The sequence below is a fragment of the Mesomycoplasma dispar genome, assembly GCF_000941075.1.
GTDB lineage: Bacteria > Bacillota_I > Bacilli_A > Mycoplasmatales > Metamycoplasmataceae > Mesomycoplasma > Mesomycoplasma dispar.
Genome location: NZ_CP007229.1, coordinates 173015 through 634387, shown reverse-complemented (window position 1 = coordinate 634387; position 461373 = coordinate 173015). Strand labels below are relative to the sequence as shown.

The following is a 461373-nucleotide window of genomic DNA, read 5'->3' as shown; positions in this document are numbered from 1 at the left end:
TTTAGGTTTTTACCAAAAAACCGAAATCAGAAAAATTGCCGAAAAATTAGGGTTAATTAATGCTAAAAAGAAAGACTCAACTGGCATTTGTTTTATCGGTGAGCGTAAATTTACCGATTTTTTACAAAATTATATTCCTGCACAACCTGGAAATATTGTTGATATTGCCACAAAAAAAGTTCTTGGAAAACATATTGGAATTATGTATTTTACCATTGGACAGCGTAAAGGTTTTGGACTTAACGGAATGAAAGAACCTTATTTTGTTGTCGGTCATAATCTCAAAGAAAAAATTTTATATGTAAGTGCGGCAAGTGATAAAAAATGACTTGAATCAGATCAACTTTTAGCAATTAATGCTAATTTTTTAGTACAAGACATAGAAAATCAAAGTAATTTAACAGCAAAATTCCGCTATCGCCAAGAAGAAATTCCCGTCAAAATCAAAGTAATTGATAAAAACTCGTTTTGAGTTTATTATCAAAATCATAGCGCAATTACGCCAGGGCAACAAGTTGTTATTTATAATAACCAAACTCAAGTTGTGCTTGCTGGTGAAATTAAAGAGATCTATCGCGATGGACAAAAACTTGATTATTTAAGTTAAAATCAATGATTTTAAACACTTTTTTTAAACTAATTTTGTTAAATTAATTTAAAAAAAGTGCGGTTATAACCGATAATTTTGCCCTTAATTGTTTTTCCTGAGTTTCCCAGTTACAAACGCTTAATTATAAAAGACCTCCTAATTTAGGTGATCTTTTTAGAACTTAACGTTATTTCATAACAATTTTTTCGACTTATAACCCGGATTTTTGTCAAACATTACTAGCAAAATACATTTCTAGTCGCTTTTTATTTTTGATTAGAGGTTATTATGCATTTACAAATCAGGTTTTTTACTATAAAACTAAAAAAGAACAACTTTTTTAACATTTTTATTATTAAAATAATTACATCATAATTGTTATGAAAGGTTAGTACTTTTTTCTTATTATTTTTTAAAACAAATCCTTATTTGTTAGTGTTTTTTGATATTTACAAATTAATTATACCACTAACTGGGAAACTCAGGATTATTTAAGTTAAAATCAATGATTTTAAACACTTTTTTTAAACTAATTTTGTTAAATTAATTTAAAAAAAGTGCGGTTATAACCGATAATTTTGCCCTTAATTGTTTTTAGTACATCAAAAGAATTAAGTGGTTTTGGTGAACTGCGTCCAATTTCACTTCAGTCAATTAATGTATTAAGCCCGAAAATTTCGATTTGGTATTTTCCTTGCCCGTTTGTGAGCCCTGGAAGGTAAACTAGTCCGTATTTTGCCTTAATAAATTCAAATTTTTCGGTTGAATCAACACCAACTTTTGTTGCAATTGCCGTTGCACAAAACGATGCAAAACTGTTTTGAATCGGAAATTCGCTTTCAAAAAGGTCGAAATTATTTTTCCCTGCTGCTAAAATCGTTTTATAATCATTTTGATCTTTGATAATGCCGACACGAACTCAGGAATTAAGACCGACACCGAGCGAGTAATTCTCGGCAAAACTGGAAATTATCACAACATATTCCTTAATTTTTTCCGATTCGGAATAAATTGTAAGGTCGAAATTACGGGCACTAAAAAAAGGGCTAGCACCTTGTTTACCTAAAAACTCAAGATCTAAAAGATGATAGTCACCATTTCTTGGGCTTAATGCATTTGAACTGAAGTTAATTGGCTGAAAATCAAGGAAAAAATTCTGCTGATCTTTTGGTAAAGCTGCATTTAGTTCGGATTTACTGATCTCTTTTTTTGCTAGCAAATTATTTTCCATCTTTCCATGCGAACGGTATAAAAAGGAACTTATTCCATAATCAATTACATGATTTTTGATTAATTCAAGAAAATCATCATAAAAAAGTCGTTTATCTTTCAATTCATCAGGAATTATATTTTCAACATCAAGGGCAAAAACTTCGAGACGATAATTATGATCTTCAACTGGTGGCAGAGGCCCAAAATAAACACCATCAGGATGCTCGCGATAAAACGCATCAAGCAAATAACTAGTTGCATATTTCGTCATTGAATTTTCAAATTGATACATTTTATCTTGTCGCGAGAAAGAATCATCCCATTTAATCTTATTTTTTTTAATGTTTGCTGCAACTCAATGGATAAAAATAAAACCTAACTCGGCAGTTGCTTCATAATCAATTAAAGTAATCGCATAAGATTTAGCACCTTTAACTTTATCCCATTTTATGGGAAAATTGACGGAATTAGGGTACTTTTTTCCTAAATTACCATTTCCAAATTGGGTGTCTAAAACACCATTTTTGACATCAGGGATATAAATTTTGATCATAATTCTAATAAAAAAAGTTAATTTTTTGCTTCATTTATTCAAGATTTTCTGGATTGATTATGAGAAATTGTTGCTGTATTTGACCAGCTTGGATAAATTGATTGTATTTATCATAAAGTGATAAAGATTCTAAATTATTTTCTAGATCGATCGGTTGATATGGTAAAAGTTTACCTTTTGTTAAAAAACCGTTAATATCGATATGTCTTTCTACATAAAAAAGATTAGGATTATTAGGGTCTTGTTTTTTCATTTCTGCTTCTAATTCTAGCAAACTTGCGCTATAAAGCCCGCCTCTTGAGAAATTGTTTGAATTATCAAAAGGTCATTTTTGAATTTTATCAGTAAATTTGTATTTACTAATGTCATCAACAAAACCAATTTGTTCTTCCTGTTCTTCATTATCATCAGGTTTTGGTTGAGGGCCTTGAACTTTTGGTTCTTCAGGTTTAGGAGGTTCTGATTGATTTTGTTGATTTTCATTTTGTTGATTATTTATGTTTTTTAATTGTTTTGAGCTAGCAAAAAGTTGTGCCATTGATTCAAATTTTTGATTTACTGGACTTTTTTCGCTAGTTTTCTTATCTTTTTCCACATTTTGTTGTTTTTTTTCCGAATTTCCCTGTTGTGATTGCGCAGAATTCCTGTTTTGCTCATCTTTTTTACCGTCTTCGGAATTAGAATCGGTATTTTGATCAATTATTCAATAAAGTCTATAAAGTACGTTTTTAATCTTATTTGTCGATTTATCGACAAAAGTTTTATCATCAATTAGGAAAAATGGTCTTGGTTGAACTTTGTATTTTCGACCGTCTTTACCAATTATCGTATATTTTTCTAGTTTTTGAGTAAGTTCTAATTTTTTCTTAAAATTTTTATCACCTAATATTGGCAAATCTCAATCTAATTCTTTGCCTGTTTGACTTTCTATTCTTGATGCGATAAGATTTAGAATTTTATAATTATAATTCCATCAATAAGCATTTGGAACTGGCTGGGTTGTTGCTGATAAAATTCCATTTACAATAAACTGAATAGCTGGAATTGGCACTGGAATTGGCCGTCTATATTTTGTTTTTGTTTCTTGTTTTTGTAAAACAGGTTTGATTTGACCTTTATCTTTGCCATCGTTTTTTTGACTATCAGATGTTTTAGGTGGTTTTTCTGTATTAGGTGGGGTTTTTGACTCAGAATCTGTAGGTGGAGGCGCTGGAACTGGCGGCATAGCAGGAGGGAAACTAGGGGGAATCGGGATTCGCGGCGGATATTCTGGTTCATTAGCAGAATTTTTTATAAAAAATTTAGCAAAAGCGTTAATAGTTTTATAAAATAAATAATTTTGATCTAGTTCCGGATTTTTAATTGAAAAACCAGAACCATATCTTAAAGGCACAAAATCGGGCGTTGCTTTTAAATCGGTAGATTCTAAATATTTTTTCTGTGATTCTTTTCATTTTTCGAAAAATTCACTAGCTGATAAATAGGAAGTTCCTGTATAAAACTTTTTAACTATTTCAGGAAATTTTGGGTCTTTTGCAATTGCACTTATTTTTTTTAGGATAACATCTTTAGGTTCGTTTTGTAAAAAACGCTGAAAATTAGGTTCATTTGGTTTTTTAGGTTTATTAGCGTCTGCCGGAGTTTTACCAAATTCATTAATAAGGGTTGAGAAATTATAACTAGCAATATCGTTTTGCTCGATTGCTAGCGGCATATTCAGAATTTCTTTTAGTAATTGGTATTTTTCTGTTGCCTCTGAATTTGAAAAAACCCTTTTATTTAGGTCTTCTTTTTCCTTTTCAATACAGGAAATAAAAAGAAGAGGCAGGCTAATTGAAGATAGAATTAGTGAATTTTTAAAAAATTTTTTCATTATATTTAAACCTGACTACATATTAAAAACAAAATTTATTTCAATACAAAATAAAACTAAAATTAACTAATAATTAGTTTTTTTAGTTTTAATATTTTTACTAAATGATACCACATTTTTCTAATTTTACTGCGGTTTTTGCTCATAAACTTCTTTATAGCCGTTTCTCCTTCAAAAAAATCCAATAAATTCTTGGCTAATTTGGTTTTTTTGAGCATACTCTCTTTGATAATCGACCATTTTTTTGTAATAATTTTTTGAAAAAAACGGAATAATTCCATCATAAATTAGTTGTAATGAGCGCTTATCAAGGATAATTTTACAATTTTCAATTGGAAAAAAAACAAAAAAACCATCATCAGGCTTTTTTTTAACCGCATTTGGATCAAGCCGAAAGTCAATCTCGCGCAATTTTAAGGCAATATTAAAATTATAAAAATTATGGTCACCGTTAAAACTAAAAATTATTTCTTTATGAAGAAAATCGTTGTGAATAACTATTTCTTCTAAAGTTTTACCTTTTTTAATAACATACCCAGTTAGTCTAGGAGATAAAATTTTTCAAAATTTTGGTACTAATCAATAACCATCGGAAAAATGGTTGATTTTCACTTTTTGAAAACGACTTAGAAAACTTACTAAATTATTCATAATATTTTTTAAAAAAGTCAGCAATTCCGTCTTGATCGTTTGATTTAGTAACAAAAGTTGCTTTTTCTTGCACTTCTGAATGCGACTGACCCATTGCAACTGAAAATTTAGCTACTGCGAACATTGAAAGATCATTTTTGGCATCGCCAAATGCTAAAGTTTTTTCTAGATCAACATTATAATTTTTTTCAAAAAATTTCAGTCCTTCGCCTTTATTTGAACCAGAAATCATGATGTCAATAACCGCAGATTGCGACTGAACTAAATAAATATTAGCAATTTTTTCTAACTCAGAAATAGCTAATTGAAATAATTCAGGGTCGCTATCACGTTTGATTAGTAAAAATTTGACGATCTCAAGGTTGTTAATTTCTGTTTGTTCAAGATCTTGATATTCATAAAAGGTAAGTGGTAATTTTTCGATTTCAGAGAAATTTTCATTTTGCTTTCGCAAATAGGAAAATCAAAGACAATTTTTATTTTTTTCGCTAAAAGCGAGCATATTAGTTGTTGTATAAATCAGAAAAATTACTTTATATTTTACAAGGATTTGAAAAATTTTTTCAACTTGACTAGGAGCAAAACTTTTACTAAAAACAACAGAATTATTTTTATAATCATAAATGAGCGAACCGTTGCAACTAATAATAGGAAAATCGGGTTTTAGTTGAAAATAATACTTTTTTATAAAATATCACGGTCTACCAGAACAAAAAATAATTTTTTTATTTTTTTGCTGTAATTTAGTAATTATATCGACTGTTTTTGGACTAACTTGGTGCTCTGATGTTAATAAAGTACCGTCTAAATCAAAAACAAAGTTTTTTATTTGCGCCAATTCCGCTTTTTGTGGTATAATTTTATTGCTTTTTTTGTCCATAATATGCTGTCTCGCCGTGTTTACGGTCATAATGTTTTTTTTGCAAAACTGGATTTGCTTGGTTTTGCAAAGGGTTAATTAATTTGGTATAAAGAGCCATTTTCGCTACTTCTTCGAAAGTCATCGCTAATTTAACAGCATCTTCGGCTGATTTATTCGACCAACAAAAAGGTCCGTGTTCTTTGACTAAAACTGCTGGAGTTGCAATGAAATCAAGTTTATTTTTGGCAAAATGATCAAGAATTACAATTCCAGTATTATGTTCGTATTCGCCATTTATTTGCTCGTCACTTAAGGAATCAGTGCAAGGAATTGAACCAAAAAAATTATCGGCATGCGTTGTTCCAAGGGCGGGAATTTCTTTACCAGCTTGTGCTCAGGCGACTGTAAAAGGTGAATGAGTGTGTACGATCGCTTTAATTCGTGAATCGGCTTTATAAATTAATGAGTGTGTGGGAGTATCGCTTGAGGGATTTAGATCGGATTCAAGGACATTATTTTCTAGGTCGACAGCAACCATATCCGAAAATTGCATTTTTTCATACGGAATTCCGCTTGGTTTGATTACATAATAACTGCGATCTTTACTAATTGCTGAAACATTTCCTCAAGTATGAAGCGCTAATTTTGAATTATATAATAAAAGGTTTGCTTCTAAAACGGCTTTTTGTAGTGAAACAAGTTCGTTTTGATCTTTAATTTTCATTTGCTAACCTCAACTGTTGACTAAAAAATGCACGTGCTTTTTCGATAATTTCAACTTGCTTTGCAAAATTTTCTAGAAATGGCGCATCTAATCTGAAATCTTCAGGTTTGTGTCACATTTCAATTACAAAAGGAACATTAATTTTTGCTTTTAAAATATATTTAAAAGCACTAACAAAATCAACATCGCCTTGACCAAAGTCAAGATTTTTAAAAGTATTTGGCAGTGTATCTTTGAAATGAAAAGCAACAATTTCGCTTTTTCCCAGTTTAATTTCTGCTTCTAAATCATTAGAAAAACGCGATAAATTTCCAAGATCGGGGTATAAAAATACGCCCCCGCCGATCGATTTTTGTAGGTATAACAATCTTGAAATTGTTCCAGCAAATTTTGTATCCATTGATTCAAAAGCAATAATTATACTATATTTTTTTGCTAAAGCAACAATTTTTTTCATTGTTTCAATGAAAAAAATTTCAGAATTTGGGTGTTCTTGCTCATAATAGATATCGTATGCCGCTAGCTGAATGATGGAAATTCCTAATTTTTTTGCTAAAATTAAGGCTTTTTCCATAATTTCAACAGCTTTTTCCCGTACCTTTATATCAGCGGCACCAAAAGGAAATTTGCGGTGCAAAGAAAGACAAAGTGAATTTATATAAAAATCATTTTCGAATAAAGCATCACGAATTTCCTTGATTTTTTCATTAGAAAAATCAAGTCGAGCAGCAAATTCATCAGTTTCATCAACTGACATTTCGATAAAATTAAAACCTGCTTTTTTGGCGATTTTAATTTTATCGACAAATGAAAAACGTTTATCAATCGCTTTTTCGTAGATACCAACGAAAAAATTAGCTCCAGTATTTTTTAAATTCATCTTTGAATTCCTTTGCTTTTGCTTCTGGGTTTTCAGCATCACGAATTGAACGACCAGCAATGAAAATATAAATTGGAATACCTTTGAATAATTTAATATCCTCAACTTCAACCCCGCCAGTAATTGTGACTTTAAATCCGTGATCAGCGAGTTTTTTGACAATATCAATATCTTTTTGCGCTCATTTTACCCCAGAGGCTTGTGAATCACGCGGACGGTGTCAGACGACTTGGGGAACTGCTACTTTTTTCCAATCCTGAACTTGTTCTCAGGTAAAATTATTTGTCATTTCGACTTGAATTTCGGTAGTATCACCGTTTTTTTGGTAATATTTTTGCGATAAATTAACTAAATCCTTAATAGTTGGTGTCTCAGCTGCACAAATTACAGTCGTAAAATCTGCCCCTGCTTCGAAAAACATTTTTCCAAAAATGTTACCAGCATCAGCGATTTTCCCATCAGCAACAATTATTTTATCTGGAAAAGCCTCACGAAGTTCCGAAATTGCTTTTTTCCCTTCAGAAGCTAATAAAATTGTACCAACTTCAATAATATCAATATATTTTTCAACTTTTTTTGCAGAAGCAATCGCCTCTTCAATACTTTGATTGTCAAGTGCGATTTGTAAAAGTGGAACTGCCATAATTTTTCTCCTTTTGGTTTAGTTAATATTATACAATAATAATGGTCTTTTTTTACTAAATAATGGTAAAAAACCCGAAAATTTAATTAGTAATTTTTCGGGTTTTTTGATGAAAACTATAAAAAAGTTTAGCTTGAACTAGTTGAAGTTTTAACTTCTATTGTTTTATTATAATAAGAAGAAATTTGTTTCTTAATTTCTTCAGTTTCAACTTCTATTTTTGCAAAAGGATAACCGCGACCAACGGCTTCGATAAACACTTTCAATTGTTTTTTAGCATCTTCGGTTAGAGAAGAACCTGTTAATTTTAAGGTCACATTTTGTTGATTTTGGCCAGCTGAACGGAAATAAATGTATGGTTTAGGTCTTAAATCTCGCTCTGGTGGTTTGATTTCTGGTTCGATTCCGCTTAATCTTTTTGAATAATTTGATTTATCAAAATCATCGGCTGAAACCGTAAAAGTGTGTGAGTTTGAAGTTGTACCACCAGATCCATTTTTATCAACGGAAAAATAAAGATGCGTGAATTTTAGAACTTTAAATCCTTCATAATCATCAGCGGCATACTTATCTTCTTTTCAATTTTTAACGTTTTCGTTAAAAATATTGTCGATTTCATCGAATTTTATTTGCTTAATCGTTTTAATATCAGTATCACTGAAGTCTAAATTCGGAGGATATCCGCCTTTTCCACCTTGACGTCCTTGAAATGGACGCTGGTAGATTTTAGAACCAAAAGCAACTTTCAAACCTTCGGTGATTTTGTCAGCATTATCGCCTGAATCTCATCTTAGTGTATCAAATAAAATTGAACCAGGAATTTTTTCGTTAGGATTTTGTTTTTGGAAAGTTGCAGGATTATTATAGTCAAAACTAATGTAGTCAACATTTTTTACCGCATTTGGATTAATTGACCAATTTTCATCGATGGCAAGATCGTTTGAATATAACTCAAGTTCTTTTAGTTTTTTATTCTCAATTGCGCGAAGACCCTTAATTGCATTTTTACTTTCTAAAAATAGTGTTAATTTTTGCACCTTTTCAGGAAGAGCACGAAGAATTTTATCTATATTTTGGTTTTTATTTTTATCCCCAACATTTTTTAAAACAACAGCATCGATTTTTCCGTTAGTTTTTGCTAGAAATTCCTGGAATTTATTAAAGGCATTTTCATCATTTGCATCAAGGGAAACCGCGGTAATTTTTGACTTTGATGACTTATTAGGGTTTTTATCATTTGGGGTATATTCAAAAACTTTAATTGAACCGTTTCCGGAGCCACTGCTTCCCGTAATTTCTTCAATCGCTTTTTTAAATTCTTCATTTGAAGTCGATACATCTTGTTTTGTTCAGCCTTCAAATTCTTGGGTTGCAATTCCATGTGGCGATCTTGGCGCTCATCCCGGAATGTTTAGAACACGATTCTCGTTTCTTTTACGATAGGTTCCATTTTTTCCAGTTACTGGGTTGTCATCAGGGTTTACAAACCCTCAAACATTATGGTTTTCTTTTGTTGGTAGCATTCCGCGAGCGATCGATTTTCGATCTAATTCAGTAAATCGAGGACCACGCGCTTTTTCTTCTTCTAAAACTTTAAGATAATCTTCTTCGCGTTTTTTTCAATTATTTGCTTCCCAAATTTTTGCTTTAAATCCTTCTTTTACTTTTTCAGGAGTTGTTTTTTCTCCGTAAGTGTAAAGTTTTAAACTTGCTGGGTCATTAATTCGGCGCTCTAATTCGGCGATTTCGGCTTCATATTGTTTAATTTTTGATCTAGTTGAACTAATTTGACTACCAACCCCGGTATATCAAGCTCTACTTGCGGCATCTAGTTGACCTTGTGATAAAACTGTTGATGAGTTTTGAGAATTAACTTTTGGTGTTGTTTCGGATCGGCTAAATGTAGGAGAAGATGCTCTTGTTGAAGGGCGCGGAGCAGAAATTGGCACAGTTGATTCGACGACAGTTGAAGGTTTTTTAGTAATTTCTGGTTTTGTTTCAGGCTTAGAAACTAATGGTTTTTCCTCAATTTTTGGCACTTGAATTTCAGGGACTGTTTTTTTAACTTTTTTAGGTTCAGGTTGTTTTAATGGATCGAATTTTGCATTTGTTACTGGAGAATTATACCCAGTATCATTAGGTCGATTTTTAGAAATTGTTGACGGTGCTTTTGGTGAATAGGAAATTAAAACCGGTTTTCAACTGTAATTAGTTAATGTTTCGTTAATCGAAAAAGACAAACCAACTGCAAAAGCAGTTGCGACAACACCGATAATCATTTTCTTTCGTCTTGATAAATATAAAACCATAATTTCAACCTTTCCTATAAAAATTAAAAAACAAAAATCAAAAATTTTATAATTAAAGGATTAATTAATTAGTTTTTTGATTTTTGTTTTCAATATTATACAGCAATTATAAAATAAATTTTTAAAAATAAAAATTTATTTTATCTTACTTAAAAATAATACAATATTTATAAATAATAATTATATATAATAGCGAATCTAAAAAAGAGATTGAAAAATTAAGAAGATTTAGTTTCAACTGGCAAACCTTCAAGCGAATTGCCAAGTTGCCCAATTAAATTAGAATCGACAACTATTTTTGCAAAAGCATTCGTTTGTTTTGCCGCTTTAAGAAAATGTTCTAAATCGGCTTTTGCTTCAGCAGAAAAAGTTCCTGAAATTTCAAGTGTTGCTCCCTGAACTTGTTTGCCATCTTTGTCTTTTATATAAATTTTTGAAAATTCATAGGGCCCAAAATTAAGTCTTTTTGTAATTTGACCATCAAAGTCATCGAGTTTTACAGTATATTTTTTCTCTGATGCTGTTCCAGAAGTCGAACTATCAGAATCAATTCCAAAAGAAACTTCGTTGAATTTTATAAAATAATTTGCTTGTTGTTTTTCGCCGGTATCGGTTTCTCATTCTGATATTTGACGGTTAAATTCGCTATTTACTTCATCAAATTTTATACCTTTGAAAGTTTTTTGACTTGTTTTACTAAAATCTAAATTTGGTGGATAGCCACCGCGACCGCCAAAAACACCTTGGAAAACACGTTGGTTAATTTTTGAGCCAAAAGCAATTTTTAGTCCTTCGTTAATTTTGTCCGGAGTACTTTGTTCGCTTGATCAAGTTAGTGTGTCAAAAGGAATTGATCCAGGCAGTTTTGCACTTGGATTATAAAGATTGATTTTTGATTTATCAATATAATCTCATTTAATAAAATCAACATTTTTAAGACCATTAGGATTAATTGCCCAATTTCCGGTGTCTTTTTGTTTGTTAGAATAAAGTGATAATTCAGTAAGTTTATGATTTTCCAGTTTAGAAAGTGCTAAAAGACCTTCGGCATCTTCAACAAAAAGCCGAAGCGAAATAATTTTAGGCGGTAGTTTTGAGATAATTTCTTCAATTGTTTTAATGTTTTTACCCTCAACATTTTGCAGTACAACTTCTTTTAAATCTTGTTGTTTTTCGGCTAATTGTTGAAGAACAGAAGAAAATTTTTGCAGTGCACTTGGATCGCTTGAATCAAGAACAAGCGAAGTAAAAGAATCATAATTACCAGAAACAGTTGTCGTGTTTGTAACATTTTTCTTATATTGAATTAATTTAATTCCTGAAGTAACGCCAGATTTCTCAAGCGCGGATTTAAATTCTCCATCAGTTATATGTGAACTTGGATCGCCAATTCCACCACTTCATCCTTCTCGTTTAAGTCCGCTTAAAACTGTCGAGTCTTGATTTGCTCAAGGGCTTTCATAAGGGGCGACTCCTTTTGCATTATTTGCTTTTATAGCATGTTTTACATGGTTATTTCTTGGTTCTCATCCATCTGATTTTGGATCGGGGGTATAACCTTTTTCAAGTAAATCAATTTCTTCAGAGGTTAGCTGACCTTGTTTTAATCTTGCAAGACGTTTATTATAATAATCAAGATCTCATTCTTTACGCTTTTTTTCATATTCTTCATCACGAATTTTCTGATCATATGCTTCATTTCAGGCGGCTAAATCTTGATTTTTATGTCAATAAACGGACTTTTCTCTTTCATTTTTTTGTCTATTTAATTCTTGGATTCTGTCATTAATGCTTTTTAAATTAGAAGTTGATGTTCCTATATTTGCTTGCGTCCTTGCGATCAAAGCTCGAATCGCGCTTCCGTATTTTCCATCAGGACTTACGCTTTGATAGGTTTCTTGTTTTGGTGAAGGCGGGGTAAAACTTGGTCGACTTACTTGAGTTTGTGGCACAGGACGGGGAATCGTTCTTATTGTCGTAGTTCTAACAGTTTGTTTCGGTTTTGCCGGGGTTGGAATTTTGATAGGACTAACAATTGGAGAACTAATTTTTGGTTTGGAACGAGGATTATTTTGTGGAACCGGGTTGACAATTTTTTTAACAGTTGGAACATCAGGGGTATAAACTGGTTTTTTAACTTCAATTTTTGGTCCAGGGCTTGGTTTTGGTGCTTCAGGTAAATTTTTTTTCGGTGGGGGAGCAATATAATCAGTATTTGCTACCGGCGAAAAATTAGTATCGTTAGGTCGATTTTTCAAAATCGTTGAAGGTGCAACTGTTGAGTATTGAATTTCTCTTGTTTCTAAAATATGACCAAAATAAGCGCTTGAAGCTCAAGCAGTAGAAACAACAACCGCAGCGGCTAGTGAAATACTGACAAATTTCTTTCGCTTAGATAAATAGAGAACCATTTTTTTTCCTTTAAATTTTTAGTAAAACAAATTATAACCTAATTGCCCAACTATTAAAAGTTTATTTTAGAAAATGATCAAGGGGAATTTCGCCCTTAATTTTCTTCTTTTTAAAATCCGCAAATTGTAAAGAGTCATCCTGTGAAGTTAAAGTCGAATTATTTGCTAAATTTGCATATTCTAAATCAAAACTATAGATTAATTTTTTATCTTTTAGTTCAAGGTTGACTTTTTTATAACCTTCATTAGAAATCATTTCCGCTCATTTTAGCGAAATAATTTGTGGATAAGGAAAAAAACTGTTGTTTTTAATGTGATCTTTAACTAAAAATTCTTTTAAAAGCACATCAGCGTCTGAATTTTTGATTTTAAAATACAAACTTTCAAAAATAATTTTAGCAATTTGACCTTTTTGTAATTCGGTTAACTCCTGATCTTGCCCTTCTTCTTTTAAAATTTTTTTCTCACGAATTTGCGGTCAAACTTTATGTTGGTCAACCTCAAAGTCAAAATCAGAATCGTTACTTTTCTTTAAATCGTTAAAAGTGAATTCTTGAGCATTGTTAATTTCGTTAGTTTGCTCTTCTGACTTTGTCATTTGTGCTTTAATTTTCAGCATCCCATTTTCATCATCGGGGGTTGCGCTAATAATTTTAAAGGATCATTTTTGTGGATCAACAACAGATTTTATTCCTAAAAACTCATCTTTTAAACCAACAGAAAGTGAAACTTGGCTAAATGCGGCATTAAAATTAGCAAAAAGTGGTGAATTAAACACGGTTTCTTTGTTAGAATTTGCAAGCGCATATGCTAAAATTGACGGGCTAATTTTACTAAAAATTGGTGATAAAGTTTTTTGATACAATTCTGCATTAGTTTCTTCAATTTTTTGTGCATCTTCTAAATTTCAAAAGAGAGTTACATTTTTCGTTAATTTTACAGGTGAATCCTTTTTAGAAACAGAAAGTTCGACGTTTTCGAGTCTTCTTTCATTTGTTTCGCGGTTATTGTCGACAGTTTTAACATTATTAAAATTAAAAGTTATTGTATTTTTGTTGTCATCAAAATTTTCAATTTTTTTGATAAAATTTTCATAATGAAAAGTTGGTGAATTTTGCTTAAAATGATAAAGAACTGTTGCAACATTATTTGATCGTTTTTTTTCGTATTCTGCAATTTCCAGTGCATCCGGAATTTTGCTAAGAACAGCATCTAATTGCTTTTTCTCTTCTAAAATTTGGCGATTTGCTTTTAGAGCAACTTCTTGTTTTTCAAGTTCGTTTTTTCGTTTCTCTTCTTGAATTTGCATTAACTTTTCGCGCTCTTTTAGCAATTTTTCTTCTTGGTCCTTTTTTTGTTTTTCAATTTCTTGCTTTTCTTTTTCTAGTTTTACCTTTTCTTCTTGATGGTCAATTTGGTTTTCAGTTAGGGTCGAATTATTATTTAATTCTTCAATTTTTTTATTAATTTCACTTTCTTTTTCTTCGATTTCCTTTGTGGCAGATTCAACTTTGGCAATATCGTCAGTTTGTTTTTTTTCTTTATTAATTAGTTTGATTGTCTGAATTTCGAGAGTATTTTTCTGTTCTTCGAGAAAAGGGATTGAATTTAGAGATTGAGTGGTTGAACTAGAACTTGTTTTTTGATCATCAATTTTCCCGGGGGCCTTTTCACTTCCAACTTTATTTTCGCTATTTTTATCATCTCCATTTGTTTGTGGAGTTTTATCACCGAGATTTTGCTTTTCACCACAAGCAGCGGCAAGAAAAAACACTGGAACAAGTGAAGAAATAATTCCAAAAAACCAGGTTTTACGAACCTTTATTTTCATAATTATACCCCCTAAATAAAAATACTTTTTATACTTTAATTATAGCATATAAATTCGTTCTTCTTAAGAAGTGACGATATTTACGGCTAATTAAATAAAAGTAATCGAAAATTTTAGTAATATTATTTGAAAGTGCGACTTAATGAAACTTCAGGATTATTAGTGCGACTTATTTTTTCTAGTTCTACTTTTATATTATCAAACTGATTTTTTTCAGCTCCAGGATTACTTATCGCTGAATTTTCAGTACTAATATTAGTGGAATCTGTATTCTGATTTTCTTTTGTTAATTCAGAGTTTTTTTCTAATTTATCTTTGTAATAAAATTTTTTAATTTCACTAACTAAATCTAATTTATTATTACGGAATAAAATTCCGGTAGTGAGATGTCCAGTTAGGTTGTTTTGGTCATAATATAATTTTTTCTGATCTTTTCCGAGCAAAATCATTTGGTTCATAAAAACCAGTTCACCTTTTGTGTTAAAAACACCACTTCCTGATGCGCCTGGTCCGTTAGTAGTGAAGAAATTTGGAGTACCGTTATTTATATAAACACCTTTGAACATATTTTTAGCTAAAGCGAATTGCGGTCAAAAACTACCAATTTTTGTAGTGTAGTCGATTTCGCCATCAGTTCAACTTTTTTCGTTAATTTTTAACGGTGGGAATTTTTTAACAACATCCCAAAATTCACTAAAAGTTTTAAATTGTTCTTTAAAATCTAAAATTCCTTTTTCAATTGTTTGTCCGTTTGAAAAGCGGAATGAGTTTAAAAGTCATTCACGGTGTTGGTCATAAAATTTAAGCACATCTTCAATATCTTTGCGGAATTTGCCGTGATCAAAGTAAAATATTGCCATATCTTTGCCGTGATTGTTAAAATTTTCAGCAACTCTAAAATATTTTTTATGAAAATCAACACTAAATTTACGCATTATTTCTGGTGTTGCTGAACCTATGTAAATATAATGTTGTCTCGGAATTGAATTGGTTTTTTGTTTTTGAATTTCAGTAATTTTTTTATCGTATTCTGATTTAACTCAAAGTAAACTTAAAATTCCTGAATATCCAAGCGATGCAAGATCATTTGCCTTTTCGTTGTAGTAAAAACGCATAAATGGATATGTCATTTTTTCTCAAAATGGTGTATTTTCAACGTATAAAACGTGTTTATTTGTTAGAAAAACGCTTTCATCAGTTTTAGAATCTAGCAAAATTGCTGTCCCTGTAGTAAATCTTATGTTTCGCTGGAATGTTTCTTTATATCTTTGGTCAGTATAGTCGACTGATTTAAAACCGATATAATTAGGTTTGAAATATCTTCTACGAAAGTTGGAATTAAAATAACTATGATAGGCGTATCTTGCATCATAATTTGAACTAATGTCGTATTGAGATAGTTTGTCAAATAAATAAACATTTAAACCTTCGTTTTTTTCGCCTAAAAAGGAAAAATCGCTTTCTTTTTTAATTGCAGATGAATTTTCAATTATAAACGGTTGGTAAAAACTTTTAATTCTCTGGCCAAAAGTATTTTCTAAACTAATATTTTGTGTTTTTATATTGTTGTCAACTTCACTTAAATAATCAAAGTTGAAATTATTTATTGATCTTTCATTTGCTAGTCTAAACTCGTTTTCGTTAGAAATATCAAAAGTTTGCGGTTTTTCATAACTAAATTTTGGATCAGGCAATAGTGAATTAAGAACTGAAAATGGCAAATTATCAATATGCGATTTTTCTAGAACCGATTTTTCAATAAGATGTTTGATTTCGATTTTTTTCTGTTCTGAATCAATTTGTGAACTTTTTGACTGACTAGCTGAATTTTTTAAGTTTTCAGTTATTGATTTGTCTAATTCTTGCTGTGTTTCGCTGTTGTCTTTTTGATGATTTTCTAGTTCTGAATTTGAAAGTTCTGATTCAGTTGAAGAAGATGAACTTAAAGAGTCATCTCTTTTTAGCATCGGATTGTCAAAGTTGTTAATTTCAGGGGTTGAATTTTGCGCTTCCTTGCTAAAAGGTTTTTTTTCGAGTTCTAAAAAATCACCTTTGTTTTCTGGTGCTATTTTTGACTGAATTTCGTTTTGACTTTTTTTATCGTTATTAGGTTTTTCTTCAATTTGAATTGTTTGTTTTGGTTTTTTAATATTATCATCAATGCCAAAAAAACCGCAAGAAATGAATGCAAGCGGCAAGAAAAACAAATAGGACAACCAACCAAAGAACTTTTTCAACTTCATCACGCTGCCCCCTTGATTTTGACAACCTTTTAAGGAAATTATACCATCAAAGTTTCCAAGCTAGAAATTTTTTCTAGTTTAATTCTAGTTTATGTTTTTAACTAGTTGGTTTTCAAGACGGTATATATTATAAATAAGCAATTTTTCAGTTTTTTAAAACAAAAAAAGCCAGTTAAGGCTTTTTTTGTGATTATTTTTAACCATTTTTATTAAATTATGATAAAAATGGTGATAGTGTAAATAATGAAAAAAATTTCAAATTTTTCTATTTAGCCAAAATGTATTCAACTAAAGTTTTAACCATAACTCCGGTTGGCAGATTTTTTACAAAAGCAGTTGATGCGATATCAAAATGGATGAATGGTTTGTCTTCGACAAATTCGGATATAAACATTGCCGCTGATGAAGAACCGGCTTTCCCGGAAAAATCGGTATTTTTAAGATCAGCAACTTTTGAATCACGGATATTTTGGGCAAAATCAAGGTGTAATGGCATTCTTCAAAGCATTTCACCCGCTTCTTTTGCTGCTTCGTTAAAGTTTTTCCAAATTTTTTCATCATTAGCAAAAACACCGGTGAAAGTTTCGCCAAGGGCAACACGAATTGCCCCTGTTAGGGTTGCAACGGTAACAATTTCAGTTGCATTTTCCTCTCTAATTGCATAAGTGATTGCATCTGCTAAAACTAAACGACCTTCGGCGTCGGTGTTATTAATTTCAACAGTTTTTCCGTTCATCGATCTTCAAACAGCATCGGGAGTGTTTGCATCACCGTCTAAACGGTTATCGGTTATCGGGAGAACGGCAACAACGTTTGCTAAAGGATTAAATCTTGCAAGCGCATCCATCGCCGCAGCACAAATAATTGCTCCAGACATATCGTATTTCATTTCGTTCATGTAAGTTCCGGTTTTAATATTATAACCACCAGAATCGAAAGTTATCCCTTTTCCAACAAAAGCAGTTTTATATTGACTACCAGGAAGACCTTCATAGGAAATTACGACTAATTTTGCATCGTAGGTTGAACCGCGATTGACTGCTAAAAGCAAATTCATTCCTAATTTACGAATCTCGCTTTCACCTAAAACTTTAACGGTTAGTTTTGGATTTAGCGATATTTTTTTCTGAATTTCACTGGCAAGAAACTCAGAATTACCAATGTTTGGCGGAATGTTTTGATAATAGCGGGCGTAATTGACACTATTATTAATTATTTGGTGTTTGTCAATAACTGATTTTAACTCGTCTAAATAATTAGAAACAACAAGAATATCACGATATTTTGCACGAGTTTTTGCATAATCGGCTTTTAAGGAAAAAATATCCGAACGAACAAAAGCAACAACTTCAATTAAATAACGGAGAAAATTATTAGGAAACTTATCATAATCAATCTGAATATCACGCGGATAATTTGCTAATTTTGCCGCGATTTTTCGCAAACGATTTGGTGTAAATTCTTTTTGTCGCAAACCCAAATTAATGAAGGCTTTTCTTTGACCAAGGTACTCTGTAATCGCTAATTCTTCCTTTAATAACATCGGGATTTGCGAGTCAGAATAAGCAGGTTCGATTATTATTTTGTTAGTCTCAAATTTATTAGAATACTTAATAAAAATTTCAGAAAAATTTTTCATTATATTTTATTACACCTTAATGAATCATTTGATAGCAATATATAAGTGGAAATTATAACACAAAACATTAATTTCGCAAAAACATATAACAATATTGCTAAAAAATTAAGAAATTTAAACCTGTATTTTCAAAAATATAGGTTAACTAAAAACGGCTTCAAGATAATGAATTTTATAATTTAAACTTACTCATTTTTCTTCGTAAGCAGTCATTATGTTTCTAACACGAACAGGGGATGCAACTAAATCGTTAGTTTGGTAAGTGATTTTTCAGCCATTTTTAACTAACGACTCAATCGAGAATTCAAAAAACTTTAAATTATCAGTTTTTAGTTTCAAAACACCGTTTTCATTTAGCATTTTAGCATAAATGTCAAGGAAAAATTTATATGTTAAACGCCGTTTGTAATGCTTTTTTTTGGGTCAGGGATCTGGAAAAGTGAGTCAAATCTCCTTTGTTTTTCCATTAATTCAAGATAGTAAATCTTTTGCATCACAAATTAAAATAAAAAAGTTCTCTAAATTATAATTTTTAACATATTTTAACGATTTAACAGCGGCAGAAGCAAACTTTTCAACACCCAAAAATTTATTTTCCGGATTTTGAAAAGCCAATTTTGTAATCATCTGACCTTTACCCATCCCGATTTCAATTATTCAAGAATCATCAATATTTAACGGTGTTTTCACAAGTAAATTGTGACTTTGAATTCTTTCAAGCGCGTCTGGAATGTTTCTTAGTCGCATGTTAAAAAGGCGTTTTACAAATTAACTATGGCAAGTTGCATCGTGTTGCCCACGAAGTTCAAAATGCTCATCAACGATACCGCTTTCGATTTCTTGAATTGTAAATGTAGTGTGGTGAATGTGTTTTAAAGTATTGAAGTTAACTGGAATTTCCACTTCTTGAACAGTTTGTAACTGACTAATTTGAACTTCTTCAGCATTAACCATTTCAATTTGACGGGCAATATCTAAATTTTCTTCGAAATTTACAACCGGAATCGGTTCAGGTTCAACAATCGGTTCAGGTTCAAAGTAAACTGGTTCAATGATTGGCTCAGGTTCGATTGGCTCAACTTGTAATTCTAATGTTTCAGGTTCAACAATCGGTTCAGGTTCAACTGGTAAAACCGGAACCGGTTCTTCTTCAATAGGTTCGTCAAATTCGGCTTCTAAATCAGGGTTTTCTTCTACATCTGTTCCTCAATGGAAGATTTTAACACCTTTTCCGTCACGGAGATCAGCGGTGAAAATCATAATCAAAGTTATGATATTTCAAAGCAAAGAAACACCGAGAACCACCGCTCCGGTAACTGTTAGGATGAAAACATCGTTTTTAATTTCTTCTTGGGCGCTTGATCCTAAATACATCATTTGCGAAATGAAAATCATTAAAAGACCAACAATTGTAAAAGTGAATCTAATTATTGCTAAACTGATTCTACCTAAATACCAAAAACCAAATCCGAACAATCCAAGAAATAATTCATTGTAAAACGCATCACTTTGCAGAAGACCGTCTTTCCTTTTCTTGTCTAAATATGGCATTTTTTCTCCTTTTTTCAATAAAAATAGATAATTTTTACTTTTCTTGAAAGAATCTAAAAATCAATTTTACCTATCGATATGAAATTATACATTAAATTTAAAAAAGTAATAAAAAAATCAAATATTTTTTTAGATTTTTTTTCTAATTTTTTTGAAAATCAACCAAAGTGTAGTAAAAGACGTTTCCGCCTTGATTTTCTTCGAAAATCGATTTTTCAACAAGCGAAATATTAACCCCAGAAATTCCGTTTCGATAGTTCGAAACAATTCGCGCATATTCTTGCAAAGGAAACTTTTCACTTGTTTTGTTTGCAAATTTAGGATAAATTTGTATTCACGGGTTTAAACTAATTTTTGAATTTATTAATTTTTGATTTTTAAACTCTTTTTTAAGATTCAAGGAAAAAATAAAATTTTCTTCATTTAGTAAAAAAATTTGGTAATTTTTTGTTTGAACACCAGTTTCATCGTTTTTTTCTGTTAAAGATTTAACAATCGCAATATCAATAAATTTATTCGACTTTGGTCGGTAAAAGCTATTTTTTAGTGCTTCATTTTTTAAATTAATGTTTAATTCTTCGTGTTGCTGTTGAAACTGGTCAATTTCGGCAAGCCCACGAACAAAAACGGCTGATTCAAGATTTGCAAGTAGTCAAAGTCAATTATTGTCAAATAAATCATTAAAGGATTTTTTTGCTTTTTCAAACAAAACAGGATTTGAATTACTCTCACCAAAACCACCAATAATCGAATCGCTTGGTCAAGAATTTATCGTATTATAAAAGCTGAATCGGAAGGATAAATCTTGTCTGTATTGTTCGGTGTCAATTGCTAAAGTGCGACTAATCAATTGTTTTTTTGAGTCTTGGTCATCATAAACTTTGTCTAGCAATTGTGAAATGTTACTATTTTGAAAAAAAGGTTGAACTATTTTTTTGTCTTGTGGGGAAATTATACCAAATTTTTGGTATTTTTTTTGAAAAGATTGTAAAGAATTTCCTTGACTGCCACAGCTAATCAAAAAAACACTAACTAAAAAGGGCGCAAAACTACTAAAAATTAGCTTTTTTCTACTTTTTTTCATCTTTTTCCTTAAATGTTTCGCTAAAAATCATTTGTGCTGGTAAATTATAGCGAAACTTTTTAACAAAATCGTTTTCAAAATCTAAATAACTTTCTTGGGATGCATGATATAAAGCCTGGTGGAAAATTTCTGTAAGAATTTTTACCGAAATTTTATTTTTTGTTTTTGGAAAATGATAAACAAAAGGGTTCAAAGTTACTTTTGCCTTTGGAGTAGAAGTGTCAATTCTTAGGTTAATTAACGTGTTTTGCTTTAAAATGTAAAGATCTTTATAAGTGCTAGCAACTAAAGAAGTATCACCTTCAGAAATTGACTCAAGAAGCTTATTTGCATAAAAAAATGGTTCAGTTAGAGGTTCTTGTTTTGCAATAAGTTCTTTAAATTCTGGCGTGTGTGCAACTTTTACATTACCATTTTCATCGAATTGATCGGGAAATGAATACCAATTATGAAAACTGAGTTTAATTTTATCTAGTCTTTCAAGGATAAATAGTCAATTTTGGCTAACAAAATTTTGATATTCTTGCAAAATTTGTTCAGAATTTTCGCCATTTTGGTTTAAATTAGTTAATTTTTGCTGAATTAATTTTCATTGGTTTTCAAGTTTTTCAATATTTTCTTTGGTGTGAAAATTGTTTAAAAAAGCAACTTTTTCTTTTTCGTTGTTTTTTCAGATTGTTTTGAAGATATACTCATAAACTTTTCGGTTGTTAAATTCTTCAATAGTTTCATTTTTTTCCTTAATTTCAAGGTTTTTATCAATAAAACTGGAATATTTATTTAAAAAGTTCGATTTAACTGGGCTTTCTTGAACAACTTTTTCGTCTTTTTTATCAGATTTTTGTAAATCAATTGAAAATAAACTATATTTGTAAAATTTAAAAGGTGATTGAAAATCGGAAATATCAGAAGTGATATTAGTAAAAAAGTTAGATTTTGTAAGTTCATTTTTCTCAAGCGAAATTTGCTTTTTCACATTTTCTTCAAGATTTGCAAGATCAGATTGGTATTTTTTTTCTAAATTTGCAAGATCAGATTTTGCTTCTGTTTCTTGATCAGTGTTCGATTTTTCCGAATTTACTTGTTCAGAATCAGACCGATCTTGGCTAGATTCGGTCGAATTTTCTTGGTTTTTTGAATCAGAATCGTTTGAATTATCTGAATTATTTGAATCAGAATTTTCAACTTCTTCATCTTGAAAGTTTGTGGTTTTTACTGTTTCACTAACAAAAGCAGATCTACCACGCAATGTTTTTTCTAAAAATTTTCGTTGAGCTTCAGAACACTTGTCTAGGTTTTCGATAGTACAATCGTTGCTTTCATCCTCATCTTCATCATCAGAGTCCGAATTGCTGATTTTATTTTCTAGTTGCTTTTTTTTCTCTTCAAATTGGTCTTTGAGATTCTCTCTTGCTTCTTCTAATTTCTTTTTAAAATAATTTTCTTCTTTGTTTTTGATCCAGTTTTCAATGCTATTTACAAATAAAAATTTATCAGGAATTTCTTCGTTAAGATAAAATAAATTATAGTCAAGTTTGGTTTTAAGTTCTGATTTTGTACCAAAAACAGTGAACCTTAAAAATTTGTTTTTATCAAAAATTAAATAATATACGGTGTTTTTTTCAAATTGATCTTGTTCACGATCAATTTTGATAAAATCAAAATTCGTATTAAGAATTTTGATTGTCTTATTTTTGAGTTTTTCGGCTTCAATTTCATTTGGCGTTTTTACAAAACGCGTTAAATAAGGGTTGAAAATAAACGATAATTTATCGATATTTTCTAGCAAAAACAGCCAGTTTTTTGCTAAATACGAATGAATTGTATAATTTGAATTTAGTCTTGTATCATAATATTGATCGTTTGAAAAGTTAAAATATGGTCTTGCAAAAATTAGTGAATATTTCAATTCGCTTGTGATTTTTGAAGAATTTTGGTTGATTTGGTTGGAAATATAATCTTGTTTTTGACTTTCGTTATTGGCAAAAACTGAATCAACAAATTCTTGAAATTTTTGATTTTTTAATAGCGATTTATTTTCATTTTTTGGATTATGTTCGTAAAATTTATAAATGCTACTACAAGAAATAAGTGCAAAAAATGGAGAAGTTGTTAGTAAAAATAAGGAAATTTTCTTTAACATTAGCGAGTTTTTCCACCATTTATTATATATTTTTGGTACATTTTTTGCAAACTTTCCGTTTTTTGTCCACAATAGTAAATTTCACCTTTGTTTATTAGAGTTAAACTATCAATTAAGGAATCAATTTCGTGTAAATTATGGCTTGAAAGAAAAACTGTTTTTCCCTGTCTTTGAAGAATTTTAATGATTGCAAGAAATTCATTTCGGGCTGAAGGGTCAAGATTTGAAAAAGGTTCATCGAAAATAATTAATTCAGGATCATGAATTAAAGACTGAATTAACATAATTTTTCGTTTTTGCCCTGATGAAAAATTAAAAGGTTTTAACTTTGCTAAATTTTCAATTCTCAAAAATTTAAAATAATAGTCAATTTTTTTCTTGACCAACTCTGGTTTCATACCTGATAACAATCCAAATTCGTATAAAAATTCGTAAGAATTTAGTTCGCGTGGGAAAAAAGAATTTTCGGGCACATAACCAATAAATTTTTTTGCCTTCGGCAACTTATTAGAAAAATTATTTATCATAATTGTTCCAGAAAATTTTTGATATGCATCAACGATGCATTTAATTACAGTTGTTTTTCCCGCACCATTTTCACCAATAAAGGCGTGAATTTGATTTTTTTTAACTTTAAAGTTAACATTTTTCACACCATTTTCTGATTTTGGATAAATTTTTGTCAAATTATTAACTTCTAAAATTCAATCAGCCATTATTTATAGTCCTTTCTTGAATAAATACGGAAAATAAAATAAACCAAAACTGTAGAAATTAGAACTCAAATTGCAGGGTAAAAATTTTTTGAAACTACCTTATAATTACTTTTAATTTCCATCATTTGTAAAACTGGTTGGAATAAGAAATTATTGCTTTTTGTCAAATTAAAACGTTTAATAACTTTGTTTTCAACAACTCTTTGCTCGGCACTAAACGAAGAAAAGCCACCAATTTGGTAATTTTGTTGATCAATTTTGACAAAAATTGATCCAGGGTCAAAGTTATTTTTTTCATTTTGTAAAAAACTGTCAAGAATTTCGCTGTTCTGTTTATTAAAATAAAGTCAATAAATTAGCGCCGTTGCCAGATAGACTTTCTTTTGAACTTGATTTTCAACTTTATTTATATCAGGTTTTTTTGCAAGAACGGTTGTATTTTCATCGTTTAGTTCTAAAAGTTCTTTATCAGTGGAAATTGTCTTTGAAATTTCCGCAAGAATTTCCTTTTGTGTCGTTTTTTCTGTGAATTTTGCAAAAAATTTTCGCGCATATTTATTAAAAGGTTGCGAAGATAACATCTCTTTTATTAAATTTCATTTTAATTTACCCACAAGATCGGAAGTTAGTCCAAAAGTTTGCGAATCCTGGGGTAAAATTTTTGCAAAATTAGATGCATTTTCGTTTGCATAGATTATTTCACGGTTTTCTAGATTTTCAAAATGCGAGTCATTTTTTAGTCCGCCAGGAACTAAAAATACTTCTTGACCATTTGAAAGTTTGTATTTTTTTAGACTTGGTGTTGTTGAGAGAAAATAACTGTTCTTTTTTGAAGCTAAATTGTTTGAATAAACATAATTTTTTAAAAAAGTTTCCTGAACACCGACAGCATTCTGAATTGCATCGCGATCATTTGGTTCAAAAACATTAATTAATTGATAAGGAATTAACAAATATGAAGCCGCCTGTCAAACTTGTGCCGCTGCCGAACTATCGTTTCAGGCTTGTTGAATATATTCAATTTGTCTTTTGGAGAAATTCGGATTATCAATTTGTTTGGGAATAATGAAAAATTGGTCTTTTTTATTATTTAAGTAAAATTTTTCGACATCAACGATTGTATTTGAATCATAGCCATTATGTTCTAAATTTAGAATTTCGGCAAAACGGTTAATTGTTGAAGTTGAACTAAAAGCCGAACTAGAACCAATTAAAATAAAGGGTGAAAATGAAAAAATTGCAATTGAAAGCGATAATTTTGAACTAAATTTATGACTAACAAGGGCGGTAAGTGAGCCGAAAATCAAAAATGAGAAAAAAGACGATAAAAATCCTCATAACAAAGGCGAGCGTACTTGATTAAAAAATGAATAATTAATCATGTAGAAGGTAATTAGGAGAAAATTGATAAAAATTGACCAAATAATGCCAAAAAATATTAAAAACAGAAGTTTTGTAACAATAAAATACTGGCGCGAATAGGGTTTAGTGAAACTAATTATATCAATACTTAAAGTTGATAAATCTTTAAAAATTGATAAAAACATATACGACGAAATAATGATTGTCAATGAAAGATTTATAAATAATACAATAAAAGAGAATAAACTGAAATTTTTTTCAGTTGCATAAAATCTTGCAATTAAAGCAAGCATTATTGTCGTTATAAATGAAAGGAATGCAAAAACGTAAATTGCCTTTTTTTTAAAGCTCAATCTAAACAGAAATTTAAAATAATGATTAGATTTAAATATATTTGTTCTGACTTGTAACAAAGTCAACCTCTTCTACTTTTCTAATTAAATTCGGTATAATTTTATGTGAATAATTAGAAAATTTTACTTTTTAAGCAAAAATAATTGATATTTAAAAGTATAATTATAATACAAATTATTAAAAAATTTCTATTTTTGTAAAGGGAAAATTTTATGATAATTGGTTTTATCGGAATAACAAACACTAGTATAAATTTAATTTCCAACTTAATTTTGGCTAATACTAATGTTGATTTTTTTATAGTTGACAATAATTATTCACGTATAAATCAAATAATCGATGAATTTAGAAGTTTAATTGACTTTGGAAACTATCAAAATAAAATAAGTTTTGAAGATTATCAAAGTTTAGAAAAAGCTGATATTTTAATTATCGATCCAAACCAAAATTTAGTTCCTGGAATGAGTTTAGCCGATCTTGGGATTGAAAACGCTGATGCGATGTATAAAATTAGTTATTTAGTGCGCCAATCAAATTTTAACGGTATTTCTTTTATTCTTGGCTATCCCAATGCAATTTTATGTAAAATTTTTAGTTCAGCATCTGGTCTTGTTCCTAAAAAAGTGTTTGGATTAGGTAATATTCTTGAAAATATTCATTTTAATTCGCTATTTAAAAAGTTAGAATTAGGCGACAATTTTGGTGATGAATTTTTTATTCTTGGTGATTTAGGTCATAACTTTTTGGTTAGCAAAAAATTTCAAGTGAAAAATTTAGACGAAGAAAAGATTGGTATAGTTAATAAATTTCTTGAAGGCATAAATCAGTCTAGTATCGAAAAAACTATTAGAAAAACGGCAGAACACTGACTTATTGCATCCGTTTTAACCGAAATTTTTTTAGATATTTTTAACGAAAAGCAAAACTTTTTCCTTCTAAATTCTTGAGTAGAATCTTTTTACCATCTTAAAAATGATTTTTTTTCACTTCCTGTAAAAATTAGTCTTTCAGGGCAAATTGAAACTAAAAATATTCAGTTAAACGAAAACGATCAGCAAAAATTTCTACAATTTATTTGAAAAAAAAACGATTTAAATAATTTGATCAATAAATATTTGAATATTAAGTAATTTAGTTGATAAATTTTAAAAAAGAAGTATATTTTTTACTAGTTTTTTCAATAAAATAATTTATAATTATTTTCTGTACTTCTTTTATTTCTTAGAATGTGGAGGGCGAATAATGTCAAAACTTTTATCTTATAAATTCAAAGGAATTGGTGCTTCAAGTGGAATTTCTATTGCAAAAGTTTTTAAACTTGTTGAACAAAAAATTGAAATTAGCGATGCAAAAATTAATGACATCGACGGTGAAATCGCATCTTTTCGTGACGGAGTTAGAAAATCTGTTGCCCAAATTGAAAAAATTAAAAAATTAGCAACTAAATTAGCAAAAGATGAACTCGAAATTCTTGATGCCCATATTTTAATTGCAACCGACCCCGCTTTAGAAGATGATACAATAAATCTTATCAAAGAAGGTTATTCTGCTGCTTATTCTCTAAAAGAAACTGCAAAAAAACACACTAATTTCTTGCTCGAAACTGGGGATGAATATCTAATGGCGCGTGCGACTGACATCAAAGATGCTTCGCAAAGAATAATTAAAAATATCCTTAATTTACACATTTTAGATCTTAGCGCAATCGATAGCGATGTAATAATTGTCGCTGATGACTTAAAACCTTCTGATACTGCCCAGTTAAACGAATTTGTCAAAGGTTTTGCAACTAACATCGGCTCAAAAACATCGCATTCGGCAATTATGGCACGAAGTTTGGAAATTCCAGCAATTTTAGGAATTGGCGATATTCTCGAAAAAGTTAAATCTGGTGATATTCTCGCAATTAACGGCGATCTTGGTCAAGGAATAATCAACCCTAGTGAAGAAGAAATAAAAGAATTTCAAGCCCAAAAAGAAAAATATGAAAACGAAAAAGCAAAACTCCAAGAATTTCTGTTTAAAGAATCAAAAAGCTTTGACGGTAGAAAAGTCGTAATTGCCGCTAATATTGGTTCAGTCGATGATTCTTTTGCCGCTAAAAAAGTGAATGCCGATGAAATCGGACTTTTCCGTTCTGAATTTCTTTATATGGACAACCAAAACTGACCAAGTGAAGATGAACAATTTTTTAGTTACAAAAGTGTCCTTGAAAGTCAAAATCCAAAAAAAGTAGTTGTTAGAACGCTCGATATTGGTGGTGATAAAACTTTAAAATATTTTGATTTTGCCAAAGAAATGAACCCTTTTTTAGGATATCGTGCAATTCGACTCTCACTTGATAAGGTTGAAATTTTTAAAACCCAACTTCGTGCGTTAGTTCGTGCTTCCGAATTTGGAAATTTAGCAATTATGTTCCCGATGGTTGCAACTCTTGATGAATTTTTTCAGGCAAAAGGAATTTTTGAAGAAGTTTATCACGAAGTAAGTGCAAAAAATCCGAATGTTGCCAAACGCGAAAAAATCAAAATCGGAATTATGATCGAAATTCCGATTTCAGCAATTCTTGCTGATAAATTTGCACAGCACGTTGATTTTTTCTCAATTGGTACTAACGATTTAATTCAGTACTCATTCGCCGCTGACCGAATGAACGAAAAAGTTGCTTATTTATACCAAACTTTAAATCCTGGGCTGCTAAAACTTATTAAAATGACAATTGATGCCGCTCACAAACAGGGAAAATGAGTCGGAATGTGTGGTGAAATGGCTGGTGATATTAACGCGGTGCCGCTGCTTTTAGGTTTAGGACTTGATGAATTTTCCGTTTCTGCAAGTAGTGTTTTAAAAGTTAAAAAATTAATTTCCGAACTAAATTATCAGGAAATGCAAGAAGTTGCGCAAAAAACACTTGAACTAGCAACTGAATCTGAAGTGATAAAATATCTTGAATCAATCAATTTAATTCGTCATAATTAAAAATAGTTCTTCGAAATTATTCTATAAATTTATAGAATAATTTCGAATAAATTTAGAAAAATAACTAAAACCTAAAAATTTAAATTTATTTATTAAAATTTTTAGGTTTTTTCTTTTTTTTAGACATTTATATATTTGCTATTTTTTTATAAAGTAAAAAAATAGTTTTGTGCTACAATTTTGAAAGATTTACCATTATGAAAAGAAAACAGGATTTAAAAAATTATTTTGACTACCTTGTTGATTGAATTAGGCAAGAGGTAAAAAAAGCGAATAAAAAAGGTGTTATTTTTGGAATTTCTGGTGGGATCGACTCAGCTTTAGTTGCAGTTTTAGCGCAAAAAGCCTTTCCTGAATCACATTTAGGTTTGATAATGCCAATTCGTGATATGGAAAGTGATAAAGTTGATATTATTGAATTAGTTGAAAAATTTAATCTTAAAACAAAAGAAATTGATTTAAAAATAGCTTTTGAGACTCTAAAAAATGTTTTTAATCTAGAAAATCACTTAGCAAATTCTAACATTCAACCGCGTTTACGAATGATCAGTTTGTACGCTTTTGCTCAAGAGTTTGACTATTTAGTTCTCGGAACCGATAATTTTTCAGAAATGTATCTTGGTTATTTTACAAAATACGGAGATGGTGGTGTCGATTTATTGCCAATTGTCAATCTAACAAAAATGCAAGTCTATGAAATTGCGGCAGAAATTGGTATTCCTGAGTCGATTATTAAGAAGAAACCAACCGCAAACCTTTGAGACAATCAAAGCGACGAAGACGAAATGGGTTTTAGCTACAAAGAATTAGACCTTTTTTTTCAAAACCCAAATTTAGTAGCAAAAGAAGTTGCTAAAAAAATAACTAATTTACATAATTCAAGCAAACACAAAAGAGATGTAATTCCACAACCTTTAAAAAAATTGGGAGAAATTTAATGGCAGGACATTCGAAATGGGCAAATATTAAACACCGTAAAGGTGCCCAAGATGCAATAAAAGCAAAGATTTTTAATAAATTTTCTAAAGAAATTATGGTCGCTGTTGCAAAAGGTGGTTCTGATCCTAATTCAAATCCAGCATTAAGACTTATCATCTCAAAAGCTCGCGCCAAATCGATGCCAAAATCAAATATCGAAAAGGCGATTGCAAAAGGCGAAGGTTCAACTAATGACGGTGAAAATTTTAAAGAAATAATTTATTCAGGAACTTTAGCACACGGAATTAGTGTTATTGTTGTAATTTTAACTGATAATACCAACCGTGCAATTTCATCTTTGCAGGCACTTTTTCGCCGTGCAAACGGCCAAATTGGTAAACAAAATTCAATTCCTTACTTATTCGAACAAAAAGGTTATTTAGAAATTGAAAAAGCAAACCTAAACGAAGATGAACTAATGCTTTTCGCCCTTGAAAATGGCGCTGATGATTTCCAAAGCGATGAAGAAAATTTCCTAATTTATTGTGAACCACGGAAAATTAACGAATTAAAAAGTGAAATTGAAAAAAAATATAATCCCAATTTTAGCGCTGTTGAAATTAGTTATTTCCCTGATACTTGAGTTGAATTAGACCAAGAAACAACTGAAAAAATATCAAACCAAATTGATAATTTTCTTGATGATGAAGATATTCAAAATGTCTATCATAATTTAAAATTCTAATTTTTAAATTAGTTAAATTTAGAAATTAGAATTTTAAATTACAAAAGTATGTGCTATAAATTAAACAAAAGTGAAAAAAATTAATAAAAACTAATTTGGGTAATATTTTTTTAAATCTCGTTTATTAATTTTTTCAAACTTAATATCAAACCAGATAAAAAAACAAACTTTCACTAGAGTTTCTCTCCATTTTTTCTCGGAAACTTCGAATTAATTCTAAACTATTATCAAGATTGTTTCTATCAAACCATTCTAACATAAACTTAAATTCTTGGTCTTTAATTTTTTCTATTAAATCTCTACGTCCCTTTTGATTTAAGCCGTTTGCCAAATTATATCAATCAACTTTTACTGGTTTAACTAATTTTGGCTGTAAATTAATGTTATTTTGTTCTAATTTTTTATTATAATCATCTAAAATTAGTTTAGAATTCCAATTTTTTTGCCTTTATTTAAAAATATATCGACGTTTTTTAATGATTCATTCCGCAAAAGGAATGCTAACCTTTTTATCTAAATACTCATTCCATCCTTTGTTTATTATTTGTTTTAAAATAAGAATAAAACTTTTAGTCCTTTTTTCCCTGATAATTTCAGCTTTTTGCGTGAGTTTTTCATTATCTTCGCTTTTTGCGATAAAAACTTCACCAAATTTTGCATATTTTTCTTCAATATTCTCCTTACTTACCAAACGTGTTTTGAGATAATAATAAATTCTTTCATCTTTGTCATAAAAAATAATTATTGGATGCGGGTGAATTATCTATTCTAAACTATTAAAAATAAGTGAAGATTTTGGCATAAAAGGCGCTAATTTTCTAGCTACTTTTTCATTTATGCTAAATTTTCTCCCCATTATCCTAAATATTTTTTTCCTTTTGAAATACTTTTATTTATTTTTTGAAATTTTTGCAAAAAAATGACAAAAAATAAATAAAAGATTTTATTTTCTCCAAATTTTGTTAAATTTTTTATCGGTTTTGATAAACTCGCGTTTTATTTTCTATTTCCATTTTGACACCTTTGATTTTAATTTATTGAAAAAATTATACCACAAAAAGAAATAATAAAAAATGTTTTAAAAAATTCGAAAATTCCTAAAGTTCAAATTAAAATGTAATAAAAAAAGTGTTAAAACATTTTAGTATAGCAACTGAATTATTATCAAAAGTAGTTTAAACATAAAAATCTGTTTTAATTAACAAATAGCACAAAAATATGTATTAAAATTTATTACAGTAGATAGAAAAAAGTTAACAACTTTTTTTAGTTTTGTTTTTGTTAATTAAAATTTGCTCTAAAGGAAAAATAAATAAATATGCGAAGATCCTTGAAGTGAGTTTTATTGTTAGTTCCAATAGCGGTAGGATCAACTGGTGCTACAGTTTATTTGACTTCCCAAAACTCAATTTCTAATTTCAGCAAAAATAACACCAACCCTAAAAACGTTAGTGTCAAAACGCGGATAAATCCGCTTGCAAGTTCGCAAACTGAAGCAATTAATGACAAAACTGAAAATCTTGATAGTCAAAAACCAACAGTTGAAACAGTTGAAAAAACTATTACAGAAATTTTACCTAAAATAGCTGAAACAGCAAAAAATACGTCAGTTCAGAATCTAAAAAAATCAGTTTCACCAGCAGTTTTGTTAACGAAAAAACAAGACCACTTTTTACCAAAAGCTGAACAAAAACCAAAGAAAACAGCACAAATTCTAGTTCTTCCCGAAGACAGAAAAGCTCTTAAGTTGAAGGTAAAAATCTTGCAAACCAAGGCAAACAAGAGCAAAAAGTAGTTAAAGAACGGGAAAAAGTTGCAGTTGTTAATAAAGAAACCCCAAAAACTAATCAAAATCAAGTTAAAAATAACCCTTTAGTAGTTCAAAAATTGGTAATTGTTGAAAACAAAGAGGAAAAACCCCGAAAAAAGCGATCGAAAATAAAACACCAAATAATTTCTAGAGTTCTTGGAAATGTTGAAATAGCGCCAAAAACAGATAAGGCAGAAGAAACAATTCCGGTTGCAACAGTTGTCAAAGTTGTTGAAAATAGTCCGGAAGTAAATGTAAAAGAAAAAAGCGAAAAAGTTGTTGAAAAAGAATTAAAAACTATCCTAGAAAACCAAAGTCAAATTTCAGAAAAACAATCTGAAAACATAGCAACAATCGAAAAAGAACAGAAAATTTATTTAAAAAAACCTTTAAATGAAAATTCAGAAGTCAATGAAATAATTAGCAAGCCTAAAGTTTCTAATAAAAATTTACAGACACTTTCAGGTTTGGAAACTGGTGAACAAGTAGTTGGAAAAATTATTAAAGGTTTAGAAGAAGATTTAGAAACTCTAAAAAATCCACCAATTAATAACGAATCCGATGAAGTAAAAGCGGCTTGAAGAAAAGTAAAATACCGGATTTATAAATACCGTTTTACTAATCATACTCAGATGAAACTATTCAAGGAAAAATTTCAAAAAAAGCAATAACCGAAGCACAAGCAAAACACATTTTTGATTTTTGAGAAAATAATTACGCTGAATTCTATCCCAATATGGCTCGAAGTGATTACCAACGGAAGCAATGAAAAGAAGAAATAAAAAAAATTTTTAAACATAATTCCGACTCCAGAAGTTGGGCAATTTAATCGAACAACGGGAGGGCAAGTTTTCATTATCGATACCAACACCGAAAATGGTGATAGTGGTTGAGTTACAGCGCAATAAAATCACTACTAAAATATAAGTAAAGAGAGTTTTTACTTATAAAAAATATATTTGAAAACGAGAATGTCCTTTAAATAAATTTTGAGTTTATCGCTTATAATCGCAGGATCAGTCGGAACTGTGATTTATTTGATATTAAAAAGTGCAATTTTGAGTTTAAACAAAATAAATTTTAGGCGGAAAATTCAGTAAAAAATCTAATCTAAATCTAACCTATCTTTTCAGAAACTAGAAAAATTAAAAATTTATAATTCCTATATGATTCACAACAGCAATGCCGCGCCAGATTCGAAAAACCAAAAACAACTTGCAAACCTGGGTTTCCCAGTTTTGGTGGTATAATTAATTGTAAATATCAAAAAACACTAATAAATAAGGCTTTGTTTTAAAAAATAATAAGAAAAAAGTACTAACGTTTCATAACAATTATGATATAGTTATTTTAATAATAAAAATGTTAAAAAAGTTGTTCTTTTTTTAGTTTTGTAGTAAAAAACCTGATTTGTAAATGCATAATTGTCTCTGATCAAAAATAAAAAGCGACTAAAAATGCATTTTGTTAGCAAAATTTGACAAAAATCAGGGTTATAGGTCAAAAAAATTGTTATGAAATAACGTTAAGTTTTAAAAAGATCACCTAAATTGGGAGGTCTTTTTTAATTAAGCATTTGTAACTGGGAAATTCAGGAATAACTATTTTCAAAACTAAATTTGAAATGCTTTAGAAAATTGCCAAAACATTCATTAAATTTTTCTTTTATTTGTTCTTTCTTCTCATTACTTTCATTTTTGAGCTCTGTTAATGCGAAATATGGTTGAAAAATATCGTATATTTCTTGGATTTTATCCCTTTTAAAGTTGTAAAAATTGAAATTATTAAAGTTTTTTTCTTTATTATTAGGAAGAAACTCGTTATTATTAAGTTTTAGATAATATATCTCGGGAATAAAAAAATCATTTTTTGTAAACTCGATTTTATAGTTAATTTTTGCTATTATTGAAAACTGAAATTGTTTCTCAAATTTACTCTTGATCTCATCATTTTTAAAAATATTGATTTCATTTAAACGAAAAATCCCAAAAAAAAGACAAATAGTATTATTTTCGTTGTATTTTGGAAAAAGTTTTTTTAAAAATGTGTAAAAATCATCATCCTTGATTTCACCTTGTTTTACTAGTTCATCAAATTCTTTTTTTAAATTTACTGGTTTTAATTTTCCATTTTTATCAAATTTACCACTTGTTAATATTTCTAATGCCGTTCAGGCGTCCAAAATTTTTGTTTTTTTAATTTTATTCATAATTAAGTAGTCCTAATCCCATCTTTTATAACTGAAATTTTTGGGAATGTTTATAATTTTGTGTTTTAAATTTTTATGGATTTTTCAAATAGAAATCTAATTTAATTTTACATTATTTAGCCGATTTCTAATTGTTTTTTAATTAATGTGTCAATTTCTTGCCTGCCTTTGTCATTTTTCGGTTGCGTTTTGGAGTGTCAAATAAGTTATTTTTGAAAGATAATTCACACTTTGAATTCCTTCTTTAAGAGCGTTTCAGCAAATGTTTTAAACATATGCGAAATTTTGTTGTGAAAATCTTCTTTTTTAATTTTTTTATGATCGGCGTATTTGTTAACAATTTTTTCAGTTTCTAACTCAAATGGGGATATTTTTTTTGCTCTTTTTTCATATTTTAGTCCTTTATGATAAATTTTATCAAATTAGATTTACCTTAAGACACAAAATATTTAATATTCCGGTTTAAACCATATTTTTGTCATTCTAACTGGGAAACTCGGGTTAAACAAAAGCTAGTTTATAAATTTAAAATTTTTCAAATTTAAATCATTAAACAGCAATAATATTTGCTTTAAATTGAAATAGTTTTTAAGACCAACAAAAAAATTGCGAAAATTTTTTAAGAAAAAAGAAAATTTGGTAAAATTTACTAAACAAAGAAAAGATTCACAACTTTTAGTCAACTGAAAATTTTGTGGTAAAATTTTAACCTTGTAATTAAAAACATAATTAAATATGTTTAAAATACAATTAGAAAAATAATAAATGTAATGAAAAAACTAATTAGTTTCTTTAAAACTTCTTCGGAATTAAGACTTGCGTATCGGCTTTTAAAGCAGATCAATCAAAAACGTAGTTATTATGGTGCGATGACTGATTATGATCTTGCTAATCAAACTAATGTTCTTAAAAAAAGATTAGCAAATGGTGAGAAACTTAAAGATATTAGAGTCGATGCTTTTGCCGTCGCCCGCGAAGCAACCAAACGTGTTTTAGGAAAAACCCCTTATGATGTACAAATTCTTGGGGGTTTAATTCTTGATATGGGTTCGGTTGCCGAAATGAAAACTGGGGAAGGGAAAACAATCGCATCAATTCCACCTGTTTATCTCAACGCACTTTCAGGTCAAGGGGTAATTGTCTCAACTGTTAACGAATATCTTGCCGAACGTGATGCAACTGATAACGGAAAAGTTTATAATTTTTTAGGTCTTTCAGTTGGAATTAACAAAGCCGAAATGGATGCTGAAACGAAAAGGTTAATGTACAGAGCCGATATTACTTATTCAATCCATTCAGAACTTGGTTTTGACTATTTACGTGATAATATGGTTTTTTCAGCAGCTGAAAAAGTGCAAAGGGGACTAAATTTTTGTCTAATCGATGAAATTGATTCAATTTTAATTGATGAAGCCAAAACTCCTCTAATAATTAGTGGTGGAAAAACTAACTCGCCAGCAGAATATTTATCGGCGAACCAATTTGTTAACACTCTCATAGATGAAGATTTTTATATCGACGAAGAAACTAAAGGGATCAAACTAAATGATAAAGGGATCGACAAAGCAAATGCTTTTTTTGGGTTAAGAAATTTATACGAAATTCAAAACTCCGAACTAGTTCATCGAATTCAGAATGCTCTTCGTGCAAATAAAGTAATGAAACGCGATGTCGAATACATCGTCCAGAACGGTAAAATCGAGTTAGTTGACCAATTTACTGGAAGAATTATGGCTGGTAGATCTTATTCTGAAGGTCTTCAGCAAGCGCTGCAGGCTAAAGAAAGAATCGATATTGAACCTGAGACAAAAACGCTTGCAACAATTACCTACCAAAATTTTTTCCGTCTTTTTAAAAAATTATCAGGGATGACTGGAACTGCCAAAACTGAAGAGCAAGAATTCATCGATGTTTATAATATGCGCGTGAATGTAATTCCGACAAACAAACCGTTGGTTCGTAAAGATGAAAAAGACGAAATTTTTGCCACAGTTCACCAAAAAAATCAGGCAATTATCGCTGAAGTCGAAAGAATTCATAAAACAGGTCAGCCAATTCTAATTGGAACCTCACAAGTTGTTGACTCCGAAACTCTCTCGGAAATGCTAAATCAAAAAGGACTTTATCACACAGTTCTAAATGCTAAACAAAACCAACTTGAAGCCGAAATTATCGCCAAAGCTGGAAGGAAAAACGCGATCACAATTGCTACGAATATGGCCGGAAGAGGAACTGATATTATTTTAGAACCTGGAGTAATTCAGCTTGGTGGGCTTTATATTCTCGGAACCGACAAAGCCGAATCACGACGGATTGACAATCAACTTCGCGGGCGTTCTGGACGTCAAGGTGATGTGGGAGTATCGCGCTTTTTTATCTCGCTTCAAGATCAACTTTTACGTCGTTTTTCTAATTTTGAACAAATTTTTGATGTTTATGGCCTAACAACTGGTCCAATCAAAGGAAAATATATCCACTCCGTTTTACTTGCCGCACAAAAGAAGATCGAAGGTTTTAACTTCGATATGCGTAAAACTGTGCTCAGTTATGACGATGTTATTCGGCAACAACGAGATTTAATTTACACCCAAAGAGATATTCTTCTCCAAATCGAAAATTTTGACCATTATATTCAAAAAATGATCATCAGAGCCGTTGACATCATTCTCGGTTATGATTTTATTCTCCTTCCAAACCAAGAAATTCATTATGCAAATTTGATAAATTATCTAAACGATAATTTATCAAGAATTACCCATTTTGACTTTGGGCAAGTCGGGATTGAAAATTATCCTTTTGAACAACTTAGTGAATTTTTAATTAAACAATTGGAAACTATTTATTTTGAACAAATTCAAACAGTTTTAAAAGAAAATTTAGGCGATACTTACTTTGAATCAGAACGTCATATTATTTTATCAACACTTGATAGTCAATGACAAAATCATATCGATACTATTGATAAATTAAGATCTTCAGCTAATTTAGTTCAATACTCACAGAAAAATCCTTACCAAATTTTTACTGAAGAAGCGACAAAAAAGTTCAACATTTTAGTTTCTGAATCAGCATATCAAGCAATAGTTGCGCTTTTTAACAATGCTAACGCCCAAAAAATGGAATACCACCAGGCGATTTTATCCGATGGTAGCGCAATTTCTTATCCAGCAAACACTCCTGAAGAATTAATTGAACAAATAATCGCTGCTAACGAAGAAAGAATTGCCGTTTTAAACCGAATCGAAGCAGAAAAACAACCTGAATTTATTGCAAAACAACTTGCTGATCTTGAAATTGAAATGGTTGACTCAGGTGAAGAATTTGAACTTTGGAAAATTGCAAATAATAAACTTGTCAATCTAAAAGCGGATATGCCACTTGATGAAAAACGTAACATTTTAGTAAAAATGAACGAAGAACAACTTGAGTTAATTAAAGAAAAACAAAAAAAAGAGCAAGAAGAACGACTGCAAGAAGAGCGATTAGATCAAGAAGAAGGCTTAGAAATTCAGTATTATAATAGTCTTGAAGAATTTTTAGACGAAGATGACGAAGACGAAGACGAAGAAGCAGATGGTAACACTGTCGAAAATCAGGAAGAAAATTTATCACATTCAACTGGCTTTATCGACCTTAAAAACGACCCCGATGCTTTCATCAAAATGTTTCGCCCTGAGAGTGAAAATACTCGGGATACTTCTATAAAAGAAGCTAGTCACAATCATAACACTGACACAAATCAAGAAAATAATTCTGAAAAAACGAATGAGACTGAAATAATAAATGATAAAAATTCAGAATTAGAAAATCAATCCAAAGATTAATTTTCGCCTTCCGTAGCAATATTAATAAAAAATGTGAAAAATTTTAAGAAAAAGGAAAAGTTGTGCTTTTTTCCCAAATTTTTCCATTTTACTTTGTTTTTTAAAAAATTATGGTAACATTCTACGGAAAGGATGAAATCAAAAGGATGTTAAAAAACGGTACATTTTTTCTCAACTGTGCAAAATTTAGTTTGCTTTTGGCATTTTTTGGTCTCATCGTGTCGATCTTTGAAAACTTTATTTACTATTTTTACTTGAGAAGTTTAAATTTTTTTAATTTTGTTGTGCTTAATGGTTTAAGTGTGCTTTTATTTTTTATTATTCTTTTTTTTGTTTTTCTGCCAAAAATTGCACCGATTTTTTGAAAAAATAGTTTGCTAAAAGACGTTAGATTCCAAAAGGATGTTTGCAATTTTTGACAGAAAAATAATAAAATTTATTTCATTTTAACAATTTTTACTTTTTTTACCTTAATAATTTTTAATTTATACAATTTAATCAGTTATGCCATTAGTTACTACAGTTTTGGCGTAGTTTTTGGTTGTTTTTTTAGTTTACTTGCACTTAAATTCCGAATTAGTGCTAACTGTTATAGCATTCAAAAGTAATATTAAACACTTTTCAGGGGAAAATTAACCACCAAAATGCTTTTTTATATTATAATTACTAGCACAATATAAGGAGAAATATGACAGCACATATTGAAGCTAAGAAAAACGAAATTTCACCAATTGTTCTAATGCCTGGCGATCCGTTACGGGCAGAGTTTATTGCTAAAAATTTTCTAAAAGACGCAAAATTAGTCTCAAAAGTCCGTAATAATTTTATTTTTACTGGTAAGTATAAAGGTAAAAAAGTAACAGTTGCTTCATCAGGGATGGGATCAGGATCGATTGGAATTTATGCTTATGAATTGTTTAAGTTTTATAATGTTGAAAAAATAATTCGTATCGGGTCAGCGGGATCTTATGATAAAAATCTTGAAATTTATGACCTTGTAATTGCTAATTCAGCTTGGTCAGATTCTTGCTCCTTTCCAGCACTTGTTAGCGGAAAACAAACACATTTAGCACAACCTGATCTTGAATTAGTTGCAAATTTATTTCATAGTGCGACAAAATTAAAGTTAAATCCGACTTATGCAAGAATTCATTCAACCGATGTTTTTTATTCAAGTCGTGAATTAGAAAAAACAATTTCCTCATCAAAGGCAAAAGCAGTTGAAATGGAATCATTTGCACTATTTACAATTGCAAGCCATTTAGGAAAGCAAGCAGCTTCAATTTTGACTATTTCTGATAATCTTATTACCAAATCCGAACTTGACCCGCTTGCAAGACAAGAAAAATTCGGCGAAATGATCAAAATTGCCCTTGGAGCGATTTAGCAATGAATTTATTCGAAATAATTGAAAAAAAAGCGCAAAAACAACGACTGAACGAAGAAGAAATTAACTTTATGATTAACGGTTTCATGAGCGGATTAATTGCCGATTACCAATTTTCTTCTTTTCTAATGGCAATTTTAATTAATGGACTTGATGATAATGAACTTTTTTATTTTACACGTGAAATTATTGCATCAGGAAAAACAATTAACCTTTCAAAAATTAACGGTGTTAAAATTGACAAACACTCAACTGGAGGAGTCGGTGATAAAATTTCGCTAATTATCGGACCAATTTTTGCCGCTCTTGGTTATAAAGTTGCGAAAATGTCTGGACGCGGACTCGGTTTTACTGGTGGCACAATTGATAAATTAGAATCAATTTCTGGTTTTCGCACACAATTAACTGAGGTTAGTTTTTTAGATCAAGTTCAACAAATTGGTCTTGCAATTACCGCTCAATCAAATGCGCTTGTTCCCGCTGATAAAAAAATTTACGCCCTACGCGATGTAACTGGAACCGTTTCTTCAATTCCCTTAATTGCAAGTTCAATAATGGCGAAAAAAATTGCCACTGGTGCTGATATAATTTTAATCGATGTCAAATGTGGAAGTGGCGCTTTTATGACCGAACTTTCGGGAGCAAAAAAATTAGCTAGCAAAATCAAAATGCTAGGAAAAAAATTTGGTAAAAAAACAATCGTAAAAATCACTAACATGGAAGCCCCGCTTGGAAAAATGATTGGTAACAAAAACGAAATTATCGAATCACTTTCAATTCTTCAAGGAAACCAATCCCAACTTAGCGATTTTGCTAGCGAATTAGTAGCTCAAACTTTATCTGAGGTTGAAAAAATTAAACTGGAAAAAGCTCGGGAAAAAGTCGCTAATATTATTGAATCTGGAATTCCAAGTGAAATTTTCCTGAAAATGGTTAGTTCTCAAGGCGGAAATCCAACGACAATTCAGTCTTCAAACTTTTGAATTCCCGCTTATAAAGAGGAAATTTTTGCTCCACAAAACGGTTATATTAAATGAGAAAACGCCTCAATTTTTGGGAAAATTGTTGCTTTTTTAGGTGGTGGACGCACTAAATTGAACCAAAAAATTGACTATGAAGCTGGAATTTCTCTTGAGGTTGAAACTGGAACTTATGTCCAAGAAGATCAACTAATTTTCACACTGTTTTCTTCAAATCCAATCGACCTTCAAAAAATTCAGGATCTAATTACTAAAACATTTTCGATTAATCCTGAACCTGAGTTCCAACAAATGTTTCTTAACTAAACTCATTAGTCTAAAAAAAAAAAAAAAAACTGTAAATTAAAAGGATGATTTATGAATTTTCGTGCTATAATTGATCATACACTTTTAAAACCACAGGCTACTTCAAGCGACATTAAAACTTTAATTAATGAAGCAAAAACTTATAATTTCGGTGCAATTTGCATTGCACCGATTTGAGTTAAATTTGCAAAAAAAGAACTAGCAAACACTAACATTAAAATTGTAACCGTCATCGGTTTTCCCTTAGGTAGTCAGATTAGCGCCGTTAAACAAAAAGAAGCTGCACTTGCAATCGCTCATGGCGCTGATGAAATTGATATGGTAATGAACATTGGTAAATTTAAAGAAAAAGACTTTCAATTTATCATTAACGAAATTAACCAAATCAAAAAAGAAATTGGTGATAAAATTCTCAAAGTTATTATCGAAACCGCACTTTTATCTGCAAACGAAATTGCTGATGCTACAAAAGTAATTAGTTCAACAAATGCTGATTTTATCAAAACCTCAACCGGATTTTCCTATCGTGGCGCAAGTGTTCAAGATCTTGAAATTATTAAAGCGAACAAAAATGAAAAATTAGCAATAAAAGCTGCTGGCGGAATTTCTAATCTAGCCGAAATGGAAACTTTTTATAATTTAGGCGCAACTCGTTTTGGAACTTCAAAATCAGTTAGCATTGTTAAAAATCTCGATGATAAAAAAGGTGGATATTAATTTTCTTTTTTTATGTTATAATTGTTTGAGATTTCAAATACTAAAAACTGGTTTTTTAAAACCAGTTTTTAAAGGAGTAAATTATTATGGAAATCAGAGTTACTCACCCTTTAATTGCTAGTGAAATTAGTAAAATAAGACAGAGGACAACGTTAATTGATTTCCGCGCTTCGATTAGAAAAATATCAACACTTTTAGCTTTTTCGGTTTTGGAAAAATTAACTACTGAAGAATTTCAGTCAATTTCCGTGTTAGATGAGAAATTTAGTGGCAAAAAAATTACAAACCAAGTTGTTTTTGTCCCTATTTTACGTGCAGGTTTTGGAATGGTTGAACCGTTTTTGGATTTATTACCTGATTCAAAAGTTGCACCTATTGGTCTAAAGCGAAATTTAGACCTTTCAATTCAGAATTACTTTCAAGATCTACCAAGTCCTGAATCTAATTCAGTTGCAATTATTCTTGATCCAATTTTAGCAACTGGAAATTCGCTAGTGAGTGCAATCGATTTACTTGTTGAAAAAGGCTTTAGAAAAATAATGGTTGCTACAATTCTAACAGTTCAGCAAGGTCTTGATAAAATCAAGGAAAAATACCCAGAAATACCGCTGTTTTTTTGTCAAAAAGATACAAAACTAAACAATAAAGGCTACATAATCCCAGGAATTGGCGATGCTGGCGATCGTTTCTTTGGCGATTAAAAATGGCAAATTCAATTTTTTGGCGCTCTAATTTTAATTTTAAGTTATCTGTTGCCGGCATTTTATTTGGTCTTTCGTTAGTTTTTTTTATCTTTTCACAAAATTATTTTAGTTGACCGTTTTTTCAAAATCTTGGTTTAAAAGTAGATCTTTCAACCCTTTTTTTTATCCCAATTTTTCTAATTTCAGGTTTTTGAATTGGTTTTACTTGCCTTTTAATCAGGTTTTTAGTTGGACCTTGACTGAGTTTTAACAGTTATGGCGGAATTGATATCATTTATTTTGGTCATTTTATTTTATTTTTTGCCTCTTGCATTTATATTTTTAGTTTTCTTTTTTTTCGTTTTTTATTTCGAAATTTTTTACCAAATTCGCAAAAAACGAAAACAATTATTATCCTAGCGTTAATTTTTGCAATTTTAGTTACCGCATTTTTAATGACTTATTTAAACGGAATTCTAATTACGCCAGTTTATTTAAGACTTTTCAAATTAACTGATTCAATTTCTTTTCTAGCAACAATTGAAAAATGAGATGAAGTTAGCAAAAATTTTCTTGGAGATTTAAAACTTCCTTATTGAACTTTCATTTTAAGCGTTTATACCCCTTTTAATTTAGCTAATTTTTCGCTTGAATCGATTTTAGCACTGCCAATTTATGTAATTGTTGACCATTTTCTTAAAAAAAGAATAAAAAATTAATTTATAATTATATAAATGCTGACAAATTTTAGTATAATTTTGTTAGTGAATTATTTTATATTTACAAATATCTTTTTTCTTTTTTTTGGTACAATTAGTCCTCTAGACAATTATCACCAAATACGAAAAACATTATCAATCGGAGATTTTTGATATGCCTACTAATTCTTATCGCTTTTTAATCGCATCAGAAGAAATATATTTTACAAACACAACTCAACGAACAATTAGTTTCAGCGACCCTGATTCGATTAAAATTCTTCGTGAAATTTATAGTTCGACTTCAAGACAAACCTTAACTAATAAGGAGTTTTTGATCGTTTATCGCAAAAAAAATGAAATTACCCCTGTTGAGTCCGATGATTTAGAAGATGAAGAATTATTAGAAGAAGAATTAGAAAGTAACGAAACATCAGAAAAAAAATCAAAAACAAAAAGTAAGGCTAAAAAAGTAGAAGAAACTGAAACCAAAAAAGAGAAAAAAGAAGATAATAACGAAACTAATGAGACAGGTAAAAACCAAAAAGTTAAAGATAAATCTGTCGAAGATTTAACAAAAATCGAAAACAATTTCCAGCCTAGAGTTTATGATCTTAGCGAACTTTCAAAATATGCTTCTTTGATTAAAGTTCAAAGTTATCGCGCAAGAACTCGAAACGACAGAAGTGATTGACATACTGTAATTCTCGATTTTACTGTTCTTGAAAAAGTGCAATTACTCGAATTTGTTCCTGATCCGCAAAACACTAGAGCAGATCAAATTATTGCTCGTACAACAAGAGAAATCGTAAAAAACCGTGAAATAAACTCAACTTTAGTTGAAGATTTAGTTGAACTTGCAAAAAAAACAAAAACTTTTCACATCCCTTCTGAATTGTTAGTAATGGTTGAAAGGGTTGATAAAAGTGATGAAACTAAATTAACTGAATACATAAGAAAAGTAACTAACACTTTAGCTACGTCATCAACTTTAACTTATCAACAAAAATATTACCTTTTTAGTTTAGGTTCTTATGGTTTGCGAATTAAAAAACTTTACGAACATGTGCATACACATCGTGAACAAGTTCGTCTTGAAGACGAAATTAACGTTATTCTTAAATCAAATTTAGACCGTCAACAGACTGAATTCATCCTTAAAGAAAAAATTAAAGCAATTCGAAAAAAACTTGGCGAAGACTCACGTTATGAAGATGAAATTGAAGAACTTTTGCAATCAGAACTGGGAAAATTAATTTTCCCCCGTGAAGTCGCAAAAACAATTAAACGCGAAGCGAACAAACTAAAGTCAATGATGGCGACCTCACCGGAGTCAAACATTACTAAAAATTACCTTGATTTACTTGTTGCCCTTCCGTGAAGACGTGTTAAAAAAGATATTCTTGATATTAAAAATGTTCGTGAAAAACTTGAAGAAGCTCATTACGGTCTTGATGAAATTAAAAAAAGGGTGATCGAATATCTTGCGGCACTAATTCACCGCCGTGCTAAATTCGAAGAAGAACCTCATCTTAAAAAAATTGGTTCTGATTATACCGATTCAAATTTATTCGATAATACAAAAATCCGTAAACCAAAAGGAAATACAATCCCAATTCTTACATTAGTAGGACCGCCAGGAACCGGAAAAACTTCAATTGCAATGGCGATTGCCGAGGCAATTGGTAAAGAATTTGTCAAAATTTCCCTTGGTGGCATTCGCGATGAAGCGGAAATTCGCGGCCATCGCCGCACTTATGTAGGTGCACTTCCAGGAAAAATTATTCAAGCGCTAAAAAAAGCGGGCGTTTCTAATCCGTTAATTTTACTTGATGAAATTGATAAAATGGGCTCTGATTTTAAAGGCGATCCAGCAGCGGCGATGCTTGAAGTTTTAGATCCCGAACAAAACCGTTTCTTCCAGGATCACTATCTTGAACTTGAATATGATTTATCACAAATTTTATTTGTGGCAACCGCTAACGAAATTAACGACATTCCCGAACCTTTACTTGACCGGGTTGAAACAATTGAACTATCTTCTTATACTTTCTTAGAAAAACTACAAATTGCCAAATCACACTTAATTCCGGCAGTTTTAAAAGAAAACGCACTTGATGCAAAATACTTTCCAATCGATGATACAACAATTGACTTTTTAATTCGTTATTATACTCGCGAAGCTGGTGTGCGTGGACTAAAACGGGTTTTTGACAAAATTGCCCGAAAAATTATTGTTAAACTACTTGAAAAAACACTTGAAGATAATTTCAAAATTGATATCAAATTTGTCCGCGAACTTTTAGGAATTGAAAAATACGATCCTGACTATGTTGATGCTAATCCACAAATTGGTACTGTCAACGGTCTGGGTTATTCGCCCCTTGGTGGTTCAACTCTCCAAATCGAAGTTACAACCATTCCCGGACGCGGCGATATTAAACTAACGGGATCGTTAAAAGATGTAATGCAAGAATCAGCACGAATTGCTCTTTCTTATGTTCAGTCAAAAGCGAAAGATTTTGGAATTGATCTAGATTTTGAAAACACTTTAATTCATATTCACGTTCCTGAAGGCGCAATTCCCAAAGACGGACCTTCTGCTGGAATTACATTTGCAACCGCGATCATTTCCGCGCTTACACAAAAACCGGTCTCACACGATATTGCAATGACAGGTGAAATTACTTTACGTGGAAAAGTGCTCGGAATTGGCGGTCTTAAAGAAAAATCACTTGGGGCTTACAAAAACGGGATTAAAACAATTTTTATCCCCCAATCAAACGAGAAAAATCTTGTTGATATCCCTGATGAAGTTAAAAAAGCAATTAAATTCATTCCGGTTGAAACATACGAGCAAATTTATGACTTTATTTTTAAATAATTATTGTGAAATTCTTGCTTTTAAATGTTTAAACATTTAAATTTATCCAAAAAATTAACTTTATTCGCCCCCGACACCCCTTGTTTTTCAGACTTTTTTTGAGGGTCAAAAATCTTTAAATTATTTTTAATTTTTGGTATAATTATAATAAAAATCGTTTGAAAAATTTTTTTAAAACATCGGGTTTTATAGTAAAATTTGCTAAAAAAAGAGGATAGGAAATAGTTGCAAGGCTATTCAGTGGTGGTTTTTAGCAAGTTTTTATAAAGCAATTCAAAATAAATTGAAAGGAAAAATATGGCAGTTGTTAAATCTGGTGCAAAAAAAGATTTCGACCGTTCAAAAGAACATATTAACATCGGGACAATTGGTCATGTTGACCACGGAAAAACTACTTTAACAGCAGCGATTTCAACCGTTTTAGCAAAAAAAGGGTTAGCTGAGGCAAAAGATTATGCTTCAATCGATGCTGCTCCTGAAGAAAAAGCGCGGGGAATTACAATTAATACCGCCCATATCGAATATAGTACCGACAAACGTCACTATGCCCATGTTGATTGCCCGGGACACGCCGATTATATTAAAAATATGATCACCGGAGCCGCACAAATGGATGGAGCAATTCTTGTCGTTGCTGCAACTGATGGGCCTATGCCCCAAACTCGTGAACACATTCTTCTTTCAAAACAAGTTGGTGTGCCAAAAATGGTTGTTTTTCTTAACAAAATCGACTTACTTGAAGGCGAAGAAGAAATGGTCGACCTTGTTGAAGTTGAAATTCGTGAACTTCTTTCTTCATATGACTTCGATGGTGATAACACTCCAATTATTCGTGGTTCTGCTCGTGGTGCCCTTGAAGGAAAACCTGAGTGGGAAGCAAAAGTGTTAGAACTAATGGATGCAGTTGATTCTTATATCGACTCACCAGTGCGGGAAATGGACAAACCTTTCCTAATGGCAGTCGAAGATGTTTTCACCATTACAGGACGGGGAACCGTTGCAACTGGTAAAGTTGAGCGTGGGCAAGTTAAGCTAAATGAAGAAGTTGAAATTGTTGGTTACCGTGCTGAGCCAAAAAAAACTGTTGTAACCGGAATTGAAATGTTTAACAAAAACCTTCAATCCGCAATGGCAGGGGACAATGCTGGTGTGCTTCTCCGTGGTGTTGACCGTAAAGATATCGAGCGTGGGCAAGTTATTGCTAAACCAAAAACAATTATTCCCCACACTAAATTCAAAGCCGCAATTTATGCGCTAAAAAAAGAAGAGGGTGGAAGACATACACCATTTTTCAAAAACTACAAACCACAATTTTACTTCCGTACCACTGACGTAACTGGTGGGATTGAATTCGAAGCTGGTCGTGAAATGGTAATTCCGGGTGATAATGTCGATCTTACTGTTGAACTTATTGCCCCAATCGCCGTTGAGCAAGGAACTAAATTCTCAATCCGTGAGGGCGGAAGAACCGTTGGTGCTGGAACCGTAACCGAAATTATTAAATAGTTTTCGCTTTTCCATTTAAAAGTCAAGTTTAAATCCAACAAAAAACTTCAGGTATACCTGAAGTTTTTTGTTTTCAAATTCAAAAAATTATTTACTTTTTTGTTGGGCTTTCATAATTATCAGGATAAGTTCCTTGGCGAATTTGTTCAAGCACTTGGTCACGAAGTTTTTCTTGACCGGTTTCAGCAGAAAAACGATTTTTTTCTTGATTATAATAAATCATTGTCAGCATATCATTTAATTTAACATCGGAAGATGAATAATAACTCGTCCAAATTTGCCATCAACCACTTTTAGGTTTTGTTGGGTCGCCTATTACTTTGTCGATGAAAGTTTTATAATCATTATCCTTAGTTTTATTTCTATTTGCTTGTTCACCGTTTTGTAACGATGCACGGATTATTTCAGATGCGGTATAGGAAGACAAAAGACCGCCGTAAAATGCTGTGGATCGAGCTCAGTGCTTAGAAATCCTAGATTCATATGTATAAAAAAGAAGGATTAGTACTAGTCTATAAAGGAGTCTTCCTTTTGATGATTTTTTAAAATTATCGATTGTTATTTTGCTAGAATTCTTCTCAGAGTACCAAATTCTATGAAATAATTTTGAAATTGCTTCAAGCTGAGGGTCTTTTTTATTTGATTTAAAAATTGATTCAAATGAAATTCCGGTATAAGTTATATGATTTAATTCTTTTAAAATTGGCGAAGCTTCATTTTCCTTTGTCTTATCTCATTTTGATGAGGCTAAAAATAATAAATCAAAAAAGTCAGCAAGTGATTTAGTTGATATTTTTTGATTAGTTGGAGTTTTTAATGTTAATTTTTTTTCATCAATTAGATCTTTTTGATCGCTTGAACTTTGGCCTGTTGAGTCATCCTCACCAATTTTTGGTTCAATTTTAACAACTAAATCAAGATTAACTAATTTTGCTAAATCTAATTTGCTAAAAATAGCGCTAAAAAAGCTTGCACTTTTTTGACTAGGATCTAAGGTTTTGATTGATTGTACAATTTGATCTAAAATTCCTGAAAGTAACGGATTTTCTAACCCTAAATTTATAAAATCTTTGAGAAATTTAGTTATTATTTCTCTTGGTTTTTCTATTTTATCCTTGGTAAGATTTTCGTTATTATCTAAATTTAATTTTAAATATACAGCAATTATGTCGGCGGCTAAGTCAGCAAATTCATTATTTTTTATTAAAAAATCAACCACAGATCATAAATATGATTTTAAAAATTCTGAATTTGATTCTTTTTGAGAATTTGACTGGCTATTATTGGCGTTATTATTGGATTCATCACTTAAAAATTTAGTTAAAAGTGCAGAAAATGTTTTTACTTCTTTAAATAAAGCAGAATTTTTATTCATATAATCTAAAAGACGAAAAATTAAAATTTTATTAATTGGTTTAGGCAAAAATTCCAGCAACACCTTTTTGAGTAATGGCTCAATTTTTTGCTTTTTTTCTGTTGATAAATTACTAAATAGCGAAAAGCTGGACACATCGCCAATGTTTAACAAACTAATTTTGTCTTTGAAAAATGATGAATTAAAAATTTTAACGATGATATTTCAAAGATTGTCTCTTTCAGTTTCAGAAATTTTATTATAAACTGATGAAACTTGCTTAATAAGTTCAATAATAAATTCTTCGGTGCCAATTTCTTTTTCTAAAAGCAAATTAAAAGTTTCAAGCGAAAATTTCCCGCTTGTTAAATTACTAACAACTGAAACTAATTTAGTTAGCAAAGCGTTTTCTTTTGAATAAATTGCTGATTTTTCAGTTTGATTTGCGGTTTGAGTTGATTCTGTTCCTTGACTTACCGACGAATTTTCGGATGTTTCACTAAAAGGTGTTGTAATTATTTCCGAATTTTTTACTGATTCACTAACATTGACAAGATTTGTTTCGTTAGGAACTATGTTTTCGATATTTTCATCAGTTTTGTAGTAATTTTCGATGTTATTTAAAATTATTTCCTTAATTAATTTAAAAAACGGTAAAAATTCGTTTTTTTCAAAATTAGTACCGAAAACTTTAGCCGCAAGCGCGGCAACATTCTCCCCTAAATTAGTTGACTCATCTAATTTGGTAATAAATTCACCGATAATTCTAGTAAAATAATGTTTTTCAAATAAAGTTTTAATTAATGAAAAATTGGTTAACGGTTTGTTAATTTTTGCCTTTGCAACAATTTTAAAGTAAGAATCAAATAAATTTGAAAGTGCTGGAGAATTTAGAAAACTATTTAAAATTGGTAAAATATTATCAAAATAATCTTTTGGTATATTAGTAAGTCCGGCTTTTATTTGCTCAAAAATTGCATTGGTTCTTGCGACTTCGGCAAATAATTTTGTAATATGTTCCTGATTAATTTTGCTTTTTTGATTTTCTGTTGTACTTTCGTCTTGATCGCCTTGATAATAAGTATTGGCGATATCAACACTAAAACTATCTAATAATCTTTCAAAAATTGACTTTTTCGAAGAAGAACTATCAGAAATTGAATCAAAAAGAATCCTAATTAGCGCTTGAATTGTTAAAGGTGATTGAACTTTTTGCCCATCTTTAAAACTTAATGTTGATTCTTTTCATTTTGTGAAAATATCTCGCACTAAAGTTAAAATTGTTTGAATTGATTCTTCAGATAAATTTACTTTACTTGCTTCTAAAATTGTTTTTAGAAACGTTGAAAGCGAGTCTCAAGTTTTTGAATCACCAAGGAAAAGACTAAATACTTCCTCGATTAAATCACTATTTTCTTTTAAAAAATTAGTTATGAAAGTGCTAAAATCGGCTGCTTTGTCAAATTCTTCTTTACTAAAGAAGTGATCAACAAATTTTGCAAGTAATTTTTCTACCTGTTCAGATTGGAAAAAGTTACCTAAAAGGTCTAAAAGTGATTCGACAACTTTTTCCTGACTGAAAAATGGATTAGATTTTAGCTTATCAACAAGTTGAGTATGAAGAAAATTTTGGCTAAAAAGATCTTTAAAAAACAAGATTAAATCTTGACTGCCAATTTTTTCCTTGAAATTAAGGTTTACAAGTTCTTTTAAAAGTAGGTAAATTTTATCGTTTGTAAAGAAATTATTTAGGAAAAAACTTCAAAAATTTGCAAAAGACAAATTTGCGTCTAAATCGGCAATTTTTTGCTTGTATAATTTAATTTCAAGATCTTTTTTATCTTTTTCGGCTCTTTCTAAATTGGTTTTGAGTTGGTAGTATTGGTCAAAATTTTGGGTTGTGAAAATTTTAAAACTAGCAAGCGCTCCGCGAACAAACTCAAAAATTAAATTAGTAGAATTAGAGGTTTTATTATTTTTCCAAAATTGATATTTTTTCTGAAAATCTTCAAAAATTAATTGAAGAATTTTTGAAAAAGTTTCAACTGTTTTTTGGCTCAGCCCTTCAGAACGTAATGATTTACTAATTAAATTGCTAAAATTTTGAATAAAATTTTCGTCACTTAGATTTTTTGCTAAATAATCATAAATATTTTCCTCAATTTTTGGCAGATTATTTGCCAAAAATTGAAACCCGAAACGACTAAGATTGTCAATTTGCTTATATGAACTTCTATTTACTAGAAAATCATTAATTGCAAAATTGACAACTTTTGACAAAACATTAAAGGAATTTTCACCTAAAAAGTCTCTAATTGAATTAAAAAATAGTGAAAAATTGCTATAATTTGGCGTACTGTTATCGATAAAGTTGCTTAATTCAAACTTATTTACAATTGGGTAAAATTTCGTTAGCAATTTTTTAAGTGATTCAATTTGATTATTGCTTAAATCAAAAGTTAAAAGTTCGTGGAACAAATCAAGTAAATTTCCAGGTTTTTTAAAAAAAGTTGCATAGGTAGCCTGAATTTGGTTAGCAAAAATTGTTGAAATTTTTTGACTACTTTGACGAAAATCGCTACTTTTTATAAATTTTAGAAAACTTTTTGCACCTGTGTCATTAAGTTTTTCCCATGTTTTTGTTCGAATAATTATATCTGAAACTGAAAGTAAAAGACTTATTAATGAATTTTGGTCATCTTTTTCGAGATTAAGTTTAAAATTTTCGTTAAGTATTTTTACTAAAAAACTAACTGACTCGCGGTGTTTTAAACTTTCAGCAATGAAACTTTTGGCAAATTTTACGATATTTTCGTAATTTTGCGGATGTGTTAGAAAAATTTTGAGCACATCTTCAAAATTTTTAACACCTTCATAATCTTTTGACTCAAGAATAAAATCACTAATTATTTCTGAAAACAATTTTCTTGTTGATTCAAAAGTGAAAATTATTTTTAAATCATTTTTATGTTCTGCCGGAATTCCGATGGCATTATCAATTAGTAAATCTTGAATTGCACTTTGACCAAAAATTGATGCAAAAAGTATTTCTTTGATTTTGCCGCTATTTTTACTTGCAAAATCAGAACTGACAACATCTTTTAACACATTTATTAGTTTTTTTTCACTAAAACCAGTGAAAACAAAACTAATAAGTCCGGAAATTGTTGCTTTTTCCCAATTTTGGTTGATTGTAACATCGTTTATATAATTTTGGAATCGCTCGATAATCTCAAGGAAAAAGTCGCTTTGCAAAACCTTATGTAAAATATCAGAAAATGATGGATTGTTTTTGGCGTTTTGTAATCAAAAATCGTTTAGCATTTTTTTTAAACGGTCATTAATTTGCACATTTGAACGTAAAAAACGGTCTAAAAATGTACCAAAACTGGTTTCATACCAAATTCTTGAAAGAATTGCAAGTTGTGGATCTTTTGCTTTTTCAATTTCGGCGGTACTAATTTGCTCAATTTTAGATTTTTGTGCAATAAATTTCTCAACTGAATCATCGATGCTCAAGGCTTTGTAAATTTCTAAATTCGATCCTATATTTAAAATTCGACGGTAGGTGTCTTGATCTTTTTCTAAATAATCTTTGTTTCAATTAAGTTTTTTAACAAATTCGCTTTTGAATTCAGGATCTTGTTCAAAAGCAAGCTTGAATAATAAATCCTGTGCCATTTTTTTATAACCTTTTGTCGAAGGATGGATGTCAAATTCATTTTTAGCAAATTTATTTGTTTTTTCCATCCAAGTTTTTTCATTATAAAGGTCAACAAAATGAACTTTTTGTTTTTTAGCAACTTTTTTAATTGTTTCATTTAATTTTTTAAGCGTTAGAACTGTGTAATTTTCAGGAAGACCGAGTTCGTTCATCAACAACTTTTCAAAAAATTTGATTGACTGGGAAAATAAGACGTTATAACCAAGTAAAACTATCTGTAAATTAGGGTTAATTTCACGAATTTTTTGCACAAAAGACTGTAAATTCTTGCTTATTTTCTCAAGTGCTGCTTCGATAACCTGTATAAACTCAAAGGCGGCCTCTGCTTTTGTGGCGGTTTTTTGACTAGGTTTTGCAACTATTCGAAAGTCAATTGACTCCATTAAATCATTTGCACCCAGCGAAAGCGTTAACAAATTGGCGTTTTGAATTTTTTTCTTTAATTTTGGATAATTTTTTGCAGAAAAATTTCCAAAAACATCGCGAATTTGTTGACCATAAGGTGATTTTGTTAATTTATCAAGTTCATAATTAAAGTTAAAATGCATTTTATCAAAATTTTCAAATTTTGCATTTCCAGGTTCAAGTAAATAAAGTCAATCAGTGATTGTTGTCCACGAAAGCGCTAGATTGTCAAACGATTTTATTGCATTTGGTCTAATTTTTTGGATAAAATCGGCAAAAAACGCCGGATAAGAAAGACCTTTAATCTGTGCGCTTCTCGAAATGCTACCGCGAAAATCAAAACTATAATCCCAATTGAATCCTGCAGAAATTGAATCGCCAAGTGCTAAATAATTAATTTCATTCAGAATTGGCTGGTTGATATCACTTGAGTGATTTGTCGCGCTATTATTAGTAAGGTCGTTTTTATCGCGATTTTTCAAACCAATCAAACTAGCACCAATAGCCGCAGCAGTTAAAGTGCTAAAACTTAAAAAGATTTTAAAGGCTTTTAAAAAGTCAGGTTTTGGTAATTTTCTTTTCATTATTTTACCCCTTTTTATGCTAATTTTTGCTCTTTTTTGCCTTTTTTATTATTTAAATAAAACATAATGAAATTTATTAAAAAGCACAAAAATTAGTATAAATTATACTAGATTTTGCACTTAAAATTACGAAAAAGTTAAATTTAATTTAACTTTAATTATTGTCAGGGGCGCTTGAGAGTACGCGTGAATATGTCCGTTTTTGAATATCATCAGGTAAATTTACCACATTTGGTTTATTAGCGAAAACATCTTTGCGTGTTGACTCGCTAAATCCATTTGGAAATAAATTAGTTTTTAATTTTTTTTCTGCTTTTTCACCATAAAGTTGCAACATTGCATCAAAATAAGATTTAAACTGATTTTTTGAGCCATAAATTATATCATAAGCAGGTAAATTATACTTACCATAATAACCTTTATAGTCAAAACCGTATGAACGAAGCGCTAAAACCATCGCAACTGAAGCGCTCTTGTCGCTGGCAAATTGCAGTCCGTAAATTTTTTGATTCCCATCACGAATCGAAGTTCCCGAAACCCCACCTCCAGATGCGAAATTATCAATTAAAAACCCTTGACCGGAAAGTAAGTAAGGACTTGATGCTTTATTTCCTTCAGGTAATTTTGCAATTTCAAAATATGATTTAGTCAAAGTCGGATTTGAAATAAAATAGTCAGTAATTCCAGGTAGATTTACAAAAGAACGATATGATCTTGACCAGGCAAATTCACCACCTTTTTTTCAACGACCATCTTCGGGATTGTTATTAAAATAAAGCGATTCTGATTTGTTAAATCAAGGAGAAACATTGAAACGACGATGGGCAAAAAGTTTTGGATCCTCGTAACGATTTAGTGTATTTTCGCCTTCGTTTGTAGTTGAAGGTCAACCAAAACCGTAAAAATCAGTAGGCAAAATTTTTTCATATTCATTTTTATCAAGGAAGTTTTCTTCTCGCCCTTGGTAATGAAGTTTTGCATCGTTATAATAATCTTCGGTCATTTTTTTTGCTTGTTCTTCGTTGTCAAAATTGACTTCAACAACAGCAAAATCGAGTGCTTCTTCGATATTTTTATAACGTTCTTGGTCAGAAAAGTCTTTTGGCGAGGACTTTAGCGCGTTTGTACCGATTACAATTGTTCTTACATTTAAAGGTTTTTTTGGCGTTTCGTTAACTAAATTAGAATCACGTTCGTATTTTTCATCACGTCCGTTATTAAAAAGATTACCTTCTAATTCTTTAACTCTAACTTCAACATTGTCATAATATTTGTTAAAATCTTCGCCTAAAGAAGTTGGTAGTTTTGCAAAAACCGGCGTTGTTTTTTTAAGTCTTGTAAGTGAAAGTGCTCAAGTGTTATACTGACGGTATTTTTCAGAATAATTTCCCTCATCACGTCCTCAAACTTGATTATTTTCTTTTGGACTATCATTTGCGAGTCGTAAACTCGCGGCAACGTGTGCGTTTGTGATAAAAAATCACTTTAAAGGATAAGAATTATCATCTTTTTTTTCAAAATCCAAAATTGCCGCTGTTCCATAGGATAAATCCGAACGAATCACCCGTTTTACGTCATCTTGGTTCGTGATGTTGTCGTTAGGATCGCGAACGGCGCCATTTCTTATCCCGAAGGAAAAGGAATTTTTTGTAATTTGTTGATAAGTTTCATTAGGTAAAACGCGAGGAAGACCATTTCGGTTTGAACCACCAGTTTGTTTTTCGTTACCTCAATAGGCTGGAACTGACATTGGTTGTTCAAGTTCGTTAATTAAAAGTCCAGTAATTTCGCCTTTTTCGTTGATTTTTGGCAACGAAAAAGCTCTAAATTGTGAATTTTGGTACAAAGGTTGATTTGCCGATTTTGCTTTTTCATTTAGTTTTTCAAGAACTTTCGGATCAATAGGATCAAAACTATCTGGATATAATTTTAAAAATTTTGGTTTATAATTATCAACTTTTTGTTGCATTATATTGTTTAAACTCTTGTAGTAAGCAGTTTCTCTTTTTGGATCATCGTATTGATATTGATCTTCGACAATGCGTTTTCCATCTTTTCAAACCGAAAAAGTTTGACCCTGAGGTGCTAAAGATGCGGTTTTTTCAGGGGAATCAGGTTTGAATTGAACCTTTTTTTCTTCATCAGGCGAACTCTGTTTTGCATCAGAATTGCTGTTTGAAGTTTTGTTTTTAGTTTCTTCTTTCTTTTTTTGTTCGTCGATTAATTTTAAGAGATTGGAAAAAGTACTATCAAATTCGGTCTTTTTTGTTGTATCAGTTAAATCTTGATCGGCAAAAGTTTTTAATTTTGCTAACATTTGCTCAGATTTTTCTTTAAATTGAACTTTTTCGTTTGCGGATAAAATTTTGCCCAAATTTTCAAGTTCAGAATTAATTTCTGAAATTAATTTTTGAAATTCTTGACTGCTCTTTTTTTGATCAGTTGAAAATTTCTGTTTTAAATTAGCGACTTTTTGGGAAATTTGACTAATTTTTTCCGAATTTGTTTCAACATAAGTGCAGGCAATAACTGTTAGTGGTAAAATTGTTGGTAACAAAAACAAAATTTTAGACTTGAATTTCGTCAGTTGTTGTGCTGTTTTCATTATTTGCTCCTTTATTTCCCGTAATCGATTTAATTTCAATTAAAACTTGCCCGATTTTATTGCCTAATTTACTTTTTACACTTTCATTTTCAACATAAATTTTTGTAATTCGTCTTTGCCCATTCGCGTTTGCCGCTCTTATAAATGTTTCAATCTGACTTTTAGCATCACCAGTTAAATTTTGACCTTTTAAATAAAGCGGAATGTTAAACGCTTCTTGACCATTTTTCATAAAACGGATTTCAACTGGCGGTGGACCTGGTTCGCCAAAGGCAAGACGTTCGGCGAATTGAGCACCATCAAAGTCAGAAAGATTTGCAACATAGGCAGGACTGCCGCCAACTTCATCGTTTTGAAAAGTTATCCTTTTAAACTTTAGTGTTCTTTTTCCTTGATAATTTTCTTTTGCAAACGGATCATCAGGTCAGTTTTCAACATTTATATTATAAACACGGTTGAATTCATCAAACCAAATTCCCTTTAATGTTTTAATATTGGTATCAGAAAAATCTAGATAACTTGGTCATCCACCTTTTCCGCCAAAATTACCTTGGAAAACGCGCTGATTAATTTTTGAGTTAAAAACGATTTCAAAGCCAGCATTAATTTGTGCAAGTTCATCACCTTTATCAAAGCGAATCGTGTTAAACGTAATTGAAGAAGGAATTTTTTCACCTGCATTTTTGACAACATTGTACTGACCTTGATAATCAAAACTGATAAAATCAATATTTTTAAGTGCATTTGGATTAATTGCTCATTGTTGAGATCGCGCATTTGCATCAGAATAGAGTTCGAGTTCTTTTAACTTGACGTTTTCAAGACCACGAAGTCCGCGTGTTGCCGCGGGATTATTCAAAAATAGACCTAATTTAATCACAGAGGAAGGAATTGCTTTTAAAATTGGGTTGATATTTTGCAATGAATTCAGCGATCCAACATTTCTTAAAACAACAGACTGAATTTTATTATCTTGCTGAATCGCTTCATTCATAATTGTTTGGAATTTATTAAAAGCGTTATTATCATCGGCATCAAGAACGATAGTTTTTATTGGACTTCTGTTTGCGCGGTCAGGGTTTTCACTATTTGGAGTATATTCATAAACTTTTATTGAATCGCCAGTGATTCCATGTTTTGAAAAAATAGTGGAAAAGTTATTTGAAACATCCTTTTTATCTCAACCGGCATATTCTAGTTTCGAAATTGAACTAGAAACTCGCGAATAGTAACTTGGAATATTAAAAACACGGTTTAAATTTTCTTGCTTTAGTCGATTTAAAGTTGGATTTTTCGACTCATCGTTATAACCTCAAGCGTAAGGATTGTCAGGAACGGGCAACATTCCTTGTTTTATAAGTTTAATTTCCTCAGCCGTCAATGGTTTTGGATTTGCTAATTCACGCTTTAGTCTTTCAAGTTCGGCTCTATTTTGTTCAATACGAATTGCGGGGCAATCAATTGAAGGATCGCAAGAATATAATTTAATTTGCCGTGTTTCTTCCCATGCTCTTCGTGATCCAGGGGCATCTGGGTCGTTTGGTTTGTTATAATCTTCGTCGAATTTCCGGTTAATTTCTTTTATTTCTGCATCTAAATTTGCTATTCGAAACTCTAGTTTTTTAATTTCTGCTTGTATCCCAGAGGATTTTCTTTGGTTTGCAAGTTCAGACAATCTTGCTAATTCCGTTCCTTCGATTAAATTCACACCATTGCTAGCGTTATTACGCGGTGCGAATTTTGGTTGTAAAGTTGGCGCTTGCACTTTTGATGCAATTTCGATATTATCTGATTTTGGTTTTTCAAGAGCTTTTTCTTGATCTTTTTTTTCTGATTCAGCACCGGAAATTGGCGCTGATGATTGTGAATTTGACTGTGATTTATCTATCGTTGAAACATCAGAATTTGATAGTCTTGTAGTGCCATTGGCATCAAAATTAAGTGTGGTTAAATAATTCCCGAGTACGGCTGCAATCGAAACAACTACTACCGGGGTAACGATAAAAAGGATAATTTTGCGCCTTCGAGTAAGAAAAATCATTGTAAACCCCGCTTAATTTTTATTTCTTTGTTTTTACTTTACCACTTTGGCACCTAAACATTTTAAAATAATTATATTATAATTAAAACTTTGAAAAATTAGCAATTCTAAAATTTGATTACCCGCAAAAAAATAACTACAAAATTAAAAATAAATTTACTTTTACGTTATAATTATACAATAAATTTGACATTCAATGGAAAAATTTAAAAATAAAGGAGTAAAAATGCAATATAAAAAGTATTCAGATATTCCCGAAAAGCACCGTTTTGATTTAGAAATACTCCTTGAGGGCAAATCTATCGAGGAAAATTTTGCTAGTATTCTTGCAATTTCACAGCAATTAATTGCAAAAAAAGATCAGCAATTTGATAATGTTGAAAATTTTCTTGAATACAAAAAATTAGAAGCGATTTTTGGAATAAAGTATAACAAAATTTACAATTACATCTCAAATAATATGAGTGTAAACGTGATTGATCCAATTTTTAGTCAACTTAATGAACGTTTTATGTTTTTAATGTCAGAATTTGAAGCTAAATTAGGTTCAGTTGATGTAATTTTCTATAAAAACGAAGATAAAATTCGTTCCTGAATTAGCGACGAACGTGTAAAACCTTATCTAAAAGATTTGAATTATCGACTTGAAAATAAAAAGCACAAACTTGAAGATGAAGTTGAAAACTACCTTACAAAATCTTCTTTTGGTGAGGTTTCAGTTTATAACGTTTTTTCAATTCTTTCAAATTCAGAGACAAAATTTGAAGACATTATTGACGAAAAAGGTGAAAAATTAGTTCTTAATTCAACAAATTATTACAACTATTTGAAAACAGGCAGTCCTTTAGTGCGCAAAACTGCCTATGAAAATTACCACAACGCCTATTTAAGTCATAAAAATACTTTTGCAAATTTACTATACCAACATATTAAATCATATTCTGTTGATGCAAAAGTGCGCAATTACAATTCTTTAATCGAATCAAGTCTTAGTTTTGACCGTTTTCCAGTTAAAAATTTAGAAAAACTATTTGAATTTGTTGCATCAGCAGCACCAATTTTTGAAAAATTCAAAAAGGCACAAAAACATTTTTACAAAGCTAAATTTGGCGCTGAAATGAACGCTTGAGATCGTTTAGTTCCACTTGTTGAAATAAAAAACAATTATTCTGTCGAAGATGCTCAAAAAATTGTTCTTGAGTCAATTAAACCGTTGGGATCTGAATACGAAAATGTTGTTAGTCAATCTTTTGAACAAAGATGAATTGACTATCATTATGTTGATTCAAAAAGATCTGGCGCTTATTCAATTGGCGGATCTTATGGTCTTGAGAAAAAATATATTCTAATGAATTTCGACTTTACAATAAATTCAGTTCATACCCTTGCGCACGAATTAGGTCATTCGCTTCATTCATATTATTCTGATAAACACCAAGATTATCATAACAGTTCTTATCCAATTTTTCTTGCCGAAATCGCTTCAATCTTTAACGAATTAATGGTTGATGACTATCTCTTGAAAAACCAAGACGATGATAGTTTTAAATTTGAAATTCTATTCCAAAAAATTTCAACATTCATTAGTACCGTTCAAAGACAAGTAATTTGAGCTGATTATGAATCAGTTTTATATAGTAAAATTGATAGCGGTGAACCAATTAGTTCTTATGATGCTTTTGTGGGAATTTATCGTCAAATTTTACAAAAATACAATCCTAACGACCCACTTAATGACGAAAAACCGCTAATTTACAGTGTAATTGTCCCACATTACTATTATGGTTATTATGTCTACAAATACGCAATCGGCTATCTTGTTGCCAATGTTTTCTTCCAAAAATACAAAAAAGAAGGAAAAAAAGCGCTTGATAATTACATTGAAAACTTTCTTTCCAAAGGTGGATCTGACTGACCAAGTGAACTTCTGAAAAATGCTGGCGTTGATCTTGGTGATTCATCAATTTATACCGAAGCATTTGCCCTTTTTGAAAGCCAAATTGATGAATATATTCGCCTTGGGAAGAAAATTTTTAAAATTGACTTTTAACAGAATACTTTTGTTTTTTGATTTTATTTTACAAGAAAAAAAGTTAAATTTTTTCACCTAGGATTTTAAAAAAATTTGCTATAATTTAAATAGCAAATTTTTTTTATTTTTTTTGAAAAGGACGAAACAAAAATGACAATAAACACGAACAAAACAAAAAGATTTAGCAGGCAAAAAAAAAAAAAAGGCAGTTAATCATTTTTACTGGATTTCTGCTTTTAGGATCTAGCGCAATAATTACAATTCCAGCAATTTTAAGTACAAAATTAGTAGCAAGCGATCCGCTTTTTCAAGTCAAAAAAAATATTAAATTGATTTCCGCTGTTAATCTCAAAGATGAATTTGTTAATAGCGACTCGAATTATTTCATTGTTAAAAACAAAATTTTTAACAATGATGGTAGTAAAAAATCTGGTGTTGATTTAACCAGTTTTTTTGATTTCTACCAAAGCTTACCAAATTATTCAGGTGTGATTGATTTCAAAAACGATACGCTGTGATCAAAATTTAAAATTGAAATTTTTGAAATCAAACCAATTGACAGCGAACAATCTTTTGATGTTTACTACCGACTTTTGCAAGATTTAGGTAATAATAAAATTGCAAAATCTGATCTTTACCACACCAAAGTTGCCTATAGTTTTAATAGCAATTACTCACTTACCAACTTCGCTAATCAGGCAAAAGCGGAATTAAGCAAATTAAGACCTTGAACAAACCAAGAATTTAGTCGCTCAACTAAAAAAAGACTAACAAAACTAACGCTTGTTGACGACTTTTTTGCTGAAATAAACCAAGCAAAAACTGCAACTGAATTGGAAAAAATTCTTGACCAGTTTTTCAATTACAGCGAAATCATTAACAATTTATATAAAAAAGCAGAAAACCAATTTGAAAATGAACTTGGAAAATTGGTTCCAAAAATTCAAGTTCAACTTATCCAAGACCCAATGTTTCACCAAGGTTTTTTAACAAAAACCGCAACTGAAAACATTTATCGTCTTTGATTTAATGTTAGTTTTGCGCCTGAGTTTGCAAAAACAATCAAGCAAGATTTTAATTCCGATGCTAAATTCCAAAGCTATGCCGATCTAGATTTTTCCGACTTTTTCCTAAACGAAAAAATTAAAGACGAGATTAATTTAACTCCTTTTAGTCAGCAAGATTATTTAAATCTATCAGCCGAAAATCAAGGAAAAGCTCGTGATGCTTGAGATTTTATAAATTACTTTAAAAATCAAGTTTTTGCCACTAAAGATGAAAAGAAAAAATTTTTAAATGATCTTTTAAAGAAAATTACCAAGAAATCCTTAATTGAAAAGCTTAATTTTGGTAAATCTTTTGATAATTTACCAAAAGAACAAATTTTTGAAAGTCTACAGTTCAACTTTGAAATCGACCCCGACAAAGTTGAACTTGTAAATCAAAAAAATGAGGTGCAACTTCGTGTTTTTGGTAAAGTTAAAATTAGTGATGCATCAAAAAACTTTTCAATTAGTAAAGATTTTCATCAAGACTATGGTAATTTAGGTCTAATTTCGCAAAATGATCCAAAAATTTCTGAAAAAATTAAGGCTACAAATTTTGAATTTAACCCTATTTCTTCACAGTCTTCCTATCATAATAGCAAAAAACTCTCAAAAAATGAGATTTTAGAACTTCTTCAAAATGAAAATCATAAAAAATTAAGAAAAATTCTCACTAATAAACGTTATTATGGTGTTGAATTTGACGAAACTAGATTAAAATTTTTGGTTACTAATTATCAACTTCCATCAATTGAAAAACTAAAAAGTGTTACAACCGATGACTATAATTTCTCACAGACGGAAGGGGAAGAAGGGATTATTAACGTTTTTAACTCGATTGCTGGGAAAACCGAACAAACTTTACGATTTTTAGTAGCACTTGCTAGCAAGGACGTCCAATTTGTTGGTAAATATTGATTTGATTTTCTTCAATATTTAAAGTTAATAAAAACTGAAACAAAATGGCCAAGCGATTTTGATTCCCATAATTTTTTCAAAAAAATGTCTGAAATAAAAATTGAAGATACAAGGGATAAAGAACCTCCAAGTTCTAGAAAAAAAGATTTGTGACTCTTTTCTTTTAATGGAAATTATTGGGCTGACAAAAAAGGCAGATTACCTTATAGTTTCTTTCTACACGAAAATTTTAAAAACTTGAGAAATTTCATAAAAACTGATGATAAATCAGCAAATGTTGATTATTTTATTGAACAAATTCGTGAAACCGCAAGAAAAATCCCAGAAAACGAGGCAAAACAAGAAAAAAGTATAAAATTTGAAAACTTTGCCGATTTTCTAATGGCTTTTTATGCAACAGTTTATTCTAATGATAAAGGCCTTCTAGCAAATTCTTTAGGGGAAAATTTTGGCTATCAAATTAAATTTAATGAAAAAATAGAACCTAAAAATGTACAAGTTTCTACTATTTCTGATACTCAAAATAAAAAAATAAAATTAGAATATCTCTACAAAATTGGCCCAGTTGACCAAAATAATAATTTGATTTCTACCTTATTTAAGACAAATAAAGGTGAACTTGAAATTGAAGTTGATGACTCAGCTCAAAAATACGATGATGAACTTGAAGATCTTAACGATTTAGCACAACACTTACCAGCAACCAACTTTCCTGTTTATTTTAAAAAAGAAGATTATGATAAATTTAGTAAAAAAGTTCAAGAAGAAGTTAAAAAAGATAGTCCTAATATTGAAAAAATTCTCAAAAATTTCACTTTTTGAGAATTTTTTAAGTTAAATTATCCAAATTATGGACTAAAAATTGTAAAAGATGTTAACTCTAATACAAGCACAGATGATAATGCTGACATTAAGGATGTATTTGAAAACATTTCTTCAATTTCTGGTGAAACTAAAAAAGCACTTTATTTAGGTGTTTTTTCAAAGAAAAATCCTCAAAAAGTATCTGATAGCAAAGTTAAAATCATCATAAAGCAAGCAGAAACATCTGCTTTTAACATCTAGAAAAGGGAAATCAAAATGAAAAAATTATCAAAAAGAAATGTTTTATTTCTCAGTTTTAGTTTTAGTGTTCTTATTTCTGCTGCAGTCGCAATCCCGCTTGGAATTCGTGCATATTCTAGAACTTTTGATGCTGGACTTTTAACACATAATGAAAAACTAGATGGGGCAATTAGTCTATCAAATCAGGAAAATTTTGACCGAAATGAATTCCTAAAATTAGCAAAAACAGTTAAAATTAAAGATAATTTTGCTAAAAAATTATCTGCATACGATGCACTTGAGCTTCATTTTGATAAATTTTACAGTTTTGATCTAAATGATATTGTTGATTTTGGTCCAATTTTAGCAAAATTTCCTAATTTTAAGCTAAAATTAATTGTCCCACCTAAAAAAGATCAAGTAAAAGTTGAAAAAAATTCCTTAAAAAATTTAGCAATTAATGCAATTAGCCTTCAAAAAGCTATCAATTTTAATACCCAAGTTGAGCTTCAATTCAATCACAATGTAGAAAAATTAGAAATAAGTCCGGAAAATCTTAGCCTAGTGTTTCAATTTTCAAACAATAAGGTTACTAAAAATAAATCGGTAGTTGAACTTGCAATTGATTTACAGAAAAAATTTAGTGAAAATTTTAAAAAGGAAAATGCTAATGAAATAGCAGCCTTTTTTAAAACTTTGCCTGATTTTGGCGGAATTTCTATTCTAGATCAAAAAAAAGATCAAGTAATTTTGCCTACTAATTTCGAAATTAGACCAAAATTACAAAGTGAAAAACTTGTTTTTACAAAAGTAGATAATGCTCGCCCAAAGTTAGAACTTCAATTATCACTGGTTGACAAAAACACTATGAAGGAGTGGGATGTTTTTCTTGAATTTACAAATTTTCCAAAAATAAATGATGTAAAACAAGGAAAAATCGAGGAAATCTTTAAGAAAAATTACAATTTCAAAGCCGATCTAGCTAGAGTTTTGGTTTTTTCTAATTTAATGCCATCACAAGCTATTTTTGAAAATTTACCAGAAAAACTAAAAAATCACTCTGATTTTAAGGCTAAAAAAGTTTCAGATTTTAACTTTTGGTACCAAAAAAATGACTTAAATTCTTTACTTGATGAAGTTAAAAAAATAGTTCCCAAAAATTTTAATGCAGAAAATGTTGAATTTGAAATTGAAAATAAAAATTTTGATGAAAAAGAACTTAAAAAGTTTAATGAAAAACATCAAATCCCTTTAATTCTTTCAGTTAGTGGAAAATTCAAAGGAGAATCTTTAATTCCTGTTGGAATTAAACTCAATGATAAAAGTCAGTTTAATTACAGATTCAGTTTTTTAGACGACTTAAGTGATTCGATTTATTCTGCTTCACTTGAAAATGCGCTAAATCCGCTTGATAAAAGTGGGAACATTAATAAAAATGCTTTAAATTTAGAAGATCTTAAATTCGAAGTTAAACAAAATTTGCCTACCACAATTTTTGCTTCAACTTTTGATGAAACAATTTCTGAATGAAAAAATAAACCTTTAGATTTAAAAAACATTGATAAAAAGCTAAAACCACTTTTTGATTTACTAAATTCATCAGTAGTTTTAGAAGAAAAACAAAAAACATTAGCCGCAAAAGTTAGTGTTGGTACAACTTTATTTGCAGAAGAGCAAAAAAGCCAATCTCTCGGTGAAAAGACAGAAAATTCAAAAAAACCTGGCGATATTTTAAAAGAAACACTAGATAGACTTGCAAAAACTCCTTTACTTAAAAATAGATCAGTTTTTTTATCTTCTGAATTTAGTGATAAATATAATCTGATTTTAGATATTAAAGATGGAAAAGTTAGTGAAAAAAGACTAAAATTTCCAATTAAATCAGTTGTTGCAAACAATAAACCTTTTGAGCTATTGCAAGAAAAAACAAATTTACACCTTTTTCTCGATTGAAAATCCAACGTTAAAACAACTTCAAAAATTCACAAAGGTCCGATTGAAACTCCTAGAAATTATGTTGATTCAATTTCAGCCCTTAATAATTCAGAACTAAAATTTGTTCCTGGAAAACAGAATGAACAAAGTGAAAATGTTTCTAATGAGAGTTCTGTGATTTTTCCATTTAAAACCGAGGCTAATAAAGGAATTTATTTAACAGGCAACGGTTTAGAATTAGAAAACCCCTCTCTCCGTCAACCTTCAGAGGGTGTAAAAAATATTACAATTTTTTATGTTTTTAAACCTAGCGATATTTTTTATCCGCCTTGAACTAACTTTTCATTACTAAAATCTACAAAAAATTCTAGTAGTAGTAGTGAAAATAGTTTAGACCTTTTAATCAGAAACTATTTTGTTCCTGGGTTTAATTTAATTGGGGTTAATTTTCGAAAAAACACAACAGAACAACAAGGAATCCTAGATAATCAGAATCCTAATTCTTTGATTAGAACAACATTTAATGGCGAACTCCGGATTGAATTACGACCAGATGGAGGCGAACTTAATCTTGAGCATATTGCTCCAAAAAATGATATTGTAACCAACCAAGATTTTTTAAATAACACCGATGCTACCGTAATGGTTAAACTGAAAATTGAAAATAAAGAAGCAAAATTATCTTTTTATACAACAGAATCAAATACTCCTTATGATCCAGTATGAGAAATTAAAGGAGAAAATATTGATTTTTCAGGCTTTAGTGTTAATAATAATCTAAAATTGGGTATATTGCCACCAAAACAACCTGATGATAATTCTCCATATCGAGGCGCTATCATTTTCAAATCACTTGCGATTTTCGATAATTCAAAAACCATCGATGACAAGCAAATTGCTAAGAGTTTTATTGACGAGTATTTTGACCTTAAACAAAAAAATTAAATAAAAATTACTTAATTTTTTATACTATTTTACTAAAAAAGTAATACAATTATTATAATTGTATTTTTAATAGTTAATTTAGACAACTTTGGAGAAAAAATGACATACCAAGAATATCTTCAAGCGCGACTTGAACAACAAAATGAAGTCAAAAGCTTGCGTTCAGTTCTAATTATTGACGGGGAAGATGAACGCGCAATTGCAGCAGCGAAAATGTTAAAGGAACAAAATTTAGTAAAACCAGTTTTACTAGTTGATGAACTAATTTCAAATCTTGAAATCGAGCAATATGTTGTTGACTATGATGAAAAGTTAGAATTCATCAAACAATTTGTAAAACTACGTAAAGGTAAAGAAACACTTGAATCAGCAGAAATGCAATTTGAATCTAATGCTTTTTACGGAACAATGTTACTTAAAAATAAAAAAGTGGACGCTGTTGTTGGTGGACTTAATTATCCAACTGCCGAGATTTTACGTGCTGCTTTTAAAATTATCGGGCCAAAACCAAATATTAAAACAATTTCTTCCGTGATGATAATGCACAAAGACGAAAAAAAATATTTATTTAGTGATATTTCGGTAAATATTGCCCCAAATGAGAATCAACTTGTTGATATTGCTAAAAATGCCCTTGATTTTGCATTGCAATTAGGTTTTGATCCAAAACCAGCATTTCTATCTTTTTCAACAAAAGGATCAGCAAAATCACCACAATCAGATGTAGTTGCAAGAGCGACACAAATGTTTAATGCAACTTCACCAATCGAAGCCTATGGTGAAATTCAATTCGATGCTGCCCTTGATACACAAGTTCGCCGCCAAAAATACGGTGAAAATGTGGCTACAAATGCTAATGTCTTAATTTTCCCAAACCTTGATGCTGGAAATATCGGCTATAAAATTGCGCAAAGACTTGGTGGTTTTGGCGCAATCGGACCAATAATTACTGGAATCGATGCTCCAATTAATGACTTATCTCGTGGCGCAACAGTTGAAGATGTTTTCAATACCGTCTTAATTAGTGCACTCCAAGTTGAAAAGGAAAAATAATGATTTGAAAAATTTTAGTAATTAACGCCGGATCTTCATCAATTAAATGACAAATTTTTCAAAAAGATAATCTCGAACTTCTTGGTGTTGGCCTAATCGAACGAATTGGTCTTGACAACGGACTAATCAAGATGACTTTTTTGGAAAAAGACTATAAATTCAGTGCTAATTTTGCTAACCACACCGAGGCACTTGAAAAGCAAATTGCAATTTGACAAGAAAATAAACTAGTTGAAGATCTTAGTGAGTTTGAACTTGTCGGTTTTCGCATTGTCCACGGTGGAGCTAGTTTTAATTCGCCAGCGAAATTAGATGCAAATGCAATCGCTAAAATCGAAGAAGCATCAAAATTTGCTCCTTTACATAACCCTGGTGCACTTGCAACAATCGAAGCAATTAAAAAATTGCTACCAAAAGCAAAATTAGGCGCAAGTTTTGATACTGCTTTTCATGCATCAATTCCGAAATTAAACTATACTTATCCAATTGATAAAGAAATTGCTAAAAAATACGGAATTAGAAAATACGGTTTTCACGGTATTTCCCATAAATTCATTAGCACACAAGTAGAAAAAATTTATAATTCTGATAAGGTAAATTTTGTTAATATGCACATTGGTAACGGAATTTCCCTTTGCGCAATTAAAGATTCAGCATCAGTTGATACTTCAATGGGAATGACGCCGCTTGCTGGTGTGGCGATGGGAACTCGTAGTGGCGATGTTGATCCATCAATTTTGCCTTATTTGGCAACCGAAGCTAATTTTTCGTTTAGTGAAATTGACCAACTTTTGAATAAAAAATCTGGGCTTTTAGGTTTATCTGGTATTTCTTCTGATCTTCGCGATGTAATTAATGCTGCCGAAAACGGTAATGTTGATGCAAGTTTTGCACTTGAAGTTTATGTCCAAAAAATTGTTGACTACCTTGTAAATTACATTAATAAAGTCGGTAAAGACATTCAAGCATTAGTTTTTACTGGTGGTGTTGGTGAGAATTCCGCTTTTATTCGCAAGTCAATTATTGAAAAAATTAGTCTACCAAAACTAAATTTAGTACTTGATTATGAAAAAAACACAAAGCCAATTCCGACTTTTGGCCCAATTGAGAAAATTTCTGCCACTGAATCCGATCTTGAAATTTTTGTAATTAAAACAAATGAGGAACTTTTAATTGCCAAAAACGCCCTTAAAGTTTGAGCTAACTAATTCAAAAATTTAATTTAAACTAAAAAAAACAAGACTTTCTTATAAAGAAGTCTTGTTTTTGTAATTTTATGTACTTTGCCAATTTACTTGCATATACTTTTTTGCCAAACTAGGTTGATTTTATGTTGAAAATCTTTTTGACTTTTTTTATTTTTTTATGCTAATTTGTGTTAAAATTTATTCTAGGTAAAGATACTTTTACTTTCATATCTTTTAGTTTTTATTCAGTTTTGGTTCATTATAACATAATTTAAAAATGAGGAATTAAATAAATATGCGACGATCTTTAAAGTGAGTCTTAACTTTAACTCCGCTCGCGGTCGGGTCAGTTGCTGCTACAATTTATTTGACTTCCGAAAATTTAGTTTCTAATTTTGGCGAAAATACTAATGGAAAAAAAGTTAGTGTTGAAACCCGAATTAGTCCGTTGGCTAACTCGCAAGATAACGAAACTAATCTAAAAACTGAAAAGTTAAATAACCAAAAACCATTAGATGAACCTGTTGCTAAAACCAAGAAAATTATTACTCCGGTTTTGACACAAATCCCAAAGGAGTTAAAAAAAGTTCAAAAACCGAAAAACTTAACTTCACCAGCGATTTTGTTGACAAACAAACAAGATCTTGCTAAAACAAAAGTTGAGCAAAAACGATAAAACAACCGCAAATTTTATTAGCAAATCCTGATATAAAAACAATTAGAACTAAACGAGAAACTAGTAAAAATTTAGCAAATTCAGAACAGGAAGTTAAAAAAAGTCAAGATTTAGTGGCGCTTTTGGGAAAAAAAGTTCCTAAAGCTGTTAATTCGCAAAATCAAAGCACGCCAATTGTGCAAAAAGTTGTGGTTGTAAATGACAAAAGAACTGAAAAACCAACTCAAAGCGAATCTTCTCCTAATTCAACCGTTGTAGGCAATACTAATGTAGCGCCAAAAGATAGTCAAGTTCAAGAAACGGTGCCGAATGTATCGACAATAACCGTTGTCAACCCACAGCAAAATCCGGAAAAAGAACCTGAAAAAAAAGAAAAACAGGAAGAAAATCAGTCTGAAACCGAAGTAAAAATTCAGGATCAACTTAAAACAAAAGGGCAAGATTCTAGTAAAACTAAAGAAACTGATAAACCAGCAAAAAAGGTTGAAGAAAAGGCTAAACCTGAAGAAAGAATTGAAGAACCAAGTAAAACTGTTATAGCAGAAACGCCTTCTGAACCAGAAACTCCTGAAAAAGCAGTCGAGTGAATTATTAAAGACGTAGAAAAAGATCTTCAAACTTTGTTAAATAAACCAATCGGCAATGAATCTTCTGAAGTAAAAACAACTTGATGGGCGGCAAAAAATCGTTTAAGCGATTTTCGTTTTGCAGATCAAGCGCAAATGAACCTTTTTAAAGAAAAAATCGCTAAAACAGCAACGCCAATAACTGAAGAACAATCAGGTTATTTGCTTAATCTTTGGGAAAACAATTATTATCATTTTAATCCAGGATTGTCAACATCACGAACTAAAATTGAACAGTTAAGGAATGAATTAAGAAAGGTTTTAAATATAATTAAAAAACCTGAAATTGGTCCTTTCAACAGAGTTTCTGGTGGAACTTCATTTATTATAAACTTAGATGAAAATGGTAATAGCGATTGAACTTCTGCTTCATAAAAATCAAGATATTAAAAAATACTAAATTAAACTATTATTTTCTCCTAAAAACAATAGTTTTATAAATTCTAAATAAAATTTTCAATTAAAATTATAGAAAGTAAGTTAAAAATGAGAAGGTCTTTTAAATGAATTTTGGGTCTATTACCAATTGTCGCCACTTCAGTGGGTACTGCCGTTTATCTAACTTCAGAAAATTCTATTTCTAGTTTTAGCGAGGTAAATACTAATCGCCAAAACATCCAAGTTGAAACACGAATTAGTCCGTTGGCAAGTTCGCAAGATGCAAAAGAAAACACTAAAACTGAATTATTAAGCCCAGAAAAACTAGATGAAAATGTGAAGGCGCCAAAGAAAATTATTGTTCCTGAAAGTTCAGAGATTCCGCCACAAAAAAAGGAAAACCAAAAACCGAATTCGGCTGAAAAACAAACAAAAACACCAATTGTAATTGGCAAAATTCCGCCCAAATCTAATGTTGATAAGAAAAAAGAAAAAGAGGTTGTTCCAAAAACTAACCCAGGAGTAGTCATTTTCTTACCACCTAAAAAAACTGATCTAGAGCCAAAAGAAAAGGAAAAGCAGCAAACGCCAAAAGAGCGTAGAAACGAAAAAGTTGTTATTGCTGACAAAGATAATCCAGAATCAAAAATTCCAAAGGTTAAACAGCCAGAATTACCAGTGCAGGCGGTTATTACCGAAACGCCAAAACAAAATATTGAAAAATCTAAAATTGATAAACCACCAGTTGAATCGCCAATTCTAGCACCTGAAGAGGTCAAGACCGAAAAAACCCCCTGCTGCTCCACAAGTTACTCTTCCACAGGTTAAACCTGAAGAAGAGCAAGAAAAAGAACGTAAAAAACAGGAAGAAGAGGTAAGACAAAAACAACTAGCGGAAGAACAAAAACAAAAACAAAAACAAGAGCAAGAAGAAAAAGAAAGACTACAACGGGAAAAGAGAAAAAAGAACAGGAAGAAAAACAACATAAAGAAGAGGCGGAACGATTAGCTAATGAAGAGGCAAAAAGAAGACAAGAGGAAGAGGAAAGGCTAAAAAATGCAACAGTAACACCTAATTTAGGAAGTTCAACTGCCGGAATTAATACTGGCGATTCAGTTGTTGATGGGCTTATTAGCGAGATGAACAAAGATCTTGGCGTTTCAGATCCGCAAGTTTGAGTAGATAAATATCCTCTTGCTGATTGGCAATTGACAAAATTTTTAGAAAATCTTCCAACACCAAGAAACGATAAAGAAATATCAAATATATCTTCCTTTTGGGTGTTGTCGCATGCAAGGAATTGGGTTTTATCACCAGCAACATCATGGTTGTCGATTACTGAAGATGTTCGAAAAATATGACGTGAACAAATAAATAATAAGCTAAACTTAAAAATGACTGGAAATGGTGATAATGCGAAAATAATTACCCAATCTGGCGGTGTATTACGTGGTAGCGATCATCCTTAAAATTCTCGCTAATCCTCTTGATTTTTTCTAATTTATGCTATAATTTTTTGACTAATATAAACAACGAAAAATTTAATTAAATCGCCTTTTTAAAAAAAGTTACTAAAAAGCTATAGTTTAGTTTTTTTAAAATTTTTTTCATACTTTACTATTTTATGTTAAAATAATAGTATATTTTTATGTTTAAGTTTTTATTTTGTTTTTTGTTCATTATCAACATTTATTTTGAGTAGATAATTCCAGAAAACGAATAAATATTTGACAATCTTTTAAATGAATTTTTATCATTAGCAGCAATTGCAGTCGGATCATTTGGGACAATAATTTTTTTTAACTTCCACAAATTCAGTTACTAATTTTAACAAACTCAACACTAATTCCCAAAAAATTAGTGTTGAGACCAGAGTTAGTCCGCTTTCAAACTCCCAAAGATAGTGAATTAAAGCAAAAAACGGAAAAGTTAAGTGAACAAAAACCGACTGAAAAAAGTGAAAAAATTATTGTTCCAGTTTTACCAAAAATACCCGAAAAACCAGTTGGATCGTTTAGCCAAACACTTTCTGGCCATAGTTTTAAAGTTCAAGTTGGCGAGGATGGACTGAAGCAATCTCGGCAGATCAGGTTAACAAATCTTAACAAAATTAAGATCTAGAAAGGAAGTTAGAAATGAGAAGGTCTTTTAAATGAATTTTGGGTCTAGTGCCCGTTGTTGCCGGTTCGGTTGGAACTGCGATCTATTTAACCTCAGAAAACTCAATTTCTAGATTTAATGAAGTAAATACTAATCGCCGAAACGTCCAAGTTGAAACACGAATTAGTCCGTTGGCAAGCTCGCAAGATGCAAAAGAAAACACTAAAACTGAATTATTAAACTCAGAAAAACTAGATGAAAATGTAAAGGCGCCAAAGAAAATTATTGTTCCTGAAATTTCAGAGATTCTGCCACAAAAAAAGGAAAACCAAAAACCGAATTCGGCTGAAAAACAAACAAAAACACCAATTGTAATTGGCAAAATTTTGCAAAAGTCTGATGAAAATAAAAAAGATAAAGTTGTTTCAAATTCTAAACCGAAAGTAATATTTTTCTTACCGCCAAAAAAACCTAATCCAAAACCAGAACAGAATAAGAAAAAACTGGAACTACCAAAAAATCAAGTAGCTGAAAAGGTTGTTATTGCAGGAACTCCTGAACCAAAACCTAATGTTCCAGAAGTAAAAAAACCAGAACTACCAACCCAGGCGATAATTGTTGATGTTCCAAAGGCAGAAACTATAGAGCCAAAGGCGAGTGAACAAATCCAGTCACCAATTCTTGGTAATGAAGCGGTAAAACCTGTAGAAACTCCGCCAACATCACAACCTTTAGTTTTAGCGCCACAAGTTGAGAAAGACGAAGAAGAAAAGAAAAAAGCACTACAAAAACAATTAGACGAACAACAAAAACAAAGGGAAGAAAAAATAAAAAAAGAAGAGGAAGAGCGTAAAGAAAAAGAAAAAGAAAAAGAAAAACAAAGATTAGAACAAGAAAGATTAAGGAGAGAAGAGGAAGAAAGACAAAGAGCAGAAGAAGAAAGACAAGCACAGGAGAAAAAAAGACAAGAAGAACAAAGAAGACAAGTTCAAAATTCTAATCCTGGAAGCTCCAGTTCAGGAAGTTCAACCAGCGGTGTCAAAGGTGATCAAGAAATTGTAAACGAGTTTGTTGCTGAAATATCCAAGAATCTTAATATTTCAAACCCGCAGGAATGATTAGATAAGTATAAACTTACCCAACAGCAAATGACATTATTTTTAGAAAAACTTCCCACACCAAAAAATCAAAAAGAACAATCAAATTTAGTTACTTTTTGAGAATTATCACAAGCAAGAAATTATCCTGATCTTGTGAAGGGTTCAGGAGTTCGAGAAATGTGGCGTGATCAAATATATAAAAAATTAAACCTGAAATTACAAGGAAATGGTGAAAATACACATCTAATTACTCAATCTGGTGGTAGATTTGGTAGTTGAGGATTCCCTTGAGGTTCTAGATAACCCCAATTGATAGTGTAATTGTTTGCTAATTGTGTTTTTTATCAAGCAATTTTTAAAAAAGCAAGTAAAGTAAAAGGGGTTAAAACTAATATCAAATCCAAAAATGAGAAAAAACTAACAAAACAATCGGAAAAATATTATATTTATATTTAAAAGTGATAAAATTTAATCAAAAACAATAAACCTGAAATAGTTTAGCTTTGAGTGAGTTTGGTTATAAAAAGCAAAAAAGAACATTTTTGTTTTTTATTTTTGCGTTATTTTAAAGCATTACCTTGCAAAATATGGTACAATATGATTTGTTAAGTATAAACTGAAAATAGCAATTGGAGGCGGAAATGAAAACTGAAAATAGAAAGGAATTATTAATGCTACACACAAAAAAAAAAAAAAAAACTTTTAGTCACTAGTGGATTAACTTTTTTAGCATCAACTTTAATTATTGTAATTCCCGTTAGTTTAATAACTAACTTACGTGCAAAAGATCCGCTTTTTCAAGTACAAAATCAGGCAAAACTAATTAGTGCAGTTAGTTTAAAACATGATATTAGCAAAGATAGTCAAGATTATTTTAGTTTAAAAAGCAAGATTTTCAACTCCGATGGTTCAAAAAAAACAGACCTAAACTTATCTGATTTTTTTGATTTTTATGCACAAAGTTCCAATTCTAACTTTGAAATCGTTAATTTTAACGATGATTTTCAATGAAAAAATTTTAAATTAGATATTACCGACATCGAACCTGTTGATCAAGAACAGTCATTTAAAATTTATTACCGTCTTTTACAAAATTTAGACAATAACGAAATTGCAAAATCCGATTTGCATACAGCAACAATTGCTTATAATTCAACTTCTGATTATTCATTAAGTAATTTTACTAGTTTTGCAAAAGCCGAATTTTCCAAATTAAGACCTTATTTTATATCTGAATTTGCAAAATCAACTTCAAGAGAAATTGCAAAACTTACTCGAAGTGAAGAATTTTTAACCAAAGTAAATTCAGCAAAAACCGCTGCTGATGCGAGTAAAATTCTTGATCAATATTTTAATTTTAATGAAATTCTAACCAATTTGCTTTCAAGTAAAATTAATAAATTCACCGATGACGCTGATGTTTTAAAAGATCGATATTCGCTTGAACTTATCAAGGAACCAGTGCTAAAAAATGCTTTTATTAGCAAAACGCCGTTAAAAAATATTTATAGACTTTATTTTCAAACTAAATTTTCCAGTGATTTTGCCAAACAAATTGCCAAAGATTCAACAAGCAGTGCAAAATTTAGTTTTGCAGTCGACCTTGATTTTAGCGGTCTTTTTTTAGATGAATCTCTAGTAAATGATATCGAATTAAGCCCTTTTTCAGAACAAGATTTTACCAATTTTAGCGATGAAAGTAGCATACATTCTGAGTCTGTTACAAGTTGAAAATTTTTAAACTTTTTAAAAAATCAAGTTTTTTCTAGTGCAACTGAAAAGGATAAATTTTATAAAAACCTTTTAAATCAGGCAACAAATTCACCTTTACTTGCAAAAATTAAGTTAAAAAATTACATTTCCCAACTTAAAAGTTTTGACCTTTTTTCAAAAATTAAACTTGATTTTACAGTTGATTCTGATCTTACAAAATTAGCTTTTGAAAACCAAAAAGTTGGTCTTAAGTTTTTTGGCAACCTTTTAATCAAAAATGAAAAAGATGAAACAATTGCCAAAAAACCGTTTGTACAAAATGTTAGTGATTTTGCTTTAATTCTCAAAAATAATCCCGGACTAACTGAAAAAATAGCAGCAACCAAATTCGAACTAAAACAAAATGATGCTGTAAAACACGAAGTTTCTCCAATTCCAAAAGAGGAAATTTTAAAACTTGTTAGCACACAAAATTTTGAAAGACTAAAATCACTTTTAGAAAATCCGCGTTACTATGGCGTTCAATTTGACGAAGATAAACTGAAATTATTAGTTCAAGATTACCAACTTCCCCCAGTTCAGACTTTAATCGATCGTTCCAAATGAAGTTTTACTTATCAAGAAGAAGTTGCCGGAATTGTTAATATTTTATCTTCTTTATTCCCAAATCAGCAAGAAATGTTACGTTTTTATGCCTCGCTTGCGAAAAAAGATACATTTTTCATCGGAAAGTACCTATTTGATTGACTAAAAGGGCTAAAACTAATTGACCAAAGTACAAAATGACCTGAAAATCTTGATTTGCATAATTTTTTCCAGGAACTGAAAAAAATTAAAATCGAAAACAAATCGGGAGTTAATAATTATTTAATTCAAGCCGATCAGAAAGCCAAAAAAGACATCTGACTAGTTTCAATTAATAACAATTATTGAGCAGAAAAAGACCGTATGCCTTATAGTTTTTACTTGCACCCAAAATTGAAAAACATTATTGATTTGATGGATAAAAACGTTGATTCTAGTTTTAATCTTGATTATTATGTCGAACAAATCCGTGCTGAATCGAAAAAAATTGACGAAAAAGACCCAACAATTCAGGAAAACAGCGAAAAATATCGCGCACCAATTAAAACACTTACAGATTTTATTGTCGCTTTTTATCAAAATGTTTATTCTAACAAAACTGGACTTCTATCGGAAAATTTAGGCGCAAACTTTGACTATCGCATCAACTTTGAAGTCGATCCTGTTCTTGTAAAAGTTGATGGAACTGAAAATTCTAATAATGAAGAAAAAGTAAAACTTAAATACTGATACAAAGTTGGTCCGATTGATAAAAATGGTCAATTAATCTCAACAATTTACCAAACCGAACCAAAAACGCTTGAAATTACCACTAACAAAGACGGAAAAATCGTTACTGATGAAGTTGAAGCGCTTGATAAATTTGCAAAGGATTTTCGCTCAGCAACGCTGTCAACTTATTTAGATAAGCAAACTTATGCTGATTTTTGATCAGGAATTATTCGAACCGTTGGAACAAGTTCGGACTATGTTGACATCACAGAATTAATCAAAAAATTCCCGATGTGGTCATATTTCACTCGTCACCATCCAGATTTTGGGCTAATGGTGAAAAAAGATGAAGAGAAAAATGCAACACAAAGTCCCGATTCTGTAAGTCAAACTTCTCAAGAAAATCTTAACGGTGTTTTCGAAAACGTTGGTCTTGGTGACCGAAAAGCCTTGTATTTTTATGTTTATAACAAGAAAAATCCGAAGGAATTTTCAACAAGAAAACTTAAATTCTTTGTCTACCAAACGGAAAAATCCTTGTTAGTTTCCTAAAATTTTCCCAAAATCTCATTTTTAAAGGTGTAAATCATGAAAAAACTCAAGCAAAAAAATTTAATAATCGCTACTTCGGTCGTCTTTTTAAGTGCAATTGTTAGTGTTGCGATTTCCGTTCCAATCGGAAAAAACGTTTATTTTCAATCGCATCAAAAGCAATTAAGTGCCTATTCTGATGAAAAAGCAAATGCAAAATCTTTTGATTCATCAAAGTTAGAAAATCAGCAAGAAATTCTCCAAACAATCAACCAAATAAATTTAAAACAAGAATTCCAAGACAGTTTGACTGCGCAAAATGCTGTTGATCTTTATTTTGATAAATCTTATAGTTTCGATCTAAATTCGCTTGTTGATTTTAGCCCTTTGTTAGCAAAATTTCCTGGATTTAGTTTTAAATTACTAATTCCTGATAAAAAAACAGATATTAAAATTAATAATAATTCACTATCAAATTTAGCAATAAATGTTCAAAATCAAGAAAAAAATATTGAATATAATGTCAATTTTACTCTAAAATTTAGCAACATTGTCAAAAATTCTGAAATTGATCCAGCAAATGTTGTTACTGTTTTGGAATTATTAAATACTGAATTAATCAAAAACAAAACTGCAAGCGAAGTTGCAATTTTGTTTAACCAAAAATTCCTTGAAAACAAAGCAAAATCTCCTACTGACAAAGCTGCTTTAGTTAAAACCATCGCAGAATTTGGGAGTCTTTCCTTTTTCAATAAGGATAAATCTCAGCTAATTTTACCACTAACTTTTGATTTAGAGCCTAGTTTGAAAGACAATAAAATATTTTTTTCAAAAGTTGATGACGCAAGTGGTCAGGCAAATCTTGATCTAAATTTAGTTGATAAATTTTCGAAAAAGAAAAGTAAAATCGCCCTCGAATTTAAAAATTTATCAACAATTAACGAAAGTTATGCAAATAAATTTGCCGAAATTTTCAAAAAAAACTACCAATTTAACGATGAAGTTGCCAAATTTTTAGCATCGTCAAATTTAAGCCCAACTGATTTAATTTCAAAAACTTTACCTGATTCGGTTAAAAATAATCAAATTTTTAGAGAAAATCAGCCAAATAGTCTTAATTTTTGGTTCAAACAAAGCGGAAATTCAATTTTAGAATCAGATTCAACAACAAAACCTTTAAATGTTAGTGCACAACTGAATTTTTCAGATAAAAACAAACAACAAACTGAAAGTTCCGAATCTGATGGATCAACTGGTGATAATTCAGGAAATTCTAATAATAATCAAAATCAAAACGGAACTGTAAAAAACAATCAACAAACTGAAAGTTCCGAAAAACAAAAGCCAAATAATGCTGAAAATAACGGCACTTCTGAGGAATCTAGTTCGCAAAAAACTGATAATAAAAGCAATTCTAAAACTGAAAAACAAGAACAAGAAACTACAAAACAAGTTCCTAAAATTCAACAAGAATTTGCAAAAATTCTACCAAATTTTAAAATTTCTAGTTTTAAAATTGAACCTGTAATTCAAAAACTTGATGCTGAAACTGAAAAAGATTTAATAAAAAAACAGCAAATTCCGCTAAAATTAACACTAACTGGTAATTTTAGTTCTGGTGATTCTTTCCCCGGTGGTCTGAATTTTAATTCGGAAAAACAATTAGAATATAGTTTTAATTTTAACTTTGATGTCAGTGATAAAGTTTATGGGACTTATTTCCAAAACGCCCTTGATTCAATTGTTAAATCTGAAAGTGGGAAAGCGAGTGAGTTAAAAATCGAAAACCTTGAATTTCAAATAAATGACAAACAACCTGTAGCGATTTTTGCAAGAACAATCGACCAAACAATTGAACATATCAAAAGTAAAAAAATTCAACTTGCAAAAATAAAAACGGAGGCAAAACAACTTTTTGATTTACTTGATTTTGTTGCAAAAACTAAATCTCAAGAAAAACCAGAAGATTCTCCTAGTTCTCAATCTGAGACTGCAAAAGTTTCAGTTTCAACAAAAGCAAGTCAATTTCAGGAAACCGAAACTACCCAAACACAACAAGAAATCTCTTCTACAGAAGTTCCAACACCAGGAAAACAAACTGAAACTCCAGGAAAATTATTATCTTCAGTTTTTGATAATCTTTTAGAATCAAAACTACCTGAGTCTACTTCTGTCATTCTCGATTCTAAATTCAAAGATGGCAAATATAATTTATTAATTGGAATTTGAGTTGGTGATAGCAAATTAAAAGAAGTTGAAATTCCGATAATTAATGTTGTAAAAGATAACAAACCTTATGAATTATTGCAAGAAGAAACAAAGGTTCATTTTTTCCTTGATGGCGAATCGCTTGTGAAACAGGCTAAAGGAGCAAAAGAAAAACAACAGAATATAAATCAAAAATTGGAATATATAGAATCAATAAAAGCGATAAATAGCGATAAAATTAAGCTTATTCCGTCTAAAGATGCTGATAACAAACCTGAAAGAGGTGAACCAATAAAGCCTTTTATTAACAAAAAAGATAAAGGAATTTATTTAACTAATGATGGTTTAGAAATTGGTATTGAAGAAATCCAAAAAAGTCAACCCATTAAAAATCCGACAATAATTCTTGCATTTAAATCACAAGGAAATTTTTCATTAGAATCTAATCCATTTTTTTTAATCCAAGGATTAAAGGAAAAAACTTTTAAAGCTGATGAAGAAAAAAAATATGGACAACCGCCGCAAAAAATAGATTTTAGCATTAGAATTAGAAGATATCCTTATATAGAGAAAATTAACGATATTGAGGCCAGAATTGGCGACGAGGAAAAATCAGGCGAGAATTCAACATCCATTAATCATCACACCGCTCTTGTTGAAAATGTTGTTGAAATAACTGAAAAACAAAAGTTTGGTAGATACGAAAGAACTTTCAAAAGAGTTCAAAAAGTTGATGAGTCTAAAAATAATTACGTTAAATTTTCTGATTTTTTAGACAATAAAAATGTAAATTCAATGATTGTTTTCAGCCTAATTGATGCAGAAAACAAAAAAAATAAAATGAAATTATCATTTTATTCTTCAGCGGCTTCGGATCCATACGAACCAGTTTGAACTAAAACTAAAATTGTTGATATTAATAGTTTTAAATTCTCTGATTTAAAACATCTTATTTTAGGAAAATTAAATTCTTCGATAACAAGTTTAGATGCGGGTCGTCCTTCTGGCGCTATCATTCTTAAATCAGCGGCAATTTTTGAATCAACTAACGAAGAAAAATCTAATGAAATTAATAAATTATTTATTGATCGATATTTTGAATTGGAAAATAAAAAATAATTAAAAAACATATATCAGACTCGGGCACGAAAATTAGACAAATTTAAAAAGATAAACTTCTCCAAACTGCTCTGGGACTGTTTATAATTTTGTGTTTTTAAATTTTTATGGATTTTTCAAATAAAAATCTAATTTAATTTTACATTATTTAGCTGATTAGGGAAAATAATTTCTAATTGTTTTTTAATTATGCGTCAAATTCTTACCTGCCTTTGTCATTTTTCGCTTGCATTTTGGAGCGTCAAATAAGTTATTTTTGAAAGGTAATTCACACTTTGAATTCCGCCTTTAAGAGCGTCTCAGCAAAAGTTTTAAACATATGCGAAATTTCGTTGTGAAAATTTTTTAATTTTTTATGATCAGCGTATTTGTTAACAATTTTTTCAGCTTTTAACTCAAATGGGGGTAATTTTTTTGCTCTTTTTTCATATTTTAGTCCTTTATGATAAATTTTATCAAAATAGATTTACCTTAAGACACAAAATATTTAATATTCCCTTAAAAGGAAGACAAAAAAATCAAAATTTGAACAACTTGAAGATTAAATATATTTTAATTGCACTAGAAATTAAAATATATTTTTTTTAGACTTTTTTCATTTTATATACTTTTGTGATAAAAAATTTTGCAAACTTTTTATTGTTACTTACTATTTTTTGTAATGGTTTTAACCCTAACTTTTTTGTTTGTAATAATACTAAAACCACTTTTTTGATTTGAAGGATAGAATTTTCTTATCGAATCGGCCAAATTATATTCTTCTGTGACAAGCGGAATTCCTCCTGATAACGAAATATTTGTGTTTAATTTGTCGTAGTAATTTTTTTCAACTTTAGAATTATTATCATAAAAATTATTTATTAATCCGAAGGCGTTGATGAATTGAAGTTCACCATCTTTGTTAAAAATTCCTGAACCTGATGCTCCTGGTCCGTTATTTGTGTAAAAATATAAAGAAAGTCGTGAGAAATTTTCCTGCGGGTCAGTTGCATAAACACCTTTAAAGTTATTTTTCATTGGTTTTGCTTTTGGTCAGAACAAGGAAATGTTAAGATCGTAACTTGAATCACCCTTTTTTCAAACTTTTGGCGAAATTTTTACAGGTTTTTCTTTAGTTATTTTTTCCCAATAATTAACAAAACCCTGATATGAATTTAGAAATTCGTTAAATTTTGCTTCGATTGAGATTTTACTTGTATTTTTATGATTATTAATTTTATCATTTTCACGGATTTTTTCTAAAATTTCTGATTTATTATCATGATAGAATTTTGCTAATTTTTTTAGGTCATCATTAAACTTTTTATATTTAAAATAAAAAAGACCAACATCAAAATTTTGATTATTAAAATCACTAGGGACTTCGAAATAATCGTTATAAAAGTCCATTAGGTATTCTAAAATTTTTGCATGATCAAATTCCCTGGTTTTGTTTTCAAAAACTTGTTTTACATAAAAAAGTAGAGCGGTATTATCACGATCTAAACTGTAAGTTTTTCCGTTTTCGTATCATTCAAGAAAATTACCACCTAATGTGTTTCAGAATCTTAAACTTTTGCTATCGATTTCAAAATTTTCATCATTATATTTATATTCAATAGGTTTTATAACGTGATGATTCGTAATTAATAGTGCTTTTTCACTGTTTGCATCTAAAATTGCCGCTGTTCCGCTTTTGAATTTGACATTTCTTTGGTAAATTGAATCGTATTTTTTTGAACCAAGCGATTCAGAATAAACGCCAATTTTATCAAGTTTGAAAATTTGATTTCTTGCTTTTGAATCAAAAATTGTAAATTTTTGATTCAAAATATCGGATTTAAAAGACTCATTTTCCTTAATTAGTTGGTTAATTTTTGGATAATTGAGATCATATACTAGTAAATTATCATTTTGAGAGCCTAAAAATTTTTCGTTATTCTCTTTTGTAACAAAATTATTGTTTGTATCGAAATTAAAATTTTCATAATTATCAGGAAAGACAACATTATTTTCCTTGATTTTTTCTAGATCTAAGTTTGAAAGTCGCGAAAAAAATGATTCCTTTTGCCCTAATTCAAATTCTAAATCTTCATTTTCTTGACTAATTTGCTCTGCATATTTGCTAAATTTAGCAAATTCGACTTCTTTTTCAATTTCAGATTTGGTTAATTGTTTTGCTGATTGGTCATTTGTTTTTGGTTTAATAACCAAATTAAGACCGCTAGCATTGCTTGTTGATGGGTTATTAAAAAAATTAATAAAACCAAAATAACCACCAATTCCGGCGGCAACTAAAAAAAACGCAGATAGTGAAAACAGAATTTTCTTTCTCTTTGTCATCTTGTCTCCAGATAATTGGTATTTTTCGTAATTAAATTATATAGAAAAACGGGAAAAATTAAAAGAAAAGATTGTTAAATTACAAAATCGAATTTTAATTGATTAATTTATGGTATAATTTTAGTAAATTTTATCTTGGTTTTAATCATTCCAAACTTATATGACATATAAAATAAAAGGTTTTTTAATGAAAAAACATTTGTTTTCATTAATTTTTGCTATCAGTTTTTTTGTATCTTGTGGTAATCCTAGCAAAATAGAATTTAACCCGATTAACTCTAATCCTGCTTTTCAAGATAAAATTGACCTAAAAAAAGACCCATATATTCTTGCACTTTCAGATCCAAATTATTCCTATTCAAATTTTAAAAATAAATTTACTGAAATTTTTCAAGAAATAAAAAGCAAAAATAATGACGAATTTCCGTTTGCCTGCGATAATGGTGCTAAAAATTGTTTAACTGACGAAGAAATAACTTATGAAGTAATTCGAAAATTAGTTAGTAAAAAAATTCTAAATTTTTTGCCAAACGCTGACTTGCCATTACCAGAAAATTTGCCCAAAGTACAAGTAAGTTATATAAAAATGAATCATAAATTTTCAGATCAAGAAAAAAAATTGGAACTCAAGCTTGAATTTGGTCATTTTCATTCAAGTCAAGCCCATGTTGTCGGAAGTCAAATTTTTTCATTAAATTTTAAAGCAGATTAATTTTTATTTTTTTATTTCCAAAAAATAAGGAGAAAAAAATGCAACCTGATGATAAAGTTTACCAATTTCTAAAAAAAATAGGTATTAAACCTAAATCAATGGACATATATATTCAAGCATTAACTCATAAAAGTTACAATTTTACAAACCCGGAAAAACCACATTATGAAATGCTTGAATTCCTTGGTGATTCGGCGATACATTACGTAATTACGCGGGTAATTTATGATAATTTTTATAAAAATGAAGGTAATTCAACCCAACTTCGTTCATGACTTACTTCAACATCTTATCTTGCCAATGTCTGCCAAAAAATTGGTCTTATCAATCTTGTCTTTCTCGGTAAAGGTTCATCAGAAATTCGTGAAAATAACAAATTGAAAGCCGATGTTTTTGAGGCTTTTTCAGCAGCAATTTTAATAGATCAAGGCTTTGAAAAACTAAACCAATTTTTAGCAAAATACTTATATAAAGATGTAAATTTTGCTAATGAAAAACAGTATAAAGATCCAAAATCGATTTTTCAAGAAAAAATTCAGTCCTTTTCAACACAAAGTAAAATTAATTATTCGCCGACAAAACTTGCTGATGGAACCTTTCGTGTCGATCTAATTTGGGAACAGAAAAAATACGGAACTGGATATGGCAAGTCAATTAAAGAAGCCGAATTTGATGCTGCAACTAATGCGCTGAACATTTTTGCAAGCGACAACGACCTATAAAAAACGATAGATATTCCTGGTTAAAAAATGATTTTTGCTGTAAAAATAATAGAAAAATTTTACTAATTTCATTAGAAAGTAGTGAATCTAATTTTGCGGGGTAGTTCATAATTTCTTTATTTTCAAGAAATTCATCGCGATCAACGATATCAAAACTTTTTTTACTATAAATTTTGATATCAAGGTCAAAATCAACAAATTTGATCGTGTCATCTTCGAAAATGAAATCGGATGCTAAATTAATGTAATAATGATAACTAAAATTTTGTCCGGGTTTGAAAGTGATTATGGCGTTGTGCATTGTATTTTTTGGAAAGACAAAAATTGTCGAATCGGAAAAACGCCAGGATTTTGTACCATATTTTTTTACGACACTACCTTTTAAGTTCACAACTACATGTGTAAGCGAATTCGAAATAACTCTTGCATTCGACCATTGACGATACAAAAAACCGTTGTATTTATACGCGTGAATGTTTATAATTTTTCCCGGATACAATTCTTGTAAGGGATTTTTTTCTACCATTTTTGTCTCCTTGTTTTTAAATTATAATATTTTTTAGTTATTTTTTTTATATAATTTAAAAGCATGGTTATATTTTCGGGAACTTTAGCAAGTAAAATAAAAAAATTTATTTGAAAAAACCGGAAAATTTTTTTCTTTTCAAGTTTTGAGTTAGTCATCTCCGGTTTTTTTATGGCAATGTTTTTGATTATTGCCTTTTTTTTAAAAACAACAGTGCCAAAACGTTTTAATTTAGCTTTTGAATTACCATTTTATGTTTTAATTGGAATAATTTTAAACTGATTTAAAGGGATAATTGTTGCTTTTAGTTTTGATTTTGGAAAATTATTACTAACAAGTCGAATTGTCTTTTGAACTCCTGAATACGGAATTGTTCCAATTCTTGTTGTCATAATTTCTTCAATTTCTTTTCATTTAGCAACAAAAAAAGATATTTTTCTAGTATTTTTGCTTGTGCTAACCTTTGTAATTGCAATTTTTGTTTTTTTCTATTACTTTTTTACAAAAGAAAATGAAATTGAAAAGGTGCCAAAAGATTGAAAATCAATTTTTAGTAAAAAATTGATTTTAATTTTGATTGCACTTTTTGGTATTGTACTCACGAGTTTTGCAACAATTCTATTAATATTATATTGAAAAAATCGCATTCAAAAAATAAAAATAGCACTAATAAGTCTTTTTGTTCTTAGTTTTTGCTTTTTAATTTTCCGCTGAATTTGACATCCCTATGCTTTTATTCAATATTATAACCGTTTTTTAAATCGAAGCGGAAATGATCGATTAATTCAAAATTACTTTTTCTATTATTTAACGCCGATAATTTTAAAATCAGCCTTTTCATTTCCGGTTTATGCGCTAACTTTAATTCATTTAGTTCCATTAGTGCAATTTTTAAATGAAAAACACAATTACCGTTGAAAATTAGGTTATTAATTTTTTTTTCTTGGAAAAAATGGTTTTTCTAATTTTCTAAAATTAATTTCATTAAATTTATCTAACTTGGTAATAAGTGTAAAATTAGCTTCGCTAACACCGATAAAATCAAGAATTTCTTTAGTTTTTTTAGGCATTGCCACACTTAAAAAAGTTGTAAGCGCATAAATTCCGTTCAGAACTAAAATGAGACTTGCCTCTAATTTTCGAAGATCTTTTTGATTTCAAAGTTGTTTAATATCAAAAAAGCCGTTAAGATTTTTTGCAAGTTCAATTACAACCTTAAAAGCTTTTTCGATTTGAAATTTATTAAAGAAATTGCAAAATTCATCAAAAGATAATAAAATTTTTTCATAAAAACTAATATCTGTTCAATCTAGGTAATCAAGGTCAAAAACAAGCGGTTTATTGAAATATTTTAAAACAAGCGCGACCGTACGACTTATTAAATTACCAAATGTATTTACAAAAAACGAATTATAAAAATTTTCTAATAAAGTTTTATCAAAAACGCTGTCATTATTAGTGTTTATTTGACTTGAAAAGTAAAATTTAATAACTTCAGCATCAAATTCTTCTAGTAAATCAAGCGGATTTATTACATTCCCTTTTGATTTTGACATTTTTCCTTCAGGGGTAATTAGTCAGCCGTGAGTTAAAATTGATGTCGGGAGTCGAAAATTTAGCGATTTTAGAAAAATAGGTCAATAAATACAATGAAAACGGGCGATTTCTTTGCCGACAACGTGAATAATTTCTTCTGATTGATTCCAAAAGTTTTGCTGTTGTGGAAAATCTAGTTCAATTTCATCGCTAAAAACTGATAAATAACTAAAAAGCGCATCAAGTCAGACATAAATTGTTTGATTTTCAAATTTATTATCAAGCGTGATCCCCCATTTTAAGTTTTTTCGAGTAACGGAAAGGTTTTCCAGACCTTTTTGGAAAAAATTTTGCCTTAATTCATTAGCGATTTTTAGATCAAAAATAAAATTAGGATTTTCATCAAGGAAATTCTCTAGTCAACTTTGGAACTTAGAAATTGCAAAAAAATAGGAATTTTCACTAATTAATTCCATTTTTGCGCCACTAACAGGATGGAAATAAGCACCATTTTCATTAACGGCCTGACTTGAACTTAAAAATTCTTCATCACTCACAGAATAAAGTCCTTGATATTCGCCTTTAAAAATATGATTATTTTCATACATTTTCATAAAAATTTTCCTAATAAAATTTTTATGACTTTCACTTGTTGTTCTTTGAAAATAATCATAGTCAATACCAAATTTTTTTCATAAAAATTTGAATTTTTCAACATTTTCGTTAACAAATTCTTGTGGTTCAAGACGGTTTTTTGCAGCTAGTTGACTTATTTTTTGCCCGTGTTCATCAGCGCCAGTTAACATTTTTGCATCAAAACCAGACATTTTTTTAAAATTTCGAATTACCCAAGCCAATGTCGAACTATAAAGGTGACCAATGTGCAAATTCCCGCTTGCATAATAAATTGGCGTTGTTATGTAAAATTTTTTAGTCATCTTTGACCTTTCTGACAACATAAAGTCGTTGAATTTCCTTACGATAAATATGTAAATTTTTATTATTAGGATGCAAATAGAGATTGTGCAAGTAGTTAGTTCCTCATTGTCCTTTAAATTCTGATTCAACTAAAACAAATTTAGGACTAGCACCAACACGAACCATTACGAACTGAATTTTTTTCGGTTCAAAATAGTTTTGCCGTAATAATTCGATCGAATCAACAAAGCGTTCAATTGGCAAAACTAGTGCCAGTTTACCTTTTTGCTGAATAATTTTACTAGAACCAGAAATTAATTGTGACAAATTAAGACAAAATTCATAAATTGCATTCAGAAATTCTTTGCTAACTTTTTTAAATTTTTTAGTTCCGATTTTAAAGTAGGGCGGATTTGCAAAAATAAGGTCGTATTTTTGCAACTGTTTTTTATTATGTTCAGGTCAAAATTGATTAAAATCACCATAAATTACGTTAATTTGTTGCTCTTTTTTATTAAGTTCAACGTTTATTTTTGCTAATTTAACAGCTTTTTCATTAATTTCGAGGGCATCAATTTTTAAAGAAGTTTTTCTATGAGCGACAAAAATCGAAAGCGCGCCGTTGTTTGTGCCAACTTCGAGCGCTCTTTCTATTTTTTTGTTCAGACTGATAAAATTTCCGAGCAAAATTGTATCAACTGAATAATTAAAACTAGTTTTATCTTGTCAAATTTTAAGGTCATCATTATAACCTAAATTGTTTAATTCAAGATTATCCTTGTTCATATTCAAAAGGAATTAATTTTGGGTTTTTTCGGTAAAAACGTCCGAATTTAGCGATTCTTTCATTGTTTAGAACTGTTGCATCAGCACTAAAATGATGGCGGATTTGTAACATATACTCACCGACACCGTAGGCATCAATTGGCGAATTTTGTTGTTCTAACTTTCTTATTTTAGGTGGCGTAAGACCAGAAGAAACAATAATTTTTACGTGTTTACCGTCGTTTTTATCAAGTTCTTCACGTAATTTTTTAACTAATTTTGCATTAATTCCAAAATCATCAGGTTGTGGATCTGAAAACATTTTATCAGCAATATTGTGTGCGGTATCAATTCTAACTCCTGCTAATTTTTTCCCAAACTTAGCAAGAACAGCAAGCGAATCGTTAATGACATCGTTGTTAAAATCAACAAGTGCAACTAATTCTTTTTCAGGGAAAATTTGACGGTATGCATTTGCAGCTTTAATTAAATCACCTTGAAAATTTTGGATCAGTGAATGCGGCATTGATCCAAAATTTTCCGATTTTTTACTACCAGCTTGAGCTAAATTACTAAAAAGATTCACTCCACCTAGTCGCGCCGCTTTGCCGTCGATTTTATGCATTAGATAGTGATCAGAACGGTCAGCCATAAAAATAATGTCCTTATTTCTAGCGGCTTTTTTACATAAATAAGCATTTGTTGCAATCGAAGTTGAACGGGCAAGAATTCCGTCAATCATTCCTTCAAAATGCCCAAAAAGATGTAAAGGCCCTTCTAATTCAAGAACAATTTCGCGTTTTCCAAGACGAGCCCCGTCTTTTAGGTAGCGAATTTTGTAATTTTTATAGTCAGAATTTTGAATTAATAAATCTAAAACTTCGTCCATCCCCGCAAGAATTGCAAACTCGCGGCGTTGAAAAAATTGTAGAATAACGATATTTTTGGGGTTAAATTTTGCAAGAATTTTTTGACTATCTAAAAAATAGTCGGAAATATATTTGTTTTTATCTGATTTAGTCATAATATTTGTCTACTTATTTTTTAGCATTTTTTGTTTGAACAAAAATTAAGTATATAAATTATACCACATTTTTTCGGATTTCCTGCTAAAAAAAATTTTTTAGAAAAAAAATAAAAAAAACACCTTTTTATTATAAAATTATGTTTTGCAAACTTTAAATTTTATAATTTTTTGAAAGGTGTTTTAGTTATTTTTATTTAAAAAGCGTTAAGTAAAATTAATTTTTCCTAGAAGATACTCGCTTTGTTATCGAAAGCAATATTTAATTTTGCTGCTTTTTTACTTTCGTAACTATGTTTTTTCTGACTTGCAATAATCCCGATTTCAATTTGATTTTCTAATTCAGGATTTTGATATACACCGTATGAAAATTTTAAATCTGAATTGAAATTTTTTCTAATCGCGTTAAGAACATCGCTAATTTCGGATTGTAAAATTGAATTATTAGAACTTATTGTGATTAACATTTCCTCGGAGGAATAAAGATCAAATTCGACAAAATGACTTTTTAGGGCATTTTCAGTTGCCAAAATTGCTCGATTATCGCCAGAAGCAATCGCCGATGCAACGAAAACAAAGTTATTATTTGCCAAAATTGACTCGATAATTGAATTGTTAATGTGAATTAATGCATTTTTTTGGCAGAGTGCCTTAACTATGATTCCGATTTTTGTTTGAATGTTTGTCGTGATTAATTTAAAAACATTTTCGAGAAAAAAGCCAGAATAATTTTGACTTATTTGCTCCGAAGATATTATAATTAACGAATCGACTACTTTTTTAAGCGCTTCGACAACATCAAAACTCGTTTGTTGGCGAAATTTTGACTCGTTTTCCAAAGGATTTGTTGCTAAAACAATTACGATTATTCCCATTTCTCTGGCAACATTTGCTATTGCTAGCGCTGAACCAGAACCTGTTGTTCCACCAAGACCAACAACCAAAAAAAGAACTCTAACATTAGCAAGAATTGATTTAATTTCTAAACTTTTTTCTAACATTGCCTTACTTGCTTTTTGTCAGTTGTACTTAAAGTTTGATTGGTCGATAATTAGTGAATTTTTATAGTCAAAATCGAAATTTACATATTCATCACGTGAATTAATAAAAAATTTTGGAAAACTAGTTTGATCTAAATTGATTAAATTAACAATTTTTGATCCAAAATCACCTAATCCCATTAGCATAATTTTACTACAACTTTCCATAGTATTTTTACCTGTTTTTTTTCAATTTTGCCTATTTAATTTTTAATTAGAACACGTAATTTTGCTGACTTAGCTCGCGGATTTGCTAGTAATTCATCAGTTTTTGGTCGAAAAACCTTCAACGAAAATTTTGGTAAACCTTTTTGAAAAAATTCCAATTTGTCCTTATTAACTAAATTCAAAAATGCATCTTTGACTATCTTATCCTCTAACGAATGAAAAGTAATAATTGCAACTTTTGATCCTTGCTTTAAAAATTTTGGTAACTTTTCTAACAACTTTTGCAAAGACTCAAGTTCATTATTAACCTCGATCCGTACAGCCTGAAAAACATTTTTTACATAATTTTTTTTAACTAACACCAGAGCAGGAATTACTTTTTTGACAAGATTTACAAGTTCAAAAGTAGTTTTCAAAGGTCGAGAGTCAATGATTGCTTTTGCAATTTGTCGCGCATATTTTATTTGACCATATTTGAAAAAAATTTCAACTAATTTTTCTACAGGATATTCATTTAAAACGGTAAAAGCGCTAAGTTTTTGACTTTTATCCATTCGCATATCTAAATTGCCATCTTTAGAATATGAAAATCCGCGTTCTGGATTATCGATTTGTGGGGAAGAAACTCCTAAATCAATTATAAATCCGTCAACAAACTCAATCCCTAACTTTTCTAGGAAGGTATCGAATTTAGAAAAATCAGACCAAATAAATTCAACGTTTTGACTAATTGCTAATAATTTTGACTTAGTTTCATCTAAGGCTTGCTGGTCTTTATCAAAAACGACCAATTTTCCAGTTGTCAATTTCTCTAGAATTGCCAAAGAATGACCACCACGTCCTAAAGTAAGATCAACATAAAATCCTTTTGGGTTAATTTGAAGCGCTGAAATTAGTTCTTCTAACAAAACTGGAATATGCATTTTATAATTCTACTCCCGATTTTAGCAACTCCTTTTCAAGATCAGCGGTGACTTCGCTATCAGAAAACTTTGCATAAAATTGTTCATATCTTTGTTCAGGTCAAATTTCAATTTTGTTGTTAACCCCTATTAAATATAGTTTTTTTTCGATAGCGGCGAGATCAAGTAGATTTTTTGGGATTAAAAATCGTCCTTGTTTGTCAACCGAAACTTTGACCGTGTTCCCAAAAAAATATCTTGCAAAATCACGAAGTTTAGGATCGAGCGAGTTTGCTTTGCCAATTTTTTGGGCGAGAAGGTCAAATTCTGTTTGGCTTCTAATTTCGAGGATTTTTTCCAAACTAGCTGAAATATAGAAGTCGCCCTCAAGTTCATTCCGAAAAGCAGGGGGCAGCACAATTCTATTCTTTTCATCTAGTATTCTAAAAACAGTTCCAAACATTTCCGATTGTCTCCACTATCACCCACAATTATACACCAATAAACAAATATTGTTAAAAAAAATTTTTAAAATTTATTTTTTTAATTTTAAGCTTTAAAAAATCATTGCAAAAACGGCTTATTTTTTCAGATTAAAAATTTTTATGTGTGGGTGAAAGTGGAAGAAAAATTACCTATTTTTTCTAGTTTGTGCATTTTACTATTAAATTTAGTGCCAATTTTTGCTTTTTTTAACTAGAAAATGGGATTTTAGATTTGAACTTAAAATAATTAAGGTATCAGCTTTTCTTTGTTTTTGTTGTATTGTTTTTGAATATTTTTTCAAAAACAATAATTTATTAAATTTTTAAATATTAAAATATTTTTTTTGAAAAAATATTAATTTATTAAAAAACAACCTATTTTAGCACCTGTTATCGCATACTTTTTTTAACTCAAAAAGTTAAAAATTATTTTCGAAAACAACAACAACAATGATAATAGTGATAACTTTTAATAAATTTGCCTTATTTATATTATAAAGACCTTAAAAATTTGATTTGCGTTGTAATTCTTTAATCACTTATAATTTTGAATAGGAAAAATTTGATAAAAAACTGCATAATTTATTTTTTTCTGTTTATATCGGTAAAAAAAATTAAATTAGACAAGGTTTTAGAAATAGTTTTTGGCGGTTTTTTAGAAACAAAATTGAAAATTAGTTAAGAAAATTAAGTTAGATTTATCGGATATTTTGTGGTAAAATTAAAAAAACAAACTAGCAGATGAACATTTAAAAGAGATCAAGAAAAAGGGGTTTTTATGAATTGAAATCAGGATCAAAGCAAACAGAATCCGAAAAACAAAGAGACAAAACAGCCGAATTTTTTTATACCTAGAAACCCTAATCAAAACAATAGTAATAAAAACCAAAATAGCAATTTCGCATCCCGTGATCGCAATTATCAACAATACAACAACTTCCAAAAGACAAATTATGCAAAAGAGCAAAAATTCGATAATCCTAATCCTTTTGAAGGTGAGGTTATAGAAAAAACTAGTATAATAAATAAAAACGAATTAGAAGCACAAAATAGTCCGGAATATTATTCACAACCTGAAGATAGTTCTAGTTATTCTAATCACCTAAAAAATAATAGACAATTTCAAGAAACATACCAAAGTGTTGAAAATAATAATAAAACTAAAGAAAAACAAGAAAAATCTAAAAAAACAGCAAAAATTCCCCGACAAAATTTGTCAAATTTGCTACACGAAGATGAAAATCAGTTTTTCAACTTCCTTGCTGATGCAAAATCTGTTGTTGAACTTACAGATTTAAACTCTAAAATGAGTTATCGCGAACAACATACGAATTGAATTAACAGTTTTTATCATCTTAATTCAGAAATTTTTCAAAAACACGAAAAAAGCACTAAAAAAAAACTAAATATTATTGAAAAACTTTGAAATAATATTTCATTAACAGGAAAATCCGTTTATTATACAATTGCAACTTTGCTTATTTCACTTTTGATGTTAGTTTTTTGACTAATTTTTGCTGGTTTTAATAATTTTACCTTTTGGCAATATGCTGCTTTTGTCGGTTCTTTTGCTGGTTTTTTAATTATTGTTCAACTTTTAGTCTATTTTAATAATTCAAAAAACCGCCAAAAAAGTCAAAAAATAATTTTTTATTATGTTGCCGATTCATCTTTTTTACTAATTAATTATTTAGTAAGGCTAGTTTTTTTATTAAGCCCACTTTTTGCCGATAAATTAATAGTTTTTAACCAAAATCAAGATATTTCCCAACTTTTCCAAACTGGTGGTGACATTTTAAGTTCAACAAATGAATATACAAAAATTCTACACTTTATTGCTCTTTTCCCTTCAATTAGTTATTTTCTTGGTCTTTGTTTTTTTATCCCGTTAAAATGATCGCAATTTGTCAATAATTTCTGACTAATCTTTGGAATTTTTAAAGTTTTTTCATACCTTAATCTAGTCAAAGAATACCGTGCAAGAAATAATGATGATAATTTGCAAAAAAAACTAAACTCAAAATGAGTTAATTTATATAAAATAGGTAGGCCATTAACTAACTCGTTTCATCCTGCTTTTCTTTATGCTTTCAAAGTAATAAAAACAAATCCGAATTTACCAATTAGCGAGCAAGACAAACTTGTTTCATACGTTTTTAATTCGGTTAATAATGACATTGTAAAATATCGTTAATTTTTTTATTTTGTAAATTTTTTTCCTAATTCTTTTGTTAAGATTTGTGCTAAAAACATATTTTGTAAAAAAAAAAAAAAAACATTTTTTTACAGTTGCATCACTAAAAAATAATATTTTTCATTTTAAGAAGATAAATGTGAAAAAATATGTCTTTTTTGATATTTTGTTGTAAGATTATAAAACTTTCGAACCAATAAAAAGGTTTTTAAATGTGATTTTGTTAAATATTAATTGCTTTTTAATGAAATTTAAAAAATTTTTAAAACTTCTCGTAAACACAAAAAAATATGGTATAATTATTTTTGCGCTTGTTAACCGGGGGGTTTGCAGAGCGGCCAAATGCGGGTGGCTGTAACCCACTTTCTTCGGATTCGGGGGTTCGAATCCCTCACCCCCCACCATTTTTGCCCCATAGCCAAGTGGTAAGGCAACGGTTTTTGGTACCGTCATTCGTTAGTTCGAATCTAACTGGGGCAGCCAAATGTTAAATCACCAACAAAAAATTAAAAAACAAAGTAAAACAAACCTTTTATGAAGAAGCCTGAAAAAATAACCTCAAAAACCGATGATTTTGCTAAATGATACGTTGATGTTATCACACAGGCTGATCTTATGTCATACGCTCCCATTAAAGGAACAATTTATTTCAAACCACTAGGTTACCAAATATGGGAGAATATCACCAAAGTTGTTAATACATACTTTATCAAGCAAGGTGTTAAAAACGTTTATTTTCCTCTTCTAATTCCAAAAGATTTTATTGATAAAGAAAAAAAACACGTTAAAGGTTTTGCTCCTGAACTTTTAACAATAACACAAGTCGGTGAAAAAAAATTAAGCGAAAAAATTTACGTAAGACCAACTAGTGAACTTCTTTTTGCCGACTATTTTCGTACAGAAATCGCCGCTAATAATGTTTTACCTATAAAATTAAATCAATGAAGTCAAGTTTTGCGTTGAGAAAAAACAACCAATCCTTTTTTGCGAAATACTGAATTTTTATGACAAGAAGGTCATACAATTCATACAACAAAATCAGAAGCAGTAATATTTGCTAAAAAAATTGGAAAATATTATAAAAATTTTTTAGAAAATTACCTAGCAATTCCTGCTGTTTTTGGAAAAAAAACAAAAAGAGAAAGATTTGCTGGCGCTGTTAGTACTTATACAGTCGAGTCAATGATGCAAAATTGCCGCGCATTACAATCGGCAACTTCTCATTTTTTAGGTCAAAATTTTGCCAAAAATTTTGATATAAAATTCAAAAATGAAAAAAATGAAACAGAAATTCCCTATCAAACTTCATGAGGTATTTCGACCCGACTAATTGGTGCTATTGTAATGGTTCATAGCGACGATAACGGACTTATTTTACCCCCAAAAATCGCACCAACCCAAGTTGATATTCTTGAATTTTTTGCTAAAAAAAATCAAGAAGTTAAAATTTTTGCTAAAAAAATTGCAAAAATTTTAAAACGAAAAAATATAACCTACCAAATCGATGATACCGACGAACAAATTGGATATAAAATTAATAATTCAGAAGTTCACGGATCGCCTGTACGTATCGAAATTGGGCCTAAGGAAGTTAAAAATCAAGAGGTTTGTTTAGTTCGTCGCGATACTCGTGAAAAGATTTTCTTCCATATTTCCGAGTTAGAAACTAGATGCTCACAGATTTTAAAACAAATTCAAACCGACTTATTTGAAAAAGCAAAGAATCGTTTAATTGAAAATACTGTTTTTGCAAATACTTTTGAAGAATTAGAAGAAGAAATAAAAAATAACAAATTTGTAATTGCTCCTTTTAGTGAAAAAATAAAATCTGAAGTAGAAATCCAAGAAAAAACTGGCGCAACTGCTCGTTGCGTTCTTACAAAAAAATCATTATTTAAATTACCAACAACTGGAATATCAATTTTTAGTGGTAAAAAAACTAACAAATTTGTTTTATTTGCAAAATCATACTAAATATTAAAATTTTATACATAAAGTTGGTTAAATATGGTAATATTAATACAAAAGGAGATATTATGCCAATTTTCGACATTCATTCAACTGAAGACATCAATCTCAAAATTTATAAAAATTCCGCTGTGCTTCTTGTTTTTCACCAGCCAGGTTGTGGTGCTTGCATATTATTTGAAAACACTCTCGATGAAATCAATAACAAATACGGTGTTGATGGTCTAGTGATTATTCGAATAAATGTTCGTGAAAACATCCAGTTTGCTCGTGAAAATCAAATTCAGGGAACTCCAACAACTTTATTCTTTAAAGACCAAAAACAAGTTCATCGACTTGAAGGTTATGCATCAACCGATATTCTTGAAAAAAGTTTAAAAAATTTTAAATTAGTCGCTAATGATACGTTAGTTAAAAAAATGTAAATAAAACCTCATTATTTTAGATATGAAAAAGCAATTTCCAAGAAAGAAATTGCTTTTTTTATTCAAAAAGTAAACTATCTGATAAAAATTAATCCAAAACAAATTGAAAATTTTTTATTTTTTGGTATAATTATAGTAATCATAATAAAAACTGGATCAGTACTCAAGTGGCTGAAGAGGATATGTTGGAAACGTATTAGGGGTCTCAACGGACCCGCGCAGGTTCAAATCCTGTCTGATCCGCCATTGTGCTCTCGTGGTGAAATTGGTATACACGTTAGATTGAGGTTCTAATCCGGAAACGGGTGCAAGTTCAAGTCTTGTCGAGAGCACCAAATAAAAATTCCACATAAAAGTGGATTTTTGTTATTTATTTTTATTATTAACGCTAAATCAGTAACCTGAAAAAATTTGTGATTAAAAAAGACCCTTTGAGATAAATTAGTAGAAAAAATTGAGACACACCATAAAAGGTGTGTTTTTTTATAAAACAAAATAAATTTTCAATTAATGAAAAATCAAATATATCAAAATTGCTGAATCGCAACGATTCAAAAGTGCGACTATACATTTTGTAAATGAGTTTCGTGAAATATATAAAAATAAATCAGTTAATAAAAAATCGCAAAAAGAAATTTTTTTACAGACATATGCGAATAATTTAATTCGAAACTGACAAAAAAAAGTATTATAATTATGGCATAAACGGATTAATTAGGACACGTGTTAAAAATAAATCGCCACGTAAGTCAAAAAAAACACACAATTAACGATCTTTCGGAAAATGACCGCGGAATTTATCAAGAAACAATGGAAAACAACATTCAACAATCAATGTCGCCAAAATGAAACGTGCTTACAAACCGCCCGATTGAATACTTTTATGCTATTTTACAAAGATAATATTTGAATGTTGAGGGTAAAATTTTTGAAAATCTCGAAGATGCACATCGAAAAATCAGCTCATTTGTTAAATGATACAATAAAACTAGAGTGCAAAGTTGCCTTTCATATTTGAGTCCAAATTCTCATTTTGAACAATTCGATACTCAAAAAAATTTTCACAATTTTGGAGAATAAAAAAAATAATAAAAATTTGTTTTAAAATTAAAAATAACGATGTGTCTCATTTTCCTATACTAATTTAAATTAAATTATAACTTAAATTGAAACTACCATAGCAAATTTACTAATTAAATTTATGATCAAAAAACATTTAAAAGTTGAACTTTTTACCTTGCGGTATAACTACGCCGTAAAACTCAATTTTTTAATTTATTAATATTAATAATTAAATATTTATATTATATAGATTAATATAGTCATTGTTAATTATTAGTAAGTTATTTTATCCCAAGCATTTTCGTTAGAAACTCAAGGGACAAAATAAGGGTTATCGGCTTCAATTGTTAATGAAGAGTTTCCTTTATATGGCAAAAGATATCTAAATTGTTTGCCATATTTATTAATTGTAATATAGTGTTGGTCTTCTGCATACGATGTTCCAATTGTTTTTTTAAGATGTGCGTTTTTTCCTGGGTTTGGTGGTAAAAAAGGGAAAATCGCTAACCCAACAAAAGAAAGTGATGTTCCAGGTTCAGGAAGATCGTACTCAGATCAAGTAAGCGGTGCTAAATTAATATTTATTTTTTTCTGGCTCATATCTAAATCTTCTTCGAACGTCAAACCCCTACCGTTTTTATTACCAAACAAATAAAACTTGCCACTTGGCGCTAGAAAAATACCATATACCATTGTTGGTATTAATTGTTGAATTTGACTAAAACCAGCAGAACCATTATTACCAATTTGGAGACTAATTTCAAAATTATGCGTAGAAGGATCGTATCTTGTAGATTTAATTCCGAACGGAATAGTACTTTTATCACCAAAAAATCTATTAATAAAGTCTAAAATTGGATACGAGATTCAACGTCCGCCGAAAATTCCACCAGTTTGTATTTTTTGGTATCTGTAATTAACATTATATCTTTTGTCTGCTTGAGTAGGGTTTGAATTACTTTTTGAAAGTGTTTTTATTGGCCCAGTTGGCCCTAAAAAGAAAGTTTTGCCATAATTAATTTTTCTTATTGTAGTATCGGAAAATCTTTTTCCAACAGAATTATTAAAAGCGTTTTCGATTCTTCGATCAGTTCCACCAAAGGCAGCTATTTCACCGTGCCAAACGCTACCAATAGGATTTGTGAATCAATTACCTCAATATGGATCTGATTTATCAACAACCGGCAATGTCATAAACGATAAATTAACCTTTTCTGACTGCGTTGGAACTAAAGGTTGATAATAAATTTCGTCATTAATTTTCGAATGTTTAGTATTTGGGTTTAATATTATTGGATTGATGTTAATTATCTTTGATTCGAAGGAAGAAGCATTAGTATAGTAATATGTAATAATTAAGCCGACTTTTGTAATTTGACCTTTAACTTCTACCTTCGCTAATCTAAGTGCATAAAATTTATCTTGTGATTGGTTTTTTATTGTTTTTTGTTCCGGAATGATTGACTTTGGTATTTTATTTATTAATTCCTTATATGAATGTCTATTATCATTTAACAAAACAGAAAACGGATTATTAAGATTATAATTGTATGCATAAACATCAAAATCTAAATTTGCTATCTGGTTTTTACTTTGTTTAATATTCCAACTGTTATGTTCTAATTTTCTAATATTCCCAGTATCATAACCTGGGTCAACCGCTAAACTAGATCTAGTTTCTGGGTCTCTAATTTGGTCTTCAATTTCCTTAATTCCGCCAGATGTTAGTCTGGTTCAACTATCAATATTATCAATTCCTGTAGTCGCTTTAGGAAATTGATTATTTAATGGTAAAAGCAAATTTTTAGGATCGTCAAATTCCATTTCAACATAAGCGGCACCAGCATTAATTGGTTTAATCTTTGATGATTTTAGTAAAATTCTATTTGTATACTTACTAAAATCATCGAGTTCAATTGTTTTAATTTTTGAAACTACAGATTTTATATTTTGTAAATTACTAGTATTTTTATTTTTGCTTTCAGCTTCATCGATTTTAGAAATTAATTTTGAATCTTCAGCATTTTTACGGTTAAAGTGGTTCTTAAAATATTTGTACTGAACAGCAAAACGCATTTTATAAAATTTAAGCCATTTTGAAGGATTTCCTTTCAAACTAAAGGCGAATATTCTTTTTGTTCCTAAATTTTTTTTAGGTAAGTTTTGCTTATTTTTAAAATATTCGGTATAAGTGTTTAAATTTTCCAAACGTTGTTTTTCATTTTTAATTTGTTCTATGCTCTTAGTGATTGCTTCCTGAACTTGTCTGCGTTCCTGTTGTAATTTTTGAACGTATTCGTCTTGATAACCAGAGTTAACAGTAGTTTTGAGTCGCTCCAATCATTTTTGTTCGTCATTCTCAAAAATTTTTTTCTGTTCTTCAAGTGTTTCAATTTGTTTTTCAATCTTGGTCTTTTGAATAAGAATTTGCTGTAACTCCGGATTTTCTTGGTAGTTAAACTCCTCTTCCAAAAGTTCGCGTGGATTTGTTAGATAAGGAGTACCGTCGTTGTTTTGAATAACTTTTGTAATTTCCGTTGCAATTTGTGATCAAGTAGCCGCATCAGTTTGGTCATTATTCCTATCTTTTTGTTCGTTTCCTTCAAGAATAATTTTTCATTTATCAATTTGAGTTTCATCAATTGCACGGTAAGGATCATCGAAAGTTAAATAAATTTGTTGCTCAAAAGTGTTCTCTTTCCCCTCTTTGTTAGTAAAATTAGATATTTTCCCTTCTAGTAAAACTGGTTGTGCTAATTGAGTAGTGAAGGAAATATTGGCATTAACATCTTTTTTTATTTCACTTGCATCTAATTTAATATTAGGTTCATCGACTGGGCTAACTTCTTTGATTGCATAAGTAGTTGAAGGGAAAAAATTTCCATCACTTTCGTCAGTAACTTCGGCCTGATTTAGTGTTGCAATCATCGTTGATTTTAATTTGTCAGCAGTTATTGTAAATTCTTTTCTAATCTCGTTGACATTTTTTCCGGTATATCGACTACCATCAGGATTTGTTGGTTCGAAAGTTACACTAATCTTCTTTCCATCTAATGATCACATTGCAATTGGGTCTAAACTTAAAGTTAATTTTTCAGATTTATAAGGACTGCCTGTTATTAACTGTTCGTTTTTAAGACTCACATTTGATAATTTAGAAAAAGTTGTTTGAAATATTTTTGAATCAAGCTTCGTTGGCTTATTAAAATCCTTAATTTCAATTTTGTAATCTCTTTCACCGAAAGGAATTTCGATATCGCTTGCAACTAATTTTTCAATTTTATATTCTAATTTTGGAATAAGTCCCTCAATTAGGTACTCTAGCTCAAAAGTATCATCATCATGAAATTTGCTTGATATTTGTGAAAAAGCGGCGAGCGTAATCGGCAATGAGCTAGCGGCTTTTTTATTTGGGTCAGGTTTAATTGTAAGAACGACTGGGTTTTTAGTTATTTTGTCAAAATTTTCTCTATAACCTTTTAATTTTATTCTTAATTTTACCGATGTATCTTTTATATCACTTGCAATAACTTGTTCAATTACCGGGGGAATAGTGATTTCTTTTTTTAGTTTTGGAGCATATTTAAGATTATATTGATGATCGGGAATTTCAATTTTAATTTTACCTTTGTTCGATAATGCTTTCGGCGTGTTTTGAACATTTTTTAAAGAAAAATCGATGCCTATTTTACCGCCAGGTTGAATTTTGCCTTGAATTTCTGAATTATTTAAATCAATTTCAACTTTATAAGGGGTTGCTGGTTTTGTTAATTCTTTTGTGATCTGTACAGAATCAATTTTTGCTAATTCCTGATCACCATTATTTTTATCTTTAATTGTTGCAGTTAACGATCCGTTTTCTAATCAGGAATCCTCTTTATCAAAATATAATTCAATTTTACCAAATACTTTCGATCCATCTTCAATGCTGCCAGGCGAACTGGGAAATAGATTTTCTCCAGTTCTTAAATTGTTAACTTCTAAATCAGCAACATAAATTTTTTGGGTGATAGGAGTAAATTTTTTTTCTGACACTGTATCAAGTGAGTTGAATTTAATACCACCAATTACTAGGTTTTTAATTTCGTAAGTTTTAAATTTATCAAGATTTGTTAATTTAAATTGAAGTTTTCCTTCTGGATTATATTTTTCCACAGAAGTAAAACTAATTTCTTCATCACTTTTTTCAGATTTAGCGATTGTGATTGTGGCAAATTCTCTTGGGATTTGCAAAAATTGATTACTAAACTGAAATTCTAGTGTTGCCGATCTTCCATCAGCGTTTTCATCCGGATTTTGAATAAAATTGGTGTTTTCTTCATAATTAAATTTAGCTTTAGTTTCAAAAAGCGCATCTTTTTGATCAGCCTTAAAATTAACAACCTCAGCAGATTCAACTTTTTTAACTTCCATTTGCCCATCTCCGAGATTGGTAGGACTTTGGCTTGCTGAATTTTGAGAATCAACAGTTTCAATTTTTAATCTATCATTTTTTCTGTCGACTTGATCAACTTGACCTTGGCTAGCGCTTGTTTCAGGTTCTTTAATTGTAAATTTAGTAATTTTATAGACGGTATTTTCTTTGATTTCAAGGCTTGGATTTTGTTGATCTTTATTAGAATTTTTATCAATTCTTACCTTTGTAAGCGAACCTTCAGGCACAAAAGCATATTTAAGAGTTTGCGCTTGTGGTTGTTGTTGTAAAGCCGAATTTGGTTCAGGAGTAATCTCCAATTCAATTTTATGTTTGTTTCGTCAAAGATATTCATCTTTTTCATCAAATTGGAAATAAACAGTTGCGGCTTCATCTTCGTAAGCACCGACTTGCGAAAAGTTAGTTAGTCAGGCTTTTTTCCCTGGTGTAGTAAATTCAGTTTTTTCTACCCGAGGGGTTTTATATTCTGACTGATCAATTTTTTGATTTTTATAAACAAAATGTTCAATTTCATACAGCGAAGCTTTGTTTAGATTAGTTTCAAAAGTAACAACATAGAAATGGGATTTGTTATTTTGATCATTAATTTTTTGAATCGAAGTTGCTTTTGTAACTGTTTCATATTTTTTCAGTGTTTTATTATAAAGTTGAACTTTGAAGTGGTTTTTGTCTTGATCTTGATCTTGTAGCTCATCTGATGAAATAAAATAGGCATAAATTTTGGTATCAATCCCCGAAGATTTATCTTTTTCTTCAGTATAAATTAGCTGATCATATAATGAAATTGGGATTGTTTCAATTGTTTTTTTGGATTCTTCAAATGTTTGTTGCCCCTGAGTTTGAGGAGTTGAACTTTTGGCTTCAAATTTAGCTTCTTTAGTAAATCCAGCGTTAAACTCGATTAAATCTTGATTTTGAACTGAACGTTTTTTTCGACCACCTGAAGATGTATCTGGTTTTTGAATAAGTTCAACTTTTTCAATTTTATATTTAAATCCTTCGAAAAGTTTGTCAGAATCAATGTTTTTATTTAAATTAGTAACTCCACCGATGTTTTGAATTCCAAAATCTGTTTCTAATGTATTTGTAGTTTCACTAATTTTTGTAGTATCAGGTCGAATTGGAAGGAAAAAACTTTTCTGTCCTTGTTGCTCATATCGATCATCAAGAACAACATTAACTGAACCATCAGAGTTAATTACTCCTTCAACTGTCGAGATTGGGATTGAATTATTTGTTTCATCCTGTCTTTTATAGGAAATTTTAACTTTATACCCTTCAAGATATTTAGTTACTTGATCATCTAATTGCAATTTAACATTAGCAGTTTTGTTTGTTTTATTATAAGTTGATTTAATATCAACAACAGCAAAACCTGTCGGCGTTGTCCGAAAAAGTCGGTCTTGATAAGAAACTTGATCCTCGTCAAAGTTAATTGTTTGGACATTTTGCCCTTGATTTTCGTAAGTAATTGAAACTAATTGGTAGTAATTTAAAGGAGTTAAATTTGTTGCGCTGAAAGTATATTCAGAAGTTGAAGAATTCAGTGCCGGACGACCTTGAAGGACTGCTTCATGTTCTTGTCCATCACTAATATCAATATACTTTAGTTTCATTGACGCTAAAGCAGCGCCTTCTAAAAGTTTTGTTGAACTTAAGGTGATTTTAATCTCACCGTTTGTTCCTGCCAAATTTACTTTTTCCACTTTTGTTATATAAGCAGCGGTGTCAAAAGTTTTAGTAAGACTTTGAGTGCCTGTTCCTCCAGTTTGCAGCGGTTCTGTTCTTAGATTTACAGCAGCAAAATTATTCTGTCCTGTCTGAGTTTGCACAGTTTGAAATTGACTTCCCACATTTTCAGTTTGATTTTCAACATCACCTTCAGCAAATAAACTAACAACATCGCGGCGGCTACGAATTCTTGTTGCTTGAATTCCAGCGCTTGCTGATAAAACCTGAACTTGATCACTTCCAGTGATTTTATTTAACGGGAAATTTTTGACAATTTCTTGGTTAGAATTGGTTTCAGGTTCAAATTCTAACTTCGAAATTTCAAATCTTGTTCCTTGCGGAACTTTAGTTTTAACATTTTCCTTATTTATATTAAAGACGGCAAGTCCGTCATTTTGAACAACGGCTTCGGCGGTTAGTTCTGGATCATCGGGTCCAGTTTCCCCTAACTTTTTAAAGTTAATTTTAACTTTATTTCCCACTAAAAACCAGTTTTTATTAACATCGAAAACCATTCTAACAACGGCACCGTGTTTTTTAAACTCGGTTTGGTTAATAAATTCGGGTAAAACTTCTTTGGCGGTCGTATGAAATTGCTTTTGTTCTTCCGTTAGACTATTTAAAAACCCAACTGGAACGCCGTTGATGAAAATATCAACAAGATTATAAATTGTATATTTTTCCAGATTTTCGAAGCTAAACTTAGCCGTTGCGGTACTTTGGCTTTCATCGTATTCAATTTGCGCCCCAGTTTCGGCAATTGCCCCAGTTCTATTTGATTTAATAATAAGGCGAATTTGATTTTGTTGGCCGTTTTTGGTTTTTCCTGTTCCATAATCAGCAAAAAATTTCTTTGGATCTTTAATTTTAAGTTCGATTCCAGCGCTTGTATCAGATAGATTTGTTTTGTCAATTTGAACTGTTGCTGGTTTTTTCGGAATCAACCCCGAGTCAATTTTGACTTCAGAAATTAAAGATTTTGTGGCAAAATCTTTTTTGTTTTTTGCTTCAACTTCAGTTTGATCAAATTTAACTGTTACATTTTGAATTGGTTCTGGCGCTTGTCTGCGAATTCGAGTCAACGATCTTGTACTTCTAACAGGTGTACTTTTTTTCGTTAATTTTAAATCTTTAATTTCATAACCAGTTGCTTCTTGAAGCCCTTCAATTGTAAAAGTTGCTTGATTATTCGAAATGTCTACCTTCGATGATTTTCTAACTTCTTGACTTCCTTTTAAAACATATTCTAATTCCGCCTCAAAACGATTATTTAGCGCGTTATCCTCGAGTGAGTCAAAAAAAGTTGTCAGTAAAACGCTTGTCGAAGAAATATCGGTATAACTTATATCTTTGACCGTAATTGAATCAAGTTGGGTGGTAAATGATTTTTTACTTTCATCATTTTGAATCGTCGATGAAAACGGAATTGAATAAATTCCGTTTGATCTTACAACTTGAATTGAACTAATTTCGTATTTTGTAAGTTTGTCTAAATTATCACTAAATTCAAAAGTTGCGCTTGCGCTGGTTTTTTTATCTCCAGGTCTTGATTCTTCAGCTTGAATTTTTGCCGAAGTTAGTACAAGTTTTCCAGTCGCTTTATTTATTAAAGTGATTGTAGCAACTTGATCTTTTTTTAGTTTAAGAATTTCGTTATTTGAATTTGAAAAAGTTACTTTAATTGTGGCAGAACGTTGTTTGTCTTGTTGTTGTTGTTGTGTTGCGGTCGGATTAATTTCGACATTAGAAACAACGATATCTGTGGCAAATTTTAGGGTTTTTTGTTTTGAAGCATCGTTAATTTCACCAATTTGACGATGTTGACCAACTGAATCTGCCGTGCTAAATTCGTTGACAATTTCGAATTTAGGTCCGGTTGTCTGATTTTCTTTATTAGTTTTGACTGTATTATCATCCAATTTCAACGACTTGATTTTATAATCAGAACCTTCTTTTAGTCCTGAAAAATCAAGTTCTGCAACTAATCTTCCGTCTTCTAATTTTTTAATTTGAACTTTTTGTTTTTTATTGTTGGTCTCTCCAGTATTAATGCCATCCACCTGAGTAAAAACGGCTTTTGGATCGCTATCCTCGTCGATCTCAACCTCAATTTGCTTTTCTGCTAAATAAGCATCGCGAATTGGATCAAAATAAATGTGAACTTTAACTGAATTTTGTTTAATATCTGAAAAAACAAGATTTTTAACTTCAATTTTATCAACATTGACGGTAAATGAAGTTTTTTCTTTCTTTAATTCATCTTTAACTCAAATTTCAGAATTAGCTTTAGAATAGTCATTAATTGAAACAAGTTCATATTTTGCATTTCGATCAAGGCTAGAAAATTCAAATTCAACAGAAATTGTTCCATTTTCTTCTTTTGCTTCACCATTTGCTGTCACGATTGCATCTGTTTCTGCATTTTTTAGTAACAAAGTAAGGTTTTGTGTTCCACCACTATTTTTTTTAACGAGTGTTTTTTCGGCGTCGTTAAAAGTAAGTTTAACTTTTACGGTTTCATTTTGATTTTTTTCAATAGTAAATTCTTTTAACTCTGGTGCGGAATAGATTTTCTGGCTACCTTTTTTTGGATCATCAAGTTCAGGTTGGTATTCTTTAGCTTTAATCTCAAATCCAACGGAGGTTTGAATATTTTTATCTTTTGTCAGATTAGTAATTTTACTAATTTGGTATTCTGAACCAGCTTCAACATTTTGATCAAAATTTAGTTTTAAAACTAAATTTTGATCAACCTCCCCTTCGACTTCGATAGTTTTAGAATCTCCACCTTGTTTTGCTAGAGTGACTTTGATTCTATCATTTTTTAAGAAAGTGTCTTTTACTGGATCAAAAGACAATTCAAGGCCGATTTTGTCGTGTTTTTTCTCAAATTGGACAACTTTTTCCACCGTTGCCGTTGTTGCGACAGTGTTAAAATTACGTTGTTCAGCATCATTTTTCTCTAAATCTTTAGCAAACTGAATCTTCTGTGAATCAACTAAAATTTCTGTAATTGTGTGATGACTTAATTTTGAAAGACCTTGAAGATCGAATTCAACCTTATTTTGCCCATCATTTGGATCTTCAATCTCTTTTGTGGCGCTAGCAGTTGCGCCGGTAGCATTATTTTTAACAAAAATTACTGCGGTTTTTTTATTACCATTTGGTCTTTTGTTAAAATTAGGATCTTTTGTACTAAAATTAACTGTTATTGTTGCCGAATCTTGTTTTGGAACTGTTTGAATCGAAGCAATATCAGTTGTTGTATAAAAAAATAGCTGATTTTCAGTTTTATTTTCACCTTTTTGGTCTAAATATTCATAAGTTAGATTAGTTAGACCTTCGTCTTGGCCAGCGGCAGGTTCAAGATTTTTAAACACATATTTTTTCCCAGGACTGAGATTTGACAGTTTGACTTTGATTGCATTATTTTCAACTAGTTGGAATTCGCCATTTTCTGAGTTAGTTTGACTTTGATTTTCTTGACTTATCGGGTTTGATTGAACAATTTTTCCATCTTCGTCTGTAAAATTAACCTTAAATTTATAGCCGTTTAGAAAATTATTAAAACTTGGGTCAAAATAAATTGTTGCTATCGCTGAATTTTCGCTAATTGAATCAAAATTTGAACCAAAAATTTTGATTTTTTTATATGCTGTTGTAAATTTAGCATTCAAATCTAAAATCCCGCTTGAACTAAAAAATTCAGCTTGTTCAGGAATTTCAAGATCGGCTACTTGGTATTCAGTTTTTGGATCTAGATTGTCTAATTTAAAATGAAGAATTAATTTATTATCCTTAATTTCATAGTCTTTTTGAGTATTATTCCCACTACCTGCAGCGGCTGCATTATTCAAACTTACGCTGATCGTTTTAGAAAGATTTGCAAAACCGGGTTGACCGAAAACTAATTTGGCACTAAAGTTATTTTTGATTCCAGTTTTGACAATATTTTTAAAATCACCTTCAATTTCAACGGTCGCGGTCGCTGTTGTTTCGGCAATTTTGTCAAAATCAATTTTATTAACACGGTATTTGATGAAAAATTCATCGTATTTTAGTTTTTGTGCTGATTCTTTGCTTTCATCAAATTCGATTTTAACTGCTAATTCAGGTTGGTTTTCAATTTCAATTTTATCAAGTTTATAAACCGAAGAGACTTCAAAATCGCTTAGTTCAAATTTTATCTCTGAACCTTGCGCACGCGCAACCTTGGATTTATAAAGTTTTCCTGGTTCATCTTTTTTATAATAATATAAATAAAGGTTTTTATCGTTTAGGTATGAAGATTCTAGTAAAAACCCGAAAGTATATTCAACTTTTGTTGGATAAATTTTTGGTTCTAACTTAATAAAAGTTTTCAAATCGGAAATTTTGGTGACAAAATTCCGCTTCGGCGAACTAATTTCCAAATCATTTTCCCAACTAACATTGCGATAATCAAAGCCGTCGTGATTGGTTGCAAAAACGGAATTGGGAATTTGTGAGGCAAAAATTAACTTATCAAGGGCATATTTTGTTGCATTTACAAGCCCTTTTGGCTGCAATTTAATTTTATAAACATTATTTTTATCAGTTTTTGAAAAAGTTGCTGATGTAGCAACAATCGAGCTGTCATCAAGATATAAAAGTGCCTTTTTATCAGTTAGGTCATCAGCAGAAGCCACACTAAGTTCGACATCGGCAAAAGTTGCCCCAATTGCAATTTTTGAGTCAATAATTGCTGCTGGAGTGTAGAAATTTTTCGAAAAAGTGTTACTAAATTCGATTGTTGATGACTCAAGGTTGAAACTTTCGATTTGGTAAGTAGAACCTGGATCTAATTTATCAAGGTCAAAACTGGCTAAATTAGCACTAAAAAACGATTTACTTGAAAATTTTTGCCCAGTTTCAACATTTTTATAATTCAATGTGATTGGTTTGTTCTGAATAATTACAGTATTATCGAAATTTTCAAAATTAACAGTAAGTCTTTTTTGCGAATATGATAAATTTTGGTCAACTAAAGTTGTTGCAATTAAACGGAATTTTGCCGTTTTTGTCTCAAAAAGACCCTTTTTTGACTTATCTTTTTCAAAGTCAATCTTTGGATCTAGCGGAATTTTCTGCATCGGCTGCAACGGAATTGCGCTACGATTCTCGCTATCAACATAACGAATTGCGCTGATTTTATAATCAAGTCCAGGGTGTAAATTATTTAGACTAAATTCGGCGGCACCGTTTTTAACAGTGGCAGAATCAACATAAGAAGTATGGATTTCTTGGGCATTATTGATTTTATTTTCGAGATTATCTTCTTGATTTTTAAGGACAAAATAATACTCAAGGGCGACTTTTTTTCCTTCTAAATTCGCGGCTTCATCGGCAAATTTAACCGAAACTGATGCTGTAGAAGGTGTTTTTGATTGAAAATTAATCGTGCTAACCGCAGGCGGAGTATCAACAAAATTGGCAACATTTTGTCCAAAACCAATTACTTTTTTTGCCGCAAAACCTTTTTGCTTTTTGTCATCAAGGTAAACTTTTAAATAATAACGTTTCCCGAAACTAAGGCCGGTATAATTTGAATTTATTTTTCAAGAACGCGAAAATTCATCGTAGTTTGCAACGTGCGAAACAACAACGTTTTTTCCTTCCTGGTCGTTTGTCAGATCGACATTTAGATCTTGGTAATTTAACTTATAGGCATCAAGATCGCTTAGTGCAAATTCAATTTCGTAGTCAGAATTATCACGATTAATGTGTTTGAAATCGACGATATTATATTGAATTGTATTTCAGGACTTTATCAGAAAAGGTAGAAGACCGAATGAACCAATTGAAAGTCCACCGAATGCTAAAAGCGATAATGTTAATGCACGTTTTTTAGAATTTTCCCACTTTTTGCTTCTTTTTTTTTTTTTTTGGTATTATTTGTCATTTTTTCTCCATTTTAGTTTAAAATAATTATCGTTAATTTTAGAAAATTTGGAGTGTAAATGTTAACAAACAAACTAGATTTTGCACTCAAAACCTAATTTATTCACAATTGATAACTTAAATTATACTAAAATTAACGCGATATTTATGAGTAAAATTCAGCAAAATTTCATAATAATCATAAGAAAATTTATATAAAAAACTAACAAAAATAAGTCAATATTTTTAGCCATTAATATTTTGATTTTTCAAAAAAGATATAAAATTAACGGTATAATTTAGAAAAACTCTTAAAAATTTTTAATATAAGAAAATTAAAGAAATAAAAATTGAAACCCGTAAATGTATCAATAATTGAGGGAGTTTAATTATGCAAAACGGAAGCAAAACTGATAAAAATAATAAAACTCTTAATAACCATTTAACAAAGAAATTATTAGCAGCAGGTGGTTTTATCACCGGTGCCGTTGTTTCTTTATCGCCTTATTTAGCAAAAATAATTTCTCCTAAAACGATTTATGTCACCGATTTTGTCGCTAATAACATTACGGCAAACTCGGGAGAATTTAGTTTCAAACTCCAAGGAAAAAATCAAGCCGATACTGCCTGGACCAAAAAAGCTGACCTCGAACTTGTCTATATTAGCAAAAATTCGCGTTATCAAGTTAAAACTAAAGTCGAATATGATGAAAAAACCAACAGTTTTTCCACTTTTGCTGATAATTTAGTCGGCGGTTCGATTTATGAAGTTCAGTTAGTTGCTGCTAATAATCCAAGATATTATTTCAGTTTTACAAACAGTTCACAATTTTTTTCGACAAAAAACCAGGTCGAAAAATTTAGTCATTATGATATCGAAAATGATACAATTTTGAATCTTAACTTATTTGATTCACAGAATTTATTACAATCTGCGAATTTAATTCTCTATTATAAAGAAGTTGGTACTGATAAAATTCTGACTGCAAAGGGGCAATTTAGCAGCCAAACTGAAGAAAAACAGGCAAGTTTTGTGCTGCGAAGTCTTAAAAAGACAGTAAAATACGAAGTTGTTGCAATCAAGTATCATTTTGACGATCCAGACCAAACTTTTGATCTCGAAATTTCCCCACTTGCTAGCCGTTTTTTTGCCGCTAGTCCGCTTGGGGGAAAAATTGTTAATTTAAATCAAAAATCTTACGGTCTCAATTCGGCATTAGTCGAAATTTCGCTTGCACTTAATAATCAAAAAGTAAAACTGGAAAAAAACGAGAAAATTAACCTTGAATATTACTGAAAAGACGAATCTGGCGCTCACCAATTCGGGGTTGCCAACGATGTCAGTCTCATTTTTGATGCTAATAACAAAATTTATGCCAATCTTGATTTAAAGCAAATTCCTGGAGGGGCGAAGTTTTGAATTTCGCGAATCTGGAATAATTCAGGAACACTGGCAATTAAAGTCGAAAATAAACTTTCGTTTATTTCAGCGCCCGAAATTGCCCGAATTAAAACTTTCGTTGATGGCAATAACACTTCCAGTTTTGATGTTAAATTCAACGATCAGTCGTTACTTTTAAACGGAAAAGACGTTAAAATCAACTTTTTTGCCGATGACAGACCAACAAAAATGCTCTCAGCAATCGGCCAAGTTGTCGGAAATAAACTGTTTTCGTTTGCGAAAAACTTAGAAAAAGAGAAACATTTTACAATTTCTTCGCTCGAAATTGTTAACAAGGCAACTAATTTTGACGAAAGTGGCCAACAGCAAACTAGCACAATTTTCTTTTCACAAAATTTTGACCAAAAAGAGAAAAAATTCTTTACCCACGCAACGAGCGCGCAAGTTGAATCGATTACAACTGATAAAATTAGCGAAGATTCTACGCGAATTAGCGTGGTTTTAGACTCAGTTGATGATTTTATCAAAGATAAAATTGCCACTTTGTACTTTAGAGTTGCTGGATCGAATAGTTTAATCAAATCCGAGGCTCAAGCTTTTAAAATTAACGGTGATAAATTAGTACTCACCTGAGATCTCATCAATTTAGAACCAGGGACAAATTATTTAATTGACTCAATCGGGATCGCCGATGCAAATCAGCAATTTGTTAATAAATTATACCTAAATTTTGGCGCTAATATCGGTGCTGAAAAGCTAAACTGGACGACAAAACCAGCGGTTTCTTCGATTAGTTATATCCCTCGAAGTGAAAACTCAGTTGCACTAAATATTGCAATTAAAAATATTCTTGAGCCATTAAAATCAGCGAAAATTAAGTATACTGAGTTAAAACCAGGCGGAAAACAGAAAGAGATTCCAGCTCAAATTGAGAATAATTCCATTATTTCCAATTTGTTAGTTGAAAATCTGGAAAAAGGTCTAGATTATCGTATTGATTCAATCGAAATTGAAGGTTATAAATCATCAAAAGGCGATGCTGATATTCTCAAAGTTTCAAAAACAATTACACCTACACAGCGAATTTTTGGAGTTCATGCGCCTTTGGTGGTAACTAAAATTCAAAATGAAAAAGAAGAACAAACCTCTGCAAAATTAAAAGTCGAATTTACCCCTGAAACCATCAAAGCGATCGGAAATAATAAGGTAAAAGTTTATTATTCACTTGCGGGGTCTTCAAAACTTTTAAGTGCTGAGGCGAGTTTAGGAACGCAACAACCACAAAACAACCAAAGTCTCACTTTTGACCTAAACGGTCTCGAAATTGGTTCAAAATATAACATTAATTCCGTTGTTTTAGTTCGTGAAATTCAACCTTTATTGCCAAATCAGCAAACAATTACCACTGAAAGAAATATTTTATTTGGGGATGCAAGCCATCAATTTCAACCAAGTCAGTCATCATTTTTCACAAAAAGCGCCGTAATTGAAGTCGGTTATGATAATTCTTACGAGCAAAGAGTAATTGCAACTTTTACACTCGCGGATGCCAAAGGTGAATTTTTAGGTAAAACTGCGAAATTAAAATATACACTTAAAAAGAAAAATGGGGATGAAGGTCAAGTAAAAACTGCTCAGAAACAATCAGGTGAAATCACCGCTCCCGTTGTTGGCGCGAGAATTCGTTTCGATATTACCGACCTTTATAAACAAGGTTTATACGAAATTGATAAAAATTCACTTGAAATTGTGGATGGAAATGCGGCTGCCCCTGCAGGTGCTGCAGTTCAGACTTCAAGTCGCGTTCGGCGTGAAGTTAGTCAGTTTCAAGCCCAACAGAATCAAGCAGAAATTATTCCTTTCAAAGAAAACTTGCTTGATTCTACTGAAAAATCACAGTTTCAAACCGTTCCAAAAACAGCAAATGTTACAAGTTTGACTTTAAAAAATAGAACTAAAAATACAGCAAATTTTGAAATTGAATTCGGAAAAGAGTTTCCAAAAACTACCGAAGTTGTACAAAGTGCGGAAAAACTTGACGATTTTCTTAACAGTCAAAAATTAAAAGTTCGCTTTAAAAAATACGGTGGTGAAGAACAAGTCCAAGAAGTTCAAGCCACAAAAAATGTCGAAACCCAAAAAACAAGTTTCAACCTTACAGGTCTCGAAAACGGTCAGCAATACGTAATTCTTGGTTTTGAACAGGTTAAAGAAGAAAATTCAGAAAAACCTGAAGTAAAAATCAATCTTGATGATCTTGATTTTTACAAAGATCAAGTAATCGCAACTTCTGCAGTTATTAAAAAATTAGAAGTTGATACTTCTGTCGAAACCCAAGCAAAAGTTCATCTTGAGCTAAAAGATGGCGGAAGATATACTGCTGGGAAAAAAGTGACTGTTGAACTTGAGAAAGTTGATGGAACTGGCGGGGGAGCACAACAAGTTGGACAAAGTTCAACTTTTAAACAAGAAGCAACTTCGCTTAACGGAATTTATGATTTTACTTTCTTAAATTTAGAAAAAGTTGCAAAATATAAAATAAAATCAGTAAAATTTGAAAAAGATCCCGAAATTCAACCTCAAATCCCACAAGCACAAGCGCAAACTCAGGCAGCAAATCTTGTACTTTCACGAAGAAAACGTTCTTTAGTTGATCCAAATATTCAGCAATTTAAAGCGGTTTTTGTTAATGTTCAAACTGCTTTAACAAATGAAGAAGAAATTGATCTTCTTGAAACTCAAGAATCAGAATTAGAACCTAAAAAAACCTTTGTAACTAGTGCTCAAAGTGCAAAAGTTATTAAAATTGATCACGAAAGCAAAAACACTACAGGCCTTACAATCAAATTAACTTTAGATAAAATTGATGACTATTTGGGAAGTAAGCAAATCACCTTAACTTACAAAAATTTAAGTCAAAATAAAACCCAATCAACTAAAGATGCAACTGTAAATGAAAGAGACAAAACAATTTCTTTCGCTCTAACCGGACTCAACCCGGGTGATCGTTATGAAATTGAATCACTCCAGTTAAAAGATGAAACTACTGGCGTTAGAAACGAAAAACAACTTAAAAAATCAGAATTTAAGTTCGAATTTGACAAATCACCTACCACACAAGCTGGATTTGAGAAGCAATTTTTCTCACCAACCCCAAATCTTGCTGAAATTAAACCTGAGTCTACTTCTGAAACTTCGGCTAGAATTACTGTTAGATTAAACGATAAAGCCGCAAACTGAAACGGAAAATTTTTGCAGATTAAGTTGGAGTCAAAAAATGGAGTTCCACCACAATCTCAAAATTCAATTTATACTGCCCAAATCGCTAACGGACTTGCGGTTTTTGAAATTAGCGGACTACAAAAAGCAGGAAATTACGAGATTAAGGAGATGAAATATTCTGATAATCCAGCCGAAAATTCTGCAAGTTCAACTCAAGGTCAAGATGTAGAAGGATTTTCAAAAACTCATGATTCCCAGTCATCTCAAGAAAAAATCAAAAAAGAATTCGAACTCGATGCCGAATCAGCAACGATTACCGATATTTCTTATAAATCCGATAATTATTCCGCCGATGTTACTGTAAAATTTGATTCAACAGAAACTTTTTTAACAAAAGAATCTAATGGTAAAAGAAGAAAATTAAAATTCTACTTTAAAAATAGTCAAACTGGTGAAGAAGTTACAACTGAAAAAGAATTTGAAAATCAACAATCTCAATTACCCCAAGTTAAACAACCAGAATTAACTCTTAATTTAGGTGGTCAAGCGGCTGCAACTGGAATCGGCGCTGGTCAAAACAGTCCTTTAAAAGCAGGAAGTCTTTATTTATTAACTAAAGTTGAGGATGTGACTGAAGAAGGCGGACCTAAAAAACTTAAAACCTTTAAATTTGATAAAGATCTTGCTAGTTTAACTCCGGCACCGCAACCTCAAGTACAACAAACCCAAACTCCTGAAGTGCTTTCGAAACTTTATTTTGCAACCAAACCAGAAATTATTGCCTATTCAATTGAGAAAAAAGATGAAACAACTTACGTTGCTAATTTCGATATTGCTGATCCTTTAGCGGGAAGAGATATCGAAAAAGGTGGATTTGAAGGTAGGGGTGTAAAAGTTAAACTTGAAAGAGTTTTTGATCCTGATGGTAAACAAGCAAAAAACGATTTTAAACCTTTAGAAATAGAAGTTCAAGCAAAAGTTGAAAAATCAAAAATAAGTGTCGAAATTAAAAGTGATCTTGAAAAAAATGCTACTTATAAATTAAAAAGTGTTGAATGGGCTGATAAAAACGCCATAGGTGGTAACAAATCAGATCCAACAATAAAAAATCAAAATACTTTAGGAAATTCAGCACAAAATTTTTCTGACTTCGCCGTTAAAAAACTTGATGGCCAAACCGATTCCAACATCGAAGGAAATGTTGCTGGAAATGGGCGCAAAAAATTTGGTGAAAATTTTATCATCCAACCTGAATCTGCGAAGGTTATCAAAATTGAAAAACAAGACAAACAAAACGACAATGCAACAATTACGCTAACTTTCGATGAAAAAGATAAATATTTAGAGCATCCTGATTATAAAGATAAGTTAAAACTTGTTTATTATCAAGTTGGTAATCCTGAAGAGAAAAAGGCTGAATTAAAATTTGAAAGTGCTCAAAATGATGTTGTCAAATTCAAAGCTGATTTAACTGATCTTAGTGGTGGAAACGGTTATCGAATTGTGCGAATCGAGAGCGATGCAGCACAGGCACGTTCCCGTCGCCGCCGTTCAACAGATGTAATAACTAATGCGCAAAACCGAATTAATTTTTACTTTGATGAAACCCAAGTTCAAGAGGATACTAAAAAATTCGCAACCTTACCAATAATTAATTCAATTTTGCAGTTTAGAAATGATTCTTCTCCTAATAGTTATGATTTTCTTTTAACTCTAAAAGACACTGGTGAAGTATTTAAAAATAAGACAACTTTGAAAGCAAAAATTGAGTACAAAAAGGTTGTTGATGGAAAAGATGCCAAAGAAACTATACAAGAAGTAGAAGCAGAATTACAAAAACTTGGCAGCAATCCTGAAAATCAAGAAAAACAGTCGTCCCATGAAGATCTTGAAAACAAATCAACATTTAAACTTACAATTACAGGACTCGATCCATTTGCTCAGTATTTTATCACTAGAATAGCATACGACCCAAGCGACCCAGCCAATCAATTAAGATCTAATACAAACATTCAAAACACTGAGGATTCCGGTATTTTTAAATTTTCTAATGAAGCGGAAAAAAAACGCGTATTTGTGACAACGCCAGCACAAGTTGAGGTTAAAAATGTTGAGATTATCCCTGATTTTGAACAAAATAGCGCAAAGATTAAATTAACCTTTAATCAAATGTATAAAAGTTTTTTGGAAGTTTATAGTGATTTTAAAATTAGTTACACATCGCCAAGCGGAATCGGGAATGTAGTTCAAATAAATAAGGAAAATTTTATATCAAGTTCTAATTTAAGTGGATCAGATCCTACAGTTGAAGTAACGATTAAGAACATTAACGAACCAGGTAAATATGTTATTAACAATATTGAATTTTCCGGAGATAAAAAAAAGAATATAAAAGCAATTGGAGATATAATTTTACCTCCCGTTGAAATTGATGAATCGATTACAATTGCTAAACGTAGTTTTTATACTAATACCAAAATTATAAAGATTAACAAACAAAAAATTGATGAAAAAACAGCAACAATTGAATTTATTTTAGATGATACAAGCGCTTCATTCATAGGAAAAGAAGTTGAATTAACGTTTAATATTGTTGATCCTGCCCAGAATGGCGGAACTACTACTACTACTAAAATTATTGCTGATGAAATTGGAAAAACCTCAAAAGCAGTGTTTAATTTAACTAATTTAAACAAAAATAGCGAATATACAATCCAGGATTTAAGATTTAAAGAAAATAGAAGTGCTGGCGCACAATTTAATAAAAAGCAAAATCTTGAATTTGATGATGAAAAAATTATTCAATCTGAAAAAAATAGCAATCAAAAAATTTCTGATATCAAAAAATTTAGAACCACTTTTAAAACAGCAACGGCACTTGGGATTACTTATAAATTAGACAGCGAAAATGTAGAATCGGCAAAACCTTGGTCAAAAGCAAAAGTTAGGGTATTTTTCGCAAGCGAAGATAAACCACTTCAAGAAAATGGCATTAAATTAAAACTAAAATATAAATCATCAAAACTAGGAATTACTAAAGAAGGTAGCGCTTTCGTTTTAGGAAAATTATTGACTACAATGAATTCGCAAACCCCTTCCGAATGAAATAACGAACAACCTAAAAATGCTAACTATTTTTATGAGTTTGATTTGGAAAATTTAGACCCCGGGGCAACACACACTGTAATTGGTCTTGAAGATGAGTTGCGAAAAGTGAAGATTATAGTTCCTGATCCAAACGCTCCAGTAGTTGTCAATGTTAATGCGCTAGCAACCACTCAACCTTCCTTTAATTTTAATACTGCACCTTTAATTACAAAACTTGCTTATGTACCTGACGAAAAATCAATTAAACTAATTTTTGATGTTGAAAATTCACAAAAATTAGACTTTACTGGTTCGAAAATGACAATTAAGTATAAAAAGTTGGATAATAAAACTGATAGTTATGGATGACAGAATCCGACAAATAAGATGAATCAACCTGGACAGGATAGCTCCCAACTCCAAGTCACAGTCAAAAATGTTGCAAACCAACAGGTTCTTGGTCCAACTTCTCCTGATACTGATTCTTCAATAACTCGACTCGAAGTTGATCTAACCGGGCTAGAAAAAGGCCAATGATATTTAATTGATGAAGTAATTGTAACTAGTCTAAACGGGCGAAACACGCCTTTAAGTCTTTATTTTGATAAATCAAATTTCCAACCTGTTGGTAAAGAAACTTCGACTGATGCAAATGAGAAATGGCAAACAATCGTAAATACTTCAATTAAAAGCGCTACCATTTCTGAAGTTAAAACCTCAACAACCGATTCAGTAGAAATCGAAATTAAAGGAAGAAAGGAAACAAAAAGAGATCCTGAACTCCATAAAGGTTATTTCGAAGTCAAATTTAACCAAGAAGATATTGGATTTTTAAGTGATAAGTATAATATTCAATTAGAACTAGAATCAGTTGAACAAAAGTTATTTTATACAAAAACTGTTCCAATAACAAATGTAACACAATCTAATAGTTCTTCTGAAGTAAAAGTTGTAATCGAAGCTGATGGATTAATTCCTGGTGATAAATATAAGATTAGAAACTACATATTCACATTAAATGAAACAAAAAAAGATCAATACCCTGTTAAACTACCCCCAAAATTAATTGCTTCCCCACCCGCAAACCCTGATGGTATTTATATAATTACAAAAAACGCAATTAGGGCAATTAAATGACAAGAAGGTGATGACAAAACTAAACCAAGTGCAAAAGTCATAGTTGAACTCTACAATAATAATGGTATTTTGAATGATCAAAATTTAACTTTAAACGCAGAATTAGATGAAAAATTTGGTAATAAGCATATTCCTGCTTCTTGAAGTAGTGTAAAAAAAACAAATAAAATGCAAATTCTGACAAAAAGCGGAAATACAAACCCATCAACAATTACTTTTAATGTTGATAATAATCTAAAAAAAGGGAAGCAGTACATTATAAAAACGATAGAGGATAGCAAGAGTGCAAAACTAGACTTTGACACTTCTATCAAGGATGAAACAGCATTACAAAGAAAATTTTTTGTTGTTGCAAAAACCGCAACTCTTGATGGGATTAATATTTCAGATATTGATGTGGATTCGGCAACTGTTAAATTAACTTTTCAAGAAGATGATGCTTTTTTAAAAGATAAGGAAGTTACTTTATATTTATCAGAAATCTCAAGACCGGATGCTCAAAAAGTAGGCGCTACTGCTAAAATTTCATTAGATAGTTCGCAAAAAAACCTTGAAGCTACATTCAATTTTAGAAACGTTTTAAAACCGGGAATTAAATATAAAATTAACTTACTTTCATCAAGTACATTAAATTTAGAAGTTAATAAAACTGGCGGAAGTAATACAAGTTTAACATCGGGATGAAAAAAAATACCCCCTCACAGTTCTAGCGGGTCGGCGTTACAAACGCAGCAAGGTCTTGAATTTCTAACAAAACCACAAATTAAAAACATTGTTTATGAAAAAATTGATGAATCAGATAATAATGTCAAAATTAAACTCGAGGGATGAACAAAAGACTTATCCGATGAAGGGATAATTCCGAAATTAGAAATAACAAAGGATGATTCTTCTAAAAACCAAACTATACAACCAATTGAAATCGATAAAATGTCTCAAGTTCAAGATGAAGAATCAATTACTTTTACTCAATCTATACCTTCGCTTGAAAAATACACTAATTATAAAGATTTAAAACTGACTTTTAAGTCAGGAGTAAAAAATTTTGATGGCCAACCAATTGAATTTGCGCCTGAAATTCAAAACGGTGGCAAGAAACAGTTGCTCAAATTCCGAACAACAGCGAAAAATCTTGAATTAGAACAACCTTCTTCTTCTTCTTCTTCTATTCTTGTTACACCTTTAACAACCGATGCGGTAAAAATAGAATTTACTTTCAAACAAAACGATGCAAAATCCATTGCTGAAATCCCGTTTGTATTAAAATATAAGAAGGTGTGAGCTGTAAATTTTGATAATTCAAGTGAATCTGAACAACTTTCTCAAGCTGCGCTTATCAATGTTACTACACAAAAAATTAGTTTTTTAGTTACTAAATTAGAAACTGGTTCGGTTTATGAAGTAATTGGTCTTGAACCACAGGAATCAAGTATCAAGGATGATCATAAAGTAACTAATCTAGTAGCTAATACAAATTTACTTATGTTATTGAAAGATATTCAAATTTTTAAAGATATTTATAATAGTAAAAAAATTTTATTCGCTCCTAAAAATATACCAATAAAATTAATTAGAGGTTGAACAATCCCGATTAGGTATGACTATTACGAAGGCGAGGAAGTCTATATTAAATTTAATCCCGAGGCAGCGACTGCGATTACAAAAGAATGACTAAAAAATAATTTGTCTATTAAATTGAATGAATTTGGTGCAACTAGTTCAAAAAATCCTGATCCAAACCTAAAAGATTTAAATAACACCTCAACAATTTCAAATGGCAAAGTCCTTCCAGGACAACTAGAAATTACTGAAGTCGAATGAGATGCTAAAAATGTTACTGCAAAATTAAAACTTCGACCAAAATCACTAAAATCAATTGTTGGTTCAACTCTAACAGTTACAATCAAAGATACAACTAAAATTGATGAAAATCCAATGAGTAATTCGGTTTCGATTACTGGTAATATTCAAAAAAGTGGAAATTACCAAGATCTTACTTTTAATACGACCACTCAATTAGCAGTTGTCACCCCGATGCATGTTGATTATATGAATCCCGGACTAATGGGATTCACCTATGCCATCTATGATCCACTTGGGCTAATTCAAGAAAGTGGTTCTAAATACAATCCTTATGGCGAATTTGCAAAATTAACACCTTATTCAGAACAAGATTGACTAGAAGTAGTTTTGAAAGAAAAGGAAAATAAAAGTAAATCTAGTAGAAGTCCCGGCAGCCCTAGTGATACGATTTGACAATCAATGAGAATCGATGTTAACAATAAGGAAAAACTAGAAATACCTGGTCCTCCTGTAGCAATTCAAACTAAAACCGCCAGCAAAAGTAGTGCCAATATTGCATATCTTACCTTGTATTGGAAAATTAACACAAATTTAGGCGCGTTTAAAATGCCAGAAGTTTTCGCTAGTGCACCGAATTTATGATATCCAGCAGGAAAATTGGTTGAATTACCAATTAGACTTAAAGTAAAAGGGAATAAAGCAGATTCTATTAATGATCAATTTAATTATGTTGCTGAAAACAAGATACAACAGCTTCCGGGTTTTGTTATGCCGTACTCACGCACTGAAACGCCACACGATGCAGGAACGATCGTAAGTGAAGGATCAAATTTTCAGAGATTTTGGGTTAGAAACGAAGATCCAAGCGTTCTACAAGAGTTAATTCCACAAAATACGTTGCGTGGAGTCTCAAATTTAAATCAAATATTTTGAGCTGCACCGGGCGTGGAATGAGGTACGCCTGATAGAATTGCAAATAAATTATACTTTTTAAACCGTGCTATTCCAAGAGTTGCCAATAATCAAATGGTTATTCAGTGAGGAAATACCTCTTCAAGACACAATGGCAAGAATGTCTCAATTCTTTATGTCTCTAATACAAGTCCGGGTAGTATGAAATTACAACTTGACCGATCAACTCTTCGCCATGATTGGTGAAATCAAAATACAAAAGGTAATTATTTAAACTCTGATAAATCAACTTGGCCACTAAACTTTTTAATTGAAGCACAGTGACCCTTGATGTATGACCCAAAAAATTACTATTCATACTTTAATCCAAAAATTCCACCACAATTACCAGAAACTGGCTAGTTAACATTTTATCATTAACTAAAAATAGTTGGCCTTTTTTCTAACCAGTTTTCTCCGAAATTTGAGCAATAATTTATCACATTGTTGTTCTTGTTGTTGCCCTATTTTCCTTGAGTGTCCCAATTGAAAATAATCTGAAATTTTATCTTGGATTTTTTATTCAGAGTAAAAATTGGCGCAATTTGGAGAGGATCGCCGGTAGTTATTACTTTTTTAGCACTAAAAATTTTTGACTGTTGAAAAATAAGGAAAAATCAAAACTAGTTTTTAAAAAGCAAAACGGATATAGGAATTAATACTTTCGTATTAGTTTTCTACATCCATTTTATTTTATTTTTATTAAATTTAAAAGTTGAAAAACTCTATTTTGCTAATTTTTACTATGTTTTAAATCTTTTTTGCGAAACTATTTTTAAGAATTTTAGACATTTTGCCAAAAAGTTTCTTTTGGATTTTCGGATGAATCCAGGTCAGTTTCGTTTTGGGGAATTTCAATTTCTTTTTCATCAAAATTTTTAAGTACATCAATTTTATCAACGGCTTTTATTAAAAAATGATTTATAAAAGGAAAAGTTGTAAAAATAAATAAATTGAAAAGAAAAATGAAAAAATTTCCAAAATTAGTGAGAATTAAACCATTAGTTTGAAAAGTACCAGCACCTGAATTTTGGTTTATTTTCGTAGCAACTGCATAAATTTGTGAATAAATAAAGGCAACAATTGCAATTAGGGTTAATAAAGAAGAAATAACTGCCGAAATTCAGAATAAATATTTATTAATTTGTTTTGATGGATCGACAAGTTGATGTTTTTTCCGCGAATAGGCAACAATAATCGTCGTATAAACGCCAAAAAAGATTAGCGAAGGAAAATTAGACATTGCATCGGCGATAACATCTGAACCAAAACCACTTCCATCTCCTTTTTCTTTTGGGAGCGGAATAGCAACTGATGGAATGTAAATAATTAGCGCCCAAAAAAGTAGAGTTATAAAAAGATACAAAATAGTTACTTTTTCAGCACTAAATTTTTTCCGCAAACTAAAAGCGCCAACAATTGCATTTAATTTAACTAAATCAGTAATTTGGTTAACAAAAGATGCATTAATTGAATTTGTTACCCCGTAAGTCGAAATTAACAAGAAAAAAGCAACAAAAATACTAATCGAATTTGCCGCACTTTTTGGAAAAACATCTTGAATTAGACTGGTAATTGTACCTTTATTATGCAAAGCTGATGACAAACCAATCAAAGTATAGACAATCACAATTATTATCATCCCCACTGTAATAATCAGCGGCACTCTTTTATTTGCTTTTTCGACTTTGTTATGAATTGAACCAACAGATAAAAACGAATCATAGGCGAACAAAACTGCCGGAAGTGCAAGAACTAATTTTGAGAAATCAAAAGCATTTTCTGAAGTTTGGATAAAAGCATTAGAACCGCCAGCATTATAAGTTTTCGGGAATAAAATTCCAGTAAAAACTGCAAAAATTAGTGGAATAAATTTTAAAATTGTTGTAACAAGGGCGATATACCCTGATACTTTTACCGATAAATAATTAAGGGCGGTAAAAAAAGCAACAAAAACAGTGCCAATTATTAAATGTACATAAAAAGGCAAAGAAATTGCTGAACCTGATACAGTTTCAATGAACCAAATTGTAATTTCAGAGACATAAATCCCTAAAATCAAAGTTAACATTCCTAAATAATAGAAGCCATAATTAAACAAAACGCCATAACCAGCTTTTTTTCCAGCAGTCTGGTATGCTCAATTTGCTAGTCCATTTAGTTTTGTTTGTTTTAAAAAGCTAATTTCGGAAAAACTAATTGCTGAAAAAAGTGAAATTATTCCGCCGATAATTCAAGCAAAAAGTCAAGCATAACCATTATGCCCAGTCGCATTTGCAACGCTATTATTTTTAAAGAAAATCCCAATTCCAACAACCGAACCAACTAACATTGATAAGGCAGCAAAGAAGCCGAGTTTTCGGGAACTTTTAAGCGACATATCTACTCCATTCCTGCTATGATTCTTTAATATTTCACAAATAAAAAATTATAATATATAATTTAAAAAAGTGAATAAATTTTAAGAAGTTTATTTAAAAGCTAAAAAAGGGTGCGATATGAAAAAATCAGCAAAACATCTTTTTATTTTAGGTTGTCTAGCGCCTTTTTTTGTTTCAAGTTGCCTTACGCAAAAAGAATACCAGAATCCGGTAAAGGTTAAAATAGAGAAAAATCAGCAAAAAACTAATATAAATCAGCAAAAAACTGATGAAAATAAGAAAAATTTAGACGAACGGAACCAAGAAACTGAATTAAACAAAAAACAAAAAACTGATCAAAATAGCAAAACTGATGAAAATAGTCAGGATAAAAAAGATGCAAAAACAAAGCAAAATAATGAGCTTTTTCCCAAATTAGTGAATAAACCACTTGAAGAAGACTTAAGTTTTGATTTTTTCAAAGTAAATCAAAATTCTATAAGAAATTTCAATATTAACTCATTATCTGATATTAACCGAAGTGATTTTAAAGTTGGACGGCTTATAAGTTCAAATTTTCAGCAATACTACCTTAAAAATTGGGAAAAAGTTGTTAAAAAAGAGAATGAAAGTACTTTTTTAGGGCAAAAGAATGATGATTTAAATATTTATTTATTAAGTAAGATGAATCCTAATTTAGTTGATAACATTAGTGCAAAAGCAAATTATTATTCCTATTTTAATCCCAATGCAATCGGAAATTACTATAATTTACGTTGGTTTGGATTTAAATCTGACTCGCTTCAAGAGAAAAGGTTTGCTGATATTTTTACAAGAAATCTCCGCTTTGCATCGGGTTCAGCTGTTTTTTTAAACGCTAATTCGGAAAAAGCCGCTTTTTTAACTAATAAACACGTAATTTATCCACAAAATGCAAGAATTGCATTTTGAAAATTAATGAACAAAAAAGTCGGCGATGATTTGCTAAACGCAAAACTTATTAAATTTTTGCAATATTATGACGACTTTAAGATTAAAGAGCTTGATAATCGCGTTTTGTTTAGGATGTGAGAGACCAAATGATTGCAAGATAAAGGTTATCCAGTTTTACCGCATAAGTATAAAAATTGAAAAGTTGCTGAATTGGATAGTTTTATGGAAAATTTATATGCTGATCAGTATTTTGAATTGGCTGATTTTGAAAATTATGGTTTTGATGTTGCGGTTTTCTATTTTAACTATGCTAAATTTATTGCGGATGTCGAAAATTTGGTCAAATATTTCAAAGATAAAGGTCAAAATTTTATAAATTCAATTTATTCGCTAGCTAATGGAAAATTTGATAATTTTATAGTAAGTTTTAATGAATTTAAAAAATATTGGCAAAAAATTTCAAAATTTAAACCACTTAAAATTTCTGAACGAAATTGAGAAGATGGCGATTTTGATTATACAACGAAAATCGGAATGTTTTGGGCTAACAATTTAACCTCAAAAAACGTTTTCAAAGGGGTCAATTTCCGTCGTGACTCTGAAAATTCACGTTTAATTTCGGCAAATTTTTTTGCCGCAAATGGTCCAGGAGCATCAGGAAGTGGAATTTTTAACGCCGATGGTTCGCTCGCCTTCCTAAATCGCTCAATTTTAACTGTCAATGGTAATGTTCAATCACTTTTTTATGACCAATTCGGACTAACTTCGCATTTAACATCCGGAATTGCCCTTAAATCAAAAAATTATAATTTAGTTAGCCAAATTTATAAAACTTATTTAAAAGACGAAGATGAAGAAGAAAAAACCCAATAAAATAAAAAATTTATTGGGTTTGTAATTATAGCAAATTTTTGAAAAAATTTTTAACTTTTTTGATCCATTTTTTAATCTTTCTTATAAAACGGAATAATGTGGACGTGAGTGTGAAAAATTGTCTGTTGCGCATCTTTTTCGTTATTTATTAATAACTTAAAACTTGAAGCGTTTAATTTTTTAACTTGTTCAATTGCAAGTTCACGTGCTTTTTTTACTAAATAAAGAAAGTCTTGCTCGCTAATTGAGAATAAATTTCGTGAATAATTTTTTGGTACGACTAAAAAATGTCCAGGGGAAACTGGGAATTTATCAAGAAAAGCAATTACTTTTTCATCTTCGTAAATAGTTGTCGAAGGTAACTTTTTTGAAATTATATCTAAAAATAAAGTTGTATTTTCCATAATAATTCCTTTTAATTTCAGTTAATTTATTATTTTATTATTGAACTTTAACAATTTTATCTTTTGATTCAACTTTATAACCAATTGATTCAAAAAAGTTTTTCGCATCACGATAAATTCCAGTTTCATCGGCTAAATATAACGAATATGCAAGTTTTGTTTTTTGTTCGTTAGTATTTCAAGGGGTATTATCGAGTGAAAAGTAAGCCTGTTTAGAATTTGAATCTTGAATAATTTTATCATATAGTGGCGCTAATTTATTAACATATTTAATTGAAATTTTTGATAAATCAGCTAAGGTAGTCGGAATTCCGTCGCTAATTTTTGGCAGATCTTCCCCGCCTGGTTTGATTTCAGGATTATAATATGCCTTTTTTTCGTCCCAACTAACATCGACATTGTAAAAATATTTCGCCGAATTCAGACTAATTTCGACAATTACACTAACGGCAAATTTATTAGCATCGTTGTCTCTTGTCGGAATTACGCTTTTAATTTTATATGTCGCACCAGCAACGCTGCCATCATTTTTAATTTCAAAGTCAGAAATTTCTGCTTTATCTTTTGTTTTTTTACGGTCAAAACTTGCTTTTAGTTCAACGGGAAAAATTTTCGCTTTGTTAATTAATTGAAAATTTTTAATTTGTTCAGCGGATCAAATCAAATTAGTTTGCGGATCAAAAAACCCCGATTTAACCTCGCCGTGATTACGTAAGTCGTTAAATTGGAAACTAAGATCGCCTAAATTAGCGTTATGACGGTATAAAATTCCCGAATATCCGAGTAAATTTGCCGTATCCAGTTTGTCATTTTTTGCTAGTCTTTCAAAGTCTTGCTCTTTTCTTGTTAGTTTTGAACTAATATTTTCGCTTCGCAAAAGGTTGTTAAATGAGTTTGTATCTTTGACTTTTAACTGACTAAAAGTGCTAATACTACTTTGATCATTTGATTCAAATTGTCAAACTTGTACTGGATTTTTTGTCAACATTAAGTGAATTAAGAAAAAATCTGGTGAATTTGGGTCAATATTTTGAAAAATTTGTCTAGTGTTAAACGAAGAACGACTTGAAATTCCATCTTTGTAAATTTGTGAGTCTTTAATTAAATTAGGTTGATCAAGTTGGATAAGATAGAATTTTACTAACAACATTTTATTAACAATTTGCGCAATTCCAGTCGCGAAATTTTGGTATAAAATGATAAAACCTTGATCGTTGAAAAGTTTATTATAACCACTTTGGGCAGAAAGGGTGGCAAAATCGTTAGTTGAAAGGACGTTTTTGTTTTGCAATTCGGAAATTAACTTTAAAGTAAAAGTCGGATCAAGACTAATTTGGTATTTTTGGTAAAAATCGAAGGCGTTTTTTGCCTCCTTAAAAAATTCGGAGTTAGTATTTTGAAATTGAACTGTTAAATTCGAGTCACTAGATTTGAATGCGTTTTCCTGTAAAATATTTTCCACAAAAGCGTTTTCAACGTAATTTTTTACATCATTTGAACTTAATTTTCGATCTTCCTCGGCTCGCTCTGATGTATCAACATTAACAACACAAGAAACAAAACTAAAGAAAGAAAAATTTAGAGATAAAAAAAATAACGATTTATATCAAAATTTCTTCTTTTTTAATAGGTTTTTCACAAATTTTCCTTTCAATTAACGGTTAAAATTAAACAAACTTTCAAGATTATCAATTATTGCTTGACGAAGCTCTTTCCCTGAATTCGCCCTTAACTCTCAACGCTCTTTTTGATTATTATACCAAAAATCAGCGTTTAAATCATTTAAAGTAGCATTCGAAATATAATCTTGTAATTTACGGTTAATTTTTAAAACTTGATCAAGAATATAAAAATTTAAATAATTAGTTGATGACTGAACAATTGAAGTTAAAAATTCGTTTTTTTCTTGTTGCGAGTTAGTTTTTTTCAATGCTAACAACTGATTTTGGTAGTCAGGATCCCCAATTAACAAAGCTTGAATGAAATCATTATTGGAGATATCAGCAAAAAGTTGATTAAGATTTATTGTTGAATTTTGTTTAGAATCAACTTGATTATTAGCACTTAATTGTAACTGTTTTTTAACAATTTCGTTAAACTGTCCAAGGTTAGAAATTTTATTAATCGCAAGAACTTTTATTCCTTTAGAATCAAGGGCAACATTTAAATCATCACGTATTTTATAGACTAATTTTACTCTGGTATCATTTTCGCTTGCGCCAAAAGTTTCTAAAAATGCTTTCCCTGCATCTTTTAATTGATTATCAGATAAACCTTGAATAAATGTTTTTAACCTTTCGTTTAACGATTTAATTTCGCTAATTGGTTTTGAATTTAGCGAGCTTGGCTCAACTAATAAACTTGGATTGTTTTTAAAAACTAAAAGTTTTAATTTTTCAAATAAAACTTTACTAAAAAGCTTTGAATTTGTTTGATAATTTGTGATGTTGCCCAAAAAAGGAAAAATATAACCTGCTTCGTTACTACTTAAAATTTGGTTTAATGATGCAATTGGCAACTTACCAAAAACAGTGGCGTTTTGCTTGTTTTTTTCATAATTGACTGTTGATAGCAAGATTTTATCCTGGTTATTTTGCTCAACATCGTTAGAATTTCCGCCTTTAAATTGCTCAATTAGTTCAAGATTGTTGCTAACTTTAACTGCAGAAATTGAATTTGAACTTGTTTTAAGAATTTTATAAGTTAAAAGTTCTTCAAGTGTTTGTTTTGTAAGTTCTCAAGGCGCTTTTGCATCTTTGTTATTTGGTTTTGCGTTAACACTAATTTGCGAAATTTCAAAAAAATTGAAATTTCCTTTCAAAGGCGCTTTTGCATCAAAATAAATTTCGTTAATTATTTTTTCAGGATTCATATATTCCTTAATATACGAATTACTAAGGAAAGCAACGATTTTTTGCTCTTTTAGATTTTGATTTTGCCCCGTTCTACTAATGTTTGGACTAAAACCATTTTTGCCAATTTCAATTAATCCCTGAAATAATTTATCACCTTTTTTATAGACAACTTTCCCTTTTTCATCTTTGATATCATCTTTTAAAACACGATCTTCGATATCGCTTTTAGTAAAATTTTTATTAAAACCAAGTTTAAATCGTGCAAAAGCAATATCACGGGCATTTTGAATTGTAAGCGCGTTCACTGCTTGTTCAAAATTAACGGCATTGTTGAAACGAGAATCAGAATTTAAGTATTTGTTAAATTCTGATTCTCAATTGTTAAAACCAAAAGTTCTTTGATAACGACTTCGTTCATCTTGTAAATATTTTTTTTGTGACTCACGGATTTCATCAAATGATTGCAAAGTAAAACGTCGTGAATTGCCGACAGTTTTATCAGAATTTGAATTTTCTCAGGCTGCTTGAAATACTTTTGATGCTTGATATTCTTGATTATAAAGAAATTCAATTAAATATTTTTGGGCTTCCTGTAAATTATCACGTTGCTTTGAGTGGGTTGAACGAAAAACGCTTAATAAATCTTCGACTTTAAGATTTTTACTTTTCTTTGGTGATTTAAGATCAACTATTTCAGTTTTTGGATCCCTTTTATTTAAAAAATTTTTATTGACATTCGAATAATATAACGGTATCCCAACCCCTAATCCAATTACGGTCAAAAAACCGACTGTTGCAATAAGCGAGATTCAAACTTTTTTCTTTTTTACAGTTTCTTTTGCTGATTTATTACCCTTTATATCGGAATTTAGATTGGCAATTTTTTGAAATATATTCTGCTTTTTCATAAAGATAAAATCCTTAATTTGGTTTGAACCATAAATTATATTATAATGTTAGGTGATTTAAAGTTAATTTTTGGCAACAAAAAAAGTAATTGTTAAAATTAAATAGTAATTTTACCACTTTTTTAGATAATTTTATATAATTTATTGTTAAAATATTAAAATTTGAGTTAATTATGCTATATAAAATTGGTTTTTTTGACCTTGATGGTACCCTTTTGGATATTGGTCGGGGCAGGAATGCGAAAATATCCGAAAAAAATCGCCAATCACTAAACAAATTAGCTAAAAATTGTATGGTTGTGATTTCAACAGGTCGAAAGTTCACCTCCGAAGTCGCAATCATTGGACAAAAAATTTCGGCAAAATTTTATGTTTGCCAAAACGGTGCACAAATTTTTAATGAAAATTTTAAATTGCTTTTCGAAGCGACGATTGATGCCGAAATTGTTAATCAAATTGTATTTTTAGTTAAAAAGTTCAAATTTATAATTTCTTTTAATTCAAAAATTTTTTATTCAAAAAATTTTCTTGTTAAATTTTTAGCTAAATTTTCAAAAAATTTTCAATTTAAATCAATTAACGAAATTTTTGTTCCTGAAAAAGTTAGAAAAATTTTAATTTTATCACCTTGTGTTTTTAAAATTAAGAAAATAAAATATATTCTAAAAAAAATGTTTTCGCAATATATTGAAATTTCAACAATAAATCAAGGTTATGCAATTGAAATTACCGACATTCAAGCTTCGAAAGGTAAAGCTGTAGATTTTATTGCTAAATTTACAAATGTGTCTTTAAATCACACATTTCACATTGGCGATTCAGAAAATGACATTTCTACAAAAAACTTTGTAAAAACATTAATTATAATGAAATCAGCAAAGAAAAAAATTAAAAAAATTGCACACTTTGTTGGCTATAGACGTAAACTTGGTGGTGTTGCTAAATCTTTGGAAAATCTAATTTTTCGTCCAAAATCGGTTGCAGTTGTGGGTTATTATGCCAGTGGTAAGACAACTTTTTTGAAAAACATTGAAAAATCAGGTTATTCTGTTTTATATACCGACGATTTTTTTGCTAATTGTTATTCAACTAACGGCAAATGTTTTGAAGCGATTAAAGAAATTAGAGCTGATTTTGTTAATGAAAATTACCTTGACAAAAATAAGATTCGCGATTTTATGTTAGAAAATGAAGGAAACCGCAATCTAATCGAAAAAACGGTATATCCATTTTTGGAAGAACATTTAAGTAAAAATCATTACCATTTTGTAGAAATACCTAATTTATGGACGGAAAATGCCAATTTTTTGCAATTTTTCTCAAAAGTAGTTTGAATTAAAACTTCTAAAAAGCAACAACTTTTAAACATTGAAAATAAAAAAGTCAAAAATAGTGTTTCACATAAAAATCAAGCGTTAAATTCAAATAAAATTAAATTTTATGATGTCAAAATCTCCCATCGGAAATGGAAAAAACGACATTTTTTCACAAAATTTTTTCACAAAATTTTTAAATAATAATAAAATTTCTAAATACTATGCAGCTTTATTTTGTAACATCCAGTTCTAATTTTAGTCAAAATGATTTAAACAATTTATTATATTTTTACCTTCCGATCGTCAAGCATAAATGTTTCAGTCTTTTTCATTATTTTTTAACCATTAAAAATCTTGGTGAGACGGTAAATTATACGTTTTTAGAAAATGTTTTTAAAATTGGTATTGAAGAATTTCACAAAAATCGTGAAATTTTAGAATCTCTGAATTTAATTGAAACACTCTATGATTCTAGTGAAAAAAAATACTTTATTAATCTAAAAACCCCTTTAAATTCAAGTCAAATTGATAAAAACCCTTATTTAAAGTCGCTGATTTCCGATGAAATCAGTTTAGAAACTTACTCAAATCTAATGCTGCGGTTTAAAAAAAAGTTAAAAATTAGCAAAAACAGTCAAATTGATACAACAAATTTTTATAATCTTTCTAAAAAATTTTACGAAATTTTTGGACTAAACAAGGAAAATACCACCAATATTATTAACTTTCCTGAAAATTTTGATAATAAAACCGCAAAAGAGGAATTAAATTTTGAAGATTATCATTTATATCTAACAAAAAAATTAATTAGACCGCGCACTCGTAATTTGCTATATGCCTATCAGAATGAAAAAAATTTTTCAAATTATGCAATTAATAGCGTAATTGAGTATTCCTACAAAGTCAATAATGACATCGTTTTTAATTATATGAAGAAAATTCTTGATGACTTATGGAAAGATGAAATTATTAAAGGTTCTGATGTCGATCTTGAACTTAATGAAATTTTTAAATTAAAAATAAAAAATAGCGAAAAGCAACTTAATTCAAAGGTTAAAAATACTCTAAAAAACAATATCCAAATAAAAATAAAACCAATTTCAAAATCATTAGATTCAAAACAGCGAAAAAATTCAGTTGATAATAATTGAATTTTTAACGAATTAAACTCAGGTGAAGGTTGACTTTAGAACGTTAAATTAAAATAATTAAAGAAAAACAAACCTATGAACACAAGCAAAATTAAAACAAAAAAAAATATTAATCAAAGAAAAAATAAAAATCTAGTTAATCCTAGTTCATTGTCAAAATTAGAAAAAAAAACGAATTCCAACGCGGATTTATTAGATGATTTCAATAAAGAAAAAAACGACCTAGATAAAAAAGGGTGAATATCTAGCGATAAAAGTAATATTTTAGGATCCGTTATAACTAAAAGTGAACCAATAAAAGTTGGCAATCAAAAGGAAAAATATCTTGACTTTAGTTACAAAACTGCATTAAAAAATCCAATTTTTTCAAAATGAATTAAAAAATATGCAATTACTGAAAAAGAATTTAGAGAAAATATTGACCTTTTTTGACTTTCGCTTCAATATTCAACTAAGCCTAATTATAAATATGAAATTATTCGTAATTTTTTTACTAACAAACTTGCTAGTAAAATCGTTTTTCTCTATGATGAAAATGAAAATAAAAAAGAAAAATGAACCGATTTTTTCCTTTTACCCGAAATAAGTCTTGCAAATGTTGAAGATTTTGTCCACTTTTTCCTTGAAGACAAACCAAAGTCTAAAATAGTTTTGCCGCTAGATCTTTATAAGGATTCGTTTAAAAAATTAACAAAAGAAAATAAATTAATTTATTTCGAAGGTGGCGATAGTTTTCTGCGTTATGCGATTTTAAAGTCTTTTGCGATTATTTTTGCAAAAAATTCAAAAAAAGTCGGCTTTTTTAACCTTTCAGATATTTGCCGTTTTGTCTATGAAAATAAAGTAAATTTAACTGATAAATTAAAAAATATTGAAATATTAATTATTGAATTTGACTTAATTAATAATTATACAACTCCTTTTTTCCCCGAACTTGGTAATGTTTTGGCTGATCGAATAATTTCGGAAAAATTAACTTTTTTAGGTTTTGATGCAAACTTTAACTTACAACAAAATAATGAAAAAATTCTTAAAATAATTGAACATTATGGTTATCAAGACCAGATCTGAATTAATCTAGAAAATGACAAGCAAGTTTAACTAATAGTAGTTTTGTGCTATAATTTATAATGTATTTTTTTATAATTTTGCATTAGAAGGTAGAAAAATTGTGAATTTAGATGATATTAGTCAAGTTATTATTCTAATAATTTGAATTTTAGTAATTTCAACTTTTGTTCTAGTCGAATTATTCACAACTGGAATTTGATCAGGACTTGCAAGTGTTGCGGCAATTCCTTCTTTGTTAATTACAATTTTTACTAACAATAGTTATTGAATTATTCTAATTGAGTTTTTAATTTTCCCAATTTTAGTCCTAATTTTATACTTGACAATTTATAGAATATTGAAGAAAAAATTGGAAAAATTAAACAAAAATACTGGAAATTTGCAAGAGTTACTTAGACAAAAATTAGGTTTTGTACATTTTGAAACAAATGAATATGGTGTTGGTGAAAATCGTTTAGGTCAAGTTAATGTTGAAGGTAAGATTTACCGTGCTTTTTCGATTCCAGGCGAAGGTTTAATCATAAAAGATACAAAAATTCAGGTAATTGAAGTTAAAGGAAATGTTTTGTATATCAAAAAATATAAATAGATGAAAATTGGAAGGTTAAAATATGTCACAATCAACACAAGTAATTTTGTTTATTATTCTTGGAATTATAATAATTTTCATTGTTTTTAGTTTAATTTTGTCGATTAAAATTATTCAGCAATCCGAATTTGCTGTTGTAACAAGAATTGGAAAATACAAAAAAACACTTAATAACGGTCTTAATTTTATTATTCCTTTTATTGATAGAATTATCAAACGTGAAAATTATAAAGAGAAAGTTCTTGATTTTCCCGAACAAGATATAATCACAAAAGATAATGCAGGAATTAAAGTTGATACTGTTGTTTATTTACAAATAACCGACCCAGAAAAGTTTGTTTTTGGTGCTGAAAATCCAATGCGAGCAATTGAAAATTTAGCTGCAACAACTCTCAGAAATCTTCTAGGGGAGTTGGAATTAGATGAAACTCTAACTTCGCGAGATACAATTAATTCAAAACTAACCTATATTTTGGACGAAGCTTCTGATCCTTGAGGGCTTAAAGTTCATCGGGTTGAGATAAAAAATATTATCCCGCCGCGTGATATTCAAAGCGCAATGGAAAAACAAATGCGGGCTGAACGTGAAAAAAGAGCAAATATTCTTGAAGCTGAAGGTCAAAAACTCGCACTTGTTTTAAAGGCTGAAGGTGAGAAAGCATCAGAAATTTTAAAAGCTGAGGCAAAAAAACAGGCACAAATTTTAAACGCTGAGGCGATAAAAGAAAGTGAAATTTTGGAAGCCGAAGGTCAAAGACAAGCGATAAACCTTTTAAATGAGGCAAATTTAAATCCACAAATTCTTACTTACAAATCACTTGAACAACTTGGAAAATTAGCAAACGGACAAGCAACAAAAATAATTTTACCGCCAAATCTTACAGATGTTGCTAAAACAATGGCAGTTGCATCTGAAATGTTCAAGGAAAACAGTTAATTTTCTAATTTTTTAACTCTTATCTACATCAAAAAAGATGCTGTAAATTACAGCATCTTTTTTTGCTTTGTAAAATAAACTTTCTCTGTTTAATTTGAATTTTAAACACCAATTCTAAAAGATGCTATAAATTCAGGCATCTTTTTTGATTTTTAGCAAATGTCAATAGCAATTTTATGTTCTATTTCGTGTAAACCCGTTTGAATTTTAGCCCGTATGAGACGGTTTTCGATGTTTCTATGACCAAAAACCCATTAAATTAGTGTTGTACAAGCGTAATTTTTGTTGTAATTTTTTTTAAAAACTAGATGAATTTTGTTATTTAATGTAAAATAACAAAATAAAGCGTTACTAAAATAGAAAAATTTTCATCCTTAAAGTTATAACTAAATAACAAAAAAATAGCATAACTTGATTAGCAAAAGAAAAAATTGGAAATATTACCTAAAATAAAGCAATATTTCCAATTTTAAATTGCAAAATTTTAAAAACTAATCGTCCTATCTTAACAACTGCTGTGTTGTTTTTTTGTAAGTAATTAACGACATTAGCACGTAAATTAAGATAAAAACTGTCGATAATCCTGTTCATGAAAACAACAAAATTAGCGATAAATGATACTGTGAAGCCGCGGGTAATTCGCTACCAACAATAAGAACATGTATTGATTCCATTGCGGGAAAAATAATCACAAAACTAAGTGCTAGAACAACAATTGATATTAAAATAATATTGAGCGTATGATAAAAAAGTGTTAATAAAGTTGATCCGCCAAGGGCTTTTAAAATTCCGATCATCTTTTGTTTTGACTCAGAAATTGTTTTTGCATAAACAAGAATAAAAGCAATTAGAATAATTACGAAAATGATAAAAACGGCAAATGTAACTTTATTAATAATTGCAATTATTTCTAATGATTGACTCGTTATTACACGAATTAAATTCGAAGGTGGAGTTATTTTTAGATCAAATTTAGCAATTTTTGCTTCTGAGTCAAGTTCGTTATTTTCATCCGTAGTTGTCAAATATGTCGCTAGTTGTGCTGGTTGATAACGATTATAAAACTCTTTTGCATCGCGGTGATAATATAATTCTGAAATTGGCGATTCAAAAATACCAACAACAACAAGATTAAACTTTTGATCTAAAGGCGAGACTGTCTGAATTATATCACCAACTTTTAACTTATATTTTGCATTTAAATCCACGGCTGTAGTTGAAATCAAAATTTGATCAACTTTTTTTGCGATGTTTCCAGTAATTAATTTTAAATTTTCTGGTTGTGCTTTTGCGCTTTTAAGTTTAATCGTAAAAGGAATTAGTGCCGAAGTTTGCTGGTTTTCATTAGGGATATAAGAGTTAATTTCTTTAAAAAGTTGTTGATTTTCGTACTTTTTTGCCAAGTTTTCATTTTTAATTACTAAATTTTCCAAGTTTAGAATTGTTTCTGTGGCAATAAACGAAGGAAAAGTAATTAAATTAAAACTGTTATTTATTTTACTAACTGAACTTTTAATTCCGTGGTTAATCCCAACGATTTTTAGAGGAATTTTATTCTTAACATCTTGAATTTCTTTCACTGTTCCGTGCGTTAAATAAATTGTTTGTCCAATTGGGTTTTCAATTTTTAATTTTTCTGCCGTTGAATTTGAAAGAATAATTTCGTTTGCGTTCTCGATAAATCGACCTTCAAAATTAACAATATCATTCTCGATTCGATTTTTGAAAAAATCGTTAATCTCGATTTGATCTACTGAATCTAGACTAACCTTACGATTTTCATAATAAAAATTCATATTTGCGGTTGAACGCATCGGCACAATTGTATTAACTGATTCAAAACTGCCAATTTGACTAATTTCATCTTGATTAAAAGCTGCTTTTGATTTTTTTTCAATTAAATTTTTATCAAGTGATAAAGTATATTTTTGCTGCCGACTAACTTTTTCTGTTCCTAAATTTAGTTCAAATGCAAAGCTAATCGAAAAAATTGCCGCTAAAAAGGCGATTACAATTAAAATTGTTAATGTAATTTTTTTACTAATATCAGCGATTACAAAAATTGGTGAAATTCGCAATTTATTTTTAAATTGAAAAATTTTTGAAACTTTTTTTGACTTTGATGTTGGTAAATTTTCTAAATCTTGAATTTTTTCTGGTAAATCTTCGTTAAATTTTTGAACAATTGGCTGCTGACCTTTTTGGAGAAAAATAATTTGGTCAGCATATTTTTTGACCATCTCGATATTATGACTAATCACCACAATTGTGTGATTTTTTGACATTTGCTTGATTTTTTCAAAAATAATTAACTCATTTTCCTTATCAAGTGATGCTGTTGGTTCGTCAAATAAAATAAATTCAGATCCACGATTAAGTGAACGCAAAATTGAAATCCGTTGTTTTTCACCACCTGATAAATCTTCCATTTTTGTTTTAAAAATGCTTTTTTCTAAATTCAGAAAATTTGCATTTTTACTGAATTCTTCCTGTTTAAAACTATGGCCTAAAATATTAGTTCCAATGCGAACATTATCAACTGCGGAAATATTATCGATTAGGTTAAAATCCTGGAAAACAATATCAACATTTGGTTTTTTTATTTGCTTTTGGTTTGCATCAAAAAAGGAAATTTGTCCACTATCGGCATTGGTAATTTTTGCGATAATATGCAAAAGTGTTGTTTTCCCAACTCCAGACTGACCCGAAATAAAAGTTAATTTATTTGAGGGAATATCAACACTAATATTATCTAGAATTAATTTGGTACCAATTTTTTTAGTAACATTACGAATTTGAATCATTTTTACTCTCAAGGCACTAATTTTTAGATAAATAACCTTATATTTTAATACAAAAACGCATTTTTATTATCTTTTTAGGTTACCGTTAGTTTGTAAATTATTTAAAAACAGTGATAATTTTGTTCATTTTCAAGTAAAATTAATCTAAAATTAAAAATTTTAATTCTAAAAGTTAAAAACTAAATTTTAATAATTGCGAATAAATGAAAATACTGAAATAAGCTAGAATTAATTAACTGAATTTATATATTTTTTTCTTTTTTGAAAAAATTTACATAAAATTTTCTACTAAATAATAAATTTTACAATTCAGTTTCACTACTTTTTGTGGTATAATTAAAAAAGACTATCTTCATTATTGTCAATTAGTTAGGAAAATGAGAGACATTATTATTTTTAAATATTTTTAAAACAAATTTTTATCATTTTTTATTCTCCAAAATTATGAAAATTTTTTGAGCAGCGAATTGTTCAAAATGAGAATTTGGGTTCAAATATGGAAGAGAACTTTGCATTCTAGTTTTATTATATCATTTAACAAATGAGTTGATTTTTTAATGAGCATCTTCAAGGTTTTCAAAAATTTTACCTTCAACATTCAAGTATTTTCTTTGTAAAATAGCACAAAAGTATTCAACCGGGCGGTTTGCAAGCGCGTTTCCTTTTGTGTGTTGTTTTTTTTGACTTACGTGGTGTTTTATTTTTACCACGTGTGCTAATTAATCCTTTCACGTCATAATTATAATACTTTTTTTGTCAGTTTTGAATTAAATAAGTAACCTAAAAAATTTTACTTTTTTTCAAAAAATGGTATAATTCCAGACAGGGAAAAAAATGCAAACGAAAATCACTACTAAATATATGGGGAATATTGACATTATTAAGAAGAATAATGTCAATATTTTTACTTATTTAGATAGTAGTTTTTCCTTTGATTAGATCAAAAAGTTAGTTAGAGGTCAAAAAATAAAAACTACTATCAAAAATTAATTGATAGTAGTTTTTATTTTTTTAAGAAAATACAAAAGCAAAATTTTTAAAAGAGGAGAAAAATGATGAAAAAACTAAAAAAAATTTTAACCTTTTCAATCCCAAGCACTTTTACTCCATTTACTTTATTATCCTGTGTTGTTCAACCCGCTTGAGAGCGGCAGGAGCTAAATGCTAATTTCAACGTTGCAACTTCTTCGCCGGGGGCTTTCAAAGTTGGTTTTAACACTTTTGCTTGACCAAGCCGCCAGGATGACTACCATGTTAATTCTTTTCTTGTCCAAACTGTCTATGAAAATAATTTAGAGATTGAAAAAAGTGGTATTAGCGAGGAATCTAAAACAAAAAAAGATAAATCTTTTAACTATGAAATTAGCTCGCCTAGTTATTCTTATAATGCTTTTGTAAATCTAAAGGCAATTTTGCTAGTCGATCAAGACGGAACAGAACATCTATTTGATAGTGACGATCACGAAATTGGCTATCTAGAAAAAGGGCAGAAAGCAAAATCTTTAGTAATTCAACTTGGATCTAATAATAAAAAATCAATAAATTCTGATTTTTTCAAGAAAACACTTGAATCTGCAAAAAAAATGCAGTTTTTTCTAAAAGATAATATTCCCTGAGTTGACTATCTTGGAAATCCAAGTGGTTTTTATGTAAAACCAGAAGATTATTTCTACGGATTTCGTGCATCTCGACTTTCAGAACCTGCTTATCGCGCCCGTTTTGGCGGGAGTCTTGAAATTGATAAAATGGCTCAAGAAAAAATTCCAAACTTTGATCCAAAATCCAGTTATTTTACCAACACAATTTCCAATTTTTACCTTTTAGATTTATTCGGACTTGATACAGCTAATTTTGATAAAGAAGATAAATATATTCAAGAATATCAAGGTAGTTTTTCAGATTACAAAGGTAAGAAAGCCCTTAGTTTTGAAAAAGGCACTACAAAAGATAAAGTATTTCTTAGCGGTTTCTTTGATAAAATTGTCCTTGCTGGAATGTTGCGGCCAATTCCTTCAGATTTTATTAATAAAAGAAATAAAGAAACTGCAACTGAAAAAGATGGAATCCTCCAAGGGCGTTTTGGTGAAACAGGTGATGCCCTTAAATTTGGCGCTTATTGGTATGGTGAAGATTTTAAAAAAGATATGCTATTTAATTCACCTTATACAATTACAGTTTGGGATCAACATTTACAAAGTTGAAAAATAAACAAGCATTATCCGCGAACAGATTGGCAAAAAATTTTACCTTATACTTTCAAAAAAATTAACTTTAATTATTCAAAATACAGTTCGCCCTCAGCTTTTGAAAGTTCAAAGTTTAACTCTTATCGTGAGGGAACATTAATGACCGTTGGATTTGATTCGCTTAATGAATCACAGAAAAATCTTGTTGCCGCCGATCAGAAAAAATATGGTTGAACACTTCAAAGAGCTGAGACAAAAAATTCTTTACATAAATGGTATTATTCACTTTTAGTTCCTGGGTCATTAAAACAGGAATTTCGGCCTGAAACTGGAGTGAATTTTGATGAAAATTATTATGGTTTTAATAATAATTTTGCTAAACTGAATTATGGCGTTTCTTTATCTGAACTTGCAAGTGGGAAAGCAAAAGTTATTGAAAATCTCGTTTCAGGTCCTAGTCTTGAATTCCGTCAGATAATTGCAAATGCTTTTAATTTATACACAACTGCACAGACGATTTCTAGTCAGGCACTTGCTTGGTATAATTTTATTGCCCCTGATAATAAAATAAATTCAAGTCCAACATCTAAAACTGCTCGTGATTATTATAAAGAAGCAAATACTATCAAACTAGTTGATTCTGAAGGTAAGGTTTACTACCAAAAAGATCCTGAAACTGAAAAACAGCAAAATTTTGCCAACGTAAATAATGCCCAGAAGCAATTTCAAACTTCAAATTTTGAAGTTTTAAAAGCAAGAATGAAAAAATTGCTTGATAAATTTTATGCTGATAATAAATTATCGGCTAATGAAAAAGTTTCCTGAACTAGTCATAGTTTTTATACTAATACTCCTCAAAGAAATATTGCCGCAATTGAAGAAGCCGCTAAGGCTATTGAAAGTTTGGATCCCCGTCTTGAAATTAAACTAATCTGACCAATTACCGATCTTACAAAAAGAACCAATTACTTACTTACCAAAACTGGTGGACTTGATTATGGTGGCTGAGGTTATGATTATAACGGTATCGGTTCAGTTTTAGATGGTAGAATTCAAAAAAACGGCATTGGATACGCCTTACTTTCAGCAATTTATGCAAAAGGTGAAAATTCTGAGATTGCAAAATCTTATCCACAAATTTATAAATATGCAGTTGCAGCTAAAAAACATTTTGATAAATATGCTCAAAAAGGATATATCCGTAAATTTGAAGAATGAAAAGATGCTACAAATTCGCCTGATTTTGGGGCTGATGACCAACATATGTCCCCTGATTTAGTTAATTTTTTCATTGGTAGTGTTATCGAAACTCAAGATCCGAAAAATCCAGGTAAAAAAATTAAAAAATGGAAAAGTTTTGTTGATGTTCTAAATGAGAAAAATCAAGGAAAAAGTGAAGAAATAGTTTTTGATTTTTATGCTGAATCGGCAATTTTCAATCTTAGTTATCAAGAAGAAAATAATGACCAAGATTTAATTCAATTAAGTTCTGAGTTGAGTTCCCTTTTATCTCCAGGTCTAAACGATCTTTTACAAGTTTCTTCTTCTACCCCTTATGTCTTTCTTCAAAATCCAAATATTATTGCACCTAGAGCTAGCGATACTTATGGCGATTATGTTCCACCTGATATGATTTTTATCAAACCTTTAATGGAAAAAGCAAAAAAAGCTAATGAAATAGGAGATAATTAATGGTCATAAAATATTTTTTCAAACGGCTTGGACTGGCATTGATTACTTTTTTGGCAATTTATATAATTGTCTTTATTTTATTGGCTAATTTTTCGCCCGATCCTTTTAGCGATATAATCGAATCAGGTGGAAAGGGTGTCGACCAAGCAAAAAAGATCGCTGAATTACGTGCTAAATATAATTTTGACAAACCTTCACTTGTTCGACTTGCATATTATACAGCTGATATTTTCAAAGGAAATTTTGGGTCGATTTATAAAACTGGCGAGGATGGTAAAATTCCTGATCTATTTTTTGGCCCTTTACGTTATACAATTTTAGTTTCCCTTCCTTCATTTATAATAAGTGCAACAATTGGAATAATTTTAGGAACAATTGCTGCTTATCGTCGTGATCGAATCGAAGATGCAACAATTTCGGGACTTTCAACTTTTTTTGTGGCAATCCCTTCATTTGTACTAGCGCCATTTGTAGTTTTAATTGCAATTAAAATTGGTCTTCCTTTTGAATTCAAAGATGCAAAAACTTACGGAATTAGCACATCTTTTGCCTCACTTCTACCACCAATTTTTGTATTTAGCATTACTTCAGTTGCCGGTTATGTTTTTCTTATTAGAAATCAAGTTGTTACCGTTTTATCCTCTGAATATATTCTAATTGCCAAGGCAAAAGGGCTTTCAAAACTAGACATTTTTTTCAAATATGTCCTTAAAAATGCGGCAATTCCACTTGTTCGTTCTTTGATTTTTTCTTATATTTTTCTACTTTCAGGTTCAATTGTTCTAGAACAATTCTTTAGGATTCCTGGATCTTCAAGTATTTTAGTTAATGCCGCTTTTGATGGTGAAGTTAATATTTCGATGTTTTCAATTATTTTCTTTACTTCCCTTTCTTTAGTTGTTGATATTATTGGTGATTTAGCCTATGTTTTTATGGATCCACGAATTACTTTTGGTCAAGATTCGCCAATTAGTTACTGAGCACGAATTAAAAACTGAAAACTGCGTAACTATCCAAAAAAGGAGGGAAAAAATGCTAGATCCTAAAGACTTCAATCAAAAATATAATCTATCCAAAGAGCAAATTAGTCTATTAAAACCGGCCAGTTTTCAGCAAAAACACTATCAGGCAACAGGGAAAATTACTGAACTTTGAAAAGATGCAATATTAAAATTTCTAAAATCACCAATTTCACTGACTTCACTGATTTTATTTTTTGTGATTCTAATTATTGCAATTTTTACGATCATTTTAAGCCCTTATAGCGCATCGGCTCCAATTTCCAAGGCTGATCCTTCGCTTGTTTATGAGCAACTTCCAAGTGGGTTGGGAATTATAAAAACAACAGTTTCTAGTGATATTCTTGAAAAAATCAGGTCAATTGAAGCTGATAATAAAATCAGTTTAATTTCAGGTGAAACACGCGAACTTTTTCCCAACCGTTGAGAGATTAACATAAATCCTTATGAAATAATGTCAGTTTTAGAAGGTGGGAAAAAAATTATTTCCCTTGTTGGTACAGACCAATTTGGTCGTGATATTTGACTTCGAAGTTGACAAGGAACATTAAATGCCTTGGCAATTTCGATAATAATTGCCTTGATTCAATTTTTAATTGGTATTATTTTAGGAACTTACCTTGGATTTCATATTGGAACTTGAATTGATAATATTGTCCTTCGGATCATTGACATTTTTGGTTCAATTCCCTGGATTATTATTTTTATCATTTTTATTGCAATTTGAGGACCTTATACAATTACGATAATTCTCCTTTTATCGCTAACAGGATGAACCGGGCCGACTTATCAGGCAAGGTTGTATACAATTATGGCCAAAGACGAAGAATATGTCTATGCGGCAAAAGTAATTGGAGCTTCAAAACTAAGACAGATTTATGTTCATATCTTACCAAATATTTTTGGGAAATTACTATCAATTTTTGTTGCAAGTATTTTCTCTTCAATTTCAACAATTGCTTCGCTTGCATTTTTAGGATTTTTAAAAGAAGGTCCTGATTCTAGTGCTAATTTAGGACTAATTATAAATTCATCAGTCCCACTTGCCGATAAAAATCCAATGGCACTTTTATTACCTTCAATTATTTTAGTAATTCTTGCCGTTACAAGTCGATTTATTGCAAATGGAATTCATGACGCCCTTGATCCGCGTGTAGGAGGGAGAAAATAATGGAAAATAGGGAAAAAAAGAAGATTTTGGATGTCAAAAATCTCCATGTTAGTTTCAAAACAGGACGTAAAGAATATCTTGAAGTAATTCGCGGCATCGATCTTAGTGTCTATTCAGGACAAATTGTCGCTTTTGTTGGCGAGTCTGGATCTGGAAAATCTGTTTGTTCAAAATCACTTTTAGGAATTAATAATTTTGCTAAAACTAGCGCTGATAAAATGTTAATTGACGGAATTGATGTAAAAAATTTTAAAAAAGACTATCAATGACAGCAAATTCGCGGACATAAAATTGGTTATATTCCTCAAGATCCGCTTGTTGCCCTAAATCCGACAAGAACAATTGGCAAACAATTACTAGATAGTCTAAAAAACGACTTACGATTTAAAAACAAGCAAGAAAAGAAAGACTTTTTAATCAAATTACTCGAATCTTTTGGTTTTGAATATGCCAAAGAACGTTTCGATTCTTATCCTCACACTTTATCTGGTGGGATGAAACAGCGGGTAGTAATTGCAATGGTAATCGCCGCTCAACCTTCAATTATCATTGCCGATGAACCAACAACGGCATTAGATCCAACTGTGCAATCATCAGTTTTAGCACTTTTGGATGAAATTAGACAAAAATATAAAATTGCCATCATTTTTATCTCCCATAATATTTCAATCGTGGCAAAATTTTGTGACTATATTTACGTAATGTATGCTGGACGCGTTGTCGAAAAAGGTACAAGACAAGATATTTTTACCGATCCGCGCCACCCTTATACTTGAGCACTAATTTCGGCAATTCCTGAGGGTTCAAAACAAGAAGAACTCTATACAATTAGCGGTACGCCGCCTGATCTTCGCAATTTAACGGCTGGGGATCCTTTTGCGCCGCGAAATGATTATGCTCTTGCCCTTGATTTTGAAAAAGAACCACCATTAATTCCAATTTCAAAAACTCATTCCGCCGCGACTTGATTATTACATCCTGCAGCGCCAAAAGTGGAACTAAATGAAGAATTAAAAACAAGAATTAACTTATTTAAAGAAGTGTTATAATGGAAATCGCCTTACAAACTAAAAAATTAGAAAAATATTTCACTAATAAATTCGGCACAGTTAAAGCCGTCGATGGTATTAACATTCAACTGAAAAAAGGGCAAGTTTTAGGAATTATTGGTGAGTCAGGTTCAGGAAAAACCTCGATTGGTCGCTGTCTTGTTCGCCTTTATGAAAATTTTGGCGGACAAGTCCAACTTTTAAACGAAATTATTTCTGGAAAAAAACTATCAAAAAAACAGAACCTCTTTTTGCGGAAAAATATGCAAATGATTTTTCAAGACCCGTTTTCCTCGCTTAATAAACAGAAAAATATTTATGCAATTTTAAAAGAAACACTCGTAATTAACGGGATTATTAAAGGAAAAATCGCTGATATTTTTGCCGATTGAAGGGATGTAATTTTCCATTTTGAGCGCACACTTGAAAAAAAATATCTAGAAATTGAACTGGCAATGTTAGAACAACGCAGTCAAGATTTTCAGGAATTTATCAATTTCTGAGAAGAGCAAATTAATAAAATTGAGGAAGAACTAAGACAATTTGCAACTGATAATCTCTCTGAAAATAAAATTTGGGAATTTTTTAGTCAATATTTACTTTATTTTGAAAGAAAACAAAAACTTTTTGCCAGTTCATATAATTTAGCTTATGAAAATGTCGCTAAATTATATGATTATTTTTACGAAGTTCAAAAAACTTACCGTAAAAAGGAACAAAGTAAAATCGAATTTGAATACCGAAGCGCCAAAAAAGATCTTGATGATTTTAAAGCCGAAATTAAAAAACAGAAAGCCTTTTTTATAAAAAAATTAAACGAAAAAGGACTTAATTTAAAAAAAGAAGCCCAAGATGAACTAGTAAAATTTAATAACCAAAATAATTTAGTTGTCTCATATATCTCCGAATTTCATTATGAATACAAAATTGCTAATAATAAAGCGCTTGTAACAACAGATTTAAAAAATTATTCATTTTTTAAAAAACAAGCGATAATTAACCACGAAATCGCTAAATTTCTCAATCATAGAAATGCCTTTTTATTCCAGAAAAATCTTTTTTCCTTTTTAGAAATAGCAAAAATTGAAAAATTAGTTGAAATTATTACTGATTTCAAAGAAAATTTAATTAAAAAATACCAAAATTTAACTTTTGATAAAAAAGGTGGAAAAAATTATTCAACTACAAAACAATTCCGAGAAAAGATTCGTGACGAACTTGCTAATTTGAATATTGACGAACTGAAAAAAACAGCGAAAAACAACCAAGAAATTTTTGAAAAAAAAGTAAATTTTAAGATAAAATTTTTAGAATTCAGGTATAATATATCATACAACCAAAAAAGAACCGCCCCCAATAGTCAAAATCTTGAAAAAATGAAGCAGTTAGAGTCTAAATTAGCCGAAAAAAAGGCAATTTATGAGGAAGATAAAAATCATTTTATCAAAAAATATAACCAGTGAAAAACAGAAAAAATAGAAAAAATAGTTGCTGAAAACGAAAAGTATAAAAATTTACTAGCAAAAATTAGTTTATATGACCAAAGAATTAATCAAATTCATCGACTTTTCATTTCGAAATTAGTTCACAAACCCGACTTTAATGATATCAGCAACCTGTTAAAAAGTCGATTTCTTGAAAAAATTGCTATCATTAAATCATTAGAAATTGAAAAACATAATCTAGCCCGCGTTTATAAAAACATTCAACTTTTTTACGGAATGAAAAAATTACCTTTGTTTTTTCTTCTGAAAAAATCAATTCGTAAATTTGTTTTGAGCGAATTAATTTATGAAGCTCTCGAGAGCGTTGGTCTTTTACGTTCATTTGCCTACCGTTACCCCCACGAATTTTCTGGTGGTCAACGACAAAGAATCGCAATCGCCCGTGCTTTAATCGTTGAACCCAAAGTCATTATCGCTGATGAACCAATTGCCTCGCTTGATATTTCAATTCAGGCACAAATTATAAATTTGCTGAAAAAATTAGTTAAAGAAAAAAACCTTTCATTAATTTTTATCGCTCATGATTTATCTGTTGTTGAATATATCGCTGATGAAGTTTTAATTATGCATGCGGGAAAAATTGTTGAAAAAGGTAAAACTGCTGCAATTTTCGAAAATCCAATTCATCCTTATACAATTAATTTATTAAATTCGGTGCCAAAAATTTCTAATGCTCACATCCCTTTTGCGCCAATTTTATTTAACAACAAATATTTAGAAGAGCAAAAATACCCCAATATCATTCAGGAACTCCGAGTAAACAACGATCATTTTGTCTATGGTACAAATTCGCAATTGAAGTCCTGAACTTTGAAAAAATTAGAAAAACAATAATTATTCATTTTTTCGCTTAAAAAGCATATTTTTGGCAACTTTTTTCTACTAATTTAAGCTAATTTTTGCAAAAAATTCGCTAATAGTAAAATATTTTACAGTTTTTCTAGTAATTCAAGGGCAAATTTGGCCGCTTTTTGAGCGCCATTTTTGATTGCAAAATTGATTTTTTCAATCTGGGAATTATTTTCGATTTGGTCAGTTAAGTATTTGATGCAATAGAAATTTAAGCTGTTTTTTGCACTTATTTGTGCAAAAGCAAATGCTTCCATATCGAAAAAATCGACAAATTCAAAGTCGCTAACTTGTTCTTTTCTAGAAATGAAACTATTCGAAGAAGCAAGGATAAAATTTTCACCAATTCTATTATTTTCATAAAATTCTGGCTCATATGGCAACTGACCTGGCGGATATCAAGGCGTTTTTGCATCGAGAAGAAAAAATTTTTTTGGAAAAATTAGTCGATTTTCCATTTTTGCAAAATTAATTTGCAAATTCGCCCCACAAGCACCATAATTTATGATATTTTTAACAGCAAACTGGAGAATAACATATTGGGCAAAAATTGCTGAATTAATTAGTCCAATTTTTGAATTAACATACAAAAAGTAATGATTTTTATATTGAAATAACGAAATTTTTGAACTAAAAATTTCGAAGTTTTCAATTAAAATTGCACCTAATTGTTCTAGATTTACTTTTTCGTAATCATCAGCATAAAAAATTGCTGTACTAATTTTGGTGTTTTTCATAAAGTTGATTTTGCTGTGGTGAATTTAGCGCATCTTTATGTTGGTCTTGCGCCATTTTTACTAATATTTTAAAGGCTTTATCTAGATCTTGTTTTGCAAGTGAACGCAATTTTTGCACTCCCAAAAACCGACGACCGCGAGCTAATTTATCGGCAACGTAAATTGCTTTATCGAATAAAGACATTTCAAAACAGAGACTAGTATGACAAGAAATTGCATAAATTATTTCTTCATAAGGAAGTAAATAAATATTTTTTAGTCAAATTGATGCAGAAAGTTGGTGTAATTCGTATTCCTGAAGATTATTAGCATCAATTTTTTGCTCCCTAAGAAAGTTAAGGTGTTGATCTTTTGTCCATTTTTTTGTAAGATCGTGAAATAAGCCAGCATAATAAGCCATTTTTGAATTCAGTCCGTTAATTTGTGCATATTCCTTTGCAAGTTTTGCCGTATTTCTTGAATGAATTAATCGTTTTGAATTACCGAGAAAACCTTTTAGAATTGATTCAGTGTATAAAAAATTTTTCCCAATATAAGCTCTAACTTTGACATCAAGGGCATGAAAATCACCTTTTCTTATCTCTGAGGAACTAAAATTAGGTAGTTTTGAAGGTAAAATCATCGCTTTATAACGTTTTAAATGTTTAAAATCGGGATAATTTTTGCGTGTAAAAACAACAAGTTGGACTTTTTCGATAATTTCTTTATAGTTTTTCCAGAATTTAAAATTTGCTAGATTATCAGAGCCAATAATTAAAAAAATCTTTGTTTCTGGGTATTTTTTTGCAAAATAATTAACTGTGTCAATTGTGTAACTAATTTTTCTTGCCTTAATTTCAAAGTCACAAACTTCAGTTTTTTCAATTTGCACTAACTTTAACATTTCGTAACGAAATTTTGCATCAGCAATATTTTTTGCACCTTTTTTGAGCGGACTTATGTAATTAGGTACAAAAAAAAGTTTGTCTAAATCTAAAAAGTCAACCGCTTTTTTGGCAATTTCTAAATGTGCTTTGTGTACAGGGTTAAAAGTGCCGCCATAAATTGCAATTTTTTTAAATTTCATCATTTAATAATCAATTGTTCCAACTGTGACAGCCGAACGAAGATCCTTAATTTTTTTTGATTTTTCAATCTCTTTTTGCGGATTTTTCAAAAAACGGCGGATATAATCGCCAACGCCGCCTTCTTTGTTTGTTTTATTCAAAACAACAGTGGCATGTTTTTTTACTTGTGGCGGCGAATTTTTCATTGCTACCGAAATTGTCGAAATCGTGAACATCCCAATGTCATTATAACTATCACCGATTGAAATTATATTATCAAGATCAATTTTATAATAACGGGACAACATCGAAACTGCTTTTGATTTATTAACACCGATTGCGGTCATATCGAAGACAAAAGTATGATTTTCACCTTTAGACCAGGCGGAAAATTCGCCTAAATCGCCATAACGCCGTTCTAAATAAAGTTTAAAGTCGATTATATTTGTTGTTGGTTTTGTATCTAAAATCAAACAGGTCGGTTTTAAAGGAATTTTATGAAAATTAAGTCCTGGTTTTAAATTATTAAGATGGTCAAAACCAAAAACTTGCTCTAATTGCTTATCACGTTTTTTAATTTTTGCCCATCCTGGACCTTCAATTGCAACATTTGAAATTTCATTTTTAACTCGTTTATCGCCCATAATGTATAAAATATCGTTTAAATTAATATAATTTATTGTCGGTACAAAATCGCTATCAGTGGGGTTATGCACAAAAGCACCGTTAAAATTAGCAACAATTGTATTAAGGCCGAGTTTTTCGTAGATTGGCTTTGTTGATCTTCACGGTCTTCCAGTTAAAATACAAACAGTATGTCCTAATTCAACAGCGCGTTTGATTTCTGTTTCGGTATCAGGGTGAATTTCTGAAGTTGCACTGTCTGATAAAACGGTGCCATCAAGGTCTAAAACGAATAAGAAACGATTTGAAGTTTTCATTTTTAGAAATTATACTATAAAATACGGCAAAATTGAAGTAATTTGTAAGTTGTTAAAATTTGTTAAATTTTATAACCAGCGAAAATCAACTTGCTAATTTAAAAAAAAGCAATCTTTCTACAAAAAAAGACTTGTTTGGTAAAAGTAATAAAATTTTACCATTAGATAAGAATTCTATGTTAGATTTTATAACAAATACCACAATTAATACAAATGCTTGCAATGTTAATTTAACAGGGAAAAGAAGTAAGCAGAATTATATATAATGATTAAGTCTCGCTTAAAAATTTGAAGTGGTTTTTAGTTTTTTTAAAGCAAATTTTTTGCGAATATTTTTTATATTTTTTACTTTACTAGCCTTTGAGGTATCAAAGGCTAGTTACATTTTTTTATATAAATACATTACAGAATTTTTTTTTAAACCGAACGATAAAAATATATATTTTGTTGTTGCTTTATTAGTTGCAGCATTATTATTAATATTTGTTTTTCAAATTTGTTATGACTTTCAACATAAATGATTAGAAACTAGAGTTTTTATTTTAATTGCAAACAAAATCTCTAATAGAATTTACAATTTGAATTATGTAGATTTAAAATCAACAAAAATTGGAATAGTTTCATGATTTAATTATGATATAGAAAAAATTATGTCTCTTTTATCGATGTTTTTTTCTTTTGCTAGAATAGTTTTTGCTCTTTTTACAACAACTATTGCGATCATTTTATTATCAAAATATTGAGGTTGGATTGTTTTTTTGAACGTTCTTTTTTCAGGTTTTATTATTTATTTAACCCAAAAAAAATACGGTCCACAATTTCAAGAAAAACATAAAACATTATCAGATGCTTCGCAAAATATAACAAAAAATAATCTTGATATTCTTAATAATTTTAAATTATTCTATTTTCATAGCAAGACTAAAAAAATATCGGGAAAAATACTTAAAAATTTTAAAATTTTCACAGAAAAACAAATACCAGTTTATAAATGATCTTTAAAATCGAGTTCTATATCCACCGCATTAGTTTATTTATTTAATTCAATTGGATTTATATTAATTTTATTATTAACCGTTTTTAAATTTTATGAAATTTCTATTTTTATACCATTAACAAACTACTCTATAAGTTTGTTACAAAATTCTATTAATTTTTTATCCAATCTTATGCAGTATTGAATTGTTAAGTCAAGTATTGTAAAAATTTTTCCAAGCCAAAAAACAAAAATTGAAAAAATAAATTTATTAAAACCGATAGAAAAAATTCAGTTTCAAAATGTTTCATTTGGCTACGATGAAAATTTGGTTATCAAAAATTTGAATTTAATGATTGAGAATAACAAAAAATACGCACTGATGTCTAAAAGCGGGTCTGGGAAATCAACTTTAGTTAAATTAATGTCTGGAATTTATGATAATTATCAAGGAAATATTATCATTAATGAAAAATACCAACTTAAAGATCTAGATTTTAATTATATTAGATCGCAAATGGCAATAATCGATAATCAGAATATTATTTTTCCTGGAAATATAGTAGAAAATATCACTTTATTTTCAAAAAATCCAGATTTTGCTAAACTTAATCAAATAATTTCAGAACTTCAAGCAAATTGGATGATTTTGGAACAAAAAGTAGATTCATCAACTCTTTCAGAAGGTCAAAAGCAGTTAATTGTTCTTGCTCGTTTGTTATATCATGAAATGAAAATTTGAATAGTTGATGAAGCTCTCGATAATATACAAAAAGATCTTTCGAGTTTGTTCCTACAAAAATTAATTATTAAAAGAAATATAACTTTAATTTATGTGTCTCACCACATAGAAAAGGAAAATTTAGATCAATTTGATAAGTTAATTTCTCTATAACAAATATTTGTTTAAAAAAACAACAAAACCTGGTCGGGAATCGTGATTAATTTTATAGACAAAAATATCGAAAATAATAGTGATTTTTTAGTAAAAAAATCAAGCATTTTTTGACATATCATATATACAAAATCAAAAATCCCTAATTCAGGTTGAAAAATACATATTTCTAGTTTAATAAAAAACATTAGTAAGACTTTATTTTTAGTTTCTAATTACTGTTACAAAAATAAGTTAACTTTCAAATTTATTGCCGATAAAAATAAAATAATAGAAAATCAGTCAAAACTTTCTTGAATTTTTAGTTTTGGTAAGTTTATTACTATTTATTTTGTTGATGATATTCAGTTTTTGAAGAATATAGGCAAAATTTCTGAATTATTAAAATCATTCAACGGAATTCAAATTCATTCTGATAGACTTTTTTTTGATTCAAAAGTAGTTAACTATCGGTACGGATCGAATTTTAATACCCCCGAATCTAATTTTTCAAAATCTGATCGAAAAAAAAATTACTATTATTTGCCAAAAAACGTTAAGGAAATATTGCCTGAAAACACAAGTATTGCTCGGCTTGATAATTTTTTGGTTGGCGGACAATATGAAATATTATATATAGTTCACCAAAATTCTGCCTCTAATGTGTATATAGCTCGCAGAGAAGAAAGGTTTTATATTGTAAAAAGTTGTCCAATTTATGCTATTTTTTCTAAAAATAAATCATGTATTTTTTTTAGAAAAAACGAACTTAAAATTTTAAAAACCTTAAGTTCGTTAAAAATGCAAATTACCCCTAGATTCTTGGATAGTTTTATTGTTGAGAATTCTTTTTATATTATTAGAGAATATATAGTTGGCAAAAATCTCAATTTTTTTATGACTCAAAATTCAATATTTAATTTGAATTCTGTTAATAGTTTTGTATCAATTTTGGTTGATAAATTGATAAAAACACTATCAACCATTATTATAATTCATAATAATAACATCGTTTTAAACGACATTAATTTATCAAATTTTGTTATTACTAGCGATGACAAAGTTTATTTTTTGGACTTTGAGTTTTCTTTTTTATTGAATGATAAAAAAACCAGTTTTATTGATAAATTAGAACTTTCAACTGATAAATTCAATCTTAACAAAACAAAAATAAACAGCACAAAAAAAGACATTATGAAGTTAACAATTTGTTTTATTGAATTGTTTATCGGGCAAATCCCCAAATTCTATTCACAAGAAAAACTAAAGTGGTTTTTATTGTGCTTTTTTAATTTTGTACTTTTTTATGGGATAAACTTTTCTTTCTTTAAAATTTTATTAAATTTTCTCGATTTAAACATTGAGACAGAGAAAAATATACTTAATTTAAAAAAATTAAAAATTGATAATAACTCAAAAAAAGAATCCTTATGCTTAATATCAATAAAGGCTGTTATCATTGAAAAGTTTTTATCAATTTCAAAGCATTTTTCAAACCATAAAATAAGTAAACTTAATTTTTCAGATTTTAGGGTTGATTTTGTTTTCAAATCAATAAATAAATTTCCTATAATTAATAATCACATTAAATTAATTGATAAAGTGGAAAAAATAACCAAATTTTCTAATTTTGCTAAATTCAAAACTAAAAACCTAATTTTTTGGTCCTTTTGATTTATCTACAAATATAAAAAAATAAATAATGAGAACTTCAAAAAAATGTATTTAAAAATTATTAAATACTTGTTTGACGAAAGAGTTGTTAAATTGAAAAAATCAGTCGCTTTGTCAAACAAACATTATTTATCTCCGTATTTATTGGATGGAATGGTTGGGTTATTTTGGTTGGTTAGACTTGGTAATGTGAAAGAATATTTAGGCGAAGTTGAAGAATTCGAAAAATTAACAACCGCCCACATTTCAAATAAGGTTAATTTTTGGCAAGGGCTTTCAGGAATTATCCATTATTATTCAAAACTTGAAACAAACTCCTATAATGAAACTTTACAACTATGAGTATATTCAATTTTGAATCTCTGAAATGATACAAATAAAACTTTTGTTGAAATTACAGGGTACAAAGCGTCTTACGATGACAAGATTAATGCTGATTTAATAATTTTTAATTCACTCGAATTAGCAATTAAAAAATTGAATCTCAATATTTATAACTTCAATTTAAACAAAACTTCAAACAAATCGACCATTAACAAAATATGTAATAATAAAGCTGTTTTTCGGATATCTAAAATAGTAGATCAAATTCAAAATGTAGGGAAAGTTTAGTTGATTCTAGAAAAATGAGAACAATTTTTAAATATAATATTATAAATATAATTATTTCAATTTTTAATTTTGCATTAACTTTTTATTTGGCAATAGCGCCAAAATTTTTATTTGAAGCAATTTCAAAAACCAATCTTCAAAATATTTTAATTTTTGGTTTAAGTCAAATTTTAGCATTAATAACTTCTGGTTTAATTTCGGTTTTTTATGCCTCGTATTTTGCCACCCTATTTTCGCTAAAAAACACTAACAATTTCATTAAAACTAAAATAAAAATTAAAGACATTAATTACAAATCTTTTTACTCAAAAACAGAAGGTGAATGAAATTCTCTTCTTTTTAACGATCTTTTTACAAATTCAAACCAATATTATATAGGAGTTGCGGTTTTTTATTTTACCTTATTCCCATTATTTGCATCAGTGGCATCCGCTTTTTGGCTTAATTATATTTTAGGAATAGTTATGATTCTTTTTAGTATTATATGACTTTTCTACCCTTTATTTCTTAAAGAAAAAATAAACAAAAAAATACAGGAAAGATTAAACAAACTTTCTAAATTAAACGCAAACGTTTCAAATGTTTTAAAAAAAATTGACGGCCTTTTATTTTTTAACAAAATTCAAGTTTTACCAAAAATCATTAAATCTGATGTTGAAAATTTGGCCGAAGCAAACGCTAGCAAAAATTTTTGAACGAGATTATCGAGTTCAATTTCAACTTTTATTGAATATTTTTTAACAATAATAATGAATTTAGTAATTATTTTAACCAGCACACAAGTTGGTTTGGGGTATTTAAAAACTGGAATTTTAGTTTCAATTTCGACAATAGTTAGTTTCTTTTTGCAAAGAATTACAACTTTTATGCAATATTTTTTGAACAATATTGCAATCAAAAAAGGTTTAAAAAAAGTTGACATCAATTTTTATGATAGTCAAAAATGAGAAAATTTTGAAGAAAAAATTGAGACTATTCGCGTTGAAAATCTCAATTTTTCATACGAAAACAAACCTGTTTTTAAAAATTTAAACCTTCAATTTGATTCTGGTAAAAAATATTTACTAAAAGGACCAAATGGTTGTGGAAAATCAACACTTTTAAAAATTATTTTAGGTCTGCAAGAAAATTATCAAGGAAAAATTTTGATTAATAATAGAGATTTACAAAAAATCAACCCGCTTGATTTAGTCAAACAAATCAGTTATCTTGATAGTAATTTCGATTTAATTGGCGAAAATATAGCAGAAAATATTTACTTTTTTAATGAACAAAACAAAAATAAATTAAACAAGGTAATCAGAGATGCTGTTTTGGAAAATGACTTTTCAGAAACTAAAAATAAAGAGGAAATCGATCAAAAAGATTTTTCTGTTGGTCAAAAACAAAGAATCAATTTGGCTTCCCACTTATATGAATCAAAAAAAATAATGATTATTGACGAATCGCTTTCGAATATCGATATTAAAACCGCAAATAAAATTTTAGAAAAACTACTTTCAAAAACAGACTTAATGTTAATTTTAATTTCGCACCATTATTCTGAATTTCATGATCTAAAATTTGATAGAATTATTGATTTTGCTGAATTTGAATAAAATTAGCAAAATTAAACTAAGGAATGATAATTATACAAATTTGCTATATTAAGTTATTTTTATTTTTCGTCTTATTTAGATTAGTATCAAAAAAACCGTTTTTTATTTGACGGTATGACCATTCAATGAAAAATTGTTAACAAATACGCTGATTATAAAAAATTAAAAAAAGAAGATTTTCACAAAAAGGCGGAATTAAGTCAACATTTAGACTATGAAAAAGCAACCGAAGCAAAAATGGCGTGCATAGAATCAACAAGCAAAACGGGTTTTGGGCAAAACTGCGAACTATAATAGCAATAATATTCATCTAAAAATACCAAGAGACCAAAATGCCAGTTTTGAGAACAAATTAATCGCTAAATACGAAATTTTCCTTATTATTGAAATAGCAAAAATTTTTTAACCTTCTTTGCTATTTTTGAAATTTCAATCAAATTAGACAATTTAATGCCCTAAAAACCCTTATTTTTCAAATTGATAGTTACTAATTTGGGCATAAACATTTTCATCATCTTTAAATTGGTCATAGTCGCTTTTGGACTTAATCGTTCAAAGATTAATTGGTAAATTATATTCTTTAATTAATTCAGGGTATTTTTGGTACATTTTTGTTCACGGATGTAAAAATTTACAAATTTTTTGCACTTCTGATTTTTTTGTTACCAAAAGTTGATTTTTTGTCCAAAAAAGAAGTGCTAATTTGAACCTTTTATCCAAATTATGCAATCTTTTCAATGTTGCGAAGTTAAATGATGAAAAAATAATTTTTTCATAAAATTCATCGTTATATTTCTGCGCTAATTTATGAACTTCTTCTTCAATTCCTGGATATTCGTTCATATCGGTTTTAAGTTCGATGTTAATAATTTGGAATTTATTAAGAAAAGCATTAAGAAATTCATCAAGCGTTAAAATTGTTTGCTTTTTAGTTTCGATTTTGAAAAAATGACTATGGTCATCATCGGTTAAATCGACTAAATTTGTATCAGCAATTACTTTTTTAACCCCAGCAGTTCGAAATGTATCTTCATCGTGAATAATTACAATTTGGTGATCTTTTGTAAGATGAACGTCAAGTTCGACACCATCAAAACAAAAATAATAAGCCATTTCGAAGGCAAGATATGTATTTTCTGGAGCAATTCCAGAAAAACCACGATGGGCTAATAAAAACTGTTTTTTAGGCATCACCTAATTCCCTTCAGCAATAATTGTCAAATTCTAATCCTTAAAATTTCGGTTTTACTGGCAATAAAAACATAAAAACACAAAATAAGCCAATAAAAATAATTATTTATTGCAAGTGCTACAATGATTTGCGAATTTAAAATCGGCATAATTTGATAGTCAATTTTAAATTTATCTTTTCAAAAAATTTGGAGATTTCCAATTTTTAATACTTGACTAACAAAGTTTTCATTTATTTTAACAGTGATTTTTTACTTCGTATTTACTATTTAGTAAAAATTATAACAAACAATAAAATTTTTCAACTGAAATTGAAAAATTTTTTACATTACAATTTTTTATAAAAATAGGAATTTAATATATTTTTATAAAAAAAAGGGGGGGATTAAATATTTTGTCTCTTAAGTTAAATCTGTTTTGATAAAATTTATCATAAAGGACTAAAATATCAAAAAAGAGCAAAAAAAATTATCCCCATTTGAGTTAGAAGTTGAAAAAATTGTTAACAAATACACCGATCATAAAAAATTAAAAAAGAAATTTTCATAGAAATTTCGAATATATTTAAAACTTTTACAGAGATACTTTGACAAAATTAACGACATTTTTTAAATATCCATATGAATTAAGACAAACAATTTATACGACAAATTCAATTGAATCAGTGAATAAATTAATTAGGAAAAATACAAAAATAAAAGCCGAATTCAAAGTGTGAATTACCTTTCAAAAATAAATTATTTGGCACTGCAAAACGCAAGCGAAAAATGACAAAGGAAGCTAAGAAATTGACACATAATTAAAAAACAATTAGAAATTATTTTCCCTAATCGGCTAAATATGTAAAATTAAATTAGTTTTCTATTTGAAAAATCCATAAAAATTTAAAACACAAAATTATAAACAATCCTGCAAAAATTGAACTTAAGAAAATCATATGAAAGAACTCATTTCTTATATGGAAACCCTAAAGCAATTAGAGGGTAAATATGTTGGAAAAAATTAAAGAAAAACTAGAAAATTCAGATTACATTTTCATAAATAAGTCCAAATTTATCTCAACACAAAATATAAATTTTAATCTTTGGGATTCCTTCACTACGCTAATTCACCAAACTGGGAATCTCAGGTTGTCGAATTTTTGCAAAATTAATATTTAATAAACTTTTATAGTTATAATTGCTAAATTTTTTTCACAAAAACAATAATAAAAAATCTACAATTAACTTGTAGATTTTTTTATTATTGAAAAGAAAAACTTCTAATTATCTAAATATTTTGAAAAATCAACTTTTTCAAGAATTTCAATAATTTCCTCTTTGCTTTTAGCCTGAATAATTTTTTCAATGTTAGTAGTATCTTCGAAAGCGGCAACAATTTGTGGAAGTGCAACTGATGTATGAATATCGGAACTAGTTGCACCTAAAGTAATAAGAATTTGTACTGGGCGACTGTCACCATCGAAATAAAAAGGTTTGTCAAAAACAACAAGTGAAAAACAATCTTTAAAAACGCCAAGACCAGCTTCGGCATGTGGCATCGCTAAAAAGGGCGCGAGAATGTAATAAGGACCGTTTTCGATTGTTGAAGTAATAATTGCATCGATATAACTTTGGTTAATTAGTTCTTTTTCAACCAAAGGTTTGCAAGAAATTGCAATTGCTTCCTGTCAAGTTGATGCTTTTTGGTCGATTAGAATTGAGTCATTTTCGATTAAATTTTTAAGTAAATTAACTGACATAGGCAAAATACTCCGAGCAAATTAACGTAGTTCTTCTAAAACTGGCTCAAGAGCAGTTTTGATTTCATTTTCGTCCATTAAGTTGGTCACACCAACAATTTTTGCTTTTTGGTTTGGATTAAATTCACTAACAAGATGTTTAGATGCGATAATAACATCAACTGAATTAGTAAGTCCTTTTGATTGCCCCATTGAAAGCGCTTCAACAGATGCATCAACTCCTAATTCTTTAACAATTTTTTGCACTTTCAACTTAATTATCATTGAAGTTCCCATCCCGTTTCCGCAGGCTGCAACAATTTTTAATGACATAAACACCCCTTTTTTTGAATTAAAATAGATAAATTTAAATACTTTTTAATCAATAAAAATAAAGTACTTTAAAAAAATTATACAATATTTTTTAAAAAAATTTAAGTTTAAATAAAAAAAACTTTGGCATTTTTGTTAGCCAAAGTTTTTTGATAAAATTTTATTTTTTAATGAAACTTTGTTAAATTTAGGCTTCTTTTTCGATAAGATCGACATCAATTTTTAACAGTTTTTGCAATCAAGTTTTTTTATGTTGTTTTGTTGAATCAACTGCTTGTGCAAGTAAAATTAATAGAATTATTGCTATAACAACAGAAATCCATCCAAGAACAAAGTGGAATTGACCGATGATTAAGACGATTCCAAAGAAAAGGTTTCAGTCACCCATTCCTAAAAATCCGGTTGATACTGGGTTTTGAATTTCGGAAATTCCGGTGTTTTTATTGAGAAGTGATGGTATTCCGCTATCAGAAATGTTTTGTACTAATTTAAGTGCAAAAGAAATTATTATGATTTCAAAAAATCCGATAATTGCTGGAACAATAAATGATGCTTTTCATCCACCTGAAGCGTTTGCATATACTCCCATTGCTCCAGAGTTGAAAAAGAGTGTAATGAAAAGTGGGACAGCAACAAGTGAGTAATTATTTCCCGGAATTGCTGCAAGTCCAATAGCGATGAAAACAGCTAAGAATTGTCCTAAAACTCCACCTAAAAATCCGTAAGTTACGGCATTAATTGAAAATCCATAAGTTGCAGCAATATCAACAGCAACAACCGCGCCTGGAATTATTTTTTCAGAAATTCCGTGGAATGATTGTTGCAATTCAGTAACAAACATTCTCACTCCAGTCATTAAGGCGATTAAGGTTGCAATAATTCTTAAAACTCCACCAAAAATTATAAAGACAAAGTTAGCGCCACCAAAAGATCCATTTCAGGCAGCACCAATACTTTTTGCGGCTTCACTAGCATTTTTTATGAAAACGGGAGAATCTTTATCAACTTTTGGACCGGCAAATCCGTTATAACTAGAATTTATAACGTTTTCAACACCATAATAACCGATAATAACGGCGAATAAAACGGCGAATAAAACAAGGATAATTATTGTTTGAGTAAAAATGTTATCCTCAAAAATTTTAAGTGATTGTGGTAATTTACGATTTTCAGCACTATGTTCTTTTTTTCCAAAAAAGCGACCCATTTTATAACTTGTAAATAAGGTAAGCATTTGTTGGTGACCAACGGCAAAACCAGCATTTTGGGTTACTAAATTAGTCATTTTTAGGGTTGCAACTGATGAAGTTGCCCAGTAAATTCCTAAAAATAGCCCGGAAATAAAAACAAGACCTGCTTGCTGACCAACGCCAATTCCGCCATCAACAAGTGGAATTGAACGGAAAAGAATTACGTACAATAAAGCAGTTACAATTGATGATTGCTGCAACATAACGTGTCCGGTAATCATAATTGCGTTTGTATTTGTAAATCTTTTTGCTAAAACCATTAAAATATTAACGATAAAAGCAAAAATGAAAGTAAAGGATACTAATGTAAGAAAGTCATTTGCTTCACCAAAACCTTTTTGGAGAAAATTATCAGCAGAGGTTCAACCTAGATAAGGATCAAGGGGAACAACTCCACCTTCTCTAATTTTCCCAATTGCATCAAAAACTGGTTTTGCAAGACCAACAAGACCACCGGATCCGACTGTAAGCAAGAAAACTCCGATTGCAGTTTTTAGTGCTCCAAGTATTGATTCTACTTTTCCCCGACCTAGGGCAAGATATCCAAAAAGAACAAGCGATCCGAGTAGAAGCGGGTTTTGTCTTAAATAGTTATCAAGATAAACACGACGAGCTAAAAAACTAAGGGCGGTACCAAAACTTTCTTTGTTATGCCCAATTCTAACTCCGAGAGTAATTCCGATAATTAAAATATTAATAAATAAGAAAATAAGTAAGCCAATAAGAATTTTTTTATTCTTACCTAGTGACATTTTATTTCCTTTCTAAACTTAAATAAAAAAGAATAAATAACAAATTAATATAACAAATTAGTCTAAAATATATTTTTTTAAACTTTTTTAATTCTTCTAGATTTTAAAGGTCTTTTTTAATTCTAGAACATAATCTGGAAGAATACTTGGATCAAATTTTCGTGGTTGGTCAAATGCAAGAATTTCGGCTGGGTTGTTAATTAGCATATCGTTAATCGCATCATCGCTAACTCCAACTTCTTTTAAAAGTGGAATAAATTTATCAAATAAATAAGTAAATCCAAAAGTCATTTTACCTTTTAGAAGTCCATAATTTCTTTGGTATAAAACTCTTCCGGCATCAAGTGAGAGCGTAATATGTTTTTGAAGTCCTAAATCAACAAGATATTTAATATTTTCAGCAAGTGTTGCATCTGAATAATATTTAACACGGTCAGGACCATCAAAACATAAAGTTACACCAAGTTCTTGAATTATTTTTGCATAGTAATATTTATTTGGATTTTTATTTAAATGTGATAACTGAATTTTACGCGGATTTGCCCCAAAATCAATTAAATATTTTGCGGCTTCGTAAGCCATTGTTCCTAATTGGGTATGAACTAAAATTGGCGCCCCAGTTTCAATTGAAGCTCTTGCAGCAACTTCAAGTGATTTTAACTCGAGACGGTCAATTGCTCCATAACCAGTTCCAGCTTTAATAATTCCTGCTTTTGCTTTTGAACGTTTTACAACTGGTCCAGAATAGTTATACTCATCCATTCCCTCGGTAATTTCGGCAACAACCATTTTTGTAATTTCATCGGTTGGTGCAAGCGCAAGTCATGAAGAACCTTTGTCATAAAAAGCGGCTTTGTGAAATCCAGTTGCCATAATAATATGAATTTTTCCTGCAAGCGCCTCGGCAATTTCGAGCATTCGATAAACATCGCGCCCAACATTTGGTGGATCCATTGTTACTAATGTTTTTCCACCACGCTCAGCAAATTCAAGCGATTCAGCGATCGCTGCTTGATTTGAGAGCATCACAAAATCTTGGTGCTCGTGCGCTTCAGGTCCATAATTTTTAATTAAGTGGTCATGGCAATCAACTATACCAAGTTCATCAGGGTGAATATCACCTAAAACAGTTCTTGAAAATTTGTCCATTTTGCATCAAATACTGTCCTTTCATTAATTGTATTAAACAAAAATATAAATTTTGTTTTTTATAACATTTTTAAATTATACCATTTTATAACGTTGAAACATTTCATAAACTTAAAAAAGTATAAGAAAAAGCAAAACCTTTTAAGTTTTGCTAATTTTTTTTATTTTTTGCAAAAAATGGCAAACAAGGCCTAATTTTGTTCGCTAATTAACTTGAGAATATCATCGGCACTTGTAGTTTTTTTATTTTCAACACGTGTTGATTGAATTAATGAATCAAGAATAATTCCAGAAATTTTTGTTGCTTTAAAATTACCATTATCTGTTAAAATTTTTAGTTTATCACCTTGTTCTTTTAACGCTTTTAACATTGATTCCATTGAAATGATAACTGAACGAAGATTTGCCATTTTTTCGTATAGACTTCAGTCAATTTTTTTCACATCATCTTTATTGATTAGTTCGTAACTTTTTTTGTTTTTAGTTTCAAAATCAACAATTTTGTCAAAATATTCTTGATATTTTGCTTTAACTTCTTCTAATTTTTTTTCGGTTAGAATTTCTTTGGTTGGAACAAAATAACCAGTGTTTTCCATTAAATAATCGACATTATCAACCATTTTGCCGTCAATATCATTCTGACCAGTATAAAGTCATTCTAAAAATTTAATTGTCGCTTTATTAATTTTTTCACTATCAGTTCTAATTGGAATTAAAGAAGAACCACCAGCAGCAAAAACTGAATAAGGAGAATCGCTTCTTGATTTTAAAGGTTGATTAGTTGTGAAAACATCGTGAAAAGTAGTGAATTTTTTCGCGTTTTCAGCTTTATCCTTTGCAAATAAATAACGAGTTGTCGCTGAATCAATTGACTGTTTAATTCCAACTCCAGGAATATAACCAAAAACGGTGCGATAACGAAGAATGTCATGACTTCCCCAGTCACCAATACCTTCGCCTTTAAAATCTTTAAATTGAAAGGCTTGTAAAACTTTTGTTTTATTACCAACTTTGTGTTCTAAAGTTTTATTTGTATTAACAAATTTTTCATAACTTTGCTTGAATTCGTTACGCAAACTTTCATCAGTAATAATCGGATAACTAAGATCTTTGCCCTGCGATTTTCAAAAACTTTTGCCAGTTTTTGAGACTAGATTTTTATGAAGAATAAGTCCAGAATAATCGATTGCAAAAATACTTGCATTATCAGTGTTTTGGTCAATTTTGGAATTTTCCTTTATTTTAAGACCGTCAATAAATTTTGTGGCAAACTCAAGTGCTTCTTCGATATTTGAAAAAGTTGACATTGTTACTTTTAGATCTTTAAAAACTTGATCATTTTTTACTTCAAGTGCTTTAAAAAAACTATTTTCAGGTGTTGAGTTTCCTTTTGTTTCTGATTCAACGGCTTTTTTATAAACTTCCATTGATTCATCAACGCTACCGCCACCTTTTTTTATTAAATCAAGAATAATTTTGAGATTATCAAGGTTAAATCCGAGAGCATCAACGTCGTTATTATTAAAAGGAATGTTGTAAAACTTGTTATTTTTAGCAAAATCAGTATCGTTATAAGCGCTAACTAATTTATTAGCAAATAATTCTGGTTTTAATTTATCGTTTCGAACATCTAAAAGTCGATTATATTGTTCGAGCACGCTCGCTGTCGAAGAATCGCCTAAAACTAGTGAAGGAATTTGGTCAGAATTTGAATCGAGTAAATTTTTAATGTTTTGTGTGGTTTGAGATTGCGTTTTTACTTTTGCTTCATCGTTTAAAACAATTCTTACTGGAGCAAAATCAGCATCGTTTTTGAATTTTTGATTATAGTAAGGAATTAGCCCCTTTTCGTTTTTCCCATAGACATTAAGTCCAAAAATTAGCGGTCAGGATGAACCTTGACTTGTTGTTAGGACAACTTGTGTTTTTGGGTCAATTTTTGTAAGATCAATTGTTTTTTCACTACCGTTTTCGGTAGGTTTTTTTTCTTCTTGGTTAGCGCCACAAGCCGCGGCAACAAGAAGAAAACTTGGAGATAGAAGGGCAAAGGTTTTAAAAATTTTTTTCAATTTCATAAATTTTTTCTCCTCTCTTTTATTTTTATGAAATTTTTTTTAGAAAAATAAAAAAAATAAATGTATGTTTTTAATTTTTTTCATTAGAATTAATTATAAATTATTTATTTCAAAATACAATAAAAAAAGGTAAAATTTTTTATTATGAATGATAGAAAAATTGCAATATCTATTAAAGATTTATTATTTTCATATGACAAAAAAAATTTTCTCGAAATAAAAGAATTGGAAATCCCAGCAAATCGAATTGTGACAATTCTTGGTCCTTCAGGAGCGGGAAAGTCGACTTTCCTTAATCTTTTAGCAGGTTTTTTACCGTCATCACAAGGAATCGAATATCATAATGAATTCAAAGATTTTGGTTATATAATGCAAAAAAATAATCTCTACGAAGAGATTTCGGTGCGTAAAAATTTATGAATTAGCACAAAAAATTCAGTTAAATGAACTGAAAAGGTTTGAAAATTAAGTTTAAAAGAGTTTGAAAAACAAGAAGAATTAACACATTTAAGCGATAATATTGTTAATTTCTTTAAAAATGAAAAAAAATCATTTTTAAAGAAATTAAAACAAAAATTTATCTTTTTATTTTTTGTAATTAGAAAGCCCAGTTTTTATCTTTTTTATCTTAAATTCCGCAGGCAATTCTTTGAAAATAGCGTTAAAAAAGTGCTAAAAACACTTGAAATTGATGATATTTTCACAAAAAAAGCCGCTAATATTAGCGGTGGTCAACAACAACGAGTTGCATTTGCCAAATCAATTATCAAAGGTGATAATTTAATTTTAATGGATGAACCATTTTCTTCCCTTGATGCAAAAATCAAAGAAGCAACAATTAAATTACTTTTAAAAATTAAGCAGGAATTTAAGATGACAATTGTTTTAGTCACACACGACCAAACCGATGCGATGAAAATTAGCGACAAAATTATCCTTTTAAATAAAGGTAGAATTATGCAATTTTCTAATCCCGAAGAATTATTTGAGAATCCTAACTCACTTTTTGTAGCAAAATTTATCGGTGTACCCGAAATTAATTTCATAGAAAAAAGTGGAGAAAACAATCTTTATATTCGTGCTAAATATATTAAAATTTTGCCATCATTTAACGAAGCAAATGGCAAAATTTTATATAAAAAGAATCTTGCTGATAATTTTTACTACCAAATTCGTGATCTTGAAAAAAATGTTGATCTCGAAATAATTTCACCAACCGATATTAACACAGAAAATATTAGAATTGAATATGATCAAAATAAAATTTTCGCCTTTGATCAGGAAGGTAGACGTGTTGACAATTAGGAAAAATAATCTTAAAAATTTAATTTTTAGTAAAAATATGCAGGCAATTTTGCTATTAGCGCCACTTCTAATTTTTCTCTTTACTTTTTCAGTCTATCCGATTTTTCAATCACTTTTTAATTCTTTTAAAGTTGGTTCAGGTCTGAATTGGCAAACTGGATTTGGAAATTTTAAAAGCCTTTTTGCTAAATCAAGTTTTAATGATGCTTTAAAAAACAGTACAATTTTGTTTTTTCTAAGTTCACCAATTTCACTTTTAGTTGGTTTTATAATTGCGCTTTTGCTAACCAAACTTAATAATAAAATTATTCGCAGTTTTTTTATTAGCGGACTTTATTCACAATTTTTTATTTCCGCTTTTGCAATTGGAATTGCTTTTAGTTTTCTTTTTGGGCAAAAAAATGTTTTTGCTAAATTTTTAGGGCTAAATTTTTCTTTTGTTGGTGGTGAAAAACGAATTAATTTAATTTGACTTTATTTAATTTATCAACTTTGACGTTCGATTCCGTTTAATTCCGTACTTTTTTTCTTTGCAATTTCTAGCGTTAATGCCAAATACAAAAAAAATTTAAAAATCGATAAAATTAGCCTAAAAGATCGAATTTTTAACCTTTATTTCAAAGAAATTAGTAATCAATTTATGGTTATCGCCTATACAAACTTTGTTTTTGCGACGATGTTATATCCAAGTGTGATTACCGGAAATTTAAATCTTGATCTAAATAATGGACACACGCTTGCCTCTTATATTTTAAATGTTCGTGATGATTTAGGACAACAATCTACTGCAAGTTTTGTAAGTTTTCTTTATCTTTTAGCAATTTTTTCCACTTTTGTTGTTTTTCGTGTAAAAACTTGGAAGTGAGTTTACAAAAAAATAAAACAAAAACGGGTGAAAAATGCAATTAAAAATTAATTTTAAAAGTATTTTAGTACAACTTTTTCTATTATTTTGTTTTATTTTTTTGTTAATTGTTTTTCTTTTTCCACTTTATTATTTAATTCTAAATGCAAGTTTGCCAAACGAATTACAGGATAATCCAAATTTGAGTTTGAAATTAGATGGTTATTTATGAACTAATTTTCAAAATTCAATCAATGAAAATTTTTGAACTGGACTTAAAACATCGATTTTTGTAATTCTTTTAATTAATTTAGTGCGAATTTCGCTTTATTCACTTGCTAGTTTTGGACTTTGAATGGCGACTAAAAGGGTAAAATTAGTTTTTATTGCTTTATTTGTCGGTATTTCTTTTATCCCGGAAATTAGCATTTATATTCCGCTTTCACGAATTCTAAACGCAAATCGGTTAATTACAAATGCGCCAATTTTTTCACTTGTTACAAACCAAATTTTTTCCTTTTTTAACTTTTTTTACCTTTATAAAAGTATTAATAAAATCGATAAAAAACAATTTTTCCTTGCAAAAATTGATAAATTGTCAATTTTTGCAAAAATTAGGTTAATAATTTTCCCTAAAGTGAATATTTCTTATTATTTATTAATAATTTTTACAACAATTCAAGCCTGAAATGATTTTTTGTGACCAAATTATATTTTTACAAACCGTTCCTACCAAACGATTTCCACCTGATTTCAATACTCTGGACAAACTAGTTTAGGATTTTTGCAAAATATTCAGGCCGTTGGTTCGCTTTTTGCAATTTCAGTTCCGTTATTTTTCTACTTAATTTTTGCAAAATTTATTAATAATGCGACCGCAAATAATTTAAAATAATTATTGCCAATGAAAAAAATAATCACAAAAGAAGCAATTTTTGAATTTGAAATCAAAAAATCAAAATTTATTTCCTTAAGTTTTGTCATAAAAAACGAGAAAAATTTTGATTTTTTAATTGAAAAAATTAAAAAAGAATATAAAAATGCGACTCATATTGTGTTTGCGGTTTGTTTTAATTTGCATAATTGCAAATTTAGCGATGCAAACGAACCAAAAGGATCGGCAGGAAGACAAATTTTCCATATTTTACATACACAAAAAATAGTAAATTCGCTAATTGTCATAATTCGGTTTTTAAATGGTAGCAAATTAGGGCTTGGTTTACTACAAAATTGCTATAAAAAGGCGACTCAAGAAGTTTTAAAACTTAGCGTTGTTGATAATTTAAAAATTTTATTTTCTTACGAAATTGAGACAAAAATTGAGAATTTAAACTTAATCTTGCAATTAATTAAAAAAAATAATTGCAAGATTAACAAAAAAGAATTTCTTGAACGTATTAGAGTAGAATTTCAATGTGAAACCAGACTAGATGAAAGTTTCGGTTTTGCTTTTCGTGAATTGGAAAATTAACAAAAAAAAAAAAAAAAACTTATTTATAATAAAAAGAGTGAGTTGTTAAAATTTATGACTTTCCGGTAATATTAAATATTTTGTGTCTTAAGGTAAATCTGTTTTGATAAAATTTATCATAAAGGACTAAAATATGAAAAAAGAGTAAAAAAATTATGCCATTTGAGTTAGAAGCTGAAAAAATTGTTAACAAATACGCTGATTATAAAAAATTAAAAAAAGAAGATTTTTACAACGAAATTTCGCATATTAAAATTTGTAAGCTAATTTAGAAGAGAGTTTTTTTAACCTAAATTATTGAAACTGTCAAACTTGCCTATTTTCTAAATAAAAAAGATCCTTTAAAAAGGATCTTGATCACAGATTTTTTAGTTTTAATTTCGATAATTTATTCTTTTTAAATTTTTTTATTCTCTATAAATTATCGAAACGAATTTTAATTGAAGGTCCCATTGAAGCTGAAACTGTTAAATTTTTAAAATAATTTCCTTTAACAGAATTAGGTTTAAGTCGGCGGATCAAATGTAAAAGTGTACGAGCATTCTGGACTAAATGATCGACTTCCATATTAGTTTTTCCAATTAATGAATGCACAATTCCGTATTTATCAGCACGGTAATTAGCTTTCCCTTTTTTAATTTCAGCAACCGCTTTTTCTGGAGTTGGGGTTACAGTCCCAGTTTTTGGGTTAGGCATTAGACCTTTTGGCCCTAATTTTTTTCCATAACGTCCTAAAATTGGCATTAATTTGGGCTCAACAACAATTACGTCAAAATCAAAATTATCAATTTTTAGATTTTGTTCTAACTCGGCAGTTGAATAAATTAAATCAGCACCGGCTTCGACTGCTTTTGCCGCTACTTCTGATGAATCAGTTGCGACTAGAACGCGCACTGATTTTCCAGTTCCGTAAGGAAGAACAACTGCACCACGAAGTTGTTGATCAGCTTTTCGGGTATCAAGATTAAGTCGGATTGCAAGATCAACAGATCCGGAGAATTTTGTATAAGAAGTTTTTTTAACCAACTCCATCGCTTCTTCGAGTGAGTAAAAACGTTCTTTATCAACTAATTCACGTGCTTGAAGCAATTTTTTAGAAACTTTTTTCATTACTTCGCTCCTTGTAAAAATTCTTCAATTCCTTCGACCTCAACACCCATTTGTTTTGCGGTTCCATAAACTGTAAGAATTGCTTTGTCAATGTTGTCAGTGTTTAAATCAGGAAGTTTGTATTCAGCAATTTCTTTAAGTTGAGCAAAAGTAATTTTGGCAACTTTTTCTGCTTTGGATTTTTTTGATCCTGATTCAATCTTGGCAGCTTGTTTAATTTTGTATGAGGTTGGACTTGTAAATAGTTGAAATTCAAAACTTTTGTCTTTAAAAACCGTAATTTTTACTGGAACAGGTTCGCTCCCGCGATTTTTTGTTTCATCATTAAATTTTCTTGTAAATTCAGGCATCACAATCCCTAGACCAGCAAGCGCTGGACCTGGTTTTGCTTGACCTGCATTGAATTGCAATTTTGCAACTCGGACAACGTTTTTTTTCGCCATGTCGAGCATCCTTTCTTTTAAAGATTCTCTTAGTGGTCAAACAACTTTTTCGTAAATCCTTAATGAATAATTAGCAAAAAAGTCTTCCACACAAAAAAACCTATTGAATTATACCATAAATTTGATTTAAAAAAGATGATTTTTTTTTTTTTTTTAGCATTAATAACTAAAAATAAAAAAAATCCACTTTTGCGTGGAATTTTTTTATTTGGTGCTCTCGACAAGACTTGAACTTGCACCCGTTTCCGGATTAGAATCTCAATCTAACGTGTATACCAACCTCGCCAAGAGAGCACAATGGCGGATCAGACAGGGTTTGAACCTACGCGGATCCGTTGAGACCCCTAATACTTTTGCAACATATTCTCATCATCCACTTGAGTACTGATCCACTTTTTTATTACTACTAAACAGTTATACCAAAAAAATTAAAAATTCTAAAATAACTAAAAAGGAAAAAAGTTTTAACTAGAAACTAATCAAAAGCAATATCGAATTCTTTTGGTAAATCAACGCGAAATTCCTGATTTTTACCGTTAAGGTTAGTAAAAATCACTTTGTAAGCGTGTAGCCGTTGTCCTAATTCATCGACTTTTTTGCCATAAACCGGATCGCCATAAACCGGAAAACCGATATGCGCAAGATGGACGCGAATTTGGTGTGTTCGACCAGTTTCAAGTTGACATTTAACTAAACTAAAATCTTTGTTTTGGTAATTAAAATGTTTGATTAGTTCAACGTTAGTAATTGCTGGTTTAGAATTAAAATGACTTACCGTTTTTTTCAAAGGGTTTTTTAGATCGCGAGCAATTGGTAAATTTATTTTCATAATTTTATGGGGAACTTTACCAATTACAATCGCCTTATAAAAACGTTTAATTTCACGATTTGCTAGTTGGTTGGTAAAAAAATTATGAGCTTTTGCATTTTTAGCAACTAAAATAAGACCAGTTGTATCTTTATCAAGTCGGTGGATAATTCCGGGTCGAACATTGTTAAGTTCAAATAAACTACTTTCAAAATAGGAAATTAGGCCGTTTACAAGCGTATTATTTCAATTTCCGACACCGGGATGGACTACTAAATTTTTTGGTTTGTTAATCAAAAGAATGTTTTCATCTTGAAAAACAATTTCGAGCTTCATTTCTGCGGGCACAAGCGATGGTTTTGGAGATTGATAATCATTGAAAATTTCCACTTTTTGCCCAGTTTTAACAATTTGGTTTTTTTTAGAGACCAAATTGTTATCGATTAACACTTTTTTTTGCAAAATTAAATTTTGCGCGTTTGCCCGTGACAAATTAGTTAATTTTGTAATTAGAATATCAATTCGTATTTCTTCTTGTTCGTATATAAAATTAAGAACTTGGTTTTTGTGCATAAACTTTTCATAGTTCTTTATGGAAATAAAGAACTATTTCATCGATTAGAGGGTAAACTAAATAATCAATTTCACTAGCTTGACTTTGTTGGATTTCTTTGCAAATTTCAATAATTTTTTCGATTTGACTTGCTAATTTATCTAAAACTTCTTCTGTGGTCCAAATTTTTGAAGGGAATTGTTCAAAACTTGAATTTTGACTTATTTCGGAAAAACTAGAAATCGCTATTTTATCAAGTGCTCTAACTTTTTCAGCAATTTCATCGATAAAATCATTGGTTTTCTGTGCTAATTTATCGGTGTATTTATGGATTAATAAAAAATCAATATCTTGTAAATTTCAGTGAAAATTTTTTGCATTTGCATAAAAAATAGTCAAACTAGCTTGCAATTGATTCAACATTTTTACCATCATTTCCAACCTCCAAATCTAGATTATTTTTTATTTTTAACTTGTGCTTTTGCCGCCATTCGACGAAATCTTTCAATTCTTCCTGTTGTCCGATTTAAAGAACGATCGCCTGTAAATTGGGGATGGCAACCAGAACAAATATCGATTGAAAATTTTTCCGCAACTGTTTTTATAGTGAATTCAGAGTTGCAAGTAGAACAAGTTAACACTAAATCATGCTGTTCTGGGTGAATATTTTTTTTCATTTTTTATTTCCTTTAAAGTTAATTTATGGAAAAAGGATTATAACACATTTTTATAAAATTTTTAAAAATTTTGTGCTAAATTTTTGAGTTCGCTTTCGTGGTCGTTTACAAAATCCGCAACTGGTTTTTGATTTGCCGGCGCAACTTTTGTCCCGGCAAGAATAAAAGATTGCGCACTAATATTTGCGCCAAGGAATTCAAAAATTTGCTTAATTAAAGCGGTATGATTCCCAAAAGGATACCAACCAATTGGCGCACCTTGGGCAGTTAAAATTTGCACATTTTTAATATTAGTTAATAAACCTCTATAAATTCCGCTGTTTTTATCAAGAGTAAAAGTTTTATTTGGCACTGTAATTGCATCGAAAAAATTTTTTGTTGTTGCTGAATAGTTAAAATTAGTCATTGAAGTTGAAAAAACAATTTTATCGGCCTGTTTTAATTTATCAATTCAAAAATTAGATTCAACTTTTTCGTAGAAACTATGATCCTGAAAATTATCTAATGTCAAATTGACATTTGCAAGTCCGAACTGGTTCAAATCATAGACCTCAATTTTATGATCAGGATGAATTTGGCGATAAAATTTGATAAAAAGGTCAGATAGATGCGAAGAATATGAACCTTTTTTTTCGTTAACAGATGATTTTAGTACTAAAATATTCATGATTTCTCAATTCTTTTTTCAATATTCTAAAAGTTTTTAACCGCTTCTTTGATTAAATTAGTTATACTTTCATCAAAATTAGCATTTTTATATTTATACGATTCCTCAATTACTATAGGTGAATTAATTTTTTTTGCACCTAGAAAATTAAAAGTACCAGCAATTGTCTCTTGCGGACTTGGACTTATAAATTCTGATTGTTTCGAATGTGCGCTTAAAATAATTTGGACATTTTCGATATTATCAAGCAAACCAATTGAGCCACCTTTTTTTGAGTACTTATAAGAAAAGGTGCGATCGGCAAGACAAACAGCATCAAAAAAATTTTTAATTTGCCCTGAATAACCCCAGTTAATTATTGGCGATGAAATAATTACTTTTTTAGTATTTTTTAACTTTTCGATTCAAAAATCTGCATCAACATCTTTTCAAAAGTGGGCAAAATTCTCGGAATTTAACGAAACTTTGCCCACTTTTTCGTTATTAAGGTCAAATTCACTAATTTTTACATCAGGATTTTCTTTTCGATACTGTTCGATAAAAAGATTTGCGACTTTATTACAAGTCGAATCCGGGTGCAAATGTGATTTTATATATAAAATTTCTGTCATTTTATCCTCCGCTCTAAAAACGTTTTTTATAGTATAATTATTATCCATTATACCTTAAAGTGTAAAAATCAAAGAAAAAGTTTTTGCTTTTATTTTTCTGCTTTTAATTTACAATTATAATAGCATTTTAGGTTTTGGTAGTAATTATGAAGAAAATTTTCAAACACATATTTGCGATGTTTTTAAAAACCAAAGTTATTTTTATTGGTTTAATAACTTTGGTTTTTTTCACTGCCTCAATTTTTACAGTATTATTTACCACAAACCGTGCTTATGTTACGCGTTTGGCAGAATATAAAAAATTTTCTGGTCTCCAAGATGCAACAATTAACACTGAATTTAACTATTTTGGAAATGCGCAAAACAACGGTTATGACTCACTTGAGCCAGAAATTTATACACCATTAGAAGAAAGTAAGTTAAAAAAACAGTTAATAATAAATAAAGATTTCATAAGTTTGGCATCAATTTCTGATAATGCAAAGACTGATGAATATATTCAAGCAAGCGAGTTTAGTCGTGAGTTTTATCTTAACGGACAATTAGCAGAAAATAATACTTTTACTTTAAAATCACAGTCTTTTTTTCCAATCTATAAAACAAGAGATGGGAAAAATTTTGAAAAAAAAATTCAGAAATACTCGATTCCTAAAACTGAAAAAATCACACTAGATAAAAAAGATTACAAGGCAAGCGATTTGCTTGTTTTTTTTCGTCAAGGTGATAAAACGATTATTAATTTTATCAACTCGCTTGTAATTAATGTACAAACAAAACAAGCAACTTTTGACCAAATTTTAGGATCTACTTGACAAAAACAAGGAATCGGTTATGAATTAAAAACACAGGAATTGCTTTCACTTTTAAATCTTCGCCAAAGCGAAAATGGCGAATTTATAATCGATAATCAAAAAACACAAAACAGTGAAAGTGCAAATTCTAATCCTTTTATTATTTTTAAAGATGATTCAAAAGGTGGTTTTGAAGTTCAAATTAACTCTGATAAATTCAACTTGGCAACCGATCTAAATTGGGATTCTAATTCATTTTACATTTTCGATCCAGGGCAGACATACAAATTAGAACCAAATTGAATTCGTAGCCTTAGAACAAAAATTGAATACGTAAATCATAAATATAAACTTAAAGAAATTAATGACAATAGTCAAAATTTTACTGGTTTTATTAAAGAATATCTATCATATTTAAAAGCTAGCGATCCAAAAAAATTCCAGGAATTACAAAATATAAACTATTGAGAAAAAAGAATTACAACAACCGATGGTAACAAAGACACTGTTGTCTCTGCTGATCTTTCAATTTCCGATCTTACCATTCCGTTTTACAAAAAGGGAGAAAATTCTTCGTTAACAACAACAATCGCCGAAATTCAAAAACTTAATAATAACAATTTAGCTTTAGTGACAAATGACGAATTGAATAATTTGTCAAATTCAAATATTAAAAATTCAACATTCTTACAACTTTCGCAAAATGTGCAAGAATATGCTAACTTATATTTTTATCAACATTTGCAAAATTATTCACAAAAAATTAACGGAAAAGACGAAAAAGTCGTTGATTCAATCGGCACAAGGCAGACTTTTACAATCGATGTTCAACAAAAAAACAAAGACTCAAGTTCAAAACAAGTAATTCACTTCATTAATTCCGGAATTAGCCCAAAAATTTTTAATAAAGTTAATTTTCAAAATCAAGATTATATTCAGGAACAACAATTAGGTCGTTTATTTCAGGAGATTAAAAACCTAAAACCTAATGGCCAAAGTAGGTTATACCCAGAAGTTGGGCGGATTTTTGAGGGAATCAAAACAAAAATTCCGGCAATTTTTCAAGCAAAAATCATTGCTAATGTTTTTGAAAACTACGGAATTGATCCAAACTATATTGATTTAAAAGTTGAATTTGGCGATGTTGAATTTCAAAACGATAAAAATTTAACTTACGAATATCATCGTAATACAAAAATTGTTAATCTAAAAAAAATTAAAACCGACCAACCTGATTTAGGTTTTAACGTTTTACCAAAGTCCGATTTTCACGGTATTATTTTGCTACCTAACTATGAATTTGGTTATATTTTTAAAAATTTAGGTGAAAGTAACTGAACTTTATTACCAGAAAATATTATCAAAATCGATAGTGATATAAATCCGGTTACACGTCAGCAAAGAATGCAGGCTCTACTTGCTAATTTCCTTGAGAATAATAACTTCGAAATTGATGGTAAAATTGGTCCAAATGGTTGGCAAAAAAAGGTGGATAATTACTCAAATATTGCAACAATTCCCTTAATTTTTTACTATTTTTCTACAAATGTTCAAAATGAAATCGATACGCAAAAAACAGCACGTTCATTATTTCTCCAAGTTGGCGATGCAATCAATAATTCTGTTTTAGTTGATAAAAAATTCTTTCTAAAACCAGATGTTGATGCCGTAGTTAGCGCGCTTGCTGATGCTGCTGATGAAATTAAATTAGTCGATATTCTTTCAAACCGGCTCAAAAATTACAATTTATTAAGCGATTTACTCGTAAAAGCCGCACATATTTTAATAAAAAATAACCGGCCAACAATTATTAACGATATTTTTGCAAACTTTCTAGACCAAATTATTAACCAAACAAAAGATTCGGCAAAAACTGATTCTGAAAGAAGTCTTTTTCTTGTAAAGCAAATCTTTGCCCTAAACCCAGTTTTAACAACTTTTGGCGTGAATTTTCTTGAAGAAATCCAAAAATTTGCCAGTGCCGAAGCATTAAGTAGAGCAATTAAAAATCCAATTAATTTACTAAATGGTATAAAAAAGATAATTTTTTCGATTAATTTTGAACAATTAATCGAAAAATTACATAATTGGTTTAACAACATAAAAAATGCTAGCGAACCTTATTTAACAAATATTTTTACACTTACCGATTTTATTAAAGAGTTTTTAGCTGCAATTGACCAGCCAAGATTGAAATCCGGTTTAATCGACATAATTAACGAAATTGATTTTAGTGCACTGTTTTCCACAAAAGTAGACGAAAAAACTAAAGGTTTTTTTGGTTTTTTAGTAAAACCAATAGCGCAAAAATTTGCTAACGATAAACAAAATGAAATAATTAAAATTCTTGGCAAACTAAACGGTAAAAAAAGTACTGAGAAACCATATTCAAACATTAATGAAGGGCTAATTGAGTTAGTAACTAATTTTGATATTTCTTCTTTTTTAAGAAATTTAAATCATTTAACAAAAACTACCTACTCGGTTGGTTATGATAAATTTTTACAACTAAACGAAAATCAGAAAAAAAATGAAAAAAATCAACTATTTTTCAAAAGAACTAATTTAGGAACTAATGATTATTTAGCTGCATTAATTGCAACTTTATTCCGCGATGATAAAACAAGACAAAATACAATTAATTCAATAATAAAAATAATAAACGCTTCATCAAAAGGAAAAGATTCGGGAAGTGCGCAAATTGGTTTACGCTATTTTCTTCCTGCCAACGATGACGAAAAAATCGATATTTACGACTTACAATTTATTAGTTCTAACTGAAATTCTGCGCAAATTAGCACAAATAAAACTGAACAAAACAACCGAATTGATGTTATTGCTAACTCGATTTTGACAAAAATTAACGAAAACCCTAATTTAAAAATTACCAATTTAACTTTAAAAGAAAGATTATTTTTAAATAAATATTTAAAAATTGCAAATCTTGATAATCTTGCTGATATTAGAGAAAAAGTTCTTCAAATTAAAGAAATTTTTGAATTATTCCGTTTCCGAAATTATGCAAAATCAGGAAATATTCTTGCAAATATAAAACCTCCTAGTCTTGAAGCTGGTGATATTTTCGCAAATAACGAAACAATTGCCGATATTTTATATTATCTTACAAATTCAATTAGAATGCCTGGTGATATTGACGATAATCTTATCGCTTCTTCACCAGCATTAAGACTAAAACCAATTTATATTTCTGCTTCTGAAGATCAAGTTGTTAAATTACAAAATTCAATAATCGCAAATCCTGAGTCAATTAGTCAAATCGCAATTCGTAACTACCGTTTTTGAATCCGCTTTGTCGCCGAAAATAACCTTTCAAACTTTGACTTACAACAAGCATTTAACAAATTATTTATTCAATCAACTTCAGGATCTTTGGCTAACGATTTAAATAGAACCGAATTGTTTGGTGGAATTAAAAATCTTGAAAATCAAGAAGGATTATTTGCTGGTCTGCCGGCTGCTTCAAGGTCAATTTTACAACCTTATTTAACTAGTTTATCTTTTATTCAAAACGAAAACTTTAAAAATCTCATAAACGATCCCGTTTTTGATAAAAATTACACCGATCAGTACGGCAATAAAAGAAATTTAAGAAATTGACTAGAAGAAAATCGTGCCGAACTAGTTGAAAATTTAGGTTATTTGGCATATTATGCGCAAAATTATCCTTTTGATGCCCGTTTTGATAAATCGGTAAAATATATTATGGAAAATTTTCTTCTAAACGATAAATTTTCTGGTTCATCATTTAAAAAACGTTTTCTTTCATTGTTAGTACAAGAATTTTCCAACTTAAATCCTTTACTTGTTGGTCTTAATTTAGACTCACTTGGTTTAGGTCAATTTTTCTCGGCACAATTACCGCAAGTTCCTTTATGGTTTGCGACAAACCCGGATGCAAAAGATGAAAAAGATGCTAACAATTTTAACCTTGCTTTCATTTTACAATCCCGCCTACCAAGAATTTCGCAAATACAAACTGATCCTTCAATGCTTGAAGCTGAATTTGTTAAATTACTAATAACATACGAAAATCATCATATTTCACCGTTTGTTTTTGATAATAATGTTAATAATATTTCACTTGATTATTACAAATTAAGATCAATTTCGAAAATGCTTGCCGAAAAATCAAAGGAAAATCCTGAATTTTTTGGAATTAACATTTATAAGTTTTATGATAAATTTTTCGAAAAAATTATCGTTTCCCGACTCGCAAATAACTCAATTAATATCGATGACAACCGCGCTTATGTTGTTAAAGTTAACAATTCTTATTTAGAAACAAACAAAAAAGAAGTTTTTCACGGAGAAATTCCTGATAATGCTAGTGATATTGAAAAATTAATAGAGCAACTTGATCCAAAATACATTTTAAATGCCGGTGGACTAAAATACATTATTGTTGGTAATGATTTCAGCGTTGATTATTTATATCCAGTAATCGATGAGAAAAACATCAAACTTGATCCAAGCAACCAAGCGCTTGTCTATGTTAATAAGTACGGATTTGATAAGGCGCGATACTCTTATCGGTCAAATTTAGTGAAAAATTATTTACTTGTAAAGTTAAAACCAAATGCTAATTTGGAACAGTTCAAAACTGATACTGATAATTTAATTGCGAAAAATTTTGCCACTAATTATCGTCAGCGAACTTTTGGCGCAAGCGAAATTGACTATTTAAACCCGGAAAGATCTTTACGAATTTCGGTTGGATCAAATATTATCGCAACTTTTTCAACTACAAATATTTATCTAACCTTATTTTTATCAATTTTAGTGCTTTTTGCCGTTGCTTTCATTATTAAACGTTATATTTCGACAAATAATAAAGTTCTTGGTATTCTCCGCGCGCAAGGTTATTCGCTTTTTGAAATTGCTTCATCGTTTCTTTCGATTGGACTAATTATCTCACTAGTCGGCGGCGGACTCGGTTATTTAGTTGGTTTTTTTGCCAAAATTCCGTTAGTTAATCTAATTTCGCAATTTTGAGAATTTGATATTAATATTTACCGTTTTGAGCCAATTTCCTTTATTTTTTCCTTAATTATTCCATTTTTAGGACTTTCTGCGTTAATTTATCTTGTAATTCTCTGAAATCTAAGGCAAAAACCGCACCAGTTATTGTCAGGAATTAACGAGGTTAATACCTCAAAATTTGCCCAAAAAGTGGCAAAACTATTTTGAAAAAGCAAAATTGTCAACAAATTTTCGATTTCATTAGTAATTAATTCAATCTGAAAAATTATCTCACTAGTAATTGCAATTGTTGTTGTGCAATTTATCCTAATTTTCTCACTATCTTCTTATAATATTTTCCAAAATACAATTAATAAAACCTATGAAAACCGTCATTATTCTTATAAATTAAATCTATTTTCACCAACAAAAGAAGGCGGACCGCTTGTTCCTTATAATGCAAAATCGCTAAATAAAAACCTTTATGTTCCCGTTGGTGGCACTGCTGAGGTTAATTTTAACTCGCCAAATTATTTCCGCCCAGGAAATCCGAGCGTTTTTGGCGAGGATAACAAAAACGGCGAAATTAATCTCTTAACAAAAAATCCAGTTGTCTTATCCCGTTCGAGTTTAAATATTAAATTTAACGAAAAAAACAATTTATCAATTTTTGACATCGTCCTTGCAAATCTACCCGAATCATTACGAAATAACATTTTTGCAATTTCCAATAAAGTCGTCTACCAAATGGAAAAAGCACAAAATATCCCCGAGAAAATTAAGCAAAAACAACCGTATTTTAAATATTTAGCCGATTCTTCTAACCCAAATCAAGGTCGTTTTTGGTATTATAGTTATGATGAAAGTAAAAACGACTACCGCGCTCATGAAGTTTCGATTTTTGGCGAATCGGGTAATCGTGATGCCTACCGGAAATTTTTAGTTGAATCTTATTTAAATCCGCAAGTTGATAAAGATTTTACTGTCGGCTTTGCCGGTGTCGCCTTTAGTCCGATTTCTGGACCTAATTTACCAAAAAACAAAGTTTATACTTACATTGACACTAATTATACCTCTGGTTCAGATGTCGAAAACGGTTTAAAAATTTATGGTTATAACACCGAAAATGAAAAAAATCCAATAATTGAAATAAAAGACGAAGCTGGTAATAATTTATTAGCCGAAATTGCCAGATACAAAATTGAAAACAACATCTATCCTTTAGTAATAAATTATGTTTTTGCAAAAAAACATAATTTAGGACTTAATTCAATTATTGAACTGCCAATTTTGAACTCCGTCGACCGTTATGAGGCGAAAATTAGAAATATTGCCCAAAAAACGGCTAAATTCAAAATTATTGGCATTTCGAATACCTACATTAATTCCGAACTAATTACCTCGCAAGAAATTGCTAACAAACTTTTAGGTCTTGACATTTTTGATAAAAATTTAGCCCCTTATAATTTAAAACCATTTAACGGTGTAATTCTTTCAAGTCCAGAAATTGAACAAATTAGCAACTCATTTAGCTTATATTCACCTTCGGGTTATTGAGCTGGAAGTTCGGAAATTAACGTTGATAGTCTCAACCAAGACGATACAACTGGTTTTTTTGCTAACATTTTCGCTTTTAGCGAAAATGAAGTTGACCAAAACAAAGGTGTGTTGCAACTTGCAGGCTATTCAAAGTCAGAAATTCTTAAAGTTATTAATCTCAAAAAACCGGCAAATGCAAAACTCTGACTAAACCAAAATTCTGCCCTTAATTTTAAATCACTAACTGATCCTTCGTTTGTTAACCAAAACATTCCGTCAATGAAAGAGGCGTTGAAAAACTTTAACGAAATTTATGGCAATACAATCTACCAAATCGGTGTTCTTGGTGTTGAGGCAAAAAATATTGAAACTAACTTTATTTCCAATTTCGCCAACCTTTTTGGTGCCGGAATTAACATTGTTGTAATTATTTTCTTAATTGTCTCGCTGATCATTTTAGTAATAATTGCTTCCTCAATTATTAACGAAAATCAGCAAAATATTGCAATTCTTGATGTTCTAGGTTATTCCAATAAAACAAAAGTACGCCTATTTTATAGTATTTATTTACCAGTTTTAATTTTAGGATCATTAATTGCCATCCCGTTTGTAATTTTAGCGATGCAAATTTTTAACTCCTATATTCTTATTTCCAACTCGATCTTTTTAGCCCTTGGGCTTTCAAGTGCTGTATTTTTCGTTGCCCTTGCAATTATTAGTGTTGTTTTCATCACTGTGCTTGCGATTTTATGATACTTCCTGACAAACCGCAAATCGGTTTATATTATTAAAGACAAAACTTAGAAGGTAGAATTAAAAAGACAAAATCTGCACCTTCAAAAAATTTTTGAAAACATTGTAAAAAAAGAGGTAAATAGTGTATAATTTCTTCTCCAAATCGAAAAAAGCCGAAAAACAAAAACAAGCCTTACAAATAATCAAACAAACAAATCAGGGAAATTTTACTAACAAACAACTAAAACTAATTCGTTGGGCAAACGATAATCCCCGCGTTAAGGTCGGCAAAATCGATAACAAAAATTCAGAAGGATCAATTATTGACTTTAAAAATGTTTCAAAATATTACCTTTTTGGCTCAGTTGTTACTAAAGTTTTCGCCGACATTAATTTTAATATTGCCGCGGGTGATTTTGCAATTCTTAGCGGTAAATCTGGTTCAGGAAAGTCGACCATTTTAAATTTAATGTCAGGACTTGATCGTGCAACTGAGGGTGAAATTGTTGTCGATTCGACCAATTTAGCCTATTTGAAAAACGGCGAACTAACCAAATTTCGTCGGCAAAATGTTTCTTTTATTTTTCAATCTTATAACCTTTTAGGTAATATTAACGGCTATGACAATGTCCAAGTTGGTGCTTATTTACAAAAAGACAAAACAAAACTACTTGATATTCAGCAACTTTTTGAAGAATTTGAACTTGATGATATCAAATTCAAATTCCCTTCGCAAATGTCTGGAGGACAACAACAGCGAATTTCAATTCTCCGCGCACTTGTAAAAAACGCAAAAATAATTTTTGCCGACGAGCCAACTGGTGCTCTCGATGAAAATAACACAAACATCGTGCTAAGAACGTTAAAATACATTAACCAAAAATACAAAACCACAATCGTTATGGTCTCTCACGATCCAGCGATGGAAGCGCTTGCCGATCTAATCATTAAACTCAAAAACGGTCAACTTAGCACAAAAAGGCAAAAATCACTCACTTTTGACGAATTTCTTGCTCAAAAAACAAAAAAATAAATAACAACAGTGGAAAAAAATAGGAAAAAATTACCATTTTTACTTTTTTTCACCTTTTTTAGCAAAAAAATCTAAAATATAACGAAAGCGAAAAATTAGCCAATGTATCCAAAAAAAATTTCAGTCGCCGAGTCAGTCGGAAAAGGTCATCCTGATAAAATTTGTGACCAAATTAGCGACGCAATTCTTGATGAAATTCTAAAACAAGACAAAAATGCCCGTGTTGCAATCGAGACAATGGCTTCAAACCGTTTAATTATTATTGGTGGCGAAATTTCTACTACTGGATATGTTGATTTAGTCAAAATTGCCTGAGAAATTCTTTTCGAAATCGGCTATAATGAAAACGATTTTACGATAATTTCCAATGTTAACCGCCAATCAAGTGAAATTGCTAGACTTGTAAATCACAAAACTGGAACTATTGGCGCTGGTGATCAAGGGATTATTTATGGTTTTGCCACAAATGAGTGCTCAAATTTTATGCCCCTAGCCCAAAATTTAGCTAACTATTTAGTTAAAAAAGCCGAAAAACTTCGGAAAAAAGGCGAGTTCCTTTTCGCGCTTGCCGATATGAAATCGCAAGTAGAAATTCATTATGACTTAAATAGCAAAGCTAAAATTAAAAGTATGCTAATGTCAGTTCAGCACCAGGCAAATTTCAACCGTGATAATTTTACTAGTTTTGTTATTGACAAAATTATGATCCCAGCAGCAAAAAAATACAATTTGAATCTGGACTTTGAAAAAAAAGTTAATCATTCTGGTGATTTTACAATCGGTGGACCAATTGGCGATACTGGACTTACTGGTAGAAAAATAATTATCGACTCTTATGGCGATGCTGCCAAACACGGCGGCGGCGCTTATAGTGGTAAAGATTATACAAAAGTCGACCGTAGTGGTGCTTATATTGCCCGCTGAATTGCCAAAAATCTTGTTGCTGCAAAAATTGCCGATGAAATTGAAATCCAATTTAGTTATGTAATCGGCAATGAATATCCAGAATTAATTAATTTAACTTATTTAAAAAATCCGAAATTTCCAACTGAAAAAATTATTGAAATCGTTAAAAATACCTTTGATTTACGACTTGCTCACCTAATTTTTGAACTTGGTTTACAAGAACCAATCTACCGAAATTTAGCAGTTTATGGACATTTTGGTCGCGACGATCTCGATCTTCCTTGAGAAAAAATAAATTACGTTGAAAAAATTCAGAATTACCTAAACAACGTAATTTAAAGTTTTTATGTAAAAAAATATACTTAATTTTGCATATTTCATCTAACTGTATTTTTTTATATAAAAACTAGGAAAAAAAATTGCTTTTGTTATAATTACTTATACTTTTTTGCTTGATTTTTTAGCGTTTTATTTTAAGGTTATTTAGTTCTGGCTCTACTATCATTATAAATAAGAAGAAAATTGATTTTCTCTTTTATTTAAATATATGAAGAGCATAACCAAAATAATAACGGCTACAAGTTTGGGAATAACGGGTGCGCTTGGAGTTGGTATTCCCTTAATTGTGATCGAAACTAGTAAGTCCAATTTAGGATCAGATCCAAAAATAAATTTATTAAGCGCAGGGCATAATTCTGTAAAATTTTCAGTTCCTTCAAGTGCTTTTAAATCTTTGCCAGTAGTAAATAAAGATAAAAAGGCGAAAATAATACTAAAAACTGGAAATAGTGAAATAATTCCTGAAAGTAATTTCAAAGTTGATAAAAACAAGATTGAATTCACATTATTTAATTTAAACCCCGAAATAGAGTATAAATTAATGAAAGTTGAATTTAGCGAAGATATTCAGGTAGATTTTTCTTCTTCAAATACGGTAATTAAAATTCCAAAAACAACTAATTCAACAACAGAAAATCCCGATCAGGACAATATTTCTAGCAATGAAAAATCTGAACAAGAAAATACAAATCCTTCATCTTCTGAAATTAACGAAGATAATTCAGGCAAAATTCAATCGCCTGATACGGTAAAAGGCGAAAATCAAGAAAATAAATCGCTAGCAAATGCTGAAAAACAGGGAAATATTAACTCAAAAGACAATCTGGATGATCAAGCTAAAAAATCGGTTCAATTTGCCAAAATTGGCTTTTGAAGATTAAATAATTTTTCCCCAAATAACGAAGAACGCCGAAAATTTATCGCTGATATCATTAGAAAAATAAATCTCGATCTTGTTCTACTAACTGGAATGTCGCCTGCTGCTGATAAAAATATAGAAAATTTACTTAATGATTTAAATAGCCGAACTAGTGAAAATTGGGGGCAATTTACCACTGAAAAACATAGTCGAAACCGCCGTTATTCATTTTTATATAAAAAATCAATTTTTAATTTAGCTAATGAAAGTTCAACTTTTTCACCACTACTAACAAAAACTCTCCACGGTTTTGCTAACAAAAAATTCATTGCTGCTAACAATTTTTCTTTTGAAATTACATCAATTTCGTTGGGTACTAAAAGTCAAAGTGCAACCTCAAAAGTAAAAAAAGGTAGAAGCAAACGACAAACTAGCGAAAATCAAGAAACTAGTTTCTTTGAGCAAGCAAAACCAGCTGATAAATTTGAAAAAGTCAAAGATGAACTAAAGAAAATAGGTAAAAAATCGTTAGTTTTTGTTACCAATTTAGCAGAAAATGCTAATACAAACGATTTGTCATCTACGCTTTCTACCTATAAAGTTTTACTAAAAAATGGTGATCAAAGTTCAATCAAATCAAGTTCGACAAACCCTAGTCTTGAGTCTGCTTCTAACATTCTTTTAGCATCGAAAGATCTTGAGTTTAAAAATTCTAGTGCTGAAATTGTTGATATCATTAACGATTTAAAACAGAATAAAAAAGCAGCAACGGTTGTTTTTTCACCGCCAATTGTTGTTGAATTGAAGCTAAAAAATTAAAAACTTTTTATTTTTTCTAAATATTAAAATTAATTTTTCTTCTCTTACTTTTTGATTAGTTTTTCTAATCAAAAAGTAAGAGAAGAAAAACTTGTCTGCTTTCGTTTTTTAGTTCTAATTTTTAATCTTTTAACTTATAAAACTGTTATAACTTACTTTTTATTTTATATATGAAGACGATAACGAAAATATTTTTAGGTTTAGGTCTTAGTACCACCGCTGCTGCTGGTGTGGGAGTTCCATTAATTATAATTGAAACTAATAAAAAAGTTGCAGAAAATAATTCCAAAATTAGTCTTTCCAAAATTAGTCCTAATTCAGTTCAGTTTTCAATCCCTTTTAGTATTTTAAAAGAAGTTCCGAATAGTAACGAAAACAAAAAAGCAAAAATAACGCTAAAAAACGGTGAAAAAGAAGTAATTGTCGAAGATAATTTTAAAATTGAAAACGACAAGATTAAATTTACCTTATTTAATCTTGAACCAGAAACTGAATATAAATTAGTCAAAGTTGAGTTTAATGATAAAAACAAAGTTGAGTTTTTAGAGTCAAATACAACTTTTAAAACTGTTTCAAATGAAAATGAAAATGAAACACCAAAAGAAAAAGAGCCCGAGAAACAAACACCAGAAATTAACTCTACTGAAGGTGAAAAAGTTCTAACCCCTGGAGAAGAAAAGTCGGAAAACACTGATAAAATTGATAAAGAAGATTCTGAAAGCAAAAAGCAAACAGAAATTAAACCTGAACCTGAAATAAAAGAAGAGCAACCTGATATTGAAGAGGAAAAAAAAGAACAAAATTTACCTGGCGAAACTGAAAAAATTAAAAATGATCAAATTGAAAACAAACCTGAAAATAAAAGCGATAATGAAAACATCAAAAAAACTGTTGATTCTATAAGGTTTGGTTATTGACATCTTGATAATTTTTCACCCGATAATGAAAAACGAGTTAAGTTAGTTTCAGGTGTTATTTCTAATATTAAACCTGATTTAATATTGCTTTCAGGGATGTCTTCGGCTTCCGATAAAAAAATTAAATCTTTACTTGAAGTTTTAAATAAAAATGATCCGACTGCAAATTGAGATCAAATTATATCAGAAAAAAATCAAAACAATCAGCAAAGACGATATTCGTTTTTGTATAAAAAATCATTGCTTGAAATGTCAATATCAGAAGTTAGAAATTCTAATAAACCAATTAACCAAAATTTTTCGCAACAATTTTGGTATACAACATTTAATCTTAATGGTAAAAAATTTGATTTTGGTTCAGTAGTTTTTAAAAATCAGTCAAAATCAAAAAAAAGAAAATCAAAAAAACCAAAACAGCCAAAATCATCGCAAATTCAAGAAACGTCAACCCAATCGCAATTACAATCATTAAAAGATGAAATTGAAGAAAAATTAAAATCAGGTAATTTTATTTTCGCCGGCACTTTTGAAATTGAGAATAACAATGAAAGTGATGCTTTTTCAGGAATTTTATCATCATACAAGACACTTTTGGGTTTGAACGAAAAAACAAAAATAAAGCAAGGTTCATCGCCCTCTATCGATAAACCATCAAGTTTTTTATTATCTTCTAGTGATATGAAATTTAATTCTGAAAAAGCAAAAATTCACGATATTACTGAAATTTTAAAGGAAAATCCTGGTGGAGCAAGCGTAGCCTCTTCTACTCCGATCACAATAGAAATCGATCTAAAATCAAGTTAAAATAATCCTTGATTTTTTTAGGAAGAATTAAAAAATTTTTTTAAAAACTATAAATAATTAATATTTTGTTATAATTAGTTATAAATTTTACCGAATATTTTTTGGTTATTATTTAATGAAAATGTTCATTTTTCGTTTTTATTTGGTCTATTTTAATTAAAATTCAAAAATTCAAAAATTTTATGCAGAAAATAGCAAAAATAATTGCTGGCGTTGGTGTTGGCGTCGTTGGCGCTCTTGCTGTAGGAGTGCCATTAATAGTAATCGAATCAAACAAATCCGCTTTAAATAATAAATCGCAAATAAATCTTTCAGAAATTAAAACTGATTCAGTAAAGTTTTCAATCCCTTTTAGCGTTTTAAAAACGGTTCCGACTAACAAGGAAAATGAGAAGGCAAAAATCACTTTAAAAAACGGGGAAAAAGAAATAGTTCTTGAAAATAACAATTTTAAAGTTGATAAAGATGAAGTTAAATTTACACTTTTCAATCTTGATCCAGGAACAGAATATAAGTTAGTAAAAGTTGAATTTAGTGATAATAATAAAGTAGATCTTTCGAATTTAAATACAATTTTTAAAACTGAATCAACTTCAAACCAGTCTCCACAAGATAACGAACCAAAAAATCCTGAAAACCCTGGTGAAAATAACCAAAAACCTAGTGATGATGTGAAAACTGAAAATCCAAAAAATTCAGATAAAACCGATGAGAAAAAAGTCGAAGGTAAAGAAAAAGAAAAAGAAAAAGAAAAACCAAACAAATCTGTTAATCCTGGAAATAGTGGTGCAAATAGTGAAGATAAAACAAATGATTCGGAAAATATTGTCAAAAAAAATGCAGATTCCGTAAAATTTAGTTATTGAAGACTTAATAACTTTTCACCCGATCCAAAATCAAAAACACAAAGTCGTGCATCTCGAATTGCAACTGTTGAGTCTATAATTTCTGATATAAATCCAGATTTAATGTTGTTGTCCGGAATGTCTCCAGCATCTGGAGAAAATGTGGATTATCTTGTTTCGAACCTTAACAAAAAAAATCCTGATGCTAATTGATCACATATTAGTTCCCCAAGAGACAACTCCACGAAAAGTAGTCAGAAAAAACGTTATACTTTTCTATATAAGAAGTCCTTGTTAGAACTCGCGAGTTCTAAATTTGAAGAAGCAAATAACGGAATTAATAACAATTCACAAGGTTTTGCATCAGTAATTTTCAAAACACGCAATGGTAAAGAATTAAATTTGGGAACCGTTGTAATACAAAATAAGGCAAATAATAGCAAAAGAAGTAGAGGAAGAAGAAACAAAAACGGTAATAGCGCGCAAAATCAACAACAGGAAGATTCGAAAACTGAATCTGATCAATCAAAAACGCAAATAGAAAATTTAAAACAAAAAATTAAGAAACAATTTAATGACAAAAACTTTATTTTTACTGGAACTTTTCAAATAAATGCTGAAAAAAACAGTGAAAACACATTCGCAAAATTATTATCATCTTATAAAACACTTTTAGATATAAATTCTGATAAAAACACATTTTCAAGTTTTTTAGTTACATCAAATGATTTAAATACTAAAGACCAAGTTAAAATCGAGGATATAAGTTCAACTTTAGCAAGAAATAAAACAGAATCTGTTTCTGCTTCATCCCCAATCAGCGTTACTATTGATTTGAAAAATTAATTTAAATTAATTTTGACTTGCAAATTATTAAAAAAATGCTATAATTTAATAGTAATTTGTGCCATCATAGCTCAGTCGGTAGAGCACATCCATGGTAAGGATGGGGTCGCAGGTTCAATTCCTGTTGTTGGCACCATAACATTTTGACCAAAAGATGCTGTTTTTAGCATCTTTTTTAGTTTTAGTTTTAGTTTTAGTTAAATTAGTTCGAAAGTATAAAGGAAATTAAATGAAATCTGCTACTGTTTTATTTGTCGGTGATATTTTTGGAACCCCAGGGATTAAGATGTTCAAAGAGCAGTTAGAAATTTTGAGACAAAAATATACTTTTGATTTAATAATTGTTCAGGCTGAAAATATTACTGGCAGAAAAGGTCTTAATAAGAAAGACTATTTGTATTTAAAAGAACTTGGAGTTGATATTTTCACAATTGGCAATCACGTCTGGTCAAATCCTGAAATTAATTTAATAATTGATAATCCCGATATTGTTCGACCACTTAATATTGATAAAGAATATCAAGGAAAAGGTTCGACGGTAATTGAAAAAAACGGAATTAGTTACCGAATTACATCACTTCTTGGTGTTGCGTTTAATAAATTAGTAAAACCTTGGAACCACCAGTTTGCTAACGATTTTTTTGATGCAATTGACCAAGTAATAATTAATGACGATGCTGATTTTCATATTGTTGACTTTCACGCTGAGACAACCAGTGAGAAAAATACTTTAGCAATTTATTTAAACGGGAAAATTAACGCGCTTTTAGGGACGCATACACATGTCCAAACTGCCGATGCGCGACAGTTATCATTAGGAACTTTGTTTATCACCGATGTCGGAATGACGGGACCAGGAAACGATGCAATTGGCGTGCGTTTTCTTGATGTTTATAATAAAATTCGTTATAATAAAAGTACGAAATTTCATATTTCGCAAAATGAGTGGCAATTTAATGCAGTAATTTTGGAATTAAGTCAAAATCTTAAAAAACAAAAAATTATCCCGATTAACTTGTATAAATAAAATAAAAAGTTAATAAATTGGGATAATTTTTTGTTTTTGTTGCAATTTTACAATTAATTAAAAGTTTTTAATTAATTGGCGATCCTGAAGTGGCAAATTTCGCCATCTTTGATTAAATAATCTTTACCTTCGAGTCGCATTTTACCTTTTTCCTTTGCGACTTTTTCACTACCCGATTCGATAAAGTCGGCATAGGGAATAATTTCAACACGAATGAATTTTTTGCGAAAATCAGTATGGATAATGCCGCTACAATCAACTGCGGTTGTATTTTTTTTGAAAGTTCAAGATCTTACTTCTTTTTTGCCAACAGTGAAAAAAGTTGCTAAATCTAAAAGGTAAAAACTGTGAAGAACTAATAAATCAAGTGATGATTTATCCAGATTGAATTCACTAAGAAATAATTGTTTTTCTTCTTCATCTAGTTGGGAAATTTCTTGTTCTAAAAGAATGCAAATTGGAATTAATTTTGCCTTTTCTTTTGCTAAATAATTTTCTAAATTAAGAAAATGGGGGTTTTTACGTGGGTTTTGGATCGAAATTTGATCTAAATTAGCAACGTATAAAATCGGTTTGATACTTAAAAGTTGCCAGTTTTTAATTATTTTTAATTCTTGATCATCAAGTTCTAAATCACGAACTGACTTTTCGTTTTTTAAATGAATTTCGACTTTTTTTGCAAGTTCGAATTCAAGTTTTGCCTGCTTATCGTTAGTGTTATTAACTTTTTTACTAAGTCGAGAAATAATTGTACTAACTGTGCTAAGGTCGGCAAAAATTAACTCAAGATTAATTGTTTCAACATCGAAAATCGGGTCAATTTTATTATTAACATGGATTATTTTTGGATCTTGAAAACAACGGACAATGTGTACTAGACAATCAACATTTCGAACATTTGCAAGGAATTTATTCCCCAAACCTTCGCCAACTGATGCCCCTTTTATTAGTCCGGCAATATCAACGAATGAATAAGTTGAGAAAACAATTTTTTCGGGGTTGGCAATTTTTGCTAACTGAATTAGTCGCGGATCACGAATTTCGACAGTTGCAATATTTGGTTCAATTGTTGCAAAAGGATAATTAGCAATCTCGACTTGCATTTTTGTCAATGCAGAAAATAGGGAAGATTTTCCCACATTAGGAAGTCCGATTAGACCAGCTTTTAGGTTCATTTTATTTATTAATTAACGCGTGATTTATCGTAGTTCCCACGAATTCGGTCGCCGACAAAAGGTAATAAAGCAACATAACGCGCTCTTTTAACTGCAAGCGCTAATTTTCGTTGGTGTTTTGCACAATTTCCAGTAATTCGTGATGGTTGAATTTTGCCAAAGGCATTAATATAACGCTTAAGAATTTCGGTTTCTTTATAATCGATATAAAAAATTTTACCATCGCAAAATTGGCAAATCTTTTTTTTGAATTTTTTTGAATACTTTTTATTCATTTTAATTACATCCTTTGCAAATTAGAATTATTTTGGACTTAAATCATCGATGTCTCAGTCGGCAAAAGGGTTATCATCACTATCGTTAAAATTGCTGAAATCATCTTGTGATTCGGTGATTTGATTTTTTTCATTTACTTGATTTTTTGCAGAAGTTTTTTGCTCTGAAATTTCAAAGTCATTAAAACCTGCTTCAAAAGTTGGTTCAGTGCTTCTTTGCGCTAATTTTTGTCGGCGCATCTCTAATTGATCTTTTGTTTCAAGTAATTGGAAATTTTCAATATGTACTTCGTAATTTGTTAGATAGGCGTTAGTATTATTCATAACTCTGTTGCCCTGTAGAGTGCCTTCAATCGCAATTAAACTTCCAACAGTAATTGAGCGATCTAAAATAGTTGCATTTTGACGTCATGCGACAATCGGGATAAAATCAGTAATTGGTTCTACATCTTGACTATATCTTCGACGAGAAACCGCTAAACTAAAGCGAATGAAGGGAATATTTGATTTTGTTGTTAAAAAGGTAGGTTTTGAAGAAACTCTTCCAATTAAAATAATTTTATTCATAGTTTTTATACACTTTTAAGATATTTCTCATCATTTTAAAAAATTGAAAAAATTAATTAGAACCTGCTACTTTTTATAACTATTTTGTTCTTTATCCTTTTGATTTACAAATTTAGTGTTTCTAGGTTTATCAGATTGCGGTTTTTGTTGAGTTTGTTGGTTTTGTGATTGTCTCAAAAAACCTTGATTATTTTGTCGAAAAGGACGTTTTTCAAAGTTTTTTTCATTTCTTTGACTTTGAAACTGTTGGTTTCGGTAGGATTGATCTTGGCTACGCTGATGCTGATCTGCTTGGGTTTGTGTTGGTGTTAAAGATTGACTTTGAACTTGGTTTTGACTTTGTTTCTGATCTTGTGTATAAGACTGATTTTGGTTGGTTTGTTCAGAACGTGGTTTTACATTAATTTTAAAAACTGGTTTTTCAAGCCGCTCACGTTTAGGAACGAACCGTTTGGAACGATCTTTGGTTTTTGGTTTTTGGTTTAGACCTTTTTCGCTATCAAGATTTACGACTAAATATCGCCAGATTGTTTTGGTAATATTAGCGCGACGAACAAATTCCTCGATTAAATTTGGTTCGGCAACTAAACTTATCAAAAAATATTGTGCTGTTTTGGTTTTTCTAATTGGATAGGCGAGATTTGTTGTCTCAAGTTTGCGAAGTTTTTGTGTTGAATTTTGTCCAAAAACAGTGGAAAGCAAATTGTCTAGTGTTGACATTTCTGCTTTTGGATCTAAAATTGTCATAATTTCGTATTTAGGCATTTTTTATTCTCCTTATGGACGTATGGGCTAAATTTAGCCAAGGATTTAATAGTAATTTAATTTTTAAAATTTATTAAAAATAGGTTTGAATAATAATTATAACAAAAACAATTATTTTTCAAACAATTTATCAAATATTTATTATATATGTTTATAACCATTAAAAATGAAAAAACCCTTAATAATTTAAGGATTTTTTCATTTTTAATGAATTAAAATGTGGAAATATTTGTATATGGCGCGCCCGGAAGGAGTCGAACCCTCAACCTCTTGGGCCGTAACCAAACACTCTGTCCAATTGAGCTACGGGCGCTTTTTTCTGGAGGCACCAACCGGACTCGAACCGGTACATCAAGGTGTTGCAGACCTATGCCTTACCATTTGGCTATGGTGCCAGTAATAAAATATTACCAGAAAGTAATTATACCAAAAAAGATTAATAAAATTAAAAAAATTACTTTTTATTTTCTTGTTCTGCCAAAATACGGGTTAAAAGATCGATAAGTTCCGGTTTTTTTAAGTCTTGATAACCGGAAATTTCCAGTTTTTGGGCAATTTCGTGTAAATTTGAAAGTGCTAATTTTTCTAATGCTTTTTTGATCTTTTCAGACTTAGATGTAGGTTTTTTTTCAGTTTGTTCTTCTGAGTTCGTATTATCATTAGTAGAACTTCCGTTATTTATATTTATGTTGATATTTTTGATATTTTCCTCGCTTAAATCAAAAATATTCATAAATTTTGAAAAAGCTTGTGGATCTTTTTTTAATTCGCTAATTTGCTCTTCAAAAACTATTATTGAACGTGAAAGTCTAAAAATTGATTTAATTTTTAAAACTCTTGAATAAAAATAGGGGATTAAAATAAAGACAAGTCCAGAAAGAATGATTTGAATTACTAAAATTGCAACAAAATTTTCGTTTTCAGGTTTTAAATCGCTAACCATTGACACTGTTGAAATTATAATCGAAAGCGATGCAGACATAAAGGCGACAAAAGTCACAAGAAAAGATCGATTACCAATGCTTGCAAAATCCTTTTCTCTATAGGAAATAAAAAGTGAAACTAAATAAAAAGATAATGTAGCGCCTGTAAATAAAATTGACAAAATTGAAAAGACACGCGCTAAACTTTTAGTGTCGAAATTTAAAAATAGTTGAACGCCTAATAGAGCAACTAGCAAAAATAGCAAGACCGGATAAGTGAAAATTCAAATTCGGTATTGCTTTTTTTCGTTTTTTCATAACTCTTCAACAGTTGGAATTTTTTTATTTCCGAATGGGTTTTCTCAAATCATAATTCCTCAAAAAGTTTTTCTATTTATAATAATTATAAAATAATTTAAAGTAATTAGTATAAAAAAATAAAAAAATATTAGATTGTCATAAATATTTATTGTTTTAGTTGAAAAAAATTTTACCATATGAAAAAACCCGGTTCTGCCGGGTATCTTTCACATGGTGGAGGTGCGGGGAATCGAACCCCGATCCAAATAAAAAAATTTAATAGAGTCTACAGTTTAGATTTTAAAAATCAAAAATTAAGAATAAGAATAAAATTAATAAATCAAAGGAGTTGAAAAGTTTAAAACGAGTAATTATCGAATCTAAAATAGATAAAGATTATACACTATTTATTTTTTACAAAAGGAAAACTTAAATTATAAAAATTAAAAAGGATATTTACTAAATGAAACTTTTTTTAGTAAATTAAACGTAAGCGAAATTATATTGATTATTTAAAAGATTGTAATCAAAATTAGCTTCGTTTATAGATTTATTCGAGTTTTTTGCGTTTTAATTTATACGGTTTTATGGTCTACCAAACCACTGCATCTAATAAATTTTATTAATTGTCAAATCCAGCACACCCCCCGTTTTGTTTATAAAGTTTAGAAATTCTAAAATTGATTGACTAAATTTTTCTAGAAAGAAAAACCCTAACCAATCAATTTAAATTATAGCATAAATTAAAACTATTTTAGCAAATTTAGTAATTAAATTTAAAATTAAAAATTTTTTAAAAGACGAGCATTTTTACGGGGATGGATTAGTCCTGCTGTAAAACTAAATGCTTTAATTTTTAATATAATAATTAAATATTTAATATTATGTAGATATATTATACAGAAATATAGCCGTTATTATGTCAGTGTTTATAATTTCCTGTTTTGAAAATGGGTCTATTTATGATTTTGTATTGTTACACTCAAAATTCTTAAAACAGGTTATGTTTTTATTTTACAACTCGGAAAATAGGGGGTTTTTTGGAATTTTCGGTATTCCTAAAGAAAAACAGCGGAAAAAGCTAGTGAAAAAACTAAAAAGCACTAATATTGACAAAAATTTTAAAATTAAGATTTTAGTCCCAAAATCTAGCGCTTGTTTTTCCGAAAAGAAAGAAGCAAAAATTAAATTATGACATTGACATTGAAGACAAAGTGCTTGAAATTTTAGATAAAGGCACCATTACCAAAATACAAAAAAGGCTTAAAATTGATTATAGCATCAAATTAAACAGAGCTATAATTCGCAAAATTTTAAACAAAAACGGCTTAAAAATGAATATTTACAAGAAAAAAGCAAAGCAGAAAATAACAGACTTAAGTGTTCAAAACCACAGTTTTGCTAAAAATCATTTTAGAAACGAAGAAGACGAAAATTCTGCCAGAATGCATCTAAAATATGCTAAATCGTTTTCAAACGATGTCTCAGAAAGCGATGTTAATTTTTCCTTAGATTATCACTATAATGGTAAAAGTAAAAAAGCCGAATTTTTAGCCGAATTTTTCGGGTTATAATCACACTCGTTAAACTTTTTAGCAGCTAAAAAATCATTTTTTTAGCGTAAAAACTGTTAAATTAAGTAGGTATTTAGGCAAGCTTTTTACAAAAAAAAAAAAAAATTCTAAAAAATTTTAAATGTAGTATAATTTGGTTATCGAATTAAAAATTAGTCAATATTAGTTGCTAAATTTTTAGTTTTAGAAAAATTACTATCTCTGAGAAAATCAATGGTGTTAGTTTTACTAAAATCCATTGATTTTTTATCTATTAAAAAAAGAAAAATTAACTTTTTCTAAGAACAAAAATTTTTACTTTAGATAAAATAAAGGAGAAGAAATGACTGACAATAGCACCACTAAAAAAAAAAAAAAAAAGGTGGGAAAAATCTAAAAAACGTGCATTAGCACTATCACTTTTAGCATTCGGCGGGTTTTCAATTGGCTCATTCGGTCTTCTACCTTTTCTGCTAAAGTCCTGGAACACGCTCCAGTATAACATTGTTGATTTCAAACACATTAATCATAACAATGCAAGTTACGAAATTGAATTTGCACTAAGCGATCTTGATGCCTATAAGTTAAATTACCAAGATCTAAATGTCGATCTGACAAACGACCAGGAAGGAAAAAATGTCGTTGTTTCGCACATCGCAAACTACGATGAGTTTTCGCGTTCTTGAAAAATAAATTCAAATTATACTGGCCTTAGTTTCGGGAAACGTTATTATTTAAAAGTTTACCTTGATGACAAAAAGCAAAAACGTTTTGCGGCAAAAAAAGTAATTGGTTTTGGACAAAATGTTGCCAATTTTGTTGATACTCCGCCTGCGGTTAGCACGATTAATTTTCAGTCAAAAACACCTTCTACAGCATCAGTTTCGGTTAAATTTGCCGATGAAGCCGCGAATTTAGAAGGGAAAAAAGTCGCCCTTGAGTATTATTTTGTCCTTAAAAATCAAGAAGATAATCTCGAAAATAAAATCAATAATGCTCAAGAAATTCATACTTCTTATGTTGATTCTGCCACTGTTAAAAACGGTGCCGCCGAGTTTAGTCTAAATAATTTACACCCTGGACTTGATTATAAAATCAGCGCAATTCGTTATGTTGATAGCGAAAATCGTAGCGAAATTCCGTTGCAGCCGATGCAGAAAATTCCGCTAGATCCAAAGATTGACTTTGAAAAAGATAAGTCAAAAAAGGGTCTTTTTGAGACAAAAACGGCAAAATTCCGTTTAATTGCAACAACTTTAGTTGACCAAAATTTATCATATTCGCAAAAAAGACTTACTGTTAATTTCGCGAATTTCGATAATACTGCAATTATTCAGAACAAACCAATCACATTGAATTATAAAAATGTTGAAACTGGGCAAAAATTTTCAAGTAAATCGTTTTTTAGTGCTAATTTAGCCAGTTTTGACCTTGATAAATTAGATCCAGGTTCTACTTATCAAATTGAAAGTTTCAACCTTGAGTCATCAACAATCGAATTTAGTAACACTTTTTCGAAAAATTTCTACACTCCAGCAGCAATTATTGACTCAAAAATTGCAGTTGGGGCAACTTTTGCCGATGTCGAACTTAGTGTGGCTTCTGCTGATGACTTAACTGATAAAAAGGCACTTTTATATCTTGATGACAGCTCAATTGTTCCTGCATCAGCAACTTTTTCAAAAACTGATAAAAATAATGTTTATAAAATCAAACTGCAGCCAAAAGGGCTTGTAAATGCAACAAAATATGCCCTTGATAAGTTAATTTTTGCCTCACAAATTCCCAATTCGGTTTTTGCAACCAATCACGACGGCTTTGATTATCGCAATGTTAGTTGGGAAAATGATTTAGAAATTAGCTCACCAAAGCGGAATTTTGTCACCAAAATTTCCGATTTGAAAACTTTTATTAAGTTAGAACCAAAAATTTATCCAACAAAAGTTGAATATACTTTCGGATTTTTGCTAGAATCTTCATACCTAAATGATAAAAACCTCTATTTATATTATTATAAAAAAGATGAACCAGGAAAACTTTATAAGTCCAAAGTTGCGCGTGCTCAAGGTTCAGAGATAAAATTTGAACTAAGTGATTTTGAAGTTTCTTCGGTTTATAAACTTGATAAAATTGAAATTGAAAACCATCCTGAATTAGCGGTTAAAATCGAATTTGATGAAAGCAAAGAATCAGCACAAAAACTAAAATACGATGAATTTTTTATTAAGTTTCACGTTAATAAAATCGAATTTGAAAATATTACCGAAACAAGCGCAAAAGCAATCGTTGAAATTCAAGGTGATTTTAAAAATATTACCAAAAGTGGAATTAAAAATCAATTTAGTCCTAAATTAGTTTTTGGACAACCTGGTTTTGCTAATCTTTCAAAATCAATAAGTGTAAATTTGGATAGTTCACTAACTGCAGGAGCTGGCACCACAGATCAAAAAAACTATGAAATTAAGGACAATAAATTAATTCTTTACTTTAAATTAGACAATCTAGATCCAAAAACTGAATACCAAGTAGCCGATCTTGAAATTCCTGAACAAACTGAATTTTTTAGCTCTTCAGGAATTTTAGAATTAAACGCAAAATTTACAACTGAATATCAAAAAGTTAAGATTTTCGGGTCAAATTTTGACTCAATTACTGAAAATTCAGCGATAGCAACAATTTATTTTGATCCAACTTTCAATAGTTATTTAAATGGTTATAAATTTAAAGTCAAATTCAAAGACGAAGATGGAAAAACTGTTTCTTATCCAAACGAGGCTAACAATAACACTGAAAGTTACCAGAAAGTTGAAAATAATCAAATTAAAGTTAGTCTAACCGGATTAAAACCAGGGCAAAAATACACTTTTGCCGGTCTAGAACCAGCACCTGGACAAAATGCAGACGGACTAAATAACCTTAATTTCGAATATTTAGTTTCAGAAACAACAAACTCCCAACGACAAAAATTCGAAACTGCCGAAGACAAAGCGCCTTATGTTTATACGACAACCGACATTGCATCAGTTCAAACAAATCCTCAACAGGATGCGGCTAGTGTGACGGTAAATTTTACCACAAAGGATCCAAAATTCAAAGAAAGAACAAATTCTACCCAGAAAACCGCGGTAATTTTCGTTAAAAACAACGCAACCGGTGGTATAGCAAGCGCGACGGCGAAAATAGAATTTAAAGACAACAGCAATTCTGCGACATTTAATCTTAAAGAACTTTCCAAATTGACTCATCACACAATTACTGAAATTTTGATCGATTCACAGAAAATTCAATTTGCTGAAAATTTGAAACAGGAAAACGCCGAGCAACGTAATTTTAACACTGTCGCAACAACGGCAACGGTGGAAAAAGTTGTTCAAACAGAGAAAAAACACAATAAAATTGGACTTGAATTGTCTTTTGATCCGATCAAAGATCGGTTTTTAGAAGGTGATGAAGTTCAGGTTAGTTTAAGAAATAAAAGTAGTTCAAAAATTATAACAACGAAAGCAAAAGTTGATCAAAATTTAGTGTTAAAATTGGATTTTACTGAAAATGTTGAGCCTGGAACTGAATACGAAATTAGTAAAATTTCTGATCTGACAAAAGATAAAAATATTCAAACTTCAGTAGGATTTGAGATTAAAAAAGCCGAGAATTACGAGCCAAATCTTGCAGATCCAAAAAAAGATGACCAGAAAATCTATTCCGCTCCAGAATTAAAAGAATTTAGTGTTAGTGAAAACAAAGATGAAACTGTAAAAGTGAAACTTACTTTTAACGATGCCGAAAAAGTTCTTGTTAAAAACAACGGCAACGGTGGAGTGAATAATCAAAACCTTACATTATTATTAAAAAATACAAAAACAGAAGCTATTGTCACTGCAAATGGCCAAGCTCAAGAAAAAGATGGCACAATTTCTGCTGAATTTACATTTTCTAATCTTGATCGAAATGTAAAATATGAACTTGTTTCAGTCAATGATTATTCTAAAGCTGATTCAGAAATTTGATACAATAAAGATACTTTCACTGAAGGTAAGAAAGATTTCACCGTTAACGTTGATAAAATTGAAGTTAAAAATCTTGTTTTTTCAGAAATTAAGCAAAATTCTGTTAAGGCTCAAATTTATTTCGATCCAATTCGCGATAGTTATTTAGCAGAAAAAGAAATTGAGGTTGAGATTGGCGAGGACAGCGATCCTGTTGCGCAATTTGTTCAGGTTCAAGGAGTGGTAGAAAATTCTGCTCCTGAAATGAAAAAAAGAGTGAAAATTACACGCTTACAGGACGGAAGATTAGTTGCAAATCTTGACTTTTCAGGACTAAAAGAAGGTTCTGATTATAAAATTAAGTCATTAAAACTTGACAAGGGTGCAATTCAAACTAATGAAGATAACAAGGAAACCGGACCTAAATTCGAAATTGTCAACGAATTTAGCACGGCAGATTCAGTTGGACAACATCGTCAAATTGGTGAAATTAACGATGCTTCAAAACAAAAAACCCTAAAATTTGCCACCGATGTCGTTGTTTCTGATGTAGAAATTAATCCAAATGCTGCTGGCGCTGCTCAACAAGACAAACAACGTTCTGCCACAATTAAAGTAACTTTTTCAAATTCAAATAACGAAATTCTTAAACTAAAAAAAGATCAAGTTGCTACAATCACTTTAATAAATAAAGCGACTGGAAAACTTGTACTAACTTCGGCAAATATTCAAGCTGAAGAATCGACTGTAGGAAACAAACAAACCAGCGCAAGCGCAACTTTTGAATTTCGAAACGATTTAGACAAACTTACAAAATACGAAATTAGTTCAATTCAAGTTGTAAGATCAAACGGAATTTATTCAATTCCGTTTTCATCGACGATTCAAAATGATGAAAGTAAAAAATCATTTACCACCCAACTTGATTCAATTACGGTCAAAGATATAAGTTATACCGATATTTCTTCGACAAGCGTTTTACTGACAACTTTTTTTGACTCACTCGAGGATAACGCGCTAAATAATCGTTTTGAGGCGGAATTAGAATATGTTTTAAAAGGAAGTCAAGAAGTTAGAAAATCATCGAAGGTAGACATTTCGAATAATCAAGCAACTTTTACAATTGAAGGGCTTCAAGAAGCAACTGGTTATGAAATTAAAGATTTAAAATTAACGAAAAAAAGTACACCTGTTAGAAGTACAAGATCGTTGACTCGAATTCGCAGACAAGCGCCAGAACCAATTCAAAATGTAACAGTTAAATTTGATCAAACTGAAGTTGAAGCAAAAAACAAAAAAGATTTTGCCACAAAATCTTTAATTTCTGAAGTCAAAATTGACTCGGGGTTGATTCCGAAAAAACCAGCAACAGTTCAAATTGACAAAACAAATCTATCTGATACAAGCGCTGGAATCGAACTTAAAATTAAAGATCCAAAGAAATTTTTTGCTGATTATGGAACAGGAAAAACCAAAAACGGCCAACAAAATCAAATTCGCCTTATTATTAAATCAAATAGAACTGGGGCAATTGCCGAAACTGGGGCGCAAATTGAATACGATGAAAGCCAAAGTACCGCAACCGCTAAGTTTAGCTTCGAAAATCTGGAAAAATATACAATTTATAATCTTGTTGATATTTTCATCAACGGCGTTCCAGTTGGGTTTTTAAATAGTCTAACGGAAGAACAAAAGCAATTTCATACGACCGCCAAAGAAGTTTTACCCGAATTTATTAACCAAACCGAGTTTAAAAAACACGGTGCCGTTGTTAGAATGGTTTTCGATGTTAATAAAAACTGGTTTTTAGTGGGAAATAAAGTTAAAATTAACTTTAAAAAGTTAGGGGAAACTGGACCCGATGATCCAGAACTAACCGCCGAAGCCGTTGTTCAAAATGACGGACTTGCCGTCTTTAATATAAATAAGGAAAATGTTAAAACTAAAGTTCCGCAAGGAACAAGATTTGAAATTTCGAAGTTAGAATTTGAACCTGAAACCAATTCTAACCAAGAAATTGTCAAAAATTTCCCGTTAAATAAAATCACTGGAAGTGATCAAGTTCAGGTTTTATCAGCAAGCGCTGGAATTCAAGCAACAAGAATTCGTAGCCGCCGCGATGTTGTTAGTTTATTTGCTGAAGGTGATGTTGAAAATCAAACTGAAAATGTGGGAAGTCAATTTCAAACTGTGCAAACTCAGACAGGACAGAATAATTTTGCTGCTGTAAATCTAAGAACAGAACCGCTGCAAACTGGAGGAACAGGCACTCAAAGTCTTACTAAAACTTTTGACACCGCTGCTTATATAACAAAAGTGGAAAAAGTAAATTTGGCAGGAACAAACGGTGAGATTAAAATCACCTTAAGTTCAACAAAACTTTTAGAAGGCGCTGCTTTAGCGTCAATGAAACTAAAGTATATTGATATTAGTGATGGACAAGAACATGAAGCAGTCCTTCAAGGTCGTCCGGCACTGAATTCTTCAACTTCTGAATATACTTTCAGCGCAACAAATTTAACTCCTTTAAATTACTACCAATTAGTTTCAATTACTTACGAAAATCAAGGGCAAAATGTCCAAACAATTAACTTTGACGAGGATCAAGTTTCTTATCAAGACCGACTTTTTCGGACAACGCCGACAGGTTTTGCTGTTGTTGATATTAAATCAACTTATAATAAAACAAACAAAACTGCTAATGTTAAATTGCAATTAGATGATCAAGTAACTAAATATCTTGAAGGGTATAAAGTTAAAATTTCCTATAAAAGACAGGATGAAACAAATAATTCAATCCCAATCTCGACAGTTGAAGGAGTAATTAACTCTGATGGTTCAGTTAATGTTGTTCTTGATGATCGATATGAGCAACAAGGACAGAAAAGTTTTTTCCTTCCAATTCGACCTGATACTACAAAAATTAGTGAAACTACAAATACATTAGAAACAGATTTTGGAATTCAAAACATCGGTGGAGTTACTAATTTAAATAAAAACATTGATTCTGAAAAACTTTTTGAAGGCTTTAAATATAAAATTGAAAAAGTTGAACTTATTCAAAAACCAGATGCATCTTCAGGTGGTCGAAAAAAACGTTCAGTTCAAGATCAAGATTTAATCGAGTTTAACGCTGGATTTACTAAAGAAGCTAAATTTGAAGCCAAAAGTTCAACTCCTCAAACTCAGGGGCAACAAACATTTGAAGAATCCAAAAAAACAATTGAAACAATCCCAATTTCATTATATGATCAGCTAATTTATACTGAAGAAAAAGATAAATCTTCGGGGATTGATACCAAAATTTATGCCTATTTTATTTCATCAGATGAGCTACAAGATCAAGACAAAAACCACTTCAAAGTTCAACTTTATAATAAAACACTGAAAAAATACGAAACAATTACTAAAGCAACTTCGATTAAAAAAATTAATGAAAATAATGGTAAATCTCATTTCTATGTTGCTACCTTTAATATTAATTTAAATAAAGCTTCGCTTTACGAAATTGAACATTTTGTTTATAAAAATCAAAAAATTGATCAGTCAGAATATAAAACCCCTCGGGTAGAAAAAACTGAATTTACTACACCAGGGAAAAAAGCTTGACTAACCAATTTTTCGCAAATTGGTGCTTACGAAGATGATGCCGCAACTGTTTATTTCCAATTTGATGAAAAAGATGAATATCTTTGACGAAACAAACATAAAATTGAATTGGAGATTACTTCTGAACCAAATTCGGCTTTACAACAACAAACACAAGTGCAAACTCTTAAATATACTTTTGTGCCTGAAGGTTCGCTTACAAAGGTAAGAATTGATAAAAATTCTAATAAAGATCAACAAAATTCAAACCTTGAAATCAAAGAAAATACCGTCTATAGAATTACTAAATTTACAATTAAAGAACCTGAAACAAGCGCTAGCCAAAGTCAAGCAAATTCGCCTGAACAAAAAAATAATAAATTAAAAATCGACACTGTTAATCAACAAAATACCGCAACTCCTACCAATCTCGGAAATGGACAAATGGAAGTTAAAAAAGTTGAATCTGCTGAGGTTGTTAATTTTAAAGCTGATCAAAAAGATGCCTTTTTTGAAACTAAAGCTAAATTTGATTATCAAGAAGAGACTAATTTCATTCAAAATCCCGATAAAAATGCTGATGGAAGATCAGCAACTTTAGAATTTAAATTTAATGATAAATTTTTACAAATTCCGAAAAAATTCGCAACTATTACAGTCGCTAAAAAAGCTAGTTCTTCTTCTTCTTCTTCTTCTTCTGAAGAAATTAGTTTTACTTCAGAATCTGAATATGAACCTAACAAAAATCAAGGGAAACTTACTTTCAAATTAGAAAATCTTGATCGCTTCCAAACTTATGAAATTAAAAAACTTGAAATTGGTGGAATTGAATTTGAAAGTTTAAAAGGACAAGTTTTACAACCACCAACAACTAAAAATGAGTTTACTCCTGTTGCTCAAAAAATTTATGTTGCTGATTTAAAAGTTGATGGACTTCGAACTGGAAATCAAGATCATAATGGAACCGGATCTCCGCCGGTAGCAGAAGATGGGTCAAAAGTATTTGGAAAAATTAAAGCCTATTTTGATAAAAATGATGCTTGATTAGAAGACGGGAGAGTTAGTATTACTATCAAGGATATAAATTCTGGCAGGGAACTAACAAAACTTGATAATATAACTATAACTAATGATAGAAAAACCCCAGCAACACCATATAAAGTCGAAATTGATATCGACAAACAACTTAATCAATCTAGTGGTGGTGTTGCCGGAAATACTCCAATTGAACCCGGAAGTAAAATTGGTCTTGAGTTTAAATTAGAAGAAGCTAAACATGGAACTAACCTTAAAAATAAAAAGCCAAACGATATTTTAATTGAAATTCCTGAAAAACAATACAATTTACAAACTGCGCCTAAAATTGAAAAAGAGATCACAATTCCTACTGTAATCGAATCTGTTGAAGTTAATAAATTAAATGATGATAGCGCTAGGTTAAAAATTAAACTCAAAGGTGATCCGGCTAATTTCTCTCGGATTGTTGATAACCCAATTGTACTAACGATTGAACCTGATCCTAATAATGAAACAATGAAAAGGAATTTTGGCGCTGGTAGTTCAAAAATCCCGATTGAACTTAAAAATACTTCTTTTGTGACTAATTTTGTTGATAAGTCAAAATTCGAAATTGAATATGATCTTAAAGATCTTATCCCCAATTTAGAATATAAAATTCTAAAATTACAAGCTCAAGGAATTGAGATTCCTTTTGGAGCATCAGACTATAAGTTGAAAATGAAAGGATCTACTACAAGCTCACATAGTGATCCGAAAACCTTTAAAACTACTTTCACTAATCTTTCTCCTGAAAAAATTATTTTAATACAAAAAACAAACGGCCAACCAGATCGCGGTAGAGAATATGTTGATGAAAATCTTGAACTTAATCTTGATCCAATTTCAATGTGATCGCTTGCTGGTAAAGAAATAAACGTTAAATTCAAGCCGTTAGATTCTAAAGGGCGTGAATTAAGAGCAGGCACATCGACAAATGCTCTAGAACGAGAATATAAGTTTCAAGTTACTCCAAATCAAGCACAAAAATCACTAACTGCTATTTTAAAACAAAAAGTTACTGATGATAATGATCTAAATCTCTATCCATCAACAACCTATAAAGTAAGTGAAATAAGAACAGTTGATAACAAAATTACTTTAAATCTTGATGATGCCCAAAAAGCAAATAATTTGCAATTTACCACACAGTTAGCACAACCAGAATTAAAAGAAGCCCAAATCACTAATTTCATTAACAAAGAAGGAAAAGAAAACACTTTTGAACAACAAATTTACTTTGCTTTCGATGATCCATATCGTGCAATTGATGAAACATCAATGAAAGATTGGAAAATAATTTTACAAGGTGTAACCGATAAAAATAAGCAAAATAATATAAATGATGCTGGTAGTTGACAAGAAGTAGTAAAATACAACCCACAAGCTACTAGTGGAGATGTTTATATTACAAATCCAAGAGAATTAAAACAATTAGAATTTGAATATAATGAAGATCCAGAATTACAACGTGTTTTAATTGAAATGAAAGAAATTGAAGAAAAAATTGCGGTAATTAGTGAAAGGATATTAAATTTTGAACGAAGTGATCAAGAAAGAATTAATACTGTTAAATCACTTGCAGATTCACAATATCAACAGGATTTTGTAGAACAATTAAAACAAGAGTCGAGACAAATTCGCACTGAAATTCAAACAAGAAAAACAGAATTGGAGGAAAGAAAAAAAAAATTAAATGAATTGCAAATATATAAAAACTATCTTCAACAACAAAAACAACAAAAACAACAAAAACAACAACATCCTGATCGTAGATATTTTGTTTTCACCTTAAAAGGAAACGCATCTTGACTAAAATATTATAAAATGCGAGTTGCAATTCAATACAAATATTTTAAGGATCATAAAAATCGAAAAACATCCGATTTTAGTAAATTAATTAGCAAAATAAATACAAACCAAACTCAAAATTCTAATAAAAAAAATATTTCGATCGTTAAAAGTATTGAAACAATTGATCTATCCAATTTTGAAAAATACACCAATCGTATTCTGCTTAAAAAATCAATAATTAAACCCTTAAATCAAGTTGGTGCTTACATTGAGATGGAATTCGATGATCCCAAAAAATTATTAAATAATTTGAATGGAAAATTCACAAATGCAAGAATTATAGACAAGAATGATTTACAAGAATGATTCGAGTTGTCTTCTAATATTCTTTTTGATGACATACAAAAATATCAAATTAGAAATCCAAATGTAACACGGGGAAATAAATATAAGGTTGACTCCTCTAATGATAATGGTTTTAATTCTGTTCCAAAAAATGGTTGAACAGCTCCAGGATCTGTTGGAAATAAATATAATCTAGAATTTCTTGTAAGAGGATACGATTACTCACTTGACAATCCTTTTAAATCATTATTATCTAATTCAAATCTTAATTACGTAAATTTAGTTGATAATATTAACAAATCAATTGAACCTAAATTAGAATTAAAAGAAAACAAGCCACAAAATAACTTTTATACCTTAAGATTAGCAAAATTTGATGCAAACACAAATAGCACTTCTGTAAAAATTGGATTAATTATTACATATTATTGAACAAACCCGGAATCGTTTGGATCAAAAATAATTAATATTTTTCCCAAACTTTTAAGTGGCAATAATAACATCGACGAAGATAATAACCTACAACCATTAATCCCTACTTTATCAAAAAATGTTAATTTAACATTTATGACTTCACCAATTGTTAAAAAAGAAGATCCGTATTGAGGAAATTTTTGAGCTAATCCATCTGGGAATGTTTGGCACACATCGGAAATTAGAAAATATGATCATACTAGAGCTGAACATATTAAAATAATTAATGAAAATTTCAGAAAATCTCTAATTAAAAAAATTGATAATAATTTCGGTAGATTTGATTTTACGAAAACACTTTTTCTTGGGCCAACAGGACCTGTCAAAAAAATAGGTGATTCACCTGAAAAAGCAGATGATAATATCGCTGAACAGACACGAGTAATTGACAACACCGGATCTCGAAAACGTTTAACAATCTATGAGACCGTAAACAATGAATTCCTGGGACGGAAAACTCGAACCCCATTTGGAATAAAAAGTATTAAATACGAAAGAAGTGCTAAACTTTTTACTATTTATTTTAATTTCATTTTAAACAATATTGAAAAAATTCAGGAAATTATGCCAACTGTTTCGTATGCAACTTTTATTGACCAAAATGGAAAAATTTATTTATTTGGAAATAAAAATGGCCAACCCATTAGATTGCAGGATGATATACAAATTAACAAAAGTAAAAGGGAAATGACACTTTTGGTTAATTTAGCACCTCTAAATTGATCAGAAAATGAACTTCCGCCTGCTGAAACCAATTTAAACTTTGTTGGATTACTTGTTTTTCCATACTTACCAACTAATTTTAAGGAAAATAAATTTCTTAGAAAATTAGTTGGTCAAGATTCATACAAAATTGGTGGAGAATACAATGAATTTTTACAAGGATTTGAAAAAAAACAATATCTTTTCCCTATAAAAGACTATGACGGCTTACAAGTAGATGCCAAAAACCCTTATTTTGTTCCTTGAGTTTCAAATGAAAATGCTTGAGATCGAATAACTTACTAATTTAGAACTTTAAAACAACAAAATAATGAAATTTCATAAATTTTTCACTAATTTAGGAGATCAATTATGAAAAATGAAGCTAATTCTAACCAAAACAGCAAAACTCTTAACAGTCATTTAACAAAAAAACTACTTGCCGCCGGTGGTTTTGTCACCGGTGCCATTGTTTCTTTATCGCCTTATCTTGCAAAAATAATCTCGCCGAAAACGATTTATGTCACCGATTTTGTCGCTAATAATGTCACGGCAAACTCGGGAGAATTTAGTTTCAAACTCCAAGGAAAAAATCAAGCCGATACTGCCTGAGTTAAAAAAGCCGACCTCGAACTTGTCTATATTAGCAAAAATTCGCGTTATCAAGTTAAAACTAAAGTCGAATACGATCCAAAAACTAACAGTTTTTTCACTTTTGCCGATAATTTAGTCGGCGGTTCGGTTTATGAAGTTCAGCTAGTTGCTGCTAATAATCCAAGATATTATTTCAGTTTTACGAACAGTTCGCAATTTTTTTCGACAAAAAACCAGGTCGAAAAATTTAGTCATTATGATATCGAAAATGATACAATTTTGAATCTTAACTTATTTGATTCACAGAATTTATTACAATCTGCGAATTTAATTCTTTATTATAAAGAAGTTGGTACCGACAAAATTCTGACTGCAAACGGACAATTTAGCAGCCAAACTGAAGAAAAACAGGCAAGTTTTGTGTTGCGAAACCTTAAAAAGACAGCAAAATACGAAGTTGTTGCAATCAAGTATCATTTTGACGATCCAGACCAAACTTTTGATCTCGAAATTTCCCCACTTGCTAGTCGTTTTTTTGCCGCTAGTCCGCTTGGGGGAAAAATTGTTAATTTAAGTCAAAAATCTTACGGTCTCAATTCGGCACTAGTCGAAATTTCGCTTGCACTTAATAATCAAAAAGTAAAACTGGAAAAAAACGAGAAAATTAACCTTGAATATTACTGAAAAGACGAATCTGGCGCTCACCAATTCGGGGTTGCCAACGATGTCAGTCTCGTTTTTGATGCTAATAACAAAATTTATGCCAATCTTGATTTAAAGCAAATTCCTGGAGGGGCGAAGTTTTGAATTTCGCGAATCTGGAATAATTCAGGAACACTGGCAATTAAAGTCGAAAATAAACTTTCGTTTATTTCAGCGCCCGAAATTGCCCGAATTAAAACTTTCGTTGATGGCAATAACACTTCCAGTTTTGATGTTAAATTCAACGATCAGTCGTTACTTTTAAACGGAAAAGACGTTAAAATCAACTTTTTTGCCGATGACAGACCAACAAAAATGCTCTCAGCAATCGGTCAAGTTGTCGGAAATAAACTGTTTTCGTTTGCGAAAAACTTAGAAAAAGAGAAACATTTTACAATTTCTTCGCTCGAAATTGTCAATAAAGCAACTAATTTTGACGAAAGTGGTCAACAGCAAACTAGCACAATTTTCTTTTCACAAAATTTTGACCAAAAAGAGAAAAAATTCTTTACCCACGCAACGAGCGCGCAAGTTGAATCGATTACAACTGATAAAATTAGCGAAGATTCTACGCGAATTAGCGTGGTTTTAGACTCAATTGATGATTTTATTAAAGATAAAATTGCCACTTTGTACTTTAGAGTTGCTGGATCGAATAGTTTAATCAAATCCGAGGCTCAAGCTTTTAAAATCAACGGCAATAAATTAGTACTCACCTGAGATCTCATCAATTTAGAGCCAGGGACAAATTATTTAATTGACTCAATCGGGATCGCCGATGCAAATCAGCAATTTGTTAATAAATTATACCTAAATTTTGGCGCTAATATCGGTGCTGAAAAGCTAAACTGGACGACAAAACCAGCGGTTTCTTCGATTAGTTATATCCCCAGAAGTGAGAACTCAGTTGCGCTAAATATTGCAATTAAAAATATTCTTGAGCCATTAAAAACAGCAAAAATTAAGTATACTGAGTTAAAACCAGGCGGACAAACTAGAACAATTCAAGCTCAAATCAACAATAATTCCATTATTTCCAATTTGTTAGTTGACAATCTGGAAAAAGGTCTAGATTATCGTATTGATTCAATCGAAATTGATGGTTATAAATCATCAAAAGGTGATGCTGATATTCTCAAAGTTTCAAAAACAATTACACCCGCACAGCGAATTTTTGGAGTTCATGCGCCTTTGGTTTTGACTGAAATTAAAAACACATCAGAACAGCAAACTAGCGCGAAATTAGAAGTTAAATTTAGTCCTGAAACAATCAAAGCAATCGGAAATAATAGGGTAAAAGTTTATTATTCACTTGCTGGATCATCGAAATTGTTAAGTGCTGAGGCGAGTTTAGGAACACAACAACAACAACAAAACAAAGAAAGTGTCACTTTTGAATTAAAAGATCTCGAAATTGGTTCAAAATATAACATTAATTCCGTTGTTTTAGTTCGGGAAATTCAACCTTTATTGCCAAATCAGCAAACAATTACCACTGAAAGAAATATTTTATTTGGGGATGCAAGTCATCAATTTCAACCAAGTCAGTCATCATTTTTCACAAAAAGCGCCGTAATTGAAGTCGGTTATGATAATTCTTACGAGCAAAGAGTGATTGCAACTTTTACACTCGCGGATGCCAAAGGTGATTTTTTAGGGAAAACTGCGAAGTTAAAATATACACTTAAAAAGAAAAATGGGGATGAAAAACAGGCAGAATCTGCTCAGAAAAAAGAAGGTGAAATCACCGCGCCCGTTGTTGGCGCAAGAATTCGTTTCGATATTACCGACCTTTATAAACAAGGTTTATACGAAATCGATAAAAATTCACTTGAAATTGTGGATGGAACAACCGCTGTTGCTGCCCCTGCTGGTGCCGCAGTTCAGACTTCAAGTCGCGTTCGGCGTGAAGTTAGTCAGTTTCAAGCTCAACAGAATCAAGCAAAAATTATTCCTTTCAAAGAAAACTTGCTTGATTCTACTGAAAAATCACAGTTTTCAACTATTCCAAAAACGGCAAATGTTACAAGTTTGACTTTAAAAAAGAGAACAAAAAACACTGCCGAATTCGAAATTGAATTCGGAAAAGAGTTTTCAAAAACTGCCGAAGTTGTGCAAAGCGCGGAAAAACTTGACGATTTTCTTAATACCCAAAAATTAAAAGTTCGCTTTAAAAAATACGGTGGTGAAGAACAAGTCCAAGAAGTTCAAGCCACAAAAAATGTCGAAACCCAAAAAACAACTTTCAACCTTACAGGTCTCGAAAACGGTCAGCAATACGTAATTCTTGGTTTTGAACAGGTTAAAGAAGAAAATTCAGAAAAACCTGAAGTAAAAATCAATCTTGATGATCTTGATTTTTACAAAGATCAAGTAATTGCGACATCTGCAGTTATTAAAAAATTAGAAGTTGATACTTCTGTCGAAACCCAAGCAAAAGTTCATCTCGAGCTCAAGGATGGCGGAAGATATACTGCTGGGAAAAAAGTGACTGTTGAACTTGAGAAAGTTGATGGAACTGGCGGGGGAGCACAACAAGTTGGACAAAGTTCAACTTTTAAACAAGAAGCAACTTCACTTAACGGAATTTATGATTTTACCTTCTTAAATTTAGAAAAAGTTGCAAAATATAAAATAAAATCAGTAAAATTTGAAAAAGATCCCGAAATTCAACCTCAAGCTTCACAAGCACAGACTCAGGCAGCAAATCTTGTACTTTCACGAAGCAAACGTTCTTTAGTTGATCCAAATATTCAGCAATTTAAAGCGGTTTTTGTTAATGTTCAAACTGCTTTAACAAATGAAGAAGAAATTGATCTTCTTGAAAATCAAGAATCAGAATTAGAGCCTAAAAAAACCTTTGTAACTAGTGCTCAAAGTGCAAAAGTTACAAAAATTGAACATGAAAGTCAGCAAACTACAAGTCTTACAGTCAAATTAACCTTAGATAAAATTGATGATTATTTGGGAAGTAAGCAAATAACCTTAACTTACAAAAATTTAAGTCAAAATAAAACCCAATCAACTCAAGATGCAACTGTAAATGAAGGAGACAAAACAATTTCTTTCCCTCTAACCGGACTCAACCCCGGTGATCGTTATGAAATTGAATCACTCCAGTTAAAAGATGAAACTACTGGCGTTAGAAACGAAAAACAACTTAAAAAATCAGAATTTAAGTTCGAATTTGACAAATCACCTACCACACAAGCAGGATTTGAGAAGCAATTTTTCTCACCAATCCCAAATCTTGCTGAAATTAAACCAGAATCAACTTCTGAAACTTCGGTTAGAATTACTGTCAAATTAAACGATAAAGCAGCAAACTGAAACGGAAAATTTTTGCAGATCAAGTTAGAGTCAAAAAATGCAGTTCCACCACAGTCTCAAAATTCAATTTATACTGCTCAAATCGCCAACGGACTTGCGGTTTTTGAAATTAGCGGACTCCAAAAAGCAGGAAATTACGAGATTAAGGAGATGAAATATTCTGATAATCCAGCCGAAAATTCTGCAAGTTCAATTCAAGGTCAAGATGTAGAAGGGTTTTCAAAAACTCATAATCCCCAACAACCTCAAGAAAAAATTAAAAAAGAATTCGAACTCGATGCCGAATCAGCAACGATTACCGATATTTCTTATAAATCCGATAATTATTCCGCCGATGTTACTGTAAAATTTGATTCAACAGAAACTTTTTTAACAAAAGAATCTAATGGTAAAAAAAGAAAACTAAAGTTTTACTTTAAAAATAGTCAAACCGGCGAAGAAGTTACAACTGAAAAAGAATTTGAAAATCAAGAACAGCAACAAAAACGAATTCAACAGCCAGAATTAACTCTTAACTTAGGTGGTCAAGCGGCTGCAACTGGGGTCGGCGCTGTTCAAAACAGTCCTTTAAAAGCAGGAAGTCTTTATTTATTAACTAAAGTTGAGGATATAACTGAAGAAGGCGGGCCTAAAAAACTTAAAACCTTTAAATTTGATAAAGATCTTGCTAGTTTAACTCCGGCACCGCAACCTCAAGCACAAACCCAAACTCCCGAAGTGCTTTCAAAACTCTTTTTTGCAACAAAACCAGAAATTATTGCCTATTCAATTGAGAAAAAAGATGAAACAACCTACGTTGCTAATTTCGATATCGCCGATCCTTTAGCGGGAAGAGATATCGAAAAAGGTGGATTTGAAGGGCGAAATGTAACTGTAAAACTTGAAAGAGTTTTTGAACCAAATGGCGAAGAAGCAAAAGAAGATAAACCCAAAGAGATACAAGTAGAATCTACAGTTCAAAAATCAAAAATTAACTTTGAAATTAAAGATAATTTTACTGGTTTTGAAAAAAACGCTACCTATAAAGTAAAAAGTGTTGAATGGGCTGACAAAACTAGTAACCGCGGCACAGGTTCTCAAAAAAAGGATCCTACTGTAAAACTTTCCAAACCTGATAAAAATACAAACGGACTTGGAACTCAAAACTTTGAAAATTTTGCTATTAAAAAACTCGATGGAAGTACCGATTCCAACATCGAAGGAAATGTTGCTGGAAATGGGCGCAAAAAATTTGGCGATAATTTCATCATTAAACCTGAATCAGCTAAAATTATAAATATTGAAAAAAATGACAAAAAAGATAATTCAGCAATAATTACTGTATCTTTTGATCCAAAAGATAAATATTTAGAACATTCAGATTATAAAGAAAAGTTAAAACTTGTTTATTATCAAGTTGGTGATCCGGAAGAGAAAAAGGCTGAATTAAAATTTGAAAGTGCTCAAGATGATGCTGTCAAATTCAAAGCGGATTTAACTGATCTTAGCGGCGGAAATGGTTATCGAATTGTGCGAATTGAAAATGATGCAGCACAGGCTCGTTCCCGCCGTCGCCGTTCAACAGATGCAATAACTAATGCACAAAACCAAATCAATTTTTACTTTGATGACCAACAAGTTCAAGAAGATAACAAAAAATTTGCCACTTTACCAATAATTAATTCAATTTTGCAGTTCAGAAATGATAAAAATCCAGAAGATTATGATTTTCTTTTAACCTTAAAAGACACTGGCGATGTTTTTAAAGATAAAACAAATATCAAAGCTAAAATTCAGTATAAAAAAGTTGTTGATGGAAATCAAGCAAAAGCAACTATTGAGGAAGTAGTAGCAGAATTACAAAAAGTTGGACAAGGTGGAATTTCTAGCCAAAATGAGAAAAAATCTGATGAAGAAAATCTTGAAAAAAGTACCACTTTTAAATTTACACTAACGGGACTTGATATTTTTGCCCAATATTATATTGAAAATATTGCTTATGATAGCAATAGCAGTACTGATAGTATTCTAAATAAAGCAAAAAATCCTGCTCAAGTTACAAACTCCGAGTCTTCCGGACTTTTTAAATTTTCAGATGATGCCGAGAAAAAACGGGCATTTGTGACTTTCCCCGATAAAGTTGAAATTAAAAAAGTTGATATTAAACCTGATTTTGCACAAAATACTGCCAAAGTTGAACTCACTTTTGATGCAAAATATAAACCTTTTTTAGAAGTTTATAGAAATTTTACAATTGCCTATAAAAATCCAAAAGGAATCACGCAAGAAGTTCAAGTTGATAAAGATAATTTTGTATCTAATCCAGATTTGAGCAGCGGCGAACCCAAAGTCGAAGTTACAATTAATAACATTTCTGAACCAGGTCAGTACATAATTGACAGCCTTAAATTTGCCGATGAAAAATCACAGCAAATTAAAGCAATTTCTAATTTAGAATTACCGCCAGTGGCGATTAAAGAAACAATTAGTATAAATGACCGAAGTTTTTATACTAATACCAAAATTATTGCAATTCGGAAAAAACAAATTGGCGAAAGACACGCACTGATTGAATTTGTCCTTGATGATCCAAATGGATCTTTTATTGGTAAAAAAGTAAGCGGGACTTTTATTCCAAAACTAGATCCTCCGCAAACTCAAGATCAAAGTAAAACTAGAACTGAAAGCGTTACAATTGTTGCCGATGAAATCGGCAAAACTTCAAAAGCGGTCTTTAATCTTAGAAGTTTGATCAAAAATACTGAATATACAATTTCAAAATTAGAATTTGAACAAGGACAAGGCCAAACAGGCGGGGATAAAAGTCAATTTGCTACAAAACAAGACCTAAGTTTTGATGATGCTAAAATTTTAGAAGAAGAAAATAAAGATAAACCTGAAAATAAACGTGTTAAAACTGTTGAAAAAATTAAAAAATTTAAAACTAAATTCCGAAAAGCAAAAGCACTGGGAATCACTTACCAATTAGATCAAAAAAAATTAAACCCGACTCCTTGAAAAAAAGCAAAAGTTCGTGTGTTTTTTGGTAAAATTGATACTCCATTAATGGAAGGAAAAACCAAAACTGAATTAAAACTTGTTTATCAATCGTCAAAAGCGGGAATTTCGAAAATTTCAGAAAAATTTGTTGCTGCAGAAAAAAAACTAGTCAAAGATTTAAAAAAAGAACTAAAAAAGGATAAAACTTGAAAAAACATCATTCCAAAAAAGGCCCATTTTTATTATGAATTTGAACTTGATAACTTAGACTCAGGAGCTGAATATACCGTAATTGGTCTTCAAGATAAAAAAAATAAAATCAAAATCGGACTACCTGCTCCAGTTGGAACAACCGTAAATGTTGCTAGTTTATCTAGTCGATCTCTTGCTCCTTCCTTTACTTTTAATACCGCGCCATTAATTACAAAATTAGCTTATGTTTCTCACGAGCACAAAGTAAGACTAATTTTTGATGTCGAAAACTCACAAAAATTAGATTTTAGTAATTGGTCAATGGAAATTAAGTATAAAAAACTTGACAATCAAAAAAATAAATATGGATGAACTGATCCATCAAATGGTAGAATTCAAAAACCTTTTACAGTTAGCAAAATCAAACTTAAAAAAGTTGTTGATCGCGGACCAGTTTCTCAAGATAGTGATGCTTCAATTACCAGAATTGAAGCTGATCTAAAAGGGCTTGAAAAAGGAAGTTGATATTTAATTGATGAAGTTAGCATCGCTGATCCTAAAAATAAAAAACAAGCTTTAAGTCTTTACATTGATAAAGACAAAATGCAACCTAATGACAAAAAAATCTCAACTAGAGAAAGCGAAAAATGGCAAACAATTGTCAATACTTCAATTGAAACTGCAACAATTTCTAAAGTTAAAACATCGACAGACAAAAATGGTATTCAAGTTGAAGAAGGTGGTAAAAAAGTTGCCAAAAAATCCCCCGAACTCCGTAAAGGTTGATTTGAAGTTGAATTTGATAAGAAAGATCTTGCTTTCTTAAAAGATAAATATAATATTCAACTTGAGCTTGAATCAGTTGAGAAAAAACTTTTTTATACAAAAACAGTTCCAATTTCTTCTTCTAGTGGCAGTGGTGTAACTACTAAAGTTGTCGTTGAAGCTGATGGTCTCATTCCTGGGGATAAATATATAATTAAAAATTATATATTTACTTTAAAACCAGGAGAACAAGATAAATATGGGGTGAATTTACCTGCTAATTTAATAGCAAAACCGCCAAAAAATAAAGACTCTATTAATCTTCTAACTAAAAATGCAATTAAGTCAATAAAACACGAGCCAAAAGCCGAAGGTCAAACGGATATTACTGTCGAATTATATAATAATAACGGAAATCTTGATGGTAAAAAACTTAAATTAAGTGCCCAAATGGACACAAGATCAGGGAATGGAAAAGTAAGTGAAGAATGAAGGAAAGATGGACAAAAAGGGCTTAAAGTTTCGGGCGAAGGCAATGTAGAAACAAATTCTTCTGGCAAAGCAACTCAAAAGAATAATATAGTCAAATTTAGTATAAATTCAAACCTAAAAAAAGATAAAATCTATAATATCAAAGAAATTACCGTTGATGATGGTAATAAAGGAAAAAAATCGGAAAAACTTACCTTTGATACCCCAATTGATAACGAATACGCACTACAGCGTCGTTTTTATTCAAAAGCGGAAACAGCAAAACTTACAAAAACAACTATTTCGGAAGTTACTTATGATAGTGCCAAAATTGTGTTAGAGTTTGATAAAGAAGATGTGTTTTTAGATGGTGATACAATTACTTTGTATTTAGAAAAAACCGATAAATCTCAATCAATCGGATCGACTACAACAATCACTTCAAATTCAGGTAAAAATAGTAATAAACTTGAGGCTACTTTTAATTTTTTGAACACCCTTGAAGCCGGAACTAAATATAAAATTAAAACGATAACTTCTAAAACTGTTAATTTAAGTGTTGAACAGAACACAAAAGCAGTAACCCCTGATTTAGCAAGAGGTTGAAAATCTTCTTCTTCTTCTTCTTCTTCTACTACTACTACTAGTTCAGTAGACCTTGAATTTATTACTAAGCCACTAATTACTGATATTAAAACAACAGAAATTCAAGATACTAGCGCCAAAATTGAAATTGTTGGCTGAACAAAAGACTTAACTGATGCAGGATTTACAGCAAGTCTTACGGTTAAGGAAAAACAATCTAGTTCAGGACAACAACAACAACAACAACCCAAAACTGGTCAACAAGATAATACTAGTCAAACTAATAATTCACGAAAATTTAATTTTACTAGTCTAACTAAATTCACCGAATATAACCAAATTACTTTAAAAATTAGAGGTGGAAGTGGTAATGTTGCTTCTGTTAATTCTGAACAAGAAGTCGATTTTGCTCCCGAAATTTCATCTGGTGCAAAGCAAAATCTACGCGAATTTCGCACAACTGCAAAAGATTTATTACTAGCAACTTCTAATCCTGTTAAGATCATCCCGATTACAACAACAAGTACTAATATCGAAATCGAACTTCAAGAACAAGATGCTAAATCAATTGCAGAAATTCCTTTTATTTTAAAATATAAGAAAGCATGACCAAACGTTTATGCAAAAGATGCGCTAGAACAAACATCCCAACCTGTATTGATTAATACTGAAACAAAAAAATTAACATTTAATCTTGGTAATTTAGAAGCGGGAATTGTTTATAGTATTGAAGGGCTAGAACCATTGGATCCGGCTATTAGAAAAGATCATCAAGTAAGGGAAGAAACACTTAAAGTTGAAAAAAACTTATTAAAATTATTAGATGAAGTTGCTAATACTCCGTGAAATCCATATCCGCAAAATGGGAATAAGAAAAAAATCTATTTTACATCCATGAATAAGCCGGTTAAATTAGAAAGAGGATGATCTGTTCCTTTAAGATATGATTATTATGAAGGTGAGCAAGTTTATATTCGATTTAATAAAGAATCAGCGACTGCGATTAATGAAGAGTGATTGAAAAATAATTTAACCTTAAGATTGATTCCACACAAAACTTTTTCCGCCTCCTATGTAAGTCAAAATCCTGAAAAACTTATAAAAAGATTAAGTCAAAGCAAAGCATATTCAGAAAAAAATAAAGGTGTGTTAAACGATGATTTAGAAATTGCTAATTTAGAGTGAAATCCCGAAACAGCGATTGCTAAATTTAAATTACTACCTTGATCTTTAAAAGCAATTGTTGGATCAGAACTTGAAATTTCGATAAATGATAAAAATAATTATCCAAAAGATCCTACTTATGCAAATAGCAACCCGTATCCTAATCCTTCCATAATATTACGAAAACAGTCAATTAGATTCAAGGTATCAACTCAAACAATGGTTGTCACACCGACAAATGTTGATTATATGAACCCTGGATTAATAGGGTTTTCATTTGCAATTTATGATCCAGCTGATTTAATAGAACCAACAGGAAAAGATTATAATCCTTTCGGTGAATTTACGAGCCTAACACCTTATAAAGAACAAAATTGACTAAAAGTTATTGCTAATAATGGTTGAAAACAAAATGTAGGAAGTCAAATTGAAAGACCTGAAAGAAATATATTTAAAAATCCAAGTAGTGGTTTTAATGGTAACCCTTTTATTATTGATATTCCAGAAGAACCAGTAGCAATAAGAACAAAGACTAAATTCAAAAAGGATAATAATGGTGTTAAATATTTAACGCTATATTGAAGAATACCAACAAATCTTGGAAAATTCCAATTTCCAGAAAAATTCAAAAATGCAAAAAATCTATGATATCCAGCTGGAAAACTTGTTAGTTTGCCAATTTCGCTGCAATTTAAAACAAAATCAAAGGATTCAAATTTTGCTATTTACTCTTTTGTTGCAAAATCACCTTTTGCAACACCAGGATTTATTATGCCATATTCTAGTAATGTTGAACCTCATGATGCTATTTCAATCATAAATCAAGGCGTAGATTATCAAGCAAAATGAAAAAAAAGTCATACTGATGATTTAATTCCGCGAATTACAAAACGAGAAAGAAATATTTCAAAAGTATTTTGGTCTGCTCCTTCTTATAGTGAATGAACTACAAATGAAGGCGATTTAAATACTATTTTTTATCAAAATCGGAAAAATCCTATTCTTGCTAATGGCACAAACCAATTAGCAATAAATACAGGAGATCCACATTGATCTAGAGGAACAAGATATACAGGTCATAATTGAAAAATTTTATATGTTAAAAATAGGGAAGGTCATCAATCGAAGCCAACCATTGAAAAAGTGGATGCAAATTGGAATTACCAACAACAAGCAACATATTCTTTTGGATTTGAAAATCAAAGAGCAAGATCTTCTTGGATTATCTCAATGACTACCAATCCCCAAGGTTATCCTTTGCTTTACGATCCAATTAATTATTATGATATGTTAGGTCCGTTCGAGGTTCCGGAACTACCTGATAAGCAAATTAAATAGGGTGCAGAAATTAGTCTAAAATTGGTTTAAAAATCTGAATTTTCCTATTGCAAAGGTTTAGTTAAAAAGATTAAAATAGTATAGAAAATGAGACATATCATTATTTTTAATTATTTTTAAAATTTGGGAATATTAAATATTTTGTGTCTTAAGGTAAATCTATTTTGATAAAATTTATCATAAAGAACTAAAATATGAAAAAAAAGCAAAAAAATTATCCCCATTTGAGTTAAAAGTTGAAAAAATTGTTAATAAATACGCTGATCATAAAAAATTAAAAAATTTTCACAACGAAATTTCGCATATGTTTAAGACTTTTGCTGGGTGCTCTTAAAGGCGGAATTAAGCCAACATTTAGGCTATGAAAAAGCAACTGAAGCAAAAATGGTGTGCATAGACTAAATAAACGAAACGGATTTTCGGGCAAAACTGTGAATTATAATAGTAATAATATGCATCTAAAAATACCAAGAGATCAAAATGGCAATTTTGAGAACAAATTAATCGCTAAATACGAAGCAAATTTAAGTGATATCGAAGAGCAAGTGTTTTCACTTTTTGCATCAGGGATGTCATATGAAAATATTGTTAACACAATAAAAAATATCTATAAAAAAGATATAAGTATCGCCTGAATTAGTATAGAAAAATGAGACACATCATTATTTTTAATTATTTTTAAAACAAATTTTTATTATTTTTTTTATTCTCCAAAATTGTGAAAATTTTTTTGAGTATCGAATTGTTCAAAATGAGAATTTGGTCTCAAATATGAAAAGCAATTTTGCACTCTAGTTTTCTGGTATCATTTAACAAATGAGCTGATTTTTTGATGAGCATCTTCAAGGTTTTCAAAAATTTTACCCTCAACATTCAAGTATTCTCTTTGTAAAATAGCATAAAAATATTCAATCGGGCGGTTTGCAAGCGCGTTTCCTTTTGGCGACATTGATTGTTGAATGTTGTTTTCCATTATTTCTTGATAAATTCTGCGCTTATTTTCCGAAAGATCGTTAATTGTGTATTGTTTTTTTGACTTAGGTGGTGATTTATTTTTACCACGTGTGCTAATTAATCCGTTCATACCATAATTATAATATTTTTGTCAGTTTCGAATTAAATTATTCGCATATGTCTGTAAAAAACCCTCTTTTTGCGATTTTTTATTAACTGATTTATTTTTATAAATTTCACGAAACTCGTTTGCAAAATGTATAGTCACGATTTTGAATCCTTGCGATTCAGCGATTTTGATATATTTGATTTTTTCATTAATTGAAAATTTATTTTGTTTCATAAAAAAACACACCTCTCTTGGTGTGTCTCAATTTTTTTTACTAATTTACTTACAAGTTAATTGTAGATTTCTTTTATAATAAACAAAAAAATTCTCTCTTTCTTTTCTTGTTTAAATAAGGAGAGAATTTAATAATTAATTAGCGAAAATCAATTCCTCCACCTGGAAATCTACCACCACTTTGTGAACTTATATTCAAATCTTCTCTATTTCATTGAGTTTGGATTTTTAATTTTGTGATTATTTCATCGCGCCACATATATCTTGTTCCGCGATCGCTAGCAAGATCTGGTCTGAATTTTGCATATGAATCTTGCCAAAAAGTAATTAAATTCGCTGTTTCTTGTGGAGTTTTTGGCGGTCTTATTTTATCTAGAAATAATTTCATTTGCTCTGGTTTACTAAATTGATATTTTTCTGATAATTTATAAGCATAACCATTAGAAAAATTAGGGTCACTTCCGATATCATTTGCAATCTGAGTGGCTATTTCTTCATCTGATTTTCCAGATCCATTTAAGCTAGAATTTGCAGATCCACTACTATTTTCTGCTGTTCGTTGCGCTTCTTCTTGTCTTTTTCTTTCTTGTTCTTCTAGTTTTTTTGCCTGTTCTTCATGTTTGCGTTCCTCTTCAGCTTCTTGTCTTTTTCTTTCTTCTTCTTTTCTGAGTCGTTCAGCTTCCTCGAGTTCACGTTTAATTTTTGCTTGTTCTTCTTTTTTTCTTCTTTCTGCTTCCGCCTTTTTGTGCTGCTCTTGATCCTCTTTTTCTTTTTGTTTTCTATCTTCCTCTTCTTTTTTTAGTCTCTCTTTTTCTTCGTTTTCTTTTCGAATTTTTTCCTCTTGTTCTCTTAAAACTCTTTGTTTCTCCTCCTCTTTTTCTTCATCCGCTTGTGGGGCAGGACTAATTTGTGGAGTTGGCGAAGGAATTTGGTCAACCTTTGGCTCTGGTGATTTAATTTCCTCATTGCCAAGAATTTGTGATTCAACTTCCGGCTTATTAGGAGTTTCTAGTTTTTTCTCAGGTTCAACTTTTGGAACATTAAGAAGAATTTGTTTTGTAGGTAAACTAGGTTTTCTAGTTTCTGGATTTACTGGATCAGGATTTTCGTTTGCAATAACAATTTTTTCTGATTTTTGAGTTTTTAAAGGTGCTTGTTTTTCTATATTTTTAGGTTTTGGACTGACTTTTGGTGGTAGGAAAATTAGAATATTTGGTTTGGATTTAGTAATGTTTTTTTCATCTTTTTGCTGAATTTTTTCAGTTTTTGCGGGAATTTTACCGATTATCGTTGGTGGTTTTTCCTGCTTTTCACTAGAATTAGGTTTTTTATTTTCATTAGTTTTTGGCGAAATATCTACCACATCTGGAACAATGATTTTTTTTGGTTCCTGAATGATTTCATCCGACTTTTTCGAACTAATTAGTTCAGTTTTTGTATTAGTTTTTGCATCTTGTGAGCTTGCAAGTGGTGCAATTCGTGTCTCAACTTGCACATTTTGTCGGTTAAGATTTACTTCATTCAAACTAGAAATTGAATTTTCTGATGTTAAATAAATTGCAGTTCCAACTGTTCCTGCCGTTACAGGTAATAAAGCCAAAACTCACTTGAGTGATCTACGCATTGATTGGTATTTCCGTTTTTTTTTTTTTTTTTATCAAAAAGAACATAAAACTAAATTGAATTAGTTTATTTTAATTTTAATTATACCATAAATTAATAGATAAAATTACTACAAAACATTGATAATAATTCTTTAAATACAATAAAGCATTGAATTTACCTATTTTTTATGATCTTTTTGTCGTTTTATCAACAAAAACCCAGACATAAAAATTAATTTTGTTTGGGGTTGTAAAAAGTTTATCTAAAATTTTAGAAAAACTATTGTTCCTAAAACAAAGTAAAAAGTGGAACTTTTTCTAAAAAGCTAAATAAACAAACCGGAATGTTAAAGAAAAAATTACTATTTTTTGGTTTTTTAGTTTATCTTTATATTTTAGTCTTAATTTTTTAATCGATATATTCCTGAATAAATTTTTCTAATATATTGTTATAATCACTGTCATTTTTAGATTTATCGAATAGCGCAAAAGCTTTGAAGGTAATTCCAGTGATGTTTCTGTCCATATTATGCAAAACTTTGTATACTTTATCAACTAAAAGTTGCTCTTTTGATTTAATTGTTCCTAAATTTAGATCTTTCGACAAATCAATTTCAATATCTTTTTCTGAAAGTTCCCAATTTCATTTAAATTTTGGTTCTAATGGGTTTTTACCTTTACTTGAATAAAAAGCGATTTCAAGGAAGGGTTTATTTTCTTCACCTTCTTTAACATTAACAACTAAAATTATTGTTGAATCTGCATCGTTAAGAAAATCATAGTTTTCATCAATTATGCTTTTTGATTTTTTTGAAATATCAACTGTTTCACTTTTGTCTGGTTTTTGTTCTTTTTGCAATTTAAGATCACCATTATATGTTAATTGAGTTCCTTCTTTTTTTCATCATTTTAATTCAATTTTATCTTGAGATAAAGTTGATGTCTTATCGTAATCAATAAAATCAACACCAATTCTATTGTATTTTTGGTTAAGATTATCAGGTTCGATTATCAAACTAAATTCTTTATTTTTTGTTGATCTAGATCTTAATAAAAAATATCTTGTTTGCAAATTGCGTGGTAACTTTGTTGGTTTAAAAGCGTAAAAAAGTGTGGTATCCTTATTCAATTTAAGGTTTTTTGCAACTTTTGAATCTTTTGGTTTTTCCAAAACAATTCCTTTTTCTGCCAAATAAATTCCTTGATTTTCAACGTCTAAAACTGGAACTTCATTAGATTTTGTTTCATAACTGCTATCCACCTCAAACTTCAAATTAGCATCATTTACAGCAGAAATTGACGATAAAACTGGTTTTTTGTTGTTTTCATCAACTTTAGTTTCTACATTAGTTCTTCAGTCAAGAAATAAATGCACATTAGCGTTTTTTGCAAGCGCTTCATAGGCTTCATTATTTTTTGAAACCTTATCAATTTTGATCTCTAATTTTTCTTCTTTGAGTTCACCAGTTTTTATTTTAATTTCTAATGTATATTTATCTTTATAAGAAGTAGAAAGATAAACAGTCGTATTTTTAGGAAAATTCGCTTTTTCTAAATTTTTAAAAAGCTTTCTTAAATAATCACCAGCATTTTCTGTGCTAGAAGGTTTTGGAATTGAATTAATAACGGAAGATTCATCTTGAAATAATGTGGTTGAAACTGGAACTGACTGAGTGTTTTGCAAAACTGGAACTGATTTTTCAGGAGATTCTGGACTTTTGGAAGAATTTTGTTTATCATTTTCTTCGGTTTGTTCAGTTTCATTTTTATCAGCAAAATAATTGAAAAAAGTAAATAAAGGTGCAATTTCTTTTGTAATATTTTTAGGATTTAATGGTCGATTTAAAAGATGTTTGATTTTATCATCAATTGTTGATGCAAAAATTGTAACTGGTAAATTTTTTTTAACTTCAAATTTTAAATCATCAAGATTTTCTGCGGTTTTTGCATCAAAATTTTCAATTGCATTTTTAAAATAACCAGAATAAATTGACTCAGTTGCATCAAAATTGAACTCGAAAGTGTAGCTATATTGATTATTTTCGCCTAATTTTAGACCTAAGGGCAACTCTTGGTTCTTAAGGTTTCCATCAATTTTTAACTCAATAGTGACTAAATTTTTGTTTTCAACCGATTTTTCTGGTTTCTTAACAGTAAAACTTGTTTTTGTAGGACTAAAATCAGCGACTAAATGCTTAATTTCATCTAAAAAACTTGTGATAGTAGTTTGTTTTGTTTTAAATCAAGTGTCAAATTCGGACAAGTTTAAACCATTAAGTTCAGAATGTTTACTAAATAATTCATAAACTGTTGAATTATTTTTTGCTAGATGTTTAGAAATTTCATTACTAAATTGGTAGTTTTTCTTGAAAATTTCTAAGAATTTTGCCCCATATTTCTGATTTGCTTTTGGCAAATCAACAAATTTAAGTAAAAATCTAGTTTCTTTTTGGGTTAACTTATTAAATAAAACCATATTTAAGACAAGTTCGTTTTTTTCATCACTAACTTTCGAAAACACTAATTTTTCAACTTCTAATTGCGGTTTAATTTCAAAGTTTGATGGGAGAGCAAAAATTGGTTCTGAATTTAGACTAAAGGAAATCCCGCCAAATTCAGAAAAAGTTTTATACAAAGCTTTTGTTGCATCGTTAGTTTCATTAAAGTTTTTACGGAAAGAATTATAAAATAAAATTGCAGTTTCAGTTGCAGTTTTGCCTTCTAAAAATTTTAGTTTAGAAAGACTAATTGAAGCAGAGAAATTTTCTGGAGAAAATTGAAAGGATTTTTCCTGTTTTGAAAAATCTAAATCGAATTTTGTGGTATAATTTATAGATTTAGCAGCATTTGAAACGTTAATTCCAAGGTTTTTAAGCACATTTTGCTTAATTTCAATAGCAGATTTACTCTCTGGTAAAACCAATTTAAACAATAAATCAGGGTATTTTTTGCTTAATTCACTAAAATCAACAGCATCATTTAAGTCGAAATTATAAACGCTGTCAAAATGCAAATTTAGAGCATCATAAGCATTTAATCGCTTTGCAAATTTTTCTTTAGGTTTTAAATTGGCAACTAATTTATCAAATTCAGCACTATCAAATTGAGTTGTGCTTGCTAAACTTTTTGCACTTGATACATCTTTGGTAAATATTTTTAATTGTGAATTAAAATTTTCAGTTTGCGCTATAAGCGCATATGGAATTGAAGTAGCAACGCTAACAGTTGCACTAACTGCCAAAATTGAAAAAATTATATACTTTAGTTTAATTTTTTTCATAATAATTTAAATCACTCCTAGTTTTTTATAAAAAGGCAATAAAGTGCAACTTTTAACTATAATAATCTTAAAGTTTGACTTTTTAGGTATTACTTCATTTGAAAAAGTTAACTTTAATGATTGACATTGTTAAATTATATCTTATTTATAGATTAATTGCTATGAATTTTTTATAAATTACTTTCTGATTCTAAAAATATTTAGATTTGGGTAAAAGATTTAAAAAACTTAGGTAATTTCATTTTGTTTTTGAAAAAATTTATGAACTAGAATTGCTAAAAGAGATTCTAAAAAAATAAAAAACTCCCTGTTTGAAAGGAGTTTTTTAGTTTTTTGATCGATTTAGAAAATTAGACAAGTTCGATAATTGCCATTTTGGTATTATCGCCAAGTCGGCTCGGAATTTTAATAATTCGGGTATATCCACCATTGCGTTCAAGATAACGTGGAGCAATTTTATTGAATAAATAAGGCATTACTTTCATTCCGTCTTTAGTTTTTTGGTTATATAAAAAACTAAGAACTTGACGGCGGGAGGCAAGATCGTTCTTTTTTGCCTTCGTAATTAATTTTTCAGTTACAGAACGGAGACGTTTTGCACGGGTTAGTGTAGTTTTGATATGTCCGTGCAAAATTAGCGAAGTTGCAAGTGAGCGGAAAACTTGACGGTCTCAGGCGGCATCGCGAGAGTAAATTTGGTGCGGATTTGCCATAATTAATTCTCTCCTTTTTGTTCGTTTTTATAGTTTTGCAATTTTTCCATAATTTCTTGCACAGATTTGCGACCAAGATTTTTAATGTTTTCAAAGTCATCATGACCTAATTTTTCAATATCAGAAATTTTATAATATTGTGCCCGTCGCAGCGCATTAAGTGAACGAACCGAAAGATCAAGGGCATCGATACTATCAGAAGGACGGCGAACTGGCTCTTCTTTGATAACTTGAACCTCAAAAAATTCATCACTGAATTTATTAAGATTATCAACATTTGCAAGCATATTCAGATGGGCAATTAGAACCTGAGATGCATAAGAAAGTGCATCTTTTGCCAACATTGAACCGTCAGTTTTAATTGAAAAATTCAGTTTTTCTTCAACAATTGGACTTGCGGAGTTAATTTCAACTGCTTGATAATTTGCACTAACAACAGGGGAAAAATCGCTATCAACTGCTAAAACTGTGCCTTCCATTTTTGACTCAAGTGTTAGAATTACTTCGTTGACAAACTTTTTATTAGTTTCAAAATCACTAAATCCTTTACCAGAAGTAATAAAAATTTCGAATTTTAGTGCCCCAACACGGGAAATATCGGCGATATACAAATCAGGATTAACGATTTTGAGACCACTATGAGATTGAATATCACGGGCAAAAATTTGTCCAGCTTTTTGGCCATCGAAACTTGCCATTTGAATTTGATTTTTTTCAAAAAAGCGCGGATCGTAGAAAAAACGCACTTTTTTGAGATTGTTAAGAATTGTTACAACATCTTCGATTACATCATCAAGAACACTAAATTCGTGTTTTACACCTTCAATTTTAACCGCAAAAACGGCACAGGAAGGAATTGATGACAAAACTGTGCGACGAAGTGCGTTTCCGATTGTATTTCCGAGCCCACGTTCTAATGGTTTTAGTTCAAAACTTGTTTCAAATTCACTAACTTGGTCAACAAGGTTTTCAGAATAATAAACTTTTGCGTGTTTTTTCATTTGAAAAGCCTACCTTTTTTCTTGACGTTTGAATCATTTTCGTGGTGGTCGAGTTCCATTATGCGGAACAGGGGTAACATCTTTTGTTAGTAAAATGTTCATTCCAGAGGTAATAATCTGTTTTCTTGCCGCTTCTTTCCCTTGTCCTGTCCCTTTTAAATGCACAAGCACTTCACGCATCCCGTGTTCACGGGCTTTTTGGGCGGCTGCCGCAGTTGCAAGTGTTGCGGCATAAGCGGTTTTTTTCTTTGTCCCTTTAAAACCAATTGAACCAGAAGATGCCCAAGAAATTACATTACCTTGTTTGTCAGTAAAAGAAATAATTGTATTTTGGTGTGAAGAGTGAATATGCGCAATCCCGACGGTAACATTTTTTGGACGTAATTTTTTAACTTTACGAGTATTAGTTGCCATAATTATTTACCTTTATCCTTTTTGCCCATAATTGCTTTTCTTGGTCCTTTTCGAGTTCGGGCATTTTTTTGTGTTACCTGACCGCGAACTGGTAGTCCTTTCCGATGACGAATGCCGCGATAACATTTAATTTCAATTAGTCTTTTAATATTTGATTGCACCTCGCGGTGTAAGTCACCTTCGGTTTTGTAAGTTTTGGCAACATCACGGATGATTTGCAAAACTTCCTCGTTAATTTCTTTTACCTTCGTGTTTTCGGTTAAAATTGGGAATTTTTTCCCAAATTTTTCTTCTTGTAATTTAGCAGTTTTATCAATAATTTCTGCTGCTAAGGATTTACCAATTCCAAAAATACTGCAAAGAGCAATTATAACTCTTTTATGATTTGGAATTTCAACATTAAGAACACGTGCCATATTTGAAAATTATTTAAATAAATATTTAATCCTTTGTAGATTTTTTGAAAATTTAAAATATTATCTTTTAAAATCAAAATTTTTATTTTTATTAATAAATAATTTTGATTTTTGTAAAAACAGATCAAAATTGGAAACTTTTAAAAATTAACCTTGTCTTTGTTTGTGTTTTTTAAGCAAACAAATTACGCGGTTAATTGAGCGGCGTTTAATTATTTTACAATCTTTGCAAATTTTTTTAATGCTTGCACGAACTTTCATTTTATTCCTTTTAAATTTATTTAAAGTTAATTTAAAAAAATTTAAATTTTTACTTGTAACGGTAAACTATTCTTCCTTTTGAAAGATCATAAGGAGACATTTCGACACGAACGCTATCACCTAAAATTATTTTAATATGGTGTAGTTTCATTTTCCCAGCAATATGACAAATTAACTTAACGCCGTTTTCGAGTGTTACTTCGTATTCTTGAGCGTTAAAAACATGAGTTACTTTCCCTTGGAATAATAGTTTTTGTTCCTTTGTTGAATTTGACATTCTAATTTTGATCCATTTCTGTTAAAATTACACCTTTGCCATTTTGAATTAAAACTGTTTGTTCATAATGGGAGGTTTTTCTGCCATCTTTTGCAATCACCGATCATCCATCGTTTAAAATTTTTATTTTTGCTGATGTTTGCAAGATCATTGGTTCAATACAAATAACCATATTATCTTTTAATTTTACCCCTTTTCCAGGAGTTCCGAAATTGTAAATGTTTGGATTTTCGTGTAATTGTCGCCCGATTCCGTGACCAGAAAACTCACGGGGAGTAAAAAAACCATAAGATTTTATTACATTGGCGATTGCAAAACCAATATCGCCTGTGCTAGCGCCAGGTTTTATTGCGCCCAGTCCAGCAAAAAAGGCTTCTTTTGCGCACTTAATTAATTTTTCGTTTTCTGCATTTTCGCCAAGTGATTTTGTAAAAGCACTATCAGCAAAAAAACCGTTATAAGAAAGACCTAAGTCGATCGAAACGATATCGCCTTGTTTAAGTACATAATCACTTGGAATTCCGTGAATGAGAATTTCATTAACACTTGCACAAATTGTAGCTGGAAAACCTTGATAATTTAGAAAAGCTGGTTCTGCATTTTTTGCTTTTATCTCTTTAAAAGCAATGGCATCGATTTCTTTTAAAGAGATTCCTGGTCTTACAAAGTCATAAACTTTTGCTTTGACTTCTGCCAGGATTTTGCTAGCAATTTTTATTTGACTTATTTCAAAATCAGTTTTAATTATAGCCATTTTTCAATTTCACTAATAATATTTTCTAGATTTTGCTCGGCGTCTAAATAATGAATTTTGTTATTCTTTTTATAATAGTCAACAATCGGGGCAACAGATTGGATAAATTTTTCAATCCGAACATTAATGATTTCTGGTCGGTCATCGTTGCGGGTAATTAAATCGTTATTATCAATGTCGCATTTGCCGACAACTTTTGGTTTTGCTAATAACAAATTATACGGTTTTTGACATTTTTGACAAAAAAGACGTTGCGATAATCGGGAAATAATTGTCTCGTTTTTTATTTGTAAATAAAAAACGAGATCAACATCAATTTTGTTTTCAATCATAAATTTTAACTGTTCAACTGTTCGCGGATAGCCATCGAGAATGTAACCCTGATTTTTTGGTAGTTGGAAAATGAAGTCAAATACCAAATTATTAGTTATTTCATCAGGAACATAATCACCAGAACTTACATAGTTTTGAATTTTTTTTGCAAATTCAGCATCTTGTTTAATTTTAGTTCGGAAAAGTTCGCCAGTTGAGATATGAATTAACTGATATTTCTCAAGTAAAATTTTCGAAATTGTGCCCTTGCCTGAACCAGGGGCACCGATAAAAAGAATTTTTTTGCTACTGGGCATTTGTGAAGTTTGTTATCCTTTGATTAAAAAAATTTTAAACATAAATTTTAAACATAAATTTTATCATAGAAGATCGCGATTTGAATTAGAAGAGTTCGAAGATCCTTTAAGATTAAGACTTTTACGAATTTTTTTACTTTGTTTTAGAACTTTTTGGGCATCATAACGGGCTTTTATTTGTGAGATCGTCTCAAGTGTGGTTGTTGCTAAAATTATTATCGAAGTACCTGAAAAAGTAATCGCCGAAGGTAGTCCTAACATAATTTCAACTGGTTGGAGAATTCCGAGAAAAGTAAGATAAATTGCACTAAAAATTGAAAGTCTTAACACAACTCCGATCAGATAGTCCTCAGTTTGTTCACCAGGACGAATTCCAGGGATAAAAGTTGAATTTTTGGCAAAATCTTGCGAAATTTTATCAATCCGTGATTGCTGTAAAGACATAATAATACTAAAGGCGATATTGAAAACGATAAAAATACTAAGACCAAGCGGGTGGTGAATTTGCATATTATTATCAATTCAATTTCGAACTGCTGAGGTATTACGGTCAAGAAAACCACTAAAAAGTGTCGGTAGCGATACAACAATTAATGCGAAAATGACGGGCATAATTCCAGCAGGGTTTAATTTTAATGGTAGGATCGAAATTTCTTTAACATTTTTTGACATCCCTGATCCAGTTTGTTGGATCGGGATTTTGCGTTCAGCTAAATAAACATAAACTGAAACTAATAAAACAACTAAAAATCCGACAACATATAAAATAAAACTTAATACTTGCGTAATGAGTGAAGAAGGCGAGTTAAGATCGACAAGATACTCAAAAGCATGTTGGAAACGACGTGGTAAACCGACAATAATTCCTGAAAAAATCAAAAGCGAAGTTCCGTTACCAACACCTTTGTCGGTGATTTGTTCTGCTAGAAATAACGAAAAAAGAGAACCTGAAATTAGTATTAACGGTAAAACTAGTCAAATAAATACGGGCGTGTTAATTTCAAGACGAACAAAACCGAAGTCAGTATTTAAAATAACGGTCCGAATTAGTACAATCGCCTGGATAAGTGCAACTAAAAGGGTTAAAAAACGGGTGATTATATTAATTTTTCGTCTACCTGCAGGACCTGATTGCGATAGTCGGTGAATGGGGGGGAATAATTTCGTCTGCGCAATTAGCATAAACAAAGATGCCGTTATAAACGGGCTAATTCCGAGTGCAACAACTGAAAAATTAAGAAGTCCGCCGCCGCCGACGGTATTAATAATTCCTAAAAAGGAATTAGCATCAAGTTGAAATTGTAATAATTTTAATCCAGGGATAGTAATTGTACCACAAACGATAAAAATTACTAGTAAAAAAAAAGTAAAAATTAATTTTCGGGTTAAAATTTTTTCTTTATAAGCAAAATAAGCACGGTTCTTTAGAATGATATAACCAGAGTTTATTTTTTCCCAAATTTTTCCCAAAAATTTAAACACTAGCGAACCTCGATTTTGCCACCAAGTTTTTCAATTTTTTCTAGCGCCGCCGCCGAATAAGCGTTAGTGGTGATTGTTATTTTTTTTGTAAGTTCACCTTTTGCAAGTAATTTAGCAGGGAGATTTCGTTTTTTTAGAATTCCTTTAAGATATAAAGATTCTAAACTGATTTTATCACCATCTTGGTAGCGGCTTTCAAGATCGGACAGGTTGAAAATTTCGAATTTTCTTGCGTTAAAATTGTGAAATCCAACTTTTGGTACCCGACGGAACCAAGGGTTTTGCCCCCCTTCAAAACCAAGACGAACAGTAGAACGCTTTTTTTGTCCTGACTGTCCCCGACCTGCTTGTTTCCCTTTTCCAGCAGCGTGTCCGCGACCTTTACGGTGTTTTTTTGTCCGTGAACCAGGGATGTAGCTAAGATTTTCAAGTCTGATTGACATTTTTTCCATCCTTTTGATTTAAACTATATAATTATACTTCATTTTTCTTTTTAAAAGACAAAATTTAAAAAGAAAAATGAAGATGAAAAGGACTATTATTAAAATTAAAAAAAGAATATTTAGTTTTTCAAACGATTTTTTAACTTTTTAACAGTTTTTTAACGTTTTTGGCTATAAGATTGCGCGTGTGCTTGTGCAGGACTAAGATCGCGTAATTCAGCGACTTGGTTGATTGTTTTAAGTCCTAAAAGTGCTTTTAGAGTTGCGCGAACAACGTTAATTTTTGTTCTTGAGCCGTAAGTTTTTGTATAAATATCAGTATAACCAGCAAGTTCGACAACAGCACGAACGGTATTAGAAGCAACAATTCCCTTTCCTCTTGGCGCAGGTTTGATTAGAATTTTTGATGCCGAATATTTGGCATTAATTTCGTGGGGAACGGTTGATTTACGATAAATTGGCACGCTTACAAGTCGATTTTGGGCATCTTTTACCGCTTTACGAATTGAGTCTTGAACCTCGTTTGCCTTCCCGTGACCAAAGCCAACTTTGCCTTTTTTATTACCAACAACAGCAAAAGCACTAAAAGAAAAACGACGACCACCTTTGACAACTTTTGTAACCCTGGCAACAGAAATTACCCTTTCTTCAAATTCAGGTTTAAAATTTTTATCTTTTAATGGTTTTGGTCTTTGTGGACGACGGCGTTGAAATTGTTGTTTGCCATCTTTTGGGCTTTGTTGGTTTTTATTATCAAAAGATTGATTCTGTGTCTCTTTTGGTTGGTTGACTTGCTTATTCTTTTTTTCCAGATTTTTATCCATATTAGAATTTTACTCCTTGTGCTCTGAGTGCATCGGCAAAAGCTTTAACGCGTCCGTGGTATAAATAACCGCTCCGATCGAAAATAAAGGGACTATTTTCTAATTTTAGTTCTTTAATTTTGGTATATAATTCTGGAGCTAAATTAGTTGCTGCAAGAATATTACCACTGTATTTATCAGTTTTATCAAGTGTGGAAACAGAAAGGATCACTTGTTTTTTTCAAGGGTCAAAAATATAAGCATAAAAATGACGTAACGATTTATAAACACCGATACGGTATTTTTGCTCATTCTCCCTTTTTGCAACTAGTTTTGCTAAAATACGAACATGTTTTACTTTACGATGAAAATTACGTGATTTTTGCATAATTATTTTGAAGCTTTTTTCCCTTCTTTGAGTTTGAGAATTTCATCACTATAAGAAATTCCTTTTCCAGAATAAGCATTTGGTTTACGCACTTGACGAATTTGGGCGGCAAATTGCCCGACTTTTTGTTTATCAATTCCTTTGATTTGAATTGTTGTTGCATTTGGGATTAAAACATCAAGTTCTTGCGGAATTTTAATTTCCACTGGATGGGAATAACCAACTAAAAGTTCGATCAGATTCGCTTTTAAAGTCGCTTTATATCCGACCCCTTTGATTTTTAACTCTTTTTGAAAACCTTTTGATACCCCAATTAGCATTGCGCCTAAATGCGAATTGGTTGTTCCATGAAGTTGTTTGATCTGTTTTAATTCCGAACTTCTTTTTGTTTTAAGAATGTTTTCTTCTTGTAAAATTGTAATTGACTCCGAAAATTGACGCTCTAAAATTCCTAAAGGTCCTTTGACTTTAACATTTGATCCACTAATTTCAACTAAAACTTGTTCCGGAATAACTAAAAGACGATTACCGACACGTGACATTTTGCTTCCTTACCAAATATAGGCGATAATTTCTCCGCCAATATTTTCCTTTCTTGCTTGTGAATCTGTTAGAAGTCCTTTTGAAGTTGAAAGAATTGCAATTCCGAAACCTGATTGGACAAAAGGAATTTTCAGCGCGGTTGTATAAACACGTAATGAAGGTTTTGAAATTCGTTTAAGTCCAGAAATGGCCGAAACATTACCTTTGTATTTTAGTTCAACGGTAATTGTTTTTTTTAGATCGCCTTCGATAATAAAGTCTTTAATATAACCTGCATCTTTAATGATTTCTAACATTTTTTGTTTTGTTTTTGAATGTTGGAATGATACTTGTTTATGTTTTCTAAGTGTTGCATTGCGAATACGGGTGAGCATATCAGCAATTGGATCTGTAATAAAAGCCATAATTTCTTACCAACTCGCTTTCTTAATTCCAGGGATTCGCCCTTGGTGTGCTAATGTACGAAAACAAATCCGGCAAATTCTAAATTTACGCAAAACTGAATGGGAACGACCACATAACTGACAACGTGTATAGGCGCGAACTTTAAATTTTGGTACCCGGTTTGCTTTTACTTTTCACGACATTTTTGCCATAAGTTTTATCCTTTGATTTTTTTATTATTGGTTTTTTAAATTTTTTAATTTTATTTGCTAAAGTTAAACTTTTTTAGCAAAAGGAAAACCTAATAATTCTAATAATTTCTGTGCTTCTTCATTATTTTTAGCAGTTGTAACAATAATTACATCAAGTCCATGGATTTTGGTGATTTTATCAAAAGTTATTTCTGGGAAAACAATTGCTTCTTTAAAACCAAGGGCAAAATTACCATTACCATCAAAAGATTTTAGTGAAAGCCCACGAAAATCACGGATTCGCGGGATAGCAATATGTAAAACTTTTGCAAGGAAATTCCACATTTGCTGACGTCGTAAAGTAACTTTTCCGCCCATTGGCATTCCTTGACGTAATTTTCAAGTTGCAAGTGATTTTTTAGCAACGGTTTTGTAAGGTTTTTGTCCCGTAATTTTTGCTAGATCTTCAAGAACAGCTTCGATTGCTTTGGCATTGCTTACTTGATTTCCAGCAGTCATATTCACAACTACTTTGGTAATTTTAGGAACTTGTGAAGGCGATTTGAAATTAAAATGTTCTTTTAATTGTCCAAAAACATTTTCACGGTAGTGCTGTTCGAGCTTTGTCATTCTAAATTGCCTTTCCTGTTTTTTTTGCAATACGGATTTTTTTGCCATTTTCGAGTTTAAAACCGACACGAGTCGGAATTGCAGGTTTGTCTTTTGTTGCTTTTTTCGCTACTAGCGCTAGCTTGGAGAGTAAAATTGGGGCATCAAAGTTAACAATTTCGCCGCTCGTATTTTTATTTGATGGTTTTTTATGTTTTGTTCTAGTATTAACACCTTTAACAATTGCCGCTTTTTTTGCTGGAATTAGTTCTAAAACCGAAGATACTTTTCCTTTGTCATCACCAGATAAAACTAATACGGTATCATTTTTACGAATTTTTGCCATTTTTATAATACCTCCTGTGCTAGGGAAGCAATTTTTAAATAACCTTTTTCACGAATTTCCCGAGCAATTGGACCAAATACCCTTGTTCCCCGCGGTGTTCCGTCTTCTTTGATAATTACAACAGCATTATCGTCGAATTTAATATGTGAACCATTTGGGCGACGAAGTCCGTAAGTAGAACGGACAATTAAAGCTTTAACCACTTGACCTTCTTTAAGAATTCCGTTCGGAATTGCTTTTTTAACAGAAACGACAACAATATCCCCAATATTTGAAGTCTTTTTAACTGAACCACCTAAATTACGGATTACCCCAACAACTTTTGCGCCAGAATTATCAGCGACATTGAGACGAGAGAGTTCTTGAACCATTTTAGATTTCTCCTTTTTTCTGGACAACTTCAACTAAACGGAAATGTTTAGTTTTTGAAATTGGTCGACATTCGGCAATTTTGACAAAATCACCAACATTGGCAAGCCCTTTTTCATCGTGAGTAGCAAATTTTTTCGTTTTACGAAAACGTTTTGCATAAAGTTTATGTTTATAAGCGCTTTCAACGGCAACCATAATTGTCTTTGGTGAAGTTCGGATCACTTTTCCTTGTAAAGTTTTACGAAGGTTACGTGTTTGTGGTTTTTTTAACAAGTTAGTTATATTTAAATTAGTCATTTTCAACACTCATTTCTGGGGTTGTTATTATTTTGTTTTGCATTTTCGGTGCTAAAAGTGGTTTTACATTTGCATTAAAATTGGCTTTTATTGACTTTGATCTGTGAGAAAAAGTAATTTTTTTAAGTTTTTTCTGTTTTTTAGTTAGTTTTTTTGGTCTAGGATTTTCTTGGAGGTTTTTTTGGGAAATGATAGTTAAAATTCGGGCAATGATTTTCCGCATTTGGGCGATTTTATGACTTTGGTCTAAATTTGAGCTTTGGTTTTTGAAACGTAAGATGAATAATTCGGAACGATATTCAAGAAGGAGCGAATTTAACTCGCTTGGTGTTTTTTTTAAAAGTTCTTTAAATTCCATGATTTTCCTAAACTATACTTACTATTTTCCATTTAAGTGGTAATTTATGACCGCCAAGTCGAAGCGCATCACGGGCAACATCATCTTTTACACCTTTAATCTCGAATAACATTGTATTTCGTTTGACAACGGCAACTCAACGATCAACTGAACCTTTCCCTGATCCCATTCTGACCCCAATTGGTTTTGAAGTTAGCGCTAAATGAGGGAAAATTCGAATAATAACTTGTCCTTCACGTCCCATTCTTCTTGTAATCGCAATCCGAGCCGCCTCAATTTGGGCAGCTGAAACTCAAGCTGAGCCGATTGCTTGTAGTCCGTAGTCACCAAAAGCAAGGTAATTACCAGAATGGGCATCACGTTTGTCGTGATAAAGGCGGAAAGTTTTACGATGCTTTGTTTTTTTTGGTTGCAGCATTTTTATCTCCTTTTATCACTTTTAATTACAGTTTCAATATCAATTTTTTGTCTGATTTCCCCGTGCGAAACTCAAACTTTAACCCCAAGAATCCCGTAGGTAGTTTTAGCAATTGCGGTTGCATATTCGACATTCTGACGAAGAGTATGTAATTTCATTTCCCCTTCGGCATAACCTTCTGAACGAGCCATTTCGACACCGTTAAGACGACCAGATACAAGTGTTTTTACCCCTTTTGCACCCGCTTTTAGCGCGGTTCGGATTGCAAATTTTTGGGCAATTCGGTAAGATCCACGTTGTTCTAGTTTTTGCGCAATCGCTTCAGCCATTAATTTTGCATTTACTTCTGGGTTTTGGATTTCAATTGCATCGATGTTAATAATAATTTTACGATTTTTTAAGGTTTTTTTTAGTTTTTCAACAATTTTCTTTAAATTTTCCCCTGAAGTTCCAAGAAAAGATCCTAATTTTGCTGTATGAACTAAAACGGTTATTGCATTATTACGATCACGACGAATGACAGTGTTCCCAATTTGGTATTCACGAGTTAATTTTTCAAAAAAACGGTGAATTTTTACATCTTCTAATAAATTTTTTGAAAAATCTTTTTTATCAGCATACCAAATTGCATTATGCGGTTTCGTAATTCCGAAACGGAAACCATTTGGATTGACCTTTTGCCCCATTATTTATCTCCTTTTTCGTCCGCTTCTTGTACTAAATTTGCTTCTGTGGCGTTATTTTCAATGGTTTTATCCGCTGAGTCATTAATTTCGGCGCTCATATGGGTTTGTTTTTGATCGCTTTCTTGGGTGTTTGTATCAATATCGCTCTCATATGGGTGATTTTCACTAGTAAAATCGGTGTTTTCGAAGTCAGAATCAGCATATTCGTTAGTAAGAACTACCTTAAAATGCGAAGTTCGTTTCAAAATTTGGCTTGCAGAACCTTTTGCTCGTGGACGAAAACGTTTTAAAGTTGGACCTTCATTAACAATTGCGGCTTTTACTACTAAATTAGATTGTTCAAGACCGTGGTTGTTAATTGCATTAGCAATTGCGGAGTTAATTAATTTTTTAAAAATCGGTGCAGCTTTTTTGTTGGTATGGTTAAGAATTGAAAGAGCTTCATAGACAGGTTTGTTTTTTAATAAGACGGCAACAAGACGTGCTTTTGATGCAGAAATCCGTTGTGTTTTTACCGATGCACTTACTAAACTATTATTAGTTAAACTCATTTGTTAATTTCCTTTTTATTTCTTTTTAGCCTTATCTTTACCATGCCCATAATAAGTTCGTGTTGGCGAAAACTCACCTAATTTATGTCCAACCATATCATCGGTAACATAAACTTCGTTAAAAATTTTGCCATTATGAACTAAAAATGTTAGTCCGACAAACTGAGGGAAAATTGTTGAACGCCGCGATCAAGTTTTAATTGGTTTACGTGAATTATTCGCAATTGCATCATCGACTTTTTTCAGAAGATGCTCATCAGCAAACGGACCTTTTTTAAGTGAACGAGCCATTATTTTTTAGTTTCCTTTCTTGAACGAATTATCAATTTAGTTGATGCTTTTTTCGGATCTCTTGTTTTAACTCCAAGCGCTTTTTTACCTCATGGAGTCAATGGTGATTTACGTCCAATTGGCTGTTTTCCTTCTCCACCACCATGAGGGTGATCGTTAGGGTTCATAACTGATCCACGCACCGTTGGTCTTATTCCTTTATGACGATTTCTTCCCGCTTTTCCGATGTTAACAAGTGAATTTTCTTCGTTACCAACAACACCAATTGTTGCCCGACAAGTAGCTAAAATCCGACGGTATTCACCAGATTTTAACTTAATAACAACGTATTTTCCACTTTCATCGCGACCTTGAATTTGTGCTCAAGTTCCCGCTGAACGAATTAATTGCCCGCCTGCGCCAGGATGTAATTCGATGTTATGAATGAAAGTTCCCTCAGGAATATTAGCAAGCGGAAGCGCATTTCCGACAAGAATATCAGCATCAGTTCCTGACAGAATTCTCTGTCCCACTTTGAGATTTTTCGGTGCTAAAATATAGCGTTTTTCCCCATCGATATAAGAAATTAGCGCAATATTTGCCGAACGGTTAGGATCGTATTCGATTGTCTTAACAATCCCAGGAATATTATCTTTATTTCTTTTAAAATCAATTAAGCGGTATTTTCTTTTATGTCTGCCACCTTGATGACGAACGGTAATTTTACCTTGAGCATTACGTCCTGAATGTTTTTTAAGAATTACAAGGAGCGACTTTTCTGGTTTATCAGTGGTTAAATTTGCACCAAAATCAAGTGAAGACATATGACGACGACCGTTTGTAGTCGGTTTATAATACTTAAGCGCCATTAATTAGACTCTCCTTTCTCTTGGTTTTCGGATTCTATTATTTCACTATCAGTTTTTACTGAGTCTTGATTTAGTTCGTTACTTTGTGCTTGCTCTGATACAGTTTTTCCTTGTTTTTTAGCAAGTTTTTCGGCGATTTCTTTATTTTTTGCATCTAATTCGGCTCTTTTTTCAGCAATTTTTGTTGTTATTTCATCGTTTGTTTGACTATCTTTGTTATCAACTTCTGGACTTTCATCACCGAAAAGATTAATTGTATAACCTGGTTTTAATTTCACAAGCGCTCTTTTGTATCTGCTAGTAAAACCTTTTGATTTTCCGAGATTTTTTTCTTTTTTTGGGACAGTAAAAATATTAACTTTATCGACTTTGACATTAAAAATGTATTCAACAGCTTTTTTTGTCTCTGAGCGATTTGTTTTTGGACTAACTTTAAAAGAATAAACTCCTGCAGACATTAACTGGTAGGATTTTTCCGTTAAAATTGGACCTTTAATAATTTCATTGACATTCATTTTTTAAATCCTTTTTTCAAGATTTGCAACATCATTTTTTGAAATCACTAACAAATCAGCTTTAATTAATGACTCAACTGTTAGTGAATTTGGCTTTACTAGTTCAATGTTTGCTAAATTTCTTGCAGATAAAAATAAATTTGGATCACTAGAAGCAATTAAAATGTGACGAAGATGGTCGATTTTAAATGTTTTTAACTGATCTACAAGTGATTTTGTTGAAATTTTATCCATTGCAAAGTCGCTAACAAGAATTTGTTGGTTTTGTGCAAGTTGGGATAGAGCGGAAATAAAGGCGATTTTTTTCACTTTCTTATTAACTTTTAAGTCGTAATTTCTTTGGGTAGTTGGCCCAAAAGCACGCCCACCGCCGACAAATATTGGCGATCTTTTTGACCCCGCACGAGCTTTACCAGTCGATTTTTGTTTTCAAGGCTTTTTCCCTGTTCCTGAAACCTCAGCGCGATTTTTTACTTTGTGTGTTGAAAATCTTCGTGATGCTCTTTCAGATAAAATTGAATCAAAAATCGCTTGATAATGTAAATCTTTTAATTCAAATAATGATGCTGGCAAATCATTATTTGAATTAAATTTAACTAGATTTTCATATTTTCTAGTTTGAATAGTAATTTCTGAATTTTTATTCATTTTTTAACTCCTGAACCTTAGATTCAATCTCAAAAAGACTAACTGGAGTTTTAGCAAACGGCTTTTTCGATGCAGTTTTTATCATCAAAAAAGATTTTTTTGGACCAGGAACTGAACCTTTTACTATTAATAAGTTATTTTCTTTATCAACTTTAATAATTTCAAGTGATTGTTTTGTAACGCGTGAATGACCTAAATGTCCTGGCATCGTCATTCCTTTTACAACTTTATTCCCAGAAATATCTCCAAGTGATCCAGTTTGACGTATTGGTTTTGAACCACCCCCACCACCGTGCGATCTAGGTCCGATTGCTTGATTATGACGTTTAATTGTTCCAGCGAACCCTTTTCCTTTTGATGTTCCAATTACATCAACAAATTCACCAGCACTAAAAATTGAAACATCAACAATTTGACCTAATTTAAACCCTTGAACATCGCGAAATTCACGGACAAACTTTTTTGGTTTAGTGTTTGCTTTTGCAAAATGACCAATTTCGGGTTTGCGAAAACGTGATTCTTTTTTATCAAAAGCAGCAAGTTGAATAGCGTTGTAATCATTTTCTTCTTTGGTGATAACTTTAGTTACCACATTTTCGGGAACTTCGATTATGCTAACAGGAATAGCGACACCATCTGTTGTAAAAAGTTGGCTCATTCCGATCTTTTTTGCTAGAATTCCTTTCATTTTAACTTACCTCGATTTCTAATCAAACCCCTGCTGGTAATTGTGATCGCGAGATTTTTTCAGTCACTGCTTTTTGATTTGTAGGGGATACTTTTAAAATTACAAGTCGTTTATGTGTGCGACTTTCAAATTGTTCACGTGATTTTTTATTAATGTGAACTGATCTAAGAATTGTATAAATTGCTCTTGAAGTCGGAAGTGGCACTGGTCCACGAGTTTCGACATTAAGTTCGCGAGCCAAAAGCATAATTTTCTTAGCTGCTGCATCGATTTGACGATGGTCAAATGCTTTTAGTTTAATTTTAATTGACGTTGTATTCATAAAAAAATCAATTGAGTTGCTCCTGTTCATAAAATTTGAACGAACTCCACATAAAAACCGATAAACGATAACAACTCTCTCTCGTGTATCGCAACCTTATGCTTCAAAGTCCTTTTACGTAAAAAGAAATTATACAGAAAAAACGGAAAAAAGTATAAAATTATTTTTTTTAATATTTCATATAATAATTAAATATTTATATTATTATGATTATTATTGAAAAACTTTTTTGTGAATAAAAGGTTCTTAATATTTTTTTAAGTTTTTGAAGCTTTCTTCATAGTAAAAATTTATCGTTTTAAATAAATTTTTACTATGAAGAAAAGTTTTAATATTTATTAATTTTGTCTAATTTTTATGTTATTATTTATTAACTAAATTTTAGTTTTATAATTATTTTTCGGAAGATATTATCAAAAAAATGTGAAAATTTCTTAAATCTTGCCCTACAAATTGTTATTTAGAACCACAATTTGCCTTTATTGGGCGTTCTAATGTTGGTAAATCCTCGCTAATTAACGCACTTGCTAAACAAAAGATAGCGCGAATTTCTTCAAAACCTGGAAAAACGCAACTTTTAAATTTTTATCAAAACGAAAACAAAAAGTTGGTTGTTGATCTTCCGGGCTATGGTTATGCACGATTATCGCAGACAAAAAAACGTGAAATTGAAACAATGGTATTTGACTATTTTAGTAAAAATTCATATATTTTAACTGTTTTTTTATTAATCGATGGCAAAGTTGGGTTTACCGATCTTGATTTTGAAATGATTGAATTTCTAGTTTCATTAAAACTAGAAATTCAAATTTTAGCAAATAAAATTGATAAAACAAACCAATCTGAGCGTGCAAAATTATTGAAAAAATGTGATAATTTAAAAATAAATTGCTTGTTTGTTTCGGCAAAAAATGGTTTAAATTTGAACAAGATTAGCGATTTAATTAATTAAGCACAAATACTAAATTAGCAAAAACAAGCATTTATTAACGATTTTTTACTGATTTTTTCATTAATTTACTTGTAGATATTACCCGTTTTTCGCTTTTATCCTTTTTTTATTGTTTAAATTTTGGGTTAATCTCGCTTTTTTGATTGCCTCTATAAAGTTTTAGACATATTTGAAATTTTGGTTATGATATTCTTTTCTTATCAATGCGCTTTTTAACTTTTTAGATCAAGTAATGTTTATATATATTAGTCCTTTAGGATAAATTTTATCAAATTAGATTTACCTTAAGACACAAAATATTTAATATTCCCTTTGTTTTGGAAATTATAACTTTTATGCTAAAATTTATTCTTATATATTTTTTAGGTTACTCAAAATGAAGAAACTTTTATTAAACGTAAATTATATAACAGCAGTATCTAATATTGCTAGTGTTGTCTCACCAAATTTTAATCATAATAACATTGAAACTAATCAACAAATTTCTGATTTTATTAAAACTATTGCAACTGAAGATTTTATTGAACTTAATAAAATTAGTGAGCAAATTGCTGATAAAAAAATTTCGGCAACAAAATTATCAAAAAAAATTTCAAAAGAAGACTTAACAAAAATAGTAAAAAAACTTATTGGAAAAACTGATTTGAAAAATCAACTAACACAAGAACAAAAAGATATTGTAATAGCAGCCATCTCGGATTCACACCTAAAAAGGTTTCAAAAAGAAGTTAAAAAGATTGCTCTTGAATTCAAAAAAGATGTAAAAAAGAATAAAGAATTATCAAAAAAATTCAAAAAAAGTTTAAAAACAAGAATCATCGACCAAGAAAAAAAATATCAAGTTAACATTATTGACGGCGAAGAAAATTCTAAACAGTTAATTTTTGAACTCGAAGAGTTGAAAAAATTAATAAAAATTAATAAGAAGATTAATGATGATTTATTGCAAGAGTTGAAAACTTCTGAAAATCTTCTAAATAAACTAATTTCAGCACAAATTGGTTTAACAGTTTCTTCAATAATTTCTGGAATTGCTTCGTTATTTTTTCCATTCCTAACAACTCTAACCTTTGCTACTGGAATTTCATCTGGAGTGATTTCGGTAATTATTGAGAAAACAAATAGAAAAATTGAGCAAATCCGTGAAAAAATTACTTATTATACGAAATTATTTTCTATACCAAATGAGGATGAAAAATTTTCCTTATTTAAAACAGTTTATGGATTTTTATCATTTGCAATTTTTGGAATTAAAAAAAATCTTTATGATCTAGTGTCAAAAGCTACTTCTGGTAATTCTTTTAAAGTTATTTCACCAAGTAGCTTAAAACTTAAACCATCATTAATTTCTAATTTTAATGTTCCGTTCGAACTAATAGGTATGGGGTTTACAATTTATGATTTATTGCAATCGAATCAAAGAATAGCAAAAATTAATGAATTTGAAGAAAAGTTACATTCCTTATCGGTATCCTTATGATCAAGATACAATGTAATTGAAGAGGTTGAGTGAGTTGTAATCAATGAAACTCCGCAAACTGATTATTATTATAATAGTGGAACGGGAGGTAAAAATTTAGTTTTTAAAAATCTAAAAACTAATGAAACAAAAACAATTGAGCAAATGCTAGAAATTGACCCATTAAGGTTAAGAAAATGAGGAATGATTAAAGTTTTTAACCCTTTTCTTAACGAATGATATATTAGAAAATTGCCTAATTCAACAAAAATAGACAATTTAGGATAGCTTTTTGAAAAGAAAAGGAGTTTAAATTTGGAAAACAGCGAACTTGAAACCTTAAATAATTTAGCAAAATTTCGGGCACTAGATTTCCATATTTTTTATGGAATTTTTATAATTATTTTTTTGGCAATTAACGCTTATTCTAAATATAAATTTGAAATTAACCTTTATTTGCGCAAGGTTTTTAAGTTCGTTTTAAAATTGGAAAGAAAGCAAAAAATTAGCACCAACCAAATTTATTTTTCTGGTTATCAAAAAGCAAAAGAAATAATTTTTAAAAATAAAACTAAAATAAAAATTCTAATAGTGATTTTTACATTTTTATTTTTGTTAAAAATTCTCTTTTTTGTCTTATATAAAGTTGCTTTTAATCCTAAAACTGTTTTTTTCGGTATTTACCCCGAAATTTCTTTTATTCTAATATTTCAAACAATTTTCTTTCCTTTATATATTTATTTTCGCTTCGGGATTAATAAAAAATTAGTTTCAAAATTTGAGGAAAAGATTAAAAATTTTGAATTTATTAGCGGAAATGATTATTTTTTCGATGATGACTATACTAATTTTGAACTCCCAGAATTAAAAAAAATGCGTAAAAATGGCAATTTGCATAGTGAATATAACTCTTTTCCGCTCAATTTCTCAATTCTCAAAAATCTTACAGATTTTTACGAACTAAAAAATAATGAACTAACTGATTTATATTATTTCCTAATTTGGGGCACGCATTTTCAAGAATCTGATTCAGTAAGCCTTTCATACCAGTTTTTATATAAAGATTTTCTGATTGTAGTAGAGAAAGAAAAAAAATGGTAGACTAAAAAATGTTATTTAATAATTTTGTTAACATACTTTGACTTATTTACCCACCAGTTTTAAGTTTTATTGCAATTGCAGTTTTTAATCTATTCATTTTATATAAGATTAGACCTAATTATTATTTTCGCAATGTTTTTAGAAGAATCAAAATTCTTAATAAAAAATCAATAGCACTTAAGTGCAATTCCCTATTTAAAACTGGTTTGTCAGAAATTGAAAAAATTGCAAGGAAAAATAATAAAATTCTACTTTTTAGTCTAATTTTTCACTTTTTTGTTGTTATAGTTGAATTTATTATTATATGAAATATTTTTTATGATGAATCAGCAATATTTTTATTAATTATAATTCCAGGGGCTTTTGGTTTTGGAAAATTATTTATTGGAACCGCAGTTTTTGGTACTACTTTAGTTAGTAAAAAAATGATCAAAAAAGCTAAAAAAGGAATTGAAAAATGGAAATTTGATAGTCAAAGCTTTCATTTTGATAAAGAATACCAACCTAACGGTAAAAAAACAAAAAATGTAATTATTTTCATTAATCCTGGACAACGTCCAACTTTGTTTTCACTAAAATATTTTGAAAAATATTTCAAGGGATATGATTTAGCGCTTTTTTATTTCCTAATTTGGGGCATTCATTTTCCACAAATTAGGAATGTAAAATTTGAATCACTAGATGTTTACCAAGATTTTGTTAATTTATACGCGAAAACTGGTTAATTTTTTCCTAACTTATGTATTTAAAACTTCTACAGAAATACTCTAGCAGAATTAACGGGAATATTAAATATTTTGTGTCTTAAAGTAAATCTGTTTTGATAAAATTTATCATAAAGGACTAAAATATCAAAAAAGAGCAAAAAAATTATCCCCATTTGAGTTAGAAGCTAAAAAAATTGTTGACAAATACGCTGATTATAAAAAAATAAAAAAGAAGATTTTCACAACAAAATTTCGCATATGTTTAAAACTTTTACTGAGGCGCTCTTAAAGGCGAAATTAAACCAACATTTAGGCTATGAAAAAAGCAACCGAAGCAAAAATGGTGTGCATAGACTGAATAAGCTTACCTGAAATTGAAAGGTGAAAATGGCAAAAAATTGAGAATTCCTATCCAATTTTCTACATTGATAGGATGTTTTTTAATGTTAAAGAAAACGTGTTTTTGTCAAAAAATCACTTTATCTTATTCTTGCAATTGATTAGCAGGCAATAAAAAAGTACTGGGATTTTGGATTAAAAATAGCGAATCAGCAAGTAATTAAGTCGATGTTTTTAGCGAACTAAAAACACGTGGACTGCAAGATGTTCTAATAATTTCTTGTGATAATCTAAGCGGAATTAGTCAAGCAATTGAAGCGGTTTTTCTGCAAACAGATGTTCAAAAATGTGTTGTTCACCAAATTAGAAACTCGCTTTTAAAAGTTTCTAACAAGGACAAAAAAGAGTTTGGCTATGATATGAAAAAGATTTATCAAGCGATTAATTAAGAATTTGCAATGCAAAATCTTGATGAATTTGCGAAAAAATGAGGGCAAAAATATCCTTCAATTATCAAATCTTGGTATGCAAATTTCGCTGAATTAACGACATTTTTTAAATATCCATATGAATTAAGACAAACAATTTATACGACAAATTCAATTGAATCAGTGAATAAATTAATTAGGAAAAATACAAAAACAAAAGCCGAATTCAAAGTGTGAATTACCTTTCAAAAATAACTTATTTGATGTTCCAAAACGCAAGCGAAAAATAACAAAGGCAGATAAGAAATTGACACATAATTAAAAAACAATTAGAAATTATTTTCCCTAATCGGTTAAATAATGTAAAATTGAATTAGATTTCTATTTGAAAAATCCATAAAAAATTTAAAACACAAAATTATGAACACTCCCTTGTTTTTTTATTTTAATCATAATTTTAACAATTAAAGAATTTCAATGCTATATATAAAAAAGAAAAATGAAGAAACAGCTGGAAATTTTAATAACTTAATTTTTGTTATTTAAATTTTGTTTTATATTTATAGAATTTATATTTACAAAAATAGCTATGAATAAAAATATAATTTTTACCATTTTTTAACAAAAATTATATTTTTGTATTTTTCTTGTTTTGTTCTTTGTTATTTAATTTAGCATGATATAATTATGTATAAATTATTTATAGAAAAAATTATTAATGAGATTTTATGCTATTTACAAAAAAAATAAAAAAAATTTTACTAAACTTAACAGCATTAACAAGTTTAACGCTTGCAGTCACAACACCGGCAATTGTTGCTAGTCAAAAAATAAATGCGAAGGCTTTTTTATTGTTTCCCGGAATTGCGCTTTTAGCAAACGAAAATAGAGTAGTGCAACTTGCTGAAAGAAATGACAAAGACTATTATTTCGGAATAGGATTGGCAGGTTACCAGTATTTATCATATTATGGTGGTTGATTTTATCAAGACAAAATTTCATGAACTGGAAAAGCAAGAACAAAATTTAGAATAAAAAATAGATATTATGATAATCCAAAAAATTTAAAATTAGACGTGTCATCCTGAATTTCGGGGATTGGAAGCCCTTCTTTTCAGGTTGGTGCCAAGATAAAATATGATGGTAAATTTTCAGCTAAAGCAAGTGCGAATGCAGGTATTTCGATTGACTCAAATGGATATCTTGTTGACTCAATCACTAGTTATAATCATAAACACGCTTCAATTGATTATGAGTATAACGGTTGAAAATACAAAGTAACAAAATTCGGCAGCTGAGCGTCAGCAAGAGCTGAATATGATGAAGAAAAAGTTGTGAATATATTGTCTAATTCTTCTTATTATAAGGTTTCTAAATTATCTGAAAGTTTGGAAGAATAGTAAATGATTTCTAAAATTTTTGGGAAAAAATGAGTTATTTTCTCAATTATTGTCGCAAGTTTGGGATCGATTGCTATAAGTGTTCCATTAATTTATTATGTTTTTAATAAGTTTATTGAAGTTGAAATAAATAGATTTGAGCCTAAAACATTAACTAGTAATTCAAAATCCGCATCTGTTTTCTCTAGTTCTGATCTAGAAAAAATAAATAACTTTATTTTAGACAACGAATTAAAAAAAGGTGTGCAAAAAAGTAGTTATGCTCTAAAAAATAATTTTCAGGGAGACTATAATTACGTATATGCAAACGAAATTTTAGCAATTTTAAAAATTTCGAATAACATTAATCAGAGCGATAAAGCAAAATCAACCTTAAAAGTCATACCTAATTTGATAGGAATGATACGTTTTGATTTAATTGATATTTATCAATTAATTAACATTTATTTCGCTATTAATCCGTCTAACAATTTTTCTAAAATTATTAATTTTATTTCGAAATATTATGATAAAAATAAAAAACAGTTTATTGACATCAAGGATGACTTTCAACCTTTAGCTTGAAATATTTTCTATTTTAAATTAAATGGGTATGATTTCCAAAAATATTTCGATATTAAAGATTGAATTAGGGATGAATTCAAGAAAATGAATTTTGAAAGCGAAGAAGTATTGATAAACGGGAGTGAAAATCGCGAATCATTAGGTGATAAACGTTGACTACTCATTAAAAAATATATCTCAATTTTATCAATAATGAATACTTTAGGTAACAATCATTTCTCTGATATTATAAAAGAAAAGCAAAAATCAATAAATATTTTAATTGAAAAATGGGATAAATATTTTAGACAAATTATTGAAAATCAGAATACAGAAGAAAATAAAAGAAATTTTATCGCTTCGCCTTTATCAATGTCTATTTTTTATTACATTAGCAAGAATTTTTATGAATATTCTCCAGAGTATTTCTCAAAAATAAATGAATACACTAAAAACTGATTGATAAATTTTGAAATAAACGGTGATCCTGGGGTTTATGGCAGCGTGCTTCTTCACTATTATTTTGGAAATAACAAAAAATTAGAACCCGAATTACTTAAAAAAAGTGAAGAAATTGTAGATTATGTTATTGAAAATGGTTTGTTTGCTAAAGAGGCTGACATCACAAAAACTATTTTTGTAAAACAGATTTTAGACTTGAGTGAGAAAAAAGATAATCAAGTGCAAAAAATAAATCAAACAATAGAAACCTTATTCAATAAAACAACAAAAAAACCAGAGAATAACCCTGATTTTTTTGAGGACTTATATAATTATGTATTTTTTTCAATTAAGACTTATCCCGATTTTTTTAAGAGTCAAAAAGATTTTTTAAATACAATAATTGGTTATAGTAAATTTGTAAAAAAACCAATTCATTTTTTTTATTTGTTTAAAACAATTGCGCTATTAAATAGTTTTTATAATACAGACAAGCCGGCAAAAATTAATGTTTCCAAGCAAATTTTTGACAATATTATAAATGTAAAACTAGAAAAAAATGCTCCATTTTTTTTAAAATTTATTAACTTATTTATTAAGTTTATTTTTAAAAATGAATTAGATGACAACAAGGAAATTGTTGAATTTATAAACCAAAATCTTGATGAAAAAAATATAAATAACACTGAATTTTTAGAGCATCTTTTTTGGTATATTGAGTTTCAAAGTACAATTAAATCAAAATTAGAACACCAAATAGATTCTACTAAATTGGAAAAATTTATTTCATTGTTAAAAAAAGATATTTTAGATAAAATAGATAAAAAAATAGGTAAAACACACTTTTTGAATATTAAAACTATTTATATGACTTATCAAATAGATTGGCTACTTAAAAATGATAAAAATTAAAAATTTGACTAAAAATTTTAACCAAAGAGCTATTTTTAAAAATTTTAGCCTAGACATCCCGTCTAATGAGTTGGTCTTTGTCGTTGGACCTTCTGGGATTGGGAAAACTACTCTTATTAACCTAATCGCTAATTTTAGTCAAAAAGATGGGGGTGAAATTCTTTTTTATAAAGATAACAAAGTTGTTAAAAACCCTTTAATTGACGTTGTTTTTCAAGATTTTAACCTAATTGAATCTGCTACTGGCATGGAAAATATTAAAATTGGCACAAATGCAATAAATTTTAATATTGATGAAAAGAATATTGAAGAAAATGCAAGTTTTGTTAATATTTCAAAAGAAAATTTAGCAAATAATGTAAGTAATTTATCAGGCGGTGAAAAACAACGGATTGCGATTTTGCGATCATTAGCGCGTGAATCTGATTTTATTTTGTTAGATGAACCTACTGGAAATCTTGACTTCGAAAATGCTAAAATTCTTTTTGAAAAAATACAAATATTAAAGAAAAATAAAACTATTTTGATAGTTAGCCACAATTTAGATCTTGCTAAAAAATACGGCGATAGAATAATTTATCTAAAAAATGAGTCTGTATTAGAAATTGATAAAATCGAAGAAATAAATAAAGGCATTTTAAGCATAATTTTAACAATTAAAGAATTTGAATGCTATATATAAAAAAGAAAAATGAAGAAACAGCTGGAAATTTTAATAACTTAATTTTTGTTATTTAAATTTTGTTTTATGTTTATAGAATTTATAGTTTGCAAAAATAGCTATGAATAAAAATATAATTTTTACCGTTTTTTAACAAAAATTATATTTTTGTATTTTTCTTGTTTTGTTCTTTGTTATTTAATTTAGCATGATATAATTATGACAAATATAAATTATTTATAGAAAAAAATTATTAATGAGATTTTATGCTATTTACAAAAAAAATAAAAAAAATTTTACTAAACTTAACAGCATTAACAAGTTTAACGCTTGCAGTCACAACACCGGCAATTGTTGCTAGTCAAAAAATAAATGCGAAGGCTTTTTTATTGTTTCCAGGAATTGCGCTTTTAGCAAACGAAAATTATGTAGAACAACTTGCTGAAAGAAATGAACAAGACTATTATTTCGGAATAGGATTGAGAGGTTACCAGTATTTATCATATTATGGTGGTTGATTTTATCAAGACAAAATTTCATGAACTGGAAAAGCAAGAACAAAATTTAGATTAAAAAATAAATATGAAGATAATCCAAAAAATTTAAAATTAGAAGTGTCATCCTGAATTTCGGGGATTGGAAGCCCTTCTTTTCAAGTTGGTGGCGAGATAAAATATGATGGTAAATTTTCAGCTAAGACAAGTGCGAATGCAGGTATTTCGATTGATTCAAATGGATATCTTGTTGACTCAATCACTAGTTATAATCATAAATATGCGGGAATAGATTATGAGTTTAACGGTTGAAAATACAAAGTAACAAAATTCGGCAGCTGAGCGTCAGCAAGAGCTGAATACGATAAATGAAAAGTTTCGAATATATTGTCTAATTCTTCTTTTTATAAGGTTTCTAAATTATCTGAAAGTTTGGAAGAATAGTAAATGATTTCTAAAATTTTTGGGAAAAAATGAGTTATTTTCTCAATTATTGGCGCAAGTTTGGGATCAATTGCTATAAGTGTTCCATTAATTTATTATGTTTTTAATAAGTTTATTGAAGTTGAAATAAATAGATTTGAGCCTAAAACATTAACTAGTAATTCAAAATCCGCATCTGTTTTCTCTAATTCTGATCTAGAAAAAATAAATAGCTTTATTTTAGAAAATGAATTAAAAAAAGGTGTGCAAAAAAGTAGTTATGCTCTAAAAAATAATTTTCAGGGAGACTATAATTACGTATATGCAAACGAAATTTTAGCAATTTTAAAAATTTCGAATAACATTAATCAGAGCGATAAAGCAAAATCAACCTTAAAAGTCATACCTAATTTGATAGGAATGATACGTTTTGATTTAATTGATATTTATCAATTAATTAACATTTATTTCGCTATTAATCCGTCTAACAATTTTTCTAAAATTATTAATTTTATTTCGAAATATTATGATAAAAATAAAAAACAGTTTATTGACATCAAGGATGACTTTCAACCTTTAGCTTGAAATATTTTCTATTTTAAATTAAATGGGCATGATTTTCAAAAATATTTCGATATTAAAGATTGAATTAGCGATGAATTCAAGAAAATGAATTTTGAAAGCGAAGAAGTATTGATAAACGGGAGTGAAAATCCTAAATCATTAGACGATAAACTTTGACTACTCATTAAAAAATATATCTCGATTTTATCAATAATAAATACTTTAGGCAACAATCATTTCTCTGATATTATAAAAGAAAAACAAAAATCAATAAATATTTTAATTGAAAAATGGGATAAATATTTTAGACAAATTATTGAAAATCAGAATGCAGAAGAAAATATAAGAAATTTTGATGGTTCACCTTTATCAATGTTTAGTTTTTACTACCTTAGCAAGAATTTTTATGAATATTCGCCAGAGTATTTCTCAAAAATAAATGAATACACTAAAAACTGATTGATAAATTTTAAAATAGACGGCGATCCTGGGGTTTATGGTGGCATACTTCTTTACTATTATTTTGGAAATAACAAAAAATTAGAACCCGAATTACTTAAAAAAAGTGAAGAAATTGTAGATTATGTTATTGAAAATGGTTTGTTTGCTAAAGAGGCTGACATCACAAAAACTATTTTTGTAAAACAGATTTTAGACTTGTGTGAGAAAAAAGATAATCAAGTGCAAAAAATAAATCAAACAATAGAAACCTTATTTAAGCAAACAACCGAAAAACCGGAAAATAATCCTGATTTTTTTGAGGACTTATATAATTATGTATTTTTTTCAATTAAGACTTATCCCGATTTTTTTAAGAGTCAAAAAGATTTTTTAAATACAATAATTGGTTATAGTAAATTTGTAAAAAAACCAATTCATTTTTTTTATTTGTTTAAAACAATTGCGCTATTAAATAGTTTTTATAATACAGACAAGCCGGCAAAAATTAATGTTTCCAAGCAAATTTTTGACAATATTATAAACGCAAAACTAGAAAAAAATGCTCCATTTTTTTTAAAATTTATTAACTTATTTATTAAGTTTATTTTTAAAAATGAATTAGATGACAACAAGGAAATTGTTGAATTTATAAACCAAAATCTTGATGAAAAAAATATAAATAACACTGAATTTTTAGAGCATCTTTTTTGGTATATTGAGTTTCAAAGTGCAATTAAATCAAAATTAGAGCACCAAATAGACTCTACTAAATTGGAAAAATTTATTTCATTGTTAAAAAAAGATATTTTAGATAAAATAGATAAAAAAATAGGTAAAACACACTTTTTGAATATTAAAACTATTTATATGACTTATCAAATAGATTGGCTACTTAAAAATGATAAAAATTAAAAATTTGACTAAAAATTTTAACCAAAGAGCTATTTTTAAAAATTTTAGCCTAGACATCCCGTCTAATGAGTTGATCTTTGTCGTTGGACCTTCTGGGATTGGGAAAACTACTCTTATTAACCTAATCGCTAATTTTAGTCAAAAAGATGGAGGTGAAATTCTTTTTTATAAAGATAACAAAATTGTTAAAAACCCTTTAATTGACGTTGTTTTTCAAGATTTTAACCTAATTGAATCTGCTACTGGTATGGAAAATATTAAAATTGGCGCAAATGCGATAAATTTTAATATTGATGAAAAGAATATTGAAGAAAATGCAAGTTTTGTTAATATTTCAAAAGAAAATTTAGCAAATAATGTAAGTAATTTATCAGGCGGTGAAAAACAACGGATTGCGATTTTGCGATCATTAGCGCGTGAATCTGATTTTATTTTGTTAGATGAACCTACTGGAAATCTTGACTTCGAAAATGCTAAAATTCTTTTTGAAAAAATACAAATATTAAAGAAAAATAAAACTATTTTGATAGTTAGCCACAATTTAGATCTTGCTAAAAAATACGGCGATAGAATAATTTATCTAAAAAATGAGTCTGTATTAGAAATTGATAAAATCGAAGAAATAAATAAGGCCGAATCTTTAAATAAAACTGATTATAATTTTAAATTTGAAAAAAAACCTTTAAAAATAAGTGACAAATTAAAATCAATTATTTTATTTTTGAAGCTAGATTTTAAAAATAAAATAATTATTACAACTTTACTAATTATCACATTTCTAATTAGCATTTTAAGTCTAAATTTATTTGCTACACTTGATACGCGAGCGAATGCTGTTGACTCGCAACGAATTCATCAATACAATTTGGATTCTTTTGAGGTTCAAAAAAAGGGAATATCACCATTTTTTGACGGAGAAATTGAGAAATTCAATGCTAAAAAAGACATTGTTAATAAAATTATTCCCGTTTATTCAACTCAAAACTTTGCTTTTACTTATAATAATAAGGGCAAAGAATTAATTTCTGAGAAAGATGCTATTGAATTAATCGACCAATCTGATTTTTTTAAAAATAGGTTTAAATTTGATGACAAAAACCTTCAAGGTAATTTTATACAAAATGAAGATGAGATAATTATTTCAAATTCAGTTGTCACAAAATTAAAAATTACTGATCCTATTGGCAAAAAAATTAAAATTAAAGCTATACGTAATTCGAATGTTGATGAAATTTCAACAATTTTTGAAGTCACTATTGTCGGAGTAAACTATTCAACTGATGCCTTTGGCAGAATACCCTCTTTTTTACATTATAATTTACCAAAAAAAATTAATGAAGCTTTTTTTGGTAAAAACACAGTCGGCGATTCGCTTTTCAGCGACATAACAATCGGTCCTTTGAATACAAGAAATTTTCAAGTATTTGTAGTTGAAAAAAAACATTTTTTAAAAGATTTAAAGGTAGAAAATTTAAAAATTAGTGATGGTGGGCTTCCTAAAAATAAAGATGAGATTGTTGTTTCAGTTAACACTATTGATGAAATAAATAATATTATAGATAATTTTAACAATAGAGTTACTGAATTAAACAAAAACAATGATTTTAAAATCGACAAATACGAGAAGCTAAAAATAGGGTCTAAAGTTCGGTTATCAAACAAAACTGGACAAGATATTCCTTTTAAAATAGTCGGAACTTTTGATCTAAAGGAAAACCATCATTTGCAGGAACAAAAATCAGAATCTGGCGCGCCCGAAGAACAAAGACATAAATTTAACCACCAAATCATAATGCACAATGATGGTGATGAATATAGAAACGAAATAAGACCGCGTGGTGCAAAAATATTTTTAAAATCTGACAATATCAGTGAAAATTTAGCCTCATTTAAAAAGGATTTTTCAAATTTTTTATATTCAAACGATCTTGAATCAATAAAAATTTTAGTTTTAAGCTCCACTTTTTTAGTAAAAGCAGCTTTACTTGTTATTCAAATAATTCTTATAGTTTTATTAGTAGTTTTTTCAGTTCTTTATGCAAAAAATCTAACACAATCAAAGATAAAATCAATTGGAATTCTTAAATCACTAGGCGAAAAAACTAGAAAAATCTTTTTCTTACACATATTAAATATTTTTGTAATTTCATCCTTAATTTTAATATCAGGCCTAATAATAAGTTTGCCTAGTATGCCATATTTTTATAATTTGATAACAACCGCTGATTTTATAAGTCCAACTTATACACAAATTTTTATCAATTTCATTTCAATTTGATTCTCAACTAGCTTACTTATTTTTCTTATCTATTTTTTCATATCATTAAGATATTACAAAAAACCTGTTACTGAACTTCTTAAAAATAGTTTATAATATTTAGGCTCTATTGCATCTAAATTAGCATACTAATTTAGACTTGATTTAGAAAAAATTATCGCAGGTGGTTATTAAAATGAAATCAATTTTACTACTTTATAGACTATTGTTTTTTAAACCCGTTTATGTTGTTTCAAGCGTTTTTTTATTCTTTATTCTTGCATTAGCCACACCTTTTCAATTCTTATTTACTGAACATATACTTATTTTAAGAATATTTATTTTTAGTTCGATTTTTTTGCTTATTTTTCTTAACTTTTCAAGATACATTTGATTTATTCCCAAATACAAAAAAGAGGCTTTGAATTTATCAAATGAAAAACTTGAAGAAAAGTTTCCCCAACTTTTAAGAATTGAAAAAAATGCAGCTCGATTTGCAAAAAGAATTTCAAATTATAGTACTTGGTTAAAAAGTCAATTACCTTTAATTGCTTCTAAATTTAATGAACAAGATCCCGACTATGAAGAAAAACAAAAATTTTTATACAAGATTACTTTAAAATTTTACATTGTTGAATCATTTTTAGTTACTATTTTAATTGCGTGCCTTGCTTTATCTTACTATTTTATGATTACAACAATGCTTTCAGTTGTTATAACAAAAGTTAATAATTTATCTGTTATTCCTAATTTTACATATTCGGTGATAACTGGTATTATATTTTTTGTTATTGGTATTGCTGCCGGAGTATGATTAAATCAATCAACAATCAAATTAATACAAGTTTTTAGAAATCTTTTGACTGTTTCTGTTGAAGAATCTAAAAAAGCCTTTAAAAGTATTTTTATCAGATTTTATCTTCCTAAAGAAATTTAGAATTGGGTAAATTTTTTAGAAAATCAAAGCACAAATAAATTAATACTTTCAAAAAATAACCACCACAAACTAACCAATGATTTTTTATGCTATTTTGTAGCCACAATTAATATTGAAGGTCAAAATTTTGAAAATGTAACTATTGCCAATCAAAAAGTAAGTTGATTTATTGACTAGTATAACAATTCAAAACTTTAAAGAAAATTCCCGCCAAAGTGGCGGGATTTTTGGTATTGTATTAAAACAAGCCTTATTTTTCTGTGAGAATTTCTTATTAGACTAAAGGCACAAGTTAATTGCGCATAAATAATTTACACTAAAATTTAGAATTTTATTATCTTATAAAAAAACTATTAAATTACATAAATAATATTAATCAGTTGCAAAGCAACAAAAATTTTTAGCCATCAATCAGATTGTTTTTTTGCAAAAGCGCATCTATAAAATGACAAAGCCAGGTAAGAAATTGAGACATAATTAAAAAACAATTAGAAATTATTTTCCCTAATGGTTAAATAATGTAAAATTAAATTAGATTTCTATTTGAAAAATCCATAAAAATTTAAAACACAAAATTATAAACACTCCCTTATTTTAATTTCTTTTACATTTATAAGTTATATATAAGTTATATATAAGTTATAATTTTTTAAGGAAAAACCTGAATTCAGGTTAGTGAAATTTAAAAGTACTATAAAAACAAAGATTTTTGACCGAGAGGGAAAAATGGAAAAATTCATTCTTTTTGATATTGGCGGAACTAACATTAAAATGGCAATTATTGATAATAAAAACTTTTTCCACGAAAGAAAAATTTTTAAAACTAACATCAGTTCAATTCTAAAGGATCTAGAAGAAATTATCAACTCGATTTTAGAAAATTCAATTTTTTCTAAAGATATCAAAGGAATCGCTATCGCTACAATGGGTGGAGTTGATGTTGAAAAAAAGAAAATTATCTTTGTAAATCATAAAACATTGGCGTATTTTGGTAGTGATTTTTCTGTTTTGGAAAAAAAATTCAATTTGCCTGTTATTGTTGAAAATGATGCAAATGCCGCTGCAATTTCCGAAAAGTTTTATCACAAAAATCTAAAAAATTATGCAACAGTGACATTAGGAACTGGTGTTGGGATTGGAATTGTTAAAGACGAATTAGTTCGAGGATCAAATTTTCTTGCTGGTGAATTTGGTTATCTAATTTATGAAGGCGAAAGACTTGATGATTGACTTTCTTTTAGTTCGCTTGATAAAAAAATTAATAAACTTTATAATGTCAGAATTTCTGACTACGAAAATTTTGATAATTTGTACCAAAATGACGCTGATTTTCAAAGAATTATTGATGATTATTTCCGAAAAGTGGTTGAATTTACCTATCAACTTGCAATTTTCCAGAATTTAGAAAAAATCTTTATCGGTGGCGGGTTTTCTTATATAAATAAGAAATACTTTGAAAAAATTCAGCAAAAATTCCGAAAAATGTTGGAACAAACACCTTATAAATGCGAACTTTTAATTGCAAAATCAAAAAATAACGCCGGTATGCTCGGTGCTTTTTATCTTTTGAAGCAAAAATTTAATTTTTAGTAATCAGATTAGTAAAACACTAATTAACAATCAACAAACCCGTTTTTAGCTAAAATACGGGTTTTTTTATAATATAATTATTTTATATACAAATATATATAAAATATAAATATAAAAGATTTTTTTATAGAAAAAGGAGAGAAATGGAAAAATATCACGGGTTTTTCCCTGCATTAATTAGTCCTTTTGATGAAAAAGGTAAACTTATGACTGAAAATCTTGAGGATATTCTTGATTTTTTAATTAATGTCCAAAAAGTTGATGGTCTTTATGTCACTGGTTCAACGGGTGAATTTTTGCTAATATCTGTTGAAGAACGGGGAAAAATTTATGAAATTGTAGCCAAAAAGGCAAAAAATAAGGTAACATTAATCGCCCAAATTGGAAGTTTGAATCTTGAAGAAGCGATCAAACTTGGAAAAACAGCCAAAAAACTCGGTTTTGATGCAATCAGCGCAATCACACCTTTTTATTATAATTTTTCATTTGATGAAATTAAAAATTACTATGAAGAAATTGCAAAAAACGTTGATTTACCGATGTTTATTTATTATTTACCACAACTTGCAGGTTCAAAAATTAACATCGAACAATTTGGTAGTATTTTGAATCTTAAAAATGTTATCGGTTGCAAATTTGGTTCAAATGATATCTTTTTATTTGAAAGACTAATCAAAACTTATCCAGAAAAAATTTGAATGTATGCCTTTGATGAAGCATTTGGACTCGCCTACCTTTTAGGTGCGCGTGGATTTATCGGTTCAACTTATAATACAAACGCAATTAAGGCAAGAAAAATCATTAATTTAGCAAAAAAAGGCGATTTTTTAGCATTTAAAAACGAAATTCATATCTATAACGACTACATCCAGTCGCTTTTAGAAGTTGGTCTAATGCAAACAATTAAAGAAATTATGAAACTTTATGGCGTAGATGCAGGATATAATCGCCTTCCTTTTAAAAAAATTAATCAAGAAAAATTAAAGAAAAAAGCTCTTGAAATTAAAGAAAAGTTCTTAGACTAATATTTACTTTTTTCTAATTAAAAAAATTAGAAAATTAGAAAAAAAGGAGAAAATATGCCTGAAAATAAAGCTAGTTTTTCCGTAACTGATTGAATTATTTTAGCAATTTATATACTTTCAATGTTAGTGCTTGGGTTATTTTTTTGGTATCAGGAAAAAAATAACAAGCAAAAAAGCACTGATTCTTATTTAGTGGCTAAAGCAATTAAAGTTCCAGCAATTGTTATTGCCCTTTCAATTTGGGCGACCGGACTTTCTTCACTTACTTTTTTAGGGCTTCCTGGTCTTGCTTTTAAAACAGGATGAATGTGATCTGTTGGACAGGTTGCAATTATTTTGATTAGCCCAATTTTAATTAAATGAATTATTCCCTTTTATCGTCAAATTAGCGCAAATACCGCTTATGCTTATCTCCAAAGTCGTTATAATTACCTAATTCGGGCTTTGAGTGGTGGCTTATTTGCTGTTTTTCATATCGTTCGCATTGCGATTGTTTTGTATATTCCCGCGCTTACATTGTCACTTTTTGTTGATTTGAATATCTATTTAATTGTCGGAATTATGGCGATAGTTGTGATTTTAAACACTTATTTAGGCGGTTTTAAAGGGGTTTTATGAACTGATGCAATTCAAGGTCTTGTTTTACTTTTAGGAATTATTTGCATTCTCATTTTTGGATTAGCAAAAACTGACTGGAGTCAAAAAGATATTCTACAATCAGTTTTTAATGCAGGTCAGTGAAAAATAAGTGCAGCTAGTGGCGGGATGTTTTTGCTTTTTTTAGGAAAATACGTTGAAACTATTTTTTCCTATACCGCATCTCAGGATATTGTTCAAAGATATAAAACTTCAAAATTTATTTCAGGAACTAACAAAACTATCTATATTAATATAATTTTGACCATTATCACAATTTTTGTCTTTTTTGGCGTTGGTTCAATGTTGTATAGTTACTATAAATCTCAAGGTTTTAATGTTGATGCCAAAGACGCAATTGACCAAATTGTTGGTCGCGAAAACGCGGCAAATAATCAACTTCTTTCTTTTTTTATCATAAAAGTTTTACCAGCAGGACTTTCAGGCTTGATTATTGCCGCGATTTTTGCCGCAAGTCAGTCGACAATTTCTTCTTCAATGAACTCGTTAGTTAATGTTATTGTCAGCGATTTTATTGAACCAATCCGTAAATTTCAGAAAAAACCAGCTATAAAAGACCGAAAAATGTTGATTATTTCAAAAATTTTAATCACATTTTTCGGAATTCAAGGAATGCTAGTCGCTTTTCTTTTAGCTTTTTCAGGTCAAACCAATTTATTCGAACTTTTTCTAGCGATAGTTGGACTTTTTGGCGTCCCAATTGGTGCGATTTTTATGTTAGGAATTCTGACTCGGAGAACAAATTCTTTTGGTGCTGTTCTCGGAATTAGTGTCGCTTTTATTTGCGCTTTGTTTCTATGAATTTTTACAAACAAAAAACTTATCCCTAAAAATTTAGTAATTGAATTTGCAAGCGAATATGTGGCGCTAATTTCCTTTTTTCTTACTAATTTTTTTGCCTATTTTGGTTCAATAATTTTCAATTTCTTTAATAAAAAAGAAAAAAATTTAAAAAATTTAACAATTTGGACAAAAACACCTGAATTTGATAAATTAATCGCATTAGAAAAGCAAATTGCCAAAAATGATTTCAAGTTACAAAAAATTGCCAAAAAAATTGCAAAAAATATTCCAAATTTAATGCCAAAATGGTATAAAATTTTAATTTTCGGACATCCTAACTATAGAGAAAATGAGGTAATTAAAGCAAATCAAGAATTCTCTGTAATCGAAAAATTGCAAAACCAAAAGTTAGTTGAATATGAAAAAATAAAAGAAAAATTAGCAAAAAACGCTAATTAAGGGAGAAAAATGCGTCTTTTAAAAAATAGTTTCATTGTCTCATGCCAGGCGCTCGAAGAAGAACCGCTCTATGGAGCAAAAATAATGCAAAAAGTGATGAAAGCTGTGCTTTTAGGCGGTGCTGACGGAATTAGAACTTCACAAATTGAAAATGTCAAAGATTTTTTTGAGTTAAACCAAAAAGCGCCTTTGATTTCTTTGATTAAAAAATTATACGTAAATTCAAGCGTTTTTATTACGCCAACTTTGGCTGAAATGAAAGAATTAATGCAATTTGATAATCAAATAATTGCAATTGATGCAACTTTGCGCAACAGACCAGCAGAAAGCCTTGATGAAATTGTTGATTTTTTCCATAAAAATCGAAAAAAAAACCAATATTTACTAGCAGATTGTGCCGATTATGAAGATGTTGAAAATGCAATTAGACTAAAATTCGATTATATCGCGCCAACTTTGCGTGGTTATACAGAAACCACGCAAAATCGTGATAATATTGAAAATAATTACGAATTTTTACGCTGAATGGTTAAAAAAGCACGTAATACTGGCGTTGAAGTTGTCGCTGAAGGCGGTTTTAATGAACCGCAAAATGTAATTGATGCTTTTAAAATTGGCGCGCATTCAGTCGTTGTTGGATCAATGATAACTCGTCCTCATGTCATCACTAAATTTTTTGTTGACAAAATTCGCAAAGAAATTGGCTAGAAAAGAAGGTCTTAAATATGGCAATTGCAATTATCGCAGAATACAACCCTTTCCATAACGGGCATATTTATCAACTTGATTATGTTAAGAAAAACTTTCCTAATGATAAAATCTACATCATTTTAAGTGGAAATTTTACACAAAGAGGGGAAATTAGTCTTGTTAATTTTGAGACTAAAAGTAAAATTGCCCTTAAATATGGTGCTGATTTTATAATTAAACTTCCGTTTGAATTCGCAACGCAAGCTGCTCATATTTTTGCCAAAGGTGCACTTAAAATTATTAATGAACATAAAATTGATAAAATAATTTTCGGTTCTGAATCAAATGATGTCGATAATTTGTATCATCTTGCGAATTTGTGAAATGATAATCAAGATGCTTACAATGCTTTTTTGAAATATGCGCTTAAATTAGGCTATTCTTTTCCAAGAGCGTGCGCTTTTGCCCTTGAAGAAATTAGCGGACAAAAAATTGTTCTCCCAAATGACATTCTTGGTTTTGAGTATATCAAGCAAATAGTTGCAAATAATTATCCAATTCGTGCATATACTTTGCAAAGAAGTGAAGAATATAGTGAAGAAAATCCTAATGCAAAAATTGCATCTGCAACTTATTTACGGCAACTTATTAATGAAAATAAGTCAATTTCGCAATTTTCACCAATGAAATTTCAGCAGCCAATTTGTTCAATTGCCAATTTATACCCTGAATTTCAAAAGATTGTCAGAGAAACTCCAGCTGAAATACTTGCAAAAACTTGACTAATTAGTGAAGGAATTGAAAATTTATTCAAAAAACATATTGAACAGCCAAATTTTGAAAAATTTTTAAATGCGGTAAATTCCCGTCGGTACACGAATTCGCGAATTAAACGGGCAATGTTGTATATTTTGTTCAAAATTGAAGACCCAAGTAAATTTGATGAAACTAAAATTGAACTTGATTGCTGAAAAAATCAAGAATTTTAGTGCTTTTTTCGAAAATTAGCAAAAAATTTTCAAATCTGGTCAAGAAAAATTGGGACTAAAATTAACAAAAGTAAAAGATAATAATTGCTATTTTTTAAAATTAATAAGTATGACTTTTCAAAATCCTCTGGGGCAAAAATCGCATTAATTCCTGGAACTAGCGAAACGAGTAAAACTGAAAATAAACTTGCCAGAAACCCGATATGCAAAAATTTTAAATCGGCAAATTTGTACCGAAAAAGTAAGTTATTCGTTGCTAAAATATAAGAAAGACTAGCAAGACCAAGGCTAATAATTAAAAAAGCAATTGTCGATGATTTTGTAAGTCAGAAACTAAAAAGTCCTAAAAAAGTGATAAAAATTGCCCAAAAGGCAATTTTTAATATTAACCTTTTTGTAAAAAGTTGTTTATTTTCCTGCAAAAAACGTTTATTCATCACGTTTTTTGCAATATTAGTAAGACCTAATGCAACTCCGCCAAAAGTTTCTGAAACAACGTTTATTCAAAGAATTTGTAAGCTAGAAAAAATTTGTTCTTTAAAAATTAAAGTTGCAAAAACTACCGATAAAAGCATTGAAAAATTAGCAACTAGTAAAAAAACAAAAAGTTGTTTAATATTAGCAACAATATTTCGACCCGTTTTAATTGCAGAATAGAGAGTTTTGAAATTATCATCGGCAAGAACAACATTTGCAACTTGTTTTGAAACTTGCGATCCTGTTATCCCCATTGCAAAACCAACATCGGCTTTTTTCAGTGAAGGCGCATCGTTTACACCATCGCCTAACATTGCCACAACTTGTTTTTTTGCTTGTAAAGCACTTACAATTTCTAATTTATCTTCAGGTTGTGAACGCGAATAAAGGTGGAATTTTTCCACATTTTCTCTTCAAAAGTCATCTTTTTTCCAATCTTTACGATCAGCAAAAAGCGAATTTTGGTTGACAATTCCTACATTTTTTGCAACTGCAAGCCCAGTTGAAAAACTATCGCCTGTTATCATTATTGTCTGAATTTGTGATTGTGAAAGCGATTCTACAATCGCTTTTATTTCTTTTCGCGGCGGATCTTGAAAAGCGATTAGACCAGAAATTTTGATATTTTCAAGATACTTTTCAAGATTTGTGTCTAGCTTTTCTGTTTCTTTTATTTCTGAAAAACCAAATGCAAAAATTCGATAACCAAATTTTTGCATTTTTGCTAATTTTTCTTCTAAATTATGGTCAATATTTCTAGCTTTTTGGAATATAACTTCTGGAGCACCTTTGATAAACAGAAACTTTTTACTCTCAATTTCATAAAAAATTGCCGAAAATTTCAGCTTTGAACTAAAAGGGATTTTATCTATGAATTTATAGCTTTTTTCTAATTTTTCCTTTTCAATTTCATATTTTTTTGCCTTTTGTAAAATCAGAACTTCTTCAGGGTCGCCAAAAAATTTTTCGGTTTTACATTCAAAAAAACTATAGGCACTTGTATTCAAAACTGCTTGATTTCAAAAGGTTTTTTGCTCAATTTGGTGATAGAAAACATCAACTATTTCCATTTTGTTTTCAGTTATTGTTCCTGTTTTATCAGAGCAAACAATTGAAACCGCCCCAAGCGCTTCAATTGTTTTTAAATCTTTGACAATTGCGTTATTTTTTGCTAATTTTTTTACCCCAATAATTAAATTAATCGTCACAAGTGGCACAAGACCTTCGGGAATAAAACCGATTGCAAGTGAAAGTGAAATTACGATCGCCTCTTTAGAATGACCAAAATCACCAGCGGCAACGAGAAAAATGTAAATGAAAAAGAAAAAAATCGCCAGAAGAGCGGCAATAAAAGTAATAATTTTTGAAAATTTGGCGATTTTTTTTTGTAAAGGTGATTCAGATTCTGCTGTTTTTGAAACAAGTGAAGCAATTTTTCCCAATTTTGTATTTTGCCCAACAGCTGAAATCAAGATTTTTGCACTACCACTAAGGACGCTTGTTCCGCTAAAAACTTGCGATGTTTGATTTTCCCAGTTTAGCATTTTTTCTTTATATACTGAAGTGGATTCTCCCGTTAAAATTGCTTCTGAGACAGAAAAATCCTTCATTTCAATTACATAACCATCGGCGCTAATTAAATCACCTGCACTAACTTCAAGAATGTCACCGACTAAAATATTAGCAGAATCCAGACTTATTTTTTTGCCCTCACGAATTATTGTCGAAACTGGTGAGTTCAAATTCGAGATTGCATCGATTGCTTTTTTTGATTTTGTCTCTTGAACCAAGGAAAAAAAGACGTTAATTGTGATAATAATTGCGATAACAACTGGCTCGAGATAGGAAATTATTTTTTTTCAAAATTCTAAATCATGTTCAAAAATAACTGTTATTAAAAGCGAAATGATTATTACAAAAATTAAAACAAGTGTAAGTGGTTCTTTTAATTGGTTTAAAATCCGGAAAAATAACGATTTTTCTGGTGGTTTTGGCAATTTATTTTCACCAAAATTAGTTTTTGAGAGACTAATTTGTTGCTGATTCAGACCGCTTTCCCTATCAATTTGTTCTAAAAAGGGAATTAGATCCAAACTTTTTGCTTGATTTTCACTATTTTTTACTTTTTTCGACATTTTTAACGCCTTTTAATGAATATATATGAAATTAAGGATGTTAAATTCATATAATAAAATAAACAAATATAATATAATTTATAATTATAATATTATTTTAGGTTAATAATGAAAATTTTAGTACAAAACAAGCGTGCACACTTTGACTATGAAATAATTGACAAATTCACAGCCGGAATTGTGCTTCTTGGTTGAGAAGTTAAATCAATTCAGGCAAGAAATGTCTCGCTTGTTGGTGCTTTTTGTTATTTTAAAGGTTCTGAACTTTTTCTTGGAAATACAAAAATTAGCGAATATAAAGGTTCGCGGGGTCAAATGGATCGAAGTCGCAAACTTTTATTACATAAACACGAGCTAAAAAAGATTTTAAAGGAAAAAGTTACAAAAAAATTAACGATTATCCCACTTTTTATCGGTCAAAATAATCGAAAAATTAAGGTTGAAATTGCTCTTGCCAAAGGAAAAACAAAAATCGACAAGCGAAATGTGATTAAAGAACGACAATTAAAAAGGGAGGCCTCAAAATTTTTAAAAAATTATCACTAATTTTTAGTTTTTTACCAGTTTTTTCACTAATGAGTTGCTATGACTACCTTTCTGGAGTTCGTAACGAAAAAACTGATAGCATAAAAGAGGTTGGCCCTCTGAAAAAATTTAGTGTTTTTGATAAAAACTCACAAATTAAAAAGGGCTTAACTTATACAACTTTTGTAAAAGATGTCTATGATGGCGATACTTTTACCGACAAAAACAACAGACGTTTTCGACTTTTTGGAATCGATACACCCGAAATTCAACTTAATAGACCCAATAGAAATATTGACACAAAATTGATGAAATTTCACGCTTTACGTTCAAAAAAAGTTCTTCAAGATTTGGTTTTAAACCGTTGAATCTCATTTGAAATTGTTGATGTTGACAATTATCATCGACTTGTCGTAATTATCAAGGATGAAAATGGCGAAAATATTAACCTTAAAATGGTTGAAGGCGGGTTTGCAATTAGTCGCTATAGCCAATATGAAAATCCAAAAAAGAAATATTACCATCCCGAACATCGAGATTTAATTGACAAATTGCGAAAGGCTCAAGAAAAAGCTAAAAATGACAATTTGTCAGTATGAAAAGATGATGTTCTTAAAATTTACGGAATAAAAGTTGCTGTAAAATAAAGAATAATTTTATTATTTTTCTTGTTTTTATTAAATTTTTATTTTTTTAAAATAAAATCAAAAAAATAGTTTTTACTAAATAAACTTAAAAAAAACTATAACTAATTAAAAAAATACAATTATAGTTTGATTTTTTCAAAAGAATATCTGCCGCTATCATAAGGTTTTAGTCTTATATTTTAATTTTTTTACGAAAAAGCATCTTCTGTGGGTAAATATAACATTTACAAAAAACGCTTAAAAATCAAGCATTTTTTAAAAAAATGTGAAATTTTAACTATTTGTTGTTAGTTTAAATAAAATTTTTCAATTTCACTAACAAGATCATACTTGTTTGTTTTAAAAACTACCGCCGATGAAAGATGAGAAGTCAAATTATTTTGGTCGAAATAGTAATTTGGATTATTTGGATTATCATTAATAATTAGACGATTTAGGAAGGCGAGCGAACCGTCTAAATTATAGATTCCACTCCCTGATGCGCCTGGTCCGTTTGTTGCAAAATAATATGCGCTTGGCGTGTTTGGATCTTTTTTGTTTGTTTTGTTGCTGGTAATGTTAGGTTTAATTGAAATTCCTTTAAAGAAATTTTTAATTGCAAAATCTTGTGGATAAAAAAGTCCGATTTTACTTGTATAGTCAAAATCTTCAATCTCTCAGTTACGCCTGGAAATTTTTAAGGGGTTAATATTAGACATTTTTTCCCAAAATTTGCGAAAATCTTTAAATTTTTCAATAAAATCAGCAAATTTTGAATGTCAAATACTATTAATTCCCGAGGTGTTTGCATACATTTTTTCTTTATTTTGGTTGTAAAATTCAATTAATTTTTCAACATCGGCAATAAAATCTTTATAATTAAAGTAGAAAATTGCAACATCTAAACCTTTGTTGTCGAATTTTTTCTCAAATTGAAAATATTTATTATATGCATTTTTACTAAATTGGTCAATTTCTGATTTTAAAGGCTGTGATGAAATACCTCGAATTTGTCTACCATTTAAAAGTTGAATCGGTTTTCCATTTTCAAGAATAAATCTTTGATTTAAGATTTCAATTAAAGGTGAATTTGGTAATTTTTTAATTTGAAAGTCATCATAATATGTTAAAAAGTTAGATAATTTTGAAATTCAACCATTCGATCTATCTTTATAGTTCATTAAATTTCAAAATTTTACACTTTGGTCGTTAACAACGTGATCATTTGTCAAAAAAGTTGCTCTACCATTTTTAGTTGTTAATAAAACGGCTGAACCGGATGCGAATCGCATATTTCTTTTGTAAATTTTTTCAAACTTTTGGTCGTTAAAATCGATTGATTTATAGACAAATTTGTCTAAACCGTAATAATTTACTAAATTTTCAGGACGGAAATATGCTGAATTTATATTTTTTGCCTGTATATTTTCCGATAATAAATTTGGTCTAATTTTTTTGAGCAAATAAATGTATAAATCTTGATTTTTTTCACCTAAAAAACCGGTTTCATTTTCTTTTTTGATCGCATTTGTTAAATTATTAAGACTAAATTTGTGATAATTTTTAGCAAAATCAATTTTTGGACTTACAAAATTTAATACATTATCAAGTTGATTTTCGCTAAAATTAAAGGCTGATTTTCGATTTATTCTTTGAAAATCAGCATCAGATAAAGATAATTTATCTGAAATTTTAGCATTTTTGAGATTATTGATTTTTTTATCAGAATTTTCGCCCTGTAAATCTAAGTTATTTTTAACCAAATCAGTTTTGGGTTCAGATAATTTTTGCTCACTTATTTGTTTTGTTTCCTTTTTACGATCGTTATCACTACTAAGGTTTTCCGTTTCTTTTTGAGAATCTAATGATTTTTGTAAATTATTATCTAAATTTGGTAAAGATTGCCTGCTTTTATCAACAAAATTGTCTTTTTTTACTGATTGATCATTTTTAGGAATGTTTTTTTCTTTTTGGCCATCAATAATTATTTTTTGTTGCAACTTTTTTCGTTCAATTTGATCGACACTACTTATTGTCGTGCAAGAAAATAATCAAAAAGGTAAGAAAACCAAAGTATTTTTTAGTATTTTTTTGAACATTTTTAAATTCTTTACAAAATATATTTTTACTTTAAATACGCGTTAATAAAAGAACTTCTTATTTCATCGCGAGCTGAACTACCAAATTGACCTGTTAATTGTGGATCGTTATAAACTGCGAGACCTTTTATAATGATTGAACTTTTTGAATCAGTTGCCTTTTTTACGCTACTTTCAGCATTTGAATCATTTTGAGAAGAAACTGAAACACTTTCTTGAGACAAACTAGATCCAGAAGAAGTGGCTGTGTTGGTTTCAACCTGTTTTTTATCAGGGTTTGGACCAATTTGCATTCAATCAAGATTAAAATAATTAGGAAATGGATCTCACATTTTAGTTATAGGGTTTACGTTATAAATTGTTTTTCCATTCAAACTAACTGATGAAGGCGAATTTAGGTGATTATTAGCTGTTGAAAAAGCGTTAATTTCAATTGATCAAGGTGTTTTGATGATTTCGAGAACAATATTTTGATCTTCATCGATTACAGGTTTTACATTTTGCAGGAAAACAGGATTAGAATTTTTAAGTTCCTGACGGTAAAAACGATTTTCAGATACACGATTTGCAACTTCAATTGCTGGTCGATATTCTGAATGTGGCGGGAATCCTGTATTTTGAAATATGTCACCTGTAAAATTTTTTGTTGGTTTTCAAGAATTAGATCCTAAAACCACTGTTTGTTTATCAATCAATTGCATAGAAAAGGAATCTGATGATATGTAAAGGCTGCTTCTGTTTTTATAAAAGTAGGATTGAAGGGTTTTAAAATCTTTTACTTGTTTTAAATCAAAACCAATCACATAACCATCAAGTTTTTTTTGTTCTTCATCTGTTTGGGTTTTTCCTACACCTTTAATTTTATCATTCAAATCATCACTAGTTATGACAGAAGTAAAAGTTTTTTTATCTTTTGACTGTTCAACTTCTTGCGTGACAACACCAATAGAATTAATCTTATTCACAAATTTTGACTTTGCAACTTTTTGAATAAAAAGCCCATTTCCATTGGAATCAGAAAGTAAGTAATGTTTTTTATAATCATTAATATTTTTCGGTTTAAAAGCGAAATAAATTACCCCCGAATCCAAACGAGAAAACGGTGCTGGTGTAAGTTGTTTTTGTCCTGAAGTGGTACCGGAAGTGCTAGTTTGCACTTTTTTGACAGCGTTTTGACTAAATTTAATCGCTTTTTTAATCTCAAAACCATCTTGAGTTAATTTATTTTCACCTGTTTTTGTCTCTTCAAATTTAAGATTATTATCAGACAAATCACTAATTTTATATTCAGAATTATCATCAGATTTTGTAAAACTTGCTTTACCATCAAGGAAAAAGGTTGGATAAAATTTTGATGCAACATCAAAAGCGCTATGAGTAGAACTAACAATGCCGGTAATTTGGATTTTTGTTGATGCTAATTTTGTATTATTTTTATTTGAAAATAAGGTAAATTCAAGACTAACATTACCGCCTTTATTTTCAAGACTAAAATCTGATTTAACATCATAAGAAGCTAAATTATGCTGTAAATTAAGTGCTTTTCAAATGGTTTTACCAAGAGTTTTATCATTTTTCTCGGTATTTTCAGATTGTCCATCTGCAAAAGTTTGCACTTTTACTGTTTCAGTTTTAAGTTTTTTGGCAATTTCTACAAGTTCTTTTTTGTAATTCGCTTCTTCTTCAGTGTTACCTTTTTTACCAAAATCAAGTAAATAAAGATTTTCAACAAGTTTTTCGTTAGGATTTTCGGGGTTTAATTGATTTGAATGATCCTTAATTTCGTTAATCGTGCTTATAAGTTTTTCAGAACTTATTGCAATTGAATTATCCGCTTTTTTAAGCGAAAAAACTTGCGTTTTTTCTTCAGGTAAATTTTTTACAAAAATTCGGGAAAACTGATTTAGGTCAGGTTTTAAATCAAGATCAAATTTAAAATTAAAAATTTTAATTAATTTTTGACCATTTTTCTTGTTTATATCAAAAGACAAATCAAGTCGAATTTTTCCATCTCTTAGCAAATTAGAGCGATCTGCTTCACTAATTTCGTCGATTTTTTTGACTTTAACAACAATGTTGTTAGCGGAATAATTTTTCAATTTGGCTGTATTAATTGAATATTCGCTTTGAATATGGTTGAATAAATCGCTAAAATTTTGATTAGTAGAAACGCCATTAATTTTTTTTTCTTTTGAGTAAAAAGTTTTTGATAGTGATAAATTTTCATTCACTAATTTTTGCTGAATTTCCGGTTTAAGTTTAATTTCATTTTCAAGTTCATCACTTGTTCATTTAGTTACCTCGTTTTTAATTTCCTCTTCAGAGATAAGACCGTTAATTTCTAACTGAATTTCGGTCTTTTTTTCAACATTATCAAATGTAAAATTAAGGAAATTTTTACCATTAACACTTGAAAAATTAAGGTTTTTTCCTGTAATTTTAGGTTCTAAAACTTGACCTTCACGCATAAAAGAAGGCAAACCAAGCGTGTTAATTAAACTATATGAGCCTTCAATTGCAACGAGCGCTTTTTCAAAAGCACGAAATTTTTGTACTTCAGTTTTTTGAGCCTCTTCAAATTGACTTTGCAATCTACTTTTAAATTCAGGAAAACTTAAAAAGTTTTTAGCAGGAACAACAATTGATGATTTTTTTTCATCAATTTCAAATTTAGAAAGATTTTTATCTGAATTTGTCTTATTTGAAAACCCTTTAATTTCAATAGCTTTTGAAAAAACTTGTCTTTTATCTTCGGTTTTTACAAAAAGTACGACGTTTTTAATTGAATTTTTACTAACAGCGGCGTTGCTTAAATCATAACTTATTTGGTATTTTTTCTGATGTAATTTTTCTAAATCAACCAAAGAAAGAAGGTCTAAATTATAAATCTTACTTTTTGCTAACTCAAAGGCAGTTTCAGCCGATAGTTCTCTAAAATTTTCTTTAATAACCAAATTTTCAGAAAATTCAGCAAGATTGTTAGTAAAAGGGTTTTCTGTTTGATTTATGTTTAAAATTTCAGCTTTTTCGTTCAATTTTCCATAGTAGGAACTATTATATGACCAAATTCCCAAAGGAATTGCGGTTGAAAGTGTGGTAATCAAAGTTAAAAGTGAAACTCCAACAATAATTTTTAAATTTTTCCTTGAAACTTGTTTAGATTTAAATAACTTTTTCATTTTACCCTCTTTTTTTATTTTGCTGGCGAAGATGTGACTGATTGTGTGTTATTTTCTTTCTTTTTTGTTACAGAAATTTTCAATTTTCGACTAGCAAATATTTTGTTATCTGTACTAGAACTTTGGTTAGACTGGTCAGAGGTGCCAGGTGATTGGCTAGATTCAGAAGGTTTTTTTGGATTAAATGAAACACTTAATAAAAATTTTAATCTGTCGTTATCTTTGTTTAACATGTTTTCAAAACTTGGTTGAAAATCAAATTCAATTTCTCCATCTTTAAGTGCTTTATTAAAATATTCTTTAATTTTTTTAATATTTTCAGGTTTATCTCTAAAATCTTCATTGAATTTTTTATCACCTAAATTTCCTGAATCTGTCAATTTATCTTTATTAGATAATTTATCCTCAATTTTTTTAAACATTTCTTGATCAATTTCAAAATTTAACAATTCAGGGGAAATATTCCCAATTAATCCATCTAATTCTAACTGTAATTTAGCTTTTTCATCAACTTTTTTATTTGAAAAATTTATTAAGATTTTTTGAATCGGACTTTGAAAAAATAATTTTTTTGAACTAATGTTACCGATAACGTAATAAAAATTTAGCGTTAAATATTCGGTATTTTCTTCATCTTTAACTTTTCCAGTTTGATTATTAGGATTAGACGTGTTATTTTCCGCACCATTTTGAGTTTGTTGTGAATTTGAAACATTAGATTGGGGAGTTTGTTCCTCTTGGCCCTTATTTTTTTCAGATTTTTTTTTCGAGTCTTCTATTTTCTCGATTTCACTATCAAAATGTTTTTTAGAAATTTCGTTACCTTTTCTAAAAACAATTTGGTATCCCAATTCTGAATCTAATTTTGCTCATGCTTGAAAATTATCAAGTTGGGCGGCTTTAAGATAAAAAGCCAATAAAACATCTGCTAAAGTAGTAAAACTAACACTAGTTTTATAGTTTTCTTCGATTTCTTGAAAAGAAAATTTTTGTTTAGAATCAGCAAAAATTTGTTGATTTCTCAAAAAATCAACTACTTTAATAATTGATTTATCTTGTAATTTTTCAAAATCTTCCTTTATTTTTTTAGGTAAAAAAAGTGTTGAAAAAAAACCTTGGTTATAAAAGTCATAAAAATGATTGTTAAAACTCAAAACATTTATATTTTTATTATTGAGATTAATTTTTTTTGCTGTTTCAAAAATATCTTTAAAACCCTCATCCTGGTTAAAAACTTGCAAAGGATAACGATTTTTATCCAAAAGTCCAAAAGCTTTTGCTAAAATAAAAAAAGTATTAGCGATTTCATCTGGTTTTTTCTGAATTAAATTAGCAAAAAAGGACGCAACATCAGAAGGATTTTTGAAAAAATTTTGCGAATATAAAGAACTTACTTCTAATTTTTGGTCAGGATTTCGTGAACTTACACTAATTTTTTCCTGATTTTTTTCAAAATTTTCAATTTCAGTCAAACTAGGAAAAGCAGTTTTACCAGTTCATGATTTTACTTTTGCTTCAAAATTTTCAAAATTATAATTATATCTTGAAGGCAAACTTAACTTCTCTGCCAAACCAGAATAATCTTGCTTTGCTAGCAAACCGTCAATTTCCTCTTTTTTTAAGGGGGATTGCGTGATAACTGGTTGTCCATAAACCGAAATAAATTCAGTATAACGTTCTTTTTCTTTATCAATAAAAAGTGGATTTTGCAAATAAATTAGTTCTTTTTGTGTTCCAGGAACCGCTAAATTAGTAAAATTAGATGTTAAATCAGGAACAGTTTTTGCAGAAGAACTAAATCCGCTAATTTTTAAAATTAACTCTTTTTCATAGATAATTTTTTGCGAATCTCTTTTAAAAAGTGATTCACTTAATAAAATTTTATAAGGAAGTTCAATTATATAGTTATCGTTTTCATTTTTTAATTTGGCGTTTTGGTGATCGAATTTAAAAGTAATTCCTGTTTGATTTTTAGGAATTACTTTTGTTAAATCAGTAAAATCTAGTTCTAAATCTTCAACTAAAGTTGAATTAATTAATTTTTTTAAGTAATTTGGGCTATTTTGTGCAGAAAAAAATTCTGATTTGATTTTTGCAAAAAAATCAAAAGGATTTTGTTCAGTTATTATTAATTTTCCGTCTTTTTTTTCAGTGTTAAACTTTAGTGGTTTTAACTTGACATTCTGAAAAAAAGTTTCAACATTAAAAAACAAGGATTTTTTATCCTTTGTTTGAAGATTAATATCAAAAACTTTAGATGAAAACGATTGACCAATATCGCCTAACATTTTGACTGCATCAGGAGTCAATTTTGCTTCAAGAAAAACGGTAGCAATTTCGTTCTGTACACTTACAAATTGCTCGCTTGTTTTATTTTTTATGAATTGAAAATTAAAAATTGGGTTTTCACTTGCCCCAATTTTGTTATCTTTTGATTTGTTAACCTGCGAAATTAAATTGGATAGTCGGGGTAAAATTTCACCTATTTTCGCTTCAACTTCCGCTGATGTTTGTGATTTATTGATCTTTTCTGCAAAATCTATTGCTCTGTATAGGATTTTTTCATCGTTTGCTGGTTTTTCATCGGAAAAATTAGTGATTAGTGTTTCTAATTTTGAAACGCCATCATTAATAGTTTTTACTATTTTTTGTAAAGCAAAATTAAAATCAGCTTTTAGAAATTTTTTTGACTCATAAAACGAAATCGGCTGTAAAAAATAGTCTGAATAAGCAAAGTCGTTATTTTTTAATTTTTGCTTGACACGAAATTTGAGAATAAAATTTTGATTTAAATTATCAAAACTCAAACTAACAAACTCGAAAACTGGGGCAAAAGGATTTGATGAATTTCCTGAAAATTGTGTTAATTCATTAGAATTTTTCTCTGCCATATAAACCGTTAAATATTCATTTAGATTGATTTCATCTTTGAGTTTGTCACCAACAAATAATTTCTCCTTAATTTTGAAAAAATCACTGTTTTCAGTGATTTTTTCGGGTTTAAAACTGACATAACTTACTTTTTTCGCAAACTCTTTTACATCTTGACGCGGATGCTTGCCGTTATATTTAATCGTGAGACTAATTCCAACAAAAACACCAAAAAATACTAGACTTCCAAAAGTTGAGGCTAGAATCAAAACTGCTTTTTTATTTTTTTTAAGTTCGCGAATTCGATCGGCTAGTTTCATAACTTTCACCTCCCTGAATTTTAGATCTCATTATTAGTAAATTTTATCATATTTTGGAATTCTGCATAAAATTATAAGGTAGATAGGTAAAAATACAGTAATTTTTCCTGAAAATATGGTAAAATTTTTTATTATTTTTAAAAAAATTTTACTTTGATAATTAAATCACACTTTAATGACAATATTAAAAAAAATCAAGTATTTTTCAAAAATAATAAAATTGTTTGAATTTTTTTTAATATTTGTTTAAAAAAAAGCATTATGGCCATAAAAAATAAATTTTTCAAAAAAACATTGATTTTTCAAGCATTTTTTCTTGCTAGTCTATTTTTTGTTTCTTGCGGAAACAAAAGTTTTAATGAAATAAAAAATCCAATTCCGAGAATTGAAGAAGAGAAAAAGGAATTGAAAACTGATGAAAAAAAGCAAAAAAGTGAAAAAAGTGATTTAATAACAAAAAATATTGAACCGAAAGATTTTTCATTTTTGCAATCGGAAGTTAATGATAGACAAATTTTGTTTAATTTTTCAATTAAATTCAAAAACCCTAATAATTTATCGGTAATTCTTGAAAATAACGATGAAATTAAACTTCAAAATTTTACTTTAGAAACGTCAAATTCACAAATATTTTTTTTAGTTCCACAAAAATATGAAAAAATCGTTTTGAAATCAATTAAAGATGGAAATGTTCTTTATTTATTTAAACGTGATTCAAAACTTGAATTTTCATTTACAAATAAATTTGAAAAAAACGAAAAAATTGAGTGAAATCTTGTTAAATTTAGTGATTCAAACAGGCGAAAAGATGAAATTTACCCAACTGATCTAAAACTTGATGAAATTAAAATTGAACTTGTTGGCAAAAGTAAAGAAAAATACGAATTGATAAAATTGCTCGAATTTGACCCGTTTTTTAACCAAAGAGAAAAAAATATTTCTGACTGACTTGGCGCAATCGGCTTGGTTATTAAATTAAAAAATAAAAAAACAAATGAACAAGAAATTAAAAAAATTGAACTAAAAGGATTTAAAAACAACCCTTTTGATGGTCAAAAAGATTATGATAAAAAAATTTCGTATTTTGATAATCTTGACCGCGATTATTTAGAGTATGCAAAATTAGACCAACGATCCCGATTTGAATTTGACAACAAAAATTATATTTCCGGACTTAGCAATAACTTAAGTTTTCACGGTAAAAACCCTTTAAAATACCGTAAAAATTTGGATTTTAACGCGAAAAAAGCTATTGATATTTTCGACAAAAAGGCGCGTTTTTTTGGAATTGAAAACTACAAAAACTCTTATATTAAAGGTTTTACACTACCAAAATTTGACCAAAATAACAATTTTTTAGGTCTAAATTTCTATGACGGAGCGAAAGAAATCCCAAAAGCGTCAATTCGTACTGATTTTATTGGCAAAAATCAATGAAAATTTACAGGATTACCACGTCATCTTGTTAATAAAATGTATAAAAAAATTGCTTTGCAAACTTTTGGGATTGAATTTACCAACCGTAATGATTTAGGTCAAAATTTTGGCACTGCCGGAACAATGTGAATTCTAGATTTTGAAAAAACAAAAGACGGAAAATACCCCACAAAATGATATTTTGGTACAAATTTGCACGTTGCCGATAATTTAATGTTCGATAAGACGCAAAATGTGATAATTACAAAATTAGATAGCGAGACTGATCTTGATAAAAAATTTTCTACAGTCAATAATGACTCAAGTTTTCAACGATTTTACTTTAAAAAACCGGCAATTTTACGTAACTTTATTAGTAAAATTTTTCTCGGTTCTGATTTTTTAAAATCAAAACCGAGTGATTTTCTCGAAGAAAAACAAGCAAAACTATACGAAAAAAGTGAAGAATTTATTGATTTTGCTGTTCTTGAACTCGATTTTTCTAGAATTACTAGTCAAAATGATCTCTGAATATGATCATTTAAACCTTTTGACCAAAATCAGTTGCTAATTGACCAAAAATACGGAGAAATCAAGACAAATCCGGAAAAATTAGCAGAATTATTAACAAATAATTATGCTAATTTACCTGATTCTCACATTAGTTTTAAGCAAAATTCCTATCTGGACAAGTATTCTGAAATTGATAAAAAAATTATTTCAACCAAAGATGAACTTCAGAAATACAAAGGAGAAAGTCTTTTTGCTGTTGGTTTCCCTTCATCTAGCGATGATTTTTATCTTCAAAGCGACGATAAACAGAACAAAGATGATGCCTATTCCCGTCGAAATGAGACTTTTTCACTTTGGACGAATAGCGAACCGCAATTTTATGATAAAAACAGTCAAAATTTACATTTTTCAGAAAAACTATTAGACCAAGGAGATTATCTATCTAGTCAAATTGGCTATCGCACTTTTTGAGAAAAACCAGGAATTGTCGATGCTTTTCTTAGTTTTCCTAACATTTACAAATCAGTTTCAAGTTTTGAAAACTCTGGTAGATTAATTTCTAGCGGACTTAATTACATAGTCAAAAATTTTGCAACTACCGGTGGCGCTAGTGGCTCATCCTTTCGAAACCAAAAAAACGAACTTGTTGGCGTTTATCATTTTGGTAATAAATTCGCAAAAACAGGTCTAATTGCCGCTTTTCGTTCTGAGGGATTTAATTATTTTGGTTTATTTGGAAAATATAATTTAGCACAATATGATTTGATTTACGGCGGCGGGAAAGATCAAAAAAACTCCTATCGCCAGGCGCTTTTTGCAAAAAAAGGCCAAATTAGCACTAATTTATTCCCGAATGGTCTTTTAGAAATTCCTAATAATTTCAAATTTTTAAAATAAAAGTTGATTTAAAAATTTGAAATTATTAATTAACAAAGATTGAAAAATTAACCCTATTTTATGGTATAATTTGCTATATTTTAGAGAAAGAAAATAACTTTTTTACTAAAAGTTATTAAGATTGGGATAAAACTATGAACGATTCCCGTAATTTAATTTCAAGTTTAACAAAAAGAATTACTGATTTTCTAGCAATTTACGGATTTAAATACATTAAGTCCGATGAATTAACAACTTTTGAACAGAATTTTGTAAAACTTAACATCGATGCAAGCCATCCTGCTTTCGAACCAAGTCAAAGTCTCGTTTTTGATGATAAAAAGTTGCTAGCAACACATAAAACTGGAATTTCAATTGAAATTATCAGCAAATATCCTAACCAAGAACTAGCATTTTTTTCTTATGGGAAAGTTTTCCGTAACGACGAAGAAGATGCAACTCACTCGCACCAATTTAATCAATTAGATTTAGTTGCAACTGGAAATTATAGCGTTGCCCATCTTAAAAGTTTAATAAGCAATTTGCTTGAATATGTTTTTGAAGAAAAACTAGAAACTCGCTTTCGTCCTTCATATTTTCCGTTTACTCAACCATCTTTTGAGGTTGATATTTTTTATCAAAACCGGTGAATTGAAATTTTAGGTTGCGGACTTTTGCATCCAAAAGTGATGAAAACTGCTGGTTTTAGTTCAAAAAAAATTTACGGAATTGCTGCTGGAATCGGAATTGAGCGACTTGCAATGGTTAAATACGAAATTGCTGACATTCGGGAATTTTATAAAAATGATTTACGCTTTTTAAAGCAATTTAGGTAGGTTAAAATGCTTTTTTCATTAAAAAGACTAAAAAAATTAGCAAATTTAAATGCTTTTAGTGACCAAAGCATAATTGATGGCTTAATTAATCTCGGTTTTGAAGTTGATCGAATCTCAAAATTAAACGAAATTTCCGGTATTAAATTTGGTTTAATTTTGGAAATTAAAAAAAATCCCGATGCTGATAATCTCTTAATTTGCAAAATTCAATTCGATGATCAAGTAAGACAAATTCAAACAGCAGCAAAAAATGTCACTGAAAACAAGCAAGTTATTGCATTTATTCCTGGTTCAAAAAAAGGCGAAATTACCTTCCAAGCAAAAAAATTACGCGGCCACATTTCCGAAGGAATGTTAGTTTCTAGTACTGAATTAGGTTTTAATCAAGAACTTTTAAACTCTGAACTAGACCAAGGCGTTCTTGTTTTTGACCCAATTTTTGATCTAAAATCGGATCCGCTCGAAGTTTTAGAACTAAATGATTTAATTCTTGATATCAAACTTTTATGAAATCGTCCGGATGCAAATTCCTATTTAATTTTAGCACGTGAACTTGCTGCTTATTTTAAGACAGAATTAGATTTTGATTTTAATAAATGAAAAATTCAAAGTAAATTTGAATCAAATCTGGAATTTATTAATAAAACTGATAGTGAAATTTTTGCACTTGAAATTCAAAAAGTGCCTAAATTAGATTTAGTTGATATTTTTCTACTTTTAAAATCGGAAGTAAAAATTGCTGATTTTACAGAAAATTTCACTAATTTTGTCCTAATTTACACCGGACAACCTTGCTATTTGTTGCAATTAGAAAATAAACAAAAAAAAGTTGAACTAGTTTATAAAAAAGTTGAAATTAATAATTTTGACAGTTCAACTTTAGCCTTCCAATTTTTGGTAGATGGAAAACCTGTTTTAATTCCAGAAATTTTTGAACCTATTATTTCAGAAAACGAAAATTTCTTCCTTATTCTTCCAAAATTTGATTTAGTCAAAATAAGACAAATTAATCAAAATTTAAAGAAAAATAGTCCAAAATCAAGGCAGCTTGCAAAAAATTACAACACAGGAACTACTTTTTTATCAATTGTTTTCCTAAATTTTTTTCTTGAAAAAAAGGAAATTGACTTTTCCTTGCCAATTAATTTTGATTTAAATTTAAAATTGAAAAAATCAGAAATTCAATTAAATTATGACGAACTTAATGATATTTTAGGTTTAGAACTTGATGATGAAAAAATTAAAAAAACCCATTTAATTTTGGAAAAAATAGGGTATAATTTTAACGAATCAAGTTTCATTGCGCCCTTTTATCGCGTCGATATTGAATTTTTTGCTGATTATGCCGCTGATTTTTTGAGATTTTATGGACTTGAAAATCTCGGCGAAAAAAAATTACAAGTAAGTAATTTTAGAATTCCTGAAGTTGATTTTAAACCAGCAAAACTCGAAGTACTTGGGTATTATGAGACAAATTCATTCCTTTTGATTTCAAAAAACGAGAATTTTAACCCGTTAGAACTTGAAAATCAAAGTTTAGCGACATACCCATCCCAGGATCACACAACGATTCGCTACTCATTGGCCTGGCAGTTGGCAAAAATTGTTAAATATAACGTAAAAAGAAAAATGAGCGATGTCAGCATATATGAAACTGGCTCAATTTCGGAATGAAATCAAGTTTTTGCATTAGCTTCAACTGTTTATGGTATTGAAAACCTTAAAAATCACCTAAAATTATTATATAATTATGATTTTGATTTCGTCCCAGCAAATTGTGACTTTCTTGAATCAGGAAAATCGCAATTTATTTACCTTAACAATAATTTAGTAGGTTGAGTTGGGCAAATAAACGCAAAATATGGTTACGAAAATATAAATTTTCTTGAAATAATCGTATCAAAACTTGATTCTTTTTCACAAAAGGAGAAAAAGATAGTTAAATTTCTACCTTACGATAATTCACAACTAAAATATCGCGATGTCACACTTTCATTAGAAATAGGTGATTTTCCCGATCCTTACTTAAAAATTATTAAAAAAATTCCTGAAATTTTCTCGATAAAATTAAAAGATTATGTTATAATTAATAATCGCCAGAAAATAACCTACAGAGTTACTGGAACCGATCAAGTTTGTCAAGCAATTGACAAGTTTTACAAATAATAATTAGTAAAGTTTATTTTTTTCGACAAAAAAGTCAAAAAAAATAAACTTTACTATAATTAAAAGGAAAAAAATGGCAATAGTCCCAAAACGAAAAACTTCAAAACAAAGAAAACATAAACGACAATCACACTCTGCTTTGAAATTGCCAAATTTAGTTAATTGTTCAAATTGTTCAAATAAACAGTTACAACACCATGTTTGCCAATTTTGTGGATTTTATAAAAATCGTAAAGTTGTTAGTTTCAAAGCAATAAACGATAATAAATAATTAATATTTAATTTTTTTAGATTTTATAAATAAAAAAATTAAATATATTTAAAAAAATAAAAATTTTATAGTATAATTATATATAGTTTTATTTTGCCGATTTAGCTCAGCGGTAGAGCAGCTGGCTGTTAACCAGTTGGTCGCAGGTTCGATCCCCGCAATCGGCGCCATTTGGCCCGTTGGTGAAGCGGTTAACACACATGGTTTTCATCCATGGATTCACGGGTTCGAGTCCCGTACGGGTCACCAAATTTTCGGAAGATTAGCTCAGTTGGGAGAGCAACGCCCTTACAAGGCGAAGGTCAGGGGTTCAAGTCCCTTATCTTCCACCATTTCGCCACTTTAGCTCAGCAGGCCAGAGCAGTCGCCTTGTAAGCGAAAGGTCGTAGGTTCGATTCCTATAAGTGGCACCAAGCCCAAATTTAAGTCATAAGTTTTGTGTTTTTCTGCGCGAGTGGTGAAATGGCAGACACGCTAGATTTAGGCTCTAGTGCCTTCGGGTGTAAGGGTTCAAGTCCCTTCTTGCGCACCACGTTAATGATCAACCTCGTGTTGATTTTTTTTTTTTTTTAATAACAATGATAACATTCCTGTATAAACCAAAAAAAATAAGTTCGGCAACTTTTCTTCGAAAATGAGCAAAACAAAATTCAATCAAAAAAGCTGGGCATTCAGGCACTCTTGATCCGATGGCTTCAGGAATTTTATTAGTTGCAACTGATGATGACACAAAATTATTGCAATTTTTCGATCAAAAATATAAAACATATTTTGCAAAAGTTCAATTCGGCTTTTGATCGACAAGTTTCGACGCTGATGGTGAAATTTTCCCGAGCGAAAATAACATTATAGTTTCAAAAGAAGAAATTGAAAATGCATTAAGAAAACTAGAAAAACTAGAAAAACAAATTCCACCTGTTTTTTCAAGCAAGAAAATCGCTGGAAAACGCGCCTATCATTACGCTAGAAATGAAGAAAAAGTCGAATTAAAACCGATTAAGATAAAAATAAATCAAACAATTTTGCTGAATTTTGACGAAAAACAGCAAAATTGCACTATAATGTGAGAGGTTTCACGAGGCTGTTATATTCGTTCTCTCGCTAATGATCTAGGAAAAATTTTAGGCACAAGAGCATATTTAAAAGAACTTGAACGCACCAAAATTGAAAATTTTGGTATCGAATTTGTAAATTCGTTTTTTCAACCACAAAATCTGATTAATTTTAAACAAATTTTATTAAACGAAGAAAATTTGCGCTTGATTTTTCAGGGAAAAAAATTTAATTATTTTGCCAAAGATAATGATTTTGTTTTATTAATGTTTAAAAACGAAATTGTTGGTTTTGGCAAAATAATTAATAATCAACTATTTCCAAAAAAATTATTTGGAAATAAGATTAATAAATTGATTAAATAGTTAAACTTTTTTATAAAAATGACCAAATTTAAAATTTTTGCCACCGATATTGATGATACAATTGTCCCACATGGCGGACAAGAAATTCCTGATAAAATTAATTTACTATTTTCTAAATTAAAGGAAAAAAATATTATCACAACTTTTGTCACAGGTCGTGATTTTGTAACAATTGGCGATTTAATAAATGCTAAAAATGTTGATTTTTTTATAGGAGCCAACGGCGCTTTTATTTACGATTTCAAAAAAAAGTCAATGATTTACGAGAACCCGATCCAACTTAGCGACTTTTTAAAAATAGTCGAATTTTTTGATGGCCGTAAAACTCGATATGTAATTATGGATGCTGAATGAATTTACACTTCAAATTATTATCCTTCAAATTCATCAAATTTTCTAAAAATTTATTCAGATAAAATTCGTCCTTTAAAAGAGTGTAATTTTAAAAATAAATTTCATATTTTCACAATTTTTGACAACCAAGATACAACTTCTGAAATCCAAATTGAGTTCCAAAATTTCATTGACGAAAATAATCTCCAAGTTTCAATTAGTTCCCGTTGATCGTGAGGTTTTTTTGTTGGCGCCAAAAATGTCGATAAAATGTCGACTTTAGAAGTTCTTGCAAAAATGCACAACGTCAAAACATCCGAAATTATTGCCTTTGGCGATTCGCGTAACGATTCCAAAATGATAAAAAATGTCGGTTTTGGCGTTGCAATGGAAAACGCTTTACCTGAAGTTAAAGAGGTTGCCGACGATTTTGCGCCGCCAATGGAGTTATGTGGCGTTTATCTTAAAGCAAAACAGTTAAAAATAATCGACTAAAATGACAAAAGTTTATACTTATCCAGTTCTTAATTTTAATTTTAAAAACCCTGTTTTTGTTCTTGGTGGTTTTGAATCTTTCCACTTGGGTCATTTAGAGTTATTAAAAAATGCTACTAAATTAACAGACGAAGTTGTTGTGATGTTAATTAAGGATCCAGCAAAACTTCCAAAAAACGGCAATAAAATTTTTTCCGATCTCGATGCACGAATTCAGATGATGGCAAATTCAGGCGTGAAAAATATTTTACTTTTTGATTTTGATAGTGAATTTCAGCAACTGAGTGGCGAAGGTTTTGTTAAAATCTTTATTGAATATGGAGCTAATTTTTTTGTTGTTGGACAAAATTTTGTTTTTGGAAAAAATGCTAATTGAGGAACAGAAGAACTTGTTAAATTATTTCCAAAAACAAAAATTGTTGAGCATCTTAGTGATTCAAATAGTAAAATTTCAACAAAAAATCTTAAATTATTCCTAGAATTTGGTGATTTTTTAAATTTGAATAAACTTTTAGCAACTAATTTTTTGGTTAGCATTAAATTAGACCAAGATGGAAAATTTAATTGAAATGAAAATTTAATTTGCCCTGCTGCCGGATTTTACCTTGCCTATTTTGTTATAGTTGAAAAAAATGTAAAATTACCATTAATTTTGCAGATTGAATTTGGAACTTTCACAGGAAAAGTTCATTTTTTTGAAAAAAGTGAAACTAATTCTGGTTTTTTAGAAATTGTTCAACAAATTAGATATATTTTTTCAAAGCAAAGCGATATTTTGAAAAAAAGCGATATTGAAACCGCTAAAAATTTTTTTACAAAAATTAATCAGACTTAATTTTTTTATACCAAACACGCCTAAATTCGTTGAAAAAATCAGAACGAGAAGAATTTAGTTTGCATTGAGCCTTTAAGGTGATTAAATCCGCGATAAAAAGTTGAGCAATTTTCGATCCAACGGAAAAAGCGCTGTTATTTTGCTCTAAAGCATCAAAATAGACAACTTCAGAACTATGGTTTTGTTCTAAATCAATATTTGAAGTTATAAAAATTGTATGAATTTGTTGCTGTTTTAGCAATTTAGAAATTGCGATTACGTCTTTTGAAGTCATTGAGGCTGAAAAAATAAATAAGCAAGTATTTGTTGACTTATCAACTCAAGATGCAATTTCTGAAATTGAATTTGCAGTAAAACTATTTAAATGCAAATTACGGAGACTATTTGCAAATTCTGTTGCAACAGTTAAAGAAGATCCTACCCCAAAAGAAATAATTTTCTCTTTTTCTAACATTGAATCAACAATTCTATCGATTTGTGCTACATCAAGAATTGCCAAAGTTTTTTCAATGCTATGAGCATAAAGAAGATTTATATTTTCAATTTGATCATTTTCATTGTATAAATTATTTTCTTTTTCGAGCTTAAGTCATTCAATAACAAACTTTTTAAGTTCCTTAAAATTGTTAAACCCAAGTTTTTTCGTTAATTGTGTAATTGTTCCTACACTAATAAATAAAGTTGCAGCAAGTTCATTAATCGTTTGCTCAACAAATTTTCTCGGTTTAGTTTCAATAAAACGGATAATTAATTTTTCAATGTGTGTTAGTTTAAAATTTTTAGAAATCGTTAGAACGCTCATAATTTTGAAATTATATAATAATTTAAAAAAAATTAAAGAAAATTCTTTAAATTTTCTGGAACAGCCTAAAAAATAAAACTTATTTTAATTTTTAGGTGTTCTAAAACCGCAAAAATACATTTACACTACATTATACAATAAATTTAGTATAATTTATAACAAAACCAGATTGAAAATCACAAATTGTGGAGGTTTAATTTTATGAAAAAACCAAAGCGGAAATCGCTCCTTGTTAATTTACAGAGTCACATTTTATCAAAAACCGGATTGGCTGTTGGCCTAGTTGGAATAGGAATTTTTACGACTGTTGCTGTTTTAACATCAAGAATTTCATATCCAGATAATCCACGACAGCAAGTTCAAGATTTTGCCAAAAAAATAAGTCTAATTTCGTTTAAGTTAGGCGATTTAACTGTTGATGATAATTATAATAGTATCAAAAAAATTATCTTTGATGAAAATGGCAAAAAACAAACTGATCTTGATTTTAATCGTCTGGTAGATGTTTTTCAAAAAACAAATGGTAGTTTAAACCAAAAAGTTGATTTCGGTGAAGAAATTGATAAAACTAAACCACATCTTGAGTTTCTCGAAATCAAACCTAATGACCAAAGTCATAGTTTTGAAATTAAATACCGTGTTGCCCAAAAATTAGCTGATGGAAATTTTGTCTATTCCGATAATTACACTCAAGATATCAGTTTTTCACAAAAATCGCAATTTTTACGGTCAAATTTTAACGCTTCCTTGCAAAAATTAGTAAAGATTTTTCGAACTAAATTTACTCCGATTACAGGAGAAGCAATTGCAAAACAATTTGCAGAGCAAGAAACTAAAAAATCAGATTCTACTATTTCCCCTTATTTAAAAAGGGCACAAGATGTCGCTGATTATTTCAATTTATCCCGTCAGCAAAAAGAACTAGAATCAAAAATTGACAAATGATTCCCTAATGCCAAACAAGTTTTATTGCAGTTATATCACGATAAAAACAATTTAATTCCTGATACTAACAATAAAATATTTAATTTTAGTTTTGCCAAAAATCAATTTAGCAACCAGTATGCAACTGTTGATCATAAAGATAATTTGAGTTTATTTCTTCAAGCCCAATTTAGTGCTGATGCACAGAAATTACTAAATTACCCTGATGTTAAAGAATGAATTGAACCAATTAAATTAATAAAAGATGATGGTAGTTCACTTTTTAGTTCATCAAAGTCGCTAATTGAAAATTTAGTTCTAAAGAAAATTAAACCAAAAAAAGCTATAAATTTAAGTGCTTTTGATTTTTTTAGTTTACTACAAAAAAAATCAACATTTTCAATTTTTGATGCAAGCAAAGATGCAACTGAAAAAATTAACCAAATTCTTGAAGAACCGCTTGCGTTTGATTTTGGTAAATTTTCCAATTTAGTTTCAAGTGCTTCACTTAATCAAAAGGGGCTTAATGTAATTTTTGATCCTTTTAGTGCCGAAATTCTTAAAAAAGATGGTAATTTTGTCGTTTCAATTCCTTATAAAATTCAGATTTTAGCAAGTTTTTATGGAAAAAATAGTGATGAAATAATCGAGGAAAAATCTGGAAAACTCGAATTAAGCCACTTTAGTTCAACTGAATCTGGCCAGGAACAAAATACGACATCGAATTCAGCACGAGAATTTATCTATAAAAAATCCGATCTCCAACTTTCAGAAGCGCAAAGAGCAAATGAAAAACTTAATCCAAAATATTTTTTACTTGATTCAAATAACCCTTATAGCCCAAATGAAATCAAAAAATTAATCAAAAATGGTGAATTTAGCAAATTAAAAGCAAAAATTGGCGCTCAAAGTGGTTATAAATACAACTTTTCAAATCACGAAAGTCTTGTAAATAGCTGAACTGGTAAGTCAAATTTCCCAAAAGAAACTGATTTCAAAAACTTTAAAAAAGATGAATCACTTCAAGCAAAAGAAACACACACTCTTTCGCTTGATTCGTCAAAATTTTTACAAAATCCGCACGAAATTGCGGCTTTCTATAGTTCTTTAACAAAACAGAACCCGCAAAAAATTGTGAAAACTTTTTTTGAACTATTAAAAGCGGCAGGACTAATTTTTGACTTCGCCGATCTTGATAATGACTTTCAATTTGATTGGAACAATATTTTCAAAAGTGCAAGTAAAATAAGACTAAATTCACAAAATTACACTAGCTTAAGTTTTAATAATCAGTATGCTAATATTGACTCTTCAAGTTTTTTAGCAACGCTATTTTTACCTGAAAATTTAAAAAATCAAATCAAAAAGCTTGAAAATGATAGCGAAATTCTTTCAAAACTAACTTCTCAAAAATTGTTTAACGACAAAAACGAGCAAATTTTAAAAGATGTTTTCCAAAGTTATGAAGAAGCGACTAATTTCGAAACTCTTGCCGACGTTTTAGCCGCTTTTTATTATAAAGTTGGACTTCTAGACAACTTTGCAACTTGAAGTCAAATTGGAGAATTAGACTCTGAAATCGTTTTTAACGAAGTCGATGACGCTGAAAATGAAAAGAATCTTGAGGATGCTAAAAGCGAAATTGAAAAACTAAAATCTGATTCAGGAGCAAGTTCTAGTACAGATTCACAAGAAACTGAACAAAAAAACTTTAAATCAATTACTTATTTTTACAAAATCGGTAAAAAAGATGCAAATGGTAAAATCTCAACTCCAGTTTTCGAAACTCCAAAAACTACACTGATTCTAAAAACAATCAGTGAAAAACAAGCAAAAGTTAATGAGGTTACAAAAAAACTTGACGAAATTATCGATGCGATTCCCGTTTCTTATGAAACAATTTATTTAACTGAAGAAGAGTTTCAAAAATTAACAAACAACGGAAGTGGGACTGATTCTACTCAAGCAGCACAAATGGTAGCGGCTAAAATTGCTAAATCAAGTCTGTTGCTAAAAAACGAAGATAAACATTTAATAACAAATTTTACAGATACTGAAGAAACAACTAGTCAAGAAAGTGAACAAGTGGAAGCTCAAGAACAAACTCAAGAAACTGAAGCGCCTGCTGCTCCGGCTCCTGCAGAAAAAAGTTCTCCAGAATCATCTGAAAATGAAAATGATTTAACTAAAAAATTACCAAAAGTTGGAAAACTAATCAGCGATATTATTAAAGAAAATTACAAAAAACTCTTTAATTTAAAATATGATTCAAAACTTAAAATTAAAGTTGAAGTAAGAAACAATGACAATTTTGGGGATCAAAATCAAAAGCGTCTTACAATTCAAGTTGGAATTCCTGAAGATTACATTGAAGAAATCGGAAAAGAAACAGAACAACCTAAAACAGAAAATGACGAGTCAGAAAAAGCAACAAAACCTAGCGATGCAGAAGGGCGGACAGAAGAAGCAACAACCGAAGAAAGTTCAACTTCTGATACAACTGCTTCAGAAACCACTGTAAGTCAAACTGTTTCTGAAACCGCACCAGCGGAAACTGCTGCTCCGGCTCCTGCAGAAAAATCTCCCGTTGAACCTAAAGAAGAAAAATACCGTTATTCAAAAAAATTCAACATTACTGTAATTAAAAAATCTAGTCAAACTACCGCAGAAACTGAAGAACCAAAACAAAAATAGGAAATAACTATGAAATCGAAAAAACAATTTAAAATAATTGCCATTGGATTAGGAACTACGATTATTGCCTCTGGAATTGTTGGGGTTTCGGTCGGAATTAGTTCTTATAACAAATCATATTTTCAAAAAGTTATTGAAAAATCTAACGAGTTTAAACTTGATACTAAATCTGTTTTTGATAATGAAAAAGTTGCAAATTCACTTGATAAAGTAAAAATTGTGCCTAAATTTACCGATTTTTCGGCAAAATCAGCATTTGAACTTGCAAAAAATCCTTTATACAGTTTTGATTTAGCGCAAGCTTTTGACTTTAGCGATTTAGAAAAACAAGGTTTTGAAGTTAGTTTTGACTTTAATAGTGCAAAAGTTGAAAAAAACGCTATAAATAACGTGCTGGTTTTTGTAACTGACCCAAAAACTAACGCAACATTAAGTAAAAAAGTAAATTTTTCTGGTTTTAGTCCAAAAACTGAATCAAACCAACTTCAAGATTTTAATGTTGATACTGTAAAATCTTCACTAGTTTTAAAATCTAAACTTTTAACTAGTGCATCTGAATTAAAAGTTAGTTTGGAAAATTCCTATGCAAAGTTTCGAAAAAGTGCAGATTCTGCAGAATCACTCGAACGTGCTTTAGTTGAAAATAATTTAAACCTTAATTTAGTAAACGCTCAAGATTTACCGACTTATTTGGATAACAACCAAATAATAAAACCAATTTTAAAAGATACTTCACTTGTTTTCAAAGACGTTGATGACAAAAAAGGAACTCTAACTTTTAGTTTAGAAATCGAAAATCTTGTAACAAAAACAAAACAAAGTCTTGATTTGAAAATTCAAGGTCTTAATACAAACGAAGAAATTTTTAAAGGGCTTTCTGATGAAATCAGTCAAAAAGCTGCAAAAATATTTAAATTAAAAAAAGAAATTCAAGCCGAACTAATCAACCAAGATCAATCACTTGCACAAAAAATATACGCAAAATCAAACACTAATTTTGATTTTAGCAAATATTTCGACACTAATAATCTCCAAGAAAAAATTCTTTTTTCAAGTGCCGATGGACAAACTTGACAGTTAAAAATCACTCCATCACTAAAAAAATTAGATGATAAAGAAGCCGCTGAATTATCAAAAAATTCACAAGTTCGTTTTTCATTAACAATTTCTGCTAACAAAATTGGCAGAACGCCAATTAAAATTAGTGATTTTGAACTTGATTTTGATTTACAACCTGACTTACGTAGTTTGGAACGAAAAATTGCCAAAGCACAAGGAAGTGTTGCAAAAATTACTAATTTTTCGCTTAATAAACCGGAAAGCGCACCAACTGTGACTGCGACGCAAATTAATTTATATGTAAAACAAATTTTTGATATAATCAAAAGCAATTCAAGTTCTGATAATTCAACAATTGCCGAAAAAGTTGCTTCAAATGCTTACTTTTTAGAACACGGAAAAACTGGAACAGACGAAGAAATTAAAAAATTTAAAGAAAAACTAACATCTGAAATTAGCAAAGATTCAACCGTTAAAGTCGAATCTCCCGAAGAAGAAAAAGACCCTAAAAAACCTGAAGAACCAGAGTCAGCAAAAAACGGACTTGGAGTTGCGGTTGTTAAAACTTTACTTTTAGCAAAAACAGACCCAGAAAATATTGATCTTAAGTTCAATTTAACACCTTTAACAAAAGCAGTTGAGTTGAATTTTGCAATAGTTAATAAAAAAACAAACGAAAATCTTGCCGATTCAAAAATCGTTGTAAATAATGTATTCAGTGCCAAAACTGCCTTTGATGTTGCCAAAGAATTTAGTCCTTTAGTTTTCATCGATGGAAAAAACGATGTTAAAACTGAAAGTGATGGTCAGTCAATTTTAACCGACTTTAGTCGCCCAGAACTGAAATTTAAAGGATACATTAAAAAAGAAAACGATGGTTATTCAATCACCAAATCAATTAAGTTTCAGGAAAAACCAGCAGAAGGTTCAGGTTCTGCTGGTTCTGCTGTTGGCGGAAAAGGAGAAAATCAATCTAACCCAACTGATATTCAACACGGTTCTTTCTTTTTAGCTTTCAAAATCAACGGAATTAACGATTTTAACAAACATTATTTAGTCGCTTCAAAAGAGGGAAAAGGATTGTTTATTCAAAAGGTAAGAAATGTAGAGGCAAAAGCTAGTTTTAAAAACGATGAAAGTGGTAAAAGGCAAGAAATTGAAGCTCAACAAATTTCAAATGAATCACCAAAATTCGCCTATATTTTAGGTATGGATTTTGATGTGAATTTTGGCGAACTTTTTAACAATGGACAAGGCGTACAAGTTGGAAACGGTGTCCAAAGACCTGTCACAAAACAACAAGCGCTTGTTTTATCTCCCGAAATTCTTAAAGAAATTAAAGCAAACCAATTTCCTGAACTAACTCGAGAAAGTATTAATGACACAAAAATAACACTAAAAAACCAAGTTATGTGAGGTCGTGAGTTTCAACAAAATAATAATTTTGAATCTGATGCACAGTTTATTCAAGATGGTTCAACGATTGTTCTTGAACTTTTTATCAAAAAAGAAAACGGTTCTGGTGGCAAACTCGAATTAACTGGTTATTCTTCTACTAGCCAAAGACCAAAATTTGACAAGGTTTTCTCAACTACAAGTTTTAAAAAGGGTGTTGGTAATTTAAAAGATATCAACACCTACAATTTAGATTATTACCAAATCGGACCAAACCCTGAAGTTGTCAAGACTAGCCAGGATTCTCAAACCGATGATCAAGGTCTAAAACCTCCAACTTACCCTGATTCTCGTGCTAAAGTTTTAATCAAAGCTTTTTCTGCAATCCGTAATTCTGATTTTGGTGGCGATGAAGAAGCGACTAAAGTTGCTCGTGAAAAAGTTTTAGAATCTTTTGTTAATGCTTATTTAGAATAGATTTACTTTAAATTTTTAAGACTGAAATTCAAAAAAACCTATTTTCATAGGTTTTTTTGTGAATTAATTTTGCTATTAATAAATTAGGTAAAAAAATATTGTTCAATTATTATTCTATTTTTGTTATAATATTAGTAACTAAAAAAGTGCAAGTTTATCTAAAAATTTTAGTTTTTATGTTCAATTATTAAGATTAAAAAATACTTTAACCCATTTTTTCTTAATGGACAAAATCTATTTTTGCAGTTAAGAAAAAATGGGTTCTTTATTTTACAAACGGTAAAATTAGATGCTGTTTCCGTAAAAAAACACTTTAAATTATGGTATAATTTTGAATTTTAAGGAATAATTATGACTAAATTTATTTTTGTTACTGGTGGAGTTTTATCCGGAATTGGTAAAGGTGTATCAGTTGCTTCTGTTGCAAATTTATTAAAAAGTTGTGGTTATTCTGTTTATATTTTAAAATTAGATCCATACTTGAATGTTGATCCGGGAGTTTTATCACCTTATGAGCACGGTGAAGTTTTTGTTACCGCTGATGGTGGTGAAACTGATTTGGATTTAGGGCATTACGAAAGATTTGTTGCCCAAAATTTTTCAAAAGATTCTAATCATACAAGTGGTAAAATTTTACTTTCAATAATTGAAAAAGAGAGAAAAGGGTTTTATCAGGGGAAAACTGTTCAAATAATTCCGCATGTTATTGATGAAATTATTTTGCGGATTAAAAATGTAGCAAATAAATATCAAAGTGATTTTGTTTTAGTAGAAATTGGTGGTACAGTTGGCGACATGGAATCAAATCCATTTTATTTTGCCGCATCACAAATGGCTGCTGAGTCAAATTTTAAAAATGTTTTTTTTATCCACACAACTTACATTCCCTATTTGTTTGCATCTGGCGAGTTCAAAACCAAACCGGCACAGTTTTCAATTGCAAAATTAAATTCGCGTGGAATTCGTGCAAATGCGATTTTTCTCCGTCTTGAAAACGAAAAAATGGAAGAGCATGTTGCTAAAAAAGTAGCAAAAAGTGCCTTTTTGCCATTAGAAAATATTATCATCATCCCTAATCTTAACAATATTTACCAGCTTCCACTTTTACTTGAAAAAACCAATTTATTAAATTCGATATTTTCTCATTTTCAATTAGAATTTCGCCAGCCAAAGTTGGAAAAATGGCGAGAATTTACTAAATTATTGTTAAAAAAGTGGGATAAAACACTAAAAATTGCCGCACTTGGAAAATATACCCAGTTCCTTGATGCCTATAAGTCAATTTTAGAAGCTTTCAAAATTTCGGCAGCTTATCAAAAAATCAATCTTGAATTAGAATTTTTTGATACTGCAAAACAGGATTTTTCAGTCGAAATACTTAAAAATTTTCAAGGAATAATAATTCTTCCCGGATTTGGTTTTCGCGGATTTGAAAACAAAGTAGAAGCGGCAATTTTTAGTTATCAAAATAATATTCCCACAATCGGAATTTGTCTTGGGATGCAAGCAATGACAGTTGCAATTGCAAGGTTAAATGGAATTAAAAATGCACATTCTGCTGAATTTCTAGCCGAAAAACCAGATCAGATTAGTGTTCTTGATTATAATAAAACCGATGGTTCAAAATTACAAATCGGTGGAACTCTGCGACTTGGCGAGTATAAAGTGATTTTTGCTGAAAACTCAAAAATTGCAAAGATTTATGGTAAAAGTTTTGCATTCGAGCGTCATCGTCACCGTTTTGAAGTTGTTAAAAAATATTTAGATAAGTTAGAAAATTCTGATTTTAGTTTTAGTGGAAGAGATTCGATAACTGATTTAATCGAAGTTTGTGAGTCAAAATCACATATTTTCTACATTGGTGTGCAATATCATCCTGAATTTGTGGCACGACCACTCGATCCACATCCGCTTTTTAATAGTTTTTTAAAGGCAATTATTGAAAAAGTTGACTAACTTGCAATTTTATCTTTTGCTAGTTTTGTAATTGGACTTATATAAAAAAGTCCTGAAACTATTGCGATGAAAGCAGAAATAATTACCCCTAAATTAAATAAATAGAAGTGTTTGTTATAGAAGTTTTTGTCGTAAAATTCGACACTAATTGAATAACCTATAAAAATTATCGAAATTGCGATAATTTGTAAAACAGTTTTTGATTTTCCCCAAAAATTGGCAGCAACATTGATATTTTTTTTGGCTAAAAAGATTCTTATTCCATCGACAATAACATCTCTTAGAATAAAAATTAGCACAAAACCTCATGGCACTAAAGATAAATACGCTAAAAAGAAAAAGGTTGTTGTTGTTAAAATTTTATCGGTAATCGGATCAAAAACTTTACCAAATTCAGAGACAATTTTCCATTTTCTTGCAAGAAAACCATCAAATAAATCAGAAAGGCTAGCAAGTATAAAAACAACAAACGAAGTATAGAAAAGGTAGAAATTGTTTATTTTGCTAAAAAAATAAAGAAAAGAAGCAATTATTAATGCTGCAACTATTCGGAAAAATGTTAAAGAATTAACGAAATAAAATTTGATTTTTATCTTTTTTTTCATTTTTTTCAAAATGGTAATTTTTTTATATTTAACGGAACTCGGTGAGTTTCTAAATAATTATCACATAGTTTGATAATTTCTTCATTTTTAAGATTGCCTTTTTTTAAATCAATAATTAAAGAATGATAATATTTAAGAAATTGGTTTTTTTCTTCATTAAAAAAAACCAAAATTGTCTTATCAAAATCTTTTAGGTAAATGGCAAAATCTGAAAAATACTTAATTTCAACAGCATTGCGTTTTTTTCATAAATTAGATTTACTATTTGCTAATAATGCTAAATTGTCAAAAAAAATTCTTTCAGTTTCATAACCTGATTTAAGAATTTGGGCAACAATTGGATCTTTTTGTAAAGATTGGAGATGAGTTTTGGCAACATTGTTAACATCGGACATTTTTAATTTGTTTCCGACAACAAAATTATCGACTAAATCATTGTTTTTTTCAATAATTATTATGATACGTGCTAAAAAAATTGCCAAGGTTTTATTGGTTAACTGTTTTAGTTCTTCTTTTTCCTCTTTCAGTTTTCGCAATTTAAATTTGTTAGAAATAAAACTATAAGAAAAAAAACCAACAAGGAAAGTTATAAGTAAGGCGATTACAACAATTAAATTAGTATCAATCATAATTTTTTTCTGTTTTTAGATAAAAATAAAAAATAGTAATTATTTACTATTTTTTTTAGCATTTTTTGCATAAAAGCGGTAAACTTTTTTTGCATCAGGATCAGGTTTTAAAAAACGACACTTTGGAAAACTACTACATCCGATAAATCGTTGACTTGTTTTGCGATTATAACGATAAACTAAATCAGAATCACATTGCGGACATTTTTCACCGGTAGATTGAATTTCCATTACCACTTTTTCAATTGCTTCGGCGTCGTTAATAATGTTTTCAATTTTTGATCACATTGAATCAAGATATTGTTTATAATCTTGTTTTCCTTGCGCAATTAAGTCAAGTTCTTCTTCAACGTTGGCGGTAAATTTAGCCTCGATTATATCAGGGGAAATTTTTGCAAGATTATCATAGACAATTTCACCAAATTCACTTAAAATTAATGATTTTGACTCAGAATCAACGTATAAATGATCTTTTAGTTTTTTAACTGAAACTGCAAAAGTTGAAGGACGACCAACTTTTTCATCATCTAATTTTTCAATTAGTGTTCCATCATTAAAATGTGCAGGCGGTTTTGTCTCGTGCTTTGACGATTTTATTGATTTTTCAAATTTTTCGCTAACAGCAAATTCGGTATCAATTAATTGATCTAATGACTTAAATTCAGGCTTGAATTTCAAAATTGGTAATTCTGTCGCTTTGTAGTAACCATCGAAAATAAATTCTGAATAACTGTAAGTAAATAAATGTTTTTTTGAAGGGCTTTGAAATGTAAGTCGGGTAATTTTTCGAACTGGTACTTCCATCATCGCTTCAATTGTGGTTCGATAAATTAACTGATAAATTTGGAAATCAATCGCTGTTAGTGGGTATTTTTCTTTTGCTAATTCCGGAGTTAATTCTAAATTTGTTGGTCTAATCGCTTCGTGGGCATCTTGGTCGCCAGCAAAACCTTTAATTGTTTTTGCAAAATAATTTTCGCCAAAATTTTTAACAATAAATTCTTTCCCTTTTTCGAGAAAAGTTTGGCTAAGACGAGTAGAATCAGTTCTTGGATAAGAAATTAGACCATAATCACCGAAACCTTCGTATAGTTTTTGCAATGAAAGTGAAACTGCAGAAGACGAAAATTGCGACATTTTTTTGAAAACAGTCGCTTGTTTTAAAGGTGTTATTTTCGGATCTTTCTTTTCTGATCGATTGATTTTATCTAAAATTAAATAAGGTTTTTCTTTAATTTCGTTAATGATTTCAGTAAGATCAGTCTCTGAATTAATTCAGTCTGCCTTTTTTGAATCATTTTTAGAATTATAATAATTGACTTCAAAAGTATCTTTGTTTTCATCGCTAAGTTCAATTAACAAATTGAAATAAGTTTCTGGTTTAAATGCCCGAATTTCTCTTTCACGATCAACAATCAACTTTAAACCAAAAGACTGAACACGACCTGCCGCTGGATTTTTTGGCGGATTTTTAATCTTAGATTTTAACAATGCCGTAAGACGAAAACCGATTATTCGGTCTAACATTCGTCTTGTTTGCTGTGAATTTATAAGGTTTTGATTAAGTTCACCTGGGTTTTCAAGAGCGTGCAGAATTGCCGTTTTGGTAATTTCGTTATATTTAATTCGCTGATATTTATCAGCAATTTCTAAATACTCAACAAGCGATGAACCAATTGCTTCACCTTCGCGATCAGCATCGGTTGCGATTATTACTGTTTTAGCTTTTTTTGCTAATTTTTTAATTTCGGTAATTGTTTTCTTTTTAGTTTTATCAATTACATAAGATGGAGTTCAAGTGCTAACATCAATTCCTAATCCGTGTTTTCCAGTTTTTGCTAAATTTGTGATATGACCAACGCAAGCAGTAACTTTGTAAGTTGAATCAAGGTAGGACGAAATTGTGTTGATTTTATTTGGTGATTCGACAATTATTAACTTTTCCACGATTTATCTATTAATTTTTATTGTGCTTTTAATTCTTTTCGCTTAATTTCTTTTAGACGTGCTGATTTTCCAGAACGCTGTTTCATATAATATAATTTAGCGCGACGAACTTTATTAGAACGAACAACTTCAATTTTGTCAACAAGTGGTGAATGAAGTAAAAAAGTTCTTTCAACTCCAACTCCGTGAGAAATTTTTCGAACTACAAAACTTGATGATAATCCATTTTTTTTGAATTTTATTACAAGACCCTCGAAAATTTGAATCCGAGTTTTGTTCCCTTCTTGAATTTTAAAGTGAACACGAACATTATCACCAGGTTGAAATTGCGGAAACTGACGAAGTTGACTTGATTCGACAATTTCTATCAATCTTGATTGCATTTTAACTCCTTTTATTTTTTAAATTTCCATTATTAACTTTTTTTACAAATTATAACGGAAATTTTTTTATTTACTTGCTTTTAATTTTAAAAATTTTTCCCACAAATCAGGTCGCTTTTTTTGAGTAATTACTTCTCTCTGTTTTTGCCGTCACAATTCAATTTCTTTATGATTTCCTGAAATTAAAACTTCTGGAACCAAAAGTCCGCGAAAATTCGCTGGACGGGAATATTGTGGATAATCTAGCAAAAAATCATTGAAAGTTTCATTTTTTAAAGAATCTAAATTTATTACATTGGGTTTTAAACGGATTATCGCATCCATTATTGCCATTGCCGCAATTTCACCGCCCGTTAAAATAAAATCACCTATTGATAATTCAAAATCAATAAAATTATCAATAATTCTTTGATCAAAACCTTCATAATGACCACATAAAAGTGTAATTTCAGGTTCGCTTGCTAATTTTCTAGCAATATTTTGATCAAACTTTTTACCTTGAGGGCTTAATGCGATTTTTATACCACCAACTTTTTCCAGGGCAGCAACAACAGGTTGAACTTGTAAAAGCAAACCAGGTCCGCCACCATAGACGTAATCATCAACTTTTTGGTGCTTATTTTCGCTAAAATCACGAAAATTAACAACATTTATCGTTATTTTATTTTCTTTTATTGCTTTTCCAATAATTGATTCAGAAACAAAAACATCAAAATAACGAGGAAATATTGTTAAAATATTAATTTTCATTTGTTAGATTTAGAAAAATTAAGAACTTACTTTTTGATCTAAAAAGGCTTTAAATACGCCTTTTTTAGTAAAAATATTTCGAACTGTATCTGTTGCCTGGGCACCAACGTGCAATCAACGATATGTTTTTTCTAAATTGACATTAGTTATTTTTTGTTTTGGATTATAGTATCCGAGCGACTCTATAAATCTTCCATCACGCGGTGCGCGTGCATCAGCAACGACAATTCTATAAAAAGGGTTAAATTTTGAACCCATTCTTTGGAGTCGAATTTTTACCATTTTTGCTCCTTCCTTTTTTATATTATTATTAATATGTTTTTTTGCGTGATTTTTCAATTATACCACAACATAAAAATAAAACCAAACGATTTTTTTGTAAATAAAATGTGAAATCATCGAAAACACTTTAAATTTACGTGTTTTTTTGAATTAATTTAAATATTGTTTAAGAAAATTTGTACCAATCTCGTCTGCTGAATCAGTTGTTTTAGTTCGGGCAGAAAGAGTTTGATTTGTTTCAGATTCTTCAGAATTTTTAAAAACCATAAACCCTTTTAAAAACATTTGCGCACCTGAAAGATGTGGTCCAATTTTTGCAAAATCTAGATTGAATAAATCTTCCTTGCTTTCGTTTTTATATGCATCTAAAAAACTTTCTAAATCCAAAGTAGATTCTAAATAATCAGTAAAAGGATTTTTTGCGTTTTGATTATAAACTCTTAATTTTAAAGTATTATTTTCAAAAATTAGCCTTAAAACTAATGTTGCTTCAGCATCAAAATTAGCAAAAAATTTATCAGGGATTTTTTGTTCTTGATTAAATTTACTTTCAGATCCAACTTCTAATTTTAATTGGCTAATATCATTTAAATTTCCATCTTTATCAATTGATTTTAGTGTTTTTTTATCAGAAATTACATTTTCTGGATCGATATAAGATAACACAAAATTAGCCTGATCTTTTGGGATTATAACCGAGCTAAATGCGTCAAAAGCAAGTGCATAAACTGGTTTTTCTGCAGTTTTTATATTTTTATTTAACTTTTTAAAACTGATTTCATCAGTTTTCATTCTGACTCGCTGAATAAAAAATCCTCTTGGATTTTCACTTTTTGAACTAAAAAAATAATGACGTTTGTAATCATCAATTTTGTTCATTTTCAAAGACATCAAAAGCAATCCATTTTTAATTTTTGTCGCATCTTCATCAGGGTTTTTTAACTCTAATTCAAATGAATTGTTAGTTAAAATTCCATTTTGAATTTGTTTTATTTCTTCTTTGATTCGTTCAACGAAAAATTCAGGATATTCATTTTTATGTTCTTTTACATATTTTTGCTCATCAGGATCAAGCAAATCAAGCGATGGAACTTCGATTTTAGTCGGTTTATATTTTAAATCTTCACGGTTAAAGTCCCGTAATGATTCGATTTTTCTAGTATCTACATTAATTATCGGACTTCTTCTACCATCAATGAAAATACTTGATTGAAATTTTTGTGAAACATCGTATGCAAAACTACTATCAAGATTATCGATTATTAATTTTGCAACAGCCAATGTTTTGCTGTTAGACTTTAAAATTGCCTTTATTTCAAGCGAGTTTTGGTCAAAATCATCTACTGAAAATTCAATTTTACTATCACTTGCCGATTTATAATTTTCTGGATTTAACAAATTGTAAAGATTTAGACCAATTTTGGAAGAATTATTTTTTAATTTAGTTATTTCCGCATTCTTAACAATTTTTTCTGTTTTTTTAGGTGTTTTTTCATCTTTTTTTGGTTCAACAGGAGAAGTATTTGGTGAAGCTTCAGTGTTTGAACTGCTAGATTCGCCCGAACTTTCTACTGCTTCTTCTTGAAATTTTGTTACTTGAATTCTAGCATCTGATTGCGAAGTAGATTGTGCTGCCGAATCTTGCTGACCAGAATTTTGACCGTTTTGATTAGTAACTTGCGAATTTTTTCCTGCTTGCGATTCAGGAGAACTAGTTTCAGATTGAGAATTTCCTTTATTTTTTGAATCTCCTGACTGAGATTCTTCAAGTTTTGAAGTTTGGTCTTTAGGATCGTTCTTGTCAGATCCAGCGACCGTTTCACCATTTTTTTTAGGTTTTTCTTCAGGTTTTGGCTTTGTTTTTTCAGTTTCTTCGTCTTTTTTAGAATTATTTTCAATAATTTCAACTTTTCCAAGTTTTTCTGCTTGTTGTTTTAACAATTCCCGATAATTTTTATGTTCTTCATCGCTTGGGGCATAACCATAATCTAATGTGTATAATTTTTTGGTAATTTCGCTCTGATTTTCACTGAATTTATTATCTTTTGCTAAATTGATAATTTCGTTAATAATTTTTTTAACTTCAACAGTTGGAAGTGCTGGTGATTTTTCGTTATAAACGAAATTAATTCTTTTAACAAATTCATTATTTTCAGTTTGAACATCAGGATTAGAAAAGGCAACAAACAATAATTTCTGGTGATTTGATAATTTTGGAACTGCAAATTCAATTGTTGACTGGTTTGATTCGCTAACTAAAAAATTGCTAAATTTCAGACTTCCCGATTTGCCTCGAAGTTCTAAATGCGTTTTTAAATCGTTAGTATAAGTCGAAAGTTTTTCGTTAATTTCTTGAAGATAAGGCGATTTTAGACCCATTTTTTTGTAAATAACAATCGATGGAATCAATCTAATTTTACCTTCTTTAATTAGTTTATCTTTTTCATTTTGGTCTAGATTTTTAGGGAACTCAAATCCTGTTAAATTTACCTTAATTGAGTCAAGATTTTCATCGTTTATATCAACTTCAAAAGTATTTTTTGGATCTTTTTTGAAGTTAAAATACGAAAGAAAACTATCATATTGATAAATTTTTTCTTTATCTTTGTCTGCATCAAACCCAGATCCTTCTGCTTTTTCTAGATTGGATTTTCTAATTATTTTTTCAATTGTTGTTGCAATTGCTTCTGATTTTTTTCCGTATAAAACTTCGGAAAGTGTTTTATTTTCGCTAATCAAAGTAGTTTGGATTTCTGGACGTAAAGATATATAATCATTCAACTTTTCAGCAATTTTTTTAGCAGCAACATCAAAAATTTTACTAATTTTTGTTAGCCCTTGAACTTCAAGGTTGAAATTTTGAACTTTTCCCGCTTTTTCAAAACTAAATTCAATTGCTAATTTAGCACTTTCGTCATCGACTGAAGTGAATTTTAAGTTAAAAACTTTTGAATTTTCAGTTGCCCGTTTTTTTTCTGCCTCCGAAATTGCTAACTGTTTTTCTTGTGAAGCAAGTTCGTTTTGTTTAAAAACTGGTGAAACTTTTGCATCTGCCTTTAAAAAAGTTGGCTCGCCAACTGCATTGACAAGATCAAGACTGGCATCTAATTTTGCAAGTGCGCTTAAAAAAGCTTGGAAATTATTTTTATTACTTTTTTGCTCTTCTTGAAAAAGATCTTCTAATTTATAGGCAAATTGGGTTGGAAATACCATTTTTTTGCTATTTAGCATAATTTTAGACTTGTTAGTATCAAGGTCAAAATTATCAGAACCACTAAAATCGCCAAAACCACTTACGATAATTTTTTTCGAATAAGTTAAATGATAGTTTTTATTTGTAGCCGAAACGATTAAATCAGTAATTGAATTTTGCTGAGCTTTTGCATTTTTAATATCAATTGAGACTAGAAAACCTTTTGCCTCAAGCTCGCCAAAATCAAGTGCTTGCAATAAATTAAACGGATAATTTGGGTCTTTTGCAAGATTTAAAAGGTATGAAGCGCTAAATTTTTTATATTTTTCCCGAATTTTTACTTTTGAAACTAGATCAGAAAATTCTGACTCAGAAATTCCAAACTTTGGATTTATCGCAAAATTTTGGTTGCTAATATTACCTTTGACTTGCGAAGCATAAGAAGATTCAAAAACCGTTAAAGCGATCGGGACTGCAACAATCGTGGTAACAATTGCCGTCAAAGAAAAACCAACTGTCATTATACTTTTAGGTGTGTTTGGTTTCATATTTTTTAACTCCAAATTGAATTATTTTAAAGATTTTGATGGATAAAAATCTTTATTATGATATTTTTTCACCCTTTTCAGATTTAATGATTAAAATTGTCAAAAATATCGTTGATCTTGGTGGTTGATCAATTGCGAGTCCTGTGCCAGGGGCTGTTATTTCACCATCAGTGGCTCTTCCTGAAAGTGAATCAACAGGATCTTCTTCAGTAGAATCAAAAAGCGACACATTTTTTGATTTAATTTCTCAACTATTTTGAGAAACAGGAGATTCAGAACTTGATTCAGTAGGTTCACTTTGAATTGTTAAAACTTGATTTTCTGGTTTTTTAACTTCACTTACTGCGATAGTTAAAATTTTATTTTCCTTGTTGAAAGGATCGTTTTCTAAATTAACCACAGTTGGCTCATATTCATAACCGTTTTTATTGTATTTTTTCACAAAATCTTCAAGTTTAGTTCACAATGATACAGTTTTTAATTTTTCTTTTGCATTTTCTTTTGTGAGACCGCTAGTTTCAGAAACTTCAAAATTTCGAAATCCAAGCGGAATTTCGCTAACAATTGAGTTTAATTTTTTCGTGGTAACTGGATCTTGTTTTAATTTTTTAAATTCCGGGGATTTTGAATTTAAAACTTTTAAGGTTAGTTCAACTTTTGGCGTTGTAAATAAAACATCACCGTTTCTGTCTAAAATTTCATAGAAAAGATTGATTTTTTTATCAATTTCTTTATTATTTTGTCCCGATCCACTAGACGGCATACTTGAATCTTCTTTTGAGTCAAATTTTACTCTTCAAGTTAAATTATCATTGATAAAATCAAAACCGTTTAAATTAAATTGGTAAACTTTTGTATAAAAAGCTAGCAACAAATCTTTAAAAGTGCTTAATTTTACAGTGTTTTTTGCTAAATATTCAGAAATGAATTCTCTAGTAACTTTATTTTTATCGTTTTTTGCTAATTCGCTAAGAGTTGAACTAGTTGAAGCGGAATCTCCATAAAAAGACTTTGTTTTTTTAAGTTTTTCTGAAAATTCACTGTCAGCAAAAGAAGAATTAAAATGTTTAGCGGTTTCATTATCTAGATAAAGTGCTGAATGTAAATCGTTACCACTCAAGTTAAAATAATTATTAAATGTAATTAAATGTTGGTCTAAATTTGTTAATTTAATTGATTGAGCTAGGCGGAAAACACCGTTTGATTTAAGAATTTGCTCATATTCAAACACTTCTTTTTGGTCAATTACTCCTAAATTTTGGAAAAATTTAAAGAGAAATTGTGCAGCAGTTGCAATATCTTTTCGTGCAAGTCAACTATAAAAAGCGGCAGTTTCAAAAGTAGATTTGAAATAATCAAAACTGTTAAAATTCATAATTTTATGTTTTAATAAATCTGAATCTAATTCAAATCCACGATAATTTTCCGCTGGAACCGCAACCTTTCCGATTCAACTATTTAAAATTGTTTCGTACTTTTGAAAATCTAACCCATAAAATGCTGGGTCTTGAAGAATTTTATAGAGTTTTTCAGTATTTGTTTCACCAGTTTGTTCAGAATTTTTATCACTTTTTATATATGAATCTAACTCTGTATCCCAAATTGAACCAATGTTTTTATTTTGCGTTCCAGTTTGACTGCTTTGAGTTCCCCCAGAAGTTGTTGAACTATCTTTTACACTAAAATCAGTATTTAAAAAAGAAAAGAGTCTATTTTTGCTTGGTAGCACAAGAGAGTCTCCGTTATTTTGCAATGATTCTAGTTTCCCTGGAAAATTAAAAATTTTCGAATCAGAATTAGGCAATTTTAGTTCCTTCTGTTTTTCTAACAATGATTCTTTTGGTTGGAAACCTTTTAACTTGAAATTTATAGTCTTTTTTGTTAAAACTTCTTTAGAATTGCCGTTAAAAAATGAATCATATAAGGAAATTGTTGCTGGTATTTCAATCTCAAAAAGATCTGAATTTTTATCTTTTGAAATTTTAATTTCTGAAGGGTCAAATTCGAAATCTATTCCATCGAATTTAAAATTTTTCCCTAAATCAAGACTGCTAAAATCGAGTTTTAACTCACGAGATAGCAATTTATTGATTTTTTCTTTTATAAAATCTGATCTTGCTTTGTTCGATGAATGAAATGTTGAATTGATTTCGTTAACGAAATCAAATACATTAGTTTTTATAATTTCTGTTGATTTTAAAGAATTTTTGAAAGCAACAGCCACTTTTTTTTCATATTCTTCTTGTGCTTTTTTGACTTTTTCAGCACTTTCTGGTACTTTTTTTGGATTAGAATCTGCTTCTGTTCCGGGCAAAGAAGGTTGTTCTTCATCTTGAAATTGTTGTGATTTTATTGAATTAGTAACGGAAACAGGTGGTTCTACAATTTCAAAATCTTCCCGTTTTGCACCTTTATAATCATCAAATTCAACTTCTTTTAGGTTAATTTTTGATAAAATTTCTTTTTCATCGGCAAAAAAACTTGTTTTATCAGTTTTCTGAAGTAAAACTGGATGAATATTTGGGGCTTGTGAAAAATTGATTTTACCTAAATTAACTTTTGCAGCAGATGTTAATTCTGCCTTAACAAAAAAACTTGCTAATTTTGCTGCCCCATCGCTTGTGATAAATTTTTTTGAAATTGTATCGCGAGCTAAAGTGAAATTATAAACTCTGTTATTAGGGTTGCCGAAAAGAAAATTTGACCTATTTTCGTTTAAATCATTCAAAATTTTGCTAAAATCAGGAAAAAACTCAGTTATTCGATTTTTAGCTTCTTCTGAATCAAGCGCTTGATTGACATAATCGGCAAAATCGACTGACCGAATTAATGAAGGTGTTTTAAAATCGATTGCTTTTAAAGTATTTTTTTCAGAGTTATGCGAAAATTTATCAATATTTATTCTTTCAATTTTCGGTTGCATTGATTTTAATTCTTGATTTAGTTTATTTTCTAAAACATCAAATTTTCCGTTAAAATCAGCAAGTAAATATTGACCAACTTGTGAATGCGCGATTGATTGCTCATATATAGGCGAAGTTGCTGTGAAATTGTTATCAATTTGATGAAATCCTTGGAATTTTACAATAAAACGTTGGTTTTCATCGTCAAAACTTAAAGAGAGAATTTTAAAATAAGGTTTGTTTATGCTAAAATTGTTGTTAATTAAAGAGATTCGACTATTTATTCTTTGATAAAAAGAAATGTATTTATGCAAATCAATATTTTTTTTAACACTGTCATTCTCAAATAATTCTGATTTTATTTGCTCGTAAGTTGCATTTGGTGAAAAAACATCGGATTTAAAGGCTAAATTAGATACTTTTGCAACATATTCTTCTAATTCCTGTCTCGGATTTGTACCTTTATAGTGAGCGTTGGCTGCAAAACCAACTGCCGTTGCAAAAACTGCAACGCTGAATATTGCTGTTCCAACCACGGTTATTAAGTTTTTTTTCTTCATAATTACCTTAATTTTCTTCTTTTAGCGTAAATTATACTATATTTTTGGAAAAAACACTACTAAAATTAACGCAAAACTGGTATAAACACCTTTTGTTTTCGATATTTTTTCAAAAATTGCTTAAAAATTTTTGAATTAAAAGTTATAACAAAAATATTGGTAAAAACTAGATTTTAAAAAGAAAAAAACCATATTTTTTACTATTTTATGGTATAATTTTTCTAGAATTATACAAAAATGGAAAATAGGGGAAAGCAATGAAAAGGCGAATGGTAAAATTAAGTTATTTAACTGTTCAGACCAGTTTTTTGGTTATGTTTCCTAGTATAATAATTTCTTGCGGTGATTATAAAATTCCTGAAATTTTGTTGCAAAATTTGCAGTCAAAATCAGTTGAACTTGTTCTAAATAATGTGGAATTGTCACCACAGGAAAATGTTGCTAAATTATTTAAAGTCGAACTAAAAAAAGAAAATACTGACAATTATCAGCAAAGTCAATTTTCAGCACGTCGCACTTTACACGATAATAAGCCAAAAATTTTGCTAAAAATCTCAAATTTAGAAGCAAATACCAAATATGTTGTTAAAATTAGTCGTCTTAAGGGGCAAGCAGAAGAACAACTATTTGTTAGAGGAAACGTTTTTAAAACAAATCCAAATCCTACAATTATCACAGATTCATATAAAAAACTAAATTCAACAGATCCTTCAAGTCAATTCGATTTTAGAGTTGCACTTTCAGATCAAAGTTTATCCTCACAACATATCAATGTTCATTATCGCAAAGCCAATATGGTTCGTGCAAATCACGAAATTCAATCATTTGTGCATAATGTTCGATCAGATCAATTTCTTTATGTTAGTTTAAAAAATTTAGAGCGAAATACAAGTTATGTAATTTCAGGACTTTATGACCAAAAAGGAAATTTATTAAGTTATGATAATAATTTATTTCCTTTAACATTTAGAACTGATGCCGATGTCGTAGATATTCAAGTTTCTAATAATAAATATGCGGGTCAAATTGATCAAAATCTTGAGAATATTGACGTTGATTTTATAGTTAAATTTAGTCCTGGTGTTGTAAAAATTAACACCGTTAATAATTACAGTCTCGTCTTTAAACGTGAAAACACTGGTGTTTCAACAGGTTTTGACCAAATTGATAATAAAGATATTGAATATTTTGGAAATTATGTAAAACCGGTTGACAATCAAGAAAATACTTTTATTTTTAGAGCAAAATTGCCCTGAAAAAGGCAGCATAACACTTATAAACTTGTCGGTGGTTTTAACAAATTAGCGCGTGATAGCCGTTTATTTGACCAAAATGTTGTTGATTCACCTAATATTTTAAAAATCAATCCTTCTGTTTTAGAACAAGTTTTACAAATAGATACTTAATTTATCAGATAGAAAAATTGGTTAAATTTTAAATGGAAAAAATTAATTTTTCACATTATTTCCGCTTGCACACACGGCAAAAATATTTTATTTGAAACAATTTGGACCCAATTTATTTGGAAAACATTGATTTAGAAGAAGAAAATTTGGGTGATATCGTTTGGGATTTCGACTCACTTGCCGATGAAGTTACTAATTTTTCCGAATTACATATTAATATTTTTAAGGATTTTAGTGCGAAATTTCACTCTTTTATAAAAGACAAATTTTCAGATAAAAAAATTTGTCTTGTTTATAAAGTAAAAATCAATGAAAAAATTAGCCAAACTTTGAATTTTTACAAAAGTGGACAATGTGATATAATTTTTAACCCCGCTTTTGGATATGAACAGGCTAGCGCTAATCCATCAGTGTTTTTTGTCTTTGATAAAAAAATTAGTATTTTAAAACTTTCAACCTCAACAAAAGTTAAAGATTATTTAAGAGCAAATTGAGATTTTTGGATTACCACTTACGCACTTCGAGAAATTTCGGGTGATTTTAATCCAGTTGAGAAATTTTCATATTTTTTACTTGACACAGTTGAGTCGCCTATAAAAAATAAGACTGAATTTTGCGAGACTTTTTGGCTTTCGATGAACAAAGGGGTAAAAACACCTTCGAAAGCAGATCGTGAAGGGGTAAATGCCTTTTTGGCAAAAAAAATCGCTAAACAATACGGTTTTACACTTGCAGAATATAGTGATTCTAATTTTTTAGAACAAAACAAGATAATTAAAAATCTTTTTGGTAATAAAATTGAAAAAATTTCAAATACAAAAACCAAAAAAATTACCAAAATGGTACCAATAAAAACTGCTATAAAAGAAATTATTGAAGCTAAAAAAATCAAAGAATTTAGCCCACCGATAGATATTGACAACGGTGATTTTGAAAAAAACCCTGATTTTAACAGTCTAATTTCTATTTTTTACCCAAAATTAGCAGGGATTAGCGGAATACTTTTAAAAGCAAAAAACGCATTGTCACTAATTAAAAATGAAGAAGAACTTTTCGTTTTAGAAAAAAATTCCTATTGGTTTAATTTTTTTCAGAAAAACAATTTCATTCTTATTAATGAAATTGAGAAATTAAACGAATTTTTAAACAATTTTAAAAATAATAAAATTGTTTGGTATGATTTTGAAGCTTTTTCCTTGCCTTTTCCGCCAATTGACTATGTCCAACCTTTTCAGCAAATTGTTTCACAAGTTTCAATAATCGTCACTGAAAATGGCAAGATTTTGCCACAAGATTTTTCTGAAACTAATCTTATTTTTGATCCAAAAAACTATACCTGAAAAAATTTTTGTGAAATAATTGATAAGATTTATCTTGAAAATGCTGATTTTTACGTTGTTTTTAATAAATCATATGAACTTACAAGACTTAAAGAAATGGTTGAAATAATTTTTAAAAATTATTTAAAGGAAATGCCACATCATTTAGCTGTTGAAAAAATTCAGAAATATCAACTGAAAATTGATAAGATAATTGAAAAAACACTTGATTTGAAAGACCCTTTTGCTAAATATTGGATCGTCGTTTCCGACCTTAAAGGCTTTTATTCCATCAAAAAAATTGAAAATTTTATTAACAAATACGAATATAAATTAGAGCATCTAATTGTACCATACAAACAATTGGCTGTAAAAAACGGTTTAGAAGCAATGGTTCATTCAATTGATCGCTATTTTGATTTTATTGGTGATAATGAATGAGAAAAAACAAAAAAAAATTTACAACTTTATTGTCAAAATGATGTAATTGCAATGATTATGGTCTACGATTTTCTCAACTTTGTTCGTGAAAACTTAAATAAAAAGGAGAATATTTCATTGATTGAAACCCAAAAAGTCACACTTTTTTAAGTTTGATTTTTTGTATTATTATTTAATTCAACTAAATAATCTCTTCCTTTTTTTGTTATCCGACGTCCACGGGATGTTTTTTCGATTAATTCTCTTTCAATTAAAGGTGGTTCAATTAAATTAACAATTGTTTGCCGGTGTTCTTTTAGCACGCTGGCAATCACATCAAGCGCGACTGATTTTCCCTTGAAAATTTTTACAAGAACATTTAAATATTCAATATTTATTTGCGAAAGCCCTTGGTTATAAATTCCGATGCTATCAAAGGTTTTATCTACAATTTCACGGTCAATTTTCTTAACATTTAAAACTAATGCAAAATCACGGATTCTTTTTAACAAATTGTTCGCAATTCGCGGAGTGTTATTTGAAAAACTTGCAATGTATTTAATGATTTCTGTGGTTAATTTAAGTTTTAGAATTGAAGCTGAATTGCGAATAATTTGAATCATTTCATCCACTGTGTAATCAACAATTTTAGCAACATAACCAAAACGATTTTGTAATGGTGTTGAAATTTGAGCTAATTTTGTTGAAGCGCCAATTAGTGTAAAATGCGGTAGTTTCATTCGCATAATTTTTCTTTCCCCATCAACGCCAATTTGCAAATCGATCACAAATTCCTCCATTGCCGAATATAAAAGTTCTTCAATATTCTTATTAATTCCGTGAATTTCGTCGATAAAAATAATTGTATCTTGCGAAATATTCGCTAAAACCGCAAGAACATCAGACTTTTTTTCTAGTAAAGGTCCTTGAACATACTTTATTTTTGATTCAAGGACATTTGCCACAATATTCGCCAAGGTGGTTTTTCCAGTTCCAGGTGGTCCGTAAAATAAAATGTGATCAAGTGCTTGTTTACGTTTTTGCGATGAACTAATTAAAATTTGTAAAGTTTCAACTAATTTTTTTTGACCGATAAAGTTTTCGAAACTTGTTGGTCTAATTTCTAAGTTCTCTGGCATTGGAAATAATTTTAATTGCTTCTTCAATTAGGTTTTCAAAATTTTCACTAGGTTCAACTTTTGTAAGTGCATAGTCAATTTGGCGAGATTTGAAGCCGAGCATTTTTAGAGTGTCTTCAAGATCAGAAGCTGTTTTGTCTTCAAGGGAAGTTTTCTGAATTGTAATGTCAGATAAATCATCTTTGTTTTCAGACATCTTTTCTTCTGTTTCGACTGCATTCTCATCTTGTTGGTTTTTTTCGTTTTCAACGAATTTTTTATATTTCCGTTGAAATTCAAAGACAATTTGTTTAGCATTTTTTTCGGAAAGGTAATGAATTTTTGCAAGTGATTTTCAGTCATTATTAGCAATTAGATTGATGACGTTCTGCATTCCGTAATTAAGGGCGGAAATTGCAGTTTTAGGTCCTATTCCTTGAATTGAAATTAAATCTTCAAACAAAATTCGTTCACGGAAACTAGCAAATCCGTAAGTGATTTTTGTATAGTCGTTTTCATATTCATAGATATAAATTTTGCGATTTTCATCACGATTAAAACGGTCAATTCGCGGAACATAAATTAAATATCCGCTTCCATAGTTTTCAAGAATTAAGTAATTTTTATTTTTTGAGACGATTTTTCCATACTGATAAATTTGCATCGTTGCTCCCTTTGGTAATTTTGTTTCAACCAAATTTAAAATTTTTGAGCAAAAAATTTTAAAAAAAGAAAAAATAATGAAAAAGCAACGAGTTTTCCGTTTTTATCAATAATATAACGGAAAATTTTTGTTTAAAAAGTTAAATTTTTCAATCATATCCTTCTTCATTACCAACTTAACTTTTTCTTTACGAGCATATTCGCCTAAAGAAGAAAAAATAATGTCGTTACTTTCGTTTACATCAGAAAAATTTATGCGATCCTCGATGAACAAAATCGGCGGCTTTTCAATATCAAGATAGTAAAAAAGTTTAGAATCAACGGTTTTTTGAAAGCAAACATTATTGATATAACTGATATCTGCATCAGGTGAATTAATCTCTGATTCGATTAAAAAAATAAATTTTTGAAAATCAATCGGTAAATTGCGCATTTTCTGTGCAATTATATAATTTATTTTATAAATTTTTTTAGAATGGTCAAAATTTGAATTTGCAGCAAAAAACCTTATCAGTTGCTCAATTTTTTGACTATGGTAAAAGTCAAAATTATAAATTTCATAGGCAAGTTGATTAGTCGAAAATTGGTAAATTTCTGCATATTTATAGTCGTTAACATTGAATATAAACGGTTTTAGGTTATTATTTTCGATAATTTGTTTAAAATTTTTATCATCAGATTTTATTTCTAGGAAATTAGTTTTTCTGTTAACGATAAAATCAAAAAATTTATGAATTTCAATTTTTCAATCATAATTTACTTTGCGATCAAGATTTATAATTGTTCAGAATAAAAAATTCCCTAAATTATGGTTTTTTGCATAGTATTTGTAGTAATTTTTAATTTTTTCAAGCAATTTTGCTGATTTTGCACAAATCTGCATAACTAAAATGTTATCAAAATGTAAAATTGAAAAATTAGAAATTTTTTTAAAAAATAAAATTTTTTTATTGTAAAAAATAAAAAAATTTTTAACAAAATCAGTACTAATTTGAAACGGAAAACTGAAGGCAACGAGAAAACTCGGGTGTTCAAAGTTTAAAATTAATTTATCAACCACACGATCTTTGAAAATTTTTTTGTTTCTTTTGGTATCAAGAATTGTTTTTTGAACTTCTTGAATTACAAAACCATTTTTTGGTTTTGCTTGAAAAAAAACCTGAAAATGGTTGTTAAATAGGAATCTCTTATGAAATTTTATTCAAATAGTTTTTTTCTTTCAGTTTTTTAAACTTGAAAGAAAAATTTGCTGATATGGTTTCTCGAGTAAGGCAACAAAATCATCTTGTGTAATTCAAAGTCCTGATAATAAATTTTTATTTTTTATTATGTATTTTAGCGATGGGAGTGAAAAAACATCGCTAACTCTGATTCTTTTTAGTTCAGGATCATAAGTTAAAGGGATTACAGTAGTAGTTTTTGTTTTTTTATTAAAGGCAAAAACTAAAGCTGCAATTAGAAAAATAAGAAAAAAAATGCTAATTAAAATAATTAGAAAAATTATTAAATAAGTTTCTGTTGATATAATCATTTTTATGAGATTTTTTCAATTGACTTATGTGTTTTTACGAGAGTTTTGATCCCTTTGTCACTCGGGATATCAAAAAATTTAACTAAAATTGAATCATCTCTAACTTCTAAAACAATTCCACGACCAAATTTTAAGTGGTTTATTAGATTTCCCGGAGAAAATTCAATATTTTCTGATTCATTTTTATGATAATTTAATTTTCCTGATTCATCAAGTTTGCGAAATTGATAAAATTGTTCAGCCTTAATTTTCATCTCTTTAATAAATGGAGAAATATTATTCTGATTATTTTTTCATTTGCGACTGATATCACGACTAAAAGGAGTACGATATCCGTTTGTAATGTACAAAACTCGTTTTGCTCGCGTTACAGCCACAAAAGCAAGTCTTCGCTCCTCTTCATATTCATCTTGTGAATTTAAATCAAGCACTTTTTGCGCAGGAAAAATTCCTTGATTCATTCCAACGAGAAAAACATACTCAAATTCGAGCCCTTTTGAAGAATGGACAGTTAATAAATTGATTCGGTTTTGTGATTCGGTTTGTTCAAAATGAGAAATTGCCGCATAATCAAGATAATCCGCTAATTTTTTATTAGGATTTTCTTTTTGTCAATTGTCAAGAGCCTGATAATATTTATTCAAAAGATCTTTTGTATCTGATTCTTGTTTTGGATCCTTAATTGAACTAAAGTAGTCAATTTTTTTCAAAAAAGAATCTAATACTTGGGAAAAAAGTTTGAAAACAGAAGGTTTTTTCTCTTCAATTTCAATTTTAAACCGTCTTGCAGCCGTAATTCGCTCTAAAAGATTTTTAATTTTTACTTGATTTTCGATGTTAAGTGGAATTTTCCCCTGATTTTCTTTTAAATTTATTTTTCCCGAATAGTAATTAAAAAGAAAATCGTATAAATTAAGATTAAATTGTGATGCTAATTCGTTTAATTTGCTGATAGTAACAGATCCAATTTTTTTTGCTGGGACGTTGATTATTTGTTCAAAAGCATATGCGTCAGAATTTTCGATTACTTTTAAAAAATAAACAGCTTCACGGACTTCTTTTTTTGAAGCAAGTGGTGAATTTCCATGTTTAAAGAAAGGGATGTTATGAGCTTCAAGTTTTTCAATTATTTGCCGAAAATAAAAATTAGAACGAGCAAGAATGGCAATATCACGGTAATTTACTTTAGTTTTTGTAATTAAATCAAGAATTGTGTTATAAATTCATTCAACTTCAGCACCGCGTTCATTCCCTAAATCTTCAAAATGGATGTCAATTTTTTCTTGTGAATTAGCAACTAAATTTTTTTTTATTCGGTTTTCGTTGTTCGAAATTAAATGATTAGCGGCATCGAGAATATTCTGTGTTGATCGGTAATTTTTATCAAGAATTACTGTTTGTAAATCAGGATAGTCTTTTTCTAGATTCAAAATTAGCGAAGGATCAGCGCCTCGTCATGAGTAAATTGTTTGATCAGGATCGCCAACAACAACTAGACGGGTGTTATTTTTGATGAAAAATTTTAAAATTGAGTACTGAATTAACGAAGTATCTTGAAATTCATCGACTAAAACATAGTCAAATTTCTTTTGCCAGCGCTCAGAAATTTGCGGATTTTTTTCAAAAGTAATTTTGGTATAAAGCAAAAGATCATCAAAGTCAATTATGTTATTATCCTTTGTTTTTGCGACATATTGTTGATAAACTTGAGCCTTTATTCCTTCAATTTCATTATTTGCACTTGAAAGCATTTCTTCAGGAGTTTTTTCTAAATTTTTTGCTTTTGAAATAAATTCAACTGCTTGATAAGCGGTTATTTTTTTTTCATCACGGTCTTCGGCAGTTTTTAAATGATTGCCTAAAAGTTTTTCAACTATTTTTTTTTGATCCTGTTCATCGATTATGTTAAATCTGTAATCGGTGATTGGAATCTCTTCAATTTCAACGATTTTTTTTGCCTCAATTCGTAAAATTAAATTACAAAGTGAGTGAAATGTAAGAATTTGAATGTCCTTTGATTTCTCGCCAATTAACTTTTCAACACGAGTGCGCATCTCTTCAGCCGCTTTATTTGTAAAAGTAAGTGCTAAAATTCGGTTTGGATAGGTGAGTGATTCATTAATAATGTAGGCGATTTTTTTTGTCAATACACTAGTTTTTCCAGTACCAGCTCCGGCAACAATTCTTAAATGAGAACTGTTGCTAATAACGGCAATTTTCTGTTTATCATTAAGTTGAGATAGAATATTTTGTGATGACATATTTAATTACCTTCCCAATGAACTGGAATAAAATTAGCCTGAATTGAGCTTGGATAATCATTTTTTAAGGTTACTTTTTTCAAATAAACAGTTGTTTTTGAATAACGATCAATAATTGTTAATTTTTTAGAACCAAAAATTGAAAGATTATTAATAATTAAGAAAAAAAAGTTAACTTTTGCAAATAACGCTGGAAAACTAAGACTAATTTGTTGAAAAAGGCTAAAATTTTGATTCTGAATATTAAAGTTTTGGAAAAAATTAAAAGTAATCCCAAAACTTAAATCTAAAAGAATAGATGCGAATAATAATGATGTAATTCAATTAAGAGTTAAAAATATTTCTCTTTTGAATAAAATTAAAATTTTATGTCTAAAATTTAAATTTTCCTGGAAAAAATGAATTTTAGTAGCTGTTAAATATTGGCCTAAAGTTTGTTTTGTGAATGAAACAAATAAAATTCGATAACTGAATGTCAGAAAAAAAACACTTAAAATTCAAATGTAAAACTTTCACTTTGCTCAACTTGTCAAAATTAAGAATAAGTAGAAAAATAGTAAAAATAACAAAAAAAGCAAAACAAAATCAAACAATCCTGCGATAAAACGACGTAAAAACCGAGCTTTTTCGAAAATGTTTTTCAATTTACCACCTATTTTATCTACATTAAAATATTTTTATTTGTTCGCGGAAAAGGAATTACATCACGGATATTTTCAACTCCAGTAATATACATTAAAAGTCGTTCAAAACCGAGTCCGAAACCACTAGATCCTGGATTTCCGAATTTTCTTAAATCCAAATACCACTGAAATTCATCGATATCCATTTTTAATTCAGTCATTCGCTCTAATAATTTTTCATAGCGAACTTCACGTTGCGATCCACCGATTAACTCGCCAATTCCAGGAACTAGAAGATCAAAAGCGGCAACTGTTTGACCGTCATCGTTTTGGTGCATATAAAATGCTTTTAAACTTTTTGGATAATTTGTAATTACAACGGGTGAACGGAAAATTTCATCGGCTAAAAAGCGTTCGTGCTCTGTTTTTAAATCAGCACCAAAAAATAAGTCTTTTTCTTCAAATTTGTCTTGATTTTCCAAAAGAATTTCAATCGCTCTTTCGTAAGTAATTTGACTAACTTGCGAATCACAAAATTGAATTAGTCGGCGACGAAGATTTTTATCACCAACTTTTTCTAAAAAAGCAAACTCATCTTTGTTTCGAATTACAACGGTTTTTATAACTTTTTGAAGCAATTTTACCGCTAATTCGATAATTTGTTGTAAGTTAAAAAAAGCAACTTCAGGTTCGACCATTCAAAATTCAGCAGCATGTTTTCGTGTATTTGATTTTTCAGCACGAAATGTTGGAGCAAAAGTATAAACTTTTTTAAAACCTAGTGCATAAGCTTCCGCATGAAGTTGACCAGTAACGCCTAAAGTTGTTTTTTTGTTAAAAAAGTCTTTACTTTCGTCATTAACTACAAAAACTTCGCCAGCACCTTCGCCATCATTTGATGTTAAAATTGGAGCAGAAAAATTGACAAATCCTTGTCGACGTAAAAATTTGTGAATTTCAAAAAAAAGCGCTGATCTTAACTTCATTATCACGCGAAATAAGCGGGTTCGGTGACGAAAGTGAGGGATTTGCCGTAATACCTCAAGTGAAATTTCCTGGTTTTGAATTGGGAAATTGTTACTATAATTATGTCCTTTAACCTCAAGATTATCAACTAAAACCTCACCAGATTGTTGACGATCTGGTGTGCTTCAAAAAATTCCTGATATTTCAATCGCCATACCGATTGCTAAATTTTCTGTTTTTTCAAATTCAATAAAATCACTTTTGAGAACGCATTGTAAATTTTTAAACGATGAACCGTCGTTTAGTTCGATAAACATAATTTTTAAATTTCCGCGGATGTTTGTAATTCAACCTTGAACCGTAACTTTTCTTTGATCAAATAATTCAGGATGAAGAAAAATTTCATTGATTGTTGCCGACATATTTCCTTACTCCATTTTGAAAAACTTTATTAATTATAACATAAAATTTATTTTTTTTATTATGTTTAACGGATAAAATTTAATCACTTATCCTGAATTTCGTTGTTTTGAATGGTAAAAATTAAGTAAAAATTAAAAAAGATGCTGTAATTCATAGCATCTTTTTTTCTAGAACTCAAAAACAAACTCTTATTCTTTCCCATCTTCAGGGGTTACAAAGTTAACCTTGATATTCTCAACATCAAAGGCAAACTGGAAAGAATTGCTGTCACCTGCGCGAATTCTGTTGATAATTCAGAAAGTATCAACCTCCATAACTGGAATAATTGGCACAAATTCACGAATAATTTTCTCAAAAACAACGACAAAATCAAAAACTTTATTTTGCGTTCAACCGTCTTTTTTTTCTTGATCCGTAAAAATTCCGTTGAAAAATGCATCAATTCGGGCATTATATTGATCAAGACTTTCGGTAAATTCAGGAACTAAAATTGGTTTTCCATTTATATCAACAGCTTTTTCTTTTTGCTCTTTATCAAGAAAAACTTCTTTAAAAATCGGGTTTTTTTGTTCATCTAACTTAATTTTTCGCGTAATTAAATCTTCAAATTTTGCTAAAAACAGTGGTGAAATTTCAAGCCGTTCAACTAGTTGTTGTTTTTCGCTTTCACTTAGTGAATTCCACATTTTTCAATAGGTAAGCGAGGCGGCTGGATTTGATTCAAGTCCAGAAAATTTATTATCTGTTGGTGAAATTTCATCAGTATTAAAAAATGCTTTTATATACGAATGTGGCTGAGCGCTTCCGATGTTGAAAAAGTCAAAATTTTTCAATGTCAGATCAAATTCACCTTTGGCAATCCGTTGTTGATAAATTCCATCTGGAAGTCTGACAGGATCGATTTGAATAAAATTATCCGAATTTCGTGAAAGAATATCTTGTAAACCAGTGGCAACTTTTTCTTCATTATCATCTTTATAGATGAAATTTAGGACAACTTTTCTAACATTTGGAAACTTTTTGCGGAAACGGTCAAGGAAAAATTTGAAAACTTCAAGATTATGGACATTATCTTTTCGCGGTACCGATTCAAATCAAACACCTTTTGCTAAATGGTTTTTAAAATTTTGTGCTAAAACTGGAAATTCAATTTTTTTGCCATCTTTGGCGCTAACTTCTGAACGATATTTTTGATCTCCTAAAAAAGTTTCAAGCGGATAACCACGAGATGTGAGAATATTATCAAAATTTGACCAAGTAGTTTGGGTGAAGGAATGATCAAGTCCGTATAAATTTAGAAGGTCAACACGGTTAATTCCGTAGAAAATTGCCCGTCGAAGGTCGGCATCTTGAAGTCAAGATTGACCTTTTTTGACATTATCAAGGTTAATTTGAATCCCGATAGTTCCATATCCAGTTTGTTTTTGCATATATTGTCGCGTTTTGCTTTCTGATCAGAATTTAGATTGGAAAGTGGAAGGGATTTTTGTTTTGGCAATATAACCATCGAGAAAAAGTGAAGATAAAAGTTCAGGTTGTTCGGCAAAAAATACTTTAATTTTATTCGGAATTGTCTTATCCGAAGAATAATAACTTTGTTTTTTAGTTAAAATCATCGAACCTTGTGAACCTAGATTTAACTCTGAAATTTCAAACGGACCATTTGTTAAAAATTTTGAAAGATCAGTTCCAAAATTATCAATTCCACCAGCGTTAATTTCAACAAATTCGCGATTAATCGGTAGTAAAATTTCTGGCATAACAACTTGACGGAATAGATTTATGAATTTTTTTGCACCCGAGTCTTCAAATTGAATTCTAAGACCAAATTCATCACCAGGAAGAAAATCGTATCTAGGCACTAAATTTGGACCATCGAAAATTTGACTTGGATCTAAAAAAGGGTTTCTTGTTAATTTAACAGTTGTTTTTTGACCATCTTTAATTACAAAAATCTCTTTTGATTTATAGTTAAAATCTGGATTTAACGATGAATTTGCCTGGACAAGTTCAACAACTTCTTTGTTTGTCATTTGTTCAAAAACTTGTCCAGTATACATTCCAAAATTTTTGGCAATTTCGGCAAATTGTTGCACAAAATTTTCATCGCCTTGATTTTGTGATTGGAAAAGTTTTTGCTCAAAATCAAGACTAACTTTCCCAGTTTTACTATCTTTTTTATACCTTCTTTGCCCAAAAGGGTTTCGATAAGGATTGCCAAATTTCGAAACATAGTCTTGCTGAAGCGAAGTCATTTGCTGGGCATTTTTAATATTAAGTGATAAAGTTTTAACTAAATTTGGTGAGGCAACATTAATATTTAAAACATAAAGGATATAATCAATAAAATTCTGAGCAATAACAGGTTGATTATTCGCCCATTTTGATGCGCCTTTGTTTAAGAAAATTGATGTTGAAACAATTGACTGACTTGCATTTTGAATGCCAATAAACGATTTTGATCCACCACTTGAAGGCGAAATTGAACCTGCTGTCATTCCAAAATCGCTAATTTGGTAAGAAGATCCGTCCTCTTTGATTGAAGATGGATTTTGCATAATTTCTTCACCACTTGATGATTGTAAATTTGTACTGTATAATTCAAAGGAAATTGCTGGTAAATTTAGTTTTGCCCCGTAAGATTTTGAAGCAGATGGCCCAGGTTTTACAAATGATTCGACTACTGAATTCAAAATTTGGTGTGATGAATTATTTTTTACATAATTTAGCGTGTTAATTGTTGTTGTTGAAACACCAAAGTCAAATTCCTTACGATTTTTTTCAATCGCTGAAGCACAAGAAAGTAGTGAAATTGCTGAAATTGGCAAAAAAGTATTTAAAATTAAGAGTTTTTTTATTCTTTTCATATTCAACACCTATTTAAATTGTGGACGAATTACGAGGTAGGCGCCTTTTTGATTTTGCTCAATATAAGTTGGAGCGAGTTGGTAATTTTTCCCGTTTTCAGCTAGAAATTTAGTGTTTCCTAATGTAAATAAGTCTTTAATTTCTTGCCTTTTTTCATCAGAGAAGTAAATTCTAAACCTTCTTTTACCTTCAAATCCTGGTCTTAATAAAGCATTTTTAAATTCACCGATAATTGACCACGAAGAAACTCAAGATTTATATCCTTCGTCTTCAAGACTTCATTTTGTTGATAAATCTGCTTGTTTTTTAAGGTAAAAAATGTTATTTGTGCCTTTGTTAGTTAATTTAATATAGAATTTTTGCCCAGTAATTTCATCTTCTAATGTTAAAAAATGGACTTTGTCTGCATCTTGATTTTTTAGAAATCCTCAAAAAGCAACTTTGTCTTGTTTTGAATCACGCCAAATTCCAGAAACTGATCTTTTGCCAACACCTTGTGCTTTTAGTGAATAATATCAAAAAGCTTCGGGTCTATTGTTAACTTTTTCACCTTTTAAGTTGGTAATTCTAATGTTTTGATCAACAACAGGCTCTAAATTATCATCATATAATTCTCAATTTAGCACTTTTCTTTGGAAGCGATCTTTAAAAAAACCGTTATTTGTTGAGACATCTTTGTTTATATAACCATTTCTTCAACGGAAATTTCCGACAACTGGTTGAATATTTTCACGGTTGTAATTTTGATAATTTGCAAGTTCGCCTCTGTAGTTTTGCAAAATACGGTTAATTTCAATTGAAATTTCACTGAAAATATCGTCTTTTTGTCTTTGGGTAGCACTTGTAATTTTTTCAATTTTACCATTATTTTCAATAGTTTTTAAAGTTAAATCAATAAATTTTGACGGCATTTCTTCTGATCTAATTTTTTCAATTTGAGAATTTTGCTCAATAGTTAATTTTTCTGCTTTTTCATACAAATTTTGACTTTGAGCTTTTTTGAAAATTTTAGTTAAATTTTCGTATAAATTATTCAAATTTTCACTATCTTTTGAGACAACAAAATTTGTTAGGAAATAATTAGTAAAATGTGAGAATAAAGTTTGCGAATAACCCTGAGCCATTTCAAAGGCAGGGATAAAATTTTTAATCCATTTTCGCGTATAAATTCCATCAACAAAATACTCATTTCCAGTGTTTCATTCAGAAATATTTTTAAACCAGGGCGAAACATTATCAAGTGTTTCATTGCTTGGCGAATAATGAATCTGAACATAATCGCGAGTAAGCGATTCCGGAAAATTATAAACATAATTACTGAAAAAATCATCAGGTTTAGTTTCGTATCTTGCCACATTTTTTGAACGTAATCAAGATAATTCAAGATCTGTGTTCATTCTTTGGAATTGATTTTTAATATCACGTTCTTTCGTTGTATAATCGACAAAAGTTTTAGTTCCAACTAAATATTGCAACTTAAATAAATCAAGCTCGGCTTCTTTGAATTCAATATTTTTCTCTTTTAATAAGTCCAAAATTCACTGATAAACTTGTGATTTATTTGAATTTTTTATGTCATCGCCAACAAAAGATTCATCATCATAAACTAATGAGTTAGATTCAGTAAATGAGCCAAAACTTAACCAAGGAATTTGGATTCTATCAAGATTTGTTAGCTGACCAAACTTAGTTGATGGCAAATTATCACGTGTTTTACGGGCAAAATTTTTAAACCCCATAAATCCAACTGATGATAAAAATAGGTGATCGATATTTTTGTTTTCAATTTTTGAATTTTTGATCAATAAATTTAAGGTTGATTTCTCAAAAGCTTCCATTAGAAAATTCGCATATTTTTGCAAATTTTCTTTTAAAACTTCTTCTGAAATTTCAAAATTTGCTCGAAGTTTTTCAAGAATTTCACTTGAATTTGTGTCTTTTTTTCAAGTAAAATCTAAATTCTGATCTGATTTTGTAGCAAAATTTTTAACTAAATTATCGTATGCGAATTTATATAGATTGAATTTTGAATTAACATAACCTAAATCTCAATTACGGATGAATTCATCATTTTTTTTATCAATTGTAAGAGCAAAGGGATCAATTGAAATAAATTCGATAAAATCTGAAATATTACTAAATTCAGTCTCTTTTTGATTATTTTGATATGCAAAATAATTATTTTCATAATCAAAACCAAAAACAGTTTTATCTCAGGCATCTAAATAAATTTTTGAAGTATCTAATTGATTATTTGAACCAACTTTAAATTTAAAATCTTGGGCAATTCCGAAAAAAGGATTTAATTCTTCAGTTTTTTCAACTTTTTGGCCAACTTGATTAAATTTAAGTAATTTTCCTAATGGCGAAGTTCAATGTGTTGACAAATCACTGTTATTTACAAATTCGGATTGATCAAGAACATTGTCATGTTTTCCAGAACTATTGATTGCTGCGTAAAAATCGTATTTTGGGTTTTGATAATATTGCTGATCATTTACGGAAATTATTTTCCCAAAATAACTACTTGCAAAAATTGGGCCGCTTGTTAAATTGCTGATGTTTCTTTCTCTTGAATTACTTTTAACTAAATAAATGTTAGCAAGCGATCTAAGAAGATAATTTGGGACAACTTTTTGGCCGTTTTCATCTTGGAAAATGAAAATTTTGCTTAAATTTTGAAGAATTATATCTTGAAATATAGCATCTAAATATAATTTTAAAATTTGGGAAGCTCTTTCACTTGCATTGTTAGGTGAAATCAATTTTGTTGCAAGAGAACTAAGATACACTGAATATAATGTTTTTAACGAATCGACAACAGCCGCTATTTTTCTAAATAGCGAATCCTTAAAATTAGTAATGTTTTTTAAACTTGCAAAAAGATCAGAATTTTCAATTGAATTTGCATCAAAAACTTTTTGAAAAAGGTCTTTAATTTTGTTCTTTAGATCTAAATCGCTAGATTCTCCTTTAAATATTTGTGAAAGTGCAAAAGAACCTGTAGAATCTTCATCTGTTTTTTTAAACAAATTAAAGAGATTAAGAAATTTAAAACCTTCTTTTTCTTTTTTAATTAAGTTTTGTGCTAAATCCTTAACATCTTTTGGAATTTGCTCACTTTTTTGAACTTCGGATAAAACTTTTGAAACATCAAAAAGTGAATCGGGAATTTCAACTTTTACTTTTACATTTCTGCTGTTATTACCAATAATTGTTCCAAAAAATGCTTGATTTTCAACTTGATTTGATAAAATCGAACTTAATGATTTTGCAAAATATCCAACCGAAAGTGAAAAACGGGCAAAACTTTGACCAGATGAATTTCACCCGTTATTTTGAAAGTTAGGAACAACTTTACTTGAAAAAGCCTTCTGAATTTGGTCAATTTTTGCAAGTAATTCAGTCAAACTTGTCGGATTTTTGAAAACTGAAGGATCAATTGCTGGTTTTCCGTTTTCAAAAAATACTTTGACTTTTAAATCACTAAAAGTTCTTGTAGCAAAATCTGGCGTATAATCTGCAACTTTTAACTTTCCAAACTCATCAAATTCAAGTAAATTTCCCATTGCATCGGTTAAGGAATTACTGAATAATTTGTTAGTTTCAAAAGAATTTATAAAGCCTGTTGGGCTATTTTCGCTAGAATTTGGTTCTCCACTTCTGAAAAATTGGGCTGCTCCAGAAATTGCAGGGTTAATTGTCCCTGATTCAGGATCGATTGAATTTAAAAGAAATAAATCATATAATTTTAACTTTCTTAGGTTAGCAGCATTTTGCAAACCTTCAATTGTTTGCAAAAAGCGGCGAGATTTTTGCGAAATTAACTGATCAATACTTTGGTTTTCTTTTGAACCATAAATGCTACTTTCATCCTCAAAGTTATTTTCGTTATCGAAACTAAAATTTGGATAAATTCCATTTTTTTCTGGATTTAAATCAGGTGTTGATTTTCTTAAATTAAGACCTGAAGAACGCGCTTGTAAATATGTTTGAAGAACATCTAAATTATAAAAAGACTGTAAACTCACACCAGAATTTGTTGAAAGAGCATTTAAAACTACGCTTGAATCAGGATCTGAATTATCTTGGGCATAGTTTAGCGTTTGGTGATGACCGTATTCGTGGGCGCCAACATATTTTAGATAGTTAATTCCAGTTGTTTTGAAAAATGGCGAAGATGCTTTTAAAAGCGCGATGTAAGGAATTCGCGAAGAGTGAGAATAGCCAATAAAATTGCCACGTTTTGAGACGTATTTTTTTAGTCCTGTTTGAGGATCGATTTCAGAATCAACATAAGTTCCAAAAAGACTTTCACCGTTAGTTTTTTTATGTTTTAAAACTTTGTCAATAAGACCGTCAAAAACTTCGCCATAAAGTTGATAAACAGTTGTGGTTTTTCCGTCTTTTAAAGTTTCAATTTCCTGAATAATTTTTGGTACTACACGGTTTTTTCAGTCAACCGCAATTTTAAAAGTGTTAAATTCTTCAAGATTTTTAGCATAATTTTTACCTTGGGGGTCAAGGTCAAAAGTTACTGTTTTTACGTTGTTTTCTGGATTTTTTGGATCTGATAGTTCAACTTCTAACTTAAAATTAGACAGTTTTTTTGTTGAATTAATTTTATAAATTGATCATAAACTTGAGTCAAAATCAGATAAAAATTCATTTTCTGCTTCAACAGAAGGATTATTCGGATTTGTTGGCAAAAACACTATGTTTTCTGGTGTTTTTTGATAAACTCCGATTGTTCTACCGACAGGATGGTCGATATTATAAAGGTCAAAAAAACCTTCTTTTGCAATGTTTTCAGCTTTTTGATTAACTTTTGAAGCAATTTCAGCAACTAAAAGCGTAGTTGTATCTGAATTAACTTTCTGATTTAGTAAAAATCGTGGACCGTTTGGTAAATTTGGACTTGAATTTTCTACATTATTAGTTCAATCTTCAAGATCAAGCGCTAAAACACCTTGGGGAATGTTGTTTCTATCATTTTTTAAGGTCGGGTTAACTAGATTCGAAACTGATCGTATTTTATAGGTTTTTCCAAAATCATCGGGGAAATTTAGACTAAAATTTTGTGGTAATTGCAATTCTTTTTCATGAGCGAACATCAAAGTTGCAAGTTCAAATTTCTTTTTAACTTTATCAAGATTTTGTCCTTCATTTTCAAAAACAAAGAAGTACTCATTGCCTTCAAATTGTGCAAGTTTTTTCGATAATTCTTCGTTGTCGCTAAATGAATTTTTTAGAATTTTTACCAAATCGTAAATGTAAATTTTTTCATTTACGATTAATTCGACAGCTGGAAGACCAGCAATCACTTTTGATCTATCATAATTTGCTAAAACTTGTTGAGTTGGAATTGTTGCAAAATATTTATCTAATGATTCTTTAGAAATCGCATCTGAAAAAATTTTATAAGTTAAATTATCAGCACCATTTCCTGTTCCAGATAAATTTGAAAAAATCGGAAAAGAACCAAAAAATGAATCAGGATAGAATTCAATTTTTGTTTCTTCTTTTCTTTCAGTTGAATGTTGCCCTAAAAGTAAATTATTCCCGGATCTTGTCACCCCTTTTTTTAGTGCAAAATGTTCTAAAGTGATCGCATCTGGACCTCAGGATACATTTTTGTTAAATCAATGAGCATATTTTACAAACTCTGATGGTAAAAGCGCATCTCAATATTCATTAACAAATTTCATTACACCAATTTTTAGTTCAAAAATTGGTGTTTGACGGTCATAATTTTCGGCAAACCAATCAGCAAATTCTGTCTCCGAAAAACGTCTTTTTGCTGATTTTATTTTTGGATCTAGCAAAATTGTTCCTGAATTTTGCGACGAATCTGCTGTAATTTCAAAAGTGGCAACTTTTTCACCCTGAGCGTTACGGAAGTTAGCATAGACTAACTGATTTTTTTTCGTTTCAACACTTTCATCAGATTGAACATCGATATTGTAAACACCGAGTTCGTTGTTAATTGAATAAAGTTTAATCCCACCCATAAGACCAGCTGAAACACCTGTAAGCGCGCCGCCAGCAAGTAAATAACTAAGTAAAATATTAGTTTTTTTCATAATTATAGTCTCCTGATTTTCACCTGTTTACCTCAGAAAAAGTTGCTAAAATATAGTGATTATTGCCTAAATCAATTCATTCAGGTTGGTTTTGTTCTGAATAATTATGAATTATTGGATCATAAATAAATCCAGCAAGCGATTCACCTTTTGATTCAATTGTCGGAATTGATTCGATGAGAGATTTTGTATAAGGATGTAGGAAATTCTTGATAATTTCTTTAGTTGGTCCAATTTCTAAAATTCGCCCACGATAAATTACGGCAATGCGGTCGGAAATATATTCGACCATTCGCAAATCGTGGGAAATGAAAAAGATTGTTAGGTTGTATTTTTCTTTTAAATCTTTAAAAATGTTAATAATTTGCGCTTGGATTGAAACATCAAGTGCCGAAATTGGTTCATCAGCGACAAGAATTTTTGGCCTTAACAATAAAGCGCGGCAAATTCCAATTCGTTGCTGTTGCCCACCAGAAAATTCAAGGGGGAAACGGGATAAAACCGAACTGTCAAGCCCAACAGAGGCAAGCATATCAACAACATATTTATAGGTGATATCTTTTGTCGGTTTTTCCAAAAAGTGCTTTAAAAATATAGACTTTTTTTCAATAAAGTCGATGATTTTTTTATCGAGAAAACTTAATTTTTCAAGATAACTAATTAGTCTGGAAAATAAGTCAAGAACAGGAATTTCTGATGTATTTTTATAGAAATGATTGGTAATTTGTTGAATAATTTCTGGAGAAATTTTAGATTTTTTCAACGCTGACATTAAATTTTCGAAAGTATTTTGATAATAATGCTGTGAAAATAAGACTTTTATTGATCCTTTTTCACGTTGCTCTAAATTTACAAGCCCTTCAGTGATTACATCGTAAATATTTTTATAAGGATTTAGTGAAGATAGTGGATCTTGGAAAATCATTTGCACATTTGAAACTAACTTGCCAAGAATTTTAGCACGTATTTTACGGATGTTTTTTGGTAATTCAAAGCCGTTTATATGAATTTGACCAAAACTACGCGGAACTAAACCAGCAAGTGCTGATCCAGTTGTTGATTTTCCTGAACCTGACTCGCCAACAAAAGAAAGAACTTCGCCTTCGTAAATGTTAAAACTAATATCGTGAATTACTTTGTTTTTTCGGTTTCCTGTTCCGTAGGTAATATCGACATTTTTGAAACTAACAATTGGTGATTTACCTTTAAAATCAAGCATCTTTTCGACACCTGGGGTGAGAGCTCGGTAAGTGTTGCGAATAATTTTGCCAAAAAAATAACTATTTTTTTCTAAATAAAATTTCTGATTATTTCTCATTTTTTTGCCTCATTTTCGCAAATTCGATTCATTTTTGGTAAATAATTTTTGGCGGCATCACTTTTGGTGATCGAGGATCAAGCAATGCTGATTTAACACGGTGAGTCGGACTTATTCGATAAAAATTAGGTTCAATAAAGAAATCTTGTTCAAGTGCATAATCATTTCTAACCGCAAAAGCATCACCAACAATTGAATTTAAAGAAGAAGGAACAACCCCACGAATTGACTGGAGACGATCGCCTTTGTTAACATCGGGCATTGAAGTAATTAACCCTCAAGTGTAAGGATGTCGTGGATTTAAAAGAATTTCATCTCTTGTACCTTCTTCAACAACTTGACCTGCGTACATAATTGAAATATAACTTGCAAGTGAAGCGACAACTCCAAGGTCGTGTGTGATAAAAATGATCGTAATTTTCAGTCTTTTTTGCAAATCACGGATAATATCAAGCACAAGCGCTTGCACAGTTGTATCAAGGGCGGTTGTGGGTTCGTCCATTACAATAATTTTTGGTTCTAATGACAAAATTGCCGAAATGACAATTCTTTGAATCATTCCACCTGAAAGTTCGTGCGGATATAATTTCATCACCATTTCAGGGTTGGCAATTTTGGTCATTTTTAAATATAAAAGTGCTTTTTCATAAGCTTCTTTTTTAGTTTTGACAATTTTATTTAACAGCATTCCTTCCATAATTTGCAAGCCAATTTTTTTTGTCGGATTTAAAGTCGACATTGGATTTTGAAAAACAGCCGAAATAATTTTGCCACGATAGTTTGAAAGTTCTCACGCGCGAAAGTCAAAATTCTGCACTGGGTTGTTAAAAAGTTTAATTTCTCCTGATTCAACAACAGCATTTTGACCAACTAGACCGTAAAGACAAGAAGTAATTACCGATTTTCCTGATCCTGATTCGCCAATTATTGCATGAATTTCCCCTTCGTAAAAATCAAGTGAGGCATTACGAATAACAATGTTGCGAATTTCGGGATTAGCAGGATTGACAAAAGATAAATTTAAATTTTTAATTTGGGCAACAATTTTGTGTTTTTTATTGCCAATTTGTTTATATTCAACATTTTTAGCAAAAGTTTCAAAGTCAAAATGAGAACGGTTGAAACTTGTGTGTCAATATTTTTGGATTCTATCAAAAACATCACGTATTTTATAGGATTTTTTTGACTTATAGTGTTTTTTAATATTAACTTCATAAGCTAAAAATTTTTCTTTTAGATCATTAAATTTGGCTTCGTATTCTTTAGGATTCAGTTTTTTCTCTTTTAATAAATCTATTTCTTTTTGAAATTTTTCCAAATTTTTCGTTAATTTATAACACATTTTTGGATTTTCAGTTTTTAGACACTCAGGTGTTTTTGAATAAAAATACGAAATCATTTTATCTTTGTCTCCTTAGGGCATCTTGAACTGAATTTCCAATCATTTGGATCGATGATGTAAGTAAAATCAGGAAAAAAGAAGGAATTAAAACATAACGTGGATAAAGAGTTACAATCGGAATTCCAGCATTTATTGCATTTCCAAGTGTTGCAACATTTGGTAGTGAAAGTCCGATAAATGCAAGCCCAGTTTCACCAAGAATTGTCCCAGGAATAACAAAGACGATATTTGTAATCAAAAGTGGAATAATTACTGGCACAAAATTATAAAGAATTTTATATGAAGGCGTTCCTAAAACTCGCGATGCGATTACTCAGGTAAAATTTCTTGCCCTTTTTATTTGTGCGCGCACTTGATTTGCAAGTCCAATTCATCCTGTAAGTGAAAATGATAAAATTAGTACTCAAAAACTTGGGCGTAAAACTAAAGTCATCAAAATAATTACTAAAATTGTTGGTATATTTGAAATTATTTTAATAATAAAGGTGAAAATTTTATCAAAAAGATCAAAATTTCCCATTAAAGTTCCAAAAAGAGTTCCAAGAACTACATCAAAAAGGGCAACAATAAAACTTAAAATTAAGGAAAAACGAAGTCCGTGTCATAAAAAAGCTCAAACATCGCGTCCTTGTGAGTCAGTTCCTAAAATAAAACCTTGGGTAAAATAGTTTAAATTTTTCATATCTGGACGTAATTGCGTCGGCGATCCAGTTGTAAAAGGAATAATTAGTGCCAAAATTAACATAAAACCAATAGTGACAATTCCAAAAACTCCTGAAAATGAACGGGAAAAGCGGAGAAAAACTTCGTAGAAATTATTTCGTGGTTTTCCAAAATAATTTCGATCAAAACTTTTCGCCTGTGCAGTCATCAATTTTCACATTTGGTAAGAAAAAGGCTGTAAAAATGGATTAGGTTTTAAATTTTGGTCAATATATTTTTCAATCGAAGGAAAATGCTGCATTATTTCGCTCTCCTTCTAATTCGTGGATCAAGTAATTCGTAACTTATGTCTCTCAAAGTATAAGAAATTATTGTTAAAAGTGAATAAACAATTACTAAAAAAAGAATGATATTATTGTCTTTTGATTGAATTGCATCAATCATAATCCCACCCGAACCGGTAATTAGGAAAATTTTTTCAACAAAAATTGAACCAATAAACGATCCTAAAACAACAATTGGGAAAAAAGTTGCAATTGGGAAAAGCGAAGCTTTAAGCGCATGAGTTCAAACAAAGCGATTTCTTGTTAAATTTTTTAAATAAGCGAATTTTGCATGCATTGAATTTAGTTCATTATTAAGTTCAAAGCGAATATAGCGAACGTAACTAATTACAGAACCAATTGAAAGTGCAAGTGCTGGTAAGACAAAAGTTGAAAAATCCTGAATATCAAAAATGTAAGGAATTCCAGTTTTTTGTCCAAAAATAAGCAGAATTAATGCAAAAACTAGTGAAGGAATTGAAGAAAAAACGGCGATTCAAATTGTTGCAAAATTATCAAGAAATTTTCCTGGATTTTTACCAACAGCAATTCCAAGTGGAACTCCAATTAAAATTGTTAGGAAAACTGAAACGATACCAATGGAAAATGATGTGAAAAATCGTTGTCAAATAAAGTCACTAATTTCAACGCGCGGTCTTAAACTGTAAGAAATTCCAAAGTCAAAATTTATAAATTTTCAAAGATAATTGAAATAACGTTGTGCTTGCGGTAAATCAAGACCATAAAGTTGTTTTTCTGCAGTTTTTTGTGCTTCGGTTAGACCATCAAGAAAACCAGGATCGCCTGGTATTGAATCAATTAGCAAGAAAACAAAAGTTGCCACAATCCAAGCAACTATTACAAATTCAAGAAAAATTTTGGTGATTTTCTTTAAAAATCTAAAAGCAAAAGACTCGAAATTAATGTATCTAAATCAAGTAAATTTATTTTTGCGAGGTTTTGGAACTGAATAAATATAATTATAGTCAATGTTTTTGCTATTAATTTTAACATCAGAGTAACCTAAAACACTTGATTTCAAATTCTGATGCTGGCTATCGCCATTTTGTAAAGACATTTTTTTCCTTTCTTTTTTTGCTTATTTAAATAAAAAAACGGGTTTTTAACCCGTTTTCAATTCTAATCTATTGTTTTTATAACCATTATGCGATTAGTTTCGAAAAGGGCAAATAGCAAATTAATTGAATATTCAAATTTTTCTTATTCTTTTTAATAGAAGAAATCAGTCTAGAAAAAATATTAAAAAATGAAAATGCAAAAAAATTGATTTTATTAAAAAAAACCATATGTGCAAATCAATAGACACTACTGTTTTTTTGCATTTTCATCCCTTCATATTTTTTTAAAAGACTATTAAACATTATAATACAAAAAGTGAAAAAATATTAAAAATTTACGTAAATTTTGAAAGTCTTCATATGAAATAAACATAACAGCATCTAAATTTTTACTGTTTTTTGCTTAATTATGAAAAAATTATTATTTTTTTCATAATATGGACAAAAATAATAATTATAGAATAAAATTATGCAAATACACTTTTTTGTAGTTATTATTTAAATTGATATTTAAACTTAAATTCATCGCTTTCAAAGTCAGAAACTTCACCATCAAAAGGAATCAAAAAACTTTGCGAAACTAACCTAATGAATGGTTTTGAGTGAAAAATTTCACTAGGTTGATCTGGTGCTTTCGGCTTGTTATCATCAAGATTAAAATTAAAATCAGCAACCGATTCTGGCTGATTAATGTCATTCACCATTTGTAAATCATATTCAGAATTAACATTTTCAGTTGTATTAAGTTCGACTTTAAAAGGATCTTTTAAAGTATGACCATATCAGTGAAGTCGAAAAACTGGTGTTGGTCTAACATTCGGAGCGCTGATTCTTCAGTTTTTATCTTTTTCTACTTGATTTTTATCGGTTTCTTTTTGCTCTGTTTTTTTATCAACTTGATTTTTTGTTATTTTTTTAATGTTTGTTTTTTCAGTTTCCTTTTTTTCTTTATTTGGAACAGTTTGTTTTTGCTCTGTTTTTTTAGAAAAATTAAGTGGATCTGTCAAAAAAACCTTATAAGCGTTAATTAGAATATAGTTTTTTTTGTCATCAGAAATGATATTTGGTTTGACAAGTTTCATTTCGATAAAACGTCAATTTGGATCAAAAATCTTTGAAATTTTACGATAAATTTCAATATTATTGGTTTTATCAACTATTTTTTCTTCTTTATTATCAAAGTTGTTTTGAACATCTAAATAAGAATCAGCAGTTTTTTTAAACGCTTTTTTTAGAAAATTTGGATTTATTTCCTCGTTTGCATTAAATTTGTTTTCAAAAGTTAAAATTCTGTTTTTATTATCAAAAACATAATATTTTCCAACTTTTGAAGCATAAATTCTATTTTTTTCTTCAGATGAAAGGTTCATTAAACTAGGTTTATTGAGAAATCATTTCAATTTAATTGCATTTACTTCTGAAACGTAAAGGTTAAATGATCGTGGTTCCTGTTTTTTGAAAGTATTTGACTTTTCGGGAAATTCAAAAATAGGCTCAAAAAGTCGCGAAATATCAATATTAACTTCTGGTTCCTTGCAAGAGACCAAAAAACCAAGCGAAACTGGCGTGAACAAAAAAAGGAAATTCTTAATTTTTTTCTTTAACATTTTTGTCCTTTTTCTAAAAAATGACAATTCTTCCCAAAATTTTCAATACTGATATTAATTATAATACATTATAGAAAATTTGATTAAAACAATGCAAAAAAAATGTAATTTATACGCTATTTTTGTTTGTTTTTTTCTTTATTTATAATATAATTCTTACTTATCATAAAAAATTAGAAATTATATTACCCAAAGGAAAAAGAAATGCTAGAAGTTAGAGAGTTATCGAAAATTTTTGCTGATAAACCGTTGTTTCAAAATGTAAATTTAAAATTTACAGAAGGAAACACTTATGGTATTATTGGTGCAAATGGTGCTGGAAAATCGACTTTTTTAAAAATTTTAGCAGGTCTTATTGAGCCAAGTTCAGGTTCAATTCATATTTCACAAAATCAAAGAATTTCTGTTTTATCACAGAATCACTTTGAATTTGATGAATTTAACGTCACTGATGTTGTAATAATGGGAAACCAAAAATTATACCAGATTCAACAGGAAAAAGATCAAATTTATGCAAATCCTGATGCAACCGAAGAAGATTACAATCATGCTGGTGAACTTGAGGAAAAATTTGGGCTTTTAGGTGGATGAAGCGCTGAAAATGATGCACAAATTCTACTTTCTGCCCTTGAAATTCCAAAAGAATTCTGAAATATGAAAATGTCAGAGTTAAAATCTGCCTATAAAGTTAAAGTTCTTCTCGCAAAAGCATTATTTGGAAATCCCGACATTCTAATAATGGACGAACCAACTAACCACCTTGATTTTAAGGCGATTAAGTGACTGAAAGAATTTCTAATTAACTATAAAAATGTTGTTCTAATTGTTAGTCATGATAGTGATTTTTTAGATCAAGTTTGCACGCACACAGTTGATATTGACTATGGTGAAATTCGAATTTTCACTGGAAATTACAGTTTTTGAAAACAATCTTCTGAATTGATGAAAGAACTGCAAAAAAATGCTAATGCAAAAAAAGAAGAACAAATTGCAAAATTAGAAGCTTTTATTGCAAAGTTTTCTGCAAATGCTTCTAAATCAGCGCAGGCAACTTCGCGAAAAAAATCACTTGAAAAAATTCAGCTTGATGAAATTAAACCTTCTTCAAGAAAATATCCTTACATCCGTTTTGGCGTTTTCCCGCGTCCAGGGAAACAAGTTTTGACTGTTGAAAATTTAACTTACCAAAATCCACTTACAGGTGATTTTTTGTTTAAAAATGTATCTTTTAACCTTTTACCAGGGCAAAAAATGGTAATTTTTGCTGACGATGATTTAGTAAAAACTAAGTTACTTGACATTCTTGCTGGTAAAGAAGAGCCAACTTCTGGGAAAATTAGTTGGGGATCAACGATAAAATTTGATTATTTACCAGCAAATAATGACAGTTTTTTTAGTAGTGATCTTGATTTAATTGGTTGGATCTCACAATGACCAAGTTTCAATTCTCAAGCAGAAAATAAAGATAATTCAACGCAAAGAATGCGTGCTTTTTTAGGAAGAATGTTTTTTAGCGGCGATCAAGTTTTTAAAAAAGTTGGTGTTACATCAGGGGGAGAAAAAGTTCGACTTATGTTTTCCAAAATAATGTTAAGTGAGTCGAATTTCCTAATTTTTGACCAACCGTTAAACCATCTTGACTCAGAATCGATTGATTCTTTTATCGAAGGTTTAAAACTTTATGACTCAGGAGTGATTTTTACAACTTTTAATTTAGCCTTAATTAACGAAGTTGCGAATGCAATTTTAGACATTAAACAGGATTCTGCTGTATTTTTCCAAGGAACTTTGGCTGAATACGAGGAAAAAGTAAAGCTTTAGTTTCCTTTTTTCCCTATTTGCATTATTTAGGAGAATTTAACTTTGATTTCTGATACAATTTGTGCAATTGCGTCTGGGGCGGTTAATCAGGCAATTTCGATTGTTCGCATTTCTGGTCCTAATGCCTTTAAAATTATGGAAAAAATTTTTACAGGTAAAATTGGTAATTCAATGGATATAACTTTCGGTTGAATTCATGATAATAACCAAAAAATTGACCAGGTTTTAGTGTTATGATTCGCTGGAAACAAAAATTTTGTTGGCGAAGATACAGTCGAAATTAACGCTCATGGCGGTGTTTTAAATACAAATTTAATTCTTGAAACAATTCTAAAAACCAAATTAGCACGACTTGCAAATCCAGGCGAGTTTAGTTTGCGTGCTTTTTTAAATGGAAAAATCGATCTGGTGAAAGCACAAGCAATTAACGACTTAATTCATGCTCAAGTTAGATCACAACACACAGCCGCATTAAGTCAGTTTTCGGGTGCAAGTTCAAATTTTATTAAAATTTTAATCGAAAAAATCGAGCAAATTATCGGCATAATCGAAGTAAATATTGATTATCCCGAATATGATGATGTCCAAATTTTGACCTCTGAAATTCTTTTGCCAAAAATTGAAAAACTATTAATTGATTTTAAAGAATTAATTAGAATTGCAAATAATTCACGATTAATTTATCAAGGAATAAAAACTTGTTTAGTTGGCGAGCCAAATAGTGGTAAATCTTCACTTTTAAATGTTTTAATTAACGAAAATAAGGCAATTATAAGCGAAATTCCAGGGACAACACGGGATGTTGTTGAGGGGAATTTTGTAGTTGATAGTTTACTTTTTAAAGTTTTTGATACTGCAGGCATTCGGAAAACTAAAGGTAAAATTGAACAAATTGGCATTAGTAAAACTTTTGAAAATATGGAAAAAGCCGACCTAATTTTGCATATAATTGATGCCTCTAAAAAAAATAGTGAAAATCTTGATCTAAGTAGTAAAATTCGCCAAGAACAAATTTATATTAAAGTCTATAATAAAGTTGATCTTCTTGAAAGTCAAGAAAATCAAGAAGGTAAAGTTTTCATTAGTGCGAAGCATAAAAAAATTGACAATCTTATCGAAAAAATTAAATCAATTTTTAATTTTTTGGGAAAACAGAATGAATTTGTTGCTAATTCATTTCAAATTTCGCAAATTGAGTTGGCAAAATTGGCAATTTTAGATGCAAAAAATAGTTTGCAATCAGGTTTTGGGCCTGAAATTGCAATTGTCGATTTGCGAATTGCTTGGAAGGAATTAAAAACAATTTTTGGTAGAGTTGATGACGAAAATTTACTTGATTCAATTTTTTCTAAATTTTGTTTAGGAAAGTAGTTCTTTTTCGTTTTCTAAAAGAGTTTCGATTGTTTTGGCGATTGCTCCAGAATTGCAATTACCAATTTTTTCTGTTGCAATTTGAAGTAAGTCAGGAGTTGCATCTTCCATTGCAAAACCAAAACGGGCTAATTTTATCATAAAATAGTCATTCGAACTATCGCCAAAAGCGACTAATTTCGTTGCATCCAAGTTGTTTTGGTCTAATAAAGTTGAAATTGCGTTAGCTTTATCGACACTTAACGGATTGATATCAAGAAAAATACGGTTTGTAATTGTTACTTTATAAAGATTTTTCAGTTTAGTGTCCCATTTTTTGTATAAATCTTCGATTTTTACAACATCATTTCGAAATGCAACTTGTGTAATTGGCTCTGTTTCGATAATTTCTAAAATTTTTGTCTCTGAAACTTTATTATAATAATTTAAGTCCATTATTTGTTGCTTTTTTAGTCATTCGTGTTCATCGGTGATTGAAAATTCAAAAAGGTTACTTGGAGTTGAAATGGCACAAATTGAGTTAGTTTCTTTACAATCTTTGAGCAAATCAAAGGCAATTTCCTTCTTGAGAGTGCCATTATTAGTTGTTTTTTTTGCTTTAACATCATGAACTAATGTGCCATTATTTGATACTAAATAATGAAAATAAGGATATTTTTCTGCTAAATCAAGGCAAGCAGAAAGTCCACGACCAGTTGCAACAGCTAAAAGATGCCCTGATTGATAGAGTTTTTTTAGCATTTCAACATTTTCAGGATGAATCGTGTTATCGTAGCGCAATAAAGTTCCATCAAGGTCAAAAGCAAAAAATAATTTCATATTAATCCTTTTTCGATTTTAATTGCGGAAATAAAATAACTTCACGAATTGATTCGTTGTTTGTTAAAAGCATTACAAGTCTGTCAATACCAATTCCACATCCAGCTGCAGGGGGCATTCCGTATTCGAGTGCCTGAACAAATTCGTAGTCAATTTCGGAAGCTTCTTGATTTCCTTTGTCTTTTTCGCTAATTTGTGCTTGAAAACGGGCTAATTGATCGATTGGATCATTTAATTCGTCAAACATATTTGCAAATTCTTTCCCTACAATAAACAATTCGGCTCTTAATGTGAAATTAGGATTGAGCGGATTTGATTTTGCAAGTGGGGAAATTTCAATTGGATGACCTGTAATAAATGTAGGATTTATTAGTGTTGGCTCAACAAATTTTTCGAAAAATTTATTAATTAAATGACCTTTGGCAAAAAAAGGTTCGATTTTAATCCCCTCTTTTTTAGCGATTTCAACTAAAGTGGGAAAATCGGCGCTTTTTATGTCAAAATTCATTAATTTTGAAGTAATTTCAACCATATCATAGCGGGCAAATTTATTTAAAAAGTTAATTTTGTGATTAGCAAAATTAAAATTTTCTAAATTTAAATTTAGTTTTTCGAATAAAAAACGAAATAAATTTTCGGTTTGATCCATTATTTTATTCAAATCAGCATAAGCTTGATAAAATTCGATTGAAGTAAATTCCGGATTGTGAGTTGTGTCAAAACCTTCGTTGCGAAAAATTTTGCCAATTTCATAGACAGCATCAAAACCACCAACTAGCAATTTTTTAAGCGGCAATTCAGTTGCAATTCGAAGGTAAAAATTTTGACTTAATGAATTGTAAAAAGTAATAAACGGTTTTGCGGCTGCACCACCTAAAACTGGCTGCAAAACTGGAGTATCAACTTCTAAAAATCCTTGCGAATCGAAAAAATTACGAATTAAGGAAATAATTTTGCTACGATTTAAAAAGGTTTGACGTGATTCTGGATTTACAAGCAAATCAAGATAGCGTTTACGGTATTTTTCATCAGGATTTTCAATTCCATAATATTGATCAGGTAAAGGGTGTAATGATTTTGTTAGAATTGAAAAAGTATCAACCTTAACGCTAATTTGATTAGTTTGAGTTTTAAAAAGATAACCTGAAATTTCGACAATGTCACCAAGGTCGAGATTAGCAAAAGTGAAATTGTTTTCAGTTTGAAATTGTTTAGAAATATAAACCTGAAATTGTAGGTTTTGACTAAAAATTATAAAAAAAGGTCCGCGTTGACGAAGTAGACGACCAGCAAAAGTAATTTTTATTTGGTGTTCAACAAAAAAATGTTGTGGTTTTTCAGCAAATTTTTCATTTATTTTAACTAAATTATCATGTTCAAATTTTGATTTAGGAAAATTAAAGCCTTGATCTTGCAAGTTTTGAAGTTTTTTTCGGCGAAATTGTTGTTGATCATTTAGTTTTGACATAATTTCATTTCCTTAATTAGTAAAATAAATTTATTTGTGAAAATAAAACCTTTCCTACTCGATTAAACTCAAAAGATAAAATTAGGAAATAAATTAGGGTTTAATTTTAAAAATTATTAAATTATTTTTATCTGGTTGTTATTAAAGTTCTTTATTTTATTGCATCTTTTTATTTATCTTCATGGTCGGAATATTCATCATCGTTATGATTAAATGTGCAATCGCACTTTTTACTTGATTTTTTTTCTGATTGACTATTTGATTGTTTGTCAGATTTTTCTTCTGATTCTTCATCATCTTCGGGTTCAACTTTTAATAATTCTTCTAGAATTTCTGCCGGTTTAACCGCTTTGTTTTCATCAGTTGTAACTTTTGTTGGAAGAGGGGAAAGTGTCTGTGCTAATTGCTGAATTTCTTCATAAACAATTGTTTCTTTTTCCAATAAAGTGTCTTTGATTAACTCGAGTAATAACAAATTATCATTAATTGTATCAAAGGCTTTTTTGTAAGAATCAGAAATAATTTGCCGAATTTCAATATCAATTTCATGACCTACTTTTGAAGAAAAAGATGCATTTTTAATATAATCTCTTCCTAAAAACGGTGATGATTGATCTTGTTCATATTGAATTGGCCCAAGTGAGGACATCCCTCATTCAGTTACCATTTTACGGGCAATTTTCGTTGCTTTTTCGATATCATTTGCTGCCCCTGATGAAATTTCAGGCTTACCGTATTTAATTTCCTCAGCGGCACGTCCACCCATAAAAGCGGCAATTGATGCTAAAAGTTCCGATTTTGTGCTATTGTATTTTTCCTCTTCAGGCAACATTAAGTTATATCCACCACTGTTTCCACGTGGAACAATTGTAATTTTTTGAACTTTAACACCTGATTTTAATTTAAGGCCAACAACGGCATGTCCCGCTTCATGATAAGCGACCATAATTCTTTCTTTTTCAGTAATTACACGATTTTTTTTCGCTGGACCGCCAATTACTCTATCAATTGCTTCATCGATTTGTTCGCTTGTAATAACTTGAGTTTTTTCACGAACTGAAAGTAATGTTGCTTCATTTATAACATTAGCAAGTTGAGCTCCTGAAAATCCAGGTGTTCTTTTTGCAATATTTGCCAAGGTAATATTTTTTGAAATTCTCTTTCCTTTAGCGTGTAATTTTAGAATTTCTTCACGTTCTTTTATATCAGGAAGTCCAACAATTATTGAACGGTCGAATCGTCCGGGACGTAAAAGCGCGGGGTCAAGAACATCGGTTCTATTTGTTGCTGCAATCACTAAAAGCCCAGAATTTTCAACCATTCCGTCCATTTCAACTAAAAGTTGGTTGAGAGTTTGTTCTCTCTCGTCGTTACCACCGCCAATTCCAGATCCACGAGAACGTCCAATTGCATCAAGTTCGTCAATAAAAATTATCGCTGGAGAATCAGTGCGGGCATCTTTGAATAATTCGCGAACTCTTTTCGCACCAACTCCGACATATAATTCGACAAAATTCGATGCAGAAACAAAGAAAAACGGCACATTCGCTTCACCAGCAGTCGCTTTTGCCAACAAGGTTTTTCCAGTTCCTGGAGGACCGCCTAATAAAATTCCGCGTGGAATTTTTGCTCCCGCAGCAGCATATCGAGTTGGATTTTTTAAATAGTCTATAAATTCAGCAATTTCCTCTTTGGCTTCACCGTTTCCAGCAACATCACTATATTTTTTATCTGATTTAATACGAATTGCTTGGTTTTTCCCTGGATTGAAAAATCCAGACCCACCTTGTGAATTTCGATTCATTCGAAAAATAAATCAAAAAAATATAAACAATGGAACTATAATTGGAAGAAGTGAAATAATAACTTGAAGAAATGAAGGCGATGGCAGATCAGCTGAAGAAATTGAAGGAATAAAATCCCTATGATAACCGTCAGTGCCTACTAGTTTTAAAAGTGAGTTAACTATATCAAGTTTATTCGCGGGAAGAACGGCGTAATTAGATTTGCTAGTTTTAATTGCAAGTGAAACTAGTTCAGAATATGTTGAAATATTTGTGTTTTCAAGTTGGTTTTTAATTGCTGGACTTAATAACGCTGAACCTGACTGGAATTTTCCAATTACATGAGGATTTGCAATTACTGCATAAGCAACTGGATCGCCATTTTGCGAGTCAACAACACGAATTCGATAACTATTAATATCAAAAATGACTGAATAAAAGAAGTTATTATCTGTTGTGCTTTTTGCATTTTCAACAAGACGATCTTCGAAATAAGAAAGATTTACAACCTTAAGGCGAGGTTGCAAAAAATAGTAAAGCAAATAACCAACTATAGCTAAAAGTATTACTAAAAAGATTATTAAGCCCATAGAAGGTTTCTTTCTAGTTTTAGCTTGCATAATTTTCCTTTCATTTTGTAAATAATTACAAATGCTTATTAAATTTTACTAGATTTTGCGTATATTTTTCATTTTTTTTTAATTATATAATTATTTTTTTTCAGTAAAAATATGCCATTAGCTGATTTTGCGCAAATAAAATCGATAATTGATTTAATTTTCCCCTTTGTTAAATTAATTTCTTCAAAATTTTGATTAATATATAAAAAAACAACTCCTGATTTTATTCTAATTTTCTTAAAGTTCTTAATATTATACCCTGTTTTTTCCCATTTTTGAAAAATTTTTTTTTGATATTTTAGCATTAATAGTTTAAACAAATTAATGAAATAATATAGTAAAAAAAGAAAAAAAAGGGAAAAATTACTCCTTTTTTCCAATAAAAATCTAACTCGATTTCGTTGATATTTGCCAGTAAAATTTGAACTATCATCAAGAAAAGGTATCGATTTTTTCTGGCACTGGTAAAGAATTTGTTTTTTTGTCTTTGAATGTAAAAGTGGTCTTAAAATCTGCATATTAAAAAGGTAATTTTTTTTGCGAATTCCTCAAAATGATACAATTTTTTCTTTGTTTTTTTGCAAAAAAACTGTTTCAAGAAAGTCGTTTCGATGGTGAGCAACTAGCAATTTTGTGCAATTAAATTGTTCATAAAGATGCTGAAAAAATTTATAGCGTGCTTTCCTTAACTCATTTTGCAAATTTCCACTAATTCTAAAACTATCAAAGGATAAAATTTTCAATTTTAAATTGTGTTTCTGGCAAAATTTCGCCACTAAAATTGTCTCAAAAATTGCTTCTGGTCTTAAATTATAGTTTATATGAGCAACTATGACATCTTTTTTTTTGTATTTGTTAAGCAAAAACATCGAATCTGAACCGCCTGAGACAGCAATTAAATATTTTTCTTTAGGCTTTGTTTTTGTTTGCATTAAATTTTTCAACCGTGGTCATAAAGCTATTTGATAGGTAAAAAATCAAAATATTAACTGCTTGTTCTACGACATTTTTAACTTTAGTTTTGGCATAAATATCAAAGGGTGAAAGCACGTATTCTTTTGCATTTTCGCCACGCGAAATGCCAATTTTAAGTCTTTTTATCTCTTTTGTACCACATTTTTCAATAATATTAGCCATTCCTCGCTGACCGCCGGCACTCCCAGTGGCTTTTATTGTCGCTTGTCCAATTTCAAAACTCATATCATCATAGACAATCATTACATCTTGAATGTTAATTTTGTAAAATTTGATTAATTCTTGTACAAAATCGCCAGATTTGTTCATAAAAGTTGTCGGTTTTGCAAGAATAAAATCACTTTGTTTGCAATAAATGCCATTTTCCGTTTTCTGGTCAAAACTAAGCCCCAATCTTTCTGCTAACAAATCGAGAGTTCAATAACCGACATTATGTTTAGTTTGAGCATATTTTTCACCTGGATTACCAAGGCCAACAATTAGTTTCATTCCTAAATTCACCTTTGTTTTTATAGTGTTTTTTTAATTTTTACTTTTTTTACTAGGAAGTTCGATTGCTTGTTTATCACGAAATTTTTCTATTATATCATCATAGTCAGAATCATCGGCTAAATTATTGAAAAATAAATTAGGTTCGATTTCTTTACCTTCAAAAATGAAACTGTTATTATCAAAGAATTCATCAATTTGCAATTCAAGAATATCAAGTGTTTCATCGTCAAATTCAGAAAATGTTTTAATGGTTTCTCAAGTTTTATCATCAATTTGAAAAGCGAGAATGTTCCTTGATTCATCAAAAACTACTGAAAAAATTCTTCCATCTTCAAATTCTGTATAAAAAAGTGAGTAAAACTTTTCTAGTTCAGGTTTTTTAGGATCAAGATTTTTGTTAGCAAGTATAACTCGATCTTTATCAGAAAGGTTAATTACTTGCTTTTTTGATTTTTTAGTGTTTTTCGTTTCCATTTTTAGTTTCTAAAAATCTTTCTAAAATTATTTGCGCTGCCATTTTGTCGATCACTTTCTGTCTTTTTTTAAAGGAAAGACCTATATCAAGTAAAAAAGTTTCAGCTTCTTTTGTCGAAAGTCGTTCATCTTGAAAAACAACTGTAATTTTAAGACTTTTTGTTAATAAATTCGCAAAATTTTCCACCATTTTTGTCCGCGGCGATTCCTTTCCACCTAAAGTTAGCGGATATCCTAAAACAATTGTGGAAATTTGGTAGTGTTTTTTTCAAAAATCAACTCGCGAAACTACACTGGCAAAATCATATCTTTTAAAATTGAATTGTTCAAGTGGATAGGAAATTTTTCCTTCAGAGTCTGAAATTGCAAAACCACAAGATTTAACGCCTAAATCTAGCGCTAAAATTCGGAACTGATTTTCCATAAAAGCTGAATTATTGTTTCTTTTTCTGGTTTTTTTCCAATTTTTCCTTGGGCAATTTTAGCATTTCCGCCCCCTGAACCATCATAGATTTCCAAAATTTTATTAAGAATCAAATCAGACTTTAAAATCGAAGAAGAAACCGTGATTAAATAGTTATCATTTTCGAAATTAGATGCTAAAACAAAGGATGTTTTTGGATTCTTTTGTCTTAGTGTCGCTGCTGACTGTTTTAAATTTGGAAATGAAAAATCGAAATCAAGATAGAAATTAACACCGTTAATTTCGATTAAATTATTTAAATCAAGCTCAAAATTTAGCTGATTTGCTTTCAATTTTAATATCTGTTTGTAATAATCCTTAAGATTTTTTTCAATTTTTCCCAGTTCACTAAATTGCTGTTTTAAATCAGATGAATCTGGTAAATTTAGATTAAAATTAGGCTCAATTTTTTGAACTTTACTTACTAAAGTGGAAATTTTAAAGTTAATTTCCGTGATTTTTTCCTTTAAAAATTTATTATATTCTTCTCAAGAACTAACAGCACGAATTCGGTAAATTCCCGAACCTTTACTTTGACAACTTAAAATCGTGAATTTTTCAATTAATTTTGTGTTTTCGATATGCGTTCCCCCACATAAATCCGTTGTAATTCCAGGAAACATTACAAGACGAAGCGAATTTGGATCCATGTACTCGGATTCTTCAAGTGTCATAATTGCATTTAATTTTTGCGCTTCGCCAATGTCTGTAATCAAATATTTACGGTTAATTTCTTGCTTTATGTATGAATTTACGCGGTTTTCGACAGTTTGTATCTCTTCCTGGCTCGGTTTTTGACTAAAAGGGAAATCAAAAGTTAACCGGTTTTCGTTATTATCAGATCCTAACTGTTTAATTTGCGATCCAAATTGAGCACGAAGTGATGCAAATAAAAGGTGAGTAGCAGAGTGATTTCGCTCTAATTTTATTCGGTTTTCTGAGTTAACTATTAAAAAAACAGGTCCATTTTTATAGACTTTTCCACGAAAAACATGGACATTGTTTAAAAATTTATCTTTAAAAACATTTAGAATTTCAATTTTCTCATTATCCTGAATAATTCAACCTTGATCGTGTTTTTGCCCACCAGCTGTTGCATAAAAAGGGGTTCTGTCAAAAATTGCATAGGATAAATTTTCACTATTTGATTCGGAAATTTCGTCGTTTTCATTGGCTAAAAAACTAATTTTAGCCTCAACTTTTTGGGAATCATAACCGACAAAATCAGAAATTTTCCCCTGAACCTGATCAAGTGAGCCAATTACTTTTTCCATTCCTTTTGCTGTTTTTGCTCTTGAAATTTCAGCGTGTTTTTCTTGAAATTCTATCAATGAATCAAGGCTAAATTCAATATTATGCTCTAATAAAATTTCCTTAGTAAGTTCAGGGGGGAAACCATAAGTTTCAAAAAGTTTAAAAACTATTTCTGGTTTTATTGAGTTTTTACTAATTTTTAGCTCATTTTGAAGTAAATTATGACCTATTTCGAGTGTTTTTGCAAAATTTTCCTCTTCTTGTTGGATAATTTTGCTAATTTTTGGAATGTCAAAATTATACTCTAAGGTTTTACCAACAATTTCCACTAATTTAAATAAAAATGGTTGATTAATTCCTAATTTTTTCCCATTTCAGTACGATCTTCGAATTAAGCGACGAATTATGTAGCCGCGATGCAAATTTGAGGGCATAACTCCGTCATTAATCGCAAAAGTGATTGCGCGAATATGATCGGCAATTACACGAAAACTAGTGTTAATTGCAGTTTGTGCTGGTTTTTTTAAAAAATAATTATTAATATCATAACGAAAATCAGTATTTTTTTCAATTTCAGCAATAATTGGCAAAAAAAGGTCGGTGTCATAGTTAGTTGGACCTTCTTGCAAAATTGAAACAATTCGCTCAAAACCAGCACCAGTATCAATGTTTTTTGACTTTAAAGGCACATAATTTTGCTGTCCATCGTTATTAAATTCGGAAAAAACTATATTTCAAATTTCAATAAAACGGTCGTTTTCAATTTCATTTTTTATTAATTCGCTTCCACGGCTATCAAATTTTTCACCACGGTCAAAATAAATTTCTGTACACGGACCACAAGGGCCTTGCCCTAAATCCCAAAAGTTGGTTTTTCGATTTCCAGGTATTAATTTTTCTTTAGAAAATCCTAAATTTTTCCACTTTTCAAAGGTAAGATCATCGCCATCGTAATAAGTAATAAAAAGTTTTTCGGGGTCTAATTCCAATCTTTTTACTAAAAATTCATAGGCAAAATCGATCGCTTCTGTTTTAAAATAATCTCCAATTGAAAAATTCCCTAACATTTCAAACAATGTATGATGTCGTGAAGTCACTCCGACATTTTCGATGTCATTTGTTCGAAGTGCTTTTTGTGAATTAACAAGTCGTTTTGATGGCGGAATTTTTTTACCCGTAAAATAATCTTTTAAAGTTGCTACTCCCGAGTTAATTCAAAGCAAAGAATCATCATTTTGGGGGACAAGTGGTTTTGATTCAATAAAAAGGTGGTTTTTTTCTTGAAAAAAATCGATTCAAAGTTGTCTAATTTCGCTTGCTGATAATTTTTTCATATTTTTTTTCCTCATTTTAACAATTTTAAACTAATTTTTAAATAATTATTAAATTTTGTATTAAAATTTTGTTTATGTTCCGCTTTTTTGTTAATGAAAAACAAGAAAATTTTTTCATACTTGATGATTTAACTCTAAATCATATTAAAACAGTAAGAATTAAAAATGAAAATTTCATTTGTGTCTATCAAGGTCAATTTTATCTTGTAAAATTGGTTAAAAATTCAAATAAAGCCGAAATTATCGTTAAAATTGACGGTAGCAATGAACCAAAAAACCAAGTTGTTTTAGCAATTGCCGTGATAAAAACAAAAGCTTTTGAATTTGCAATTCAAAAAGCAGTCGAAATTGGTGTTAATGAAATTTGACCCTTTTATAGTAAAAATGTTAGTCAAAAATTGAACGGTGATTTAACAAAAAAATTAAAAAGGTGGGAACAAATTTGCCTTCATAGCGCTCAACAGAGTTTTCGAAATTTAGTTCCAAAAATAAATTTACCTATGAATTATAGGGATGTTTTACAAAAATCTGAAAATTTTCCGGTAAAATTAATTGCTTTTGAAAACGAGAAAAGTAATACTAATTTTCCTGAAACAGACCAAAAAACAATCATAATGGTCGGTCCTGAAGGTGGTTTTGAAGAAACCGAAATTGAATTAGCAAAAAAATCTAACTTTCAAAGTGTTTCGCTTGGAAAGCGAATTTTACGTTCAGAAACAGCAGCAATTTTTCTTTTGTCCAAATGTATAAAAGATTAGAAAATTCAAAAAATTAAATTTTGTTTATTATTATTAAAATGACATTTAAGATTAAAAATTTTGAAAAATGGTTTTGTATTCATAATAAAAGTTTAAAAAATGAAGAAATGTAACAAAAAATATAGTTTTATTGGTCTATTTTTAAGTATAAATTTTGGATTATTACTCGCAAATGTTATTCTACTAACAGATCAAAAAATCAATTCAAATTACAAAATCGGCTTAGATAATATTTTTTAAGATCAATTGTCGAGGTTAAAATTAAAAAAAATGAACAAAACTTTTAATATCAATTTCTAGATATTTTAGTTCTATTAATAGTCTTTTTTTTGCATTATACATTAAATCTGTGTGGATCTCCATATAAAAAGTGCACCTTTTCAATTTTTAGCATTTGGTTTTTCTATAAAATTTAATATAGTTTCTTACCAGGAAAAAGTTCAGCAAACATTTTCTCATCCTCTTGTGCTTTTTTGCTATATTTTCCGCGAAAGTCTATTTTTGCCATTTTTTTAAAATATTTATTCTCATCGGAAAAATCAAAGTTTTCCTTTAAAATTATTGCTTTTTCTTGTTCATTATAAATTTTTGAATCCTTTATAAAATCCGAAAAATGCGTATGTTCATCAACTTGTAGTTCTAAAAATTTTTCTACTGCATCTCGAAATAAAAACAATTCACCGATAGATGATTCAATTAAATTTTTAGTTAGATAATATTTTTTAGGCAAATCAAAAAAGAACTGTGGGTCTTTACCATCACGTAGAAAAATTTCTCTTTCTAGTTTGACTAATTTTTCTTTAAAATAATATTTTAAAATTTTATACTTCCCTTGATAGATATCATCATATAAATTTGAATGGCAAAATCAATAATAAATTTTTTCCTCTCCAACATACAATAAAATGAAATTTTTTAATGCAATTGGGGAAAGTCAACCAACATCGGTTCTATAAGCAAAGTGATAATATGGTTTAAACCAAAAAACAGGTTTTTTTGAATCAAATTTTGAAATTATTTCATCAAAAAGCCCATATTCTTCACCGCCAAAATAGAAAATTTGGAAATTTTCAAGTTTTAATTTCGCCCAACTTTCCAAAATAAAATAATCAGGATCAATAAGATTTTCAAGATCAACTTCATATCTAGGACCAAATAATATTTGCAATAAGTAAATAAATTCAATTTTATTTGTTCATTTATTTAAATTATCATAATAAAACTGACCTTCTTTACCAAAAAGTTGAGTGCAATACTTCCGATATTCAGCACCAAATTTATCAAATCAACTAAGAATAAATTTATCTCTATTTTCAATGTTTAAATCAAGTTTTTTAATTCCGTATTTTTTAAATTTTTCAAGTAAATTATGATAACTTTCAAAAGTGAAAACGTTTTTAATTGGATGTATTTGCGATTCTTTTCCAAAATGGTAGTTCTTTTTTAGCAACTTATTGTAGATATTTTCTAAATTTTTTCCGAGATATTCCTTATTTACATCTACAAATTCTGAATTATATTCATATCTTTTTGATAAAAAATCAAAGATTTTTTCTTGATAATTTTCTAAATTTTTCGGTTTTGCATATGGAACACTTTCCTGAATTTCTTTGATTATTAAATTTTCAATTTCTTTTAGTTTATCTTTTGATTTAAACATTTGCCGAAAAATAACTGGATAAGAAACTGAAAACTCACATTTTTCAAGATCATCAAAGTTTTCAAAAGCAACAACTACCATTTCGCTACCTTTTGAATCATCGATAGTTTCTGAAAAATAAACCTGAGGGGTGTTTATCTCATTTTGATTTTTATTTTTCAAACAATATTCTTCGTTTTCCCAATTAATAATTAAACATTTAATATCATCATAAAAATGAAAGTTTTTAAGTTCTTTTGAAAAAAACACAGTTTTTGGAATATCTTCTAATCTTAAATTATAGACATAATCTTCCTGCTTATAATTTATTCCGATAATTATTTCAATTGGATTGATAGCACCACTGCAAAAATCCATAATATAAGTTCATAAAAAATTAGGTATTCTTCGAAATAAATCATTGCATTCGAAAAAACTTTCATAATGTAAAAATATATTTCTTGTTGAACAAAAACTTTTAATATCAATTTCTAGATATTTTAATTCTAATAATCTTTTTTTTACATTAGACATTAAATCTGTGTGGATTTCCATATAAAAAGTGCACCTTTTCGACATTTAGCATTTGGTTTTTCTATAAAATTTAATATAGTTTCTTACCAGGAAAAAGTTCAGCAAACATTTTCTCATCCTCTTGTGCTTTTTTGCTATATTTTCCGCGAAAGTCGATATTTCTTATTTTTTTAAAATATCTATTCTCATCGGAAAAATCAAAGTTTTCCCTTAAAATTATTGCTTTTTCTTGTTCATTATAAATTTTTGAATCCTTTATAAAATCCGAAAAATGCGTATGTTCATCAACTTGTAGTTCTAAAAATTTTTCTACTGCATCTCGAAATAAAAACAATTCACCGATAGATGATTCAATTAAATTTTTAGTTAGATAATATTTTTTAGGCAAATTAAAAAAGAACTGTGGGTCTTTACCATCACGTAGAAAAATTTCTCTTTCTAGTTTGACTAATTTTTCTTTAAAATAATATTTTAAAATTTTATACTTCCCTTGATAGATATCATCATATAAATTTGAATGGCAAAATCAATAATAAATTTTTTCCTCTCCAACATACAATAAAATAAAATTTTTTAATGCAATTGGGGAAAGCCAACCAACATCGGTTCTATAAGCAAAGTGATAATATGGTTTAAACCAAAAAACAGGTTTTTTTGAATCAAATTTTGAAATTATTTCATCAAAAAGCCCATATTCTTCACCGCCAAAGTAAAAAATTTGGAAATTTTCAAGTTTTAATTTCGCCCAACTTTCCAAAATAAAATAATCAGGATCAATAAGATATTCAAGATCAACTTCATATCTAGGACCAAATAATATTTGCAATAAGTAAATAAATTCAATTTTATTTGTTCATTTATTTAAATTATCATAATAAAACTGACCTTCTTTGCCAAAAAGTTGAGTGCAATACTTCCGGTATTCAGCGCCAAATTTATCAAATCAACTAAGAATAAATTTATCTCTATTTTCAATGTTTAAATCAAGTTTTTTAATTCCGTATTTTTTAAATTTTTCAAGTAAATTATGATAACTTTCAAAAGTGAAAACGTTTTTAATTGGATGTATTTGTGATTCTTTTCCAAAGTAATAATTCTCTTTTAACAACAAATTGTAGATATTTTCTAAATTTTTTCCGAGATATTCCTTATTTACATCTACAAATTCTGAATTATATTCATATCTTTTTGATAAAAAATCAAAGATTTTTTCTTGATAATTTTCTAAATTTTTTGGTTTTGCATATGGAACACTTTCCTGAATTTCTTTGATTATTAAATTTTCAATTTCTTTTAGTTTATCTTTTGATTTAAACATTTGCCGAAAAATAGTTGGATAAGAAATTGAAAATTCACATTTTTCAAGATCGTTAAAGTTTTCAAAAGCAACAACTACCATTCTGTCATCTTTTGAATCATCGATAGTTTCTGAAAAATAAACCTGAGGGGTGATTATCTTGTTCTGATTTTCATTTTTCAAGCAATATTCTTCGTTTTCCCAATCATCGATTAAACATTTAATATCATCATAAAAATGAAAGTTTTTAAGTTCTTTTGAAAAAAACACAGTTTTTGGAATATCTTCTAATCTTAAATTATAGACATAATCTTCCTGCTTATAATTTATCCCGATAATTATCTCAATTGGATTGATAACATCATTGTAAAGATCCATAATATAAGTTCATAAAAAATTAGGTATTCTTCAAAATAAATCAGCGCATTCAAAAAAACCTTCGTGATGAGGAAGTATTCTTAGGGTTGAACAAAAACTTTTAATATCAATTTCTAGATATTTTAGTTCTATTAATAGTCTTTTTTTTGCATTATACATTAAATCTGTGTGGATCTCCATATAAAAAGTGCACCTTTTCAACATTTAGCATTTTATCTCTATCTACTCAATTATCTTTAAATATTAATCTTCTTACGTGAAAACTAGGAAAAAAGACATTTTGGTATTCTTTATTTGGTTTAGACTTACGATTAGGAATAATAAATACATTTTCAGGCTTAGTTCAATCAATTGGATCTCTTGCTAGACCATTTCCAACAACAAAATGACTTTTAGAAAAATGGTGATTTTTATTTAAATTATTGTCATCTGATATTCAACTACTTTTCCCTAAAATAAAATTTGCTGTATCTCTTGTTTTTTCGGCTAAAGCTCGCATAACTAATCGATTATTTGAATAAAAATCTACAGGGGAATTTAGTTTTAAATTCATATTTTTACGATCATCCTTATTTTTACCAACATTATTTTTTATTGAACTAGGGAGCAAATTATCAATAACAATTTGAGTTAATTTTGACTGGGCTAGTAAGCTTCCAACTGCCAATGCCCAAGCTTGAGTTTCTGATATTTCTTGTTCACTAATAACAAAATGGGGTGTTAGATCTTTGTCATGAAAATTAAAAAATCAAGCAAGATGGATTCCTTTGTATTTCTGTAAACTTTTCTTGTCTTTTACAATAGAAAGTGTTATAACATTTGCTTTTGCTTTTGTTTTTGCTTTTGCTTTTGATTCTGTTTTTTCTTTTGTCCTAATTTTAGATTCACCTTCTTCTCTTGGTAGGCTATCTAAATCAACAACAATTGAACTCTCAGTTTTTGAAATGATTTCGCTATTATTTGACTCATAGCGGCTTCTAGTGCCGCTATCAATTCATCTACCAATATCACTAACGATATCTGGCATTTTAACTGCTACTGTTGTAACGGCAACTGTTGCAACTACAGCCGCTACAGCTTTTGCAATAAATGGAATAAAAGGTAGTAAGAAAAATAAGGTTTTTTCAACTCGAGTTGGTTTTAGTAATTCTTCAAAATCAACAATATGATTTTCAAATTTTAGTTTTGGTTTTTCATCTTCAAAATACAGAATAGCTTTTTTGTTAACAATTTCAAGCGAAAGACTATTCAAAATTACATCGCCATTTTGATTAATTTTGATTTTTATATCATCAAAATTAGGAACATCAGATTTAGTGCTTGTCTTGTTTATTTGTATTCTGTTTTTTTCAATATTGGCGTTAATAATTAATGAATTTTGTTCGTTTGTAGTTGAAGTAATTTGCACTAAATCTTTGAAATTTACAAGTTTTTTTGAATTTGGTATGTTTAAATCACGAGTTTGTACTTTAAAATCTGAATGATTTTTTGTATTTTGAAAGTGCCAAAGTGGTGCAAAAACACTTACAGTTATTGAAGAAAATGCGATAATATTTACAATAAATTTAAAAAATTTCAGTCGTTTCTTCATTAAATTTCCTTTTTTTTTAATAAATAATTATAATTTTAACAGTTAATGAAGCATTGTTTTTAAAATTTTAGCATATAATAAATTTTTTTCAAAAATATGTTAAAAATGTTGTATTTTTGAAAAAAATTTAAAATTTATCTAAAATAGAAAAATTTTAACTAACCTTAGATTCAACTTTGAACATAAAAATTTTTTTCTGTCTTTTGTGAAAGTTTTAAATGAAAAATGAAAAAATTGAACAAAAAATATAGTTTGATAGGTTTGTTTTTAAGCATAAATTTTGGATTATTAGTTGCAAACATTACCTTGCTAGCAAATCAAAAAGTTAATTTAAGTTATAAAATTAACTTGGATAATCTTTTAAATTCAATTGTTGAAATTAAAATTAAAAAAAATGAACAAAACTTTTATGCAACTGGTTTTGTTTTGGATAATATGATCATCACAAACAAGCACATTCTTGATGATGCCGATAAAACCGATATTTTTTACCGTTTTGCAAACGAAAAAGATTATACTAAATCTAAAATTATTAATATTTCAAAAAAATATGACATATTAAGTTTGGAATTAAAGTCAAAATCTAAAAATCTTGAATTAGAAACAAATTTTAACTACGGTGAAGAAATTTTTACAATCGGAAACCCGCATAATCTTGGTCTTACAATTAACAAAGGAATTGTTTCGGGCACTAATAAGTTAGAAAATGAAGGTATTTTTGTTCGAAGTAATATAACAATCGAACCAGGGAATAGTGGCGGCCCTGTTTTAAATAGTAAAAATAAAGTTATCGGAATAATGACATCACGACTTGTAAACGAAAAACCAGTCCAAGGTATCTCGTTTTTCATTCCTTCAAATCAAATAAAAGAATTCCTAAATTCGAATTAGTTTTTATAAAATTTTTAAAATTTTTGTTTTATTGTTGTAAAATTAACTCTAATATTTGTTGTGATAAAAGTGATTTTTGATCTAATTAAAACAAAAAATATTAGTTTTTAGGTGAATAATGAAAAGGAAAATCAAAATCCTTAAATATATAGCTAATTTTTTTCTTTTAGCGCACTTAGTTTATCAACTATAATCCCCTTAACTTACCAACAGAAAACAATTTTAAAACAAAATTTTAATGTTTTAAATCGCGATTTTGATGAAAATTATAATAAGAAAATCGCTAATTTTAGTGATTTTCTAGAACTAAAAAGTGTCCAAGAAGATGGCCAAAACTTAATAATTGAATCTAAATTAAAAAAATCTTTTAGTCTAATTCAACAAACTTCTACTAATTTAAAAATCAATAATGATCAATATTTTAATTTGATAGTTAAACCAAATGGTGAAGTTTTAGTTAATAGTAAAGAATTAAAAATTTTTAATGAAATAGGAAAAATCTACTTAAAAAACAAGACTCCACACCTTGTTTTTCGTGGTTATGATCTTGATTTTGATGCTTTAGTTAAATATAAAAAAATTGAAAAAACTTTCTTTTTTGCGATTCCAGCGATTGTTTGAGCAATTGGTGGGGCAATTATTGCGGCCACAGGAACCTATGCTTTACATGAAGTTGGAAAAAGTATTGCCGATTCAATACCTGCTGATAATGTTTTTGGTGGTCTAGGTAGTTGAGGGCAATCTGTTGGTTATATTGAAAAAATTGAAGCTGATGATGTGTTTAAAAAAGATAAACCAATCAAAAAAGACGAAGCAATTGCTGCCGCAAAGACGATCACTTTTAGTTGTTTCAGATGAAGAACAACTTAAAAAATTTGATGGAATCCATCTTGCATATCTTTCAGATTTGACAGGGTCTGTTATTATAAGTAGTCAAGAAATTAATTTTTATCTTGCGTGAATCTTTGCTGTCAATTATAGATTGTTTGCAGATATTTTTCTGTCAAAAATAACAGATCTTGGTGTTTATTCTTCGCTTAACAAATCTCTACCTGAAAAATTTGGAAAATATGTTGATTTTTACTCTCAAAGTCGCGACCAAATGTTTGAATTGGCAACTGCAACAGCTACAACTTTAAATACAATTTTGGGTTTTAGTCAAATAACTAACGGTTATTTAAATGATGATGGTGATTTTGATAAGGAAAAATGATATGTAGGTGAGAATAGTTTATTAGATGACGTAATTGATATTAAAGATAGTGAGATCGAGTTAGTAAATGGTAAGCCAAAAGTTAGAGACAACAACAATGTTAAAAAAACGATAATGTTCAATTACTTTCATGTTCAAAGAAAAGCTATGAATTTCAATCATTATCCTGATAATAGACAAACAAAATTAAATCTCAGGAAATCATATGAAAAAACTCATTTTTTGTATGAAAGACCTTTAATAATTGGAGGAAAAATTGTTGGAAAAAATTAATGAAAAACTAGAAAATTCTGCTTACATTTTCATAAATAAGTCCAAATTTGTCTCAACTAGAAATATAGATTCTGATGTTTCTTATTCAGATGAGAGTTTAAAAGAAATTTTAAAGCGGAAAGAACCACAAGCAGTTCCGTTTATTGATATGGTGCAATTTGTGGGTAGATTAGACGATTATTACAACAATGCAATCGAGGATCTAATCGCTTTACAATATAAAAAGGATGACAATATTTACCATCTTTATCTAGATGAGATAAGAAATGCAACTTTTATTGTAAAATCGCTTGAAAAATATAGTTTTTACGAAGAAAAAATTAAAAAATTTATTGATGCTAATTGATCAAAAGATGTAGATTTTAACGATATTTTTTCAAAAAAAATAACTAATATTCAAGAAAATTGACAAGGTTGGTCAAAAGTTGTTATCGCCCTTGAAGACTTTGAAAATCCAGCAAAATGCCAATATTCAATTGCTTTCCCTAAAGATTTAACGCACGGATTTTCTTCACTTGAAAAAAGAAAAGAAGTCGAAGACTTAATAATTAAGGAAATTGAAGAACTAATTCCGTTTGCAAAACCGAAAAATATCGAAAATCATCAAGAAAAAATTTTTGATTTTTTAACAAATCGCTATCAATATAATAGTAAATTTTTCGAAAAAAACAAGTCATATTTAGGTGAAAAAGTTGAAAAACAACTTGAAAAAATAAGAAAAACTGGACTAAAAAACAAGTATAAATTGGCTTATAATGTAAGAACATTAGAAATTTATGAAATTATTTTGCAAAAATTTGCAAAATACAACATCAAAAAAGTTAATCTAAACATTGAAAATCGCGAGAAATATATCTTAAGCTGGCTTGATAAATTCGGTCAAGAATACAAGCAGCATTGCTATGAACTTTTTGGTAAAAAAGGAATTGAATATTTTAATGATCTAAATTTATGAACAAATAAGTTAGAATTTTTCTATCTTTTACAGATGTTTTTTGGTCCTGAACATACTTTAATTGATGAATATTTAGCAAACCCTGATTGATTAATTGTTCCAAGTTGAGTTATGCTAAACAAGGAAAAGTTTGAAATTTTCTACTTTGGTGGTTCAGAATATGGAATTCATCAGGAAATAATTGAACAAATTGATTCAAAAAAACCAACTTTTTGACTAAATAATCAGTATTCACACTGTGTCACTGGCGATACATTGTGAGTTCCGCAACTGGCTTTGCACAATTTTATTTTTTTATACCATGATGGTGAAAATATTTTTTATTGAATCGGTATCACACCATTTTATGATCTAGTTTATTTAGGGAAATATGAATCATTAAGAATTTATTATAAAAATATGATTTATGAATTAGAAAAAGACATTTTTTTACGCGAAGGAACCGAACCAAAACTCTTTCCTGCAGGTTTGCACGGTGATTCTTGGCTTTATTCTAACGAATATCACACACGAAAAGATGTAATTAAAGGTTCAAAACAAGAATTTGAAAAACTAACAAAAGCTATTAATTTATATGAAAAAAAATATAAAAAAGAATATAAAACTTTTGACTTGTTTATAAAAAGATCGGGTTTGTATTCGCTAAAAGAACAAGATTTAATTCTTAAAAACGATGTATTTAACGAAATTTATAACTCGAATAAAACAATTGAAAATTGATTGACTGTCATTGAGGAAAAAATTAAAGACTTTGATTTTCGGGCAATTTATAAAAAGAAACTTTATGACTGTGATTAAAAAAGGGAAAAATTGGTGAAATTATAAAGAAAAAGTTTTTTTAAAATCTAATGCAAAAATGCTATAGAAAATATGTAGGCGAAACTTTAAATGCAATTTTAGATTTTAAACCTATAACTGATTAATATTTAAATAATGATATAGATTTCCCTAAAAAACATTAGTTATGAAAAGAACAAATATATTTTTAAACTTGTGCCTCTATGCTTATGTTCTTTTTTTCGCATTATACATTAAATCTGTGTGGATCTCCATATAAAAAGTGCACCTTTTCAATGTTTAGCATTTGGTTTTTCTATAAAATTTAATATAGTTTCTTACCAGGAAAAAGTTCAGCAAACATTTTCTCATCCTCTTGTGCTTTTTTGCTACCCACTCCACGAAAATCTATTTTCGCGATTTTGTCAAAATAGTCATTTTCATCATAACAGTACCAAGAAAAATCAAAGTGTTCTTCTAAAATCAATTCCTTCTCTTTTTTGTTATATATATTTGAATTTTTTACAAAGTTTGAAAAATACATATGCTCATCAAAAGTTTCTTCCCAGTATCTGTTTATTGCGTTGCGGAATAAAATTAACTCATTAATAGATGATTCAATTACGTTTTTAGAAAGACAGCCTTTTTGTGATGAACAAGGGAAGAATTGCGGATCTTTGCCATCACGCAGAAAAATATCTTTTTCAAGTTTTACCAATTTTTCTTTAAAATAATATTTTAAAATTTCATACTTACCTTGATAAATATCATCGTATAAGTTTGAATGACAAAATCAGTAATAAATTTTTTCACCGTCAATATATAATAAAATGAAATTTTTTACTGCAATGGGGGAAATTCAACCAAGATTCGATCTATAAAAAGATTGGTAATATGGTTTATATCAAAAAACTGGTTTTTTTGAATCAAATTTTGAAATTATTTCATCAAAAAATCCGTATTCTTCGCCGCCAAAGTAAAAAATTTGAAAATTTTCAAGTTTTAATTTCGCCCAACTTGGTAAAATAAGATAATCAGGTTCAGTAAGATAGTCATTATCAAATTGATATCTAGGACCGAATAATATTTGCAGTAAATAGATAAATTCAATTTCATTTGTTCATTTATTTAAATTATCATAATAAAATTGACCTTTTTTGCCGAAAAGTTCAATACAATATTTCCGGTATTCAGAACCAAATTTATCAAATCAACTAATGATAAATTTATCACGATTTTCTATATTTAAATCGAGTTTTTTGATCCCGTATTTCTTAAATTTTTCAAGTAAATTATTATAACTTTCAAAAGTAAACACATTTTGAATTGACTGTATTTTTGCATTTATTTTAGGATGATATTTGTCTTTTAGCAATAAATTGTAGATATTTTCTATTTTTTCTCCAAGATATTTTTTATTTACATCACCAAATTCTGAATTATATTCATATCTTTTCGATAAAAAATCAAAGATTTTTTCTTGATAATTTTCTAAATTTTTCGGTTTAGCATAAGGAACGCTCTCCTGAACTTCTTTAATTATTAATCCTTCAATTTTCTTTAATTCATCTTTTGATTCAAATATTTCTAGAAAAATAGTAGGGTAAGAAACTGAAAATTCACATTTTTCTACATTATTAAAATTTTCAAAAGCAACAACAACCACCTGTGAACCTCTATTTTCACCTAAATAAGCTGAAAAATGTGGTTCCAAATTGATTCTATTTTGCTCATATTTCTCTCAATTAATACCTTGATCTCTTATTTTTTTCTCCCAAAAATCTATTTTTAGATAAATATCATTATAAAAATGAAAGTTTTTAAGTTCTTTTGAAAAAAACACAGTTTTTGGAATATCTTCTAATTTTAAATTGTAAATATAATCTCCTTGCTTATAGTTTATCCCAATAACTGTCTCAATCGGGTTGATATAATTGTATTCGGGTTCCATATAAGCAATTCAGTCAGGTTGCATAGAATAAACTCATAAAAAATCTGGTATTTTTTTGTTTTTAGGTCTTCCATCTGGATAATCTCGATAATGACTAATTACATTTGTGGTTGAATAAAAACTTTTTATGTCAATTTCTAAATATTTTAATTCTATTAGTGGTCTTTTTTTTAAATTAGATATTAAATTTATTTGGTTCTCCATATAAAAAGTGCACCTTTTCAACATTTAGCATTTGGTTTTTCTATAAAATTTAATATAGTTTCTTACCAGGAAAAAGTTCGGCAAACATTGCCTCGTCCTCCTGTGCTTTTTTGCTACCCACTCCACGAAAATCTATTTTCGCGATTTTGTCAAAATAGTCATTTTCGTCATAATAGTTCTCAGAAAAATCAAAGTTTTCCCTTAAAATTATTGCTTTTTCTTGTTCGTTATAAATTTTTGAATCCTTTATAAAATCCGAAAAATAAGTATATTTATCAACTTGTAGTTCTAAAAATTTTTCTACTGCATCTCGAAATAAAAACAATTCACCGATAGATGATTCAATTAAATTTTTAGTTAGATAATATTTTTTAGGCAAATCAAAAAAGAACTGTGGGTCTTTACCATCACGTAGAAAAATTTCTCTTTCTAGTTTAACTAATTTTTCTTTAAAATAATATTTTAAAATTTTATACTTCCCTTGATAGATATCATCATATAAATTTGAATGGCAAAATCAATAATAAATTTTTTCCTCTCCAACATACAATAAAATGAAATTTTTTAATGCAATTGGGGAAAGTCAACCAACATCGGTTCTATAAGCAAAGTGATAATATGGTTTAAACCAAAAAACAGGTTTTTTTGAATCAAATTTCGAAATTATTTCATCAAAAAACCCATATTCTTCACCGCCAAAATAGAAAATTTGGAAATTTTCAAGTTTTAATTTCGCCCAACTTTCCAAAATAAAATAATCAGGAACAGTAAGATATTCAAGATCATCTTCATATCTAGGACCAAATAATATTTGCAATAAGTAAATAAATTCAATTTTATTTGTTCATTTATTTAAATTATCATAATAAAACTGACCTTCTTTGCCAAAAAGTTGAGTGCAATACTTCCGGTATTCAGCGCCAAATTTATCAAATCAACTAAGAATAAATTTATCTCTATTTTCAATGTTTAAATCAAGTTTTTTAATTCCGTATTTTTTAAATTTTTCAAGTAAATTATGATAACTTTCAAAAGTGAAAACGTTTTTAATTGGATGTATTTGCGATTCTTTTCCAAAGTAATAATTCTCTTTTAACAACAAATTGTAGATATTTTCTAAATTTTTTCCGAGATATTCCTTATTTACATCTACAAATTCTGAATTATATTCATATCTTTTTGATAGAAAATCAAAGATTTTTTCTTGATAATTTTCTAAATTTTTCGGTTTTGCATATGGAACACTTTCCTGAATCTCTTTGATTATTAAATTTTCAATTTTCCTTAATTCACTTTTGGATTTAAACATTTGCCGAAAAATAGTTGGATAAGAAATTGAAAATTCACATTTTTCAAGATCGTTAAAGTTTTCAAAAGCAGCAACTACCATTTCGCTACCTTTTGAATCATCGATAGTTTCTGAAAAATAAACCTGAGGGGTGTTTATCTCATTTGGATTTTTATTTTTCAAACAATATTCTTCGTTTTCCCAATTAATAATTAAACATTTAATATCATCATAAAAATGAAAGTTTTTAAGCTCTTTAGAAAAAAACACAGTTTTTGGAATATCTTCTAACCTTAAATTATAAACATAATCTTCCTGCTTATAATTTATCCCGATAATTATCTCAATTGGATTGATAACACTATTGCAAAAATCCATAATATAAGTTCATAAAAAATTAGGTATTCTTCGAAATAAATCATTGCATTCGAAAAAACTTTCATAATGTAAAAATATATTTCTTGTTGAACAAAAACTTTTAATATCAATTTCTAGATATTTTAATTCTAATAATCTTTTTTTTACATTAGACATTAAATCTGTGTGGATTTCCATATAAAAAGTGCACCTTTTCAATGTTTAGCATTTCGTTTTTTCTATAAAATTTAATATAGTTTCCTCTTACCAGGAAAAAGTTCAGCAAACATTTTCTCATCCTCTTGTGCTTTTTTGCTATATTTTCCGCGAAAGTCTATTTTTGCCATTTTTTTAAAATATCTATTCTCGTCGGAAAAATCAAAGTTTTCCCTTAAAATTATTGCTTTTTCTTGTTCGTTATAAATTTTTGAATCCTTTATAAAATCCGAAAAATACGTATATTTATCAACTTGTAGTTCTAAAAATTTTTCTACTGCATCTCGAAACAAAAACAATTCATCGATAGATGATTCAATTAAATTTTTAGTTGGATAATCTTTTTTAGGCAAATCAAAAAAGAACTGTGGGTCTTTACCATCACGTAGAAAAATTTCTCTTTCTAGTTTAACTAACTTTTCTTTAAAATAATATTTTAAAATTTGATACTTCCCTTGATAGATATCATCATATAAATTTGAATGGCAAAATCAATAATAAATTTTTCCCTCTCCAACATACAATAAAATGAAATTTTTTAATGCGGTTGGGGAAAGTCAACCAACATCAGTTCTATAAGCAAAGTGATAATATGGTTTAAACCAAAAAACAGGTTTTTTTGAATCAAATTTCGAAATTATTTCATCAAAAAGCCCATATTCTTCACCGCCAAAATAGAAAATTTGGAAATTTTCAAGTTTTAATTTCGCCCAACTTTCCAAAATAAAATAATCAGGATCAATAAGATTTTCAAGATCAACTTCATATCTAGGACCAAATAATATTTGCAATAAGTAAATAAATTCAATTTTATTTGTTCATTTATTTAAATTATCATAATAAAACTGACCTTCTTTGCCAAAAAGTTGAGTGCAATACTTCCGATATTCAGCACCAAATTTATCAAATCAACTAAGAATAAATTTATCCCGGTTTTCAATGTTTAAATCAAGTTTTTTAATTCCGTATTTTTTAAATTTTTCAAGTAAATTATGATAACTTTCAAAAGTGAAAACGTTTTTAATTGGATGTATTTGCGATTCTTTTCCAAAGTAATAATTCTCTTTTAACAACAAATTGTAGATATTTTCTAAATTTTTTCCGAGATATTCCTTATTTACATCTACAAATTCTGAATTATATTCATATCTTTTTGATAAAAAATCAAAGATTTTTTCTTGATAATTTTCTAAATTTTTCGGTTTTGCATATGGAACACTTTCCTGAATTTCTTTGATTATTAAATTTTCAATTTCTTTTAGTTTATCTTTTGATTTAAACATTTGCCGAAAAATAGTTGGATAAGAAATTGAAAATTCACATTTTTCAAGATCATCAAAGTTTTCAAAAGCAACAACTACCATTCTCTCATCTTTTGAATCATCGATAGTTTCTGAAAAATAAACCTGAGGGGTGATTATCTCATTTTGATTTTTATTTTTCAAACAATATTCTTCGTTTTCCCAATCATCGATTAAACATTTAATATCATCATAAAAATGAAAGTTTTTAAGTTCTTTTGAAAAAAACACAGTTTTTGGAATATCTTCTAATCTTAAATTATAGACATAATCTTCCTGCTTATAATTTATCCCGATAATTATCTCAATTGGATTGATAGCACCACTGCAAAAATCCATAATATAAGTTCATAAAAAATTAGGTATTCTTCAAAATAAATCATTGCATTCGAAAAAACCTTCGTGATGAGGAATTATTCTTAGGGTTGAACAAAAACTTTTAATATCAATTTCTAGATATTTTAGTTCTATTAATAGTCTTTTTTTTGCATTAGACATTAAATCTGTGTGGATCTCCATATAAAAAGTGCACCTTTTCAATATTTAGCATTTGGTTTTTCTATAAAATTTAATATAGTTTCTTACCAGGAAAAAGTTCGGCAAACATTACCTCGTCCTCCTGTGCTTTTTTGCTACCCACTCCACGAAAATCTATTTTCGCGATTTTGTCAAAATAGTCATTTTCGTCATAATAGTTCTCAGAAAAATCAAAGTTTTCCCTTAAAATTATTGCTTTTTCTTGTTCGTTATAAATTTTTGAATCCTTTATAAAATCCGAAAAATACGTATATTCATCAACTTGTAGTTCTAAAAATTTTTCTACTGCATCTCGAAATAAAAACAATTCACCGATAGATGATTCAATTAAATTTTTAGTTAGATAATATTTTTTAGGCAAATTAAAAAAGAACTGTGGGTCTTTACCATCACGTAGAAAAATTTCTCTTTCTAGTTTGACTAATTTTTCTTTAAAATAATATTTTAAAATTTTATACTTCCCTTGATAGATATCATCATATAAATTTGAATGGCAAAATCAATAATAAATTTTTTCCTCTCCAACATACAATAAAATGAAATTTTTTAATGCAATTGGGGAAAGCCAACCAACATCGGTTCTATAAGCAAAGTGATAATATGGTTTAAACCAAAAAACAGGTTTTTTTGAATCAAATTTTGCAATTATTTCATCAAAAAGCCCATATTCTTCACCGCCAAAGTAAAAAATTTGGAAATTTTCAAGTTTTAATTTCGCCCAACTTTCCAAAATAAAATAATCAGGAACAGTAAGATATTCAAGATCATCTTCATATCTAGGACCAAATAATATTTGCAATAAGTAAATAAATTCAATTTTATTTGTTCATTTATTTAAATTATCATAATAAAACTGACCTTCTTTGCCAAAAAGTTGAGTGCAATACTTCCGGTATTCAGCGCCAAATTTATCAAATCAACTAAGAATAAATTTATCTCTATTTTCAATGTTTAAATCAAGTTTTTTAATTCCGTATTTTTTAAATTTTTCAAGTAAATTATGATAACTTTCAAAAGTGAAAACGTTTTTAATTGGATGTATTTGCGATTCTTTTCCAAAGTAATAATTCTCTTTTAACAACAAATTGTAGATATTTTCTAAATTTTTTCCGAGATATTCCTTATTTACATCTACAAATTCTGAATTATATTCATATCTTTTTGATAGAAAATCAAAGATTTTTTCTTGATAATTTTCTAAATTTTTCGGTTTTGCATATGGAACACTTTCCTGAATTTCTTTGATTATTAAATTTTCAATTTTCCTTAATTCACTTTTGGATTTAAACATTTGCCGAAAAATAGTTGGATAAGAAATTGAAAATTCACATTTTTCAAGATCGTTAAAGTTTTCAAAAGCAGCAACTACCATTTCGCTACCTTTTGAATCATCGATAGTTTCTGAAAAATAAACCTGAGGGGTGTTTATCTCATTTGGATTTTTATTTTTCAAACAATATTCTTCGTTTTCCCAATTAATAATTAAACATTTAATATCATCATAAAAATGAAAGTTTTTAAGCTCTTTAGAAAAAAACACAGTTTTTGGAATATCTTCTAACCTTAAATTATAAACATAATCTTCCTGCTTATAATTTATCCCGATAATTATCTCAATTGGATTGATAACACTATTGCAAAGATCCATATTATAAGTTCATAAAAAATTAGGTATTCTTCGAAATAAATCATTACATTCAAAAAAACTTTCATAATGTAAAAATATATTTCTTGTTGAACAAAAACTTTTAATATCAATTTCTAGATATTTTAATTCTAATAATCTTTTTTTTACATTAGACATTAAATCTGTGTGGATTTCCATATAAAAAGTGCACCTTTTCAATGTTTAGCATTTCGTTTTTTCTATAAAATTTAATATAGTTTCCTCTTACCAGGAAAAAGTTCAGCAAACATTTTCTCATCCTCTTGTGCTTTTTTGCTATATTTTCCGCGAAAGTCTATTTTTGCCATTTTTTTAAAATATCTATTCTCATCGGAAAAATCAAAGTTTTCCCTTAAAATTATTGCTTTTTCTTGTTCGTTATAAATTTTTGAATCCTTTATAAAATCCGAAAAATACGTATATTTATCAACTTGTAGTTCTAAAAATTTTTCTACTGCATCTCGAAACAAAAACAATTCAGCGATAGATGATTCAATTAAATTTTTAGTTGGATAATCTTTTTTAGGCAAATTAAAAAAGAACTGTGGGTCTTTACCATCACGTAGAAAAATTTCTCTTTCTAGTTTGACTAATTTTTCTTTAAAATAATATTTTAAAATTTGATATTTTCCTTGATAGATATCATCATATAAATTTGAATGGCAAAATCAATAATAAATTTTTTCGCCATCAACATACAATAAAATGAAATTTTTTAATGCAATTGGGGAAAGCCAACCAACATCGGTTCTATAAGCAAAGTGATAATATGGTTTAAACCAAAAAACAGGTTTTTTTGAATCAAATTTCGAAATTATTTCATCAAAAAATCCGTATTCTTCACCGCCAAAATAGAAAATTTGGAAATTTTCAAGTTTTAATTTCGCCCAACTTTCCAAAATAAAATAATCAGGATCAATAAGATTTTCAAGATCAACTTCATATCTAGGACCAAATAATATTTGCAATAAGTAAATAAATTCAATTTTATTTGTTCATTTATTTAAATTATCATAATAAAACTGACCTTCTTTACCAAAAAGTTGAGTGCAATACTTCCGGTATTCAGCGCCAAATTTATCAAATCAACTAAGAATAAATTTATCTCTATTTTCAATGTTTAAATCAAGTTTTTTAATTCCGTATTTTTTAAATTTTCCAAGTAAATTATGATAACTTTCAAAAGTGAAAACGTTTTTAATTGGATGTATTTGCGATTCTTTTCCAAAATGATAGTTATTTTTTAGCAGCTTATTGTAGATATTTTCTAAATTTTTTCCGAGATATTCCTTATTTACATCTACAAATTCTGAATTATATTCATATCTTTTTGATAAAAAATCAAAGATTTTTTCTTGATAATTTTCTAAATTTTTTGGTTTTGCATATGGAACACTTTCCTGAATTTCTTTGATTATTAAATTTTCAATTTCTTTTAGTTTATCTTTTGATTTAAACATTTGCCGAAAAACAACTGGATAAGAAACTGAAAACTCACATTTTTCAAGATCATCAAAGTTTTCAAAACCAACAACTACCATTTCGCTACCTTTTGAATCATCGATAGTTTCTGAAAAATAAACCTGAGGGGTGATTATCTCATTTTGATTTTTATTTTTCAAACAATATTCTTCGTTTTCCCAATTAATAATTAAACATTTAATATCATCATAAAAATGAAAGTTTTTAAGCTCTTTAGAAAAAAACACAGTTTTTGGAATATCTTCTAATCTTAAATTATAGACATAATCTTCCTGCTTATAATTTATTCCGATAATTATTTCAATTGGATTGATAGCACCACTGCAAAAATCCATAATATAAGTTCATAAAAAATTAGGTATTCTTCGAAATAAATCATTGCATTCGAAAAAACTTTCATAATGTAAAAATATATTTCTTGTTGAACAAAAACTTTTAATATCAATTTCTAGATATTTTAATTCTAATAATCTTTTTTTTACATTAGACATTAAATCTGTGTGGATTTCCATATAAAAAGTGCACCTTTTCGACATTTAGCATTTTATCTCTATCTACTCAATTATCTTCAAATATTAGTCTTCTTACGTGAAAACTAGGAAAAAAGACATTTTGGTATTCTTTATTTGGTTTAGACTTAGGATCAGGAATGAAAAATACATTTTCAGGCTTAGTTCAATCAATTGGATCTCTTGCTAGACCATTCCCAACAACAAAATGACTTTTAGAAAAATGGTGATTTTTATTTAAATTATTGTCATCTGATATTGATCTACTATTTCCTAAAATAAAATTTGCTGTATCTCTTGTTTTTTCGGCTAAAGTTCGCATAACTAATCGATTATTTGAGTAAAAATCTACAGGGGAATTTAGTTTTAAATTCATATTTTTACGGTCATTCTTTTTTTTACCAATATTATTTTTTATTGAACTAGGCAGCAAATTATCAATAACAATTTGAGTTAATTTTGACTGGGCTAGTAAGCTTCCAACTGCTAAGGCCCAAGCTTGAGTTTCTGATATTTCTTGTTCACTAATAACAAAATGGGGTGTTAGATCTTTGTCATGAAAATTAAAAAATCAAGCAAGATGGATTCCTTTGTATTTCTGTAAACTTTTCTTGTCTTTTACAATAGAAAGGGTTATAACATTTGCTTTTGCTTTTGTTTTTGTTTTTGATTCTGTTTTTTCTTTTGTCCTAATTTTAGATTCACCTTCTTCTCTTGGTAGACTATCTAAATCAACAACAATTGAACTTTCAGTTTTTGAAATGATTTCGCTATTATTTGACTCATAGCGGCTTCTAGTGCCGCTATCAATTCATCTACCAATATCACTAACGATATCTGGCATTTTAACTGCTACTGTTGTAACGGCAACTGTTGCAACTACAGCCGCTACAGCTTTTGCAATAAATGGAATAAAAGGTAGTAAGAAAAAGAAGGTTTTTTCAACTCGAGTTGGTTTTAGTAATTCTTCAAAATCAACAATATGATTTTCAAATTTTAGTTTTGGTTTTCCATCTTCAAAATACAGAATAGCTTTTTTGTTAAAAATTTCAAGCGAAAGACTATTCAAAATTACATCGCCATTTTGATTAATTTTGATTTTTATATCATCAAAATTAGGAACATCAGATTTAGTGCTTGTCTTGTTTATTTGTATTCCGTTTTTTTCAATATTGGCGTTAATAATTAATGAATTTTGTTCGTTTGTAGTTGAAGTAATTTGCACTAAATCTTTGAAATTTACAAGTTTTTTTGAATTTGGTATGTTTAAATCACGAGTTTGTACTTTAAAATCTGAATGATTTTTTGTATTTTGAAAGTGCCAAAGTGGTGCAAAAACACTTACAGTTATTGAAGAAAATGCGATAATATTTACAATAAATTTAAAAAATTTCAGTCGTTTCTTCATTAAATTAAGTTAGTATAGGAAAATGAGACACATCATTATTTTTAATTATTTTTAAAACAAATTTTTATTATTTTTTATTCTCCAAAATTGTGAAAATTTTTTTGAGCACCAAATTGTTCAAAATGAGAATTTGGACTCAAATATGAAAGGCAACTTTGCACTCTAGTTTTATTGTATCATTTAACAAATGAGCTGATTTTTTGATGGGCATCTTCAAGGTTTTCAAAAATTTTACCCTCAACATTCAAGTATTCTCTTTGTAAAATAGCATAAAAGTATTCAATCGGGCGGTTTGCAAGCGCGTTTCCTTTTGGCGACATTGATTGTTGAATGTTGTTTTCTTTTAAAAATTGAGCAAATCGGTGGTTAGCATATTCAACTCCATGATCTGAATGGAAAAATTTAGGTGTAATTTTGTGTTTTTTGATTGTTTCTTTTACTAATTTTATTGTTTCTTCTGAAAATCTAGTCTTGGAAATTGAAAAATTTAGCAAATAATTAGATTTTGTTTCAATTATTGAATGCAAAAAATAAAAATCATCGCCAATTCTTATAAATTTAATATCAGCAAATCATTTTTCACCAAAATTTTTAGATTCAAATTGTCCTTTGATATGATCTTCGGCTCAAATCCGCGAAAATTTAGCTTCTTTTGGCGCATTTTTACCTTGTTTTTTGTAAGCAATCGATTTTATCCCTAAATGTTCATAGTGTTTTTGAAAAACATATGTGCTTATATTATTTCCTTGATTTTTGTATACATTATACAAATTATCTCGACCTTTTACTTTTCTGTTAAAATTAAAACTTTCAAGAATTCAATCAAGTAATTCTTTACTGTATACCATTTCTTTTGGTGATTTTTTCACCTTTATTTTGCGATAAATCGATGTGCGATTAACTTTTAAAACGCTGCAAAGTCTTGTTGAATTTTCGATTTGATCCTTATCTTTTTCTGCTTCTTGTTTTCGCTTTTTAAGTTCGTCCATTACAATTGCAGGATCAATCCCGTATCTTCTAAGGACGTTTTCCATTATTTCTTGATAAATTCCGCGGTCATTTTCCGAAAGATCGTTAATTGTGTATTGTTTTTTTGACTTACGTGGTGATTTATTTTTACCACGTGTGCTAATTAATCCGTTCATACCATAATTATAATACTTTTTTTGTCAGTTTCGAATTAAATTATTCGCATATGTCTGTAAAAAACCCTCTTTTTGCGATTTTTTATTAACTGATTTATTTTTATAAATTTCACGAAACTCGTTTGCAAAATGTATAGTCGCACTTTTGAATCCTTGCGATTCAGCGATTTTGATATATTTGATTTTTTCATTAATTGAAAATTTATTTTGTTTCATAAAAAAACACACCTCTCTTGGTGTGTCTCATTTTTTTCTACTAATTTATTTCTTCATTAAATTTCCTTTTTTTTTAATAAATAATTATAATTTTAACAGTTAATGAAGCATTGTTTTTAAAATTTTAGCATATAATAAATTTTTTTCAAAAATATGTTAAAAATGTTGTATTTTTGAAAAAAATTTAAAATTTATCTAAAATAGAAAAATTTTAACTAACCTTAGATTCAACTTTGAACATAAAAATTTTTTTCTGTCTTTTGTGAAAGTTTTAAATGAAAAATGAAAAAATTGAACAAAAAATATAGTTTGATAGGTTTGTTTTTAAGCATAAATTTTGGATTATTAGTTGCAAACATTACCTTGCTAGCAAATCAAAAAGTTAATTTAAGTTATAAAATTAACTTGGATAATCTTTTAAATTCAATTGTTGAAATTAAAATTAAAAAAAATGAACAAAACTTTTATGCAACTGGTTTTGTTTTGGATAATATGATCATCACAAACAAGCACATTCTTGATGATGCCGATAAAACCGATATTTTTTACCGTTTTGCAAACGAAAAAGATTATACTAAATCTAAAATTATTAATATTTCAAAAAAATATGACATATTAAGTTTGGAATTAAAGTCAAAATCTAAAAATCTTGAATTAGAAACAAATTTTAACTACGGTGAAGAAATTTTTACAATCGGAAACCCGCATAATCTTGGTCTTACAATTAACAAAGGAATTGTTTCGGGCACTAATAAGTTAGAAAATGAAGGTATTTTTGTTCGAAGTAATATAACAATCGAACCAGGAAATAGTGGCGGCCCTGTTTTAAATAGTAAAAATAAAGTTATCGGAATAATGACATCACGACTTGTAAACGAAAAACCAGTCCAAGGTATCTCGTTTTTCATTCCTTCAAATCAAATAAAAGAATTCCTAAATTCGAATTAGTTTTTATAAAATTTTTAAAATTTTTGTTTTATTGTTGTAAAATTAACTCTAATATTTGTTGTGATAAAAGTGATTTTTGATCTAATTAAAACAAAAAATATTAGTTTTTAGGTGAATAATGAAAAGGAAAATCAAAATCCTTAAATATATAGCTAATTTTTTTGCTTTTAGCGCACTTAGTTTATCAACGATAATCCCCTTAACTTACCAACAGAAAACAATTTTAAAACAAAATTTTAATGTTTTAAATCGCGATTTTGATGAAAATTATAATAAGAAAATCGCTAATTTTAGTGATTTTCTAGAACTAAAAAGTGTCCAAGAAGATGGCCAAAACTTAATAATTGAATCTAAATTAAAAAAATCTTTTAGTCTAATTCAACAAACTTCTACTAATTTAAAAATCAATAATGATCAATATTTTAATTTGATAGTTAAACCAAATGGTGAAGTTTTAGTTAATAGTAAAGAATTAAAAATTTTTAATGAAATAGGAAAAATCTACTTAAAAAACAAGACTCCACACCTTGTTTTTCGTGGTTATGATCTTGATTTTGATGCTTTAGTTAAATATAAAAAAATTGAAAAAACTTTCTTTTTTGCGATTCCAGCGATTGTTTGAGCAATTGGTGGGGCAATTATTGCGGCCACAGGAACCTATGCTTTACATGAAGTTGGAAAAAGTATTGCCGATTCAATACCTGCTGATAATGTTTTTGGTGGTCTAGGTAGTTGAGGGCAATCTGTTGGTTATATTGAAAAAATTGAAGCTGATGATGTGTTTAAAAAAGATAAACCAATCAAAAAAGACGAAGCAATTGCTGCCGCAAAGACGATCACTTTTTAAGTTGTTTCAGATGAAGAACAACTTAAAAAATTTGATGGAATCCATCTTGCATATCTTTCAGATTTGACAGGGTCTGTTATTATAAGTAGTCAAGAAATTAATTTTTATCTTGCGTGAATCTTTGCTGTCAATTATAGATTGTTTGCAGATATTTTTCTGTCAAAAATAACAGATCTTGGTGTTTCCTGAGTTTCCCAGTTAGTGGTATAATTAATTTGTAAATATCAAAAAACACTAACAAATAAGGATTTGTTTTAAAAAATAATAAGAAAAAAATACTAACCTTTCATAACAATTATGATGTAATTATTTTAATAATAAAAATGTTAAAAAAGTTATTCTTTTTTAGTTTTATAGTAAAAAACCTGATTTGTAAATGCATAATAACCTCTAATCAAAAATGAAAAGCGACTAGAAATGTATTTTGCTAGTAATGTTTGACAAAAATCCGGGTTATAAGTCGAAAAAATTGTTATGAAATAACGTTAAGTTCTAAAAAGATCACCTAAATTAGGAGATCTTTTATAATTAAGCGTTTGTAACTGGGAAACTCAGGTATAGATTGTTTGCAGATATTTTTCTGTCAAAAATAACAGATCTTGGTGTTTATTCTTCGCTTAACAAATCTCTACCTGAAAAATTTGGAAAATATGTTGATTTTTACTCTCAAAGTCGCGACCAAATGTTTGAATTGGCAACTGCAACAGCTACAACTTTAAATACAATTTTGGGTTTTAGTCAAATAACTAACGGTTATTTAAATGATGATGGTGATTTTGGAAAAGAATGATATTCAATTAAGGAAAATAGTTTAACTGATATTATTCCACCGCTGCCTTCTGGAAAGGAAGAAATAAGTATTTCATTAGACGAAAATAAAAACAAAGTGATAGAAATTGAAGGCAAAACAATAAATAAAAAGGGTCATCCTAAAAATGTAATGTTTGATTATTTTCATGTTCGTAGAGAAATGATGATTTTTGGTGAAAATAGGGGAACAAATAAAAAAATTTTACAGCAAAAATTGAACTTAAGAAAATCATATGAAAGAACTCATTTCTTATATGGAAACCCTAAAGCAATTGGAGGGTAAATATGTTGGAAAAAATTAAAGAAAAACTAGAAAATTCAGATTACATTTTCATAAATAAGTCCAAATTTATCTCAACACAAGATATAAATTTTAATCTTTGGGATTCCTGCACTATTCCAGAATTAAAACATATTTATGAATATAAATTTGAAAGACTTTCTAAATTTACAAGTCCACAACTTGATATATTTATCAATGTGGTTCAGTATTTGGGTTTTTTCGATGATTCGGGCGAATATGTAAACAATGCAATCGAGGATCTAATTGCTTTACAATATAAAAAAGATGAAAATATTTACCATCTTTATCTAGATGAGATAAGAAATGCAACTTTTATTGTAAAATCGCTTGAAAAATATAGTTTTTATGAAGAAAAAATTAAAAAATTTATTGATGCTAATTGATCAAAAGATGCAGATTTTAACGATATTTTTTCAAAAAAAATAACTAATATTCAAGAAAATTGACAAGGTTGGTCAAAAGTTGTTATCGCTCTTGAAGATTTTGAAAATCCAGCAAAATGCCAATATTCAATTGCTTTCCCTAAGGATTTAACGCACGGATTTTCTTCACTTGAAAAAAGAAAAGAAGTCGAAGACTTAATAATTAAGGAAATTGAAGAACTAATTCCGTTTGCAAAACCGAAAAATATCGAAAATCATCAAGAAAAAATTTTTGATTTTTTAACAAATCGCTATCATTATAATAGTAAATTTTTCGAAAAAAACAAGCCATATTTAGGTGAAAAAGTTGAAAAACAACTTGAAAAAATAAGAAAAACTGGACTAAAAAACAAGTATAAATTGGCTTATAATGTAAGAACATTAGAAACTTATGAAAATATTTTGCAAAAATTTGCAAAATACAACATAAAAAAAGTTAATCTAAACATTGAAAATCGCGAGAAATATATCCTAAGCTGGCTTGATAAATTCGGTCAAGAATACAAGCAGCATTGCTATGAACTTTTTGGTAAAAAGGGAATTGAATATTTTAATGATCTAAATTTATGAACAAATAAGTTAGAATTTTTCTATCTTTTACAGATGTTTTTTGGTCCTGAACATACTTTAATTGATGAATATTTAGCAAACCCTGATTGATTAATTGTTTCAAGTTGAGTTATGCTAAACAAAGAAAAGTTTGAAATTTTCTACTTTGGTGGTTCAGAATATGGAATTCATCAGGAAATAATTGAACAAATCGATTCAAAAAAACCAACTTTTTGACTAAATAATCAGTATTCACACTGTGTCACTGGCGATACATTGTGAGTTCCGCAACTTGCTTTGCACAATTTTATTTTTTTATACCATGATGGTGAAAATATTTTTTATTGAATCGGTATCACACCATTTTATGATCTAGTTTATTTAGGGAAATATGAATCATTAAGAATTTATTATAAAAATATGATTTATCAATTAGAAAAAGACATTTTTTTACGCGAAGGAACCGAACCAAAACTCTTTCCTGCAGGTTTGCACGGTGATTCTTGGTTTTATTCTAACGAATATCACACACGAAAAGATGTAATTAAAGGTTCAAAAGAAGAATTTGAAAAACTAACAAAAGCTATTAATTTATATAAAAAAGAATATAAAACTTTTGACTTGTTTATAAAAAGATCGGGTTTGTATTCGCTAAAAGAACAAGATTTAATTCTTAAAAACGATGTATTTAACGAAATTTATAACTCGAATAAAACAATTGAAAATTGATTGACTGTCATTGAGGAAAAAATTAAAGACTTTGATTTTCGGGCAATTTATAAAAAGAAACTTTATGGTTATGATTAAAATAAAGAAAAGGTAAATTAGTAAATTTTAAAATTTTGGATTAATTTTAAGTTATTAGTAAATTCAAAAATGTGCGAAGTTGAAACAGCTTGGGAAACGGCTGTAGATGCGCTTTGACTATTATTTTGAATTTTCTTTATTTCCTTTATTGCCTCATCTAATTTTTGAGATAAATCCTTAACATTTTCAAGTTGAGTTTTTAAAGAGTCAATATCTAAACTTGAAAATTTATCAAATCCTTCTTGAAATTTTTTGAGTTGTTCAGAATCAAATTTACCAACAGCTTCTTGAACATCACTAATTGTTTTTGTAATTTTATCAATTTGGAAATTTTCAATTTGCTTTTTAAATAAAAAGTACAAAGTACCAATTATTATTGCAAATAAAACAATATTTCCGATAACAACAGCTAAGACTGTTGATAAAAAACGTGCAAACTTGGACACAAAACCTCCTAAAATAAGTTTTTTACTAGTTTTTGCAAGAAAAAACCGTAAAAATCTAAGCTAAAAAATAGTTTAGATTTTAATTTTATTTACTCATTTAATTTTTCTTCTTTTTGTTCAGTTTTAACTTTCTCTACTATGGTTTCAGTTGATTTTTTTCCTATTTTATCAGATTCTTATTTGTTTTCTTCCACTTTTTCTTCTTTAGTTTTTCCCCTAGAAACCGGTTCTTTGCCTTCAGTATTAAGTTCAATTAATCTATCAATAACTTTTTTATTTGTTATATTGATTTGGATTTCGCTATGAGGGATAGTTTCTTTTAACTCTTCAACTGATTTACCAGTAAATTTAGATAATTTTTCAATTTGATCATCATAATCTTGTTGCGTTGGAACAAGACCTTCTAATTTTGCAATTTCGGCAAAAACAAACGAATTTTTCAATAATTTTTTTGCTTCAGTTTCTAATTGTTTGCTAATATCTTCCTCTGAAAATTTAGTAATTCGACAATATTCCTCAAGTGTAAAACCTTGTTGAGTTAATGTTGAATGAAATGTTTCTCTAAGCCGATTAACTTCAGCAAAAATTAATTTACTTGCAAGTGGAATTTCAACTTGTTCAACAATTTCAGCAAGGGCATTTTTTTGAAACTCAACTCTTGCACGCTCGATATTTTCACGTTTTGTAAGATCGCTTAAGTATAACTCTAACTGACTAATTGTCTCAACATCTTTTATTTTTAAAGAAGCTACAAACTCATTTGTCAATTTAGCAGGTTGATTTTCCTTAATTTTATTAATTTTAATATGGAAACGTGCGTGTTTATTAGCATAGGCAGGAACGTGATAATCTGCAGGAAAAGTAACGTTAATATCGGCTTCTTTTTTGATTTCAAGACCAATTAATTGCTCTTCAAAACCCTTAATAAAACTATTTGAACCTATACGAAGTTCAAAATCCTCGGCTTCTCCACCTTCAAAAGGTTGCTCGTCAATAAAACCTTTAAAGTCAAAATTAATAACATCACCCATTTTTACAGGACGCTCAACACTAACAAATTTTCCTTTTGATTCTAAAAGTTTTTGTTTTTGCGCCTCAATATCTTCTGCTGTTGCCTCTTTAACATAATATTTAGTTTTAAGGTTTTGATAATTTGCTAATTTAATTTCTGGATAAACTGGGTAGAGAAATTCGATTTCCAAATTATTTCTATCCATATTAACAATGTTAAAAATTGGTGATTCAATAACATTATCACTATCAATTACGTTTGAAAAAGCTTGTTTTTCAAGTTCAGGAAGATACATTCGAAGTGCTAATTCAAAAATTGCTTCAGGGTTTAGAAGTGGACGTGCTTTTTCTAGAGGAACTTTCCCTTTTCGAAAACCACGTAAAGACACTTTTTCTGCTTGTTTTTTTTCTGCTTTTTCGTAAAAAGAGTTTCACTTTTCGGGATCAGCAGTTAATTTTATTTTGAGTTCAGCACTTTTAGGTAAAAATTCACGTGTTATCATTAATATTAATCCTTAATTATTTATTCATAAATTTAACATAATTATAAATTAAATTATCTAAATTTTTTTTAAAAAATGAAAAAAGGTAAAATTTGTATTAAATTACTACTATTTTCTGCAATTATTAAAATCTAGTTCTTTTTCCTTTAAAAAGAATAGTTTAAAAGTTAAATTCAATTAAATTTTACCATTATTTAGCACCTAAGGAAAAAGGAAAATAATTTTAGTTACTAAATTTTATTAGATTTTTGAAAAAATTTTCAAAAATCTATATTTTTACCGTATTTTCTCTAATTTCGTTTATTTTTTTAGCAGCAAATTCAATAGTTGCTTTAATTATTTCAGAACGTGAACCTTGAAAATTCATCTCTCAAACTTTATTATTCAAAGCAATAAAAACTTGTCCTAATTTTCCATCTTGGATTCCTGGGCCCGCATTGCCTGTCAAACTAATTGCATATTTAGTTTTGAAAAAATTTAAACCGTAGTCAGCCATTTTTAAAGCTGTTTCTGCATTAGTGACTCCGTTTGTTGTATCGATTCCAATTTGTTCTTTAATTCGATTTTGATAACAAACAAGTCCGCCAGCAAAAAATTGACTTGCACCAGCGGTTTTTACAATTTCAGCAGCAAGCGCACCACCAGTTAGCGACTCAACTGTTGCGATACTAAAAGGTTTTTGTACAAAAAGTCAATCTTTTTTCGTAAATCATTGACTTTTTCCGCAAAAATTACATTTAAATTCAATTTTTTGATAATTTTCAATTAAATTATCAACTTCTTTTTCGGTTAGCAGGTTCAAATTTTTTTCAAAATTTTTATTTACACAATTGCAAAAATAGGTTCAATTTTGATTCTCGATTAGGTTAAAATTTTTAAAAAAGTCTATAAAATCATAGATCTTTTTGTTTGCAAGTCATTTTTCAACTTCTTCAATTTCATCAGACTGATAACCTGGTAAAAGTTGAATAATTAGAGATTGTGCCTTTGTAATTTTTAGTTCATCATTTATTTTTATTAAGTTTTTTATTACCGACTTTGTTTGTTGTGACTGATGAAAATAAAAAGCTAAATCACTAATAAAATCGCCAACTTGCAACTCAACTTGACCAGAATAAATTTTTCTATCATTAAATCTACTAATTTTTAAAAAACCAGAATTAGTTATAAATGAACTTAATAATTGATTTACACTGTATTTTTTAAAAAAATCTCTTGAAATTTCGAAGTTTTTACTGTTAATACTAGCACGAATTTGTCCGTTTTTGTTTGTTTCGATAATTAATGATTCTAAATTTTCAGACTTAACTGTGACTGTATATCCGCCATTTTTTTCTTTAATTAACCGCGAAAGTGGGCCAAAAACATTAATTGCACTGGCTAAAATTAACGAATTAATGTTATCAATTTGATGAACTTTAATTGCATCATTGACAATTTTTGTCATTTCCGAAACAATTATTAAAATATTTTTCCGTAAATAAACATTAGAATATGATTCCATAATCGACTTTCAAAATTACTGATTTTCCGTGGCGATTGATTCTGTCCATTTTTCCCAAAGAATTTTTCACTGTTCTTCGTTTTCACAACTTAGGTATTCTAAAATTTGCGCATCAGTAACTGGGTTAAATTTTGGAGAAGTGCCTAATTTTGTATAATAATTGTATCATTTTTTGATTTTTTCAATGTCATCAAGAACTTGATTTTCATTAACGTCGAAACTATAAGCTTTGATATGGCGGTTTTTGATAGGAAATTCACTAGGGTTTTTATAGTCAGATTCTTCTAAAAAAGTAGCGACAATTGCGTATTTTTTTGCTTTTTTTAAAAAAGAATATAATTGTGCTTGCTTTATATACTTTTGTGGTAAATTTTCACCTTTATTTCCCCATTTTATAAAATTTTTTATTCCTGTTGTTTTTATTTCAATTATCGTGTTGGTTTTTTGAATAAACCCATCAGGAATTCCACCAATAATTGGATCTTCTTTGAAATAATCATAGTTAAATTTTTCGGGTGGAAAAGTTTCGATTTTTACATTTAACTTTTCAGAAATCGCTTTAATAACAAGTGGTTCGATTGCAACTCCAGCATCAATATATTTTGTGTCTAAAATTGGCATATCAAGTTTTGAAATTTTAACAAAAGCACGAAATGGAGAACTAAAATTATCAATGCCGAGAACTTCGCCAATCAAAGTTCCACCAACTTTTTTAAATCCAGTGTTAAATCCGAATTTTTTATTTAGTAATTTTTGGTGAAATGAAGGTTCTAAAATTAAAACCTGATTTTCATAGTCAATAAAATAATCTTTTTTATGGTAAAACTTTCGATTTCTGTACATAAAATTCCTTAAAGTCAAGGTTGAAGACTAATTAGCGCAAGTGAAACTCCGATAATTATTAATAAGAAGAGATTTGTTTTTCTTAAATAGAGAATAAAAACTATTATAGTCCAAAAAAAAGCGAATAAAATAAAAACTCAAAATCTTCATCCCTGCAAAAATTCGTTAACTTCTTTTGTCAAAACATAACCGTGATTGGAATTAAAAGTGTAATTTACTAAAATTAAATTGACAAATAATTGAAAGGCCAATGCTAAAATAATTCCGATGATTGCAGGTCGGAAAACTTTTACCAAATTAGTTCAAAAAATGCTATTTTTTGCTTCAACACGTTTTGCAATTTTTAATCAAAAAATAATTAAAAAAATTGCTGGAAAAATAAAGGCAATCAGGAAAATAATTGATAAAATCCAACCGATAATTCCAAAATTACCTATTAAAAAACCTGTCATTACTGCCAATTTTATTGACAAAACTCCTGGTGTTGAATTTGCAACAGTGAAAATTTCGTTGATTTGTTCTTGATTAATATTCATCCCTAATTCGCCAAGAAGTAATCAAAACCAATTAAAGACTGGCATAAAAACTTGTCCGCCGCCAAAAACAAGCAAACTAATTAAAACAAGCCCAAGAATCGCTAAACTAATTAGTAATATCATGCTTTTTTTTTCGTTTTTTTATAAAAAATCAAACTGAATAGATAAAAATAACTGCAAAAATCGGTACTAGTGCTAAATTATATGGGCTTGGAACGAAAAAACTATAGATAAAACTAAATAGTAAAATAGTAAAATAAATAGCAGAATTTAATGATTTTCTATCGTTTTTCCAATAAATATAAGAAAAACCTAATAAAATACCAATAATTGTCGAGAAAATCGCTAAATTCAGAACAATCAAATACCTTTTTGGCAAAAATTTAAGCGCATAAATTAGAGCTAAAAATAATAAAAGGTGCGGCAAAATTCCTAAAATAGTCGCTAAAACTCCGCGAATAACGCCTAATCTTTTGATTCCAATTAAGGAAAGCATTTGGACAACCGACGGACCAGGTAATAAGTTTGTTAAAATCAAACCTTCATCAAAGTCTTTTTTTGAAATTCACTGTTTTTTGGTGACGGCATAACTAAAAATTATTGGCATTAAAGAGTTACCGCCACCAAAAGAAATTAAAGAAATTTTCATTGTAAATCATAAAAAGTATAAAAAGTCTTTAATTTTTACCGATTTATTGGAATTTGTGTTCATAATTTAATTAAATAATATATTATTTTTAATAAAACGTGGTATAATATTTATGGTTTAGAGGTGTAGTTCAATGGTAGAACAACGGGCTTCAACCCCGTATGTTGCGGGTTCGACTCCTGTCACCTCTGCCATTTTTTTTTTTTTTTTTATTTAAGTCTAAAAAAATGGCAAAAAATTGCGTGTGCACTTGCAACATTTAATGATTCAAAATTTATTGGAATATAAATTTTGTGTTTTGCAAACTTACCTAGTGTTTTTGAGACCCCTTGTCCTTCGTTACCAAAAATTAAGGCATATGATTTTTTAGCATCAATTTTAAAAGTGTCTAAATTTTTTGCACCATTTTCCAATGAAGTTATGATAATTTCTTGTGTTAATTTATAATTAAAAAAATCCAAAATATCTTTAAAAAAGTAGATATTTGCATTGAAAATAGCACCTTTTGATGCTGAAATTGTTTTAAAATTGTAAAGATTCACGCCCGAATAGACAATATCAAAACCAAAACTAACAGAATTTCGAATAATTGTACCTAAATTTCCTGGATCTTGAATATTTTCAAGAATTATTAACCGCTTTGAGTTCAAAAAAAAGTCAATTTCTGGCTGTGGTTTAAAATTACAAACTGCAATTCCATCGCTTGGACTTTCATATTGTGATAACTTTTCAAGAATTTTTTCAGTCACTAAAATAAAATCAGTTCCAAATTTTCTATATTTTTCAAAATTTTCTTTTGTTGTTATTATAGTTTTGAGCAAATTATTTTTGCTTCCTATTTCAATTTCTTTAAAACCTTCAACAATAAATTTATGCAATAAATTACGGTATTTTTTTGATTTTAGCTTAATTATTTCTTTTAAATTTGAGTTATTTAAAGAGTTTATTTCCTTAATTTTTATCAAGATAATTTTTTCCTTTTTGAACCTCGAAACGTGATAGATCTTGAAAATCTAATTGACGATAAACTTCATAAGCAACAATTACAACTGTATTTGCAAGATTTAAGGAACGAGCCTTTGCTACCATTGGAATTCTTAAACATTTTTCTTTATTTTTTTTCAAAATTTCAACAGGAATTCCTGTTGATTCTCGACCAAAAACAAGAAAAATATTGCTTTTTTCATTTATTTCTTCATTGTAATTAACATCAGTATAAATTTTTTTACCATAACGGGTAATGAAATAAAGATTTTCTTTGCCATATTTTATTATAAAATCTTGTCAATTTTCATAAATTTCATGCTCTATATCCGAAAGCAAAATTCCTGCAGCTGGACGTTTTAGATGTTTTGGATCTAAATCAAAAGCGATTGGCTTGATTATATGTAATTTCATATTCAAAACAAAACAAGAACGAATGATATTCCCAGTATTAGGACCAATTTCGGGTTGAAATAAGACAATGTTAATCATCTATAAACTCCAAATCGCTAGTATAAGTGGCAATTTTAGCATTTGGGGTTGGTTCTTCATTTTTTAACAAAAGATCATATTCAATAGAAACAGACTTAGGTTTAATATCAAGTTTATTTAAAACTGTAGCAACTTTAGTTTCAACTGTGTTATTGTAAAAAATGTTATCAATTTCCTTATTTAGTTCAAAAAATAAAGTGTTTTCTCCTGAAAAAACAGTCAAATTTTCCCCAAAAATTTCCAATCTTATCATTGTATTATTTTCAGGGTTTAACATTTCAAACACATCGGTTTCAACATTGTCTATTTTTTCTTTTGTGATAGTGATATCGTTAATAAATTCAACCATTTTTTTAACTTCGCCATCTGTTTTAATGCCAGAAAAAAATTTTACCTTCATTTTGATAGCCTTTTTTTAATTATTTCTGATCCAAAAAGTCAAATCGCCTTCGCTAATTCAGGTCCTGAAATTGTTCAGGTTGTCGCTAATCTAATTGGCAATAATAATTCTTTACCTTTAATTTTAAGTTCAAAGGAAATTTGCTTAATTAATCCCTCAATTTTTGTCACATTTCAATCACTAAAGTCAATTTTTTTAGCGAAAACTTCAATTGGTTTTTGATTAACTTCTTCTAATTTTTGGGCAATTTCAAGGGGAATTGATTCGCTAGGTTTTAAGAATAAATCTAAATTTTTATAAAAATCACTGTATTTTACAGCACTTTTTTGATAAGCGTCAATAAAAAGACGATTTCAATTTGCGTCTTTCCCAAGTTCTAATTTGCTTATAATTTCATCAATTTCCATTTTTGAAATGTATGATTTAGAAAATCAATTTAATTTTTCAATATCAAAAAATGAAGGCGCCTTTGAAAGTCGACGATAATCAAAAGCGTCAATTAAACCTTTTTTATTAAAAAATTCTTTTGAATCAGCGCTAGTCCAACCTAAAAGTGCAAGAAAATTAAAAACAGCGTGATTATGATAGCCTTGATTTTTATAATCTTCAATAAAATGGAACATACTTTTATCACGTTTTGAAAGTTTTTTCCCATTTTTATCTGTGATTATGGTTAAATGCCCAAATTCTGGAATTTTTCACGAAAATGCTTCATAAACTGCTATTTGCTTTGGTGTGTTTGAAATATGTTCCTCACCACGGAAAATATGACTGATTTTCATATCAAAATCATCAACAACAACAGCAAAATTATAAGTTGGAAAACCATCGGATTTTATAATAACTCAATCGCTGATTGAGGAACCAGTAAAGCAAATTTGACCGCGAACTAAATCGTTTCAGCAATAGTCTTTATCAGTTTCAACCTTAAATCTTATCACAAACTCGTTGTTCTTTTTTCTTTTTTCTTTTTCAGAATCAGAAATTTTTAGCCAATTTCGGTCATAACGGAAACTAAAAATACCTTTATCTGCTTGTTCTTTTTTTTGTTGTTCTAACTCAACAGCATTTTCAAAAGCATAATAGGCAAAACCTTTTTCAACAAGATTTTCTGCTAATTTTTGATAGCGTTTTAATTTTTCTGATTGTCGATAAGGTCCAAATTCCGTAATTGAACCAGGTTTTTCATCAGGTTCGATTCCTAGTCATAACAAATTTTCGATTTGCGATCTTTCACCACCTTCAACATTTCGTGAATTATCACTGTCTTCGATTCGCAAAATAAAATCACCGTTATTATGTTTTGCGAATAAATAATTAAAAAGCGCGGTTCTTGCACCACCAATGTGTAAAAAACCTGTTGGCGAAGGTGCATAACGGGTTCTAATTTTCATTTTGACTCCTTTCTAAAATTAACGATTTTTTTTTTTTTTTTATTTGTAAAAAAAATACTATGTTTTACGACATCTTTATGGTTTCTTTTGCCAATAGGCAAAACGTGGTTTGTTATTTATATCATTTTCAATTGTAAAATCTGGATAATTTTTTTTGAAAAAATCAACACTTTCATAATCGATTTCAAAAAAAATTCATCCATTTTTTTCAAGAAAATTATCCGCCTTGTCCATAATTTTCTGATAAAAAGAAAATGGTTCAGGTTTAGAAAATAAAGCAATTTCGGGTTCAAAGTGCAAAACCGACTTATGAAGTTTTTGCGGTCTTAAATACGGCGGATTTGAAATAATTATATTAAATTTTTGCTTGGGAATATTTGAAAAAAGGTCGGATTTTACAGTATTTACATCTAAATTGTTATATTTTGCATTTAATTTTGTTTGCAAAATCGCATCATCGCTGATATCGGTTAGGGTTATTTTTGCATTACTGAATTTAGCCAGCGCAAGACCAATAAAACCAGATCCACAACATAAATCAAGAACAGAGTCACTGTTTTTAATAACTTTTTTAACCTTCAGAATTAATTCCTGCGTTTCATAACGTGGGATAAAAACTTTTTGGTCCAGAAAAATTCGAACATCTTCCATCTCGATAAAGCCAATAATTTTTTGAACTGGATAGTCTAATTCTAATTTTAAATTTTCCAATTTTGATATTTCTAACGGCAAATTATACCGTTGCTTTTCCTTTAAAAGTTCCAATTTTCTTTTATTTCTCACCATAATTTTGTAAAATTAATTCAGTTTTTTCCTGTGCAAGTAAAGCATCAATTATTGGATTCAGACTTCCTTGCACGACTGGTTTTAGTGAGCAAGAGAAACTAATTCGGTGGTCGGTAACGCGATCTTGGGGATAATTATAAGTTCTAATTTTTTCAGAACGGGCTCCAGATCCTGCTAATTTTCGGAAATTAGCTTGTTTTTCTTGCTGTTTTTGAAGTTCAAGGTTATAAATTTTTGACTTTAAAATTCCCATTGCGATTTCCTTATTTCCAATTTGCGATCTTTCATCTTGTGAAGTAACAACGATTCCTGTGGGAATATGAGTAATTCTAACGGCAGAATCGGTTGTATTAACTGATTGACCACCTGCGCCTGAGGAACGGTAAGTATCAATTTTTAAATCGCCAGGATTGATTGCGACTTCAATTTTTTCATCAATTTTTGGCATTACAGTCACTGTTGAAGTTGAAGTATGAATTCTGCCCATTGTTTCAGTTTCGGGAACTCGCTGAACACGGTGAACTCCTGATTCAAATTTAAGTTTTGAATAGATCTTTTGACCAGAAATTTGGAAGATAATTTGCGTAAAACCACCAGCGATTGCAAGTGATGAACTAAGAACTTTAACTTTTGCTTTTTGGGAGTCAGCTCATTTGTGATACATTTTGAAAAGATCGCCCACAAAAATGTTTGCTTCATCACCACCAGCAGCGCCACGAATTTCAACAATTACATCTTTTTCATCGTTTTCGTCTTTTGGCAACATTAAAATCAGTAATTCTTTTTCGTATTCTTCAATATTTTTACTTGCATTTGCAATTTCATCTTTTGCAAGTTGCTGCAATTCAGGATCTTTTTCCTGAATTAATATAGTTTTGGCATCTTCTAAACTTTTTTGATCAGCAAGGAATTTTTCAAATACTTCAACAATTTCTGTGATATTCGCAATTTCCTTTGAAAGTTGCGAATATCTTTTTTGGTCATTAAGAACCTCATCTGTTTCTAAAAGCGACTTTAAATCTTGATATTTTTGATGAATTTTCATCAAAGAATTAAGTAATTTCTTTTCCATAATTAAATAAAAAAACATTTAGTTTTTATTTTTAAAAAATACTAAAATAAAAACTAAATGTTTGATTTTTCTTCTTGTTCAAAATTATTAAATTTAATTCATCTAACTGAGTGCGCCAATTTTTCAAGTTGTTTTGGATCTTCAAGACTAAAAACTTTTTCTTGAATTGAATCTAAATCAGTCTGAACATCCTTTGTTTGTGCAAGTCATTTTGCTAAAACGGTTGGATTTGAATCAATTTTGACACCGATTGGATCAAATTGACCAATCCCTTTAACAAGACGATTTTGTCCTGGAGAGGTTGGCGGAAAATAACCACCTCAAAAAATTCCAAGAACTTGATTATATTCGTTAACAACTAAAGAACCTGACATTCCATGACCGCCGCGGAGACCAGGAAGAGAAAGTGAATTTGCACCTTGGAACTTTCTTGTAGAATTTTCCTGTTTAAAATTGTTCTCTTTTAAAAGTTCCTGGGTGGTAATAAAAGCGTTTTTATTGTCGGTTGTTCAAGAAAATCCGCCTAAAAATCCGCCAAGATAGGCGTGTAGAGGTAAAGCTCTTTCAACTTTTGTAGTTTTTTGTTGTATCGCCCTTGTAAAATTAGGCACTAATTTGTTTGTCACTAAAAAATCAAGTGGCGCCTCGTTATAATTACGAATTGCATCAGGAATATTTTTTATATAAGAAGACTCGCCAAAAATATCTAAATCAAGAAAAGGGATTCCGAAATTAAAAGGGTTTTTTTTCTGTTTATCTTCAGGAAAAGTAACTTCAATTATCGCAATATCACGAAATTTATCTTTGTTTGGTAAATTAAGTCCGATTGGATTAATTTTTAGATTGTTCCAAAAATTTTTTGATTCAGAGTTAATAAACTGAAAACCTTCAGGGGGTAAATAATCTTTTTTGCCTTCAGTTTTTGCTACCCGATCAAAACGGCGAAATAAATTTGTATCATCGAAACTAATTGCATCAAGATTTTTTAGATTTCCATCAAGTAGGTAGGAAAATGAATAAATTTGGTCAGGTTTATTAATCAAATCAGCGACTACGTGCAAATTTGTTGCTAAATAATAAGTATTTGTAGGTAAAAATTTACCTGGATTAGTTGGATCAGGCTTTAATTTTCTATCAAAAACTCAAGCGGTTCCCGATGTAATTCGGCTTGTGTTTGTTCGCGTTATTGGATCGTAAGTGTTTGAGCGAAGTTGGATTACAATTGACCTTGAACGTAAAGAATCATTTAAAATCTCTTTTTCAAGCACTTTTGAGCCAAAATCAGCAATAATATTTTTACTTTCAGTTTTTTCTGTGAATTTAATAGAAATTTTGTAATAATCCTGAACAGCATTTCCAAAATAGAATGAAAGTCCTGATTCATCAATTTTGAAATTTATTAGTGAAGCGAATTGATAATTAAGTTTTTCAAAGTTTTTTAACTCGTTTGTACCTTTAAAAAGCGCTTCTGATGATAGAGTTTTTTGGATTGCGACCCCAAAAAGTGGTCACAAAAGTGAATCGCTTGAAGAATTTAAACTCTCAGAAATGCTTTTTAGTTTTTCAGCAAGATTCGCTGTTTTTGGTAATTTGTACCAAGAATCAAGGTAATCAAAATTGATTAATTTAGTAAAATCAGTATTTGTGAAAATTTTCTGGTAGGAATTAAAACCTTCAACTTTAATAATTTGACCTGGACTTGCGGGTCCTGAAGTTAAATCAGTTCCTTTTTTGTTCAAAATAATGTAAAGATTACCGTTTTGGTCATCTGAAAGTGAAGGAACAACTTTAATATCATAATTTTTATAGTCAAAACTTCCAAAATCAATAAATTTAGCTAATGATTCAGTATCATTTTCTGAATTTATAAGAAATGAAGGTAGAAAATTTTTGTATTGATCTTTTAATTTAAAACTTTTAATATCAGTTAATTTCGACAAACCTGAATCAGATTTAGTTTTAAGTTTGACGATTTTTGAGACGTAGTTGTGGAACGAATCGTGATAAATTGACAAAATTACATCGACTTCGCCAGTGTTTTTGTCATAAGAATCTTTAAGAATTGTTCCTTTTATATAATAGAAGTTCTTAACTTTTAAACGATAAGGTTCTTTGGCAATTTTGGCAATGCTTGGAACTGAAGTATCGCGTTCTGGAACATCAAATTGGTCTGAATTTCGCAATTTTGTAATATCCATTTTTTCGAAATTCGAAGGCAAATTCACATAATCTCAAATATTAGAATTAGAAGTCAATTTGTTAATGTCAAAATTGCTATCACTTTTTAGTGTTAAATTGTTAATTTTTTGGAAAGCAGTCTCGATTCTTTCTTTATAAGCATAAATTCCAGTTTTTTCTGTTTGAAATCCAGAAACAACAAAATCTTTGCTTTGAATTAGTCTTTGCGAACCTTTTTCGAGAGCTTCAACTTTGATTTTAATTGAGCCATAAACATCATTTGCAGAATTAGGATAGGCATTAATTTGAAGGTCAAATTTTTGGCTAAGATCAAAGTTATCAACGCCGGGAATGAAAGTTCATATAATTGCCGAATTTAAAAGGTTGCTTTGCGTTCTTAAAAAAATATTATTAGATTCATTAAGTGAAGTATCGCTATCTAGAGTTCTTGACTGTTTTATAAATTCAGATGCTGTAATTTTATCAAATCTTGGTTGAACTCTACCACTAACAATTGAATCTAAAGGTTTTTTTACATCTAGATCTTGATCTCAAGGATTAGATTGTCCAATCTGTGTGACAATAGATCCAATTCTTTTAACAGCGCCTAGTGGTTCGCAAGAAGCAGCGATCAATGTTGCTGGCAAAGTTATAATTGGTAATGCTCTAATTAAGATTTTTTTTAAAGTTTTGTTTTGTTTTCTAACCATCATTGGTATAATTATATTACATTTAAAGTTAATTTTTATCATTTTTTTAATTTTAAATGGCTCATTGGTGGAATGGTAGACACGGCAGACTCAAAACCTGCTGCAGCAATGCGTATCGGTTCGAGTCCGATATGAGCCACCAAGATAAATTTCAACCTTTTTTTAATTTTTTTAACTTAAAAAATTAAAAAAAGGTTGATTTTGTTTTGCAACAAAAAAACTCTCAAATTGAGAGTTTTTTATTTTTCCAAGCACTTTAACTTCTTAATTTAATTTATTAAATTCGTCTAAATTTTCAAAAAGCACGTAATTTATAGTGTTTTTTGAAAATTAACCTAAAATGCAAGCTGATTTTAATAATAAATTTAGGTTTTTGTTTTATCTAAAAACAAAAAGAAATTAAAAAAAATGAAAACAAAAAACTCTCAAAACGAGAGTTTTTTGTTTCTTGAAAAACTTGAATGAAAAACTTTTAAAAATTAAATGTTTTTCATTGCATCTTGGTAAATTGTGTCGATAATTTCCACAGATTTTGCAAATTTTTCTTTTTCTTTGTCATTTAGACTAATTTCGATTATTTTTTCGATTCCGTTTGCACCTAAAACAACTGGAACACCAACGTTTACACCGCTAAATCCGTATTCACCACGTAAATTTGCACCTGCAATAATGATGTTTTTTGAATCTTCGATAATATTTCTCACGATTCTTGCAAGCGCAGCACCGATTCCGTAAAAAGTTGCTCTTTTGCGATTAATAATTTCATAAGCACGACGTGAAACTGGATATTCTAGCTCTTTTTCATAATTTGAGCTATCAATTCCAGTTAGTTTTGCAAAATGACAGAAACATTCACCAGCAATTTTGATATTTGAATAAGCAACAAAAGAAGAATCTCCATGCTCACCCATTACGTATGCCTGAACTGAACTTGGAGAAACATTTGCTCTTTTTGCAATTGCAAATTGAAGTCTTGCTGTATCCAAAATAGTTCCAGTTCCAATAACTTTTTGATCAGAAAACCCTGATGCATCACGATAAGCGCGAGTGATAACATCAACTGGATTTGAAGCAATAACAGTAATTCCTGAAAATCCACTTTCTTTAACCTTAAAAGCGATGTCACGAATAATTCGAATGTTATCAGCAACAAGTTCTAATCTAGTTTCACCAGGTTTTTGTGGTCTTCCGGCGGTAATTAAAATAAAATCCGCGTCTTTGAGATCGCTATATTCATAACGGCGAACACTGAAAGAACGTGGTAGTGAAGCGGAAGCATCTTCGAAATCAAAGGCATTACCGTCAGCAAAGTCGTGATTAATATCAATTATTCCGTATTCGGAGGCAAGTCCTTGATTCATTGCAGAGTAAAGGAAAGAATTTCCGACATTTCCAGCACCAATTAGGGCAATTTTGATTGGCTTCATAAGTTTAGTTTCTCTTTCTTGTTAATTTTTATTAATTTGCAACAAATTTTTGTCTTTGTCACAAACTAAATTTTAATACTTTTTTATATAAAAATAAGTGAATTGATAATTTAATCTTGTTTTTATTAAACTATATCAAAAAATAAAATTTTTTTTATTTTTTGATACGTTCAATTTCAGAAAAACTACGTATTTTTAATAACTTTTTATAATCAGGGTTTGGTTCTTTTAATAAAGCTAAACCGATTGAAGAAACAAGTGAAAAGATAATAATGAGAATGTAAGCACCAAGAGCGTAACCGTCAACATTATTTGGGTTTAAATTTTTTACATCAACTCCTGGCGGCGTATTAATTAAAGAGGTAATAATTGTTGCAACTGTGAAAGCGGTATATCCAAGTCCTCAAATTAAACCGAACTGGAAACCAATACGATAAGGGTTTGAACCTGGATATTCGTGTGGTAAATTTAACATTACTCCCTGAATTCCCCAGAGACAAATTCCCATAAAAAGTCCTAAAAATAGGAATAATCACGTTCAACCATCGTTATAAGTTTTAGCAGCAAGTGGATTTTTACCAACTTTTGTAACAAAAACTACCGTTGCCATCACGTAGAAAAATACCCCAAGCGTAATAACTGCTGAAATATATTTTCGTCTTTGAAGTTGATATTTTGAAAGCAGACCGATTGTAAAAGGGCCAACAAACATTCCTGCTAAAAAGAAAATTAGAAAAACGGAAATTTTATCATTAAAAATTCCGCTTGAATCGCCAATTAGACGGTGAAAAATTGGCTTTGAAAATGTAAAAGGGAAAACAACGGCAACAAGTCATGAACCGTATAAAATTGTTCAGAATCAAGTATCTTTTTGCTTGAAAAATGTTGCCAAAGTTAATTTTTCTTGTTTGTCCCTTTTAGCAACATTTGATGGGTATAAATCGAATTTAGTACCTAAAATTATGTATCCAATTAACGGAATCAAAGTTAAAATCCCGATAACTAAAAAGACAATTTGTCAATTATCTCGAAAAGCTTTTTGTGCTTCTTCGCCAATAATCCCAGCAAAAGGAATGAGCGTAATTATTGTCCCAATTGGATAAAAAAATGGAGAAAATTGGGAAATAACGGCTTTTTGTCTTTGGTTTAAATAATTTGAAACAACTGGTTGGATCAAAATTATTTGCATTGTTCCACCAATTGCGAAAATTGTTCTTAGAATTATAAAACCAGCATAAGTTGGCGAATAAGGAGCTACAATTCCAAAAAGCATAAAAATTAATGATAAAATCACAGTGTATTTATGTGAAATTTTAACAATTAATCACCCTACTAAAACCGAACCAATTCCGCGCCCAATTGTGATTCCTCAATTAACGGCTTGATTTACAACAGTACCAGGTGGTTTTGTTCCTTCAGGGAAAAAGTGTCCTAAATATCCACTAACTCCAGCTGTTCCGTTAAGTCCGGCAGAGGCAAAACCTCAATTCATTACAAAAATCATATAGGCAAAAACGATTAAAGCTCATAAAGTTAGTCCAACTCCAAAAGTTAATTTTTTTTCCTTAATGTTTTTTGTAGCGAAGTTTAAAATAAAATTTTTTTTCATATAACCTATGTTTTTTCTAAATTTTAAAAATTAATTACAAAAGAGTTAAAGAAACTCCAATTAATAATTATATCTTAAAAAATTTAAAAAGAAGTATATTAAAGTGAAATAAAATAATTTTTAAATATTTTTATTAATAAATTTTAAGATTCTGAATAAATTTAGACATAAATTCAGTATCAATTCGATTTTTGCTATTAAACGGTAAGGTTATTTGTATTTCATTGTTTAATTCTTTGCGATTTAGTCCGTGATTAACATATTTATAAAGTCTTTCGCTAATTTTGGTTGCAAGGTAGAAAATTGCATATTTATCAAAAAAAGGTTTTCATTCTCCTTTTAGGTCGCAAATTAGTGCAAAATTTGTCGCTGCAAACTCAAAGTCACAATAATAAGTTTTTCCACCGCCACCATCACCGCCAGAAATTATTACAATTTTGTCTTTTCAAGTTTTTGTAGGGTTTTCGATTAAACCTCCAACGCCATTATTATCTTTTTTTGCAATTATAAGCGGGATTCCTTTGATGAATTTATTCTCAATTTTTCTATCAATACTTGATTTTTGTGCACCAATGTCGATTTTTTTGATTAAATCAACAATTTTTACTTTTTTAAATTCAATTTTGCTTTCATCAATTGGAAACTTCTGATTAATTTCTAAATCAGGTTTGATACCTGAAAGAATTTTTGCTGCTAAATTTTCCCGAATCGTCTTAATAAATCTATCAATCGGAACTTCGTATGGTCGATGTGAGTTAAAATTTTCGAATAATAACTGATTACTAAAGTTAACTTTTTTACTAATAGCGCGTAATTCATTGTATTTTTTTTCAAAAAAGCATTCTAAAATTTCTTTTTCAATAACTTCTCATTTTTCTGTTGGATAGCGAAAATTGTCTTTTGGTTTATAAAAACCATCATCGCTCATACTTATAAATAAAGTTTCCTTTTGGGTATGATTATGAATTAGATTCTCTTCTTTGAAAATTTGAAAATCCTCTATAAAATCACGGCATTTATGAAAAATTGCGATCGCAGTGGCTACGCCTGCGTTTGGCGCAAAAAGTTCATCGGGTAATGAAATAACGCTAACTAAATCACAAAAAGAGAAAATTTGCTTTAAAAGTTCTTGATTTTTCCGATCGCGTACATTCCCTTTTAAAACAGTTTTTGGCAAAATAGTGGCTAAATCACCGTCAGTTTTAAGGTATTTTAGAGCTTCAAAAACAAACATTAACTCTGTGGTTTTCTGATTAAAAGGTGGGTTCATCAGAACTTTGTTATAAAATCCCGGTATTTTTTTAAGCGTTTTAAAACAATCACCATAAATAATTTGCGAACTTCCATCTTTGTGTAACATCATATTGATGCTTGCAAGTGAAGCGTTAAATTCATTAACTTCAACACCAATTAACTGTGTTTTTTTGATTCTTAAGATAATTTCTTCAATTTTTAGTTGATCATTTCCATATTTTTTTTGAACTTTTTGCATCATTAACGGCAAAGAATTTGTCAAAAATGTACCACTTCCGCAAGTCGGGTCTAAAACTCTATCGTTTTCATCAATGCTTATTAATTTGAACATCAATTTTGCAATATGATCTGGGGTGAAAACTTCACCTTTCTCATTTGCGTTTACACTATTCCATTTGCGGAAAACCTGTAAAAAACGGTTCATTATGTCAAAACCTTTAAAGTCGTTTTGACTAATTTCGATAAAGTTATAAATTTTGAAAATTGTGATAATAATTTGAAAAATATCTTCAAAATCAGCATTTTTCAATGTTGACTCGTTAAGTGAACGAATTAAAAAATTACGAGTTTTAATTTTATTTAAATTCTCTTCATCAGTGATAATATTTTTTAATGCATTAATTAAGAAAACAAGAATTTCAGTAGTTGAATTTGTAGAATAAATCACGTTTTCAATGTTGATATCGTGATTTTTTAAATCTTTATAAAATGTTAAAACAATAAAAACTGCACCAATAAAATGGACGTTTAATTGTTTATCAATATTTGCGTTGCGAAAAAGTTGTACTAATTTTTTTGTCAAATCAGTAACAATTTCGCCATTATTTTCTCTAACTGGAAAATATTTATTTTTATAATAGTCTTTATTTTCAACACTATTTTCACTTAATTCTAATTTTCCATTTATATAAACGCGAACTGAATCATAATTATACTCAAAACCTACAAAATGTTTGTTAGATTCAAGTTCCATATAGTGTTTAATTTGACCACTAAACTTTTTTCCTTGCGCTTTTGCATCCAAAATAAAAACAATTCCATCATAATAATAGATGCCATCCGGCTTTGTTGATTGCTTATCTTTGGATGTTTTTTTATAAAAATTTATTGTTCCATCAGTTTGATTTTTAAGACCTAATTTAGTCGAAAAAATTTTAACAACTTCAAATTCATTGTATTTTTTCACTTTTGCAGCCATTTTTGTTTTTTAAAATTAGTTTATATTTAATTTTAAACTAAAAATTTGATTTTTTCATAACCAAATTTTTAGTTTAATTAATTTTTGTCGTATCAAAACGGTCTGTTGTTTGCAAAATTCTCGTTGCCGAGTATCAAAAATTCACCTTTGATTTTGCAACTTCTTCTAAAATTGCCTTTTTTTCAATTGTAAAAATTATTGTTTCTACACGTCATTGCTTCTGATTTGTATAACCAGAGATTCCCTCTCAAATATTATAAGAGTGTCAATATTTAATCAATCTAAAATGTTGAACAATTTTTTCAGGTTCGTTTGTGTAAATTTGTAAAAGTAATTTACCATATTTTGGATAAATTCGACCAACAATCGTCGAACTCACAATTAAATAAAGGAAAACTGCAAATAATTTTTGCCCAAAAAGTTGATTATCAACTTGTGAAGGTTCAATAAAATATAGTAAAACAAGTGAAAAAAGTCCAAAAAATATTGAAATACTAAACATTATTTTTTCAATTGGTTTACGATATTTTAAAGCGATAAAATAAGTGATGTAATCTGTTCCACCCCCAGATCCACCAAACTTTCAAGCAAGTCCGATCGACCATCCTGATAAAATTGCGCCGATAATTGTGTAATAAAATAAAGTTCACGAACCTTTAACATCACCAATTAAAATATTTTGAACTAAAAAAGTTCGAATTGGAGTATCCAGTGAAAAAACTTGATTTCAAATAATTTGAAAAAAAAGTCAAATAAAAGTAAGGTAACTAAAACTTTTATTCGAGACTTTCACTAATGTAAAAATCATTAACGGAATATTAATCGCAAAATACATTATCGCAAAACTTCAACTAATATCGACATTGTAGTGCGAATTTATGATAATTGTAATTAAAGCGGGGACTGCCGAAACTCCAGTCGGTAATGTTCTTGCAAAACCAAGGAAAAAAGTAACACCTAAAGTAAATAGAATTGACGAAAAAGCCATCATTGTAATTGATAAAGTTTTTCGTTTTCAAAAGTTTTTTAGGTTGATTTTCCCCTGATTAAATTGAAAAATTTCACGCTCTGCTCTTGAAACCAATTGTTTTTTTAGACATTTTGCAAAATTATGATTTTTTTGAGTGGGGCAACAACAAGAGCTGTTTTTTGAATCTTTATTTTCCCGAGAAGGCATAGTGTTTTTTTACCTGTTTTTTTCTAATAATAAAAAAAACCACTAAACACAATACTTCTCGATATGGCTGCTATATTTCTATCCTGACCAGGTTACAAGGTTATCATTTTAGTGGCACATAAATTTTACCACATTTTTTTGAATAATAAAAGTAAAATTATTTAAAAAAATTTAATCTAACAAAGTTAACTAATATTATATAATTTTAATATTAAATTGTATACAAAAAAAGGAGGAGGAATGGCTCCAGATTTTACACTTGAAAAAACACGCTTGCTATACGAAGCGAATGATATTGATATTTTAAATTTTTGAAAATACCCTTTTGTGGTAAATTGAAACCCTGAAAATAAAATTAACATCGTTTTTTGCCATGGTTTTAACTCAAATCACAACGTGTTTTGGCCAGTAATTGAATCAATTAGCAAAGAAATTGGTGCTAATTATTACAGTTTCACTCTTCCTGGAAATAATTTAACTCCCGCAAAAGAAGAAGATCTTTATCTAGAAAATTATGCCAATTTGACAGTTAATTTTATTAAAAAACTAAATTTAGAAAATGTTATTCTAGTTGGTCACTCAATGGGAGCGGGAACTGCTTCTTTAGTTCATAAAATTTTAACAACACCTAAAAAAAGCGGTTTTTTCTCGCTAGGAAACAAAAAACCAAAGCAAATTATTTCCAAAATGGTTTTTATTGGGCCAATGAATAAAGCAAACCTTCCTTTAAAAGATTTTTTCTACGAAAAATTTTTCCCAAAAACACCAGAAGAAATGCTTGAATTTTTGCCAATTTACGAATATGATAAAGAAAAATATAAAAATCCGAAATATTTAGAATGAGCAAAAACTGTTTTTAACTATGAATATTTTAATAATCATAATATCGTCACACTCTCGCAAAATCTTTTAAAAAATAATATGATGGATCAAATTGAGGAGGGAATTAAATCTGTCGGATGTCCAGCGCTTCTTATTTTAGGTGAAAAAGATGGAATTGTCCTTCAACAAGAAACTAAGTCTTATTTTGAAAGTCTAATTCCGCACGTTCAAACCGAAATTATCCCAAAAACAGGACATTTAATTTATAGCGAAAACCCAGAACACTTTAATAAAATTTTCATAGATTTTCTAAAAAAATAGTTTAACTTCGGCAAATTAAACTATAATTACTGATTACATTTCAACATGGTTTTAAAAACTTTGTCTTTTAAGTGGTAAAATTTCACGTCTTTGTTCTTTGTTTTTAATAAATTAGTTTGGAACTTTTTTATGATTAAGTCAAAAAATAAAGCAAAAAACCTTTTGCAAATGGTTTTGTTAGGCAAAAAAAATGTGATTCTTTTTTTGCCTCTACTTTTAACATCAGCATCATATTCTCTTTATGTAACAAGAAGAAATTATGATGTTGATTATGAAGTTTTAGGCGAAGATGAAATTAATGGACAAGTAAATTTTGCTGTTGATTTAGATCGTGAAAAAATTAAAAAATACAAGATCAGCGAGTATTTAACATCGGCATCCTTTAATTTTGAAAACGCAAAATTATGAATAAAACACCCTAAAAATAACGGTTTTGACTATAAATTAACAGATATTAGTCTTGATAGTCAAAATTACAATGTTTTAATTTTGACATACACTGCAAAGTCTTTAACCAATCAAAATCAACTAACTAAATTTAGCAAAAAAATTCTAATTAAAAATTCGAATACAGATGTAAATTTGCTAGTTCGTTCAATAAAAGATTCTTATTTTTTAGATGATTATTTTGATTTTAACTATGATTTTATTGGTAGTTTTGGAAAGAATCTTCCAAAAGCAACTGAAAACGAAAGGAATCTCGACAAATTTTTAACTCAAAAAACTACAATTTTTAACAATTTTTTCAAGATTTTAGTAAAACCAAACGCTAATATAAAAATTCTGGATGATGGCAGAATAAGTGTTGAATCAAATATTCTTTTTAATTCACAAATTATAAAAACAGTTAATCTTGTATCAAAAAATAAGATTGATTTTTCAAAATCTGATGATTTCAACCTTAAAATCAATTATACAAATGAGTTTTTAAATAGTAGTTTTTATAAAAATACTTGGTTGGATGACGTAAATTATAGAGATTTTGACTTTTCCAAAACAAACAATCCTAACAGTTATTTCTGAAGTTTTGAAGAACCAATTGGTGCTGGGGGGTTAGGAAATTATTGATTTTATAATTCCGTTTTAAAACCAACTTTGGAAAAGTTAAAGAAAAACAAACAAATTAATGAAAACAAAAAGTTTTCGATGTTTAAACCACAAATTAACGTCGTTTCTTCATCTTTTTTAGGTGTTGACAGTCCAACTGACCCAAACGAGTTAACTAAAAAAGAATTAGACTTAATTTTTAATGACTTTTTAAAATCAAATAATTTTTTTAAAATTGAAAAACCAGATAATGTAACAGTTGAATTTTCAAATTTTACAATTAACAATCAAGAAAAAAGAGTTTTAACTTCCGCGACAAATAAATCAATCAGTTTCAAACTTATTGCAAAAAAAGGAACAGAATCTAGAGAAATTATTCTAAATTTTGCACCAAAAGAATTTATAAGAACATACCAAAACGAACAAGATAAGGCTGATGAGTCAAAAATTTTGGAAATTATCGCTGATAAAACAGGTAAAAAATTATTCCAAAATACAAAAATTAAAAACTTAAACGACGTTCACGGAAATTATTCTTTAATTGACAGTTCTGAAAATTTAGTCAATAAATTTAATAGTATTTATTCCTTACCGAAAATTGGGCGTTACCAAATTTTTGCAAAAGAAATCATTAATAAAAATAATGTCAAAGGTGAATCAGAAATTTTCTTTTGGTATACACAAGACGGAATTGAAATTCCAATTATAACAAAGGCTAATGAAAAAATCGCTAATTTTAAAAATAATAATAAAATAAATGTAAAAAACTGAAAACCAGCACAATACCAAGACATAAAACCGCTAAATAAAAATAATTTCTCAAAAGAAGATTTTAAACCTATTAAAACTAGCAAAATTGATTATAATACTGGAAAAACTGTTGAAGTTTCCAACGAAATCGATCAAAAAGACAAGGAAATTATTGATAAAATTAACAGTAGACATTTTGAATATCGTGGCGCTGGTGCTGAAATTATCAATAAAAAACAAGTATTTTATAGCCTTGTTGATGTCGATGACATTATTGAACAAAAAGCTGAAAATATGTTAAATTATGTTCTTAACATAAAAAACAGTTTAACAGATGAAATTAAGGATAAAAATAAGTTTAAAAATGAAACTGTTGGCATAAAAGTTTCACCAGATGGAAGCAAAATCAACACTGAATCAGCTAAATTAAACTCACCAGATATTAATAGAAAAGAAATTTTTGACAAAAATGACACAAATGTCCAAATTAACATTAACAAAATTTCCAAAGATTACTTTTTGTATTTTTACGATGTTAAAAAGGGCGCAGAAAAAGGAAGTCTTCAGTTTAAGTTAGGTTTTATTAACAAAAAGAACACAAACATTAGATATTCAACTGAAAAAGTTATTAATTTATTTAATTTGGTAAACGAATTTAAAAGCAAGTTATATCCTGAAATAATTTTGAACAAAATTAAATTTAGTGATTTAATTTTTAAGAACCAAAATTATAATATTAACGATTTGAAAGCTAATAATTTTTGAGATTTTATCGACTTAAAAAAAGAAGCACTAAATTATAATAATTTTGAAATTGATAAATCAAAAATTCACTTGTCAGATGTAAAATATAGCGGTAAAAACGGTTACTTTAGATTAAAATACGTTGATGGAAAAACCAGCATTATCGGATCAAATTGGTATCATTTTACCAATTTAGCAACAAATAATGGTGAAAATCGCCTTGAAATTGACAAAAACAAAACTTTGATAACAGTTTTTGAATCAGCGAATATAATTAGACGATTTAGACAGGTCGAACCTTACTTTGAGGATTTAATTTGAAGTTTTAACAAATCAACGAAGGAAGCTTCCTGAATTTTTAAAGAAAAATATATTAGCGAAACTTTATTAAAACCGAATACAAATAAGAGAAAAATATACCTACACTTATTTGGTAATGCTTTAGTGCAAAATTTTGCAAGAGCAAAGCGAATTATTGGTGGCGATAATTACAAAGGTGGTTATGATTTTGAATTTGATTTTGAAAAACTAATCAAAGGCGAAACAATTGAAATAAATTCACAAACTGAAAATGTTTATTTTGAAAACAGTTCAAAAAAATTAGACCCAATTCAATTTACAATTACAGCTAAATACTTAAAAAATCAAGGAATTCAGTTCAAATTTAGGCTAAAAGATCCAAAATTTGGGCTAATTCTTGATGATATAAATAAACATTTAGAACCTGGAACAGTTGAATTTTATAATAGTTCAAGATTTGATGCTTTCGACCAAAAAAAGGCTTTCTTATTACATCTTGCAGCGGCAAATGTACAAATTGACTATCAAAATAATTTAGAAAATGAAGATTTTCATAAAAAAACTAACAGTTTCGACTATAAAAACATTGACTTTAACCAAGAAAATCAACCAATAACTTTCTATAACCCCGAAGCTAATTACGATCTTTCAAAATACAATCCAAACCAAAATGTTCACTGAAAATTACATGAGGGTTATTTATTAGATAACGAATTCGCTCATAAAAATTGAGATAGTGAAAAATCTGAGCTTATTAAAAACATTAGAGCACGTACTTTTGGATTTTCATATGGATCTGCAACAATGTTGGCAAAAGTTAACGATAATCCAAACGATGGGAAATTTTATATAATAACAAATAATCACGTCGAAGGCGGTAGAAATTTTGAACTTGATAAAATAAGTGGACAAAATTTACCTTATTCGCTAGGATCAGGCAAATATATGTCAATTGCTGGGCCTAATTACGCAAATAATGTTGATGATGGTTTTAGTTATTGATCTGGGCAATATCGTGTTAATAACGTTAACACTTGACTTCTTTGAACTGGTACAAATCAGTTAGATAAACAAGGTAAGGGCAATAATTTCGTCGACATTAGTGTCTTAATTATCGACATTAATCCTTTAATTGAAGAAGCTAAATCAAAAGGTGAGTTTCTCAAAGTTGCCTGGCTTAAAAACTGATTTAACTTACCAAAATTAAATTTAGAGCTAAAAACAAATCACAATTTAAAATTTTACGGTCCAAATATTAAATCACTTGCAATGAACGGTTTCCCTTACGGACGACAAAACGGATATATCATTAATCGTGCACAATCAGATGCAAATACAATTTCGTTATTACGCCAAAACGGATATACCCAAACTTTTTTCAACCCAGGAAATTCTGGAACAGGACTTATCGGATTGAATAATTCCTATGTTGCAACAATTAATTCTGGTATTCCGCTTGATTTTCTACAATCCTTTAGTTATGAAAATCTCAGTCACAACTATTTTGGACTTAACGAAAAAGGTGAAAATCCAACCAATTTAAATAATACTAATTCTCTGGCAGCAAAAATTATGCAGCTTAATGCAAAAGATCCACTAAATTATTCGCTTCCATGATATTTTAAAACTTTTAAATAAAAGTTGAAAAACTATTTTTCAGGTTCATTCTCTACTCCTTAAATTCAAAAGTTACATAATTGATAGATCTTTTTGAAAAAGTTGCTAAAGATAAACAAAAACCGCTTAAATAAAGAGCGGTTTTTTTAGTTATTTTTTTCGTGTACTTTTCTATTGTAAATTAAAGTTAAGCAATTTTAGTCATTTTGATATAAATGTTTAAATTAGAAAATTAAAAGAAAAAGCAAAGAAATTTTCTTTTAATTTTCAAGATTTTTTTGTTTATATTCTTGTAAATAATTTTGTTTCAAATCTTTAATTAGTTCAAAACGGTCAACTTTTTTTTCAAAAACAACATTTTTGTCTTTAGGAACCAGCAAAACTTGAAAAGCAACTTTGTCAAAAGGTAAATCAAATTTTGCAGGAAAATTTAGAATAAGGTCTGTTTTTAGAATTGTTGTTAAGAAAATCTTATTATTTTCCTTTTTTCTTAATATCAATTTTTCATCTTCAAGATCATATCAATTATGTCCGCGATGTTGATATTTTAGTTGTTCTCAAGTTTCATAAATGAAGATATTGTAATTTTTCAACACTTCATCAAGTTTTTTTCCGTCTAAAAATTTAGTTTCAAAATCTGTAGTAAGTTCAACTTTATTAATTTCAGTTTTTGGATTTAATTCTAAAACCCGATCAAGAATTTTGTCTTTAAATTCCTGATTATTTTTAATTATTACTTGTTTTTCTGGAAAAAAACTATTATTCCAAGGGTTAATTTTTTTACTTACTAAATCAAGAATTTTTGGTTTTAAAGTTTTAATTTTATTAGTGTTTTGACTAAAATCAATAACATCAAGCATAAAATAATTAGAAAAAGTGTTAATTTCCGTTTTTGGAAATTTGTATTTTTGTTCAAGTTTTTTATAAATTATTCTTGTATTTTCTATCGAACGTTTAAGTTTATCTTTTGTACTCGGAATATAATCAACGATATCTTTAAAATTTAGTTTAGTGCTTTTTGGATATACAATTGATATAAAATAAGGTCGGCGGGGGAAAAGTTCATCAGGGGCGTGCGTTATTTCTTCAACATAAGAAGGCATTAAATTTATTACATTTAAAGTATCTGAATTTTTGTCTTTTTCAAGATAATAATTATATGCACTATCATATTTTCATTGCCTTGTTATTTCAATTAAAAAAATATTATTCTTTTCAAGCACTTCTTTAATAGGTCTACTATCTAAAAATTTATTCTGAAATTCCCTTATTATTTCAGATTCAGGAATCTTTAAATGATTAGGAAGATGCTCTACATTTTTTATAAGTTTTAACGTTTTATTAACGATTATTTTCTGGAATTGGTCAAATGTTTGGATTGTATTTGAGAAGTAATCTCCAAGAAAAAAATTTTTATCCAGATCTTTTTCATCTTGGTTGTAAAAAAAATTTAAACCTGAAAATGTTGCAGTTTTAGTGTTAAATTCATCGTTATTTTTATTAAGCAAATTTAAAAAATAGTTTGCATCATATTGTTTATTAAAAGTAAACTCGTATGACTTTTTAGGTTCAACAGTTTTATTTAAAGTAGAAACTGGTTCGCTACAAGCGATTAGAAAAAGCGGCGAAATTAAGGAATTTGTCACTAAAAATTTAGTTAAAATGGATTTAATTTTCATTATGCACCAAATAGGAAATTGCTAGTTTGTCATCAATCGAATTTTTGAAAATTGCTGATTTGTAATTCTTGACTTGAATTTGTGTAATACCAATGTTTTTGCTAAAATTTCGATTTATAAAAAAAAAGAGTGATAAAAATATTTTCGTAAATTTCTTCAGTTTAATTTCTAACTTCCTAAAATTTCATTATTTCATATATTAAAATATATTTTATCACATTATTTTACAAAATTTGAAAAAACAAATTTTTTTGAACAAGTGCACAAATAAATTAATTAAAGTTAAAAAATGTAAATTTTTAAGCCAATTTTAGATTAATTTTATGTTCTTGTTTGAATCATAGAGTTTTTTGGCTTCTAATTTTTGAAAAGTTAGCTACGATTTACAAAACAAATAATATAAAAAAACCTGACTAATTTTGCCAGGTTTTTTTATATTATTTTAATTTTAAAATCTAGCCGTTAATCACAATGCTAGCATATTTACGTTTTCTTACTTTTTGGAATTTAACTATTCCATCAGCAAGTGCAAATAAAGTATCATCACCACCGATTCCGACATTTTTTCCTGGATAAATTCTAGTTCCTCGTTGACGATAAATTATTGAACCAGTAAATGCGAATTGGCCATCAGCAATTTTTTGGCCGAGTCTGCGACCCGCCGAATCACGGCCGTTCTTGGTAGATCCACCAGCTTTGGTCTTTGCCATTTCTTAAATTATCCTTTCAATTCTGTGATTTTTATTTTTGTAAACGGTTGGCGATGCCCTAATTTGCGTTTGTGAGTTGATTTTGGATTGTGACGGTAAACGACAATTTTTTTAGCACGACCTTGTTTTTCAATAACACCAGTAACACTCGCGTTTTCAACAAAAGGGGTACCAATTTTGCCATTAATAAACAAAACATCAGTAAAAGTTACACTTTCACCTTCATTTTTGTCGATTTTTTCAACAAAAATTGTTTGATCTTTTTCAACTTTAATTTGCTTACCACCAGATTTAATAATTGCAAACATAAGATCTCCTTATGAGTATCATCCTAAAGGTACTGAATTCAAATAAAAACAGATTTAAACCTTTTTGGTATGGGATGGTTTAATTAAATTTACGGGTTTATATTATAACATCTTTTTAATTAAAAAGTAGTACTTTCAAAAATTTTTAATGCTATAATTAAAAAATGGAGACAAAACTAAGTTTTGAAAGGTTTTTTAGTGATGAAATTAAAAAACCTTATTTTCAACAGTTAAAAAAAACTCTCAACTATGAATATGCAAATTACCAAGTTTTCCCCGAAAAAAAAGATTTATTTAGGGCAATCCAATTAACTAATTTTGATAATCTAAAAATAGTCATTCTAGGTCAGGATCCTTATCACCAAAAAGGTCAGGCAGATGGTCTTGCTTTTTCAACGAGGGCAAAAGTTTTGCCACCTTCACTCAAAAACTTGTTTTTGGAGATAAAAAATGTATACCCTAATTTTTCAAAAACTGACGGAAATCTTGAAAATTGGGCAAAACAAGGAGTTTTACTTTTAAATACAGTGCTTTCGGTTCGTGAATCAAGTCCGAATTCCCATGAAAACATTGGATGAAAAACTTTTACTTTTAATTTAATTAACTTTATTGTTGAAAATAAAGTCGATATTGTTTTTTTACTATTAGGTCAAAAAGCAAAATTATCTGTTGCAAATGTTAGTCTTGAAAAACAAAAAGTGTTTTTTTACTCCCATCCTTCACCTTTTAGTTTTGCTAATTCCTTGAAAAATTCTGGTGTTTTTCAAAAAATAAACAAATTTTTAAAAGAAAAAAATCGCGGCGAAATCAATTGAAATTTATAACAAAAAGTGTATAATTTTAGTAATTTATCGCTTTTAAAGAAAGGTTTAATTATGACAATATTCGAAAAAATGAAGAAATACTGCGACCTTGATGGAATGTCGCGTTACGAAGAGGAAATTGTTGCAGAACTAAAAAAATCAACAGAAAAACTTGACCTTGCTTATTCTCGTGACGGGTTTGGTTCTTTAATTATGCAGCAAAAAAATCCAAATTCTGGACCAAAAGTCGTAGTTGCTGCGCATATGGATGAAGTTGGTTTTATCGTTTTAGACATCACTGAAAAAGGGTTTATCAAGGTAAAATCAGTTGGCGGAATTTGGGGAAATGCTGTAATTGGGGCAAGATTTAAATTAATTAATTCTTTAGGTCAGGAATTTTTTGGGGTTGCTGGTCATACTTCAATTCACATTATGGAACGTGAAAAAATCGAAAAAGCCTTGATGGTAAAGGATCTTTTTTTCGACTTTGGTTTTAAATCAAAAAAGGAAGCCGAAGAATCATCAGTTGAAATCGGAAATAGAATTTATTTTAACAACCCAAGTTTTTTGATGCAAAATAATGATTTTTTTGCATCAAAAGCAATTGACAACCGCGCTGGCGTGGTTGTCATTGACGAACTAGCGCACCGCCTTCATAAAAAGGAAATAAAATCTAATCCAATTTTGGTTGGAACCGTGCAAGAAGAAGTTGGTTCCCGTGGTGCGAAAATGGTTGCAAAAATGATTAACGCTGATATCGCTTTTGCAATCGATACAGGTGCCGCTCATGATACCGAAGGTGCAATTCCTGGCGTTCAAAAATTAGGTGCTGGTGTTGCAATTGATATTGCCGATGGTGGTGCTTTAATGGATCCACGACTTGTTGAAATTCTTTTCCGTATTGCCAAGGAAAAAAACATCCCTATTTACCGTTATGTTTCACAAGGTGGGGGAACAGATGCAGAAGAACTGCAATATTCAGGATACGGAACTCCGACTGTAAGCATCTCAATTCCACAACGTTATTTGCACTCAACTTATGGATTAATTAGTTTATCAGACATTAAAGCTGCAATTGATTTAATTGAAGCATTTATTACAGAATATGGACAAAAAGAGCACGAAAAATTAACTTATAAATAATCAAATAGTTCAAATTAACTAATCTTTAACAAAAAGTCGCAATTTCTTCAATTAAAATGCTAATAAATAAAGTAAATTGGCTGTTTTAAAGCTTTTTCCGCTTCTGCTTTAGCAAGTTTTGAGTCATCTCATTTAACAGTATGATCAGAACCTTTTATTTCACCAGAACCTGTTTTAAAAGAACGATAAATTGCTGCAACTCCTAGTAAAGCAGGTGTAATTTTTGTAATTGCAGTTGCTAAACCAGCAACTCCCGCTAGAATTCCTGCTCCACCAGTTTCATTTTTGTCTTTTTCACTTAATTTAACTAGATTTTGATTTGGTTGATTTTTCATTGTTCAACCTCCTTTCACACAAAGTTAAGTAAAAATTAAAAAATTATTTAAAAAAGGAAAATTTTAGGAAAAAAGTGCAATTTTTAATACTGACTCGTGAAATCGCTACTCAAATTATTAAAAATCAAGAATTTTTTAACGAAAAAATTCTTGATTTGTCTTCAATTAATTTTGAAGAAATTGAGGACTTTGCCTTTTCAGGAATGGATCTAGAAATCAAAAAGCTAATTTTGCCTGATTCACTTTTAAAAATTGGCGAATCAGCTTTTATGTTAAACAAAATTGAAAAGATTATTTTTGGGTCTAATATAAAAACTATTTTAGATTCTGCTTTTGAGTCTAATTTAATCAAAAATATTAATTTTCCTAAAAAAATAAAACAGTTAAATAATTCTGTTTTTGCAAATAATAAAATCAAAAACCTTATAATTCCTGAGTGAATTTCAAAAATTGATTCAGATTGTTTTGCCGATAATTCAATTGAAAATCTGCAATTTGATTCAAATAATATTAATGTCGATGTTTATGCTTTTGTTGGAAATTCACCAAAAAAAGTTGATATTTTAGGTGAATTTAATGCGAAAATGGATGAAAAAGTCTTTAGTTTTTACAAATTTAAATTTGACTTTTTAAATAGTTTTGATAAATTTGATAATAGTTTCAATATTATCATTGATAATCCAAATCTTAATCAAATTTTGATTTCATTTAACTGGGAAAATTTGGAGACAATTAACTTGATTTTTCCTCAAAATCAACAAAAAAATGAAGTTGAAATTTTCATAAATAAATCCAAAATAGATAGAAATCTTGAATTTGAAGCATTAGGTTCAGATTTTTTTAAAAAAACATTGAAAATTTATTAATATTTTTTTTAATTAAGTTTATAATTATTATAGTTAATTTGCACTTCTCAACTGTTTTTCAATAAATCAAATACGAGGAAATTGCTTTTAAAAATATGAATGATATGAAAAATTATATTTCGAAAAGAACGAAAATCATCGCCACAATTGGGCCAGCAACGCAAGATTATGAAGTCTTAAAAAAATTGGTTTTAGAAGGTGTTAGTGTAATTCGCGCAAATTTTTCCCACGGAAATTATGAAGAACAACGACAAAAGTTTGAAAATGCCCGTAGAGTTTCTGAAGAACTTCAAATTCCAATTTCAATTATGCTAGACACAAAAGGGCCAGAAATTCGTGTTGGTAAAATTCTTAACGGCTCACAAAAAATCCTTACAAACCAACGTTTAATTGTTCTAACTGATTCAGATTCTTATAAAAATTTCGAAGGAACGGCACAAACAATTACTGTATCTCACCAAATTGATAAAGATTTAAAAATTGGTGATAAGGTTCTTTTTGATGACGGAAAGTTACAATCTGTTGTTGTTGAAATCGAACCAGGAAAAGTTGTTGTAAAAACAAAAAATTCCCACATTTTAAAACCAAATAAACGCCTAAATTTACCAGGTGTTGCTTTTTCATTGCCGTTTTTATCACAAAAAGATATTAACGATATTCTTTTTGGGATTTCAGAAAATATTAATTACGTTGCTGCATCATTTGTAAATTCTGCCGAAAATGTCCGTGAATTACGTCAACTTTTAGATGAAAACGGTGGTTCACACATTCAAATTATTTCTAAAATCGAATCAACATTAGGACTTGAAAATATTGACGAAATCATCGAACATTCTGATGGAATTATGGTTGCCCGTGGAGATTTAGGACTTGAAGTTCCTTATGAAGAAGTTCCTTTTCAACAAAAAAGAATTATTCGTAAATGTCGTTTTGCTGGTAAAACTGTTGTAGTTGCAACGCAAATGTTAGATTCAATGGAAAAATCTTCTCAACCAACAAGGGCAGAAGTTTCTGATGTTTATTGAGCAACCGAATTAGGTGCTGATGCAACAATGTTATCTGGCGAATCAGCGCAAGGACAATTTCCAGTTGAATCAGTGCAAGTAATGGCTATTATTAATAAAAGAGCAGAAAAAGAATTTTATAACAAACTTTTCTACACTAAACAACTTGCGGTAATTACCAAAAATTCAAAAGGTCCAAGAGCAAAAATCGCCCATAAATTAGCGCATCTTGCTTACGAAAAAGAGATAAAATACACCGTTGTTTTATCAAGAACTGGCGAACTTTTGAAAACAATTGCAAAATTTCGACCAAATACAGCCGTAATTGGTGTTTTAAATAACGAAAAATTAATCAATGGTTTTGGAATTACATCTTCTGTTTTTGTTTCAATTAATTCAATTTCAGAATTTGAAGCAATTAAAAACGATTTTAGTTTGGCTCGTAATGTTTTAAAACCATTTGGAGTTGAAAAAGGTGATACGTTTTTAGTTGTTGAAAACGAAAAAATGGTTCAATTTGTTTATTAATTTTTTCAACTTTTTTCATATATTTTTCTTATTTTTCTAGTATAATTATAATGCAAATTTTTATTTGCAGAAAGTAGATTCGCTCTCACCTGAAGATCCTTGTGATCTTGGGTTTACCTGACAAACAAAAATTATTATTTTTTTGTCTAAAAGCGTAACTGAATCCGCTTTTTTTAACAAATTTCCTTAAAGCTTTAATAATTAAACCATCTAAAAATGGAGAGAAATTTAAATTTTGAATCCTAAAAGTCTTTTTCAAAAAAAACCAATACAAGAGCACCAAATTAACGAAAATATATTTTTTCCTAATGTTTTTCTAGTCGGAAGTGACAATGAAAAAATTGGAAAAATGCCAACAAGAGAAGCAATCAAAATGGCAAAATCGCAAGGACTTGATTTAGTTTTAATTTCGATTAAAGAAATTAAAACTAAAGATAATAAAGTTCAAAAAGTGCCAATTGCAAAAATTCTCGACTACGGAAAATTCCGTTACGATATTAAAAAGAAAAAAAAGGAAGAAAAAGAAAAACAATCCTTTACCAATAATCGTGAAATTCGTGTTAGTTTTAACATTAATATGCAAGATATATTGGTTAAATCAAAAAAAGCAAGAGAATTCATTCTTGATGGTGATCGTGTCAAAATTGCTCTTCGCTTCCGTGGTCGCGAAATTACAAGAGTCGATCAAGGTAAAGTAACACTAGATATATTTTATGACCAATTAAAATATATTGCCAAAAAAAGTAAGGAAATTTCACAAAACGGTAATTTTTTAGTAATGAATCTTGAGCGTGATCGAAAAAAACTACCTAAATTCACTTCATCAAAACAACTAAAAGAATTACTTGAATACGAAGAACAGCAAAAGCAGGAAGAAAATGTCTAAGATTAAATTTAAAACTAAATCTGCATTGAAAAAAAGAATAAAAATCACTGCATCTGGAAAAGTTAAACACGGGCATGCTTATCGTTCTCATCTTGCTCAAAGTAAAACTACCAAACAAAAACGTCAATCAAGAAAGGCAACTTTGATGGACAGTTCAGATTTTAAAAGATTAAAGAAATTAATTTAGTTAATATTTTTTTAAAATAAACTTTAAATTAATTCGAAAAGGAGAGTTTTATTATGAGAGTCAAGGGCGGAACTATAACTCGCCAACGACGTCGTCGTTGATTAAAATTGGCAAAAGGATATTGAGGTCATAAATCAATCGGCTTCAAAGTTGCCAAACAAGCAGTAATTAAATCTTGAACTTACGCGTTTCGTGACCGTAAACAACGTAAACGTGAGTTTCGTAAATTGTGAATTAGCCGAATTAATGCTGCCGCACGTGCCCAAGGTATTTCTTATTCCCAATTAATGTATAAAATCAAAGCTGCAAATATTGAAATTAACCGTAAAATGCTTGCAGAAATGGCAATTCATCATCAAGCCGAATTTGAAAATATTGTTAAATTAGTTTTAGATAAAAAGGAAAATTAGTCCTTTTTATCTAAAAAATTTATTCAAAAATAAATACAATAACAATTTTTATTTTAGGAACTAAAATGGCAAGAAAAGACCCAATCTCTTTGCGCGGACCTTTAAGTGGAAACAACCGTTCACATGCACTTAATGCAACCAAACGTAAATTTAACCTTAATTTACAACAAGTTACTTTAAAAACCGCATCAGGGCAAAAAGTTCGTATTAAAGTTTCGGCAAAAACTAAAAAAACCTTACGAAAATGGGGGCAAATTTAGTTTACTTTTTCGAACTTTATACACAATTTTTCCAATAAAAAAACAGAAATTTACTTTCTGTTTTTTTATTTTCTTGCAAGCAAATTTTAGATAATCATAATCTTTAAAAAATCAAATTTAGCTATAAAAAAGCAGACTCGGGCACGAAAATTAGACAAATTTAAAAAGATAAACTTCTCCAAACTTGCTCTGGTGTTTTTCACTTTAAATTAGATTGTATACGTTTTTGGTTATAAAAATTTACATAATTTTTTATTTGATTTTCGAGTTCAGCAAAAGTTAGTTTTTTAATATTTATCTGACTTAGACATTCTGATTTTAAATTCCAAAAGAAATATTCGACTTCATAATTATCAAGTGAATTGCCGATTCTCGACATTGAAATTATCACATTATTTTCCTTTACCATTTGTTTGTATAAATTTGATGAGTATTAATATCCGTGATCAGAATGTAAGTATCATTTTTCTTTAAATTTTATTTTGCTTAAATGCGAATATACAAGCTCAACTCATTAGAAATGGATAAATTTCAGTTAATAATTTTTTTACTTTTATGATAAATTGCAATTAATAAGTAAACATTATTATCAAGAACATCTTTTGGTGATTTAATGTAAGTTGCATCGGTTGCAACGATATTTGCACTCTTACCGTTAAAATTTCTTTTGACAAAATCTTGGTTTTTTGTAAAACATCCTTTATTTCTCGACGTTTTTTCTGTTGTCTTGTTTTAGTCTTCAGTCCGTTTCGGCTCAAAATTCTTCAACTGTTCTTTCATTTAAAGTAATTCCGTGCTTAATTTCAAGCATTTTTTGCACTTTTTCTCAACCGCATTTTGCTTCTAATTCATAAAAAATTTCAATAATTTTGTCTTCAAAAGGATTTTTGTATGGTGTTTTTTCTTTCTTTTTCAGCCAAAAATAAAAAGTGCTTTTCGGAATTTTGAGAATTTTATACGTAAAAGACTTATCAACATCGTCTTTTTTTATTTTCTGTATTATTTCCTTTTTCTGTTCTTCAGTTAACACACCATAAATTATTTTAATCAATTTTTCCCACTCTGAACGGGGAGTTTTTTGAATTCTTTGAATTTTTCGAACCATTTTTCTCATTCAAGGTGACTTAAATGTCTTGCCATTTTTAATCCTTTAATTTAAAAAAAGAGCACAAACAAATTAATTAAATCCAGTTAATTGCGAGTTTTTAAACTGAATTTAGATTAATTTCTGTGCCCGAGTTTAAATTCATAGCTAAATTTGAATTTTTAGCTATTATTTATTCAGTTAAAAACTTTTTCCTTGTTTAAATTTGGGTCATTTAAAATTTCTTCCACTTTTTCAATTTCAATAAAAGCAAGACCAATTTTTTGGATATAATCAATTTGTTCTGTGTTTTTTACAGCAAGTCCAATAATAAATCTGACTGGTTGTCCATCCCAGTCAAGTGTATTTTTTAGATGAATAATTTCAATACAGTTTTGAAAAATTAAATCATTACCTTCATAATTTCCGTGTGCAAGCGCAAGATAGTTTCCAAGAGCAACTGAAGATTCTAAATCACGTTTTTCCATTGATTGTAAATATTGATACTTGCAACAATTTTTTTTCTGAAAAATTTCAATTAGTCTCTGAAACGCTTCTTTTTTTGAATTAATAATTTGATTTAAGTGGATATTTTCTAGTTTTAAATTCATTTTCTAGTCTCTCTTTTGATTATAGTAGAAATTAAGTACTTTTTGGACTTCAGAATCTTCTAGATTTGTCTGACTTTTTAGGAATTTTTCAGGATTTTTTACAAGCTTTTCTTGCATTTTCAGTGCTTGATTGTCTTGTTTTGAGTCAAAATTTAGAATGTTTGCAAAAGTTTTATAAATAATTTCTAATTCTTCAAGTTTCAATTTTGCACTTTTTGCACATTTTAATAACAAATCAAATCTTTCACTTTTACCTAATTTAGTGATCGGATTTCGGGCAACACGTATAACTGAGTCTTGCAAAATTGGATTTTTAAATCTTTTAACTATTTTTTCAAAGTAAAAATCCAGTTCTTCTTTCTTAATTAACGGATTTTTGAATAAAATTACTTTAATTAAAACAGTTTTTAGTTGGCTAACATATTTTTGAATTACTGGAGAATTTAAAGCTTCATGAATGAAATTATACTTTAAAATATAGGCTAAATAGGCGATTCCTGAGTGTAAAGCGTTTACAAAAAATAACTTTCGGAGAATAAAATAGTCCAAATTTTCTAAATATTTTACTCCCTTTAGTTTGATTTTTTGCTTTTTTTTCTCAAGAATAATTTCTGAATATGTTTCAGTATAAACGTTTAAATTGTTTGAATTTGGGGCAATTTGGTCAATTGTTGTATCAACAAATTGTCAAAATTTACAATTTTGAAGACTCTTTTTAAAGTCAGAACTAACTCGAAACCCGTTTTCAAAACAAATAATTTGCTTATTTTTTTGCTCAATTTTTGCTAGTTTTGCAAAAATTGGCGCTAAATAAATTAAATTTTTAGCGCCAATTGAAGTCGAAATCAGATCGGCACTTTCTAAATGTTTTAATAAATTTTTCTCATCATTTAAGTTAATTGCAAAATAATTTTTTATCTGATATTTTTCACTATTTTCAAAATTAATCACATAATAAAAACCTTTTTCGTTGAGTTCATCAATTAATTTTTGGTTTACATCAACCAAAATAATTTCAAACTGGTTTTCTTGATATAGTTTTGCAATCAATCCGCGTCCGATATTTCCAGCGCCAAAATGAACAACTTTCATTAGAAACTATCCTTATTTTCTTGTATTTTTTTAATTTCTAGTGCTATATTTTCGTAAGATTTTTTATCCAAAAATTGATTCAGAGCGATAATTTTTGCTGTTGAATTTTTCGATCTAACGCGGTCTTCTAAACTTTGAATTGTAATAATAATTTCCTCATCACCACTTAGATCGGCAATTGCTAAATTGGAAATTTCAATATCCAAAATATCATTTTCTTTTAAAATTTTCCTTAAAATCGAAGCGGCCATTACTGAAGAACCCATCCCAGCATCACAGGCAAAAATTATTTTTTTTCAAGATAATTTTTGAGTATTTTTTACTTGCATTTTCTCATTTTCAATTATTTCTTTTGCTTGACTAAAGTCAAGATTTCCTTTTTCTGTCTTATTTTTATTTAATAATTTCGTTACAAAATTAATCGCTCACCCGCTAATTAAAGTAACTATTGCTGAACCAAAAATTGCAATTGTAATTCCAACTAGAGAATTTGTGGATTTTTCGACTTGAATATATTGGGCAATAATTGAGCCTGGAGAGACAGGAGCAACTGCGCCAACATTGAAAATTTGAAAAATTGCATTTCCAAAAACCCCACCAGCAATCAATGCTAAAATTAAAATTGGTCTTAAAAGCGCAAAAGGAAAATAAACTTCGTGAATTCCGCCTAAAAAATGGATCGGAATTGAAGAAGTTGCTTGTGCTTTTGTAGTTTTATCTTTTGAAAAAATTAAATAAAATAACAAAAGTCCGAGCCCAGGTCCAGGATTTGATTCTAATAAAAATAAAATTGACTTACCAGTTTCAGTTACTTGAATTGCCCCTAAAGTTGTAAAAACACCGTGATTTATTGCATTATTTAGAAAAAGAATTTTTGCTGGTTCAACAATTAAGGCAATCAAAGGATATAATTTTCACTGTCCCATTTTTTCGGTTAAGAACCCAAGCGATTTAATAAAATAACCAATGAGATAAATCGATAAATAATAAGTAGGAAAAAGGAGAAAAAAACCTAAAATTCCGAGATAGAAATTATTCGCTAACATTTGATAGCCGCTTGGAATTTTATTAATTCAAAATTTTTCACTATGTTTCAAAATTAGCGCTGATATTGGGCCAAACAGCATAACTGAGACTAACATTGGTGCAGAATTACCAGTAATTTTTATAAAAATTTCTGATTGTCCAGCAGCAACTGCGGCGATTGCCACAACCCCAGCAATCGCGCCGCCGCGAATTTTGTAGATTTTATAACCACCAAGAAAGCAAATTAAAATTGGAATTATATAAACAATTCCAGTTCCAACCATCGTTGCAAGTTCTTTATTTGGTGTTCAGCCTGTTGGAATAAAAAAGGAAGTAAGTAGACCTCAGGCAATAAAAATACCGATAATTGGCATTATCATTTGCCCTAAAAGTCCGCCAAATGACTGAATTTTAGTTTTAAAAATTTTGACTAAATTAGCCATAAAATCTCCTTAATATTGGTATAATTTTGTAAAATGTATACGAATTTGATTAATGATTTGTTGCAACTTTCAAAACAAAATCATAATTTCATTGATAAAGAAATCGCAGATTTTCTACTTTCAAATATTGACAAAATTATGACTTTGAAATTAGGAGTAATCGCAGAAAAAGTTAATTGCTCGACCGCATCGGTGATTAAATTTTGCAAAAAACTAGGATTTAAGGGTCTTAAAGATTTCCTACCAGCACTTGATCGCAATTATTCTTATTTACAAGTCCAAGAAAAACGCTCGTCTGATAACAAAATTACTGATAAAAATAAAATTATTAGTTCATATCATGCTCTCATTAGCAAAAATTTAGCCAATCTTTACAGTCTAAATCACGATTCTGTTATAAAATTAGCGATGCTTTTGAAAAAAACCAAGCATATAATGCTTTTTGGCAAAGGTTCAAACTTAGAATCTATCAATATTTTTGCTAATTATTTATCAAAGTTACAATATCATGTCGATTATCATTATGATTTTGAAGTTCAGGAAAAATGAGTTGAAAAATCAGTAGAATCTAGTGTTTGCATTTTTTTTAGTTTCTCTGGAATGCACCAGGTAATTAATGAATTAGTTAGTAAAATGAAAGCAAAAAGTTGCACTATTGTTTCATTTACTTCAAATTATGAAAGTAATTTATATAAAGAATCTTCAGTTAGCCTTTTAACTTTTAAAAACGAAGATGTTCTAGAAAATCACACTTCAGCACGTATTGCCTTTATTTATTTGATCATGCAAATTATTAATTTGCTTAAAAATTAGCTGGTATTTTTTATACCAAACTTAATTTTAAAGTCAAATTAGCAATTTTTAAGACTTTAAAATTAAGTTTACAAATTAAAATAAAAATTACTTCCGATTTAAATATAAAAAAAGTTTAAATCAAACTGATTAATTAACATAAAAAATCAGGCGGATTCCCGCTCTGTATAATTATTAATTTTACCACATCCTAATTTCTTGAAGTCTTTTTTTCAAAATTTGGTTGTTGTTTTTCTCTTGATTTAATCAAAAAACATTAAATTTTCTACTGAAAAATTGTAATGATTTTCATATTTTTTTTCCAAAATGAGAAAAGAAAAATAAAGCTAACTTTTGCTATTAGAAAAATCAACTTCAAAAAAAAGACCATTTTTAGGTTGTTTTTAGTGTTAGGAATTAAAAATTGATTCTCTATGTTCGTCAGTTTTTTTATGAATTGCAACATGAATTCGGGTTCTTAATTCAGTTGTATTAGTAAAATTTTCAATAAATATTTTCTCTAAATCTTCAAAAGTGTTAATTTGCTTTGTTTGGTTTCTATAGGTAAAACTAAAAGGCTTTAATTTATTAAGTTTTTCTTCCCTTTTTTTATACATATCTTTTTTAAAATCACTGAATGATTTATATTTATCACCAAAAATCATTCTCAAAACGTGACTATCACTACCCTTGACAACTCCTTCGGGTACATTGATTTCTTGGTTTGATTTAGCAGAAATATAAGGAACCATTCCGCCATAATAGCCTTTTTCTGCAAGCAATTCAAATGCAGTTCTTCTAAAACTGAGTCCACCAGAAATACCTTCTTTGTTTTCAAGAAGACCAAAATAAGGTTTGAAAAGATTTACCATAATATAATTATTATGACCAAATTCTCGTTTTCAACTACCTCCAACGCCAGAACCAACAATATTTCTATCAACTAGATCGTTAATCGAACTAATTGAATTAAAGTCAGAATTTTGAAGATTATTCAGAATGTCTTTTTTTGCATAACCATCCTTACTTAGTTCAAGTTTTTGGTAATTTTCAGTAGATTTTTTAGCAATAATCGCTTTTGCTTCTGCTAAATCAAGAACATAAATTAGATCAAAAAGATTTTTATAATAATTTTCAAGATCGGCCAAATTAGCAAACCTTTCTGGACTTGAATTATGAACTTTTTCATCACCATTGTATTTTTTAATAAAATTAAACGCTAATTCATCCGATGAAGCATAAGAAGGCGCCTGAAACATTCCAGTTGCATAAGATTCGGCATTATGTCCTCTTCTTTTTCCATATCCGTCTAGTAAAATATCATCATCAAAATTATGGGTATGTTCGTGAACAAGGATGGGTTGAGTTGCATATGATAAAAAATCTGATGCAACAAAATAAACAGCTTTTCTATTTTCTGTTGGCATATAAGCTCTTTGTCCACCTCTGTGCGTACGTCAAGCATTAATTGGGAGAGCGTAAGATTTAATACCTGGATCATTTTTTCCACCAAAAGCATCATAGACATCAACTATATAATTTTGCATAGTCTTTTTTGACTTTTGATTTAAAATTCGGTATAAAACATCATAATAATCTTGAGCTGATTCGCCAAATATTTTAATCTGCTCTTTTATTTTTTCATCTGAAAAACTTGAAGACCGATAACGCGAAAATACACCAGAAATGTTGCTATTTGTAGTGTGAATAAATCAAAGCGCATTTTCATCTTTTACAGTTAAAAGTGGTAAAAGTTTATCAGCTTGTTCTTCTTGCTTAAATCTTTCGATCATTGGTTTATTTACTAACTGATCAGATTTACTATCGATTTTAGTGATATACGCTTTAGTAAGTGATTTGAAAAAATCGTCAATATTTTGCTGTTTTTGTTTAAATAAATTGTAATTATATTCAATAAAATTGCCAGGCGAGCTTGGGTTTAAATATTTTGAAAAAACTTCGTGATAACCATTTGCAGTTTTATCAGCTTTTAAGTTTGCAAAATCTAATTTTCCTATGTCTTTTAACAATGACAAACTATCGCTTGATTTTCCATAAATTGCTAATGAATATAATAATTTATCTCTAAAATTAGAAATTGAATATCATCGGTACAAATAGTTTAGGCCAATATAAATAGCATTTTTTCTTTTTCTAAATCTTTTTTGTAAATTTCTAGGAATTTATTATCGTTTAGATCAAAAATATCGATATTATTTGCAATTGAAGTGATTATATTTTCAAGATTATTTTTGATTTCCTGTTCGTGATTATCAATAAAAAGTTGTTCTTTTATCGGCACATTTGGAATTACATAAACATTTTGAGTGTCATAAATTTTATTATCAAAGAGATTAGTGTTTTTTAGAATAGTTATTAAATTAGAAAATAATGCGATTTTTTTATCAGATATTAAACTATTTGGATGAACAATAAGTTCAGAATTAGCACTTTCAAAGAAAAAGTCTATGATTCCGTAAGTATTTTCTTTAAAAGTGGTAATTTTAAAGTCTTCAAATTCACCATCGCCAAAATAAATTTTTAATTTATTAATTTTTGACTTTTCGAGTGCAAGATTTTTTATTAAATTCTCACCATTATAAAATTCGTAGCCGATTAACTTTTTTTTAAACAAATTAGAATTTCTGTCTAATTTATGAGCATATTTCATAATTGTATAACGATCATAAAAAGGTAACAATTTTGCAAAATTAGAATATGCTACACTAAAGTTTTCTTGAAATCCGTGTAAATAGGAAAAATTTAAAGTTTTTAACTTATTATTTTTCGTATTTAGTCATTTTCATTTTTTTGCAAATTGATGAAAAGTGTTTTCATCAATTAATTTAAGTCAAGGGAAACTTTCATCACTGAAATTCTCAACAAAGTTTATATTATTCACTTTCTTTTCATAGTCAAATAAATTTTTCTTATTAAAATTACCAAAAATTGGCCGAACTCTAGAAGTTTTAATTTTTGCATAAATATTTTGGACTACACCTGTATCAGGTAAGTCTTTGGTTCCGTTAGTTGTAATAAACCCAATTAGTCCGCCAGAATTTGGGAATTGATCAGTGCCATTATTTAAAATATTCCCTTCAATAACTATGTTTTTTAAAGATGAATCACTTCCTAATTCAGCGACAATTCCACCAAGTTTGTCAGAATTTACTAATTTAGATGTGATATTTACATTAGCATATGAATCTTCAATTGAACTTCTTTTTTGTATTGACCCACTAAGACCGCCTGCAGATTGTAAAGAGTAAATATTTCCTTGAAAACTAGAGTTTTTAATAACTGAATTATCATCCATTGAACCAATGATTCCGCCCACTAATCTCGCTGCTCTTATTTCGCCAGAAAGATGAACGTTATTAATTTTTGAATTTATCGAATTGTTCGCGACAGTTCCGATCACATTTTGGGAATAATTTGTTGATTTTATTTTAATATTTTTAAAATGAAGATTTTGTACTTTTGCGTTATTTAAATTATCAAAAAGTGGTTTTTTTAAATCATAAATAGTAAAATTTTTACCTTGATCACTTTCTAAAGTACCGAAGAAATAAATATTTTCTAAATATGAGTTAGAATTACTGCTTAATTCAAAATTTTCGGCAGAAATATCGTTTGCTAATTTAAAAGTGCCTGATGGATTTTTTCTAATTTCAGTAATTAATTGCTGAAATGATGTAATTAATCCTGATACATTTTTTGTTTTAGGAATATAAATATCAAAAGTGGAACTTACTGTCCCATCGTTTAGAATATTTATAAAATTATCGTTAAATTCACCAACAAATTTATAATAATCTCCTTCATCTTTTACAGTTTTTACATTCAATCATACGTTTTTTAGTAAATCTTCTGAATGTAATTTAATTTTGTAATTTTTGACTTCAGAGTCTAGGCGATCAATTGAAAATAATTTTGTGTATTTATTTTGATTAGTTAAATGATATAAATTTGCGGTAGTTATATTCTTGAATTCAACTTTAGTTCCGCTTATTTTTGAAAAAGTGCTATCATTTTCAGCCTGTTTATTTTCTAAAAATGTTTTATCATCGAAAATAGTTGCACTATTAATTGGTGATTTTTCTTCAGTTTGACTTTGATTATTTTGACTTTGACTTTGGTCGTTTTTTTGCCTTTTATCATTAGAGTTAGACTTGGAATTATCGAGAATTGGTTGTTCAACGGTTTTTTCACCACAAGAAGAAATAATAAATAACGGTGTTAAAAGTAAAAAAGTGACACTATTTATAGCCTAAATTAGTAGAAAAAAATGAGACACACCAAGAGAGGTGTGTTTTTTTATGAAACAAAATAAATTTTCAATTAATGAAAAAATCAAATATATCAAAATCGCTGAATCGCAAGGATTCAAAAGTGCGACTATACATTTTGCAAACGAGTTTCGTGAAATTTATAAAAATAAATCAGTTAATAAAAAATCGCAAAAAGAGGGTTTTTTACAGACATATGCGAATAATTTAATTCGAAACTGACAAAAAAAGTATTATAATTATGGTATGAACGGATTAATTAGCACACGTGGTAAAAATAAATCACCACGTAAGTCAAAAAAACAATACACAATTAACGATCTTTCGGAAAATGACCGCGGAATTTATCAAGAAATAATGGAAAACGTCCTTAGAAGATACGGGATTGATCCTGCAATTGTAATGGACGAACTTAAAAAGCGAAAACAAGAAGCAGAAAAAGATAAGGATCAAATCGAAAATTCAACAAGACTTTGCAGCGTTTTAAAAGTTAATCGCACATCGATTTATCGCAAAATAAAGGTGAAAAAATCACCAAAAGAAATGGTATACAGTAAAGAATTACTTGATTGAATTCTTGAAAGTTTTAATTTTAACAGAAAAGTAAAAGGTCGAGATAATTTGTATAATGTATACAAAAATCAAGGAAATAATATAAGCACATATGTTTTTCAAAAACACTATGAACATTTAGGGATAAAATCGATTGCTTACAAAAAACAAGGTAAAAATGCGCCAAAAGAAGCTAAATTTTCGCGGATTTGAGCCGAAGATCATATCAAAGGACAATTTGAATCTAAAAATTTTGGTGAAAAATGATTTGCTGATATTAAATTTATAAGAATTGGCGATGATTTTTATTTTTTGCATTCAATAATTGAAACAAAATCTAATTATTTGCTAAATTTTTCAATTTCCAAGACTAGATTTTCAGAAGAAACAATAAAATTAGTAAAAGAAACAATCAAAAAACACAAAATTACACCTAAATTTTTCCATTCAGATCATGGAGTTGAATATGCTAACCACCGATTTGCTCAATTTTTAAAAGAAAACAACATTCAACAATCAATGTCGCCAAAAGGAAACGCGCTTGCAAACCGCCCGATTGAATACTTTTATGCTATTTTACAAAGAGAATACTTGAATGTTGAGGGTAAAATTTTTGAAAACCTTGAAGATGCCCATCAAAAAATCAGCTCATTTGTTAAATGATACAATAAAACTAGAGTGCAAAGTTGCCTTTCATATTTGAGTCCAAATTCTCATTTTGAACAATTTGGTGCTCAAAAAAATTTTCACAATTTTGGAGAATAAAAAATAATAAAAATTTGTTTTAAAAATAATTAAAAATAATGATGTGTCTCATTTTCCTATACTAACTTAACACTATTTATAGCCTTTTTTTTTTTTTTTTTGGTTATTTGCAAATTTATAAAAATTTAAAGACATAAATCAACTCCAATTATATTTTTTGAACCATCTTATAATGAATTATAGTAAAAAAAAGTAAGATAAAAGATCTGGAAATAGGAAAATACAAAAACAAAAAGCCGAATTCAAAGTGTAAATTACTTTTAAAAATAACTCTTAATGCTCCAAAACGCATCCGAAAAATGACAAAGGCAGGTAAGAAATTCACACATAATTAAAAAACAATTAGAAAATATTTTCCTTAATTGATCAAATAATGTAAAATTATATACATTAGAAGTTATGTTTAAAAATGTTGTAAATTTCAAAACACAAAATTATAAATAGATCCTTAATTTCTAAAAGTTTAAATCAAAAAAATGTGGAATTTATCGACTAAACAAATAGAAAAAATTGAGAAATAACATAGAAAGTGTGTCTCAATTTTTTTCTTTTTTTCATTTTATGAATTAGTTTTTTGCACGTTTTATTTTCTCGAAAGGCTCTGAATTAACATTTAAACCCCATTTTCCCTTTTATAAATTCTTAAAAAATTACAACTCTAGAGTGGGAAGCTAACTTAATAAGTGACAGAAAATTTAATCACTATTTTAATTTTTAATATTACCTTTTATTAAATAACTAATTCGTTCGATAAAATCATCGTAATCATTTATTATTACTGAATTTTTAATTTCATTCTTTATCGGTTCTAGAACATTAGAATATTCAAGTGGTTCTAAACAATTATCCAAATGAAAATTACTGATTGTTTGGTAGTCTTCAAAATTAAAAATTTGTTCTATGTCATTATGTTCGGAATTATTTTTTAGGTTTATACAGGAAAAATTGACAACAACTATTAAAATTTTATCTGGTATATGCCTAAAACTTATTTGATCATCGGCAGAAAGTTTGGCATATTTAGAAAAATTTTTGTAACTTATTTTTTCTCACTTTCTGCTTATCTTGTTTTTAGAAAAGTAGGGAATTTGTTCAAAAATAATTAAGATTTGGAAATATAATTTCCCTTTTTCACTGCGAATATTTGCAGTTTCACCAAGCATATTTTCAAAATAGTTAATTGAATTTTGTAAATAATTTTGAACAACAAACTTGATACCAATTCCAGCAATTGCCTGATTTTTATATTCAATTCCAATGTCTACTTTTTTATCATAATAACGTCCGACAATTTTAATTTCTTTTTCAAATTTACCTTCCTTACTTACGCCTAGCGAATATACTTTAAAATTTTCTCCTAATTCTTTTGAAATTGAATTAGCAACAAAACTGTGAATAATTCTTATTTTTTCATTTGATCTTGAAGAACCTTTGTGAAGATAAACTTTAAAACTTTCCTTAATTTTTTCTAAAAATTCGGTATTAAATTTTTTCATTTATTCTCCAAACTGAAAGTCTAAATATTTTTTAACATCTTTTGTTGAAAAAGTATAATATCCACCATTTTTATACTTACCTAACAATTTTACATAATTAAAAAAAGTTTCATCTTGAAATTTTTTAGCAATTAAATCATAGTCAATTTTTTCACTTACAAGATAAAAACCACTATAAATACAAGTGTTTTTTGAAATTTTACTAATTTTTAATGGCTTATTTTCCTTAATTAAAGAGTTAATAACAAGTCTATCTTTGTTTGTATCGCAGATTGCCTGTCGACGTCCAAAACCATATCAGAAATTTTTATTTGAATGATCAAAACTGCGATTTTGAAGCTTTTCCTTAAAAAAATTGAGATGTTCAAAAATTTTGTTTTCCTTTTCTAATTCGGATTGGGAAATAATTTGAAAATTTTCAGTATTATATGGGAAAATAATTTTTGCTCATTTTCCATTTGATGCTTTTAAAACAGGCAAAATATATTTAGAATCTAGATCAAATTGGCCAATGAAAACTGAATCGGCAAGTGTTGCAAGTCCATTTTTAATTGTTATATCGCTTTTTTTCTTATTTTCAATAATGTTTTTTAGAAATTTTAGTTGTTCTGAAGTTGAAAAATAGAAACTATTATTTAGGTAAAATTGGTCATATTTTAACTTGGAAACTAGGAAAATACTGTTAGATTTTTTGTCAAAATTATAATAATTAATAGTTTCATTCAAAATTGACTTATCTAGCGTGAAAATTGTTGTATAAGTTGTTGCGTTAAAAAACTGATTATGCATAAGATCAATAACAGATTTTATGAGTTTGTTTTTATATAAGAATTTACGAAGGATTGCTCCAGCTTTCGAGGTAAAAAAAGAAGATGGGCTAATATAGGTTAAAACACCTTGATTATTTAGCATTTTAATACCAATTTCATAAAAAGCGATGTAAATATCGGTCATTCCTGTGCTTGTAAAGTTGGAATTTTTTAGTAAATTTGCACTATTTTTCAAGTTATGAATGCGGATATAAGGCGGATTTCCTATCACAAAATCCATTTTTTGGTCAAATTTATTTGTCTCAAAGGCATTTTTAACTTTAAAATCTCAATTAACATTATAAAGTTTATATTGGCTAGCAACTTGATTTGCTCGAAAAAGTGCCTGTTTTATGTGTTCTTTTTCAATGTCGATGCCATGAATATAATTCTCAAGATGCTCTTTAAGGATCTCCAAATTGGAATTTTCAGCTAAAAATGCTTTACAATAGCGTTTAATAATTTTTATTAAAAATTGGCCATCACCGCAACTGTTATCGATTACGTGTTTTTTGAGTATATTTTTAGTATAACCAGCCTGATCAAGAATAAGATCAACGAGAAAATCAGGGGTAAAAATTTGTCCATTTAATTTTGCTTGATTCATTTTTAGACCATAGGATAAACATAAAATTTTTGATTAAAATTCAAAAACCCTATAAATTTATAGCATCTTTTTGTGTTTAGATCAAAATGAAAGCCTAATTTTTAGAGTTTTTGTCCTTATTAATTAGTATTCTAATATTTTAATTTAAAAAATAAAAAACTAGTTGAAAATTTTCAACTAGTTTTTTTAAATAAAGTTAATTTTAGTTAATTTCCAGGAATTTTAAAACCTTTTTAAGCAAAAAATCAACATTAAAACCTTTTAATCCATAGACGATATCACCAGGAGCTGAATGACCAAATCCATTTGCAAAATGTCCATCAAATTTTTGGTATTTTGCTAGTTTAAATCATAATGGATCATTTGAGGCTTCAAGTGCAAAAATTGGTAGTTTCTTAAGTTCTAATTTTTCAAAAAGTTCTTTATTTTCAAGTAAGTTTTGTAAAATTGGCGCTGAAATTACATTAGCAAAAATATCTAATTCCGATAATTTTTTAGCCAATTTCATTGCTAATTCAACTTCAGATCCTGATGCAATTAAATTGATTCGAGCTTTTTCAGATTTTTCTAGATAATATGCAGCTTCAATTTTTTCAAGATTTTTATTAAAAGATTTTAGCGATTGTCGAGTTGTAATGATTGCAATTGGTTGATTTTTTGAATTAAAAGCAAAATTAAAAGCAAAAACTGTTTCAAATTCATCGCAAGGTCGGATTACTAAAAAATTTGGAATTGATCGCAACATCGCTAATTGTTCAACAGGTTGATGTGTTGGTCCATCGCCTCCAACTTGATATGAATCATGGGAAAAAATGTAAATTGGAGACAAATTCATCAAAGCGCTAAGTCGTAAGGCTGGCTTTGTATAGTCGCTAAATGCTAAAAAAGTCGATGAAATTACGCGAAAATTCCCATAAAGTAAGATTCCGTTATTAATTCCAGCCATTGCAAACTCACGGATACCATAATTTAATAGTTTTTCGCCACTAAATTGGGTTTTAGTTGCAACTCCAAGATCGGCTGATCCGCCTAAAAGTAGCAAATCACTTTTATCAATTTTTTCAATAATTTCCTTGACATAATCACGGATTGCCTGATTGTTTTTGCTAAAACTAATATTTTTAAAATCAAAAACTTCTTTATTTTTAAAGAAGTTTTCCAATTTTTGACCAAGAAGCGGATATTTTTTCTTATATAGGTCAAAAGTATTTTCTCAGTTTAGATATTTCTGATTTTTAGAATTTAATAACTCAGATGCTAATTGATAGACTTTTGGTTCATATTCAAAAGGATTTTTGTGTTCTAATCCCAAATTAGCTTTAAATTCATAGCTTTTTTTAGGATCGAGGCTGCCGTGATGCCCTTTAGTTGAATTTGCAAATTCGGTTTTAAAAGCAATGATGGTTGGAATTTGAATGTAGGTAGGTTTATCATTTTTTCTTGCTACTTCTAAGGCAGAATTGATAGTTTCAACTTTATTATCTTTTAAAATGATAGTTTCAAACTTGAGTGAACGAAAAAAGCTTTCAAAATCGACATTATTTACTGTTGTAGCAGTTGTATCAATTTGGATGTTGTTAAAATCGTGAACTAAAATTAACTTTGAAAGTTGATTAGTTCCTGCAAAAGCAAGCGCTTCAAAACTGATTCCCTCTTGTAAATCGCCATCCCCGCATAAAACATAATTAAAATGATCAATAATTTTAAAATTTTCTCTATTAAATTTTTCAGCAAGCCTTTTTTCTGCTAGCGCCATTCCAACACCCATCGCAATTCCTTGACCAAGCGGTCCAGTTGATGCATCGATAAATTCAAGTTTGTCAATTTCTGGATGTGAAGGTGTTCTAGAATTAAGTTGTTTATGCTGTTTAATTTCATCAAGGGAAATTAAACCCATTAAATGATAAAGTGCATAAAGCCCCATTGAACCATGTCCTGCTGATAAAACAAAGCGATCACGGTTAATTCACTTCGGATTTAACGGACTAAAATTTATATTCTCACCGATTAAACTATAAAAAATTTCTGTTGCCCCAAGCGCCATTCCGATATGTCCAGCGCCAGAATTGTTAATTCCATCAAGAGCAACTGCGCGCATTGTTGCTAAAAAAAGCTTTTGATTAGGTAGTTTTTGCTTGTTTTTCATGATGTTTTTTGATAATTCCATCGATAATAAAAATCAGATAAACTAAAATACTAAAACTTAAAACTACATATTTTCCTGCTTTTGGAATAAGTCCAAGAATTCCAGGAATATAACCAATGAAATAGTCAGTATCTCCTCAATTAAGACTAATTAGCGATTGTTTTGTGCTTCCCCCAGCGGTAATTAAATTTCCAAGCGAGTTTGTCGCAAGTGGGGTTCAATTTCCAAGTGCAAAAAAGACGGGGATGAATGTGATAATTAATCCGCCGACAAAAGGTCCAATAATTGCACCCCAAATTCCACCTTTTACGTTACCAAAAACACCAGAAGTTGCTCCTAAAAAGAAATGTGGGACTAGTCCTGGAAGAATTATTGCGGGAATTAAGGCGGAATAACCAAGTCCAAGTGTGATAAAAAGTCCAATTATTCCCGCTAAAAAAGAGGAAATAAATCCAATAATTATTGCATTTGGGGCATAAGGGAAAACAACTGGACAATCGACAGCAACTTTGGCATTTTTAATCAATTTATCCGAAAAACCTTTAAACATCGGCACTAATTCGCCGACAAATAATCTAACACCAGCAAGAATAATTTCAACTCCTGCAGTAAAAGTAAAAGCTGAAATAACCATCGTCACAATTCAGTTTTTCGATGCTAAAATATTGATGACATTCGCATCAGCAACTTTATCGAATTTTCCTAATTCATAAAGAATTCCTGCTGGTAAAAAAGTAAAAATGTAAAAAAGAAAAACTGTTAGTGAAATTGAAACTAAAGTGTTTCTAAAAAAATAAAGTGATTGGGGAAATTTAATTTCTTCTGTCGAAAGCAAAGTTTTTTTGGAAATTTTGGCGATTGTTTCACCAATTAGTCCAGAAAGCGCATAACCAAATCCGCCTGTATGTCCAAGGGCAATTTCGTTTGTTCCAGTAATTTGCTTCATATATCTTTGTTGAACGGCAGGTGAAATTATCATATAAAGCGCTAAAATGCTTGCTCCCGCGATTAGCGCCATTGCAAAATCTCCTGAATTATTTTGGAAATCAAATCCAGAAGTATACATAACAGCGGCTAACATTAAGGAAGAATAATAAAGAACATGACCTGAAAGATAGACATATTTTAGTCTTGAAAAAGCCGCAAGAATAATGTTTAAAAGCATCGCAATGACCATAATTAGCGATCCTAATGTTGCAATACTTGGCAAACTTTGAGCTAAAGCGCCAGCAAAAGCATCGTTATTCGGAATAACACCGCTTAAATTATAAACTCTTTGAAAAAGTGGTTGAAAGGAGTTTAGTGAACTAACCAAAACTCCCGCACCACCACCTAAAATGATGAAACCAACACTAACCTTAAAAGAACTAACAATAATTTGTGAAACTTTTTTACGCATTGCAACAGCGCCAATTAGTGTAAAAAGTCCAACAAGTAGAGCTGGTGTACCGACGAAATCTTTTAAAAAACCTAAAAGTCAAAGACCGAAATTCATCGATTATCCTTTCAAATTAGTTAATTTTTAAAACTTGTTTTAATTTAGTCTCAAGTTCATCTTTTGATAAAATGTTAGTTAAAATTACCATTTTATCTTTGTCAAAATCTAAACTTGGGGCAACATCAGCGCCGATAACAACTAAATCAACTTCACGAGAATTAAAACTGGAAATATTAGTATGCTCAACTGAGTCATAATTTACTTTTAGTTTATCAAGTACAAATTTGACATTCATTTCTAATAACAAGGATGAACCTAATCCTGAACCACAGACGCACTTAATTTTCATTTTTTATACCTCGATATTTATTAATGATTTCATAAAATTTTTTAATTGATCTAGAAGCATAAATTTCTTTTTTGAAATCAGAATTACCAAAAAAAACACCAAATTCTTGGATTAGAGCAATATGATCGCTAGAATTTGGCGCACTCAAAGTAATAATAATTTTTGCTTTTTTATCATTTTGGTTGTTAAAAACAATCATTTTATCTAAAATTAAAATCGAAGTTCCAACTTCTAGACAATAATCACCAACTGGTGCATGCAAAAGTGCAACACCTTCTTCAAGCACATAATAAGCGCCGAATTTTGCAGTTTGTTCCATGATTGCTTTTTCAAGATCATAAGTTGCTTTTTTATTTTCAACCAAGATCCTTACGCCCTCATGAACTGCTTCAGTTCAGTTTTCAATTTTGGAAAATTTAGTCATTTTTTCATTAAAAAGTTGCATTTTTCTACCCCCGATTAATAAAAGCGATTGTCAAAAACAAAATAAAGGCAAGCAAAAGAACGCTAATAAAGGCAAAAAAGATAATTCATCCAGCTTTTGTTGATGTTTTTGTTTTGATTTCTTTTGGTTTTGGCATCGATTTCATATAAAAAAATTTATTTGGATTATGTTTTAAAGCCATTTTTTCATTTTTGGACTTTTCCAATAATTTTTCCAGTTCAATTTCACTTTTGTTTTCAAGTTCGCTAATTTCAAAATCATATAACTCAACAAGTTGTTTTTTTAATTCTTTTTCTTTCATTTATTGCCCCAAAGTATTAAATTTGTTAGCGAAATTTTGTAGCAAAAATGGGTAAAACAAAAAATACTTTTTCAAAAAGGCTAATTTTTTATATTTAAAATACGAGTTAACAAATTTAAATTCTTCTTTTTCTAATTTTGCTAGTAAAATTTCTCTTGATTTTTTATATGATTGTGAATAAACTTTTCGATTTAAAAGAAAATCGAGCAACATTATAAAAACAGTTAAAATTAGAAAACACAAACTCACTATTAAAAAATTTAAAAACGCAAATAAAAAACCTAAATGAAAACTTATAAAAAAACTAGAAAAAAGAAACATATCAATTTGTGATGATTTTCTGTTTTTTAGGAGATAAAAATTACGAAAATAAAGCAAATTAACCGTGCCATAAATATGGTTTTCTAAATAAAAATTAGGAATTTTGATTACTTTTTTACTCATTCAAATGGGTTTTAGAAAAAAATCCTTAATTAGTAAAATTGTGAATTTTTCTTGATATTTTCTAATAAAATCGTGCTTTATCGTTTCAAGATCCAGTTTGATTGAAATTTTTAATTTAGAATATTTAATTTTTAAATTAACTCTGTAGATAAAAAAAATAAAAAGTTGAATAAGACAAAAAATAATTCAAGCAATTAAAATATACCAAAACGAATTTTTAAGCATCTTTTCCCTTATTAAACTTGTTAATTGAGCTAAAATAATCAATTATTTTTTTGGGAATGTAAATTTTTTGATTGTTTTCCCTTAATTTTTTTATAATCTCGTTTTGAGTTCAAATTTCAAAATTAGTTCTATTCTCAATTTGGCTAAAATCAATTCGATCATCGACTAAAATAACAACTTTTGAATTAGAAAATTTCTTATCTAAAAATTTAAAAAGTGATTCAAATTGGACTTTGGAAAAATAATTTTGCTTTAAAATCCTACCTTTTTTTAAAAAAATAATATTTTCATCAATTACTATTTTATCAACACCGGCTTGATAATTAATAATATTAGAAATAAAAAAAAGGTTGGATTCATTTACAATAACACCAGGTAAAACTGAATAATTTAGTTTTGAAAACCGATTTTTTAAGAGTAAATTTGTCATAACTTTTACATCAGCAGAGGCGTTTATAATTTCAAGTGCATCAACTGTTAATTTTTCTGTTGAAATTAGTTTTTGTTCAGATGTTTTTTCTGGCTTTCTTTCAAATAATCTTTTTAAAATGAAAAAAATTAGAATAAGAAGCAACAACCCAATTGTTGAATACAAAAAAATATTAATTAAGGGCATTTTTTTGATTTCCTCAAAGTTTAGAAAATTCAGAAAAGTTTGCATATGCAAAAATTATGCTGCCACCGATTGCAATATCAACTTTTCATTTTTCAAATTCATTCCAGTTTTCCTTACGCAACCCACCGTCAGTATAAATTTTAATTTTTTTATTTATTGAGTGAATTTGACTGATTTTTGAAAAAAGTTGCTGATTTAATGGCTCGCCAACCCCGCCAATTTTATTTATTGTCATTAACAAAACAACGTTTGAACGAGAAATTATTTCGCTAAAGTCTTTAATTTTTTGTTCTGCTTGAATCATCAAACCAAAATTTATATTTGAATAAAGCTGATTTAACTTTTCAAAATCAGCTTTTGAAATTTGCTCAGCAGGTAAAAAAATTGTTTTAAAACCTATTTCAACTAATTTCCCAACTTTTTCAAGTGAATTTTTACACATCAAGTGCGCATCGAATTCAATATTAAGAAATAATTTTATTAAATAATCCGCAATTTGATAATTTGCTCCAAAATTCGGTGCATAAATTTGATCAACAAAATCAATGTGACAATATTTTAAGCCGTTAGCGTGCAATTTTGTCAAAATTTTAATTACCTTAAAAATGTTAAGAGCGCAAATGCTTTGTGAGTATTCCATTTTCAAACTCCGTTTGCACCATTTTTTACCTGTTAATTGAATTTTACTTTTTTTTTTTTTTTTAGAAGCACTTTTAAAAATTTTTTCATTTTAATCATAAAAAATTAAAATTTATTTATTTTTTATAAAAACAATATTAAAACAACCCTTTTTCATTTTGAAAAATCAAATTTAACTTTTTTGAATAGTAAAAAAGTTAAACAACTTTCATATTTTTTTGAATAACAAAAAATATAAAATTACTATTTTGGTATTTTTTTACCAAAATCACATATAAAAATGTTTGGTTTTTATCTAATAAACACCAAAAACAAATCTATATAACGATTTAATATGAATTAAAAAGCGACATTTAAAAAATGTCGCTTTTTAATTTCTGTATTAACTTTAGTTTATTTTTTAAAAAATAAAGCAATTTTGGGAAAAAACCACTTTAAATCAGCAATTTAATTATTTTGGTTTTGACAAACAGGGCAATAATAAGTTCCCCTTCCAGCAACAACTGTTTTTAAAATTTTAGTTTTACAATTAAAACAAGGAAAATCCTTTTTTGTGTGTACCTTTAAAAAATTTTGAAATTCACCCTTTTTTGCGTTCAAAGATGTGTAAGAACTTATGCTAGAACCACCTAGTTCGATTGATTTTTGTAAAATTTTTTTACTATATTCAATAATTAAAGATGCCTGATCTTTGGTGATTAAACTTGCTTTTGTTCCAGGAAAAATTTTTACAGCAAAACAAACTTCATCAGCGTAAATGTTGCCTAGTCCACTAATTATTTTTTGATCTAGCAAAATTGCTTTGATTGAGCGAGTTGATTTTTTGATTTTTTGGTAAAAATCATCGATATTAATGGAAAAAGGTTCAGGGGCTAAATCGATTAGCGGTTTAGTTTTAAACAAATTTTCGCGATCGCGAATCATAAATGTTCCAAATTTACGGCTGTCATTGTAATTTAGAACAGTTTTATCGGAAAAAACAAAGGAAATATAGTCATATTTCTTCCATTGTGCGAATTTGTATGTAAAATATTTTCCATTCATTCGCAAATGGGAAAGCAAAACTTTTTGATTATCAAGAAAAATTAATATATGCTTGGCTCGGTTTTGGATGTCGATGATGGTCGAATTTATTAGTGCTTCACGAAATTGAGAAAAACTCATTTCCTTTATAAAATTAGAATCACGAGCTAAAACATCAGCAATTTTTTTGCCAATTATTTTACTTTTTAAAGCATTTACGACGGTTACAACTTCTGGCAATTCTGGCATTATTTATCAAGTTCGTCGATTCTTTCTTGGTGACGCCCACCCTCGTATTCGGTTTCTAAAAACTTATTAATAAAAGAAATTGATTCATCTTTTGAATTAAAGCGAGCTGAAAGCGCAAGAGCATTTGCATTATTGTGTAATTTTGCGAGATAAGCATCGTTTTCGCTTGTAACTCTTGCTGCGCGGATGTTTTTAAAGCGATTTAACGCATAAGACATTCCAAGCCCAGTTCCGCATATTCCTATTCCAATTTGATCTTGATTTTCAAGTAAAAAATTTGCTAATTTTTTACCATAAACAGCATATGAAACTGATTCTTGACTATTTGGTCCGAGATCAACAACTTCAAAACCACGGTTTTTTAAATAACTAATAATTTCTTGTTTTCTTTCGAAACCAGCATGGTCTGATGCGATTGCAAATTTTTTAGCCATTTTTTCTCCTAAAACTAACCATAAATTATAGCATTTTTTGTTAAAAAATAACATTTTACCACGATTTTATGTTATTTTAACCTTGGCGAATAATTTTTGCTATTATTTCTAGCAATAAATAAAAGGGGTAAATAATCACACTAGCTTAAAAAAGTGGCGGAATTAAAACATTTATTACTGAAAATTTACTAAAAAAAAAAAAATCATTGTGCACCAAATAAGAAAGAACTAATTCTTTTTTTATCTTAAAACAGAGATTTTTAACTTTTTAAAGTATTTTTTTAATTATATTATATAGTGTAATAAATATTTTATTATATTAAAAAAGCCAAAAAATTAAGAATTTTTGGCTTTTTTGAAAATTTTTGTACTGAAATTGGCAAATTAATTATTTACTATAAAACTCAACGATTAAGGATTCTTTAATTTCTTGATTCAATTCAGAACGTTCAGGTAGCCGATTGAAGACAACTTTGAAATTATTTTTATCAACTTCAAGTCAAGGTGCGGGAGTTTTTGTTTCAAGAGCAGTCAAAATTTGCTGATTTTTACGTATTTTTCCTTCTTTTCGAGTTGTGAGTTCGAAAGTATCACCTTGTTTTAATTGAAATGAAGGGATATTTACTTTTTTGTTGTTAACCAAAAAATGACCGTGGTTTACTAATTGGCGTGCTTGGCGGCGAGTTTCGGCAAAACCGGCACGGTAAACTGAATTATCAAGACGTGATTCTAGTGCTTGTAAAAATAAAGTTCCAGCAATTCCAGTTTTTTTAACTGCTTTTCGGTAAGTATTACGAAACTGTTTTTCAGTAAGTCCGTACATAAAACGAACTTTTTGTTTTTCACGAAGGTGAACTCCATAGTCAGAAAGTTTTGCCCGTCTTTGACCGTGTATTCCTGGAGCGTATCTTCTTTGTTTACCTTTGGCAAATTCTTTTCCAGTTTCGAGAATAGAAAAACCAAGACGACGTGATTTTTTGAAAACAGAACCTGTATAACGTGACATTTTTCTCCTTTTAACTTTGAATTTGCATTTTTAGACTAAAAAGAGAAAACTAGATAACCTTTAAATTAATTCAAAATCTAATGCTTTCATTCACAGCTAATTACTCGCAAATCTTTGCAAATTTTGAATTTTTTCTAAAATTATCTAATGCTGTTAATTTAAAAATGCTTTTAAATTTTACCACATTAGCTTAATTTTTCCAAATTAATTTTCGTTTTTTTCAACCATTTGCAAATCGAATTCCGAAAGGATTTTAGGACTAATTTCTGTTGGCGAATCAAGTAATAAATCCAAACCTTTAGAATTGACAGGAAAAGCAATTACATCACGAATTGATTCAGTGTTTTTTAGAATCATTATTAAACGGTCAAGTCCAAAAGCAAAGCCGCCATGAGGGGGAACTCCGTAATTAAAAGCGCGCAAAAGCGCACCAAATTCAAGGTTAATTTGCTCTTGCTTTAATCCTAGAATTTGAAAGATTTTGCTTTGTAATTCTGAGTTGTGGATTCTAATCGAACCTGATCCTAGTTCAAAACCGTTAAGAACTAAGTCATAAGCTTGTGCTTGTGTTTTTAGAGGTTCATTGTCTAAAAAATGTTTGCTTTCATCTGTTGGTGCGGTGAAAGGATGATGTGCTGATGTAAGCTTTGATTCAGCGTCTAATTCAAAAAGTGGCCAGTTAATAATTCAGGCAAACCTAAATTCATTCGTGTTAATTAAATTGTATTTGGTTGCTAGTAAAGTTCTGAGTGCTCCAAGTGCTTGTGAACAATTTTGGTATTCATCGGAAATTAGAAAAAGCGTTCCGTTTTGGTAATTATTTTCTAAAAGTCAGTTTTCAATTTTGCTTTTCATTAAAGGATTTTGTTCTACTTTAAAAGATGAATAGGAAATTTTACTATCAAAAATGTGTGTATATAAAAGTTTATTCGCTTTGTTTTGTTGAATTTTTTCAACAAAAATTCGGTAATCAGCTTTTGTAATTAGGACTTTTTCAAGGAAAATTCCACGAGTTTTCCCTTGGAAAAGTGGGCTAGAATTATCTAGGAAATCTAAATCAAATAGTTTGTTTGCAAAACGAAGATCAGGTTTGTCAGTTCCGTATTGTTTAATTACTTCTCAATAGTCAAGTTTTGGGAAATCAATAGTTAAATCAGGGAAGGTTTTTGCTCATAAATTTCTTATTAAATTTTCGATTTGTTGCGAAATTAGATCAAAATTGCCAAAACCAAATTCTAGGTCAAGTTGTGAAAATTCGAATTGTCGATCTCTTCGTAAATCTTCATCACGGAAAACACGTGCAAATTGAAAGTATTTTTCAAAACCTGAAACCATTAAAAGTTGCTTATAAATTTGTGGTGATTGTGGCAAGGCAAAAAATTTCCCTTTTTGACGAGTTGGCACTAAAAATGACCTTGCACCTTCTGGGGTTGACTTTGACAAAATTGGTGTTTCAATTTCAATGAAATTATTTTCATATAAAAAGCAACGGATGTGGTGGAAAATTTTGTAGCGAAAAATTAAATTTTCTTTCATCGTTTCGCGTCGCAAATCCAAATAGCGAAACTGAAGTCTTAAATCTTCGTTTACAAAAAGTTCGTTATTAATTTCAAAAGGAATTTGCTGGGCAAAAGAAATAGTTTCTAAATTTTTAACTATTATTTCAAGATCGCCGTTATGGATTTTGTGATTTGGACTTATTCGTAAAGCAAGAATACCTTGAACTTTAACAACAGATTCTTTGGAAAACTTGTCTGTTTTTGAATTTTCATCGATGACAACTTGAAAAATTCCGTAATAGTCGCGGATTACAACAAAAGTTTTACCTTTAATTTTCCTAATATTTTGCACTCAACCTTGGATTGAAACAGTTTTACCGATTTCTGATTTTGATAAAGTTCTGGAATTATACATTTTTTTCTCCATTTATGATTTTTTTTAGATCTTCAAAGTCAATTTTTGTAAGTAAAATTTCGCTGTTTTTTCCAGTTTGCAAATTTTTAAGGGAAATATAATTTTCATTTTGGTTTTTTTCGAAGAAAAAAGCAAATTTAGCAGTTGATTTTTTTGCCTTTTGAAAACCTTTGTTAATTGAAAGTGGAACTTTATTTAGATCAACTTTGAAATTTTCTTTTCGCAATAAGTTCGCTAGTTCAAAATTCTTAAGGATTTCGCTGTGATTAAACCCTATTAAAAAAAAGTCAAGATTTTTTGTAATTAATCTTGAATTGGACTTGATAATTTCGATTAAGCGCTCAATTCCGAAAGCCATACCGATGCTTTTAAAATTATCAAGACCAAATTTTAAAGGAAGATTGTTATAACAACCACCACCGACAAGAGTTAATTTTGCTCCTAAAGTTTTTGAAATATCAATAAATTCAAAGACAAAATCATCATAATAATCAAGTCCGCGTACCAAATTGTAGTCGATTGTATAGGGAATTTTAAATTTGTCAAGGGTTGAAATTATTAAATAAAATTTATTTTGATCTTCATCTGATCAAAAAGTGTTTATTTTAGGCGCTAATTTAACAAAGTCTTTTTCTGATTCGATTTTGTCATCAAGAATTCGTAACGGATTGTTTTTAATTCTAGACCTAGAAATTACTTCAAGTTTGTCAGTAAATTTTTGGAAATATTCACTTAAATTTTTTGTATATTTTGCTCTTGTTTCCGAATTAGAAAGAAAATTGATTTTGAGTTCGTAGTTATTTATCCCAAGATTTTTAAGAATTTCCCTAATTAGAATGATAATTTCAAGAATTTGAAATTCAAGTGAGTTGTTTTTATAATTGATAATTTCAAAACCTGCTTGGTAAAATTGGCGAAAACGGCCTTTTTGTGGATTTTCATAACGAAACATCGGACCAAAATAGAAAAGTTTTTTTTCATTTTGGTGTAATTTATGCTGCGAAACGGCACGCATAATTGGCGCTGTTCCCTCTGGTCTTAATGCTAATTGGCGGTTAGATTTGTCGTTGAATTTGTATAATTCTTTTGTAACAATGTCGGAAATTTCGTTAGTTGTTTGAAAAATAGTAGCATATTCGAAAATTGGCGTTTCAATATAAGAAAAATTAAATTTTTCGGCTAATTCAAAAAAAACTTTGCGAACATTAAGGAAAATTCTGCCGTTTTCTTCAAAAAGATCATAAGTTCCTTTTGGGCATAAGTTCAATTTTCTTTCCATTTTTTCCCTTATTTTAAATTGACACTAAAAAATAAAATATTAAAAAATCACCATTTTTATGATGTTTTTCGGTAAAAATGGTGATTTAGATTATTTTTCATAATCGTTAATATTTGCAAAAGTTTGCTCATAAATTTTTTGCACATTTCAATATTTGCTATTAATTCTTTTTTCTTTTTTACGATTACGATATCATTCAAGTTTAACTCAAATTCGTGTTGCAATAAATAAAGAAGAATAAGTTCCGATTATAATTCCGATTAGCATTGTCAAACTAAAAATAATATCGATTGATTGATAGAAAATCATTAAAACTGCGATTGTTAAAATTGTTGTTAATGACGTATAAACAGATCTTTTTGCTGTTTCTTTAATTGCGCTTGTTGAAATTTCTTTAATTTTATCAAGTTTATAAATGTCGCTATGGTTAATTTCGTTAAATCTTGCTTTTACCCGATCAAAAACAACAATTGTATCATTTACGGTATAACCAATTAAAGTGAGAATTGCCACGACTAAATTTTGTGATATCTGGATTCGGGTGATAATGATTGCACAAATAACCATCAAAACATTGAAAAGAAGTGAAAAAATAATTGCAAGCGAAAAAGTTCATTTAAAGCGTATTAATGTAAAAATAGTTACAAAAATAAGGGCAATTCCAACAGAAAGAATCGCGTTGAAAATTAATTTCTGTGCTTCTTCGTTGGAAATTGAATAATTTGTCATTCGAATATTTGAAAAATTATTTTGTATTGTTGAATTTAGTGAAGCAAGTTTTGCTGATAAATCTAGTTTTGTTTTAACTTCAATGTTAAAAATAGTTCCATTTTCATTTAAAGGATTTAGTAAAATTGTTGAATTTGATTTATTTATATCTTGTGAGTTTAAGAAACCTATGATTTTTTCAGCTTTTTCTTTTGTAATTAAATCATAACTTGAATTCGAACTTTCGATTAGCAAGTTAGTCCCGCCACTAAAATCGATTGCTAAATTAAATCCAGCCCCAACTGATTTGTAAATTCCCGCAAAAATTGCAAAAACAATTATCGAACCTAAAAATAAAACAAGCGGCAGTCATCTTGAGTATTTATAAATTTTTTCATAGTCGATTCGCGAATAAATAGAATTGTAACCACGTTCGTATTTTTTTAAATAGTAATTTTTAATACCTAAGAGTCAAAGTTTTTTATTATTTTGAAAGAAATTAGTTTTTAAGACAAAGTTTGTAAAAAATTTTGTAAAACCAATCGTGACAATTAATGTGAAAATGATAGAAAAAATAAGTGTAATTGAAAAACTTTTAACGTTTTTTGTTCCAAAGAAGAACAAAACAAGCGCAGCAATTAAAGTTGTAATATTCGAGTCTAAAATCGCGTTAAAGGAAGAACGATTAGCTTGATAATTTGCTTTCATGACGCTGCTTCCGTTATAAATTCGCGACTTGAATAGCTCAAAACTAATGACGTTTGCATCAATGTTCATCCCAATTCCAACAACAAGAGCTGAAATCGTGATTGGCGAATATTCTCCACGAACGATTGTAAAAAAAAGAAGCGTTAAAAACACATATAATGCAAGTGAAATTGTAGCCAGCGCACCCAAAAGTCCGTAATTTACGATTAAGAATAAAGAAATTATCGCAATTGCAAGGCCAATTGCGACTCATCCAGCGATAAATGCTGAATCTGATTTTGTTTTACTAACAAAAGATGCTGATAGAAAATCTAATTTATAATCAGCGGTTCCGTAATTAATATCAAGTGCTAATTGTTTTGCTTCTTGTGGACTAAATCTTCCTGTAATCACGAATGATTTTCCGTTTAGCGCTTGGGTGACGGTAGCATCAGAAATTAAATACCTTTTAGCATCAAATTGAAATTTTTTAAGTTCAGGTCGCAAAATTTTATTTCCTGGCAAAAATTGAGGAGTAGTTCTTTCACCAACATGAACAAAATTGTAAATATTTTCATTAGCTTTTGCTCATTCTTTTGGAAATTTTTCCTTTGCCATCTTTTTTAGTTCGGCAATATTTGACCAAATTAAAATTCGGTTTCTACCGCGACCTAATTTTGAAATATATTCAGTTGCTTTTGATCACTCAAGTTGCGCTTTGTTATCTTTTAATTCAATTAATACTTGATTACTTGCAGGATTTTGCGGATTCGGTTGCGAAACTGCAGAACCTGGGGCAAAAGGAACAACTCAATTTGTCTCATCGCCATTTTTTAAAGTGAGATTTTTATCAAATTTTCCGTCGAAAAAAAGCGGATTTGTATTTGTGTCAGTAATAGTTAAAACTGGTTTGTTAACAATTTCTTGAATAAAATTTTCTAATTCACGGTTGTTTGAAATTTTATTTCGTGAAATTCTAATTCTACCTTCACCTTCGGTAAAAACACTTGTTCCGTTTAGGTTAGCGCCACCAGTTAAACGTTGAAAAATCGCTGCATCAGCTTCGTTTACAACTTTTGCTGACGGAATTTTTCCGTCTAAAGTTTTAACTTGAACTAAAACTTCAGCGCCACCACCGTATTCAATTGAACGGTTAATATTTCTAGAAATATAATAATTTGAAACTAAAAAAATACCACTTCCAAGAAGCGAAAAAGTCAAAAAAGCAAGAAAAAAACGTTTTCAACTATTGAGCGAAAACAACTTTGCAAAAAAAGTACGAAATTTCATGCCTTCCCTTTCTAGAATTTTTAATTATACCATAATTTAATAAATAAGAAAATTTTTTGCTCTGGCTTTAAATTAGTTTCTGATTACAAAAGGGCGATAATGCTGCTAATTTGGTTCGCTAAAATTTATTTTTCTTTCTTTTTTAGTTTTTTAGTGTATAATTATTTATCTAAAATGTATAGAAGAGTCAAACTGAATGATAAAGAAATTACCAATTTAATCAATTTAGAATCTAAAAGACAAAATCAGCAAATCGAACTAATCGCAAGTGAAAATTATGCTTCTCAAGACGTTCTAATTGCGAATGGCACAAGTCCAAATAATAAATATGGAGAAGGATATCCAGGAAAACGTTATTATGGCGGATGTCAATTTATTGATCAAATTGAGCAAATTGCAATTGAGAGAGCGAAAAAACTTTTTGGTACTAAGTTTGCAAATGTGCAACCTTATTCAGGATCAAGCGCAAATGCCGCTGTTTTTGGTGCGCTTTTAAAACCAGGTGATAAAATTCTTGGACTTGATTTAAAATCGGGCGGACATTTAACTCACGGTTATAAAGTTAATTTTTCAGGCATGTTTTATTCAGGGCTTAGTTATTCTTTAAACGAAAACGAACTTCTTGATTATGATGAAATTGAAAAAATAGCTATAAAAACAAAGCCTAATTTAATTATTTGCGGTTATTCAGCTTATTCAGGCACGATTGATTTTGCCCGTTTTCGTGAAATTGCTGATAAAGTTGGTGCTTTTTTACTTGCCGATATTGCCCATATTGCTGGTCTGATCGCCGCAAAAGTTCATTCTTCACCAGTCGGATTTGCCCATATAATAACAGCGACAACGCAAAAAACTTTGCGGGGTCCAAGAGGCGGGCTGATTTTAACAGATGATGAAGAAATTGCTGCCAAAATTGATAAAGTGGTTTTTCCTGGGCTTCAAGGAGGTCCGCTTTTTAATACAATTGCTGCCAAAGCTGTTGCTTTTAATGAAGCTTTACAACCTTGATTTGTTGAATATTCTGCACAAATTGTAAAAAATGCCAAGCATTTTGCTAATGAATTTGCAAAAAAAGGTGTTAGAATTATATCAAACGGAACAGAAAACCACCTTTTTGTTATTGATGTTTTTAGTTCCTATAATTTAAACGGTAAACAGGCGCAAATTTTATTAGAATCAGTTAATATTATTACAAATAAAAACACAATCCCTAACGATTCACTCAGCCCTTTCGTGACATCAGGACTTCGTTTTGGCACTCCAGCAATGACTTCGCGCGGATTTAAGGAAAACGAATTTAGCCAAATAGTAGAAATAATTGATTTTGTGCTTAAAAAAAAGGAATTAACTTCTTTAGAAATTAAGGAAATTAAAGCAAAAGTGGGAAAATTAGCACAAGATTTTCCAATTAAAAGAAGTTATTGAATTTAGAAAGTTTAGAGAATTAACTTATTTTCACAGTTTTTTCCTTTTTATAATATAAAAAATGAAATAATTAAATAAAATCTGGCAGTTTTCTAGTTTTTGATCGGTATTTGCCCTTGTTTTTTGCAGTAAATTTGGTATAATTAATATATTTTGTATCGAAATATGAAAGGAAAGAACATGAAGTTTAAATCAAAAAAACGCATTTTTTGAAAAAAGTTTTTTGAAACAACTTCGTTAGGACTTGCGCCTTTTATAACATTTTCAGCGTTTGTTGCTGCTGGTTGTTCAGTTCAAGAAAATTTCTCACTACTTTCAAAAGTTAATTATTTGGCAATTGGTGATTCGGTTACTTCAGGATTTAACCAGGATACATACCAAGATTTCCAAGGTAAAATGGATCAAAATGGCAATGTAAGTGGTCAATCATATCCAGCCTTTTTTGCATATTATTTGCAAAAACTTAAAAAAGATTCACTAGTTTCCTTTGATAATTTGGCTTTTTCTGGAACAACAGTAAAAAATTGACTTCATTTAATAAATCCACAAAAATACCCAGATGGAAAAATTTCTGATAACAGTTTGGCTTCAGGGTATTCGACTAATGAAACTTTAAGTGATGTTGAGAAAGTTTTTGGTAAATTTGATAAATCATCCTATCCAGAATTTATTGAAAAAATTAAAAAAGCTAATTTTTTAACAATGACTCTTGGTGCAAACGATATATTTTTCGTTGCTGCTAAACTTGCTTCTTTTGTTTTGCCAGGTCAAAATTCTGATGCTATCGAAAGACTTAAAAAATTAGTTCCTGATGTTGATACAACAGATAAAAAATCAGTAGAAAAAACTAAGCAAAATTCCACAACTAATAATCAAAAAGATCAAGAGAATTCTGACTCTTCCAAGTCAACTGATGATTCGTCATCAACTAAAGAAAATAAACCTAATTCTGGCATTTTAGGACTTTTAGGTGGTGATTTCTCTCAATTACTTAAAGGTTTCCTTACACCAAGCGAACCGAAAAAAAAGGAAGAGTTTAAAAAACTTATATCTGTCTATCTAAAAAGAGAAGTTGATAAAGTTTTTAAAGAACTAGAAAAAAATCTTAGCAACTTAATTAATGAATTAAAAAGTATAAATAGAAATTTACGAATAAACTTAATTGGTTATAATATTCCAAATTCAGTTTTAACCAAAATTTTAAAAAATCTTTTGCACAATGAATTTGGAGTTGAAGTTGAATATTTTAACGAAGTTATTCAAAGAATAAATTCAGTAATTCGCGAAGTTGCGATTAAAAATTCAGTTAATTACGTTGATGTTTACGATAAAAATGTTTGAAAAGTTGGTGATAACAAATATTCGGCAACAAAATTTGATTTTCACCCAAACATAAAAGGGTATAAAAAAATTGCGCATCAACTTCTTTTAAAATTAGCTTTGGTACAAGATTCTGAAAAACAAGATGCAACTGTTTCAGATTTTGGTAAAAAAACTCAATTCGATGATATTACTAATGACAAAAAAACCTATTCAAGAGTCATTGATATAGATCAATTTGCAAAAACTAATCAGGAATTTATTGATAAATTAAACGACAACAAGGAAACATCTGCTTCTATTGATGAGGAAACAGAATTTGAGAAAAACCAAAACAAAAATGTCGAACCTTATCAAAGAACAGTTGATAAATTTTTACTTAACATTTTTGCTTCAAAAATTTTAGGTCAAATAAATGTTAAGCAATTATTAGGTAATTCATCTTTTAGTGCTTTTGTCAACGTTGAAAAAATTGATAAATTATTCAAAACTATTGCTTCTAGCACAACCGAAGAAGGTTTAAAATTAGCAAAAGAAGAATTAAAACCTTATTTAAATAATCCTAATGAAGACATTTTAAAAGTACTTCTAGATGGAATTGCAGAACTTCTTCAAGAACTTTCTGAGCCTGGTAAAGAAAAAGAAATTACATTTGATAATATGTTTGCAAAAATAATTGCAAAAATATTCCCGCATATTAAAATATCCGCGTTTCTAGGTTTTGGCGGTTAACGTTAATTCTAAATTGAGATCAAATTTTTGCTTTTTATTGTGAAAATGATTTAAAAAACGATAGTTTTTAAAACTATCGTTTTTATAAAGATGTCATAAAAACTAACTTAAGAAAAACCCAAATTAGTTAAAATTGGATTTAAAAGGGTTAATTTATTTTTGTTTTTGATTTGATTTTCTAAAAAATTTAAAATTTGATAGATTTTAAGGAAAATAGAATCTTAAAAGTGTACTTTTATAGGATTTTTTAGATTCTTTAACAGAAACAGTTAAAAGATTATTAGAAATTTGCATTAATTTGAGATTTGATTGACCTATTCATACTCCGGCGGCAAGACCAATACTAAAAAATATAATACTAGCTATCATTGAATATGTAATATCAGGAATAACAGATAAATTATTATCTCTTGTTATAGCAACTGAATATGTTGTTGTAAACATAAAATAGTAAAATAAAGTAAGGCATCCAATTCAAATAGCGACTAAAAATGATTCAACAATGTAATATCTTAAATGAATTTTGTATAAAAATTTTTGTTTTTCTTCATAGTCGAGATCTTGTTCATTAAATTTGGAAGCAGTTAAAGGTATTTGACTTCTTAACCAAATACCATAAGTTAAAATACTTCTTGTTCTTGTAACTTGAGGTACATTTTTTTCAATTCTTAAAAGTTGAGGATACTTTTCTTTAAGTTCTTCATTTGATAAATTCAAGACCTCTTTTTTGTATTTGGAAATAAATCAAATGTATCTTGAAGAGTTAAGAAAAACAAGCAAAAAAATAGAACCAAAAACAAATATTCTTAAAATAAGTATATGTTCAGGGAATAATAATTGAAAAGATGTGCTTAATACAAAAATAAAAAATAGAAAAAAAGTTGCGATAACATAAAGTGGTTTAAAAAATAATAACTTATAAAATAGTAGAATTGATTTCATTTTAACAAATATTTTTTTAAATTAGGAATAAATTTCAAATATGTTAGTAAAAACTAAAAATTAGAATTTGACATTTTATATTTTTGGTAAAAAAAATCTTGCAACCGTTCCTTTATAATCATTATACACAAGTTCAACTGGGTTTTTTATGAGTTGAACTGATATTTTATTCAAAAATCTACGGGTTAGAACAATGATTATTTGACTTATTACAAAAATTCCAAGATAAATAGAAAATCAAAACAATTTAAGTTGGAAAATTTCAATAATTATCGTTAGTATTAGTAAAGAAATCAACGTTATAAATATAAAAACTGCATGCAGCACAAAGGTTTTATAATGAACTTTGAATAAAAAATCTCTTTTTTCACTTTTGAATTCAATTCTATCAAGGTTATTTTCCATATCAAAAATAGCCTTCTCAGATAATAGCAAAAAAAATATTGATTTATCTAACGACTTACTCAATAATCACTTATATTTTTCTTCAAATTGCTGGTTAGTTAAACTTGTTGCTTCTTTTTTATACTTTTTTATAAATCTTATGTATTTTATTAAAAAGTATAAAAGAAATATAAAAATTATTGATATTGAAGTATAAGTAATAATTTTTTTTCATTTATTTAATAATGAAACATCTCATATTGTATAATTTAGTTCATAAACAGAAATAGTAATAGAAAATGCGGAGAGAAGAAATAAAAAAAATACTGACATTAAATATACTCTTGCAAAGAAAGGTTTATTAAAATGCAAGTTAAAAAAAAGTGTCACGGCTTTCATAAAATAAAATTAGTACCCTCTTTCGAGTATTTCCTCGACATCAAAATCATCAAAGTTTATTATATTACCTGATAATTTATTTATATTAGTTATAATTTTTTTGATTTTTTCTTTGAATCCTTCTTCTAAATCACTGTTGTTAGAAGTCTTAATTGACCGAAAAATAGTTTTTAAACTATCAAGTTCTCGTGTTATTTTTTCAGCATTATTTCAATAATGTGGAGATTTGAACGCAACCGATCCTATTGATAAACCCAATTGAGTTCCTGTTGCTATCCCTCCAAAAATTGCTATTAATAATCCGATAGGGCCAGTTGGAATGGCTCCAATAAGTCCGAGAACTGTAACACCTGTCGCTGCTCCTCCAATACCAAGTGCGGTGCTATCACTTCTTGCTTGTCTAGATTCTGATTTATTATCATCAATAGTTCTTTGAATTCGGTCAATTCAATCCTCAATTGTTAATCTTTGATATTCAGTGAACAAACTTCTTTTTCCTCTTCTACGAGAGTTTTTACTTTTTTGTTCTTGAAATTTTTTGTAGATTTCGCTATTTGCTCGAAGTTTTTGAGAAGTGGCGTTTTTTTGATCTTGATTGTCAAAGACTCTAGCTCTAAAAATATAGTTAAATTGTTTATAAGTAAATGAATCTAGTGAATCTAATGAATTCCCAAACTCTTTTATTAATAAATTTTTTGTTTCTTCGTCTTGAATTTTATCTAAAATGTTAGATTCAACTTTAGAAATAAAATTTTTAAGTTTGACTTCAGGGTTCTCCTAAAGTTGTGCAATAACAACATTACCCAAACTTAAAAGATTAATAAGTTCTAAATTTTTCATTTTTATTACCTCCAGTAGTTATAATTATATTCATAATTATACGATAATTATTTTAAGTTTTTTTGTTTTTTTTTTTTTTTTTGTGAATAAATTTCAAAAAAAAAAAAAAAATGTGTTTTCTAGAAGGTAAAAAAATGAAAACTAACTTAGATAATATTAAAATAGTTCAAAATAAAGATGATAATTTAGTCAAAGTTGTGCAAGGAAGTTTTGTTCTTAATTCTTACGTCTATTAAGAAGAAAACCTAACGATTTAGATTTGATAATTTTTTCTAAAAACATAAGAAGCTTAAGGTTTTTAAATCAAAAATTGAAGATTGAATTCAATGAAAACAAAAATTTAGATCTGAAATTAAGTACACCATTTTTTCAAAAACTCGAATTTAAAAATTTAGATATAAGTGTCGAAATAATTTTGGCAAAATTTTTAAAATCCAATATTTATAAAAAAATTAGAAAAAACCTTTATTTTGTAAAACCTGAATATGCTATTTTGGTTAAAATATTTCAAGTTTCCGTGGTTTTGTCCAATAATTTTTTAGGTTCAGATAATCTAAATTTTCAAAAAATCATCGTAACTTTAGAAGATGTAAAAATTCTTTTAAAAAATAAATTACTATTTCAGAATACTAAAAAATTTATTAAGAAAAATTTGCTAAATATTATTATTAATAGTTTTATTTTCGATTTTTTTCTAAAAAATAATGTCGAACTAATCTGATTTTCTAAAAATGAATACAAATTTGAATTGGTAAATTCATTAGAAGGTAATAAATTTTTGTCTAGAAAAATAAAATCGCTTTTCTGCTTAAACAAATATTCTAGGAATTTATTCAACAATTTGACGACTATAAACGATTATATTTTGAAAAGTAAGTATAATATCATTAACAAAATTAACTCGCTAAATGGGTCTAAAAATGTATTATCATCAAATGAAATCTACTTGAAAAATGTCAATTTTTTCTTTGATAATTTCCAGATGATAAATAGACAAAATATAATTTTTAATGCAAAAATTTCCCCAAATTGAAATACAGAAACTATTGAAATTAGCAAAAAATTTCCCTTTATAAAAATTTTAAAAATTGTATCACTAAAATACAAAATTAATGAAAATTTAGATAACTATGAAATTTTAATTTATTCTAACGAAAATCAAGAATTTTTACTTAACACTTTATATAAAATAGTTGTACTGTTAACCTTTATCTAAACAAAAGATTGCCTAATTTATAGTACTTTTTTAAATTAAACAAGATTGACAAGTTTCATAATTTTCGGAATTTTCAAGTACATCTTGGCGAATTCGTACGTAGTAAATCGATTTACATCCTTTTTTAAAAGCATAAATATAAGCACGATTTAGATCTCTTGTTGTCGCTTTGTCGGTCATAAATAAAGTCATCGAAATTGCTTGATCAACATGTTTTTGAGCTTCAGCGACGATGTTAATAATTGGAATAGGCCCTAATTCATAAGCACCATTTTCATAAAATTCGTATGTTTTATGACTTAACTTGTAAGAAGGGACATAAATTCTTCCTAATTTTCCTTCTTTTCTTACTTCAACTGGAGCAACAACTGGTTGAAGTGAAGGGGTGCAAGAAGTAAGATAAGAAATTGAACCTGTTGGGGCAACAGCCATTAGATGTGAATTTGCAATTCCAGTTTTTTTAATTTGACTTACAAGTTCAATTCAGTCTTGTTGAGTTGGAATGCTAACTTGATATTTTCTAAAAAGTTCTTTAATTTTCGATGTTTTTGGGGTAAAAGTATCATTTTCTACTTTTGTGTATTTATCAAAATACTCACCAGTTGCAAATTTGGTTTTTTCAAATCCAGAAAAAACACCATAATCAAGGGCAAGTTTTGCTGATGCTTTGAATGCAGAAAAAGCAAGCGTGTAGAAAAAAATGTTAGTAAAATCTAGCGCTTCTTCAGAGTCATACATTATTTGATTTTTTGCTAAAAAACCGTGTAAATTCATTGCTCCTAAGCCAATTGCGTGGTTTAAATTATTACCTTTTTCAATTGAAGGGGCAACTGAAAGATCAGAATTTCGCGAAACTACATCAAGGGAAACAACGGCATAATAAACCATTTCTTGAAAATTCTGCCCTGATTCCATTGCTTTGTCAATATTTAGCGAACCTAAATTGCAACAAATATCTTGTCCTGTTTCATTAAAACTAAGGTCAGGGAAATAAGAACTTGGAGTTGAAGGTTGAGTGATTTCGCTACATAAATTTGACATTACAACACGGTCTGGATGTGCGTTTTCTTTATTTACAGTATCTTCGAATAAAATGTAAGGATAACCGCTTTCAAAATGTAATTCGGCAATAATTTTAAATAGTTTTCTCGCTGAAATAAAGGTTTTTTTAATTTTTGGATTAGCAAGCATTTCATAGTATTTTTCAGTAATTGAAATGTCACTAAAGGCTTTCTGGTAGACTTTTTCAACATCATAGACTGAAAAAAGTGCCATTTCTTCGTTATTTTTTGCTAATTCAAAAGTAATATTCGGAATTACTACTCCAAGTGAGAGTGATTTTATCCTTATTTTTTCATCGGCATTTTCCCTTTTTGTATCTAAAAATGCAAGAATATCAGGATGATGAACGTTTAAATAAACAGCGCCTGCGCCTTGGCGTTGCCCTAATTGGTTTGCATATGAAAATGAATCTTCGAGAATTTTCATCACTGGGATAACACCAGTTGCCTGATTTTGAATGTCTTTAATTGGCGCTCCTTGTTCGCGCAAATTTGTTAAAAGAACACTTACTCCACCGCCACGTTTGGAAAGTTGCAAAGATGTCGTAATTGCACGCGAAATTGATTCCATATTATCTTCGACACGAATTAAATAGCAAGAAACAAATTCTCCTCTTTTTAATTTTCCTGCATTTAAAAATGTCGGCGTTGCTGGTTGGAATCTTCCTAGCATAATTTGTTCAAGAATTTTTTCAGCTTTTTGGTAATTTCCTTTACCTAAAAACAAACTATTTAGTAAAACACGGTCGGGAAAATGTTCAAAATAAGTTGAATTATCGTTAGATTTAAGTCCATAAGTTGAATAAAATTTAAAAGCACCCATAAAAGATGAAAAAAAATGGTTAAAACTTCAAGCTTTTTCGTTTAATTTTTCAAGTTCTTCAAATGAATATTGGCTAATAACTTTTGGATCATAATAGTTTTGACTAATTAAAAAGTCAATTCTTTCTTTAAATGAATTAAAAATTTTAAATTTAGGACTAATTTCTTCTTCGATATATTTTTTCGCTGCTAAAAGGTCGAATTTATAGGAATCAGGATGTTTTGCAAAAAGTTTCGCATTTGCATTTAAACTAATATAACTTTCTGGTTGACTTGAACTAAAAGTTAATTTTGAATCATTTTTATTCATTTAACTTCCTCAAAAATTTTTTAATATTTCTCTAACTTTAATAACATCTTCATTTGTTCCTAATAATTCAAAACTATATAAAAACGGAACATTTAATTTTTTTGATATAATCGAACCAGCAAGCGCGTAAGTATCGCCAAAATTAGTGTTCCCAGATGCAATTACCGCCTTGCAAAAACTACGGTTTTGTTCATTGTTTAAAAATTTTATCACTTGTTTAGGGACAGCGCCACTAGTTAAACCGTTTCCACCACTATAAGTTGGACAAAAAAGTACATAATCGTTATTCACCGTTAAATTCTCATCAATTTCAACAGGAATTCGTGCTTTTTTGAAGTTTAACTTTTCAACAAAACGGTGAGTGTTATTGGAAATTGAAGAGAAATAAACAACAAAAATTTCTCCTTTTGGTTTTAAAACAACGGTTGATTTATCGTTTTTTTCATCATTTACCATTTAAAACTCCCAGTCTTCATCTTCTGTTTCTTCGGCGAGAGCCATAACGTAAGAAGAACCATTTCCTGAAAAAAAGTCGTGATTTTCGTCAGCTCTTGCAGATAATTGGCTGAAAATTTCAGGTTCAATTTCAGTTTCTTCTTTGGAAAAAGGCGAATCATAACCAAGGTTTTGCAAAAATTTTCCAGCATTATAAACACTAAATTTTATTGCTGATTCAGCAAGCCCAACTTCGGAATATAAATCATAAAGGTAATCTTTTTCAAGTTCGATTAGTTCGTAAAGCAAATCAAAGACGAACTTTTTAATTTCTTCTTGTTTTTCAGGGCTTAATTTTTCGACTTTTTTTTGAAATTTATAACCTGAATAATAATTATGAATAACTTTATCACGTAAAATTAGACGAATAATATCCGATGTATTCGGAAGTTTTGAGCGCGCCGCAAGGTAAAAAGGGAGATAAAAGCCGCCATAAAGTAAAAAACCTGGCATTAGTGCAGCGGCTACTTTTGATTTTAAAGGATCTGAACCAACATAAAAAGGGATAAGAATTCTTGCTCTTTTTTGTAATTTTTCATTATTTATTACTCAATTATGTGCTTCTTCAATTTCTTCGCTTGAACAAAGTGTTGAAAAAATCGATCCATAAGAACGAGCATGAACCCCAACCATAAATGCAAAATTTGTATAAATTACTTGCTCATGATCAGTTAACGAGTGATTTATTTGGGCAACATCGCCGATTGTCGCCTGAATTGTATCAAGTAAAGTTAGACCAGTGAAAGTTCTTGTAATAACTTGTTTTCAAATCGGTGATAAAGTTCTTCAAGATTCAAGGTCATTTGATAGTGGAATTTTTTCGGGAATTCAAAAATTTTGCACAACTCTAGTTCAAACTTCAAGATCTTTAGGATCGTTAATGATGTTTCAATTTACAGATCTCATTTTTCCAGAAAAATTATTAAGAGCATATTCGAGTGGCGAAACTGATTGGTTATAGTAGTCGTTTTTTACTTTTAATTTAGTATTTTCGTCTATCTTATTCATAACTATTTTCTCTTGGTAATTATTTTATAATTTATAATAAAGTCACACATCCAAATTATTATAAAATGTGTACACAGGTATAATAATTTTAATGGGATTTAATTTTACCAAAAAGTAAAAATCTTTCTTTAATTTTTTTAATTTCTGAAAAATTAAAAAAATTAAAGAAACTCTCCTTTTTAAAAAAGTCTATGAATTTATAGATTTTTTTAAAAAAATTACTAAAAATTAGTTAGTTGATAATTGGAATTTTAGTATAAATTTTTTCTATTTTTTGAAATAAAGTTTATTTATTTTTAAAAAGTATTAAAAACAAAATCATTGCTGAAACTATCAGAAAATCGGCGCTTTTTTCTAAAAAAAATTTATAGAATTTTTCATAAATTTTCTCAATTTTATGGTAATATTTTATTAGTTTTAAATTGGAGATTGAATATGTTAAAAATGAGATCGAGGAACATCTTAGCGAGAAATATCATAAGAAAATCGAGGAACATCGTAAATTGAATTAAAGTAAAAATAATAAGTTGGTTGTGGATTTCTGTTATAAAAATTAATGAATTTATCGTTTTGATGTTAAAAGTATTGCAAACATTTATTTTTGATTAATTTTTTAAAAATTAAATAAAACAGGTAGTTTTATTCTAAAAAAGGGTAAAACTACCTGTTTTATTTTTTAAACAATTTTTGTTATTTTTTACTAAAAAAAATTTAAGTGAAAAATTATTTAATTCTATCTTTTAGTCAACAAAAATTGAAAAAATCTTATAAATTATGGTATAATTTTTAAATTACTATATGCTCTTATATTAATAAAAGGAATCAAGATGTTTGAGGAGAAAGATAAAAAAGACAAAGACAACGAAAATTTTGACGATATTGAAACTGATATTGGTTCAAATCTTGATACCAACAATGATGAAATAGATGAAGATAATAAAGTTTATGAAATTAAACCTACAATTTTAGAAACAATAACTGATAATATTTCACCAATTAAAATCGAGGACGAAATGAAGGTTTCGTTTCTTGATTATTCAATGTCCGTTATCGTTTCGCGTGCTCTCCCTGATGTTCGCGATGGTTTGAAACCGGTTCACCGTCGAATTTTATACACAATGGCTGAATTGGGAATTACATCTGGAACAAGTTATAAAAAATCTGCTAGAATTGTCGGTGATGTTCTAGGGAAATACCACCCACACGGTGATGCTTCCGTTTATGAATCAATGGTGCGAATGGCGCAACCTTTTTCGTTACGTTATCCTTTAGTCGACGGTCATGGAAATTTTGGATCAATTGATGGCGATGAAGCCGCGGCAATGCGTTACACTGAAGCACGACTTTCAAAAATTTCCAATAAAATGATTGAAGGCCTTAAAAAAAACACCGTTAATTTTCGCCCTAATTATGATGCTAGTGAAGTTGAACCTGAAGTTTTACCTGCAAAATTTCCTAATTTATTAGTTTCGGGAGTTTCTGGAATTGCTGTGGGAATGATGACAAAAATTCCACCGCATAATTTAGCAGAAATTATCAATTCCTTCATTATTTTTGCAAAAAATCCAGAAATTGATATTAATGATTTAATCGCTACTCTTCCTGGTCCCGATTTTCCAACAGGGGCGACAATTTATGGTAAAAAAGGAATAAATCAAGCATATTTAACAGGAAAAGGTTCTTTTTTAATTAGGGCAAAAGCAAAAATTGAATATCTTAATTCTGGCAGATCACGAATTGTTTTCTATGAAATTCCCTACGAAGTAAAAAAACCATCAATTATTGAAAAAGTTGCCTTTTTAGTTAGAAATAAAAAAATTTTAGGGATTAAAGATGTTCGCGATGAAAGCACACGTCACGGAATTCGTGTGGTTTTTGATGTAAAAAAAGGATTTAGTCCCGAAATTCTCCTTAATAAACTTTATCATAGCACTGATTTGCAAGTAAGTTATTCTGTAAATATGTTAGCACTTGTCAAAGGTGTGCCAAAATTAATGAATTTAGTGCAAATTTTTTCACATTATCTTGAACACCAAAAGGAAATCAATCTTCGTTCGCTAAATTTTGATCTTGAAAAAGCATCGGAAAAGTTAAATGTTTTACTTGGAATTAAAGTTGCAATTGAAAATATTGACAAAGTAATTGAAATAATAAAATCGTCAAAATCTGATCAAATTGCCCAGGAAAAATTAGCAAATACTTTCAATTTAAATCCAGGTCAGACAAAAGCGATAATCGATATGCGACTCGGGCGACTAACTTCGCTTGCAATCGAAAAATTAATCACTGAAGTTGATGAGTTAAAAATCGAAATTAGCGAAATTAAGTCAATAATTGAATCACCAAAAAAATTAATCGAATTAATAATTAATCAGCACAAAAGTGTTGCTGAACAATTTGGTGATCAAAGACGTTCTGTAATTGTTCCAGAAATCAACCATCTCGATGAAGAAGATTTGATTACTGATGAAGTCGTAATTATTTCGTTAACACAAAATAATTACGTAAAAAGAATTAATTTAGACGAATATCGTCTGCAAAACCGCGGAGGTTTTGGTGCTTCAACTTCAAGTCTTTACAAAGATGATGAACTAAAATCACTATGTATTACGAACACTCTCAGCGATCTTTTAATAATTTCTTCAAATGCAAAAATTTTTAAATTGCGTTCACACCAAATTCCTGACAGTTCGAAGCAAGGAAAAGGGATTCCGTTTTTAAATCTTTTAAGATTGCAAAAAGATGAAAATATTTCCAATTTGATTGCCTGAAATCAAGAATACAAAAATCATTGACTAATTACAGTTTCTGCTTTTGGAAATATTAAAAAAACGGAACTTTCAGCATTTCGAAACATTCCGAAAAATGGGAAAATTGCCCTGAAAATGGTCGAAAATGACTATTTGGTTTCAGCATTTATCGTTCCTGATGATCCAAATATTGACATAATAATTGCTTCATCACAAGGACTTGTGAACCGTTGACCAATTAAATTATTACGTAATAGCGGACGCGCTTCCATCGGAGTCAAAGCGATTAATTTAGAAAAAGGACATAAAATAATTGGTGCTTGTTTCACTCACGGAAATGATTTTGTATTTAGTTTAAGTAAAAATGGTTTTGGTAAAAAAACACCAGTTGAGGAATACCGAGTTACAGGTCGAGCGACAAAAGGGCTTATGAGCATTGATTCTTCAAAAGCTGGCGATCTCATTTTTGTCTCAACTATAAAGGAAGGTCAGGAAGCGATAATTATTACCAAAAGAGGTTTTGCAATTCGAATTGATCTTGACACAGCCCCAGTAATTAGTCGTAAAACTAAAGGTGTAAAACTTATCAAACTCAAAGAAGGTGATGAAATCACATCAGTTAGTTTGATTAAAAAAACTGTTAATGATAGTCAGACTAATGAAAGCGAAAGTTAAAAAACCCTATGTTTTCAGACTCGGACACGAAAATTAGACAAATTTAAAAAGATAAACTTCTCCAAACTTGTTCTGGTGTTTTTCAGTTTAAATTAGATTGTATACGTTTTTGATTATAAAAATTTAGATAATTTTTTATTTGTTCTTTTAAGTCAACAAAAGTTAGTTTTTTAATATTTATCTGACTTAGACATTCTGATTTTAAATTCAAAAAGAAATATTCGACTTCACGATTATCAACTGAATTGTAGATTTTCGACATTGAAATTATCGCATTATTTTCCTTTGCCATTTGTTTGTATAAATTTGATGAGTATTGATATCCGTGATCAGAATGTAAGTATCATTTTTCTTTAAATTTTATTTTGCTTAAATGCGAATATACAAGTTCAACTCATTAGAAGTGGATAAATTTCAGTTAATAATTTTTTTGCTTTTATGATGAATCGCGATTGATAAGTAAACATTATTATCAAGAATATCTTTTGGTGATTTAATATAAGTTAGACCTGTTGCAACGATATTTGCGTTCACACCATTGAAATATCTTTTGACAAAATCTTGACTTTTTACAAAAACATCCTTTATTTCCCGACGTTTTTTTGCTTGTCTTGTTTTACCACTCAGTCCGTTTCGGCTCAAAATTCTTCCAAGCGTTCTTTCATTTAAAGTAATTCCGTGCTTAATTTCAAGCGTTTTTTTGCACTTTTTGTCAGCCGCATTTTGCTTCTAATTCATAAAAAATTTCAATAATTTTGTCTTCAAAAGGATTTTTGTATACTGTTTTTTCTTTCTTTTTCAGTCAAATTTTTGAATTCTTTGAATTTTTTGAACCATTTTTCCCATTCCAAGACTTAAATGCCCTGTAATTTTTATCCTTTTTAATTGAAAATTTTTTAATCAAATTTTAGATTAATTTCTGCGCCAGACTTTAAATTTATAGAAATTTTTTCAAATCAGAAGATAAAAATTACTTAAAATCTGATCAAAATTTTTGGTTTTTAAACTGAATTTTTCTAATTTAAATCTTCATTTCAACTAGTCTAATATAAGATTTTTGCATTTTTAAAATCAGAACAATTTTAAAATATCTTACTTAATCAGTCAACTAATGATAAAATTTATTAAGATTTATTTTTAAAATTAATTTTAAAAGTTATACTAGAATATTTTAAATTAGTGAAGGCGAAAATATGTCTGATTGGAAGATTAGAAAAGTTGGTGAAATTGGTCGGATTATTACTGGAAAAACACCAAAAACATCAAATAATTCATATTATAACGGTAATATTCCTTTTTTAACACCTTCAGATGATATGTCCGTAAAATACGTTAGAAAAACAAAAAAATACATTACAGAAAAAGGTAAAATATCCGTTAAAAACTCAGTGATACCACCAAATGCAATTTGTGTAAGTTGTATCGCTTCTGTAGGAAAAGTTGTAATAACAACAGAAGAAACAGTTACTAATCAGCAAATAAATTCGCTTATTCCTAGCTCAAAATATGATGTGGATTTTATTTATTATGCAATGGTAGAATTAGGAAAAACTCTTAACTTTCATAGTAAAAATTCCACAGTTGTTCCCATTATAAACAAAAGTAGATTTTCTGAATATGAATTATTATGCCCACCGTTAGGTATTCAAAAAAAAATCGGAATGATGCTTTCAATTTTAGATAAAAAAATTGAATTAAATACTAAAATAAACGATAATTTAGTTTTCTAATTAATTTCTACTTGCCCATTCATTAAAAGCGGGAGGAGGAAATTGCGAAGATTAGTTAGTTCTCGCGTTTTGTCATTATTTTGCAAAATATTTAATCGTATTTTGTTTACTAATTTTTCATATTTTAAAACAATTTTTTCATTTGGAATTACAACGTTCAATATTCTTAAGTTAGATTCATTTAGAGATGCTCTGGTTGATGCTAAACACGAATTATGCAAAAAATTATATACACCTTCGCTACTCAAAAAAGATCTAATATATTCTTTATAATTCTTATTTTTAACACTTATTTTTCCTAATGCAACATTGAATGTGCCTTCAATTCCATAACGAGTTACTCCAGCATCACCATATTTATCTATAAGAATATCTAAACGATCAACAATACTTAAGTTTTTGGTCAGTGGTACATACGTTATATAGTTATCGCTATCGTAGTCTCTATTTTGAATAAATCTTATATAACCTTCTCTCGATTCGTATATAAAATCCTTTTTTGGTGGTTGGCTATTACTTTCTCAATTTACTAATTCAAGCAATGGTTTTATTTTTCAACCCTCTGGAATTTCACACTTTAATTGTTCATTTCACACCATTTTTCCACCTGATGAACGATATGGCTGTCCATTTTCATTCGGAAAATCAAATTGATTAAATCAATAATCATAAAATAATTTTGCTTGCTTTTCTAAATTATCGTTTATTTAAATAAATCTAGTTTTTACATGGCTTAAAATCTAGATTTCAACCTTCATTGTGTTATTCTTTAATTTGGAGGGTAAAATAATGAAGAAAAAAATTATCAAAAATATATTACAAAAAATGCAAAGTTGTTTGAATAATCAACAAATTCATAAACTTGAAAATGTTCTTGATAATGAGTTTGTAAAAATTTTTGAAAATAAAGAAGAAAATTATTCTAATCAAGAATTAATAAATTTGTTTATTGATTCAAAAAAACTTGAAGGTTGTTCCGAAAATACAGTTAAATATTATATTTCCACTATTAATTCAATGTTTAACGGGATAAACAAAAACGCAAACGAAATTGAGACTAGTGATTTGAGACAATATTTGACAAATTATCAGCAAATTAACAATTCAGGCAAAGTCACAATCGACAATATTCGAAGAATTTTATCGAGTTTTTTCTCTTGACTCGAAGATGAAAATCATATAATTAAAAGTCCAGCGCGGAGAATAAAAAAAGTTAAATCACCAATTACAATAAAAGAAACATATTCTGATGAAGAATTGGAAATTATGCGTGATAATGTTGAAAATTCTAGAGATTTAGCATTAATTGACATACTTGCATCGACTGGAATGAGAGTTGGTGAACTTGTTAAACTAAACATTGAAGATATAGATTTTAACGAGAGAGAATGTATTGTAATCGGAAAAGGAAACAAGGAACGAATAGTTTATTTCGATGCAAGAACAAAAATACACTTAAAAAATTACTTAAATTCCAGAATTGATCATAATAAAGCACTTTTTGTCTCATTAAAATGACCTTATAATAGAATTGGAATTAACGGGATAGAATCTAGATTAAGAAAAATTGGCGAAAAATTAAACATTAAAAAAGTCCATCCGCATAAATTCAGACGAACTTTAGCAACAATCGCAATTGACAAAGGAATGCCAATCGAACAAGTTCAACGACTTTTAGGACACGAAAAGGTCGATACTACTTTAAAATATGCAATGGTCAAGCAAACCAATGTAAAAACTGCACATAAAAAATATATCGGATAAAGAGGAAAAACAAATAACAAATAAACGATAATTTAGTTTTCTAATTAATTTCTACTTGCCCGTTCATTAAAAGTGGCAAAAGAAAATCGCGAATTCCAATTAAGTTCAAGGTTTCTTTTGTATTTTTGGAAATTAAATCAAACATAGGTTGAATTACTTTGTTAAAAAATAACAACTCACTATTTGTTGGTATATAAATTTCTTTCTGTTTTAATAATTCTTTTTGCAAATGCTTTAGACTAGTACCTTTGAAATATTTTTTACCTAACTCTTCTTTTATAGTTAGTAATAAAAGATAAAGATAATCTGCCATATTATTATTTGCGGAAATGCATCATGCATCGGTAGAATAAGCTGATTTCCCAACATAAAATTTTACGTCAGCATTCCCGCCAGTATTAAGAAAACAATATCTTCCATCAACAAAATACTTATCTCATGATAAAATTGACGAACCGCTTGTAAAAAAAGGATATTTGCCATTGCAGGTTTTTGCTTGACCAACCAAAATTTTTGATTTTTCAGCTTCAAAAATTACATTTTTTATCTTGCCATTTGCAGTTTTTTTAAAAAAATAATGCATATATTTTTTACGAGCAAAAGATAATAAATTATCGTTTATTTGTTGGTTCATTGTTATTTTGCTTTCAATTTTTCACAAAAGATTTGTGATATTATCTAGTCCTTTTTCTGGAATTATTAGTTCCATATTGTTTATATCATCTTTAGTGACAGAAGAAAAAGTGCTTCCATTTGCTTTTTTAATAAAATTTTTAATATTATTTTTTATTACAAAATAAAGACTTTTATTATCAATTTTTATCCCGCTAATAACTCCTAAACCACGACCTATACAAATATTCTTGTTAGAAATGTTTAAATCACCAACTTGTGCTCTCACACTGATTAAAATATCTCCAGGTTTTGCAATTTTAATAATTTTTGAAGTATAATTATTAATTTGAGGAAAAAGTCTTCCAAAAGACTTATTACCCTGCATAAATGGAGTTAGACTAGAATCTCTAGAAAAATATTTTGATTCTGGTGATTGTCCTGCAATAAAGCGAGCAATTTCACTAAGTTTAACTTTTTTTGTTGTTCCCATACTTTAATTTATCCAATTGCTCCATAATTTCTTTTTCTAATTTTTGACTTTCTTGAAAAAATTCCTGAAGTTGTGTTTTATATTCAGTCATTTTGGTCTCAAATTCAGTAGGACTCATTTCAATATAGTCGATTTTAATATCAAAATACTGCCCAGCTGAAAGCGAATAATTTTTGTCTTTAATTTCATCATAACTAACTGCAACTGAAAAATCATCAACACTTTCTTTGTTGCGAAATGTGTTAATAATTAAATTAATATCTTTTTCTGTCAATCTTCTTTTTTTATTTTTACCATCTTGATAGTCCTCGCCTAATTTTGATGCATCAATTAAGATAACTTTATTATGATTTCGGGCATTATCAAAAAATAGTACTGAAACATTAGTTCCAGTGTTGGCAAAAACATTTGAGGGCATACTTATACAACCACAGACAATTTTGTCATCAACAATTTTTTTAAGAATTTTTGCTTCGATACCTGATTTTGCAGTTATAAACCCAGTCGGAATAACGATTGCACCTTTTCCAGTTTTCTGTTTTAATGAATTTATAACATGTTGGATAAACAAGGTATAAATTGCCATACTTTCCTTTTTCTTTTCAGGAATTTTAGGAACTCCAGCTCAAAATCTTGCTGGCATATCTGCTAGTTTTTCGCGGTTTTCGGCAAAATCCATTTTAAAAGGCGGATTAGAAACAACAAAGTCAAAAGTTCTTAAATCTTTTCTATCATCGGTTCTATGATAAGGCGAAATTAGTGTATCACCCCGAATTGTATATTCCAGTGATTGAACAAGACCGTTTAAAATAAAGTTTAATTTTAACATTTTATTACTTTTTTGTGAAATATCTTGCGTATAAATTGTGCATTTTTCTTCACCAATTTGGTGAGAAAGCGCAATTACAAGTGTTCCCGATCCAGCAGAAGGATCATAAACTTCAACACTGTGATAATCACCATCTTCACCCACTAATAAACGAGCCATAATAGTTGCAATTGATTGTGGTGTGTAATATTCAGCATATTTTCCACCGCCGTTAGTGTTATAATCTTTTATTAAATATTCAAATATAGTCGCGAAAAAATCATAACCCTCACCAAAAACTTCTTCAAATGAAAAATTAACTAATTTATCGATTAATGCTGTAGCAAATGCGGAACGCCGACTTTCATCTTCGATATAAACTGTGAGGGGCTCAAAAAACTGGCTTTTAGAACCTTCGACTGTTTGAGTTACATAAATATCTTCGTTTTTAGTCGCGATACTAACCAATGTAGCATCAAAAATTGATGCAAAATTACCTTTATTTTGTTGATTCCAAAGATTTGCAATTAAATGTTCAGGATCTAATCGTGGAATTGTTGGTCCAAGTTCGTCGAATAAATTATCACGACTCTCTTTTGACATATTAGAATAAGTTTCTTCTCATTTTTCAGCATTATTTAATTCTTTGCTTATTTTTTTAATTTCATAACCAAATTTATCATTTAGAAATTTATATAAAAAAATTTGAGTAATAACTTTATATTCATTGCCATCATTTCCCATACCATAAATTTGGCAGGTTGATTTTAATTCGTCGATTAATTTAATTGTTTTTTCTCTTACTGATAAATTCATTTTTAAAAATCTCCTTTGTTATTTAATTGTTTTAGATATTCCTTTTTAATTAGATCTTTAAGAAATTCTCTTTTAGATTTAGCATCTTTATCACCATTTATCCCTATTCTTTTAAATGCTTTTGATACTTCAGTCATTATAATTATGTCAAAAAAATGTGGTTGATTTAAGATATTCTTGTTATCATAAATTTGTTTATCTAGATTTTCTTTAATGAAATTTAAAAGATCAACTATTTCATATTCGTTTTGAGAAATAATATAATCTTTTCCATCCTTTTCTCTTTCTTGATTCTCCTCTCTTATTGCCTTGTGAATGCGAACAAATTTTGCATCATTATTATATTTTGCTGCTAATTCTTGATTTTTATTTAGGGATATTTTTCCTTCAGTATAAATAGATTTAAAAAGTTGGTATAATTCATAGTATTCTTCCATTGATTCTATTTTTTGACTAAAACCTTTTTTCTCCATACGTTTTATTAATTCAAATATTAATGGAGCAATTTTCGGATCTAAATTACCAAAATCACTGTTTTTGATTAACATCTGTCTTACTAATTTTACTTTTTCCTCAAATTCAGTTTTTGATACAATATCTAGTTCTTCTTCAAAATTTTTATTAAAACTGAATTCAAAATTCAACATTGCCAAGTTGAATATCGGTTTTATCAGATCAGAGGATTCAAATGCTTCTTTTTGGTTAATCATTTTAATTCTTTTCTGCAATTCAATAATAAATTGAGACAAACTGACAATCTGAATTTTTGAAAATTTCTCTTTAAGTTCATCATTACCAAAACTTCTAACAATGTTATAAGCATCTCTTGCATCAATGAGAATTTTTTTAAGTTCTAACAAAGTTCTTTTCTGATTAATTCCAGAAATTTGACTTACAAAATCCTCTAAATTGGTAGTTTTGTATTCAACTAATATATTTTTTGCTTTTCTAACTTTTTCAAGTAATTTATCCTTATCTTCTAAAATATCATTAAAATCAAGATTTATTTCATCATTATTAAAATTTGCAAGTTCATTTAAATATCTTTTATTAGTTTCTTCAAAATTTTTCTTGATATCTGCAAAATCAATAACATAACCATAACGCATATTTCCATAGGGTCTATTAACACGAGTAATTGCTTGTAATAAAGTGTGATCTTGTAGTTTTTGTGCTAAATATAATCGTTTTAATCTTGGGGCATCAAAACCAGTTAATAACATTTTAAAAACAATAAGAACATCAATTCCCATATTTTTTTTAAAGTTATTGATGATTTTTTTTCTTGTTTCTTTATCGCCAGCATTATGCAAAACTAATTCTGCTTTTAGTCTGGTTCCAGCAGAATTCTTTTCATTTAGACTATCTTGAACTTGATCGAAAATTTCGTATATTTTTCGTGCTTGTTCTGCACTTTCACAAACAATCATTGCTCCAAGAGTTTTATCATTTCAAACTTTTCTGAATTCATTTAGATCGGAAATAATGTATTTAGAAAACTCGCTTACATAGGATTTATGTTCGATTATTTCTTTAATTTTAATATCTTTTTCCTCAACCCCAATAAAAATACGATCATATATTTCCATAAGTTTTTGGCGATATGAAACTTCGATATCTTCTCGAATAATTTTTAAAGTATAACCATCATTAACGGACTTGTTATAATAATAAGTATGTATATAATTGCCAAATACTTTTTTAGTTGCTTGCTCTTTATTTAAAAGTGGTGTTCCAGTTAGAGCGATTTTTATTGAATCTTTATCAGCATTAAGCAAATTGGATAAAAAAGTGCCTTCAATTTTATAACCACGGTGAGCTTCGTCGATTATAAAAACCCTTTGCAAATTAATTCCGTATTTAAGCGAGATTTTGGTTTTATCATTCTTATCAAATTTTTGGATATTAGCAACTGTAATTTCTAAATTCCCACCATTCCCTTCTTTTGATTGGTTTTTTCGAAATTGCTCCGTAAATTCTGCTCTATTTCTGGCGACCTTAACTGATAAACCTCTATCTTCAAATTCTTGTTTTGCTTGTTCTAATAAATCAATTCTATCAACAATGAAGTAAAATTTGGCAACTTGATTTTTACTTGCAAAATAATCGCTTAAATATTTAGTTAAATAATATGAAAGCGCCGTTTTTCCGCTTCCTTGCGAATGCCAAATAATTCCTGATTTTATCCCTTGGGTAATTTTATCTTTAAGTGCAAGTAGGGCAAACATTTGCTGATATCTCATTATGTGTTTTTGCTGAATTTCAATGAGTTTTTCATCTTCTTCTTTTCTTGAATTTACATATGCAATTCCGTATTTTATTAAAAATAAAAGTCTTTCTGGACTGCACATTGAGGTGATTATCCTATTTGTCGGGGTAGTTTTTTCCAAATTTCTTTGATATTCTGGTAAATTATGTAATATTTGTGAGTTAAAATCGGCTAAAATTTTCTTTTCAATTTCAGGATTAATACTTTTATACAAAAAATTATTATAAAAGTAAAACTCATCACCATTAACAGGTTCTTCTCTAAAATAGTTAAAAAAAGATTTATCTTTTGCGGCTGTTGCATAAAAAGCACCTTCAATTGGTGTTATTCCCCCTAAATCTGGATATTCCATATTATTAGAAAATATCATTAGTTGTGTGATGTTAAAAAATCTTCGAAAACTGGAATTTGAATATCTTTTGTCTTCCAACCGTTTACGTTCAGCGATCATACCATCTTCGTTATTTGGTATTTTAACCTCAATAAAAACTAGTGGCAAACCGTTGACAAACAAAGTTATATCTGGTCTGAATTCCTCGTTTCCATTTTTATAGGTAAATTCCGCTGTAAAATGAAAGACATTATTTTCGATATTTTCAAAGTCAATTAATTTTTCACTAACTGAAACTAATCTTTTATAAAAGGCTTTGCCAATGTCATTAAAATTTAGTTCTTGCCTAATTTTTTCTAAAATTTTTTTAACTTCACCCTCAAAGTTAGGATTTAATTTTTTAAACTGATTCTCAAAAATTTCTATTAATATGTTAGTATCAGAATCGTATTTAACATTAGAATCCTTTGAAATTTTGCCCACATACTCATAACCAAGTCTTGTAAGATGAACTAATGCTGGTATTTGGACTCTTGTTGCTTCGTTAAAGCTAAAAAAGTTATGTGGCATTTTATTTTCCTTCATATTATTTTCATTTTATTTATAAAAAATGTCTAGTCCAAAATATTCTCGAGTATATTTAAAATTTAGAATAATAAATTGTCTATAACACTTATTTAACAATAAAGGGGAATTTTTGTTATCTTTTTATCATAATTTTACCTAAAATGTTTGATAAAAGTGAAAAAATGTCTACACTTTTCATTTTTAAGATCGAAAAAATCAGTCTAAAATCGAGTAAAAGGTGTTTTAGTGGATGGGTTTTAGATTGATTTTTTCAAGAAAACAAATATATTCAGTTTGTTTTTGATTAGATTTATGCATCCAGTTTTTTATTAAAGCCTAAAAATAAGTTTAAGAAATTTAAAATCTTTTCTCCAAAAAAAAGACAATAAAAAAACTTTTTGAAGTAAAAGTTTTTTTTCAATCTGAAAGACTAAAATTTCTTAATTTATAATTGAAAGGAAGGAAAATGAAGAACACTTTAATTCACTATGCCATCAAATATAAAGGTGATTATAAATCAATTCAAAAAGCTGTTCAAACAAATGAAGAAGTAACAAAAGAAGAACTTTTTGAAATTCAGAAAAAAGTTGACTCTGGCGAAATAAAGGCAATTACAATTGTTGATCAAAATTATCCCGAATCATTTCAAATACTTAAAAACCCACCTTATGTTTTATTTTATCGTGGTGATATTGAAATTCTTAATAGTAAAAGTCCAAAAACTTCGCTTATTGGCGAAAAATATAACTCGAAAATTCAGGAATTTTTCAATCGGTCATTAGACCAAATTATTAAGCGTCATACTTTAGTTACAAACGGTTATAAAGGTGTTGAACAAAAAATAATGGAATATTTCCGTTTAAACGAGATCCCAATTATTGCGGTTTCAGCAAATGGGGTTCAAAATCCTTGGCTTTTTGATGATTTTTCAGATTATGAAAAAATTTTGTTTATATCCGAATATCCTAACGGAACTAATATAAATAAAAAGCGTTTAATTGAACGGAACCGTTTAGTGGCCGCGCTTGCTAATTTTTTGGTTGTCTATTCAATCCGTCAAATTGGCGGTTCACAAAATTTAGTTAACTATTTTCTTGATTTTGGTAAAGAAATTTATTGCTTTTTTGATAAAGATGAAGAAGATGAACTTGATTTTAAAGGTTGTTCTGATCTAATTTATCAAGGCGCAAATTGAATTACCGAAATAAGAGATGTTTATTACGAAAGTAGATCGAGGGGAGAATAATGTATATTTTAAGTTTGTTTAATGACATAGGAGAAGTGGGGAAAGGACTCTCGACTCTTTCAGACACTTTGCAAAAATGAGTTAAATATTTAACTCAAATCGGGATGCCAATTGCCGGAGGTATACTTGTTGCATCAGTTGTGTTTTTTGCAACAATGTTAGCAATTTCTCACGATGTTGAAAAGCGAGACAAATGAAAAAAGGCACTAATTTGATCGTCGATCGGTTTTGTCATCATTTTAGTTGCACTTGGATTATCCACAGTAATCATTTCTGTTGCTAGTTCAGCAGCTAAAGGAAGTTCTGGATAATGTTTGGTTGACTTTTTAATGGTTTAATTAGTTTAATTACTTATCCTTTTTTTATTTTAGGTTGATATTTATTGGTTTATTTACCTTTATCGATTATTGCATTTTTCAATTTTATTTTTGACCAAATTGGAATTAATATAATTGTGAACGCGCTTTTTCAAAGGGAAACTTTTTCTTTCGAAAGTCTACCGATCGGTTTTTGAATTTTTGCGATCACATCGATTTCAATGGGTTTTCTCGTTTTTGTTTTACGGTATATTAAATTTTTGCTAATCCGTAAAAGGTCGGCTGACAGCGAAATTATCGCGATGGGAAAAGTTGGTATTGGTTCTTTTGCCTTTATTTTTCTTTTCCCGATTATTTTTTTTGCACTTCTTATTACAATTCAGTCGACACTTTTTTTAATTAATGACTACATTCGTGGAGATCAGAATTTAATTAGCGTGATGTTAAGATCGGCAAGTGATAAATTTACCGATGAAGAAATAAAACTAATTTCAGAAAGCTTCGGTTCTCCATATTATACAACTTTTTCATCAATGGAATCTGGTGAGGCGATTAGTTTAATTATTACACTTTCGGCATCATCAATTGTTATCGCCTACATTTTGGGTATAAGTTTTATTTCCTGATTTACAGCATCAGCACAACTTTTTATGAATTTTTTAACAATGCCTGTTTGAGCAATCAGCAGCATCTGGGATGACGGAAGCAGACTAAAATCTTGAACTAAAAATTTTTTGGGTCAATTTGCAATAATTATTGTTTATCAAGTCAGTTTTAATTTATTCCTGATTTGAATTTCATCAACTTACAAAGTTGCAGATCTAATCGATTTAAGCCAAGTAAAAAGTCAACAAATTTTCCGATTTTTATTCAGAATTGCTTTCATAATCGGTGGTGGTTTGGCAATCGCTTCTTTTACTCGCCAAATTGCTTCGCAATTTGGTCAAGAAGGAGCGCTTGAACACCAACAAAGACTTGCCTCATCGACCTTAAAAGTTGGGGGAGTAGCACTTGCAGGTGCAAGTGCTGCGATGATAAATTTAGGTCGAAATGCCAAAAATGCTAATTTAGATGTTGGTAATTTGTTTTCAAAAAAGAAAAAAAACCCTTTTAATATTGTTGACAATTCGCTACTGCCTAGTTCAAAATCAAGTGGCTGAAGATTACCCGAACTTTTAGGAGTCGGTTCCTCGGTTGTTGCGGGTTCTGTTTTGGGGTATAAAGGATTGAAATTTGGTACAAAAAAATTTAGGGAATATCGCGCAAAAAAAGCCCTAAATCCTAATCAAAAAAAAGGTCCAGCAAAACTTTTTTTTGACAAAATAGGTCAATTATTTAGAAAAAACAAAAAAACAAATAACAATCCAAATAATAGCGACGAAGTTGCAAAACTTGAAAATAAGGAAAATAAGGTAGACAAAATTAATATAAAAAGCGTGACTCAAAATTCAGACAAAAAAGATGAAAATAAGATTGAAAATTCTAATGAAAAAAGCAGCAAAGTGGAAGAAAAATTAGAGAATAATGCTAAAAAAGACGGTGAAGTGGAAGTTAACAGCGAAAATAACACTGAAAAAACAGAGCTTGTAGATGATAATAACATCGAAAAAACTGAAAAATCTATTGAAAACAGCATTACAGCGGCGTCTAAAAAGCAAGATTTGGCTGAAAAAGACGCTTCTACAACTGAGTTTTCAAAAGGGGAAGTTCAAAAACCAGAAGAAAAAAGTATTGTAAAAGTATCTGAAGAGCAAGATTTGGCTGAAAAAGACGCTTCTACAACTGAGTTTTCGGCATACAAAACAGAAAAATCGGAAATAAATTCAGTTGTGGAACCAAAAAAACAAGGTTTTTGAGAATGATTTTGAGGTAAATTACCCGACGATGAAGAAAAACCTAAGCGAAAAACCAGGGAAAAAAAGGTAAAAAGCGAAGAAAAAACAGCAAAAAAAGTGACCAAAAATGCAAAAAAAACTATAACAAGCGATAACGAAAAACCTGAAAAAAAGGTAAAAAAGGTAAAAACTATCGAAGAAAAAGAGAAAAAACCTAGAGGAAGAAAGAAAAAAACTGTTGAAAATCAAGCAGATTTAGTTAAAAAAGATGAAAAAACTGTAAATATAGATAAAAAAATAGAGTTAAAAGATCAAGATGCAAGTCTAAACTTGAAAAAAATAAAAAAAAATCAAGAAAATATGAAACCTGATTTTGAAAAACAAATAGAAATCAAGAACAAAACTGATGATACAACACCAGAAACTACTGGTAAAAAAGATGAATAAAAATAAACACTTTTAGATAAAAAACGGAAAAAACTAATGAAATTACAGAATAAACGAATTAAAAATGTTCAAATTCAAATTTTTCGAAAAATCACTTTGATTGATTTGCCGATTATTATGTTCATGTTTTTCTTATCGGCAAGTATCAGTTTTGCTTTACCTGAAAACATTTTTGTTCTATGAAAAATTTTAATTTCAGCAAGTTTGTTTCTAATTTTGACAGCACCACTCATAAAACACTATAAAAACTGAGATCTTAAGGGATATAAAATTCTTTGGTATATGATTTTATACATTTCGCGACCTAAAATTTATACAAAAATTGCAAAAACTAGTGCAAATACGAGAAATTTATTGCCTTACACCCGCGCAAAACAGGATTTTATCAAAGTTGGAGGTGGTTTTGTTGGCGGAATTGAGATCAATGGCCAGGATATTTTTAGCATCGGATCTGAAAAAATTGAGCAGATTCTTCAACAACTAACTGTCAGTCTTAACTCGATAAATAACCGAATTTCAATTGTAAAAATTGCTCACCCTAACGATTTAACTAAAAATAAATTATTTTTTTTACAACATCAAGATGAATGCATAGAAAATTTAGGTGCAGAATTATGCCAAGAATACAAAAGTGATATTCTTAATTTTGATTCTTATTTGCATCATCGCTATTTTATTATAGTTTATGAAAAAAATGATGTTTCTTTACTTCAACAAGTGAATCTTTTGCGGGCAAACATTTCCTCGACTGGTTTTCGTGCAAGGATTGCTTCACTTCGCGATTTGCTTGATTTGAATTTAAAAATTATTAATTTTAGTGACTTTTTAAACGATGAAGAATTTAATAATATTAAAAACGGCGATGATATCAGCAAATATTTGGCACAAAATAAGATCGAGTGACATCCTGA

At 29.2% G+C, this 461373-nt stretch carries 323 protein-coding genes, 16 tRNA genes, 1 other RNA gene and 8 pseudogenes (2 of these 348 only partly in view); 148 read left to right on the top strand and 200 right to left on the bottom strand.

Annotated elements, in window-relative coordinates:
* On the top strand, window positions 1-607 hold the 3' portion of the coding sequence (mnmA, locus tag MDIS_RS02320; RefSeq protein ID WP_044635473.1) for a tRNA 2-thiouridine(34) synthase MnmA. Its footprint begins 515 nt before the window's first position; only the last 607 of its 1122 coding nucleotides appear in the window; its start codon lies off the left edge, out of view; its stop codon occupies window positions 605-607.
* A 520-nt stretch (window positions 608-1127) separates the two neighbouring features.
* Here the strand turns inward: mnmA and MDIS_RS02315 are convergent.
* The 18 genes and pseudogenes from MDIS_RS02315 to MDIS_RS02230 all read right to left on the bottom strand — a co-directional run bounded on the left by MDIS_RS02315 (window position 1128) and on the right by MDIS_RS02230 (window position 25461).
* Entirely contained in the window at window positions 1128-2354 is a 1227-nt protein-coding gene (locus MDIS_RS02315) for a YbhB/YbcL family Raf kinase inhibitor-like protein (protein ID WP_044635777.1), read from the bottom strand.
* Between the two features lie 34 nt (window positions 2355-2388).
* Window positions 2389-4227 carry a hypothetical protein gene (locus MDIS_RS02310; protein ID WP_044635472.1) on the bottom strand — a complete coding sequence of 613 codons (1839 nt, stop codon included), beginning with the start codon at window positions 4225-4227 and terminating at the stop codon, window positions 2389-2391.
* A 126-nt stretch (window positions 4228-4353) separates the two neighbouring features.
* Complete coding sequence (locus MDIS_RS02305; protein ID WP_044635471.1) at window positions 4354-4878, bottom strand: MPN499 family protein; 525 nt, start codon at window positions 4876-4878, stop codon at window positions 4354-4356.
* Window positions 4871-5758 (bottom strand): Cof-type HAD-IIB family hydrolase, encoded by an 888-nt coding sequence (locus MDIS_RS02300; RefSeq protein WP_044635470.1) that lies wholly within the window; start codon window positions 5756-5758, stop codon window positions 4871-4873. The genes MDIS_RS02305 and MDIS_RS02300 overlap by 8 nt, the downstream gene beginning before the upstream one ends.
* On the bottom strand, window positions 5739-6464 hold the full coding sequence (locus MDIS_RS02295) for an L-ribulose-5-phosphate 4-epimerase (RefSeq protein ID WP_044635469.1): 726 nt from the start codon (window positions 6462-6464) through the stop codon (window positions 5739-5741). Before MDIS_RS02295 ends, MDIS_RS02300 begins: the two co-directional genes overlap by 20 nt.
* Window positions 6454-7344, bottom strand: a complete 891-nt coding sequence (locus MDIS_RS02290) for an L-ribulose-5-phosphate 3-epimerase (RefSeq protein WP_044635468.1) — start codon at window positions 7342-7344, stop codon at window positions 6454-6456. The genes MDIS_RS02295 and MDIS_RS02290 overlap by 11 nt, the downstream gene beginning before the upstream one ends.
* On the bottom strand, window positions 7319-7987 hold the full coding sequence (locus MDIS_RS02285; protein ID WP_044635467.1) for a 3-keto-L-gulonate-6-phosphate decarboxylase UlaD: 669 nt from the start codon (window positions 7985-7987) through the stop codon (window positions 7319-7321). The genes MDIS_RS02290 and MDIS_RS02285 overlap by 26 nt, the downstream gene beginning before the upstream one ends.
* A 128-nt stretch (window positions 7988-8115) precedes the next feature.
* Complete coding sequence (locus MDIS_RS02280) at window positions 8116-10296, bottom strand: putative immunoglobulin-blocking virulence protein (protein WP_044635466.1); 2181 nt, start codon at window positions 10294-10296, stop codon at window positions 8116-8118.
* A gap of 218 nt (window positions 10297-10514) precedes the next feature.
* On the bottom strand, window positions 10515-12707 hold the full coding sequence (locus MDIS_RS02275; protein ID WP_044635465.1) for a putative immunoglobulin-blocking virulence protein: 2193 nt from the start codon (window positions 12705-12707) through the stop codon (window positions 10515-10517).
* Window positions 12708-12768: 61 nt separating this feature from the next.
* A complete protein-coding gene (locus MDIS_RS02270) occupies window positions 12769-14538 on the bottom strand; it encodes an LppA-related lipoprotein (protein WP_129640147.1) in 1770 nt (589 codons plus the stop codon).
* 308 nt (window positions 14539-14846) lie between these two features.
* Window positions 14847-16781: pseudogene (locus MDIS_RS03960) on the bottom strand (Mhp366/Mhp367 family surface (lipo)protein); the annotation flags it as partial.
* 265 nt (window positions 16782-17046) lie between these two features.
* Window positions 17047-18420, bottom strand: a complete 1374-nt coding sequence (locus MDIS_RS02260) for a M17 family metallopeptidase (protein ID WP_044635463.1) — start codon at window positions 18418-18420, stop codon at window positions 17047-17049.
* 141 nt (window positions 18421-18561) lie between these two features.
* Window positions 18562-19167, bottom strand: coding sequence for a tRNA (guanosine(46)-N7)-methyltransferase TrmB (gene trmB / locus MDIS_RS02255; protein WP_044635462.1), 606 nt, complete (start codon window positions 19165-19167; stop codon window positions 18562-18564).
* Between the two features lie 21 nt (window positions 19168-19188).
* Window positions 19189-19971 carry a hypothetical protein gene (locus tag MDIS_RS02250; protein ID WP_044635461.1) on the bottom strand — a complete coding sequence of 261 codons (783 nt, stop codon included), beginning with the start codon at window positions 19969-19971 and terminating at the stop codon, window positions 19189-19191.
* A gap of 142 nt (window positions 19972-20113) precedes the next feature.
* Window positions 20114-21055: an aromatic motif membrane protein gene (locus MDIS_RS02245; RefSeq protein WP_044635460.1), complete on the bottom strand. Its 942-nt coding sequence runs from the start codon at window positions 21053-21055 to the stop codon at window positions 20114-20116.
* Window positions 21042-23198 carry an aromatic motif membrane protein gene (locus MDIS_RS02240; RefSeq protein WP_044635459.1) on the bottom strand — a complete coding sequence of 719 codons (2157 nt, stop codon included), beginning with the start codon at window positions 23196-23198 and terminating at the stop codon, window positions 21042-21044. Before MDIS_RS02240 ends, MDIS_RS02245 begins: the two co-directional genes overlap by 14 nt.
* A complete protein-coding gene (locus MDIS_RS02235; RefSeq protein ID WP_044635458.1) occupies window positions 23198-23914 on the bottom strand; it encodes an ABC transporter ATP-binding protein in 717 nt (238 codons plus the stop codon). Before MDIS_RS02235 ends, MDIS_RS02240 begins: the two co-directional genes overlap by 1 nt.
* Window positions 23914-25461, bottom strand: a complete 1548-nt coding sequence (locus MDIS_RS02230) for an ABC transporter permease (RefSeq protein WP_240532171.1) — start codon at window positions 25459-25461, stop codon at window positions 23914-23916. Before MDIS_RS02230 ends, MDIS_RS02235 begins: the two co-directional genes overlap by 1 nt.
* A gap of 381 nt (window positions 25462-25842) precedes the next feature.
* Between MDIS_RS02230 and MDIS_RS02225 the strand changes: the two genes are divergently transcribed.
* The 4 genes from MDIS_RS02225 (at window position 25843) to MDIS_RS02210 (ending at window position 30272) form a co-directional block, all read left to right on the top strand.
* Entirely contained in the window at window positions 25843-26760 is a 918-nt protein-coding gene (locus MDIS_RS02225) for a lactate/malate family dehydrogenase (protein ID WP_044635456.1), read from the top strand.
* Between the two features lie 112 nt (window positions 26761-26872).
* Window positions 26873-28609 carry a phosphoenolpyruvate--protein phosphotransferase gene (ptsP, locus tag MDIS_RS02220; RefSeq protein WP_044635455.1) on the top strand — a complete coding sequence of 579 codons (1737 nt, stop codon included), beginning with the start codon at window positions 26873-26875 and terminating at the stop codon, window positions 28607-28609.
* Between the two features lie 197 nt (window positions 28610-28806).
* On the top strand, window positions 28807-29547 hold the full coding sequence (gene nadE / locus MDIS_RS02215; protein WP_044635454.1) for an NAD(+) synthase: 741 nt from the start codon (window positions 28807-28809) through the stop codon (window positions 29545-29547).
* A complete protein-coding gene (locus tag MDIS_RS02210) occupies window positions 29547-30272 on the top strand; it encodes a YebC/PmpR family DNA-binding transcriptional regulator (protein WP_044635453.1) in 726 nt (241 codons plus the stop codon). The genes nadE and MDIS_RS02210 overlap by 1 nt, the downstream gene beginning before the upstream one ends.
* A gap of 448 nt (window positions 30273-30720) precedes the next feature.
* Here MDIS_RS02210 and MDIS_RS02205 read toward each other — a convergent pair whose 3' ends face one another.
* Window positions 30721-30963 (bottom strand): hypothetical protein, encoded by a 243-nt coding sequence (locus tag MDIS_RS02205; protein ID WP_044635452.1) that lies wholly within the window; start codon window positions 30961-30963, stop codon window positions 30721-30723.
* A gap of 627 nt (window positions 30964-31590) precedes the next feature.
* Between MDIS_RS02205 and MDIS_RS02195 the strand changes: the two genes are divergently transcribed.
* Both MDIS_RS02195 and MDIS_RS04380 read left to right on the top strand, forming a co-directional pair.
* A complete protein-coding gene (locus MDIS_RS02195; protein ID WP_044635450.1) occupies window positions 31591-32067 on the top strand; it encodes a hypothetical protein in 477 nt (158 codons plus the stop codon).
* 92 nt (window positions 32068-32159) lie between these two features.
* On the top strand, window positions 32160-32753 hold the full coding sequence (locus MDIS_RS04380; protein WP_232034193.1) for a hypothetical protein: 594 nt from the start codon (window positions 32160-32162) through the stop codon (window positions 32751-32753).
* A gap of 893 nt (window positions 32754-33646) precedes the next feature.
* Here the strand turns inward: MDIS_RS04380 and MDIS_RS02185 are convergent.
* Window positions 33647-34291, bottom strand: a complete 645-nt coding sequence (locus MDIS_RS02185) for a hypothetical protein (RefSeq protein WP_044635449.1) — start codon at window positions 34289-34291, stop codon at window positions 33647-33649.
* A 138-nt stretch (window positions 34292-34429) separates the two neighbouring features.
* Window positions 34430-34537 (bottom strand): annotated as a pseudogene (locus MDIS_RS04555) (transposase); the annotation flags it as partial.
* Window positions 34538-35061: 524 nt separating this feature from the next.
* Here MDIS_RS04555 and secA point away from each other — a divergent pair.
* The 8 genes from secA (at window position 35062) to tuf (ending at window position 47276) form a co-directional block, all read left to right on the top strand.
* On the top strand, window positions 35062-38115 hold the full coding sequence (gene secA / locus MDIS_RS02180) for a preprotein translocase subunit SecA (RefSeq protein ID WP_044635448.1): 3054 nt from the start codon (window positions 35062-35064) through the stop codon (window positions 38113-38115).
* Between the two features lie 688 nt (window positions 38116-38803).
* Window positions 38804-39502, top strand: a complete 699-nt coding sequence (deoD, locus tag MDIS_RS02170) for a purine-nucleoside phosphorylase (RefSeq protein WP_044635446.1) — start codon at window positions 38804-38806, stop codon at window positions 39500-39502.
* A 2-nt stretch (window positions 39503-39504) separates the two neighbouring features.
* Complete coding sequence (locus MDIS_RS02165; protein ID WP_044635445.1) at window positions 39505-40788, top strand: thymidine phosphorylase; 1284 nt, start codon at window positions 39505-39507, stop codon at window positions 40786-40788.
* Between the two features lie 51 nt (window positions 40789-40839).
* Window positions 40840-41505 carry a deoxyribose-phosphate aldolase gene (deoC, locus tag MDIS_RS02160; protein ID WP_044635444.1) on the top strand — a complete coding sequence of 222 codons (666 nt, stop codon included), beginning with the start codon at window positions 40840-40842 and terminating at the stop codon, window positions 41503-41505.
* An 86-nt stretch (window positions 41506-41591) separates the two neighbouring features.
* Window positions 41592-42206: a uracil phosphoribosyltransferase gene (gene upp / locus MDIS_RS02155; RefSeq protein WP_044635443.1), complete on the top strand. Its 615-nt coding sequence runs from the start codon at window positions 41592-41594 to the stop codon at window positions 42204-42206.
* 2 nt (window positions 42207-42208) lie between these two features.
* Complete coding sequence (locus tag MDIS_RS02150) at window positions 42209-42907, top strand: MPN527 family putative ECF transporter permease subunit (protein WP_044635442.1); 699 nt, start codon at window positions 42209-42211, stop codon at window positions 42905-42907.
* 154 nt (window positions 42908-43061) lie between these two features.
* Window positions 43062-45770 carry an endopeptidase La gene (lon, locus tag MDIS_RS02145; RefSeq protein WP_044635441.1) on the top strand — a complete coding sequence of 903 codons (2709 nt, stop codon included), beginning with the start codon at window positions 43062-43064 and terminating at the stop codon, window positions 45768-45770.
* A 297-nt stretch (window positions 45771-46067) separates the two neighbouring features.
* Window positions 46068-47276, top strand: a complete 1209-nt coding sequence (gene tuf, locus MDIS_RS02140) for an elongation factor Tu (protein WP_044635440.1) — start codon at window positions 46068-46070, stop codon at window positions 47274-47276.
* Window positions 47277-47367: 91 nt separating this feature from the next.
* Here tuf and MDIS_RS02135 read toward each other — a convergent pair whose 3' ends face one another.
* The 3 genes from MDIS_RS02135 to MDIS_RS02125 form a co-directional block, all read right to left on the bottom strand.
* A complete protein-coding gene (locus MDIS_RS02135; RefSeq protein WP_197722420.1) occupies window positions 47368-53343 on the bottom strand; it encodes an SGNH/GDSL hydrolase family protein in 5976 nt (1991 codons plus the stop codon).
* Window positions 53344-53497: 154 nt separating this feature from the next.
* A complete protein-coding gene (mip, locus tag MDIS_RS02130; RefSeq protein WP_052506215.1) occupies window positions 53498-55948 on the bottom strand; it encodes an Ig-specific serine endopeptidase MIP in 2451 nt (816 codons plus the stop codon).
* Window positions 55911-57989, bottom strand: coding sequence for a putative immunoglobulin-blocking virulence protein (locus MDIS_RS02125; protein ID WP_052506214.1), 2079 nt, complete (start codon window positions 57987-57989; stop codon window positions 55911-55913). The genes mip (MDIS_RS02130) and MDIS_RS02125 overlap by 38 nt, the downstream gene beginning before the upstream one ends.
* A gap of 226 nt (window positions 57990-58215) precedes the next feature.
* On the opposite strand from MDIS_RS02125, the gene pepF reads away from it, so the two are divergent.
* The 8 genes from pepF to MDIS_RS03950 all read left to right on the top strand — a co-directional run bounded on the left by pepF (window position 58216) and on the right by MDIS_RS03950 (window position 70657).
* On the top strand, window positions 58216-60039 hold the full coding sequence (gene pepF, locus MDIS_RS02120; protein WP_044635439.1) for an oligoendopeptidase F: 1824 nt from the start codon (window positions 58216-58218) through the stop codon (window positions 60037-60039).
* A 191-nt stretch (window positions 60040-60230) separates the two neighbouring features.
* Window positions 60231-63050, top strand: a complete 2820-nt coding sequence (locus MDIS_RS02115) for a P97 family adhesin (protein WP_408605783.1) — start codon at window positions 60231-60233, stop codon at window positions 63048-63050.
* A 15-nt stretch (window positions 63051-63065) separates the two neighbouring features.
* A complete protein-coding gene (locus MDIS_RS02110) occupies window positions 63066-65909 on the top strand; it encodes a P110/LppT family adhesin N-terminal domain (protein WP_044635437.1) in 2844 nt (947 codons plus the stop codon).
* A 99-nt stretch (window positions 65910-66008) separates the two neighbouring features.
* A complete protein-coding gene (locus MDIS_RS02105) occupies window positions 66009-66962 on the top strand; it encodes a phosphate acetyltransferase (protein WP_044635436.1) in 954 nt (317 codons plus the stop codon).
* Complete coding sequence (locus tag MDIS_RS02100) at window positions 66962-68170, top strand: acetate/propionate family kinase (protein ID WP_044635435.1); 1209 nt, start codon at window positions 66962-66964, stop codon at window positions 68168-68170. Before MDIS_RS02105 ends, MDIS_RS02100 begins: the two co-directional genes overlap by 1 nt.
* Before the next feature lie 274 nt (window positions 68171-68444).
* Window positions 68445-68825 carry a hypothetical protein gene (locus MDIS_RS02095; protein WP_044635434.1) on the top strand — a complete coding sequence of 127 codons (381 nt, stop codon included), beginning with the start codon at window positions 68445-68447 and terminating at the stop codon, window positions 68823-68825.
* Window positions 68826-68938: 113 nt separating this feature from the next.
* Window positions 68939-69826 carry a hypothetical protein gene (locus MDIS_RS03955; RefSeq protein ID WP_052506213.1) on the top strand — a complete coding sequence of 296 codons (888 nt, stop codon included), beginning with the start codon at window positions 68939-68941 and terminating at the stop codon, window positions 69824-69826.
* Between the two features lie 111 nt (window positions 69827-69937).
* Entirely contained in the window at window positions 69938-70657 is a 720-nt protein-coding gene (locus MDIS_RS03950) for a hypothetical protein (protein ID WP_052506212.1), read from the top strand.
* Here the strand turns inward: MDIS_RS03950 and MDIS_RS04175 are convergent.
* Entirely contained in the window at window positions 70654-70977 is a 324-nt protein-coding gene (locus tag MDIS_RS04175) for a hypothetical protein (protein WP_144402867.1), read from the bottom strand. The two genes, MDIS_RS03950 and MDIS_RS04175, sit on opposite strands and share 4 nt — an antisense overlap.
* Here MDIS_RS04175 and MDIS_RS02080 point away from each other — a divergent pair.
* On the top strand, window positions 70970-71299 hold the full coding sequence (locus MDIS_RS02080) for a hypothetical protein (RefSeq protein WP_044635433.1): 330 nt from the start codon (window positions 70970-70972) through the stop codon (window positions 71297-71299). The two genes, MDIS_RS04175 and MDIS_RS02080, sit on opposite strands and share 8 nt — an antisense overlap.
* Before the next feature lie 220 nt (window positions 71300-71519).
* Here the strand turns inward: MDIS_RS02080 and MDIS_RS04450 are convergent, their stop codons facing one another.
* Window positions 71520-71642 carry a hypothetical protein gene (locus tag MDIS_RS04450; RefSeq protein ID WP_276240840.1) on the bottom strand — a complete coding sequence of 41 codons (123 nt, stop codon included), beginning with the start codon at window positions 71640-71642 and terminating at the stop codon, window positions 71520-71522.
* 48 nt (window positions 71643-71690) lie between these two features.
* On the opposite strand from MDIS_RS04450, the gene MDIS_RS02075 reads away from it, so the two are divergent.
* From MDIS_RS02075 to MDIS_RS02060, 4 genes are all read left to right on the top strand, one after another.
* Window positions 71691-71951: a hypothetical protein gene (locus MDIS_RS02075; protein ID WP_165073036.1), complete on the top strand. Its 261-nt coding sequence runs from the start codon at window positions 71691-71693 to the stop codon at window positions 71949-71951.
* A 14-nt stretch (window positions 71952-71965) separates the two neighbouring features.
* Complete coding sequence (locus tag MDIS_RS04270; RefSeq protein ID WP_052506211.1) at window positions 71966-73333, top strand: hypothetical protein; 1368 nt, start codon at window positions 71966-71968, stop codon at window positions 73331-73333.
* Between the two features lie 399 nt (window positions 73334-73732).
* Window positions 73733-76591: a P97 family adhesin gene (locus MDIS_RS02065; RefSeq protein WP_408605782.1), complete on the top strand. Its 2859-nt coding sequence runs from the start codon at window positions 73733-73735 to the stop codon at window positions 76589-76591.
* 36 nt (window positions 76592-76627) lie between these two features.
* Window positions 76628-79897: a P110/LppT family adhesin N-terminal domain gene (locus MDIS_RS02060; RefSeq protein ID WP_044635430.1), complete on the top strand. Its 3270-nt coding sequence runs from the start codon at window positions 76628-76630 to the stop codon at window positions 79895-79897.
* A gap of 642 nt (window positions 79898-80539) precedes the next feature.
* Here MDIS_RS02060 and MDIS_RS02050 read toward each other — a convergent pair.
* On the bottom strand, window positions 80540-82219 hold the full coding sequence (locus MDIS_RS02050; protein ID WP_044635428.1) for an Mhp366/Mhp367 family surface (lipo)protein: 1680 nt from the start codon (window positions 82217-82219) through the stop codon (window positions 80540-80542).
* A gap of 187 nt (window positions 82220-82406) precedes the next feature.
* Between MDIS_RS02050 and MDIS_RS02045 the strand changes: the two genes are divergently transcribed.
* A complete protein-coding gene (locus MDIS_RS02045) occupies window positions 82407-82931 on the top strand; it encodes a hypothetical protein (RefSeq protein ID WP_044635427.1) in 525 nt (174 codons plus the stop codon).
* Window positions 82932-82969: 38 nt separating this feature from the next.
* Window positions 82970-83653 (top strand): ribonuclease III, encoded by a 684-nt coding sequence (gene rnc / locus MDIS_RS02040; protein ID WP_044635426.1) that lies wholly within the window; start codon window positions 82970-82972, stop codon window positions 83651-83653.
* On the opposite strand, the gene MDIS_RS02035 is transcribed toward rnc, so the two are convergent.
* Complete coding sequence (locus tag MDIS_RS02035) at window positions 83613-84179, bottom strand: DUF402 domain-containing protein (RefSeq protein ID WP_052506210.1); 567 nt, start codon at window positions 84177-84179, stop codon at window positions 83613-83615. The two genes, rnc and MDIS_RS02035, sit on opposite strands and share 41 nt — an antisense overlap.
* Before the next feature lie 171 nt (window positions 84180-84350).
* Here MDIS_RS02035 and MDIS_RS02030 point away from each other — a divergent pair, with 171 nt between their 5' ends.
* The gene (locus MDIS_RS02030) at window positions 84351-85112 is read left to right on the top strand and encodes a hypothetical protein (protein WP_318024051.1); all 762 of its coding nucleotides are present in this window, start codon (window positions 84351-84353) and stop codon (window positions 85110-85112) included.
* On the opposite strand, the gene metG is transcribed toward MDIS_RS02030, so the two are convergent.
* The 6 genes from metG to mraZ form a co-directional block, all read right to left on the bottom strand.
* The gene (gene metG, locus MDIS_RS02025) at window positions 85109-86653 is read right to left on the bottom strand and encodes a methionine--tRNA ligase (RefSeq protein WP_044635424.1); all 1545 of its coding nucleotides are present in this window, start codon (window positions 86651-86653) and stop codon (window positions 85109-85111) included. The two genes, MDIS_RS02030 and metG, sit on opposite strands and share 4 nt — an antisense overlap.
* On the bottom strand, window positions 86646-87419 hold the full coding sequence (locus MDIS_RS02020) for a tRNA1(Val) (adenine(37)-N6)-methyltransferase (protein WP_044635423.1): 774 nt from the start codon (window positions 87417-87419) through the stop codon (window positions 86646-86648). Before MDIS_RS02020 ends, metG begins: the two co-directional genes overlap by 8 nt.
* Window positions 87406-88422 carry a nicotinate phosphoribosyltransferase gene (locus tag MDIS_RS02015; RefSeq protein WP_044635422.1) on the bottom strand — a complete coding sequence of 339 codons (1017 nt, stop codon included), beginning with the start codon at window positions 88420-88422 and terminating at the stop codon, window positions 87406-87408. The genes MDIS_RS02020 and MDIS_RS02015 overlap by 14 nt, the downstream gene beginning before the upstream one ends.
* 227 nt (window positions 88423-88649) lie before the next feature.
* Window positions 88650-89630: an FtsZ/tubulin family protein gene (locus MDIS_RS02010; RefSeq protein WP_044635421.1), complete on the bottom strand. Its 981-nt coding sequence runs from the start codon at window positions 89628-89630 to the stop codon at window positions 88650-88652.
* 35 nt (window positions 89631-89665) lie between these two features.
* Window positions 89666-90553, bottom strand: a complete 888-nt coding sequence (gene rsmH / locus MDIS_RS02005) for a 16S rRNA (cytosine(1402)-N(4))-methyltransferase RsmH (protein ID WP_044635420.1) — start codon at window positions 90551-90553, stop codon at window positions 89666-89668.
* Between the two features lies 1 nt (window position 90554).
* Entirely contained in the window at window positions 90555-90995 is a 441-nt protein-coding gene (gene mraZ, locus MDIS_RS02000) for a division/cell wall cluster transcriptional repressor MraZ (protein WP_044635419.1), read from the bottom strand.
* Window positions 90996-91795: 800 nt separating this feature from the next.
* On the opposite strand from mraZ, the gene MDIS_RS01995 reads away from it, so the two are divergent.
* The 9 genes from MDIS_RS01995 (at window position 91796) to MDIS_RS04370 (ending at window position 96684) form a co-directional block, all read left to right on the top strand.
* Complete coding sequence (locus tag MDIS_RS01995) at window positions 91796-93211, top strand: hypothetical protein (RefSeq protein WP_044635418.1); 1416 nt, start codon at window positions 91796-91798, stop codon at window positions 93209-93211.
* A 320-nt stretch (window positions 93212-93531) separates the two neighbouring features.
* Window positions 93532-93615: transfer RNA gene (locus tag MDIS_RS01990), tRNA-Tyr, on the top strand.
* Window positions 93616-93619: 4 nt separating this feature from the next.
* Window positions 93620-93694 (top strand) — tRNA-Gln (locus tag MDIS_RS01985).
* A gap of 51 nt (window positions 93695-93745) precedes the next feature.
* Window positions 93746-95185, top strand: coding sequence for a proline--tRNA ligase (gene proS, locus MDIS_RS01980; RefSeq protein ID WP_044635417.1), 1440 nt, complete (start codon window positions 93746-93748; stop codon window positions 95183-95185).
* Window positions 95186-95247: 62 nt separating this feature from the next.
* Entirely contained in the window at window positions 95248-95604 is a 357-nt protein-coding gene (locus MDIS_RS01975) for a thioredoxin family protein (protein ID WP_044635416.1), read from the top strand.
* 153 nt (window positions 95605-95757) lie between these two features.
* Window positions 95758-95850 (top strand) — tRNA-Ser (locus MDIS_RS01970).
* Window positions 95851-95854: 4 nt separating this feature from the next.
* Window positions 95855-95939 (top strand) — tRNA-Leu (locus MDIS_RS01965).
* A gap of 388 nt (window positions 95940-96327) precedes the next feature.
* A complete protein-coding gene (locus MDIS_RS04375) occupies window positions 96328-96507 on the top strand; it encodes a hypothetical protein (RefSeq protein ID WP_044635415.1) in 180 nt (59 codons plus the stop codon).
* Window positions 96508-96510: 3 nt separating this feature from the next.
* On the top strand, window positions 96511-96684 hold the full coding sequence (locus MDIS_RS04370) for an IS3 family transposase (protein WP_232034191.1): 174 nt from the start codon (window positions 96511-96513) through the stop codon (window positions 96682-96684).
* Window positions 96685-96939: 255 nt separating this feature from the next.
* Here MDIS_RS04370 and MDIS_RS01955 read toward each other — a convergent pair whose 3' ends face one another.
* Window positions 96940-107943, bottom strand: coding sequence for a hypothetical protein (locus tag MDIS_RS01955; protein WP_044635414.1), 11004 nt, complete (start codon window positions 107941-107943; stop codon window positions 96940-96942).
* Between the two features lie 491 nt (window positions 107944-108434).
* Between MDIS_RS01955 and MDIS_RS04265 the strand changes: the two genes are divergently transcribed.
* Entirely contained in the window at window positions 108435-108572 is a 138-nt protein-coding gene (locus tag MDIS_RS04265; RefSeq protein WP_169742477.1) for a hypothetical protein, read from the top strand.
* Window positions 108573-109121: 549 nt separating this feature from the next.
* Window positions 109122-120695 carry a DUF1410 domain-containing protein gene (locus MDIS_RS01950; protein WP_044635413.1) on the top strand — a complete coding sequence of 3858 codons (11574 nt, stop codon included), beginning with the start codon at window positions 109122-109124 and terminating at the stop codon, window positions 120693-120695.
* A 421-nt stretch (window positions 120696-121116) separates the two neighbouring features.
* On the opposite strand, the gene MDIS_RS01945 is transcribed toward MDIS_RS01950, so the two are convergent.
* Entirely contained in the window at window positions 121117-122712 is a 1596-nt protein-coding gene (locus MDIS_RS01945; protein WP_044635412.1) for an APC family permease, read from the bottom strand.
* A gap of 118 nt (window positions 122713-122830) precedes the next feature.
* Here MDIS_RS01945 and MDIS_RS01940 point away from each other — a divergent pair, with 118 nt between their 5' ends.
* Entirely contained in the window at window positions 122831-124498 is a 1668-nt protein-coding gene (locus MDIS_RS01940; protein WP_044635411.1) for an Mhp366/Mhp367 family surface (lipo)protein, read from the top strand.
* A 71-nt stretch (window positions 124499-124569) separates the two neighbouring features.
* Here MDIS_RS01940 and hinT read toward each other — a convergent pair whose 3' ends face one another.
* From hinT to MDIS_RS01925, 3 genes are read right to left on the bottom strand one after another with little or no spacing between them, the layout of a single operon-like run.
* A complete protein-coding gene (hinT, locus tag MDIS_RS01935; RefSeq protein ID WP_044635410.1) occupies window positions 124570-124902 on the bottom strand; it encodes a histidine triad protein HinT in 333 nt (110 codons plus the stop codon).
* Window positions 124903-124939: 37 nt separating this feature from the next.
* Window positions 124940-126556, bottom strand: coding sequence for a HinT-interacting membrane complex lipoprotein P60 (locus tag MDIS_RS01930; RefSeq protein ID WP_240532175.1), 1617 nt, complete (start codon window positions 126554-126556; stop codon window positions 124940-124942).
* Window positions 126557-128665: a HinT-interacting membrane complex protein P80 gene (locus MDIS_RS01925; protein WP_044635408.1), complete on the bottom strand. Its 2109-nt coding sequence runs from the start codon at window positions 128663-128665 to the stop codon at window positions 126557-126559. It abuts the gene before it with no gap.
* Between the two features lie 173 nt (window positions 128666-128838).
* Here MDIS_RS01925 and MDIS_RS01920 point away from each other — a divergent pair, with 173 nt between their 5' ends.
* The 5 genes from MDIS_RS01920 to MDIS_RS01900 all read left to right on the top strand — a co-directional run bounded on the left by MDIS_RS01920 (window position 128839) and on the right by MDIS_RS01900 (window position 133729).
* A complete protein-coding gene (locus MDIS_RS01920) occupies window positions 128839-130182 on the top strand; it encodes an HAD-IIB family hydrolase (RefSeq protein WP_044635407.1) in 1344 nt (447 codons plus the stop codon).
* Between the two features lie 20 nt (window positions 130183-130202).
* Window positions 130203-131171: a hypothetical protein gene (locus MDIS_RS01915; RefSeq protein ID WP_044635406.1), complete on the top strand. Its 969-nt coding sequence runs from the start codon at window positions 130203-130205 to the stop codon at window positions 131169-131171.
* A gap of 36 nt (window positions 131172-131207) precedes the next feature.
* A complete protein-coding gene (locus MDIS_RS01910; protein ID WP_232034190.1) occupies window positions 131208-132233 on the top strand; it encodes a hypothetical protein in 1026 nt (341 codons plus the stop codon).
* A gap of 70 nt (window positions 132234-132303) precedes the next feature.
* A complete protein-coding gene (locus MDIS_RS01905; protein ID WP_044635405.1) occupies window positions 132304-132792 on the top strand; it encodes an NfeD family protein in 489 nt (162 codons plus the stop codon).
* Between the two features lie 22 nt (window positions 132793-132814).
* Window positions 132815-133729: an SPFH domain-containing protein gene (locus tag MDIS_RS01900; protein ID WP_044635404.1), complete on the top strand. Its 915-nt coding sequence runs from the start codon at window positions 132815-132817 to the stop codon at window positions 133727-133729.
* Window positions 133730-134229: 500 nt separating this feature from the next.
* Here MDIS_RS01900 and MDIS_RS01895 read toward each other — a convergent pair whose 3' ends face one another.
* On the bottom strand, window positions 134230-136533 hold the full coding sequence (locus MDIS_RS01895) for an ATP-binding cassette domain-containing protein (RefSeq protein WP_044635403.1): 2304 nt from the start codon (window positions 136531-136533) through the stop codon (window positions 134230-134232).
* A 554-nt stretch (window positions 136534-137087) separates the two neighbouring features.
* Window positions 137088-137243 (bottom strand): hypothetical protein, encoded by a 156-nt coding sequence (locus MDIS_RS04260; protein WP_157757339.1) that lies wholly within the window; start codon window positions 137241-137243, stop codon window positions 137088-137090.
* A 345-nt stretch (window positions 137244-137588) separates the two neighbouring features.
* Here MDIS_RS04260 and MDIS_RS01890 point away from each other — a divergent pair, with 345 nt between their 5' ends.
* From MDIS_RS01890 to MDIS_RS01870, 5 genes are read left to right on the top strand one after another with little or no spacing between them, the layout of a single operon-like run.
* The gene (locus MDIS_RS01890) at window positions 137589-140411 is read left to right on the top strand and encodes an OppA family ABC transporter substrate-binding lipoprotein (RefSeq protein WP_052506209.1); all 2823 of its coding nucleotides are present in this window, start codon (window positions 137589-137591) and stop codon (window positions 140409-140411) included.
* A complete protein-coding gene (locus MDIS_RS01885; RefSeq protein ID WP_044635401.1) occupies window positions 140411-141457 on the top strand; it encodes an ABC transporter permease in 1047 nt (348 codons plus the stop codon). Before MDIS_RS01890 ends, MDIS_RS01885 begins: the two co-directional genes overlap by 1 nt.
* Window positions 141444-142601, top strand: a complete 1158-nt coding sequence (locus tag MDIS_RS01880) for an ABC transporter permease (RefSeq protein ID WP_044635400.1) — start codon at window positions 141444-141446, stop codon at window positions 142599-142601. The genes MDIS_RS01885 and MDIS_RS01880 overlap by 14 nt, the downstream gene beginning before the upstream one ends.
* Entirely contained in the window at window positions 142601-143650 is a 1050-nt protein-coding gene (locus tag MDIS_RS01875; RefSeq protein ID WP_044635399.1) for an ABC transporter ATP-binding protein, read from the top strand. The genes MDIS_RS01880 and MDIS_RS01875 overlap by 1 nt, the downstream gene beginning before the upstream one ends.
* Window positions 143650-145989 (top strand): ATP-binding cassette domain-containing protein, encoded by a 2340-nt coding sequence (locus MDIS_RS01870; RefSeq protein WP_044635398.1) that lies wholly within the window; start codon window positions 143650-143652, stop codon window positions 145987-145989. Before MDIS_RS01875 ends, MDIS_RS01870 begins: the two co-directional genes overlap by 1 nt.
* A gap of 95 nt (window positions 145990-146084) precedes the next feature.
* Here the strand turns inward: MDIS_RS01870 and MDIS_RS01865 are convergent, their stop codons facing one another.
* The 3 genes from MDIS_RS01865 to MDIS_RS01855 are packed head-to-tail and all read right to left on the bottom strand — an operon-like array spanning window position 146085 to window position 148728.
* Window positions 146085-146741: a nucleoside phosphorylase-I family protein gene (locus tag MDIS_RS01865; protein WP_044635397.1), complete on the bottom strand. Its 657-nt coding sequence runs from the start codon at window positions 146739-146741 to the stop codon at window positions 146085-146087.
* Window positions 146722-147810 (bottom strand): nicotinate-nucleotide adenylyltransferase, encoded by a 1089-nt coding sequence (locus MDIS_RS01860; protein WP_232034189.1) that lies wholly within the window; start codon window positions 147808-147810, stop codon window positions 146722-146724. Before MDIS_RS01860 ends, MDIS_RS01865 begins: the two co-directional genes overlap by 20 nt.
* Complete coding sequence (locus tag MDIS_RS01855) at window positions 147811-148728, bottom strand: Cof-type HAD-IIB family hydrolase (RefSeq protein WP_044635396.1); 918 nt, start codon at window positions 148726-148728, stop codon at window positions 147811-147813.
* A 665-nt stretch (window positions 148729-149393) separates the two neighbouring features.
* Here MDIS_RS01855 and MDIS_RS01850 point away from each other — a divergent pair.
* The 4 genes and pseudogenes from MDIS_RS01850 to MDIS_RS04255 form a co-directional block, all read left to right on the top strand.
* Window positions 149394-150599 carry an ATP-binding cassette domain-containing protein gene (locus tag MDIS_RS01850; RefSeq protein WP_211249663.1) on the top strand — a complete coding sequence of 402 codons (1206 nt, stop codon included), beginning with the start codon at window positions 149394-149396 and terminating at the stop codon, window positions 150597-150599.
* Between the two features lie 42 nt (window positions 150600-150641).
* Window positions 150642-152864: a class III lanthionine synthetase LanKC N-terminal domain-containing protein gene (locus tag MDIS_RS01845; protein ID WP_044635394.1), complete on the top strand. Its 2223-nt coding sequence runs from the start codon at window positions 150642-150644 to the stop codon at window positions 152862-152864.
* Window positions 152865-152878: 14 nt separating this feature from the next.
* A complete protein-coding gene (locus MDIS_RS01840; RefSeq protein ID WP_044635393.1) occupies window positions 152879-154462 on the top strand; it encodes an ATP-binding cassette domain-containing protein in 1584 nt (527 codons plus the stop codon).
* A 136-nt stretch (window positions 154463-154598) separates the two neighbouring features.
* Window positions 154599-154832, top strand: a pseudogene (locus MDIS_RS04255) (transposase); the annotation flags it as partial.
* 95 nt (window positions 154833-154927) lie between these two features.
* On the opposite strand, the gene MDIS_RS01830 reads toward MDIS_RS04255, so the two are convergent.
* Window positions 154928-155653, bottom strand: coding sequence for a glycerophosphodiester phosphodiesterase family protein (locus tag MDIS_RS01830; RefSeq protein ID WP_044635391.1), 726 nt, complete (start codon window positions 155651-155653; stop codon window positions 154928-154930).
* Between the two features lie 592 nt (window positions 155654-156245).
* Here MDIS_RS01830 and MDIS_RS04550 point away from each other — a divergent pair.
* Both MDIS_RS04550 and MDIS_RS04250 read left to right on the top strand, forming a co-directional pair.
* Window positions 156246-156510: pseudogene (locus MDIS_RS04550) on the top strand (transposase); the annotation flags it as partial.
* 132 nt (window positions 156511-156642) lie between these two features.
* Window positions 156643-156813, top strand: coding sequence for a hypothetical protein (locus tag MDIS_RS04250; RefSeq protein ID WP_169742476.1), 171 nt, complete (start codon window positions 156643-156645; stop codon window positions 156811-156813).
* 101 nt (window positions 156814-156914) lie between these two features.
* Here the strand turns inward: MDIS_RS04250 and MDIS_RS01825 are convergent, their stop codons facing one another.
* The 5 genes from MDIS_RS01825 to MDIS_RS01805 all read right to left on the bottom strand — a co-directional run bounded on the left by MDIS_RS01825 (window position 156915) and on the right by MDIS_RS01805 (window position 162932).
* Entirely contained in the window at window positions 156915-157394 is a 480-nt protein-coding gene (locus MDIS_RS01825; RefSeq protein WP_044635390.1) for a PTS sugar transporter subunit IIA, read from the bottom strand.
* A 21-nt stretch (window positions 157395-157415) separates the two neighbouring features.
* On the bottom strand, window positions 157416-157706 hold the full coding sequence (locus tag MDIS_RS01820) for a PTS sugar transporter subunit IIB (RefSeq protein WP_044635389.1): 291 nt from the start codon (window positions 157704-157706) through the stop codon (window positions 157416-157418).
* A 187-nt stretch (window positions 157707-157893) separates the two neighbouring features.
* Window positions 157894-159708: a PTS ascorbate transporter subunit IIC gene (locus tag MDIS_RS01815; RefSeq protein WP_044635388.1), complete on the bottom strand. Its 1815-nt coding sequence runs from the start codon at window positions 159706-159708 to the stop codon at window positions 157894-157896.
* Window positions 159709-159804: 96 nt separating this feature from the next.
* Window positions 159805-160857: a phospho-furanose lactonase gene (locus MDIS_RS01810; RefSeq protein WP_044635387.1), complete on the bottom strand. Its 1053-nt coding sequence runs from the start codon at window positions 160855-160857 to the stop codon at window positions 159805-159807.
* A 191-nt stretch (window positions 160858-161048) separates the two neighbouring features.
* On the bottom strand, window positions 161049-162932 hold the full coding sequence (locus MDIS_RS01805) for a P68 family surface lipoprotein (RefSeq protein ID WP_044635386.1): 1884 nt from the start codon (window positions 162930-162932) through the stop codon (window positions 161049-161051).
* 144 nt (window positions 162933-163076) lie between these two features.
* Between MDIS_RS01805 and MDIS_RS01800 the strand changes: the two genes are divergently transcribed.
* Genes MDIS_RS01800 through MDIS_RS01785 form a run of 4 tightly spaced genes read left to right on the top strand, consistent with a single transcriptional unit; the run spans window position 163077 to window position 166552 of the window.
* Window positions 163077-164237, top strand: a complete 1161-nt coding sequence (locus MDIS_RS01800) for an ATP-binding cassette domain-containing protein (protein ID WP_044635385.1) — start codon at window positions 163077-163079, stop codon at window positions 164235-164237.
* Window positions 164182-165153: a sugar ABC transporter permease gene (locus tag MDIS_RS01795; RefSeq protein ID WP_044635384.1), complete on the top strand. Its 972-nt coding sequence runs from the start codon at window positions 164182-164184 to the stop codon at window positions 165151-165153. Before MDIS_RS01800 ends, MDIS_RS01795 begins: the two co-directional genes overlap by 56 nt.
* The gene (locus tag MDIS_RS01790; RefSeq protein WP_044635383.1) at window positions 165137-165976 is read left to right on the top strand and encodes an ABC transporter permease family protein; all 840 of its coding nucleotides are present in this window, start codon (window positions 165137-165139) and stop codon (window positions 165974-165976) included. Before MDIS_RS01795 ends, MDIS_RS01790 begins: the two co-directional genes overlap by 17 nt.
* Before the next feature lie 9 nt (window positions 165977-165985).
* The gene (locus tag MDIS_RS01785; protein ID WP_044635382.1) at window positions 165986-166552 is read left to right on the top strand and encodes a YigZ family protein; all 567 of its coding nucleotides are present in this window, start codon (window positions 165986-165988) and stop codon (window positions 166550-166552) included.
* A 414-nt stretch (window positions 166553-166966) separates the two neighbouring features.
* Here the strand turns inward: MDIS_RS01785 and rplA are convergent, their stop codons facing one another.
* The 9 genes from rplA to MDIS_RS01740 form a co-directional block, all read right to left on the bottom strand.
* Window positions 166967-167662, bottom strand: coding sequence for a 50S ribosomal protein L1 (gene rplA, locus MDIS_RS01780; RefSeq protein ID WP_044635381.1), 696 nt, complete (start codon window positions 167660-167662; stop codon window positions 166967-166969).
* Window positions 167662-168105: a 50S ribosomal protein L11 gene (gene rplK / locus MDIS_RS01775; protein WP_044635766.1), complete on the bottom strand. Its 444-nt coding sequence runs from the start codon at window positions 168103-168105 to the stop codon at window positions 167662-167664. Before rplK ends, rplA begins: the two co-directional genes overlap by 1 nt.
* A gap of 209 nt (window positions 168106-168314) precedes the next feature.
* Window positions 168315-168399, bottom strand: a tRNA-Leu gene (locus tag MDIS_RS01770).
* 4 nt (window positions 168400-168403) lie between these two features.
* Window positions 168404-168496, bottom strand: a tRNA-Cys gene (locus MDIS_RS01765).
* A gap of 84 nt (window positions 168497-168580) precedes the next feature.
* Window positions 168581-169486, bottom strand: a complete 906-nt coding sequence (locus tag MDIS_RS01760; protein ID WP_044635380.1) for an RluA family pseudouridine synthase — start codon at window positions 169484-169486, stop codon at window positions 168581-168583.
* The gene (locus tag MDIS_RS01755) at window positions 169464-169901 is read right to left on the bottom strand and encodes a Dps family protein (RefSeq protein WP_232034187.1); all 438 of its coding nucleotides are present in this window, start codon (window positions 169899-169901) and stop codon (window positions 169464-169466) included. Before MDIS_RS01755 ends, MDIS_RS01760 begins: the two co-directional genes overlap by 23 nt.
* Before the next feature lie 20 nt (window positions 169902-169921).
* Window positions 169922-170143, bottom strand: a complete 222-nt coding sequence (rpmE, locus tag MDIS_RS01750) for a 50S ribosomal protein L31 (RefSeq protein ID WP_044635378.1) — start codon at window positions 170141-170143, stop codon at window positions 169922-169924.
* A gap of 61 nt (window positions 170144-170204) precedes the next feature.
* Complete coding sequence (locus tag MDIS_RS01745; RefSeq protein WP_044635377.1) at window positions 170205-170810, bottom strand: FMN-dependent NADH-azoreductase; 606 nt, start codon at window positions 170808-170810, stop codon at window positions 170205-170207.
* Window positions 170811-170836: 26 nt separating this feature from the next.
* The gene (locus MDIS_RS01740) at window positions 170837-171421 is read right to left on the bottom strand and encodes an FMN-dependent NADH-azoreductase (protein WP_044635376.1); all 585 of its coding nucleotides are present in this window, start codon (window positions 171419-171421) and stop codon (window positions 170837-170839) included.
* Between the two features lie 146 nt (window positions 171422-171567).
* On the opposite strand from MDIS_RS01740, the gene MDIS_RS01735 reads away from it, so the two are divergent.
* The 8 genes from MDIS_RS01735 to MDIS_RS01700 all read left to right on the top strand — a co-directional run bounded on the left by MDIS_RS01735 (window position 171568) and on the right by MDIS_RS01700 (window position 187861).
* Window positions 171568-179535 carry an ABC transporter permease gene (locus MDIS_RS01735; protein WP_044635375.1) on the top strand — a complete coding sequence of 2656 codons (7968 nt, stop codon included), beginning with the start codon at window positions 171568-171570 and terminating at the stop codon, window positions 179533-179535.
* A 70-nt stretch (window positions 179536-179605) separates the two neighbouring features.
* Window positions 179606-180499: an ABC transporter ATP-binding protein gene (locus tag MDIS_RS01730; RefSeq protein ID WP_044635374.1), complete on the top strand. Its 894-nt coding sequence runs from the start codon at window positions 179606-179608 to the stop codon at window positions 180497-180499.
* A gap of 102 nt (window positions 180500-180601) precedes the next feature.
* On the top strand, window positions 180602-181744 hold the full coding sequence (gene metK / locus MDIS_RS01725; RefSeq protein WP_044635373.1) for a methionine adenosyltransferase: 1143 nt from the start codon (window positions 180602-180604) through the stop codon (window positions 181742-181744).
* A 208-nt stretch (window positions 181745-181952) separates the two neighbouring features.
* Window positions 181953-183422 carry an exonuclease/endonuclease/phosphatase family protein gene (locus MDIS_RS01720; protein ID WP_129640138.1) on the top strand — a complete coding sequence of 490 codons (1470 nt, stop codon included), beginning with the start codon at window positions 181953-181955 and terminating at the stop codon, window positions 183420-183422.
* A gap of 170 nt (window positions 183423-183592) precedes the next feature.
* A complete protein-coding gene (locus MDIS_RS01715) occupies window positions 183593-185143 on the top strand; it encodes an exonuclease/endonuclease/phosphatase family protein (RefSeq protein WP_129640137.1) in 1551 nt (516 codons plus the stop codon).
* Window positions 185144-185325: 182 nt separating this feature from the next.
* Window positions 185326-186834, top strand: coding sequence for an exonuclease/endonuclease/phosphatase family protein (locus MDIS_RS01710; protein WP_044635370.1), 1509 nt, complete (start codon window positions 185326-185328; stop codon window positions 186832-186834).
* A gap of 60 nt (window positions 186835-186894) precedes the next feature.
* A tRNA-Thr gene (locus MDIS_RS01705) sits at window positions 186895-186970 on the top strand.
* Window positions 186971-187063: 93 nt separating this feature from the next.
* Entirely contained in the window at window positions 187064-187861 is a 798-nt protein-coding gene (locus tag MDIS_RS01700) for a TIGR00282 family metallophosphoesterase (RefSeq protein WP_044635369.1), read from the top strand.
* A 71-nt stretch (window positions 187862-187932) separates the two neighbouring features.
* Here MDIS_RS01700 and ychF read toward each other — a convergent pair whose 3' ends face one another.
* From ychF to MDIS_RS01665, 7 genes are all read right to left on the bottom strand, one after another.
* On the bottom strand, window positions 187933-189036 hold the full coding sequence (ychF, locus tag MDIS_RS01695) for a redox-regulated ATPase YchF (protein ID WP_044635368.1): 1104 nt from the start codon (window positions 189034-189036) through the stop codon (window positions 187933-187935).
* 8 nt (window positions 189037-189044) lie between these two features.
* Complete coding sequence (rpsR, locus tag MDIS_RS01690; RefSeq protein WP_044635367.1) at window positions 189045-189311, bottom strand: 30S ribosomal protein S18; 267 nt, start codon at window positions 189309-189311, stop codon at window positions 189045-189047.
* A gap of 27 nt (window positions 189312-189338) precedes the next feature.
* Entirely contained in the window at window positions 189339-189878 is a 540-nt protein-coding gene (locus tag MDIS_RS01685; protein ID WP_044635366.1) for a single-stranded DNA-binding protein, read from the bottom strand.
* Between the two features lie 66 nt (window positions 189879-189944).
* Window positions 189945-190643, bottom strand: a complete 699-nt coding sequence (gene rpsF / locus MDIS_RS01680) for a 30S ribosomal protein S6 (RefSeq protein ID WP_044635365.1) — start codon at window positions 190641-190643, stop codon at window positions 189945-189947.
* 236 nt (window positions 190644-190879) lie between these two features.
* A tRNA-Arg gene (locus MDIS_RS01675) sits at window positions 190880-190956 on the bottom strand.
* Between the two features lie 7 nt (window positions 190957-190963).
* Window positions 190964-191038 (bottom strand) — tRNA-Cys (locus MDIS_RS01670).
* Between the two features lie 59 nt (window positions 191039-191097).
* On the bottom strand, window positions 191098-191937 hold the full coding sequence (locus tag MDIS_RS01665) for a Rho termination factor N-terminal domain-containing protein (RefSeq protein ID WP_044635765.1): 840 nt from the start codon (window positions 191935-191937) through the stop codon (window positions 191098-191100).
* 1263 nt (window positions 191938-193200) lie between these two features.
* Here MDIS_RS01665 and MDIS_RS01655 point away from each other — a divergent pair.
* The 4 genes and pseudogenes from MDIS_RS01655 to MDIS_RS04545 all read left to right on the top strand — a co-directional run.
* Window positions 193201-193440, top strand: coding sequence for a hypothetical protein (locus MDIS_RS01655; RefSeq protein WP_129640136.1), 240 nt, complete (start codon window positions 193201-193203; stop codon window positions 193438-193440).
* A gap of 1130 nt (window positions 193441-194570) precedes the next feature.
* Window positions 194571-205670, top strand: a complete 11100-nt coding sequence (locus MDIS_RS01645; protein WP_044635361.1) for a fibronectin type III domain-containing protein — start codon at window positions 194571-194573, stop codon at window positions 205668-205670.
* 66 nt (window positions 205671-205736) lie between these two features.
* A complete protein-coding gene (locus tag MDIS_RS01640) occupies window positions 205737-217484 on the top strand; it encodes a DUF1410 domain-containing protein (protein WP_044635360.1) in 11748 nt (3915 codons plus the stop codon).
* 248 nt (window positions 217485-217732) lie between these two features.
* Window positions 217733-218137, top strand: a pseudogene (locus tag MDIS_RS04545) (transposase); the annotation flags it as partial.
* A gap of 50 nt (window positions 218138-218187) precedes the next feature.
* Here MDIS_RS04545 and MDIS_RS01635 read toward each other — a convergent pair.
* The 32 genes from MDIS_RS01635 to rpsJ all read right to left on the bottom strand — a co-directional run bounded on the left by MDIS_RS01635 (window position 218188) and on the right by rpsJ (window position 239313).
* Entirely contained in the window at window positions 218188-218781 is a 594-nt protein-coding gene (locus MDIS_RS01635; protein WP_044635359.1) for a hypothetical protein, read from the bottom strand.
* Between the two features lie 139 nt (window positions 218782-218920).
* The gene (locus MDIS_RS04165) at window positions 218921-220405 is read right to left on the bottom strand and encodes a hypothetical protein (RefSeq protein WP_044635358.1); all 1485 of its coding nucleotides are present in this window, start codon (window positions 220403-220405) and stop codon (window positions 218921-218923) included.
* 389 nt (window positions 220406-220794) lie between these two features.
* Window positions 220795-223665, bottom strand: a complete 2871-nt coding sequence (locus MDIS_RS01625; RefSeq protein WP_044635357.1) for a P110/LppT family adhesin N-terminal domain — start codon at window positions 223663-223665, stop codon at window positions 220795-220797.
* Between the two features lie 350 nt (window positions 223666-224015).
* The gene (gene rplQ, locus MDIS_RS01620) at window positions 224016-224378 is read right to left on the bottom strand and encodes a 50S ribosomal protein L17 (protein WP_044635356.1); all 363 of its coding nucleotides are present in this window, start codon (window positions 224376-224378) and stop codon (window positions 224016-224018) included.
* A gap of 2 nt (window positions 224379-224380) precedes the next feature.
* A complete protein-coding gene (locus MDIS_RS01615; protein WP_044635355.1) occupies window positions 224381-225379 on the bottom strand; it encodes a DNA-directed RNA polymerase subunit alpha in 999 nt (332 codons plus the stop codon).
* A gap of 9 nt (window positions 225380-225388) precedes the next feature.
* The gene (gene rpsK / locus MDIS_RS01610; RefSeq protein WP_044635354.1) at window positions 225389-225793 is read right to left on the bottom strand and encodes a 30S ribosomal protein S11; all 405 of its coding nucleotides are present in this window, start codon (window positions 225791-225793) and stop codon (window positions 225389-225391) included.
* Between the two features lie 2 nt (window positions 225794-225795).
* Entirely contained in the window at window positions 225796-226209 is a 414-nt protein-coding gene (locus tag MDIS_RS01605; protein WP_044635353.1) for a 30S ribosomal protein S13, read from the bottom strand.
* Window positions 226210-226356: 147 nt separating this feature from the next.
* Window positions 226357-226470 carry a 50S ribosomal protein L36 gene (gene rpmJ / locus MDIS_RS01600; RefSeq protein WP_044635352.1) on the bottom strand — a complete coding sequence of 38 codons (114 nt, stop codon included), beginning with the start codon at window positions 226468-226470 and terminating at the stop codon, window positions 226357-226359.
* A 49-nt stretch (window positions 226471-226519) separates the two neighbouring features.
* Window positions 226520-226747: a translation initiation factor IF-1 gene (gene infA, locus MDIS_RS01595; RefSeq protein WP_044635351.1), complete on the bottom strand. Its 228-nt coding sequence runs from the start codon at window positions 226745-226747 to the stop codon at window positions 226520-226522.
* A 1-nt stretch (window position 226748) separates the two neighbouring features.
* Window positions 226749-227501, bottom strand: a complete 753-nt coding sequence (gene map / locus MDIS_RS01590; RefSeq protein ID WP_044635350.1) for a type I methionyl aminopeptidase — start codon at window positions 227499-227501, stop codon at window positions 226749-226751.
* Window positions 227492-228130 carry an adenylate kinase family protein gene (locus MDIS_RS01585; protein WP_044635349.1) on the bottom strand — a complete coding sequence of 213 codons (639 nt, stop codon included), beginning with the start codon at window positions 228128-228130 and terminating at the stop codon, window positions 227492-227494. The genes map and MDIS_RS01585 overlap by 10 nt, the downstream gene beginning before the upstream one ends.
* 60 nt (window positions 228131-228190) lie before the next feature.
* On the bottom strand, window positions 228191-229612 hold the full coding sequence (secY, locus tag MDIS_RS01580; RefSeq protein WP_044635348.1) for a preprotein translocase subunit SecY: 1422 nt from the start codon (window positions 229610-229612) through the stop codon (window positions 228191-228193).
* Window positions 229612-230055: a 50S ribosomal protein L15 gene (gene rplO / locus MDIS_RS01575; RefSeq protein WP_084217531.1), complete on the bottom strand. Its 444-nt coding sequence runs from the start codon at window positions 230053-230055 to the stop codon at window positions 229612-229614. Before rplO ends, secY begins: the two co-directional genes overlap by 1 nt.
* 158 nt (window positions 230056-230213) lie before the next feature.
* Window positions 230214-230879, bottom strand: coding sequence for a 30S ribosomal protein S5 (rpsE, locus tag MDIS_RS01570; protein WP_044635347.1), 666 nt, complete (start codon window positions 230877-230879; stop codon window positions 230214-230216).
* Window position 230880: 1 nt separating this feature from the next.
* Window positions 230881-231246: a 50S ribosomal protein L18 gene (gene rplR, locus MDIS_RS01565; RefSeq protein WP_044635346.1), complete on the bottom strand. Its 366-nt coding sequence runs from the start codon at window positions 231244-231246 to the stop codon at window positions 230881-230883.
* 2 nt (window positions 231247-231248) lie between these two features.
* Complete coding sequence (gene rplF / locus MDIS_RS01560) at window positions 231249-231788, bottom strand: 50S ribosomal protein L6 (protein ID WP_044635345.1); 540 nt, start codon at window positions 231786-231788, stop codon at window positions 231249-231251.
* Between the two features lie 9 nt (window positions 231789-231797).
* A complete protein-coding gene (gene rpsH, locus MDIS_RS01555; protein WP_044635344.1) occupies window positions 231798-232193 on the bottom strand; it encodes a 30S ribosomal protein S8 in 396 nt (131 codons plus the stop codon).
* 6 nt (window positions 232194-232199) lie between these two features.
* Window positions 232200-232385: a type Z 30S ribosomal protein S14 gene (locus MDIS_RS04060; RefSeq protein ID WP_002557826.1), complete on the bottom strand. Its 186-nt coding sequence runs from the start codon at window positions 232383-232385 to the stop codon at window positions 232200-232202.
* 63 nt (window positions 232386-232448) lie between these two features.
* Window positions 232449-232994, bottom strand: a complete 546-nt coding sequence (rplE, locus tag MDIS_RS01550) for a 50S ribosomal protein L5 (RefSeq protein WP_044635343.1) — start codon at window positions 232992-232994, stop codon at window positions 232449-232451.
* Window position 232995: 1 nt separating this feature from the next.
* Complete coding sequence (gene rplX / locus MDIS_RS01545; protein WP_044635342.1) at window positions 232996-233319, bottom strand: 50S ribosomal protein L24; 324 nt, start codon at window positions 233317-233319, stop codon at window positions 232996-232998.
* Window positions 233320-233321: 2 nt separating this feature from the next.
* Window positions 233322-233690, bottom strand: coding sequence for a 50S ribosomal protein L14 (gene rplN / locus MDIS_RS01540; protein ID WP_044635341.1), 369 nt, complete (start codon window positions 233688-233690; stop codon window positions 233322-233324).
* A gap of 1 nt (window position 233691) precedes the next feature.
* On the bottom strand, window positions 233692-233988 hold the full coding sequence (rpsQ, locus tag MDIS_RS01535) for a 30S ribosomal protein S17 (protein ID WP_044635340.1): 297 nt from the start codon (window positions 233986-233988) through the stop codon (window positions 233692-233694).
* Window positions 233981-234346 (bottom strand): 50S ribosomal protein L29, encoded by a 366-nt coding sequence (rpmC, locus tag MDIS_RS01530; RefSeq protein WP_044635339.1) that lies wholly within the window; start codon window positions 234344-234346, stop codon window positions 233981-233983. Before rpmC ends, rpsQ begins: the two co-directional genes overlap by 8 nt.
* A 7-nt stretch (window positions 234347-234353) precedes the next feature.
* Window positions 234354-234764 (bottom strand): 50S ribosomal protein L16, encoded by a 411-nt coding sequence (rplP, locus tag MDIS_RS01525; protein ID WP_044635338.1) that lies wholly within the window; start codon window positions 234762-234764, stop codon window positions 234354-234356.
* Window positions 234765-234766: 2 nt separating this feature from the next.
* Entirely contained in the window at window positions 234767-235450 is a 684-nt protein-coding gene (gene rpsC / locus MDIS_RS01520) for a 30S ribosomal protein S3 (RefSeq protein WP_044635337.1), read from the bottom strand.
* A complete protein-coding gene (rplV, locus tag MDIS_RS04510) occupies window positions 235450-236001 on the bottom strand; it encodes a 50S ribosomal protein L22 (RefSeq protein WP_044635336.1) in 552 nt (183 codons plus the stop codon). The genes rpsC and rplV overlap by 1 nt, the downstream gene beginning before the upstream one ends.
* A 15-nt stretch (window positions 236002-236016) precedes the next feature.
* The gene (gene rpsS, locus MDIS_RS01510) at window positions 236017-236292 is read right to left on the bottom strand and encodes a 30S ribosomal protein S19 (RefSeq protein WP_044635335.1); all 276 of its coding nucleotides are present in this window, start codon (window positions 236290-236292) and stop codon (window positions 236017-236019) included.
* Window positions 236292-237140, bottom strand: coding sequence for a 50S ribosomal protein L2 (gene rplB, locus MDIS_RS01505; protein WP_044635334.1), 849 nt, complete (start codon window positions 237138-237140; stop codon window positions 236292-236294). The genes rpsS and rplB overlap by 1 nt, the downstream gene beginning before the upstream one ends.
* Window positions 237140-237655 carry a 50S ribosomal protein L23 gene (gene rplW, locus MDIS_RS01500; RefSeq protein WP_044635333.1) on the bottom strand — a complete coding sequence of 172 codons (516 nt, stop codon included), beginning with the start codon at window positions 237653-237655 and terminating at the stop codon, window positions 237140-237142. The genes rplB and rplW overlap by 1 nt, the downstream gene beginning before the upstream one ends.
* Window positions 237656-237658: 3 nt before the next feature.
* The gene (gene rplD, locus MDIS_RS01495; RefSeq protein ID WP_044635332.1) at window positions 237659-238303 is read right to left on the bottom strand and encodes a 50S ribosomal protein L4; all 645 of its coding nucleotides are present in this window, start codon (window positions 238301-238303) and stop codon (window positions 237659-237661) included.
* A complete protein-coding gene (gene rplC, locus MDIS_RS01490; protein ID WP_044635331.1) occupies window positions 238296-238991 on the bottom strand; it encodes a 50S ribosomal protein L3 in 696 nt (231 codons plus the stop codon). The genes rplD and rplC overlap by 8 nt, the downstream gene beginning before the upstream one ends.
* Before the next feature lies 1 nt (window position 238992).
* Window positions 238993-239313: a 30S ribosomal protein S10 gene (gene rpsJ / locus MDIS_RS01485; RefSeq protein ID WP_044635763.1), complete on the bottom strand. Its 321-nt coding sequence runs from the start codon at window positions 239311-239313 to the stop codon at window positions 238993-238995.
* Window positions 239314-239734: 421 nt separating this feature from the next.
* Here rpsJ and yihA point away from each other — a divergent pair, with 421 nt between their 5' ends.
* The 17 genes and pseudogenes from yihA to MDIS_RS01400 all read left to right on the top strand — a co-directional run bounded on the left by yihA (window position 239735) and on the right by MDIS_RS01400 (window position 260477).
* Window positions 239735-240265: a ribosome biogenesis GTP-binding protein YihA/YsxC gene (gene yihA / locus MDIS_RS01480; RefSeq protein ID WP_044635330.1), complete on the top strand. Its 531-nt coding sequence runs from the start codon at window positions 239735-239737 to the stop codon at window positions 240263-240265.
* 376 nt (window positions 240266-240641) lie between these two features.
* Window positions 240642-242012, top strand: a complete 1371-nt coding sequence (locus tag MDIS_RS01475; RefSeq protein ID WP_044635329.1) for a hypothetical protein — start codon at window positions 240642-240644, stop codon at window positions 242010-242012.
* A 27-nt stretch (window positions 242013-242039) separates the two neighbouring features.
* Window positions 242040-242825 carry a hypothetical protein gene (locus MDIS_RS01470; protein ID WP_044635328.1) on the top strand — a complete coding sequence of 262 codons (786 nt, stop codon included), beginning with the start codon at window positions 242040-242042 and terminating at the stop codon, window positions 242823-242825.
* 8 nt (window positions 242826-242833) lie between these two features.
* Window positions 242834-243550, top strand: coding sequence for a hypothetical protein (locus tag MDIS_RS03940; protein ID WP_052506208.1), 717 nt, complete (start codon window positions 242834-242836; stop codon window positions 243548-243550).
* A gap of 578 nt (window positions 243551-244128) precedes the next feature.
* Window positions 244129-244554: pseudogene (locus tag MDIS_RS04355) on the top strand (IS256 family transposase).
* 473 nt (window positions 244555-245027) lie between these two features.
* On the top strand, window positions 245028-245699 hold the full coding sequence (locus MDIS_RS01455) for a hypothetical protein (RefSeq protein ID WP_044635327.1): 672 nt from the start codon (window positions 245028-245030) through the stop codon (window positions 245697-245699).
* A gap of 3 nt (window positions 245700-245702) precedes the next feature.
* Window positions 245703-247595 (top strand): hypothetical protein, encoded by a 1893-nt coding sequence (locus tag MDIS_RS01450; RefSeq protein WP_044635326.1) that lies wholly within the window; start codon window positions 245703-245705, stop codon window positions 247593-247595.
* Window positions 247582-248229, top strand: a pseudogene (locus MDIS_RS01445) (ABC transporter ATP-binding protein); the annotation flags it as partial. The gene MDIS_RS01450 and the pseudogene MDIS_RS01445, both read left to right, overlap by 14 nt.
* A 293-nt stretch (window positions 248230-248522) precedes the next feature.
* Complete coding sequence (locus tag MDIS_RS01440) at window positions 248523-249194, top strand: hypothetical protein (RefSeq protein WP_044635324.1); 672 nt, start codon at window positions 248523-248525, stop codon at window positions 249192-249194.
* 3 nt (window positions 249195-249197) lie between these two features.
* Window positions 249198-251090 (top strand): hypothetical protein, encoded by a 1893-nt coding sequence (locus MDIS_RS01435; RefSeq protein ID WP_044635323.1) that lies wholly within the window; start codon window positions 249198-249200, stop codon window positions 251088-251090.
* Entirely contained in the window at window positions 251077-253464 is a 2388-nt protein-coding gene (locus MDIS_RS01430) for an ABC transporter ATP-binding protein/permease (RefSeq protein WP_044635322.1), read from the top strand. The genes MDIS_RS01435 and MDIS_RS01430 overlap by 14 nt, the downstream gene beginning before the upstream one ends.
* Before the next feature lie 304 nt (window positions 253465-253768).
* Window positions 253769-254284 carry a hypothetical protein gene (locus MDIS_RS01425; protein ID WP_232034186.1) on the top strand — a complete coding sequence of 172 codons (516 nt, stop codon included), beginning with the start codon at window positions 253769-253771 and terminating at the stop codon, window positions 254282-254284.
* Between the two features lie 726 nt (window positions 254285-255010).
* Window positions 255011-255874, top strand: a complete 864-nt coding sequence (locus MDIS_RS01420) for an ROK family protein (RefSeq protein ID WP_129640135.1) — start codon at window positions 255011-255013, stop codon at window positions 255872-255874.
* A gap of 143 nt (window positions 255875-256017) precedes the next feature.
* On the top strand, window positions 256018-256899 hold the full coding sequence (locus MDIS_RS01415) for an N-acetylneuraminate lyase (protein ID WP_044635319.1): 882 nt from the start codon (window positions 256018-256020) through the stop codon (window positions 256897-256899).
* A 54-nt stretch (window positions 256900-256953) separates the two neighbouring features.
* Entirely contained in the window at window positions 256954-258798 is a 1845-nt protein-coding gene (locus MDIS_RS01410) for a sodium:solute symporter family transporter (protein ID WP_044635318.1), read from the top strand.
* A 9-nt stretch (window positions 258799-258807) separates the two neighbouring features.
* Window positions 258808-259506 carry an N-acetylmannosamine-6-phosphate 2-epimerase gene (locus MDIS_RS01405; protein WP_044635317.1) on the top strand — a complete coding sequence of 233 codons (699 nt, stop codon included), beginning with the start codon at window positions 258808-258810 and terminating at the stop codon, window positions 259504-259506.
* 17 nt (window positions 259507-259523) lie between these two features.
* A complete protein-coding gene (locus MDIS_RS01400; RefSeq protein ID WP_044635316.1) occupies window positions 259524-260477 on the top strand; it encodes a nucleotidyltransferase in 954 nt (317 codons plus the stop codon).
* Here the strand turns inward: MDIS_RS01400 and MDIS_RS01395 are convergent.
* Window positions 260474-263089 (bottom strand): cation-translocating P-type ATPase, encoded by a 2616-nt coding sequence (locus tag MDIS_RS01395; RefSeq protein ID WP_044635315.1) that lies wholly within the window; start codon window positions 263087-263089, stop codon window positions 260474-260476. The two genes, MDIS_RS01400 and MDIS_RS01395, sit on opposite strands and share 4 nt — an antisense overlap.
* A 108-nt stretch (window positions 263090-263197) precedes the next feature.
* On the opposite strand from MDIS_RS01395, the gene smpB reads away from it, so the two are divergent.
* Together smpB and MDIS_RS04295 are read left to right on the top strand one after the other, a co-directional pair.
* Window positions 263198-263635: an SsrA-binding protein SmpB gene (smpB, locus tag MDIS_RS01390; protein WP_044635314.1), complete on the top strand. Its 438-nt coding sequence runs from the start codon at window positions 263198-263200 to the stop codon at window positions 263633-263635.
* Between the two features lie 29 nt (window positions 263636-263664).
* Entirely contained in the window at window positions 263665-264261 is a 597-nt protein-coding gene (locus MDIS_RS04295; RefSeq protein ID WP_211249662.1) for a thermonuclease family protein, read from the top strand.
* Window positions 264262-264548: 287 nt separating this feature from the next.
* On the opposite strand, the gene MDIS_RS01380 is transcribed toward MDIS_RS04295, so the two are convergent.
* Genes MDIS_RS01380 through MDIS_RS01370 form a run of 3 tightly spaced genes read right to left on the bottom strand, consistent with a single transcriptional unit; the run spans window position 264549 to window position 272709 of the window.
* Window positions 264549-266339, bottom strand: coding sequence for an Mhp366/Mhp367 family surface (lipo)protein (locus tag MDIS_RS01380; RefSeq protein WP_044635313.1), 1791 nt, complete (start codon window positions 266337-266339; stop codon window positions 264549-264551).
* Window positions 266340-266365: 26 nt separating this feature from the next.
* Entirely contained in the window at window positions 266366-269518 is a 3153-nt protein-coding gene (locus MDIS_RS01375) for a P110/LppT family adhesin N-terminal domain (RefSeq protein ID WP_044635312.1), read from the bottom strand.
* A gap of 14 nt (window positions 269519-269532) precedes the next feature.
* Window positions 269533-272709 (bottom strand): P97 family adhesin, encoded by a 3177-nt coding sequence (locus tag MDIS_RS01370; RefSeq protein WP_044635311.1) that lies wholly within the window; start codon window positions 272707-272709, stop codon window positions 269533-269535.
* A gap of 261 nt (window positions 272710-272970) precedes the next feature.
* Here MDIS_RS01370 and mip (MDIS_RS01365) point away from each other — a divergent pair, with 261 nt between their 5' ends.
* The 12 genes from mip (MDIS_RS01365) (at window position 272971) to MDIS_RS01310 (ending at window position 281868) form a co-directional block, all read left to right on the top strand.
* Window positions 272971-275535, top strand: a complete 2565-nt coding sequence (gene mip / locus MDIS_RS01365; protein WP_129640134.1) for an Ig-specific serine endopeptidase MIP — start codon at window positions 272971-272973, stop codon at window positions 275533-275535.
* Window positions 275536-275669: 134 nt separating this feature from the next.
* A complete protein-coding gene (locus tag MDIS_RS01360) occupies window positions 275670-276350 on the top strand; it encodes a tRNA ligase subunit PheS family protein (RefSeq protein ID WP_044635310.1) in 681 nt (226 codons plus the stop codon).
* A gap of 6 nt (window positions 276351-276356) precedes the next feature.
* Entirely contained in the window at window positions 276357-278516 is a 2160-nt protein-coding gene (locus MDIS_RS01355; protein ID WP_044635309.1) for a phenylalanine--tRNA ligase subunit beta, read from the top strand.
* Between the two features lie 73 nt (window positions 278517-278589).
* Window positions 278590-278787 carry a 50S ribosomal protein L32 gene (gene rpmF, locus MDIS_RS01350; RefSeq protein ID WP_044635308.1) on the top strand — a complete coding sequence of 66 codons (198 nt, stop codon included), beginning with the start codon at window positions 278590-278592 and terminating at the stop codon, window positions 278785-278787.
* A 95-nt stretch (window positions 278788-278882) separates the two neighbouring features.
* A tRNA-Asn gene (locus tag MDIS_RS01345) sits at window positions 278883-278957 on the top strand.
* Between the two features lie 3 nt (window positions 278958-278960).
* A tRNA-Glu gene (locus tag MDIS_RS01340) sits at window positions 278961-279036 on the top strand.
* A 7-nt stretch (window positions 279037-279043) separates the two neighbouring features.
* Window positions 279044-279119 (top strand) — tRNA-Val (locus MDIS_RS01335).
* 4 nt (window positions 279120-279123) lie between these two features.
* A tRNA-Thr gene (locus MDIS_RS01330) sits at window positions 279124-279200 on the top strand.
* A 35-nt stretch (window positions 279201-279235) separates the two neighbouring features.
* A tRNA-Leu gene (locus MDIS_RS01325) sits at window positions 279236-279319 on the top strand.
* Window positions 279320-279365: 46 nt separating this feature from the next.
* The gene (truB, locus tag MDIS_RS01320; RefSeq protein WP_044635759.1) at window positions 279366-280205 is read left to right on the top strand and encodes a tRNA pseudouridine(55) synthase TruB; all 840 of its coding nucleotides are present in this window, start codon (window positions 279366-279368) and stop codon (window positions 280203-280205) included.
* Between the two features lie 18 nt (window positions 280206-280223).
* Window positions 280224-281033 (top strand): YcsE-related riboflavin metabolism phosphatase, encoded by an 810-nt coding sequence (locus MDIS_RS01315; RefSeq protein ID WP_044635307.1) that lies wholly within the window; start codon window positions 280224-280226, stop codon window positions 281031-281033.
* A gap of 1 nt (window position 281034) precedes the next feature.
* Complete coding sequence (locus MDIS_RS01310; RefSeq protein WP_044635306.1) at window positions 281035-281868, top strand: FAD synthase; 834 nt, start codon at window positions 281035-281037, stop codon at window positions 281866-281868.
* Here MDIS_RS01310 and MDIS_RS01305 read toward each other — a convergent pair.
* Window positions 281855-282670, bottom strand: a complete 816-nt coding sequence (locus MDIS_RS01305; protein WP_044635305.1) for a MurR/RpiR family transcriptional regulator — start codon at window positions 282668-282670, stop codon at window positions 281855-281857. The two genes, MDIS_RS01310 and MDIS_RS01305, sit on opposite strands and share 14 nt — an antisense overlap.
* Before the next feature lie 201 nt (window positions 282671-282871).
* Between MDIS_RS01305 and MDIS_RS01300 the strand changes: the two genes are divergently transcribed.
* The 3 genes from MDIS_RS01300 (at window position 282872) to MDIS_RS01290 (ending at window position 291175) form a co-directional block, all read left to right on the top strand.
* Window positions 282872-286288, top strand: a complete 3417-nt coding sequence (locus tag MDIS_RS01300; RefSeq protein ID WP_044635304.1) for a P97 family adhesin — start codon at window positions 282872-282874, stop codon at window positions 286286-286288.
* Window positions 286289-286297: 9 nt separating this feature from the next.
* Complete coding sequence (locus MDIS_RS01295; protein WP_044635303.1) at window positions 286298-289219, top strand: P110/LppT family adhesin N-terminal domain; 2922 nt, start codon at window positions 286298-286300, stop codon at window positions 289217-289219.
* 351 nt (window positions 289220-289570) lie between these two features.
* On the top strand, window positions 289571-291175 hold the full coding sequence (locus MDIS_RS01290) for a CTP synthase (protein ID WP_044635302.1): 1605 nt from the start codon (window positions 289571-289573) through the stop codon (window positions 291173-291175).
* Here the strand turns inward: MDIS_RS01290 and pgsA are convergent.
* The 8 genes from pgsA to MDIS_RS01250 form a co-directional block, all read right to left on the bottom strand.
* Window positions 291172-291780 (bottom strand): CDP-diacylglycerol--glycerol-3-phosphate 3-phosphatidyltransferase, encoded by a 609-nt coding sequence (gene pgsA / locus MDIS_RS01285; RefSeq protein ID WP_044635301.1) that lies wholly within the window; start codon window positions 291778-291780, stop codon window positions 291172-291174. The genes MDIS_RS01290 and pgsA overlap by 4 nt on opposite strands.
* Window positions 291765-292409 carry an MHJ_0274 family protein gene (locus MDIS_RS01280; protein ID WP_044635300.1) on the bottom strand — a complete coding sequence of 215 codons (645 nt, stop codon included), beginning with the start codon at window positions 292407-292409 and terminating at the stop codon, window positions 291765-291767. The genes pgsA and MDIS_RS01280 overlap by 16 nt, the downstream gene beginning before the upstream one ends.
* Window positions 292410-292448: 39 nt before the next feature.
* On the bottom strand, window positions 292449-294356 hold the full coding sequence (gene topA, locus MDIS_RS01275; RefSeq protein ID WP_044635299.1) for a type I DNA topoisomerase: 1908 nt from the start codon (window positions 294354-294356) through the stop codon (window positions 292449-292451).
* A gap of 17 nt (window positions 294357-294373) precedes the next feature.
* On the bottom strand, window positions 294374-294739 hold the full coding sequence (rplS, locus tag MDIS_RS01270; RefSeq protein WP_044635298.1) for a 50S ribosomal protein L19: 366 nt from the start codon (window positions 294737-294739) through the stop codon (window positions 294374-294376).
* A 66-nt stretch (window positions 294740-294805) separates the two neighbouring features.
* On the bottom strand, window positions 294806-295489 hold the full coding sequence (gene trmD, locus MDIS_RS01265; RefSeq protein WP_044635297.1) for a tRNA (guanosine(37)-N1)-methyltransferase TrmD: 684 nt from the start codon (window positions 295487-295489) through the stop codon (window positions 294806-294808).
* An 18-nt stretch (window positions 295490-295507) separates the two neighbouring features.
* The gene (gene rpsP, locus MDIS_RS01260) at window positions 295508-295771 is read right to left on the bottom strand and encodes a 30S ribosomal protein S16 (RefSeq protein WP_044635758.1); all 264 of its coding nucleotides are present in this window, start codon (window positions 295769-295771) and stop codon (window positions 295508-295510) included.
* 150 nt (window positions 295772-295921) lie between these two features.
* Entirely contained in the window at window positions 295922-299512 is a 3591-nt protein-coding gene (locus tag MDIS_RS01255) for a P110/LppT family adhesin N-terminal domain (RefSeq protein ID WP_044635296.1), read from the bottom strand.
* 55 nt (window positions 299513-299567) lie between these two features.
* Window positions 299568-302975: a P97 family adhesin gene (locus MDIS_RS01250; RefSeq protein WP_044635295.1), complete on the bottom strand. Its 3408-nt coding sequence runs from the start codon at window positions 302973-302975 to the stop codon at window positions 299568-299570.
* Window positions 302976-303289: 314 nt separating this feature from the next.
* Here MDIS_RS01250 and MDIS_RS01245 point away from each other — a divergent pair, with 314 nt between their 5' ends.
* Together MDIS_RS01245 and MDIS_RS01240 are read left to right on the top strand one after the other, a co-directional pair.
* The gene (locus MDIS_RS01245) at window positions 303290-304381 is read left to right on the top strand and encodes a hypothetical protein (RefSeq protein ID WP_240532174.1); all 1092 of its coding nucleotides are present in this window, start codon (window positions 303290-303292) and stop codon (window positions 304379-304381) included.
* A gap of 32 nt (window positions 304382-304413) precedes the next feature.
* On the top strand, window positions 304414-306291 hold the full coding sequence (locus MDIS_RS01240; protein ID WP_044635293.1) for a DUF2779 domain-containing protein: 1878 nt from the start codon (window positions 304414-304416) through the stop codon (window positions 306289-306291).
* Here the strand turns inward: MDIS_RS01240 and ruvB are convergent.
* From ruvB to MDIS_RS01170, 13 genes are all read right to left on the bottom strand, one after another.
* Window positions 306288-307259 carry a Holliday junction branch migration DNA helicase RuvB gene (ruvB, locus tag MDIS_RS01235; RefSeq protein WP_044635292.1) on the bottom strand — a complete coding sequence of 324 codons (972 nt, stop codon included), beginning with the start codon at window positions 307257-307259 and terminating at the stop codon, window positions 306288-306290. The two genes, MDIS_RS01240 and ruvB, sit on opposite strands and share 4 nt — an antisense overlap.
* Entirely contained in the window at window positions 307237-307902 is a 666-nt protein-coding gene (ruvA, locus tag MDIS_RS01230) for a Holliday junction branch migration protein RuvA (protein WP_044635291.1), read from the bottom strand. The genes ruvB and ruvA overlap by 23 nt, the downstream gene beginning before the upstream one ends.
* 102 nt (window positions 307903-308004) lie before the next feature.
* Window positions 308005-309432, bottom strand: coding sequence for a hypothetical protein (locus MDIS_RS01225; RefSeq protein ID WP_044635290.1), 1428 nt, complete (start codon window positions 309430-309432; stop codon window positions 308005-308007).
* 2 nt (window positions 309433-309434) lie between these two features.
* Entirely contained in the window at window positions 309435-311693 is a 2259-nt protein-coding gene (locus MDIS_RS01220) for an ATP-dependent helicase (protein ID WP_044635289.1), read from the bottom strand.
* A 2-nt stretch (window positions 311694-311695) separates the two neighbouring features.
* Window positions 311696-312337, bottom strand: coding sequence for an RDD family protein (locus tag MDIS_RS01215; RefSeq protein WP_044635288.1), 642 nt, complete (start codon window positions 312335-312337; stop codon window positions 311696-311698).
* 17 nt (window positions 312338-312354) lie between these two features.
* Window positions 312355-313704, bottom strand: a complete 1350-nt coding sequence (asnS, locus tag MDIS_RS01210; protein WP_044635287.1) for an asparagine--tRNA ligase — start codon at window positions 313702-313704, stop codon at window positions 312355-312357.
* Window positions 313705-313893: 189 nt separating this feature from the next.
* The gene (locus MDIS_RS01205) at window positions 313894-316572 is read right to left on the bottom strand and encodes an ABC transporter substrate-binding protein (RefSeq protein WP_044635286.1); all 2679 of its coding nucleotides are present in this window, start codon (window positions 316570-316572) and stop codon (window positions 313894-313896) included.
* 9 nt (window positions 316573-316581) lie between these two features.
* Window positions 316582-322656: a PDxFFG protein gene (locus MDIS_RS01200; RefSeq protein ID WP_044635285.1), complete on the bottom strand. Its 6075-nt coding sequence runs from the start codon at window positions 322654-322656 to the stop codon at window positions 316582-316584.
* Window positions 322643-323974, bottom strand: coding sequence for an ABC transporter ATP-binding protein (locus tag MDIS_RS01195; RefSeq protein WP_044635284.1), 1332 nt, complete (start codon window positions 323972-323974; stop codon window positions 322643-322645). The genes MDIS_RS01200 and MDIS_RS01195 overlap by 14 nt, the downstream gene beginning before the upstream one ends.
* Window positions 323964-325373: an ABC transporter ATP-binding protein gene (locus MDIS_RS01190; RefSeq protein ID WP_052506205.1), complete on the bottom strand. Its 1410-nt coding sequence runs from the start codon at window positions 325371-325373 to the stop codon at window positions 323964-323966. Before MDIS_RS01190 ends, MDIS_RS01195 begins: the two co-directional genes overlap by 11 nt.
* 1 nt (window position 325374) lies before the next feature.
* On the bottom strand, window positions 325375-326340 hold the full coding sequence (locus MDIS_RS01185; RefSeq protein ID WP_044635283.1) for an ABC transporter permease: 966 nt from the start codon (window positions 326338-326340) through the stop codon (window positions 325375-325377).
* Window positions 326340-327440 carry an ABC transporter permease gene (locus MDIS_RS01180; RefSeq protein ID WP_044635282.1) on the bottom strand — a complete coding sequence of 367 codons (1101 nt, stop codon included), beginning with the start codon at window positions 327438-327440 and terminating at the stop codon, window positions 326340-326342. Before MDIS_RS01180 ends, MDIS_RS01185 begins: the two co-directional genes overlap by 1 nt.
* Window positions 327441-327935: 495 nt before the next feature.
* Entirely contained in the window at window positions 327936-329048 is a 1113-nt protein-coding gene (locus MDIS_RS01170; RefSeq protein ID WP_044635280.1) for a hypothetical protein, read from the bottom strand.
* A 204-nt stretch (window positions 329049-329252) separates the two neighbouring features.
* Between MDIS_RS01170 and MDIS_RS01165 the strand changes: the two genes are divergently transcribed.
* Both MDIS_RS01165 and mnmE read left to right on the top strand, forming a co-directional pair.
* The gene (locus MDIS_RS01165) at window positions 329253-330869 is read left to right on the top strand and encodes an ABC-F family ATP-binding cassette domain-containing protein (protein ID WP_044635279.1); all 1617 of its coding nucleotides are present in this window, start codon (window positions 329253-329255) and stop codon (window positions 330867-330869) included.
* Window positions 330870-330911: 42 nt separating this feature from the next.
* Window positions 330912-332240 carry a tRNA uridine-5-carboxymethylaminomethyl(34) synthesis GTPase MnmE gene (gene mnmE / locus MDIS_RS01160; RefSeq protein WP_044635278.1) on the top strand — a complete coding sequence of 443 codons (1329 nt, stop codon included), beginning with the start codon at window positions 330912-330914 and terminating at the stop codon, window positions 332238-332240.
* Here the strand turns inward: mnmE and MDIS_RS01155 are convergent.
* From MDIS_RS01155 to alaS, 8 genes are all read right to left on the bottom strand, one after another.
* Complete coding sequence (locus tag MDIS_RS01155; protein ID WP_044635277.1) at window positions 332229-333059, bottom strand: Cof-type HAD-IIB family hydrolase; 831 nt, start codon at window positions 333057-333059, stop codon at window positions 332229-332231. The two genes, mnmE and MDIS_RS01155, sit on opposite strands and share 12 nt — an antisense overlap.
* Before the next feature lies 1 nt (window position 333060).
* Window positions 333061-334530 (bottom strand): lysine--tRNA ligase, encoded by a 1470-nt coding sequence (gene lysS, locus MDIS_RS01150; RefSeq protein WP_197722424.1) that lies wholly within the window; start codon window positions 334528-334530, stop codon window positions 333061-333063.
* 166 nt (window positions 334531-334696) lie between these two features.
* Window positions 334697-336931, bottom strand: coding sequence for an ATP-dependent zinc metalloprotease FtsH (ftsH, locus tag MDIS_RS01145; RefSeq protein WP_044635275.1), 2235 nt, complete (start codon window positions 336929-336931; stop codon window positions 334697-334699).
* A 38-nt stretch (window positions 336932-336969) separates the two neighbouring features.
* Window positions 336970-337863: a tRNA lysidine(34) synthetase TilS gene (gene tilS / locus MDIS_RS01140; RefSeq protein WP_044635274.1), complete on the bottom strand. Its 894-nt coding sequence runs from the start codon at window positions 337861-337863 to the stop codon at window positions 336970-336972.
* Entirely contained in the window at window positions 337841-338395 is a 555-nt protein-coding gene (gene pth, locus MDIS_RS01135; RefSeq protein WP_044635273.1) for an aminoacyl-tRNA hydrolase, read from the bottom strand. The genes tilS and pth overlap by 23 nt, the downstream gene beginning before the upstream one ends.
* Window positions 338396-338428: 33 nt before the next feature.
* The gene (locus MDIS_RS01130; RefSeq protein ID WP_044635272.1) at window positions 338429-338872 is read right to left on the bottom strand and encodes a hypothetical protein; all 444 of its coding nucleotides are present in this window, start codon (window positions 338870-338872) and stop codon (window positions 338429-338431) included.
* A complete protein-coding gene (ruvX, locus tag MDIS_RS01125) occupies window positions 338853-339296 on the bottom strand; it encodes a Holliday junction resolvase RuvX (RefSeq protein ID WP_044635271.1) in 444 nt (147 codons plus the stop codon). The genes MDIS_RS01130 and ruvX overlap by 20 nt, the downstream gene beginning before the upstream one ends.
* Entirely contained in the window at window positions 339272-341923 is a 2652-nt protein-coding gene (alaS, locus tag MDIS_RS01120) for an alanine--tRNA ligase (RefSeq protein ID WP_044635270.1), read from the bottom strand. Before alaS ends, ruvX begins: the two co-directional genes overlap by 25 nt.
* 74 nt (window positions 341924-341997) lie before the next feature.
* Between alaS and MDIS_RS01115 the strand changes: the two genes are divergently transcribed.
* A complete protein-coding gene (locus MDIS_RS01115) occupies window positions 341998-342681 on the top strand; it encodes a 16S rRNA (uracil(1498)-N(3))-methyltransferase (protein ID WP_044635269.1) in 684 nt (227 codons plus the stop codon).
* 412 nt (window positions 342682-343093) lie between these two features.
* Here MDIS_RS01115 and MDIS_RS01110 read toward each other — a convergent pair whose 3' ends face one another.
* From MDIS_RS01110 to MDIS_RS01100, 3 genes are read right to left on the bottom strand one after another with little or no spacing between them, the layout of a single operon-like run.
* Window positions 343094-344875, bottom strand: coding sequence for a hypothetical protein (locus tag MDIS_RS01110; RefSeq protein WP_052506204.1), 1782 nt, complete (start codon window positions 344873-344875; stop codon window positions 343094-343096).
* Between the two features lie 49 nt (window positions 344876-344924).
* Window positions 344925-346709, bottom strand: coding sequence for a hypothetical protein (locus tag MDIS_RS01105; protein ID WP_052506203.1), 1785 nt, complete (start codon window positions 346707-346709; stop codon window positions 344925-344927).
* Window positions 346681-348120 carry a hypothetical protein gene (locus tag MDIS_RS01100; RefSeq protein WP_044635268.1) on the bottom strand — a complete coding sequence of 480 codons (1440 nt, stop codon included), beginning with the start codon at window positions 348118-348120 and terminating at the stop codon, window positions 346681-346683. The genes MDIS_RS01105 and MDIS_RS01100 overlap by 29 nt, the downstream gene beginning before the upstream one ends.
* Window positions 348121-348345: 225 nt before the next feature.
* Here MDIS_RS01100 and MDIS_RS01095 point away from each other — a divergent pair, with 225 nt between their 5' ends.
* From MDIS_RS01095 to MDIS_RS01080, 4 genes are all read left to right on the top strand, one after another.
* Window positions 348346-349011 (top strand): S1C family serine protease, encoded by a 666-nt coding sequence (locus MDIS_RS01095; RefSeq protein ID WP_044635263.1) that lies wholly within the window; start codon window positions 348346-348348, stop codon window positions 349009-349011.
* A 426-nt stretch (window positions 349012-349437) separates the two neighbouring features.
* Window positions 349438-349881: a hypothetical protein gene (locus tag MDIS_RS01090; protein ID WP_044635267.1), complete on the top strand. Its 444-nt coding sequence runs from the start codon at window positions 349438-349440 to the stop codon at window positions 349879-349881.
* Entirely contained in the window at window positions 349829-350497 is a 669-nt protein-coding gene (locus MDIS_RS01085) for a hypothetical protein (RefSeq protein WP_044635266.1), read from the top strand. The genes MDIS_RS01090 and MDIS_RS01085 overlap by 53 nt, the downstream gene beginning before the upstream one ends.
* Window positions 350484-352250, top strand: coding sequence for a hypothetical protein (locus tag MDIS_RS01080; protein WP_084217529.1), 1767 nt, complete (start codon window positions 350484-350486; stop codon window positions 352248-352250). Before MDIS_RS01085 ends, MDIS_RS01080 begins: the two co-directional genes overlap by 14 nt.
* A gap of 304 nt (window positions 352251-352554) precedes the next feature.
* Here the strand turns inward: MDIS_RS01080 and MDIS_RS01075 are convergent, their stop codons facing one another.
* From MDIS_RS01075 to MDIS_RS01045, 7 genes are all read right to left on the bottom strand, one after another.
* Window positions 352555-354384, bottom strand: a complete 1830-nt coding sequence (locus tag MDIS_RS01075; RefSeq protein ID WP_052506202.1) for a hypothetical protein — start codon at window positions 354382-354384, stop codon at window positions 352555-352557.
* Window positions 354385-354433: 49 nt separating this feature from the next.
* Window positions 354434-356227 (bottom strand): hypothetical protein, encoded by a 1794-nt coding sequence (locus MDIS_RS01070; RefSeq protein WP_052506201.1) that lies wholly within the window; start codon window positions 356225-356227, stop codon window positions 354434-354436.
* A gap of 50 nt (window positions 356228-356277) precedes the next feature.
* The gene (locus MDIS_RS01065; RefSeq protein ID WP_052506200.1) at window positions 356278-358065 is read right to left on the bottom strand and encodes a hypothetical protein; all 1788 of its coding nucleotides are present in this window, start codon (window positions 358063-358065) and stop codon (window positions 356278-356280) included.
* 49 nt (window positions 358066-358114) lie between these two features.
* The gene (locus tag MDIS_RS01060) at window positions 358115-359908 is read right to left on the bottom strand and encodes a hypothetical protein (protein ID WP_052506199.1); all 1794 of its coding nucleotides are present in this window, start codon (window positions 359906-359908) and stop codon (window positions 358115-358117) included.
* Window positions 359909-359958: 50 nt separating this feature from the next.
* The gene (locus MDIS_RS01055) at window positions 359959-361743 is read right to left on the bottom strand and encodes a hypothetical protein (protein WP_052506198.1); all 1785 of its coding nucleotides are present in this window, start codon (window positions 361741-361743) and stop codon (window positions 359959-359961) included.
* A complete protein-coding gene (locus tag MDIS_RS01050; protein WP_044635264.1) occupies window positions 361715-363148 on the bottom strand; it encodes a hypothetical protein in 1434 nt (477 codons plus the stop codon). The genes MDIS_RS01055 and MDIS_RS01050 overlap by 29 nt, the downstream gene beginning before the upstream one ends.
* A gap of 74 nt (window positions 363149-363222) precedes the next feature.
* A complete protein-coding gene (locus MDIS_RS01045; RefSeq protein ID WP_044635134.1) occupies window positions 363223-364509 on the bottom strand; it encodes an IS3 family transposase in 1287 nt (428 codons plus the stop codon).
* Between the two features lie 282 nt (window positions 364510-364791).
* Between MDIS_RS01045 and MDIS_RS01040 the strand changes: the two genes are divergently transcribed.
* From MDIS_RS01040 to MDIS_RS01025, 4 genes are all read left to right on the top strand, one after another.
* On the top strand, window positions 364792-365457 hold the full coding sequence (locus tag MDIS_RS01040; protein WP_044635263.1) for a S1C family serine protease: 666 nt from the start codon (window positions 364792-364794) through the stop codon (window positions 365455-365457).
* 118 nt (window positions 365458-365575) lie between these two features.
* The gene (locus MDIS_RS01035) at window positions 365576-366304 is read left to right on the top strand and encodes a hypothetical protein (protein ID WP_044635262.1); all 729 of its coding nucleotides are present in this window, start codon (window positions 365576-365578) and stop codon (window positions 366302-366304) included.
* A 562-nt stretch (window positions 366305-366866) separates the two neighbouring features.
* Entirely contained in the window at window positions 366867-367397 is a 531-nt protein-coding gene (locus tag MDIS_RS01030) for a hypothetical protein (RefSeq protein WP_044635261.1), read from the top strand.
* A gap of 2 nt (window positions 367398-367399) precedes the next feature.
* Window positions 367400-369196: a hypothetical protein gene (locus MDIS_RS01025; protein ID WP_044635260.1), complete on the top strand. Its 1797-nt coding sequence runs from the start codon at window positions 367400-367402 to the stop codon at window positions 369194-369196.
* A 17-nt stretch (window positions 369197-369213) separates the two neighbouring features.
* Here the strand turns inward: MDIS_RS01025 and MDIS_RS04245 are convergent, their stop codons facing one another.
* The 6 genes from MDIS_RS04245 to MDIS_RS00995 form a co-directional block, all read right to left on the bottom strand.
* A complete protein-coding gene (locus MDIS_RS04245) occupies window positions 369214-369642 on the bottom strand; it encodes a hypothetical protein (protein WP_044635259.1) in 429 nt (142 codons plus the stop codon).
* A gap of 176 nt (window positions 369643-369818) precedes the next feature.
* On the bottom strand, window positions 369819-371156 hold the full coding sequence (gene tig, locus MDIS_RS01015; RefSeq protein WP_044635258.1) for a trigger factor: 1338 nt from the start codon (window positions 371154-371156) through the stop codon (window positions 369819-369821).
* Between the two features lie 268 nt (window positions 371157-371424).
* The gene (locus MDIS_RS01010) at window positions 371425-372660 is read right to left on the bottom strand and encodes an Hsp33 family molecular chaperone HslO (RefSeq protein WP_044635257.1); all 1236 of its coding nucleotides are present in this window, start codon (window positions 372658-372660) and stop codon (window positions 371425-371427) included.
* A 15-nt stretch (window positions 372661-372675) separates the two neighbouring features.
* Window positions 372676-373503 carry an MAGa7180 family putative nuclease gene (locus MDIS_RS01005; protein ID WP_044635256.1) on the bottom strand — a complete coding sequence of 276 codons (828 nt, stop codon included), beginning with the start codon at window positions 373501-373503 and terminating at the stop codon, window positions 372676-372678.
* Between the two features lie 8 nt (window positions 373504-373511).
* Complete coding sequence (locus MDIS_RS01000; RefSeq protein ID WP_044635255.1) at window positions 373512-374162, bottom strand: chromate transporter; 651 nt, start codon at window positions 374160-374162, stop codon at window positions 373512-373514.
* A complete protein-coding gene (locus tag MDIS_RS00995; protein WP_084217528.1) occupies window positions 374146-374751 on the bottom strand; it encodes a chromate transporter in 606 nt (201 codons plus the stop codon). The genes MDIS_RS01000 and MDIS_RS00995 overlap by 17 nt, the downstream gene beginning before the upstream one ends.
* Before the next feature lie 56 nt (window positions 374752-374807).
* Between MDIS_RS00995 and MDIS_RS00990 the strand changes: the two genes are divergently transcribed.
* Window positions 374808-374882: transfer RNA gene (locus tag MDIS_RS00990), tRNA-Trp, on the top strand.
* Between the two features lie 15 nt (window positions 374883-374897).
* Here the strand turns inward: MDIS_RS00990 and MDIS_RS00985 are convergent.
* The 7 genes from MDIS_RS00985 to MDIS_RS00955 form a co-directional block, all read right to left on the bottom strand.
* Window positions 374898-375653 carry a TrmH family RNA methyltransferase gene (locus tag MDIS_RS00985; protein WP_084217527.1) on the bottom strand — a complete coding sequence of 252 codons (756 nt, stop codon included), beginning with the start codon at window positions 375651-375653 and terminating at the stop codon, window positions 374898-374900.
* Window positions 375640-376164 (bottom strand): tRNA (cytidine(34)-2'-O)-methyltransferase, encoded by a 525-nt coding sequence (locus tag MDIS_RS00980; protein ID WP_044635748.1) that lies wholly within the window; start codon window positions 376162-376164, stop codon window positions 375640-375642. Before MDIS_RS00980 ends, MDIS_RS00985 begins: the two co-directional genes overlap by 14 nt.
* Window positions 376157-376564, bottom strand: a complete 408-nt coding sequence (locus tag MDIS_RS00975) for a hypothetical protein (RefSeq protein ID WP_044635253.1) — start codon at window positions 376562-376564, stop codon at window positions 376157-376159. The genes MDIS_RS00980 and MDIS_RS00975 overlap by 8 nt, the downstream gene beginning before the upstream one ends.
* Window positions 376555-377958 (bottom strand): glutamate--tRNA ligase, encoded by a 1404-nt coding sequence (gltX, locus tag MDIS_RS00970; RefSeq protein WP_044635252.1) that lies wholly within the window; start codon window positions 377956-377958, stop codon window positions 376555-376557. Before gltX ends, MDIS_RS00975 begins: the two co-directional genes overlap by 10 nt.
* A gap of 75 nt (window positions 377959-378033) precedes the next feature.
* Window positions 378034-378744 carry a peptide chain release factor N(5)-glutamine methyltransferase gene (locus MDIS_RS00965; protein ID WP_044635251.1) on the bottom strand — a complete coding sequence of 237 codons (711 nt, stop codon included), beginning with the start codon at window positions 378742-378744 and terminating at the stop codon, window positions 378034-378036.
* On the bottom strand, window positions 378731-379816 hold the full coding sequence (prfA, locus tag MDIS_RS00960) for a peptide chain release factor 1 (protein ID WP_044635747.1): 1086 nt from the start codon (window positions 379814-379816) through the stop codon (window positions 378731-378733). Before prfA ends, MDIS_RS00965 begins: the two co-directional genes overlap by 14 nt.
* Before the next feature lie 53 nt (window positions 379817-379869).
* Window positions 379870-382707, bottom strand: a complete 2838-nt coding sequence (locus MDIS_RS00955) for a DUF31 family protein (RefSeq protein ID WP_232034185.1) — start codon at window positions 382705-382707, stop codon at window positions 379870-379872.
* 55 nt (window positions 382708-382762) lie between these two features.
* On the opposite strand from MDIS_RS00955, the gene MDIS_RS00950 reads away from it, so the two are divergent.
* Window positions 382763-382846, top strand: a tRNA-Leu gene (locus tag MDIS_RS00950).
* A 337-nt stretch (window positions 382847-383183) separates the two neighbouring features.
* Here the strand turns inward: MDIS_RS00950 and MDIS_RS00945 are convergent.
* The 5 genes from MDIS_RS00945 to ffs form a co-directional block, all read right to left on the bottom strand.
* On the bottom strand, window positions 383184-384131 hold the full coding sequence (locus MDIS_RS00945) for an L-lactate dehydrogenase (protein ID WP_044635250.1): 948 nt from the start codon (window positions 384129-384131) through the stop codon (window positions 383184-383186).
* A 154-nt stretch (window positions 384132-384285) separates the two neighbouring features.
* On the bottom strand, window positions 384286-385740 hold the full coding sequence (locus MDIS_RS00940) for a hexose phosphate transporter (RefSeq protein ID WP_044635249.1): 1455 nt from the start codon (window positions 385738-385740) through the stop codon (window positions 384286-384288).
* Window positions 385741-385873: 133 nt separating this feature from the next.
* A complete protein-coding gene (locus MDIS_RS00935; RefSeq protein ID WP_044635248.1) occupies window positions 385874-388192 on the bottom strand; it encodes an HsdM family class I SAM-dependent methyltransferase in 2319 nt (772 codons plus the stop codon).
* Window positions 388193-388265: 73 nt separating this feature from the next.
* A complete protein-coding gene (locus MDIS_RS00930; protein WP_044635247.1) occupies window positions 388266-389369 on the bottom strand; it encodes a YitT family protein in 1104 nt (367 codons plus the stop codon).
* 26 nt (window positions 389370-389395) lie between these two features.
* Window positions 389396-389492, bottom strand: an RNA gene (ffs, locus tag MDIS_RS04045) — signal recognition particle sRNA small type.
* 117 nt (window positions 389493-389609) lie between these two features.
* On the opposite strand from ffs, the gene MDIS_RS00925 reads away from it, so the two are divergent.
* Together MDIS_RS00925 and MDIS_RS00920 are read left to right on the top strand one after the other, a co-directional pair.
* Window positions 389610-390512, top strand: coding sequence for an alpha/beta fold hydrolase (locus MDIS_RS00925; protein ID WP_084217525.1), 903 nt, complete (start codon window positions 389610-389612; stop codon window positions 390510-390512).
* Window positions 390513-390641: 129 nt separating this feature from the next.
* Complete coding sequence (locus MDIS_RS00920) at window positions 390642-394991, top strand: MGA_1079 family surface serine endopeptidase (protein ID WP_052506197.1); 4350 nt, start codon at window positions 390642-390644, stop codon at window positions 394989-394991.
* A gap of 239 nt (window positions 394992-395230) precedes the next feature.
* Here MDIS_RS00920 and MDIS_RS00915 read toward each other — a convergent pair whose 3' ends face one another.
* The 3 genes from MDIS_RS00915 to rplU form a co-directional block, all read right to left on the bottom strand.
* Window positions 395231-396649, bottom strand: a complete 1419-nt coding sequence (locus tag MDIS_RS00915) for a hypothetical protein (protein ID WP_044635246.1) — start codon at window positions 396647-396649, stop codon at window positions 395231-395233.
* Between the two features lie 455 nt (window positions 396650-397104).
* Window positions 397105-397359, bottom strand: a complete 255-nt coding sequence (rpmA, locus tag MDIS_RS00910; protein WP_044635245.1) for a 50S ribosomal protein L27 — start codon at window positions 397357-397359, stop codon at window positions 397105-397107.
* A gap of 8 nt (window positions 397360-397367) precedes the next feature.
* Window positions 397368-397667: a 50S ribosomal protein L21 gene (rplU, locus tag MDIS_RS00905; protein ID WP_044635244.1), complete on the bottom strand. Its 300-nt coding sequence runs from the start codon at window positions 397665-397667 to the stop codon at window positions 397368-397370.
* A gap of 164 nt (window positions 397668-397831) precedes the next feature.
* Between rplU and MDIS_RS00900 the strand changes: the two genes are divergently transcribed.
* Together MDIS_RS00900 and MDIS_RS00895 are read left to right on the top strand one after the other, a co-directional pair.
* Window positions 397832-398491 (top strand): uracil-DNA glycosylase, encoded by a 660-nt coding sequence (locus MDIS_RS00900; protein WP_044635243.1) that lies wholly within the window; start codon window positions 397832-397834, stop codon window positions 398489-398491.
* 51 nt (window positions 398492-398542) lie between these two features.
* Window positions 398543-399613 (top strand): M20/M25/M40 family metallo-hydrolase, encoded by a 1071-nt coding sequence (locus MDIS_RS00895; RefSeq protein WP_044635242.1) that lies wholly within the window; start codon window positions 398543-398545, stop codon window positions 399611-399613.
* A gap of 59 nt (window positions 399614-399672) precedes the next feature.
* Here MDIS_RS00895 and MDIS_RS00890 read toward each other — a convergent pair whose 3' ends face one another.
* Window positions 399673-399948, bottom strand: a complete 276-nt coding sequence (locus tag MDIS_RS00890; RefSeq protein WP_044635241.1) for a hypothetical protein — start codon at window positions 399946-399948, stop codon at window positions 399673-399675.
* A 74-nt stretch (window positions 399949-400022) separates the two neighbouring features.
* On the opposite strand from MDIS_RS00890, the gene MDIS_RS00885 reads away from it, so the two are divergent.
* The 6 genes from MDIS_RS00885 (at window position 400023) to rpmB (ending at window position 404089) form a co-directional block, all read left to right on the top strand.
* Entirely contained in the window at window positions 400023-400814 is a 792-nt protein-coding gene (locus MDIS_RS00885) for a leucine-rich repeat domain-containing protein (protein WP_044635240.1), read from the top strand.
* A gap of 95 nt (window positions 400815-400909) precedes the next feature.
* The gene (gene pyk, locus MDIS_RS00880) at window positions 400910-402346 is read left to right on the top strand and encodes a pyruvate kinase (RefSeq protein ID WP_084217524.1); all 1437 of its coding nucleotides are present in this window, start codon (window positions 400910-400912) and stop codon (window positions 402344-402346) included.
* Window positions 402347-402581: 235 nt separating this feature from the next.
* On the top strand, window positions 402582-403232 hold the full coding sequence (gene infC / locus MDIS_RS00875; protein WP_044635239.1) for a translation initiation factor IF-3: 651 nt from the start codon (window positions 402582-402584) through the stop codon (window positions 403230-403232).
* Window positions 403225-403419, top strand: coding sequence for a 50S ribosomal protein L35 (gene rpmI / locus MDIS_RS00870; RefSeq protein WP_044635238.1), 195 nt, complete (start codon window positions 403225-403227; stop codon window positions 403417-403419). Before infC ends, rpmI begins: the two co-directional genes overlap by 8 nt.
* 53 nt (window positions 403420-403472) lie before the next feature.
* Window positions 403473-403829 (top strand): 50S ribosomal protein L20, encoded by a 357-nt coding sequence (rplT, locus tag MDIS_RS00865; RefSeq protein WP_044635237.1) that lies wholly within the window; start codon window positions 403473-403475, stop codon window positions 403827-403829.
* Window positions 403830-403894: 65 nt separating this feature from the next.
* A complete protein-coding gene (rpmB, locus tag MDIS_RS00860) occupies window positions 403895-404089 on the top strand; it encodes a 50S ribosomal protein L28 (RefSeq protein WP_044635236.1) in 195 nt (64 codons plus the stop codon).
* Between the two features lie 160 nt (window positions 404090-404249).
* Here the strand turns inward: rpmB and MDIS_RS00855 are convergent, their stop codons facing one another.
* The 5 genes from MDIS_RS00855 to MDIS_RS00835 all read right to left on the bottom strand — a co-directional run bounded on the left by MDIS_RS00855 (window position 404250) and on the right by MDIS_RS00835 (window position 408345).
* Entirely contained in the window at window positions 404250-404498 is a 249-nt protein-coding gene (locus MDIS_RS00855) for an IS3 family transposase (RefSeq protein WP_084217523.1), read from the bottom strand.
* Window positions 404499-404789: 291 nt separating this feature from the next.
* Window positions 404790-405194: a hypothetical protein gene (locus MDIS_RS00850; RefSeq protein WP_044635234.1), complete on the bottom strand. Its 405-nt coding sequence runs from the start codon at window positions 405192-405194 to the stop codon at window positions 404790-404792.
* A 161-nt stretch (window positions 405195-405355) separates the two neighbouring features.
* On the bottom strand, window positions 405356-405784 hold the full coding sequence (locus MDIS_RS00845) for a PTS sugar transporter subunit IIA (RefSeq protein WP_044635233.1): 429 nt from the start codon (window positions 405782-405784) through the stop codon (window positions 405356-405358).
* Window positions 405785-405787: 3 nt separating this feature from the next.
* On the bottom strand, window positions 405788-406876 hold the full coding sequence (locus MDIS_RS00840) for a mannitol-1-phosphate 5-dehydrogenase (protein ID WP_044635232.1): 1089 nt from the start codon (window positions 406874-406876) through the stop codon (window positions 405788-405790).
* Window positions 406876-408345 (bottom strand): PTS mannitol transporter subunit IICB, encoded by a 1470-nt coding sequence (locus MDIS_RS00835; RefSeq protein WP_044635231.1) that lies wholly within the window; start codon window positions 408343-408345, stop codon window positions 406876-406878. Before MDIS_RS00835 ends, MDIS_RS00840 begins: the two co-directional genes overlap by 1 nt.
* A 33-nt stretch (window positions 408346-408378) precedes the next feature.
* Between MDIS_RS00835 and MDIS_RS00830 the strand changes: the two genes are divergently transcribed.
* Entirely contained in the window at window positions 408379-409158 is a 780-nt protein-coding gene (locus tag MDIS_RS00830) for a MurR/RpiR family transcriptional regulator (RefSeq protein WP_044635230.1), read from the top strand.
* 389 nt (window positions 409159-409547) lie between these two features.
* Here the strand turns inward: MDIS_RS00830 and MDIS_RS04350 are convergent, their stop codons facing one another.
* Both MDIS_RS04350 and MDIS_RS04345 read right to left on the bottom strand, forming a co-directional pair.
* Window positions 409548-411254, bottom strand: coding sequence for a ZmpA/ZmpB/ZmpC family metallo-endopeptidase (locus MDIS_RS04350; RefSeq protein ID WP_044635229.1), 1707 nt, complete (start codon window positions 411252-411254; stop codon window positions 409548-409550).
* A 5-nt stretch (window positions 411255-411259) separates the two neighbouring features.
* Window positions 411260-413149 carry a ZmpA/ZmpB/ZmpC family metallo-endopeptidase-related protein gene (locus MDIS_RS04345; protein ID WP_232034220.1) on the bottom strand — a complete coding sequence of 630 codons (1890 nt, stop codon included), beginning with the start codon at window positions 413147-413149 and terminating at the stop codon, window positions 411260-411262.
* Here MDIS_RS04345 and MDIS_RS04340 point away from each other — a divergent pair.
* From MDIS_RS04340 to MDIS_RS04540, 3 genes and pseudogenes are all read left to right on the top strand, one after another.
* Window positions 413124-413411, top strand: a complete 288-nt coding sequence (locus MDIS_RS04340) for a hypothetical protein (protein ID WP_044635227.1) — start codon at window positions 413124-413126, stop codon at window positions 413409-413411. The genes MDIS_RS04345 and MDIS_RS04340 overlap by 26 nt on opposite strands.
* 45 nt (window positions 413412-413456) lie before the next feature.
* Window positions 413457-414743 carry an IS3 family transposase gene (locus MDIS_RS00810; protein WP_044635134.1) on the top strand — a complete coding sequence of 429 codons (1287 nt, stop codon included), beginning with the start codon at window positions 413457-413459 and terminating at the stop codon, window positions 414741-414743.
* Window positions 414744-414959: 216 nt separating this feature from the next.
* A pseudogene (locus MDIS_RS04540) lies at window positions 414960-415187 on the top strand (hypothetical protein); the annotation flags it as partial.
* A gap of 263 nt (window positions 415188-415450) precedes the next feature.
* Here the strand turns inward: MDIS_RS04540 and MDIS_RS00805 are convergent.
* From MDIS_RS00805 to secDF, 16 genes are all read right to left on the bottom strand, one after another.
* Window positions 415451-416239, bottom strand: coding sequence for a hypothetical protein (locus tag MDIS_RS00805; RefSeq protein WP_044635226.1), 789 nt, complete (start codon window positions 416237-416239; stop codon window positions 415451-415453).
* The gene (locus MDIS_RS00800; protein WP_044635225.1) at window positions 416240-417655 is read right to left on the bottom strand and encodes an Eco57I restriction-modification methylase domain-containing protein; all 1416 of its coding nucleotides are present in this window, start codon (window positions 417653-417655) and stop codon (window positions 416240-416242) included.
* Window positions 417656-417857: 202 nt separating this feature from the next.
* Entirely contained in the window at window positions 417858-419822 is a 1965-nt protein-coding gene (locus MDIS_RS00795; protein ID WP_044635224.1) for a transketolase-like TK C-terminal-containing protein, read from the bottom strand.
* Window positions 419776-421296, bottom strand: a complete 1521-nt coding sequence (locus MDIS_RS00790) for a PTS ascorbate transporter subunit IIC (protein WP_044635223.1) — start codon at window positions 421294-421296, stop codon at window positions 419776-419778. The genes MDIS_RS00795 and MDIS_RS00790 overlap by 47 nt, the downstream gene beginning before the upstream one ends.
* A gap of 16 nt (window positions 421297-421312) precedes the next feature.
* Window positions 421313-421588 carry a PTS sugar transporter subunit IIB gene (locus MDIS_RS00785; protein WP_044635222.1) on the bottom strand — a complete coding sequence of 92 codons (276 nt, stop codon included), beginning with the start codon at window positions 421586-421588 and terminating at the stop codon, window positions 421313-421315.
* Entirely contained in the window at window positions 421578-422033 is a 456-nt protein-coding gene (locus MDIS_RS00780; protein ID WP_044635221.1) for a PTS sugar transporter subunit IIA, read from the bottom strand. The genes MDIS_RS00785 and MDIS_RS00780 overlap by 11 nt, the downstream gene beginning before the upstream one ends.
* A 4-nt stretch (window positions 422034-422037) precedes the next feature.
* A complete protein-coding gene (locus MDIS_RS00775) occupies window positions 422038-422334 on the bottom strand; it encodes a hypothetical protein (RefSeq protein WP_044635220.1) in 297 nt (98 codons plus the stop codon).
* Window positions 422335-422547, bottom strand: coding sequence for a hypothetical protein (locus MDIS_RS04335; RefSeq protein WP_240532173.1), 213 nt, complete (start codon window positions 422545-422547; stop codon window positions 422335-422337). It abuts the gene before it with no gap.
* Between the two features lie 448 nt (window positions 422548-422995).
* Window positions 422996-423619, bottom strand: a complete 624-nt coding sequence (locus MDIS_RS00765) for a hypothetical protein (protein ID WP_044635218.1) — start codon at window positions 423617-423619, stop codon at window positions 422996-422998.
* Complete coding sequence (locus MDIS_RS00760) at window positions 423606-424259, bottom strand: beta/alpha barrel domain-containing protein (protein WP_044635217.1); 654 nt, start codon at window positions 424257-424259, stop codon at window positions 423606-423608. Before MDIS_RS00760 ends, MDIS_RS00765 begins: the two co-directional genes overlap by 14 nt.
* A gap of 446 nt (window positions 424260-424705) precedes the next feature.
* Complete coding sequence (gene mutM, locus MDIS_RS00755; RefSeq protein ID WP_044635216.1) at window positions 424706-425530, bottom strand: DNA-formamidopyrimidine glycosylase; 825 nt, start codon at window positions 425528-425530, stop codon at window positions 424706-424708.
* Window positions 425530-425964, bottom strand: coding sequence for a ribose 5-phosphate isomerase B (gene rpiB / locus MDIS_RS00750; RefSeq protein ID WP_044635215.1), 435 nt, complete (start codon window positions 425962-425964; stop codon window positions 425530-425532). The genes mutM and rpiB overlap by 1 nt, the downstream gene beginning before the upstream one ends.
* Window positions 425965-426352: 388 nt before the next feature.
* The gene (gene rpsD, locus MDIS_RS00745) at window positions 426353-426970 is read right to left on the bottom strand and encodes a 30S ribosomal protein S4 (RefSeq protein ID WP_044635214.1); all 618 of its coding nucleotides are present in this window, start codon (window positions 426968-426970) and stop codon (window positions 426353-426355) included.
* 204 nt (window positions 426971-427174) lie between these two features.
* Window positions 427175-428884: an aspartate--tRNA ligase gene (gene aspS / locus MDIS_RS00740; protein ID WP_084217521.1), complete on the bottom strand. Its 1710-nt coding sequence runs from the start codon at window positions 428882-428884 to the stop codon at window positions 427175-427177.
* The gene (hisS, locus tag MDIS_RS00735) at window positions 428877-430163 is read right to left on the bottom strand and encodes a histidine--tRNA ligase (RefSeq protein WP_044635212.1); all 1287 of its coding nucleotides are present in this window, start codon (window positions 430161-430163) and stop codon (window positions 428877-428879) included. Before hisS ends, aspS begins: the two co-directional genes overlap by 8 nt.
* A 90-nt stretch (window positions 430164-430253) precedes the next feature.
* Window positions 430254-432848 carry a protein translocase subunit SecDF gene (secDF, locus tag MDIS_RS00730; RefSeq protein WP_044635211.1) on the bottom strand — a complete coding sequence of 865 codons (2595 nt, stop codon included), beginning with the start codon at window positions 432846-432848 and terminating at the stop codon, window positions 430254-430256.
* Between the two features lie 174 nt (window positions 432849-433022).
* Here secDF and glyA point away from each other — a divergent pair, with 174 nt between their 5' ends.
* Both glyA and MDIS_RS00720 read left to right on the top strand, forming a co-directional pair.
* Window positions 433023-434279 carry a serine hydroxymethyltransferase gene (glyA, locus tag MDIS_RS00725; protein WP_044635742.1) on the top strand — a complete coding sequence of 419 codons (1257 nt, stop codon included), beginning with the start codon at window positions 433023-433025 and terminating at the stop codon, window positions 434277-434279.
* 174 nt (window positions 434280-434453) lie between these two features.
* Window positions 434454-436325 carry an SGNH/GDSL hydrolase family protein gene (locus tag MDIS_RS00720; protein ID WP_052506196.1) on the top strand — a complete coding sequence of 624 codons (1872 nt, stop codon included), beginning with the start codon at window positions 434454-434456 and terminating at the stop codon, window positions 436323-436325.
* Between the two features lie 204 nt (window positions 436326-436529).
* Here the strand turns inward: MDIS_RS00720 and MDIS_RS00715 are convergent, their stop codons facing one another.
* The 3 genes from MDIS_RS00715 to MDIS_RS04330 form a co-directional block, all read right to left on the bottom strand.
* Window positions 436530-437042: a hypothetical protein gene (locus tag MDIS_RS00715; RefSeq protein ID WP_052506195.1), complete on the bottom strand. Its 513-nt coding sequence runs from the start codon at window positions 437040-437042 to the stop codon at window positions 436530-436532.
* 300 nt (window positions 437043-437342) lie between these two features.
* Window positions 437343-437672, bottom strand: coding sequence for a hypothetical protein (locus MDIS_RS04155; protein ID WP_129640133.1), 330 nt, complete (start codon window positions 437670-437672; stop codon window positions 437343-437345).
* A gap of 387 nt (window positions 437673-438059) precedes the next feature.
* Window positions 438060-438536 carry a hypothetical protein gene (locus MDIS_RS04330; protein ID WP_232034183.1) on the bottom strand — a complete coding sequence of 159 codons (477 nt, stop codon included), beginning with the start codon at window positions 438534-438536 and terminating at the stop codon, window positions 438060-438062.
* A gap of 664 nt (window positions 438537-439200) precedes the next feature.
* Here MDIS_RS04330 and MDIS_RS04325 point away from each other — a divergent pair.
* Window positions 439201-440106: a hypothetical protein gene (locus MDIS_RS04325; protein ID WP_232034182.1), complete on the top strand. Its 906-nt coding sequence runs from the start codon at window positions 439201-439203 to the stop codon at window positions 440104-440106.
* A 30-nt stretch (window positions 440107-440136) separates the two neighbouring features.
* Here the strand turns inward: MDIS_RS04325 and nrdE are convergent, their stop codons facing one another.
* The 3 genes from nrdE to nrdF are packed head-to-tail and all read right to left on the bottom strand — an operon-like array spanning window position 440137 to window position 443802.
* Window positions 440137-442299, bottom strand: coding sequence for a class 1b ribonucleoside-diphosphate reductase subunit alpha (gene nrdE, locus MDIS_RS00695; RefSeq protein WP_044635208.1), 2163 nt, complete (start codon window positions 442297-442299; stop codon window positions 440137-440139).
* Entirely contained in the window at window positions 442300-442755 is a 456-nt protein-coding gene (gene nrdI, locus MDIS_RS00690) for a class Ib ribonucleoside-diphosphate reductase assembly flavoprotein NrdI (RefSeq protein WP_044635207.1), read from the bottom strand.
* Entirely contained in the window at window positions 442756-443802 is a 1047-nt protein-coding gene (nrdF, locus tag MDIS_RS00685; protein WP_084217519.1) for a class 1b ribonucleoside-diphosphate reductase subunit beta, read from the bottom strand. It abuts the gene before it with no gap.
* 827 nt (window positions 443803-444629) lie between these two features.
* Here nrdF and gyrA point away from each other — a divergent pair.
* Window positions 444630-447227, top strand: coding sequence for a DNA gyrase subunit A (gene gyrA, locus MDIS_RS00680; protein ID WP_044635206.1), 2598 nt, complete (start codon window positions 444630-444632; stop codon window positions 447225-447227).
* A 43-nt stretch (window positions 447228-447270) separates the two neighbouring features.
* Here gyrA and MDIS_RS03930 read toward each other — a convergent pair whose 3' ends face one another.
* From MDIS_RS03930 to MDIS_RS00670, 3 genes are all read right to left on the bottom strand, one after another.
* Window positions 447271-447519, bottom strand: coding sequence for an IS3 family transposase (locus tag MDIS_RS03930; RefSeq protein WP_052506194.1), 249 nt, complete (start codon window positions 447517-447519; stop codon window positions 447271-447273).
* A 77-nt stretch (window positions 447520-447596) separates the two neighbouring features.
* Window positions 447597-447869 (bottom strand): hypothetical protein, encoded by a 273-nt coding sequence (locus MDIS_RS03925; protein WP_052506193.1) that lies wholly within the window; start codon window positions 447867-447869, stop codon window positions 447597-447599.
* Between the two features lie 40 nt (window positions 447870-447909).
* Window positions 447910-448131 carry a hypothetical protein gene (locus tag MDIS_RS00670; RefSeq protein WP_044635205.1) on the bottom strand — a complete coding sequence of 74 codons (222 nt, stop codon included), beginning with the start codon at window positions 448129-448131 and terminating at the stop codon, window positions 447910-447912.
* 289 nt (window positions 448132-448420) lie between these two features.
* Between MDIS_RS00670 and MDIS_RS00665 the strand changes: the two genes are divergently transcribed.
* A complete protein-coding gene (locus tag MDIS_RS00665; RefSeq protein ID WP_044635204.1) occupies window positions 448421-448957 on the top strand; it encodes a restriction endonuclease subunit S in 537 nt (178 codons plus the stop codon).
* Here the strand turns inward: MDIS_RS00665 and MDIS_RS00660 are convergent.
* Window positions 448954-449556 (bottom strand): restriction endonuclease subunit S, encoded by a 603-nt coding sequence (locus tag MDIS_RS00660; RefSeq protein WP_197722419.1) that lies wholly within the window; start codon window positions 449554-449556, stop codon window positions 448954-448956. The two genes, MDIS_RS00665 and MDIS_RS00660, sit on opposite strands and share 4 nt — an antisense overlap.
* 190 nt (window positions 449557-449746) lie before the next feature.
* Between MDIS_RS00660 and xerA the strand changes: the two genes are divergently transcribed.
* Window positions 449747-450721: a site-specific tyrosine recombinase/integron integrase gene (xerA, locus tag MDIS_RS00655; protein ID WP_044635203.1), complete on the top strand. Its 975-nt coding sequence runs from the start codon at window positions 449747-449749 to the stop codon at window positions 450719-450721.
* Window positions 450722-450761: 40 nt separating this feature from the next.
* Here the strand turns inward: xerA and MDIS_RS04290 are convergent, their stop codons facing one another.
* From MDIS_RS04290 to MDIS_RS00640, 3 genes are read right to left on the bottom strand one after another with little or no spacing between them, the layout of a single operon-like run.
* Entirely contained in the window at window positions 450762-451826 is a 1065-nt protein-coding gene (locus MDIS_RS04290) for a restriction endonuclease subunit S (RefSeq protein WP_052506191.1), read from the bottom strand.
* Window positions 451804-453450, bottom strand: coding sequence for an HsdM family class I SAM-dependent methyltransferase (locus tag MDIS_RS00645; RefSeq protein ID WP_044635202.1), 1647 nt, complete (start codon window positions 453448-453450; stop codon window positions 451804-451806). The genes MDIS_RS04290 and MDIS_RS00645 overlap by 23 nt, the downstream gene beginning before the upstream one ends.
* 2 nt (window positions 453451-453452) lie before the next feature.
* Window positions 453453-456620 (bottom strand): type I restriction endonuclease subunit R, encoded by a 3168-nt coding sequence (locus tag MDIS_RS00640; protein ID WP_044635201.1) that lies wholly within the window; start codon window positions 456618-456620, stop codon window positions 453453-453455.
* Window positions 456621-457083: 463 nt separating this feature from the next.
* Here MDIS_RS00640 and MDIS_RS00635 point away from each other — a divergent pair, with 463 nt between their 5' ends.
* The 4 genes in view from MDIS_RS00635 to MDIS_RS00620 are tightly spaced (at most 36 nt apart) and all read left to right on the top strand, a layout consistent with a single transcriptional unit that may run on beyond the window.
* A complete protein-coding gene (locus tag MDIS_RS00635) occupies window positions 457084-457863 on the top strand; it encodes a DNA-processing protein DprA (RefSeq protein ID WP_044635200.1) in 780 nt (259 codons plus the stop codon).
* Window positions 457864-457898: 35 nt separating this feature from the next.
* Window positions 457899-458174 carry an Mbov_0395 family pilin-like conjugal transfer protein gene (locus tag MDIS_RS00630; protein ID WP_240532172.1) on the top strand — a complete coding sequence of 92 codons (276 nt, stop codon included), beginning with the start codon at window positions 457899-457901 and terminating at the stop codon, window positions 458172-458174.
* Window positions 458174-460462: an Mbov_0396 family ICE element transmembrane protein gene (locus MDIS_RS00625; RefSeq protein ID WP_044635198.1), complete on the top strand. Its 2289-nt coding sequence runs from the start codon at window positions 458174-458176 to the stop codon at window positions 460460-460462. The genes MDIS_RS00630 and MDIS_RS00625 overlap by 1 nt, the downstream gene beginning before the upstream one ends.
* A gap of 36 nt (window positions 460463-460498) precedes the next feature.
* Window positions 460499-461373, top strand: partial view of an Mbov_0397 family ICE element conjugal transfer ATPase gene (locus MDIS_RS00620; RefSeq protein ID WP_044635197.1) — the beginning only. It continues 1768 nt past the right edge of the window; only the first 875 of its 2643 coding nucleotides appear in the window; it begins with the start codon at window positions 460499-460501; its stop codon lies off the right edge, out of view.